387 protein-coding genes, 10 tRNA genes and 14 pseudogenes are annotated in these 406,573 nt (G+C 59.8%); 168 read left to right on the top strand and 243 right to left on the bottom strand.

Annotation, left to right across the window (positions count from 1 at the left end; translation table 11 throughout):
- Window positions 1-138: 138 nt before the first annotated feature.
- Window positions 139-588: pseudogene (locus RWK44_RS06655) on the top strand (helix-turn-helix domain-containing protein); the annotation flags it as partial.
- 72 nt (window positions 589-660) lie between these two features.
- Here the strand turns inward: RWK44_RS06655 and RWK44_RS06650 are convergent.
- The 3 genes from RWK44_RS06650 to RWK44_RS06640 form a co-directional block, all read right to left on the bottom strand.
- Window positions 661-1,686 carry an ABC transporter permease gene (locus RWK44_RS06650; protein ID WP_222053366.1) on the bottom strand — a complete coding sequence of 342 codons (1,026 nt, stop codon included), beginning with the start codon at window positions 1,684-1,686 and terminating at the stop codon, window positions 661-663.
- A 42-nt stretch (window positions 1,687-1,728) separates the two neighbouring features.
- Complete coding sequence (locus RWK44_RS06645) at window positions 1,729-3,270, bottom strand: sugar ABC transporter ATP-binding protein (RefSeq protein WP_316028569.1); 1,542 nt, start codon at window positions 3,268-3,270, stop codon at window positions 1,729-1,731.
- A 79-nt stretch (window positions 3,271-3,349) separates the two neighbouring features.
- Entirely contained in the window at window positions 3,350-4,312 is a 963-nt protein-coding gene (locus tag RWK44_RS06640) for a sugar-binding protein (RefSeq protein ID WP_316028568.1), read from the bottom strand.
- 349 nt (window positions 4,313-4,661) lie between these two features.
- Here RWK44_RS06640 and RWK44_RS06635 point away from each other — a divergent pair, with 349 nt between their 5' ends.
- Window positions 4,662-5,750 (top strand): LacI family DNA-binding transcriptional regulator, encoded by a 1,089-nt coding sequence (locus RWK44_RS06635; protein WP_131666955.1) that lies wholly within the window; start codon window positions 4,662-4,664, stop codon window positions 5,748-5,750.
- Between the two features lie 419 nt (window positions 5,751-6,169).
- Window positions 6,170-7,876 carry a biosynthetic-type acetolactate synthase large subunit gene (ilvB, locus tag RWK44_RS06630; protein ID WP_316028567.1) on the top strand — a complete coding sequence of 569 codons (1,707 nt, stop codon included), beginning with the start codon at window positions 6,170-6,172 and terminating at the stop codon, window positions 7,874-7,876.
- A gap of 202 nt (window positions 7,877-8,078) precedes the next feature.
- Here the strand turns inward: ilvB and RWK44_RS06625 are convergent, their stop codons facing one another.
- Together RWK44_RS06625 and RWK44_RS06620 are read right to left on the bottom strand one after the other, a co-directional pair.
- On the bottom strand, window positions 8,079-8,429 hold the full coding sequence (locus RWK44_RS06625; protein ID WP_221998715.1) for a type II toxin-antitoxin system RelE/ParE family toxin: 351 nt from the start codon (window positions 8,427-8,429) through the stop codon (window positions 8,079-8,081).
- 2 nt (window positions 8,430-8,431) lie between these two features.
- Window positions 8,432-8,683, bottom strand: a complete 252-nt coding sequence (locus tag RWK44_RS06620) for a ribbon-helix-helix domain-containing protein (RefSeq protein ID WP_221998717.1) — start codon at window positions 8,681-8,683, stop codon at window positions 8,432-8,434.
- Between the two features lie 272 nt (window positions 8,684-8,955).
- On the opposite strand from RWK44_RS06620, the gene RWK44_RS06615 reads away from it, so the two are divergent.
- Both RWK44_RS06615 and RWK44_RS06610 read left to right on the top strand, forming a co-directional pair.
- Window positions 8,956-12,201 carry an adenylate/guanylate cyclase domain-containing protein gene (locus tag RWK44_RS06615; protein ID WP_316028566.1) on the top strand — a complete coding sequence of 1,082 codons (3,246 nt, stop codon included), beginning with the start codon at window positions 8,956-8,958 and terminating at the stop codon, window positions 12,199-12,201.
- A 74-nt stretch (window positions 12,202-12,275) separates the two neighbouring features.
- Window positions 12,276-12,956 carry a peroxiredoxin-like family protein gene (locus tag RWK44_RS06610; protein WP_131666952.1) on the top strand — a complete coding sequence of 227 codons (681 nt, stop codon included), beginning with the start codon at window positions 12,276-12,278 and terminating at the stop codon, window positions 12,954-12,956.
- Between the two features lie 74 nt (window positions 12,957-13,030).
- On the opposite strand, the gene RWK44_RS06605 is transcribed toward RWK44_RS06610, so the two are convergent.
- From RWK44_RS06605 to copM, 3 genes are all read right to left on the bottom strand, one after another.
- The gene (locus tag RWK44_RS06605) at window positions 13,031-13,585 is read right to left on the bottom strand and encodes a cytochrome c (protein WP_131666951.1); all 555 of its coding nucleotides are present in this window, start codon (window positions 13,583-13,585) and stop codon (window positions 13,031-13,033) included.
- Window positions 13,586-13,697: 112 nt separating this feature from the next.
- Window positions 13,698-14,030 (bottom strand): four-helix bundle copper-binding protein, encoded by a 333-nt coding sequence (locus RWK44_RS06600; RefSeq protein WP_131666950.1) that lies wholly within the window; start codon window positions 14,028-14,030, stop codon window positions 13,698-13,700.
- A gap of 11 nt (window positions 14,031-14,041) precedes the next feature.
- On the bottom strand, window positions 14,042-14,473 hold the full coding sequence (gene copM, locus RWK44_RS06595; RefSeq protein ID WP_316028565.1) for a CopM family metallochaperone: 432 nt from the start codon (window positions 14,471-14,473) through the stop codon (window positions 14,042-14,044).
- A 229-nt stretch (window positions 14,474-14,702) separates the two neighbouring features.
- Between copM and RWK44_RS06590 the strand changes: the two genes are divergently transcribed.
- Together RWK44_RS06590 and RWK44_RS06585 are read left to right on the top strand one after the other, a co-directional pair.
- On the top strand, window positions 14,703-14,906 hold the full coding sequence (locus RWK44_RS06590) for a hypothetical protein (protein ID WP_168282234.1): 204 nt from the start codon (window positions 14,703-14,705) through the stop codon (window positions 14,904-14,906).
- A gap of 88 nt (window positions 14,907-14,994) precedes the next feature.
- Window positions 14,995-15,498, top strand: coding sequence for a cytochrome b (locus tag RWK44_RS06585; protein WP_168282232.1), 504 nt, complete (start codon window positions 14,995-14,997; stop codon window positions 15,496-15,498).
- Here the strand turns inward: RWK44_RS06585 and RWK44_RS06580 are convergent.
- On the bottom strand, window positions 15,481-15,921 hold the full coding sequence (locus RWK44_RS06580; protein WP_221998725.1) for a YqaA family protein: 441 nt from the start codon (window positions 15,919-15,921) through the stop codon (window positions 15,481-15,483). The two genes, RWK44_RS06585 and RWK44_RS06580, sit on opposite strands and share 18 nt — an antisense overlap.
- 150 nt (window positions 15,922-16,071) lie before the next feature.
- Between RWK44_RS06580 and RWK44_RS06575 the strand changes: the two genes are divergently transcribed.
- From RWK44_RS06575 to RWK44_RS06535, 9 genes are all read left to right on the top strand, one after another.
- Window positions 16,072-16,485, top strand: coding sequence for a hypothetical protein (locus RWK44_RS06575; RefSeq protein WP_205931124.1), 414 nt, complete (start codon window positions 16,072-16,074; stop codon window positions 16,483-16,485).
- 94 nt (window positions 16,486-16,579) lie between these two features.
- The gene (locus RWK44_RS06570; RefSeq protein ID WP_017960474.1) at window positions 16,580-16,807 is read left to right on the top strand and encodes a hypothetical protein; all 228 of its coding nucleotides are present in this window, start codon (window positions 16,580-16,582) and stop codon (window positions 16,805-16,807) included.
- A complete protein-coding gene (locus RWK44_RS06565; protein WP_316028564.1) occupies window positions 16,804-18,270 on the top strand; it encodes a TolC family protein in 1,467 nt (488 codons plus the stop codon). Before RWK44_RS06570 ends, RWK44_RS06565 begins: the two co-directional genes overlap by 4 nt.
- 15 nt (window positions 18,271-18,285) lie before the next feature.
- Window positions 18,286-19,632: a multicopper oxidase family protein gene (locus RWK44_RS06560; protein WP_131666944.1), complete on the top strand. Its 1,347-nt coding sequence runs from the start codon at window positions 18,286-18,288 to the stop codon at window positions 19,630-19,632.
- 30 nt (window positions 19,633-19,662) lie between these two features.
- Window positions 19,663-20,142 (top strand): cupredoxin domain-containing protein, encoded by a 480-nt coding sequence (locus RWK44_RS06555; protein ID WP_020049948.1) that lies wholly within the window; start codon window positions 19,663-19,665, stop codon window positions 20,140-20,142.
- 22 nt (window positions 20,143-20,164) lie between these two features.
- Complete coding sequence (locus RWK44_RS06550; RefSeq protein ID WP_020049947.1) at window positions 20,165-20,452, top strand: copper-binding protein; 288 nt, start codon at window positions 20,165-20,167, stop codon at window positions 20,450-20,452.
- 133 nt (window positions 20,453-20,585) lie between these two features.
- Entirely contained in the window at window positions 20,586-21,941 is a 1,356-nt protein-coding gene (locus tag RWK44_RS06545; protein WP_131666943.1) for an adenylate/guanylate cyclase domain-containing protein, read from the top strand.
- Between the two features lie 619 nt (window positions 21,942-22,560).
- Window positions 22,561-22,896 (top strand): hypothetical protein, encoded by a 336-nt coding sequence (locus RWK44_RS06540; protein WP_020049945.1) that lies wholly within the window; start codon window positions 22,561-22,563, stop codon window positions 22,894-22,896.
- Between the two features lie 263 nt (window positions 22,897-23,159).
- Window positions 23,160-23,693: a YidB family protein gene (locus RWK44_RS06535; RefSeq protein WP_131666959.1), complete on the top strand. Its 534-nt coding sequence runs from the start codon at window positions 23,160-23,162 to the stop codon at window positions 23,691-23,693.
- Between the two features lie 63 nt (window positions 23,694-23,756).
- On the opposite strand, the gene RWK44_RS06530 is transcribed toward RWK44_RS06535, so the two are convergent.
- Window positions 23,757-25,265, bottom strand: coding sequence for a winged helix-turn-helix domain-containing tetratricopeptide repeat protein (locus RWK44_RS06530; protein ID WP_221998727.1), 1,509 nt, complete (start codon window positions 25,263-25,265; stop codon window positions 23,757-23,759).
- A 124-nt stretch (window positions 25,266-25,389) separates the two neighbouring features.
- On the opposite strand from RWK44_RS06530, the gene RWK44_RS06525 reads away from it, so the two are divergent.
- The 3 genes from RWK44_RS06525 (at window position 25,390) to RWK44_RS06515 (ending at window position 27,949) form a co-directional block, all read left to right on the top strand.
- Window positions 25,390-26,610 carry an MFS transporter gene (locus RWK44_RS06525; protein WP_168281943.1) on the top strand — a complete coding sequence of 407 codons (1,221 nt, stop codon included), beginning with the start codon at window positions 25,390-25,392 and terminating at the stop codon, window positions 26,608-26,610.
- A 116-nt stretch (window positions 26,611-26,726) separates the two neighbouring features.
- Window positions 26,727-27,215 carry a MarR family winged helix-turn-helix transcriptional regulator gene (locus RWK44_RS06520; RefSeq protein ID WP_168281941.1) on the top strand — a complete coding sequence of 163 codons (489 nt, stop codon included), beginning with the start codon at window positions 26,727-26,729 and terminating at the stop codon, window positions 27,213-27,215.
- On the top strand, window positions 27,215-27,949 hold the full coding sequence (locus tag RWK44_RS06515; protein ID WP_168281939.1) for a GNAT family N-acetyltransferase: 735 nt from the start codon (window positions 27,215-27,217) through the stop codon (window positions 27,947-27,949). Before RWK44_RS06520 ends, RWK44_RS06515 begins: the two co-directional genes overlap by 1 nt.
- On the opposite strand, the gene RWK44_RS06510 is transcribed toward RWK44_RS06515, so the two are convergent.
- Entirely contained in the window at window positions 27,892-30,810 is a 2,919-nt protein-coding gene (locus tag RWK44_RS06510) for a M16 family metallopeptidase (RefSeq protein ID WP_316028563.1), read from the bottom strand. The genes RWK44_RS06515 and RWK44_RS06510 overlap by 58 nt on opposite strands.
- A 229-nt stretch (window positions 30,811-31,039) precedes the next feature.
- On the opposite strand from RWK44_RS06510, the gene RWK44_RS06505 reads away from it, so the two are divergent.
- A complete protein-coding gene (locus RWK44_RS06505; RefSeq protein ID WP_316028562.1) occupies window positions 31,040-32,029 on the top strand; it encodes a substrate-binding domain-containing protein in 990 nt (329 codons plus the stop codon).
- Window positions 32,030-32,078: 49 nt separating this feature from the next.
- Here RWK44_RS06505 and RWK44_RS06500 read toward each other — a convergent pair whose 3' ends face one another.
- The 6 genes from RWK44_RS06500 to RWK44_RS06475 form a co-directional block, all read right to left on the bottom strand.
- Complete coding sequence (locus RWK44_RS06500; RefSeq protein WP_077980993.1) at window positions 32,079-33,344, bottom strand: ABC transporter substrate-binding protein; 1,266 nt, start codon at window positions 33,342-33,344, stop codon at window positions 32,079-32,081.
- Window positions 33,345-33,370: 26 nt separating this feature from the next.
- The gene (locus tag RWK44_RS06495) at window positions 33,371-34,207 is read right to left on the bottom strand and encodes a carbohydrate ABC transporter permease (RefSeq protein ID WP_077980994.1); all 837 of its coding nucleotides are present in this window, start codon (window positions 34,205-34,207) and stop codon (window positions 33,371-33,373) included.
- Window positions 34,204-35,127 carry a carbohydrate ABC transporter permease gene (locus tag RWK44_RS06490; protein ID WP_077980995.1) on the bottom strand — a complete coding sequence of 308 codons (924 nt, stop codon included), beginning with the start codon at window positions 35,125-35,127 and terminating at the stop codon, window positions 34,204-34,206. The genes RWK44_RS06495 and RWK44_RS06490 overlap by 4 nt, the downstream gene beginning before the upstream one ends.
- Window positions 35,120-36,346, bottom strand: coding sequence for an ABC transporter ATP-binding protein (locus RWK44_RS06485; protein WP_131666077.1), 1,227 nt, complete (start codon window positions 36,344-36,346; stop codon window positions 35,120-35,122). Before RWK44_RS06485 ends, RWK44_RS06490 begins: the two co-directional genes overlap by 8 nt.
- Complete coding sequence (locus RWK44_RS06480; RefSeq protein ID WP_131666076.1) at window positions 36,343-37,173, bottom strand: metallophosphoesterase family protein; 831 nt, start codon at window positions 37,171-37,173, stop codon at window positions 36,343-36,345. Before RWK44_RS06480 ends, RWK44_RS06485 begins: the two co-directional genes overlap by 4 nt.
- A 202-nt stretch (window positions 37,174-37,375) precedes the next feature.
- Window positions 37,376-37,771 carry a hypothetical protein gene (locus tag RWK44_RS06475; protein WP_077980998.1) on the bottom strand — a complete coding sequence of 132 codons (396 nt, stop codon included), beginning with the start codon at window positions 37,769-37,771 and terminating at the stop codon, window positions 37,376-37,378.
- 145 nt (window positions 37,772-37,916) lie between these two features.
- Here RWK44_RS06475 and RWK44_RS06470 point away from each other — a divergent pair, with 145 nt between their 5' ends.
- Together RWK44_RS06470 and RWK44_RS06465 are read left to right on the top strand one after the other, a co-directional pair.
- Entirely contained in the window at window positions 37,917-38,219 is a 303-nt protein-coding gene (locus RWK44_RS06470; protein ID WP_131666075.1) for a hypothetical protein, read from the top strand.
- Between the two features lie 156 nt (window positions 38,220-38,375).
- Window positions 38,376-38,564, top strand: a complete 189-nt coding sequence (locus tag RWK44_RS06465; RefSeq protein WP_029875172.1) for a hypothetical protein — start codon at window positions 38,376-38,378, stop codon at window positions 38,562-38,564.
- Between the two features lie 15 nt (window positions 38,565-38,579).
- Here RWK44_RS06465 and RWK44_RS06460 read toward each other — a convergent pair whose 3' ends face one another.
- Window positions 38,580-40,952 (bottom strand): alpha-amylase family glycosyl hydrolase, encoded by a 2,373-nt coding sequence (locus RWK44_RS06460; RefSeq protein ID WP_168281928.1) that lies wholly within the window; start codon window positions 40,950-40,952, stop codon window positions 38,580-38,582.
- Between the two features lie 255 nt (window positions 40,953-41,207).
- On the opposite strand from RWK44_RS06460, the gene RWK44_RS06455 reads away from it, so the two are divergent.
- The 5 genes from RWK44_RS06455 to RWK44_RS06435 all read left to right on the top strand — a co-directional run bounded on the left by RWK44_RS06455 (window position 41,208) and on the right by RWK44_RS06435 (window position 46,728).
- Window positions 41,208-43,073: a calcium-binding protein gene (locus RWK44_RS06455; RefSeq protein WP_316028561.1), complete on the top strand. Its 1,866-nt coding sequence runs from the start codon at window positions 41,208-41,210 to the stop codon at window positions 43,071-43,073.
- A gap of 164 nt (window positions 43,074-43,237) precedes the next feature.
- On the top strand, window positions 43,238-43,744 hold the full coding sequence (locus RWK44_RS06450; protein WP_025394552.1) for a winged helix-turn-helix transcriptional regulator: 507 nt from the start codon (window positions 43,238-43,240) through the stop codon (window positions 43,742-43,744).
- A gap of 13 nt (window positions 43,745-43,757) precedes the next feature.
- Window positions 43,758-45,023, top strand: a complete 1,266-nt coding sequence (gene fabF, locus RWK44_RS06445; protein ID WP_131661917.1) for a beta-ketoacyl-ACP synthase II — start codon at window positions 43,758-43,760, stop codon at window positions 45,021-45,023.
- Window positions 45,024-45,104: 81 nt separating this feature from the next.
- Window positions 45,105-45,533: a DUF4864 domain-containing protein gene (locus tag RWK44_RS06440; RefSeq protein ID WP_020049925.1), complete on the top strand. Its 429-nt coding sequence runs from the start codon at window positions 45,105-45,107 to the stop codon at window positions 45,531-45,533.
- 109 nt (window positions 45,534-45,642) lie between these two features.
- Window positions 45,643-46,728 (top strand): acyltransferase family protein, encoded by a 1,086-nt coding sequence (locus RWK44_RS06435; RefSeq protein ID WP_077981002.1) that lies wholly within the window; start codon window positions 45,643-45,645, stop codon window positions 46,726-46,728.
- A 3-nt stretch (window positions 46,729-46,731) separates the two neighbouring features.
- On the opposite strand, the gene tgt is transcribed toward RWK44_RS06435, so the two are convergent.
- The 5 genes from tgt to coaD form a co-directional block, all read right to left on the bottom strand.
- Complete coding sequence (tgt, locus tag RWK44_RS06430) at window positions 46,732-47,862, bottom strand: tRNA guanosine(34) transglycosylase Tgt (RefSeq protein WP_025394548.1); 1,131 nt, start codon at window positions 47,860-47,862, stop codon at window positions 46,732-46,734.
- Window positions 47,859-48,944 carry a tRNA preQ1(34) S-adenosylmethionine ribosyltransferase-isomerase QueA gene (queA, locus tag RWK44_RS06425; protein ID WP_131642665.1) on the bottom strand — a complete coding sequence of 362 codons (1,086 nt, stop codon included), beginning with the start codon at window positions 48,942-48,944 and terminating at the stop codon, window positions 47,859-47,861. Before queA ends, tgt begins: the two co-directional genes overlap by 4 nt.
- 74 nt (window positions 48,945-49,018) lie before the next feature.
- On the bottom strand, window positions 49,019-49,528 hold the full coding sequence (locus tag RWK44_RS06420; RefSeq protein ID WP_025394546.1) for a peptidylprolyl isomerase: 510 nt from the start codon (window positions 49,526-49,528) through the stop codon (window positions 49,019-49,021).
- 29 nt (window positions 49,529-49,557) lie between these two features.
- Window positions 49,558-50,130 carry a peptidylprolyl isomerase gene (locus tag RWK44_RS06415; protein WP_025394545.1) on the bottom strand — a complete coding sequence of 191 codons (573 nt, stop codon included), beginning with the start codon at window positions 50,128-50,130 and terminating at the stop codon, window positions 49,558-49,560.
- Window positions 50,131-50,181: 51 nt separating this feature from the next.
- Window positions 50,182-50,676 carry a pantetheine-phosphate adenylyltransferase gene (gene coaD / locus RWK44_RS06410; RefSeq protein WP_020049920.1) on the bottom strand — a complete coding sequence of 165 codons (495 nt, stop codon included), beginning with the start codon at window positions 50,674-50,676 and terminating at the stop codon, window positions 50,182-50,184.
- 90 nt (window positions 50,677-50,766) lie between these two features.
- Between coaD and RWK44_RS06405 the strand changes: the two genes are divergently transcribed.
- Window positions 50,767-51,045, top strand: coding sequence for a hypothetical protein (locus RWK44_RS06405; RefSeq protein WP_025394544.1), 279 nt, complete (start codon window positions 50,767-50,769; stop codon window positions 51,043-51,045).
- A gap of 160 nt (window positions 51,046-51,205) precedes the next feature.
- Window positions 51,206-51,334 (top strand): hypothetical protein, encoded by a 129-nt coding sequence (locus tag RWK44_RS06400; protein ID WP_260685777.1) that lies wholly within the window; start codon window positions 51,206-51,208, stop codon window positions 51,332-51,334.
- 350 nt (window positions 51,335-51,684) lie between these two features.
- Here the strand turns inward: RWK44_RS06400 and gyrA are convergent, their stop codons facing one another.
- Window positions 51,685-54,522 carry a DNA gyrase subunit A gene (gene gyrA, locus RWK44_RS06395; protein WP_077981005.1) on the bottom strand — a complete coding sequence of 946 codons (2,838 nt, stop codon included), beginning with the start codon at window positions 54,520-54,522 and terminating at the stop codon, window positions 51,685-51,687.
- A 236-nt stretch (window positions 54,523-54,758) separates the two neighbouring features.
- Here gyrA and RWK44_RS06390 point away from each other — a divergent pair, with 236 nt between their 5' ends.
- Window positions 54,759-55,406: a MarC family protein gene (locus RWK44_RS06390; RefSeq protein WP_131666067.1), complete on the top strand. Its 648-nt coding sequence runs from the start codon at window positions 54,759-54,761 to the stop codon at window positions 55,404-55,406.
- 149 nt (window positions 55,407-55,555) lie between these two features.
- Here the strand turns inward: RWK44_RS06390 and RWK44_RS06385 are convergent, their stop codons facing one another.
- Both RWK44_RS06385 and RWK44_RS06380 read right to left on the bottom strand, forming a co-directional pair.
- On the bottom strand, window positions 55,556-56,122 hold the full coding sequence (locus RWK44_RS06385) for a DUF2569 family protein (protein WP_316028560.1): 567 nt from the start codon (window positions 56,120-56,122) through the stop codon (window positions 55,556-55,558).
- A gap of 227 nt (window positions 56,123-56,349) precedes the next feature.
- On the bottom strand, window positions 56,350-56,859 hold the full coding sequence (locus RWK44_RS06380) for a single-stranded DNA-binding protein (RefSeq protein WP_131666065.1): 510 nt from the start codon (window positions 56,857-56,859) through the stop codon (window positions 56,350-56,352).
- 283 nt (window positions 56,860-57,142) lie between these two features.
- On the opposite strand from RWK44_RS06380, the gene uvrA reads away from it, so the two are divergent.
- The 4 genes from uvrA to RWK44_RS06360 all read left to right on the top strand — a co-directional run bounded on the left by uvrA (window position 57,143) and on the right by RWK44_RS06360 (window position 62,421).
- Entirely contained in the window at window positions 57,143-60,064 is a 2,922-nt protein-coding gene (gene uvrA, locus RWK44_RS06375; RefSeq protein WP_131666064.1) for an excinuclease ABC subunit UvrA, read from the top strand.
- Window positions 60,061-60,522 (top strand): GNAT family N-acetyltransferase, encoded by a 462-nt coding sequence (locus RWK44_RS06370; protein ID WP_131666063.1) that lies wholly within the window; start codon window positions 60,061-60,063, stop codon window positions 60,520-60,522. The genes uvrA and RWK44_RS06370 overlap by 4 nt, the downstream gene beginning before the upstream one ends.
- 24 nt (window positions 60,523-60,546) lie before the next feature.
- Window positions 60,547-61,353 carry a DUF72 domain-containing protein gene (locus RWK44_RS06365; protein WP_131666062.1) on the top strand — a complete coding sequence of 269 codons (807 nt, stop codon included), beginning with the start codon at window positions 60,547-60,549 and terminating at the stop codon, window positions 61,351-61,353.
- Window positions 61,354-61,455: 102 nt separating this feature from the next.
- Entirely contained in the window at window positions 61,456-62,421 is a 966-nt protein-coding gene (locus RWK44_RS06360; RefSeq protein WP_131666061.1) for a magnesium and cobalt transport protein CorA, read from the top strand.
- Between the two features lie 27 nt (window positions 62,422-62,448).
- Here RWK44_RS06360 and RWK44_RS06355 read toward each other — a convergent pair whose 3' ends face one another.
- The 4 genes from RWK44_RS06355 to RWK44_RS06340 all read right to left on the bottom strand — a co-directional run bounded on the left by RWK44_RS06355 (window position 62,449) and on the right by RWK44_RS06340 (window position 68,325).
- The gene (locus RWK44_RS06355) at window positions 62,449-63,468 is read right to left on the bottom strand and encodes a DUF808 domain-containing protein (RefSeq protein WP_168281918.1); all 1,020 of its coding nucleotides are present in this window, start codon (window positions 63,466-63,468) and stop codon (window positions 62,449-62,451) included.
- Window positions 63,469-63,581: 113 nt separating this feature from the next.
- Window positions 63,582-65,315, bottom strand: coding sequence for a Na/Pi cotransporter family protein (locus RWK44_RS06350; RefSeq protein WP_168281916.1), 1,734 nt, complete (start codon window positions 65,313-65,315; stop codon window positions 63,582-63,584).
- Window positions 65,316-65,433: 118 nt separating this feature from the next.
- A complete protein-coding gene (gene pstS / locus RWK44_RS06345; RefSeq protein ID WP_316028559.1) occupies window positions 65,434-66,522 on the bottom strand; it encodes a phosphate ABC transporter substrate-binding protein PstS in 1,089 nt (362 codons plus the stop codon).
- Window positions 66,523-66,852: 330 nt separating this feature from the next.
- Complete coding sequence (locus RWK44_RS06340; RefSeq protein ID WP_168281914.1) at window positions 66,853-68,325, bottom strand: NAD(P)H-hydrate dehydratase; 1,473 nt, start codon at window positions 68,323-68,325, stop codon at window positions 66,853-66,855.
- Window positions 68,326-68,668: 343 nt separating this feature from the next.
- On the opposite strand from RWK44_RS06340, the gene RWK44_RS06335 reads away from it, so the two are divergent.
- The 3 genes from RWK44_RS06335 (at window position 68,669) to hspQ (ending at window position 71,084) form a co-directional block, all read left to right on the top strand.
- Window positions 68,669-69,007: a P-II family nitrogen regulator gene (locus RWK44_RS06335; protein WP_003539626.1), complete on the top strand. Its 339-nt coding sequence runs from the start codon at window positions 68,669-68,671 to the stop codon at window positions 69,005-69,007.
- Window positions 69,008-69,085: 78 nt separating this feature from the next.
- A complete protein-coding gene (gene glnA, locus RWK44_RS06330) occupies window positions 69,086-70,495 on the top strand; it encodes a type I glutamate--ammonia ligase (protein WP_011651961.1) in 1,410 nt (469 codons plus the stop codon).
- Window positions 70,496-70,754: 259 nt separating this feature from the next.
- Entirely contained in the window at window positions 70,755-71,084 is a 330-nt protein-coding gene (gene hspQ, locus RWK44_RS06325) for a heat shock protein HspQ (RefSeq protein ID WP_020049907.1), read from the top strand.
- Between the two features lie 114 nt (window positions 71,085-71,198).
- Here hspQ and RWK44_RS06320 read toward each other — a convergent pair whose 3' ends face one another.
- Window positions 71,199-71,861: an invasion associated locus B family protein gene (locus tag RWK44_RS06320; protein ID WP_168281912.1), complete on the bottom strand. Its 663-nt coding sequence runs from the start codon at window positions 71,859-71,861 to the stop codon at window positions 71,199-71,201.
- A 285-nt stretch (window positions 71,862-72,146) separates the two neighbouring features.
- Between RWK44_RS06320 and RWK44_RS06315 the strand changes: the two genes are divergently transcribed.
- The 3 genes and pseudogenes from RWK44_RS06315 (at window position 72,147) to RWK44_RS06305 (ending at window position 75,416) form a co-directional block, all read left to right on the top strand.
- The gene (locus RWK44_RS06315; protein ID WP_316028558.1) at window positions 72,147-73,952 is read left to right on the top strand and encodes an extracellular solute-binding protein; all 1,806 of its coding nucleotides are present in this window, start codon (window positions 72,147-72,149) and stop codon (window positions 73,950-73,952) included.
- Between the two features lie 64 nt (window positions 73,953-74,016).
- The gene (locus RWK44_RS06310) at window positions 74,017-74,688 is read left to right on the top strand and encodes a DsbA family oxidoreductase (protein ID WP_221945984.1); all 672 of its coding nucleotides are present in this window, start codon (window positions 74,017-74,019) and stop codon (window positions 74,686-74,688) included.
- Window positions 74,689-74,784: 96 nt separating this feature from the next.
- Window positions 74,785-75,416: pseudogene (locus RWK44_RS06305) on the top strand (imm11 family protein).
- 60 nt (window positions 75,417-75,476) lie between these two features.
- On the opposite strand, the gene RWK44_RS06300 reads toward RWK44_RS06305, so the two are convergent.
- From RWK44_RS06300 to RWK44_RS06290, 3 genes are all read right to left on the bottom strand, one after another.
- Window positions 75,477-75,944, bottom strand: a complete 468-nt coding sequence (locus RWK44_RS06300) for an OsmC family protein (RefSeq protein WP_316028556.1) — start codon at window positions 75,942-75,944, stop codon at window positions 75,477-75,479.
- A gap of 64 nt (window positions 75,945-76,008) precedes the next feature.
- The gene (mfd, locus tag RWK44_RS06295) at window positions 76,009-79,509 is read right to left on the bottom strand and encodes a transcription-repair coupling factor (RefSeq protein ID WP_316028555.1); all 3,501 of its coding nucleotides are present in this window, start codon (window positions 79,507-79,509) and stop codon (window positions 76,009-76,011) included.
- The gene (locus tag RWK44_RS06290) at window positions 79,506-79,811 is read right to left on the bottom strand and encodes an FAD assembly factor SdhE (RefSeq protein ID WP_316028554.1); all 306 of its coding nucleotides are present in this window, start codon (window positions 79,809-79,811) and stop codon (window positions 79,506-79,508) included. The genes mfd and RWK44_RS06290 overlap by 4 nt, the downstream gene beginning before the upstream one ends.
- A gap of 92 nt (window positions 79,812-79,903) precedes the next feature.
- Here RWK44_RS06290 and recG point away from each other — a divergent pair, with 92 nt between their 5' ends.
- Window positions 79,904-82,009, top strand: a complete 2,106-nt coding sequence (recG, locus tag RWK44_RS06285; protein WP_316028553.1) for an ATP-dependent DNA helicase RecG — start codon at window positions 79,904-79,906, stop codon at window positions 82,007-82,009.
- An 81-nt stretch (window positions 82,010-82,090) separates the two neighbouring features.
- On the opposite strand, the gene RWK44_RS06280 is transcribed toward recG, so the two are convergent.
- From RWK44_RS06280 to pcsA, 14 genes are all read right to left on the bottom strand, one after another.
- Window positions 82,091-82,798 carry a DUF502 domain-containing protein gene (locus RWK44_RS06280; protein ID WP_017960424.1) on the bottom strand — a complete coding sequence of 236 codons (708 nt, stop codon included), beginning with the start codon at window positions 82,796-82,798 and terminating at the stop codon, window positions 82,091-82,093.
- 135 nt (window positions 82,799-82,933) lie between these two features.
- A complete protein-coding gene (glmS, locus tag RWK44_RS06275; RefSeq protein ID WP_131666051.1) occupies window positions 82,934-84,760 on the bottom strand; it encodes a glutamine--fructose-6-phosphate transaminase (isomerizing) in 1,827 nt (608 codons plus the stop codon).
- A 109-nt stretch (window positions 84,761-84,869) separates the two neighbouring features.
- Entirely contained in the window at window positions 84,870-86,231 is a 1,362-nt protein-coding gene (glmU, locus tag RWK44_RS06270) for a bifunctional UDP-N-acetylglucosamine diphosphorylase/glucosamine-1-phosphate N-acetyltransferase GlmU (RefSeq protein WP_131666050.1), read from the bottom strand.
- A 164-nt stretch (window positions 86,232-86,395) separates the two neighbouring features.
- Window positions 86,396-87,181 (bottom strand): FadR/GntR family transcriptional regulator, encoded by a 786-nt coding sequence (locus RWK44_RS06265; protein ID WP_131666049.1) that lies wholly within the window; start codon window positions 87,179-87,181, stop codon window positions 86,396-86,398.
- Window positions 87,182-87,197: 16 nt separating this feature from the next.
- The gene (yjfF, locus tag RWK44_RS06260; protein WP_020049894.1) at window positions 87,198-88,166 is read right to left on the bottom strand and encodes a galactofuranose ABC transporter, permease protein YjfF; all 969 of its coding nucleotides are present in this window, start codon (window positions 88,164-88,166) and stop codon (window positions 87,198-87,200) included.
- Window positions 88,163-89,176 carry an ABC transporter permease gene (locus tag RWK44_RS06255; RefSeq protein WP_168303000.1) on the bottom strand — a complete coding sequence of 338 codons (1,014 nt, stop codon included), beginning with the start codon at window positions 89,174-89,176 and terminating at the stop codon, window positions 88,163-88,165. The genes yjfF and RWK44_RS06255 overlap by 4 nt, the downstream gene beginning before the upstream one ends.
- The gene (gene ytfR / locus RWK44_RS06250; RefSeq protein ID WP_316028552.1) at window positions 89,173-90,696 is read right to left on the bottom strand and encodes a galactofuranose ABC transporter, ATP-binding protein YtfR; all 1,524 of its coding nucleotides are present in this window, start codon (window positions 90,694-90,696) and stop codon (window positions 89,173-89,175) included. The genes RWK44_RS06255 and ytfR overlap by 4 nt, the downstream gene beginning before the upstream one ends.
- 225 nt (window positions 90,697-90,921) lie before the next feature.
- A complete protein-coding gene (ytfQ, locus tag RWK44_RS06245; RefSeq protein WP_316028551.1) occupies window positions 90,922-91,884 on the bottom strand; it encodes a galactofuranose ABC transporter, galactofuranose-binding protein YtfQ in 963 nt (320 codons plus the stop codon).
- Between the two features lie 144 nt (window positions 91,885-92,028).
- Window positions 92,029-93,105 (bottom strand): BMP family ABC transporter substrate-binding protein, encoded by a 1,077-nt coding sequence (locus RWK44_RS06240; protein WP_131666046.1) that lies wholly within the window; start codon window positions 93,103-93,105, stop codon window positions 92,029-92,031.
- A gap of 49 nt (window positions 93,106-93,154) precedes the next feature.
- A complete protein-coding gene (locus RWK44_RS06235) occupies window positions 93,155-94,075 on the bottom strand; it encodes an ABC transporter permease (protein WP_131666045.1) in 921 nt (306 codons plus the stop codon).
- Window positions 94,072-95,157: an ABC transporter permease gene (locus RWK44_RS06230; protein ID WP_131666044.1), complete on the bottom strand. Its 1,086-nt coding sequence runs from the start codon at window positions 95,155-95,157 to the stop codon at window positions 94,072-94,074. Before RWK44_RS06230 ends, RWK44_RS06235 begins: the two co-directional genes overlap by 4 nt.
- The gene (locus RWK44_RS06225; RefSeq protein ID WP_131666043.1) at window positions 95,147-96,715 is read right to left on the bottom strand and encodes an ABC transporter ATP-binding protein; all 1,569 of its coding nucleotides are present in this window, start codon (window positions 96,713-96,715) and stop codon (window positions 95,147-95,149) included. Before RWK44_RS06225 ends, RWK44_RS06230 begins: the two co-directional genes overlap by 11 nt.
- 39 nt (window positions 96,716-96,754) lie before the next feature.
- Window positions 96,755-97,735, bottom strand: a complete 981-nt coding sequence (locus RWK44_RS06220) for a quinone oxidoreductase family protein (RefSeq protein WP_077981027.1) — start codon at window positions 97,733-97,735, stop codon at window positions 96,755-96,757.
- Window positions 97,736-97,745: 10 nt separating this feature from the next.
- Window positions 97,746-98,474: a phosphatidylcholine synthase gene (gene pcsA / locus RWK44_RS06215; RefSeq protein WP_077981270.1), complete on the bottom strand. Its 729-nt coding sequence runs from the start codon at window positions 98,472-98,474 to the stop codon at window positions 97,746-97,748.
- 356 nt (window positions 98,475-98,830) lie between these two features.
- Here pcsA and RWK44_RS06210 point away from each other — a divergent pair, with 356 nt between their 5' ends.
- Complete coding sequence (locus RWK44_RS06210; RefSeq protein ID WP_018069601.1) at window positions 98,831-99,643, top strand: ferredoxin--NADP reductase; 813 nt, start codon at window positions 98,831-98,833, stop codon at window positions 99,641-99,643.
- A gap of 49 nt (window positions 99,644-99,692) precedes the next feature.
- On the opposite strand, the gene RWK44_RS06205 is transcribed toward RWK44_RS06210, so the two are convergent.
- The gene (locus RWK44_RS06205) at window positions 99,693-100,307 is read right to left on the bottom strand and encodes a GntR family transcriptional regulator (RefSeq protein WP_077981028.1); all 615 of its coding nucleotides are present in this window, start codon (window positions 100,305-100,307) and stop codon (window positions 99,693-99,695) included.
- 264 nt (window positions 100,308-100,571) lie between these two features.
- On the opposite strand from RWK44_RS06205, the gene RWK44_RS06200 reads away from it, so the two are divergent.
- The 5 genes from RWK44_RS06200 to RWK44_RS06180 all read left to right on the top strand — a co-directional run bounded on the left by RWK44_RS06200 (window position 100,572) and on the right by RWK44_RS06180 (window position 106,441).
- Window positions 100,572-101,525 (top strand): LysR family transcriptional regulator, encoded by a 954-nt coding sequence (locus RWK44_RS06200; RefSeq protein WP_165504464.1) that lies wholly within the window; start codon window positions 100,572-100,574, stop codon window positions 101,523-101,525.
- Window positions 101,526-101,681: 156 nt separating this feature from the next.
- Complete coding sequence (locus RWK44_RS06195; protein ID WP_077981030.1) at window positions 101,682-102,695, top strand: amino acid ABC transporter substrate-binding protein; 1,014 nt, start codon at window positions 101,682-101,684, stop codon at window positions 102,693-102,695.
- Window positions 102,696-102,745: 50 nt separating this feature from the next.
- Window positions 102,746-103,933 (top strand): amino acid ABC transporter permease, encoded by a 1,188-nt coding sequence (locus RWK44_RS06190; protein ID WP_131666040.1) that lies wholly within the window; start codon window positions 102,746-102,748, stop codon window positions 103,931-103,933.
- Between the two features lies 1 nt (window position 103,934).
- Window positions 103,935-105,074, top strand: coding sequence for an amino acid ABC transporter permease (locus RWK44_RS06185; protein WP_131666039.1), 1,140 nt, complete (start codon window positions 103,935-103,937; stop codon window positions 105,072-105,074).
- 140 nt (window positions 105,075-105,214) lie between these two features.
- Window positions 105,215-106,441 (top strand): MalY/PatB family protein, encoded by a 1,227-nt coding sequence (locus tag RWK44_RS06180; RefSeq protein ID WP_077981033.1) that lies wholly within the window; start codon window positions 105,215-105,217, stop codon window positions 106,439-106,441.
- A 15-nt stretch (window positions 106,442-106,456) separates the two neighbouring features.
- Here the strand turns inward: RWK44_RS06180 and RWK44_RS06175 are convergent, their stop codons facing one another.
- From RWK44_RS06175 to RWK44_RS06130, 10 genes are all read right to left on the bottom strand, one after another.
- Entirely contained in the window at window positions 106,457-107,659 is a 1,203-nt protein-coding gene (locus tag RWK44_RS06175) for an ABC transporter permease (RefSeq protein WP_072638506.1), read from the bottom strand.
- Window positions 107,649-108,365 carry an ABC transporter ATP-binding protein gene (locus tag RWK44_RS06170; protein ID WP_003539566.1) on the bottom strand — a complete coding sequence of 239 codons (717 nt, stop codon included), beginning with the start codon at window positions 108,363-108,365 and terminating at the stop codon, window positions 107,649-107,651. The genes RWK44_RS06175 and RWK44_RS06170 overlap by 11 nt, the downstream gene beginning before the upstream one ends.
- Before the next feature lie 12 nt (window positions 108,366-108,377).
- Window positions 108,378-109,670, bottom strand: a complete 1,293-nt coding sequence (locus RWK44_RS06165) for an efflux RND transporter periplasmic adaptor subunit (protein WP_316028550.1) — start codon at window positions 109,668-109,670, stop codon at window positions 108,378-108,380.
- A 161-nt stretch (window positions 109,671-109,831) separates the two neighbouring features.
- Window positions 109,832-110,206: a GFA family protein gene (locus RWK44_RS06160; protein ID WP_316028549.1), complete on the bottom strand. Its 375-nt coding sequence runs from the start codon at window positions 110,204-110,206 to the stop codon at window positions 109,832-109,834.
- A gap of 9 nt (window positions 110,207-110,215) precedes the next feature.
- A complete protein-coding gene (locus RWK44_RS06155) occupies window positions 110,216-110,425 on the bottom strand; it encodes a hypothetical protein (protein WP_077981036.1) in 210 nt (69 codons plus the stop codon).
- Window positions 110,426-110,741: 316 nt separating this feature from the next.
- Window positions 110,742-111,821, bottom strand: a complete 1,080-nt coding sequence (locus RWK44_RS06150; protein ID WP_131666037.1) for an ABC transporter ATP-binding protein — start codon at window positions 111,819-111,821, stop codon at window positions 110,742-110,744.
- 31 nt (window positions 111,822-111,852) lie between these two features.
- Window positions 111,853-112,902, bottom strand: coding sequence for a carbohydrate ABC transporter permease (locus tag RWK44_RS06145; protein ID WP_003539547.1), 1,050 nt, complete (start codon window positions 112,900-112,902; stop codon window positions 111,853-111,855).
- Window positions 112,899-113,936 (bottom strand): carbohydrate ABC transporter permease, encoded by a 1,038-nt coding sequence (locus tag RWK44_RS06140; RefSeq protein WP_316028548.1) that lies wholly within the window; start codon window positions 113,934-113,936, stop codon window positions 112,899-112,901. Before RWK44_RS06140 ends, RWK44_RS06145 begins: the two co-directional genes overlap by 4 nt.
- Window positions 113,937-113,947: 11 nt before the next feature.
- Entirely contained in the window at window positions 113,948-115,207 is a 1,260-nt protein-coding gene (locus RWK44_RS06135) for an ABC transporter substrate-binding protein (RefSeq protein WP_316028547.1), read from the bottom strand.
- A 65-nt stretch (window positions 115,208-115,272) separates the two neighbouring features.
- Window positions 115,273-117,795: a hypothetical protein gene (locus RWK44_RS06130; protein ID WP_316028546.1), complete on the bottom strand. Its 2,523-nt coding sequence runs from the start codon at window positions 117,793-117,795 to the stop codon at window positions 115,273-115,275.
- Window positions 117,796-117,983: 188 nt separating this feature from the next.
- Here RWK44_RS06130 and RWK44_RS06125 point away from each other — a divergent pair, with 188 nt between their 5' ends.
- On the top strand, window positions 117,984-119,036 hold the full coding sequence (locus tag RWK44_RS06125; RefSeq protein ID WP_316028545.1) for a LacI family DNA-binding transcriptional regulator: 1,053 nt from the start codon (window positions 117,984-117,986) through the stop codon (window positions 119,034-119,036).
- Between the two features lie 21 nt (window positions 119,037-119,057).
- On the opposite strand, the gene RWK44_RS06120 is transcribed toward RWK44_RS06125, so the two are convergent.
- From RWK44_RS06120 to RWK44_RS06100, 5 genes are read right to left on the bottom strand one after another with little or no spacing between them, the layout of a single operon-like run.
- Complete coding sequence (locus RWK44_RS06120) at window positions 119,058-119,801, bottom strand: ABC transporter ATP-binding protein (protein ID WP_131666032.1); 744 nt, start codon at window positions 119,799-119,801, stop codon at window positions 119,058-119,060.
- Window positions 119,798-120,643, bottom strand: a complete 846-nt coding sequence (locus tag RWK44_RS06115) for an ABC transporter ATP-binding protein (protein ID WP_020049856.1) — start codon at window positions 120,641-120,643, stop codon at window positions 119,798-119,800. Before RWK44_RS06115 ends, RWK44_RS06120 begins: the two co-directional genes overlap by 4 nt.
- Window positions 120,630-121,532 (bottom strand): ABC transporter permease, encoded by a 903-nt coding sequence (locus RWK44_RS06110; RefSeq protein ID WP_316028544.1) that lies wholly within the window; start codon window positions 121,530-121,532, stop codon window positions 120,630-120,632. Before RWK44_RS06110 ends, RWK44_RS06115 begins: the two co-directional genes overlap by 14 nt.
- Window positions 121,529-122,557, bottom strand: a complete 1,029-nt coding sequence (locus RWK44_RS06105; RefSeq protein ID WP_025394486.1) for an ABC transporter permease — start codon at window positions 122,555-122,557, stop codon at window positions 121,529-121,531. The genes RWK44_RS06110 and RWK44_RS06105 overlap by 4 nt, the downstream gene beginning before the upstream one ends.
- Window positions 122,558-122,576: 19 nt before the next feature.
- The gene (locus RWK44_RS06100) at window positions 122,577-124,172 is read right to left on the bottom strand and encodes an ABC transporter substrate-binding protein (RefSeq protein WP_131666031.1); all 1,596 of its coding nucleotides are present in this window, start codon (window positions 124,170-124,172) and stop codon (window positions 122,577-122,579) included.
- Between the two features lie 135 nt (window positions 124,173-124,307).
- Here RWK44_RS06100 and RWK44_RS06095 point away from each other — a divergent pair, with 135 nt between their 5' ends.
- From RWK44_RS06095 to kdgD, 3 genes are all read left to right on the top strand, one after another.
- Complete coding sequence (locus RWK44_RS06095) at window positions 124,308-125,018, top strand: FadR/GntR family transcriptional regulator (protein ID WP_020049853.1); 711 nt, start codon at window positions 124,308-124,310, stop codon at window positions 125,016-125,018.
- A 65-nt stretch (window positions 125,019-125,083) separates the two neighbouring features.
- Window positions 125,084-126,058 carry a mannonate dehydratase gene (locus RWK44_RS06090; protein ID WP_316028543.1) on the top strand — a complete coding sequence of 325 codons (975 nt, stop codon included), beginning with the start codon at window positions 125,084-125,086 and terminating at the stop codon, window positions 126,056-126,058.
- Between the two features lie 32 nt (window positions 126,059-126,090).
- The gene (gene kdgD / locus RWK44_RS06085; protein ID WP_168322063.1) at window positions 126,091-127,017 is read left to right on the top strand and encodes a 5-dehydro-4-deoxyglucarate dehydratase; all 927 of its coding nucleotides are present in this window, start codon (window positions 126,091-126,093) and stop codon (window positions 127,015-127,017) included.
- A 253-nt stretch (window positions 127,018-127,270) separates the two neighbouring features.
- Here kdgD and RWK44_RS06080 read toward each other — a convergent pair whose 3' ends face one another.
- From RWK44_RS06080 to RWK44_RS06055, 6 genes are all read right to left on the bottom strand, one after another.
- Window positions 127,271-127,771, bottom strand: coding sequence for a GFA family protein (locus RWK44_RS06080; RefSeq protein WP_316028542.1), 501 nt, complete (start codon window positions 127,769-127,771; stop codon window positions 127,271-127,273).
- Between the two features lie 79 nt (window positions 127,772-127,850).
- Window positions 127,851-128,618 carry an alpha/beta hydrolase family protein gene (locus RWK44_RS06075; protein WP_316028541.1) on the bottom strand — a complete coding sequence of 256 codons (768 nt, stop codon included), beginning with the start codon at window positions 128,616-128,618 and terminating at the stop codon, window positions 127,851-127,853.
- A gap of 201 nt (window positions 128,619-128,819) precedes the next feature.
- A complete protein-coding gene (locus RWK44_RS06070) occupies window positions 128,820-129,893 on the bottom strand; it encodes an ABC transporter ATP-binding protein (RefSeq protein ID WP_316028540.1) in 1,074 nt (357 codons plus the stop codon).
- A 22-nt stretch (window positions 129,894-129,915) separates the two neighbouring features.
- Window positions 129,916-130,764, bottom strand: coding sequence for a carbohydrate ABC transporter permease (locus RWK44_RS06065; RefSeq protein ID WP_003539503.1), 849 nt, complete (start codon window positions 130,762-130,764; stop codon window positions 129,916-129,918).
- Window positions 130,757-131,695 carry a carbohydrate ABC transporter permease gene (locus RWK44_RS06060; RefSeq protein ID WP_003559249.1) on the bottom strand — a complete coding sequence of 313 codons (939 nt, stop codon included), beginning with the start codon at window positions 131,693-131,695 and terminating at the stop codon, window positions 130,757-130,759. The genes RWK44_RS06065 and RWK44_RS06060 overlap by 8 nt, the downstream gene beginning before the upstream one ends.
- 84 nt (window positions 131,696-131,779) lie before the next feature.
- Complete coding sequence (locus RWK44_RS06055) at window positions 131,780-133,084, bottom strand: ABC transporter substrate-binding protein (RefSeq protein WP_221984724.1); 1,305 nt, start codon at window positions 133,082-133,084, stop codon at window positions 131,780-131,782.
- Window positions 133,085-133,287: 203 nt separating this feature from the next.
- Here RWK44_RS06055 and RWK44_RS06050 point away from each other — a divergent pair, with 203 nt between their 5' ends.
- From RWK44_RS06050 to RWK44_RS06040, 3 genes are read left to right on the top strand one after another with little or no spacing between them, the layout of a single operon-like run.
- Window positions 133,288-134,487, top strand: coding sequence for an ROK family transcriptional regulator (locus RWK44_RS06050; RefSeq protein WP_131666023.1), 1,200 nt, complete (start codon window positions 133,288-133,290; stop codon window positions 134,485-134,487).
- Between the two features lie 45 nt (window positions 134,488-134,532).
- A complete protein-coding gene (locus tag RWK44_RS06045) occupies window positions 134,533-135,633 on the top strand; it encodes a Gfo/Idh/MocA family protein (protein ID WP_316028539.1) in 1,101 nt (366 codons plus the stop codon).
- Window positions 135,634-135,651: 18 nt separating this feature from the next.
- Window positions 135,652-136,293, top strand: a complete 642-nt coding sequence (locus RWK44_RS06040) for a ThuA domain-containing protein (protein WP_003539493.1) — start codon at window positions 135,652-135,654, stop codon at window positions 136,291-136,293.
- A gap of 216 nt (window positions 136,294-136,509) precedes the next feature.
- On the opposite strand, the gene RWK44_RS06035 is transcribed toward RWK44_RS06040, so the two are convergent.
- Complete coding sequence (locus RWK44_RS06035; RefSeq protein ID WP_077981054.1) at window positions 136,510-136,986, bottom strand: DUF2938 domain-containing protein; 477 nt, start codon at window positions 136,984-136,986, stop codon at window positions 136,510-136,512.
- Window positions 136,987-137,395: 409 nt separating this feature from the next.
- On the opposite strand from RWK44_RS06035, the gene RWK44_RS06030 reads away from it, so the two are divergent.
- The 4 genes from RWK44_RS06030 to RWK44_RS06015 all read left to right on the top strand — a co-directional run bounded on the left by RWK44_RS06030 (window position 137,396) and on the right by RWK44_RS06015 (window position 140,333).
- Window positions 137,396-138,283 (top strand): AraC family transcriptional regulator, encoded by an 888-nt coding sequence (locus RWK44_RS06030; RefSeq protein ID WP_316028538.1) that lies wholly within the window; start codon window positions 137,396-137,398, stop codon window positions 138,281-138,283.
- A 166-nt stretch (window positions 138,284-138,449) separates the two neighbouring features.
- The gene (locus tag RWK44_RS06025) at window positions 138,450-138,848 is read left to right on the top strand and encodes a GlcG/HbpS family heme-binding protein (protein WP_017960369.1); all 399 of its coding nucleotides are present in this window, start codon (window positions 138,450-138,452) and stop codon (window positions 138,846-138,848) included.
- Between the two features lie 51 nt (window positions 138,849-138,899).
- Window positions 138,900-139,703 carry an SDR family oxidoreductase gene (locus RWK44_RS06020; protein ID WP_221945962.1) on the top strand — a complete coding sequence of 268 codons (804 nt, stop codon included), beginning with the start codon at window positions 138,900-138,902 and terminating at the stop codon, window positions 139,701-139,703.
- Between the two features lie 81 nt (window positions 139,704-139,784).
- Window positions 139,785-140,333: a nuclear transport factor 2 family protein gene (locus RWK44_RS06015; protein ID WP_316028537.1), complete on the top strand. Its 549-nt coding sequence runs from the start codon at window positions 139,785-139,787 to the stop codon at window positions 140,331-140,333.
- A 158-nt stretch (window positions 140,334-140,491) separates the two neighbouring features.
- Here RWK44_RS06015 and RWK44_RS06010 read toward each other — a convergent pair whose 3' ends face one another.
- The 3 genes from RWK44_RS06010 to RWK44_RS06000 all read right to left on the bottom strand — a co-directional run bounded on the left by RWK44_RS06010 (window position 140,492) and on the right by RWK44_RS06000 (window position 141,343).
- Window positions 140,492-140,788, bottom strand: a complete 297-nt coding sequence (locus tag RWK44_RS06010; protein WP_316028536.1) for a hypothetical protein — start codon at window positions 140,786-140,788, stop codon at window positions 140,492-140,494.
- Window positions 140,788-140,958, bottom strand: coding sequence for a hypothetical protein (locus tag RWK44_RS06005; protein WP_162039352.1), 171 nt, complete (start codon window positions 140,956-140,958; stop codon window positions 140,788-140,790). Before RWK44_RS06005 ends, RWK44_RS06010 begins: the two co-directional genes overlap by 1 nt.
- Window positions 140,959-141,085: 127 nt before the next feature.
- A complete protein-coding gene (locus tag RWK44_RS06000) occupies window positions 141,086-141,343 on the bottom strand; it encodes a DUF982 domain-containing protein (protein ID WP_011651896.1) in 258 nt (85 codons plus the stop codon).
- Between the two features lie 439 nt (window positions 141,344-141,782).
- On the opposite strand from RWK44_RS06000, the gene RWK44_RS05995 reads away from it, so the two are divergent.
- Window positions 141,783-142,610, top strand: coding sequence for a nickel-binding protein (locus tag RWK44_RS05995; protein WP_316028535.1), 828 nt, complete (start codon window positions 141,783-141,785; stop codon window positions 142,608-142,610).
- Here the strand turns inward: RWK44_RS05995 and RWK44_RS05990 are convergent.
- From RWK44_RS05990 to RWK44_RS05980, 3 genes and pseudogenes are all read right to left on the bottom strand, one after another.
- Window positions 142,607-142,870, bottom strand: a pseudogene (locus tag RWK44_RS05990) (IS5/IS1182 family transposase); the annotation flags it as partial. The gene RWK44_RS05995 and the pseudogene RWK44_RS05990 sit on opposite strands and share 4 nt — an antisense overlap.
- Window positions 142,871-142,883: 13 nt before the next feature.
- On the bottom strand, window positions 142,884-143,363 hold the full coding sequence (locus RWK44_RS05985) for a hypothetical protein (RefSeq protein ID WP_316028534.1): 480 nt from the start codon (window positions 143,361-143,363) through the stop codon (window positions 142,884-142,886).
- Window positions 143,364-143,603: 240 nt separating this feature from the next.
- A complete protein-coding gene (locus RWK44_RS05980; protein WP_017960359.1) occupies window positions 143,604-143,894 on the bottom strand; it encodes a DUF982 domain-containing protein in 291 nt (96 codons plus the stop codon).
- A gap of 978 nt (window positions 143,895-144,872) precedes the next feature.
- Here RWK44_RS05980 and coxB point away from each other — a divergent pair.
- The 6 genes from coxB to RWK44_RS05950 all read left to right on the top strand — a co-directional run bounded on the left by coxB (window position 144,873) and on the right by RWK44_RS05950 (window position 151,301).
- Window positions 144,873-145,886, top strand: coding sequence for a cytochrome c oxidase subunit II (gene coxB, locus RWK44_RS05975; RefSeq protein ID WP_316028576.1), 1,014 nt, complete (start codon window positions 144,873-144,875; stop codon window positions 145,884-145,886).
- Window positions 145,883-148,399, top strand: coding sequence for a cytochrome c oxidase subunit I (gene ctaD / locus RWK44_RS05970; RefSeq protein ID WP_316028533.1), 2,517 nt, complete (start codon window positions 145,883-145,885; stop codon window positions 148,397-148,399). Before coxB ends, ctaD begins: the two co-directional genes overlap by 4 nt.
- A 4-nt stretch (window positions 148,400-148,403) precedes the next feature.
- Window positions 148,404-148,784: a hypothetical protein gene (locus RWK44_RS05965; RefSeq protein ID WP_025394464.1), complete on the top strand. Its 381-nt coding sequence runs from the start codon at window positions 148,404-148,406 to the stop codon at window positions 148,782-148,784.
- The gene (locus RWK44_RS05960; RefSeq protein WP_077981064.1) at window positions 148,781-149,413 is read left to right on the top strand and encodes a cytochrome c oxidase assembly protein; all 633 of its coding nucleotides are present in this window, start codon (window positions 148,781-148,783) and stop codon (window positions 149,411-149,413) included. Before RWK44_RS05965 ends, RWK44_RS05960 begins: the two co-directional genes overlap by 4 nt.
- Window positions 149,404-150,450, top strand: a complete 1,047-nt coding sequence (locus RWK44_RS05955; protein WP_168287352.1) for a c-type cytochrome — start codon at window positions 149,404-149,406, stop codon at window positions 150,448-150,450. Before RWK44_RS05960 ends, RWK44_RS05955 begins: the two co-directional genes overlap by 10 nt.
- Window positions 150,451-150,563: 113 nt before the next feature.
- The gene (locus RWK44_RS05950; RefSeq protein WP_077981273.1) at window positions 150,564-151,301 is read left to right on the top strand and encodes a hypothetical protein; all 738 of its coding nucleotides are present in this window, start codon (window positions 150,564-150,566) and stop codon (window positions 151,299-151,301) included.
- Between the two features lie 68 nt (window positions 151,302-151,369).
- On the opposite strand, the pseudogene RWK44_RS05945 reads toward RWK44_RS05950, so the two are convergent.
- Together RWK44_RS05945 and RWK44_RS05940 are read right to left on the bottom strand one after the other, a co-directional pair.
- Window positions 151,370-152,864 (bottom strand): annotated as a pseudogene (locus RWK44_RS05945) (FAD-dependent monooxygenase).
- A gap of 322 nt (window positions 152,865-153,186) precedes the next feature.
- The gene (locus RWK44_RS05940) at window positions 153,187-153,357 is read right to left on the bottom strand and encodes a hypothetical protein (RefSeq protein WP_316028532.1); all 171 of its coding nucleotides are present in this window, start codon (window positions 153,355-153,357) and stop codon (window positions 153,187-153,189) included.
- A gap of 146 nt (window positions 153,358-153,503) precedes the next feature.
- On the opposite strand from RWK44_RS05940, the gene RWK44_RS05935 reads away from it, so the two are divergent.
- Complete coding sequence (locus tag RWK44_RS05935) at window positions 153,504-153,731, top strand: hypothetical protein (protein WP_077981067.1); 228 nt, start codon at window positions 153,504-153,506, stop codon at window positions 153,729-153,731.
- 71 nt (window positions 153,732-153,802) lie between these two features.
- On the opposite strand, the gene RWK44_RS05930 is transcribed toward RWK44_RS05935, so the two are convergent.
- Both RWK44_RS05930 and RWK44_RS05925 read right to left on the bottom strand, forming a co-directional pair.
- Window positions 153,803-154,006, bottom strand: a complete 204-nt coding sequence (locus tag RWK44_RS05930; protein WP_077981068.1) for a CsbD family protein — start codon at window positions 154,004-154,006, stop codon at window positions 153,803-153,805.
- Window positions 154,007-154,176: 170 nt separating this feature from the next.
- Window positions 154,177-154,350 (bottom strand): hypothetical protein, encoded by a 174-nt coding sequence (locus RWK44_RS05925; RefSeq protein WP_231283788.1) that lies wholly within the window; start codon window positions 154,348-154,350, stop codon window positions 154,177-154,179.
- Window positions 154,351-154,654: 304 nt separating this feature from the next.
- Between RWK44_RS05925 and RWK44_RS05920 the strand changes: the two are divergent.
- Together RWK44_RS05920 and RWK44_RS05915 are read left to right on the top strand one after the other, a co-directional pair.
- Window positions 154,655-154,848: pseudogene (locus RWK44_RS05920) on the top strand (hypothetical protein).
- 124 nt (window positions 154,849-154,972) lie between these two features.
- Window positions 154,973-155,173, top strand: coding sequence for a hypothetical protein (locus RWK44_RS05915; RefSeq protein ID WP_020049824.1), 201 nt, complete (start codon window positions 154,973-154,975; stop codon window positions 155,171-155,173).
- Between the two features lie 30 nt (window positions 155,174-155,203).
- Here the strand turns inward: RWK44_RS05915 and RWK44_RS05910 are convergent.
- A tRNA-Lys gene (locus RWK44_RS05910) sits at window positions 155,204-155,279 on the bottom strand.
- Between the two features lie 231 nt (window positions 155,280-155,510).
- Here RWK44_RS05910 and RWK44_RS05905 point away from each other — a divergent pair.
- The 10 genes from RWK44_RS05905 (at window position 155,511) to RWK44_RS05860 (ending at window position 167,447) form a co-directional block, all read left to right on the top strand.
- A complete protein-coding gene (locus tag RWK44_RS05905; protein WP_316028531.1) occupies window positions 155,511-156,260 on the top strand; it encodes a cytochrome c biogenesis CcdA family protein in 750 nt (249 codons plus the stop codon).
- Between the two features lie 239 nt (window positions 156,261-156,499).
- Entirely contained in the window at window positions 156,500-157,270 is a 771-nt protein-coding gene (locus tag RWK44_RS05900) for an SDR family NAD(P)-dependent oxidoreductase (RefSeq protein ID WP_316028575.1), read from the top strand.
- 239 nt (window positions 157,271-157,509) lie between these two features.
- Window positions 157,510-158,304, top strand: a complete 795-nt coding sequence (locus RWK44_RS05895; protein ID WP_077981072.1) for an ion channel — start codon at window positions 157,510-157,512, stop codon at window positions 158,302-158,304.
- 484 nt (window positions 158,305-158,788) lie between these two features.
- Entirely contained in the window at window positions 158,789-159,826 is a 1,038-nt protein-coding gene (locus tag RWK44_RS05890) for an alpha/beta hydrolase (RefSeq protein WP_168281859.1), read from the top strand.
- A 255-nt stretch (window positions 159,827-160,081) separates the two neighbouring features.
- Window positions 160,082-161,119 carry an LLM class flavin-dependent oxidoreductase gene (locus tag RWK44_RS05885; protein ID WP_316028530.1) on the top strand — a complete coding sequence of 346 codons (1,038 nt, stop codon included), beginning with the start codon at window positions 160,082-160,084 and terminating at the stop codon, window positions 161,117-161,119.
- A gap of 697 nt (window positions 161,120-161,816) precedes the next feature.
- Window positions 161,817-163,346, top strand: coding sequence for an aldehyde dehydrogenase (NADP(+)) (locus tag RWK44_RS05880; protein WP_168281855.1), 1,530 nt, complete (start codon window positions 161,817-161,819; stop codon window positions 163,344-163,346).
- A 245-nt stretch (window positions 163,347-163,591) separates the two neighbouring features.
- Window positions 163,592-164,383, top strand: a complete 792-nt coding sequence (locus RWK44_RS05875; protein ID WP_065279836.1) for an SDR family NAD(P)-dependent oxidoreductase — start codon at window positions 163,592-163,594, stop codon at window positions 164,381-164,383.
- 298 nt (window positions 164,384-164,681) lie between these two features.
- Entirely contained in the window at window positions 164,682-165,170 is a 489-nt protein-coding gene (locus tag RWK44_RS05870; protein ID WP_168328412.1) for a cupin, read from the top strand.
- Between the two features lie 209 nt (window positions 165,171-165,379).
- Window positions 165,380-166,315, top strand: a complete 936-nt coding sequence (locus RWK44_RS05865; RefSeq protein ID WP_316028529.1) for an MBL fold metallo-hydrolase — start codon at window positions 165,380-165,382, stop codon at window positions 166,313-166,315.
- 169 nt (window positions 166,316-166,484) lie between these two features.
- The gene (locus RWK44_RS05860) at window positions 166,485-167,447 is read left to right on the top strand and encodes an AEC family transporter (RefSeq protein ID WP_316028528.1); all 963 of its coding nucleotides are present in this window, start codon (window positions 166,485-166,487) and stop codon (window positions 167,445-167,447) included.
- Here the strand turns inward: RWK44_RS05860 and RWK44_RS05855 are convergent.
- From RWK44_RS05855 to cysG, 5 genes are read right to left on the bottom strand one after another with little or no spacing between them, the layout of a single operon-like run.
- Entirely contained in the window at window positions 167,415-168,626 is a 1,212-nt protein-coding gene (locus RWK44_RS05855) for a UbiH/UbiF family hydroxylase (protein ID WP_316028527.1), read from the bottom strand. The genes RWK44_RS05860 and RWK44_RS05855 overlap by 33 nt on opposite strands.
- Before the next feature lie 38 nt (window positions 168,627-168,664).
- Entirely contained in the window at window positions 168,665-169,177 is a 513-nt protein-coding gene (locus tag RWK44_RS05850) for a DUF934 domain-containing protein (RefSeq protein WP_131642305.1), read from the bottom strand.
- 10 nt (window positions 169,178-169,187) lie between these two features.
- Complete coding sequence (locus tag RWK44_RS05845) at window positions 169,188-170,858, bottom strand: nitrite/sulfite reductase (RefSeq protein ID WP_131663966.1); 1,671 nt, start codon at window positions 170,856-170,858, stop codon at window positions 169,188-169,190.
- An 8-nt stretch (window positions 170,859-170,866) separates the two neighbouring features.
- On the bottom strand, window positions 170,867-171,181 hold the full coding sequence (locus RWK44_RS05840) for a DUF2849 domain-containing protein (RefSeq protein WP_011651871.1): 315 nt from the start codon (window positions 171,179-171,181) through the stop codon (window positions 170,867-170,869).
- A gap of 2 nt (window positions 171,182-171,183) precedes the next feature.
- Complete coding sequence (cysG, locus tag RWK44_RS05835; RefSeq protein WP_168281846.1) at window positions 171,184-172,620, bottom strand: siroheme synthase CysG; 1,437 nt, start codon at window positions 172,618-172,620, stop codon at window positions 171,184-171,186.
- Window positions 172,621-172,889: 269 nt separating this feature from the next.
- On the opposite strand from cysG, the gene RWK44_RS05830 reads away from it, so the two are divergent.
- Window positions 172,890-173,477 (top strand): deaminase, encoded by a 588-nt coding sequence (locus RWK44_RS05830; protein WP_168281844.1) that lies wholly within the window; start codon window positions 172,890-172,892, stop codon window positions 173,475-173,477.
- 50 nt (window positions 173,478-173,527) lie between these two features.
- Window positions 173,528-174,373 (top strand): nucleoside triphosphate pyrophosphohydrolase, encoded by an 846-nt coding sequence (gene mazG, locus RWK44_RS05825; RefSeq protein WP_168281842.1) that lies wholly within the window; start codon window positions 173,528-173,530, stop codon window positions 174,371-174,373.
- 338 nt (window positions 174,374-174,711) lie between these two features.
- On the opposite strand, the gene hflX is transcribed toward mazG, so the two are convergent.
- The 7 genes and pseudogenes from hflX to RWK44_RS05790 form a co-directional block, all read right to left on the bottom strand.
- Complete coding sequence (gene hflX / locus RWK44_RS05820) at window positions 174,712-176,037, bottom strand: GTPase HflX (protein ID WP_131642299.1); 1,326 nt, start codon at window positions 176,035-176,037, stop codon at window positions 174,712-174,714.
- Window positions 176,038-176,114: 77 nt separating this feature from the next.
- Complete coding sequence (gene hfq, locus RWK44_RS05815; RefSeq protein WP_003539403.1) at window positions 176,115-176,357, bottom strand: RNA chaperone Hfq; 243 nt, start codon at window positions 176,355-176,357, stop codon at window positions 176,115-176,117.
- 112 nt (window positions 176,358-176,469) lie between these two features.
- The gene (locus tag RWK44_RS05810; protein WP_131663962.1) at window positions 176,470-177,333 is read right to left on the bottom strand and encodes a D-amino-acid transaminase; all 864 of its coding nucleotides are present in this window, start codon (window positions 177,331-177,333) and stop codon (window positions 176,470-176,472) included.
- 64 nt (window positions 177,334-177,397) lie between these two features.
- Entirely contained in the window at window positions 177,398-178,762 is a 1,365-nt protein-coding gene (gene ntrX / locus RWK44_RS05805; protein WP_011651865.1) for a nitrogen assimilation response regulator NtrX, read from the bottom strand.
- Window positions 178,752-181,022, bottom strand: coding sequence for a sensor histidine kinase NtrY-like (locus RWK44_RS05800; RefSeq protein WP_017960313.1), 2,271 nt, complete (start codon window positions 181,020-181,022; stop codon window positions 178,752-178,754). The genes ntrX and RWK44_RS05800 overlap by 11 nt, the downstream gene beginning before the upstream one ends.
- Before the next feature lie 230 nt (window positions 181,023-181,252).
- The gene (locus RWK44_RS05795; RefSeq protein WP_131663991.1) at window positions 181,253-182,242 is read right to left on the bottom strand and encodes a potassium channel beta subunit family protein; all 990 of its coding nucleotides are present in this window, start codon (window positions 182,240-182,242) and stop codon (window positions 181,253-181,255) included.
- 610 nt (window positions 182,243-182,852) lie between these two features.
- Window positions 182,853-183,026: pseudogene (locus RWK44_RS05790) on the bottom strand (helix-turn-helix domain-containing protein); the annotation flags it as partial.
- A 115-nt stretch (window positions 183,027-183,141) separates the two neighbouring features.
- Between RWK44_RS05790 and RWK44_RS05785 the strand changes: the two are divergent.
- The 3 genes from RWK44_RS05785 to RWK44_RS05775 all read left to right on the top strand — a co-directional run bounded on the left by RWK44_RS05785 (window position 183,142) and on the right by RWK44_RS05775 (window position 185,158).
- Complete coding sequence (locus RWK44_RS05785; RefSeq protein WP_246728864.1) at window positions 183,142-183,525, top strand: hypothetical protein; 384 nt, start codon at window positions 183,142-183,144, stop codon at window positions 183,523-183,525.
- A gap of 161 nt (window positions 183,526-183,686) precedes the next feature.
- On the top strand, window positions 183,687-184,562 hold the full coding sequence (locus RWK44_RS05780; protein WP_316028526.1) for a universal stress protein: 876 nt from the start codon (window positions 183,687-183,689) through the stop codon (window positions 184,560-184,562).
- Between the two features lie 257 nt (window positions 184,563-184,819).
- Window positions 184,820-185,158, top strand: a complete 339-nt coding sequence (locus tag RWK44_RS05775; RefSeq protein ID WP_316028574.1) for a TraR/DksA family transcriptional regulator — start codon at window positions 184,820-184,822, stop codon at window positions 185,156-185,158.
- 155 nt (window positions 185,159-185,313) lie between these two features.
- On the opposite strand, the gene ntrC is transcribed toward RWK44_RS05775, so the two are convergent.
- The 3 genes from ntrC to dusB are packed head-to-tail and all read right to left on the bottom strand — an operon-like array spanning window position 185,314 to window position 188,929.
- Window positions 185,314-186,765, bottom strand: a complete 1,452-nt coding sequence (gene ntrC / locus RWK44_RS05770) for a nitrogen regulation protein NR(I) (RefSeq protein WP_003539347.1) — start codon at window positions 186,763-186,765, stop codon at window positions 185,314-185,316.
- The gene (locus RWK44_RS05765) at window positions 186,762-187,916 is read right to left on the bottom strand and encodes a two-component system sensor histidine kinase NtrB (protein WP_316028525.1); all 1,155 of its coding nucleotides are present in this window, start codon (window positions 187,914-187,916) and stop codon (window positions 186,762-186,764) included. Before RWK44_RS05765 ends, ntrC begins: the two co-directional genes overlap by 4 nt.
- Window positions 187,913-188,929 carry a tRNA dihydrouridine synthase DusB gene (gene dusB / locus RWK44_RS05760; RefSeq protein ID WP_316028524.1) on the bottom strand — a complete coding sequence of 339 codons (1,017 nt, stop codon included), beginning with the start codon at window positions 188,927-188,929 and terminating at the stop codon, window positions 187,913-187,915. Before dusB ends, RWK44_RS05765 begins: the two co-directional genes overlap by 4 nt.
- A 145-nt stretch (window positions 188,930-189,074) precedes the next feature.
- On the opposite strand from dusB, the gene RWK44_RS05755 reads away from it, so the two are divergent.
- A complete protein-coding gene (locus RWK44_RS05755; RefSeq protein WP_316028523.1) occupies window positions 189,075-190,292 on the top strand; it encodes a bifunctional 2-C-methyl-D-erythritol 4-phosphate cytidylyltransferase/2-C-methyl-D-erythritol 2,4-cyclodiphosphate synthase in 1,218 nt (405 codons plus the stop codon).
- A complete protein-coding gene (locus tag RWK44_RS05750) occupies window positions 190,292-190,792 on the top strand; it encodes a CinA family protein (RefSeq protein ID WP_316028522.1) in 501 nt (166 codons plus the stop codon). Before RWK44_RS05755 ends, RWK44_RS05750 begins: the two co-directional genes overlap by 1 nt.
- 11 nt (window positions 190,793-190,803) lie before the next feature.
- On the opposite strand, the gene RWK44_RS05745 is transcribed toward RWK44_RS05750, so the two are convergent.
- The 16 genes from RWK44_RS05745 to RWK44_RS05670 all read right to left on the bottom strand — a co-directional run bounded on the left by RWK44_RS05745 (window position 190,804) and on the right by RWK44_RS05670 (window position 204,596).
- On the bottom strand, window positions 190,804-191,259 hold the full coding sequence (locus tag RWK44_RS05745; protein WP_222040552.1) for a type II toxin-antitoxin system RatA family toxin: 456 nt from the start codon (window positions 191,257-191,259) through the stop codon (window positions 190,804-190,806).
- 9 nt (window positions 191,260-191,268) lie between these two features.
- Window positions 191,269-191,865 (bottom strand): AAA family ATPase, encoded by a 597-nt coding sequence (locus RWK44_RS05740; RefSeq protein ID WP_316028521.1) that lies wholly within the window; start codon window positions 191,863-191,865, stop codon window positions 191,269-191,271.
- A 41-nt stretch (window positions 191,866-191,906) separates the two neighbouring features.
- Window positions 191,907-192,455, bottom strand: a complete 549-nt coding sequence (locus RWK44_RS05735; RefSeq protein ID WP_316028520.1) for an AAA family ATPase — start codon at window positions 192,453-192,455, stop codon at window positions 191,907-191,909.
- Window positions 192,456-192,523: 68 nt separating this feature from the next.
- Window positions 192,524-193,495: a lipoyl synthase gene (gene lipA / locus RWK44_RS05730; RefSeq protein WP_131642290.1), complete on the bottom strand. Its 972-nt coding sequence runs from the start codon at window positions 193,493-193,495 to the stop codon at window positions 192,524-192,526.
- A gap of 48 nt (window positions 193,496-193,543) precedes the next feature.
- Window positions 193,544-193,792 (bottom strand): GlsB/YeaQ/YmgE family stress response membrane protein, encoded by a 249-nt coding sequence (locus tag RWK44_RS05725; protein ID WP_130700173.1) that lies wholly within the window; start codon window positions 193,790-193,792, stop codon window positions 193,544-193,546.
- Between the two features lie 27 nt (window positions 193,793-193,819).
- Window positions 193,820-194,074 carry a GlsB/YeaQ/YmgE family stress response membrane protein gene (locus RWK44_RS05720; protein WP_003539329.1) on the bottom strand — a complete coding sequence of 85 codons (255 nt, stop codon included), beginning with the start codon at window positions 194,072-194,074 and terminating at the stop codon, window positions 193,820-193,822.
- 97 nt (window positions 194,075-194,171) lie between these two features.
- A complete protein-coding gene (lpdA, locus tag RWK44_RS05715; protein WP_020049795.1) occupies window positions 194,172-195,638 on the bottom strand; it encodes a dihydrolipoyl dehydrogenase in 1,467 nt (488 codons plus the stop codon).
- Window positions 195,639-195,654: 16 nt separating this feature from the next.
- Window positions 195,655-196,236, bottom strand: coding sequence for a GNAT family N-acetyltransferase (locus RWK44_RS05710; RefSeq protein WP_131663951.1), 582 nt, complete (start codon window positions 196,234-196,236; stop codon window positions 195,655-195,657).
- A gap of 2 nt (window positions 196,237-196,238) precedes the next feature.
- Window positions 196,239-196,880 carry an SGNH/GDSL hydrolase family protein gene (locus RWK44_RS05705; protein WP_316028519.1) on the bottom strand — a complete coding sequence of 214 codons (642 nt, stop codon included), beginning with the start codon at window positions 196,878-196,880 and terminating at the stop codon, window positions 196,239-196,241.
- 18 nt (window positions 196,881-196,898) lie between these two features.
- Window positions 196,899-198,266, bottom strand: a complete 1,368-nt coding sequence (locus RWK44_RS05700; RefSeq protein WP_316028518.1) for a pyruvate dehydrogenase complex dihydrolipoamide acetyltransferase — start codon at window positions 198,264-198,266, stop codon at window positions 196,899-196,901.
- 15 nt (window positions 198,267-198,281) lie between these two features.
- Entirely contained in the window at window positions 198,282-199,673 is a 1,392-nt protein-coding gene (locus tag RWK44_RS05695) for a pyruvate dehydrogenase complex E1 component subunit beta (RefSeq protein ID WP_222040548.1), read from the bottom strand.
- 15 nt (window positions 199,674-199,688) lie between these two features.
- A complete protein-coding gene (gene pdhA / locus RWK44_RS05690; RefSeq protein WP_168281826.1) occupies window positions 199,689-200,735 on the bottom strand; it encodes a pyruvate dehydrogenase (acetyl-transferring) E1 component subunit alpha in 1,047 nt (348 codons plus the stop codon).
- Window positions 200,736-200,880: 145 nt separating this feature from the next.
- A complete protein-coding gene (locus RWK44_RS05685) occupies window positions 200,881-201,201 on the bottom strand; it encodes an FtsB family cell division protein (RefSeq protein WP_017988232.1) in 321 nt (106 codons plus the stop codon).
- 137 nt (window positions 201,202-201,338) lie between these two features.
- Window positions 201,339-202,613 carry a phosphopyruvate hydratase gene (eno, locus tag RWK44_RS05680; RefSeq protein WP_020049787.1) on the bottom strand — a complete coding sequence of 425 codons (1,275 nt, stop codon included), beginning with the start codon at window positions 202,611-202,613 and terminating at the stop codon, window positions 201,339-201,341.
- A gap of 244 nt (window positions 202,614-202,857) precedes the next feature.
- Window positions 202,858-203,703, bottom strand: coding sequence for a 3-deoxy-8-phosphooctulonate synthase (kdsA, locus tag RWK44_RS05675; protein ID WP_168281824.1), 846 nt, complete (start codon window positions 203,701-203,703; stop codon window positions 202,858-202,860).
- Window positions 203,700-204,596 carry a VOC family protein gene (locus RWK44_RS05670; protein WP_316028517.1) on the bottom strand — a complete coding sequence of 299 codons (897 nt, stop codon included), beginning with the start codon at window positions 204,594-204,596 and terminating at the stop codon, window positions 203,700-203,702. Before RWK44_RS05670 ends, kdsA begins: the two co-directional genes overlap by 4 nt.
- Before the next feature lie 198 nt (window positions 204,597-204,794).
- Here RWK44_RS05670 and lexA point away from each other — a divergent pair, with 198 nt between their 5' ends.
- Window positions 204,795-205,514: a transcriptional repressor LexA gene (gene lexA, locus RWK44_RS05665; protein WP_168281820.1), complete on the top strand. Its 720-nt coding sequence runs from the start codon at window positions 204,795-204,797 to the stop codon at window positions 205,512-205,514.
- Here lexA and RWK44_RS05660 read toward each other — a convergent pair.
- Window positions 205,495-207,927 (bottom strand): ComEC/Rec2 family competence protein, encoded by a 2,433-nt coding sequence (locus tag RWK44_RS05660; protein WP_316028516.1) that lies wholly within the window; start codon window positions 207,925-207,927, stop codon window positions 205,495-205,497. The genes lexA and RWK44_RS05660 overlap by 20 nt on opposite strands.
- 290 nt (window positions 207,928-208,217) lie before the next feature.
- On the opposite strand from RWK44_RS05660, the gene gltA reads away from it, so the two are divergent.
- Window positions 208,218-209,507, top strand: a complete 1,290-nt coding sequence (gene gltA, locus RWK44_RS05655; protein ID WP_003539304.1) for a citrate synthase — start codon at window positions 208,218-208,220, stop codon at window positions 209,505-209,507.
- A 31-nt stretch (window positions 209,508-209,538) separates the two neighbouring features.
- On the opposite strand, the gene lpxB is transcribed toward gltA, so the two are convergent.
- From lpxB to RWK44_RS05565, 18 genes are all read right to left on the bottom strand, one after another.
- Window positions 209,539-210,717, bottom strand: a complete 1,179-nt coding sequence (lpxB, locus tag RWK44_RS05650) for a lipid-A-disaccharide synthase (protein ID WP_316028515.1) — start codon at window positions 210,715-210,717, stop codon at window positions 209,539-209,541.
- Window positions 210,714-211,595, bottom strand: a complete 882-nt coding sequence (locus RWK44_RS05645; RefSeq protein WP_316028514.1) for an LpxI family protein — start codon at window positions 211,593-211,595, stop codon at window positions 210,714-210,716. The genes lpxB and RWK44_RS05645 overlap by 4 nt, the downstream gene beginning before the upstream one ends.
- Window positions 211,596-211,598: 3 nt before the next feature.
- Window positions 211,599-212,417: an acyl-ACP--UDP-N-acetylglucosamine O-acyltransferase gene (lpxA, locus tag RWK44_RS05640; protein ID WP_222415422.1), complete on the bottom strand. Its 819-nt coding sequence runs from the start codon at window positions 212,415-212,417 to the stop codon at window positions 211,599-211,601.
- Window positions 212,414-212,881 carry a 3-hydroxyacyl-ACP dehydratase FabZ gene (fabZ, locus tag RWK44_RS05635; RefSeq protein ID WP_003539296.1) on the bottom strand — a complete coding sequence of 156 codons (468 nt, stop codon included), beginning with the start codon at window positions 212,879-212,881 and terminating at the stop codon, window positions 212,414-212,416. The genes lpxA and fabZ overlap by 4 nt, the downstream gene beginning before the upstream one ends.
- On the bottom strand, window positions 212,874-213,938 hold the full coding sequence (gene lpxD / locus RWK44_RS05630) for a UDP-3-O-(3-hydroxymyristoyl)glucosamine N-acyltransferase (RefSeq protein WP_316028513.1): 1,065 nt from the start codon (window positions 213,936-213,938) through the stop codon (window positions 212,874-212,876). The genes fabZ and lpxD overlap by 8 nt, the downstream gene beginning before the upstream one ends.
- A gap of 50 nt (window positions 213,939-213,988) precedes the next feature.
- Window positions 213,989-216,322, bottom strand: coding sequence for an outer membrane protein assembly factor BamA (bamA, locus tag RWK44_RS05625; protein WP_168328432.1), 2,334 nt, complete (start codon window positions 216,320-216,322; stop codon window positions 213,989-213,991).
- Window positions 216,323-216,520: 198 nt separating this feature from the next.
- Entirely contained in the window at window positions 216,521-217,654 is a 1,134-nt protein-coding gene (gene rseP / locus RWK44_RS05620) for an RIP metalloprotease RseP (protein ID WP_003539293.1), read from the bottom strand.
- A gap of 28 nt (window positions 217,655-217,682) precedes the next feature.
- Entirely contained in the window at window positions 217,683-218,513 is an 831-nt protein-coding gene (locus tag RWK44_RS05615; RefSeq protein ID WP_020049777.1) for a phosphatidate cytidylyltransferase, read from the bottom strand.
- A complete protein-coding gene (locus tag RWK44_RS05610; protein ID WP_020049776.1) occupies window positions 218,513-219,256 on the bottom strand; it encodes an isoprenyl transferase in 744 nt (247 codons plus the stop codon). The genes RWK44_RS05615 and RWK44_RS05610 overlap by 1 nt, the downstream gene beginning before the upstream one ends.
- A gap of 37 nt (window positions 219,257-219,293) precedes the next feature.
- Entirely contained in the window at window positions 219,294-219,854 is a 561-nt protein-coding gene (gene frr, locus RWK44_RS05605; protein ID WP_018241888.1) for a ribosome recycling factor, read from the bottom strand.
- Window positions 219,855-220,020: 166 nt separating this feature from the next.
- Window positions 220,021-220,743: a UMP kinase gene (pyrH, locus tag RWK44_RS05600; protein WP_003539289.1), complete on the bottom strand. Its 723-nt coding sequence runs from the start codon at window positions 220,741-220,743 to the stop codon at window positions 220,021-220,023.
- Between the two features lie 96 nt (window positions 220,744-220,839).
- Complete coding sequence (gene tsf / locus RWK44_RS05595) at window positions 220,840-221,766, bottom strand: translation elongation factor Ts (RefSeq protein WP_020049775.1); 927 nt, start codon at window positions 221,764-221,766, stop codon at window positions 220,840-220,842.
- A gap of 241 nt (window positions 221,767-222,007) precedes the next feature.
- Window positions 222,008-222,775, bottom strand: a complete 768-nt coding sequence (rpsB, locus tag RWK44_RS05590) for a 30S ribosomal protein S2 (RefSeq protein WP_003539287.1) — start codon at window positions 222,773-222,775, stop codon at window positions 222,008-222,010.
- 181 nt (window positions 222,776-222,956) lie between these two features.
- Window positions 222,957-224,063, bottom strand: a complete 1,107-nt coding sequence (locus tag RWK44_RS05585) for a substrate-binding domain-containing protein (protein ID WP_316028512.1) — start codon at window positions 224,061-224,063, stop codon at window positions 222,957-222,959.
- The gene (locus RWK44_RS05580) at window positions 224,063-224,680 is read right to left on the bottom strand and encodes a 5-bromo-4-chloroindolyl phosphate hydrolysis family protein (RefSeq protein ID WP_316028511.1); all 618 of its coding nucleotides are present in this window, start codon (window positions 224,678-224,680) and stop codon (window positions 224,063-224,065) included. Before RWK44_RS05580 ends, RWK44_RS05585 begins: the two co-directional genes overlap by 1 nt.
- Window positions 224,681-224,687: 7 nt before the next feature.
- On the bottom strand, window positions 224,688-226,256 hold the full coding sequence (locus tag RWK44_RS05575) for a substrate-binding domain-containing protein (protein ID WP_168281965.1): 1,569 nt from the start codon (window positions 226,254-226,256) through the stop codon (window positions 224,688-224,690).
- 14 nt (window positions 226,257-226,270) lie between these two features.
- Window positions 226,271-227,347, bottom strand: coding sequence for a toxic anion resistance protein (locus tag RWK44_RS05570; RefSeq protein ID WP_316028510.1), 1,077 nt, complete (start codon window positions 227,345-227,347; stop codon window positions 226,271-226,273).
- 190 nt (window positions 227,348-227,537) lie between these two features.
- Window positions 227,538-228,374 carry a cell envelope integrity EipB family protein gene (locus RWK44_RS05565; RefSeq protein WP_131663936.1) on the bottom strand — a complete coding sequence of 279 codons (837 nt, stop codon included), beginning with the start codon at window positions 228,372-228,374 and terminating at the stop codon, window positions 227,538-227,540.
- Between the two features lie 136 nt (window positions 228,375-228,510).
- On the opposite strand from RWK44_RS05565, the gene RWK44_RS05560 reads away from it, so the two are divergent.
- From RWK44_RS05560 to RWK44_RS05540, 5 genes are all read left to right on the top strand, one after another.
- Window positions 228,511-228,981, top strand: coding sequence for a RidA family protein (locus RWK44_RS05560; RefSeq protein ID WP_131663935.1), 471 nt, complete (start codon window positions 228,511-228,513; stop codon window positions 228,979-228,981).
- Window positions 228,978-229,697, top strand: a complete 720-nt coding sequence (locus tag RWK44_RS05555; protein ID WP_222061596.1) for a glycerophosphodiester phosphodiesterase — start codon at window positions 228,978-228,980, stop codon at window positions 229,695-229,697. Before RWK44_RS05560 ends, RWK44_RS05555 begins: the two co-directional genes overlap by 4 nt.
- Before the next feature lie 179 nt (window positions 229,698-229,876).
- Window positions 229,877-231,067: a GNAT family N-acetyltransferase gene (locus RWK44_RS05550; protein WP_168256466.1), complete on the top strand. Its 1,191-nt coding sequence runs from the start codon at window positions 229,877-229,879 to the stop codon at window positions 231,065-231,067.
- Between the two features lie 55 nt (window positions 231,068-231,122).
- The gene (locus RWK44_RS05545; protein WP_316028509.1) at window positions 231,123-231,554 is read left to right on the top strand and encodes an HIT family protein; all 432 of its coding nucleotides are present in this window, start codon (window positions 231,123-231,125) and stop codon (window positions 231,552-231,554) included.
- Window positions 231,555-231,611: 57 nt separating this feature from the next.
- Window positions 231,612-231,902 (top strand): Dabb family protein, encoded by a 291-nt coding sequence (locus tag RWK44_RS05540; RefSeq protein WP_077981119.1) that lies wholly within the window; start codon window positions 231,612-231,614, stop codon window positions 231,900-231,902.
- A 71-nt stretch (window positions 231,903-231,973) separates the two neighbouring features.
- Here the strand turns inward: RWK44_RS05540 and clpA are convergent, their stop codons facing one another.
- The 6 genes from clpA to RWK44_RS05510 all read right to left on the bottom strand — a co-directional run bounded on the left by clpA (window position 231,974) and on the right by RWK44_RS05510 (window position 237,839).
- Window positions 231,974-234,466 carry an ATP-dependent Clp protease ATP-binding subunit ClpA gene (gene clpA, locus RWK44_RS05535; RefSeq protein WP_077981120.1) on the bottom strand — a complete coding sequence of 831 codons (2,493 nt, stop codon included), beginning with the start codon at window positions 234,464-234,466 and terminating at the stop codon, window positions 231,974-231,976.
- A gap of 10 nt (window positions 234,467-234,476) precedes the next feature.
- Window positions 234,477-234,827, bottom strand: a complete 351-nt coding sequence (gene clpS / locus RWK44_RS05530) for an ATP-dependent Clp protease adapter ClpS (RefSeq protein ID WP_017988219.1) — start codon at window positions 234,825-234,827, stop codon at window positions 234,477-234,479.
- Between the two features lie 276 nt (window positions 234,828-235,103).
- A complete protein-coding gene (locus RWK44_RS05525) occupies window positions 235,104-235,475 on the bottom strand; it encodes a phasin family protein (protein WP_077981121.1) in 372 nt (123 codons plus the stop codon).
- A gap of 272 nt (window positions 235,476-235,747) precedes the next feature.
- The gene (locus tag RWK44_RS05520) at window positions 235,748-235,951 is read right to left on the bottom strand and encodes a DUF3126 family protein (RefSeq protein WP_003539277.1); all 204 of its coding nucleotides are present in this window, start codon (window positions 235,949-235,951) and stop codon (window positions 235,748-235,750) included.
- Between the two features lie 140 nt (window positions 235,952-236,091).
- Entirely contained in the window at window positions 236,092-236,925 is an 834-nt protein-coding gene (gene cysE / locus RWK44_RS05515; RefSeq protein ID WP_003539276.1) for a serine O-acetyltransferase, read from the bottom strand.
- A 128-nt stretch (window positions 236,926-237,053) separates the two neighbouring features.
- A complete protein-coding gene (locus RWK44_RS05510) occupies window positions 237,054-237,839 on the bottom strand; it encodes an alpha/beta fold hydrolase (protein WP_316028508.1) in 786 nt (261 codons plus the stop codon).
- Between the two features lie 158 nt (window positions 237,840-237,997).
- Here RWK44_RS05510 and RWK44_RS05505 point away from each other — a divergent pair, with 158 nt between their 5' ends.
- Together RWK44_RS05505 and RWK44_RS05500 are read left to right on the top strand one after the other, a co-directional pair.
- Window positions 237,998-238,243, top strand: coding sequence for a zinc-finger domain-containing protein (locus tag RWK44_RS05505; RefSeq protein WP_003539274.1), 246 nt, complete (start codon window positions 237,998-238,000; stop codon window positions 238,241-238,243).
- A gap of 27 nt (window positions 238,244-238,270) precedes the next feature.
- Window positions 238,271-239,425 carry an FAD-dependent monooxygenase gene (locus RWK44_RS05500; protein ID WP_131642272.1) on the top strand — a complete coding sequence of 385 codons (1,155 nt, stop codon included), beginning with the start codon at window positions 238,271-238,273 and terminating at the stop codon, window positions 239,423-239,425.
- A 31-nt stretch (window positions 239,426-239,456) separates the two neighbouring features.
- Here RWK44_RS05500 and RWK44_RS05495 read toward each other — a convergent pair whose 3' ends face one another.
- Window positions 239,457-240,647: a cystathionine beta-lyase gene (locus RWK44_RS05495; RefSeq protein ID WP_168270853.1), complete on the bottom strand. Its 1,191-nt coding sequence runs from the start codon at window positions 240,645-240,647 to the stop codon at window positions 239,457-239,459.
- Between the two features lie 362 nt (window positions 240,648-241,009).
- Between RWK44_RS05495 and RWK44_RS05490 the strand changes: the two genes are divergently transcribed.
- The 4 genes from RWK44_RS05490 (at window position 241,010) to RWK44_RS05475 (ending at window position 245,305) form a co-directional block, all read left to right on the top strand.
- Complete coding sequence (locus RWK44_RS05490; RefSeq protein WP_020049756.1) at window positions 241,010-242,035, top strand: amino acid ABC transporter substrate-binding protein; 1,026 nt, start codon at window positions 241,010-241,012, stop codon at window positions 242,033-242,035.
- 102 nt (window positions 242,036-242,137) lie between these two features.
- A complete protein-coding gene (locus tag RWK44_RS05485) occupies window positions 242,138-243,340 on the top strand; it encodes an amino acid ABC transporter permease (RefSeq protein ID WP_316028507.1) in 1,203 nt (400 codons plus the stop codon).
- A gap of 1 nt (window position 243,341) precedes the next feature.
- Window positions 243,342-244,496 (top strand): amino acid ABC transporter permease, encoded by a 1,155-nt coding sequence (locus RWK44_RS05480; protein WP_131642269.1) that lies wholly within the window; start codon window positions 243,342-243,344, stop codon window positions 244,494-244,496.
- Window positions 244,497-244,531: 35 nt separating this feature from the next.
- Window positions 244,532-245,305 carry an amino acid ABC transporter ATP-binding protein gene (locus RWK44_RS05475; RefSeq protein WP_011651798.1) on the top strand — a complete coding sequence of 258 codons (774 nt, stop codon included), beginning with the start codon at window positions 244,532-244,534 and terminating at the stop codon, window positions 245,303-245,305.
- 58 nt (window positions 245,306-245,363) lie between these two features.
- Here RWK44_RS05475 and RWK44_RS05470 read toward each other — a convergent pair whose 3' ends face one another.
- Window positions 245,364-245,963: a hypothetical protein gene (locus tag RWK44_RS05470; RefSeq protein ID WP_168256469.1), complete on the bottom strand. Its 600-nt coding sequence runs from the start codon at window positions 245,961-245,963 to the stop codon at window positions 245,364-245,366.
- A gap of 411 nt (window positions 245,964-246,374) precedes the next feature.
- On the opposite strand from RWK44_RS05470, the gene RWK44_RS05465 reads away from it, so the two are divergent.
- The gene (locus RWK44_RS05465) at window positions 246,375-246,809 is read left to right on the top strand and encodes a DUF3597 domain-containing protein (RefSeq protein ID WP_131642266.1); all 435 of its coding nucleotides are present in this window, start codon (window positions 246,375-246,377) and stop codon (window positions 246,807-246,809) included.
- A 158-nt stretch (window positions 246,810-246,967) separates the two neighbouring features.
- On the top strand, window positions 246,968-247,279 hold the full coding sequence (locus RWK44_RS05460; RefSeq protein ID WP_168258421.1) for a hypothetical protein: 312 nt from the start codon (window positions 246,968-246,970) through the stop codon (window positions 247,277-247,279).
- A 122-nt stretch (window positions 247,280-247,401) separates the two neighbouring features.
- Here the strand turns inward: RWK44_RS05460 and RWK44_RS05455 are convergent, their stop codons facing one another.
- On the bottom strand, window positions 247,402-247,581 hold the full coding sequence (locus tag RWK44_RS05455; protein WP_003559012.1) for a hypothetical protein: 180 nt from the start codon (window positions 247,579-247,581) through the stop codon (window positions 247,402-247,404).
- A 13-nt stretch (window positions 247,582-247,594) separates the two neighbouring features.
- Here RWK44_RS05455 and RWK44_RS05450 point away from each other — a divergent pair, with 13 nt between their 5' ends.
- The 7 genes from RWK44_RS05450 (at window position 247,595) to RWK44_RS05420 (ending at window position 250,926) form a co-directional block, all read left to right on the top strand.
- A complete protein-coding gene (locus RWK44_RS05450) occupies window positions 247,595-247,861 on the top strand; it encodes a hypothetical protein (RefSeq protein ID WP_168256470.1) in 267 nt (88 codons plus the stop codon).
- 126 nt (window positions 247,862-247,987) lie between these two features.
- Entirely contained in the window at window positions 247,988-248,278 is a 291-nt protein-coding gene (locus RWK44_RS05445) for a DUF982 domain-containing protein (protein ID WP_011651794.1), read from the top strand.
- A 290-nt stretch (window positions 248,279-248,568) separates the two neighbouring features.
- Entirely contained in the window at window positions 248,569-248,901 is a 333-nt protein-coding gene (locus RWK44_RS05440) for a hypothetical protein (protein ID WP_316028506.1), read from the top strand.
- A gap of 177 nt (window positions 248,902-249,078) precedes the next feature.
- Window positions 249,079-249,309 (top strand): DUF4339 domain-containing protein, encoded by a 231-nt coding sequence (locus tag RWK44_RS05435; RefSeq protein WP_221940414.1) that lies wholly within the window; start codon window positions 249,079-249,081, stop codon window positions 249,307-249,309.
- A 334-nt stretch (window positions 249,310-249,643) separates the two neighbouring features.
- Entirely contained in the window at window positions 249,644-250,279 is a 636-nt protein-coding gene (locus RWK44_RS05430; RefSeq protein WP_316028505.1) for a DUF4145 domain-containing protein, read from the top strand.
- Window positions 250,280-250,328: 49 nt separating this feature from the next.
- Entirely contained in the window at window positions 250,329-250,490 is a 162-nt protein-coding gene (locus tag RWK44_RS05425) for a hypothetical protein (protein WP_316028504.1), read from the top strand.
- Window positions 250,491-250,644: 154 nt separating this feature from the next.
- Window positions 250,645-250,926, top strand: coding sequence for a CRISPR-associated protein Cas2 (locus RWK44_RS05420; RefSeq protein ID WP_221940411.1), 282 nt, complete (start codon window positions 250,645-250,647; stop codon window positions 250,924-250,926).
- Window positions 250,927-251,300: 374 nt separating this feature from the next.
- Here RWK44_RS05420 and RWK44_RS05415 read toward each other — a convergent pair.
- Both RWK44_RS05415 and RWK44_RS05410 read right to left on the bottom strand, forming a co-directional pair.
- Window positions 251,301-251,377, bottom strand: a tRNA-Arg gene (locus tag RWK44_RS05415).
- 57 nt (window positions 251,378-251,434) lie between these two features.
- The gene (locus RWK44_RS05410; protein ID WP_131642223.1) at window positions 251,435-251,740 is read right to left on the bottom strand and encodes an ETC complex I subunit; all 306 of its coding nucleotides are present in this window, start codon (window positions 251,738-251,740) and stop codon (window positions 251,435-251,437) included.
- Window positions 251,741-252,374: 634 nt separating this feature from the next.
- Between RWK44_RS05410 and RWK44_RS05405 the strand changes: the two genes are divergently transcribed.
- A tRNA-Pro gene (locus tag RWK44_RS05405) sits at window positions 252,375-252,451 on the top strand.
- Between the two features lie 62 nt (window positions 252,452-252,513).
- Here RWK44_RS05405 and RWK44_RS05400 read toward each other — a convergent pair.
- Together RWK44_RS05400 and RWK44_RS05395 are read right to left on the bottom strand one after the other, a co-directional pair.
- On the bottom strand, window positions 252,514-253,002 hold the full coding sequence (locus RWK44_RS05400) for a DUF192 domain-containing protein (RefSeq protein WP_168281808.1): 489 nt from the start codon (window positions 253,000-253,002) through the stop codon (window positions 252,514-252,516).
- Between the two features lie 2 nt (window positions 253,003-253,004).
- Window positions 253,005-253,583 carry a cold-shock protein gene (locus RWK44_RS05395; RefSeq protein WP_012757289.1) on the bottom strand — a complete coding sequence of 193 codons (579 nt, stop codon included), beginning with the start codon at window positions 253,581-253,583 and terminating at the stop codon, window positions 253,005-253,007.
- Window positions 253,584-253,778: 195 nt separating this feature from the next.
- On the opposite strand from RWK44_RS05395, the gene gloA reads away from it, so the two are divergent.
- The 3 genes from gloA to RWK44_RS05380 all read left to right on the top strand — a co-directional run bounded on the left by gloA (window position 253,779) and on the right by RWK44_RS05380 (window position 255,725).
- Window positions 253,779-254,219: a lactoylglutathione lyase gene (gloA, locus tag RWK44_RS05390; RefSeq protein WP_012757288.1), complete on the top strand. Its 441-nt coding sequence runs from the start codon at window positions 253,779-253,781 to the stop codon at window positions 254,217-254,219.
- Window positions 254,220-254,394: 175 nt separating this feature from the next.
- Complete coding sequence (locus RWK44_RS05385) at window positions 254,395-255,453, top strand: YcbK family protein (RefSeq protein ID WP_410056132.1); 1,059 nt, start codon at window positions 254,395-254,397, stop codon at window positions 255,451-255,453.
- Between the two features lie 197 nt (window positions 255,454-255,650).
- Window positions 255,651-255,725: transfer RNA gene (locus tag RWK44_RS05380), tRNA-Glu, on the top strand.
- On the opposite strand, the gene RWK44_RS35035 is transcribed toward RWK44_RS05380, so the two are convergent.
- From RWK44_RS35035 to RWK44_RS05365, 3 genes are all read right to left on the bottom strand, one after another.
- Window positions 255,685-257,259, bottom strand: a complete 1,575-nt coding sequence (locus RWK44_RS35035) for a recombinase family protein (RefSeq protein ID WP_410056131.1) — start codon at window positions 257,257-257,259, stop codon at window positions 255,685-255,687. The genes RWK44_RS05380 and RWK44_RS35035 overlap by 41 nt on opposite strands.
- 178 nt (window positions 257,260-257,437) lie before the next feature.
- Window positions 257,438-257,812, bottom strand: coding sequence for a hypothetical protein (locus RWK44_RS05370; RefSeq protein WP_130761849.1), 375 nt, complete (start codon window positions 257,810-257,812; stop codon window positions 257,438-257,440).
- Between the two features lie 714 nt (window positions 257,813-258,526).
- Window positions 258,527-259,150, bottom strand: a complete 624-nt coding sequence (locus tag RWK44_RS05365) for a PhzF family phenazine biosynthesis protein (protein ID WP_316028502.1) — start codon at window positions 259,148-259,150, stop codon at window positions 258,527-258,529.
- 845 nt (window positions 259,151-259,995) lie between these two features.
- Here RWK44_RS05365 and RWK44_RS35030 point away from each other — a divergent pair.
- Window positions 259,996-260,445: a recombinase family protein gene (locus tag RWK44_RS35030; protein WP_409999395.1), complete on the top strand. Its 450-nt coding sequence runs from the start codon at window positions 259,996-259,998 to the stop codon at window positions 260,443-260,445.
- Window positions 260,446-260,661: 216 nt separating this feature from the next.
- Here the strand turns inward: RWK44_RS35030 and RWK44_RS05360 are convergent, their stop codons facing one another.
- Genes RWK44_RS05360 through zorA form a run of 4 tightly spaced genes read right to left on the bottom strand, consistent with a single transcriptional unit; the run spans window position 260,662 to window position 268,098 of the window.
- On the bottom strand, window positions 260,662-263,757 hold the full coding sequence (locus tag RWK44_RS05360) for a DEAD/DEAH box helicase (RefSeq protein WP_316028501.1): 3,096 nt from the start codon (window positions 263,755-263,757) through the stop codon (window positions 260,662-260,664).
- An 8-nt stretch (window positions 263,758-263,765) separates the two neighbouring features.
- Window positions 263,766-265,073 carry an EH signature domain-containing protein gene (locus RWK44_RS05355; RefSeq protein WP_131646022.1) on the bottom strand — a complete coding sequence of 436 codons (1,308 nt, stop codon included), beginning with the start codon at window positions 265,071-265,073 and terminating at the stop codon, window positions 263,766-263,768.
- Window positions 265,070-266,068, bottom strand: coding sequence for an OmpA family protein (locus tag RWK44_RS05350; RefSeq protein ID WP_131646023.1), 999 nt, complete (start codon window positions 266,066-266,068; stop codon window positions 265,070-265,072). The genes RWK44_RS05355 and RWK44_RS05350 overlap by 4 nt, the downstream gene beginning before the upstream one ends.
- Window positions 266,068-268,098 (bottom strand): anti-phage ZorAB system protein ZorA, encoded by a 2,031-nt coding sequence (gene zorA / locus RWK44_RS05345; protein WP_316028500.1) that lies wholly within the window; start codon window positions 268,096-268,098, stop codon window positions 266,068-266,070. Before zorA ends, RWK44_RS05350 begins: the two co-directional genes overlap by 1 nt.
- Before the next feature lie 343 nt (window positions 268,099-268,441).
- On the opposite strand from zorA, the pseudogene RWK44_RS05340 reads away from it, so the two are divergent.
- From RWK44_RS05340 to RWK44_RS05325, 4 genes and pseudogenes are all read left to right on the top strand, one after another.
- Window positions 268,442-268,750, top strand: a pseudogene (locus RWK44_RS05340) (restriction endonuclease); the annotation flags it as partial.
- A gap of 11 nt (window positions 268,751-268,761) precedes the next feature.
- Complete coding sequence (locus RWK44_RS05335) at window positions 268,762-270,672, top strand: GmrSD restriction endonuclease domain-containing protein (RefSeq protein ID WP_316028499.1); 1,911 nt, start codon at window positions 268,762-268,764, stop codon at window positions 270,670-270,672.
- A gap of 5 nt (window positions 270,673-270,677) precedes the next feature.
- Window positions 270,678-271,646: a PGN_0703 family putative restriction endonuclease gene (locus RWK44_RS05330; protein ID WP_168279520.1), complete on the top strand. Its 969-nt coding sequence runs from the start codon at window positions 270,678-270,680 to the stop codon at window positions 271,644-271,646.
- Window positions 271,647-271,849: 203 nt separating this feature from the next.
- Complete coding sequence (locus tag RWK44_RS05325) at window positions 271,850-272,443, top strand: PD-(D/E)XK nuclease family protein (protein WP_165505606.1); 594 nt, start codon at window positions 271,850-271,852, stop codon at window positions 272,441-272,443.
- A 35-nt stretch (window positions 272,444-272,478) separates the two neighbouring features.
- On the opposite strand, the gene RWK44_RS05320 is transcribed toward RWK44_RS05325, so the two are convergent.
- Complete coding sequence (locus RWK44_RS05320; protein WP_281410766.1) at window positions 272,479-272,601, bottom strand: hypothetical protein; 123 nt, start codon at window positions 272,599-272,601, stop codon at window positions 272,479-272,481.
- 147 nt (window positions 272,602-272,748) lie between these two features.
- Between RWK44_RS05320 and RWK44_RS05315 the strand changes: the two genes are divergently transcribed.
- Both RWK44_RS05315 and RWK44_RS05310 read left to right on the top strand, forming a co-directional pair.
- Complete coding sequence (locus RWK44_RS05315; RefSeq protein WP_316028498.1) at window positions 272,749-273,063, top strand: hypothetical protein; 315 nt, start codon at window positions 272,749-272,751, stop codon at window positions 273,061-273,063.
- A gap of 1 nt (window position 273,064) precedes the next feature.
- Complete coding sequence (locus tag RWK44_RS05310) at window positions 273,065-273,343, top strand: hypothetical protein (protein ID WP_222014056.1); 279 nt, start codon at window positions 273,065-273,067, stop codon at window positions 273,341-273,343.
- Here the strand turns inward: RWK44_RS05310 and RWK44_RS05305 are convergent.
- From RWK44_RS05305 to RWK44_RS05270, 8 genes and pseudogenes are all read right to left on the bottom strand, one after another.
- On the bottom strand, window positions 273,291-274,562 hold the full coding sequence (locus RWK44_RS05305; protein WP_316028497.1) for a hypothetical protein: 1,272 nt from the start codon (window positions 274,560-274,562) through the stop codon (window positions 273,291-273,293). The genes RWK44_RS05310 and RWK44_RS05305 overlap by 53 nt on opposite strands.
- A gap of 51 nt (window positions 274,563-274,613) precedes the next feature.
- Window positions 274,614-277,637 (bottom strand): type I restriction endonuclease subunit R, encoded by a 3,024-nt coding sequence (locus RWK44_RS05300; protein WP_316028496.1) that lies wholly within the window; start codon window positions 277,635-277,637, stop codon window positions 274,614-274,616.
- Between the two features lie 9 nt (window positions 277,638-277,646).
- The gene (locus RWK44_RS05295) at window positions 277,647-278,975 is read right to left on the bottom strand and encodes a restriction endonuclease subunit S (RefSeq protein WP_316028495.1); all 1,329 of its coding nucleotides are present in this window, start codon (window positions 278,973-278,975) and stop codon (window positions 277,647-277,649) included.
- A complete protein-coding gene (locus RWK44_RS05290) occupies window positions 278,972-281,365 on the bottom strand; it encodes a type I restriction-modification system subunit M (protein WP_316028494.1) in 2,394 nt (797 codons plus the stop codon). Before RWK44_RS05290 ends, RWK44_RS05295 begins: the two co-directional genes overlap by 4 nt.
- A gap of 197 nt (window positions 281,366-281,562) precedes the next feature.
- On the bottom strand, window positions 281,563-282,468 hold the full coding sequence (locus RWK44_RS05285; protein WP_316028493.1) for a Kiwa anti-phage protein KwaB-like domain-containing protein: 906 nt from the start codon (window positions 282,466-282,468) through the stop codon (window positions 281,563-281,565).
- Window positions 282,461-283,048, bottom strand: coding sequence for a hypothetical protein (locus tag RWK44_RS05280; protein ID WP_316028492.1), 588 nt, complete (start codon window positions 283,046-283,048; stop codon window positions 282,461-282,463). Before RWK44_RS05280 ends, RWK44_RS05285 begins: the two co-directional genes overlap by 8 nt.
- A gap of 540 nt (window positions 283,049-283,588) precedes the next feature.
- Window positions 283,589-283,791: pseudogene (locus tag RWK44_RS05275) on the bottom strand (hypothetical protein).
- 114 nt (window positions 283,792-283,905) lie between these two features.
- Window positions 283,906-284,088, bottom strand: a complete 183-nt coding sequence (locus tag RWK44_RS05270; protein ID WP_316028491.1) for a DUF3606 domain-containing protein — start codon at window positions 284,086-284,088, stop codon at window positions 283,906-283,908.
- A gap of 466 nt (window positions 284,089-284,554) precedes the next feature.
- Between RWK44_RS05270 and ku (RWK44_RS05265) the strand changes: the two genes are divergently transcribed.
- On the top strand, window positions 284,555-285,463 hold the full coding sequence (ku, locus tag RWK44_RS05265; RefSeq protein ID WP_316028573.1) for a non-homologous end joining protein Ku: 909 nt from the start codon (window positions 284,555-284,557) through the stop codon (window positions 285,461-285,463).
- Between the two features lie 12 nt (window positions 285,464-285,475).
- The gene (gene ku / locus RWK44_RS05260) at window positions 285,476-286,285 is read left to right on the top strand and encodes a non-homologous end joining protein Ku (protein WP_316028490.1); all 810 of its coding nucleotides are present in this window, start codon (window positions 285,476-285,478) and stop codon (window positions 286,283-286,285) included.
- A gap of 424 nt (window positions 286,286-286,709) precedes the next feature.
- Here the strand turns inward: ku (RWK44_RS05260) and RWK44_RS05255 are convergent, their stop codons facing one another.
- Together RWK44_RS05255 and RWK44_RS05250 are read right to left on the bottom strand one after the other, a co-directional pair.
- Window positions 286,710-287,603 (bottom strand): LysR substrate-binding domain-containing protein, encoded by an 894-nt coding sequence (locus RWK44_RS05255; RefSeq protein WP_316028489.1) that lies wholly within the window; start codon window positions 287,601-287,603, stop codon window positions 286,710-286,712.
- Entirely contained in the window at window positions 287,560-287,838 is a 279-nt protein-coding gene (locus RWK44_RS05250; protein WP_316028488.1) for a hypothetical protein, read from the bottom strand. The genes RWK44_RS05255 and RWK44_RS05250 overlap by 44 nt, the downstream gene beginning before the upstream one ends.
- A 107-nt stretch (window positions 287,839-287,945) precedes the next feature.
- Here RWK44_RS05250 and RWK44_RS05245 point away from each other — a divergent pair, with 107 nt between their 5' ends.
- Window positions 287,946-288,353, top strand: a complete 408-nt coding sequence (locus RWK44_RS05245; RefSeq protein WP_410056130.1) for a GFA family protein — start codon at window positions 287,946-287,948, stop codon at window positions 288,351-288,353.
- A 40-nt stretch (window positions 288,354-288,393) separates the two neighbouring features.
- On the opposite strand, the gene RWK44_RS05240 is transcribed toward RWK44_RS05245, so the two are convergent.
- Both RWK44_RS05240 and RWK44_RS05235 read right to left on the bottom strand, forming a co-directional pair.
- A complete protein-coding gene (locus tag RWK44_RS05240; RefSeq protein ID WP_441005338.1) occupies window positions 288,394-288,882 on the bottom strand; it encodes a GFA family protein in 489 nt (162 codons plus the stop codon).
- A gap of 186 nt (window positions 288,883-289,068) precedes the next feature.
- Window positions 289,069-289,839 (bottom strand): hypothetical protein, encoded by a 771-nt coding sequence (locus RWK44_RS05235; protein WP_316028486.1) that lies wholly within the window; start codon window positions 289,837-289,839, stop codon window positions 289,069-289,071.
- Between the two features lie 228 nt (window positions 289,840-290,067).
- Here RWK44_RS05235 and RWK44_RS05225 point away from each other — a divergent pair, with 228 nt between their 5' ends.
- Both RWK44_RS05225 and RWK44_RS05220 read left to right on the top strand, forming a co-directional pair.
- On the top strand, window positions 290,068-290,964 hold the full coding sequence (locus RWK44_RS05225; protein WP_316028485.1) for a hypothetical protein: 897 nt from the start codon (window positions 290,068-290,070) through the stop codon (window positions 290,962-290,964).
- Window positions 290,965-291,040: 76 nt separating this feature from the next.
- Window positions 291,041-291,817, top strand: coding sequence for an acyl-CoA thioester hydrolase/BAAT C-terminal domain-containing protein (locus tag RWK44_RS05220; protein WP_316028484.1), 777 nt, complete (start codon window positions 291,041-291,043; stop codon window positions 291,815-291,817).
- 18 nt (window positions 291,818-291,835) lie between these two features.
- Here the strand turns inward: RWK44_RS05220 and RWK44_RS05215 are convergent, their stop codons facing one another.
- The 4 genes and pseudogenes from RWK44_RS05215 to RWK44_RS05200 form a co-directional block, all read right to left on the bottom strand.
- Window positions 291,836-292,186 (bottom strand): GrpB family protein, encoded by a 351-nt coding sequence (locus RWK44_RS05215; protein WP_316028483.1) that lies wholly within the window; start codon window positions 292,184-292,186, stop codon window positions 291,836-291,838.
- 149 nt (window positions 292,187-292,335) lie between these two features.
- Entirely contained in the window at window positions 292,336-293,172 is an 837-nt protein-coding gene (locus RWK44_RS05210; RefSeq protein ID WP_316028482.1) for a hypothetical protein, read from the bottom strand.
- 320 nt (window positions 293,173-293,492) lie between these two features.
- Window positions 293,493-293,768: pseudogene (locus RWK44_RS05205) on the bottom strand (transposase domain-containing protein); the annotation flags it as partial.
- Between the two features lies 1 nt (window position 293,769).
- The gene (locus tag RWK44_RS05200; RefSeq protein WP_316028481.1) at window positions 293,770-294,165 is read right to left on the bottom strand and encodes a hypothetical protein; all 396 of its coding nucleotides are present in this window, start codon (window positions 294,163-294,165) and stop codon (window positions 293,770-293,772) included.
- A gap of 151 nt (window positions 294,166-294,316) precedes the next feature.
- Here RWK44_RS05200 and RWK44_RS05195 point away from each other — a divergent pair, with 151 nt between their 5' ends.
- Window positions 294,317-294,619 (top strand): hypothetical protein, encoded by a 303-nt coding sequence (locus RWK44_RS05195; RefSeq protein ID WP_097543929.1) that lies wholly within the window; start codon window positions 294,317-294,319, stop codon window positions 294,617-294,619.
- 335 nt (window positions 294,620-294,954) lie between these two features.
- Here RWK44_RS05195 and RWK44_RS05190 read toward each other — a convergent pair.
- The 3 genes and pseudogenes from RWK44_RS05190 to RWK44_RS05180 form a co-directional block, all read right to left on the bottom strand.
- Window positions 294,955-295,049: transfer RNA gene (locus tag RWK44_RS05190), tRNA-OTHER, on the bottom strand.
- 321 nt (window positions 295,050-295,370) lie between these two features.
- Window positions 295,371-295,931: an NADPH-dependent FMN reductase gene (locus RWK44_RS05185; RefSeq protein ID WP_316028480.1), complete on the bottom strand. Its 561-nt coding sequence runs from the start codon at window positions 295,929-295,931 to the stop codon at window positions 295,371-295,373.
- A gap of 139 nt (window positions 295,932-296,070) precedes the next feature.
- Window positions 296,071-296,340, bottom strand: a pseudogene (locus RWK44_RS05180) (GrpB family protein); the annotation flags it as partial.
- A gap of 719 nt (window positions 296,341-297,059) precedes the next feature.
- On the opposite strand from RWK44_RS05180, the gene RWK44_RS05175 reads away from it, so the two are divergent.
- Complete coding sequence (locus tag RWK44_RS05175; RefSeq protein WP_316028479.1) at window positions 297,060-298,046, top strand: hypothetical protein; 987 nt, start codon at window positions 297,060-297,062, stop codon at window positions 298,044-298,046.
- 354 nt (window positions 298,047-298,400) lie between these two features.
- Window positions 298,401-298,595 (top strand): hypothetical protein, encoded by a 195-nt coding sequence (locus tag RWK44_RS05170; RefSeq protein ID WP_316028478.1) that lies wholly within the window; start codon window positions 298,401-298,403, stop codon window positions 298,593-298,595.
- Between the two features lie 533 nt (window positions 298,596-299,128).
- Here RWK44_RS05170 and RWK44_RS05165 read toward each other — a convergent pair.
- From RWK44_RS05165 to RWK44_RS05155, 3 genes and pseudogenes are all read right to left on the bottom strand, one after another.
- A pseudogene (locus RWK44_RS05165) lies at window positions 299,129-299,734 on the bottom strand (2'-5' RNA ligase family protein).
- Window positions 299,735-299,874: 140 nt separating this feature from the next.
- Window positions 299,875-300,618: an NUDIX domain-containing protein gene (locus RWK44_RS05160; RefSeq protein WP_164044525.1), complete on the bottom strand. Its 744-nt coding sequence runs from the start codon at window positions 300,616-300,618 to the stop codon at window positions 299,875-299,877.
- A 63-nt stretch (window positions 300,619-300,681) separates the two neighbouring features.
- Complete coding sequence (locus RWK44_RS05155; protein WP_316028477.1) at window positions 300,682-301,266, bottom strand: nucleotidyltransferase family protein; 585 nt, start codon at window positions 301,264-301,266, stop codon at window positions 300,682-300,684.
- 100 nt (window positions 301,267-301,366) lie between these two features.
- Here RWK44_RS05155 and RWK44_RS05150 point away from each other — a divergent pair, with 100 nt between their 5' ends.
- From RWK44_RS05150 to RWK44_RS05130, 5 genes are all read left to right on the top strand, one after another.
- Window positions 301,367-301,876, top strand: a complete 510-nt coding sequence (locus RWK44_RS05150) for an NUDIX hydrolase (protein WP_316028476.1) — start codon at window positions 301,367-301,369, stop codon at window positions 301,874-301,876.
- A gap of 145 nt (window positions 301,877-302,021) precedes the next feature.
- Window positions 302,022-302,567 (top strand): chloramphenicol phosphotransferase CPT family protein, encoded by a 546-nt coding sequence (locus tag RWK44_RS05145; protein WP_316028475.1) that lies wholly within the window; start codon window positions 302,022-302,024, stop codon window positions 302,565-302,567.
- A complete protein-coding gene (locus RWK44_RS05140; protein WP_316028474.1) occupies window positions 302,564-302,983 on the top strand; it encodes a DUF2750 domain-containing protein in 420 nt (139 codons plus the stop codon). Before RWK44_RS05145 ends, RWK44_RS05140 begins: the two co-directional genes overlap by 4 nt.
- A gap of 77 nt (window positions 302,984-303,060) precedes the next feature.
- On the top strand, window positions 303,061-304,122 hold the full coding sequence (locus RWK44_RS05135; RefSeq protein ID WP_316028473.1) for a S66 family peptidase: 1,062 nt from the start codon (window positions 303,061-303,063) through the stop codon (window positions 304,120-304,122).
- Between the two features lie 13 nt (window positions 304,123-304,135).
- Window positions 304,136-304,420 (top strand): hypothetical protein, encoded by a 285-nt coding sequence (locus RWK44_RS05130; RefSeq protein ID WP_316028472.1) that lies wholly within the window; start codon window positions 304,136-304,138, stop codon window positions 304,418-304,420.
- Window positions 304,421-304,965: 545 nt separating this feature from the next.
- Here RWK44_RS05130 and RWK44_RS05125 read toward each other — a convergent pair.
- The gene (locus RWK44_RS05125; protein WP_003577126.1) at window positions 304,966-305,160 is read right to left on the bottom strand and encodes a hypothetical protein; all 195 of its coding nucleotides are present in this window, start codon (window positions 305,158-305,160) and stop codon (window positions 304,966-304,968) included.
- Window positions 305,161-306,218: 1,058 nt separating this feature from the next.
- Here RWK44_RS05125 and RWK44_RS05120 point away from each other — a divergent pair.
- Complete coding sequence (locus RWK44_RS05120; protein ID WP_316028471.1) at window positions 306,219-306,470, top strand: hypothetical protein; 252 nt, start codon at window positions 306,219-306,221, stop codon at window positions 306,468-306,470.
- Here the strand turns inward: RWK44_RS05120 and RWK44_RS05115 are convergent.
- The 6 genes from RWK44_RS05115 to RWK44_RS05090 form a co-directional block, all read right to left on the bottom strand.
- Window positions 306,459-307,022 carry a hypothetical protein gene (locus RWK44_RS05115; RefSeq protein WP_316028470.1) on the bottom strand — a complete coding sequence of 188 codons (564 nt, stop codon included), beginning with the start codon at window positions 307,020-307,022 and terminating at the stop codon, window positions 306,459-306,461. The two genes, RWK44_RS05120 and RWK44_RS05115, sit on opposite strands and share 12 nt — an antisense overlap.
- A 304-nt stretch (window positions 307,023-307,326) precedes the next feature.
- Entirely contained in the window at window positions 307,327-307,812 is a 486-nt protein-coding gene (locus RWK44_RS05110) for a hypothetical protein (RefSeq protein ID WP_316028469.1), read from the bottom strand.
- Between the two features lie 59 nt (window positions 307,813-307,871).
- Window positions 307,872-308,492 (bottom strand): hypothetical protein, encoded by a 621-nt coding sequence (locus RWK44_RS05105; RefSeq protein WP_316028468.1) that lies wholly within the window; start codon window positions 308,490-308,492, stop codon window positions 307,872-307,874.
- A 75-nt stretch (window positions 308,493-308,567) separates the two neighbouring features.
- Window positions 308,568-308,723 (bottom strand): hypothetical protein, encoded by a 156-nt coding sequence (locus tag RWK44_RS05100; RefSeq protein ID WP_316028467.1) that lies wholly within the window; start codon window positions 308,721-308,723, stop codon window positions 308,568-308,570.
- A 43-nt stretch (window positions 308,724-308,766) separates the two neighbouring features.
- Window positions 308,767-309,822, bottom strand: a complete 1,056-nt coding sequence (locus RWK44_RS05095; protein WP_316028466.1) for a hypothetical protein — start codon at window positions 309,820-309,822, stop codon at window positions 308,767-308,769.
- Window positions 309,823-309,907: 85 nt separating this feature from the next.
- Window positions 309,908-310,753 carry a thermonuclease family protein gene (locus RWK44_RS05090; protein WP_316028465.1) on the bottom strand — a complete coding sequence of 282 codons (846 nt, stop codon included), beginning with the start codon at window positions 310,751-310,753 and terminating at the stop codon, window positions 309,908-309,910.
- A 464-nt stretch (window positions 310,754-311,217) separates the two neighbouring features.
- On the opposite strand from RWK44_RS05090, the gene RWK44_RS05085 reads away from it, so the two are divergent.
- The gene (locus RWK44_RS05085; RefSeq protein ID WP_222037528.1) at window positions 311,218-311,661 is read left to right on the top strand and encodes a VOC family protein; all 444 of its coding nucleotides are present in this window, start codon (window positions 311,218-311,220) and stop codon (window positions 311,659-311,661) included.
- A 60-nt stretch (window positions 311,662-311,721) separates the two neighbouring features.
- On the opposite strand, the gene RWK44_RS05080 is transcribed toward RWK44_RS05085, so the two are convergent.
- The 3 genes and pseudogenes from RWK44_RS05080 to RWK44_RS05070 all read right to left on the bottom strand — a co-directional run.
- Window positions 311,722-312,489, bottom strand: coding sequence for an SOS response-associated peptidase (locus RWK44_RS05080; protein WP_316028464.1), 768 nt, complete (start codon window positions 312,487-312,489; stop codon window positions 311,722-311,724).
- Window positions 312,490-313,291: 802 nt separating this feature from the next.
- Window positions 313,292-313,654, bottom strand: a pseudogene (locus RWK44_RS05075) (IS66 family transposase zinc-finger binding domain-containing protein); the annotation flags it as partial.
- Window positions 313,654-313,818 (bottom strand): annotated as a pseudogene (locus RWK44_RS05070) (SOS response-associated peptidase); the annotation flags it as partial. The pseudogenes RWK44_RS05075 and RWK44_RS05070, both read right to left, overlap by 1 nt.
- 621 nt (window positions 313,819-314,439) lie before the next feature.
- On the opposite strand from RWK44_RS05070, the gene RWK44_RS05065 reads away from it, so the two are divergent.
- The 5 genes from RWK44_RS05065 to RWK44_RS05045 all read left to right on the top strand — a co-directional run bounded on the left by RWK44_RS05065 (window position 314,440) and on the right by RWK44_RS05045 (window position 323,822).
- Complete coding sequence (locus tag RWK44_RS05065; protein ID WP_316028463.1) at window positions 314,440-318,120, top strand: caspase family protein; 3,681 nt, start codon at window positions 314,440-314,442, stop codon at window positions 318,118-318,120.
- Between the two features lie 611 nt (window positions 318,121-318,731).
- Window positions 318,732-319,679 carry a hypothetical protein gene (locus tag RWK44_RS05060; protein ID WP_316028462.1) on the top strand — a complete coding sequence of 316 codons (948 nt, stop codon included), beginning with the start codon at window positions 318,732-318,734 and terminating at the stop codon, window positions 319,677-319,679.
- Window positions 319,680-320,344: 665 nt separating this feature from the next.
- A complete protein-coding gene (locus RWK44_RS05055; RefSeq protein ID WP_316028461.1) occupies window positions 320,345-321,292 on the top strand; it encodes a hypothetical protein in 948 nt (315 codons plus the stop codon).
- Between the two features lie 653 nt (window positions 321,293-321,945).
- Window positions 321,946-322,455 carry a hypothetical protein gene (locus RWK44_RS05050; protein ID WP_316028460.1) on the top strand — a complete coding sequence of 170 codons (510 nt, stop codon included), beginning with the start codon at window positions 321,946-321,948 and terminating at the stop codon, window positions 322,453-322,455.
- 836 nt (window positions 322,456-323,291) lie between these two features.
- The gene (locus RWK44_RS05045; protein ID WP_316028459.1) at window positions 323,292-323,822 is read left to right on the top strand and encodes a hypothetical protein; all 531 of its coding nucleotides are present in this window, start codon (window positions 323,292-323,294) and stop codon (window positions 323,820-323,822) included.
- Between the two features lie 149 nt (window positions 323,823-323,971).
- Here the strand turns inward: RWK44_RS05045 and RWK44_RS05040 are convergent, their stop codons facing one another.
- The 6 genes and pseudogenes from RWK44_RS05040 to RWK44_RS05015 form a co-directional block, all read right to left on the bottom strand.
- Window positions 323,972-324,205, bottom strand: coding sequence for a hypothetical protein (locus RWK44_RS05040; RefSeq protein WP_316028458.1), 234 nt, complete (start codon window positions 324,203-324,205; stop codon window positions 323,972-323,974).
- A 147-nt stretch (window positions 324,206-324,352) separates the two neighbouring features.
- Window positions 324,353-325,285 (bottom strand): hypothetical protein, encoded by a 933-nt coding sequence (locus RWK44_RS05035; protein ID WP_316028457.1) that lies wholly within the window; start codon window positions 325,283-325,285, stop codon window positions 324,353-324,355.
- Between the two features lie 257 nt (window positions 325,286-325,542).
- A pseudogene (locus RWK44_RS05030) lies at window positions 325,543-326,307 on the bottom strand (metallophosphoesterase); the annotation flags it as partial.
- Between the two features lie 53 nt (window positions 326,308-326,360).
- Window positions 326,361-327,686, bottom strand: a complete 1,326-nt coding sequence (locus tag RWK44_RS05025) for a DUF2442 domain-containing protein (protein WP_316028456.1) — start codon at window positions 327,684-327,686, stop codon at window positions 326,361-326,363.
- Complete coding sequence (locus RWK44_RS05020) at window positions 327,687-329,666, bottom strand: AAA family ATPase (protein WP_316028455.1); 1,980 nt, start codon at window positions 329,664-329,666, stop codon at window positions 327,687-327,689.
- The gene (locus RWK44_RS05015) at window positions 329,666-329,899 is read right to left on the bottom strand and encodes a DUF6634 family protein (protein WP_316028571.1); all 234 of its coding nucleotides are present in this window, start codon (window positions 329,897-329,899) and stop codon (window positions 329,666-329,668) included. The genes RWK44_RS05020 and RWK44_RS05015 overlap by 1 nt, the downstream gene beginning before the upstream one ends.
- Window positions 329,900-330,253: 354 nt before the next feature.
- Here RWK44_RS05015 and RWK44_RS05010 point away from each other — a divergent pair, with 354 nt between their 5' ends.
- The 3 genes from RWK44_RS05010 to RWK44_RS05000 all read left to right on the top strand — a co-directional run bounded on the left by RWK44_RS05010 (window position 330,254) and on the right by RWK44_RS05000 (window position 331,605).
- On the top strand, window positions 330,254-330,535 hold the full coding sequence (locus tag RWK44_RS05010) for a helix-turn-helix domain-containing protein (RefSeq protein WP_130743775.1): 282 nt from the start codon (window positions 330,254-330,256) through the stop codon (window positions 330,533-330,535).
- Between the two features lie 744 nt (window positions 330,536-331,279).
- A tRNA-Glu gene (locus RWK44_RS05005) sits at window positions 331,280-331,354 on the top strand.
- Between the two features lie 176 nt (window positions 331,355-331,530).
- Window positions 331,531-331,605, top strand: a tRNA-Glu gene (locus tag RWK44_RS05000).
- Between the two features lie 46 nt (window positions 331,606-331,651).
- Here RWK44_RS05000 and recJ read toward each other — a convergent pair.
- The 5 genes from recJ to RWK44_RS04975 all read right to left on the bottom strand — a co-directional run bounded on the left by recJ (window position 331,652) and on the right by RWK44_RS04975 (window position 337,304).
- A complete protein-coding gene (recJ, locus tag RWK44_RS04995; protein ID WP_316028454.1) occupies window positions 331,652-333,454 on the bottom strand; it encodes a single-stranded-DNA-specific exonuclease RecJ in 1,803 nt (600 codons plus the stop codon).
- A gap of 191 nt (window positions 333,455-333,645) precedes the next feature.
- Window positions 333,646-333,900: a hypothetical protein gene (locus RWK44_RS04990; protein ID WP_131640203.1), complete on the bottom strand. Its 255-nt coding sequence runs from the start codon at window positions 333,898-333,900 to the stop codon at window positions 333,646-333,648.
- A 164-nt stretch (window positions 333,901-334,064) separates the two neighbouring features.
- A complete protein-coding gene (locus tag RWK44_RS04985; RefSeq protein ID WP_316028453.1) occupies window positions 334,065-335,390 on the bottom strand; it encodes a homoserine dehydrogenase in 1,326 nt (441 codons plus the stop codon).
- Between the two features lie 61 nt (window positions 335,391-335,451).
- Window positions 335,452-336,669, bottom strand: coding sequence for an LL-diaminopimelate aminotransferase (locus RWK44_RS04980; RefSeq protein WP_027684874.1), 1,218 nt, complete (start codon window positions 336,667-336,669; stop codon window positions 335,452-335,454).
- A gap of 221 nt (window positions 336,670-336,890) precedes the next feature.
- On the bottom strand, window positions 336,891-337,304 hold the full coding sequence (locus tag RWK44_RS04975; RefSeq protein WP_077981135.1) for an SHOCT domain-containing protein: 414 nt from the start codon (window positions 337,302-337,304) through the stop codon (window positions 336,891-336,893).
- Between the two features lie 150 nt (window positions 337,305-337,454).
- Between RWK44_RS04975 and RWK44_RS04970 the strand changes: the two genes are divergently transcribed.
- Window positions 337,455-339,323, top strand: a complete 1,869-nt coding sequence (locus RWK44_RS04970) for a PHA/PHB synthase family protein (RefSeq protein WP_316028570.1) — start codon at window positions 337,455-337,457, stop codon at window positions 339,321-339,323.
- 208 nt (window positions 339,324-339,531) lie between these two features.
- Window positions 339,532-340,872: a DUF2778 domain-containing protein gene (locus tag RWK44_RS04965; RefSeq protein ID WP_316028452.1), complete on the top strand. Its 1,341-nt coding sequence runs from the start codon at window positions 339,532-339,534 to the stop codon at window positions 340,870-340,872.
- Window positions 340,873-340,913: 41 nt separating this feature from the next.
- On the opposite strand, the gene RWK44_RS04960 is transcribed toward RWK44_RS04965, so the two are convergent.
- Entirely contained in the window at window positions 340,914-342,071 is a 1,158-nt protein-coding gene (locus RWK44_RS04960) for a pyridoxal phosphate-dependent aminotransferase (protein WP_316028451.1), read from the bottom strand.
- A gap of 211 nt (window positions 342,072-342,282) precedes the next feature.
- Between RWK44_RS04960 and RWK44_RS04955 the strand changes: the two genes are divergently transcribed.
- From RWK44_RS04955 to aat, 5 genes are all read left to right on the top strand, one after another.
- Window positions 342,283-343,041: a DsbA family protein gene (locus tag RWK44_RS04955; RefSeq protein WP_316028450.1), complete on the top strand. Its 759-nt coding sequence runs from the start codon at window positions 342,283-342,285 to the stop codon at window positions 343,039-343,041.
- Between the two features lie 161 nt (window positions 343,042-343,202).
- Window positions 343,203-343,640, top strand: a complete 438-nt coding sequence (gene aroQ / locus RWK44_RS04950; protein WP_131640210.1) for a type II 3-dehydroquinate dehydratase — start codon at window positions 343,203-343,205, stop codon at window positions 343,638-343,640.
- 20 nt (window positions 343,641-343,660) lie between these two features.
- Window positions 343,661-344,131 (top strand): acetyl-CoA carboxylase biotin carboxyl carrier protein, encoded by a 471-nt coding sequence (gene accB / locus RWK44_RS04945; RefSeq protein WP_017960236.1) that lies wholly within the window; start codon window positions 343,661-343,663, stop codon window positions 344,129-344,131.
- 4 nt (window positions 344,132-344,135) lie between these two features.
- Window positions 344,136-345,491, top strand: coding sequence for an acetyl-CoA carboxylase biotin carboxylase subunit (gene accC / locus RWK44_RS04940; RefSeq protein WP_017960235.1), 1,356 nt, complete (start codon window positions 344,136-344,138; stop codon window positions 345,489-345,491).
- A 7-nt stretch (window positions 345,492-345,498) separates the two neighbouring features.
- Window positions 345,499-346,113, top strand: a complete 615-nt coding sequence (aat, locus tag RWK44_RS04935) for a leucyl/phenylalanyl-tRNA--protein transferase (protein WP_316028449.1) — start codon at window positions 345,499-345,501, stop codon at window positions 346,111-346,113.
- 90 nt (window positions 346,114-346,203) lie between these two features.
- Here aat and RWK44_RS04930 read toward each other — a convergent pair whose 3' ends face one another.
- The 5 genes from RWK44_RS04930 to gatB all read right to left on the bottom strand — a co-directional run bounded on the left by RWK44_RS04930 (window position 346,204) and on the right by gatB (window position 349,743).
- Window positions 346,204-346,638, bottom strand: coding sequence for a DUF2155 domain-containing protein (locus RWK44_RS04930; protein WP_132609660.1), 435 nt, complete (start codon window positions 346,636-346,638; stop codon window positions 346,204-346,206).
- A gap of 115 nt (window positions 346,639-346,753) precedes the next feature.
- Complete coding sequence (locus RWK44_RS04925; protein ID WP_003558960.1) at window positions 346,754-347,152, bottom strand: NADH:ubiquinone oxidoreductase subunit NDUFA12; 399 nt, start codon at window positions 347,150-347,152, stop codon at window positions 346,754-346,756.
- Between the two features lie 103 nt (window positions 347,153-347,255).
- Entirely contained in the window at window positions 347,256-347,729 is a 474-nt protein-coding gene (locus RWK44_RS04920; protein WP_316028448.1) for a GNAT family N-acetyltransferase, read from the bottom strand.
- 4 nt (window positions 347,730-347,733) lie between these two features.
- The gene (locus RWK44_RS04915) at window positions 347,734-348,237 is read right to left on the bottom strand and encodes a GNAT family N-acetyltransferase (RefSeq protein ID WP_221976495.1); all 504 of its coding nucleotides are present in this window, start codon (window positions 348,235-348,237) and stop codon (window positions 347,734-347,736) included.
- Window positions 348,238-348,240: 3 nt separating this feature from the next.
- Window positions 348,241-349,743 carry an Asp-tRNA(Asn)/Glu-tRNA(Gln) amidotransferase subunit GatB gene (gene gatB, locus RWK44_RS04910; RefSeq protein ID WP_221976493.1) on the bottom strand — a complete coding sequence of 501 codons (1,503 nt, stop codon included), beginning with the start codon at window positions 349,741-349,743 and terminating at the stop codon, window positions 348,241-348,243.
- 129 nt (window positions 349,744-349,872) lie between these two features.
- Here gatB and RWK44_RS04905 point away from each other — a divergent pair, with 129 nt between their 5' ends.
- A complete protein-coding gene (locus RWK44_RS04905) occupies window positions 349,873-350,184 on the top strand; it encodes a DUF1294 domain-containing protein (protein WP_221976492.1) in 312 nt (103 codons plus the stop codon).
- 4 nt (window positions 350,185-350,188) lie between these two features.
- Here the strand turns inward: RWK44_RS04905 and RWK44_RS04900 are convergent, their stop codons facing one another.
- A complete protein-coding gene (locus RWK44_RS04900) occupies window positions 350,189-350,698 on the bottom strand; it encodes a GNAT family N-acetyltransferase (RefSeq protein ID WP_003539063.1) in 510 nt (169 codons plus the stop codon).
- 311 nt (window positions 350,699-351,009) lie between these two features.
- On the opposite strand from RWK44_RS04900, the gene RWK44_RS04895 reads away from it, so the two are divergent.
- Window positions 351,010-351,267 (top strand): YjhX family toxin, encoded by a 258-nt coding sequence (locus RWK44_RS04895; RefSeq protein ID WP_221976490.1) that lies wholly within the window; start codon window positions 351,010-351,012, stop codon window positions 351,265-351,267.
- Between the two features lie 49 nt (window positions 351,268-351,316).
- Here RWK44_RS04895 and RWK44_RS04890 read toward each other — a convergent pair whose 3' ends face one another.
- From RWK44_RS04890 to RWK44_RS04870, 5 genes are all read right to left on the bottom strand, one after another.
- Window positions 351,317-351,592 (bottom strand): hypothetical protein, encoded by a 276-nt coding sequence (locus RWK44_RS04890; protein ID WP_221976489.1) that lies wholly within the window; start codon window positions 351,590-351,592, stop codon window positions 351,317-351,319.
- Window positions 351,593-351,613: 21 nt separating this feature from the next.
- The gene (locus RWK44_RS04885) at window positions 351,614-352,114 is read right to left on the bottom strand and encodes a GNAT family N-acetyltransferase (RefSeq protein WP_221976487.1); all 501 of its coding nucleotides are present in this window, start codon (window positions 352,112-352,114) and stop codon (window positions 351,614-351,616) included.
- Window positions 352,105-353,586 (bottom strand): Asp-tRNA(Asn)/Glu-tRNA(Gln) amidotransferase subunit GatA, encoded by a 1,482-nt coding sequence (gene gatA / locus RWK44_RS04880; protein ID WP_221976484.1) that lies wholly within the window; start codon window positions 353,584-353,586, stop codon window positions 352,105-352,107. Before gatA ends, RWK44_RS04885 begins: the two co-directional genes overlap by 10 nt.
- A gap of 56 nt (window positions 353,587-353,642) precedes the next feature.
- Entirely contained in the window at window positions 353,643-353,930 is a 288-nt protein-coding gene (gatC, locus tag RWK44_RS04875; protein WP_003539052.1) for an Asp-tRNA(Asn)/Glu-tRNA(Gln) amidotransferase subunit GatC, read from the bottom strand.
- Between the two features lie 69 nt (window positions 353,931-353,999).
- Window positions 354,000-354,704 (bottom strand): metal-dependent hydrolase, encoded by a 705-nt coding sequence (locus RWK44_RS04870; RefSeq protein ID WP_011651680.1) that lies wholly within the window; start codon window positions 354,702-354,704, stop codon window positions 354,000-354,002.
- Between the two features lie 228 nt (window positions 354,705-354,932).
- On the opposite strand from RWK44_RS04870, the gene ruvX reads away from it, so the two are divergent.
- On the top strand, window positions 354,933-355,427 hold the full coding sequence (gene ruvX, locus RWK44_RS04865) for a Holliday junction resolvase RuvX (protein ID WP_017960224.1): 495 nt from the start codon (window positions 354,933-354,935) through the stop codon (window positions 355,425-355,427).
- On the opposite strand, the gene RWK44_RS04860 is transcribed toward ruvX, so the two are convergent.
- From RWK44_RS04860 to RWK44_RS04850, 3 genes are all read right to left on the bottom strand, one after another.
- Window positions 355,364-355,696 (bottom strand): DUF6105 family protein, encoded by a 333-nt coding sequence (locus RWK44_RS04860; protein WP_077981153.1) that lies wholly within the window; start codon window positions 355,694-355,696, stop codon window positions 355,364-355,366. The two genes, ruvX and RWK44_RS04860, sit on opposite strands and share 64 nt — an antisense overlap.
- Window positions 355,693-355,866 carry a hypothetical protein gene (locus RWK44_RS04855; RefSeq protein ID WP_026265220.1) on the bottom strand — a complete coding sequence of 58 codons (174 nt, stop codon included), beginning with the start codon at window positions 355,864-355,866 and terminating at the stop codon, window positions 355,693-355,695. Before RWK44_RS04855 ends, RWK44_RS04860 begins: the two co-directional genes overlap by 4 nt.
- Window positions 355,867-355,996: 130 nt before the next feature.
- The gene (locus tag RWK44_RS04850; RefSeq protein ID WP_132609678.1) at window positions 355,997-356,656 is read right to left on the bottom strand and encodes a TetR/AcrR family transcriptional regulator; all 660 of its coding nucleotides are present in this window, start codon (window positions 356,654-356,656) and stop codon (window positions 355,997-355,999) included.
- 248 nt (window positions 356,657-356,904) lie between these two features.
- Between RWK44_RS04850 and map the strand changes: the two genes are divergently transcribed.
- The 6 genes from map (at window position 356,905) to RWK44_RS04820 (ending at window position 364,336) form a co-directional block, all read left to right on the top strand.
- Complete coding sequence (gene map, locus RWK44_RS04845; RefSeq protein ID WP_077981155.1) at window positions 356,905-357,741, top strand: type I methionyl aminopeptidase; 837 nt, start codon at window positions 356,905-356,907, stop codon at window positions 357,739-357,741.
- A 7-nt stretch (window positions 357,742-357,748) separates the two neighbouring features.
- Window positions 357,749-358,576: a RadC family protein gene (gene radC, locus RWK44_RS04840; RefSeq protein ID WP_132609679.1), complete on the top strand. Its 828-nt coding sequence runs from the start codon at window positions 357,749-357,751 to the stop codon at window positions 358,574-358,576.
- 147 nt (window positions 358,577-358,723) lie between these two features.
- Entirely contained in the window at window positions 358,724-359,911 is a 1,188-nt protein-coding gene (locus RWK44_RS04835) for an alpha-hydroxy acid oxidase (RefSeq protein ID WP_316028447.1), read from the top strand.
- A gap of 219 nt (window positions 359,912-360,130) precedes the next feature.
- Window positions 360,131-361,537 carry a Si-specific NAD(P)(+) transhydrogenase gene (gene sthA, locus RWK44_RS04830; RefSeq protein ID WP_131640227.1) on the top strand — a complete coding sequence of 469 codons (1,407 nt, stop codon included), beginning with the start codon at window positions 360,131-360,133 and terminating at the stop codon, window positions 361,535-361,537.
- 58 nt (window positions 361,538-361,595) lie between these two features.
- Complete coding sequence (locus RWK44_RS04825) at window positions 361,596-362,405, top strand: endonuclease/exonuclease/phosphatase family protein (RefSeq protein ID WP_170269146.1); 810 nt, start codon at window positions 361,596-361,598, stop codon at window positions 362,403-362,405.
- 161 nt (window positions 362,406-362,566) lie between these two features.
- A complete protein-coding gene (locus RWK44_RS04820; RefSeq protein ID WP_168258313.1) occupies window positions 362,567-364,336 on the top strand; it encodes a B12-binding domain-containing radical SAM protein in 1,770 nt (589 codons plus the stop codon).
- Between the two features lie 120 nt (window positions 364,337-364,456).
- On the opposite strand, the gene RWK44_RS04815 is transcribed toward RWK44_RS04820, so the two are convergent.
- From RWK44_RS04815 to RWK44_RS04795, 5 genes are all read right to left on the bottom strand, one after another.
- Entirely contained in the window at window positions 364,457-364,879 is a 423-nt protein-coding gene (locus RWK44_RS04815) for a nuclear transport factor 2 family protein (RefSeq protein WP_168258312.1), read from the bottom strand.
- Window positions 364,880-365,054: 175 nt separating this feature from the next.
- On the bottom strand, window positions 365,055-366,539 hold the full coding sequence (tig, locus tag RWK44_RS04810; protein ID WP_017960213.1) for a trigger factor: 1,485 nt from the start codon (window positions 366,537-366,539) through the stop codon (window positions 365,055-365,057).
- A gap of 200 nt (window positions 366,540-366,739) precedes the next feature.
- A tRNA-Leu gene (locus tag RWK44_RS04805) sits at window positions 366,740-366,824 on the bottom strand.
- 153 nt (window positions 366,825-366,977) lie between these two features.
- Window positions 366,978-367,568: a GDYXXLXY domain-containing protein gene (locus RWK44_RS04800; protein ID WP_316028446.1), complete on the bottom strand. Its 591-nt coding sequence runs from the start codon at window positions 367,566-367,568 to the stop codon at window positions 366,978-366,980.
- Window positions 367,565-368,668 carry a DUF2157 domain-containing protein gene (locus RWK44_RS04795; protein WP_077981160.1) on the bottom strand — a complete coding sequence of 368 codons (1,104 nt, stop codon included), beginning with the start codon at window positions 368,666-368,668 and terminating at the stop codon, window positions 367,565-367,567. Before RWK44_RS04795 ends, RWK44_RS04800 begins: the two co-directional genes overlap by 4 nt.
- Window positions 368,669-369,537: 869 nt before the next feature.
- On the opposite strand from RWK44_RS04795, the gene RWK44_RS04790 reads away from it, so the two are divergent.
- The 3 genes from RWK44_RS04790 (at window position 369,538) to trmFO (ending at window position 371,650) form a co-directional block, all read left to right on the top strand.
- Window positions 369,538-369,684, top strand: coding sequence for a DUF1127 domain-containing protein (locus tag RWK44_RS04790; protein WP_003539019.1), 147 nt, complete (start codon window positions 369,538-369,540; stop codon window positions 369,682-369,684).
- 295 nt (window positions 369,685-369,979) lie between these two features.
- Complete coding sequence (locus RWK44_RS04785) at window positions 369,980-370,123, top strand: DUF1127 domain-containing protein (RefSeq protein ID WP_003539017.1); 144 nt, start codon at window positions 369,980-369,982, stop codon at window positions 370,121-370,123.
- A 93-nt stretch (window positions 370,124-370,216) separates the two neighbouring features.
- On the top strand, window positions 370,217-371,650 hold the full coding sequence (trmFO, locus tag RWK44_RS04780) for a methylenetetrahydrofolate--tRNA-(uracil(54)-C(5))-methyltransferase (FADH(2)-oxidizing) TrmFO (RefSeq protein WP_316028445.1): 1,434 nt from the start codon (window positions 370,217-370,219) through the stop codon (window positions 371,648-371,650).
- A gap of 10 nt (window positions 371,651-371,660) precedes the next feature.
- Here the strand turns inward: trmFO and RWK44_RS04775 are convergent, their stop codons facing one another.
- The 5 genes from RWK44_RS04775 to yajC form a co-directional block, all read right to left on the bottom strand.
- Window positions 371,661-372,128 (bottom strand): hypothetical protein, encoded by a 468-nt coding sequence (locus RWK44_RS04775; RefSeq protein WP_077981162.1) that lies wholly within the window; start codon window positions 372,126-372,128, stop codon window positions 371,661-371,663.
- Between the two features lie 71 nt (window positions 372,129-372,199).
- A complete protein-coding gene (locus RWK44_RS04770) occupies window positions 372,200-373,057 on the bottom strand; it encodes a phytoene/squalene synthase family protein (protein ID WP_316028444.1) in 858 nt (285 codons plus the stop codon).
- Between the two features lie 2 nt (window positions 373,058-373,059).
- On the bottom strand, window positions 373,060-373,446 hold the full coding sequence (locus RWK44_RS04765; RefSeq protein ID WP_003539009.1) for an Mth938-like domain-containing protein: 387 nt from the start codon (window positions 373,444-373,446) through the stop codon (window positions 373,060-373,062).
- 4 nt (window positions 373,447-373,450) lie between these two features.
- A complete protein-coding gene (secDF, locus tag RWK44_RS04760) occupies window positions 373,451-375,991 on the bottom strand; it encodes a protein translocase subunit SecDF (RefSeq protein WP_132609693.1) in 2,541 nt (846 codons plus the stop codon).
- A gap of 45 nt (window positions 375,992-376,036) precedes the next feature.
- Window positions 376,037-376,384, bottom strand: a complete 348-nt coding sequence (yajC, locus tag RWK44_RS04755; RefSeq protein WP_003539006.1) for a preprotein translocase subunit YajC — start codon at window positions 376,382-376,384, stop codon at window positions 376,037-376,039.
- A gap of 306 nt (window positions 376,385-376,690) precedes the next feature.
- Between yajC and RWK44_RS04750 the strand changes: the two genes are divergently transcribed.
- Entirely contained in the window at window positions 376,691-377,563 is an 873-nt protein-coding gene (locus tag RWK44_RS04750) for an ATP-binding protein (protein ID WP_131663885.1), read from the top strand.
- Between the two features lie 130 nt (window positions 377,564-377,693).
- Here RWK44_RS04750 and RWK44_RS04745 read toward each other — a convergent pair whose 3' ends face one another.
- The 13 genes from RWK44_RS04745 to RWK44_RS04685 all read right to left on the bottom strand — a co-directional run bounded on the left by RWK44_RS04745 (window position 377,694) and on the right by RWK44_RS04685 (window position 393,271).
- Window positions 377,694-379,295 carry a peptidoglycan DD-metalloendopeptidase family protein gene (locus RWK44_RS04745; protein WP_131663884.1) on the bottom strand — a complete coding sequence of 534 codons (1,602 nt, stop codon included), beginning with the start codon at window positions 379,293-379,295 and terminating at the stop codon, window positions 377,694-377,696.
- A gap of 138 nt (window positions 379,296-379,433) precedes the next feature.
- Window positions 379,434-380,087, bottom strand: a complete 654-nt coding sequence (locus tag RWK44_RS04740; protein ID WP_011651660.1) for a protein-L-isoaspartate(D-aspartate) O-methyltransferase — start codon at window positions 380,085-380,087, stop codon at window positions 379,434-379,436.
- Entirely contained in the window at window positions 380,084-380,857 is a 774-nt protein-coding gene (surE, locus tag RWK44_RS04735; RefSeq protein WP_316028443.1) for a 5'/3'-nucleotidase SurE, read from the bottom strand. The genes RWK44_RS04740 and surE overlap by 4 nt, the downstream gene beginning before the upstream one ends.
- Window positions 380,858-380,861: 4 nt before the next feature.
- A complete protein-coding gene (gene serS / locus RWK44_RS04730) occupies window positions 380,862-382,145 on the bottom strand; it encodes a serine--tRNA ligase (RefSeq protein ID WP_316028442.1) in 1,284 nt (427 codons plus the stop codon).
- Between the two features lie 201 nt (window positions 382,146-382,346).
- Complete coding sequence (tatC, locus tag RWK44_RS04725) at window positions 382,347-383,174, bottom strand: twin-arginine translocase subunit TatC (RefSeq protein ID WP_316028441.1); 828 nt, start codon at window positions 383,172-383,174, stop codon at window positions 382,347-382,349.
- Window positions 383,171-383,782, bottom strand: a complete 612-nt coding sequence (tatB, locus tag RWK44_RS04720) for a Sec-independent protein translocase protein TatB (RefSeq protein WP_316028440.1) — start codon at window positions 383,780-383,782, stop codon at window positions 383,171-383,173. The genes tatC and tatB overlap by 4 nt, the downstream gene beginning before the upstream one ends.
- Window positions 383,783-383,833: 51 nt before the next feature.
- Complete coding sequence (locus tag RWK44_RS04715) at window positions 383,834-384,025, bottom strand: twin-arginine translocase TatA/TatE family subunit (protein ID WP_003538990.1); 192 nt, start codon at window positions 384,023-384,025, stop codon at window positions 383,834-383,836.
- Between the two features lie 186 nt (window positions 384,026-384,211).
- Window positions 384,212-384,928, bottom strand: coding sequence for an SMC-Scp complex subunit ScpB (scpB, locus tag RWK44_RS04710; RefSeq protein WP_316028439.1), 717 nt, complete (start codon window positions 384,926-384,928; stop codon window positions 384,212-384,214).
- Window positions 384,925-385,782, bottom strand: coding sequence for a segregation and condensation protein A (locus RWK44_RS04705; protein ID WP_168281757.1), 858 nt, complete (start codon window positions 385,780-385,782; stop codon window positions 384,925-384,927). Before RWK44_RS04705 ends, scpB begins: the two co-directional genes overlap by 4 nt.
- Before the next feature lie 18 nt (window positions 385,783-385,800).
- The gene (gene nagZ, locus RWK44_RS04700; protein ID WP_316028438.1) at window positions 385,801-386,814 is read right to left on the bottom strand and encodes a beta-N-acetylhexosaminidase; all 1,014 of its coding nucleotides are present in this window, start codon (window positions 386,812-386,814) and stop codon (window positions 385,801-385,803) included.
- Between the two features lie 111 nt (window positions 386,815-386,925).
- Window positions 386,926-390,168, bottom strand: coding sequence for an SPOR domain-containing protein (locus RWK44_RS04695; protein WP_316028437.1), 3,243 nt, complete (start codon window positions 390,166-390,168; stop codon window positions 386,926-386,928).
- A 62-nt stretch (window positions 390,169-390,230) separates the two neighbouring features.
- Window positions 390,231-391,988 (bottom strand): arginine--tRNA ligase, encoded by a 1,758-nt coding sequence (gene argS / locus RWK44_RS04690; protein ID WP_131663880.1) that lies wholly within the window; start codon window positions 391,986-391,988, stop codon window positions 390,231-390,233.
- 65 nt (window positions 391,989-392,053) lie between these two features.
- On the bottom strand, window positions 392,054-393,271 hold the full coding sequence (locus RWK44_RS04685; protein WP_131663879.1) for a deoxyguanosinetriphosphate triphosphohydrolase: 1,218 nt from the start codon (window positions 393,269-393,271) through the stop codon (window positions 392,054-392,056).
- 222 nt (window positions 393,272-393,493) lie between these two features.
- On the opposite strand from RWK44_RS04685, the gene erpA reads away from it, so the two are divergent.
- Complete coding sequence (gene erpA / locus RWK44_RS04680; RefSeq protein WP_017960192.1) at window positions 393,494-393,826, top strand: iron-sulfur cluster insertion protein ErpA; 333 nt, start codon at window positions 393,494-393,496, stop codon at window positions 393,824-393,826.
- Between the two features lie 122 nt (window positions 393,827-393,948).
- The gene (gene xth / locus RWK44_RS04675) at window positions 393,949-394,740 is read left to right on the top strand and encodes an exodeoxyribonuclease III (RefSeq protein ID WP_131663878.1); all 792 of its coding nucleotides are present in this window, start codon (window positions 393,949-393,951) and stop codon (window positions 394,738-394,740) included.
- An 11-nt stretch (window positions 394,741-394,751) separates the two neighbouring features.
- Here xth and exoR read toward each other — a convergent pair whose 3' ends face one another.
- The 6 genes from exoR to RWK44_RS04645 all read right to left on the bottom strand — a co-directional run bounded on the left by exoR (window position 394,752) and on the right by RWK44_RS04645 (window position 402,767).
- Window positions 394,752-395,549 carry an exopolysaccharide production regulator ExoR gene (gene exoR, locus RWK44_RS04670; protein WP_131663877.1) on the bottom strand — a complete coding sequence of 266 codons (798 nt, stop codon included), beginning with the start codon at window positions 395,547-395,549 and terminating at the stop codon, window positions 394,752-394,754.
- Window positions 395,550-395,568: 19 nt separating this feature from the next.
- The gene (locus tag RWK44_RS04665) at window positions 395,569-396,039 is read right to left on the bottom strand and encodes a hypothetical protein (RefSeq protein WP_221998906.1); all 471 of its coding nucleotides are present in this window, start codon (window positions 396,037-396,039) and stop codon (window positions 395,569-395,571) included.
- Window positions 396,040-396,266: 227 nt separating this feature from the next.
- A complete protein-coding gene (locus tag RWK44_RS04660; RefSeq protein WP_316028436.1) occupies window positions 396,267-397,541 on the bottom strand; it encodes an OmpP1/FadL family transporter in 1,275 nt (424 codons plus the stop codon).
- Between the two features lie 397 nt (window positions 397,542-397,938).
- On the bottom strand, window positions 397,939-400,782 hold the full coding sequence (locus RWK44_RS04655; RefSeq protein WP_316028435.1) for a valine--tRNA ligase: 2,844 nt from the start codon (window positions 400,780-400,782) through the stop codon (window positions 397,939-397,941).
- A gap of 115 nt (window positions 400,783-400,897) precedes the next feature.
- The gene (locus RWK44_RS04650) at window positions 400,898-401,767 is read right to left on the bottom strand and encodes a PopZ family protein (protein WP_316028434.1); all 870 of its coding nucleotides are present in this window, start codon (window positions 401,765-401,767) and stop codon (window positions 400,898-400,900) included.
- A 334-nt stretch (window positions 401,768-402,101) separates the two neighbouring features.
- Window positions 402,102-402,767, bottom strand: a complete 666-nt coding sequence (locus RWK44_RS04645; protein ID WP_316028433.1) for a protein-L-isoaspartate O-methyltransferase family protein — start codon at window positions 402,765-402,767, stop codon at window positions 402,102-402,104.
- Between the two features lie 496 nt (window positions 402,768-403,263).
- On the opposite strand from RWK44_RS04645, the gene RWK44_RS04640 reads away from it, so the two are divergent.
- The 3 genes from RWK44_RS04640 (at window position 403,264) to RWK44_RS04630 (ending at window position 404,935) form a co-directional block, all read left to right on the top strand.
- Complete coding sequence (locus RWK44_RS04640) at window positions 403,264-403,434, top strand: hypothetical protein (RefSeq protein WP_316028577.1); 171 nt, start codon at window positions 403,264-403,266, stop codon at window positions 403,432-403,434.
- Window positions 403,435-403,534: 100 nt separating this feature from the next.
- Window positions 403,535-403,861, top strand: coding sequence for a hypothetical protein (locus tag RWK44_RS04635; protein ID WP_316028432.1), 327 nt, complete (start codon window positions 403,535-403,537; stop codon window positions 403,859-403,861).
- Between the two features lie 312 nt (window positions 403,862-404,173).
- Window positions 404,174-404,935, top strand: a complete 762-nt coding sequence (locus RWK44_RS04630) for a hypothetical protein (RefSeq protein ID WP_316028431.1) — start codon at window positions 404,174-404,176, stop codon at window positions 404,933-404,935.
- An 8-nt stretch (window positions 404,936-404,943) separates the two neighbouring features.
- Here the strand turns inward: RWK44_RS04630 and RWK44_RS04625 are convergent.
- Window positions 404,944-405,017, bottom strand: a tRNA-Cys gene (locus RWK44_RS04625).
- Window positions 405,018-405,279: 262 nt separating this feature from the next.
- On the opposite strand from RWK44_RS04625, the gene RWK44_RS04620 reads away from it, so the two are divergent.
- Window positions 405,280-405,618 carry a KTSC domain-containing protein gene (locus RWK44_RS04620; RefSeq protein ID WP_316028430.1) on the top strand — a complete coding sequence of 113 codons (339 nt, stop codon included), beginning with the start codon at window positions 405,280-405,282 and terminating at the stop codon, window positions 405,616-405,618.
- Here the strand turns inward: RWK44_RS04620 and RWK44_RS04615 are convergent.
- Together RWK44_RS04615 and RWK44_RS04610 are read right to left on the bottom strand one after the other, a co-directional pair.
- On the bottom strand, window positions 405,615-405,956 hold the full coding sequence (locus RWK44_RS04615) for a hypothetical protein (protein WP_316028429.1): 342 nt from the start codon (window positions 405,954-405,956) through the stop codon (window positions 405,615-405,617). The two genes, RWK44_RS04620 and RWK44_RS04615, sit on opposite strands and share 4 nt — an antisense overlap.
- 98 nt (window positions 405,957-406,054) lie before the next feature.
- Complete coding sequence (locus RWK44_RS04610) at window positions 406,055-406,372, bottom strand: hypothetical protein (protein ID WP_316028428.1); 318 nt, start codon at window positions 406,370-406,372, stop codon at window positions 406,055-406,057.
- Between the two features lie 117 nt (window positions 406,373-406,489).
- Here RWK44_RS04610 and RWK44_RS04605 point away from each other — a divergent pair.
- A tRNA-Asn gene (locus tag RWK44_RS04605) sits at window positions 406,490-406,564 on the top strand.
- The last annotated feature ends 9 nt before the right edge of the window (window positions 406,565-406,573 follow it).

Raw genomic sequence — 406,573 nt, 5'->3', positions numbered from 1 at the left:
CGGGCTATTTAGTAATGCGACAGTTGGGCCAGTTAGAGATGCGACAGTCTCGCCTCTCGACGTACTGGTCAAAGCCAACGTTGGGAGCAAGGATGACGATCTTCAGCCTGGTCGAGACCATGAGCGGTCGGAGTCGTCATGTCCTTTATGATCACCATGTCGCAGAAAGAGTTGCATCGCCTCGAAGTCATCCAGAAGATCCGTGACGAACGCCTGAGCGTTGTCCAGGCCGCCGAGCTGCTTACGCTTAGTCGAAGTCAGGTCCATCGGCTGCTGCAGGCCTATGACCGGGATGGTCCAGCCGGACTCGTTTCCAAGAAGCGATCGCAGCCGAGCAACCGGCGCCACTGCGAGGAGTTTCGCAATGCGGCGCTGGATCTGATCCGGGAGCGCTATCTGGATTTCGGTCCGACGCTGGCTCGCGAGAAGCTGATCGAGCTGCACCGGATCTCGGTGGCCAAGGAAACGCTGCGTCAATGGATGACCGAGGCCGGCATCTGGGTCTCGCGTCGCGAGCGCAAGAAGCGGGTTTTCCAGCCACGCGGCCGGCGCGACTGTTTCGGGGAGCTGGTTCAGAACGATGGATCGGCGCCCTCACCCGCCGCGATCTAATCTTGCAACGGGGCAAAGGTCACGACACGCATGGCCCGATCAATTGACCTAGTCCTGATTGGCAACCGCTGGCAAACTGCCTTCGTTCGAAAGACGAGTTTCGGTCTGCCGGGCGGCAGAGACAAGGCGGCGCTTTGCGCGGATGGCGTGCCATTGTTGGTCGATCAGGACGCCGATGAGGATCACGCCACCCATGACAGCGAAATTCAACGACGAAGGGATACCAAGTAGATTGACGAGATTCTGCAACTCCTGGAGCAGGACCGTGCCCAGCACCACGCCGACGATCGATCCCTCGCCGCCGCGGAGCGAAAAGCCGCCGAGTACGGCAGCGGCGATCGCGTAGAGTTCGTAGAACTGGCCATGGCTCGCCGGCGAAATCGAGCGCGTGTACATGGCAAAATAAATCGCTGAAAGCGCCGTCAGCAGCCCGCAGATGACATAGGCCGACATGACCATGCGGCCGGTACGGATACCGGAATAGCGGGCCGCCTCCTCGTTCTTCCCGATTGCGTAAAGATAACGCCCGAAGACAGAGCGATGCAGCATGATCCACATGACCACGGCAATGATGACGAGGGCGATGAAAGTGTTGGGAACGCCGTAAAACCGTCCGGCGGTCAGGAATTCGAGGTCGGGGAAATTTTGACCGAAAGCAAAGCCCGCCGTTCCGTCGGCCGTATAGAAGCGCGCTGCCCCACGATAAATCAGCAGGCCGCAGAGGGTGACGACGAAGGGCTGCAGGTTGAGCCGGGTGATCAGCCAGCCGTGGACGGCGCCTATGACCGCGCCGAGCGCGAGAATGAGCGGCAGCGCCAGCATCCAGGGCATATCCTGGACCGCGATGAAATCGACGAACAGCACGCCGAGGAGTGCTACGAGCGAGCCGACGGAAAGCTCGATACCGCCGGTGATGATGACAAAGGCTTGGCCGATCGACAGGATGCCGAACAGGCCGATCAGATTGGCAGTGTTGGCTAGGTTGATCGGCAGCAGGAAGCGCGGGTTGATGATGGCGACGACGATGCCGACGACGACGATCAAAAGCAGCAGTCCGAGATCTTTTTTGATCATTCGAAATCCATCCCCGATACTTATTTATATTGACCGCATCCGCTATTTTACCCTTTTGCCGACGGCAAGCAAAAGGACGCTTTCCTGGCTGATTTCGTCCTCTTCCAATATGCCGGCGATCTGGCCCTCGTGCATGACGGCGATGCGGTCAGAAACGCCGATCACCTCTTCCATATCGCTTGATATCATCAGGATCGCCACTCCGGCATCGGCAAGCGCTCGCATCAGGCCGTAGATCTCGTTCTTCGCGCCGATATCGATGCCGCGTGTCGGCTCGTCGAAGATCATCACCTTCGGGCTCATCGACAACCATTTGGCAAGCACCACCTTCTGCTGGTTGCCGCCTGACAGAGTGCCGGTTCGCGTCGAAACGGAGGGCGCCTTGATACCGAGGCGAACGCGCTGCTTTTCGGCCGCCGCCCTCTCCCGCTCGGCAGAAAGCATGAAGCGGCTGGAGAGCTTGGGGAGATCGGCAAGGGTTATGTTCTGGGCGATCGGGAGATCAAGAAGAATGCCGTTGCGCTTGCGATCCTCCGGGACCAGGAAAATGCCACGAGCGACGGCGTCCCGGGCAGAACTGACCGCAATTTGCCGCCCGTCCTGCAGGATGGCTCCACCGTAGCTCCGGTCGATGCCGAAGAGTACCCTTGCAAGCTCGGTGCGGCCCGACCCCACGAGCCCTGCAAGCCCCATGATTTCTCCATACCGGATTTCCAGATCAACGGGACGGCCGGGATAGGCCTCGGTGCGCACGCCGCTTGCCTTCAGCGCAACCGAGCCGGGCGAGCGCTGCGGTTTTGCGGTCCGGGCCGCAAGCACCCGGCCGATCATCAGCTTGACCATCTGGTCGTGGCCGATGTCTTTCTTGGCAAGCGTGCCCACAAGCGTGCCGTCGCGCAGGACTACGACCCGGTCTGCGACGCGCTCAACCTCGTGGAGGCGATGCGAGATGAAAACCACACTGATGCCATCGGCTTTCAGCGATTTGATAATGCTCAGGAGCCGCTCGGTTTCGGCCAGCGGCAGGCTGGACGTGGGTTCGTCGAAGATAACGAGCCTGGCGTTGATGGACAGCGCCTTGGCGATTTCCACCATCTGCTGCTCGGCAAGGGAAAGCGATGCCACAGGTGTGTCGGCGGAAAAATGAGCCCCTACCCGCTTCAAGAGCGGCTTCACCATGTCTCGCAGCCGATTGCGATCGACGAGCTTGAGGGGTCCGGCCTTCAGCGGCTCGCGGCCCAGGAAGATATTGGCAGCAACGTCGAGATTCTCAAAGAGATTGAGTTCCTGGTGAACGAAGGCGATGCCGGATGCGATGCTCGATTCCACAGTGAGGAAACGAAGCTCTGCTCCGTCGAGCAGAATCGTGCCTCGGTCGGGTGCGATCACGCCGCCGAGAATCTTCATCAACGTCGATTTTCCTGCCCCGTTCTCGCCGACGAGGCCGATGACCTCGCCCGGTATGATGTCGATCGACAGGCCCTCAAGCGCAACGACGCCCGGATAGGTCTTGCCAACGCCGGAAAGCGAAAGGAACGGCGTTGTAAGCGCGTCCGGTGACGGGAAGTCGGAGCTGTGGTTCATCGCCTGTCCATGGCTGCCAATACTGTCGGCATGAGACGTCTTTCGCGGCGGCGGCAAGTGCCCCCGCCGCGAAGGAGGGTTATTTTCCAGACATGGCCTTCAGGCTGGCGGCATATTTGTCAACGTCATCCTTGCCGATGATTACCGTCGGGATGATGATCAAGCCGTTGCCGGGAACGCCTGACTTGTCGCCCTTGAGGTAGGCCGCCATCAGCTTCATGCCCTGATAGGCCCATTCGAACGGCTGTTGCACGACGGTCGCTGCGACCGTGCCTTCCTTGACGCCGCCGAGCGTGATCGGATCGTCATCAAAGCCGACGACAGTGATCTGGCCGAGTTTGCCGGCGTCGCGCAACGCCTCATAGATGCGCGGCGTATTGTAGGAGTAGAAGCCGACCATGCAGGTGACGTCGGGGCTGGCCACCAGCGCGTCCTCGACGTTCTTCTTTGCGCGCGTCTGGTCGATATCGTCGCCGCGTACATCTGTCAGCTCGATCTTCGTGCCCTTCAGGCCGTCCTTCATGCCCTGGATGCGTTCCTTGGCATTGTCGGCGCCGAGCAGGCCAACGAAGCCGATGCATTTGCCGCCGTCCGGCATCGCTTTCTTGGCGATTTCGGCGGCCTGCATGCCGGCGTCGATATTCGATGAGCCGATATAGGCGACGCGGTTGGTCTGCGGCGCGTCGCTATCTGTGGTGAAGAGAGCAGTCTGCGAGCCGATCTTGTTCAAACCGTCCGTCTGGGTCTTGGGATCGACTGCGGAAACCATGATCCCCTTGACGCCGGCACTGACCAAGTCTTCCATAAGCCGCTGCTGAACGGCGACAGATGCCTGCTCAGGGTACTTCAGCTCCATCTGGTAGTCGGGCATCTCGCCCTGCGCCTTCTTCACGCCCGCCTCTGCGGCTTTCCAGAAGTCGGATGCGCCGTTGACGACAAATGCGAGTGTCGGTTTGTCGGCAGCATGCGATACGGCAATCGGCGCCGCGCTCAGCATCAACCCGGCGAAGAACAAGGCTGCATTGCGTTTCAGCTGTTTCATAATACACCTCCCGAGGGGCCGCAGTTGCACGGGCCCGTTTCCGATTTACGGCCGGCCGGATGCGCGCCCCCTCCTAGGGCCGTCGCAAAGCGACGAGTGGCATAGGTTCCGATCGCTCCTTGACGGTATACAAGAAATTTAATTAGTAAATAGTATTATCAATGCAAATCAAAACATTTCATCGTGCAATGGCTACGATGGCGATTTTGTACTGACACTTGCCAATAACTGATAGAGTTGCAACAATTCCTGCAATTGCCAGCGCTTTCAGATAGATGCTAATATTAATTACCAAAACCGACAATCAATCACCCTGAACCGTTATCCCAAGCAGAGACAGTCTCCACGAATGCGAAAGTCCAAGACCCAAAATAAGCCTGTGCGCGTGACGATGATGGACATCGCCGCGGCGGCTGGCTGCTCGCAGGCGGCCGTCTCCTTCGTCCTCAACGACACACCCGGCACCCGCATCTCACAGCAGACGCGCGATCGCGTATTGGAGGCGGCGCGCGCGCTCGGTTACATGGAGAAGACCTATACGACGAAGGCCTCTTATTCGGGACTGGACAACGTCATCGGTTTCGCCGTGGATCAACTCGCCACCAGCCCGGAAGCGATCGTTGCGATCGAAGGCGCGCGGCAAGCCTCCTGGAACGCCGGCAATGTCCTTCTGGTAACCCAGACGCTCAGTGACCCCGTCATGGAGCCGAAAGCAATCGAGGCGTTGACGAACGGAGGCATATCGGCGCTCATATATATGACAATCTATACTCGCCAGGTGGAGCTTCCATCCTATGTCAGCAAGCTCAACATCCCGACGGTCCTGCTGAACTGTTATACCGCGGACCATACCTTTCCCGCCGTGGTGCCGAGTGAGATTGCCGGAGGGCAGAGCTCCACCCGGCATCTGATCATGCACGGACACCATCGTATCGCGACGATCACCGGTGAAATCTGGATGCAGGCGGCGCAGGACCGGCTGACGGGATATCGCCGCGCGCTGGCGACCGCCGATATACCCTTCGATCCGGAATTGGTCATTGAAGGCGACTGGTCGGCCAGTGCCGGCTATGCCGCCACGATGAAACTGCTTGCTCTGAAAGAGCCGCCCACTGCGATCTTCTGCCAGAACGACCGCACTGCCATCGGGTGCTACGAAGCGCTCAAGGATGCAGGGCTTCGCATTCCCCTGGACATGTCGGTAGTGGGTTATGACGACGAAGAAATTTCACGACATCTCGTACCCCCGCTGACGACCTCGGTCCTTCCACATCTTGCCATGGGGCAATGGGCGATCGAACATCTCAACCCGGAAAGTACGCCCGGCAAGCGCTATCCCATTGCGAAGCTCGAATGTTCGCTCGTTAAGCGTCATTCCGTCGCCGCGCCGAGGGCCGAGGCGCGGCAGATCCTCGATGGCGCATATACCTCGCCATAGAACTTGGGTTCGCGCCGGTACCGAACGCCGGTGGCTGGCTCGGAAACCCTGACCGGCGCACACTGGAAGACGTGGTCGAAATCGCTTGGGGGCGATGGAACGGGCAGAGTTTGCCTTGTCGATCGGTTGCGAACGGGTTGCCACCCTGCCCTTGCCTCGTCACTGGCTACCCAACCGATCTCACATATTCTCAACCACAGATACGATCTGCGCAGCGACGTCGTTGACGACGTGTAGATTTGGCGCTAGCTCTATCGCCGATGAAAATCTCAATGGTTCTCGTAGTGGTGATATCGCGCATGGGCAGGACGGTCTGATCGTCCGGCAATAGCCACCCATGCGCCGAAAACAGGTCCCTGACGGGGGCCTTTTTTTATGCCCCGTCGCACCCATCACCTCACTCACGACGGAACCCAGATATGACCGGCGAGACAGCCAACTCTTTCCTCAACAACCCCTCTGATCGCCGCATGAACGGCGGCGAGATCGTTCTGCAAGCGCTGCGCGACAACGGTGTCGAACACATTTTCGGTTATCCCGGCGCAGCAGTGCTGCCGATCTATGACGAAATCTTCCAACAGGAGCACATCAAACATTTCCTGGTGCGCCATGAGCAAGGCGCCGGACACGCCGCCGAAGGCTATGCCCGCTCGACCGGAAGAGTTGGCGTCATGCTGGTGACATCGGGACCAGGCGTTACAAATGCGGTTACGGCGCTGCAGGATGCCCTTATGGACTCCGTTCCGATCGTCTGCCTCGCCGGCCAGGTGCCGACAAGTCTGATCGGCACGGACGCTTTTCAGGAATGCGATACGGTCGGCATCACCCGCCCCTGCACAAAGCACAATTTCCTCGTCAAACACGTCGACGATCTGGCCAAAACGATCCATCTGGCTTTCCGGATCGCGACGGCCGGCCGACCCGGCCCTGTTCTCGTCGACATGCCGAAGGACGTGCTCTTCGCTAGCGGGACCTACGTTGCACCTGACCAGGTAGCTACTCTGCCGAGCTACCAGCCGGCAATGCAAGGCGATCGGAACGCGATCCGAGCGGCGGCCGCATTGATGGCCGGAGCCCGGCGACCCATCATCTATGCCGGCGGCGGCATCATCAATTCGGGACCGGAGGCGTCGAGATTGTTGCATGAGTTCGTCGACCTCACCGGCTTTCCCGTAACGTCGACTATTATGGGGCTTGGAGCCTATCCGGCCAGCGGGCGAAACTGGCTGCGCGTCGCCGGACAGGATGGATCGCATGAAGCCAATATGGCAATTGGCGACTGCGATCTGATGGTCGCCATCGGCGCGCGGTTTGACGATCTCGCGATCTCGCGCGTCCATGAGTTTTCGCCTCACTCGAAGAAAATCCAGATTGATATCGATGCCTCGTCGATCAACAAACGCGTTCCGGTCGATATCGGCATTCAAGGCGACGCCGCGCATGTGCTGGCGGATATGATCCATGCCTGGCGGTCACTCTCCACCATGCCCGACCAGAAGCGGTTGCGGGCGTGGTGGTCGCAGATCGACCATTGGCGAGCCCACGATTCGTTTTCCTACGAGCGGCTGGACCACGCAATCATGCCGCAACATGCCTTGGAGCGCCTGCATGCGTTGACAAAGCCGCACGACCCGATCATCGCCACGGAGATCGGTCAGCAGATGTGGGTGGCGCAGTTCTTCGGTTTCGACAAACCCAATCGCTGGATTACGTCAGGGGGATTGGGGACGATGGGTTTCGGTCTTCCTGCCGCGCTGGGGGCGCAGATCGCACATCCCGGCCGTCTTGTCATTGACATTGCCGGCAACGCGTCCGTGCAAACGACGATGAAGGAGCTGTCGACGGCGATACAGCATCAAGCGCCGATCAAGATCTTCATTTTGAACGATGAACATCCGGGCATGGCGCCAGACTGGGAAGAAATATCGGATGGTGGCGGTCAATCGCATTCTTATTCGGCTTCGCTGCCCGATTTTGCCAAGCTCGCGGAAGCCTATGGCGCCGTCGGCCTTCGTTGCGAGAGCCCTACCGAACTCGATGCCAGGATCGAGGAGATGATCGACGCGGACCGGCCGGTGCTCCTTCACTGCCGGGTTGCAAGGCTCGCCGACAGCCGCCCGCAGTAACGACTTATGATCGAACACGCCAAAAGCAAGCCGTGCGATCCTGCAGCATCGTCTATGCATAGCCGAGGACCTCATGATCGAGACTGGCGTCTCGATCATGTATTTATGCCGTTTTATGAGATCGATTTTCTTCAGGCCGCAGAGAAGCCGAATTGCGTCCGAGGAATTCCAGGTACGCGCCGTTCCGATCAAAGATACTATGTCACGACTCTTTGTTTGAAAGAGCGGCCAAGTCCTCTTTAAGCCGCACCGGCAAATCCATCCGTTCGTGAAGAATGCTCATGACGCCAAGATCACCGTTTTCAAGCTCACGAAAGAATAGGTAGTGATGCTCATAGCGGCTGAAATAGGCCCGACGCCTGATGTCAGCGGGAACTGCCAACCGTTGCGGAAGCTGTCGCCAGATCAGGCGATCCTCGCATAAACGCTGCAAATAAACATGCAGCCCGAGAATGTACGCATCTGCCTGTTTTTCTCCCCAGGCCTCGAACGTGTCACGCCAAATCCTGTCCTGCGCGGCGTCTGCGCGTGGATAAAACCGATAAGCTACCATGCTCAGCGGCGCTTGTTGCGACGGATAACGTCTTCAGCGGAAACGACGACAAACTCGCTGTCGTCGGCACGCATTGCGGGTGCAAGTTCCTTTTGCAGGCCATTCCATGCCTCGTCGCGCGTTTGCAAATCGCGTCGGATCAGGGCGCGAATGTACTCGCTCGCGTTCTCATAGAGGCCGTCGTCACCGATCTGCTGCTGAATGTGATCTTGCAGCACGCCGCTGACCTTCACATGAATGCTGCCCGATGCCATCGGCCTACCCTTTCGTTCTTCCTCTATCGTAGGGCAGCGTAGCATATATTGTCAATATTCATCATAAGGAAATAATCGTGATATGGTTTTCGAACCTCACTCGGCGACTTGGCTGTCCTAACGATGTCCCGACCAGCATCATCATACTCGTTCCGCCGCTTTTGTTTAGCGCTTGCGGGCCTGGGGCAGCAGGTTCATGCTTGTTTCCTATTCTGAGGCCTGCTGGTTGCGGCTGAAATAGCCGTACATCGGGGTTTCGTGAGATGCGTCCGATGGAGTGCAGCGGCTGCGGGTTCGATATTCAGAGCGGTTTTGCTTTCTGTCCGCGATGCGGCGCAAGGCAACCGATCTCGTGCGCTGCCTGCGGCTATCCCTGTCAGCCCGATTTTGCCTTCTGCCCCAGTTGTGGCGCGTCGGTTTCGGGCAAAGTCCAACCCGCGTCGAAGCCAAACATCGAGGCGGTGCAGTCTAAATCTGACGGCGATGCCGACCGGCGGCCGGTGACCGTGCTCTTTGCCGATCTCTGCGGCTTCACGACTCTGAGCGAGCAGATCGACCCTGAAGTCATGCGGGTCCTGCAGAACGAATTGTTCGAAGAGATGACCCAAGCGGTCGAGGCCTATGGCGGCTTCGTCGACAAGTTCGTCGGCGATGCGCTGCTGGCGCTGTTCGGCGCGCCGGTCGCTCATGAGGACGATCCGGTCCGGGCGCTTGGTGCCGCACTCGATATGATCAGTCGGGCCATGCAGGTCGGCGAGCGCTGGCACGCCCGCGCCGGCGTGCCGCTGCGTCTGCATATCGGAATCAATAGCGGCCCTGTCGTTACCGGCGGCTTCGGTGCGGTCAGTACAAAATCCTATTCGGTGACCGGCGACACGGTGAACACCGCCCAACGCCTGCAATCCATGGCCGGCGAAAACGATATCCTTGTCGGGCCGCTGACCTATCGCCTCACCCGCCATGCCTTTGCCTTCGAGAGTCTCGGTGCGCAGGCGTTGCGCGGCAAAAGCGGAAACGTCCTTGTCCATCGGCTGACAGGGCTGTTGGAAGCGCCGCATACGGCGCGCGGGCTCGAGAGTCTCGGCCTTCAGGCGCCGATGATCGGACGAGATACGGAGCTGTCGCGGTTGCTGACATGCCTCGATCTTGCCTGCGGCGGGGCAGCACAGCTTGTCCGCCTGATCGGCGAAGCGGGTATCGGGAAGTCGCGGCTGGTCAATGAATTCGTCGCGATAGCCAGCAATGCCGCTCGTTTCCAGGGCCTCGCCATCCGCAAAGCGACCTGCTCTCCCCTCGGCGAACAATCCTATGGCACGCTCGGTGCGGTCGTGCGCAGCGCCTACGGCATTGGCGAGCGAGACGATCTCGACAGGGCGCGGCAATTGCTGGCAACGGGGTTTCGCGCACTCGATCTGACGCAGGAGGAGGTCGAGGGACTTTTGCCGCTCTTTCTGCATGTCCTCGGCCTCGGCGATCCCGATGGCGCGTTGCGGTACATCGAGCCGGAGCAGCTGCGGCGGCAGATCTTCTATGCCGTCCGCACCGTCTTCGAGCGGCGGCTGGCGCAAGGTCCCCTGCTGCTTGTCATTGAGGATCTGCACTGGGCGGACGCTGCCTCGCTGGAAGTGCTTCGCTTCATGATGGACCGGCTGGAGCGCAGCAGGTTGATGCTGCTGGCGGTCTACCGGCCGACATCGCAGACCGACCCACTGGACTCCAATCGTGTCAGCGTCACCGTGCAGCGCCTTGCCCCACTCTTTGCGGCCGACGGGCAGAAGCTGCTTGCTGCGTTTTTTGGCGAGAGCTATGCCAAGTTGCCAGTGACGATGCGCAAACGCATCCTCGACCGCGCCGGCGGCAATCCGCTTTTCATCGAAGAAATCCTTCGGGTGCTGATCGACATGGGCACGTTGCACAATGACGGCCAGCGCTGGCATGTCGCAGCGGAAGACACGGATGTCGATATACCGGTGAACCTGCAAGCCCTGTTGCTTGCCCGCGTCGATCGTCTGCCACAGGAGATCAGACGGCTGGCGCAAGAGGCTGCGGTGGTCGGCCCGAAATTCGATACCGCCCTGCTCCGCACCATCGCCACCGACCCGGCCGCCATCGATGCTGCATTGGATCATCTCTGCGATGCCAATATCATCGAGGAATTGCGCGGGCCGGATGCCGGCGGGTCGCCGGGCTATCGCTTCAGCCAGACGCTGATGCACGACGTCATCTACCACAATCTCCTGCTGCAACGGCGCATGGAGCTTCATCAACGGATCGGCCAGGCCCTGGAACGTCAATATGGTGCAGCGCCCGACCGGCCCGAGCATCTGGCGCAGCTCGGCCATCACTTCAGCCTGACCACCGAAAAGGCCAAGGGCGCCACCTATCTGATGGCGGCTGGCGATCTGGCGCGCAAGGCCTACGCCAATGACGACGCAATGCGCCTCTACCATCAGGCCCTTGCGGCCTTCGCAAACGAGGCGGAGGTGACACCGGAGCAACAGGCGCTCCTGGAGCGTCTTGCCGATCTCTGCGGCCCTGCCGGCCTGCGCGACGCCGCCTTGAACCATTATCAGCGAGCGCTGGCTATCCACCGCACCAAAGTCGATCCTATCGCCGCAGCGCGGATATTGCGCAAGATCGGCCGCTTGCATCTCGATGCAGGGCGCCGCGATCAAGCGGAGACACATTTGGCCGAAGCCGAAGCGATGATCGCCACAATCGATGCGCCAGTCGAACGTGCACATGTCCTGCAGGAGCGCGGCCATCTGGCCTTCCGCATGGGGGATCAGGCCGCTGCCGCAGAGTGGGCGACGCAGGCGCTGCAATGCCTGCAAACCCTGCCGATCGACGGGACGACCGAGGCCGGACGGGAGACAGCGCGAGCGATGGCGGAGGCGCTGAACACGAAGGGTGCAGCCTTTGCGCGGCTCGGACGTCGCCGCGAGGCCGTGCAGGAAGTGGAACGCAGCCTCTCGGTTGCCGAAAAGGCCGATCTGCAAAGTGCTGCCTGTCGCGCCTATTCCAACCTCGGCGTTCTCTACACGATTGTCGATCCGGCCAACGCCATCAAGATCTGCCGGCGCGGTCTGGAGGTTGCAACCCGTATCGGCGATCTCGGCTTCCAGGCGCGCCTTCTCGCCAACCTCGCAGTCGCATGCTGTACCTTCACCGATCGCTGCGCCGCCGAGGGTGTACCGGCGGCGGAGAAGGCCGTCGAAATCGACCGGGCGCTCGATCAGCGCGACCATCTCTCCGTGCCGCTGATCGTACTGGGCCAGATTCATCAATGCCACGGGCAGCCGAAGCTAGCTCGTAAGTATTACGAAGAAGCCCTTGAGGTTGCGAAGGAAATTGATGAACCGCAACTGCTCTTTCCGTGCTATGATGGCTTGGCGACACTCAGCCTTGAGCATGACGACATGGACGAGGCGGAACGGTATTTCACGCTGGCACAGGATGTGTGCATCCGCCACAACCTCGATCCAGGCACGCTCGTCGTCCTGCCGTTTCTCGACTGACTTGTCCTCGTTGCAGTGATCGCCGGAGATCGATTAGGCAAATCGATTCAAGAAGATAAAGGGAGGAACGAAACATGCAGGAGAACCACGCCGCAAGACCGTTACAGCCGGGAGATCGCGCGCCAAACGTGGTGCTGGATGCGATCACCCGCCAGGGCAAGGTCGCCATCGACGATTTTCGCGGCCAGAAGCCGGTGCTCATCGGTTTGTTCCGCGGATTGCATTGCCCCTTCTGTCGCCGGCAGATCGCCGCCATGGCCGAACTCACCGATGCCTTGCAGGAGAAAGGCATCGACAGCCTGACCGTCGTCAACACGCCGATCGACCGCGCTCGCCTCTATTTCCGCTACCATCCGCTTCCCAATCTGCTGGCCGCCTCGGATCCGGAACGGGTATCGCACAAGGCCTTCGGCCTGCCGAATCTGCAGTTCACCGAAGATGAGAATGAGTGGCCGCGCAAAGTCAGCATGAACACGGTGATGTCGATGCGCATAGACATGCCGGGCGAGCTTCCAGCGCCTATGGACCCGATGGCGGCGTCGGAATTCCTCGACAAGGCGGACGGCTATGAAATCACCGAGGATGACAAGCAGATGATCGCCACCGGCCACGGCCAACTCGTCGGCGAATTCCTGCTCGACCGGGATGGCGTCGTGCGCTGGTGTTTCACCGAAGTCGAGGAGGATGGCCGCCTTATGTTTGGCGGTCCCGCCCCTCGGGAAGTGATGTCGGCAGCGTCGAACATGGCTGTTTGAAGCGAATGAGGCCGTGCTTGAAAAGGTCGGACGCTTGAACAAGGCGAGCATTTCCCGATCCCGCGTGATCGCCCTTATTCCATCCTGAACTTGGCGTGGCAGGTCGTACAGGTCTGAAGCATGAGGTGGAACGCGTGTTCCGCCGGCATTGCCAGCAGTTCCTGCTCGTTGCGAACATGGGTGCCGAACGGGCCGCCACCCGTGGCTTCCCCAGGCTTCATGCGCATGCTGGCGGACATCTGTCTTGGGTTGTTCTGCGCGGCGGCGTCCAGCGCGATGGCGTAGTCGCGCAGATCGTTGGCGATGCGGTCGAACCGCTCGCGCTCCTTAAGGATGTTCGGCCCAGCCTTCGATTGCCGACTGTCGGCCTCGGACGCGAAATGTGCGGAGAGAACACTCCCGGACTTGTCGCGGATGGTGTCGGCCGCCCATTTGAATTCGCTGGCGTTGTAGGCCGTTGGATCCTTGAACATGCCGGAGATCGTCTTCGCCGCGGCGGCCATCGCCTTCATGTCCGCCTGTCGACGGAAGACGAGATCCTCCGCGGCTGGCGACGGAACCCCCGCCATCAGGACTGCTCCCACGATGGAGAGCAGTCCAGCCTTCTTCATGTAAGCGGTCTGTTTCATAAACGCTGCGTTCCAAACCGGGCCATGCCGCTTGCTTCGGATATCCGTCGCTTCACCGGATATCCGTTCTCATCTGGGCAGGAAGAGGGCGGACGGAGACCGCCCTCCCCGATCACGCCGCCATCTTGCGGCAGCTATCGGCGCAACGGCGGCAGGCGTCGACGCAGCTTTGCATGTCGCCCACCCGCTCGCAGTCTTCGGCGCACTGGCCGCAGATTTCTGCGCATTCCCCGCAGACATGCTTGTGGTGCTCCGAGCCGATCAGCATGAAGTGCGCTGAGGTCCGGCAAATCTCAGCGCATGCCATCATCAGCTTGAAGTGCGGAGGTTTGGTGTGCTCCCCACCCAGTTCCAGGCAATGTCCCATGGCCATCGACAGGCATTCGCTGTAGCAGGCGAGGCAGTTGTCGATGCAAGCTTTCATTTCAGTCGACATATGATGCATGGCGCAATCTCCTATTTGACTTCCTTGTCCACCCACTTGGACATCTCTTCGATCTCCTTTTTCTGGGCTTCGATGACCTTCTGTGCCATCTGCTTGGCCTCTTCATTGTCGCCGTACTTGAGTTCGACCTCCGACATGCTGATCGCGCCCATATGGTGGGCAATAATGCCGCAGACGAAGGAGACGTCGGCGTCCTTCTTCATCATCCCCTGCATCATGTTCATGTGCATGCCCTTCATGCCGTCCATCGACGCCTTCTGGTAGTCGGTCATGTCGCCCATCGGCATGCCGCCCGAAGGCATGTCCGCCTTCGACATGTCCATGTCTTCGGACTTGCATTTTTCCGGATAGGCCGTCGTCGACTGGGCGGAAACCGCCGACTGCAGGATTGCAAAGCCGGCGGCGACTGCCGTGCACAAGGCAAGCTTGGTGAACGTCTTCATTTTTCGATCTCCGAAAATTTGGTTGATTGTTTGGTCCGTCTTAGCCCGCCTGAAATCGGGGCGGCGGATCGATTGAACGGATCAGCAGGAGCGGCCTGTCGACGGGCTCCGTCCGTTCATGCCTCCCCGGTTCGAAGCGCGGAGCCGCGACCTTGGCAAGTTCCGGAAGGATCGGACAGCAGTGCATCGCCGAACAGCACCCGGCCTGCGTGCCGCAGGCATGCCCCGCATGGCGATCACGCTCCCCCACGACGGCACAGTGCTGGCTTTGCAAGGTGCTCGGCGCCGCGGCCATGCCGAAAGAATTCGCCGCCACCAGGAGAGCGACGAGCAAAAGCTGAGCGTACCGGAAGATGCTTCCAAGTCTCATTCGGCTGGGTTTCCTTCCGGCGCCGAACTGTGCGGCAGCCGCAATGTTCCACAGTACCAGTGATCTGTGGCGGCCTTGCGTTTTGGCAACGGCCGATGAGGAAGCATTAACCGTCGCCGGCTAGTCTGCGCCTCTCGCTCGGAAGAATTCGATGAAACCTGGCTATTCGCTGGCCCAGATAGGACTTCACTGGCTGATCGCCCTCCTGGTGCCGGTCCAGTATCTGACGGGCGGCAGCATCGAGAGAACCCACCACGCCGTCCACATGGGCATGACTCCGGCGTACTGGGACGTCGTCCAGCACCATCTCCACAACTACGCGGGAATGGCGATTGGCCTGCTGATGGGCCTGCGGCTGGTTCTTCGTCTTCTTCAGCCCTCCGAAACCAGCGCACCCCGCTCATGGAGTGAGCGAGCAGCCGCGGCGCTTCACCACGCCTTCTACGCCGCGATTATTGGGCAGGCCTGCATGGGCGTCGTCGCGAGCTACTTCTGGTTCGGGATTGCGCCATACCACGTCATCGGATCGAGGATCATCCTGGCGATGGTGGCGCTGCATCTCGCCGCGGCGATTTGGCACACGGTCGTCGCCCGTGACGAGACAGTCGACCGGATGGTGTTCCCGCGCCGGAAGCGGTCAGCCGACGATCTGTAAGGTAATCAGCGTCAGCACGACATAGCGGCCGGTCTTGGCGACGAACACCAGGATCGTGAAGGGGAGGAGCGGCTCCCTGAGTACGCCGGCGACAACGGTCAGGGCGTCGCCAAACAGCGGCATCCAGCACAGAAGCAACGTCCATTTTCCGTATTTCCGGTACCAGCAGGACGAACGCTCGAGCGCCTTCTCGCCGACCGGAAACCAATGCCGGTCACGAAAATTTTCGATTCCGCGTCCGAGGAACCAGTTGACGATGCTTCCAAGCGTGTTTCCGACGCTGGCGACGGCCAGCAGAACCGGAACGGAGAGCTTTCCGCTAAGAAGAAGGCCAACCAGCACGGGCTCCGACTGCATCGGCAGCACTGTTGCCGCGCCGAGAGCCGCGGCGAAAAGGCCGAGATAAGACGCGAGATCGATCATCGTCGGAAAAGAACAGCTCCTGTTGACCTTGCCACTATTGGAAGCCCAGCTTGTGCACGACGTGATGTTCGCGCCACATAAAGGACTCGAACGTCGGCGAGATATAGCTCTTAGTTGAAATCGATCTGCTTTGCATGTAGTTCGAGGAGCATGGGCAAGATGTACCGAATCGCAATGAGCAGGCTGCTCGTGATGATGCGGCTGGTGATCATCGTATCACTGGCTGGGTACTCGCTATCGAACGCCAGCGCCGCCATGCATGGCTCCTCCTTCCCCAAGGCGGCAGCGGTACTGTCCGAGTCCGATGCAATGCAGCATCACGATGGCCATGACATGACGAAGATGGCTGCCCATGACCATTCGCAGGGCGGCGGCAGTGATGACGCAGATGGCGTATCGAAGCCTGTCAAGCAAGAATGCTGCAAGGATTTCTGTGGCGGGCTCGGCATCATTTGTGAAGGCCAGGATGTCGACGGACCCGTCGTAACCTCGATCCGGCAGTTCATCGACGACCGGACGACCCTTGGCGAGCTGCCGCCCCTCCACCGTCCCCCGAATATCTGAATAGAGACCTACCCGTTTGATCGGGTCTAGTCGGACGCTTGCCTGCTTCCGGGCGAGCGCGCCGTAAGGCTATCTCCTATTCGGAAATTTCATAATGAAACCCTCGCTTTTCGTGGTGGGGCTGCCGCTTATCGTCGGCGGCTGCGCATCCACACTTCCTCCCGACGTGGTGGCGTTTCCCACCGCGGTCGATCAGCCGTCCGCACCTCCGGCGGCATACAGGTCGCCGATCGCAGGCTACGTCGCCCGGCAGCCGGTCGATCCCAAGCCCTGGCGCAGACAGAACGATCTGCAGTCTCCCATGAATGGAGACGACTCATGATCGGCACCAGAAAACTGATCTTGGCGCTGGCATTTCCGCTCGCTTTGAGCGGCTGTGTCACAGGCGCCGAGTATTCCCGCAAAGAGGCGGGCTTCACCTCCGTTGCCAACAAGACCGCCACCGTCACGGCGAAAGAGACCGTCTGGATCCAGAACCAGAACCAGGCTCGATCGGCGGCAGCTCAAGTCAAAAGCCTGCTTCCTCGAACGAAGCCTCTCGACGTCGAGACGGCCGTCCAGATCGCGCTGCTCAACAACAAGGGACTGCAGGCCGCCTACGCCGATCTCGGCGACAGCGCGGCCGACGCCTGGCAAACGACAATGTTCCTGAATCCGACTGTAGCCGTTGGCTTGACGGGCATCGGGACGCCCGGGCTGGAAGCCTTCAAGACAGTCGAAGGGGCCGTCGTCACCAACATCCTGGCGCTTGCCACGAAGAAGCGTGACATCGAAATCGCTGACACGCGGTTCCGGCAAGCACAGTTGAACGCTGCTGTGCGTACGCTTCAGCTTGCCGCTGATACCCGCCGCGCCTGGATAAACGCCGTTGCGGCCTGGGAGAATGTGGGCCAGTTGCAACGCGCCCAAGCGACGGCCGATGCGGCCTCCGAGCTGGCACAGAAGCTGGGCGAGACCGGAGCAATGGCCAAAGGCGCTCAGGCTCGCGAGCATGTGTTCGTGGCTGAACTGGCCGGAGAGACCGCAAAGGCACGTCTGGCGGCCCGGCTCACAAAGGAAGAGCTGACACGCCTTTTGGGGCTTTGGGGTTCAGACCTCGACTATCAAGTCCCGAACAGTCTGCCGTCTCTGCCAAAGGTTGTCGTGAAGCGCGACACAATCGAGGCGGAGGCGCTTCGCAACCGCATCGATCTGCGAGTCGCCAAACTTGAGTTGGAGGCAACCGCTCGCTCCTATGGGCTGACCGAGGCAACTCGATATGTGACCGATCTGGAAATCCTAACCGGGCTTGAAACGGAGCGCGAAATCGAGGACGGCGACAAGAAGGTCGACACGACAGGATTTGCCGAGCTGGAATTCGCTATTCCAATCTTCGACACCGGCAAGGCTCGCATGAGGAAAGCCGAGTTGGCTTACATGCGGGCAGCGAACCAGCTCGCCGAGAAGGCAGTCAATGTGCGGTCGGAGTCGCGATCTGCCTACCAGGCTTACCGCTCGAACTATGACATCGCGCGGCACTACCGCAACAGCGTCGTGCCGCTGCGCACCAAGGTCGAAGAGGAATCCCTGCTGACCTACAACGGCATGATCACCAATACGTTCGAACTGCTCACCGACACGCGCGACAAAATCAACTCCATCCTGCTCTCCGTCAACGCGAAGCGCGACTTCTGGCTGGCCGAAGCCAACCTCGCGCCAGCGATCTACGGCGGCGGCGCTTCGGCTGCGTCAGCAGAGACCGAAGTTGCCTCTGCTTCTGAGAGCAGCGCTGGCGGCGGTCATTGAGAAAGGAACATCGCTATGTTCAATAGAAGACAGATCATTGGAGCCAGCGCCGCTCTGCTTTCGACGGCCGCCTGGACAAAGACGTCGGCAATGGGCTTGCCGGACGCACCGACAATGGAATCGGCGGATATGCAGCCGCCGCTCCAACCAACATCGGGACCAGATTACCAGCCAGTGGTTACGCTGAATGGCTGGACCCTGCCCCATCGGATGAACAACGGCGTCAAGGAGTTCCACCTCGTCGCCGAGCCCGTCGAACGCGAGATGGCCGACGGCATGACCGCCTATCTGTGGGGCTACAACGGCCAATCTCCGGGGCCAACCATCGAGGCCGTCGAAGGAGATCGCGTCCGCATCTTCGTCACCAACAAGCTGCCGGAGCACACGACGATCCACTGGCACGGCATGATCTTGCCGTCGGGCATGGACGGCGTCGGCGGCCTGACGCAGCCGCATATTCCAGTCGGCAAGACCTATGTGTACGAGTTCGACCTCGTGAAATCCGGCACCTTCATGTACCACCCGCATTCCGACGAGATGGTGCAGATGGCCATGGGCATGATGGGTTTCTTCGTGATCCATCCGAAAGATCCCAAGTTCATGCGCGTCGACCGGGACTTCGTCTTCCTGCTCAATGCCTACGATATCGATCCCGGTTCATACGTGCCACGGATCATGGAGATGACCGACTTCAACATGTGGTGCTGGAACAGCCGCGTGTTCCCGGACATCAGCCCTTTGGTCGTGTCGAAGAACGACAGGGTGCGCGTCCGCGTCGGCAACCTGACGATGACCAACCATCCGATCCACATGCATGGCTACGATTTCGAGGTGACCTGTACCGACGGTGGCTGGGTGCGGCCGGAAGCGCGGTGGCCGGAGGTGAGCATCGACATCCCCGTCGGCGCGATGCGTGCCTATGAGTTCGACGCCAAGTATCTCGGCGACTGGGCGATCCATTGCCACAAATCGCACCACACGATGAACGCCATGGGTCACGACATTCCAACCTTCATCGGTGCGGACAAATCGAAGGTCGCCGAACAGATCAGGAAGCTGCAGCCGGAATACATGCCCATGGGCACGAAGGGCATGGCCGACATGGGCGAAATGGAAATGCCCATCCCCGAGAATACCGTTCCGATGATGACCGGCTGGGGGCCGCATGGTCCCATCGAAATGGGCGGCATGTTCTCGGTCGTGAAAGTCCGCGAGGGGATCTCAGCAGACGATTACTCAGATCCTGGCTGGTACGAAAACCCGCCTGGAACGCAGGCCTTCGAGTGGACCGGAGACCTTCCGGACGCGACCAAGGCCAAAGACTCAAAAACGCAAATTACGCCGAAGCCGACAAACGGCTGAGGTCCATCTCAACATCGAAAGGATCTACGCATGAAGAACTATGTACTGGCACTGGCGCTCGTCGCCCTCGCAACCCCAGCGCTCGCTTCCGGCAATCATGCCGGCGGTCACGGCGAGAAGATGGCTGTCGGAGAACCCGGCGACAAGGCCAAGGCGACACAGACAATCCGCGTCACGATGAAGGAAACCGACGACGGAAAGATGCTCTTCACCCCCGCGGTCTTCAACGTTCGCAAGGGGCAGACTGTCAAGATCGCGATCAAGAATGCCGGAACGATCGACCACGAATTCGTGCTCGATCAGGAAGACAAGATTCTGGAGCACAAGAAGGTCATGGAGAAGTTCCCGGAAATGGAACATGCCGACGCCAATTCTATCCGTCTTCCGGCGGGTCAATCCGGCGAGATCGTCTGGAAATTCACCACCGACGGCGAGTTCAAGTTCGCCTGCCTGATCCCCGGTCACTATGAAGCCGGCATGCACGGCGACGTCACGGTCGCCGGGAAATAATCCGCAAAGAGGAGCTACGAACATGAAAACTGCCATGATCAAAATCAGCGTGGCCGCCCTGATCTCTGCCAGCGCGGCCTTCGGTGCGTTCGCTCAGGAATTCACCAAGGGTGTCGTCAACAAGATCGACGCCAAGGCGAACAAGGTGACCATCAAGCATGAGGACCTGAAGAACCTCGACATGCCTGCGATGACGATGGTTTTCCGGGTCGAAGACCCGGCTCTGCTTGAAAGGCTGAAGGAAGGTTCGAATATTGAGTTTGTCGCAGAGCGCGTCAACGGCAAGCTCACCGTCACAGAGGTCAAGTAAGCCGACTCCACGTCGCTGATGTCCTTGGTACGCGGCCGTCGCTGACGGCCGCGTACCACCATCCGACAACTGTGACAACGAATGCGTCCATTATCGCGAGGCGCAATCGAATACCTTCCGGTAACGACCCGCCATGAAATCTGCAATCGGCGTTCATTGGGACTACGCGCGAGAAATTCGCTCAATCCTGCTGCGCTTTGTCGCCTTCGCCATTCTTCTTGCCAACCTCTTGCTGGGCGGCAACGCAGGTGCCGAAGGAATGCTTTTAATCGTCGTCATCAGTTATCTCGTCATCAGCATCACTTCTGTCGTGACAGCACGATTCCTTCCTGATCGCTCCTGGCTGAAAATCCTCTTTGTCGTACTCGATGCCCTGTTGGTCGTCTCAATTTTATATGGGCATATCCTTGGCGGACCGGTGACCGAAAACCACAATTTGACGACCACCAGCTTGGTGGTGGCATTTATCCTGCTCAATCATGTAGGTCTCAAGCTGGATGGTCGCCTCGTCCTCATCTTCTCTGGCATCGTCCTTGTTTCCTGGGTGGCCATGCTGGCGGCCACGGCCGCCAGACATCATACGGCTGACACGGTGTCGTTGGTCGGATCGTTCTTCAATCAGGACCTGGGTCTGACGGTCAGCTTCGGCTTCACCGCCTTTGCGATCTATCTTCTTGCGAAGGACCACGACCGGACTCGCAAGGAGGCATTGCGAGCGGATGAGCGACGTCTCAATCTTTCACGCTTCTTCTCGCCGCTCGTGGTCGCGGACCTTGAGGAAGGCAGCTCGGCACTCGATCTCGAACGTCGCAACGCGGCGATAATGTTCGTTGACTTGCGGGATTTCACGAGCTTTGCCGAAACTGCGCCAGCACGCGAGCTGGCTTGGGTGCTGCGGGAATACCGGCAGCTTGTTTCCGGCATCATTTTTGAACACGGCGGGACCGTCGATAAGTTTATTGGCGACGGCGTAATGGCAGTCTTCGGCCAACCCTCCCCCACAGTAGACGATGCAGACCGCGCCTTGGCATGTGCTCTAGACCTCGTCGATGCGCTCACGGATTGGAAGAACTACAGTGTACAGAACGGCTATCCCGCCCTGAACGCAGGTATTGGCTTGCACTACGGCACGGTCATCGGCGGCGTCCTAGACAGCGGATGTCATAGCGAGTTCACGGTGATCGGTGATGCGGTTAACGTCGCCCAACGCTTGGAATCGTTGGCCAAATCATTCGATGCGCCACTCGTCGTATCGTCAGCGCTGATGGCCCAGCTGCGTAAACCAGTTCCGACCGCCCTTTGGATACCTGAGAGTTCGGTGGGTCTGCCGGGACGTCGGCATCCAATAGACGTGTGGTATTTACACCGCGAAGCGGGGTTTACTCCCGCCGAGGAAAACACTGGTTACGAGACGGGCGGCGTGCAGACCGCCCTCCATAGATCGTCCTTCCAGTCATCGCCTCCCGCGCCCGATGTGTGCACGGGGTAGTCAATACCTCGGACGGACACCTTGGCTGGATCGCCACATTTAACGAATGCTCGGTGCTTTCCCGGATCGCTGTAACCAGCACCCGCAGCATTGTCCTGCGAAAGCGAGATCAGGACATCGAAATCGTATCCCGCTCGCTCTGCGGTGTGGTTGCTTAAAACGCCAAGGCTAACAACGGTGTCATCGTCGAAATGAGCCGTATGAAAAATCAATGTTTCCGCTGCCTTCGCATTGGAAACCAATGGCAGCCCGGCAACAAATACAGTAAGAAACCAACGCATTCACCCCTCCCGTGGTTCATGCGAATGCGAGATCATATCACTTCAACGGACGGGCTGCTATCCATTCTACTGTAGAAGCAGCCATGGCAGTACAGCTACGCAAATGCGCTCGACCTGGTCGCATTTGGCTACGCGAAGCACACCATCCAGTTCGATCACTATTTGGAAAGTAACCGGTGTCTGGCCGCCATATGTTCGGCGGTCCCGCCCCGCAGGAAGTGATGTGGGCGGCGTCGAACACGGTTGTTTGAAGCGTCCGCGGCGCCTCCTCCTGGCTTGAGGAACAAAACGCTCTTGTCGATGTTGTCATTGCGATGGCATGGCCATGGGAGGTACTCATGCGAAAATCTCTTCAATTCATACTCATCGGCTCGGCGGCTTTAACCGGGTTGACGATCGCGCCGACGATCGCGGCCGCACAGGACTTGGAGCTGCGGGTCGGCCCCGGTGGCCTCGGCATATACGACCGTGATCGAGACCGGTATGACCGATACGACCGGCGGGGACCACGCGGCTGCGATCCGGATGATGCTCTCGACATCGCACGCAGCGAAGGACTTCGCAGGGCGCAGATCGTCCGCATGTCCCCCCGCAGCATCGTTGTCCAAGGGATGACGCGCCGCGGACCGGAACGAATAGTCTTCGCAAACCGGCGCGGCTGCCCGGAAATCTGACCGCGGCGTAAGCTGGCGGACGCCCGAGCATTGAGATCGCGGACGAATGCGGCCGTGGGCTTATTTCGACCCGGTGCGGAACCTTTTGGCACTTTGGGCATTGCTGCTACGTGCCCAGGAGTTCGCAGTAGCTTCGTGTCCATCCGACGGCATAATCAGAATCGACTCAATGGAAAATATATCGAAGCTTCAAATTATTACAGCGTCTTTTTCACGTCTTGAAAGATGCGCGGCGCTGTAGACGCACCATGGGAGGATTTATGATGATGAGCGGTCCAATGAAGGCGCTTCTCGCCGTTCTTGCTGTTGCCGGTTACCAGAACAGAGACAAGATTGGGGAACTCCTGCGCGGCATCCAGAACCCACAGCAGGCCGGCGCGGGAAATCAGCAGCCAGGCGGGCTTGGGGGCCTTCTTGGTGGATTGGCCGGTTCGGGCGGACTCGGCGGCCTTCTCGGCGGCCTGTCGTCCGGCGGCATCGTCAGCGGCGGGCTCGGCGATCTGCTGAAGACATTTCAGCAGAATGGTTACGGCGACAAGGCGGAGTCATGGGTACGCCCCGGCCCGAATGCCGACATCGACGACGGCCAGCTCGCGGAAGCACTCGGCCCGGACGTTCTGAACGAGATCGCGGCGAATACCGGCCTGTCGCATGAAGAGATTCTTGGGCGGCTGAAGCGCGATCTTCCGAAAGCTGTCGACGACCTGACTCCAGAGGGAAAAGTACCCACCGCCGAAGAGAGCTTTTTGTCTTCTGCAAGTCAAGCGACCACCATCGGACGGCCCGGCACCCTCTAATTTCGGGCCGTCTTTGCGTCGCACCAGCGCATCACTCGGCCAGCGCATCACTCGGCCAGCGCATCACTCGGGGAGACCGGCCTTGCGGTAGCCGTCGATGAAATGCGCAAGCGTCCGAGCGTCACGGAACGGTTCGGCCGCCGCCCAGTGGCGGGTTGAAAAATGCGGGTTGGCGACGAGGAACAATTCGACCTCGGCATGCGCCTCGTCGAGCCGGCCGAGTTGGGCAAGGCTTGCCGCAAGGAAACGGCGTGAGCTTGTGCGATAGGTCTCGTCCCGGCGTAGCGTCTCGACGGCGGCTTCGTATTGGCCGGCGGCATATTGTGCCTGGCCGAGCGTCAGATAGTACCAGCTTGCCGGGAACGGGTTCAGCCGGAAGGCCTTGGCGATATGCTCAAGCCCCTCCCCGACCCGCCCGGCGAGAACCGTGATGTCGGACAGGGCCGCAAAGGTGTCGGCCTCATTCGGGTCGAGCTCGATCGCCTTGGCGAATTCCGCATCGGCCTCAGCGAAACTGCGCTCATAGGCAAGCAGGTAGGCGAGGATCCAGCGGCAGCCGGCATCGTTGGGATCGATCGCCACCGCCTTGCCCGCCAGTTGCAGAGCAGTCTTACGTGTAGGCTCCGTCGGTCCGCCGGAATGCACCTCACCCATCCAGTGGTTTATGGCAAGCCAGCGATAGGGCTCGGCATAATCAGGGTCGAGCGAAATCGCGCGTGTCAGCATCAGATGCGCTTCCCGCGCCGTCTGTGGCGTATCATCCATCAGCTTGCGCGCCCGCACGCAGAGATCGTAAGCGTCGAGATTCTTGGGCCGGTTGCGCCGCGGCGGTGTGCGCAGCCGGCCGAGCAAGGCCTCCACGATCTTGGCCGTCACCTCGTCCTGAACGGCAAAGATATGGTCCAGGCTACGGTCGAAGCGTTCCGCCCATAGATGATCGCCACTTGCCGCATCGACCAGTTGGGCGTTGATGCGTACCTGTCCCGCTGCGCGTCTTGCGCTACCCTGCAGCAGGTAACGCACGCCGAGCTCCTCGGCGATATCGCGCACGTCCATCGCCCTTCCCTTGTAGGCGAAGGCCGAGCTGCGGGCGATGACGAACAGGCCCGGCATCCTGGAAAGGTCGGTGATCAGGTCTTCGGTCAGGCCATCGGCGAAGGATTCCTGCTCGGGATCGTTGCTGATATTCACGAAGGGCAGCACCGCTATCGATGGTTTGTCGGGCAGCGGCAAAGGTTTTCGCTTCACACCGCCGAGCTGATCGATGGCGCCGGTGAAGCGGTAGCCGACACGCGGCACCGTGGAGATCCATTCACCGCCGTCGGCGGCCGGACCGAGCAGCTTGCGCAGCTGGGCGATCTGGACAGTGAGGTTGCCTTCCTCGACTGATATGCCCGGCCAGGCCGCGTCCATCAGCTCGGCTTTGCCGAGAATTTCGCCGGGTCGTTCAACGAGTGCAGCGAGCAGCTTGACCCCGCGGTGGCCAATGGCAACGAGATCATTGTTCCGAAGGAGCGTTCCAGCCCCCGGATCAAGCACGAACGGACCAAAGGCAAAGCGCGATCCCTGCATGGGGCGCATCTATAATCGGTTTGGACGTTTTTGAGAACTTTTTGGGAAAGCTTAAGTACGACGCTCACCCTGTCCTGCAGAATTCATCCTCTTTCAGGTAAAGGCCCCCGGGCCTTCAAACCCTATGGAGGTTGCCGTGAACGATATTTCCTGCGTGGAGCCGGCGGACGTGTCGGATCGGCATTTGCACGGCACGACGTCGCTGCGAGCGGATCGGATCCCATGGGCCGCGATGGCGGGTATCATCGCGACCGTCACGGTATTTGCCGTGGCGCAGGGGCTGACCTATCCGCTGCTCAGCTTCATCCTGGAGCGGCACGGGACCACATCAGCCCTGATCGGACTGTCGGCGGCTATGACGCCGCTCGGATTCATTCTATCGGCGCCTTTCATTCCGGCGCTTTCGCGGCGCGTGGGTGCGGCTCGGCTGGCGATCCTGTGTTCGAGCCTGGCCGCGCTCACCCTGATGACGATTGCCTGGGCGCAGGACGTCTGGGCCTGGATGCCGCTGCGCTTCCTGCTCGGCGTCTTCGCCAATCCGCTTTACGTGATCAGCGAAACCTGGCTGATCTCGATCACACCGGCGCCGCGCCGGGGCCGGATCATGGGTCTCTATTCATCGATCGTTTCGGGCGGCTTCGCCATCGGCCCGCTGTCGCTCTGGCTCACCGGCACTGAGGGTTGGCCGCCTTTCGTGATCGGCATTACGGCCTTCCTCCTCTGCGGCCTGATCGTGCTTGCGGTCGTCCCACGCCTGCCGGACATGCCTGGTGAAGGCGAGGCTACAACGGTGGGCCGCTTCTTCGCGCTGGCACCACTGCTGTTGTTTGCCGTTTTTGCCGCTGCCGCCTTCGAGCAGATCCTGCTTTCACTGTTCGCGGTCTATGGTGCAGCACTCGGCAGCGCCGAAGGGCGCATCGCTTCGCTCATCACCTGTTTCATCGCCGGCAATGCCGTGCTGCAGATTTTGCTCGGGCGCTTGGCCGAACGGTTCGGCTCGACACGGATGATGTTATTCTGCGTCCTGGCCTGCCTCGCCAGCTGCCTGCTGCTGCCGTCGGCCTTCAATTCGTGGCTTATCTGGCCGCTCGTTTTCGTCTGGGGCGGGGTCTCGTTCGGGATCTACACCCTATCGCTGATCCAGCTCGGCGAGCGTTTCACCGGCCAGGCCCTGATCGCCGGAAATGCGACCTTCGCCTTGGTATGGGGCATCGGCGGCATCGTCGGATCGCCTGCGACAGGACTGGCGATGCAACTGATCGGACATCAGGGTCTGCCGTTGTCCCTTGGCTTGCTCAGCTGTGTGCTGGCGGCGTTGCTAATGGCCAGGAGATGGCGGGGCTGATCGAGGCACTTGCTTGTGCCGCCCTGCCCCGGCTTGACCTGCCGGCCCTTTGCTCAGGAGAATTGCCATTCAATGTATAACATGTTATATAACTTTCCATACAAATGGAGATCGGCATGGTCGAGGATGTGGTCCGGACGCTGGGGTTTCTGTGCATGGGCAGCCGGCTGCGGCGCATCGGAGAAAGGCTGCAGGCCGATACCCAGCAGGTCATCGACGAGGCCGGTCTCAGCATTCAGGCGGGCCAATATCCATTCCTTGCAGCGATCGACCGGTCTGGGCCATTGACGATCGGCGAGCTCGCGCAGGCGGTGGGCATCACCCAGCCCGGCGCAACCCGCACCATCGGCCAGCTTCTCGAATTCGGTTACGTCGACATGCAGCCGGCCCCGGATGATCAGCGTCGCAGACTGGTCTCGCTGACCGACAAGGGACAGGACCTCGTCGATCATTCGAAAAAGGTGATCTGGCCGCGCATCGCCGCCGCCGTTGCGGATCTTTGCGGCGATCTCGACGGACCGATCCTCGAACAGCTCGCGGCCATCGAGGACGGGCTTGCCGCGATGCCGCTTGCGAGCCGCAACGCCGCCAAGGAGGAACGATAATGCCCCATGTCCTCGACCGGCCGATCTGGAGCGCGCTGGAGACCGCCCATGCCCATCTTGCCGAAGGCGGCAAGTTCGCGCGGCGATACCCTCCCTCCATCGTTCCTTTCGCGGCGTCCGCCGACGAAACGCCGGAGAGCCTCGACGCCCTGGAGAACATGCTTTCGCAGGAGGAGAGCATGATTCTCGTCGAATCTGGGCTGATCGCCATTCCACCGGGTCTTGCCGTCGCAACGGAGGCATCGGTGGTCCAGATGATTGCCGAGCGGCCGCACGAGCGAATTTCGGATTCCCGCATCCAGCCGCTGACTGAGGCCGATGCCGCCGACATGCTTGATTTGGCGACGCTGACCAAACCCGGGCCGTTCACGTTGCGAGCCCAAAGCCTCGGCAGCTTCTGGGGGATCAAGAGCGAAGGCCGCCTGGTGGCGATGGCCGAGCAACGGATGCGGCAGACAGGTTTCATCGAGCTCAGCGGGCTTTGCACCCATCCCGATTTCCAGGGACACGGCCTCGGCACCCTGCTCTTCCGCTTCGTTGCCGGCGAAATCGCGGCGAGCGGCGACACAGCCTATCTGCACGCCTATGCGGCGAACACGTCGGCCATTTCGCTCTACAAGACACATGGCTTTGCGCTTCGCGCGGAGATGAACATGCGCGTCGTCAACCGCCGTTCCTATCGCACCGCCGGCGGCAGCACTTCGAATTTCCAGAATTTTTCCGGGCTGAAATAGGTCGTGGCAAAAGCGCGGATATCTGCGGCGGCGACCTTCTGGTAGCCGCTGAGATTGTCGCGTATCCGGTCTAAGCCACGCGAATCCGTCTGAGCGCCGCGCAGATATTCAATCCAATATTCGTTACCCTGCTGCTGATGCTTCAGTGTCTCGATAATGGGTTCCCGGGCGCGCGTGAGTTCGTCCGGGGAGACATCACGCGACCGCAGATCCTTGGCGATCTCGTCGACGAGTGCGTAGAAGCGCGCGACCTTTGCCGGGTCTGTCTCGACGTAGAAATATGCGTAGCCGTAGCCAGGGACTTCACTTGACAGGTCAGCATCGCCCTCCAGAACATAGCTTGCTCCTTCAGCGGTGCGAAACTGGTCGACCAGCCTGTTTTGGAAAATCTGTGTGGCGAGATTGGCGGTGAAGGACCGCGGCAGGTCGGAAAGCAAATCGCCAATCGGAGCCCCTACCGCGGCGGCGGCGTTATCCGCCCTGCCCTTATGGGCCTCCACAACGGGCTTCTCGTTCGTCGCCGGAAAACGCACGTCGTTGCGATCGTCGCTCGACGTCGTCTCCGGGCGCGGCGGCAAGGCGCCAAAGGTTTCAGCTGTCAGCCGGATCGCGTCGTCCACCGTTACGTCACCGACGATGGTGATATCGATCGGGCCGTTGGAGATCATAGGTTGGAACAGCGCCTCGAAATCCTCTGGATGAGCGGCCGACAACTGCGCGCGATCGGGGAAGGTCCAACGCGGGTCGCCCGAATGCACGAGACTTGGGAAATCGCGGCTGACAATGCCGCCGGGCGTCGCCTCATACTGATCGATACCGCTCAAATAGGCTTGCTGCACACGCTTGAAAGCCTCGGGGCGATAGGCGGGATCGGAGGTGTATGCGGTCATGAGCTGCAGTTGCGTCGCAAGATCTTCAGTCCTTGTACGACCGTCGAACCTGAAGGAGCTATCGCCGACCGAGAAATCGATGCCGACGATGTTGGCTGTCAGCGCTTTCTGGATATCCTGGTAATCCATGGCCTTGACGCCGGACAGCACGACGGCCGCAGATGCCCAGATCGGGGCGGAACGGTCGTGCGGCAGATCCAGCCGACCACCGCCGATATTTTCACGCACCAGCACTTCGTTGGCGCGCAGCTTGGTTGGCTTGACGGTCAGCCGCACGCCGTTGGAAAAGCGCACCATGGTCAAGCCGAGATCGTCGACGGCGCGGCGTTCGACCACAGCGCCCGCCGCGCCGAAATGGGCGTAGGGCCAGGCGACGTCAGCTGCACTGGATAGTGCCGAGACGGCAACGGCATTTGACGCATCGTAGACTTGCCGAACCGCGCCGGCTCCGCCCTCAGGTGATTGGGCCGTCTGTAGCACCACCTGCGGACCGTTGCCGGAGAAGGCACGCTGCAGCGCCTGATTGACCTCGGCCGCCGTGACGCCGTTCGTCATCGTCTCGAACAGCGAGAGGTCTTCGGCAGGCGAGGTGAAGACTTGATCGTCATCGACGCTGCTCGCCAGCATGGAAGCGACGTCGGTGGTCGTGCGCGTCGCGGCTCCGGCCGCAGCAGCCTGCAGGGCCGAGCGATAGTCGAGGATTTCGCGATCGATCTCCGCCTGCGTAGCGCCGAACTCCTGGATACGACGCTGTTCCTGGTCAATGGCCGTGAGCGCCGCCTGCCATTTGTCCGGCTCGGAGTTTGCCGCGATCAGCACGACATGAGCGGAATCGACGATATCCTGAGAGCCGACGCCCGCACTGATGAATGGGGCATCCGCCTTGCCGGCGATGGTGCTCACCCGGCGATTGAGCACGATGAGACCGATATTTTCAATAAGCTCAGCGCGGCGCTTGGCGAAGGTGTCAGGCGCCGCGTCAAAGAGACGCGTCCAGGCGACCTGTACGCTCGTCATGCCGCCGGGAACAACGATGAGGTCGGCGCTTTTGCCTTTCGTCACCAGCGTGCCGAGATCCGGTTTTGCCGGCGCCGGATCGACGGCCTTCCAATCGCCGAAGCGCTGCCGGATTTCCGTTTCCACGGCGGCGGGGTCGATATCACCCACCACCATCAGCGTTGCCCGATCGGGTCGGTAATTGGCCCGGTAATAAGCACGGACAAGGGCCACAGGCGCATTGCTGATGATGTCGGCTTTACCGATCGGCGCCCGCATGGTCACACGTTTGCCGGCGAGCAACGAATTCATGATTTCGAGCGCCGCGCGATACTGCGGTGTGTCGCGCAGCCGCTCCTCCGACAAGATGACGCCGCGTTCGCGATCGAAGGCGTCGGCGTCGAGGCTCAACTCGCTCGCCGTTTCTCGCATCAGCATCAGGCCCGTCGAAACCGTGTCTGCATCGACCTCGGGCAGATCGAGTGCATAGACAGTCTCGTCATAAGAGGTATGGGCGTTGGTGTCCGGCCCGAAGGCCAAACCCTTGCGCTGCAAGATACGGATCATCTCCCCTTCGGCGACATGTGTGGAACCCTTGAAGGCCATGTGCTCGAGAACATGCGCCAGACCCTGCTGGTTGTCGTTTTCGTCGAGCGAACCGGAGCCAATGCGAAAACGGATCGCCGCCTGTCCCAGCGGCGTGAGATTGCGCGTGATCGCAAATCGCATGCCGTTGGCGAGCATGCCGAAACGCACATGGGGATCGGCTTGGATGTCGCTTTGCGTTTGTGGCCAGGGCACGGACGGGCTGTCCGCATAGGCTGGCGACGTGAAGTTTGCGACGAGGGAGACCGTCGCGAGAAACCACCACACCGTGGAGCATTCCATTTTTTTGTGAGACATTCTTGTCCAGGTGATGAGAATGAAGAGGGTAGATGACGCCAACCTGACTATTCCACAGGTTGCATTCCCCATCAACTTCCATGTTTGTAATGAATAAGAAGTAGATAACGCTGCATAGAACAGGATGATTTTAGGCCGGGTCGGCCTGAAATCTGAATCCTGTTCTCAATTAAAGAGTTAGAGCATGATGTCGTCCGAAAACTGCTCACAGGTTTCGGCATAATGCTGTGGGTGTCAGACCAATGTCATCGAACCCGCCTAAGGGATTGCGCCTCGATACTGTCACCAGGAGGCGTTTTCGATGGCGACATTGGAGCAGGTCGCGTTCCGGGCAGGATGCTCGCTGGCGACCGCAAGCAGGGTTCTCAACCGCAACGGACCGGCCAGCGACCTGATGGTGCGCAAGGTGCGCCGTGCGGCCGCCGAACTCGGTTACCGCCCGGCCGGCTCGTCCGCCGGCAGGCTCGGACGCAGGCCTGTGATCGGCGTGCTGATTCCGAGCATTACCAATCCGGTCTTTGCCTCGTCGCTGTCGAGCATCCAGAACCGCATGCTGGTGGCCGGCCATGGCGTCCTGATCGCCCAGTCGAATTATGATCCGGCGCGCGAGGCCGATGCCGTCGCAGCGCTCCTGAACGACCGGCCGACCGGGCTGATTCTCACCGTCTGTGACCCCTCGACCAGCCAGGCGCTGCTTGCAAAGCTCCCGCCGACGGTACTGCTCAACAACCTGCCGACAGCGCAGTTTCCGGCGGCCGTCACCGCCGACAATCGTGCGGCCGGCCGCGAGATCGCGACATTCCTGATCGGCATGGGCCATCGCCACATTCTGTTTCTCTCCGGCAATTTCGCCGCCTCCGACCGCGCCCACCTTCGCTACCGCGGTTATCTCGAGGCCATGGCAGAGAACGGTCTGACACCACTCGATGCCGTGCAGATCCCGTTCGTCAGCGGCTATGACCAGCTCGATCTTGGCGTCGCGATGACTTCGCTTGCGCCGACGGCGATCATCGCCTCCAACGATCTCCTGGCGCTCGGCGTCATCGGCGCGCTGAAGCGCGAGGGGCTTTCCGTGCCTGGGGATGTTTCGGTCGCCGGCTTCGACGGCATCGCCATCGGCCGGCTGATCGATCCACCGCTGACGACCATCGAAATGCCGGATGCCAGCATGGGGGCGACGGCCGCCTCGCTGCTGCTCGACATGGCGGAGAATGCCGCCCCTGCCCGCCATCTTAATGTCGCCTATACGCTTCGCCGCGGCGGCACCGTGCGCGCCATCACTCCGGAATAGAAAGGCCGCCGCGTCTTCGCGGCGGCCCAATTCCTGACGAAGACGACGATCAGCTGCGCGGCAGCATGCCCTCGACATCGGCGGCGGCGTCATCGAGTGCTTCCTTCGGTTCGGCCGACTGGTCGACGATGCGCGAGAGGTTGTCGACGATGGTCTGCGTGACCTTGACGCCGTTCGAGCCTGGGAAGGCATACCAAGGGATCATCACCGGCATCTGGCTGAGGCCTGCCTGGAACAGCGGGTTCTGCTTGTAGAAATCGCCGAGATAATCGGCCGACTTTGCGGCGAGCTCGTTGTTCGGGACATAACCGGTGCCGGGCACGACGACGGAAGCGCCATAAGGGCCGGCAGCAAATTTGGCGAACTTCCAGGCGGCATCCTGCTTGGCGGCGTCATGCGTCAGGATGACGACGGCGTTGCCGCCGGTCGGCAGGCGGCCGTTCACCGGATCGATCAACGGGATCTTGGCGGTGCGCAGATCGAACTTGTTGCCGACATTCTTGATCGTGTTGCGCAGCGCGCCCGTGGTCTGGAACTCAAAACCGACCTTGCCGGCTGCGAAAGCCTGTTCGCCGGCGGCCTTGGTGAACACGGGCATGCCGCCCTCGGTGACCAGGCGATGCAAGACTTCGACGGCCTTCTGGCCTTCCGGCCCATTGAAGGCAACCTTGCTTTCGTCGTCGCTCAGCATCTTGCCGCCGGCGCCGAAGAGCAGTGCCGAAAACATCCAGTCGTCGCCCTGCCAGCGGAAGTCGATGCCGTCGACGCCATTGCCGAGCGCCTTGATCTTGCCACCGAGCGCGATGACCTCATCCCAGGTCTTCGGCGGATTTTCCGGATCGCCGCCGGCCGCCTTCACGAGATCGGCGTTGTAATACATGATCGGGTTGGAGGTCGCGAAAGCCAGGCCCACCTGCTTGCCCTTGACCTGAGCAAGCTTGAGGATCGTGTCGGAGAAGCCCTGCTCGCCCATGTTGCCGTCCTTCTGGACGAGCGGACCGAGGTCGACGGCGACGTCGCGTTCGTCGAGCATGCGCAGGCGATTGAGGCCGATGAAGGTGATATCGGGCATTTCGCTGGTGCCGACCTGGCGAAGGATCGTCTGGATGCCTTCTTCATAGGTGGCCGACGGGCTGGCGAACTGGATCTTGATATCGGGATTTTCTTCCATGAACTTCTTCGAGATCGTGTCCATCACGTCCTTGAAGAAGCCCGGCATCGGGTAGTGAACCGTCAGCGTCGTCTCGGCATGCGCGGGAAGCGCGATTGCCATCGAGACGGCCGCTGCGGCGAGAAGCTGGGTGATATGTTTCATCGCTCGTTCTCCTGGGTTGAAACCGGTCAGCCTTTGAGACCGGTCATGGTGATGCCTTCGACGAAGCGCTTCTGCGCAAGCAGGAAGGCGATGACGAGGGGAAGGGTAATGGTGAGGGTCGCCGCCATCAGCGCGCCGTAGTCGTCGCCGGCCTCGGCGGCGCGGAAATACATCAGGCCGAGCGGCGGTGTGGCATAGTCCTGCTTGCTGATGACGATCAGCGGCCAGTAGAGATCGTTCCAATGGGCGACGACCGAAAAGATGGCGAAGGCCGTGACCGCCGGCCAGGCATTCGGCACGATGACGCGGGCGACGATTCCGAGTTCCGACATACCGTCGAGACGTGCGGCATGGATGAGATCATCAGGCATGGCGCGGAAGAACTGCAGGAACATGAAAATTGCGAAGACCGAAATGGTGAAGGGCGCGACCAGGGCGGCATAGCTGTTGAGCAGCGCGGCGCGGTCGAAGGCGACATAGAGCGGCAGCGCGGTCGCATGGATCGGCACTAGCAGGCCGAGCATGACAAGCACCATCATGGCGCGGGCGGCGCCGAAGCGCAGCTTTGCCATGGCGTAGGCGCAAGGGATCGCCACCAGCACCTGGAAAAAGAAGATCAGCCCGCAGACGACGACGCCGTTCCACAACAGATGCGCCATCGGTACCCGGCTCAAGGCCTTGGCGAAATTTTCGGCATAGGTGAAGTGCGCCGGGATCAGCGACAGCGACGAGGTGAAGATGTCGCTTTGGGCCTTGCCGGCCGTCGAGATCATGAAGACATAGGGCGACAGGAAGATGATTGCGCCGAGCGAAAGCAGCGCCAGGCGGATGATCCTGCCGAGGGAAGAAGCGTTCGTCATCATGTGTAATGCACCCGGCGATCGAGAACGCGGTACTGCAGGAACATCAGCACCACCAGGATCAGCAGAAAGACCACCGTCATCGCGGAGGCATAACCGACGCGCAGATAGACGAAGCCTTCCTGGTAGATCGTGAAGAGCAGCACCTCCGACGCCTTGTTCGGGCCGCCCTCGGTCAGCGTCTTCACCGTCTCGAAGACCTTGACTGAATTGGTGATGCTGATGGTGATGACGAAAAGCGTCGTCGGCCCGAGCATCGGCCAGGTGACGAGCAGGAACCGGTCGAGGGAGGATCTGGCGCCGTCCACTTCGGCTGCCGCGTAAAGCTCGCGCGGGATTGCCGTCAGTCCGGCCAGGAACAGCACCATATTGAAGCCGGCCGATTGCCAGACGCCGATGATCGAGAGGCTGTAAAGCACCGTGCCGGAGCTGCCCAGCCAGTTCGGGCCGGGAATCCCGACGAGGGCGAGCAGTGCGTTGAGCGGGCCGATTGTGGGGTGGAACATATATTGCCAGACGGTCGCCATAGCGACGATCAGCGAGGCGACCGGGAGGAAATAGGCAGTGCGGAAGAAGCTGCGCGCCTTCGTCTCGCTCTCGATCAACATCGCGATGCCGAGACCGAGAAGGATCGAGACGGGTGCTACGACCGCGGTATAGACCGTCGTATTCCACAGCGACTTGCGAAACGTGCGGTCGGTGACCAAATGCGCGTAATTCTCGAAGCCGACGAAACGGAACTTGCCGTAGCCGAGTTCGAAATCGGTGAAGCCGAGCACGATGACTGATGCAACCGGCAAAAGCACGAAGAGGAATAGCAGGACCATCGCCGGCATCACCAGCATCCAGGCGATGCGGGCCTCGCTGCGCCGATGCGCAACGGCGGCATCCTGCGGCACGGCCATGGAGACGATGCTAGCCATGCGCCCTCTCCCGCTGGGCATCGCTTATTGCGAGCCCGGCATCGCTTGTAGCGAGCCCGGCATCGGCAGCGCCGAGCCCTGCATCACCCACTGCAACGCCGCCGGCCAGCCGGCTGCCGTCTTCGGCAAAGATCAGCGTGCGGTCGGGCAAAAGCCGCAGCCCGACCGGATCGCCGGCAACAAGGCCGGAGGCTTCGGCCGGTTGAACCTTGGCGACGATAGTCTCGCCGATCGCGTCCAGCCGGCAATGGAGGATGACTTCGGAGCCCAGGAATTCGACGCGTTCGATACTAGCGGCAAGGCCGTCATGCCGGCTCTTGGAGACAAAGACGAATTCCGGGCGAATGGCGAGCGTGACCGGCATCTTGCCGACGGGCGCATTCTCAAGCGCCAGGCGCAGGCCGCCGCAGAGAATGACGCCGCCTTCGGCAAAGGCCGGCAGCAGATTGATGCGCGGCTGGCCGATGAAGCGGGCGACCTCAATATGGGCGGGATCGTCGTAGATGACCTCGGGGCTGGCGATCTGCAGCAACTTTCCGCCCATCATCACGGCGACACGGTCGGCCATGGAAAGCGCTTCCGCCTGGTCGTGAGTGACATAGAGCGTCGGCACGCCGGCGCGGCGATGCAGGTCGACGATCTCGCCTCGGGCGTGAACGCGCAGATTGGCATCGAGATTGGAGAGCGGTTCGTCCATCAGGAAGATGCTCGGCTGGCGCACCATGGCGCGGGCCAGCGCCACGCGCTGACGCTGGCCGCCCGACATCTGGCCGGGCTTGCGGTCGAGCAGGTGATCGATCTTCAGCGATGTCGCCATATCCCTGACGTCGCGGGAGATCGTCCTACGGGTGGCGCTCTGGCCCGGCATCAACGACCCGATGAAGGGCAGCCGCTGCATCCTCGACAACCGACGCATCGCCAAAGGCACGGCGATATTCTCAGAGGCCGTCAGATGCGGATAAAGCGCGTAGGACTGAAAGACCATGGCGATGTTGCGGTCGGCGGCCGCAACGCCGGACATATCCTTGCCGCCGATCAGGATCTCGCCCTGGTCGGCGTGGTCGAGGCCGGCAAGGACGCGCAACAGCGTGCTCTTGCCGCACCCGGAAGGACCGACCAGCGCGATGAATTCGCCGGCGGCGACATCCAGGCTGACGCCATCAAGGATCTGGTTGCCGCCGAACGCCTTAGCAATGCCGCGAAGCGAGAGCGCGCTCATTCGACGGGTTCCCGCTGCTTGACCGCCTGGGGGTAGACCTCGTGCACGACATCGTCGAGCACATGCGCGGTCATGCCGGGAACGGCGACGATCGTGCTTTCGACACCAGTATCGAACTCGTGGACAACAGCGCCGATCAGGCGCTCGCCCGGCATCTCGCGCTCCATCTTGTCGATGATGAAGGCGGCCGACGGACCCCATGTCAGCTGGGTATTGCCGAAGCGACCCTGCCAGGCCCAATGGAGATGGCCGCTTGCAAACAGCGCCACGTCATGAGCAGCGATCAGATCATAGAGCCGCCGGCGCTGAGCCGGGCGAACGCTCCAATATCCGGTATCGCCTTCGTCGGGTGCATCGACGAACAGCGGCTTGTGCGCAAACAGCGCCACCCGCCGCCCTGCCCTGTCGGACAGCGCCTGGTGAAGCCATTCGAACTGCGCCTCTTCCTCGTCATCCTCATGACCGAGAAGCAGCGAGTTCAATCCGATGAAGCGCCAGCCGGCCGCATCTTCCAGCCAGCGGTCGTCGCCGGCAAGGTTGCGCCAGCGGGACAGCCGCTCGGCATTGACGGGCTGGTCCGATCCCTTGAGGTGGCCGACATCGTGATTGCCGGGGACGATCAGCATCGGGATCGACACCTGACGCATCAGATCCATAGAGAAGGTGATGTCGTCGTCCTTGTCGGCGCCATCGACAGTGAGATCGCCAGTATGGACGATCAGGTCCGCGCCGGTCGCTTCGATCCAGGTCAGAAGCGGCGCCCAGTTGCCGTTGAAATGCGGCTTGCCGGGGCTGAAATGGGTGTCGGTGATCTGAATGATTTTCATGGGGGGCGCGTCTCCGAGACGTCGGCAGCGCCTCACGGGCGCTCCCTTCTCGTGCCCTCTCTAGAAGGCTCCCATGTCAATCACACAGCTGGAGTTTTCACCTGTTTCTCAGTTTTGACATCAATCCGTCATGTAAGAAGAAGGCTCCCCGCGGGAACCGGGGCAGCCTTCGCCTGCATTTGGAATTGAGATCGCGGTGAAATCAGTGCCGTCGTGCGTTGGCGGGAATGGACGATACCGTTGCCGAGACAGGGTCGCTTGCAGGAAAGCTGTCCTCGAGGCCTTCATCGAGCTCTTCTTCCAGCGTTTGCCTGTCGCCGGCCGAACGCGCACTCGGCTGGCCGATCAAACCCTTGCTGCCTTCGTCGAAATTGCCGTTGCTCAAGGCATCGTAACGGTTGATGCTGCCGTCTGCTTCCGCGCCGGCAAAGGCGGTCAGCTGAACCATCATGACCTTGGCGTGGTCGACCGCCGTCGTGTCATCGAGCTCGCCATGGGAGTTGTCGATTTTGACGGAAATCGATTCTCCTCCCTCGCCCAGGAATTCGACGGTGAAGATGTCGCCGGCCTGCGTCACCCGAGTATCGATCAGCTGCATGGAAACCTCCTGTGTTCATGCACCTCAACGGCCATCGAGGTCCGGAGTTCCATTTCAATGCAAGCGGCCGGCCTCGCGACGATTGACCGGCTCGGGAACAAATAATGCGGATGCGAGTTCGTTCGAGGTTCAACAGGTCGCGTCCATGTCGAAGTCACCACTGTCGCCCTCTGAAAAACGCTCGTTCTGCGATATTCCGGCAGATCGGAAACGCGCATTGATATCGAGCTATTCGGAGGCGCTGCGAAAACTCGCCAGATCGGCCGAAGCAGTCGGACGCGCCGACATGCTGCCAGCGCTGATCGAGGTAGCGGACGGATTGGAGAGCATGGCAACCACGATTGCCGAGACAGAGGCCGGCGCCGAAGTGCTGGCGCGCACGGCGCGGCTGGTCCGCGCGACTGAGGGAATGCTGGCGTCGATGTCCTCGTCGTCAAACGTCCATTGAACGTTCCTGAGAACGATCGCGGCTGTCCGGCTAGGCCGGCGGCGATCTCCTTTGCCGAAGACCGGCATTTATGGTTAATTTATTAATAATTGCGGGATTATGAATGGAACCAGACAACCTTTCCAACTGTTGATGCTGCGCCGTGGAGGAACCCCGATGATCCTGAAAATCCTTGCACCCAAGATCGACGCCGATTGCCATGACACCGGCACCTGGCCTGATGGGATCTTTGCCGAAAACCGGATCGATCTTTCCGCCCGCCGCGATGGCCGCCGTCGCTCGCCGCATGAGCGCGACTACGGCAACGACAGGAAAGTGGAAAATCTGCCGCTCGGCTTTGTCTAACCGTTCGCGCGTGGCTCACAGCCTGCGAAAGACCAGAACCCCTGATGCCGGCAACATCGCATTCAGCACTCCCGCCGTTGCTCTGATTCTTCCGCCGCCATTACCGACGTTCCAGCCGCCATATATCTGAGCATCGGTGTTGAAGATCTCCTCCCAGAGGTCATCGCCCAGGCGTTCGCTGTACAGCCGATAGCCGTGTTCGAAGGGAGCGTCGTTCAGCGACCCCACGACGAGGCAATCCTCGCCATCGTTCCATCGATGAAACGCGATCACCCGATTTTCGTCGTGAACCACGGGAATGGCGATGTTGCGGGATCGAATAGCATCCTGATGGACGCTGAGCGCGATGAGATCGCGATAACAGCTGAGCATCCCCGCGCCGCTACCATCAGCTTCGCCGAGAATATTCTCCCGGTTCTCGAGGAAATCATTGTAGCGATAGGGTTTCTGGGCGCCGATTTCCTCACCCATGAAAAACATCGGCGTCCCTGGCGATAGCAGCGTCATCGCCGCTGCGAACCGGGATCTCGCCTCCGCCCACGCCCTGGTCTCACCGGCGATTGGCGCGAAATTGACGGCGATAACAGCGGTTCGCGCCGATCCTTCACGATTGCCGCAATCGTCATGCGACTGGTTGTAGACCACCTTGGATCGCGCGCTCGTCTGCAGCGCGCCGGCAAGAGACGACATGGTCAGCGCCCGCTTGTCGCCGAAACCGGCATTCTTCAACAGCTGCGCCTGCGCGCCGCCGTGATATTCGACGAGGTTGTGATGAAAATCACCGTACCAGGTCGCATCGAAGCCGAGCCCGTCGCCGGTCAGGCTTGGCTCGGTCATCGCCGACCAATCCGAATAATCCTCGGCCGTCAGGAAAAGCTGCGGCTTGATCAGCCGCATCGTGCGGGTCCACTGCTTCAGAAACTTGGCCCCGAAGGCCGCGGCCCGATCGGCGCGCCGGCCATCGGCATGCAGCACCGGATATTGATGGATCGAACTGGTCTGATCAAGGCGGAAACCATCGATATGGCAGACGGAGACGAGAAATGCCGCGCTGGAGATGAAAAGCTGGCGCACGGCTTCCTCATGGAAGCGGGGCGCCCATCCCGTGGAGATGTTGTCGATATAGCCGCCTGTCGGATCGGCGTAGTCGCCGGGGCGTCCCTCATACCAATAATAGATGTTGCGGGTGTGATCGGTGGAATCATAGGCCCATTGCGCCCGCTCGCCATCCGGATCGAAGTGGTTATAACAGACATCGAGGATAACGGCGATGCCGCGCTGGTGGCAGACCTTGACGAACATCTTCAGCCGATCGGTACCGCCAGCCCCCTGGTCGGCGGCAAAGAAATGCGACGTGCCGTAACCCCAGTTGGCCCGGGTCTCGAATTCCGCAATCGGCAGCAGTTCCACGGCGTTGACGCCGAGCGCCGACAGATGCTCAACGAAGGCAATGGCATCATCAAGTGTGCCGGGCGCGGCCTTGCCGAAACCGAGTGCGCCGACGTGCAATTCATAGATCACCAGATCCTCGAGCCGCTCCGGAAGTGTTCGGCCGCCAACGAATTCGTCAACCCAGAACGTCTCGGCGGCAACCTCCTGCCCGGATGGAAGTACGACCCGCTTCGGATCGCAGACGACCGAGCAGCTTTGCGGTCCGTCCAATGCCGCCGGCGATCCGTGATAGACGGCTCCATCCGGATCGAAGTCTCCGGCGCCGATCTGCATGAGCGACCAGATATCCGTGCGGTAAGCAACCGATCCATCATCCCTGGTGATGCGGTACATATAGGGCGTGCCGACCATGCTGTCGAAATCGGAAAGGCCGTCGTCCTCGCCGGTTTCAACGCTCCAGAATCCATCAACGGTCCTTCGCATCCCGATGGTTGCGACCGTTCCGGTGCCGTCGTCGGCGACGTAGCCGATGGCAGGATCGGCTATCACGAGCGAAATCGCCCTGGCGTTTGGCGCCCAGACCGAAAAGCGGATGCCGTCGGAACTGTTGGGCTTCTCAACCCGGTTCGCTCCCAGACGGCCGATCCACGTCAGATAATAGGTCTGCGGCCCGATTCCCTGCTGGAGATGGAAGGAGCATTCGCGGCGCGAGGAGGCCTCATCGTCCAATTCAGCGGCGATCGCCCATAGGTCTGGAATGCCCGGCCGATCGAGTTCGATCCCCCAGCGAAAATGCGTACCGATCTCGCCATCGGGAAAGGGCACGCGGGCGACAAAAACATCATAGCCATCCTCGTCACGAGAGCGCTGCATCGGATGAGACGTCCACCCGTTCGAGGGACGGCCTTGCTCGTCCCAACTGCCGCGGAGACGGACATTGTCGAACGCCATCGAAGGCAAACCGCTGCGAAACCGGAATTGAACATTGACGGTCATCGGATCCTCCAAGCCGTGTCGGATTTGCGGTCCCCGCTCATGCGGCCATCTCACTCGGGCATGATCAGCCGGCTGAATACAAAAATGCAAGCATAGATTCGGCATTCAATGCGATCCGGAACGGGCCACATTCAGGACAACATATCATGGTTAACGGGCAATACTGCGCAGCCCTCCTTCTGTATTAAATCGAATCGGCATCAGAAATGGGATAAATTCCCATCGCCAATTCCCTCATGAACTGGGAGAAATAATTTGGCTCAAGCCGTTAGAACAAACGATGTTATTCGTTCCTTTGGAATTGATACGCATATCGACTATACCGACGGAAAATATTCCAATGTTGGAGAAGTTGTTAAGGCTCTCGACTATCTTGGCCTTGATACGGTCCGCGATCACGCCCCAAACTCCGCTTCCGACCCCAATGGCCAAACGCATCTCGGCGATGCGGCCGAGGCCGGCGTGCAATTCGTCTTCAGTGCCCAGCGGGAAGTCGACCCCGCCACCGTCGCCCAACGGCTGCACGCCTTCGTGCAGGCCCATCCCGGATCGGTCGTTGGCATCGAAGGTCCGAACGAAGTCAACAACTGGCCGGTCAGCTATCATGGCCTGAGCGGCCAGGCAGCAGCGGTTGCCTATCAGAAGGATCTGTTTGCGGCCGTCAGCGCCGATCCCTTGCTGAAGAATATCCCCGTCCTCGGCTTTACCGGATATACGGTCGCGTCGGCCTCCGACTACACGACGATCCACACCTATGCGAAGGATGGCGACCAACCATTCTCATGGCTTTCCCGAGAATCCGGCGTTCAGCGCGCTGCCGATCCGGGCAAGCCGCTGGCGATCACCGAGACCGGTTACCACACCTCGCTCACCGCCGACACCAATGGCGGCTGGGAAGGCGTCAGCGAAGCGACGCAGGCAAAGCTCCTGCTCAATACGCTGATGGACGGCGCGGCACTCGGATCGAAACAGACATTCATCTACGAACTGCTGGACGCCTATTCCGACCCGCAGGGCGCCAATCAGGAAAAGCATTTCGGCCTTTTTCATCTCGACTATTCGGCCAAGCCGGCTGCGACGGCGATCCACAACCTCACCGAAATCCTTGCGGATGACAGCGCTCAGAAGGCGAGCTTCAGCGCCGGAGCGCTCAACTATTCGATCGACGGCCTGCCGTCCTCCGCCCGCAGCCTGCTCACGGAAAAATCGGATGGGAGCTACCAGATCATCCTCTGGAACGAGCCCGATATCTGGAACCAATCCTCCGACACCGCCATTCAGGCTGCGACAACAGCCGTCAAGGTCAATCTCGGCGCCTCGTTCGGCTCCGTTAAGGTCTTCGACCCCGTGACCGGAACGACGGCGATCAAAAGCCTCAGCAACGTCTCATCCCTGACGCTCGATGTCGTCGACCATCCCTTGATCATCGAGGTAGCAGGCAGCGGCGCCAGCACGCCGCCGCCGGCCAACAGCCATCTCTATGGCGGCACCGGCAACGACACCTTCACCGTGACCAATGCCAACCAGATCGTCGACGAAAGCCGGGGCGGCGGAACGGATACCATCAAGGCGTCGATCTCCTTCAGCCTTGCCGATCAGAAGCATACGATTGGAACGATCGAAAACCTCACCTTGACCGGAACGGCCAATCTCAGCGCGACAGGCAACAATACGGCCAACATTCTGACCGGCAACGACGGAAACAATTTCCTCAACGGCGGGAAAGGGAACGACCGATTGATCGGCGGGCTCGGCAACGACAAGCTGTTCGGCAAAACCGGTGCTGACGTTCTCACCGGCGGAGGCGGAGCCGATTCCTTCGTCTTCGATGTGAATCCCAGCAATTCCAGCGTCGACAAGATCGTGGATTTCTCGTCAGCCGCAGGCGATAAGCTGGTGTTCGACGATGCTGTCTTCACCGGGCTCAAGCCATCGAGCTTTTCGGCCGAGAATTTCGTTCTCGGAACAAAAGCGCTCGAGGCTGATGACAAGCTGATCTACGATCAGGCCAGCGGCATTTTATCCTATGATGCGGATGGAAGCGCAGCGGGCGGGGCAATCCATGTCACCGATCTCGACAATTCCGCCGCACTTCACTTCAAAGATCTCCTGCTTGTCTGACCCTGTCGGCCGGTCTCCTTGGGGGGGCGGTCTCCCGCTCTTAGCCTAGATCCCGGCCACATTCTCCATTGACGCCACGCGTGCCGCAACGGTGAGGCCTTTGAGGGCGACGTTTGATATAACTAACTTGCATGATGATAGTCACTGCTGTAGTGACATCAGCCATGCAGCGGACGAGCTTCAGCGACTTCAAATGCCCGGCGGCGCGTGCGCTCGACAGCGTCGGCGACTGGTGGAGCATGCTGATACTGCGCGATGCCTTTCAGGGGCTTTCGCGCTTCGACGAATTCCAGAAAAGCCTCGGCGTGGCGCCGAACATCCTGACGCGGCGGCTCAAACATCTGACGGAAAAGGGGCTGTTCGAACGGCGGCTCTACCATCAGCGCCCTGCCCGCTACGAATATCTGCTGACGGAAAAGGGCCGTGATTTCTTTCCTGTTCTGATGACGCTGTTTTCCTGGGGAAGCCGGCACATCCCGGAAGAGGACCTCGCCTTTCTCTTGGGCGATGCCGCTTCCGGCAGAGAGCGCCAGACGATGCTGGTCGATGCGCGGACCGGCGAAGAAGTGACCCCCGAAAACACCAGCCTGCTTGCAGGCCCCGCCGCCGACAACGAGGTGCACGAGCGGATCAACCGCATGCGCGCCTGGTATCTCGGCATCGACGCATAGAAAGGACAAAAGAATGGATCGCATTGTTGTCACCGGCATGGGACTTGTCTCGCCACTCGGCACCGGTGTCGAGCCCGCCTGGAAGCGCCTTCTCGATGGCGGTTCGGGGCTGCGGGTGCTGGCGGAGGATATCGTCGGCGAGCTCTCGGCCAAGGTCGGCGGCATCGTTCCCGGTATCGCGGAAGATGCTGAGGCTGGTTTTGATCCCGACCGTTACATCACGCCCAAGGACCAGAAGAAGATGGACCGCTTCATCCACTTCACCATGGCGGCGACGGAGGAAGCGGTGAGGCAGGCCGGCTGGATGCCGACCGACGAAGTCGAGCGCGAGCGCACGGCAACGATCATCGCGTCGGGCGTCGGCGGATTTCCGGCGATCGCCGAAGCGGTGCGGATCGGCGAAACGCGCGGCGTTCGGCGGCTGTCGCCTTTCACCGTGCCGTCCTTCCTCGTCAACCTCGCCGCCGGCCAGGTCAGCATCCGCTATGGCTTCAAGGGGCCGCTCGGGGCTCCGGTGACGGCGTGTGCGGCCAGCGTCCAGGCAATCGGCGATGCGGCGCGGCTGATCCGCTCCGGCGAAGCAGATGTGGCGATTTGCGGCGGTGCAGAGGCCTGCATCGACAAGGTGAGCCTCGGCGGCTTTGCCGCTGCACGTGCCCTTTCCACCGGTTTCAACGAGACGCCGGAGTTGGCGTCACGGCCCTTCGACACGGCGCGCGACGGTTTCGTCATGGGCGAAGGTGCAGGCGTCCTGGTCATCGAAACACTGGAGCATGCGCTTGCCCGTGGCGCCACGCCGCTCGCCGAACTCGTCGGCTATGGCACCGCTGCGGACGCCTACCACATGACCTCAGGCCCAGAAGACGGCGACGGCGCCCGCCGGGCGATGGAGGCAGCACTCAGGCAGGCGAAGATCCCCGCTTCGGAGGTCAGGCATCTGAACGCGCATGCGACCTCGACACCGGTCGGTGACAGAGGCGAGATCGCGGCGATCGGCACGGTCTTCGGCCGCAATGGCGATATTGCCGTCAGCGCGACGAAATCGGCGACCGGCCACCTGCTTGGCGCCGCCGGCGGCCTGGAGGCGATCTTCACCATCCTTGCGCTGCGCGACCAGATTGCACCGCCGACCCGCAACCTCGATGAGGCTGATCCGGCCGCCGACGGCATCGATATCGTCGGCAAGACGGCGCGGCCGCTAGCGATGAACTATGCGATCACCAACGGTTTCGGCTTCGGCGGGGTGAATGCCAGCGCCCTGTTCCGCCGCTGGTCGTAAAGTTCACTTTCCTTGCGCTGAAAATCGCCTACACTTCTGCTTTATCGGCGATCCTTTCCCCGATAGAGCCGGAGGTACACCATGCGCGCCTTCTTCGCAGTTCTTATTCTGTGTGCCGCGTCCTTTCTCTCCCCTGTCTCGGCCCGCGCCGAAGATCCGATCGACACGACGCGGACGATGATCGAGGACCAGATCAAGGCCTTCCTCAAGGACGATGCCGAGACCGCCTATTCTTTCGCTGCTCCCGGCATCCGGGCACTGTATCCCGACAAGAACCTGTTCTTCGCCATGGTGAAGAAGAGCTACGAGCCGGTCTATCACCCCGGCAATTACGCCTTCGGCCGCAGCCGCTCGATCGACAATGGCGCGCTGATCTATCACGAGGTGCTGATTTCAGGCCGCGACGGCAAGGACTGGACAGCGATCTACCAGATCACGCGTCAGCCGGACGGCAGCTACAGGATCAACGGCGTGCAGATCATGCCGGACGCGGACAGCAAGGGCATCTGACGCGCTGTTTCCACTCTTCGGTGGAAACTCGACAGATTACACGGTTTCGTTGCAATAACGATTTCGAAATCCTCCTGGAGTAACAACGTGCCAACGGAGGGTTGTTGCGTTGAACGCCGGCAAACAATTTTTTACAGCTCTTGAGGCGTTGCGAGGAATTGCGGCTATCATGGTCATGTTCCTCCACACGGGTGGTACGCTGGGTCCGATCCCGGCGAATATCAGTTACCTTGCCGTTGACCTCTTCTTTCTGTTGAGCGGCGTCGTTCTTGCAAATTCATATGAGAAGCGACTGACAAGGGAGCAGATTTCGCCCACCGGGCTTCTGCTACAGCGTATCATTCGACTCTACCCTCTTTATCTTCTTTCGCTTCCGATCGGACTTTTCAGCTATGCGCTTAAAAACGGGTTGGACTACTCCACCCTGGCGGACCTTCTGCTGAGGGCAATTCTGTTCATTCCAAGCGCAAGCCAAGAAGGTATCTTTCCCTTCAACGGGCCCAGCTGGTCGCTCTTCTTCGAGCTCTGGGTCGGAGTGCTGTTCTCCGTGCTTCTGATACGACTGTCATTCAGAAGCTTGCTCGCCATCGCCCTGGGTGCGGCCGGCATCACCATCTTTGGGGCATCGGTCGCAGGTAACTTCGATATTGGTCCCGAGGCGGGCGACTTCAGATTTGGCTTTTCAAGAGTGCTGTTCTCGTTCTCGCTCGGAATCTGCCTTTACAGGTTATATGACGTCCAGAAACCGAATACAGCCAATAACGGCAACGTTATCGGCCTTCTTCTCTGTGGTTGTCTGATCGTCATCGCCAACATACCAGCCCGCATATTCTTCGGTTTCCCATATTTTGATTTTTTAATATGCCTCGTGGTCTTCCCGGCCATTGTCTGGCTTGCGATGCGCACGAGACAGACCGGCCTGGTCGAGCTGGTATTCCGTTGGCTGGGGAGGCTTTCCTATCCGATTTATATCCTGCATGGCCCCATCTTCAGTCTGCTGCAGTCGCTGCGGCAAAAGGGCTTTGACCTTCCTACCTCTCCGGCAGCCGGTATGGTCGTCGTAGTCGGAATTTTCATTGTGGCTGGCATCGCCGCCGTCCACTTCGACGAGCCAGTGCGAAAAAAACTTAGAATAATGGTTGCGCCAAACCCGGCGTCCGCAGTCCCCGCGGTAAGCAACGCGGGGCCGGAGTAGCCTTTACACCGGTTCGAGATCGCCCCTCGCCCATTGCTCCTGCGTTTCCGCCATGAAATCGGCGAAGCGGCCTTCGGCGATCGCCTTGCGGATGCCCTGCATCAGCTCCTGGTAATAAGCGAGATTGTGCCAGGAGAGCAGCATGCCGCCGAGCGCCTCGTTGGAGCGGACGAGATGGTGCAGATAGGCGCGCGAATAATCACGCGAGGCCGGGCAGTTCGACTGTTCGTCGAGCGGGCGCATATCCTCGGCATGGCGGGCATTGCGGATATTGACCTTGCCGCGGCGGGTAAAAGCCAGACCATGGCGGCCCGAACGCGTCGGCATGACGCAGTCGAACATGTCGATGCCGCGGGCGACCGATTTCAGGATATCATCAGGCGTGCCGACGCCCATGAGGTAACGCGGCTTTTCCAGAGGAAGCACGGGCAGCGTCGTTTCCAGCATCTGCAGCATGACATCCTGCGGCTCGCCGACGGCAAGGCCGCCGATCGCATACCCCTTGAGATCGAGCTGGGCCAGCGCCTCAGCCGAGCGGATGCGCAGCGCCGGGATATCGCCGCCCTGGACGATGCCGAACATCGCCTTGCCTGGCTGCTCGCCGAAGGCGACCCTGCAGCGCTCGGCCCAGCGCAGCGACATTTCCATGGCGCGCTCGATCTCCTTCGGCTCGGCCGGCAGCGCCACGCATTCATCGAGCTGCATCTGGATATCGGAGCCGAGCAGCCCCTGGATTTCGATGGAGCGCTCTGGCGACATATGGTGGAGGCTGCCATCGACATGCGACTTGAAGGTGACGCCCTGCTCGTCGAGCTTGCGCAGGCCGGATAGCGACATCACCTGGAAACCGCCCGAGTCCGTCAGGATCGGGTGCTCCCAGCGAATGAGCTTATGCAGGCCGCCGAGACGGGCGACACGCTCGGCCGTCGGCCGCAGCATCAGGTGATAGGTATTGCCGAGGATGATATCGGCGCCGGTCTCGCGCACCTGGTCGAGATACATGGCCTTAACCGTACCGACGGTGCCGACCGGCATGAAGGCCGGCGTGCGGATCTCGCCGCGCGGCATGGAGATTTGGCCGAGGCGTGCGCCGGCATCGGTCTTCTTCAAGGTGAATTGGAAGTTGTCTGTCATCTGTCTTTCCGGAAAAGAAGGCTCGCGTCGCCGTAAGAGTAGAAGCGGTAGCCCGTCGAAATGGCGTGTTGATAAGCCGCGTGCATGGTCTCGAGGCCGGCAAAGGCCGAGACCAGCATGAACAGCGTCGAGCGCGGCAGATGGAAATTGGTCATCAGCATGTCGACCGCCTTGAAGCGGTAACCAGGCGTGATGAAGATGCCGGTAGCGCCGGCCCAGGGCATGATCTCTCCGCTTTCCGCGGCCGCACTCTCGATGAGCCGCAACGAGGTGGTGCCGACACAGATGATGCGCCCGCCTCTTTCCCGCACGGCATTCAGCCGGGCGGCGATCTCAGCGCTGACATAGCCGCTTTCCAGATGCATCTTGTGATCGGCGGTATCGTCGGCCTTGACCGGCAGGAAAGTGCCGGCACCGACGTGCAGCGTGACGAAATGGCGTTCAATGCCGGCCCTATCGAGCGCTTCGAACAGGCCCGGTGTGAAATGCAGGCCGGCGGTGGGGGCGGCAACGGCGCCCTCCTCGCGGGCATAGATCGTCTGGTAGTCGGCGCGGTCGCGTTCGTCCTCGGGACGTTTGGCGGCTATATAGGGCGGCAGCGGGATATGGCCGACGGCGGCGATCGCCTCGTCAAGCGCCGGGCCTGAGAGATCGAACAGCAGCGTCACCTCGCCGGCCTCGCCCTTTTCCTCGACGGTGGCGTCGAGCGAGCCGAGAAAGCAGCTTTCGCCGGAATGGCCGAAGGAGATGCGGTCGCCCTGCTTGATACGCTTGCCCGGCTTGGCGAAGGCCTTCCAGCGGCTGGGGCCGGTGCGCATGTGCAGCGTTGCCGACACCTGCTGGCCGCCGGCGCCGTCACGATGGCGGATGCCCTCGAGCTGGGCGGGAATGACCTTGGTATCGTTAAAGACCAGCGCATCGCCGGGCCGCAGAAAGGATGTGAGATCGCCGACGCGATGGTCCGACAGGCTGTTTTCCGCATTCGGATCGATGACGAGCAGGCGCGCGCTGTCGCGCGGTTCGGCGGGCCTCAACGCTATACGTTCGTCGGGCAGATCGAAATCGAAAAGGTCTACGCGCATCAGGGCACTTTCAGGCAAAGCGAAACCCGCCCCGCGCAGCTATGCGCAAGGGCGGGTTTCAGCAGAAATCACAATCAGACGTCGGCGGCAACCCGCATGGAGACGATCGAGTCCGGATCGGAAACCGGCTCGCCGCGCTTGATCTTGTCGACGTTGTCCATGCCTTCGATGACCTGGCCCCAGACGGAATACTGCTTGTTCAGCCAGGGCGCGTCGGTGAAGCAGATGAAGAACTGCGAATTGGCCGAGTTCGGGTTCTGCGAACGGGCCATCGAGCAGGTGCCGCGCGTATGCGTGGTCGCAGAGAATTCGGCCTTCAGATCCGGCTTCGAGGAGCCGCCCATGCCGGCGCGGCTGGGATTGAAGGTTTCCGAGCCCTTCTTGCCGAATTCGACATCGCCCGTCTGGGCCATGAAATCCTGGATGACGCGGTGGAAAACGACGCCGTCATAGGCCTTCTCGCGCGCGAGTTCCTTGATGCGGGCGACATGCTCCGGAGCAACCTGCGGCAAAAGCTGAATGACAACCTTGCCCTTGGTGGTTTCCAGAATGACGGTGTTTTCGGGATCCTTGATCTCGACCATTGTCTTCTCCTCTAGTTTTCTCTCGTAACTTACTTGTTGCCCAGGGTGACCTTGATCATCCGGTCGGGACTTTTGACTTCGCCGTTCTGGCCTTCGCCCTTCTTGATCTTGTCGACGTTCTCCATGCCGGAGACGACCTTGCCGACGACGGTGTACTGGCCGTTCAGGAAGGAACCGTCGGCGAACATGATGAAGAACTGCGAATTGGCGGAATTCGGATCCTGCGAGCGGGCCATGCCGACCGTACCGCGCACGAACGGGGTCTTGGAGAATTCAGCCGGGATGTCAGCCATGTCAGAGGAGCCGGTGCCGGCGAGACTCGCATCGAAGCCCTTTTCCATGTTGCCGTATTTGACGTCGCCGGTCTGAGCCATGAAGCCATCGATGACGCGATGGAAGGCGACATTGTCGTATTCGCCCTTCTTGGCCAGCGCCTCGATCTGGGCAACATGCTTCGGCGCCACCTCAGGCATGAGTTGGATGACAACAGGGCCATTCTTCAGCTGGATGGTGAGATAATGATCGGCCGACTGGGCGAAGGCATCCCCCGCGAAGGAGGCGAGATACAACACGCCGGCAAATGCGAGATAAAAGAGTTTCATATGAGCTCCATTGCGGCGGGTTCCGCCTAGTCTTTGCGCTTGCTAGTCTTGCTAGTTTGGGCGCTTGGATGTGAGGGCTTGCAAGACGGCGGCCGGCACGAAAGCGCTGACATCGCCGCCCATGGCGGCGATCTGGCGGACCAATGTGGCGGTAATGGGCCGCGAGGCCGTGCCCGCCGGCAAAAAGATGGTCTGAATATCGGGCGCCATCGTCCGGTTCATGCCGGCCATCTGCATTTCGTAATCGAGATCGGTGCCGTCGCGAAGACCGCGGATCAACAGCGTGGCGCCATGGGTGCGGGCGGCATCGACGACCAGATTGTCGAAGGCGACGACGGTGACGTCGCCGGTCTTGCCAGGCAGCGCTTCAGCCAGTGAACGGCGGATCAGCTCAGCTCTCTCCTCAAAGGAAAAGAGCGGCGCCTTGCCGGGATGGATGCCGATCGCGACGATCACCTTTTCGGCGACGTTGAGCGCCTGGACCAGAACATCCACATGCCCATTGGTGATCGGGTCGAAGGACCCCGGATAGAAAGCTGTCGTCATGTGGCCCGACCGTTGGTTTGACGCCTTTTGTCACGGATGACGCCTTCTCGCAAGTGATTTGGCCAGTCGTTCCGGGCGGCTGAACGGCGGATGAATGTGCCGTTCAAGACCGTTTCAGACAGGATCTGCTTAACTCCGATCATCAAAGCAGCCGATGCCATTCCGGCATCCGGCGCTCCCCGAAAGACCAGGTCCATGCTGATCGTGCTCGTTGCACTTGCCGTCGTTTCCTCCCTCGCCGCCGAGATGGCTTATGGCTATTTCGCCGATCGATACGAGATGAGCTGGGTGCGGCCGGAGCTTGCCGAGCATGCGGCGATCGTGCGCGCTCAGGGCCGGCTGCGTGAAAAAAACGAGCTTCGAATCTGAATGCCAGATGAACGAGACATTCAAGGTCGCTTCAGATCGGCATTGGTAAACACCCGATCAACATCCGGCGGAACCATTTACAGACGGATGCGTTCATTCAACCGATACATAGAGCGGCGCGGAAGGAATAAAAATGCCCGGTAAGATTACGATGATTAACGTGCTCTGGATGGTAATGGTCACGGGCATGTTGACCGCAACTGTCGCTCTCTATGATCAGAAGGTCGATACGTCCAAGGTTTATGGTCCCTATGCTTCGGCCCGGACGGCCGTGCTGGGCCAGTACTGAGGGGCGAGAACGCAACTCCCCAGGAAAGGAATGCCTATGTTCACGATCTTGACAGTGCTCACCGCCCTTATCAGCGTCATGTTCATCGTGTCTGTGGCCTCAACGATTTCAGCGCTCCGGCGCGAGGGCGAAGAGGTGAAGGCTCTGAACGAAAAACATAGAGCGTTCTGACGTTCCTTTCTCTCCTCTTCCCACCCTTGAGCGGCACCCTTCCGTCGCCAGGACCATTCAAAGCCGGATGCACCCAGCGTCCGGCTTTTTCTTTGGGTGTCGTCCTCAACCATCATTGGATTTGAAAAAAGGGCGGCTTGAAAAGAAAAGGGCGGCTCGAAGCCGCCCCGTTCATTTGACTATTCCTCGGCAGGCCCGGCCGGATCGCCATCGGCAATCGGCGCCTCGTCACCGGCACCTTCGCCGGCAGCACCTTCGTCGGTAGCTGGGGCGCCTTCGGCGACCTCGACAGCCTCTTCCGTCTCATCCTCCTCCGGCTCGCTGATACGCTCGACCGAGACGACCTTCTCGTCCTTGGCCGTCGAGAAGATGGTGACGCCCTTGGTGGCGCGGCTGGCGATGCGGATACCGCCGACCGGCACACGGATCAGCTGGCCGCCATCGGAGACCAGCATGATCTGGTCACCGTCATCGACAGGGAAAGCCGCGACCAGCTCGCCGATCTCGCCGGTCTTCGACGTGTCGGTGGCGCGGATGCCCTTGCCGCCGCGGCCGGAGATACGGAAGTCGTAGGAAGACGAACGCTTGCCGAAGCCCTTTTCGGAGACGGTGAGCACGAATTGTTCGCGTGCTCTCAACTCGTCATAGCGCTCGTCGGAGAGCTGTCCCTCCTCGGTGACTTCTTCACCGACCAGCGCAATATCCTCTTCATCCACGCCCGTCGCCCGACGTTCGGTGGCGGAACGCTTGAGATAGGCAGCACGCTCCCACGGCTCGGCATCGACATGACCAACGATCGTCATGGAGATGATGCGGTCGCTATCGCCGAGATTGATGCCGCGCACGCCGATCGAGTTGCGGCCGGCAAAGACCCGGACGTCATCGACGGAGAAGCGGATGCACTGGCCGAGCGCCGTCGTCAAAAGCACGTCGTCATCTTCCGTGCAGGTCTCGACGGAGAGGATTTCGTCGCCCTCCTCCTCGAGCTTCATGGCGATCTTGCCGTTGCGGTTGACCTGGACGAAATCAGACAGCTTGTTGCGGCGAACCGTGCCGCGCGTCGTCGAGAACATGACGTCAAGATTGTCCCAGCTCGCCTCGTCCTCGGGCAAGGGCAGAATGGTGGTGATGCGCTCGCCGGGTGCGAGCGGCAACATGTTGATCAGCGCCTTGCCGCGTGAGGTCGGTGTGCCGATCGGCAGGCGCCAGACCTTCTCCTTGTAGACGATGCCGCGCGAGGAGAAGAACAGCACCGGCGTATGGGTGTTGACGACGAATAGCCGGCTAACAAAATCCTCATCGCGGGTGGTCATGCCGGAGCGACCTTTGCCGCCACGGCGCTGGGCACGGTAGGTGGTGAGCGGCACACGCTTGATATAACCGAGATGCGAGACGGTGACGACCATGTCTTCGCGGGCGATCAGATCCTCGTCGTCCATTTCGAGACCGCCATCGACGATCTCAGTGCGGCGCGGCGTGCCGAACTCGTCGCGGACGGCGATGAGTTCATCCTTGACGATGGTCTGGATGCGGACGCGCGAGGAGAGAATATCGAGATAATCCTTGATTTCCTCGCCGATCTTGTTGAGTTCGTCGCCGATTTCGTCGCGGCCAAGCGCCGTCAGGCGGGCAAGGCGCAGTTCGAGGATGGCGCGGGCCTGCTCTTCGGAGAGGTTGTAGGTGAGATCCTCGTTGATGCGATGGCGCGGATCGTCGATCAGACGGATCAGGCTTTCGACATCTTCCGCCGGCCAGCGGCGGGTCATCAGCTCTTCGCGGGCCGACTGCGGATCGGGCGCCTGGCGGATGACGCGGATGACCTCGTCGATATTTGCGACGGCAATGGCGAGACCGACCAACACATGGGCGCGGTCACGCGCCTTGCGCAGCAGGAATTTCGTTCTCCGGCTAACGACTTCCTCGCGGAAGGAGACGAAAGCGCGCAGCATGTCGAGCAGCGTCAGCTGTTCGGGCTTGCCGCCGTTCAGCGCCACCATGTTGCAGCCGAAGGAGGTCTGTAGCGGCGTATAGCGATAAAGCTGGTTGAGGATGACCTCGGCATTGGCATCGCGCTTCAGCTCGACGACGACGCGATACCCCTGGCGGTCGGATTCGTCGCGCAGATCGGAGATGCCTTCGATGCGCTTGTCGCGCACCAGCTCGGCCATCTTCTCGATCATCGTCGCCTTGTTCACCTGGTAGGGAATCTCGGTGATGATGATCTGCTCGCGGTCACCGCGCATCGGCTCGATGGCAGCGACGCCGCGCATGATGACGGAGCCGCGGCCGGTCTCATAGGCCGAGCGGATGCCGGCACGGCCGAGGATCTTCGCCCCCGTCGGGAAGTCTGGACCGGGAATGATCTGGATCAGTTCCGGCAGCTCGATGGCTGGATCGTCGATCAGTGCGATGCAGCCGTCGATGACTTCGGAGAGATTGTGCGGCGGGATGTTGGTCGCCATACCGACAGCGATGCCGCCAGCGCCGTTGACCAGCAGGTTCGGGAATTTGGCGGGCACAACGACCGGCTCGGAGAGCGTGCCGTCGTAGTTGTCGCGGAAATCGACGGTTTCCTTGTCGAGATCGTCGAGCAGCGAGTGGGCAGCCTTTTCCAGGCGGCATTCGGTATAACGTTCGGCCGCCGGCGGATCACCATCGACCGAGCCGAAATTGCCCTGACCATCGATCAGCGGCAGCCGCAGCGACCAGGGCTGCGCCATGCGGGCGAGCGCATCATAGATCGCGGAATTGCCGTGCGGATGGAATTTACCCATCACGTCACCGGTGACGCGGGCGCATTTGACGTATTTCTTGTTCCAGTCGATGCCGAGTTCGGACATGCCGTAGAGGATGCGCCGGTGCACGGGCTTCAGACCGTCGCGCACGTCGGGCAGCGCGCGGCTGACGATGACGCTCATGGCGTAATCGAGATACGACCGCTGCATTTCCTCCATGATGGAGATGGGCTCGATGCCTGGCGGGAGCTTCCCGCCGCCGGGGGGTGTTTGCTCAGTCAAAACAGATCACGATCTCTTCTAGAATCACTTGAAGATTTATAGCGGAAAGCCTGTTGCCGCGCCAATTTCACAGCGCGTTTTGAACAGGCTTTTGCGGCTTAAAGAGGGTAAAACATGCAAGTTGCGCGGCCGGACCGGACAAATCCGCCGCGGCCCGCCGCGGGATATTTGCCAAATCGAAATCCCCGCTTCACAATCATAAAAACCACGCACCCATATGGGGTTCCGGAGAGCCGATGGCAAGCGCCGACCAATTGATCAACGCCTTCACGACGCTGCTTGTCACCATCGATCCACCGGGGCTTGCGCCGATCTTTCTGGGCCTGACGACAGGCATGAGCCGGACCGAGCGCACGCAGGTGGCGCTGCGTGGGTCGGTCATCGCCTTCATCATCCTTGCCGTCTTCGCGCTGTTCGGCGCCGGCGTGCTCGGCGTGCTCGGGATTTCGATCGGCGCTTTCCGCATCGCCGGCGGGCTGCTGCTGTTCTGGATCGCCTTCGAGATGGTGTTCGAGAGGCGGCAGCAGCGCAAGGAGAAGGCGACCGAGGCGGCGATCACCAAGGATCATATCGAGAATATCGCCGTCTTTCCCCTCGCCTTGCCGCTGATTGCCGGCCCGGGTGCGATCTCGGCGACGATCCTGCTTGCCGGCACGCTCGCCACCTCGATCGGGAAAGCCCAGCTGATCGGCGTCATTGCCGCCAATCTGCTGCTGACCTTCCTCATGCTGCTCATCGCCGAAAGGCTGGACCGTTTCCTCGGCGTCACCGGCCGGGCTATCCTGACGCGGCTTCTTGGCGTCATCCTCGCAGCGCTCGCCGCACAATTCGTCGTCGACGGGGCTAAGTCGGCGTTCAATCTGATCAGCGCGACACCGCACTGAAAAGGGCAAAAAAATCAAAGAGAGCATTGACGCCGTTTTGTGACATCACGCTCCGAAGTACTGTCAGCCGCAAGTTCACCGGTTGGAACGGAAAGCAGAACACGGATGTAAACTGACTGGAAGAGCACAACGGATCAAATCGTCGCCTTCTACGAAAGTATCTCGCGCCGAGTGCGGGCTTTGAGGATAAACGTGTTCCGAACCCTTAGGGATTTGGACACGTACCACACCCACAGACCGGTGATGATGAACGCAGCTACGTTCGGGCCAACAACCTCTGCTGTCAGAAATTGACTAACACCGACCCCTAGCACGGCGGAAACGAGTGCAACATCGAGTACGAAGGCGACTGCGATGGCTATCCACTGATAGAAAAATAACCTCGGAAATAGTCTGTCCTTCTTAAACATAAACCAGACTACTACTGCTTGAAGCATCACAAGGGCAAGGCTCAAGACTGCCTCGCCAACAATGACCAACTGGCTTCCTCCGATAGAATTATATTCAGTGTAATTTTCTATCGAGTTCGCAACATTAGCCAGCGCCCTAAGTAGTCCCAAGACTTCTGCTATTGCCAAAAGCAGAAGCCACCCACCGAAACCCGATGGGCCGTTGACCGGGTCTGTTGTTCTCCTAGCTGATATAACAGCAAGGCAAATTGGCACTCCGAAAATCAGAAAAACTATTACCCAATGCCAAATAGAAAATGATCCCATCAGTCCCCCGAAAGCCTGAGGTCACCACCCGCATAAGGTGGCTCCGTTCATTCCCGACACTAGTTCTGGCCGATCACACCGCTTTTTATTCGGGGATCATCCAGAACCGATGAAGTCTCTAAGGACCACTTGGCGCTCGCCGACCGAGCCTGAGCAAAGAAGCCGAACAATTCCAACATGCTCTTCCCGTGCTGCCCACCGGGGTCCGCGCAACTCTTCTCTCATCCTTAGAACGGGATGTCGTCGTCGAGATCCCGCGAGAAGTTGCCGCCACCACCACCGCCCCGGCTCGGCGATGAAGCGGGAGGCGGGGCGCCGTAATCGTCGCCATAATCGTTGCCGCCACCGGCACTGCCACGGCCGCCGCTCGCGCCGCCGCCTTCACCGCGGCCGTCGAGCATCGTCAGCGTCGAACCGAAACCCTGCAGCACCACTTCCGTGCTGTAGCGATCCTGGCCCTGCTGGTCCTGCCATTTGCGGGTCTGCAGCTGGCCTTCGATATAGAGCTTGGCGCCCTTCTTCACATATTGCTCGACGACCTTGCAGAGGCCTTCATTGAAGACGACGACCGTGTGCCATTCGGTCTTTTCGCGGCGCTCGCCGGAATTGCGGTCGCGCCAGGTCTCCGAGGTTGCAAGACGGATATTGGCGATCGGCCGGCCATCCTGAGTGCGGCGGATTTCGGGATCTGCACCGACGTTTCCAATCAGAATTACCTTATTCACACTACCAGCCATGCTTCTCACCCTGCCTGCCGCCCTGCCCGGCGGCGTTTAATCGATCGGCGCACCTTAAACCATCACGGACCGCCGATGCGCATGGGCGGCATTTAATCCACATCTTTATCCATCAGAAAGCCGCATGCATTCATCAGGAATTTTGTTCTTTATTTGTTCTAGTTTATCCGTATGATCCTGTCAACAGAATCGAAAACCTTGAGCCCTTGCGGATATTCAGCCTCGACTCGCCCGTCGGCATCACTAAATAAGGGCTGTTATCCAGAAAACCAAAGCAGAGACGATGAGCGAACTGAAGACGATCTCCATCCGCGGCGCGCGCGAGCATAATCTCAAGAGCATCGATCTCGATCTGCCGCGTAACAAGCTGATCGTCATGACCGGGCTTTCGGGTTCAGGCAAATCCTCGCTCGCCTTCGACACGATCTATGCCGAGGGCCAGCGGCGCTATGTCGAGAGCCTGTCGGCCTATGCCCGCCAGTTTCTCGAGATGATGCAGAAGCCCGACGTCGACCAGATCGACGGGCTGTCGCCGGCGATCTCGATCGAGCAGAAGACCACCTCGCGCAATCCGCGCTCGACGGTCGGCACCGTCACCGAGATCTACGACTACATGCGCCTGCTCTTTGCCCGCGTCGGCGTTCCCTATTCGCCGGCGACCGGCCTGCCGATCGAGAGCCAGACCGTCAGCCAGATGGTCGACCGCATCCTCGATTTCGGCGACGGCACCCGTCTTTATATCCTTGCGCCGCTCGTGCGCGGGCGCAAGGGCGAATACAAGAAGGAACTGGCGGAGCTGATGAAGAAGGGCTTCCAGCGCGTCAAGGTCGACGGGCAGTTCTACGAGATTGCCGAGGCGCCGGTGCTCGACAAGAAATACAAGCACGACATCGACGTGGTGGTCGACCGCATTGTCGTGCGCTCCGATGTCTCGGCGCGACTGGCGGACAGCCTGGAGACCTGCCTGAAGCTTGCCGACGGGCTGGCGGTCGCCGAATTCGCCGATAAGCCGCTGCCGCCGGAAGAGACGTCGGCCGGCGGCTCGGCCAACAAGTCGCTGAACGAGACGCATGAACGCGTGCTGTTTTCGGAGAAGTTTGCCTGCCCGGTCTCGGGCTTCACGATTCCCGAGATCGAGCCCAGGCTCTTCTCTTTCAACAACCCCTTCGGTGCCTGCCCGACCTGCGACGGCCTCGGCGCCCAGCAGAAGATCGACCCGGACCTGATCGTGCCGGAGCCGGAACGGACGCTGCGCGACGGGGCGATCGCGCCCTGGGCCAAGTCGACCTCGCCCTATTACAATCAGACGCTGGAAGCGCTCGGCAAACATTACGGCTTCAAGCTCGGCACCCGCTGGAACGATCTTTCCGACGAGGCCAAGGACGTCATCCTCAACGGCACCAACGACAAGATCGAATTCCACTATGCCGACGGCGCCCGCTCCTATACGACGCAGAAGAATTTCGAAGGCATCATCACCAATCTCGAGCGCCGCTGGAAGGAGACCGATTCCGCCTGGGCGCGCGAGGATATCGAGCGCTTCATGTCGGCGGCCCCCTGCCCTTCCTGCAACGGCTTCCGCCTGAAGCCCGAGGCCTTGGCGGTGAAGATCAACACGCTGCAGATCGGCGAAGTGACCGGAATGTCGATCCGTGTCGCCCGCGACTGGTTCGAGACGCTGCCGGCAAGCTTCAATGCCAAGCAGAACGAGATTGCCGTGCGCATCCTCAAGGAAATCCGCGACCGGCTGCGTTTCCTCAACGATGTTGGCCTGGAATATCTCAGCCTGTCGCGCAATTCCGGCACGCTGTCGGGCGGCGAGAGCCAGCGCATCCGGCTCGCCTCGCAGATCGGTTCGGGGCTGACGGGCGTGCTCTACGTGCTGGATGAGCCCTCTATCGGCCTGCATCAGCGCGACAATGCCCGGCTGCTCGACACGCTGAAGCATCTGCGCGACATCGGCAACACTGTCATCGTCGTCGAACATGACGAGGATGCGATCCTGTCGGCTGACGACGTGGTCGATATCGGCCCGGCGGCCGGTATTCACGGCGGCCAGGTGATCGCCCACGGAACGCCGCAGGATATCATGGCCAATCCGAAGTCGCTGACCGGCAAATATCTCTCCGGCGAACTCGGCGTTCCCGTTCCCGACGAACGTCGCAAGCCAAAGAAGGGCCGCGAGATCAAAGTGGTCGGCGCGCGCGGCAACAATCTGAAGAACGTCACGGCGTCAATCCCGCTCGGCGTGTTCACGGCGGTGACCGGCGTTTCCGGCGGCGGCAAATCGACCTTCCTGATCGAGACGCTCTATAAATCGGCAGCACGCCGCGTCATGGGCGCGCGTGAAAACCCGGCCGATCACGACCGCATCGACGGCTTCGAGCATATCGACAAAGTGATCGACATCGACCAATCGCCGATCGGCCGCACGCCGCGCTCGAACCCGGCGACCTATACCGGCGCCTTCACGCCGATCCGCGACTGGTTCGCCGGCCTGCCGGAGGCAAAGGCCCGCGGCTACCAGCCGGGCCGTTTCTCCTTCAACGTCAAGGGCGGACGCTGCGAGGCCTGCCAAGGCGACGGCGTCATCAAGATCGAGATGCACTTCCTGCCTGATGTCTACGTCACCTGCGACGTCTGCCACGGCAAGCGCTATAACAGAGAGACACTCGACGTTACCTTCAAACAGAGGTCGATCGCCGACGTGCTCGATATGACGGTGGAGGAAGGTGTCGATTTCTTCGCGGCGGTGCCTGCGGTGCGCGACAAGCTGCAAGCGCTGAAGGATGTCGGTCTCGGCTATATCAAGGTCGGCCAGCAGGCCAATACGCTCTCGGGCGGCGAGGCACAGCGCGTCAAGCTTGCCAAGGAGCTGTCAAAACGCTCGACGGGGCGCACGCTCTACATTCTCGACGAACCGACGACAGGCCTGCATTTCCACGACGTCGCCAAGCTGCTCGAAATGCTGCACGAACTGGTCAACCAGGGCAATTCGGTGGTGGTGATCGAGCACAATCTCGAAGTCATCAAGACGGCCGATTGGGTGCTCGATTTCGGCCCCGAAGGCGGCGACGGCGGCGGCGAGATCGTCGCGACCGGCACGCCGGAAGCGATCGTCAAGGAAAAGCGGTCCTATACCGGACAGTTCCTGAAGGGATTGCTGGAACGGCGGCCGGCGAAGAAGGCGGTTGCGGCGGAATGACGATGAGGCCAGCGTCGCCCGATGATCTGGAAACGATCGCGACGCTGACGTCAGCCGCTTATCGGCCCTATAGCGAACTCTTCGGCGCTCCGCCGATGCCGGTGACGGAGGATTACACGCCGCGGATCGAACGCGGTGAAGTCTGGCTCTGCGAGATCGGCGGGCAAACGGCTGGCCTTATGGTCGTCGAGCGACATTCCGATCACCTCATGCTGTTCAGCATCGCGGTCTCGCCGGCATTTCAGGGTGCCGGGCATGGACTGGCGATGCTGCGCTGGCTGGAAGGCAAGGCACGGGAATGGGCCGTGCCGGAGATCCGGCTCTACACGAATGCGCGGATGGAGCGGAATATCGCGCTCTACAGCACCTTCGGGTTTCAGGAAACGGGTCGCCGACCGAACCCTTATCGGCCAGGATGGACGCTCGTCGACATGACGAAAGAGATTAATGCGGCCTGAGCGGCTGCGAATGGGGAGGACGACATGACGAAATCCGGCACTATCCGCACCGGCATCGGCGGCTGGACCTTCGAACCCTGGCGCGGGCATTTCTTTCCCGAGAGCCTGAAACAGAAGGACGAGCTGAATTATGCCAGCCGCCAGCTGAAGGTCATCGAAGTCAACGGCACCTATTACAGCACGCAGAAGCCTGCGGTCTTTGCCAAATGGGCGGCTGACGTGCCCGACGGTTTCATCTTCTCGCTGAAGGCGACACGTTTCGTCACCAATCGGCGGGTGCTTGCCGAAGCCGGTGAATCGATGGAGCGGTTCCTGTCATCGGGCATCAGCGAACTCGGCGATCATCTCGGGCCGCTACTGTGGCAATTCGCGCCGACGAAGAGGTTCGATGCAGACGATTTCGAAGCCTTCCTGAAACTGCTGCCGGCAAAACAGGACGGACTGTCGCTCCGCCACGTGGTCGAAGTACGGCACGATTCCTTCAAGGTGCCGGAGTTCGTGGCGCTGCTTGCAAAATACGGCGTGGCGCCGGTCTGTGCCGAACATTTCGAATATCCGATGATCGCCGACGTGACGGCCGATTTCGTCTATGCCAGGCTGCAGAAGGGCTCGGACGACATTCCGACCTGCTATCCGGAAAAGGACCTGAAGGCCTGGGCAGACCGGCTGGAGACCTGGGCCGAAGGCAAGGTTCCCGACGACCTGCCGCTGATCGATGGAGATCGCAAAGTGAAGGTCGAGCCACGCGACGTCTTCGCCTTCATGATCCATGAAGGCAAGGTCAATGCGCCGCATGGGGCGATCGCCCTGCAGCAGGCGTTGGCGAAATAGGCGGGGGTCGATAGTCACAAAAGGATCGTGACCGTGTGGGTATCACATCGTCAGTCACGCGTTGCATGAGGGCATCATGAGCGTGGTAACCCGGGAGCCCGCATGAGCGTTGCCGCATCCTATCTCTATCGCGACGGACGCCGGGTCGAGGCAGTCCCTTTCGAGGCTGCCTCCATTCCGGCGATGGACAACGAATTCATCTGGATCGGCCTGCACAAGCCCAGCCGGAACGAACTCCTGCTGCTGCAAAGCCGTTTTGGCCTTCACGAACTCTCGATCGCCGATGCGCTCAGTTCCCTGCAGATGCCGAAGCTCAGCGTTTATGACAACCAGCTGTTCGTCATCGCCAAGACGGCGCAGCTCGAGGGGGACCATATCACCTACGGGGAAACCGCGATTTTCGTCGGCAAGCGCTATATCATCACCGTGCGGAATGGTTCCGAGCGTGGGCACGGAGAGCTGCGCGGCCGGCTGGAGACGTCGCCGAAGACGCTCTGCCATGGCACCGACTACATTCTGCATGCCATTCTCGATTTCATTATCGACGGCTACCTTCCCATCGTGCGCACGATCGAGGATGCCGTTCTCGAGATGGAAAGAAAGATGCTGGATGCGTTTCTCGACCGCAGCCAGATCACCCGGATTTTCAAGTTGCGGCGGGAAATCATTCTGTTTCAGCGGGTGCTGGACGCGATGCTCGACCTTTGCGGCAAGCTCTACCATCTCGACCTGCCGTCGCTCGACAGGGAAGCGAAGCCTTATTTCCGCGATGCGCTTCAGCACATGCACCGAGTCGAGACGATGGTTGCAAGCTTGCGCGACGTGATCACATCGGTTTTCGAAGCGAGCAATCTGCTTGAACAGCAAAGACAGGGCACGATCACGCGGCAGCTGGCGGCCTGGGCTGCGATTCTCGCCGTTCCGACGGCAATCGCCGGCATCTACGGCATGAATTTCGACAATATGCCCGAGCTGAAAACCAGCTACGGTTATTTTATCGTCCTGGCAGTCATCGCCGTCATGTGCATTGCACTTTTCATCCGTTTCAAGCGCGCCCGCTGGATATGACGCCTTGCTCGTCAACGGATTCGGGCTTCATTTCTTCCCGTCCGCCAGCGCCTCTTTCCGGCGGCGCGGCAGGAGCGATTTGAGGTAGCGCCATATCGGCGAGACGGCGTAGCCTGCGACCGGAATTGCGATCAAGCCGGCGACGATACCGACGATGCCCGCTCCTGCGGCCTCGACGATCCAGCTGAGCATGGATGCCAGAGCGGGAATGGCATGCGCGGTCGCCTCGCCGGCATCATGGATCAGATGCGCAGGGCCGCCGATACCATAGGCTTCGAGGCCGTGAACGAAGATGCCGCCGCCGACCCAGATCATCGCGGCCGTTCCGACAATGCCGAGCACTTTCAGAAAATAAGGCATGCCTGTGACAAGCCCCTTCCCGATCGAGCGCAAGAAGGCGCCCATCGCCCATGCCGTCCGCACGCGCGCCAGCATCAGACCGAGATCATCGGCCTTCACGATAAGCGCGACGCCGCCATAGACCAAGACCGTGATGCCCAGTCCAACGACGGCAAGGATGAGGGCCTGTGTGAACATGCTGCCTGACGGAACCGCGGCGAGCGTAATCGCCATGATTTCGGCCGAGAGGATGAAATCCGTCTTGATTGCACCGGCAACTTTTTCGTCTTCTACCGATTTGGCATCGAGGCTTGCCGTCTCGAGTGCCGATTCATGGGCGTGAGCTGCATGCGGCAGCACCAGTGCGTAGACTTTCTCCACACCCTCGTAGCAGAGATAAAGTCCGCCGATCATCAGCAGCGGTGTGATCGCCTGCGGTGCGACAAGGCTCAGGATCAGTGCAGCCGGAAGCAGGATCACAAGCTTGTTCTTCAGCGAGCCGAGCGCGATCCTGCCGATGATCGGCAATTCGCGTGCTGCCGAAAATCCGGTGACGTAGCGGGGTGTGACTGCGGCATCGTCAATGACGACGCCGGCCGCTTTCGCGCCTGCCTTGGCAGCCTGGCCGGCAATATCGTCGAGCGATGCCGCAGCCACCTTGGCCAATGCCGCGATATCATCAAGAAGGGCGATCAGGCCAACACTCATTCGAGCCTCCGTCGGGAAGACAGACTTATGCAGCAAAAACGGAAGGCCCGTCAACGAGACGTGGCATCCTCCGCCGGGAAGATGCCACGCAAGGATCGCGACGGCGATGGCCGTTATTCAGCCGGCATCGGGCTCAACCCGCCCTCGTCCAGCGGAGGACGTGCCTGCCGTTCCCGTTTCTGCGAAACTCGCGACAGAACGCTCTGCCTGTTCACGGATTTGCGCTCCTCGTCGATGCGGCGGATCAGAATCTCCGCGCGCTCGACGGAGCCGAGAAGCGCCAGGATCGTGCCGCGTTCAGCCGCGCCGGCATTCGGGCCAAGCGCCAGTGTCTGGGTCCGAAGTTCGGTGACGGTGGGAAGGCTGACATGGCCGGCCGGCATGGAGGGACGAACCACGCCGTAGTCGGGCATGATTTCCTGCAAAGAGGCATCGAGCTTGCTCAATGCCTGGTTGACGATCGTCAACGCCGGCTCGCTGAATTTTTCACGCTTCACGCGCCGGGCGACCTGATGCATCGATTCCGTCAATGCAGCGGTGAAATCGGCCTCCTCGATCAGGCTGGCAACCAGATCGAGTTGCTCGTAAGGCAGATCCTCCTTCATCAGCGATGCGGTATAATCGCGAATGTCGCGGCTGAGGATATCGGTGGCGAGATAATGTTCGCCCGGATCGGATGGAGCCGACTTGGCGGACCGGGCAATATCCAGGAACATCGCGCCGGCCTGCAGATGCCGCGCGGTCTCCTGCTGGACGGCCGGAACCGCCCGCGCGAAGTCGCTGGTGAGCCTGCGATCGAGGAATTTCGGCGTCGAATAATCTTCCACATCCTCCGCATCGGTGCGGCCAATACGCGACAAGACACGTTCGAAGACGCTGACGAAAGGAAACAGCAGCGCTGTGTTGAAGACGTTGAAGAAGGTCGAATACAGACCGACAGCGACCGGGACCAGCGGAAATGTCTCCTTGCCCTCGACCACGACCGGAACGCCGGGATCGCCGCCGAACCACTGCATCGCCCATGCCAGAATGTCGATGGAGACGAAGAACAAGGGCACGGTGATACAAACGCCGATAATGTTGAAGGACATATGGGCATAGGCAGCGCGTTTGGCGTTCTTCGACAGGTTGATCGAGGCAATCCAGGAGGTGATCGTGGTTCCGAGATCCGCACCCAACGAGAAGGCAACCGCCGTCGTCCAGTCAAGGACACCGGCCGCGCCGAGCCCCATGACGATACCGATCGTCGCCGACGAGGAGTGGATCATCGCAGTGACGCCGGCGGCGATCAGCACGCATTTGATCAGGTTGTAATAGGAGTCGGCGGTCAGCGTCGACAGAACGTCCATGACCTCCGGTATGTTGCGCAGCGGCCGAAGGCCGCCGGTCATCAGATTGAGACCGTAGAAAATCAGCGCGAAACCCATGCAGGCAAGCGCGACGTTGCGGACGCGCTCGCTCTTAGCAAAGCAGTAAACCAGCGAAAAAACGCCCGCAAAGATCAGGCCAAGTGGACCGAGCGGCAAGGCGATCAAGCCGTTTCCGAGCGTCGTTCCGACGTTGGCGCCCATGATGACGCTGATCGCCGGACGCAATCCGACAACGCCGGCATTGACGAGGCCGACGACCATGACCGTCATCGCCGTCGATGACTGGATGACACCGGTGATGAGCGTTCCCGCGATGACGCCCTTGATCGGCGTGCCTGCGGCTCTCGCGAGAAATGCGCGCATCTTGTTGACGGAGAGTGCCTGGATGCCGTTCGACATGAACTCTAGACCGAGCATGAATATCCCCAGCCCGCCAATAACAGGCACAAGAATATCCTTGAAAATGTCGATGTTCATTACGCCTTACCCCCTTGGCGCCAAAATGGCGCGCTTCAACGACGCCCCCGCGTCTCACATGCCCGATTTCATGCGGTCGGGGGATGTCCCGACCGCGTATCATGCGCGTCCGCACGAATTACTGGCTCGCGGATGCATCCTGCTTCAGCCAGTATTTGACGATCTGACTGACGAGCTGCGGCGGCAAGGACACATAGCCGAGCGCCTCGGCGTCCCTACTGCCTGTCTCGAACGCCAGACGGAAAAAATCATGCACACGGCGATAGCGATTGGGCGCCTGTCCCATGATTGGAACGACAGCAAATGTCGCCCCGCTGATCGGATAGGCCGCCTCTCCCGTTTGATCCGTGAGCGACACCGAAAAATCTTTCGCTTCATCCCATGAGGCGGTGATGGCCGCAGCCCGCACGCCATCCGGTCCCGGTTTTACGAACTGGCCGGATTTGTTCTGAACAGCGGCATAGGGCAGGTTTGCACGCTCGACCTGGCCAAAATCGGCATAGGCGATCGCCCCCTTGGTTGCCTGCACCGCGCGAATGAGATCCCCCGTTCCCTCGACACTCGTCCCCACAGGCCAGGCGATCAGCGTATCCGCTCCATGTGCCGCCTTCCATTCCGGGCTTGCCGAGGACAGGAATTCGGTGAACATGAAGGTGGTGCCTGATCCGTCCTTGCGGGTAACCGGGCTGATTTTTTGATCGGGAAGGCTGATCTCCGGGTTGATCGCCTTGATGGCAGGGTCAGCCCACGACTGGATCTTGCCGAGATAGATATTCGCAAGCAGCGGGCCAGTCAGGTTGATACGGCCCTTGTCGATACCGTCAAGATTGACGGCAATCGCCACGCTGCCGAGCACGATCGGAAATTGCTGGCGGCCATGCTTTAAAAGCTCGTCGTGGGAGACAGGCACATCGGTCGCAGCGAAATCCAGCTCCGGCTGATCAAGGCGCATCAGGCCTGCCAGCGAACCGACGAGCTCGTAGTCTACCGTCCAGTCGGGTGAGCTGAAGTCGCCGTCATCCATCCGCGCCTTCTCGTAGATTTCCGCCCACTTCGCGATGATGGGTGCCGCGAATGTGGAGCCGGCGCCGCGAATGGGCTCGGCCATGGTTGCAGGAGTGATGAAGAGTGAACCGACAACTGCCGCAAGTCCGCTAAAGGCGGCGGCGGTCGTCACTCTGTGAACTTGCCGAAAAAAACGTTCCATCGGCGCTTCCCCTTGCAACCGTTGACTGCGCGAACTGTATCGGCTCAGGACCCACTGTCCGAACCCGTGGTCCAGCCGACAGGAATTCCTGACACGACTAAGTATTTCCATTCATTAACATTTTAATGACAGTTTAGTTTTGCGGGTTGCTGATTCTCGGCGCAGGACATTCTTTGGCTGATCGATGTCGCCCTAACAATTCGAAATAAAATCGTCACTCGACTGTCACATCGGCCGCATTTACAATGGTAAAACAATGCAGCCCGCGCCGCGGCCAGACCGACGGTGCGGATTGCTTCTGCGTTCGAGGGGCAAGAGGTTGTGGCGGCGCTAAAGCGGCAATACCTCGGCTGCAAGCTCCTCCGCCGTCAGCCCCTTGCCGGCGCGTTGGCCGGCCTCGCCGTGCAGCCAGACGCCGGCAGCGGCGGCCTCGAAGGCCCGTAGGCCCTGGGCGAGCAAGCCGCCGATGATGCCGGCAAGCACGTCGCCGGAACCGGCGGTGGCAAGCCAGACGGGAGCGTTGGTATTGATGAGCGCACGTCCATCGGGTGCTGCGATAACGGTATCGGCGCCTTTGTAAATGATCGCGGCATTGGCGCGGCGGGCGGCGGCCACAGCCTTATCCACCTTGCCGAGCCCTTCGTCGCCGCCGATATCGGGAAAGAGCCGCGCGAATTCGCCCTCGTGCGGCGTCAGCACCAGACGCGGCTCACCCCGAAAAAGATCAAACAGCTGTTGCGGATCATCCTTGAACGAGGAGATGCCGTCGGCATCGAGCACCAAATGACGATCGGCAAGGGCCGAGACGAAGGCGCGCGCCCTGGCGCCGATGCCGAAACCGGGGCCGAGGACGAAGGTCTGCAGCCGCTTGTCGGAGAGCCAGTCACCGAGGTCGGCCTCGTCGTCGATGGCATGCAGCATGACGGCGGTCAGATGCGCGGCATTGGCGGCCATCGCCGCGCGGGGGGCGGCGATCGTCACCAGGCCGGCGCCGGCCTTCAGGCCCGAGATCGCCGACATGCGCGCCGCACCCGTCTTGTCGGCCACGCCTGAGAAGACGACCAGATGACCGCGCTTGTATTTGTGGGTTTCCAACTGCTCGGCCGGCAGCGCACTCTTCCAGGCATCCGGCCTGTTCTCGGCGATGATACCGCCTGCCTCGGCGCGGATGATGCGGGCGGGGATACCGATGTCGAAGACCTCCAATTCACCGCAAAGCTCCCTGCCCGGCATCAGCAGATGGCCGGGCTTGCGGGTCATGAAGGTGATGGTGTTGCAGGCCCGGAAGGCAGCCCCCAGCACCTTGCCGGTGCGGCCATCGAGGCCGGAGGGCAGATCGATGGCGAGCACGGGAATAGCGGCCTCGGTGACGCGCTCGATCAGCGCGCGCACATCGGCCGACACCGCGCGACCAAGCCCAGCCCCGAACAGGCCATCGATGACGACGTCGCCGGTTTCCGGCCGATAGAGGTCAAGTTCCTGTCCCTCCGACGCGCAGCCGATGCGGGCGCGGGCGACATCGCCCTTCAGCCTCAAGGGATCGCCGAGATAGTAGAGCGCCACGTTGGCCCCACTCTCCTGCAGATGGCGGGCTGCGACATAGGCGTCGCCGCCATTGTTGCCGGGCCCGCAGAGTATGACGAAACGCAAAGCTCCGGGATGAAGGCGCAGAGCAGCCGCCGCGACTGCCGCACCTGCCCTCTCCATCAGGTCGAAAGAGTCGATGCCGGACGCGGCAGCGGCCGCGTCGACGGCGGCCATTTCGGCAGGCGTGAGAAGAAGGTCGGACAGATGTTTGCTCATCATCCTATTCAATCAAAAAACGCCTAAAAAACAACCGCCTGAAATACCAAAGAGAAGGACCCTATTTAGGCATTTGCCTATATTTTAATCTCAGCGTGACGTGTATTCGCAAGTGCGAAAATACATGAGTTTTTCCGTTTCCGATGGGATTTTGATCGGGAGACAATGTTTTTCCATCTGACCGTCGCCAAAACCACACAGAATTCCCTACAAACTCGCCGGTTTTGGCAGAATCGACGTCTTTTTTCGACAGGATGGATTTCAAACTGGCACGATATCTGCATCATATCCCGCGAGCGGGAAAATTCCTGCCATAACAAGAGAAGCGGAGAGACATTTTCTCATGAAAAAGATCGAAGCGATCATTAAGCCTTTCAAGCTGGACGAAGTGAAGGAAGCCCTTCAGGAAGTTGGCCTGCAGGGTATCACGGTCACGGAAGCCAAGGGTTTCGGCCGTCAGAAAGGCCACACGGAACTCTACCGTGGAGCCGAATACGTCGTCGATTTCCTGCCGAAGGTCAAAGTCGAGGTCGTATTGGCCGACGAGAACGCGGAGGCCGTTATCGATGCGATCCGTAAGGCGGCGCAGACCGGCCGAATCGGCGACGGAAAGATCTTCGTCTCCAATGTCGAAGAGGTTATCCGCATCCGAACCGGCGAGACCGGTATCGATGCCATCTGACCACTTTGCCAATCGCGCAAAGTCCGTTACCGTCACCGCCGACCTACACCGTCATCGCAAATCGGAGGAAACTACTTAATGGCGACCGCAAGCGAAATTCTGAAGCAGATCAAGGAGAACGACGTAAAGTTCGTCGATCTGCGTTTCACCGACCCGAAGGGCAAGTTGCAGCATGTGACGATGGACGTTGTCTGCGTCGATGAAGACATGTTCGCTGATGGCGTGATGTTCGACGGCTCGTCGATCGGCGGCTGGAAGGCCATCAACGAGTCCGACATGGTGCTGATGCCCGATACCGAAACGGTGCATATGGACCCATTCTTCGCCCAGTCGACCATGGTTATCGTCTGCGACATCCTCGATCCGGTTTCCGGCGAGGCCTACAACCGCGATCCGCGCGGCACCGCCAAGAAGGCCGAAGCCTACCTCAAGGCATCCGGCATCGGCGATACGGTCTTCGTCGGCCCTGAAGCCGAATTCTTCGTCTTCGACGACGTCAAGTACAAGGCCGATCCCTACAATACCGGCTTCAAGCTCGATTCGACCGAACTGCCGTCGAACGACGATACCGATTACGAAACAGGCAACCTCGGCCATCGCCCGCGCGTCAAGGGCGGCTATTTCCCGGTTCCCCCCGTCGACAGCGCCCAGGACATGCGTTCGGAAATGCTGACGGTGCTCTCCGAAATGGGCGTCGTCGTCGAAAAGCATCACCATGAAGTCGCGGCCGCCCAGCACGAACTCGGCATCAAGTTCGATACGCTGGTGCGCAACGCCGACAAGATGCAGATCTACAAATACGTCGTGCACCAGGTGGCCAACGCCTACGGCAAGACGGCGACCTTCATGCCGAAGCCGATCTTCGGTGACAATGGCTCGGGCATGCATGTGCACCAATCGATCTGGAAGGGCGGCAAGCCGACCTTTGCCGGCGACGAATATGCCGGCCTTTCCGAGAGCTGCCTGTTCTACATCGGCGGCATCATCAAGCATGCCAAGGCGATCAACGCCTTCACCAATCCGTCGACGAACTCCTACAAGCGCCTCGTCCCGGGTTACGAAGCCCCTGTGCTGCTGGCCTATTCGGCCCGCAACCGCTCGGCTTCCTGCCGCATTCCGTTCGGCTCCAACCCGAAGGCTAAGCGCGTCGAAGTCCGTTTCCCGGATCCGACCGCCAACCCCTATCTCGCCTTTGCCGCCATGCTGATGGCCGGCCTCGACGGCATCAAGAACAAGATCCATCCCGGCAAGGCCATGGACAAGGATCTCTACGACCTGCCGCCGAAGGAATTGAAGAAGATCCCGACCGTCTGCGGCTCGTTGCGCGAAGCACTCGAAAGCCTCGACAAGGACCGCAAGTTCCTGACGGCCGGCGGCGTCTTCGACGACGATCAGATCGATGCCTTCATCGAGCTGAAGATGGCTGAGGTGATGCGTTTCGAAATGACGCCGCATCCGGTCGAATACGATATGTACTATTCGGCCTGATCGGCCGCGAACACAGAAAGTCCCGGCCCGCCGGGGCTTTCGCCTCCCAGGTCATGGACGCCACTACGGCGCCGCGCGTCTATCAGACGCGCAAAGGACGCTGTAGAACTTGGAGTGCTGCATAATTTTGTCCTTAAATCGGTTCCGATTTAAGGAGTTATGCAGAAGGAGGATATGACGTTCATGTGACGAACTCGCGCACAAATCTTGATTTGCGCGGCACCAATCACCAAATTTGGTGATGAAAGGAAGTCGTACCATGAAAGAAAGAGTAGCAAAGTTCAGTATCGGCGAAGTGGTTCGGCACAAGGTTTTTCCGTTTCGCGGCGTCATCTTCGACGTTGATCCGGAGTTCGCGAATACGGAGGAATGGTGGAATTCCATTCCCGCCGAGGTCCGTCCGAGCAGGGACCAGCCCTTCTATCACCTGCTCGCCGAGAATGACGAAAGCGAATATGTCGCTTACGTCTCCGAGCAAAACCTGACGAACGACGAAAGCGGTACGCCGCTTCGCAACCCGCAGATCTACCAGATTTTCGATCAGGCCCCGTCAGGGCAGTTCAAACCCAAGATGAGCTTCGCCCACTAACCCACTCGTGCCGATCGTTGAATCAAGGCCTCGCTTCTCCCGGCGAGGCCTTTTCTTTGCGAAACAAAAAACCCGGCGCGAAGCCGGGTTTCTGTTTCAAAGAAAGTGGCAGGATTACTGCGCCTTGGCTGCCTTCTGGGCGTCTTCCAACTTCTTGCGGGCTTCTTCGGCCTTCTTCTGCATGCCTTCCTGGAGGCTGCGCTGGCTTTCGGCGAGCTTGGATTCGGAAACCGGTTCGCCGTCGTAAGCACCGGTGAAGCCTTCAAGCGAAATCTTGATCGGGTTCGGGGCGCGGCGGAAGTTGATCGAAGTGAAGATCACGTCGCTGCCCTTCTTGAGGCTGGCGATCATCGCGTCGGTCAGCGGAATTTCGGCGGTGCACTTGTCCGGCAGGCAGACGGCGTAATCGAGCTTCTGGCCCTTGCCGCCGTCGATCTGCATGATGACGCCGGGAGGAACGAGGCGTGCCGTGGGAACAGAGACCTGCAGGAGCTTGCGGTTGATCTTGCCGGAAACCGAGATCAGGCCGACGGCCGTGACGAGCTGGCCGCCATTGGCGAGGATCAGGTTCTGGACAACACAGATGTCGTTGTCTTCCTGCTTGCTGCAGGTCTTGTACCAGCCGAGCTTCGGCGCCCCTGCTGCCTGTGCCGGGGCATCGGCCGGAGCCTGTGCCGCCGCATCCTGTGCGAAGGAGGAGACCGGAGCCGAAGCGCCGAACACCACTGCCAGAACGGACAGTGCTGCCCGCATTTTCTTTTCAGTCTTGAACATCATAACGAATTCCGTCTCCTGATATCCGTTCGGGGCAGCGGTTTGCCGCCCCAACCATCGGGTCGTTCGGCACTCCACCTCTTAAAAAAATAAGGCAAATGCATGACCCCTAAACTTCGGGTTCACCTGTTACATCGCAGCGTTCAAGATATCCAGCATTTCTTTGGCAATTTGAGGTGCATTTCGTCGCGAAGCCAAAGAAATCGCCGATCCGTGTTGGAATCGGTCGACCCCATGATAATCTTGGCGTGAATCATGCCCCGTTTTTCACGGCTCAAGGATTGCCGAATGCTCCGGATCGTCGTCCCCCTCGTCCTCTCGCTGCTGCTGTGCGGCACTGTCGCTGCCGAGCCGCTGCACGGCATCGCGATGCACGGCGAGCCGGCCTTGCCGGCCGACTACAAACACTTCCCTTACGTCAATCCCGACGTGAAAAAGGGCGGCAAGATCACCTATGGCGTGGTAGGCACCTTCGACAACCTCAACCCGTTCATCCTCAAGAGCATGCGCACGACGGCGCGCGGCATGTGGGATCCTGATTATGGCAATCTCGTCTACGAATCGCTGATGCAGCGCTCCAGGGACGAGCCCTTCACGCTCTACGGCCTGCTGGCCGAGACGGTGGAATGGGACGACGACCGGAGCTTCATCCAGTTCAACCTCAATCCGAAGGCGAAATGGGCCGATGGCCAGCCGGTGACGCCCGAGGATGTGATGTTCACATTCGAGCTGATGCGCGACAAGGGCCGCGTGCCCTTTGCCAACCGCCTCAACGTCGTCGCCAAGATGGAGAAGGTCGGCGAGCACAGCGTGCGCTTCACCTTCAACGACAAGGCCGACCGCGAGACGCCGCTGATCTTCGGCCTGTTCCCGGTGCTGCCGAGACATGCGATCGATCCGGCAACCTTCGACCGTTCTTCGCTGACGGCGCCGGTCGGCTCCGGTCCCTACAAGGTGAAGACGGTGAAGCCCGGCGAGAGCATCACCTATGAGCGCGATCCGAATTACTGGGGCAAGGACATTCCCGCCAAGGTCGGCACCGACAATTACGACCAGATCACCGTCCAGTATTTCCTGCAGGACACAACGCTGTTCGAGGCCTTCAAGAAGGGCGATATCGACATCTATCCCGACGGCAATCCCGGTCATTGGGCCAATGCCTATAATTTCCCCGCCGTCACCTCGGGGGTTGTGGTCAAGGACGTGTTCACACCGAAACTGCCGAGCGGCATGCTCGGATTCGTGTTCAACACGCGCCGGCCGATCTTCGCCGATCCCAAGGTGCGCGAAGGTCTGTCGCTGGTGTTCGACTTCGAATGGGCGAACAAGAACCTTTATTCCGGCGCCTATAAACGCACGCAGAGCTTCTGGCAGAATTCCGAGCTGTCGAGTTTCGGCGTTCCCGCCAACGCGGCCGAGCTTGCCCTGCTCGGGCCGATCAAGGACAAGATCGCGCCGGAGATTCTCGACGGCACCTACAAGCTGCCGGTCACCGACGGTTCCGGCCGCGACCGCAATGTGCTGAAACAGGCCGTCGAGCAGTTGAAACAGGGCGGCTATACGATCCAGGGCGGGAAGATGAACGACGCCTCCGGCCGCCAGCTCGCCTTCGAGATCATGACGCAGAATGCCGACCAGGAGAAGCTCGCCCTCGCCTATCAGCGTTCGCTGCAGACGATCGGCATCGCCGCTTCGATCCGCACCGTCGACGATTCGCAGTATCAGAGCCGGACGAACAGCTTCGACTACGACATGATCATGAAGTCCTACACGTCCTCGCTGTCGCCCGGAAACGAACAGCTCGGCCGCTGGTCTTCGGCCGCGAAGACCCGCGAGGGCAGCGACAGCTTCGCGGGCGCTGCCGACCCCGATCTAGATGCGTTGATCGATCACCTGCTCCGGGCGCGCACGGCCGAGGATTTCACCGCGGCGGTGCGCTCCTACGACCGGCTGCTGCTGTCCAGCCATTACGTGCTGCCGCTCTATCATATGGGTCAGCAATGGGTGGCGCGCAGCAAACGCATCGGCCATCCCGACACGGTGCCGCTCTATGGCTATCAGCTGCCGCTATGGTGGGATACGAGCGCCCAATAAGAAGCAGCCGAACCGCCCCGGCTTAAATGTCTCCCTGGAGACGCACAGAATAAGGAAAATCATGATGGAGCGCATCACCATCGACGTCGTCTCGGATGTCGTCTGCCCCTGGTGCTATCTCGGCAAGGCGCGGCTGGAACTCGCCATCGCCGAGGTGCAGGACCAAATCGGCGTCGACATCAACTGGCGGCCGTACCGGCTCAATCCCGACTACCCCAAGGAAGGCGTCGACCAGAAGAAGGCGCTGGCGGAGAAGCTCGGCGGCGAGGAGCGCGTGGCGCAGGCGCACAAGATGCTCACCGATTATGGCCGCGAGGTCGGCATCGCCTTTAATTTCGAGGCGATCAAGATCGGCCCGAACACGCTCGATGCGCATCGGCTGATCCACTGGGCGATGATCGAAGGACGCGAGAAGCAGGACAAGGTCGTTGCCGCGCTGTTCAGGGCGAATTTCGAGGATGGCCGCAATGTCGGCGACCATGCTGTGCTGCTCGATATCGCCGAAAAATCAGGCCTCGACCGCTCGGTCATCGCCTCGCTACTCGCCTCCGATGCCGATCGCGATCTGATCGTCGCCGAGATCAAGGCGGCCCAGGAGATGGGCGTCAACGGCGTGCCGTTCTTCATCTTCGACCAGCAATATGCCGTCAGCGGTGCACAGACACCCGATGTGCTAGCGAACGCGTTGCGCGATATCGCCAAGGCGAAGGCCGAGGCGCGGTCGGGGCTCAACTGAGGCTACTATGCGAATCGAGATCGAACAGCAGCGGCAAAGCCGTCCGCGTGAGCCAACTATACCGTTTATATTTTCAAGCATGACTTGGAACGAAGCATGAGTGGCGCCAGAGCGAAACCTAAAGGAATTTATATGCTTCATTCACAAGGGACTCACGGCTGGGAGTTCGCAAACTGGGATAGGCTACAGCCCGATGGTGAAGGCATCGGCCTCCATTTTCGTGAGAGCCCGTGGCCGGATAGCATGCTCGATTTGCCTCGCGGCCCGTGGCGAATACCGGACTATGCCGAAACGCCAAAGCTGATCTTTGATTCAAAGCGGAAAGTGCAAGACATTTATGCGGTAGAGTATTTCCTTTTCATTTCCGACAAAATGAAGAGCTTGCTTGAGGAGTTCGCTCCAAAGTCATATGAATACTTGATTTGCGAGACCGAGTTTTCGAACGGAAACCCGGACCGAAAATCTGGCTGTGCAGCGTTGTCGATTCATACCGCAAGGCAGTGGATGTCGAGAATTCCCCCTTAATTCGCGTCACTCAATGGGGCGGCTATATGATATCGGGCGGAGCTGACTGGTGTTTTCTGCCTGCTGTCCTCAAGGGCGCGCAGCTCTTCCGCTTGGTTGAGTATGCGGTGGCAATTTTTTGCGATCAATCGTTCAAGGACATATGCAAAGACAGGGGTATTAAAGGTACTTCTTTCCAACAAGTTGGCTTTTTACCGAAATAGTAAGATACGTTTCGATGAGCAGCGCATTCCAACTTCGTTGTAGAGCGAAGCTGCAGGAATCTAGCCCGGAACCGGAACGCAGCGCACCTCGGTCTTCACCGAATTGGCGATGAAGCATTCGTCGTGGGCGCGATGATGCAGGGCTTCGAGTTCGCTTGACGAGGGCTGCTTTTCGCCGCTGAAGACGACATGCGGACGGAGCGTTACGACGGTCATGGCAAGGCGGCCTTCGGCATTCTTTTCCATGATGCCCGCGGCGGCATCGGTGTAGCTGTCGACGCAAAAGCGCTGTTTGGCGGCGATCGACAGGAACCAGAGCATGTGGCAGCTGGAGAGCGAGGCGACGAAAGCCTCTTCCGGATCAACGGCATCCTCGGCTGAGTAGGGCAGCGGAACGACATGCGCGGAAGAGGACGCCCTCACCTCGATGCCGCCGTCGAAGGTCCAGCGGTGGGCGCGGCTGTAGCGGTTGTCGGTGAAGGTCTCGCCGTTGCGCTGCCAGGCGATTGTTGCGCCGTATGTTCCCATCTCCATCTCCTTTTTCCACGCAATTCCGGACGCAAAACCGCGGCACACTTTTGCTGGAATTGCTCTATTTCGCGAATTCGGCCAGCTGCGTCATGATGACGGCGGCGCCCTGCAGGCGTTTTTCCGGCGTCGGCAGGTCTCGGGTCAGGAACAGGCTGTGATCGGGGCGGATCTTCGCCATCGTGCCCTGCTTGCCGATATAACCGACGAGGTTGGCCGGATTGGGGAATTCCTTGTTGCGGAACTGCACGACGACGCCCTTCGGGCCGGCATCGAGCTTTTCGACATTGGCGGTGCGGCAGAGCGACTTGATGTAGACGATCTTCAGCAGGTGCTGGACTTCGATCGGCATCGGGCCGAAGCGGTCGATCATCTCGGCGCCGAAGCCATCGATCTCCTTGAGCTCGGTGATTTCGCCGAGACGGCGGTAGAGCGCCATGCGCAGGTGCAAATCGGGCACGTAGCCTTCCGGGATCATCACCGTCGTGCCGACCGAGATCTGCGGCGACCAGCCGGTGTCGTGGACCTCGTCGAGACCCTTGACCTCGGCGACCGCCTCTTCCAGCATCTGCTGGTAAAGCTCGAAGCCGACCTCCTTGATATGGCCGGACTGCTCCTCGCCGAGCAGGTTGCCGGCGCCGCGGATATCGAGGTCGTGGCTTGCCAGCTGGAAACCGGCGCCAAGCGTATCCAGCGACTGTAGCACCTTGAGGCGACGTTCGGCGGTGGCCGTCAGCACCTTGTTGACCGGCAGGGTGAAGAGCGCGAAAGCACGCACCTTCGAGCGGCCGACGCGACCACGCAGCTGATAGAGCTGGGCGAGACCGAACATATCGGCACGGTGGACGATCAGCGTATTGGCGGTGGGCACGTCGAGGCCGGATTCGACGATGGTGGTCGAGAGAAGCACGTCGTAGCGGCCTTCATAGAAGGCGTTCATGATGTCTTCGAGTTCGCCGGCCGGCATCTGGCCATGGGCGACCGCGACCTTCAGCTCCGGCACATCCGACTGCAAGAAGGCATGCACGTCCTCGAGATCGGCAAGCCGCGGGCAGACATAGAAGCTCTGGCCGCCGCGATAGTGCTCGCGCATCAGCGTCTCGCGGATGACCAGGCTATCGAAGGGCGAGATGAAGGTGCGTACCGCCATGCGGTCGACCGGCGGCGTGGTGATCAGCGACAGTTCGCGCACGCCGGTCATGGCAAGCTGCAGCGTGCGCGGGATCGGCGTTGCCGACAGCGTCAGCACGTGCACGTCGCTCTTCAGCTCCTTCAGCCGCTCCTTGTGCTTGACGCCGAAATGCTGTTCCTCGTCGATGACGAGCAGGCCGAGATTGGCGAATTTGATACCGGCGCCGAGCAGCGCATGGGTGCCGACGACGATATCGGTCTTGCCTTCCGCCACTTCCTTCTTGGTCAGCGCCAGCTCCTTGGCGCCGACGAGGCGCGAGGCCTGCTGGATGCGCACCGGCAGACCGCGGAAACGGTCGGAGAAGGTCTTGAAATGCTGGCGGGAAAGCAGTGTCGTCGGCACGACGATGGCGACCTGGGCACCGTTCATCGCGGCGACGAAGGCGGCGCGCAGCGCCACTTCGGTCTTGCCGAAGCCGACGTCGCCGCAGACCAGACGGTCCATCGGCCGGCCGGCGGCGAGATCCGAGCGCACCGCCTCGATGGCGTTATCCTGATCTTCGGTCTCGTCATAGGGGAAGCGAGCTGCGAATTCGTCGTAAAGGCCTTCCGGCGTCGTCAGCATCGGCGCATGGCGCGTCAGGCGCTCGGCAGCGATGCGGATCAGCGCATCGGCCATATCGAGCAGGCGCTTCTTGAGCTTGGCCTTGCGCATCTGCCAGGCGCCGCCGCCGAGCTTGTCGAGCTGCGCCTCGGTGCCCTCGCCGCCGTAACGCGAGAGAAGATCGATGTTTTCGACCGGCAGGAAGAGCTTGGCCTCGTCGGCATATTGCAGTTCGAGGCAGGCATGCGGCGCGCCTGCCGCCTCAATGGTCCTCAGCCCTATAAAGCGCCCGATACCATGTTCGGCGTGGACGACGATCGAGCCCTCATCGAGGCCCGCGACTTCCGAGATGAAATCGGCGGCGCGCTTGCGGCGCTTGGAGCGGCGCACCATGCGGTCGCCGAGGATGTCCTGCTCGCCGATGACGACGAGGTCGCCGGCCTCGAAGCCGGCTTCGAGACTGAGTACGGCAGCAGCAGCCTCACCTCTCGCCAGCGAGCCGACATCCTTCAGCGCCTCGATCGGCTTGACCTTTTCCAGGCCATGTTCGTTCAACACCTGCAGCAGGCGCTCCAGCGAGCCTTCGGTCCAGGCGGTGACGAGCACTTTCGCGCCGGCAGCGCGCCGGTCGGCAATATGCTTGACGACGACGTCGAAGATGTTAATGCGTTCGGCATCGCCGCCGCCTTCGGCGTTCGAGCGAGCCCAGCGCTGGCCCTGGCGAGCGACGACATTGACGACCCGCCTTGCCTCGCCCTCATGCTCGTTGAAGGGGCTGATGCGGATCGCGCCGAGAGCGTCGAGGGTTTTGACGAAAAGCTTGCTGTCGAGATAGAGCTGGCCCGGCGTCACCGGCTTGTAGGGCGTGCCCTGCGTCATCCCCTTGGCCGGCTGGCCGGAGTTCAGGCGGGCGTCGTAATAGTCGAAAACGAGCTTGGAGCGCTCTTCGGCTGCTTCACGTACCGTATGGTCGATGACGATACGGAAGCCGCTGAGATAATCGAAGACGGTATCGAGCTTCTCGTAGAAAAGCGGCAGCCAGTGCTCCATGCCGGGGTAACGGCGGCCTTCGGAGACGGCGAGATAGAGCGCGTCGTCGCGTGTGGTCGCGCCGAAAGCGGAGAGGTAATTCTTGCGGAAACGGCTGATCGTATCGGGCGTCAGCGTCACCTCGCTCATCGGATTGAGATCGAGGGAACGCACCTGCCCGATCGTGCGCTGGCTGGCCGGATCGAAGGAGCGGATGCTCTCCAGCGTGTCGCCGAAGAAATCGAGGCGGACCGGCTCTTCGGAACCCGGCACGAAGACGTCGAGAATGCCGCCGCGCACGGCATATTCGCCGACCTCGCGAACGGTCGCGACCCGCTCGAAGCCGTTGCGCTCCAGGCGTCCGGCGAGATCGTCCATGCGCAGCTGATTGCCGGGGCGGGCCGAAAAGCTCAGGCTTTCTATGACATCCTGCGGCGCCACCTTCTGCAGCATGGCATTGGCGGTGACGAGCACGATTGCCGCATGCGGCTTCTTGCGATGGGCGATGAGGCCGCCGAGTGCGGCAAGCCGGCGAGCCGAAGTGTCGGCACTCGGCGAGACACGGTCATAGGGCAGACAGTCCCAGGCCGGCAGGGTGAGAACCGGAATGTCGGGGGCGACAAAGCTCAGCATCTGTTCGAGATCGGCCATTCGGTGGCCGTCGGACATGACATAGGCGACCGGCTCTCCCGTTCGGGCGAGCTCGGCGAGCAGCACCGTTTCAAGACCTGCCGGCACATTGCCGATCGTCAGCGGCTCGGCAATGGCCGCAAGCTTCTTCGCATCGAAACCAGGGATCATTCCGGCGTCCTGAGGGGCTTGTCAAAATCGGGCTTGTAGGCGGCGATGCGGGCAAACATCGGTGTCTGGAAACGCTCAGGCACCGGCCATGTTCCCATGATCCAGCGGACGAGATCATTGTCCTCTTCCGCCATCATCGTCTCGAACTCATCGAGTTCGGCTTCCGACAGAGTCGCGACCTCGGCTTCGGCGAACTGGCCGAAGACCAGATCCATCTCGCGGATGCCGCGATGCCAGCAGCGGAAAAGGATTCTGCGGCGGCGCGGGTCGAGACCGGCACTCGTGAGCGTGACACCTGTCATGGCATTACCTTCCTGTTGATGCGCCTCTATAGACCCTGGAAAGCGGCTTGTCAGCCTTGCCAAGGCCGCATTGTTCATCGCATTTTGGCCGCATGCGCCCGGCCATTCTCGATCCTCTGTTTTCCCCTATTTCGGGCCTTCCGGGCGTCGGCCCGAAGATCGCCGACCTGCTCGTCAAACTGCTCGGGCGCGAGACGCTGGAGGATTGCCGGGTCATCGACCTGCTCTTCCACGCGCCCTTCTCGCTGATCGACCGGCGCAACCAGCCTGGAATCGCGCGCGCGCCGCAGGGCGCGATCGTAACGATCACGGCGCGCGTCGACCGGCACCAGGTGCCGCCGCGCGGCAAAAGCAATATCCCCTACCGCGTCTTCCTGCATGACGAGACTGGCGAGCTGACGCTGGTCTTCTTTCGCGGACAGGCGGCATGGCTGGAAAAGCAGCTGCCTGTTGACGCGGAGGTGACGGTCAGCGGCAAGATCGACTGGTTCAACGGCCGCGCCTCGATGGTGCATCCCGACTATATCGTCAGGGCCGACGAGGCGGACAGCCTGCCGCTGGTCGAGCCGATCTATCCGCTGACGGCGGGGCTTTCACCGAAGACGCTGCGCAAGATCATCGACGCCGGCCTGCCGCGTTTTCCCGTGTTGCCGGAATGGATCGACCTGGCGCTGACCGAGAAACAAGGCCTGCCGTCGATCCGCGACAGTTTCCACATGCTGCACGAGCCGCGCGATCCCAGCGATATCGACCCGCGGGCCCCTGCCCGGCGGCGGCTTGCCTATGACGAGTTCCTTGCCGGCCAGCTGTCGCTGAGCCTGGTGCGGCAGAGGCTGCGCAAGGTGGCGGGCCAACCGGTCACTGCGACCGGCGCCATCAGCAGCAAGATCCTGAAGAGCTTGCCCTTCTCGCTTACCGGCAGCCAGAACGAGGCGATCGCCGAGGTTTTGAAGGATATGGCCGGCAACGAGCGCATGCTGCGGCTGCTGCAGGGCGATGTCGGCTCCGGCAAGACGCTGGTGGCGCTGATGGCGATGGCGGCGGTGATCGAGAGCGGCGGCCAGGCCGTGCTGATGGCGCCGACTGAAATCCTGGCGCGGCAGCACTACGCGACGATCTCGAAATTCGCCGCCTCCGCCGGGCTCAGCATCGAGGTGCTGACCGGGCGCACCAAGGGACGCGAACGAGAGGAAATCCTGGAGCGAATCGCCTCGGGTGCTGCCCAGATCATCATCGGCACGCATGCGCTGTTCCAGGACAGCGTCGCCTACGCCAATCTGATTCTTGCCGTCGTCGACGAGCAGCATCGTTTCGGCGTGCATCAGCGGCTACGGCTGACCGCCAAGGGCCTCTCGCCGCATATGCTTGTCATGACGGCGACGCCGATCCCGCGCACCCTGGTGCTTGCCGCCTTCGGCGATATGGACGTCTCCAAGCTCACCGAGAAACCGGCCGGCCGCAAGCCGATCCAGACGATCACGGTGCCGATGGAACGGACCGGCGAAATCGTCGGGCGGCTGCAAAGCGCGATCGCCGAGGGCAAGAAGGCCTACTGGATCTGCCCGCTGGTCGAGGAGTCCGAAGAGCTCGACCTGATGTCGGCCGAGGAACGGCATGCGACGCTGGTCGCCGCACTTGGCCCCGGCATCGGCCTGATCCACGGCCGCATGAGCGGGCCGGAGAAGGACGCGGCGATGATGGCGTTTAAGAACGGCGAGACCCGGCTGCTCGTCGCCACGACCGTCGTCGAGGTCGGTGTCGACGTGCCGGATGCGACGATCATGGTGATCGAGCATGCCGAACGTTTCGGCCTGGCGCAATTGCATCAGCTGCGCGGCCGCGTCGGGCGCGGCCACGAGGCCTCGACCTGCATCCTGCTCTACAAGGGACCGCTCGGCGAGACCGGCCATGCCAGGCTCTCGATCATGCGGGAGACGGAGGACGGCTTCCGCATCGCCGAGGAGGACCTGAAGCTGCGCGGCGAAGGCGAATTGCTCGGCACACGACAATCCGGCACGCCGGGTTTCCGCATCGCCAGCCTCGAGGCGCATGCCGACCTGCTGGAGATCGCCCGTAAGGATGCGGCTTACCTCATCGAGCGCGATCCGGAGCTGACCACCGAGAGGGGAACGGCGATCCGCACCCTGCTTTATCTTTTCCGCCGCGACGAGGCGATCCGGTTCTTGAGAGCGGGTTAAAGCGCGCCGAGGCGCGCTTTAAGTCTTTGTTCTATGCATGTCGTTACCCCAAAACCGCTGAACACTTTTGGGCGACATGCATCATTCAGCCTTGGAAACCGCCACCGGCTTCGGCCGCGGCAAATGCTTCTGCTTGGGATCGGCCGGCTTATGTTCGGGCGCCACAAGCCCGCCTGAAATCAGGAACTTGGCGGCGTCTTCCGGCGACATATCGAGCATGACGATTTTTTCGCGCGGCACGAAGATGAGGAAGCCGGCCGTCGGCACCGGCGTCGGCGGCAGGAAGACGGCGACCATGTCCTGGCCCATGGCATTGAACTTCGAAGCGATTTCGCCCTTGGCGTCGGTGGCGATGAAGATCAGTGCCCAGAGGCCGGGACCCGGATATTCGATGAGGCCGACCTTTTTGAAGGAGTTCGCCTGTTCCTTCAGCACGGTTTCGAAAATCTGCTTCACGCTTCTGTAGATCGTGCGCACCAGCGGCATGCGCTGAACGATCGATTCGCCGAACCGGACGATGCTCTGGCCGATGAGGTTCTTGCCGAGGAAGCCGACGACGGTGATCAGCACGACGGCGATCAGCAGGCCGAAGCCGGGAATGGCGAAATTGAGATAGCTTTCCGGATTCCAGCGCGCCGGAATATAGGGCCGGACCCAGCTGTCCGACCAATGGATGAAGGTCCAGGTCAGCCAGATGGTAATCGCGATCGGCGCGCAGATGATCAGTCCTGCGAGAAAATTATTCCTCAGCCGCGTCGCGACCGGCATTCTGGGGGTGTTGTCGGCCATCGTTTCCTGATGAACTCCATCTCAGTCCTGGACGGGCCGGAACGCCGGCCCTTCCCCCTTGTCCGCAGACCAAAATTGCCAGAATTCGGGGCGCCGCACAATATGTTTCGGCACGGCGCTCCCGGCGTTGCAGGCTTATTCCACGGTCACGGATTTCGCCAGGTTGCGCGGCTGATCGACATCGGTGCCCATGAAGACGGCGGTGTGATAGGCGAGCAACTGGATCGGCAGCGAGAAGATCATCGGCGCGATGATTTCGTCGACCACAGGCAGGGTAATCGTCGCCATGGTCGGCAGTTTCGAGGCCGCCGCACCGGCCTCGTCGGTGATGAAGATGATGCGGCCGCCGCGGGCGGCGACCTCCTGCATGTTCGAGACAGTCTTTTCGAAGAAGCGGTCGTAGGGCGCGATGACGATAACAGGCATGTTCTCGTCGATCAGCGCGATCGGTCCGTGCTTCAACTCGCCGGCGGCGTAACCCTCGGCGTGGATATAGGAAATTTCCTTGAGCTTCAGTGCGCCTTCCATGGCAAGCGGGAAGCTGGTGCCGCGGCCGAGATAGAGCACGTCCTTGCATTTTGACAGTTCGCGCGACAGGCTTTCCATCTGCGGCTGGATGAGGTTCAGCACCCGGCTCATGATCCGCGGCATTTCGGCGAGATGGCGCACCAGCGCCCTCTCCTCGTCTGCACTCACCGTGCCGCGCGCCTTGCCGGCGCCGATCGCCAGCGCTGCCAGCACGGCAAGCTGGCAGGTGAAGGCCTTGGTCGAGGCGACGCCGATTTCGGGACCGGCCATGATCGGGAAGACGGCATCGGATTCGCGCGCGATCGTCGATTCGCGGACATTGACGACGGCGCCGATCTTCAACCCGTTGTCGCGGCAATAACGCAAGCATGCCAGCGTATCGGCGGTCTCGCCGGACTGCGAGATGAAGAGTGCGGCCTGCGACGGCGACAGCGGCATTTCGCGGTAGCGGAACTCGGAGGCAACGTCGATCTCAACAGGCAGGCGGGCATAACGCTCGAACCAGTATTTGCCGACGAGGCCGGCGAGATAGGCCGTGCCGCAGGCCGAGATCGCAAGGCCGGTCGCCGCCTTGAAGTCGATCGCGGCGGCATTGGCGCCGATAGTGTTCTCGGCGAAATCGACATAGTGGCTGAGCGCATGAGAGATCACCTCCGGCTGCTCGTAGATTTCCTTTTCCATGAAGTGGCGGTGGTTGCCCTTGTCGACGACATAGGCGGTCGCCTGCGAGATCTGCCGGGCGCGCTTGACCGGCTTGCCGGCGAAATCGAGCACCGCGACACTGTCGCGGGTGAGGATGGCGCAATCGCCGTCGACGAGGTAGGTAATCTCGTTGGTGAAAGGCGATAGCGCGATCGCATCCGAGCCGAGGAACATCTCGCCGCGGCCGTAGCCGACGGCGAGCGGCGGGCCGGAACGGGCGGCCATGATCGTGCCGGGATCGGCCTTGAGCATGATGGCCAGCGCATAGGCGCCGGTTACCCGGTTCACCATCTTCAGCATGGCGGCGCGCGGCTCCAGGCCTTCGCGCAGGTATTTCGCCATCAGATGGGCGACGACCTCGGTGTCGGTCTGGGTTTCGAAAACCGACCCCTCCTCGGTCAACTCGTCGCGAAGCTCGGAGAAGTTCTCGATGATGCCGTTATGGACGACGGCGACGCCTTCGACGAAATGCGGATGGGCATTGGTCTCGTTCGGCACGCCATGGGTCGCCCAGCGCGTGTGGGCGATGCCGACGGTGCCGGGCAGCGGTTCGATGTCGAGGCGCTTTTCCAGATTGAACAGCTTGCCCTCGGCGCGGCGGCGATCCATCACGCCGTCATGAATGGTGGCGACACCGGCGGAATCGTAACCGCGATATTCGAGACGCTTCAGCGCATCGACCAGGCGCCCCGCAACAGGCGCAGTTCCGACGATCCCCACAATGCCGCACATATAGTATCCCCATAAAGGCTTCGACAACGAGGCCAGTCCTAACGATTCCTGCTTATTTCTCAATCACCTCGGCGGTCACTTTCAATTTCCACCGGTTACGCAAGGCCGGTCAGGCTTTCGCCTTCTTCGCCGCCTTGATGGCGAGCGCACGCTCACGCAGCAGCGTCGCGCGGCCGGGCTTGATCTCCTGCCGGGCGCGGCCGAGCGCCAGCGCGTCGGCCGGCACGTCGGCAGTGATGACGCTGCCGGAGGCGATATAGGCGCCGTCGCCAATCGTCACCGGCGCGACCAGCGAAGAATTGGAACCGATGAAGGCGTTTTCGCCGATCACCGTCTCGCTCTTGTTGACGCCGTCATAGTTGCAGGTGATCGTGCCGGCGCCGATATTGCTGCCGGCGCCGATGACGGCATCGCCGATGTAAGTCAGGTGGTTGACCTTGGCGCCCTCGCCGAGCCGGCCGTTCTTGACCTCGCAGAAATTGCCGACCTTCGAACCGGTGCCGAGATCCGCACCCGGACGCAACCGCGCAAAGGGGCCGACGGTCGCGCCCTGGCTGACATGCGCGCCTTCGATATGCGAGAAGGCATGGATGACGGCGCCGCTGTCGATCACCGCGCCGGGACCGAAGACGACGTTCGGCTCGATCAGCGCATCCTGGCCGATGACGGTATCGTAGGCGAGAAAAACCGTTTCCGGCGCGATCATGGTGACGCCTGAAAGCATCATCTGGTGGCGGCGGCGCTCCTGCCAGAAGCGCTCGATGACGGCGAGTTCGGCCCGGTTGTTGCAGCCGGTCATCTCGATCTCGGGAGCATCGACCGCGGTGACGCGTCCGCCGAGCGAACGGGCGATTTCGACGAGATCGGTCAGATAGAATTCGCCCTTCGCATTGGCGTTGCCGATGCGCGAGAGAAGATCGAGCGCCTTTCTGCCGTTGATCGCCATCAGCCCACTGTTGCACCAGGTCACAGTGCGCTCGGCATCGGTCGCATCCTTTTCCTCGCGGATGGCGATGAGTTCGCCGTCCTTGACGAGCAGGCGGCCGTAGCCAGTCGGGCGGTCGGTGTGGAAGCCGATGACGACGACATCGCTGCCATCGGCAAGGCCCTGGCGGGCGGCCTTCAGCGGTCCGTCGGTCTGCAGCGGCACATCGCCATAGGTGACGAGGATATCGTCATAACCCTTGGCGATCGCTTCGCGCGCCGCCAGCACCGCGTGGCCGGTGCCGAGGCGTTCCTTCTGCAGACAGGATTCGATGTCGACGCCGGCGATGCTTGCCGCCTTTGCCACGTCCTCGGCATCACGGCCGACGACAAGGGCGACGGATGAGATGCCGGCGGAGGCGACCGCCTCGACCACATGGGCGATCATCGGCCGTCCGGCGACCGGATGCAGGACCTTCGATTTCGAGGATTTCATCCGCGTGCTGTCACCGGCGGCAAGGATGACGGCAAGACAAGTGCGTTCCATGATTTGCTCCGCGAATCCGCGCCATGAGGCGGCTTTATCGCCTCATACTGCATAATTCCCTAAATCGGAATCGATTTAAGGATAAATTATGCAGCCATTCAAAGTGCTGCAGCGTCCTTTGCATCTCTCGAAAAGACGTGCGGCGCTGCAGACAAGCAAAGCCTTCACAAGGGTGAAATTGCTGCCGAAATCGACCCTGTGACGGCCTCGGACCCGCGGGCCTCGAAAGCTTCATGCACATGATGGCGGCCGTCGAGGATGACGTCCTCCATCGCACGGCGCGCGGCGGCGTTATCGCCGGAAACGATCGCATCGACGATGCGCATATGGGTATCGGCGATATTGGCGAAGCCGTTTTCGGTTGGCGGCGTGCTCATCCGGAACATGCCGACGAGGGCTGCTTCGATGAGACTGCCCAGTGTCCGCATGAAGGGATTGTGCGAGGCTTCGGCGATCGCCAGGTGAAAACGAAGGTCGGCGAGTGCGAGGCTGTCGGCCGTATGACCGGCCGCCGCCATCTCGAGCGCCAGCCCGCGCAGCATCTCGATCTCCTCGGCATTCGCCCGCTCGGCGACGAGACCGGCGGCGAAAGGTTCGAAGGCGAGACGGATATCGTAGAGCTGCAGCAGAAACTCTTCCGTCACGCCGTTGTCGAAGTGCCAGGCGATGATCTCGCTGTCGAACATGTTCCAGAGGTTCTTCTCGGTCACACGCGTACCGACCCGCGCCTTGGCGACGACCATGCCTTTGGCGGCGAGCGTCTTCATCGTCTCGCGCAACACCGTGCGGGACACTTTGAAGCGTTGCGCCAGTTCCGTATCGCCTGGCAGGATCGAGCCGACCGGATAGGTGCCGGCGACGATCGCCTTGCCGAGTTCGTCGACCACCTGAGCGTGGCTCGTCCGGGTTCTACGCCCCGTTTTGCGTGTCTCGTCCAATTTGTAGCGCAAGCGATCCGTCTCCCCCTCAGGCGTACCTCTTGTTCAGACTGGAAACGAACAGGATGGCTTTCTGCATCAGGATGAATGCAAACAGCAAAAGGCCAATCAGGATCTTGGTCCACCAGCTCGACAGCGTGCCGTCGAAGGTGATGTAGGTCTGAATGAGCCCCTGGATCAGGATACCGATCAAGGTTCCTGCCACGAATCCCGCTCCTCCGGTCAGCAGCGTCCCCCCAATGACGACCGCCGCGATGGCATCGAGTTCGACGCCGACTGCTGCAAGAGAATATCCGGCAGAGGTGTACAGCGAAAAAACGATCCCGGATAGACCCGCGAGAAAACCCGACAACGCATAGATCTGGATTGTCGTGCGGCCGACCGGCACGCCCATCAGCCTCGCCGTCTGCGTGCCGCCGCCGAGCGCATAGACGTTGGTGCCGAAGCGGGTGCGCTGGGCGATGAAAATGCCGACGGCAAAGACCAGAAGCATGATGCCGCCGATCAGCGTCAGCCGCCCGCCACCGGGCAGACGGTAATAGAGGCTCGTCAGCGTCGAATAATATTCGTGGTTGATCGGGATGCTGTCGATCGAGAGCACGAAGGCCATGCCGCGCGCCAGGAACATGCCGGCAAGGGTGACGATGAAGGCCGGCATTTCGAGATAGTGGATGATCGCGCCCATGATACCGCCAAAGGCAGTGGTGATGACGAGCACCAGCGCGAAGGCGAGCAGCGGATGGATCGAGGTGTTCTCAAGGATCACCGCGAGGAAGACGCCGGTAAAGGCGATGACCGAGCCGATCGACAGATCGATGCCGCCCGAAATGATAACGAAGGTCATGCCGACGGCAGCGATGCCGAGAAAGGCGTTGTCGGTCAGAAGATTTCCGATGACGCGCGTCGACAGAATGTTCGGATACTGCAGCGCGCAGCCGGCATAGGCGAGCACGAAGATGACGATGGTCGCAAGCAGCGGCAGGTATTTGGAGTTCATTTCGGCTGCTCCCTAGCGCCCTGCCGGCGGCTGGCGAAGATGGCGAGCGATTGTACCGCCGGCGACTGGATGACGAGGATGACGATAATGATGACGGCCTTGATGATCAGGTTGAATTCAGGCGGGAAGCCGGCGGACAGGATGCCGGTATTCACCGCCTGGATGATCATCGCACCGATCAGCGATCCGAGAATGCTGAAGCGTCCGCCGAGCAGCGAATTGCCGCCGACGACGACGGCAAGGATCGCGTCGAGTTCCAGCCATAGGCCGGCATTATTGGCATCGGCGCCCTTGATGTCGGCTGCGACGATGATGCCCGCAATCGAGGCGCAGAGACCGCTCAGCATATAGACCGCCATCAGCAGCACCGGCGTTTGAATGCCGGAGAGCGTGCTGGCGCGGCGATTGATGCCGACGGCCTCGATCAGCATGCCGAGCGCGGTGCGGCGGACGAGCAGGATGACGAGAAGGCCGACGAGAAGCCAGATGACGACAGGCATCGGCAGGAGAGCCAGCGAACCGCTGCCGAAGAAGGTGAGCCCGTCATTGTTGAAGGTCAGGATGGCGCCTTCGGTGATGAGCTGGGCGATGCCGCGGCCGGCCACCATCAGCACCAGCGTCGCGATGATCGGCTGGATATTGAGGACTGCCACCAGGAAACCGTTCCAGACACCGCAGGCAAGCCCGATCGCAAGCGTCAGGATAATGGTATAAGCAACTGAATTTCCTGACACAATCGACGACGCGGCAACGGCGCCGCAGATAGCGATGACCGCACCGACGGACAGGTCGATGCCCTTGGTGGCAATGACCAGCGTCATGCCGATCGCCAGCAGCGCCACCGGCGCGCCGCGGTTCAGCACGTCGATCAGGCTGCCATAGAGGCGGTCATTCTGAACCACGACATTAAAAAACTGCGGTGACGTTATGAAATTCAACAGAAGAATGACAACGAGCGCAATCAATTGCGGCGCCAGGCGATATGCCAGCGCTTTCAGCGAGGACCTCATGCATCCTCCATCTTGTACTCGGCCGCAGCGATGGCATCGACGATGCCGGCAGCGGTGATACGTTCGCCTGTCAGTTCGGCGATATGCTGTCTGTCGCGAAGTACGATAACACGTGAACTATAAGCGACAAGCTCTTCAAGTTCCGAGGAAATCACTATCAGCGACATGCCGCCGGCACAGAGCTCTTCGATGAGCCGGATGATCTCGGCATGGGCACCGACATCGATGCCGCGGGTCGGCTCGTCCAGGATCAGAAACTTCGGATTGGTCGCCAGCCAGCGGGCGAGGATCGCCTTCTGCTGGTTGCCGCCGGACAGCAGCCGGATCGGTTTTTCGCGATCGGTGGTGCGGATATCGAGCGCCTTGATGTAGCGGTCGGCGAGCGCATTCTGTTCGGCGCGCGAAAGCGGCCGCGTCCAGCCGCGGCGGGCCTGCAGCGCCAGGGCAATGTTTTCCCGGATCGACAGGTCGCCGATGATGCCATCGGTCTTGCGGTCCTCGGGGCAGAAGCCGAAGCCCCTTGCGATCGCCGCGCGGGGGCTCGAAATCTTCGCCGGCTGGCCGTCGATCGTGGCGCTGCCGCTGTCGGCATGTTCGATGCCGAAGAGCAGTTCGGCGGTTTCGGTGCGGCCGGAACCGAGCAGCCCGGCAACGCCGACCACCTCTCCGGCGCGTACTTCCAGATCGAAAGGCTTGACCTTGCCGCGTTTGCCATAACCTGAAAAACGGTATCGGACATCACCCGCCGCAAGGCTGTGTTCCCTGACCGTCTCCTCGACATGGGCCAGCTCGCGGCCGAGCATCATGGCGATCAGGCCCTGGCGCGGCAGATCGGCGACATCGCGGGTGCCGACGAGCTTGCCGTTGCGCAGCACGGTGATACGGTCGCTGATCGCATAGACCTGCTCGAGAAAATGGGTGATGAAGACGATGCCCAGGCCGCGCTTCTTCAGGTCGTCGATGATGCGGAAGAGCAGCGCCACTTCCTGATTATCGAGACTTGCGGTGGGCTCGTCGAGGATCAGCACCTTGCCGGAGAGATCCACGGCACGGGCGATGGCAACCACCTGCTGGACGGCGACGGAAAAACGGCCAAGTTCGGCTGTGACGTCGATATCGACGCCGTAGCCGGCGAGCAGATCGCGCGCCCTGCGGTTCATCGCACGCACGTCGGTCATGCCGAACCGCCTTGGCTGGCGTCCGAGGAAGAGGTTTTCGGCGACGCTCAGATTGGAAAGGAGATTGACCTCCTGGTAGACCGTGCCGATGCCGAGCTTCTGGGCGGCGAGCGTATTGGCCGGATTGATTTCCTGGCCGTCGAGCGTCAGGCTGCCCTCGTCACGATGGTAGGCGCCGGTGATGCACTTGATCAGCGTCGACTTGCCGGCACCGTTTTCGCCCAGCAATGCGTGCACCTCGCCTCGGCGGAGCGTGAAATCGACCTTATCCAGCGCCACTGCGCCGGGAAAGAATTTCGATATTCCGGAGGCCGCGAGAACGTTCTCGAAATCGTGAATCATAAGGGTCTGTTTTCCTGATATTGACGGCAAACGCCGCGCCGCGGCCGGACATGACGTCCCAAGGCGGCAAAGGCAGTTCCGCACCGGTCCATGACGGGCCGGTGCGGTTCTACAGCGCCCTCTCGTCTTTTCAGACGCAGGACGCTGTAGCGCTTTTATTGCTGCATGATTTTGTCCGGAAATCGAATTCCGATTTCAGGAATTATGCAGCGGTGTCACATCAGATCAGTAGCCCTGACCCTTCTTCTCTTCGTAGACCTTCATCGGCTCGTCGGCAGGCGTGTAGAGCTTCGACTCGGTCTGGATCCACTTGGACGGAGCCTTCTTGTCCTTCAGATAGGCTTCGAGCGCATCGAAGGCCGGACCTGCCATATTCGGCGTCAGCTCGACCGTGGCATTGGCCTCGCCTTCGGACATCGCCTTGAAGATATCCGGAACGGCGTCGATGGAGACGACGAGAATATCCTTGCCGGGCTTCAGGCCGGCTTCCTTGATCGCCTGGATGGCGCCGACGGCCATGTCGTCGTTATGGGCGTAGAGAGCGCAGATATCCTTGCCGCCATTCTCGGCCTTCAGGAAGCTTTCCATGACTTCCTTGCCCTTGGTGCGGGTGAAGTCACCGGTCTGGCTGCGAACGATCTTGAGGTTGTCGTGGCCGGCAAGAGCTTCTTCGAAGCCCTTCTTGCGGGCGATGGCCGGCGACGAACCGGTGGTGCCCTGAAGCTCGACGACATTGCACTTCTTGTCGCCGACGGTCTTGACCAGGAAGTCGCCTGCGACCTTGCCTTCATGGACCAGGTCCGACGTCACCGCCGTCAGGTAGAGATCGTCAGGAGCCTTGATGGTACGGTCGAGAAGGATGACCGGGATTTCGGCTTCCTTGGCTTCCTTGAGAACGTCGTCCCAGCCGGTTTCGACGACCGGAGCAATGAGAATGGCATCGACGCCCTGAGCAATGAAGGAGCGCAGAGCCTTGATCTGGTTTTCCTGCTTCTGCTGCGCATCGGCAAACTTCAGATCGATGCCGCGCTTCTTGGCCTGTTCCTTGGTCACGGTCGTTTCAGCCGCACGCCAGCCCGATTCCGAGCCGATCTGCGAGAAGCCGACAGTGAGGCCGGCGGCCGAAGCCGAACCGAACATGCAGGCAGCCAGAATCGTGGCACTCAAAAGTGCAGTCTTCAATTTCATGATTTCCTCCCAATGCCGCATCTCGCGGCGCAGGGTCAAAAAATCATATAGTATTACTTTTGTAAATCGGAATCTTGGGATGCATTGCAGCAAAAAAAGAGCGCCCAGAAGGGCGCTCTTCGCAACTGCGAGATAGCTACGGGACTATTTACCCGGAAGCTTGTCGTCGACACCTTCGACATAGAAGTTCATGCCGAGCAGTGTGCCGTCATCGGCCTTCTCGCCGGCCTTCAACCAGGGCGTGCCGTCCTGCTTGTTGATCGGGCCGGTGAAGGGATGCAGTTCGCCTGATTTGATCTTGGCTTCGGTCTCCTCGGCGAGTTTCTTCACGTCGTCGGGCATGTTGGTATAGGGCGCCATCGTCAGGATGCCGTCCTTGAGGCCATCCCAGCTCTGCTCTGACTTCCAGGTGCCGTCGAGAAGCGCCTTGACGCGCTTGACGTAATAATTGCCCCAGGTGTCGATGATCGCGGTCAGCTGGACGTTCGGGCCAGCCTTGATCATGTCGGAAGCCTGGCCGAAGGCCTTGACGCCGCGCTGCTCGGCGACCTGCATTGGCGCGGTCGTGTCGGTGTGCTGGGTGAGGATATCGACGCCCTGGTCGATCAGCGCCTTGGCGGCATCGGCTTCCTTGCCGGGGTCGAACCAGGTGTTGACCCAGATAACCTTCATCTTGAAGTTCGGATTGACCGACTTGGCGCCAGTTTCGAAGGCATTGATGCCCATCACCACCTCGGGGATCGGGAAGGAGGCGATATAGCCGGCCGTGCCGTTTTTAGAGAGCTTGCCGGCGATAATGCCACTGATGTAGCGGCCTTCATAAAAGCGCGAATTGTAGGTCGCGACATTATCGGCGGCCTTGAAGCCTGTCGCATGCTCGAACTTCACTTTCGGGAACTTCTTGGCGACAGCAATAGTCGGGTCCATGAAACCGAAGGAGGTGGTGAAAATAAGCGAGCAACCGGAGCGGGCCATGCGCTCGATGGCGCGTTCGGCATCCGGGCCTTCCGGGACGCTTTCGAGGTAGGGCGTCTCGATCTTGTCGCCGAATTCCTTCTCGAGCTGGAGGCGGCCGTTCTCATGGGCCTGCGTCCAGCCGCCATCGGTGCGGGTGCCGACATAAACGAAGCAGACCTTGGTCTTATCAGCCGCCTCGGCGGCCGAACCGATGCTAACGACGAGGGCAGCTGTCGCTGCGAGAGCAAGTGCAAGTTTTTTCATATTGACCCCTGTTGGTTGGAAGTTTCGAAACCTGTCTTGTTGTTGTTGTTCACCGGTCCGGCACGAAGCCTTTGCCGAGCGAGGCCGGCGTATTGATCAACGTCGTGCGCCGATTATGCGAGATGATGATGAGGACCACAACTGTCGCCGCATAGGGCAGCATCGAAAGGAACTGCGAGGGAATGCCGATGCCGAAGGCCTGGGCGTGCAGCTGCAGGATCGTTACCGCCCCAAAGAGATAACCGCCGGCCAGCAGGCGCCAAGGCCGCCAGGAGGCGAAGACGACGAGCGCCAGCGCGATCCAGCCTCGCCCGCTTGACATGTTCTCTGTCCATTGCGGCGTATAGATCAGCGACAGCTGCGCACCGGCAAGGCCGGCGCAGGCGCCGCCGAACATCACGGCGAGGTAGCGCATACGGATAACATCGATGCCGAGCGCATGCGCCGAGGCGTGATTGTCGCCGATGGCGCGGATCTTCAGGCCGGTGCGACTCTTGAAGAGGAACCAGTTGACGGCGATAACGAGCAGGATCGACAGGTAGAAGATCAGATCCTGCTTGAAGAGGACCGTTCCGACATAGGGAATGGCCGAAAGCACCGGAATTTCGATCGGCAGCAGCCGGACGCCGGGCGCCCCGACGAAGGCCTCGCCGAGCATGCCGGAGGCGCCGAGGCCAAGGATCGTCATCGCAAGGCCTGTCGCCACCTGATTGGCGACGAGCGTCAACGTCAGGAAGGCGAAGAGCAGCGAAAACAGCGCGCCGCTGACGATGCCGCCGACAATGCCGATATAGGCCGAGCCGGTGAGCTGTGCCGTGGCGAAGGCACCGACCGCGCCCATGATCATCATGCCCTCGACACCGAGATTGAGAACGCCGGAGCGCTCGGTCACGAGTTCGCCGAGCGCGGCGATGACGAGCGGCGTGGAGGCGGTGATGACAGTCAGCAGAATCGCTTCGAAGATGCTCATGCCGCCCTGCCCCCGACCCGCGACCAGACCAGGCGGATTTTGTAATAGATCAGCGTGTCGCAGGAGAGCACGAAGAAGAGCAGCAGCCCCTGGAAGACGCGGGTGACCTTGTCGGAAACGCCGAGCGAAAGCTGGGCTGCCTCGCCGCCGAGATAGGTCAGCGCCAGCACCAGGCCCGATGCAATGATGCCGAGCGGATTGAGGCGACCGAGGAAGGCGACGATGATGGCGGTGAAGCCGTAGCCCGGCGAGATCGCCGGCTGCAAATGGCCGATCGAGCCGGAGACCTCGGCTATCCCGGCAAGGCCGGCAAGAGCGCCCGAGAAGAGAAAGCTGAACCAGATCATCTTCTTCGACGAGAAACCGGCAAAACGCCCTGCCCGCTCCGATTGGCCGAGCACGACGATCTCGAAACCTTTCAACGTATAACGCAGCATGAACCACGCACCGATTGCGGCGACAATGGCGAAGATGAAGGCCCAATGGGCGCGGCCCGACTCTTCCCAGATCGCGGGCAGCACCGCTTCCGACGCGAAATCACGCGAAACCGGAAAGTTGAAGCCCTGCGGATCGCGCCAGGCGCCGCGAATCAGCCAGTCGAGGAAGAGCTGGGCGATATAGACCAGCATCAGCGATGTCAGGATCTCATTGGTGTTGAAATGCGCCTTCAGCAGCGCCGGAACGGCGGCGAAAAGCGCGCCGCCGAGCGCGCCCAATATCAGCATCAGCGGCAGCACCAGCGGCGAATGCCAGTCGTAGAAGACGATCGGCAGATAGGAGCCGGTGATGGCGCCGATGGTGAACTGGCCTTCGGCGCCGATATTCCAGTTGTTCGAGCGATAACAGACTGCCAGGCCGACGGCGATCAGGATCAGGGGCGCGGCCTTGATCGCCAACTCGTGCAGCGACCAGACCTCGAGCAGCGGCTCGATGAAGAAGGCGTCGAGTGCGGCGACCGGGTCCTTGCCGAGCATGGCGAACATGATGGCGCCGAAGACCAGCGTCAGGACAAGGGCCAAGAGCGGCGAGACGAAGGCGAAGAGCTTCGAGACGTCGGGCCGTTTTTCGAGTTCAATGCGCATGGGGCGCCTCCGGAGCAGAGCTGCTCTCGTGCAGGCCGCCCATCAGCAGGCCGATCTTTTCACGCGTCAACTCGCCCGCCGGAAACGGGCGGGAAAGGCGGCCTTCGGAGATGACCGCGATATCCGTCGCCACCTCGAAAATTTCGTCGAGATCCTGGCTGATAACGACGACGGCCGAACCGCTTCTTGCGAGATCGACGAGCGCCTGGCGGATGCGGCTTGCCGCCCCGGCATCGACGCCCCAGGTCGGCTGGTTGACGACGAGCACCGCCGGCTGCCGGTCGAGCTCACGGCCGACGATGAATTTCTGCAGGTTCCCGCCGGAAAGAGAGCCGGCGGCGGGATCCTCGCCACTCTTGCGGACATCCATCGCTTCTGAAATGCGCCTGGCTGCGGATTTCACCGCAGCGTGGCGGATGATGCCGAAGAGGCCTAGAAACGCCTTGCGGTCGGACTGGCTGCGGGCAAGGACGAGATTGTCCGACAATTTCATGGCGGAGACGGCGGCGTGGCCGTGGCGCTCCTCCGGCACGAAGCCGGCGCCGAGAAGACGGCGGGCGGTAATGCCCTGGTTGCCGACCGGTTTCTTGCGGATGACGATCGCCTCAGCCGAGGCGACCGGATATTCGCCGGACAGCGCGTCGAAGAGCTCGCTTTGGCCGTTGCCCGCGACACCGGCAATGGCGAGGATTTCGCCCGAGCGGACCGCCATCGACACATCGCGCAGCGCCATGGCGAAAGGGGTGCGCGCGGCAACGGAAAGACTGGCGACGGCAAGCTGCACCTCGCCCCTGTCGCTACGCTCCGGATGCGTCACGGTCGCCACTTCGCTGCCGACCATCATGCGAGCGAGGGAGGCAGGCGTTTCCCGCTTCGGATCGCAGGCGCCGGTCACGCGGCCATGACGCAGGACGGTGGCGCGATCGCAGATGCGCTGCACCTCTTCCAGGCGGTGGCTGATATAGAGAACCGAACGGCCTTCGGCACGGAGCTTGAACAGTGTTTCGAACAGCTTGTCGGCCTCCTGCGGCGTCAGCACCGAGGTCGGCTCGTCGAGGATGATCAGCTTCGGGTTCTGCAGCAGCGCGCGGACGATCTCGATGCGCTGGCGCTCGCCGACCGAGAGATCGGCGACATGGGCATGCGGATCGAGCGGCAGGCCGTAGGCGACGGACAGCGCCCTCGCCTCCCCGGCGATTTTGTCGATCGCGATAGCGTCATCCAGCGACAGCGCGATGTTTTCGGCAACCGTCAACGCCTCGAACAGCGAAAAATGCTGGAAGACCATGCCGATGCCGAGCTTGCGGGCCTCCCCTGGCGATGCGATCGCGACCGGCTGGCCCTGCCAGAGGATCTGCCCGCCCGTCGGCTCGAGAACGCCGAACAGCATCTTCACCAGGGTGGATTTGCCTGCACCATTTTCACCGAGAAGCGCATGAATTTCGCCCGGCGCTATATCGAGATCGATTTCATTGCAGGCGGCAAAGCCACCGAAGAACTTCGTCAGCTTCTGGACCGATAATAACGCGCCGGAATCCGGCACATTCAATGGCGACACGTTCCCCTCATTTCTTCTGCCAACCGGTCCGTTCGGATCTCATGGAATCAGCAGCGTCGTTCCTGTTGTTTTTCTTGTTTCCAGATCCACGTGAGCCCGCCCAACCTCACGCAGCGGATAGGTTTGATTGATATTGATACGCACTTTGTTGCTTTGCACAATATCAAATAGCGCTTTGGCACTGTCGATCAGCTCCTGGCGCGCGGCGATGTAGGTGAAGAGCGTTGGCCGCGTTGCAAACAGCGAGCCCCTCTGCGCCAACATTGCGAGGGTGAAATTCTCGATCGGACCGGAAGATTGGCCGAAGGAGGCAAAAAGACCGCGCGGTTTCAGACAATCGAGCGACTGTGGAAAAGTATCCCGGCCGATCGAATCGTAGACGACATCCACGCCCTTGCCGCCGGTGATGTCGCGGACACGATCGGCGAAGCTGTCGCTCTTGTAGTTGATCACATGATCGTAGCCATGGGCGAGCGCCAACTCGATCTTGTCTTCGGAGCCCGCCGTGCCGATGACGGTGGCGCCGAGCGCCTTAGCCCATTGGCCGGCGATCAGGCCGACGCCGCCGGCTGCGGCGTGAAACAGCAGGACGGTCTCAGGGCCGACCTTGAAGGTGCGGTTGAGGAGATATTCGGCGGTCATGCCCTTCAGCATCATCGCCGCCGCCGTTTCGAGTTCTATGCCGTCAGGCACATGCACCAGATGCCGCGTCTCAATATTGCGTTCGGTGCTATAGGCGCCGTCGGCGCTGGCGTAGGCGACACGGTCGCCGACCTTGAAATCCTCGACGCCGGGGCCGACCGATGTCACGGTGCCGGCGCCCTCCTTGCCGGTGACAAAGGGCAGATGCGGCGCCTTGTAGGTGCCGTTGCGGAAATAGACATCGATGAAATTGAGCCCGACCGCCGCCTGTCTGATCTGCACTTCGCCTGTCGATGGCGGCGGAAGATCGATCTCGACATAGTCGAAAACCTCCGGCCCGCCCGTCCTCGAAAATGAAACCGCCTGCGTCTTGGTCATCTTGCCTGTCCTATGCTTCGCGCCCAAGGGCGGGGAAGAATTGCAGCACCGCGCCGATGACGTAAAGATAGGCGCCGGTTACGATGAAGAGAATGAGCGCCCATTCGGGTGTGTCGAAATGCATCAGCAGCGAAAAAATGCCGAGCGCCGACCACAGGAAAAAGACGCCGAGATTGAGCGGGCGCAACCTTTTGACCCGGACCGGGTGAAGGAAATTGATCGGCAGGAAGGTCAGCACCACCGAAACGATGACGACGGTGAGCGCCGTCGTGGCGCTGGCATCGATGACGAACAGCGTGAAAACGATCATGTTCCAGACCACGGGGAAGCCGGAGAAGAAATACTCGTCCGTCTTCATGCCCATATCGGCATAGTAGATGGCGCTGGAGACGACGATCATGCCGGCGGCGAGGAAGGACCAGGGCTCGCCGATCATGCCGCTCTGATAGAGCGCGAAGGCCGGCAGAAGCACATAGGTGACGTAGTCGATGATATTGTCGAGCGTATCGCCCGACCAGTTCGGCAGAACTTCCTTGACGCGCACCTTGCGGGCGATCGGCCCGTCTATGCCGTCGACCAGAAGGGCGAGGCCCAGCCACCAGAACATGTCGATGAAGCGGTGCTCGGCGGCGGCAACGACGCCGAGAAACGCAAGAAAGGAGCCGGATGCGGTCAGAATATGGACGGAAAAGGCGCGCATCTCCGCATAAGGAACTCGCTTGTAGTTGAAAATCTTCATATTCCCCGACCGCCCTATCGCGCTCGCCCCGGCAAGCATCTTTTTTTTCGCCACCATCGCCGGACCCTGTTGCTGAATCGGGTTCGACGCCGTAGGTCTTTGTTGTCGCACCGTTTTTGTCGAAAACCGGTATCCGTTTGCGGCGCGCTGCTCTAATATGCATCCTTTGCCGGCCTTCGCCAGCGGGAAATACGACATTCCCCGCCTGCCCTTGCTCCCCATTGAATCCTGACAATGACATGCATATTTCCCTTTAGAAGCGTCGCGTGGAATGGAATGCCTTTAATTCCGGCCGGATTTGTAATATCTCGCTCGCATTCGAAAGTTCATCCGACGAAACGGGATCCGCTACCGAAATGAACGCGCCTGCAAAGACCGAAGACTTCGCCTTGTCCATCCCCGCCGGCGTCTATGCCGAGACGGTGCTCGATGTCACGCACTATACCGACCGGCTCTTCCGCTTCACGATGACCCGGCCGCAGGGCTTCCGTTTCCGTTCCGGCGAATTCGCGATGATCGGCCTGATGGTCGAGGGCAAGCCGGTGTTCCGCGCCTATTCGATCGCCAGCCCCGCCTGGGCCGAAGAGCTTGAATTCTTCTCGATCAAGGTGCCGGACGGTCCGCTCACCTCCCATCTGCAGGCGATCAAGCCGGGCGACCAGGTGCTGATGCGCAAGAAGCCGACCGGCACGCTGGTGCTCGATGCGCTGACGCCCGGCCGTCGTCTCTACATGTTCTCGACGGGAACGGGCATTGCGCCTTTCGCCAGCCTGATCCGCGATCCCGAGACCTATGAGAAGTTCGAGGAAGTCATCCTTACCCATACGACACGCGATGTCGCCGAACTGAAGTACGGCTTCGATCTCGTGCACGAAATCCAGAACGACGAGTTGCTGAAGGAAGTCGTCGGCGACAAGCTGCGCCACTATCCGACAGTGACGCGCGAGGATTTCGAATATCGCGGCCGCATCACCGACCTTATCTCCTCCGGCAAGCTGTTCACCGATCTCGGCGTACCGCCGCTCGACCCGGCGATCGACCGCGGCATGATCTGCGGTTCCTCGGCCATGCTGAAGGATACCAAGGAACTGCTTGAGAAGGCCGGCCTCGATGAAGGCGCCAACAGCAAGCCCGCCGAATTCGTCATCGAGCGCGCTTTCGTCGGCTAAAACATTTCTGACAATCAGACCTGTGGCGGCTCCGGAAACGGAGCGGCTTCTATGTCTGGCTGAGGTAATCGATCAGGACCGCCATGGCGGCGCGCGCCTCATCCGACCTGCCCTGATGGATGGCGCGGATGACGGCGACGTGTAGCGCGATGGCGCGATCCATGCGCTCCGGGCTCGCCTTGGAGTACCAGAGGCGGCGCGAATGCGTCTGCACCGGGCCGAGTGCTGCCGTGATGAAGCCGTTCGGGCAGGCATCTTCAAGGATTTCGTCGAAGGCCTTGTCGGCGGCGAAGAAGCCGGCGAGATCGCCGGTGACGGCGCATTCCTCCATCGCGCGGGCGCAATCGATGAGGCGCGCGCGATGCTCGTCGCTTGCATGTTCAGCAACAAGGCTTGCCGCGATCGGCTCCAGCTCGCGGCGCACCTGCATGACATTGCGATGATCCTCAGCCGCGATCTCGGCGATCTGCAGCCCGACGCGCGGCTTCACCAGGATCAGCCCCTGCCAGGCAAGCTTCTGGATCGCCTCGCGCACCGGCGTACGCCCATGGCCCGCCATATCGATCAGCTGCTTTTCAGTGACCAGCGCGCCGGGCTTCAACGCCAGCGTCACGATCAGATGCTCCAGCGCGAGATAGGCAAGATGGCTTTGTGAAGTCTGCATGCAAACAACCGTGCCCCACTGATATATCAAATTCTGGCATGCTGGAAAACGCACGGCAAGCCGTACTGGTATATCCCCACGGAGATAAATGAATGGACGCTCTCAAGATTGAGTGCTCCGACGAAGGGGCGTCTTCGTGACAGCGCGGACCGGCGGTCCGCGCCATCGTATCTCAACAGAAATTGTCCCTTGTCACCTTACGATTGTCATGCGCCTGGCGAAATGCTTCGATGCTCCTCATGAACCGGTTTCATGGAGCTCGCAATGTCTCCCGACAACGTTGACCTTAATCTCCTGCGCGTCTTTGATGTTCTGATGCGGGAAAGGAGCGTTACGCGCGCTGCCGATCAATTGGGCCGGACCCAATCCGCAGTCAGTCACTCGCTCTCGAAATTGCGCATCGTATTTAAGGACGAGCTGTTCACACGCGACGGCGGATTGATGAGGCCCACGCCTCGCGCATTGGAGCTTATCGGGGACCTATCTGACTCTCTCGGAAAAATTCGCACGTTGATTGGGCGGTATAATGTCTTCGACCCTGCAACGACAGAACGAAAGTTTCGCGTGGGGCTCACTGACTATCATGCGATGATCTTCATCCCAGGCCTCATTCGAGAATTCTCCAGACAGGCGCCATATGCGACCCTGAATGTCATACCTGCAAATCGGGCTGAATCCGAAAGCGCAGACTACTTCCGACAGGTTGATTGCACTTTGACGGGCGCGAGTCTGAAGGACGACCCCAACCTGACTAAAACCGAGCTCGGGCAGGACAGAATCCTCTGCGCTGTTTGGAGTGGCAGCCAGATCGCCAGGGCTCCATTAGGTTTGGAGCAGTATCTTTCGGCATCTCACCTTCAAATTTCCGCCGATGGTTTATCTGAGGGTTTGGCAGATGCTGCACTTAAAGAGCGTGGGCTTAGGCGAAAGGTCGTAGCAACCATTTCGAACTACCTAGTGATGCCGTTGGCGCTCAGGGGGACGGACCTGATCACGCATTGTGGCGACGGTATTTTTCAGATTCTTGACGAAGCAAACGAGATAACACTTCTCTCTCCGCCCATACCCATTCCTTCCGTCAGCGCAAGTCTCGTGGTTCACCGGCAGATGGCTGCCGATCAGGGAAGCCTTTGGTTGCGTCGCCTCATAACTGAACTGTATCACGCGGCTCAAATCAGAAAAAATGAAGCCATATTGGCAAACAACGTTATCGCGTGACGAGGAGCGCCAACTAGGTCGTCAGCTTTGACGCATCCACCGGGGCCTGATGTTCGTATGAATCTCATTCATAAATCGAATGACGACAACCAATTTGACAGTTTAGTCCTCAGCGAGCCACCCTCTTTGGCAGAATTCAAAAAAGGGGATCCATTTATGCGAAATTTAGTGGCTGGTATTCTCGGCGCGGTAATTGCCGCCTGTGCATATCCCGTTTCGGCGGGAACCTTAGACGATGTCAAAGCAAAGGGCATCCTCACATGCGGGACGAACCCGGCAACGGCGGGTTTCAGCGTTCCTGACAACGATGGGAAGTGGACAGGCTTCGTCGTCGACTACTGCCGCGCCGTGGCCGCTGCCATCCTCGGGGATGCAACGAAGGTCAAGTTTATCCCGCTCAACGCCAAGGATCGGTTTACCGCGCTCCAATCCGGTGAGATCGACATCCTGGCTCACAATGCGACTTGGACGTCCTCGCGAGACACTTCCCTCGGCATCATCTTCGCTGGAGTTTATTTTTATGACGGCCAGGGCTTCATGGTTCGCAAGTCGGAGAATATTCAGTCCGCCAAGGGTCTGGACGGCGCATCGATTTGCGTTTCGCAGGGGACGACCGCCGAATTGAATCTGGCCGACTATTTCCGCATCAACGGCATGACCTATAGCGCCGTCGGTTTCGCGGATGAAGAGGCTGTTATCAAGGCCTATGAGGAAGGGCGTTGTGACGTTTTCTCCGCAGACACTTCGAGCCTGAACGCTGCGCGTATCCGTATGGCGAAGCCCGACGAGAACGTCGTGCTCCCGGAAATCATTTCGAAGGAGCCGCTGGGGCCAGCCGTCCGCCAAGGTGACGACCATTGGCTGAACATCGCCAAGTGGACTCTCAATGTCATGCTCGCTGCAGAAGAGTTCGGCATAACCTCGAAAAACGTCGACGAGATGAAAAATTCCGACGATCCGAATATTCGCCGTCTCCTGGGCGTCGAAGGAAGCTTCGGCAAAGACGTCGGGCTCGGTGAGACCTGGTCTCAGGACATCATCAAGCAGGTCGGCAATTATTCCGACATTTTCGAGCGTTCGATCGGCAAGGAATCTCCCTTGAAGATAGAACGTGGTGTGAATGCGCTCTGGAACGCCGGCGGCCTTCAGTACGCGCCTCCCATCCGTTGATACGAGGCCGCCAGGAGAATCGGCGGCCTCTTCCTAGTTGGGAGGAACGAATGGTTGACATATCTCAGCCAATTTATGTGCGCAAAACCTTCTCGTTGCATGACAAAAAGGTCCGTGGCATCGCCTATCAAGCCGCGTTGGCGGTGAGCCTGTCAGTGATCCTCGCTGCGGTTGCAACCCAAACCGTTTCCAACATGAAACGACGCGGCATTCCTCTCACATTTGATTTCTGGAACCAAACGTCAGGATTTCAGATCAACCAGACGCTGATCCCATACGACACCCTGTCCACCTATGGACAGGCCTTTTGGGTAGGTGTTGCGAACACGCTCCTGGTAAGTGTACTCGGCATCGTTTTTGCTACGATTATCGGTTTCCTGATCGGCGTTTCACGCCTTTCCCGCAACTGGATAGCGGCCAAAGTCGCGACCTCCTATGTCGAAGTCATCCGAAATATCCCGCTGCTGCTTCAGCTTCTGTTCTGGTACAACGCAGTCCTCAAGCCGCTGCCCGCTCCAAAGGCATCGATCTCCCTTCCAGGGGGAATATACCTCAACAATCGCGGGGTCATAATGCCAGCGGTTGAACTTCAGGCCGGCGCCAGCTGGGTCGGCGTCGCAATCGCTGTCGGGATAGCTGTTGCTGTTGCATTCGGGGCCTACGCCCGGACCGTCCAGAAGCGAACCGGCAAGCAGCTTCCAATCCTCCTAGTCAGCATACTCGCCCTCGTTGGGTCACCGCTGCTTGCTTATTTAGCAATGGGCAGTCCCGTGACCTTCACCTATCCGGAGTTGAAGGGTTTCAACTTCCGTGGTGGCCAGCAAATCTACCCCGAATTTGCCGCCCTGCTCATCGGCCTTTCTGTTTACACGGCGTCATTTATCGCTGAGATCGTCCGCGGCGGCATTCAAGCCGTTTCGAAGGGACAGACAGAAGCGGCCCATGCGCTCGGTCTGCCGGACGGCAAAACGTTACGCCTGGTTGTGGTTCCGCAAGCATTGCGGATCATCATTCCGCCACTGACCAGTCAATATCTGAACTTGATCAAAAACTCATCGCTTGCTGTTTTTATTGGCTATCCCGACCTCGTTCAGGTCTTTGCGGGATCGGTCCTCAATCAAACGGGGGCGGCGGTCCAGGTGATGGCCATAACGCTCGCGGTCTATCTCGTCATCTCTTTGATCACATCGGCCGCCATGAACGCCTTTAACCAACGTTTTGCGCTCGTGGAGAGATGAGATGAATGAAGCTCTTCATGCGCCGGCTGCATATCGACATGAATACATTCCTGCTGTCGCTCCGCCGCCCGGAATCCAGCCCGGCCCTATGACTTGGGTGCAGACGAACCTGTTCTCGAGTCCCTTCTCATGCCTTTTAACCGTGTGCTTCACCGGGCTGGCGGTTTGGCTCGTTTGGCTATTCCTGAGCTTTGCCTTGATAAATGCCGTGTGGAGCGGTGACAGCGAAACCTGCCGTGCCAATCCAGACGGCGCATGCTGGTCGTTTGTCGCCGCTAAACTGAACTATCTACGGTACGGCGCATATCCGGCAACCGAGCGCTGGCGGGTCGACGTAACGCAGCTGATTGGTGCTGCCTTGGTCGGGTGGCTCCTATGGCGGAGCGCGCCACATCGTAACATGGCGGCATCGCTGTTTTTTGGAATTTATCCCATTGCGACGTTTGCGCTGCTTCGTGGCGTTGAATCTATGGGCTTACCGATAGTAGACACCACCCTCTGGGGCGGAATGATGATCACGCTGTTGATGTCCATCGTCGGGATCGTGTTTTCGCTGCCGCTCGGTATCGTTCTCGCACTCGGCAGACGTTCCGAGCTCCCGATCGTCAAGGCCGTTTGCGTCTTTTATATCGAAGTTGTGCGAGGCGTACCGTTCATCACCGTACTGTTCATGGCGAACTTCATGATGCCCCTGTTTGTGCCCGAGGCGCTCACGCCGGACAGGCTTCTTCGCCCAATGATCGGCACCGCCCTCTTCTCGGCGGCTTACATGGCGGAAGTCGTTCGTGCCGGACTGCAGGCAATCTCCAAAGGGCAATATGAAGCGGCTCAGGCGCTGGGCCTCGGGTACTTCACGAGCATGAGGCTCGTCATCCTGCCTCAAGCGCTCGCGATCGTCATTCCCGGCATCGTTTCGACATTCATTGGACTATTCAAGGACACGACGCTCGTCGCAATCGTCGGCATTGCAGACTTTCTGCGAGCGGTCGAAACCGCCCGTATCGATCCGAACTGGGCGGGACCGACTATCTCGTCAACCGGTTATCTTTTCGCGGCGGTTATCTACTGGATCTTCTGTTTCGGGATGTCTCGGTATTCCATGTCCGTGGAAAGTCATCTCGCGCGCGGTCACAAATCATAGGAAGTGCGGATGTTGAACAATCCGAAGTAGACGCCACTGGCGACATCACAGCAGCCGCTGGGCAGTTCCTGCGACAGAGGCGATTGTCCCGCTCATTCAACGCGCGGCTTGCGCACACATTGGCACTAGGAATCCAACCGATGACACATTCCCGTGCACCGGCGACCAGGAAACTGGGCGCCGAGGAGCCGAATTTTGACGTTGTCCACGACCGTAGCCAATTCGGCTCGGCGAAATGGGCCAATCAATGGGACGAATTCTCTCCCCGCGTCGAGGGTGACGGATTGATATCGCTTTGGACGGCCGACATGGATTTTCGTGCGCCGGAACCGGTGATTGCACGCCTGCGCGAGGCCGTTGATCATGGCATCTATGGCTATACCAAGCGCGATCCGCACCACTACGAAATCATAAAATCCTGGTTCAAGCGCCGCCACGGCTGGAATGTGGATATCGAGACGCTGCTTCCTGCTCCGGCAATCATGCCCTCCGTCGCAGCCATCTTGCGGACCTTTACGCAAGCTGGTGACGGCGTCATCGTCCAGGCACCGGTCTATTCCCCATATTTCCAAGTCGTCCGCGAGAATAGCAGGAAGCTCCTGATCAACCGCCTGAGACTTACGAACGGCGCGTACGAGCTCGATCTGGAGGACTTCGAACGGCAAGCTGCGAACGGCGCCCGCGCATTTTTATTGTGCAATCCGCACAACCCTGCCGGAAAGGCCTGGACACGTGAGGAGCTGAAGAGCCTCGACACCATATGTGAGCACTACGGCATCCTGGTCATCTCCGACGACATTCACTGCGACATTCGACTAAGCGATCGTCCTCATATCGTATTCTCCTCTCTCGATGAAGCCGCTGCGGCAAAATCCTTCATCTGCACAGCACCAACCAAGACATTTAACCTGGCCGGCGTACCTGCGGCTACCGTTTCCGTTGCTGACCGGAAGCGCCGCGAGGAACTGTTCCAGGTCATGCAAGCATCGTTCATGCTGAACGCTCACTATTTCGGGCGGCTGGCTCTTGAAGTCGCGTATAGCTCGGGCGATCAATGGCTTGACAGCCTTACACCTTATATTCGCGAAAACGTCAATCTCGTCTCGATCATAGCGGGCAGCAATCTTCCGGGTATCACACCCATGAGACCTGACGCGTCATATCTGGTGTGGCTGGATGCGCGAGAGTTGGACGTAAAAGTGGAAGGAATCCATCGATTCTTCGTCGACCGGGCCGGGGTCAACCTTTACGACGGGCGGGTCTATGGCCCGGGTGGAGAAGGATTCATCCGCCTAAACGTCGGTTGTCCGCGCTCAATCCTCAAGGAAGCGCTCGGACGCATGGCACGCGCCCTCGCATCGCTATAGCGCTTGCGGCGTCTCTCACTCGTGCCGCAGCGCCTCAATAGGGTTCAACTGCGCGGCCCTTCTCGCCGGGAAATAGCCGAAGATCATGCCGATCGCCGCGGAGAAGAGGAAGGCGACGGCGACCATTAGGGGGCTGAAGACGAAGGGGACTTTCAGGAGCGTCACGGTGCCGAAGCCGAGGCCGAGGCCCAGTATGATGCCGGTGATGCCGCCGAACAGCGACAGTGCCACCGCCTCGACCAGGAACTGGGTGAGCACCTGGTTTTCGAGCGCGCCGATCGCCAGGCGGATGCCGATCTCGCGGGTGCGCTCGGTGACGGAGACCAGCATGATGTTCATGATGCCGATGCCGCCGACGAGCAGGCTGATCGCAGCGACGGCGCCGAGCAGGCCGGTCAGCAGCGTCGTCGTGCCGGTCATCGCCGCGGCGATCTGGGTCATGTCGTTGACGTTGAAATCGTCCTGGCGGCCGGGCACGATCTTGCGGCGCTCGCGCAGGAGATTTTCGACATCGGACTGCACCTTGGCGGTCGACACGCCGTCGCGCGCCGAGATAATGATCTGCGGCACGTTGCTGCTGCCGCTGATGCGCCGCTGGAACACCTTGACCGGCATGATGACGACATCGTCCTGGTCGTTGCCCATGCCGGACTGGCCGCGCTTGGCGAGTACGCCGATGACGGGGCACGAGACCTTGCCGACGCGGATCTGCTGGCCTGTTGGGTCGGCGCTGCCGAAAAGCTGCGAGCGCACCGTTTCGCCGATGATACAGCGCGCCTGGCCGCGTTCCTCGGCAGGGGTGAAATTGCGGCCGAGCGCCAGGTTCCAATCCTGTGCGATGAAATAATCGTTGGTGGTGCCGGAGACGCTTGTGGAATGGTTCTGGCCGCCGAAGATCACCGTCGCCGTCGACTGATTGAGCGGCGCCACGGCCCTGAGGCCGCCGATCTGGTCGCGGATCGCCGCGACGTCCTTGACGCTGAAGCGCTTGGCCTCGGAACTCGCCCGGCCGGGGCCGAACTGGCCGGGACGGACGAACAGCATGTTGGTGCCGAGTCGCGACAGCTCGGTCGAGACCTGCGCAGTCGTGCCGTTGCCGATCGTCACCAGCGCGATGACGGCGGCAACGCCGATGACGACGCCGAGCACGGTCAGGAACGAGCGCAGCATGTTGCGGCTAATGGCCCGCAGCGCCAGCTTCAGCGTCTCAAAGAACATGATCCGCCCTCCTCCGGTGCTCGACTTCCGTCTCCAGCTTGCCGTCGACGAAACGCAGCAGCCGCTGCGCATAGGCGGCGATATCGGGCTCGTGGGTGACCATAACGATGGTGATGCCCTGCTCGCGGTTCAGCCGCGTCATCAGATCCATGATTTCGACGCTGGTCTTCGTGTCGAGATTGCCTGTGGGCTCATCGGCGAGCAGCAGTGCCGGCTCGGTAACGATGGCGCGGGCGATGGCGACACGCTGCTGCTGGCCGCCTGACAGTTCCTGTGTCTTGTGATGTTCGCGCCCGGTGAGACCGACCAGCGCCAGCGCCTCGCGGGCCCGTTCGCGCCGCTCGCGCACCGCCATGCCGCGATAAATCAGCGGCAGCTCGACATTTTCGACGGCCGAGGTGCGCGACAGGAGGTTGAAGCCCTGGAAGACGAAGCCCAGCATATGGCGGCGCAGCAGCGTCAGCTGGCTGCGGTCGAAGCCGCTGGTCGGAATGCCCTCGAAGATGTAGTCGCCGGCGCTCGGCACGTCGAGGCAGCCAAGAATGTTCATCGCCGTCGACTTGCCTGAGCCTGACGGCCCCATGATCGCGACGAATTCATGGGCGTTGATCGCAAGGTCGACGTGGTCGAGCGCGCGGATCGCCGCCTCGCCCTCGCCATAGATTTTCGAGACCTGTCTGAATTCGATGAGCGGCGGGCTTGCCATCCGTCTCTCCGCCTAGTTCGCACGCGCCGTGGCGTCGATCACCAGTGCGTCGTCTTGCTTGATGTCGCCGGAGACGACCTGGGTGAACTGGCCGTCGGATGAGCCGACCTGGATGACAACAGGCACTGGCCGGCCGTTGCGCAGCACCCAGACGCGGCGCTGCGTGCCTGTCAGCGCCGAACCGGCATTGTTGTTGCGCTGGCGCGACGGGCCGAAGATGCCGAAAATGCCGCGACCGCGCCTTTCGGCCTGGGCCGGGGCATAGCGCAACGCAGCGTTCGACACCATCAGCGTGTCCTTGACGGCCTCGACGGTGACATCGGCCGTCGCCGTCATGCCGGGGCGCAGCAGCAGGTCGGCATTGTCGACGGATAGAACCGCCTTATAGGTCACGACATTGTTGACCACTTCGGAGGCGAAGCGGATCTGCTCGATCTCGGCGGGAAAGGTCCGGTCGGGATAGGCGTCGACCGTGAACTTCGCCTTCTGGCCGACGGCGATCTGGCCGACATCGGCCTCGTCGACATCGACCTGCAGCTCCATCTTCTTCAGGTCGCCGGCGATGGTGAAAAGGATAGGCGCCGAAAGCGAGGCTGCGACCGTGGCGCCCGGATTGACGGAGCGGGTGAGGATGACGCCGTCGATCGGCGAGATGATCTTTGCCTTGGCGAGATTGACCTCGGCAAGCTGCAGGTCGGCCTCCGAGGCCAGGACCTCGGCCTCGTTGATCTGTTTGGCGGCGACGGCGGAATCATATTTGTAGCTGGCGTCGTCGAGGCTCTGCTGGGTGGAGACGTTGCTTCTGACTAGGCTCTTCAACCGCTCGAGAGAGGTGCTTGCGGATTGCATATCGGCATTGGCCTTGATGACATTCGCCTTAGCCGAATTGAGCTTGGCGCGCGAGCTCTTCACATCCGCCTCGAGCTTATTCGTATCGAGGAGGGCGAGCACTTCGCCTGATTTGACCGTGCTGTTGTAATCGACATTGACGTCGCGGACCGTGCCGGAAAGCTCGCTCGATATATCCACCTGCTCGGTCGGCTGTACGGAGCCGGTGGCGGTGACGAGCACCGTCAGATCACCGCGTTTTGCCGGCTGGGTGGCATAGCTCACTTCGCTTTGCCCACGGCCCATATAGAAATAAGCGGCGACTGCTGCGGCAACGATGAGAATCAGCAGGATGATCAGGCGTCCGCGCCAGCGGCCACGCTTGCCCTGCCGTCCCGATGCGGCAAGGACCGCTGCCAGATCGGATGCTGCGCCTGTCTTTGCTCCGGTCTCGCTGCCGCTTACGATTTTGTTCATGTCGTCCTCAATCCGTCAGTGGCCGCCTGCGGCCTCTGCGGTGAAATAATCACAACGCAGATGAACCGGCGATTAGCGTGCCGCCGAACTGGCACGGAATTGCGGATGGGTGAAATGAAATATTGGTAAGGAAAGGCTGGTTCAGGCGCCCGAAGCGTCTATCAATCCGCGTCCTCGGCATATTGGCCCGCGCCCGGCAAAGGATGCAGCCAAGGCTCGCGCCGCTTGATCCAGACCTCATAACCAGGCGCAAGGTCGGTCGGCGGAGTGTCCAGGGACCCCAGGCGGATTTCCGCCTCGTCATCCCTAAGGCAGAAAAGCCTGCTGCCACAGGCGGGGCAGAAGCTGCGGCCGGCGAAGGTAGCGATCTCGCCGTTATGGGAGAAAGCCTGGCGCGGCCAGACCGCGAAAAAGGTGAAGGCGGAGCCGCTCGATTTGCGGCAATCGGCGCAGTGGCAAAGGCCGACGCGAAGCGGTTCGCCGTCCACCCTGTAGGCGACCGCCCCGCAAAGGCAGCTTCCGGTTCGGATCCTCATGTCGGACCGTCAGGCGTCGAGATTGGTCGGCAGGCCCGGCGGGCGCTGCTTTGCCGCCATCAACAGGTCGAGTTCGGTGGCGGATGGGCCGAACTTGTCGTAGAGGCGCTTTGCCTCCTTGTCGTCCAAGCGGTATTTCCTGGCAAATTCGCCGATACTGTAGGGGCGGCCACGCAACACTCTTCGCGCCGGGGTCGCCGTATTCGGTGCGTCGGTCATGGTTTTCTCCTTTCGTCACGTCCCTTTTAAGCTAGAGCGAGCTGTCGATTTGGAAAGAGCCGACGAGCCGCATCGAGGCTTCCGGCATTGGGGAATGCGGTTGTTTTCCTGGAACCTTTTCGCCGATATGCGTATTTTTCGGACCGAGGTTGCGGGCCACGCCAAGCGGACGCGGCGGTACTGGAGAACATCGGGATTTTTCCGCTTTCTCCCGGTGGCCAACGAAGTGGCAGACGAGTTCCCTGCCCGCCCGGTCCGCTTCCTCATCCCGCTCTTTTCGAATGGAAAACCGCTGCCCACTTTTGCGCGACATTCGTTAAGACAGGCGCTGGCCGTCCTCGCTGAAGAGGTGGAGTATATCGGGATCGAGATGCAGCGGCAGGCTGTCGCCGGATTTCATGCGCTGCTGGCCGGCAAAGACCGCAATCAGCTTCTTTCCGGCCGCCTCGGCGTGCACGACGGTCTCCGAGCCCAGTTCCTCGACAAGCGTGACGCTTGTATCCAGCCTGCTCGCGGAGCCGGCATCGGCAAGGGTGATATGCTGCGGCCGGATGCCGATGCTGACCCTTTCGCCCGCTGGGCGTGCCTCCTTGGCAACCACGGAAAGACGATGGCCGCCGACGGTTTCGACCTCAGCGAAACCGTCCTCGTGACCGACAATCGCACCTTCGAGAAAATTCATGTGCGGCGCGCCGATGAAGCCGGCGACGAAGCGGTTGGCCGGCTTGTTGTAGAGTTCCAGCGGTGTTCCCACCTGCTCGATCCTGCCGCCTCTCAGCACGACGATGCGGTCGGCCAGCGTCATTGCCTCGACTTGGTCATGGGTGACGTAGATCATCGTCGCCTTCAGGCGGGCGTGAAGGGCCGCCAGTTCGGCACGCATGCTGACCCTGAGTTCGGCGTCGAGATTGGATAGCGGCTCGTCGAGCAGGAAGGCATCCGGCCGCCGCACGATGGCGCGGCCGATCGCCACGCGCTGGCGCTGGCCGCCGGAGAGCTGGCCCGGGCGGCGCTGCAGGAAAGGTTCGATCTCCAGCATGCGTGCGGCGTCGGTGATGCGCGCTTCGATCTCGGCCTTCGCCACCTTGGTGTTCTCGAGACCGAAGGCGAGGTTTTCCCTGACGCTCATATGCGGATAGAGCGCATAGGACTGGAAGACCATGGCCAGGCCGCGATCGGCGGCGCTGATAGCGGTAACATCCTTGCCGTCGATGGCGATGCTGCCGCCTGTGGGCTTGTCGAGGCCGGCAATCAGACGCAACAACGTCGATTTCCCGCAGCCGGAAGGGCCGACGAAAGCGACGAACTCGCCGTCGTTGACCTCAAGCGAGACATCGCGAATGACCTCGACGGCGCCGAAATTCTTGACGATGTTCCTGAGCTCAAGCCCGCTCATGCACTCTCCTGTTTCTTATTTTAAGGTTGGCCTATTTGAGCCCCGAGCCGGCAATGCCGGTGGTGATGAAGCGCTGCAGGAAGACGAAGATCAGCACGACTGGGATCATCGAGACGACGGTCATGGCGAGGATATAGTGCCATTGCACATTGAGCTCGCCGGCATAGACGTTGAGGCCGACCTGCAGCGTATAGAGTTCCTTGCGCGAGAGCACGATCAGCGGCCAAAGGAAGTCGTTCCAGCGCCAGACGACCGAGAAGATCGCCAGCACTGCGAGAGCCGGCGCCGACAGCGGCAGGATGATGCGCCAGTAGATCTGCCATTCGCTGGCCTTGTCCATGCGCGCTGCATCGAGCAATTCGTCGGGAATCGTCAGCATGTATTGCCTGAGCAGGAAGACGCCCGTCGGGGTGGCGACCGTTGGGAGGATGACGCCCCAAAGGCTGTCGAAGAGGTTCAGCGTGCCGATGACGGAATAGAGCGGCACGACGATGACCGAGAGCGGCACCATCAGCGTCGCCAGGATCATCAACATGACAGCGGTGCGGCCGGGGAACTGGTATTTCGACAGCGCGAAGGCGGCCATGGAATTGACGAGCAGCGTAATCGCCGTCGCCACGACGGTGACGAAAACGGAGTTGCGCAGGAACAGGAAGAAATCGAAGCGCTGGAAAGGTTCGGTGTAGTTGCCGCCGGCGAATTCGACCTGGCGCACCGGCGTGCGGTCCTTGATATTCGCCTTGACGATTTCGCCCGGCTGTTTCGGATCGACCATCTGGCCGATGATGCCGATGCGGCGGACTTCGGCGAGCACGCGGGTGCTGCCATCCGGCATTGCGACATTATAGAGCGGCAACGGCTTGTCGTAGCCCGGCACCACGGCCTGTTCGGTGACATAGGGCAGGAAGGACGGCGGGAATTCGGCAAGGGCCGCCGGCGTCTTGAAGGAAGAGAAGACCAGCCAGACGGCGGGGCCGAACATTAGGAAGACGCCCGAGATCAGCCAGATCCAGGTGACCACATCGGTCCAGTGCCAGCCGCGGCCGCGGCGGCGGAGCAGGAAGGCAGAGACTGCGCTCATTGGCGTGCTCCCTTCTTCTCGTTGCGGCTGCTGACGCCGAGCTGGACCAGCGTCAGGATGACGAGCACGATGCCCATCAGGATCGAGGCGGCCGACGCCAGTCCTGGATTGCGCAGCGAACTCGCAAAGCCGGTCTCATAGATATATTGGGTGATGTACATGGTGCTGGTGCCCGGTCCGCCGCCGGTCAGCACGAAGACCTCGTCGAAGATCTGCACGGCGCGGATCAGCGCCAAGACCAGCACGACGATGAGGTTCGGCATCAGAAGCGGCAGGGTAATGCGCCGGAAGATGCGGGTCGGGCGGGCGCTGTCCATCGCCGCCGCCTCGTAGAGATCGCGCGGGATCGCCTGCAGGCCGGCGAGCAGGATCAGCGCATAAAAGCCCATATGCGCCCAGACCGAGACGAAGACGGCAAAGAAGAAGGCCCAGAAACGATCGCTGAGCCAGGAGAAGGGCTCGAAGCCGAAGGGGCTCAGCGCATAGTTCAACAGGCCTTCGCGCTGCAGGATCCATTTCCAGATCAGGCCGACGACGACGGGCGACAGCAGCACCGGGAAGAAGAAGACGGCGCGCCAGAAGCCGCGATTGGAAAGCTCGCGGTTGAGGATCAGCGCCGTTGCGAGCGCTGCGATCAGCATCACTGTGACCTGAAAGACGACGAAGACGGCGGTGTTGCGCACGGCCGCCCAGAAAGTGTCGGCAGCACAGGTCGAGGGGTCGAGATAGCTGCCGCAATCGAAGAGGATGCGGTACTGGTCGGCGCCGACATAGGTCCTGTTTTGCAGGAAGATGGCGCTGCCGCTCGTCGTCGAATAGATGAAGTTGATGACCAGCGGCAGCAGCACGAAGACGGTGAAGATCAGCATGTTGGGCGCCAGGAAGACGCCCGCCATGCCGTTCAGCCCCGTCAGCTTCTGCCAGCCGCGCATGGGAATGTCGACGATCCCCATGGCAAGCCGGACAGGCGCCAAGAGCGCCTGCCGCAGACCGGTTCTCGCCGGTGGTTCAGAAGAAACCGTCTTCGCCGCCATCTGTTCTTCCGTCAGTTGCCGGCGACCTTGGCCTTGATGTCCTCGTCGATGCGGGCATAGGCGTCGTCGAGCTTCATTTCGCCGGCGATCACCTGGCTGATGCGGGCGACGATGGCGCTGTAATAGGCATCCGACCACTTCCAGCCCGGCAGCTTCATGGCGGGTGCCGCCGTCTGGCCGGCCGCTTCGACGAAGGCCTTCAGCGCCGCCTGCACATGCGGATTGTCGGTCTTGAAGTCCATCTCGCCGGCGGCGACGCCCTTATGCGCAGGAATGAACAGGCTGCGTTCGGCAAACTCCTTCTGCACGTCGGCACCTGCCAGGTAATCCATCACCTTGGCGACGTCCTTCGGGTTCTTGGTGTATTTGACGGCGACCAGACCCGCACCGCCCTGCATGCCGGTGCAAGCGGCCGTGCCGCAGGGGCTTCCGGCCATCACCCAGTCGAAATTGTCGCCGATCTTCTGGGCAAAGCCTGAGACCTGCCAGCTGCCCGAATAAAGATAGGCAAGGCCGCCATTGATGAAGTCCTCGGCGGCGGAGCGGTAGGTGGTGCCGGCAGCACTGACCCAGACATCCTTGTTGATGGTGCCGTCCTCGTTCCACTTGACGAAGCGGCTGAGGAAGTCCTTGGCGCCCTGATCGATCGGCGCCGGCTTGCCGTCGGCGGCGATGTAGTTGGCGCCGTAGGAGATGTTCGGGCCGGAGACGCGGTGACCGGAGCGGTCGATCGCCATGGCGAAGACCTTCTGGCTGTCGGCAACCTTCTTGGCGGCCGCCGCCCAGTCGTCCCAGGTGGCCTTCGGGCCGGGAATTTCGACCCCGGCCTGCTCGAACAGCGTCTTGTTGACGAAGCCGCCGGTCAGCGTCAGCTGTGTCATGAAGCCGGTGATGGCGTTCGAGCCGTCCGGACGCATCCAGTCTGCCTGGGCGCCGAAATTATCCTCCCAATATTTCGCGTCGGTGAGGTAGGGGCGAAGATCGAGCCAGTGCTGGGCAGGCGCCTTCAGATTGGTGAGGCGGGCGATATCCGGCCCCTGCCCGGCTTCGAGCTGCACCGGCAGCTGTTCCTTGACGACGTCGTAGGAGACCTCGTCGAGGATGATGTTGACGTCGGGATTGGCCTTCGAGAAGCGCGAGAGCAGATCCTTGATCACCTCGCCTTCGCCGCCATCGGAATACCACATGATGCGCACGTCGCCGGCATGGGCGGCAACGGAACTCAACAGAATTGCAGCAAAAGCCGCGCCGATCGATTTCATTCTGGTCATTTTCTCCTCCTCTTGACCGAAAAATTCCTGCGCCCGGCCGGTCCTCCACCTGCCGGACACGTCGTCTACGAGGCCGCGCGCCGAGGCTGCCTGGCCGGTATCTCCAGATGTACCGCTTCTCCCCGCACCGACCAGTCCGGCGGGCGAAGAATACGGCCTTCGGCATGCACGGTGTCGTCCTCTTCGAAGACGACCCGGCCATAATCCGGATCGACGACGATCAATGCGCCCTCGTCGTCGCAGCGGACCGAAAGCGTGGCGAAACGCGCCTGCATGCCGTCAAGGCTACCCTCGCGCCCGAGATCGGAGAGACGGACGATCCAGCGGCCTTTGCGTCCGGCCAGCCGCAGCTCGATATCCGTCGTCGGGCCTTGCTTTACCGGCTCCAGTGCGCCGTTGCCGATCAGCATCGCAATGCCGTTGCCCGAACGGGCGAGCGCCAGATTGCCGTCAACCACCGTGTCGTCGAAAGCCTCGAGCGGGAACCAGGCATGGGTGAAATCCGGCTGGCCCTCATGTATCTCGAAATCGAGGATCGCCAGATCACGATACTGGTGCACCCGCGGCAGCGTTCCGCAGCCGCCCCAGAAGCTCGGCCGGCCATAACCGAACTGGATGGTTTCGCCGGGATGATTGATCCAGATCTGCGCTTCCGGGCGTTGACCCAGACGGAGGTGCAGTACGGTTTCCTGATAGCCCCAGGCGCCGGGACGATAATGGGCGATGGTGCCGAGCGCGGTGTCGCGGGTTTTATAGTGATAGAGGGCGGCGAAACGGTTCTCGCCCTGGGAAAAGGTCCATTCCTGCGCGTCGTCGGACTGGTGCGCCGCAATCGCCGCCAGCGTTTCTGGAAAACGCAGGCCATGATCGCGAATGCAGACGGCAAGCTGCGGCAAAGCGTGGACGCGCCGGCCGTGCCAGCCGCGGCCCCAGAGCAGCCGGGCAATGGCGGAGAGTTCGACCGAACGGCCGGGGCGCAGCGTATGTTCGTAGGAGCGGCCTTGGCTGCCGGTCAGCATGCCATGATGGGCCGAGCGGGCGACGATCTCCATCAGGCGGACGATGCTGGCACTCGCGCGGTTGCGGATCGTCTCATCCGGCGCGCAGGCGGCGAGCGCCGTCAGGCCCTTGAGATCGATTGGGAAATAGGGAACGGAGTTCCACTCGGCCATTTCCCAGCGCTCGAAATGATCGAGCCAGGCGCGGACACGATCCTCGCCAACTTGCATCTGCTCGGCGCCGGTGCGGCCGGAACGGACGAAGACGGCTTCCGGGAAAAGCCTGCCGCCGAGATAGGCGGCGGTATGGAAGAGAAGCGCGTGGTTTTCCGAGAAATACCACTGAACGTCGTTGCCGGGCTCATCCATCCAGAAGCGGTAATTGAGGACAGCGTGCTCGATCCTGTCGCGCAGCGCGGGTGACAGCAGATCGCTCCAGCGCGTATAGGCAAAGAGCAGCGGCACCAGCACGAAATCGGCGCAGTCGTGACAATCCTCGATGACCGGCAGCATCGCCGAGATCATCGCCTCGGTTTGCTCGCCGCCCTGCCCGAGCGCAAGGCGCGCGAAAGCACAGACCGTGTCGGGCTCCGAATGGGTAGCGACCTCGGCCAGCGCCTCGGCAACGCGTTCCTCAAGGGCGGCGGGCGCCTCCCCCTGTCGCTCAGGATGACAGATCTCGACGCCGAGCGTGCGACTGAGCGAAAGCGCACCTGTTTTGAAGGTGATGCGGAAATGGCGGAAATCGGCGGGCATATCAGCCGAGGTTCCGAGCGCCAGTTTCGTCGCTCCCGCTTCCAGCTCGAAATCATAGTCGAAGCGCTCGATCGACATGAAGTCGCCTTCGATCTCGACATGGCAGCTCAGCGCCACCGGCAGCGGCGCGGGGAAGAGGATCGTCACATCCTCGCCGAGATAAGCGGTGCGGTCAAAGCGCATGCCTTCGAGTATGACCTCCAGCGCATCCGCATCACCGGCGGCGATGGGAACAGGCAGGGCAGTTTCAACTTCCGGCCCTTCGACATAATCCAGCTGGAAATAGAAGCGGGCGTCGCGCTCGGCGAGATCGTCGAAATAGACGCGGATTTCGTTCAGGCCGGCCGTGAGTTCGACCTCGAAGTCTTGCTGGGTTTCGAGATTGCGCTGGTAAGGCGCCATGAAACCCTGCTCGAGGCCATTGACGAAGAGGATCGCGCCGCCGCAGGTCGATAGCCGAAACGTGGCAGACCCCGCGGAGCGGGCATCGAGGAAGGTGCGCGCCCAGCAGCCGATGCGTGTCGGGCGAAACCAGAAGCCAGAGAGATCGACACGCGGGGAGGCAAAGGGAAGCCACCAGCGGACCGCCTCGAATTCGGCAGCCGGTTGCGGCCGACGGTCGGAGAAGGATTTTTTGAATTCGGTGCGGCAGGGATACTCATGCGGAATGAAGTTCTTCGTCTTGGTGACGAAGAAAAACGGATCCATGCTGCCTTCCATCGGGCGGTCGGCGACGTCGTAGCGCTGCTGCCACAGGTCGGCGATCTGCCAGTAGACGATCGGGCTGGCCTTGGCCGTTCCACGGCGGAGATGGGATTGCTGCTCAGCGGTCATGCTTCAGCCCGCTCAAGCCTTGGTACGCCGGACAGAACGCCGACGCACGGATTGACCCTCAAGCCGCATCTTCAAAGCCTCCCTGCTCTGCCGCTTGTCGCGGACTCCTCAGGCAACGATTGTGCACAGGCAATCCATTTGCGCAATCTGAAAGATTTTTGCATAGTAGCTAGCAGCGAGGAGACGACATGGCGGCGGAAGAGAAAAAAGGCAGGCGTACGCGCCTCGACGACATTGCCGCCAGATGCGGCGTCTCTATCAGCACGGTGTCTCGTGCGCTGGCCGGCGAAAAGGGCGTTAGGCCGGAGATCCGCAAGCTGGTGCTGGAAACGGCAAGTGCGGTCAGCTACGCGCTGCCGGCAAGCGTTGCCGGCAAGAAGGTCATGCTCGTTGCCTCCGGCGCGGCGATGATCGACTATGTCCGCAACCAGTTCACACTCTATGTGCTCGAAGGATTGAATGCGCGTGCCGCCGCCCTCGGCATCGAACTGGCGATGCGCCCGGTCGCCGACAAGGGGGATGAAGCCCGCGTCGTCGCCGAGATGCGTGACGATCCGAGCTTCGGCGGCATGCTGATCCTGACCGTCGACGAAGAGGATATGCTGGCAGCTGCGGCTGATCTCGGAAAGCCCGTCGTGCTGGTCAACAGCGACGATCCCTATATGCGGCTTTCGAGTGTGACGCCCTGCAACCGCTCGGCCGCCTTCATCGCCGCCGAGCGGCTGATCAAGGCCGGGCATGAACGTATCCTGTTCATGCTGAGGCCGGGTCGGCGGACGATCGAGCGGCGCCTCGAGGGCTGGCGCGATGCCCTGCAGCATCATGGACTGACCGCCGATGCCGATCTGGTGCTTGAGGTCGACGACTGGCTGCCGGAACTCGGCGCCGAAGCCGTCACCCGTCTTGTCCGCGAGAAAGGCCTCTCCTTCACCGCCATCCTGACGGCGGGCGACAGTCTTGCCAATGGCGCGGTGCGCGGATTGCAGGCGATGGGTTATGGCGTGCCGCAGGACATCTCCGTTATGGGCATAGACGACCTGCCGCAGTCGGCCTTTCTCAATCCGCCGCTCTCGACAGTGCATATTCCGATGCGCGAACTCGGCGCCACCGCGCTCGATCTGCTGCGCGACATGATGCTCGGCCTGGCGGCCCCACGGCGGCGGGTCGAGCTTGCCTGCCATCTCGTCGAAAGGGGCAGCGTCGCCGCCGTCCGGATCCCTGCCGCAACGGTGGGCCGCTAAACCACACCGCGATCGAGGACATCAAGCTTCGATAAAGCTCGCTTCGAACAGTTCTCGCGCATAGGCATCGTGCGTGGTGCCGGCCTGCAGATCCGCTTTGGTGAGTTCATCCACGAAACAGCCATTCTTCATGATCAGCACCCGGTCGCACATATGGGCGATGACCGCGAGGTCGTGGCTGACAAGCAGATAGGTCAGGCCCTTTTCCTCCCGCTGATCGGCCAGCAGGTTCAGGATTTCTGCCTGGACCGAGACGTCGAGCGCCGATGTCGGCTCGTCGAGCAACAGGATGGGCGGCGACAGGATCAGGGCCCGCGCGATTGCCACCCGCTGCCTCTGGCCGCCGGAAAGTTCGTGGGGAAAACGGTTTGCGAAGCTCGTCGGCAAACCAACCTGGATCAATGCCTTTTCGACCTTGGACCAGATCTCGGAATGGCCCATGGCGCGCAGCGGTTCCGCCAGGGCGGTGCCGATACGATGGCGCGGATGCAGGGATCCGTAAGGGTCCTGAAACACCATTTGTGCGAATTTCAGCTCCTCGCGGGAGCGTTTCTTGCCGATCGGTTTGCCGCCAAGCTCGATGTCACCGGTCCAACCGGCCTCCATGCCGGCAAGGCAACGCAGCACAGTCGATTTGCCGCATCCGGATTCACCGACAATGCCGAGCGTTTCCCCCTGGCCGACCTGAAAACTGGTGCCCCTGACGACATGGTTGCTGGATTTGCCGGAGGCAAAGACGACATCGAGGTCACGCACATTGATCATTGCGCCATCTCCAGATCGAGTTTCGTCCTGTCGAGAACCGCAAGCCGGCGAACCGGATTCCTGGGGTCGGGCAGCGCAGCGATCAGCCCGCGAGTATAGGGATGGCGCGCCTCCTCGAGACTGGTCAGCGTTTCCACGATCCGGCCGGCATACATGACGATGATGCGCTCGCAAAAGGCCGCCACCATGCGAATGTCGTGGCTGATCAACAGCAGGCCGGAATTGTTCTCGCGCACCAGTTCATCGAGCAACAGGAGCACATCCTTGCGGACGCTGACATCAAGCGCCGAGGTCGGCTCGTCGGCGATAACCAGCTTCGGCCGCGCCAGCAGCATCATCGCAATCATCACGCGCTGGCCCATGCCGCCGGAGATCTGGTGCGGATAAAGCGCCATGACCCGCTCCGGATCGCTGATGCGCACGCGCTCCAGCATGGCGCGGGCAGCCTCATGCGCCTGTTTCTTGTGAAGACCGAGGTGAAGGCGCGCGGCTTCGGCGATCTGCTTGCCGATCGAAAGCACCGGATTCAGCGAATAGCGCGGATCCTGCATGATCAGCGCGATATCCTTGCCGCGAAGCGCGCCCATTTGACGTTCGGTCTTCGACAGCAACGAACTGCCGGCGAGATCCAAACGCTCGGCCGAGACCACCGCGGCCGGCGGCAGAAGCCGCATGATGGCGCGGCCGGTCGTCGATTTGCCGGAACCGGATTCTCCGACGATCCCGACGCGTTCGCGCCCGACGTCGAAACTGACATTGGAGACGGCGGGCACGGCGCCTCGGCCGAAACGGACGCTCAATCCTTCGACGGAAAGAACGGGCTGCAGATCACGATCTTGCATGGCGAGGATCCAGAATGTCGCGCAGAGCATCTCCGGCGATGTTGAAGGCAAGGCTGGTGAGAAGGATGGCGATACCCGGCATCACGGCAACCCACCAATAATCCAGCATGAACTTGCGGCCGCTGGAGATCATCGCGCCCCATTCCGGCGCCGGCGGCTGGGCGCCAAGCCCGAGGAAGCCAAGCGAAGCTGCCGTCAGGATGATGCCCGCCATGTTGAGCGTCAGGCGAACGATGACGGATGGGACGCACATCGGCGCGATATAGAGGAGAAGAATGCGCATCGGCGAGGCGCCATAAAGGCGGGCGGCGACCACGTAGTCGGCGTTTCTGACGACGAGCGCCTCGGCGCGCGCGAGTCTCGCAATCGGCGGCCATGCGGTCAGCGAGATCGCGATGATTGCCGTGGTCAAGCCGGCGCCGAGTGCCGCAGCAAAAGCCAGAGCCAGGATCAGCGACGGGAAAGAGAGAACAATATCGGTGGCGCGCATCAGCAGCGCATCGGTGCGCCCTCCGAAGAAGCCGGCAACGACGCCGATCAACAGGCCGATCGGCCCGACGATGAGGGAGACCGAAAATACGGTCTGGATGGTGATGCGCGTGCCGAAGATCAGGCGGCTCAAGATGTCGCGGCCGAATTCGTCCGTGCCGGCCAGATGCGCGAGGCTCGGCGGCTGCAAGGCATCACCAAGCCGCTGCACGACCGGATCGTAAGGCGCAAGCAGCGGCGCGAAGATCGCGATCAAGCAAAGCAGACCGAGGATGACGAACCCTCCGAGGCCAAGCGGCTCGGCAGCCAATTTGCGGCCGGCGCGCGCAAACGAAGCCGCGATACGGGTCGACACACTTGGAGGGCAGATCTCTATCTCGCTGCGGATGACATCGCTCATCGGGCCGCCTCCCGCATGCGCGGATCAAAGACGGCGTAAGCGACGTCGGCCAGGAAGTTCAACAACATGAAGATGAATCCCACAATGATGGTGCCGGCGACGATGGCGTTCATATCGCCGATCATCAGCGCGTTGGTCATGTACTGGCCAATGCCCGGCCAGGAGAAAACGATCTCGGTCACGACAGCGCCTTCGAGCAACCCGCCATAGGAAATGGCGAGAATGGTGATCAGCTGCACCGCAATGTTCGGTAGCACATGGCGCCAGATCGTGCCGAGGGGGCTCACACCCTTGGCTCGGGCCGCAATGACATAATCCTGGCTCAACTGCTCCAGGGTGAAGCTGCGCGTCATGCGGGTGATATAGGCCATCGCCGCATAGGCAAGGATGACGGCCGGAAGAATGATATGACCGAGCGCGTTCCAGAAGATTTCGGTCTCGCCCTGCAGCAGGCTGTCTATCAACAACAGCCCTGTGTGCGGCGTGACAAGGCCTTCGTAAAAGACGTCAATCCTGCCCGGCCCGCCGACCCAGTTGAGGCCGGCATAAAAGATGACGAGCCCGACGATGCCGAACCAGAAAACCGGGATCGAATGACCGACGAGCGCGACCACGCGGGCCGTCTTGTCGATGAAGCTGTCGCGAAAGAGTGCTGCGACCAGCCCCAGCGGGACACCGACGAAGGTCGAAATGATCACCGCCAGCGTCGCGAGTTCGAATGTCGCCGGAAAGGCTTGAGCGAGGTCTGCAGAGACCGGATTGCCGGTGAGGACGGCAGTGCCGAAATCACCATGCGCCAAGCCGTTCAGATAGAGGAAAAACTGCTGGTAGATCGGCAGATCGAGCCCCAGACGCGCCCGCATCGCCGCATAGGCAGCGGGATCGGCGAGCTCGCCGACGATTGCGCCGACGGGATCGGTGGGCAGGATACGGCCGATCACGAAGGTCACACATAAGAGGATGAACAGGCTGACCAGCAAATGCGCCAGGCGTCGGCCAAATTCGGCTACGGAGAGTTCCTTCATGATCGGCTGTCCTGGAGTATTACTGGGTTTCGGCCTTGGTCACGTTCTCGAGACGCGTCAGCTGAGACGGGTGCCCGACATATCCCTCGACCTTGGTGGACAGGACGATCGGTTCAAAGCGCTCGAAGAGCGGAAGCACCGCCGGCTTCTGTTCGACGAACATCTTCTGCATCTGAACATAGAGTTCACCGCGCTTCTTGGCGTCCGGCTCCATGGATGCCTTCGCCGTCAAGGCCGTCAGCTCGGGAATGTCCCAGCCCGAACGCCAGACGAAATTGCCGGCATTGTTGGCTTCCTTCGAGTTGTCGGGATTGGAGGAGAACTGCTCCATTGAACCAAGCACGTTCGGCATATAGGCGCTGGTCTGCGGGATCAGCAGATCGAAATCCCTGGCGCGATGGGCGGCGATGATTTCCGAGCCGTTGCCCTGCTGGATGTCGATCTTGATGCCGATCTGGGCCAGCGATGCCTGGATGGCGGTAGCAAGATCGATGCGCGGCGTTTGCGCTATCGTCTTCAGCGACAGCGAAAAGCCGTCCTTGAAGCCTGCTTCGCTCAGCAGCTGCTTGGACTTTTCGACGTCGAGATGCCAATCGGGGTTCGGGATGGCATATTCGAAATTCTCCGGAACGGGAACGTTTCTGGCCCGCCCGTATGGGCCCATGATGGTCTTTTCGATGCCCTTGTAGTCGATGCCGTAGGCAATGGCTTCGCGAACCTTCGGGTTGGCGAGATATTTGTTGCCGGCATTCATCGACAGCACGTAGAAGCCGCCCGTCGGAATACGCTGGATAGCAAAGCCCTTCTTGTCCTGGAAGGTCGCGAGATCGGATGCGGTGAGCGCACTGGCAATATCGATATCGCCGCGTTCGAGCATCAGCCGCTCGACCTGGCTTTCAGGCACATGCCGGACGATGACGCGACGCATCTTCGGCGCGCCGGTCATATAGTCCTTGTTGGCATCGAGGATCACCAGTTCGTTCGGAGACCAGCGATTGAGGGTGAACGGACCGGAGCCGGCCGAATGGGTTCGCATCCAGGCGTTTCCGTAGTCGTTGTCGACGGCGTGGCTCTCGACCTCGACGCTGTCGACCACACTGGTGGTCGTCGTCGTCAACCGGTAGAGCAGAAGCTCTGCCGTCACCTGATTGGAGAGATCGATCCGCACCGTCTGGTCGTCGACGGCCTTGACGAGCTTTTCGACATTGTCCTTGTCGTAGCCGACGCGCTTGAGGTTGGCGGCGGCGGCCTGATCCATCTTCAGGAGCCGGGCCAATGAATAGACGACATCCTTCGAGGTGACCGGATTGCCGGAGGCGAAATTCGCCTTGCGCAGCGTAAACGTGATGCCCTTGTCGTCCACCTTCCAGCTTTCTGCCAGCTGCGGAAGGACCTTACCATCAGCCGTGCTGGCAACCAGCCGATCATACAGATTCGACATGATCTCGACCGCCTTGCCTTCGGTCGCCTGGTGCGGATCGAGCGACAGAACCTGCGCTAGCGAAGTGCCAATCACTAGCTGGTCCTGCGGCGTAGCGGCCTGCAGCTGTGGTGCCGATATCGTCAGGGCGCCGATGACAGCGCCGACGAACAAGCTTTTAGAAAAATGCTTCATTGTCACTCCTCCCTGGATTACGATAGGAAACATATTATGTCGTCCGTATGTCGTATTATGATTTAACGAAGTCCGGTAGGGTTGACAAGGCCCGAGCGGCAGAGACTTGATGCGAAGGGATTGGGGGAGCCGAAGATGACGACACACAGCCGCGGCCGACAAAGACTGGCGCAGCAGGTCATCGATCAGTTGCGGGCGCAGATCGAGACGGGGAAGCTACGGGTCGGCGACCAGCTGCCGACCGAGCCGCAGCTTGAAGCGACATTCGGCGTCAGCCGCACGGTGGTGCGCGAGGCTATCGCCGATCTGAGGTCGGCAGGCTTCGTCAAGCCGATCCAGGGCAAAGGCGTCTTCGTCGCGGATCCGAAGGCGCATTCGGTCCTTTCTTTAACGCCGGTGGAAATCAAAAGCATTCCGGAAACCCTGGAATTGCTGGAGTTTCGCATGGCGGCCGAGGGTGAAGCGGCAGCGATCGCCGCCTATCGCCGCACCGCCGAGCAGGAAGCTGCGATCCGCGAAGCCAACCGCAGAATGGCAAACCTTATCGAGACAGGACAGCAGACGGTGGAGGCGGATTATGCCTTCCACATGGCGATTGCCGCCGCCACGAACAATCGATTCTATGTTGCCGTCTTGCGCCAGTTCGGGCCCAGAGCCATCCCCCGCGGCCAATTTCCGACGCTTCCCGAGGCCAACGACCGTGACTATCTTCAGAAGGTTTATGCCGAACATGTCGAGATCTTGTCGGCGATTGCCGACCAGGATCCGGAGCGGGCGCGACAGGCAATGCGGGCGCATATGCTGGCCAGCCAGCGCCGTTATCGCATGCTCGCCGAGCAGCAATAGGGCTCGACACTCTCAAAAATTCATATTATGTCATATGACATTGTGTAATTTCGAAAGAGACTCAAATGTATCTGGGAACGCAGGTCGCAGCGCGAGATGACGACGATTATCGTATCTTCGCGCAACTGGGGGTGAGGCATATCAATGCCGACCCGCCGGGGAAGCCGAGCAGCTGGACGCTCTCCGATCTCGAACGTCATCGCGACAAGGTCGAAAGCTTCGGCCTGATTCTCGACATGATCCAGTTGCCACTGCCCTCGCAGCCGATCGAGAAGGCGTCCTATCCCGACATCCTGCTTGCCGGCCCCGAGCGTGACCGGCAGATCGACGCCGTCTGCAAGCTGATCGAGAATGTCGCGGCCGCCGGCATTCCTGCGGTGAAGTACAATCTCAACCTGATCGGCATTCCCCGCACGCCGGATGAACCGGGACGCGGCGGATCGCTGAATGCGAGCTTCCGCTGGGACAAGACGGACCAGCAGGCCGAGCCCGGCCTTGCCGGCGTGCTTTCGGAAGACGAAAACTGGGAGCGGATCGACTATTTCCTGGAACGCGTCGTTCCTGTCGCTGCAAGCAACCGCGTCCGGCTCGCCTGCCATCCGCACGATCCCTATACGCCGCCGGGTTATCGCGGCGTCACGCGGGTGCTGGGTACGGTGGAAGGCCTGAAGAAATTCGTGCTGATGCGCGAAAACCCGTATCATGGCCTCAATTTCTGCCAGGGTTCGATCGGCGAGATGCTGGAAAAGCCCGGCAAGGAAATCGACGATGTCATCCGCTGGTTCGGCCAGCGCGACAAGATCTTCAATGTTCACTTCCGCAACATTCGCGGCGGCAAGCTGTCCTTCATGGAGACCTTCCCTGAAGAAGGCGACATGGACATGGTCCGCTCGGCCAGGATCTACAAGGAGGTGGGCTTCAAATACATGCTGATGCCCGACCATGTGCCGACCGTCAGCGGCAAGGATCCAACCGCCACCGCATTTGCCTTCTGCTACGGCTATATCGCCGCACTTCTGCAAGTGCTCGAGAGCGAGTGAGCCGGTTTTCAACACCTAAGAAATAGGACTTCATGATGAATCCGATTGAATTGAAGAAGGCCGTCGGTAGTGGCCTCCTGTCGTTTCCGGTGACCCATTTCGACGATCACCTCAAATTCGACGAAGCCAAGTACCGCCGTCATGTCGAGTGGCTTTCCGGTTATGACGCGGCTGCGCTGTTTGCCGCCGGCGGCACCGGTGAGTTTTTCTCGCTTAATCCGGCCGAAATTCCGCAGGTGATCCGGGCCGCCAAAGCGTCGGCGGGCAAGACGCCGATCATTTCGGGAACCGGCTACGGCACGTCGCTCGCCATCGAGATCGCAGTCGCGGCCGAGAAGGCCGGTGCGGACGGACTGCTGCTGCTGCCGCCCTATCTGATGTTTGCCGAACAGGCGGGTCTCATCGCCCACGTCAAGGCGGTCTGCCAATCGGTCGGCATCGGCGTCATCGTCTATAATCGCGACAACGCCATTCTGACCGCCGACAGCATCGCGCGCCTGGCGGAGGAATGCCCGAACCTGATCGGCTTCAAGGACGGCGTCGGCGATGTCGACAAGGTGATCGAGATCACCACCCTGCTTGGCGACCGCCTCGTCTATGTCGGCGGCATGCCGACCCATGAGGTTTATGCCCAGGCCTATTTCGCCGCAGGCGTGACGACCTATTCATCCGCCGTCTTCAACTTCGTGCCCGCGCTTGCCCAGCGTTTTTACGGCGCCTTGCGCACCGGCGATCAGGCAACCGTCGATGAGATCCTGAAGGGCTTCTTCTTCCCCTTCGTCGCCTTGCGCAACCGCAAGAAGGGATATGCCGTCTCGATCATCAAGGCCGGCCTTCGCGTCCTCGGGCAGAACCCAGGCCCCGTGCGCCCGCCTCTGACGGATCTTACCCAGGAAGAGCTGGCGCTGCTGGAAAAGATCGTCCAGGCCAACGGCGTCACGCGGATCGCGGCGGAATAATACAGCGCGGCAGTAGGCCGCCGGGGTGGCCCGGCGGCTGTCCGGCTCTCGCCAACAACGGACATCGGCCCGGCTTGGCTAGACGACCGCTACGGGGCTGCTTCGAGGCGCGAATTAGCTAAACGGCAGACTTTCAGGCACCCTGCGTGCATCCTCTTGAACGTAGGCCGTTGCTATCGCTGCTTTCCGGCGCGACGGCCTTTCGGAATAGCGGCAACGGACAGCGCCGCACTGGCAACCGCCGGAATAGGACTCAGCCATCACGCCCCCTCACCGCCCATGAAGTGGTATCGTGATCGGGGTGCTGGTTGTTGCTCTCCTTGATCGCCGCGGCCCAGTCGGCGCCGTTGTTTTCGGTCGCACCGGTATTTTCTATGCCCGTGATCGTATCAAACCATCCAACCATGTTCTCGGTGCAGGTATTGGCAAGCGGCGAGAAGGCGTGCGGATCGTCAAGCGAACCGATCATCAGGTTGGTGCGACCGTTTTCGAGGTGGTGGAAGAACAATGGCGTGCCGCAATTGGCGCAGAAGCCGCGCTCGACAAGCTCCGAGCTCTTCCAGACGCTCGGCTTGCCGCGTGTCCAGGTAAGCGCATCATCGGGCGCGGCGACGAGCGCGGCAAAGATGTTGCCCGAGGCTTTCTGGCACATGCGGCAATGGCAGAGATGCGAATTGTCAAACATAGCGGTTGCGTGGTAGCGCACGGCACCGCACTGGCAGCCGCCGCTCACCTCCATCTCGTTGCGTTTCATTTTTCTCCTCCTTCAAGAGGCGGGTTTGGGCTTAATCTCTTTTAGGTTTTCGTCACTTTCCCGAAGCTGTTACGCTGCCCTAGTGGTACGTCACGACGGGATTGAACACCCTTTGCAGGAAGGGCCTGAGAGCTCCCTGCATGTGGTTCCTTGGAATTTGATGTCCACACTCAAAGACGTGAAGCGTCGCCAGGACTCCGGCATTGGACAGAGCTTTTGAGAAGAGTTCGGCTTGGGCAACAGGAGCACGGTCGTCATGCTTTCCATGCAGCAACAGCGTCTCAGACCGAACTTCGGGCGCATAATGCAATGCAGAGCGAGCCAGAAAGGCCTCTCTCGATAGGCCCGCCTCTTTCTCGATAGCCCACCGCAAACCGTCTGAACTCTCGTGATAGGCGGCTTCAAGATCGTAGACGCCGCTGGATAGAATGACTGCTCGCAGATCAGGAACCTGGGTGGCGACCATGGCCGATGCAACGGCACCACGACTGTTTCCATAGAGAACAATTCGATTTGGATCGACGGAAGGCTGGCCCCGCAGGAAGGCGAGAGCAGCGATGATCGCTTGCTGGGTTTTGGGGCCGCAGAAATCTGGAGGGCCGTCTGACGCCCCAAAACCGGGCTGCGAGACTGCCGCAGCAGTGATATTCAAACCAGAACAGAACCGAAGCAACGCGCCGCTGTCGACCGCCTCTATCCCTCCAAGCAGACGGCCACCCTGATTGCCGTGGACAAATAGGATTGCTCCTGCGGGCGCTTCGCTTGCGGCTTGAGCTTGAAAAAGCTCAACCGTGGCTCCGTCACCCCGGTCAATGAGATGTCGAGTTACTACCGGCATAACCACCATCAGGTTTTCGCGTGCCGGACAGACAATAGTGCAACTTGTGGCATTGGCAACGTCCGGTGGCGGCGGAAATCGTTGAGAAACCAGATGGATTAACCGCTCATCCGTCCGTTTCGGTCTTTTGAGCAGGGGAGAAGAGGATGTGCCTACCCTTCCCGTTCCCGCTCGTCGACGTAAATCGGACAGCCGTGGGACAAGTGGCGTCTACAGCGCCACACCCGTACCGCGGTCGAAGACGTGGACCTGATCGCTGGTGATGCTTGCCTCGAAGACGGCGCCGTACCGGGCGGGATATTCGCCGTCGACGATGGCGGTTACCTGCTGTCCGGCGAGGTCGAAGACGACATGGGTCTGGGCGCCTGTCGGTTCCACCAGCATCGTCCTGCCGGCGAGCGGCGTGCCGGCGGTGATACCGGGAACGAGATGTTCGGGGCGCAGGCCGATGGTGACGGCCTGGCCGGCCTTGACCTTGCGGTCGGGTGCGATGCGGATCGCCGTACCGTCCCCGAGGCGGGCGGCTGGCTCACCATTTTCGCCGTCGACCGTGCCTTCGAGCATATTCATCGCCGGCGATCCGATGAAGGCGGCGACGAAGAGATTGGCGGGTTTCCTGTAGAGTTCGAGCGGCGTCCCCTGCTGTTCGACCCTGCCCTGATTGAGCACGACGATACGATCGGCAAGCGTCATCGCTTCGATCTGGTCATGGGTGACATAGATCGAGGTCGTCCTGACCTTCTGGTGCAGCGTCTTGATTTCCGAGCGCATCTGCACGCGCAGCTTGGCATCGAGATTGGACAGCGGCTCGTCGAACAGGAAGACGGCGGGGTTGCGCACGACGGCGCGGCCCATGGCGACGCGCTGGCGCTGGCCGCCGGAAAGCTGGGCCGGCTTGCGGTCGAGGAGCTCGGCGAGATCCAGCATGCGGGCGGCCTCGGCCACCCGGGCCTCGATCTGCGGTTTGACAACGCCGGCGAGCTTCAGATTGAAGCCCATGTTTTCAGCGACAGTCATGTGCGGATAAAGCGCGTAGGATTGGAAGACCATGGCGATGTTGCGTTCGCGCGGCGTCATGGCGTTGACGACCTTGCCGCCGATGGCGATCTCGCCATCGGTGATCTCCTCAAGACCGGCGATCATTCTCAGCAGCGTCGATTTTCCGCAACCGGACGGCCCGACGAGAGCGACGAATTCGCCATCCTCAATATGAAGCGAGATGCCGTGAATGACATCGACGGCGCCATAGGTCTTGCTGATATCGGTGAGTTCAACGGATGCCATGATTGCACTCCAACGGTTCGGCTCAGGACTTGACGGCGCCGGCGGTCAGACCGGCGATGATGTGTCTCTGGGCGACGAAAAAGACGATGATGGTGGGAAGGATGGTCAGCGTAATGAAGGCCAGCACCAGCTGCCACTCCGTGCCGTACTCGCCGCGATAGACCATGATGCCGAGCGGCCAGGGATATTTCGATTCCGAGTTCAGCATAATCAGCGGCAGGATGTAGCTGTTCCAGCTGCCGACGAAGGAGATGATGCTGACGGTGGCGACGATCGGCCGGGAAAGCGGCAACGAGATATGCCAGAAGAAGCGGAGATAACCGCAGCCGTCGACGAAAGCCGCCTGAAACAATTCTTCCGGAAGGTTGCGGAAATAGTTTCGAAACAGCAGGATGCTCATGCCAAGGCCGAAAGCCACCTGCGGCAGCACCACGCCCCAATAGGTATCGAGCAGGCCGAGATCGCGGATGCGGATGAACAGCGGCAGGATCGCGGTCGCCGCCGGAAACATCAGGCCGAGCAGGAAATAATTGAGCAGGAACGACGATCCGAAGAACCGGACATGGGCAAAGGCGAAAGCCGCCATCGAAGATACGATCAGCGTCAGGAGGACGGTGAGCGAGGCGATCACCAGCGAATTGCCGATCTGCAGCCAGTAGCGTTCACCGAAGAGGATATCGGTGTAGTTCGCCCATTGCCACTCCGTCGGCAGGCCGAAAGGATTGGTGCGCAGGTCGCCTAGGGTCTTGAAGCCGCCGAGCGCCGTCGTCAGCAGCGGCACGAGCACGATCGCTGCAATCAGGCTCAGCGACACGTAGAGATAGACGCGCGTGGACGTGCTCATGCGGATGGAAGAGCTCATATCAGTCATGGCGCATGAATATCCTTTTGTAACCGAAGGCGAGCGTCACGCAGATGATGAAGAGCACCACGCCGACGGCGCTGCCGAGGCCGACCTGCATGCGCATGACGCCGTAGGTATAGAGGAAGGTGACCATCGTCTGGGTGGAGTTGGACGGCCCGCCGCCGGTCAGCGGCATGATCATGTCGAAGAGCTGCAGTGAGCCGACGACGGCAAAGAAGATGGAAAGACGCAAGGTCGAGCCGAGGAGCGGCAGCGTGACGTAGCGGAACTTCTGCCAGCCGGTGGCGCCATCGATTTCGGCGGCCTCCAGCACGCTCTTGTCGACGGATTGCAGGCCGGCGATGAACAGCATCATGTGGAAACCGAAATATTTCCAGACGATGACGCCAAGCACGGCATAGATCGCCACATCCTTGTCGGCGAGCACGTAAGGGTTGGCGAAGCCGAAGAAGTTGGAAACGGCGGCAAACAGGCCATAATCGCCATCATAGACGAAGCGCCAGATAAGGCCCGCGGCGACGTCCGCCAGCACATAGGGCAGGAAGAAGATCAGGCGGTAGCCGACGACACCCGGAATGCGGTGTGCCAGCATGGTGGCCAGCCAGATGGCGAGCGGCACCTGGATGCAGATCGAGATGACGATGATCAGGCCGTTATTGACCAGCGCCTGCGTGAAGGCCGCATTGCGGAACAGAACCTGGAAATTGCGCAGTGCGATGAACTCGGTCGGCGTGCCGTAGCCATTCCACTTGTAGAGGCTGTACCAGGCCGCCTCGCCCATCGGCATGATGACGAAGAGCGTGAAAAGCAGCAGCGCCGGCGGCAGGAAGATCAACAGCACCGCCAGCCGGTCGTGTGCGACCGAGCTCTTGCTGTTTGCGGCTCTTTTTGCCGGCCTGGCGGCCGTGGTGATCGATGGGACTGAAATATTGGCCATGGGTCCTGCTTTCGCATCTCGTCGGCAGCAATGCTGGCGCTCCCGCTCTTCACTGGAGCGCCAGGATGGGTCTGCAGGCGCTGGTTATTGTTCCAGCTCGAAAGCGTCCTGGATCATCTGGGCGCCGTCCTTGGAATTCATCTGCCCGGAGACGATTTCCACCGACACGTCGTTGACGACACGGCCGACCGCAGCGCCGAGATCCTGGTCGAAATAGTTCTGATGCCAGGTCGAACCGGCCAGCTGTTTTGCCGATTCGGCAAGCAGCGGGTTGGTGACGCCGTCGCCGGCGCCGATGGCAACGGGTAGAAGCATGCCGGCCTTGGCCATCGCCCGCTCATTGTCCGCATTCGTCAGGAAAGCGAGGAAATCGAGCGCTTCCTTGGATGCCTTCTTGGTAACGGCCCAACCGTTCAAACCGCCGAGCGTATCGGTCGGCTTGCCGGCGCCGCCATCAACCGCCGGGAAGGCGAAACGGCCGATATTTTCGGGTGCGAGCCCCTTGCCGTCGCCAGCATTCTTGCGCTGGTTGGCCTCGGTGTTTTCAAAGCCGAGGATGATTGCAGCCTTGCCGTCGCCGAAAACGCCGAGCGCCTGCGGCCAGGTCGAGCCGAGATAGCCGGGCTGGAACGGTTCGAGCTTGCCGAGTTCGGCGAGATCGTCGCCGGCCTTGATGATCGCGGGATCGAGGAAACCTTCGCCCTGGCCGGTCTTTGCCGCTTCGAAGACCTTCTGTCCGCCTTCGCGCATGACGAGATAGCTCCAGTAGAAGTGGATCGGCCATTTCTCACCGCCGCCGCCGGCGATCGGCACGATGCCTGCCGCCTTGATCTTCTTCACGGTACCCAGAAAATCAGCCCAGTTCTTGATGTCCTCGGCCTTCACGCCGGCCTTGGCAAAGAGTTCCTTGTTGTAGAAAAAGCTGACCAGACCGACCTTATAGGGAATAGCCCAGGTCTTGCCCTCGAATGTCAGGCCGCTGACCGAAGCCGGGCTATAGGCGCCGCGCAGTTTGCCGCCATCGGCATCGAGCGCCGGCGTCACATCCTGGAGGGCGCCGGTCTCGGACTGCTGCTTCAAGACGCCGCCGCCCCAGCTGTAAAAGAAATCCGGCACATCGTCGGATTGCAGCAATGTCGGAATCTTGGCTTTGAAGGCCTCGTTTTCGAGAAACTGCATCTGGATATCGACGTCGGGATGCTCGGCTTCGTATTTCTTGACGATCTCTTCCCAGGCCGCGACATATTTCGGGTCGAGTTCGAGATGCAGCCATTTGACGACCGTCGCCGCCGAAGCAGCACCTGCTCCGGCCAGCAACATGCCGGCAGCCGCGGCCATGGATGCGATACGCCTGCCGCGAAGAGCAGTGCTCTTGAACCTAAAAGTCATGATTTTTCCTCCCAGGGGTCCTGTCCTCACAATTTTTCCCCTATGCGGATTAATTCAACGGAGCTTTGGCATATTGTCAACCCAATGCCTCTATTTTTATCAAATGCGCTTGACAGGACCGCTGAATTCCCTGCTATTTATTTCGTAACCCGTTAAAAATATTTGGGTTCCGCCCCAACGAAACGCTCGCCTGGCTAGTTCCCATGAAGACCGCAGATCCCGAATTAATGCGCGCGATCAATCGCTTGAACGTGCTCGATACCATCAGGCGCCATGGCCCGATCTCGCGGATAGAGATCAGCGAGCGTACCGAACTCTCGACCACGACCGTTTCGGCCATCACCGCCTCATTGCTCGACGACGGGCTGATCCTGCCGCGTCACGAAGGCGATATCCGCAATGAGGCCGTGCGCGGACGGCCGCGGGTCATGCTGGAGCTCAATCCCGATGCCGCACGCGTTGTGGGCGCCAAGATCGCTGCCAACAGGATGGTCTTTGTCGTCACCAATTTCCGCGGCGATGTGCTGTCGAAGCTCGCCTTGCCGATCCGCATCGACCGGCAGCCGATTGGCGTCATCGCCGATCTGGTTGAGGATGGCGTCCGGCGCTGCGTCGTCGATGCCGGACTTTCGCTGGAGGATGTCGACAGCGTCTGCCTCGGCTTTCCCGGCGTCATCGAGCACCGCACCGGCTACATCAGAAGCAGCCCGATCTTTCGCGACACCAATGTCAATTTCGCCGCCGAGATGTCGACGCGGCTGGCAACGCCGACCATTGTCGAAAGCGACGCCCACGCCATCACGCTTGGCCATCACTGGTTTGGAAAGGCGCGCGATCTCGAAGATATGGTGCTGATTTCGCTGGAGCAGACGCTGGGGCTGGGCGTTCTGCACGGCAACAGCCTGTTTCGCGGCGCCGGCGGCCTCAGCCACAATCTCGGCGACCTCGTGCTCGGCATGGGGCCGAACGGCATCGTCAGGCTTTTCAGCCAGGCCGGCGAAAGCGCGATCCTCGGCGAACAGCAGGCCGACGGGCGTTTTGCCGAAGCGATCCGTCTCGGCCGCGGCATGAACCATGCCCAGGCGCTGATCAAGGCAGACGACGACCGGCTGATTAGCGCCGCGATCCGCGCCGGCGAAGCGGTGGGTTTGACTATTGCCAACATCGTCACACTGTTTGCGCCGCCACGGGTCATTCTTGTGGGGTCGAGCCTGGCGCTCGGCGAACCCTTTCTCAACAGCCTGCGCGATGCCTATGCGCTCGCCATTCCGCCATCGCTGCGCGGGGTGAGCGAACTCGTCTTCGACGATTCGACCGACGATTTCTGGGCGCAGGGTGCCGCGGCGGTGGCGCTCTATGAGCTTTACGAATCGCCCTGGAGTACGACGGGGCCGGCGCTCTGACGAGCGCCCCAATCAAGATCAATGGCAAGATCAGTGGAGGAATTCATGGACAAGGTCGGTATCGGCATCATCGGATGCGGCAATATTTCAGGCGCCTATCTCAAGGCGATGGCATCCTTTCCCATCCTCGACATCCGCGGCGTCGCCGATCTCAACCGGGAGCTGGCGGAAGCAAAGGCCGCGGAATTCAACGTTCCGGCCAAGACTGTCGAGGAGCTTTTCACCGACCCCAAGGTCGAGATCATCGTCAACCTGACGATCCCGAAGGCCCATGTTGCCGTAGCGCTGCAGGCGCTCGATGCCGGCAAGCATACCTATTCGGAAAAGCCGCTCGGGATTAATTTCGCGGAAGGGAAAAAATTGGCGGAGGCCGCCAAGGCGAGGAATCTGCGCATTGGTGCTGCCCCCGACACCTTCCTCGGCGGCGGCCACCAGACGGCGCGTGGCTTGATCGACCAGGGCGTCATCGGCCAGCCGGTCGGCGGCTCGGCGACCTTCATGTGCCCGGGCCATGAGCGCTGGCATCCGAACCCGGACTTCTATTACGAAGTCGGCGGCGGGCCGATGCTCGATATGGGTCCTTACTACATCACCGATCTCGTCAATCTTCTCGGGTCGGTTGCGCAGGTTGCAGGCTTTGCGACGACGCCGCGGGCCGAGCGGCTGATCACCAGCGAACCGCGAAACGGCGAACGCATTCCCGTGCATGTGCCGACCCACGTCGCCGGGATGATGGCCCTTGCCAATGGCGCTGTCGTGCATATCGCCATGAGCTTCGATGTTGCCGGCCACAAACATGTGCCGCTCGAAGTCTACGGCACCGAGGGCACGCTTGTTGTTCCCGATCCCAACAAGTTTGGCGGCCCGGTGGAATATCTGAAGAAGGGCGGTTCGTTCGAGGACCAGCCGGTCACAGCACCCTATGCCGACGGCAACTATCGCTCGCTCGGCGTTGCCGACATGGCGCATGCGATCCGCTCCAACCGGCCGCACCGCGCCAATGGCGATCTGGCCCTGCATGTGCTCGAAGTCATGGAAGCATTCCACACCGCCGCCGCGACCGGCCGGACGGTCGCGATCACCACGGCAACGGAGCGCCCTGCCCCGCTGTCCGATTCCATCGTCGACGGACGGTTGGCGAAATAAGTTTCAGGAGGAAAGACTATGCGTGAAGCACTGATCGTCTGGGGCGGCTGGAGCGGGCATGAGCCGCAGGAGTGCGCCGAAATCATCAAGACCATGCTCGAGGAAGACGGCTTCAAGGTCTATCTCGAGCACGGCACCGAGGCGCTTGCCGATCCTTCCGTCCATGATCTCAGCCTCGTCGTGCCAATCATGACGATGTCGAAGATCGAGAAGGAAGAGGTCAAGAACCTCGCGACCGCGATCGAAAGCGGCGTCGGTATCGCCGGCTATCACGGCGGCGCGGGCGATGCCTTCCGCGACTCCGTCGACTACCAGTTCATCATCGGCGGCCAGTGGGTGGCTCACCCTGGCAACATCATCGACTATACCGTCAACATCACCCGTCCCGACGATCCGCTCATGGAGGGTATTGCCGATTTCCCCTATACCTCAGAGCAATATTACATGCATGTCGACCCCTCGAACGAGGTTCTGGCGACGACCAAGTTCACCGGCGAACACGCCTACTGGATCGACGGAGTCGTCATGCCCGTCGTCTGGAAGCGGAAATACGGCAAGGGCCGGGTGTTCTATTCCTCGCTCGGCCATCAGGCCAAGGAATTCGACGTTCCCCAGATGAAGACCATCTTCCGCCGCGGCGCCAACTGGGCGGCGCGGTAAGGCGAAGTTCAGACACCGTGGCTGCCCAAGACCCCTCCCCAACCCCTCCCCACAAGGGGGAGGGGCTAAGCTGCGGTGTCCGGCAGTGACCAAATGGAGAGGTCTTCCTGGCTGGTACCGTTCTACCGATTGGTACGTTGGAGGTTATGTGAGGCGATGCGGCATCTTAGCCCCTCCCCCTTGTGGGGAGGGGTTGGGGAGGGGTTTGGGCTTGTCTCAGCCGATGATCAATGCCGTCCCGTAGAGCCCCAGCGCAAAAACCGTATGGGCCAGCAGATTGAAGCACCGCACCTTGTTCGGCGTCGGATGTTTGGAGGCGGCCCAGCCGATGCCGAGGCCGGGCTGCAACAGGAACCACCCTGCCCCGACGGTGATGATGCCGAAGATCCAGGCGGGAAGAAATGTCGGGGCCGCCAGCCAGGCCGAGCCCATGATGATGGCGAAGATCACCCCATAGAGGATGCCGACAGCGTAATGGCTGATCCAGCCGAGCGCCAGTTCGTTGTTATAGGGTTCGGCATCGGCGATGCTCTCGTGAAAAACCTTGCCCCGGCCGAGGTGCCAGAACCAGCGACCCACAGGTGCCCAGTTTGGGGCCGCCTGGCCGAGCTGGGTGAGCACGATTGCCCAGAGGTCCATCAGGATTGTTGCGCCGGCGCCGAGCGCCAGACCACGCAATAGAATATCGAACATCGGGAATCACCGGAAGTGTTGCGAATGCAGGACGCTACCAAACCATTGCGGGCGCGCCTGCGCAAGACTGCCACCAGTTCATCGCCTCAACTCCAGTTTTTCCCCGGAGGAGGGTCCCTGCCCTCGTCGGCGCTCGGTCATCCGCAAAGGCGTCAGTGCAGGCGTGAATTGACTGAAGGCACAAGGGGCTGCGGTATCGCTTTTGTTCCATAAGACTTGCGCTCCCCTGAAATTTAGCCAAAATCCTGATCGTAATACCCAGGCTCCTGACAGCAACGCGGCGCGCCTGGAAGCTATTCATTTAATACATCAAGGATGATTGCAGATTGACAGTGGCGTGGCGGTCGTGATTGACCCGCCGAGACTGAACAATTCGAATTTATATCTATCTTCACGGCGTGGATGCGACATGACTTTCGTGGAATCGCAAGGGGACAGAAAGTATCGGACCAGCGAGCGAGTGGGCGGGCTCGTTGAATGCTCGTCGCTGCAGGTCGAGCTCAGGCGTTTCGATCCGGGCTGGCAAGTCGACCTTACACTCGAATGCACGGAAATAGCCGTCCTGCTCTCGGGTCAGTCGAAGATCAGGTGGACCGGTGACGGTCACAGGCAGGAGGCCATCGCTCGCCCCGGTGTCGCCTGGATATGTCCGGCGGGTGTCCATGAGAGCGATGTAGAAATCATCGGCACCATGCCCGAGTCCCTGCACATCTTCCTGCCGCCGTCGCTCGTCGGTGAGAGCGCGCTTTCGAACTTTGACATCGACCCGGCCAAGGTGCAGCTCGCCTATGCGGGCGGCGTCCCCGATCCCATGGTGCTGCATATCGGCCAACTCTTTCGCGGTTTGTTGAACAGAAGCCTGGAGCCGACCGATCGACTCTTCCTCGACGGCATTCAGATGGCGCTGGTGGCGCACCTGCTCGGCACCTATTCGTCTGGTCGGTGGCATCCTGCCGTGCGGGTCCCGACCATCGATCCAAAAAGGCTGCAACGCGTCTTCGATTTCATCGAAGCCCGCATCGCCGCAGAGATCTCGCTGAATGACCTTGCTGCCGAGGCCTGCCTTAGCCCCTTTCATTTTGCCCGTATGTTTCGCAAGGCCACCGGCCTGACCCCGCATCGCTACGTCACCGAGCGACGGATCGAGGCGGCCAAGGAAAAGCTGCGGCTTGCGGGATCCTCGCTCGTGGAGATCGCGCTCGATACCGGCTTCGGCTCGCAGGCGAATTTCACGCGCGTCTTCCGCAAGATGACCGGCTTGACGCCCGGCCAATACCGCGCACTCGTCACCGTTTAGCGGTTTCCGCCTGTCGGACAGAGTTCGACGTTTGTGCACGCACGCCGGAGCGCAAGATTTGCGCATAGCGCAGCAAGAGCTGAAAATACCGCAAAACCATTTCCGGCCTACACCTGTCTTATCGAACGGGGAGCACTCATCCTCGAACGAAAAAGGAGGCAGGGAGATGATTACCATTGACGAAGCGCGCAAGATCATCGCCGCAGGCGAGGCGCGGGCTAAAGAAATCGGCGTGCCGGTCAATATCACGGTCCTGGACGCCGGAGCCCATCTCAAGGCGTTCAGCCGAATGGACGGCGCCGTGCTCGGCTCGATCGACCTTGCTATGGGCAAAGCCCGGACGGCCGTATTGTTTCAAACCACAAGCGAGGCCGTCTGGGAATATTGCAAGCCCGGCGCTCCCGCCCATGCCCTCGAATTATCCAACGGCGGCCTGGCTCCCTTTCCCGGTGGCATCTCGCTTTTTGCCCACGACGGCACGGTGATCGGCGCCGTTGGCGTTTCCGGCGGAGCGGTTCCGCAGGATCTGGAAATCGCGCAGGCAGCCGCTGCAGCCGTCGCGTGACGTGCCAACCCTTGCTTTTGACCAACCCTAAAGTATCGAAAGGAATGTCGCATGACCAAGACCATTTTGATCACTGGTGCAGGCTCCGGCTTCGGCAAGGCTGCCGCCATTGGCATGGCCAAGAACGGCCACAGCATTATCGCTACCACACAGGTTTCGTCGCAGGTCACTCCGCTGCGTGAGGAGGTCTCCGCCCTCGGACTGAAGGACTTCCGCGTCGAGCGTCTCGACCTCACCGACCCCTACGACATCAAGCAAGCGCAGGGCTGGGACTTCGACGTCCTCTGGAACAATGCCGGCATGGGCGAAGCCGGCCCGGTCTGGGAGATCCCGATCGAGCTCGTTCGTAAGAACTACGAAGTCAACGTCTTCCTGCCGCTGTTGCTGACCCAGGGCGTCGTCCAGAAATGGGTGCGCGAACGCAAGAAGGGCAAGGTGGTCTTCACGTCCTCCATGGGCGGCCTCTTCACTCCGGCCAACTGGGGCACCTATGTCTCCACCAAGCACGCTTTGGAATCGATCGCCGAAGCGCTGCAGCAGGAACTCGCCCCTTATGGCATCAAGATCCAGACGATCAATCCGGGCGCCTACTACACCGGCTACAACGAGACGATGGCCGACAATCCGTTCCGCTGGCTGGACGACAGCAAGAACTTCACCAAGCGCGCAGATCTGCGCAAGGGCTTCGACGATTTCTTCGCCACCCCCGAAGGTAAGATGGACCCGAAGGAAATGATCGACCGTATGATCGATGTCGTTCCGGCCGACACCGGCAGGTTCCGCAACGTGGTTCCGAAGGTGGTCGAGGACATGCTGAAGGAGCACCAGCTGCGAGCCTGGGAAAACCAGATCTGATCAGTGTTTTTTGCGGCGAGCGCTGCAAGCGGCACCCGGCCAGCGGGTGTCGCGCCACCAACCCGATCCTTGGAGGAAACCATGTCCATCACCGCGACCGCAACTGTTCGCAGCCCGCAATCCTTTGTCCGCCGCATCTTCAACACCGCCCTCGGCATCGCCGCCACCATTCTGGCTATGGGTGGGCTGGAAGCGCGCGCCGCACCGCAGACGCTGACCGAGACTGAACGCCGCAACAAGACGACTGTCGAGGCCGGCTTTGAAGCGTGGGCGGCCGGCACAGGCAGCCCTTATGACCTCCTCGCTGACGACGCCCGCTGGACGATCGAGGGCTATTCGTTGGCATCGAAGACCTATTCCAGTCGCGAGGCGTTCTTGCGCGAGGTGATCCGCCCGTTTAACGCCCGCATGAAGGCGCCGCTGAAGCCCGCGATCCGCAACGTCTATGCCGTCGGCGACACTGTGATCGTCTTTTTCGATGCCCGCGGCATCGCTCGCGACGGGGAGCCCTACGCCAACACCTATGCCTGGTTTCTCGACATGCGCGACGGCCGTATCGTCCGCGCCTCGGCGTTCTTCGATTCGGTCGTGTTCAACGCTTTCTGGACCCGCGTGACGCCGGCCGACTAGCCAGAACCAAACTTGCCGTTCCAAAGTCACGGCGCGGACATGCTGATGGCCGCAAGCCGGCTTCCCAGGATGGAGGGCCGATCAGTGTGGCTGGTGGCTGACACCTGTTCCAGTTCCGTCATTTAACCGGCTCGACATCCTTGGCGAAGGTCGGCCGTTCAAAGGGCGTCGCGCTCGTATCGCGGCGCCCATCCGCGGGCCATCCCGCGGCTCATCACTCTTTCCGCCAGTGCCAGTTGCTGGCGGAGATGTTTGCAGTCATCAAGCAGCGAGCGTATCGCCGCCTTGGCATTGTCGTCATGCCAGGCAAGCACGGCTTCGACTTCCCAGGCTTGATCGGGACAGGCTTGATCGGGCCAGGCTTGATCGGGCCAGGTTTGATCCGCCCAGGCTTGACCAGGTCCAGTTTGTTCGGGGCGTGTCCGATGGGGTTCCAAGGCTTTTGCCGGCTGCATCAGTTCAGCGCCAACGGCAATTGAACCGGGCGCGGCAATGGCGGCAGCGGCCGGCTGAGTTCGACCTTTCTCTGCCAGGCGGCACGCCGCTGTTGATCGCGCTCGCGGGCTGCGCGGGACGCTTCGACAAGCGCGAGGGCGTTGGCGATCACCTGTTCCGTATGCGTCATGATCATCTCCAATGTTCCTGTTTTGTTCTAGATTAGAACTTCGGCAGGAAAAGTCAAGCGTCGGGACGATCTGGCTTTGAGGATAGGTATTGCCAGCCGCAGGCTGGCGTCGAGTCGAGGCAGATACTCAGTCCGCCGCTTCTATGACGGCGATGCCGGCCTCCTGCGCCGCCCTGATGAAGGCCGCCCGCACGTGTTCCGGTGGGAGATCGCCGATAATCGCATCCAGGCACGACTTGACGGCCTCGAAATATTCTTCGCCGTCATCTACCGGCCAGTCGCGCAGGAGCGTGCGCGCGGCGTCCCACACAGAGTTAATAACGGCATAATGACCAAGCCCCATTGAGGCCAAGCCAACCGGTCGAAAATGTGCCGTCTGTCTCACTTTGCTACAGCTTTTCCCAATTTCAGTGGAGCTCATGGGTACGATGCAAATTACGTGCCGTTGGTAGGCCGCGTCACCAGCAGAAGCGTGGCTTCACGGATTTGATCTTGGTCAGCGATGCTCGCAGTGTAGACGTTCCTCTTCGTCCCCTCCAGATCCCCTACAGCCGGCGCGTTTGCGAACGTGGAGCTTGAACTGGGTCCCCCGACCAGTCATTAAGCGACTGATTGTGGTAAATATCGGGCTTCGATCCCACGCCTGCTGATTAAAACTCAGTCTTTCCTTTTTATACTCTATAAGGATTACAGCAACTCATATGCATTGCTGGAAGCAAGAACCTCTCTAATCACTCATTGATTGTCCCAGAGGTGGACGGAGTTTCGTCCCGGTCGTACAATGTCATCTATCCTGCACGCGGCGGATCTGGGAGGAGCGCGCGATGCCTATTTTCATGGACCGGCACTTTCTTGAAGGAATCACAGCCGCCGACGTTGCCCGGGCGCATCGCATGGATCTCGACATTCAGGACAAATACGGCGTCAAGTTCTTGACCTACTGGTTCGACCAGCGGCGCGGTACCGCCTTCTGCCTCGTGGATGCGCCGGATGCGGAAACGGCGCAATGCGTGCATCGAGAGGCGCACGGTTTCGTCGCCGGCGAGGTCGTCGAGGTCGCCTTATCGGCGGTCGAAGCTTTTCTTGGCCGAATTCACGATCCTGAGCCGGCGCCTGGTCAGTCGTCCAGCGACGTCGATTCCGGCCACCGGGCAATCCTCTTTACCGACATCGTCGGATCGACAGCGATGACATCGCGCCTCGGCGACCGCATTGCGACCGAAATGGTCAGGGCCCATGACGCTATCGTGCGCAGATGCCTCAGCCGGAATTCAGGCCGAGAAGTGAAACACACCGGCGACGGCATCATGGCAGCCTTCGCTGCGACAACGGCAGCGGTCGCATGCGCCATGGCGATCCAGCGGGAATTCGAACGTTACAACGGCGGAAACACCGAGCCTATCCATATCCGCATCGGAGTGGATTGCGGCGAGCCGGTCGAGGACAGCAACGACCTCTTCGGCTCGACCGTGCAACTTGCCGCGCGTCTCTGCGCGGCAGCCTCCAGCGACCAGATCCTCGTCTCGGAGAATATCTTTCGGGAATATGGCGCCGCCGATCTCTTCGCTCACGCGACGCGCCGACGGTTCAAGGGATTTTCGAAGCCTATGCTGGTCTTCCGATGCGAGTGGGCGAGTGCGGGCGTAAACTAGGCCGTGGACTGGTTATGGCGGAGAGTGAGACGAACACAAGCCAGCTTGGTCATAGCAAGAAAATTCATGCCGAGTTTGTCGTAGCGGGTTGCAATCCGTCGGAAACATTTCAGTTTACTGAAGAATCGCTCAATGAGGTTCCGCTTTTTGTATAGCCATGGGCAGAAGACGAGCGTTATCTTCCGGTTGGATTTTGGCGGAATGTTTGCCCAAGAACGCTTGGTTCTCACCTTCGCGCGGAGCCAATCGGCGTCGTAGGCAACGAGCGCCGATTTAGGCCGTCAGATTGGGGATGAACGACCATTCTTCGGCCATGAACTCAAGCGTTTCATCGCGAAAATAATATAGGAAATGCCGAGAGCTAACGGTGTCTGTCCCGATCTTTTCCCAAGACACGGCATCGCGGTCGGGGTCGAGACCGACTAGCTCATAGAACTCGCCCCAACGAGGAGCCACACCGCTGTAGCGACCATGGCCGTCTACCTTATACCATTCATGATCATTGGTGCTGTCCCAGCGCCAGCGGCTGCAACCCACAAATCTCAAAGTGCCCCATGTCTCATCAAATTTCGGACGGGTCTTCGAAAACAGGCTCAACGACCTGAGAATACCCGTCGGCTTTTTTTCGTGCACGGGCCTATACGAGCGGAAACGGACGTTGACGGAGGAGCCCTCAACTGAAACCTGGGGCTCTGGCGCATTTGGTTCGGCCACCCAATCTTGGCCGAGTTGTAGTTTGACAAACTTGAGCATGGACTGCGATTAGCCGACTTGCATGACCGATTCTACTCAATTTATGAGTTTCACGGCCCAATATCTGCTGGATCCGACACCCGAATAGCCGGCTGCCTCTTGGCAGGGCTTGCCCGGCGCTTTGTGGCCAAGAAATAGGCGATCATCCGATCTGTAGGTACCGAAACCAGAACGCGCCGCAACTGATGTCACGGCGCGCCCTCACCTGCCATGCAGGCGGCCCCCAACAGCCATGTCTGATTAAGCATTACCAATTTGATGATTCATCAGCCCGTCGAACCTGGGACCACCCTCGACCTTGGCAAGCACGCCCGACATCTTCAGAAAGCGCCGGAAATTCTCGCGCGCAGCGCTCAGCGGGAAACGCCCGTTGGCCGTATCTCTGCACGCCTTCAACAGCGTTTCATATGCCAAACCCCGTTTGTCCTCCGGCCACCCGTCCAGAACATCGAAGATTTCATCGAGGCATGTGACCTCATCGATGAAATGTTGACGATGAAGCAGAATCGGATCAAACCGAGTTGACGACATAGTATCCTCCCATTTATATTACTTTTTTATGGTGTAATTTTACTCAAGAACCGCAATCTATTCAAGTCGAAATCGCGCCCGCTTGACTATTAACGTCGCGGAACTACTTCCATAGCGACGGAATAGCCCGATCAGCTTAGACTTACGTGAATTTAGTCATCGGCTGAGGCCGCGACGCATCACGATTATAGATTGATTGATCAATCGCGCGAATGTTTCGGCTCAGGTGAGCGTGATCTAGCGGGCAAGAAGTTTTCGTATAGGCTCGCGTTAGCATGGTAGATTGCGACCATGACAAGCTTGTGAGGACACGTTCAGATGAACCGATTTTTTCCATTGGTGGCGGCAGTGCTGATCGGTGTGTCCGCGTTCACGTCTTCCTGCACGTCGCCTGCAAGGCAGGATCACCAGGATTTTCAGTATCAGCGGAATACATCGGTAAACCCGGCATGTGCGGATGGGTTCAGACCCAGCAATGCTCGCTCGTGCAGTTATTGAAAGGCATAGAGCCGGAAATTGGGCGGCACGCTGCAGCAATTGGACCGGTTGGGAACTCCAAGCCCTGCCTCACCGTTAGATGATCGGGTCACAATGGCCCGACCCTTAAACAGGAGAACGGTTTCCCATGAACAATTTGATCTGGCTTGTCGGCGCTGTCGTTATCGTGCTCGCGATTTTGAGTTTCTTCGGCTTCCGCTGATTGCAGACGTGCTGATGGCATGCGGCGGCTCAACCGCGTCTTCTTCTCCCGGCGATCGTATGGACGAGGGGAAGCCGGAGCACGCGCCTGGTTGAAAACACTTCACGAAACGCGATTGATCCGCCAACGCCTCCTGACAGGTTTCGAGAAGGCCGAACCGGCTGTTTCGCCGAAGGTATTTTCGGTCGTCGGTTGTGACGTATTCACAGCATTGGCGATACCGCCCAGTTGCCGCCTAACAAACACCAGCCACTTGCCACCGGACATACGCGTTCCATATCGGAGATCTTGAGCATTGGAGGAAAGGGAGACCGACAATCCTGCGATGTCTTGTTCCTTTCAGTGCACTCGTTCTTGCGGGTTGCAGCGGTCAGCAGTCCGCGCTTAGTCCCGCCGGCGAGGAATCGGAGGCGGTCTGTCGGCTGTTCGTCGTCATGGTTATTGGCGGCATTTCGATTTGGGTCGGCGTAACCTCCCTGCTCCTTCACGCTGCGCGCCATCGACGGGAAGCATGGCCGGCGGAGAAGGCCGGCGCGCTCATTGCCTGGGGTGGCGTTGCATTTCCGACTGTCGTCCTTCTGCTTTTGCTGGGCTACGCAGTCTGGTTGATGCCGGCGATACGGCCTTGGAACCCGCTTGCAGCAAAGGATGGGGCGATCGAGGTGACGGGGGAGCAGTTCTGGTGGCGTATTCGCTATCCGGCCGTCGGTGACCAGCCTGCTTTCGAGACCGCCAACGAAATTCGCCTGCCCCTCGGCCGACCGGCGACTTTTTCCCTCAAAGCGACCGACGTTATTCATTCCTTCTGGATTCCGGCGCTGGGCGGCAAGATGGACATGATTCCGGGCCGGACCAATTTCCTCACGCTGACGCCAACGCGCACCGGCAGCTATCGTGCCCCTTGTGCCGAATTTTGCGGAGCCTCGCATGCCTATATGGCATTGTCGGTCGTCGTCATGGAGGAGGACGATTATAACGCCTGGCGCAGCAGGCTGATCGATGGCCAGGCAAGCGCTGCGAATGAAGGCGGACAACTCCTGCAGCGCCATGGCTGTGTGGGGTGCCATTCACTCCGTGGACTGCAGATCGCCGGCCAGACCGCCCCGGATCTCACCTTGATCGGCGCCCGCCTCTCGATCGGCGCAGGTGCGCTTGCCAACACGCCGGAAAACATCGCCCGCTTCATTCACTCACCCTCATCGGTGAAACCGGGCGCAAAGATGCCCGCTTTCAACATGCTTCCCGAAGATGATATCGAAGAAATTGCCCGCTATCTCGGGGGGCTCAAATGACGGAACCACTCGCTTCGGTCTCAGCCGAAACATCCACCGCGCAGGAAGCGGAACTTCGGCGCGTATGGGCCAATCCGAAAGGCTGGCGTTACTGGACCTCCGTCAACAACACTCAGATCGGCCTTTGGTATGGATCGGCCGCCTTCATCTTCATGCTGTTTGCCGGCATCCTTGCGCTGCTCATGCGCCTGCAACTGGCAGTCCCCGACAACGACTTTCTCTCCGCCGATCTCTTCAACCAGGCCTTCACGCTGCACGGCACCGTGATGATGTTCCTGTTTGCCGTTCCGATCTTCGAGGCCGTCGCAATCTTCCTCCTGCCCTCCATGCTTGGCGCGCGGGAGTTGCCGTTTCCGCGGCTTTCCGCTTTCGGCTTCTGGAGTTTTGCGCTCGGCGGCGTATTCGTCTGCGGGTCGATATTTTTCGGGGCGGCGCCCAATGCGGGTTGGTTCATGTATCCGCCGCTTGCCACCGACAAGCAATATTCCGGCATCGGCGCGGATATCTGGCTGCTCGGCCTTTCCTTCATCGAGGTCGCCTCCATCGCCGCAGCCGTCGAGCTCATCGTCGGCATCATGAAATGCCGGGCGCCGGGCATGCGGATCAACATGATGCCGCTCTTTGCCTGGTATCTGCTGATCGTGGCGGGCATGATCCTCTTCGCCTTTCCGCCGCTGATTGCCGGCGACATCCTGTTCGAGATGGAGCGGATGTTCGACTGGCCTTTTTTCGATGCAGCACGTGGCGGCGATCCGCTGCTCTGGCAGCATCTATTCTGGATTTTCGGCCACCCCGAGGTCTACATCATCCTCCTGCCCGCCATCGCGCTGATGGCGATGATCGTTCCGACCTTCGCGCAGCGTCCGATCGTCGGCTATTCCTGGATCGTGCTGGCTGCGGTCGGCACTGGGTTCCTGAGCTTCGGGCTCTGGGTCCACCATATGTTCACCACGGGCCTGCCGCAGATTTCACTGGCCTTCTTCTCGGCAGCGTCCGAGGCCGTCGCAATCCCGACCGGAGTGCAGATCTTTGTCTTCATCGCCACCATGCTGGCCGGCCGGGTGATCTTTTCCCTTCCCATGCTCTTTGGCGCCGGGGGACTGGCGATCTTCATCATTGGCGGGCTGACCGGCGTCATGGTGGCGCTCGCACCCTTCGACTGGCAGGCGCATGACACCTATTTCGTCGTCGCCCATCTCCATTACGTGATGATCGGCGGCATGCTGTTTCCGGTGGTTGCCGGAATCTACTATTATTATCCGCTGGTGAACGCACAAAAACTTTCGGCTCGATGGGGCAAAATCGCCTTCTGGCTCATGTTCGTCGGTTTCAACACCGCCTTCTTCCCCATGCACCTGACCGGCCTGCGCGGCATGCCGCGGCGGGTCTTCACCTACCCCTCCGATGTCGGCTGGAACCTCCTGAACCTCGTCTCCACCATCGGTGCTTTCATTTTTGCCGCAGGTGTCACCATCATCGTCGTCGATGTTCTGCGTCCTAAACATCGCGAGCCGAAAGGCGAAATGAACCCCTGGAATGCCGGAACGCTCGAGTGGATCAGCGAGCCGGAAGAAAATTGGGGCGTGCGGTCCATTCCGATCATCAAAAGCCGGTATCCGCTCTGGGACCAGCCGGAGCTGATCGACGGCATCAAGGCGGGCCGGTACTATCTGCCGGACGCGGCCGATGGTCGGCGCGAAACGCTCGTGACGTCGGTTCTGGACGCCGAACCGCTGCAATGCCTGCGGGTCGGCGGCACATCGCTTCTGACCATAATCTCCGCTTTGGCACTTGGCGGCGCATTCATCGCACTGACCTTCCATTGGTGGATCTTGACGGCGCTATGCGCCGCCGTGACACTTGTCGCCATCCTGATCTGGCTCTGGACCGGAACCAACGAGATACCAAGGCAAAACCTCAGGGATATCGGGCTTGACAAGCAGGTTCCCCTTTATGCCTCCGGCCCGGCTTCGGTCGGCTGGTGGGCGGTCTTCATCACCATGGCCGGAGACGGCACGGCCTATGCCAGCTTGATGTTCGGCTATTTCTTCTACTGGACGATCCATCCCGATTTTACAGCAGGATTGCCTGGTCCGGGCAGGATCTGGCCGCTGATGGCGGCCGCGCTCTTTGCCCTTGCCTGGCTTGCCATGCTGTTTGCGCGATCGATCAATACGAATGGCCGGATGGCATCTGTCCGCCTTTGCCTCCTCACCTCCACGATCCTCACACTTGCGGCCTGCGCCGCCGGTCTAGCGGGTCCCTATCTGTACGACATGCAGCCGACGGCGCATGTCTATCCGGCGATCGTCTGGGTCATCGTGCTCTGGACGGTCCTTCATGGCCTAGTTGCCGTGATCATGCAGTTCTATTGTCTGGCGAGTAGTTTTGCGGGTCGTCTGACGGCGGAATATGACGCCGATCTGCACAATGTCGTGCTCTACTGGCATTTCCTGGTCATCACTGCCCTCACCTCCTTCGGAGTGCTGGGCCTGTTTCCAGAGTTGAGGTGACGAGATGCGCCTGATCCCAAAAGAGGTGGAAACGCTCTGGACCCTGTTTACCGGGCCCGCCGTCTGGGCTCTGCACTTTCTTGTCTGCTATGTCGCAGCCGCTGTCTATTGCGCGAAAGCATCGGAAGTTGCTTTCTCTTTCGGCATGCTCCGCTTTACCCTGTCCATTGCGACGGTTTTCGCGCTGCTTGCCATTCTCGGTGCCGCCTGGCTCGCTTGGCGGCAATGGGGCTTCGGCAGCGGCGATCCGCCCCATGACGAACCGACGAGGCAAGACCGGTTGCTGTTCCAGGGCTTTGCAACACTGCTGCTGTCAGGCCTGAGTTTCGTCGCGGTCATCTTCGTATCCGTCCCGCTGCTTTTTATCGAGGCCTGTGCCCGATGAAGAACCTTGCTCTTGTCGCCGGCATCTTTGCCCTTTGTCTTGCGCTGGCGCTTCTTGCGACGACCTGGAACGGCGGGTCGCTGACGGCGCATATGATCGTTCACATGACGACCGTCGCCATTGCAGCTCCGCTGTTGGCGATAGCGGTCGGCGGCAGGCGGCTCGATCCCGCCGTCCATCTCCCCTGGTTCGGGCCGCTACTCGCCTCAGTCGCCGAGCTCCTCGTCGTCTGGCTCTGGCATATGCCGGCGCTCCGTCGGCTGGCGGAAACGCGGCTTGATGCGATGCTTCTCGAACAGGCAAGCTTTCTTCTCGCCGGCATTCTGTTGTGGACCGCGTGTTTCCGGCGTCATGAGGAAGGCACCCAGCGGTTGGCGGGCATCATCGGCCTGCTCTTCACCTCGATCCACATGACGCTGCTCGGCGTCCTGCTGACCCTTGCTCCCCGCCCGCTTTATGGGGTCGGAGATGTCACCTGTCTCGGCTTCGTCCTTGGCCGCGACACCGATCAGCAACTCGGCGGTGTCGTCATGCTCCTGGTCGGCGCAGCCGCCTACATGCTCGGCGCCATCATCCTGCTTGCCGACGTCCTCAAGCCTACGTCTTCAAGGGGCAGCCAATGCGGATAAGGTGGAGACGGATATCTGCCGGCACCGCAGTACTTGCTGCAGTGGGCCTGTTCGTCGCCTGGGCCGGCATCATCGACATCCGTGCAAGCACCGGGCATTGGCGCATCACGGACTGGTTCCTGCATTGGGTGATGCGGTCATCCGTGCGCACGGCAGCGCTCGGCGGGCATGCGCCACGGTTTACGGCGGCGATGCTGCCGCTTGCCGCAGGTCACTACGAAACCGGATGTGCGGGCTGCCATGGTTCACCGGCGATGCCGCGACCCGCCGCTGTCGAAAACATGCTTCCTCCTCCGCCCAACCTGCAGCATGTCAACGCGACATGGAATGATGCCGAGCTCTTCGAGGTCGTCAAACATGGCGTGCGCTATACCGGCATGCCCGCCTGGCCGTCGATGAAGCGGGATGACGAGGTCTGGGCCATGGTCGCCTTCCTGCGGGAATATCCAAGCCTCGACCAAGCCGCCTATCAGCGGCTCGCCGGCTTTTCCGCGACGGGATCCCGGGACTTCGATGCGATCGTGAAAAGCTGCGAAGGCTGCCATTCGCCGGCAGGCCCCGATGAAACCAGCCTCATTCCGCGTCTCACAGACCAGTCGGAGACTTACCTTCGTGACAGTCTCGAGGCTTACGCGACCGGCAAGCGTCCAAGCGGTGTCATGAAGGTTGCGCTCTCGCAGACATCGAGCGAAGACCGGAAAAAGCTGGCCAGCTATTTCGCCAGCCAGAGCGTAGTCACTGACACGGGCCGGCCTTCGGGAATGATCTCTCGCGGCAAGGTCCTTGCGGAACGCGGTGACTGGACGCGTGGCGTCGCGGCCTGCGCCGCCTGCCATGATGCTGCCGGTGTCAACGAGGCCTATCCACGCCTTGCCGGCCAACCGGTGCCCTATATCGAAAACCAACTCGGTCTTTTCCGCAGCGGAAATCGTGGCGGCGGCGCCTATGCTGATGTGATGACCAGGGCTGCTGCAGGTCTGAGCGACGAGGATATTCAGGCGCTCGCAGCCTATTACGAGGCGTTGCCCCAGGATTGAAACTTTCCTGCGCGACGATGGTCGCCGATCGCAAAAAGTGGATGATCACCCCCTCGGCCTTCCTTTACAATCAGTCGTTTCGGCCTTCCAAGGCAGATGGCAAAGGAAAATCGATGGCTCGTCTTATGGGTCCGGATCAAGCGGCTCAATCGGAAAAGCGGACTGCAAAAGCTGATCGGCTGGAGGGCTTGGCCCGTGATGTGACAGCCGTCAAGGTCGGCGACTGCCTGCTCGGTTACAAGGCCGTCCAGCGCCGCATGCGGACCGGCCGCTGGAGCCATTTCCGCGGCCGGATGCGCGAGATCGAAAAATTGATCAGGCACCGTCACGGAGACATCGTGCCCGAGGCCGATGACGCCTTGATTTACGTCGAGGTGATCGCCGGCCTCGCTCTTGTCGAATTCAAGGAAGAGTTTGTCGAGGTGGTCCTCGGCTGGGCGGCGCGATGGCTTCCCTGGGCTAGGAAAGCCGACATAGAAGACGTGATCTACGAGCGGACAAAAGTGCGCTTTTCTGACTTGTCCGCCGACGCGCTCGGCCATGCTCTACACCTCAGCTACGCAGAACGGAGCGCCCTCGATATCCGCACCATTGGTGCATTCGATGTGCCGAAACAGAAACGAGCAAAACTTCAAAAGGAAAAGCGGCGGCAGCGGGACCGGAGCCGAAAAGAGGAGCAGCGCCGTGCCGCCGGCGCGCTTTCCAGAGCCGATTATCTCGCCAATTCTTTCAGCCAAGCGCGCCCCTGGGAGGCTTTCGGCATCAGCCGCCGGACGTGGGAACGCCGCGGCAAACCGATGCTCGATCCCGCGACGATATCGATTTGCGACCCGATCTCGCTCGCGGCTTAGAACAGGATGTCGTCCGAAAACCGCTTACACTTTTCGGCATCATGCTCAGGCAAGCGCTTTCGTCAGCTTTAGCCGGGTGGTCCGAACCAGCTATTCACAGCCTCTTGCAGACCATCCTGCGTCCTGTCACCCACCCACGCCACATATCCGTCGGGCCGGATCAACACGGCCGTTGGCGCGGAGATCAAGCCCAGCGCTGGCAGCTCCCATGCGCCGTCATATCCGGCGTCGACCAACTTGATGCGGTCCGACCACGGCGCGATGTCGAAGCTGCCAGGCGCGTCGAGGTTCAAGAACACGGGCTGCGCATCTTGGAGTAGCTTATAGACGCGCGTGGGACCATCAGCCGTGGTGAGATCGAGGTCAGGCATGCGGCGGCCGAGCAGCGGATGCCCCTCGCCAAACTCGTAGTGGATCGCCAATCCGGACATTTCGGCAGCGATGCGTTTGCGCGGTTCCTCCATGCCAAGCAGCTCCCTTACCACGTCACGCAAGGCTTCAGTGCGATCGTCGGTGCGCTGCAATGCCACCTGCGCCATCGTCATGCGCAACACGCGGGCGGCAACCGGATGCCGCTCGGCGTGATAGGTGTCGAGCAAGGCGTCAGGCGATCTTCCTTTTACCACCTGGGCCAGCTTCCAACCGAGATTGACGGCATCCTGCACACCGGTATTCAGGCCTTGCCCGCCGACCGGAGAGTGCACATGGGCGGCATCGCCGGCGAGGAGTACCCGCCCCTTGCGGTAGGCCGTCGCCTGCCTGGACATATCGGTGAACCGGGAAATCCAGTTGACGCGATGGAGTCCGTAATCCGTTCCAAATGCGGCGAGGAGGGCTTCCCTGAGATCGCTGAGCGTCGGTTCGGTCGTGGCGCCGGCATTCTTCTCCGGCACCATCACGCCGATCGGACCTTCCTTGGCAAAGACGATCTTGCCGTCGTGGATTTCATACTCCTCCCTGCCGAAGGCATAGATGCCAAGGGCCGTGCGATGGATGCCCAATGGCGGCTCCTCTTCCATCTCCACCTCAGCGAGAATGTTGCCGGTCGTCGCATCCCATCCTTCAAACGCAATGCCGGCAGCCTTGCGGATCAGACTGCGGCCGCCATCGCAGCCGGCGAGATAGCGCGCCCTGAGCGAGGCGCCATCGGAGAGTTCAATGGCGACGCCGCTCTCATCCTGCGCGAAACCCGTTACCTCGAGGCTGCGATAGATCGGCACTGCCAGCTCGCCGACCCAGCCGGCCAGAATGCGCTCGACATGCTTCTGTCGCAGCGCCAGCCCGTAATTGTGCCGGGTTCGGAAAATCGCTGATATCCAGACGCGTCACCGCGAAACCCGTGACCTGGGCTATCTGCCCTTCCGCGAGGAACCGGTCGACGATGCCGCGCTGATCGAGAACCTCGAGCGTGCGTGCGCTCAGTCCGCCGGCACGCGTACCGGCAAGCTCCTGGTCAGGGCGGCGCTCCACAATGGCGACGTCGACGCCCGCCAAGGCCAGTTCGCCTGCCAGCATCAGGCCCGTCGGCCCTGCCCCTGATATCACGACTGCATGTTCCCTCATCCGCAAACTCCCTATTCCGCCGCTCCTTCAGGATTCCAGACAGAGCTGGCCCCACTAGTAATCGGTCCTGCGCAGATGCCGATTTTCTCTGTCGCAGGTTGTTCTCCCTATAATAAGAGTTCCATACTGGTTGGAAGGACTTGCGACAGGATATCGGCCTTGCTCTCTAAAGCCATATTCTTTGCCATTTGCTGATCTGGTGCCGTGGAACCTCAGGCGTTTCAGCACGACCTGACCGGGTGGGCGCCGGATTTTGACAGGCATCTTCCCCGGTCATCGTCTGTTCTCGAACAGCGATCGATCAATTCCTTGGAAGGGTATCTTACTGCGGAGCCGGAGCTTTTTGCGGAATCGTCTCAGCCGCCGGTCGCTCGGACGGATCGGCGGGATGGCCATAGATCATGTAGGCGGCGCCTGCCAGCACCCCGAGGACGAGAAGAGCGAGCACGTACAACATCATTCCGCGGATGGCCGCCTTCGGTGTCTTATCCATGAGGGATCTCCAGGATTGCTCAGCGGTCAAATTCAATGCGAGCGCTTTTGGTTCTGACGCGGCGGTTGTTCAAGTGAGTAGCATTCACGGAACGATCAGGTCCGGATTTGGTTTAACCTGCATCCTCATCGCTAGCGGAGGCCATCATGTGGGCAATCCTCACCGGAGCCGCTCTCATCATCGGCGGACTTCTTTTTCTTTTCACGTCGGCGCTTGGTCGAAAACCGAGTAATCCGCACCAAATGCCGCAAGGCGGCACCACGCTGGAACCACGGCGCCAAGGCCTCAGGTTCCTCGGCGTATCCCAAAACTGGCCGGCGTTGGCCGTTATCGCCATCGGCGCACTTCTCTTGGCTTTTGGGGGATATTCATGACCGACACTCCTTGGGCGTCTTAGCTCCTTCGGCAACAAAAACCCGGCTTTCACCGGGTTTTTGTTCAGGCATTACCAAGTCTGGCGACTGGTCCAGTCATCGATGTCGCGTTTAACACGGTCCTTTTCGATACCATACCGCTCCTGGATCTTGCCTTCCAGTTGCTCGCGCTTGCCGGCAATCTGGTCGAGATCATCGTCGGTGAGTTTGCCCCACTGCTCTTTGATCTTGCCCTTCGCCTGCTTCCAGTTTCCTTCGACACGATTCCAATCCATGGTCGATTTCTCCTATTGTTGATGAGCAGGAAACGGACCGCAGTCGAAGTTGGTTCCTGTGTATTAGCTGATTTCATAAACCGTCACGTGATCCTGCGCCGACGCACGTAAACGACAGCCCAGGCCATGCGCGCAAGTGCTCGCCAGCAGTCGATCGCCATCGGCTTAGTTCAGTGTTTGAGCAAATGGGCACCTATTGTGCCGACCATAGTGCGGAGATCATCTTTCGACCGTACCCCATGTTCGAACATGGAGATCAACTCTTGAGCTGCTTTGATTGCACTTGGGCTATCCTTGGAGCAGCAGCGAGCGGCGCACCATTCGTCATAGATGTCTTTGATCATTGTGAGGTCTTCTGGACCCAGAGCCGACTTGGAGCCGTGCATACCTTGAAACATCGCAATCCTCCCAGATGCTGACGTGACACGTAACCACAACGCACTGATTTTATGCCAAATTCCGGAGATTTCAATGTGCGGTATAGGACAGAGCGAAAGACGCAAGGCTCTGCCCGCGTCCAATCAAAGCCAGACTCCAATCAAGAAAATCGCAAACAATTTTTGAAACTATAATAGATGTGAAAATATTAATCCAAGCGTTAAGCAAATCATTTTTCCAGTGTTATACTATGTCAATGGGAGAGAAACAATGTCACTCAATATATTCGTCTATCTCTACAATCTAGGCGGCCTTGACGCACTTAACGTTTCTCTGCGGAGCCTGTCGGATGAAGAAATGCTTGGTGCATTACTGTCTCTTGAGAAGATAGGGTACGAGTGATCTGGAATGCCCGGAGAAAGCAAGCTTCCGCATGTGTGCGGAGCGGTCCGAACGAACGCTAGTTGTCAGATGGGACAAAGGCCAATCCGGAAGATTGCGATGAGACCTCACGAGCTTGTGTCTCCCTTCATGCGCTGAAAAAGGAGATGTTCATTCTCTATCGTTCCAAAGGAAGTGAGGGCGATCATGATCCGATCCCAGATAGCCGACGCACAAACCGCGTTGAGCGACGAAGAAGTCGCGCTTTGCCAAAGAGTCTTTGACCACATCAGCTCGGTGCGAGAAATCACGACAGACACCGAGCGCGAAGATCTGGCTCAGCGGGTTATCCATTCGTACCAGCATGGGGTGAAGGACGAGGCCGCGTTAATGCGACTGCTGATCTGAGAGCGCGGCGGCAATCTTGAAGACTAGAAATGGTGAGAGCGTCGGGGTTCGAACCCGAGACCTACTGATTAAAAGTCAGTTGCTCTACCAGCTGAGCTACGCTCTCCCTCTCCGCGGGTGTGACCACCCCGGCTGGAAGTGGGCGGAACATAGGCAGGCGACCCATGCCGGTCAACCGAAAATTTTGCCTTTTGCAAACGTTCGGCACATTTCTTGCGCACGCCAAGACAAATATCTTACGTGCAGAGACAGATTTCTTGCGCGCGCAAAAAGGTGATTGGCAATCGCTTGCGTGCAAAGCTAGGAACATCACGCAGATTGCAGCCGGAGAGAATGCGTGTCGATTGCCGATATTTCCCTGTGGAGCGCGCTCATTGCCGGGGCGCTTTCCTTCCTGTCGCCCTGCGTGCTCCCCCTCGTTCCGCCCTATCTCTGCTATATGGCCGGCGTCTCCGTCGAGCAGTTCCGCGGAGGCGGTGCGGTGGCGGTGGCGCCCGACGTCAGGCGCGGCGTGTTTTTCTCGGCACTGCTCTTCACGCTCGGCTTTGCCACCGTCTTCGTGGCGCTCGGCGCCGGTGCTTCCAGCATCGGCATGGCGCTTCGCCAGCATCTCGACCTCTTGTCGAAGATCGGCGGGCTGATCATCATCGTCATGGGGTTGAACTTCCTTGGCCTCTTTCGAATCGGGGTGCTGGCGCGTGAGGCGCGCTTCCAGAGCAGCGGCAAGCCGGCGACGCTGACAGGCGCCTATATCATGGGCCTTGCCTTCGCCTTCGGCTGGACGCCCTGCATCGGCCCGGTGCTCGGCGCCATTCTCGGCGTTGCCGCCTCGCGCGAGACGGTCGGCTCCGGCGCCGGGCTGCTCGCCATCTATTCGCTCGGCCTTGCCATCCCGTTCTGGATCGCCGCCGGCTTTTCCGGCGCCTTCATGCGCTTCCTGTCGCGCTTCCGCCGCCATCTCGGCACGGTGGAAAAGGTGATGGGTCTGTTCCTCGTGCTGACCGGCCTCGCCTTCCTGTTCGGATGGGTCAGCAATGTGGCGATCTGGTTCCAGCAGACCTTTCCGATCCTGATGCAGATCGGCTAGGCCACCGGCTGCCGATTTTCCTGGCCATGGTGCAGGTGTGCGTGGGCTCCTCCGCTTCCTCCTGCGCCGTCCGTCGCCGGTACCGACGGGCAATGCGGCTTTGCGCGGCCTATCGGGAAAAGCGCCCCACGTTGCGGGATAGCCCATTGGTCAAGGGGACACTCCTCAGTATGCTGAGAATATCTGGCATCCGCACGCCGACGCTGCCATAAATGAGCTTCATCGAGGGAGGCATCGTGATGCAGAAGAATGCGCCGGACTTCAGCCTTGAGGGCAAGGTGACCTTAGTGACGGGAGCGAGCCGTGGCATCGGTCGAGCTTGCGCATTTGCCTGTGCCGCAGCAGGTTCCGATATCGTTTTGGGTGTCCGCGATGTCGCAGCGTCGGCGGGCCTGGTTGCCGAACTCGAGGGAGCGGGGCGAAAAGTTCTCCCCGTTGAACTGGACATTCCCAACAAAGCCCATATCGCACAAGCCGTCGACGCGGCGCTTGCGACGTTCGGGCGGATCGACGTCCTCGTCAACAATGTCGGCGTGGCTCCGGGCAACCTCGCGGAACTGGTCGAGGAGAAGGATCTTGACGAGATACTCGATGTCAACATCAAGGGTACCTTTCTGATGACGCAGGCTGTGGGCCGTCACATGATCAAGCGCAACGGCGGCAGGATCATCAACATCAGCTCACAGGCCGGTACCGTGGCACTGCGCGGCGAGGCAATCTATTGCATGAGCAAGGCGGCCATCAATCACCTCACGCGTTGCCTTGCAGCCGAATGGGCACGCTATGATGTCACCGTAAATACCGTATCGCCAACGTTCATTCACACCGATGGCACAGCACCTTTTCTATCCGATGCCGACAATCGCGAAGCGACGCTCGATCACATTCCGCTCGGCCGGATCGGAGAAACCGATGATGTGGTGGGTGCAGTCATCTTCCTTGCATCACCGGCAGCGAGCCTGATCACCGGCACTAATCTGCTGGTGGACGGTGGATGGTCCGTCGCCTGAGATTGAGCCCCCTTGCAGCGCAAGTCCTGTGCAAGTGAACAACGATTTGCCGGACAAGGATCGCCCTACGTCATCGGCAAAGGCGCTGGTCATAAGATTTCGGCCAGGATCAATAGCTCTCATGCAAACTGGCCATGAATTCGGCTCGGAGTGGAAGGTCGGTCGAGCAGACGGACTGTCACCGAGGAGTCGATTTCTTGGCGACTTGCAGACGCCAATGAGGGATCTAGATTCCCTGGATGGAAACCCTCGAATCCGACAACGGCTCTCGGCAGAATTCGCTTCGTCAGGTGCTGCGAAAGCTCGATAGGGCCGACGGCAAGCAGGCGGTCGCCTTTCGGGTGGTATTTGCTGCCATTGATGTCGCCATTCTCGCCTTCTTCCTGCTCGGCCCGTACCTGCGATCGGGTCCGTCCTATCTGATCATCGACTATGCGATAGCCGTGTGGATCGCTGCCGAGATGGCGGGCCGGGCGATTGCCGCATTCTCTCTGCGCGAGTGGATTCGGCGGCCGATGACCTGGATCGACTTTGTGGTGCTGGCCACGCTGTTGCTGCCGGATTTGCTCTTCAATTTCGCTTTCCTGCGGATCATGCGGTTCTGGGCGATCGGCAGGAGTCCGCTGCTTAGGGACTTGCTGCGCAAGGCCGGCTATTCATACCTTCTCGACGTCGTCCGGGCGGTGATCAATTTCCTTGTGTTCCTCTTCATGGCAACCGGGTTCGTCTATACGTCGTTCTTCTATAACAGGGAGGGAGGCGAAGGATTCGTCGATGCGCTATACTTCACGGTCGCGACGGTGACGACGACGGGATTCGGAGACATCACGCTTCCGGGAACGTTGGGCAAGCTCACTTCCGTTGTGACGATGATTGTCGGCATTTCCCTTTTCGTCAGGCTTGCTCAGGCAGTGGTCCGCCCTCACAAGGTGACCTATTCCTGCCACCGATGCGGCCTTCAGCGCCATGACGCGGACGCCGTTCATTGCAAGGCGTGCGGAGAGGTCTTGAACATACCGGACGAGGGATTGTGACCGTCGATCCTAGCGATTTTTGCAATGCTTTCGGACGAGGCTTCGTCCGTCGGATTGCAGCCCGCCCGTGCTGGGGAGCACGCCGCCGCCGGCTTAACGGTCGATGATCCGGCTGACTGAACGGGTACCCAGACGCGGGCTGGCACGACGGGCTGTCTGACCGATACCAAGGCGCCAGCCAAAGCCGCCATGGCGAGAAGGATTGCGACGCAAGGAAAATGACTCCCCGACGTATCGTTGTCGTTGTCTCGGTAGCTCATCATCCTCTCCTAAAGCGCGCCGGCGGAACGCCCGCGGCCTGGAGAACAGTATGGCTAACGGCAAAAGAGGCGGCTGTTGCACCTAGGTATCGACGACACGTTAGTATGCCCAATACCTTCGTCCACTAGCGGACCCCAGTCATCAGTCGCAAACTCCCGATGCCAACGCTCTCTGAGCATGATCTCGAGGCGGCCATCCATCGTCCATTATCGGAGAAGCAATCATGAGCGATCTTAGAACTGGGAGCCTCACGCGTCGGTCCTTCGGCGGGGTCGCACTCGGATTTACGGCGGCGGGGATCCTCGCGGGACATGCCGCGGGTGCTGACCAGGGCAAGATGGTCGGCCGAAAGAATGGCCACGGGCTTGTCGCTGACCGACAAATCGACGCGGGAGACCTCACTGTTGGATACGCCGAACTTGGCCCCAACGACGGATCGCCCGTCCTTCTGTTCCACGGTTGGCCCTATGACATCAATGCGTTCGCCGAAGTCGCCCCGTTGCTTGCAGACCAGGGCCATCGTGTAATCGTCCCCCATCTGCGAGGATACGGCAGCACCAAGTTTCTCGCCGACGACACAATGCGCAACGGCCAACAGTCGGCGCTGGCAGTCGATGCCATCAAGCTGATGGACGCTCTGAAGATCGAGCGAGCCACTGTCGCGGGTTTCGACTGGGGCGCGCGGACCGCCGACATTGTCGCCGCGCTCTGGCCGGAACGATGCAAGGGCTTGGTCTCCGTCAGCGGCTATCTCATCGGGAACCAGACCGCCGGAAAGGCGCCGTTGCCGCCGTCGGCCGAACTGCAGTGGTGGTACCAGTTCTATTTCGCGACAGAACGCGGTCGCGACGGCTATGAAAAATACACGAACGACTTCGCCAGACTCATCTGGCAACTCGCCTCTCCTCGGTGGAAATTCGACGACAAAACGTTTGAACGAAGCGCTGCGGCGTTCGCCAATCCGGACCATGTGGCGATCGTCGTCCACAACTACCGTTGGCGGCTCGGTCTCGCGGAGGGAGAGAAGCGGTTCGACGAGTTCGAAACCAAGCTCGCATCCGCTCCCGACATCCACGTGCCTGCGATTACGATGGAAGGCGATGCCAATGGAGCACCGCATCCTGATCCGAAGGCCTACGCCGGAAAATTCAAGGCAAAATACGAACACCGTCTGATCAAGGGCGGTATAGGCCATAATCTCCCGCAGGAGTCACCAGAGGCTTTCGCTCAGGCAGTCATCGACGCGGATGCATGGGCATAAGCACCAGCATTGCTGGACGGTTCTTCCGAGGCTCGCCAGCCATCAGGTACAAACGAACTCACCTATCGGATATTTGGATAGTATCGATCAGAAAATGACGGGTAGTAGGACGCCTGTCATCGTGTGATGAAGCGGGAGGCGCTTCTGCCAGACAGCCGTGTCCGCTCCATCGCGGGGCGAGTTATCAGAAGCAGGAAGCGCCGAAACAGCGACCACCGCGGTTGCGTGGCGACAGTGCCTCGAAAGGATCCTTCGTTGGAAATCGGTATCGATAGTTTTGCCATGCTGCTGAACGACCCCGCTACGGGACGACTGCAGTCAGCCATCGATCGCATGGAGAGCGTACTTGCGGAGGTCGAGCTGGCCGATCAAGTCGGCCTCGACGTCTTTGGCATGGGCGAACATCATCGAGAGAACGCACTTGATTCCGCGCCAGCCGTGATCCTTGCGGCCGCTGCGGCGCGCACGAAGTCGATCAGGCTGACAAGCGCTGTCGCCGTCCTCAGCGCTGCCGACCCCGTGCGGCTCTTTCAGGAATTCGCCACACTGGATCTGATATCGCGCGGACGAGCGGAAATCGTGGTCGGCCGAGGTTCATCCATTGAGGCCTATCCCCTGTTCGGATTCGACCTTCGGGACTACGATACCCTCTTCGCGGAGAAGCTGGACCTGTTGCTGAAGATCAGGGAAAAGCCAAGTATCGAGTGGCAGGGCCGCTTTCGAGCGCCCATCGGCGGCCAGGGTGTCTTTCCCCGTCCGCACCAGCCAACCTTGCCAATCTGGCTGGGTGTCGGCGGGACGCCCGAATCCTTCATCCGCGCCGGAACACTTGGCTTGCCTCTGATGGTCGCCATCATCGGCGGTAGCTTCGAGCGGTTTCTGCCGTTGGTCGAACTTTATCGACGTGCATGGCTCGCCGCGGGCCACCCCAGCGAGGAACAGAGGGTCGGCGTGCACGCTCTCGGCTTTGTCGGGGAAACTGACAAAGCAGCCAGGGAAGCGTTCTTCCCTGGCTGGTTCCAGATGTTCACGGACGCTGGACGGGAACGGGGCTGGCCACCGCCAACGCAGGCGCAATTCGACTTCATGTGCGGCCCGAACGGTGCGTTTCTGGTTGGCAGCCCGCAGACGGTTGCGGCAAAGATCGAGCATGTTAACAGAACGTTGGGAGGGATTTCTCGCCTCACCTTTCAGATGAGCACAGCCGCCTTGGAGACCGAAGCAATGCGCCGTTCGATCGAACTCCTTGGCACCGATGTCGCTCCGATCGTTTGCGGACACCGTCTCGGCTAGAGCCATTGAGGCGCCTACATTGATCGGCGCCGCTATCTTCGAATGCTCGACCGACCCGTGATGGTGAAGCTGTCGCCGGACCCCCGTCCCTGCGCACCAACCACGGCGTCGTCCGGAAGGCGATGTCAGGCGGACGCGCGCCGATCGAGGACGATCCGGCCAGCGGGTCATGTGAACTCCAATCATCCGTGGTGCTGCTCGGGTGATACCTCCGGCCATTCCTCACGTCTATTGTACCTTGGTGTGCCCAAGGCGGCACCCGATCCGAACGTATCGGAGACACCTTCGTACAATATCGTGGCCCGGTTTTCGGCGCGATTGTCCCGGCAAAGCGGAAGACGACGCAAACCGTGTCCGGCTGCCTCCGCACACAACCGGTCAGCGCATGGCGCCGCTAGGTGAACGAAGGCCACCCGCGTCGCCCAAACGGAGGCAGGCATGAGCGTGCTTAAAACCGTGGTTATCCCGGGGCTTCGCAGGGAATCGGAGCGGGACGGTCAAGCCATTAGCATCCGGCGGTCGCCATGCGCGCGCCGATTTGGCATGAATTGAAAAGTAATACTTTTAACGAGCGAAGGGTTGGCATGCCCGCCGTCGATGCCTATGTGAGTTCGACAGCCGTACGCCGACGGTTACGCAGAGCCTCCATTCAGCATGGCGAGGGCGGCCATGGCTTCTCATTTTGAAAGGATCCACGATGACACTCTCCGGCGACCTTCTTATCGGCGGCGCGAACGTGCGCGGCGCGGCCGCGGCATTCTCCGCAATCAATCCCGCCAACGGCAACCCGATGGAACCGCGCTTCGCAGGTGCGACGAAGGAGCAGGTGGAAGAGGCCACGAGTTTGGCGTGGGACGCTTTCCCGATCTACAAGGAGACGTCGCTCGATGATCGGGCTCGGTTCCTGGAAGCAATCGCCGAAGGCATCGTCGCACTCGGCGACGATCTCGTCCTGCGAGCGATTGACGAGACTGGCCTGCCACGCGGCCGCATCGAGGGAGAGCGCGCCAGGACCGTCGGACAGCTTCGCCTGTTCGCCAAGGAGGTTCGCGACGGCAGATTTCAGGAACTTCGCTTCGATCCGGCCGATACGGAGCGCAGGCCGGTTGCAAAGCCGGACCTTCGGCTGCGAAACGTTGCCCTCGGCCCTGTCGCGGTGTTCGGGGCATCGAATTTTCCCCTCGCCTTCTCTGTCGCTGGCGGTGACACCGCCTCCGCCCTCGCCGCGGGCTGCCCGGTTATCGTCAAGGCGCACTCCGCGCATCCCGGCACGTCCGAGCTGGTCGGCAGAGCCGTCGCGGACGCGGTTGCTGCATGCGGCCTTCCGCGGGGGACGTTTGGGCTTTTGTTCGACGCGGGAATCGAGGTCGGTCAGACCCTGGTCGCCGACCACCGCATACGCGCCGTCGGCTTCACGGGCTCGCGCCGCGGCGGCACCGCGCTGATGAAGATCGCGTCGGAGCGGAAGCAGCCGATACCCGTCTACGCCGAAATGAGCAGCATCAATCCTGTCATCCTCTATCCCAACGCACTTCGCAGCAGAGGAGCGGAGATCGGAAAATCGTTCGTATCCTCTCTGACCCTCGGCGCTGGCCAGTTCTGCACCAATCCTGGCCTGATCATCGCCGTCGAGGGTGCGGGCCTCGACGCCTTCATCGAGAGTGCCGCCGCAGCGCTTTCGGAATCGCAGGCTCAAACAATGCTGACTGGTGGCATCTTTGACGCATACTGCAATGGCGTCGCAAGGCTGTCGTCATCGTCTTCCGTCTCGCAAGTGGCCGCGGGAAAAGACGGAACGCCCCATCAGGCAGCGGCGGCGCTCTTCGAGACGACCGCGGCTGCATTCCTCGCGAATCCGGAACTTCAGGAAGAGGTTTTCGGCGCCTCGGGACTGATCGTCCGCTGCCGTGACGACGAGGAATTGCGAAGGGTCGTTGGATCCCTGGAAGGTCAGTTGACCATCGCCCTGCACGTGGACGCTGGAGACATCGGGGCCGCCTCGCCGATGATCTCGCAGTTGGAGCTGCTCGCGGGCCGACTTCTCGTCAACGGCTTCGGAACGGGGGTCGAGGTATCCCCGGCGATGGTCCATGGCGGACCCTATCCAGCCACATCGGACGGACGATCGACCTCGGTCGGGACCATGGCGATCTACCGCTTCCTGCGCCCGGTCTCCTATCAGGACTTTCCGATAGATCTGCTTCCCGAGCCGCTCAAACTATTCTAAGCGCGTTTAGCCTCGGGCAACAGAATGTCGTGGATGCGATCGATGCATCCACGACGCAGGTCAGACTGCCGCTGTTCTAGCGGCCATCGTAGCTTTTTGCCCGCCACCCGCGATGATCTGCGCGGTGCCTGTGACTAGGCCCAGCGGCCGCCCAGTCGAAGGGGAAGGCTTATCCGCATCGTAGGCTGTTGCGAGACCGGTCGCCAGTTCATACGTTCTGTCATCCAACCTCACAGGAGCATAAGATGCAGATCGACCTCACAGGCAAGACCGCTCTGGTTACCGGATCCACTGAAGGCATTGGATACGCAATCGCCCGCCAGCTCGCGAGGGCGGGTGCGGACGTGGTGGTCAACGGCCGTTCCGAAGAAAAGACCGCAAAAGCCGCCGTCCGCCTGAAAGGCGAAGGCGCCAAGGGAAGCGTGACCGCGGCGGCAGCCGATCTCGCGACCGCTGGCGGATGTGACGCTCTTGTCGCCCAAGTCCCTCACGTCGACATCCTCATCAACAACGCGGGCATCTTCCAGCCGCTAGACTTCTTCGATGCGGGCGACGAGGTATGGGACCGCCACTGGCAGGTGAACGTCATGTCCGCCGTCAGGCTTTCGCGCGCATATCTTCCGGGCATGCAGAAGCTCGATTGGGGCCGCGTCATCTTCATCGCGTCTGAATCCGGCTTTAACATACCGGTCGAGATGATCCACTACGGTGTCAGCAAAACCGCAGACATCGCGGTTGCCCGCGGCCTTGCCAAGCGCATGGCCGGCACTGGCGTCACCGTGAACTCAGTCCTTCCCGGCCCGACGCTGTCCGAGGGCGTCGAGGCGATGCTCGCAGAGGAACGTGCGAAGACAGGGAAACCGATCGAGGAGGTGGCGGCGGACTTCGTCAAGAAGCACCGCGCCGGCTCGATCATCCAACGGGCCGCGAGCGTCGAGGAAATTGCCAATCTCGTCACCTACCTGGCCTCCCCTTTGGCGTCCGCAACGACTGGGGCTTCGATGCGCGTGGACGGAGGCCTGATCGACACGCTCTGACTGACGCCACCGACCGGCTACTACACCGTCTTCGTCGGAAGTTGTCTCCGCGATGCGCTGCGGTGGCGGGCTATTCGGCGGCCTTTCCAAAGCCCTCCAATTCTCACACTTTCGCAGACCAGTAGCTTATCGAAAAGACGGCACGCCAAGGAACCGCTGACGACCGCCAAGGTTTAGCCCCGAGAACATCAGCGCAGATGAGTTCAATGGAAAACGCAGCGAAAGACTTGGGCGAACAACGTCGACGGCTCGATGGCCGTCGCGCCGCGGCAATCGACGACGACCTTGGGAATTCAGCATGAACATCGAGACGATCATTTTCGGGCCGAGCGACTGGGTCCCGAACAACCCGCATCTTCCCGTATTGCTTTACAGAGGGCTGTTTGCCGACGGCGGACCGACCGATTTCGAACGTCGCTTCGCGGCAAACGGTTGGACAGGCATCTGGACAAACGGTGTCTTCGATTATCAGCACTACCATTCCGGTGCCCATGAGGTGCTGGGAATTGCATTTGGTAGCGCCACGCTGCTGATTGGTGGTCCCGGCGGTCAAGCAATAGCGGTGGCGGCCGGAGACTGTCTGGTGCTTCCTGCCGGGACAGGGCATCAGAATCTCGGCTGCACGTCGAACTTCCAGGTCATCGGCGCTTATCCTAAGGGACAGCATGCCGACATTCAGACTTCGGCTGCTTCAAGCGAGACGCTGACGAAAATCTCGTCGGTACCCCTACCCGACACCGATCCCGTTCAAGGACCATCGGGATTTCTCATCGAGCAATGGCGATAGCAGGCTTGCCGCGTTCGCCGATCTGATCGACGCCGCCCCCATCAGCACCACGCCGGCAGCAAAAAGTGAGGCCTGCACCTATGCCGTGGTATGGCTTGCCCTGTCCCTCGGCCCCACTCGTCCTTATCCCTCGACCAATCGATCGCAAACACGCCTCCATGTAGCGTCGTCGATGCCGTGTTTAAGGCGGCGGTCAGAAGGAGACGAACATGAACCTTGAGACAAAGATGAGCCTGGAAAACACCGCACACACCGGCAGACCTCGGCTCGACGAATTGGTGCCGTCGCGCTACGCGGTGCGGGTCGGCGAGATTGAGGTGCTGGTGGTCAGCGATGGAGTGCTACCGCTCCCTACCGCGATGCTGGGACACAACATCGCTCCCGCCGTCCGAGCGGGCTGGCTGAAAGACATGTTCCTGCCAGCGGATGCTTTCGACTGGGCGCTGAACGTGGTCGTGGTGCGCAGCGGCGACCAGACCATACTCCTCGACGCCGGGCTGGGGATCGACCCGGACCTGCATCTGCCGCGGGCCGGGCAGCTGATCAAGCGACTGGAGGCCGCCGGCATCGATCTTGCGTCGGTGACCGACGTGGTGCTGACCCACATGCACATGGACCATATTGGTGGGCTGCTCGTCGACGGGGTGAAGGACCAGTTGCGTCCGGACCTGCGGATCCACGTGGCCGCGGCCGAGGTCAAGTTCTGGGAGGCGCCCGATTTCTCCCGTGTCTCCATGCCGCCGGGCTTCCCGGAAGCGCTTCGGGCGACCGCCGAGCGGTTCGCCAAAGAGTATCGCAGCCATTTCAGGCTGTTCGATGACGAGCACGAGGTCGCGCCGGGCGTGGTCGTCCATCGCACCGGCGGCCACACCCCGGGGCACAGCGTGATCCGCGTGGCGTCCGGCGGCGACCGGCTGATGTTTGCCGGCGACGCCGTATTCGCGGTCGGCTTTGAGCACCCCGACTGGTTCAACGGCTTCGAGCACGACCCCGAGGAGGCGGCGCGCGTTCGGATCCGTCTTTTGCGGGAGCTGGCGGAGACCGGCGAGCAACTGGTGGCCACCCACCTGCCGTTCCCATCCGTCGGCCGGGTGGCGGTCGAAGGCGACGCCTTTCGTTGGGTGGCGGCCTTCTGGGACTACTGATCGATTGTTGGGTTGGGATCTTGGAGCGTGTACTCATCGCGTGAATGAGTCCACGCTCTACTGGTTTGTTTTTTGAGCAATTCCGAACGCTAAACCACTACACACTTTTGCTGGAATTGCTTAAGTCAGATCCTGACCCGCCGATCATCCCCACATCCTGGAAGACCTCTTGGCCGATATCGTCAGCCTGCTATTGCCGTTCTTCGGCCTGATCCTCATCGGTTACATCGCCGCCAAGGCGACGAAGCAGCCTACCGAAGCGCTCGGCTGGCTGAACACCTTCATCATCTATGCCGCCCTGCCCGCTCTGTTCTTCAAGCTCGTCTCGCGCACGCCGATCGAAGAGCTGAGCCGCGTCGATTTCATCGCCACCGATATTGCGGCGACCTATGCAGTCTTCATCCTGCTTTTCGCCATCGGCCGCCTGCTGCGCGGCAATTCGCTTGCCGATTGCACCATCCAGTCCTTTGCCGGCGCCTACGGCAATATCGGCTATTTGGGACCGGGCCTGGCGCTCTTGGCGCTCGGCGAAGGCGCGGCGGTGCCGGTGGCGCTGATCATCTGCTTCGAAAACGCGCTGCATTTCGTCGTGGCGCCGGCACTGATGGCAGCGGCTGGCGACGACAAGCGTTCAGCCAGCCGGCTTATCGCCGACATCGTGCGGAAAGTCGGCCTGCATCCCTTCATCCTGTCGACGACGCTTGGCTTTGCCGTGGCTGCCTTGCATCTCGACCAGCCGCTGGCGTTTCAGCGCCTCGTCGACTATCTCGCCCAGGCGGCGGCTCCCTGCGCGCTCTTTGCCATGGGCGTGACGCTGGCGCTGCGGCCGCTGAAGCGGATCCCGGCAGAAATCTCCTATATCGTGCCGGCGAAGCTGATCCTGCATCCGATCGCGGTTTTCGTTGCGCTGACGGCGATTGGGGGTTTCGAGCCGGTGTGGATCCAGGCCGCCGTGCTGCTCGCCTCACTGCCGACGGCGACCAACGTCTTCGTCATCGGCCAGCAATATGGCGTCTGGCAGGAGCGCGCCTCGGCGACGATCCTGATCACCACGGTGTTTTCGGTGGTGACTGTTTCGCTCTGGCTGATCGTGATCCGATCAGGCCTTCTTCCGCTTCAGCTTTTCCCGTAGCGCATCGGGAATATCGCGGAAGCCGCGGCCGGGCTCGATGCCCTCGCGCATGACGATATTGCGCAGCGGCGGTATGGCCGAGAGGATATGCAGGCCGGCAGCGCGCAGCATCTGGACGGGCAGGAAATCCGAAAGCAGCGAGCGGTTGAGAAGATCGACACTGGCCGTGCGCGTCATGATGTCGGCGCGGCGTTTGCGGTCGAAGCTTTCGCCGGCATCGGCCGGCACCGGTAATTCCGCCCTGTCGCAAAGGATATCTGCAAGCGCCATGATATCGCGAAGGCTAAGGTTCAGCCCCTGTGCCCCGATCGGCGGGAAGACATGGGCGGCCTCGCCAATCAGCGCGATGCGTCCCTTGCCGAAACGATGCGCCATCATTCCGGAGAGCGGCCACACCTGGACGCCCTCCTCGACATCAACCTTGCCGAGCATGGACTGCATGCGCGCCTCGACGAGGGCGCCGAGCTCGGTAAGCGGCAATTCCATGCGGCTCGCAGTCTCAGCGGGATCCTGCACCCAGACCAGGCTGGAGCGGCTGCCCGGCAGCGGCACCTGGGTGAAGGGGCCGTGTTTGGTGTGGAATTCGGTCGAGATATTCTGGTGCGGCAGCGAATGGGCGAAATTCAACACCATGGCCGATTGCGGATAGGACCAGTTGCGCACGGTAATGCCCGATGTTTCGCGCAGCTTCGAGCCGCGGCCATCGGCGCCGACGGCAAAATCGGCCGACAGCGTCTCGCCGCCGGCAAGTGTGATCGAGACCACTTCGGCTGAGATGTCGATCGATTCGGCCATATCGGTGAAGCGGTTGATATTGCCCTCGCCGGCAGCGGCCTCTTCGAGGATATCGATCAGCGCCCTGTTGGGGAAATTGTAGCCGAAGGCATCCAGGCCGACATCGGCCGCGCGGAAGGTGGTGGTCGGCGCGCGCAGCAGCCTGTCGGTGCCGTCGACGATGCGCATGCTGGTGAGAGGGGCGGCTGCGGGACGAAGCTTTTCCCAGAGCGCCAGGCGGTCGAGGAAGCGGATCGACTGATCCATTAGCGCTGTGGTGCGCCGGTCCTCCTTGGGAGCAACGGGGGCAACCAGCGCCACGCTGCGGCCGCCGCGCGCCAGCGCGATCGCGGCAATCATGCCGGCCAGACCGCCGCCGATCACCGCCACTTCGAATCTCTTCATGCTATCGTTCCGCCATCGCAAAAAGGCGGACCGACCGCTTATGCGGCCGGCTTCGCCTGACGGCGCCAACTATAGCCCTTGCCGGCTTCGGCGTCACGCACCGCCGGCTGATAATGATGGGGAATGGCGGGAAGACGGTTTTCGGCCAGACGCTTCAGCGCCGTGGCGTTGGTGACCGAAAAGCTGTCGATGCCGACGCGCAGCATCAGCGGCACCTGATCGATCAGCACGTCGCCGACGGCGCGCAGCTCGTTGGTGTAGCCGAGGCGCTGGCGCAGCAACGAAGCATGGCTGAAGGCGCGGCCGTCGTTGAAAGCCGGAAAGGCGACGGCAATGATTTCGAGGCGATAGAGATAGGGCTCCAGCCGGCGCACGTCGTCGGCCGGCTTGATCAGCACGCCGAGGCCGACATCGTTGCTTTCGTCGGCCTTGGCGATCAGTTCGTCGAGACTAAGCAGCGGCTTCTGCTCTTCGGACGCCTTCACCTCGTCGGTCTCGATCACCCAGGGATCGTTTTCGACAAAACCGGTTTCTCTCCAGATCTTCGTCATCATCCCCTCCTTATGCCGCTTCGGCCGTCGCGCCGTAGAGCGCGGTCTTGAAAGGCTGCGGTCCGACGCGGCGATAGGCGGCGAGGAAGTTCTCGGATGGATCGAGGCGCAGGCCGAGATAGGTGTCGACGATCGTCTCGATCGCGTCGGTCACCCGGTCCGGCTCGAAGCCGCGGCCGATGATTTCGCCGATCGAGGTATGTTCGTCGCCGGAGCCGCCGAGCGTGATCTGGTAGAGTTCGGCGCCCTTCTTTTCCACACCGAGCAGGCCGATATGGCCGACATGGTGATGGCCGCAGGCATTGATGCAGCCGGAGATCTTGATCTTCAGTTCGCCGATCTCTGCCTGACGTTCGGCATTGCCGAAACGCCGCGAGATTTCCTGCGCCAGCGGAATCGAGCGTGCATTGGCCAGCGCGCAGTAGTCCAGCCCGGGACAGGCAATGATATCGGTGATCAGGCCGGCATTGGCTTCGGCGAGATTGATGGCGACGAGGCCGCGATAGACGGCTTCGAGATCGGCAAGTGCCACATGCGGCAGGATCAGGTTCTGCTCATGGCTGACGCGGATTTCGTCGAAGGCATATTCCTCGGCGAGATCGGCAATCGCATCCATCTGCGCATCCGAGGCATCGCCCGGAATGCCGCCGATCGGCTTCAGCGAGATCGTCACCATGCCGTAGTCGGGGTTCTTGTGCGGCTGCACGTTCTGCTGGACCCAGCGGGAGAAACCGGAATCAGCCTTCTTCCAGCGGGCGAGGTTTTCCCAGCCTTCGGCGCGCTGGGGCAGATCAGGCGGCGCGAAATAGGCAGCGATCGACTGGACGTCCTTTTCCGGCAGCTTGAGCTCGGTATCCTTCAGCGCGACGAATTCGGCCTCCACCTGGCGCGTCAGCTCCTCGGTGCCGGTTTCGTGCACGAGGATCTTGATGCGGGCCTTGTACTTGTTGTCGCGGCGGCCGTGCAGATTGTACACGCGCACGATTGCCGTGGTGTAGGAGAGCAGGTCTTCCTCGGGCAGGAAGTCGCGGATCAGCTTGGCGATCATCGGCGTACGGCCCTGGCCGCCGCCGACATAGACGGCAAAACCGATTTCGCCCTTGTCGTTCTTCTTCACATGCAGGCCGATATCATGGACCTGGATTGCGGCGCGGTCACGCTCGGCGCCGGTGACGGCGATCTTGAACTTGCGCGGCAGGAAGGAGAATTCCGGGTGGACCGACGACCACTGGCGCAGGATTTCGGCGTAAGGACGCGGATCGGCGACCTCGTCGGCGGCGGCACCCGCGAAGTGATCGGCCGTGACGTTTCTGATGCAGTTGCCGGAGGTCTGCAGCGCATGCATCTCGACGCTGGCAAGGTCGGCAAGCGCATCTGGAATATCGGACAGTTTCGGCCAGTTGAACTGCAGGTTCTGGCGCGTGGTGAAGTGGCCGTAGCCGCGGTCATAGGTGCGGGCGATATGGGCGAGCATGCGCAGCTGGCGCGAACTCAGCGTGCCATAGGGAATGGCGATGCGCAGCATGTATGCGTGGAGCTGCAGGTAGACGCCGTTCATCAGGCGCAGCGGCTTGAACGCATCCTCGGCGAGTTCGCCGGAAAGGCGGCGCTGGACCTGATCGCGAAACTGCTCGACGCGCTCGGTAACAAAGGCATGGTCAAATTCGTCGTAACGGTACATCGTCTTCCTCAGACTGCAATGAATTCGGGATCGGCAGGAGCGTAGCCCGGGGCATATTCCATGGTCGGGCCCTGTGCGCGGATGCGCTCGCGAAGGCGAAGCGGCCAGAGAATGCCGTTGGTTTCCTGAACGTCGACGACGGCGACGTCGACGACCTCGTTGTCGGCATAGGATTTCTTGCCGATCGCCTCCAGCGCCGCAACGGCTTCGGCATGACGGGCAACGAGCGCCTCCTGCAGCGAGGTGGACCACTTGCCGTTCGCATCCAGCCAGACGGCAATGCCGTCCGTCAGCCGGTTGGCGGTCAGAACCTTGTCACCCATATTCAGCTCCTTGCAAGTTCCTCGAGCCGGGCATTTGCGCGCACCAGTGGCTCGGACAGTTCGAAATTGGCGCCGGCGACCGCATCGCCGATGATGACCATGACAGGCCCGGTCAGCTCGTCGCGGCGCTGCAGATCAGGCAGATCGGCGAGCGTGCCATGCAGCAGGCGCCGCTCAGTGCGGCTGGCATTTTCGATGACGGCGACGGTGGTTTCGGCGGGAATGCCCGCCTGCATCAGCCGCTCAGCGACGGAGGCAGCAACCGTGCGGCCCATATAGACCGCGATCGTCGCGCCGGAAACGGCAAGGCTTGCCCAGTCGGGCAGCACGTCGCCTGTGAGATCATGGCCTGTGGTGAAGACCAGCGAGGAAGCAACACCGCGCAGCGTCAGCGGCAGCTCGAAATCGGCAGCGGCGGCGAAAGCCGAGGTGATACCAGGCACGACCTCATAGGTGACGCCGGCAGCGCGCAGTGCGGCCATCTCTTCCCCTGCCCGGCCATAGACCAGCGGATCGCCGGATTTCAGGCGCACGACCCGCTTGCCCTGGCGGCCGAGATCGACCAGCAGGTCGTTGATTTCTTCCTGGGACTTCGAGTGGCAGCCCTTGCGCTTGCCGACGGAAAGCCGCTCGGCATCACGGCGGCCCATATCGACGATCGCCTGCGGCACGAGCGCGTCATAGACGATGACGTCGGCTTCCATCATCACGCGCTGGGCCCGCAGCGTCAGCAGATCCTCGGCACCCGGACCGGCGCCGACCAGCCAGACGTGGCCTGCGACCTTGTCCATCGCGTGCAGCAGCCGATCGGCAGCATGGTGGGCCTGCGGAAGGTTGCCGTTGGCGACCGCATCGGCAACGGCGCCGGAGAAGAAACGACGCCAGAAGACCCGGCGGGAGACGCCTCTCGGAACCAGTTGTTCGACGGCCTTGCGGTAGCTCGTTGCCAACCCGGCAAGGCGGCCGAGCGAGGGCGAAAGAAGCTGGTCGATCTGGGCGCGGATCATCTGCGCCAGAACCGGCCCTGCCCCTTCAGTGCCGATCGCAACGGCGACGGGGGCGCGGTTGACCAGTGCCGGCGTGAAGAAATCGCAGTAATCGGGCTGATCGACGGCATTGGCCGGAATTCGGGCGGCGCGGGCGGCATCGACGATGCTGCGGTCGTCGGCTTCATTGCCGGTTGCGGCGAAGACGAGCGCCGAACCCTCGACCTGTTCTGCTGCGAAGGCAGCGCGCACGGTCTCGATACGGTTGGCGATCAGGAAGGCGTGGTAATCGGCTTCCGGCCGGTCGGCATAGGCGACAATCCGCGCCTTCGTGTTCAGCAGCAGGCGCACCTTGGCGAAAGCTTCGTCGCCATTGCCGAAGACAGCCGTCTTCTGGCCTTCCACGCGAAAGAAGGCGGGAAATACCGAAAGCTGTTCAGTCTTGGGAGGCATCATTAATCCACTTCGAGGTTGCCGGAATATGCCCTTGATCGACAAGGGATTGAAGAAACAGAAATTCGAAAGCCTCAGTTAGCGGGTATTCTTTTGCTCGTGCTGTCAATGATTTGAGAAAAGTCACCCGTGCTGCCAAAAAGCCGCATATTTCTCAGTCCGCTTGCTGCAGCGCAGTATAAAGCCTGTGGCAAAAGACGTCCACCGGCGCTTGACGCATTTCGCTCGCGCCGCCAAGGCGATAGACTGAGGAAAACTGGAGGGCCCTCATGCCTGATAAGACCATTGCCTCCCGCCTGCTTTCGGTCATCGAAGACGACATCCTGCCGCTGACGGAGCGTGGCGTTTCGCTTGGCAACAAGGTGTTCGGTGCGGCGATCTTAAGGAAATCCGATCTTTCGCTCGTCGTCGCCGAGACCAATAACGAGCTGGACAATCCGCTATGGCACGGCGAGGTGCACACGCTGAAGCGCTTCTACGAGCTTGGCGACAAGCCGCCGACCAAGGATCTGATCTTCCTTTCGACGCACGAGCCCTGCACCATGTGCATGTCGGCGATCACCTGGGCCGGCTTCGACAATTTCTACTATTTCTTCAGCCATGAGGATTCCCGCGACGCCTTCGCCATTCCGCACGACCTGAAGATCCTGAAGGAGGTCTTCGGGCTTGAACCAAGCGGCTACCGCAGGCAAAACGCCTTCTGGAACAGCTATGCCATTGCCGATCTCGTCGAGACCGAAGAGGCTATGCTGAAGACCGCGCTGAAGGCGCAGACCTCCCGCATCAAGGCGCGCTACGACGCGCTGTCGACCAGTTACCAGTCGTCGAAGAGCGTCAACGACATTCCATTGAATTGAGGGCCGCTGAACTGAGGCCATTGAACTGAAGCCTGCTGAACCGAGGCAACATGGAACCTTCCAAAGACATTTCGCGGCTGATCGAGATCATGGCGGCGCTGCGCCACCCCGAAACCGGCTGCCCCTGGGACATCGAGCAGAACTTCGAGACGATCAAGCCCTATACGATCGAGGAGGCCTATGAGGTCTCCGACGCGATCGAGCGCGGCGATATGGACGATCTCTGCGACGAGTTGGGCGACCTGCTGCTGCAGGTGGTGTTTCACGCACGCATGGCCGAGGAGGCCGGCGAATTTTCCTTCGGCGACGTGGTCAACGCCATCACCGCCAAGATGATCCGTCGCCACCCGCACGTCTTTGCCCGCTCTGCGGCGGATACCCCGGACGCGGTGAAGAGACAATGGGACGAGATCAAGCAGGCGGAGAAACGCGAGCGCGCCGAGCGGCGATCACGGCGCGGCATCACCGAGGACTTCAACAGCGGCTTCCTCGGGTCCGTGCAGCGCAGCTTCCCGGCTCTGACGGAAGCCCTGAAGCTGCAGGAACGCGCCGCCAAGGTCGGCTTCGACTGGTCAGCGCCCGAGCCGATCCTCGACAAGATCGAGGAGGAGATCGGTGAGTTGCGGGCAGCCCTTCGCGAAGGCGATCAGGCAAAGGTCAGCGACGAGCTCGGCGACCTGATCTTCGCGGTCGTCAATATCGGCCGGCATGTGAAGGCCGATCCGGAACAGGCGCTGCGCGGAACGAATACCAAATTCCGGCGTCGTTTCAGCCATATAGAACAAGTTCTTGAGGCAGAAGGCGAGACGCTGGAAGCTGCGACGCTGGAGCGGATGGAGGAAATCTGGCAGGCGGCGAAGGCGATTGAAAGGGCTGTGACGTCCAGCGCTGAGTGAGTTTTCCCTGAGCATTTCAAAGGAACAGAGTTAGAGCGGGGCTGGGCTTGCTCCCCTTCTCCCCAGCGGGGAGAAGGTGGCCCGAAGGGTCGGATGAGGGGGCCGCGCGGCACGCCTTCATTGTGCTCTTCGCTTGCGCTCAGCGCATTCGCTCCTGTCGTCGCTCACCCCCCTCATCTGCCTGCCGGCATCTTCTCCCCGCTGGGGAGAAGGGGGATGTGGCAGCGCTCTTGCTTCCTCTCAGCCCAGTCAAACCATACGGTATTCGATCGGCTGCCCGTTACGCCGATTGAGCTGAGCTTATAAAGGGAGGCGAAAGCACATCCTTAAAGGGGCGATTACCGCTCCCAGTCTTCCTTATCAGACTTCGGACCATTGCCGATGCGGCGTTCGAGTTCGGTTGCCTCGGTTTCGGAGAGGCGCAGATCGAGCGTGATCGTGCCGTCTTCATTATCCTCGCGGCTGTCGACGATCGCATGGTCATAAAGCCAGGGCAGCAGCGCCAGCTTGTCGACAGGAAGGCGGATCGTTGCCACGGTCATCACGCCTGACAATCTGCGGCTGATTTCCTCCATCAGCGTGTCGACGCCCTCGCCGCTGACCGCGGAAACCGCGACCACGTTGCTCGCCCCGGCCGATTTCTGCACCATGGTGTCGTGCACCTCGGGCTCCAGCCGGTCGATCTTGTTCCAGACCTCGATCAGCCGCTTTTCGGCTTCGGCCTCGTCGATGCCGAGATCGTTCAGGATGCGCATCACGTCGGAGCTCTGCGCCTGGTTATCGGCATCGGACATGTCGCGGACATGCAGGATGAGATCGGCTTCCAGCACCTCTTCCAGCGTCGCCCGGAAGGCGGCGACCAGATGGGTCGGCAGGTCGGAGATGAAGCCGACGGTGTCGGAGAGGATGACGGTACGGCCGTGCGGCAGCTTCATGCGCCGAAGGGTCGGGTCGAGGGTTGCAAAGAGCATGTCTTCAGCCAGCACGCCGGCGCCGGTGATGCGGTTGAAGAGCGTCGACTTGCCGGCATTGGTGTAACCGACCAGTGCCACGATCGGATGCGGCACCTTGCGGCGCTTGGCGCGGTGGAGCTGGCGGGTGCGCACGACCTGCTCCAGCTCGCGTTCGAGCTTGATGATGCGGTCCTGCAGCATCCGCCGGTCGGCTTCGATTTGGGTTTCGCCGGGGCCGCCCATGAAGCCGCCGCCGCCGCGCTGGCGTTCAAGGTGGGTCCAGCTTCGCACCAGGCGGCCCTTCTGATAATTCAGATGGGCGAGGTCGACCTGCAGCGTGCCTTCCTTGGTGGAGGCGCGGCGGCCGAAGATTTCGAGGATAAGGCCCGTCCGGTCGATGACCTTGGCGTTCCATTCCTTTTCGAGGTTGCGCTGCTGCACCGGCGTCAACGGATGATCGACGATGACGAGACCGGAATCGCGCTCGTCGAGCAGCGCCTTGATCTCCTCGATCTTGCCGGTGCCAAGCAACGTAGCCGGTCTCGGATCATTGACCGGGACGATCGATCCATTGACGACATCGAGATCGATCGCCTGGGCAAGGCCCGTCGCCTCTTCGAGCCGGCTTTCCGGCGTGCGGGTCGAGGCTGATTCACCCTGCCCGCCGCGACTGCGCGATTTCAGAACCGGCACGACGACAGTCGCGCGCATATCGTCCCTGTGCTTGGCGGCCTCAGGGATGATCGAACCGTTCTTGGTATCGCGTGTCGAAATGACGGCTGATCCTGTTAGGACGCGGCTTCTTCGCTCTCGAACATCTGCATGGGCTGGCCAGGCATGATCGTCGATATCGCATGCTTATACACGAGCTGCGAATGGCCGTCACGGCGAAGAAGAACACAAAAATTGTCAAATGACGTAACAACGCCCGTGAGTTTCACGCCGTTGATCAGAAAGATTGTCAGGGAAATCTTTTGCTTGCGAACAGTATTGAGAAATAAGTCCTGAAGATTCTGAGAACGTTCCGCCATCGCGCCGCTTCTTTCTTTATTGCCGACCTGATCTGGCCGGTAGAATATCAATCAACCTCACCATGCGAAGACCGGTGGCATCCTCATTCCACCTGTCCAGCAAATCTTGGTATCAAATCGCAATCTTTTCCGCAACGTCGAAAAAGGCCTCGCGGACTTTCTGCGAAACGCTGCCTGGATGACCGTTGGCAATGGCCTGGCCATCGACGGAAACGACCGGAAAACAAATGCTTGTGGCTGCAGTGAGGAAGACCTCGCGGGCCGCGAGCATCTCGGAAACGGAGAAATTTCGCTCCGCTATCGTCAACCCCAGCTTGGCTCCGACATCCATCAAGGTGGTGCGGGTAATGCCGCGCAGGATGCCGTTTTCGGCCGGGCGCGTCACCAGCCTTCCGTCCGGGTCGACGATCCAGACATTGGTCGCCGCCCCTTCCTTCACCATGCCGTCGCCGTCGACATAGATCGCTTCCTGGGCGCCGGCCTCCTTGGCCTGCTGGCGGGCCATGGCATTCGGCAGCAGGCCGATGGACTTGATGTCGACGCGGTCCCAGCGATTGTCGATAAGGGTGATTGCCCGGATGCCGTTGGCGTTCTTGGCGGCAATGATCCTGGCATCGGTGCTCTTGGCGGTGATGACAAGCGAGGGCGGCGTTCCCTCGGCCGGAAAGACATGATCGCGGCGGGCGACGCCGCGTGTCACTTGCATGTAGAAAAGCCCGTTGCGGACATGGTTGCGGCGCAGCGTCTCGCGAATGACCTGCGTCAGTGCCGCCCGGCCCATCGGCCAGTCGATGCGCAACTCACCAAGCGAACGGTCGAGACGGTTCAGATGGCGCGTGAGGTCGACGATATAGCCGTGGCGCACCTCGCAGACTTCATAGACGCCATCGGCAAACTGGTAGCCGCGATCCTCGATATGCACGCTGGCATCGGAATGCTTGACGTAACGGCCATTCACATAGGCAATTCTCGGCATGGGAAACCTGGTCTTCCGGAAAGCAATATGGGACGCGGCGCGGCGTCGGCCGCGCCGGATACATTCAGACGCCGAGCGACTTCAGCTTGCGGTGCAGCGCTGAACGCTCCATGCCGACGAATTCCGCGGTGCGCGAGATATTGCCGCCGAAGCGGTTGATCTGGGCGATCAGATAATCCTTCTCGAACATCTCGCGAGCTTCGCGCAGCGGCAGCGTCATGATGTGATAGTCGTTCTTGGCGGACACCTTCGGCAGCATGTCGCCGAGATCGGTCGGCAGCATGTCGGCGGTGATCGGCGCGTCCGGCCCGTCGGTGCGGGCGAGAATCATCAGCCGCTCGATATTGTTGCGCAGCTGGCGGATGTTGCCGGGCCAATCATGCGCCTGCAGCACCGCCATGGCGTCATCGCCGATGCGGCGCGGACGGATGCCCGCCTGCTCCGATATCTGGCGCATCAGCTGGTCGACGAGGAAGGGAATGTCCTCGCGCCGTTCGGCAAGTGCGGGCACACGCACCGGCACGACGGCGAGGCGATGATAGAGATCCTCGCGGAACCAACCCTCGGCGATGCGGCTTTCGAGATTATAGGCGGTCGAAGAGATGATGCGGACATCGACCTTGACACGCTTGGAACCGCCGACCCGCTCGAACTGCTGATCGACCAGGACGCGGAGGATCTTGTTCTGCGTCTCACGCGGCATTTCGCCGACCTCGTCGAGATAGAGGATGCCGCGATGGGCTTCCTCGAGCGCGCCGATCTTGCGCGCCTGGCCGGGCGTGCCCTCGGTGCCGAACAGCGCCACCTCCATGCGTTCGGGCGTGATGTTGGCGGCGTTGATCGCAACGAAGGGGCCGTTGGCGCGAGCCGACTTCTTGTGGATCATCCGCGCCACCAGCTCCTTGCCGGAGCCCGACGCGCCGAGGATCATGATGCGGCTGTTGGTCGGCGCAACCTTCTCGATCGTCTGGCGCAGCTGCGAAACGGCAACCGAGGTGCCGATCAGCTCCAGCGCATCGCCGGTGCGGCGCTTCAGATCCGAGACCTCGCGCTTCAGCTTGGAATTCTCCAGCGCACGTTCGGCGATCAGGATCAGCCGGTCGGCCTTGAAGGGCTTTTCGATGAAATCGAAGGCGCCGCGCTTGATCGCCGAGACGGCGGTCTCGATGTTGCCGTGGCCTGATATCATCACCACGGGCAGCTCCGGATGGCGGGTCTTGATCTCGTCGAGCAGCGACAGGCCATCGAGCTTGCTGCCTTGCATCCAGATATCGAGGAAGATCAGCCGCGGCACGCGATCGGAAATCGCCGCCAGCGCGCTGTCGCTGTCGTGGGCCGTGCGCGTCTCGTGCCCTTCGTCCGAGAGAATGCCGGAAACGATCTCGCGAATATCATGCTCATCGTCGACGACGAGAATATCAGAGGCCATAAACGCTTTCCTTGTCATTGGCTGCGGGGGCAGCAGGCGTCGGATCCAGGCGTGGCAGATGCACGCGGATCATGGCCCCTCTCCCCCGGTCAAAATCGGCGGGCGCATCATGCAGCTCGAGCTGCCCGCCATGTTCCTCGATAATCTTCTTGACGATGGCGAGGCCAAGGCCGGTGCCCTTTTCGCGCATCGTCATATAGGGTTCCAGAATGCTGTGACGGTTCTCCACCGGCAGGCCGCGGCCATTGTCGATCACGTCGACGGTGAAGCGGTCGCGGCCGGTATCGAGTGCGGCGCGGACGAGAACCTTGCGTTCGTCCCGTTCGTCGCTCGGAACGGCCTCGATCGATTCGACGGCATTCTTGATGAGGTTTCCGAAAGCCTGGCCGAGCATGCGGCTGTCGAACAGGCCCTCCAGCGGCTGGTCGCCGAAATCCTGCTCGAAGGTAACGTGATGGTTGCCCATCTCGCGCAGGAAGATCGCGTCGCGCAGAATATTGCGCAGGTCGCTCGGCTCCTTGGTCGGCTTCGGCATGCGGGCGAAAGCGGAGAATTCGTCGACCATGCGGCCGATATCGCCGACCTGGCGGATGATCGTATCCGTGCACTGGTCGAAGACGGTCCGGTCATCCGGGTCGATCTGCTTGCCGTAGCGGCGCTGGATGCGCTCGGCGGACAGCTGGATCGGCGTCAGCGGATTCTTGATCTCATGAGCGATGCGCCTTGCCACGTCGCCCCAGGCGGTCGAGCGCTGGGCGATGACGAGATCGGTGATGTCGTCAAGCGTGATCACGTAGGACTCGCTCATGTCGCGCACTTCCTCGCGGGTCACCTGCACGCTCAGCGTCCTGACAGTGCCGCCGCGGACCAGCGCGATCTGCTTGCGGAAATCGCCGCGATGACGCACCGCAGCCTCGGTCAGCACGTGATCGACCTCAGGCGCGATATCGACCAGTTGCTTTCCGAGCATCTCGTCTGCGGACAGCGACATCAGCGTCTCGGCCGAGCTGTTGACGATGGCGATGCGACGGTCCTGCTCGACGCCGATGACGGCGGCAGTGACGCCCGACAGCACCGCCTCGATGAAGCGGCGGCGGTCATCGACCTCGTCCTTGGCCTCGAGGATCTCGTCGCGCTGGGTGCGGATTTCCGAGATCATCTTGTTGAAGGTGCGCGACAGATTGGCGACGTCGCCGTCGACGGCATGCACCGGCACGACGATGTCCATATTGCCCGATGCCACGCTGTCGGCCGCCGTGATCAGCAGGCGGATCGGCCGGACGATGCGGTCGGCGACGGCGATCGCAGTCCAAATCGCCGCCAGGAGCACGATCAGCGCGAAGCCGATATAGAGCACGGCAAAGGCGACCTGCAGCGAGAAGCGATTGGCCTCCATCGAGCGGTATTCGGTGGCGTTCTCCTCCATCATGCGCATGGCGCCCATGACCTTGGGATCGACGGCGCGCACCGTATAGAGGAAGGTGCCCTGGATGGCATCGAGCTTGATGATGGCGCCGACGAGATTGGTGACGCCGGGCGGGATCAGCGTCGGCTGGCCGGCGGCCGCCTTTTCCAGGGCGTCCTGGGGAATAGCGGGTAGCGGCTTTTCCGTGGCGATATCGGCCTGGACGATCACCGAGCCGTCGCGCTCGACGAGGAAGGCGCCGAGCAGGCCGCGGCCCCTCGCCTGGCGAGTCATCAGATCGGCAAAGCCTGTCCTGTCGAGACTGTAGAGCGCGCGGTTGCGCTCCAGGTCGTTGGCCATGGAGACCGTCTGCCCCTGCAGGTAGCTGGCATTCTCCATCATATAGGCCTGGCCGATATTGCGCGACGAGCTGACGATCGACTGGGTGCGCAGGGCAAACCAGCGGTCGAGACCGGCATTTAGCGTGATGCTGGCGAAGATGGCGACGAGGATCGCCGGCGTGATCGCGACGATCGAAAAGAGCACGACGATGCGGATATGCAGGCGGGCTGCCGCACGGCCGCGGGTGCGGGCTTTCAGCAGCCTTGCCACCTCGCGGCCGATCAAGGCGAGCAGCGTCAGGACAAAGAAGGAATTGACGATCACCGAGGTGATGACGACATGCGACGTCGGGGCGATCGGCGTCAGGCCGAGCAGCACGAAAAGCGTGGCCGTGGCGCAGAGAAGCGCGCCACCGGCGAGCACGAGGCCGGGTACGGCAAAAAGGGCACGGCGGTCGGTCACCGTCGTCACCGTCTCGCCCGCCGCCGCCGGCGATACCCCATCCTGCGTCATTCGGCCTCTCTTCAGACGGCACCTGCCGCCCTCGCCATCCGATCGAAAACCAAGCAACGCCGGCTTAAAAAGCCAGCGCCGCAACGACTCGATCGGGAGCGAATGTCCAAAACCCTTGCGTGACCTTTAAGCAACGCATTGTGGCGAAAATGCAACGCGCCTCGGCACATTGTCAAGCCGTGTGAGCTCGACGAGCCTTAATCTGACCCGCCGAGGAAGGTTTGTTTTCTCTAGAAGCGCCGTGGCCCTTCGGGTTTGTTTCCGACGATCGTGTCGATCCGGTCCAGCACGTCGGACGTCATCTTCTGTCTGTGTGAGAGGGCGGCGAGATTGTCCTGCAACTGGCTGGCACGCGAGGCTCCAAGGATGACGGTCGAGACATTCTGGTTGGCGAGGCACCACAAAAGGGCGAGATGGGTGATCGATAGGCCGATCTCGTCCGCGAGCTTTGCCAGCTCGCCAACTTGTTTGAGCTGGGCGCGGCCGGCATCACTGGACCACTTTTCCTTCAGCCATTCATAGCCCGGCAGGTTCATACGGCTGTCGGCCGGCACACCGTCATTGTATTTTCCGGTCAGGACGCCCGAGGCGAGTGGCGACCAGATCGTCGTGCCAAGGCCGATCAGGTCGTAGAGCGGCAGATAGTCAGCCTCGACCTTTTGGCGTTCAAAGATGTTGTACTGCGGCTGTTCCATGGTCGGCGGCGTGATGCGCAAGTCCCGGGCAACGGCATAGGCTTCCGTCAATTGCTGCGCGGACCATTCCGACGTGCCCCAATAGAGCACCTTGCCCTGGGCGACGAGATCGTGCATCGCCCGGACCGTTTCCTCGATCGGCGTGTCGATATCCGGGCGGTGGCAGAAGTAGAGGTCGAGGTAGTCGACCTGGAGCCGCTTGAGCGCTGCATGGCAGGCATCGGTCACATGCTTGCGCGACAGGCCGCGTTGCGTCGGCCTCTCACCTCCCCAGAAGACCTTGCTGGAGACGACGAAGCTGTCACGGCTCCACCCGAGCCTGCTGAGCGCCTCGCCCATCACGATTTCGGACTTGCCGCTCTCGTATCCTTCGGCATTGTCGAAGAAGTTCACCCCATTGTCGTAGGCAAGCTTCATGAGGTCGACGGCGTCGCCTCCATTGACCTGCTTGCCGAACGTCACCCATGAACCGAAGGAGAACTCGCTCACCTGCAGGCCCGACTTTCCCAAACGTCGATATTCCATCATGTAACTCCCGCAAATTATGAATATGTGCCGGCCTGTCATCGGGGTCGGCGTCGCCCGATCGATCGACGACCGATTGGCGTAATCTATGGCATGCGCAACGATATGCGAGGCTCAGCCCGCCAGGTTGACCAAAACACGATGTCGCAGGTCCCGTCAGCCCCCGACCGTAAAGAAAAAGGGCGCTCCACGACATCAGCCGGAGCGCCCGTGGCATGCGATCGACGACGTTTGCGGCGGAGGTCGACGGCAGCAACGGCAGCATGATGAGATTCGGAACGGATAGGCAACATGCGATTGGAGTCTGCGACGTTATCGCGCGCTGATTGATCCCGTCATCCACCGGATATCCACAGCCTATCCACAGGCACCGCGACAATGATCGCAGCAACTTCAATGACATTCGCCTCTCGGCAAAACACTCCTCACAAATGCTTATGTGACTGTCGAATGACACCGCATCTTTGTTTGTCTGCTTGGATACAAACCGTGGCCTGGCTCAGATAGGCTCACCTCTCCTCCCGACCGTGGCGGCGGACGCCGGGAGGGGTGGGCGGTGGGCAACATGAGGGCCTACCGCCTTCTTTTTATCGCGCCCTTGGAAGAACGCTCAGGCCGTGCGGGAACTCCTGTAGACCGAGACGCCAAGTTCCCTGATTTTCTTGCGCAAAGTGTTGCGGTTGAGACCGAGAAGATCGGCCGCCTTGATCTGGTTGCCGCGTGTCGCCGTCAGGGCGGCGAGGATCAGCGGATATTCCATTTCCGTCAGCACTCGTCCCCGAAGCCTGCAAGTACCAGAGGCAGTTTGATTCAACGCAACGCTTGAACCCGGCATTCATCGTATTCCTAAAAGCAGCTCCATATTCATGGAGGATAATGGCTTAAAGAGGAGATGCAGAATGTCCATGTTCAGACTGCCAACTATCACTCTACTGGCCTTGCTCGGTGCCGTCGGTACCATGGGCATCGCGTCCGCCCAGACGAAAAGTCCAGACTCGGCTCAGTCGGAGGCTAAGCCCGCGGCCGAAGGATCGGAAATGATGCCCGGCATGATGGGCCGCAACATGATGTCATCGGACATGAATGAAGGAATGCGCATGATGGGGCCAATGCGCGGTCATATGATGAAGATCATGTTCGTCATCGCCGATACTGATGGGGACGGCGCAATTTCTTTCGAAGAGTTGACCGCAATCCACAAACGCGTCTTCGACGCGGTCGACGCAAATAATGACGGCAAAGCCACACCTGAAGAAATGCAGGCGTTTATGCAGGACATGTGACCGACGGCTCGGCATTTGCCACCCCATGTGAGCAGCCACCACCAACTCCAGGTGCGCTGCTCCTTCGGGACTAACCTTGCCCGGCGCCGTGCCAAGGCCAGAGAAGCCGGAGCGCCGGCAATTGCGTTACATCAATGCCGAACTGCGGCGAAGGGAGATAGATGATTACAATCGTGGCGGGTCCACGAGAGATGGAGCAGGACATGACGGCACAATATTTTCTCCCGCTATCAACATATCCCGATTCAAGTTCCGGATTGATCATTTCGAACGCTGTAGCGTTTTCCGGGCACTACGGTGCACATCTTCACGCGTGCGCGCTAACGGTGGAGATCCCGCACATCCCCAACGCATGGTCGTCTTTGCTGCTCGATACTCCGAAGATGATCGAGCATGCCGAGACTTTGAGCCGCGATCGCGCCGCGACTCTGGTTGCAGCGGCAACCAACCTCGCAGCGAGCGCCAAGGTTGAATTATCTTGTCGAACGGTCAAAACCACCTTGCCCCGATTGCACGACACGGCAGCCACGGAAGCACGTTTTTTCGATCTGGCTATTCTCGAATGTATCGCGGACGTTCCGGATACTCGCATTGTCGCCGAGGCGGTCATATTCGGCTCCGGCCGGCCAGCCGTCATCTTTCCCAACAAGACCTTTGCGGGCCCAATCGACCATCTGGTCATCGCCTGGGACGGAAGCCGAGCTGCCGCCCGGGCCGTCAACGATGCAAAGCCATTTATTCACAAGGCCAAGCGGGTCTCGGTCCTATCTCTGACCGGCGAAAAGCCGCTGCAGGAGACCAGCGGAGCGCACCTTGCTGAGATCCTGGTTTCGAGCGGCGTCAATGCAAGCGCAACGGTCGCTCGCTTTACCTCGTCATCCATCAGTCTGAGCATTCAGCGGACGGCGCTGGAATTGGGCGCCGATATGCTTGTCATGGGAGGATTTGGACACTCGAGGTTGCGAGATTTCGTCCTGGGCGGAGCAACCGATGGCGTCTTGGAAAAGCCTCTGCTGCCGATCCTCATGTCACATTGAGGGAAACTGTCTGCATAGGCCTGTGACTGCTTTCTGCCCGTTTCCGATTCAGCGCCGTCGGCGAAGCCAAGGTAAAACAGTAACGTGCAAGTTGGCTCTTCGGACGAGGAAGCCTGGACCTTAGCGACCGAAAGCCACCTTGATTCGGATCAATGCAACGGACGCCCGACACGCCTAGCTTTATTGCTCCTCGTCAGGGGCGAAGTTGATAGCAGAACAAGGTGTCGGTCGAACATGAGGCCGACTGGAGAGCGATGATGCAGAAGCAATCCTCCTCGCATATCGAAAAGTACAAGGCGACCCTCGACCAACGTCGGCGCGAGCTAGAAACCCGGCTGCAAGCGATCGAGCGTGATTTCGAGGAGCCTCGGAATCCTGATGATGACGATCGCGCCACAGAGCGAAATAACGATGAAGTCCTGGAAGAACTCGGCGAGGCTGGACAAAAGGAACTCCTGGCCGTCCAGGCAGCGTTGGATCGGATTGAGGCCGGAACTTTTGGCACCTGTGTGAAGTGTGGCAAGCCGATCGGCGAAAGGAGGCTTGACGCCGTCCCCCACACACCTTTCTGTCAGTCTTGCGCTCAGTCGGTTTGAAGCCTGACTGCAAGGTCACCATGCTCATGAAGCGCTATCTCATATCGGGCCAACTCAGTCGGCGCGTACGCCGATGTGATATTCATGAGCGTTATCGCGACCGGGAGGATGCGCGTTCGACGTCCCTCCGCAGCACCGTGCAAGCCCGAACAGGCTCAGGCCGTGCGGGAACTCCTGTACACCGAGACGCCAAGTTCCCTGATCTTCTTGCGCAAAGTGTTGCGGTTGAGACCGAGAAGATCGGCCGCCTTGATCTGGTTCCCGCGCGTCGCCGTCAGTGCGGCGAGGATCAGCGGATATTCCATTTCGGTCAGCACGCGATCATAGAGGCCGGGCGGCGGCAGATTGTCCCCGAAGCCTGCGAAATAGCTGCGCATGTTCTCTTCGACGGCTTGCGCGATCGTCATCGAGCCGCTGCGCATCGGCCCCTTGTCGATCGGGCTGTCGGGCACGTCGGAGCGCAGTTCGGCGTCGATGATCTCGCGGGTGATCACATCCTGCGGGTAAAGCGCCATTAGACGGCGGATGAGATTTTCCAGTTCGCGGACATTGCCCGGCCAGGCATAGGCCTTCATCAGTTCGAGCGCTTCCTGATCGAAACGCTTGGAGCCAAGGCCTTCCTTTTCCGCCTGCTGGATGAAATGGCGTACCAGATCGGGAATGTCCTCGGCGCGGTCGCGCAGCGGCGGCAGGCGCAGCGGCACGACGTTGAGGCGGTAATAGAGATCCTCGCGGAAGAGGCCCTGGTTGATCGCCTGCTTCAGGTCCTTGTTGGTGGCGGCGACGATGCGCACATCGGTGCGGATCGGCGTGCGGCCGCCGACGGTGGTGTATTCGCCCTGCTGCAGGACGCGTAAGAGCCGTGTCTGGGCGTCCATCGGCATGTCGCCGATCTCGTCGAGGAAGAGCGTGCCGCCTTCGGCCTGCTCGAAGCGGCCGGTCGAGCGGGTCTGCGCGCCGGTGAAGGCGCCCTTCTCGTGGCCGAAGAGTTCGGATTCGATCAGGTCGCGCGGGATTGCCGCCATGTTGATCGCGACGAACGGGCCGTTGCGGCGCTTGCCGTAATCATGCAGCGCGCGGGCGACGAGCTCCTTGCCGGTGCCGGATTCACCGGTGATCATCAGCGTCAGGTCCGTCTGCATCAGCCGGGCGAGCACGCGGTAGATTTCCTGCATCGCCGCCGACCGGCCGACGAGCGGCATGCCGTCCTGCATGTCGTCTTCGAGTTTGGCGGGCTTGCGCTTCGGCTCGGCGAGTGCCCGGCCGATGATGCCGATCAGCTCGGTGAGATCGAAGGGCTTCGGCAGATAATCGTAAGCGCCCTTTTCCGAGGCCTTGATGGCGGTCATGAAGGTGTTCTGGGCGCTCATGACGAGGACCGGCAGGTCGGGCCGCGCCTTCTTGATGCGCGGCAGCAGATCGAAGGCGTTTTCGTCGGGCATCACCACATCGGTGACGACCAGATCGCCCTCGCCCGCCGAAATCCAGCGCCAGAGGGTAGCGGCGTTGGAGGTGATGCGGACGTCATAACCGGCGCGGCTCAAAGCCTGGTTGAGCACGGTCCGGATGGCCGCATCATCATCTGCAACGAGGATCGTGGCTGTCATCGAGAAGGTCCTGTCGAGCTTGCTATAGAGACGTCCTCGAGCGAGGCGTCCTTCGACGCCGGCATGAGAACGCGGAATGTCGTGCGGCTGTTCTGGCTGTCGCATTCGATGATGCCGCCATGATCGCCGATGATCTTGGCGACCAGCGCCAGACCGAGGCCGCTGCCGTTCGGCTTGGTGGTGATGAAGGGATCGAAGAGATGCGGCAACAGATCGAGGGGAACGCCGGGGCCGTTGTCGTGGACGCAGAATTCCAGCGGCAGCGAGATCTTTTCACGCGTGCCGGCGACCGAAAGACGGATGCCGGGACGATAGGCCGTCGTCAGCATGATCTCGCCGTCCGACCGATCGCCGACCGCTTCGGCGGCGTTCTTCACCAGATTGAGGAAGACCTGGACGAGCTGGTCGCGATTGGCATAGACGGCCGGCAGCGACGGGTCGTAACTCTCGGTGACCCGGATGTTGCGGGCAAAACCCGCCTTGGCGACCGCCTTCACATGATCGAGCACGGAATGGATGTTGACCGGCATGCGGTCAACAGGGCGTTCGTCGGAAAAGACTTCCATGCGGTCGACCAGCGAGACGATGCGGTCGGTCTCGTCGCAGATCAGCCGGGTCAGCGCCCGATCGTCGTCGACCGCAGACTGTTCGAGCAGCTGGGCGGCGCCGCGTATGCCGGAGAGCGGGTTCTTGATCTCATGCGCCAGCATCGAGGCAAGGCCGGTCACCGAGCGGGCGGCGGCGCGATGGGTCAGCTGCCGGTCGATCTTGTCGGCCATCGACCGTTCCTGGAAGACGATGACGACGGCGCCGGGCTCGCTGAGCACCGGGGCGACATAGAGATCGACGAGCTTGTCCTGGCCGAGGCGGGGCGAACTCAGGTCGACGCGATATTCGTTGACCGGCGCCTTGCGCTCGCGCACCTGGTCGATCAGGGCGAGCAGCGGGCTGCCGAAAGGAATGAAGGTCGAGATGCGGTAACGCGCCAGATGCGAGGCGCTGGCGCCGAAGAAGGCCTCCGCCTCCCAATTGGCGAAAACGACGAAGCCGGATTCGTCGACCATGACGACGGGGTTCTGGATGGCGTTCAGCACGGCCATGGCGACGGTCCCGCCGGCATGATCGGACGGAGATGTCATATCCTTCATCATGCCGCCTCCCGGCTGTCGACAATATTCACAGCCAGCGCATCGTAAAGGCGCGCGGCCACCTCGCGCGGATCGCGCGAGGTCATGATCTCCGCCTTTTCAGCGCCTGACAGATCAGGCGCGAAACGCTGGAGATACCAGCCAAGGTGCTTGCGGGCGTGGCGGATCGCCACCGCTTCGCCGTAGAAATCCAGCATCATCCGGTAATGCTCGACGGCGATATCGGCGATCTCCTGGGATTGCGGTGCGGGCGCACCTGATATGACGCCGGCATGCCACGGCCTGCCCTGGCAGCCCCTGCCGATCATCACGGCATCGGCGCCGGAGCGGCGCAATATTTCCTGCGCGTCAGCTGCGGTTTCGACATCGCCGTTGGCGACCAACGGAATGGCGACCGCTTCGCGGACGGCGCGGATCGCATCCCAATCGGCGCGGCCTTCATAGAATTGCATGCGGGTGCGCCCATGAATGGTCACAAGCTGGATGCCGGCCGCCTCGGCGCGGCGGGCGATATCAGGCGCGTTGATCCAGTTCTCATCCCAGCCAAGGCGCATCTTCAGCGTCACCGGAATGTCGACGGCTTTGACCGTCGCCTCGATGAGGCCGAGTGCGTGATCGGGATCACGCATCAGCGCCGAACCCGAATAACCGCCGATCACCTTCTTTGCCGGACAGCCCATGTTGATGTCGATGATATCGGCGCCGTGATCGGCGGCGATCTTGGCCGCCTCCGCCATCCAGTGCGCCTCTCGCCCGGCAAGCTGCACCATATGCGGCCGGAAGCCCGCAGCAGTGAGCCGCGACCAGGATTCAGCCGTGTCGTTGACCAGTTCGCGGCTCGCCACCATCTCGGTGACGACGAGGCCGGCGCCGAAGCGCCATGCAAGCTCGCGGAAGGGCATATCCGTGACGCCGGACATCGGCGCCAGCACAACGCGGTTCCGCACGGACACGGGTCCGATTTGGAAAGGCGCTGCGAGGTCCTGGGAAAACAAATGATTATCTTTCGGGCACACAATAGAACTGCATTATTTTTAGCCACTATTCCCTGTCTTGCCAAGGGGGCTGAGACAGGAATTGATATTTTTCGGGCAGATGCTGGAAAAGGCCAAAGCAAGACGTTAGAGCACTCGGGTCAATTCCGCATATTTTAGGGGATTTATGCTGCAAATGCCTTCTAAGCAACCGATATCGGCTGGAATTGTCATCGTTGCCGCCGGCCGCGGCGAGCGCGCAGGATCATCCAAGGAGGGCCCCAAGCAATATCGCATGATCGGCGGCAAGCCGGTTATCGTGCATACGCTTGAAAACTTCATGACATGGGAAGCCGCAACCGAGATCGTCGTCGTCATCCATCCCGATGACGAGGCGCTGTTTGCGAGAGCCTTCCGCCACATCATCTCGGCAACGCCGATCAAAACGGTGCATGGGGGTGCGACCCGGCAGCAATCCGTGCTTGCCGGCCTCAGACACCTCAAGGACAAGCACATCAGTCATGTCCTGATCCACGATGCCGTGCGGCCGTTCTTCGATCATGTGCTTCTAGACCGCATCGCCGAGAGCCTTGACGCCGGCGCACAGGCGGTCCTGCCGGCGATCCCGGTCACCGATACGCTGAAACGCGCCGACAGCGCCGGCACCGTGCTGACGACGATTTCACGCGAGCATCTTTACGCGGCGCAAACGCCGCAATCCTTCGCCTTCGAAACGATCCTCGAGGCGCATGAGAAGGCGGCCGCAAGCGGACGAAGCGATTTCACCGACGATGCCTCGATCGCCGAATGGCTGGGCATTCCGGTGACGATCGTCGAGGGCACGGCCGACAACGTCAAGCTGACGGTCAAGAACGATATCGCCATGGCCGACGACAAGCTGTTGGCTTCGTTGCTTCCGGACGTGCGCACAGGCAATGGCTACGACGTGCACCAGCTCGTCGCGGGCGATGGCGTGACGCTCTGCGGCGTGTTCATTGCGCATGACCAGAAACTGAAAGGCCACTCGGATGCCGACGTCGCGCTGCATGCGCTGACGGACGCGCTGCTTGCCACCTGCGGCGCCGGCGACATCGGCGATCATTTCCCGCCGTCCGACCCGCAATGGAAGGGGGCGGCCTCGCGGATCTTCATCGAACATGCCGCCCGGATCGTGCGCGAGCGCGGCGGCACGATCATGAATGCCGACGTCTCGCTGATCGCCGAGGCGCCGAAGGTCGGACCGCATCGCGACGCCATGCGGGCGAAACTGTCGAATTATCTCGGCATCGATATCGAGCGTTGCTCGGTCAAGGCGACGACCAACGAGACGATCGGCTTCGTCGGCCGGCGCGAAGGCATCGCGGCGATCGCGACTGCCACCGTCGTCTATCGCGGGAGGAAATGATGAACCTTTTTCCTCAGGATATTATTTCGACGGCCGAGGCGATCATCCGCGACTTCACGGCTGCAGGGCTGATGGTCTCGACCGCCGAATCCTGTACCGGCGGGCTGATCGCCGGGGCGCTGACGGAGATTTCGGGTTCGTCCGCCGTCGTCGACCGCGGCTTCGTCACCTATACGAATAGTGCAAAGATCGAGATGCTCGGCGTGCAGGCGGAAACCTTGCTGCGTTTCGGCGCGGTCTCCGAGGAAACGGCGCGGCAGATGGTACATGGCGCGCTCTTCCGCTCACGCGCCGACATCGCCGTTGCCGTCACCGGCATCGCCGGTCCAGGCGGCGGAGCGGCGGAAAAGCCGGTCGGCCTCGTGCATCTCGCCGCCAAATCGCGCGACGGCTTGCTCATCCATCGGAAAATGCTCTATGGCGATATCGGACGCAGGGACGTCCGCCTGGCGACGATCAGGACGGCACTGGAGATGGTGCGCGCGCTCCATCCGGCCTGACACCGGTTCGCTCATCGGGCTGGCGTGTAGATCCGGTTTGCGCGTGTCTCGAAGGCTTCGGTGAACATGCGGAAGGCGCGGTCGAACATCGAACCCATCAGCGCGCCCAAGATGCGGCTCTTGAACTCGTAATCGATGAAGAAATCGACGGTGCAGCCGCCGGATGGCGTCTCGGCAAAGTGCCAGCGATTGTCGAGATATTTGAACGGGCCGTCGATGTATTTGACCTCGATGGCATGCTCGGCCCGATTCAGCAGCACCTGCGTGGTGAATGTCTCGCGGATCGCCTTATAGCCGACCGTCATGTCGGCGACGAGCAGGATCTTGCCTTCGCGCTCCTTGCGGCTCCTGATGGCCAAGGCTTCGCAGAGCGGCAGAAATTCCGGATAACGCTCGACATCGGCGACGAGATCGAACATCTGCTCGGGCGTGTGCGGGACGGGACGGTGCGTTTCGAATTGCGGCATAAGCGGCAATTAATCGGGCGGGCCGAGAAGATCAAGAAGCTCGCGCATCTGGCGGCGGGATTTTAGCTGAAGAACCGGCACGTCAGGGCCATGCGCGGCGATGCCGGCGACGAGGCGCGGCGCGAATTTCTCCTCGAAGGTCCAGATGAATCGGAGGAATTCCAAATCGACCTTCTCGATACAGCCCGGCGCCATTTCGGGGCGAGTGCGGCCGATCCATTTCGCCCACCGGCTGATTGCGCCCCAGATGCAGACAAGCCGCGGCATGCGGACCCAGACGACGAAATCGGTGCGCGGCAACCGAATGTCCAAGGAAGACGGGTTCGTGCCGTCCATGATCCAACGTTCTTCGAGGATCCGGCTGGTGATGATCATTCTCTGCTCGACCATGTCGCGCGTGACCCAGCCGGGAAGCCAGTATACGTCGCGGTCGAGCGAAATGTAGGAAAGCCCGAAGCGCCTGGCGATCTTCAGCGACAGCGTCGATTTGCCGCCGCCCGAGCAACCGATGACGAGGATGCGGCGGGCTGTCCGGATATGCTTTGCCGCCTGTTCGAGATCGGTGATTTGCTGACGCGGCGGCAGGTCTACTTTCTGATCCATCATGCAACTCCCTCGAGCCAGACGTGCGCTTCGCCGGCATGCTCTCAAGCGCCAAGAGCGGCGAACCGGCTAGCCGCTTTGCGCGATCTTAAAATGACGGTGGATTCGACAAGCCCGTGATCGCGAAGTGCTGCCTCGATCAGAGGCGCGGCATCCCGCTCGAAATTCCAGATATAGGCAAGCGCGTCCAGCGAGAAGCGTTCGGGGCAGCCGGCAGGCAGTTCGGGACGGTTGCGCCCAAAATAACGGAATGTTCTTGAGACCGCGCCGTACAGGCGCGCATATCTGGACAGCCGAAGCCAAATGACGGCGTCGGCGCGCGGCAAACGAAGATGGAAGGAGCTCAGCCCGGTTCCATCCATGATCCAGCGTTCTTCCGCCACCGCCCTGGCGATCAGGCGGTCGATCTCGTCGCGCGGTCTCTTTCTCCAGCCCGGTTGCCAGTAGAAGTCGCGGTCCATGGAGATGTAGTCAAGGTCGAGCGCTCGCGAAAGCCGCTTTGCGAGCGTGCTCTTGCCGCTGCCGGGGCAGCCGATAACCAGGATACGGTCGGCTTCGATCAGCGGCGATTTCAATCCGGAGGTGATGTTCATCGTCGGCCTCCCAAAGAAAAACCGCGGCGAAAATCGCCGCGGTTCAATCAAAAAGCAAGTACCAGATGTTACTCGGCGGCGATCAACAGCTTCTTCTCGCGCGCCGCCCGCAGCCGAGCAAAGTCGTCGCCGGCATGGTGGGACGAGCGCGTCAACGGGCTGGAGGCGACCATCAGGAAGCCCTTGCTGTAGGCGACGGTCTCATAAGACTTGAACTCGTCGGGGGTGACGAAACTTTCGACCTTATGGTGCTTGCGCGTCGGCTGCAGGTATTGGCCGATCGTCAGGAAGTCGACATCGGCTGTGCGCAGATCGTCCATCAGCTGCAGCACTTCGTTTCGCTCTTCGCCAAGACCGACCATGATGCCCGATTTCGTGAACATCGTCGGATCGAGTTCCTTCACCCGCTGCAGCAGGCGAACGGAATGGAAGTAGCGGGCGCCGGGGCGAACCGTCAGATAGTTGCCGGGCACCGTTTCCATATTGTGGTTGAAGACGTCCGGCTTGGCGGCGACGACGCGTTCCAGCGCACCCGGCTTCTTCAGGAAGTCGGGCGTCAGGATCTCGATCGTCGTCATCGGCGAGGCGGCACGGATTGCCCAGATCACCTTTTCGAAGTGCGCGGCGCCGCCGTCCTCCAGGTCGTCACGGTCGACCGAGGTAATGACGACGTGGCTGAGGCCCATCTCCTTGACCGCCTTGGCGACATTCTCCGGCTCGGCCATGTCGAGCGCATTCGGCTTGCCGGTGGCGACATTGCAGAAGGCGCAGGCGCGGGTACAGATCTCGCCCATGATCATGAAGGTCGCGTGCTTCTTGTCCCAGCACTCGCCGATATTCGGGCAGCCGGCCTCCTCGCAGACGGTGACGAGCTTGTGCTCCTTCACGATCGCACGGGTCTCGGCATAACCCTTGGAGGTCGGCGCCTTGACGCGAATCCAGTCCGGCTTGCGCATGACTTCCGTGTCCGGCCGATGCGCCTTCTCCGGATGCCGCACGCGCTTGGCGTCGGGATTGATCGTATCGAGGATGGTCACCATTGCAGTTTCAGCTTTCTACCGCCCCTATGCGGCAAATCTCATTCGGATCTAGCGCCGCACCAGCCGCGCAAGGAATATCAACAAGCAGGCGCCGAGGAAACCCGTAACGAAATAGCCGAGTCGCCCGCCGACCACCTCGAGATGAAACTGCGCGAGGATGGCGCTTGCGACGACCGAGCCGACGATGCCGAGCACGATGTTCAGGAAAATCCCGTATCGCGCTTCCATCAGCTTGCCGGCGAGCCAGCCCGCAAGTCCGCCGATGATGATTGCCGAAATCCAGCCGACGCCTTCCATGTCTTGCCCCTACCCCTCAGTTGACCCTCAAGCGACCGCTCTCGCGATCAGAACCACGATGATGGCGCCGACAGTAGCGTGGATGATCTGCACCACCAGCGCATTTTCAATGCCCAGCGAAATGCCGAGCGCGCTGAACAGATAGCCGCCGACGAAGGCGCCGATGATGCCGCTCAGCAGGCATCTTATCAGCCCGCCGCCACCGACGACCAGGCTTGCAAGGAAGCCTGCAACCAGGCCGATCAGCAAAAACACCAGCAACGCCTGCGTCTCCATAGACATGATGATTTCCTTTCGTTTTTTCCACCCCAGCGGAGTGGCTTTCCACTCCGGGGGGATGGCTTTGCCACCCCGGGATAGAGGGCGGCATTGGAAAGTATCAAGCGTTCAGGACGCGGCCGTACGCATCGAGCACCGCTTCCTTCATCGTTTCGGACACAGTCGGATGCGGGAAGATCGTGTGCATCAGCTCTTCCTCGGTCGTTTCGAGATTCATCGCAACGACGAAGCCCTGGATGAGCTCGGTGACTTCGGCGCCGACCATATGGGCGCCGAGCAGTTCGCCGGTCTTTTTGTCGAAGATCACCTTCACCATGCCCTGGTCTTCGCCGAGCGCGATCGCCTTGCCGTTCGCCGCGAAGGAGAAGCGGCCGACGCGGATGTCGCGGCCCTGCTCCTTGGCCTTGGCTTCGGTGATGCCGACGGAAGCGACCTGCGGATTGCAATAGGTGCAGCCCGGGACCTTGCCCTTGTCTGTGGGATGGACATTCGGCAGGCCGGCGATCTTTTCGACGCAGACGACGCCCTCATGTTCTGCCTTGTGCGCCAGCATCGGTGGGCCGGCGACATCGCCGATCGCATAGATGCCGGCGATATTGGTCTTGCCGTAGCCGTCGATGACGACGCAGCCGCGGTCGGTCTTGACGCCGAGCGCCTCGATGCCGAGATTTTCTATGTTGCCCTGAACGCCGATGGCCGAAATCAGCCGGTCGGCGGTGATCTGCTGCACCTTGCCATCGGCCGTCTCGACATGAGCGGTAACGCTGTTCGTGGCCTTGTCGACCTTGGTGACCTTGGCGCTGGTGAAGATCTTGAGGCCGCGCTTTTCAAGCTGCTTGCGGGCGATCGCCGTTATCTCGGCATCCTCGACCGGCATGATGGTCGGCATGACTTCGACGACCGTGACGTCGACACCCATCGAGCGATAGAAGCTGGCGAATTCGATGCCGATCGCGCCCGAGCCCATGACGATCAGCGATTTCGGCAAAACATCCGGCTTCAGCGCCTCGAAATAGGTCCAGATCAGCTTGCCATCCGGCTCGATACCGGGCAACGCGCGCGGACGGGCGCCGGTGGCGATGATGATATGCTTGGCGGAATAGGTGCCCTCGCCGCTCTTGACGTTCTTCGGCAGCGGATGCTGCGGCTCGACGACCGGCTTCGACGGCTTGCCGACGACGATCTCGCCGGGCTGAGCTCCAGTCGAAGCCTTGGTGATCTTCGCTTCGCCCCAAATGATGTCGATCTTGTTCTTCTTCATCAGGAAGCCGACGCCGGCATTCAGACGGGCGGAGACGGCACGCGAGCGGCCGACGACGGCCTTGGCATCCGGCTTGACCGTGCCTTCGAGAACGAGGCCGTAATCCTTGAAGTGATTGGCGTGGTCGAGCACCTCGGCCGAGCGCAGCAGCGCCTTTGTCGGGATGCAGCCCCAGTTCAGGCAAATGCCGCCCATATGCTCGCGCTCGACGATTGCGGTCTTGAGGCCGAGCTGGCTGGCGCGGATGGCAGCGACATAGCCGCCGGGACCCGAACCGATGATGATGACGTCGTAGGATTCAGCCATGTGTTTCCTGCCTTTGTTACGCTGCGCTGCGGGTCATGAGCACCCACGCATGTCTCTTGCTGTTTTCGAAGAGCGGCACGGCATCGGCGCGCGCAGCCTCCAGGAATCCGTTTCTTCCATAAAGCGACAAAGCCGCTTCGTTATCACTTGCGGTAATGAGACTGACCGGGCGGCGATCGGCCCTTTCGATCTGATCATCCAGCAGCCTGCGTCCGATGCCGATGCCGCGCAGGTGGCGATAGACGCCGAGACTGCCGATGAACCAGCTTCCGGCCACCGTCTTCTGCAAGGCAAGCATCGGTGCGGTCGCCGGAATCGTCGCCTCGATATCACCTATCCCCTCACCCAGCGCATGGCCGATCGCCACACCAGCGATCTCGCCATAGGCCTCGGCAATGACGGCATCCCGCCAGCCGCCGACAGCTTCCTCCTCGCCCATCTTCAGCCGGCCCAGCTCCAGCGGCGTGTCGCTCACGCCGTTTTCCACGCCGGCAAACCAAAGCCAGGAGGCAAAACCGCGCGATGCGATATCCGCCAGAATCGCCAGCTCCGAGGCATCCCGTCGTGAGGCCTGCCGGAGGGCGATGAAGGAGGTCATGCTTAGATCCCCAGCATCATCCGCACGATCGATTCCAGCCCGCGTCCGAGCGCACGCGTATTCTCCGCATCGAGGTGAATGCCGTCGATCGGTGTGGTCTTGGCGACGGAATTGCCGTCTAAGAAGCCGCAACCGAGTTCGTCGGCAAGATCACGATAAAGCGTTGCGAGTTTTGCCGATTCCTCGATGCCGCCGGGAAACGACGCGGCGAAAGGCACATTGCCCGTCGCGCGGATCGCCGGCGGCGCCACGATCAGAATCTCCGGCCCATCGAATTCGAAGGGCCAGGCATGATTGCGGATCAGCCGCACGAGCCGGCTGATGCCCTGGCATGCGGCAAAGGCCGAGCCCGCCACGACCGGCTTCATGTCATTGGTGCCAAGTAGAAGGACAACGAGGTCGAGCGGCGCATGCGTCTGCAGGATCGTCGGCAGGATGCGCGCACCGTTGCGGTCGCAATCGGCGAGATGGTCGTCGAAAGCGGTGGTGCGCCCGTTCAAGCCTTCGGCGATGATACGCGCGTCACCGCCGAGCGCTGCCTGAAGCACGCTCGGCCAGCGATTCTTGTAATCATGACGGCCGATCGTCTCAGCGTCATAACCCCAGGTCAGCGAGTCACCATAGCAAAGAACGGTCTTGGTCATTTCCGCCTCGTACCGCTATCAGACAAGCATGCCCATCGGGTTTTCGATGTAGCCCTTGAAGGCCTGGAGCAGTTCGGCGCCGAGCGCGCCATCGACGCAGCGATGGTCGGTCGAGAGCGTGACGGACATCACGGTGGCAATCGCCATTTCGCCCTTCTTGACGACAACCCGCTGTTCGCCGGCGCCGACCGCGAGGATCGTCGCATGCGGCGGGTTGATGACGGCTGAAAACACCCTGACGCCCATCATGCCCATGTTCGAGACCGAGCTGGTGCCGCCCTGATATTCCTCGGGCTTCAACTTGCGGTCCTTGGCCCGCTTGCCGAGATCGCGCATCTCGTTGGAGATCACCGACAGCGTCTTTTGCTCGGCCTTGCGGATGATCGGGGTAATCAGGCCGCCGGGGATCGAGACCGCGACGCCGACATCGGCATGCTTGTGCTTGACCATGTTGTTGTCGGTCCAGGAGACGTTGGCATCCGGAACGTCGCGCAGCGACAGCGCCATGGCCTTGATGACCATGTCGTTGACGGAGAGCTTGTAGGCCGGAGCGCCGCCATCCTTGCGCGGGGCCGCATCGTTCAACTGGGCGCGCAGCGCCAGCAGCGCATCGAGCTCGCAATCGACGCTGACGTAGAAATGCGGGATCGTCTGCTTGGATTCGACCAGGCGCTTGGCAATCGTCTTGCGCATGCCGTCATGCGGCACGAGCTCGTAGGAGCCCGGTTCGAAGAGCTTGAGCACGGCCTCCTCGGAAGCGCCCTTCGGTGCAGCAGCAGCGGCCGGCGCCGGCGCGGCGGCCTGCGGGGTGGCAGCGGGTGCAGGCGCAGCGGCAGCCTTGGCGCCACCACCGGCAACGGCGGCCTCGATGTCGCTCTTGACGACGCGACCGTGCGGGCCGGAGCCGGCGACAGCCGAAAGGTCGATACCGGCTTCCTTGGCCAGACGGCGGGCAAGCGGCGAAGAGAAGGTGCGGTTGCCATCAGCCGAAACCGATGCGGGTACAGCGGCGGGTGCTGGTGCTGCAGCCGGAGCGGACTGGGCCGGAGCCGGCGCGGCCTCGGCCTTCGGCGCGGCCGCGCCGTCTGCCTTCGGCGCAGGTGCGGCGGAACCCGCACCAGTTGCGGCAGCAGCGACATCCTCGCCATCGGCGGCGAGAACCGCGATCAGCGCATTGACCTTGACGCCTTCGGTGCCGGCGGCAACGACCAGCTTGGCGACCGTGCCTTCATCGACGGCTTCGACTTCCATCGTCGCCTTGTCGGTCTCGATCTCGGCGATCACATCGCCAGACTTGACCTTGTCGCCTTCCTTGACCAGCCATTTCGAAAGGTTGCCTTCCTCCATGGTCGGAGAGAGGGCGGGCATCGTGATATTGATCGGCATCGAAACACCCTCCCCTTATTTGTAGCAAACAGCCTTCACCGCATCGACCACTTCGCCGACGTTCGGAAGGGCGAGCTTTTCGAGATTGGCGGCGTAAGGCATCGGAACGTCCTTGCCTGCGATCGTCAGGATCGGCGCATCGAGATAGTCGAAGGCCTGCTGCATGACGCGGGTGGCGATTTCGGTGCCGACGGAGGACTGCGGATAACCTTCCTCGACGGTGACGAGACGGCCGGTTTTCTTCACCGATTCGATCACGGTCGGCAGGTCCATCGGGCGGATGGTGCGAAGGTCGATCAGTTCGACGTCGATGCCGAGCTTCTCGAGTTCGGCGACAGCCTTGGTGGCATAGCTCATGCCGATGCCGAAGGAGACGACGGTGACGTCCTTGCCCGGACGATGGATGCGCGCCTTGCCGATCGGCAGAACGAAATTGTCGAGCTTCGGCACATCGAAATGCTGGCCGTAGAGAATTTCGTTTTCCAGGAAGATGACCGGGTTCGGATCGCGAATCGCAGCCTTCAGCAGGCCCTTGGCGTCGGATGCCGTATAGGGCATGACGACCTTCAGGCCAGGAATGGCGCTGTACCAGGCTGCATAATCCTGGCTGTGCTGGGCGCCGACGCGGGCCGCTGCACCATTCGGGCCGCGGAAAACGATCGGAGCGCCCATCTGGCCGCCGGACATATAGAGCGTCTTGGCAGCGGAGTTGATGATCTGGTCGATCGCCTGCATGGCGAAGTTGAAGGTCATGAATTCGACGATCGGGCGAAGGCCGGCCATGGCTGCACCGACGCCGACGCCGGCAAAGCCATGCTCGGTGATCGGCGTATCGACGACGCGGCGGGCGCCGAATTCCTGCAGCAGCCCCTGCGTGACCTTGTAGGCGCCCTGGTATTCGGCGACCTCTTCGCCCATGACGAAGACGTTTTCGTCGGCGCGCATTTCCTCGGCCATGGCGTCGCGGAGCGCTTCGCGCACGGTCGTCGACACCATTTCGGTGCCGGCCGGGATTTCGGGGTCGTTCTGCACCTGGGCTTTCGGCTCGGCCGGAACGGGTGCGGATGCCGGAGTTGCGGCAGCCGGCTTTTCCTCCAGCGCTGCCTGCGGTACAGCAGCCGGCGCTGCTGCCGGAGCGGACGCAGACATGTCGGATGCGGATTCGCCGTCCTGCAGGAGAACAGCGATCTTGGCGTTCACCTTGACTCCTTCGGTTCCGGCAGGAACCAGAAGCTTGCCGATGACGCCTTCGTCGACGGCTTCGACTTCCATCGTCGCCTTGTCGGTTTCGATTTCGGCGATCACGTCGCCAGAAGTGACCTTGTCACCTTCCTGCTTCAGCCATTTGGACAGCGTGCCTTCTTCCATCGTCGGAGAGAGGGCGGGCATGAGGATATCGATAGGCATGGGTTCCCTCCCCGATTACAGCAGAATGTCGGTATAGAGCTCGGATACATCCGGCTCCGGATCGGCCTGGGCGAAGTCGGCACTATCGGCGACAATGTCGCGAACATCCTTGTCGATCGCCTTCAGATCGTCTTCGGAAGCCCAGCCCTTTTCGATAAGGCGTGCCTTCACCTGTTCGATCGGATCATGCTCGGAGCGCATCTTCTGCACTTCGTCCTTGGAGCGATACTTCGCCGGGTCGGACATCGAATGACCACGATAACGATAGGTCAGCATTTCGAGAATGATCGGGCCCTTGCCGGAACGGCAATGTTCGAGCGCCTCGTCGGCCGCCGCCTTGACGGCGCGGACGTCCATGCCATCGACCTGAATGCCGGGGATGCCGAAGCCGGATCCGCGCAGCGAGTAATTCGACTGAGCGGTGGCGCGGGCGGTCGAGGTGCCCATGGCGTAACGGTTATTTTCGACGATATAGACGATCGGCAGCTTCCAGAGAGCCGCCATGTTGAAGCTCTCGTAGACCTGGCCCTGGTTGGCAGCGCCGTCGCCGAAATAGGCGATGGAGACATTGTCATTGCCGCGGTAGCGGTTTGCAAAGGCAAGACCCGTTCCGAGCGAGACCTGGGCGCCGACGATGCCGTGACCGCCGTAGAAATGCTTCTCTTTCGAGAACATGTGCATCGAACCGCCCTTGCCGTGGGAATAGCCGCTGCGACGCCCGGTCAGTTCCGCCATGACGCCGCGCGCTTCCATGCCGGTTGCCAGCATATGGCCGTGGTCACGATAGGCGGTGATGACCTGGTCGCCTTCCTTTTGCGCCATCTGCATGCCGACGACGACAGCTTCCTGACCGATGTAGAGGTGACAAAAGCCGCCGATGAAGCCCATGCCGTAAAGCTGACCGGCCTTCTCCTCGAAGCGGCGGATCAGCAGCATCTCGCGATAGGCCTTGAGCTCCTCATCGCGATCGAAGTCGGCTACCGGGCCTCCATTCGATGCTTTGGCTGCCGGTTTTGCTGCAGTTTTGCGGCTGGAAACGGTCGCGGTCTTTCGCGGCGCCATTCAACCCTCCCTATGGGTTTGTCGGTTCTTGGTGGCGCGTACCATAGGGAAGAAATATGACCACAGCAATGCCATAAATGCATGGCTCGTATTCGACGCTAAATTATTGGAAAAGCAGTGAAAATTACAATTAACCTGCTTCCGGTTAATTGGAATAATGGTTGAATACGACGATCTCGTCCGCACGCGACATGTTAAGCTGATAACGCGCTTTTTCGTCCAACATGTCCTTGTCGAGCGAGCCGTCACTCAAGAGCGCGACCTGGTTTTCCAGATGTTCGCGCTTCGCCTTCAAGACCGCAAGCTCTTTTTCACGGGCGACACGCTGACGCTCGAACGTCTCCGTCGCGCGCAGGCCGTAATCGCCATGAATGCAATGATAACCGAAATAGGAGAGGAAGGCGACCGTCATGGCCGGAATGACGAAACGACCGATCTTTCTCTTCTTATGATGCTTTGTCCACATACACGCATGCTCTTGAACGCATTACCAATTCGTTCAATCTAGCGCGCAGAGATTAACCGTTCGTTGACTCTAAAAAATGGGCAAGAAAAAACCCGCGCCGGGAAGACGCGGGTCGAGCCGTTGAAAATCAGATCCGATCAGCCGCGAATGATCGAGCGGCCGGCATACTGGGCCTGGGGGCCGAGGCCTTCTTCGATGCGGATCAGCTGGTTGTACTTGGCAAGACGGTCGGAGCGCGACAGCGAGCCGGTCTTGATCTGGCCGCAGTTGGTGGCGACCGCGAGATCGGCGATGGTCGAATCTTCGGTCTCGCCGGAGCGGTGGGACATGACGGCAGTATAGGCCGCCTTGTGCGCCGTGTTGACAGCATCGAGCGTTTCCGTCAGCGAGCCGATCTGGTTGACCTTGACGAGGATCGAGTTGGCGACGCCCATGCGGATGCCGTCGCGAAGACGGGCGGAGTTGGTGACGAAGAGATCGTCGCCGACGAGCTGGGTCTTCTTGCCGGTCAGGTCGGTCAGCGTCTTCCAGCCGTCCCAGTCGTCTTCGGCCATGCCGTCCTCGATCGAGATTATCGGATAGTTGGCGGCGAGTTCGGCCAGATATTCGGCCATGGCGCCCGATTCCAGCGTGCGGCCTTCACCTTCGAGAACGTATTTGCCGTCCTTGAAGAATTCGGTCGAGGCGCAGTCGAGGCCGAGGCACATGTCATCGCCAGGCTTGTAGCCGGCTTTCTCGATCGACTTCATGATGAAGTCGAGGGCCTCAGGCGCGCTCTTCAGGCCGGGTGCGAAACCGCCTTCATCGCCGACATTGGTGTTGTGGCCCTGGCTAGCAAGTTCCTTGCGTAGCGTATGGAAGACTTCCGAACCCATGCGTACGGCTTCGGCGATCGAATCGGCGCCGACCGGCAGGATCATGAATTCCTGGAAATCGATCGGATTGTCGGCATGGGCACCACCATTGATGATATTCATCATCGGCACCGGCAGCAGGCTGGCGGAGGCGCCGCCGACATAACGATAGAGCGGCAGGCCGGACGCCTGGGCAGCAGCCTTGGCGACGGCGAGCGACACGCCGAGGATGGCGTTGGCGCCGAGGCGCGACTTGTTCGGCGTGCCGTCCAGCTCGATCATGATGTTGTCGATCTGGATCTGGTTTTCGGCGTCGATGCCGCCGATCGCGTCGAAGATCTCGGTGTTGGCGGCTTCGACCGCCTTTTCGACGCCCTTGCCCAGATAGCGCTTGCCGCCGTCACGCAGTTCGACCGCCTCATGCGCGCCCGTCGAGGCGCCTGAGGGAACGGCCGCGCGGCCCATGCTGCCATCTTCGAGATAGACATCGACTTCGACGGTGGGGTTGCCACGGCTATCGAGAATCTCGCGGGCGATGATATCGGTGATTGCAGTCATGGGTTCTTCCTGCTCGGTGGATGATAAGTCGGTTCGAAACCTGTCTTAGTCGAAGGCGTGCAAATTACAATGCTGCAGTTTCCAGCCTTCGAACCGCGTTTGGATCTCGCCTAAAGCGCGTCGCGATCTTTCAGATTCGCTTGCCACGCTTTAGGTCTTTGGCTTTCCGCATGTCGTTGTCGCAAAACCGCTGCACACTTTTGCGCGACATGCCTATAGCACGATCATGTCAGGCTGTTGAACGTCAAGCCTTGGCGACCGCATCGAAGGCGAGCAGCTTTTCAAGCAGCCGCGGCATGTCCTTGAGATAGACCATGTTCGGGCCGTCGGAAGGTGCGTTATCGGGGTCCTGATGGGTTTCGACGAAGACACCGGCAATACCGGCAGCCACTGCGGCGCGCGCCAGCGTTTCCACGAATTCCCGCTGACCGCCGGAGGATTCGCCCTGCCCGCCCGGCTGCGCCACGGAATGGGTCGCATCGAAGATAACGGGTGCACCCATCGCCGCCATGATCGGTAGCGAACGCATGTCGGAGACCAGCGTATTGTAACCGAATGAGGCGCCGCGCTCGCACAGCAGCACGTTCGGATTGCCGCTGGCATTGAGCTTCTTCAGAACGTTCTTCATATCCCAGGGGGCGAGGAACTGGCCTTTCTTGACATTGACGACGCGGCCGGTCTTGGCGGCGGCGATGAGAAGGTCGGTCTGGCGGCAGAGGAAGGCCGGGATCTGAAGGACATCGACCACCCTTGCCACCTCCGCGCATTGCTCGGCAGTATGAACGTCGGTCAGGACGGGAAAGCCGAATTCCTTCTTGAGGTCGGCAAAGACTTCCATGCCCTTTTCGATCCCGATACCGCGTTCGGCCGAGAGCGAGGTGCGGTTCGCCTTGTCGAAGGAGCTCTTGTAGACGAGGCCGATGCCTAGCTTTCCGCAAAGCTCTTTCAGCGTGCCGGCAACCATGAAGGCGTGGTCGCGGCTCTCCATCTGGCAGGGACCGGCAATCAGCGATAGACGGCCGGTATTGGAAAAGGTGACCTGGCCTTGGCCTTCGCCGATCCTGACTTCGGAATTCGTATCAGTGCTCATCGTGTTTCCTCGAAGGCGAAGAGCGTGCCCTGCCCGGGCGCGGGCTTCACCAGAATGCGATTGTTCTTGCGCGTGTATGTCACCCCGTTAGCAGCCAAATGCGCTTCTGTCACGGCAAGATCGGCGACAGCAAAGAGGATTGCCCGGCCGCGCAGGCCGCGATCTGCGGATGAGACGGCGACGTCGAAATATGCCTCCAGCCCTTCCGGCGTCATCAGGCTGATTTTCGCATTCGATGCCGCAATATCGACGCCGAAACCGGTTTTCTCGACTGCCGATTGCGCCACGGCAAGGCTGACGAAAGCAGCGAAGGCGGCCGGCTCTGGCGTGCAAAGCGCGATCTCAACTATGCCGGTGACGCCATTGGCATGCGTCTCCAGCGCCGCGCGGTCGGCCGGTAGCGGATTGACGCGCTCGACGGTGAAAAACAGGAGATCAGGCGCGCGCAGGTCGCCGGCGAAAGCCAGCTTAAAGCCGGCAATCGTCTCGGAACCGTCCGGCATCGTCATCGGCCGGGTGAACTGCAGCATCTCGCCAGCGCTCGATCCGCTGCCGACGAAATCCTGATGATCGATGCCGGCATCCTTGCTGCCGAAAGCCAGCCCCGAGAGCCCCTCCTCGCCACAGCGGAAACGGAAGGCCTGGTTGCGGGCAGTGAAGACATTACCTTGGCGCGCAGATGCGTTGCTCTCCTCGACGTTCGCAATCCCGAGCGGCTCCAGATAGGTCTTGTCGGCAAAAAAGACGCAGGCATTCTCCGTTCCGAAGGGATGGCACGCATCGGCGGCAACGGTGAAGCCGAGCTTGCCGAGCCTCTCGCGCGCCAGATCGATGTTGACGACCGGCAGCACGACATGATCCAGCGGGTGCGGTTTGGCGGAATGCGCGTTCATGATATCCCTCCTGGAAACGGCAAGAGATGTGCGATGGCGCGTCCCTCAATGCAAGACTTCTGTGCCAATCCGGCGAATGAAAATAAAAATCTCAACGAGTTGGCGCCAAGTTTTACGGAAATTTAGCTACTTGCGGAACACATATGGAACATATAGTGTCTGTTCTGGATTTGTTTCAATCACGAGGTCACAACGTCGATGCTCACGCGCAAACAACAGGAGCTTCTCCTTTTCATTCATGAGCGCATGAAGGAATCCGGCGTTCCGCCATCTTTCGACGAAATGAAGGATGCCCTGGACCTCGCCTCCAAGTCCGGGATTCATCGCTTGATTACTGCGCTTGAGGAGCGAGGCTTCATTCGCCGCCTACCGAACCGCGCCCGCGCGATCGAGGTCATCAAGCTTCCGGAGGCCTACAGCCCCAGCATTCAGCCCCGGCGCGGCTTTTCGCCGAGCGTCATCGAGGGTAGCCTTGGCAAACTGCAGCCGGTCGCCACTCCTGCTCCCGCAAAACCCGTCGCCGACAACGGCAACTCGGTCTCGGTGCCGGTCATGGGCCGAATCGCTGCCGGTGTGCCGATCTCGGCGATCCAGAACAACACCCATGACATCGTCGTTCCGGCCGACATGCTCGGTTCCGGTGAACATTATGCGCTGGAGGTCAAGGGCGATTCGATGATCGACGCCGGCATCTTCGATGGCGACACCGTGATCATCCGCAACGGCAGCACCGCAAGTCCCGGCGACATCGTCGTTGCTCTGGTCGACGACGAAGAAGCGACACTCAAGCGCTTCCGCCGCAAGGGCGCCTCGATCGCGCTGGAAGCTGCCAACCCGGCTTACGAGACCCGGATTTTCGGGCCGGACCGCGTCAAGGTTCAGGGCAAGCTCGTCGGTCTCATTCGCCGCTATCACTGACATTGGCCAGGCCGGATTCGGTAAAACTGTTGCTGCGCCAGTCATAGGCGCGATGGCGCATCCATGGCCGCGACAATGAATCGAAGGCGGTTGCCACCTCCGGGCCGGCGTCCGTGAAGCGCAACTCGACGGATCCGGTCCTGCGCAGCGTCTCGCCGGTGAAGAGCGTTGCACCTGAGCGGCAGTTGTTGAAGCGAAGGCGCACGGACGTCACGACGATATCGGCCGCGTCGCATGCCGGGCCGAGATAGGCGGCATTGTCGATGACGGTTACCACCTGACCATTGCCAAGCCTTGATGTGCACCAGGCCTTCTTGACGCAGGAAAAGCGGTTTGCGTCACCGGCCGCTGCGGCCGTCCGCATCGCGGTCCTTGCTTCGTTCTGCTGATCGCGGGAAAGCCTGACGCGGCGGTCTTCTCCCTCAGGCGGGATAGCAGGACCATCCAGCATCTTCGGCGGATTATGCCCCGGCAGGACCAGCGCTCTCTGCCACTGGTCGAAGATGAAGTCCGGCGGTCTTTCACGGTTGGAAGCCATTGCCGCCGCCGCGACGACCGCGACGAGACTGCCATCCTCCGAAATCACCAGATCCGGCGGACGGGGACCCGGCAGAAGCAGCAGGATGAGCGTTGCGACCGCGATAATCGATGTGCCGACATGGCGCAACCGGGTGCGGAGCAGCGTCAGCAGCAGAAAGCCTGCCACGGCGACGGCGAAATACCAGGCGGGCAAGCGGCCCACGTCGATATTGCCACCCCAGCCGGACACCGTCTTTGCAACCGCGATCACCAAATCGAGGCCGAATCCGACGATCTTCCAAGCCCAAACATCCAGACCGAAAGGCATGAGCAGCATCGCCAGCAGACCTGCCGGCATGATGATGAAGGAGATGATCGGCATTGTCGCGAGGTTTGCCGGCAGGCCGTAGGCGGTCAGGCGATGAAAATGCTCGATCGAAAACAGCGCGGTTGAAAAACCGCCGATCAGCGAGGTCAGGAAGACGCCGCCGAAGAAACCGGCAACCGTAACGAACGGCCTGATGATCGGCAGCTTCAGGAAGGCGTTTTCTCGGACGCGCCGGTCCTTCCACAGCTGATAGCCCGAGACCAGCGCCAATGTCGCGGCAAAGGACATCTGGAAGCTCGGTCCCAAGACCTCGGACGGCGAAATGGCAATGATGACGAGAGCGGAGAGCGCGACATTGCGCAGGCTGATCGACGGCCGGTCGAAGAAGACCGCAATCAACATGATGGCCATCATGATGAAGGCGCGTTCGGCAGAGACCGCAAAGCCGGAGATCAGGAAATAGGCGGTGACGGCGATGAGCGCGCCGGCGGCAGCGATCTTCTTCGTCGGGTAGGCCTCAGCGATGCCGGGGAAGAGGCTGAGCAGCATCCGGAAGCCGACGAAGAAGATGCCGGCCGACAGCGCCATGTTGAGACCGGAGATGGCGATGATATGAGCCAGACCGGACTGGCGCAGCGCCTCCGTCGTCGCATCCGAAATGGCGCGCCGCTCGTCCGTCACCAGAGCAGCGGCAAAAGCACCGGTGTCGCCGGGCAGGATCGACCTTATGCGGTCGCCGATGCCGCTGCGCAGCCGGTAGAGACCTTCGAGCAGCGCTTCCGCTGTCGATCTTGCAGCCTGGGGACCTGCCTGCGCATCGACCTTCGTCGGTGCACCGTAGAAGAAACCGTTGGCGCCGATGCCGTCGAAATAGGCACTGAAGGAGAAGTCGTTGAGCTCGGGAAGCGCTGGGCCCGCCGGCGGCGTCAGCCGCGCCCTGCCGGTGATGATATCGCCGATCTCGAAGGCCGCGTCCGCGCCGCGGGCGATCGCGGTGATACGTTCCGGCGGCCGCTTCACCTGTGGCGCCTCGGTGCCGGTGACGGCAAGAATGTAGCGCCACCGCCCGCGACCGTCGCCTTCGCGCCGCTCGACGCGGCCGGTCACCGTCGTCGTCACGGCGGAATCGAGGATCACGGTGGAAGCCCGCCGGCTCTCGAACTGCGCCGTGACCATGCCGCAGGCCACGAGCGAAAGCGCCAGCAGCGTTGCCCGCACCGCGGCCCGGCTGCGGCTGGCAATGAGAACCGCCACGGTCAGCGCCAACAGGCAGAGCAGCGATGCAATGAGAGGAAAATCCGATGCCGCGAGAAACCAAACGGCTGACCCGGCGCCGAGGAAGACCGGCGAGAACAGCAGCAGGCGGCCATGGTCCGCCTCCTCGCCCAGCATGCGCATGCCGGCACGCAGCAATTGCGAGGTTGCGGCCGGCAGCCGGTGGCGCAATGGTGTCGCCGACTGCGTCCGTGTCGGTCGCGTCACCACGACAGGTGGTGAAAAACTGGAGGAGTCGGCAAGGCCTTCGCCTGCTTCCGGCCGCAATTCGACTGTCGTCAACTCCTGCATGAACCGCCCAAGCCCGGCTGCGAAGGCGGCCAGAATGCAACCTCAAATCAAATCCGGCAAGAATAATCGATTGAAATATGAGGGAAAATCGCGAGCGCCAAAAGACCAGTCGAATCATCGGCTTCCGATATGCGTGCGGCTCATCGCTGCAGTGCCTAAAAGGTGATACCGCAATGCACAAAATGCCATCACGGTAACTTGGCATTAGCTTCGCGATCATATAGCTATCGGTGAGGACGCTTAACCCCTATGGCGCTTTTATGGCGCCACCGCCATTTCGGAGGATCAGCATGACGGATCAAAGCGCTACAATAAAAATCGGTGACAAGTCTGTCGACCTTGCTGTCAAAAGCGGCACGATCGGCCCGAGCGTCATCGATATCGGTGCCCTCTACAAGAACACGGCTTCCTTCACCTACGATCCGGGTTTTACCTCGACCGCATCCTGTGAATCGAAAATCACCTACATCGACGGCGACGAAGGTGTCCTGCTGCATCGCGGCTATCCGATCGAGCAGCTCGCCGAGCACGGCGACTTCCTCGAAGTCTGCTACCTCCTGCTTTACGGCGAACTGCCGACCACCGTGCAGAAGAAGGATTTCGATTACCGCGTCACGCACCACACCATGGTGCACGAGCAGATGAGCCGCTTCTTCACTGGCTTCCGCCGCGATGCGCATCCGATGGCCGTTATGTGCGGCTGCGTCGGCGCGCTGTCGGCCTTCTATCACGACTCCACCGACATCACCGATCCGCACCAGCGCATGGTCGCCAGCCTGCGCATGATCGCCAAGATGCCGACGCTTGCCGCCATGGCCTACAAATACCATATCGGCCAGCCCTTCGTTTATCCGAAGAACGACCTCGACTATGCCTCGAACTTCCTGCGCATGTGCTTTGCCGTGCCTTGCGAGGAATATGTAGTCAATCCGGTGCTTGCCCGCGCCATGGACCGCATCTTCATCCTGCATGCCGATCATGAACAGAACGCCTCGACCTCGACCGTCCGTCTCGCCGGTTCGTCGGGCGCCAACCCGTTCGCCTGCATCGCCGCCGGCATTGCCTGCCTCTGGGGCCCCGCTCACGGCGGCGCCAATGAAGCAGCGCTCAACATGCTGAACGAAATCGGCACGGTCGACCGCATTCCGGAATACGTCGCCCGCGCCAAGGACAAGAACGATCCGTTCCGCCTGATGGGCTTCGGTCACCGCGTCTACAAGAACTATGATCCGCGCGCCAAGATCATGCAGAAGACGACGCATGAGGTGCTCGGCGAACTCGGCATCAAGGACGATCCGTTGCTCGAAGTGGCGATGGAGCTGGAGCGCATCGCGCTTACCGACGAATATTTCATCGAGAAGAAGCTCTATCCGAACATCGACTTCTATTCCGGCATCACGCTGAAGGCGCTGGGCTTCCCCACGACCATGTTCACCGTGCTCTTCGCGCTCGCCCGCACCGTCGGCTGGATCGCGCAGTGGAACGAGATGATCGAGGATCCGGAACAGCGCATCGGCCGTCCGCGCCAGCTCTATGTCGGCGAACCGAAGCGCGATTACATCCCGGTTTCGAAGCGCTGATCGCTTTAAAAGAACCCAAAAGAAAACCCGGTCAGAAACGACCGGGTTTTTTCTTTTTCAAGACGTCGAGAAGGATCTCGGCGGCGTGCTCGCCGGGCGGCGTTTCGGTCTGCATGCGTTGCCAGACGAGATCGTAACCCTCGGTCATCGCCTTCAGTTCGAACGTGTCGGCCGACAGCCGCTCCATCCAGCGCGCCAGGCTGGCGCCGCGGACGATCTCGTTCAGATATTCCGGCACGATGGCATAATCGGCGATGATATTGGGCAATGCGCCCGTCCACACCTTGATGCGCGGGGCGAGCAGGCGGATGATCCAATCCGTCTTGTAGACGGACACCGTCGGCACGCCCGCAAGGGCGAGTTCGAGGATCACCGTGCCGGAGGCTGCCATCGCCGCATCCGCTTCGGCAAAGGCCTTCCATTTCTGCGCCGGCCCGACCGCCACCTCCGGCGGCGTGGCCCAGCCGGCGGCGAGCCCCTTCACCAGCGCTTCGTTGTGCGGCACGGTCGGCAGCAGGAATCGCATCGGGCCGTTGCGGGCGACGAGTTCCTTGGCCGCGTCCTCGAAGAACGGCAGGAGCTTGGCGATTTCGGAGGATCTTGACCCCGGAAGCATCAGGATTGTCTTGCCCGCCTGCCCGACAGGTGCGCGCCCGACGCGCAGCCGCCGCGCTTCGAGCAGCGCCGGATCGGCGATCAGGCGATGGCCGACATAGGTGGTCTCGGGCCCGCCGAGTTCGCGCATTGTTGCCGGCTCGAAGGGCAGGACGGCGAGCACATGATCGACATAGGCGAGCATGCGCACAGCGCGATATTCCTTCCAGGCCCAGACGCTCGGACAGACGTAATTGACAACAGGCAGATCGGGCAGCGCGGTGCGGACACGCTTGGCGACGCGATGGGTGAAATCCGGGCTGTCGATGATGAGAAGAATATCAGGCCTTGCGGCGATGATCGCAGCCGTCGTCTGGCGGATCAGGGTATAGAGCTTCGGCAGCCGGCTCAGCACCTGGGTGATGCCCATGATCGACAGCTCGGAGAAATCAAACAGGGATTTCAAGCCTTCGGCCTGGAGCCCCTCGCCGCCGACGCCGACGAGTTCCACCGGTCCGCTATGGATCTGCTTCAGGGCGGCGATAAGATCGGCACCAAGCAGATCACCTGACACCTCGCCGGCAATAACGGCGATCTTCAGCGGCGCCCCGTTCATTCGAGCCCCCATGCCGGCAGGCCGCGATCGATGCCGCAGACGAAAAGCCCGGCCTCATCGGCGGCTTTGATGACGGCGGCGCGATCGAGCACCAGCGAGCGGCCGGCCTCGACGGCGACGCCGGCAAGGCCGGCTTTCCTCGCGTTCAGGACCGTGGAAACGCCGATCGCCGGCAAGTCGGCGCGAATATCCTGCTGCGGCTTGCAGAGCTTGACCAGCGCGCCGCGGCGGCGTGGCGAGATGCGTCCGGCGGCTCGGAGACTCGCGACACGCTCCAGCATCTCGTCCGTGCCCTCAAGACCCTCCAGCGCGACGATACGCCCGCCGATGGCGACGGCGCCCTGCCCGACATCGAGCCGGCCGAGCATTTCGGCGGCTTCCGCCGCGCGGTTGATATCGCGCCGGTCTTCTTCGCCCGGTATCGCCGTGCCGAGCGGGCCGACGGCGGCAAGAAGGTCGGGGGCGATCTCATGGGCACCGACGACACGCCGGCCGTTTCCCTCGATAAGCCGGATCACCATCTGCAGCACCGTATCGTCGCCGCCGGACAGCAAGGTGCGGATCGCGGCCGGCATCTTCATGAGAGTGCGCAGCGTCGGCCGCACCTCGCGCCATTCCGGCCGGCGCCGCACGCTGCCGGACATAACGACACGGCCGATGCCGTAGCGGTTCAAGAGGCCCTCGAGAGCTGCAAAATCGCCGATGCCGATGACGGCATGGTCATACCCTTCCCAACGCCGATCGCTTTCGTCTTTCAGCGCGACGATGACGGGATTTTCGCCCGCCGCGCGCGCAGCTTCGGCGACATAGGAAGGCAGAAAGCCGCCGCCGGCGATGATCGCCAGCCGGCCCGCAGCGATGTCGCCGGAAAAAGTCACGGACTAGCCCTTCTGCCCCCGGGTCGGCGAGGACAAGGCGCGGTCGCTGTCGGCGGCGATGAAATCGAGGATGTGGACCGCCTGCTCGCAATCGGCATATTCTTCGCGGATGGCGGCGGCGTTTTCGCGGACGGAGCCTGTTCCTTCGAAGATCGACTTGTAGGCGCGGCGCACCCTGTGAATGACGGCGCGGTCGACGCCGGCGCGCGTCATGCCGACGACGTTGAGGCCGCTCAGCAGCCCGGGATTGCCGTTCAGCATGCCGTAGGGAATGACGTCGTAGCTCACTGCCGAGAGCCCGCCGACGAAGGCCTGGCGACCGACGCGGGTGAACTGGTGAACGGCCGAGCCGCCGCCCAGGATGACGCGATCTTCGATGACGACATGGCCGGCGAGCATGACGTTGTTCGACATGATCACGTGATTGCCGACCCTGCAGTCATGCGCGACATGGGAATTGGCAAGGAAGAGATTGTTGTCGCCGATGATCGTCTGGCCGCCGAAATCGGCCGTGCCGGTGTTCATGGTCACGCCTTCGCGGATCGTGCAGTTGGCGCCGACCGTCAGCGTCGTCTCCTCGCCGCCGTGATGCACGCTTTGCGGATCGCCGCCGACTACCGCCATCGGGAAGATACGCGTGCCCTTGCCGATCACGGTGCGGCCGGTGACGACCGCATGCGACAAAAGCTCGACATTCGCATGCAGGACGACGTGCGGCCCGACATGGCAGAAGGGACCGATCCTGACGCCCTCACCGATGGTCGCGCCGTCTTCGACGACAGCCATCGGATGAATGCGGGCGCTTTCGGCGATAGTGCTCATGCCTGATCCTTACGAACGATCATCGCGCCGATATCGGCCTCGGCGACAAGCGCGCCGTCAACCTTGGCATCGCAATGGAATTTCCAGATATTGCCGCGCTGCTTGTGCTTCCTGACATGGAATTCAACACGATCGCCGGGGACGACGGGCTTGCGGAAGCGCGCATTCTCGATGGTCATGAAATAGACGAGGTTGCCTGGCTGGCCATCCTTCTTGGCACAGATCGCACCCGCGGTCTGTGCCATGCCCTCGATCAAGAGAACGCCGGGCATGATCGGAGATTCCGGAAAATGACCGGTGAAATGCGGTTCGTTCACCGTGACGTTCTTGATGCCGATCGCCGTGTTGTCGCCGTCGATCTCGATGATCTTGTCGACCATCAGAAACGGGTAGCGATGCGGCAGCAGTTTCATGATCTCGATGATGTCAGCCGAAGAAAGCGTTGTCGTGGCTTCCTCAGTCATTTTGCTCGCCTCCAGGTTTCTTCCCGCGCAACTTCGTCTTGGACATCTGTTGCGCGACATCTCTCAGATAGTCATTCAGCGGGCGCGCAGGTGTGCCACCATATTGTCCGCCGGCGGCAAGATCGGTCATGATACCGCTTTTGGCGGCGATCTGCACGCCGTCGCCGATCGTCACATGCCCCTTGATGCCGACCTGGCCGCCGATCTGCACGCCATTGCCGATCTTCGCGCTGCCGGCGATGCCGACCTGCGCGACGATGGCGCAATGGCGGCCGATCTGAACGTTGTGGCCGATCTGTACCTGGTTGTCGATCTTGGTGCCTTCGCCGATCACCGTATCGTCCATGGCGCCTCGGTCGATCGTGGTGTTGGCGCCGATCTCGACATTATCCTGGATGATCACCCGGCCGATCTGGACGATCTTGATCATGCCGCGCGGACCCGGCGCATAACCGAAACCATCCTGGCCGATGCGGGCGCCGTTGTGGATGATGACGCCATTGCCGAGCAGCGCGCAGAGGATGCTCGCGCCGGCCGCAATCGAACAATCCCGGCCAATCTTGACATTCGGGCCGATGATGCTGTGCGCGCCGATGCGCGTCCCTTCGCCGATCTCGGCATGCGCCCCGATAACGGCCATCGGCTCGACGATCACGCCCTTTTCAAGCTTGGCGCTCGGATCGATCACCGCGCTTGGCGCGATCTCGCTATCACCGGAAAAGACGACCGGGCGCAATGCCGCGGGATAGAACAGGCCGCCCGCCATCGCGAAAGCCGCATGCGAATTGGACGACAGGATGACCGGGATGTGTGGGGGTACAAGATCGGCGAGCGCCTTGTCGCAGATCACCGCCGAGGCTTGGCATGTCGCCAGCTCATCGCGGCTGCGGCGCGACAGGATATAACAGACATCGCCTGCCCGTGCCCGGCTGATGGGGGCAACGGACCTGACGATAACATTGGCATAGTCGGAATTGACAAGTTCCGCCCCAAGAAACTCCGCCAGCTCAGCGAGCTTCAGACCTTCATGGGGCAGAAAGAAAACGTTTTGCTCCATCGGCAATGCTCCAGAACGGAATTGAGTCTTACAGTTCCGGACTGCCGATATCAGAATTGGTTGTTGATGCCAAACTTGAAGTTCTGCGTCTTGTCGAAGTCTTCCTTGAGGACCGGGATCGCGTAATCCAGACGCAATGCACCGAAGGGAGACTGCCAGACGACGCCGACACCGACGGAAGCGCGCAGCGAAGCGCTGGTGCCCTCGGCCTGGTCGGACCCGAGAAGCTCGACATCATTGCCAAACAGCGTGCCGGCATCGGCAAAGACTGCGCCGCGCAGATTGAAGTCACGCGGGAAGCCCGGCATTGGGAAGGTCGCTTCAGCAGACGCCGTGAAATAGGTCGTGCCACCGAGCGGGTCATCGTGGTCCCCGGTGATGCGCGGGCCGATACCCTTGTTCTCGAAACCGCGAATATCGCCGTTGGTCAGCGTGAACTGGTCGAAGACGTTCAGATCGTCGCCCAAGGGAACGACATAGCCAGCCGAAGCGGAGAGCGAGCCGATGATATCGGCATCGTCGGCGAGCAAGTGGTAATAACGGGCCTTACCGTAGATCTTGTAGAACTGCGAGTCGCCGCCGAGGCCGGCAATTTCATGCGTCGCCGTCGCATAAATGCCTTCGCGCGGCAGGACTGTATCGTCGAGCGTGTTGTAGGTCAGCGTCTGCGAGACGGAAGACTTCGTCCACGGGCTCTCGTCGACCAGATTGGCGTAGGTGGCCGAAAGATCACCGGTATCGCCGTCATACTTCATCTGCTTGTAGTTATAACGGAAGGTCGTCGCGAGATCTTCGGTGATCGGCGCCGTGACGCGCAGAACGACGCTGGTTTCCTCGTAGTCGTAGTCGTCGTTGCTCGACGTTTCGCTGCGGTTGACATCGAAGCCTGCCGCCAGACGGTAGCCGAGGAAATAGGGTTCGGTAAAGCTGACGCCGTAGGCGCGCGAGCCTTCCTGGCCGCCACCGGCCGAGATGCGGATGTACTGACCACGGCCGAGGAAGTTCTTTTCCTCGATCGAGGCTTCGAGCAGCAGACCGTCGCCGCCGGCGGCATAACCCGCTCCGACACCGAACGAACCGGTCGACTGATCCTGCACGTCGACGATCACTACGACGCGGTCCGGCGAACTGCCCGGCTGGGTAGAGATATTGACGGAGGAGAAGTAACCGAGCGCTTCGAGGCGACGCTTGGCCTTGGTGATCATCTGCTGGTTGAAGGCGTCGCCTTCGCTCATGTCGAATTCGCGGCGGATGACGTAGTCGCGCGTGCGGCTGTTGCCGCGGATCTCGATGCGCTCGACATAGGCGCGCTCGCCCTGGTCGACCAGATATTCGACACCGATCGTGTTGTTGTTGAGGTCGCGGTTACCGCGCGGCGTGACACGCGCAAAGGGATAACCGGCAGACGCCACCTGATCGGAGATCGCCTCGATCGACTTCTGCACTTCCTTGGCGTTGTAGACCTGGCCTTCGCGGGTGCGCACCAGCGGCTGCAGCTGCTCTGAGCCGACGCCTTCGACGGTCGACTGGACGGTCACCGGTCCGAAGTCGTAGCGCTGGCCTTCCTCGATGTTGAAGGTGAGCGTGTATTTGTTGGTCGCGTCGTCGAAGGTGGCATCGGAAGAGACGATGCGCATGTCGGCATAGCCGCGATTGTAATAGAACTGGCGCAGCGCTTCTTCGTCGGCGTGGAGCTTGTCTTCGTTGTAGACGTCCTTGCGGGTCAGGAACGACAGGAAGTTCGAACGCTTGGTGGCGATGACGGCAGCCAGGCGGCCGGCGCTGTAGGCATTGTTGCCGACGAAGTTGATCGAATCGATCTTGGTGCGGTCACCCTCGTTGATGACGAAGGCAAGGTTGACGCGGCCTTCGCCGAGCGGCACCACCTGCGTCGTGACTTCGACCTCGCTGCGGCCGGTGGCAGCATAAGCTTCCTTGATCGACTGGATGTCGGCCTGGATCTGGGTGTCGCTATAGGGGCCTGCAGCGTGGGTCTGGACGATCGTCGCGAGCTTGTCGTCCTTGATCTTGCGGTTGCCGTTGAAGACGACCTGATTGACCAGCTGGGCTTCCTGAACATTGACGACCAGCGTGCTGCCGGAGACCGAGATCTTGACGTCGGAGAAATAACCCGTCCCGTAGAGCTGCTTGACCGAGGCATCGATATCGCTGTTCGAAAAACTCTTTCCAGGAGCGATGGTGAGGTTTGACCGGACGGCTTCCGCGCCGACACGGCTTGCGCCGCGCACATCGATGCGCTGGATGACCGCGGCCTCAGCGGCCGTAGCGGAAACGAACGTCACAGCACCTGCGCCCGAAGCAACAACACCAGCAGACAGCGCAACCGCCGATACTGCGTTCAAAAACTTTGAACCAGCCTTCATTTCACCTATTACCTTTGTTTCCCTCGTCCCCGGCCCCAGGAAAACCCGATTCCGGTCACGTGTGTCGTTTTACCCGCTTTTGACATACAAGCAAGGCAGGTCGTTAATTTCTGTTTACTTCATTTACAAGCGTGACCCATTCGCCACTACAGCCTTGAAACATCGTAAATAAATAGTAATTAGCCTCGCCTTGCTCGTTTACCCTCTCAACGAGCCAATGTCGTTCCAGGTCGTGAAAACCATCAATGTCAGTATCATCGCCAGGCCGATGCGAAATGCAATTTCCTGGGCCGAAGAGCCGAGCGGTTTCCCCCTCACCGCTTCCACCGCATAGAACATCAGGTGGCCGCCATCAAGTACCGGAACCGGCATCAGGTTAAGCAATCCTATCGAAACAGAAAGCACCGCCGCCAGCTGCAACACTGCGCCTATTCCAAGCGACGCCATCTGGCCCGAAGCTTGCGCCACGCGGATCGGCCCGCCCAATTGATCGGCGCGCATCGTTCCGCTGAAGATGTTGCCGATATATTTGAAGGTGCCGGTGACAATGTCGCGGGTCTCGATCACAGCCTCGCGCAGCGACTGCAGCGGCGTATAGGTCTTCAGGCGGAAGTTCCCGGCCTCCCGGCTGGTGACGATGCCGATCTGGCCGAGCTCGACCTTGTTGCCGAACTGGTCGGTCTGGTCTACGCGCTGCGGCACCATCGGCACATCGAGTTTCTGGCCGGCGCGCTCGATCGTCACGACGATCTTCTGGCTCGGGCGGATGCCGACATAGCGGCGCACGTCGTCGAAGGTCTCGACCTTGCCGCCGTCGATGGCGACCAGCAGATCGCCTGGAAGGATGCCGGCGGCAGCGGCTGCGCCGTCGGGCTTGACCTCGGCAACGACAGGATCGGCGATCGTGCGGCCATAGACCGAGAAAAGAATGGTGAAGATGGCGATTGCCAGCAGAAAATTGGCGATTGGGCCAGCCGCGACTGTTGCAGCACGTTTCCACAGCTTGGCGCCGGCAAAGGAGCGCGCTCTGTCCTCCTCGGACATGGCGGCGATCTTGTCGGTGTCGGGCTTGCTCGAGGCATCTTCGTCGCCGAAGAACCGGACGTAGCCGCCAAGCGGGATCACCGAGATCTTCCAGCGCGTTCCGTGGCGGTCGGTGAATCCGAAGATCTCCGGACCGAAACCGACGGAAAAGGCAAGGATGCGAATGCCGCTCCAGCGCCCGACGAGGTAATGGCCCATCTCATGCACGAAGACGAGCAGTGACAGCACGAGGATGAAGGTAACGATGTTCCCCATCAGAAATGCGTATATGCCGCTCATCGTTTCCATGAGTCCTTTCCGTCAGACTGCCGTGTTGTCAGAGCCCGAACAATGCCGCGCCAAGCGACGTCATTCCGGTCCCCTTTATCAGGGAAAAAACCCCAGCAAGCAAGAACGCCGAAAAACAGGCGAAAATCAGTCCGTCGACACGGTCCATGACGCCGCCATGGCCCGGAATGAGACGGCTCGAATCCTTAACGCCGAATTTTCGCTTGATGAACGATTCGAAAAGATCGCCCGACTGGCTGCAAACCGAGAGAACGAACGCCACGCCGGCGGCGATGATTTCAGCGCCCGGAATGAGAAAATGGATGAGAACGACGCCGGCTGCGACCGCCGAAATGGCGCCGCCGATTGCACCCGACCAGGTCTTTCCGGGCGAGATCGAAGGGGCAAGCTTCGGTCCGCCAAGCGCCCTGCCGACGAAATAGGCAAGGATATCGGTTGCCCAGACGACCGCAAAGACGAAGAGCATGGCGTAAAGGCCAAGCCGGTCATCGCCTCTGATAGCGGCAAGCGCCAGGCCGGTGGCGCCCGCATAAAACAGGCCCACTGGCAACCAGCGGCTCGTGCCCTGCAGGATGATCAGGGCGATGCCGACGGCGGTGACGCCGGCCAGCATGCCGGCGGCGAATTCGAAATTGCCGACAAGCACCAGGAAGGCAATCGCCGCCTCGCCGATCCAGCCGACGGCATTGGCGACCCAATCCCGCGCGATGCCTGTCATTTTCGACCATTCATAATAGATCAGCAGGCCGATCACGACCGCCAGGATACGGAAGGCAAGGCCGCCATACCAGGTGGCGGCAAGAACGATGGCCGCGAGAATCAGTCCTGAAACGATACGGAGCTTCAATTCCTGCTGCATCAGGTACCGACCGCGGCCGCCTGCGACGACAGGCCGCCGAAGCGCCGGTCACGAGAGGCGAATGTCTCCAGCGCCGAGCGGAAGATCTCGGGGCTGAAATCCGGCCAATATTCCGGAAGAAAGATGAATTCCGAATAGGCGGCCTGCCAGAGAAGGAAATTGGAAAGCCGCTCTTCGCCGCTGGTGCGGATAATGAGATCCGGATCGGGAATGCCGGCCGTGTCGAGACGGGCGTTGATCAGCGCCGGTGTAATATCCTGTGCTCTCAGCCGGCCGGCCTCGACATCCCGGGCGAGACTGACGACGGCGCGGGCGATCTCGTCGCGCGAACCGTAGTTGAAGGCGATGACCAGCGTCAGTGACGTGTTGTCCTTGGTCGTCTCCTCCGCCTCCAGCAACAGGCTCAGAATGTCGCTGCGCAGGCTGTGGCGGTCGCCGATCACCTTGATCCGCACGTTCTGGCGATGGAGTTCGGCGAGGTCGCGCCGGATGAACGCCTTGAGCAAGCCGAGCAGATCGGAGACCTCGGCTTCGGGCCGGCGCCAGTTCTCCGAGGAGAAGGCAAAGAGGGTCAGATATTTTATGCCGGCCGCACCGGCGGCGCGGACTGTCTCGCGCACCGCCTCGACACCCTTGCGATGGCCCATCGTGCGCGGCAGGCCGCGCTGCTTGGCCCAACGGCCATTGCCGTCCATGATGATGGCAACATGCTCTGGCACAGTCACAAATACAGATTCCGACATTTCCCGTCCGGTCTTTCCAGGCAAAGGCACAGATCCACTAGACCTGCATGATTTCCTTTTCCTTCTCGCCAAGCAAGCGGTCGATTTCGGAAATCGTCTCGTCCGTCATCTTCTGTACACGTTCCGACTGCGCCCGGCTCTCGTCCTGGCCGATGACGCCGTCTTTTTCGGCTTTCTTAAGGCCGTCCATGCCGTCGCGGCGAACATGGCGAATCGCCACCTTGCTCTTTTCGGCATAGTCGTGCGCCACCTTGACGAGCGACTTGCGGCGCTCCTCGTTCAGCTCCGGCAGCGGAATGCGCAGGTTCTGGCCATCGACGATCGGGTTGAGGCCGAGATTGGATTCGCGAATGCCGCGCTCGACGGCGCTGACCATCGACTTGTCCCAGACGGAAACCGAAAGCATGCGCGGCTCGGGCACGGTGATGTTGGCAACCTGGTTCAGCGGCATGCGCGAACCATAGGCCTCGATCGTCACCGGGTCGAGGATGTTGGCCGAAGCACGGCCGGTGCGCAGCGATGCGATGTCGCTCTTGAATGCGGAAATCGCGCCGTCCATGCGGCGCTTCAGTTCCTTGATGTCGATACCTTCACTCATATGGATGCTCCCGTCTAGAGCATGATGCCGAAAAGTGTCAGCGGTTTTCGGGCGACATCATGCTCTAACTATTTAATGTAGAACATGATTCAGATTTTGGGCCCCACCGGGCCTAAAATCATCATGTTCTAGCGAGGGCTGCGCCGAAACCGCGGCGCAGCTTATATCAGTTGTCGGAGACGATGGTCTTGAGACCACCGCCCGTCAAGATTTCAGCAAAACCACCCTTCTCGTGGATCGAGAATACGATGATCGGAATGGAATTCTCCCTGGCGAGCGCTACGGCGGCAACGTCCATCACCGCAAGCCCCCTGTCCAGCACTTCCTGGTGCGTCAGCCGGTCGAGGCGGGTCGCATCGGGATATTTCTTAGGGTCGGCGGTATAGATGCCGTCCACCTGGGTGCCCTTGAAGATCGCTTCCGCACCCATTTCGGCGGCGCGGAGTGCTGCGGCGGAATCGGTGGTGAAAAAGGGGTTGCCGGTGCCGCCGGCAAAGATCACCACACGTCCCATCGACAGATGATAAAGGGTTGCGCGCTGCGAAAAGCTCTCGCAGATCTCGGGCATGGAGATGGCCGAAAGCACCACCGTATCGATGTTCAGCTTGCGCAGCGAGGTCGCCAGCGCCAGCGCGTTGATGATGGTGCCGAGCATGCCCATATGGTCGCCGGTCACCCGGTCGCCGCCCTTGGACGCTACCGCGACACCACGGAAGATATTGCCGCCACCGACGACGACGCCGACTTCCACGCCCATATGCCGTGCCTCGGCGATATCGGATGCAATGCGGTCCGCCACCGTCACATCGATCCCGAAACCCTGGCCACCCATGAGCGCTTCGCCGGAAGCCTTGAGTAGAACACGTTTATAGACAGGCTCTAAAGACATCTTGGCTCCTCGTAAATTGCCGTGAATGCCCGATACACGAAGGGCACCGCGTTGTCACGCGATGCCCTTCGTGTTTTCCCAATTATGGCTGGAAGATCAACCCTTGACGGCAGCAGCGACTTCGGCCGCGAAGTCGGTTTCTTCCTTCTCGACGCCTTCGCCGAGCAGCAGACGGGCCATGCCGGCAACCTCGATCGGCGCGCCGACGGCCTTTTCAGCTTCCTTGATGGCGGCTGCGACCGTCAGATCCGGATTGATGACGAAAGCCTGCGAGAGAAGGGCGACTTCCTCGAAGAACTTGCGCATGCGGCCTTCGACCATCTTTTCGATGATGTTGTCCGGCTTGCCGGAGGCGCGCGACTGTTCGATGAAGACGTTGCGCTCGCGCTCGGCGACGGCGGCATCGACTTCTTCCGGGCGGATCGCCAGCGGCGCGGTCGCGGCGATGTGCATGGCGACCTGGCGGCCGATGGCGTTCAGGGCTTCCTTGTCGCCGGTCGACTTCAGCGCAACGAGAACGCCGAGCTTGCCGAGGCCGTCGGAAACAGCATTGTGGATATAGGTGGCGACGACGCCGTCCTCGACCGAGAGAGCGACCGAACGGCGCAGGTTCATGTTCTCGCCGATCGTTGCGATCGCATCCTTGATCGTGTCGGACACGGACTTGCCGGATGCCGGGTAGTTAGCAGCGGCAACGGCATCGACGGTGCCGTCGGTCGAGACGGCAACCTTGGCGATACCGCGAACGAGTTCCTGGAAGGCATCGTTACGGGCGACGAAGTCGGTTTCGGAATTGACTTCGACGACGACGGCCTTGGTGCCCTGGCTCGAAACGCCAATGAGGCCTTCGGCAGCGGTGCGGCCGGACTTCTTGTCGGCCTTGGCGATGCCCTTGGCACGCAGCCAGTCGATCGCCGCTTCCATGTCGCCAGCGGTTTCAGCAAGAGCCTTCTTGCAGTCCATCATGCCTGCGCCGGTCTTTTCGCGCAGTTCCTTCACCATTGCAGCCGTAATCTCGCTCATTAGCTTCCTCTTGTCGGTTCATACGGTGGACCGCAAAGCGCGGCTCGGCACCGGATTGAGGCACGAAATGTACCTGTATGTATGACAGCGTGATGAAGACGCGTCATAACGAAACTTATCGGACGGAGAGCCTGACGCCCTCCCCTTGAAACGGGCAAGGCCGCCGAACTTCGATGAGTCGCGAGCGGCCTTTCCCAGTCTCTGCAAGCATTGGCGGACCTTTTCGATCCGCCCGCCTTCATCAGCCTTCGGCTGCTTCCTCGAGAGCCGGTTCGACCGGAACTTCGGAGGATGCGCCGAGATCGCGGCCGGAAGAGCCCTGCTGACGCGCGATGCCGTCGATGGCGGCGCGGGAGATCAGCTCGCAGTAAAGAGCGATCGCGCGCGATGCGTCGTCGTTACCCGGGATCGGATAGTCGATCAGGTCCGGATCGCAGTTCGAGTCGATGATGGCGACAACCGGGATGCCGAGGCGCTTGGCTTCATCGATCGCGATTTTTTCCTTGTTGGTGTCGATGATGAACATCAGGTCGGGCGTGCCGCCCATATCGCGGATACCGCCAAGAGCCTTGTCGAGCTTTTCGCGCTCGCGCTCCAGGTTCAGGCGTTCCTTCTTGGTAAAGCCCTGGGCTTCGCCGTTCAGGATCTCGTCGAGCTTGCGCAGGCGCTGGATCGAATTGGAAATCGTCTTCCAGTTCGTCATCATGCCGCCGAGCCAGCGCGAGTTGACGTAGTACTGGGCCGAGCGCTTGGCGCTGTCGGCAATGATCTCAGACGCCTGGCGCTTGGTGCCGACGAAGAGAACGCGGCCGCCGCGGGCAACGGTGTCGCTGACGACCTGAAGGGCGCGCGACAGCATCGGAACGGTCTGGGCCAGATCGATGATGTGAATGTTGTTGCGATCGCCGAAGATGTACGGCTTCATCTTCGGGTTCCAGCGATGCGTCTGGTGGCCGAAGTGGACGCCTGCTTCAAGCAGCTGACGCATAGAAAAATCAGGCAATGCCATGCCTTGTTACTCCTTTTCCGGTTGAACCTCCGCAAGGCGAACAGCACCCTCTTCGAGGATGCCACCGGGCGGAACAGTCCGGATTTCTCCCGGACGATCCCATGCCTTACGTGTGGAATGCCGGTGCCCATACATTCGATTTGGCGCAAAAGCAAGGCTTATGCCGAAAAAACCTGGCGGCTCAGCTTGCCAGCGTCGGCAGCAGCGACAGCATGACGCCTGCGTCGGGCATCGGCAGGATGGCATCGACCTCGGCTGGCAGCAGGGTGCCGATCGCGCCGTCGGCGTTGCCGGTGGCGGTCCCCAGCGGACCGCGGAAGCCGTGTCTCGTCCAGGCAAGCTCCTGGAGCTTCGGGCTCACCAGCGCTTCGATCAGTCGGTTGGCATTCTCATCGACGACGATCAGCGGATGCGCGGAAAAGACGGTCGGGCGCGGATAGAGCACCACCGGCTTAGCGCCGGCGCCCGTCTTGATGCGCTCCCAGCGCTGGGGATCGGCGAGGATCCATTCGACCAGCTGATTTTCATAGCCGACAATCATCGGCTCGCCGCCGAGGCCGCCTGCGAGATACTGGTCGAAAAGTTTGCCTGAGGACGGCGACTTGAAGCCCATGTTGCGGAAGATCGCCTGCACCTTGCCGCCAAAGGTGGCGAGATCGCCGGATGTCGCGACATTGCCGCTGAACAGGCTGAGCACCAGGCCTGCGAACATGAAGCCGGAATTGGAGCGGTTGGGATCGGTCGAGACGATGCGGGCGCGGCCGTAGAGCGAATTGACGCCGAGCTTCGACCAGTCGGATCCGGCCAGGATCGCATCCAGCAAAGCCTTGAGGTCGAGCTGATGATGGCCTTCGTTCGTCACCGTCACCAATCCCGCTTTCATCAGTCCATCGACGACGGGCTGCCAGGAATAGACGACGATCGGCGTGTTCAGCACAACGCGGTCGTTACGGATAGAAATGCCGTTCTGCCGGGCGATATCGACCATGATTGAGGAGGACGGCCAGAGGAATTGCGGATGCTGCGACAGCAGCGCCTGTTCGCGGACCATTTCGACGGAGCCCGCGACGCGGCTGCCCACCGTCAATCCATATCCGCCAAGCGCCCTGATGACGTCGGGGTCGGCCAGGAAGGCTTCCTTCTCGCCGCCGACGAAGCCGAACAGCGTCGTGCGGCTGCCGAGCAGGCCCTGCAATTCCGGCCGATCCCGGACGGCGAAATAACCGCCGGTGCCGACGACGCCGGCTCCGAGCAGTCCCACTCCAAAGGCACGACGAGAAAGGGCCATCAGTGTCCAATATCCTCTTTGAGCGATGCCTGGATGAGGCGCAGATCGGTGTCGAGCGTGCCGAGTTCCTCATCGACCAGGCTGTCGGCATAATGGACGAAGGCCTCTTCGAGCTTGACCAGCACGCCGCGCACCTCCTCCAGCTGCTTGGGGTCGGGAACACGCTTGGCCTCGATGACGGCAAATCCCTCCGCCACCTCGGCAGCTCGCGGCAGATAATAGGAGAGGAACCGCCGCACGGCATTGGCACTCTCGGGCTTGGCTTCAACCTTGCGAAAGACATCGGCGGCGATTTCGGCGAGATGCCGGACTGCGGCTGCCGTCTGACGATCGCTTATCGTGCCGGCGGCCGTCTCCAGCCTCTGCGCAAAGGGACCGGCGGCCTCCAGCAGGTCGCGGGCAAAGGCGACGCGTCCGCTGCCGATGCTCTTGGTATCGAGGCCTTCGAACAGCCGGCGCGGCGCGAGCAGGATGATGAGGCCGGCAAAGACCAGAAGGGCGATGATGGCGGCGATCCAGAAGGGCATGCCGGCGGCAAAGCTCAAGAGCGGCACGGTGATTGCCGCAGCCAGTCCCGCCACGATCCAGTTGCCGTCATTGCCGAGCCAGTTGCGCATGCCTGTCCTAATTGTAGCCTCGCGCTGTGCGGAAGGCGGTGGCGAGATCCGAGCCGCCGTCGAACACGCGCGCCGAGGTCAGCTTGGCGAGGCTGTCGAGCTGGGTCTTGTCGGCATCGCCGAATGTGATGCCGAAGATCGGCACATGCGGCTCCATCGCCTTCCAATCTCTGGTGAAGGCCTGGCTTTGATCATCTGACTTGCCGTCGGTCATGATGACGATGGCAGGCAGATAAGTCGAGAGCCTGTCGGTTCGGGCAATCTGCTGCAGAGCCCGTTCGGCGCAGGCATACATGTTCGTGCCGCCATTGGCCTTCTGCCGGGAAATCTCGTTCAGCAGCCCTTCCTGCTCCAGCGGATTTCCACTCGCCATGAACGTGTTGCGTACGCTGCCGTCGAAGGGAATGACGATGATCTGGTCGGCGGGCGACCATTGCACCAGCACTTTGCTCGCCTCGTCTGGCGTCAACAGGAAGCGCATCGCCTTCTGCAGCTGATCCTCGCCGTCACCTTGCATCGAACCGGAAAAATCGAGGCAGAGCGCGGTCAGGGACGGTTTGCGCAGCGCGGCCTGATAAAGGTTGAGCGCCTGGCGGATGACGCCCGCCTCCGGCATGCGGATTGCCGTCACCAGCCGGGCGGGATCGAAATTCCAGCTTGGCTCCGGTTTTGCGGCTACGCCGGTCAACGGAATGCGCCGGCCGGTATCGGCGATGCGCTGTTGCACCGGGGCGGAGCTCAGATAGGCGAGCAGATCGTTGAAGAAGGTCTGGACTTCGGGCCCACGGCCATGATCGACGAGACCGATCGGCGAATCCGCCATGGCCACACCATCAGCCGGATAGATCGCATAAAGCGGTTCCTGAGACAGGGCGGCGAGCTTGTCGTTGGTTTCCTTCAGCACCGCCTCGTAATTCCACATCGCGTCATAGATCGTACCCTTGCCGGCGGATTCGACATAGAGATCGGCAAGCCAGCCGGAAGAGCCGGAAGAGCGCACGACACCTGACAGCAATGACCGGACGCTCTCCTGGACGTGTCTGTCGTCGAGATCGCCGGGTTCGATCACCGGCTTGTTGCCAAGCGCGCTCGACAGCATGGCAAGATAGGCGCTGGCGCCCGAGTTGGATTGCGTCGCCGAGGTCATCAGGAACTTCAGCGATCCGCCCTCGACCGCAGCGAGAATGTCCTTCATGAAGACGTCCTTGCCGATCCAGCCGAGCTGCTCGGCCTTCGACTTGCGCACGCCCAGTACCACCGGCGTCTGGGCGATCGAGGTCAGGCTCTTGACGCGGCGCTTAGTGTCGAACATGTCGACCCAGACGCTGGAGGCCGGCCAGACCGCATCCTGCTCGACGCCCTGGTCACTCTGCAGCGCCAGGCCGATATCGAGCGTCCCTTCATATTTGAAGGTGCAGGTGGCGTTCTTCTGCTTGCAGAATTCTTCAACGATCGGCTGCAGAACGGTGTTCTCCGATCCCGATACGACCGAGAAATCCGGTCCCTGGCCAAAGGGATTGCAGCCGGCAAGAGGCAGAACGGCAAGACATGCCAGGCCTGAAAGCAGTGCTCGCATCGTCATCTTGCCGATCACGCCTGGGTCATCGCCTTCTTGAGTTCGATCGTCATCTGCTCCATTTGCTGTTCGGCAAGCACCCGCTTCCGGCGCCCCTCCTCCTGAACCTGCAGCACGCCTGATATCGTATCGATCAGATCCCTGTTCGCCTTGGCGAGCGTGTCGATATCGACGATGCCGCGCTGCGACTGCTGCTCGATTGATATCGCCTGGTCTTTCATCATCTCGGATGCCTGGCGGATCATGTTGTTGGTGGCGTCGGTCACCGCCTTCTGCAGGTCGAGCGCCGATTTCTGCCGCGTCAGGCCGAGCAGGATCACCATCTTCTGCTTCCAGGCCGGCACCGTCAGCGCCGAAGTCGCCTGCAGATTCTCGATCAGCGTCTCATCGCCCGCCTGAACGATGCGGATCTGCGGCAATTGCTGGATGCCGAGCTGGCGTGCCTGCTGCAGGTAGAACACCCGCTTTTCCAGCCGGTCGAGCGCCTGCAGGCTGTCCTGATAGGTCTGTGCCTCCAGCATGCCGCCGCCGGGGCCGGTCGCTGCCGCCTCGGCTTGCGCCTTCAGCCTCGGCAGCTCGACGCTGCGAAAACGCTCGGCGAAAGTCTTGCCGGCCTGAACATAGGCCTCGAGCCGCATGATCGATTGCCTGGTTTCCTCATGCAGGTCGTCGAGCAGCGCAATGTCGCGCCTCAGCGTATCCTTATGGCGGTCGAGTTCCAGGCCGATCCGGTCGATCTGGCCGGCCACGTCTTCGAACTCCGCCTTGAAGCGTTCGAGCCGGGCCTTGGCCGAGAGAAACATACGGCTGAGGAAACCCTTATCCTTCAGCGATGCCGGATCGAGGCTTTTCGATTTGAGGATGATGTCGGTCAGCAGGCGGCCGACATCGCCGAGGTCCTTGTTGCGGACTTCGCGCAGGATCCTGTCGGCATAATCGCTGACCGCCTGCTGGGCACGGTCGCCATAGACCGAGATGCCGGCACGGTCGGTGATGTTGATGCTATCGGAAATGCGGGCAATTTCCGCCGGATCGGCGACAACAACCGGCAGGGCGGCATTCTGAACAGTCGCGAGATCGGTGTCGGCCATGGTTCGGGCTTTCAAGCTTGCGATGCGTAATGGCTACGCAGTCTAGCAGATAGACGTCATCGCAATGGCTTGGCCGCCAGGATCGCACCGACCCGAAAAGCAGGACGACAGACGGCGACTCAGTCATCGCTGATCGCCGAACCATAGTGAATTTTATGATACAGTTTTATGACAGGCGAGACCCCGTCGCCTACTTGCAAACCTCGGCCTTGCGGTCGAGCAATTCCAGCTTGGCGAGCTTGCCGGTCAGGACGAAATCGCCATAATCCATCGTCAGGTCGCGGGTGATGCCGTTCTCATAGAGCTTGAAGGACATGCGGTAGACCGGCACAGCATCCGATTTCGCATTCTCGTTAAAATAGGCGATCGTCACCGGCCAGAAGGCAGTCTTGGAAAAGGCGCCGGCATTGCCGGCATCGGCTTCCTCGGCGATCGGCGTCTGCTGCTTGCCGACGATCGTCGTCGTCGCCAGCGACTTGTCGCCGTCGTCTGAACCGTCGAAGACGCGCGCCTCGAAGAAGCGCTTGCCGTCCTTGGCGTGCTGGATCACATCGAGCATATGTTCTGTGGGAAAGCGGCTTTCTAACAGCTGCAGTTCGCGGCTCGCCGGCTGCTTGAGATCGACCTTGACACCATCGGGCTGGTCCTGAGCCGCACCGTTGACCTCCTTATCGAGCTGGTCGTCGGTGAAGGATTTGGTGTCGAAGGTGAACTTGCCGTCCTTCAGGTTCTCGAAGGTCTTGGTCTGCTGGTCGCTGACACGCACGCTGTCGTCGGTCTCGATCTGCGTCACGAAGCGGAAGTTGGTGGTGAAGCCCTGGCAGTAGCTGCCGTCGAACTCATAGACCATGCGACCGTACATGCCGGCGATGCCGGAGCGGTCCGAAGCGTCCTTCAGTTCCAGATCGTAGACCGCGCGATGGGCGACGAGGCCGGTCGCGATCGCAGCGCTAACCGCGGGCGCAGCCGCCCATGCATTGGCGGAAACGCTGGCGAGAAGCAGAGCGACAAGACTCGATCGGAACATTCATTAACTCCTGTTGGACTCGGTCGCGATGTTATAAGAACGCTTTCGGCCAAATCGAGGCTCGAAACTGTCATATTGAAGAATCTAGTCTTGATGCATAATTTTTGAAGAATTGACAACAAAAGCGGAGACGAAAATGCCCGATGAAATTGCGGCTCGCCTGATTGAGATGGGGATAACCCTTCCCGAAGCCGCAGCACCTGCTGCAAATTACGTTCCCTATGTCATCAGCGGCAATCTTCTCTACATCTCCGGCCAGCTGCCGCTCGAAGGCGGCAAGGTCACTGTCTCGGGCCATCTCGGCACGACAGTCGACGTTGCAACGGGTCAGCGCGGCGCCGAACTCTGCGCCATCAACATCCTTGCCCAAGCGAAGGCGGCACTTGGCGGCGATCTCGGCCGCATCCGGCGCGTTATCAAGCTCAACGGCTTCGTCGCCTCGGCGCCCGACTTCGTCGAGCAGCATCTCGTCATCAACGGCGCTTCGAACCTGATTGCCGGCGTGCTTGGCGAAGCCGGCAAACATGCGCGTGCCGCCGTCGGCATGGCGGCCCTGCCGCTGAATGCCGCCGTCGAGATAGACGCTATCATGGAAATCGCAAAATGACCAATGTTGCCTGGATCAGGGAACTGCCGGTCGCCCACCGCGGCTATCACGACCTCAACACGCATGTCTGGGAAAACACGCTTTCGGCCTTCTCGCGCGCTGTCGAAGCGGGCTTTGCAATCGAATGCGACCTGCACTACGCCTCCGACGGCGTGCCGGTCATCTTTCACGACGAGGACCTGCAGCGCCTGTGCAATCTCAACGGCGACATCCGCGAGCGCACCTCCCGGGAACTCGGACTGATCGCCGTTGGCGGCACGAGCGACAAGGTGCCGACGCTGCGCCAGCTTCTCGATCTCGTCGAAGGCAAGGTGCCACTGGTGCTGGAGCTCAAGGGGCGCGAGGCCGATGACGAAGGTTTCGCCGAAGCTGTGCTCGAGGTCCTCGAAGGCTATGAGGGCAAGGTGGCGCTGATGAGCTTCGACCACTGGCTGCTGCGCGACCTGAAGGCGCTTGGCTCACCCTACCCGCTCGGGCTGACCGCCAACGGCAACACGCCGGAAGAGTTCAAGACGCATGAAAAGGCGATCGAGATCGGTCTCGATTTCATCTCTTATTATTATGACGACCTGCCGAATGCCTTCATCACCGGCGAACGCGAAAAGGGGATTCCCGTCATCACCTGGACGGTGCGTGACGAAGAGGCGCGCCGACGCACATTCGCCAATGCAGACCAGATGACCTTCGAAGGCTTCGATCCGCGTGCGACTGCTTGACGCTCGCTTTTTGGCCAAGATCATGCGCAGACTGCTGCATAACTCCTTAAATCGGATCCATTTGAGGATAAATTATGCAGCAACTCAAAGCGTTACAGCGTCCTTTGCGCGTCTGAAAAGACGCGCGGCGCTGTAAGGCAGAGCCGAGACTATCCTCCCACAGGCTTCGCATTTGTCCCATGACTGATGAATTATCCATTCGCGTAGAACGCTCCTTCACCGCGATTTCCCCGGAGAGCTGGTCCAGGCTTTCCGGGGCGTCGAAGACCTGCACTGCGATTGCCTACAACCCTTTCGTTTCGCACGCCTTTTTATCGTCGCTGGAGGAATCCGGCTCCGCCGACGCCGAGACCGGATGGCTCGGCCACCATCTGCTGCTCGAGACCGGGCGCGGCGAACTGATCGGCGCCCTGCCCGGCTATCTCAAGAACCACAGCCAGGGCGAATATGTCTTCGACCATGGCTGGGCCGACGCATTCGAGCGGGCCGGCGGGCGTTATTATCCCAAACTTCAGTGCTCGATCCCGTTCACCCCGGCGACGGGCCCGCGGCTTCTTGTCACCGAAGGGCTGCAGCGACTGCCGATCCAGAGCGCGATCGCCGAAAGCCTGAAGGAGGTGGTGCGCCGGCTCGGCATCTCCTCGGCCCACATCACCTTCGTGCCGGACGAAGAGATCGGCGTCTTCGAGATGGACGGCTATCTGCACCGCACCGACCAGCAGTTCCATTTCATCAATGACGGCTATGCCAATCACGAGGAATTTCTCGAAACGCTTGCCTCGCGTAAACGCAAGGCATTGCGCAAGGAGCGCCGCGCCGCCCTCGAAAACGGTATCAGCATCGACTGGCTGACCGGCCGCGACCTGACGGAACGCATCTGGGATCAATTCTTCAAGTTCTACATGGATACTGGCGGGCGCAAGTGGGGCCGGCCTTACCTCACCCGTAAGTTCTACTCGCTGATCGGCGAACGCATGGCCGACGATATCCTGCTCGTCATGGCCAAACGCGACGGGCGCTATATCGCCGGCGCGATCAACTTCATCGGCGGCGATACACTCTACGGCCGTCACTGGGGCTGCATCGAGGATCATCCCTTCCTGCATTTCGAGGTCTGCTATCATCAGGCGATCGACTTCGCCCTTTCGAAAGGGCTGAAACGTGTCGAGGCCGGCGCCCAGGGCGAACACAAGCTCGCCCGCGGTTACCTGCCGGTGACGACACATTCCGCCCATTATGTCGCGCATGCCGGCCTTCGCCGGGCGATCGGCGACTATCTCGCGCGCGAGCGCGCCGATGTCGAACAGATGAGCGAGTTGCTGACCGAGCACAGCCCTTTCCGCAAGGGCGAGCGTCAGCAGGAGGATTGACGCCGCCGCACCGGCCGCGCTACCCGAATAATCTGGAAACGAGGAGATTTTCGCGATGACCAACCCCGCCGCTTATGACGACAACAACATCTTCGCCAAGATCCTCCGCGGCGAAATCCCCTCGCACCGCGTCTACGAGGACGAGCATACCGTGGCCATCATGGATGTGATGCCGCAGGCGCCGGGCCACGTGCTCGTCCTTCCGAAGGCGGCGTCGCGCAATATCCTCGATGCCGATCCAGCCACCCTCACCCAGGCGATCACCGTGGTCCAGAAGATCGCCAAGGCGGTCAAGGACGTCTTCGACGCCGATGGCGTGTTCGTCGCCCAGTTCAACGAGCCGGCGGCCGGGCAAACGGTATTCCATCTGCATTTCCATGTCATCCCGCGGCATGAAGGCATGGCCCTCAAGCCGCATTCCGGCAAGATGGAGGACGGCGCCGTGCTTGCCGGCAATGCCGAAAAGATCAGAGCAGCGCTGGGGTAAGGTCAACCCCTGTCGATTTGAGAGAATTCAATCCAGACAATTATTTGGAACAAGATCATGATCCGCCATACTGTCGCATTCCGCCTGAAGCACGAAGCCGGCTCGGCTGAAGAAACGTCGTTCCTCTCCGACGCGCTGGTGCTTGCCAAGATCCCGAGCGTGCGGAATTTCGAGCAGCTTCGGCAGACGAGTCCAAAGAATGCTTATGCCTTCGGCTTTTCGATGGAATTCGACGATCAGGCTGGCTACGACACGTACAACCTCCATCCCCTGCATGTCGCCTTCGTCCGCGACCGCTGGGTGCCCGAGGTCGCCGATTTTCTCGAGATCGACTACACCAAGCTCTGAAAGGGCGCATGTAGATCCGGACACGAAAAAGGCCGCAGTGACGCGGCCTTTTCCAATTCGGTGACGGTATCTTACTTCTTGCGTGGAACCTTCGGAACCGCGCTTCCCTTCTTCGGGGCTTCGCGGACCTCAGGCTCGGCCTGCGGCACCGCTTTGGCGCGGGTCTTGCGGGCCGCCTTCGTCTTCAGCTCGCCGTCATCCCCATCCTCGGCTTCGGGATGCACGACTTCGGCTTCGGGCTTCGGCTTGATCGGCGCCGTTTCCGAGATGGCTTCGAGCACGATGCCGGGCTTGCCGTCTTCCTTCGGGCCGACGGTGACATTGACGACGCCGCCCTTCTTCAGCTTGCCGAAGAGGATCTCGTTGGCAAGCGGCTTCTTGATCGTATCCTGAATGACGCGAGCAAGCGGGCGGGCGCCCATCTTCTCGTCGTAACCCTTTTCCGCCAGCCAGGCGATCGCATTCTCGTGCAGGTCGAAGGTGACGTTCCTTTCGGAAAGCTGGGCCTCCAGCTGCATGATGAACTTCTGTACGACCTTGTGGATGACGGCCGTCGGCAACGCCGCGAAAGGAATGATCGCGTCGAGACGGTTGCGGAATTCCGGCGTGAACAGGCGGGTCAGCGCCTCCTCGTCCTCGCCGGTGCGCTTGGACGAGCCGAAGCCGATCGCCGCCTTGGCCATTTCCGACGCACCCGCATTGGTCGTCATGATCAGGATGACGTTGCGGAAGTCGATCTTCTTGCCGTTATGGTCGGTCAGCGTGCCGTGGTCCATGACCTGCAAGAGGATATTGTAGATGTCGGGATGGGCCTTCTCGATTTCGTCGAGCAGGACCACGCAATGCGGGTGCTGGTCGACGCCATCGGTCAGAAGACCGCCCTGGTCGAAGCCGACATAGCCGGGAGGTGCACCGAGCAGACGCGAGACCGTGTGCCGCTCCATATATTCCGACATGTCGAAGCGCAGGAGTTCGACGCCGAGCGACGATGCCAGCTGCTTTGCCACTTCGGTCTTGCCGACGCCGGTCGGACCGGAGAAGACATAGGCGCCGATCGGCTTGTTCGGCTCGCGAAGACCGGCACGTGCCAGCTTGATCGAGGTCGAAAGAGCTTCGATCGCGATATCCTGGCCGTAGACCACAGAACGCAGTTCCTGCTCGAGATTGGCGAGCACCGCTTCATCGTCCTTGGAGACGGTCTTCGGCGGAATGCGCGCCATCGTGGCGACCGTTGCCTCGATCTCCTTTTCGGTAATCAGCTTGCGGCGCTTGGACGGCGGCAGCAGCATCTGGGCCGCACCGGTTTCGTCGATCACGTCGATCGCTTTGTCGGGCAGCTTGCGGTCGGAGATGTAGCGGGCCGACAATTCGACGGCCGACTTGATGGCATCATTCGAATAACGCAGGTGGTGATACTCTTCGAAATAGGGCTTCAGGCCCTTCATGATCTCGATCGCATCTTCGATCGACGGTTCGCTGACGTCGATCTTCTGGAAACGACGGACCAGCGCACGATCCTTCTCGAAGAACTGGCGGTATTCCTTGTAGGTGGTCGAACCGATGCAGCGAATCGCGCCCGATGATAGGGCCGGCTTCAGCAGGTTCGATGCATCCATCGCGCCGCCCGAGGTGGCGCCAGCGCCGATCACCGTGTGGATCTCGTCGATGAAGAGCACGGCGCCCGGATATTCTTCCAGTTCCTTGACGACCTGCTTCAGGCGCTCCTCAAAATCGCCGCGGTAGCGCGTGCCGGCGAGCAGCGTGCCCATGTCGAGCGAGAAGATCGTCGCATCGGCGAGGGCTTCGGGAACCTTGCCTTCGACGATGCGCTTGGCAAGGCCTTCGGCGATCGCCGTCTTGCCGACGCCGGGATCACCGACGTAGAGCGGATTGTTCTTCGAACGGCGGCACAGGATCTGGATGGTGCGGCTGACCTCGGCGTGACGGCCGATCAGCGGATCGATCTTGCCGCCCTTGGCCTTCTCGTTGAGATTGACGCAATAGGCCTTGAGCGCATCCTGCTGCTTCTTCGGGCCGCCCTCTTCCTCGCCGCCGCGCGCCGTCGGCTTGCTGCTTTCGGCTTCTTCCTCAGCGCCGCGCGGGGGACGCACATCCGAAGCGCCCGGCCGCTTGCCGATGCCGTGGGAGATATAGTTGACGGCATCGTAGCGGGTCATCTCCTGCTCCTGCAGGAAATAGGCGGCGTGGCTTTCGCGCTCGGCGAAGATGGCGACGAGCACGTTGGCGCCGGTCACCTCTTCGCGGCCAGACGATTGCACGTGGATGACGGCACGCTGGATGACGCGCTGGAAGCCGGAGGTCGGCTTCGAATCCTCGTCATAACCGGTGATCAGGTTGGAAAGTTCGTTATCGACATATTCGACGAGCGTCTTGCGCAAGGTGTCGAGATCGACATTGCAGGCACCCATGACCGCGGCCGCATCGGCATCGTCGATCAGGGCGAGCAGCAGATGCTCGAGCGTCGCATATTCGTGGTGCCGCTCGTTGGCAAAGGTCAGTGCCTGATGGAGCGCCTTCTCTAAACTAGGCGAAAATGTTGGCACGTTCAGATCCTCACTTCTTTTCCATGACGCATTGCAGCGGATGCTGGTGCTGCCGGGCGAAGTCCATCACCTGGCTGACCTTCGTTTCCGCTACCTCGTATGTGAATATTCCGCATTCGCCAACGCCGTGGTTATGGACATGAAGCATGATGCGGGTGGCACTTTCACGATCCTTCTGAAAAAAACGCTCCAGAATATGGATGACGAATTCCATGGGAGTGTAGTCGTCATTCAAAAGCAGCACCCGATAGAGGTTGGGCTTTTTGGTCTTCGGCTTGGTGCGTGTGATGACCGAGGTTCGATTTGCGTTGTCCCCGTTCCTTTCGCTGTCGTTCTGCATCCGGATCGGCTTTGCGATCATTGTCATTCATTCCTCAAGCAATCCGGCGGAGCATGGGAGGGTGCTTTTCCCGCCGAATATCTGAAACACTAACTTAGTTCATAATAGGCTGATTTTAAGCCCCCTGTCAGACACTGCAATCAAGAAATGGCCGGCATGCACGGGAAAGACCAAAAAAGTCCCTGGTCGATCCCATGCGGGCGCTGCAGCGAAAGCGGAAACAAAAAGACCGGCCACAGATGCGTAGCCGGTCCTCGTTTTTCAATATGTCGCGCAGGTTGCGCCGTCAAAATCAATTCATGCGGCAGCAGGCGTCGCCGACGGCGCCGACTTGGCGCTCTTGACGACGGCAGCGGCGATCGGTGCTTCATGGGGCTTGTAGGCTGATTTGGCGAGATCGGCATACATCTCACTGAGCTTCGTGGTCTCGGAGACAAAGCCTTCAAAATACGCCTTAACGTAGCTCGTCTGCAGCTCGAAAGCGGCCTCGAAGCTCTTGACGCCGGCTAGGGTTTCGAAATGCGTCACCGCGTCCTGAAAGGATTTCTTCGAATATTCCGTGGCTTCAGCGGCGATCGCCTGAAAGCCCTTGGTGGTGTCGGAATAGTTTTTCAGTGCCGTGTCGACGGCTTCCTTGCTCTTCTTGTTAGCATCGTCAAAGTTGAACATGAGCCATCCTCCGTTGGGCTGTTGGTGGCGGCAGGGTAGCTGCAACGCACAAATAGTCAAGTAGTCTTGTGCGTTGCAAAACGCCCAGGAGTTGCATGACAATCATATAACAAAGCCCACGCGTCGGGGCACGTACGTCTTTAATTGATTTTGCTAAAATATATCAGAATGCCGCAACCGGAAGTTTTGAACAAATTCTCGCGCCGAATCGAAAAAACAAAAAAGACCGAACGGATCGCGCCGTTCGGTCCCTTTGAAGCATTCGAGCGCGGTCAGAGATCGACGTCGAGGATCGCCATCGAAAAGTTGTAGGAGCGGTCGCCGTCCTCGTCATCAATATAGACGACACCCAGAAATTCTTCGCCGAGATAGACTTCCGCAGAATCATCCTTGCGCGGACGCGCCTTGACGATCATCTGCGGGTTGAACATGCGCTTGAAATAGGCGTCGAGCTTCTTGATTTCTTCTGGCTTCACTCTGTCATCTCCGTAAGCGGTCCTGATTGGCCGCTTCTTGCACAAGAAATGCAGCGGTGTAAAGGCAAGGTTGCCGTTTGCTCATGGCCCTCCCCGTTCGGATCCCGCCGACTTTTGCTATCCTTGTTTCCAATGGGCGCTCAGATATCGGCGCCGATCACCTGGTCCATGTTGCGCGACGGCTCGGAACAACCGGCCTCGCCGACGACCTTGGCCGGCACGCCCGCAACCGTCTTCTTGGGCGGCACCGCCTTCAGGACGACCGAGCCGGCGGCGACGCGTGAGCAGTAGCCGATCTCGATATTGCCGAGGATCTTCGCACCGGCGCCGATCATGACGCCGGAGCCGATCTTCGGATGGCGGTCAGCGCCCTCCTTGCCGGTACCGCCGAGTGTGACGCCGTGCAGGATCGAGACGTTGTCGCCGATGACGGCCGTCTCGCCGACGACAAGGCCGGTGGCGTGATCGAGGAAGATGCCCTTGCCGATACGGGCGGCCGGATTGATGTCGGTCTGGAAGACGCTGGAGGAGCGGCTCTGCAGATAAAGCGCAAAATCACGCCGGCCGCGGTTCAGCAGCCAATGGGCGAGACGATGCGTCTGCAGCGCGTGGAAGCCCTTGAAATAAAGCACCGCCTCCATGAAGCGCAGGCAGGCGGGATCGCGGTCGTAGATCGCCTGGATATCGACACGCAGGATGGAGCTCCAGTCCGGCCAATCGAGGAGCATTTCCTCGAAGGTCTGGCGAAGCAGGTTCGCCTGCATGTCGGGGTGATCGAGACGTTCGCAGATGCGGTGGATGACGCATTCCTCGAGCGAATGGTAGTTGATCACGGTCGAATAGAGGAAGGCGGCGAGAACCGGGTCCCGTTCGGCGGCGAGCCGGGCTTCCTCACGCAGGCTGTCCCAGATGGGATCCATCACCTTCAGCGGATGGCCTGTGTCAAAAGCACGAATGTCAGTCTTTGCGACCATCGCCGCTCTCCTCGTTGCCAGCCGGAATGCCGTTTTCGGAATGCCAATATATAGAGGAAAACGCCAATAACATAAATGGGTGCCGTCGCCATGGTTTTTTAGTATGGTTTTTCGGCATCACGATGTTGTCAGCGATGGGCGACCTTTGCGTAGAAGGCCAGAACCGCCTGCTTGAAAACCCTATCGCCGACGGCGAGCATATGATCGCGGCCGGGAATATCGAGCGCTTCGGCATTTTGCATCAGCGCCGCCAATTCCTGCGGCGAGCCGGCGATATCATCCTTGGTGCCGACGCCGATCAGCGTCGGCATGTCCAGCTTGGCCATGTCGGAGCGGGCGACGAGATCGCGCGAGCCGCGTATACAATCGGCAAGGGCGACGCGGTCGCTCTTCGTCTGCTCGGCGAAGGCGCGGAACATGCGGCCGCGGGCATGCGTGACCGCGTCCAGTGATGGAGCCAGCAGCGCATCGGCAATCGGGTCCCAGTCACCGACGCCGTCGGTCATGCCGATGCCGAGGCCGCCGAGCACCAGCGAACGGACGCGATGCGGATTCGCAAGCGCGGCAAAGACGGAGATGCGCGCGCCCATCGAATAGCCCATGACATCGGCTTCGGGGATGCCCAGATGATCCAGCAAGGCGATCGCATCGCCGGCCATGACCCAGGGACGATAGGCTTCGGCATCGTGCGGCTTGTCGCTTGCGCCGTGGCCGCGATTATCCATGGCGATCACCCGGTAGCCGGCATCACCAAGCGTCTTCAGCCAGCCCGGATGCACCCAGTTGACGTTTGCGGTCGAGGCAAAGCCGTGGATCAACAACACGGGGACGCCGGCAGGATCGCCCTCATCGAAGAAGGCGAGCTGCAATCCATCATGGGTGAAGCTTGAAAATGTGGGCGTATTCAGGTTCATCGGGCCTTCCTTTTTGGCGCGACCATAGTCGAGCGGCCTTTCATCGTGAAGCCAAAAACTGTGGCTAAAAACTGTGCCTGGCGCGGCGCTTTGGCTCTACACATTTGCGGCGAAGGCTTATAAGGTTCGCGCACATTTCAAAGCATTCGGAGAGCGACATGGCCGGCCACAACATTCCTCACTTCCAGAACGACGGCGGTCACCGCGTTATCGAAGTCGGCGTCAAGGAATTCATGTGCACCGGCGCTTCGGCTCCCTTCGATCATCCGCATATCTTCATCGACATGGGCGACGACAACGAGAAGGTCTGTTCCTACTGCTCGACGCTCTATCGCTTCAATTCCGCGCTCAAGCCGAGCCAGACCAATCCGGCCGGTTGCGTTTTCCACGTGAAGGCGGCGTAACGCGTCCAGATCCGGATCGGACGGACAATGCCGGTCGAACATGCCGCCATCATTGGCGCCGGGATATCAGGGCTGACAGCTGCCCTTGCGCTTTCACGCCGGGGTATCAGTTCAGAGATCTTCGAGCAGGCGGGCGAACTCACCGACATCGGCGCCGGATTGCAGGTTTCGCCGAACGCTTCCCGCATCCTTGCCGAACTCGGTATCCTTGACGGTCTATCACAGCTCTGGCTCGAGCCGGACGCGATCCGGCTGATATCGGGTGGGTCGCTGCGCCAGCTCGCGGCGGTGCCGGCCGGCAAATTCGCGCGGGAACGCTGGGGCGCTCCCTATGGCGTCCTGCACCGCACCACATTGCAGAAAGCCCTTTTGGCGGCGGTTGCGGCCGATCCGCTCTGCCGGCTTCACCTCGGCGTGCGGATAGATTCGACCCTACCGCCTTTCGAGCGGGCGACCGATGTTGTGATCGGCGCCGACGGCGTCTGGTCGAAGCTTCGGCAAGCCGTTCCGGGCAGCCCCTCGCCGCGCTTTTCCGGCAATATCGCCTACCGCTTCACTGTTACCGAGGATGAGGCGCCCGGTTTCCTCGACCGGGCAAGCGTTTCGGCCTTCCTCGGCGGCTCGGCGCATCTCGTCTGCTATCCGTTGCGGGAAACCGGCAGCTTCAACATGGTGGCAATCACCGCCGGCAATATCGCGCCGCAGGCCTGGCAAAGCGAGCCGACGGCCGAGCAGCGGGCGCAGCTACGGGCGCGCCTTTCCGGCTGGAACACCGCGATCGTCTCGCTGCTCGAGATAAATAGGAAGCTGACGTTCTGGCCGCTGTTCGAAACCACATCAGGCGCATGGCAGGACGGCCGAAAGACGGTCCTGATCGGCGACGCCGCGCATGCGATGATGCCTTTTGCCGCCCAGGGAGCGGCGATGGCGATCGAAGATGCCTACGAACTCGCCACGTTTCTTTCGAACAGCCCCGTGGCGGAAGCGCTGGCGCTATTCGAAAGACATCGGGCGCCACGCATTGCGAGGCTTCGCCAGCGCGGCGCCTTCAACCGGTTTGCTTATCATGCGAGAGGGCCGATCCGGATCGGCCGCGATCTTGTGCTCGGCCTCAAGCCGCCGCTAAGCCTCGCGGCAGATCTCGACTGGATCTACGGCTATCGGGCTGTCGATCTGCCTTGAAGCGCGACCAGCGGCGATAAAGCGTGTCTGGTCAGACGGCGCTTGCCGCCGCAAAGCCCCGTTCGATATCGGCCTTCAGGTCGGCCACGTCCTCGATGCCGATCTGCAGGCGGATGACCGGACCCTCCGTCGGCGCCTTGGCGATCTTGCGATCGTTGAGATTGGCATGCAAAGCGAGGCTTTCAAAGCCACCCCAGGAATAGCCGAGACCGAAAATCCTGAGTGCGTCGAGGAAGGCATGCGCCTTTGCTCTGGACTTCTCGGGACCATCGGCGGCAAGCACGAAGGAAAAGATGCCGCTGGCGCCTTTGAAATCCCGCTTCCAGAGATGGTGTGAGGGAAAACTCGGCAGGGCCGGATGCAGCACGCGGGCGACATCCTCCCTCCCCTCCAGCCATTCCGCGATATCAAGAGCGCTTTCATAATGCCGCTCGAGGCGCAGGCCCATGGTGCGCAATCCGCGCAGGATCTGATAGGCATCATCGGGTGCGCCGCAGATCCCGAGCACACCGTTTGCTTCCTTCAGCCGCTCCCAGTGTTCGGCATTGGCCGAAACCGTTCCGAGCAGGATATCGGAATGGCCGGACGGATATTTCGTCGATGCGTGGATCGAGATGTCGACGCCGTGATCGAGCGGCCTGAAATAGACCGGCGTCGCCCAGGTATTGTCCATCATGACGACGGCGCCGTGGCGGTGCGCAACTGCCGAGATCGCCGGAATATCCTGCATCTCGAAGGTGTTGGAGCCGGGAGCCTCGGTGTGGACGAGCTTCGTGTTCGGCCGGAAGAGCGTCTCGATGCCGGCGCCGATCTCCGGATGGTAATATTCCACCTCGACGCCGAGGCGCTTCAGCATCGTGTCGCAGAAATGGCGCGTCGGGCCATAGACCGAATCGACCACCAGCGCATGATCGCCGGCAGCGACGAAACCCAGGAACGGAATGGTGACGGCCGCAAGGCCCGACGGCACAAGGATCGTTCCGGCCGAGCCTTCGAGTGCGTCGATCGCCTCGCAGAGCGCATCCGTCGTCGGTGTGCCGCGCGTCCCGTAAGTGTATTTCTGCGTGCGCGTCTCCATCGCCCGCGCATTCGGAAACAGCACCGTCGAGGCATGCACGACCGGCGGATTGATGAAGCCGTGATAGTCGAAAGGGTCGTTGCCGATATGGGTCAGGCGGGTGTTGATGCCGGCATTCTGCAGGAAGCTGTCTTTGTCTTTCATGTCGGGAATAGCCTTTGGCGACGGAGACGCAAAAGTGGACTTTTGGACGCCCTGCCATATCAGGTCAACCCCTTGAAGATCGGTTGCAGGCGACGATCCGAAATGATGGAAATTTCGATTTTCGCGTTATTTTTCCGCAACCAGGCGCCTATTTCCTAGTCAACAGCCCATGAATGCAGCGCTATCTGCCAAAATGTTGCATTTCGCCGCAATTATTGGGCGCGACACTTGACCATGGTGAGATTTGCGACTGTGATAGGGTCTCTCGCGCCGGGAGGGTGTCGAGACAATGGGGAGGCGGCACGGATTGTCGGCACGCACTCTCCACAAGAAAAGATAAGACAACGGAAAAGGTTGGGAAAATGAAAAATAAGCTCCTGTCGGCCGCCATCGGCGCAGCAGTTTTGGCAGTTGGCGCCTCGGCCGCCTCCGCCACCACTCTCTCAGACGTCAAGGCAAAGGGTTTCGTTCAGTGCGGCGTCAACACCGGCCTTACCGGCTTTGCCGCACCTGACGCTTCCGGCAATTGGGCCGGCTTCGACGTCGACTTCTGCAAGGCAGTCGCTTCGGCTGTGTTCGGCGACCCCACCAAGGTCAAGTACACGCCGACAAATGCGAAAGAACGTTTCACCGCCCTCCAGTCCGGCGAAATCGATGTCCTCTCGCGTAATACGACCTGGACGATCAATCGCGACACCGCACTCGGCTTCAATTTCCGTCCTGTCACCTATTATGACGGCCAGGGCTTCATGGTCCGCAAGGGCCTGAACGTGAAGTCGGCTCTCGAACTCTCCGGCGCCGCAGTCTGCGTGCAGTCGGGCACGACTACCGAACTGAACCTCGCCGATTACTTCAAGACGAACAATCTGCAGTACAATCCGGTCGTCTTCGAAAATCTTCCTGAGGTCAACGCTGCCTACGACGCCGGTCGTTGCGACGTTTACACGACCGACCAGTCCGGTCTCTATTCGTTGCGTCTGACGCTGAAGAATCCCGACGAACACGTCATCCTTCCTGAGATCATCTCCAAGGAGCCGCTTGGCCCGGCCGTCCGTCAGGGTGATGATCAGTGGTTCGATATCGTTTCCTGGACGGCTTATGCGCTGATCAATGCCGAAGAGTTCGGCATCACGCAGGCAAATGTCGACGAGATGAAGAACTCGCCGAACCCGGATATCAAGCGCTTCCTCGGCAGCGAGACCGACACCAAGATCGGCACCGATCTCGGCCTGACGAATGATTGGGCCGCCAACGTCATCAAGGGCGTCGGCAATTATGGTGAAATCTTCGAGCGCAACATCGGCGAGGGCAGCCCGCTCAAGATCGCACGCGGCTTGAATGCGCTGTGGAACAAGGGCGGCATCCAGTACGCACCGCCGGTTCGTTGATCGAGCACTGGCAATGACATACCGGGAAGGCGGCCAAGCCGCCTTCCCACTCCAAAAAGTAAAAAGAAAGCCCGAAAACGGGCACAAGGGGATTGGCGCGGCATGACGCATGAGGCTGTGGATACGACACCTTTGCATGGCACCGGCTGGAGTTTCCGGTCGGCAATGTACGACCCGAAATACCGGAGCATATTTTACCAGGTCCTAACAATCGTTATTCTCGTGGGCTTTGTGTGGTGGGTGGCCCACAACACTGCCGTGAACCTTGCCCGCAGCAATACGGCATCGGGTTTCGGCTTTCTTCGCGGCCGCGCCGGTTTCGAAATCGGCCAGTCGCTGATCGGCTTTTCGAGCGACTCGACTTATGCGCGCGCACTTCTTGTCGGCATTCTGAATACCTTGCTGGTGGCGGTGACCGGTATCTTCACGGCGACCATCATCGGCTTCCTGATCGGGATCGGCCGGCTGTCGCGCAATTGGCTGATTGCCAAGCTCTGCACGGTCTATGTCGAGGTTTTCCGCAACATTCCGCCGCTGCTCGTCATCTTTTTCTGGTATCTCGGCGTTCTCTCCGTCTTGCCGCAGCCGCGTGAATCGGTGGGTCTGCCGTTCAGCATGTACCTCAACAACAGAGGACTAGCCTTCCCGAAGCCAATCTTCGAGACGGGCATGATAGCGGTCGGCATCGCCCTCGTGATTGCGATTGTCGCCACCATCATCATCGCGCGCTGGGCCCATAAACGCCAAGCCGCAACCGGCCAGCCGTTCCACACCGTATGGACGGCAATCGGGCTGATCGTCGGCTTGCCATTGCTGGTCTTCGTTGTCTCCGGCTTTCCGCTCACCTTCGACGTTCCGGTTGCCGGAAAATTCAACCTCACGGGCGGCTCCGTCGTCGGCCCCGAATTTATGTCGCTGTTTCTCGCTCTGTCCTTCTATACCGCCTCGTTCATCGCCGAGATCGTTCGCGGCGGCATTCGCGGCGTTGCAAAAGGACAATCCGAAGCAGCCGGCGCGCTGGGGCTGCATCCGTCGAGCGTGACGAGACTTGTCGTGGTGCCGCAGGCGCTGCGCATCATCATCCCGCCGTTGACGAGCCAGTACCTGAACCTGACCAAGAACTCCTCACTCGCCATCGCGATCGGTTTCTCGGATCTCGTTGCCGTCGGTGGCACGATCCTCAATCAGAGCGGTCAAGCGATCGAGATCGTCTGCATCTGGGGTATCGTCTACCTCAGCTTGAGCATTCTCACGTCGCTGTTCATGAATTGGTTCAACGCCAAGATGGCACTGGTGGAGAGATAAGATGTCGGTCGCCGATAAACCCTTTGTCAGAACGTCCATCCTTGCCGCCGAACCGCCGCCCCCCGGCGAGAGAGGAGCCGTCGCCTGGATACGTCGCAATCTCCTGGCAAGCCCGAAGGACGTGATCCTGACGATCCTGGCTCTTGCGCTCCTCGCATGGGCCGTGCCGCATCTCGTCAACTGGCTGTTCATCCAGGCCGTATGGTCCGGGCCGGACCGCACATTCTGCGCGACAACGATCCAGGGCGGCATCCAGCCTGACGGCTGGAGCGGTGCATGCTGGGCCTTCATCAGCGCCAAGTACGATCAGTTTATCTTCGGCCGCTATCCGCTCGGTGAGCGTTGGCGGCCGGCGATCGTCGGGATCCTGTTCATTCTGCTGCTGGTTCCGATGCTGATCCCGTCGGCGCCGCGCAAGGGCCTGAACGCCATCCTTCTGTTCGCCGTCCTGCCGATCATGGCCTTCTGGCTTCTTCACGGCGGCTTCGGCCTCGAAGTGGTGGAGACTCCGCTCTGGGGCGGGTTGATGGTGACGCTCGTCCTGTCCTTTGTCGGTATCGCCGTCTCCCTACCCGTCGGCATTCTGCTTGCGCTGGGACGCCGCTCGAAGATGCCCGTCATCCGGATGCTTTGCGTTACCTTCATCGAGGTCATTCGAGGCGTTCCGCTGATCACCGTTCTGTTCATGGCAAGTGTCATGCTGCCGCTTTTCCTTCCCACAGGCTGGAACGTGGACAAACTGCTTCGGGCGCTGATCGGTGTGTCGATCTTCACGTCGGCCTATATGGCTGAAGTGATCCGCGGCGGCCTTCAGGCGATCCCGAAGGGACAGTTCGAAGGCGCCGATTCACTCGGCCTCGGCTATTGGCAGAAGACCCGGCTGATCATCATGCCGCAGGCCATCAAGCTTGTAATCCCGAGCATCGTGAACACCTTCATCGGAACGTTCAAGGACACGTCGCTGGTCACCATTATTGGGATGTTCGATCTGCTTGGCATCGTCAAGCTGAACTTCTCCGATGCCAACTGGGCAAGCGCCGTCACGCCGATCACGGGTCTGATCTTCGCGGGCTTCATCTTCTGGCTGTTCTGCTTCGGCATGTCGCGCTATTCAGGCTTCATGGAACGCCATCTCGATACCGGCCACAAACGATAAGAACGCTACAACGATAAGAATGAGGGAAAATAATCATGGCTGAAGCTCCAGCGAAAAAGCTCACCGTTTCCGCGACGGAAGTGGCGGTCGAGATCGTCAACATGAACAAGTGGTACGGCGATTTCCACGTGCTGCGCGACATCAACCTGAAGGTCATGCGCGGCGAGCGCATCGTCATTGCCGGCCCATCAGGCTCGGGCAAGTCGACGATGATCCGCTGCATCAACCGCCTGGAAGAACATCAGAAAGGCAAAATCGTCGTCGACGGCACCGAGCTCACCAATGATCTGAAGAAGATCGACGAGGTGCGGCGCGAAGTCGGCATGGTGTTCCAGCACTTCAACCTCTTCCCGCATCTGACGATCCTGGAAAACTGCACGCTGGCGCCAATTTGGGTCCGCAAGATGCCGAAGAAGCAGGCCGAAGAAGTGGCCATGCACTTCCTGAAGCGGGTCAAGATCCCGGAGCAGGCCAACAAATATCCGGGCCAGCTTTCCGGCGGCCAGCAGCAGCGCGTGGCGATCGCCCGGTCGCTCTGCATGAACCCGAAGATCATGCTGTTCGACGAGCCGACCTCGGCGCTCGATCCCGAAATGATCAAGGAAGTGCTCGACACCATGGTGGGTCTTGCCGAGGAAGGCATGACCATGCTCTGCGTCACCCATGAAATGGGCTTTGCCCGCCAGGTGGCCAACCGGGTCATCTTCATGGACCAGGGCCAAATCGTCGAACAGAACGAACCGGCCGCCTTCTTCGATAACCCGCAGCACGAACGCACCAAGCTGTTCCTCAGCCAGATCCTGCACTAGATCGAAGCGTCCCTTGAAAAGACCCGCCGCACCTTCCGGTTCGGCGGGTTTTTCACGTTCAGCGGGAGGCTGTCGCCTGCAGCAGACTGCAGAGACCGGCAAGACCGGAATCACCGCCGGAGGCGGAGATATCGGCGCAACGGACGAGCATCTTGCGCTGATCATTGACAGGCCTCGCCTGGAAGGCCTCCAGGGTGCGAATCTGGGACGCGCTGAGGCTGCGCTCAGCCGCGGGTCTGCCGCTGCTGCCTGCCCCATCCACCCTGCCGATGGCGAGGTTGGCATCGATGCCATTACCGCTACCGACCGAGGCCGTGGCGTTGGCATCGAGCCCATCAGAACCGCCGGTGCGTGCATTGAGATCGGCATTGACGCCGCGCTCGCCCCCGATCCTGGCGTTGGCGTCTGCGTCGATACCGTTGCCGCCACCGACACTGGCATTGACATCGGCATCGATGCCACCGCCGGCATTGGCGGTCGCATCGCCATTGACCCCGTTCGAGCCGCCAACGGAAGCATTGACACCGGCGCTGACGGCATTGCCTGCATTCACCGACACACCGACATCCATCGCACGCGCATCGCTTGCCGGCATGGCAAGGAGGGCGCAGGTGGATGCGAGCACTGCAAAAGACAGTCCATGGTGGTTATGGGTCATGTTTTCCTCCGTTTCCATTCCGCCGAACGATCTGCCCGGCAGTCGAAAATCGAGGAACGCGCGTGCCTTCGATCGATCGGACGCCTGCAACTACAGGACGTCCATGGCAAGGCAACGTGAAGAGATGACGAAGGTTTCACAGCATGGCCCGGCAAGTCGGTTTGGCGGCGTGCAATGATGTTTCACGGTTATTGAATTCCGAATCGACCGACCGACTGTGCCTAAAGCGGGCATGTCGGCTGACAGTCGGAGGGGTGTTGAAGTATTCCTTCCGATGGCGCCGCTGTCGCGGGCATTGGCTTCTCCACCAGCGATTGAACATGCTAAAAATAACTCCCTTTCTGCCTGGATATATCAAGCGGGAAGTCCATGTTTCAGCATGTTCTCATTTGAGGGAACTGGAGGTTTAAAATGGGTATTTTCGACAAGATCAAACATGCAATCTTCGGAGAGGCAAAAGCAGCCGAACCCGTTGCTGCCGGCGCGCCGACGACAGAGCCGGCGCCAGCGCCTGCCGCACCGTCGGCAAACCCCAGTCCGGCCCCTGCGCAGCAGAGCAAGCCAGTCCCCACGGCCACAGGCACAGCCACAGTCGATATCGTCCCGATCCTCGATGCGGCTGCGAAAAAGAGCGGTCAGAAACTCGATTGGCGCCGTTCTATTGTAGACCTGATGAAAGCCGTCGGGATGGATGCGAGCCTGACCGAGCGCAAGGAACTTGCCGCTGAACTCGGCTATACTGGCGACACCAACGATTCCGCAAAAATGAACATGTGGCTGCACAAGGCCCTGATGAAGCGGCTTTCGGAAAATGGCGGCAAGGTACCGGCCGATCTCCTGGATTGATCGACGGCGGATGGCTGCCGCCATTTCTAAGACGGCAGCCACCCGGCAAGGTCTTTCGCCGATGCGGAGGGAACAAGGAGTCCCCCTTGCCTGCAGGCGTTGGAACCAATAACGTCGCGCTCGATTACTTCAAAATCGATCGTGGAGAATTAAATCCGATGAGATTGATAGCAGTCGTTGGTGTTGCACTTGGCCTGGGCTGTATATCGGCCGCAGAATCTCCTTCAAACTATCAATCCTACAGCGGCATTCGGGTCGATACTGACCCGGCGCTGCTGGCTCGGTACGATAAAGCGCTTCAGCGGTGCGTGCCGGAGGCAGCCTCATGGCAACGCGGCTCAACGGACCCGCACAGCCTCTATTACAACGCGGCTCTCAGAAGTTGCCTCTATAGGTACAGCTTCGTCGACAGAGGCGTCTACGCCTACCCCATCCCCCAGGTCTACTTCGATCATTTCCTGGATCGCTGAGCCGCGACGCCCTTCAGAGGCCTGTCAAACAGAAACCCCGCCATTTTGGCGGGGCTGTCTTCAATCGCGATGCTGCGACCTCTGCATAGTTCCTTAAATCGGAAAGACGCGCGTCGTTATAGTCAGCGTTTGCCGCCAGCTGGCGGCCGACCCTTGCCCGCCGGGCGATTGCCGCTTCCGGACGAGGTCTTGGCATCATTGCCCTGGCCGAAGTTGGTGCCGCCGAGATGGCCACCACCGCTGGTATTGGCAACCTGGCGCTGCGCTTTGCGCAACAGTGCCTCTGCATTGGTCTTGCTCATGAAATTCTCCTCAATGGCTGGAAAACCCAGCCGGAATGCCGCCGCTGACATCCGCGGTCAAAGACCGAAGGCATATCAGGCAGCGACGATGGTGTTGGGGGAGGCTTGCGTCGATCAAAGACTTGCCTGCGTTCATGACGATTCCCCCTCAACCGGCATGACAATCACCCTCCGGCGGCTGCCGGACGGCGCAGAAATCGATTTTGAAAGGAAAGATCAGCTGGGACGCCAGGGCGCAAACCAAGCTCGACAAGCAATTTCGATAGATGAATCAATATGACGGCAATGTGTTTAAAACAAGTTCCCGGCTTCCTGGCTGGAGAGGCGTTACCGACTGCTTTTGCCGATTCATGGAGGATAATCATCCTGCAGCGCCGGTTGGAACACTTCTTGCAGAGTTACTAATATGTTTATGATGCAAGGACCAAATGTCATGAATCGGTACACATCGCATCAGTTTCCCGCACTGAGGATCCTCATGAGCGGCCAGGAAAAATACAGCGTCGTCAGGACCCTTGGAGATGCAGCCACCATGCTCATTTCGGAATGGCCGGGCGATGATGGTGAGGAGTATGTCGTTGCGGTAAGGACATGCCTCGACGCCATCCGCGGAACCACACCCCCGGGCGCCGCGCGGGAAGCGCTGATGAGAGCGGCTGATGAAGCCGGCATCCGCTACCTCTCGGTCGTTCACTGAGATCGCTCAAGCAGATTACAGAGAAGAATTTGCGGAAACGCTCGAGCAGTGCAAATCCGCCGCTCGAACAGATATGAGCACCGCGTTCCTGAGCTTTGGCGAATAACGAACGACCGCCGAATTCGAGCCGCGCGCATCTTCCCGGCTTCGCCATTTCAAGCGCGTCTGAAGGAAGGCATTTCTGCCTTCTGATCGACCTTCGCAATTTCGCACATGGTCTTTCCCGCGTCACACGAATCGAAATAAACATCGAACGCCGATCAATGGGTAATTAAGGGAATAATATAATAATGCGCGCTGGTATCCTAACAGTATTGATTGCCATGGGATTGCTTACTGCCTGCACGCCGACGCGCCAGGACTATGATGCTCTCGTCACATTGCTGCAGGGCAGCGCGAGAGCGCGAAATGAGGCGGTCAAAGAATGCGTAAGGGGCTTCGATGGAAAGACCACTCGCAACTTCGGCCTTTTGACAAACACGTCGGATAAAGACGCTGCGCGCGTTGGCTGCAATCGATTTGTCGCAGCGCTCGCTTCCGGTCGCGCCACCTATGACGACGTCGTTGACATCAAACGCCACCGGCCCACTCCGAAGCTGATCAAAATTTTCCAAGGTCGCTAAACAGGATCCGCCGCCGGCTTGCGGTGTCGGACCTGCAAGCCGTCCGCCCAAAGTCGTTTAAGGTAGCAACGAGCCGATCTTGGTGTACCGGCGATCGGCGTTTGCCTTGTCGTCTTGCTGCAACTCTACGACGCCCTACGCTTGCTAATTGTTGCCGTCGAGGGCTGGGGCTAGAGCATGGCAGATTGGTATTATGCGGTCGGACAGAATCAAAAGGGTCCTGTTGGCGAAGACGAACTTCGAGAACTCATCGAAAGCGGGCAGATCACAAGCGAAACCTACCTGTGGCATGAGGGGATGGACGCATGGCAACGAGCCACCGAACATCCAGAGTTTACGTCAGCCTTCGTTGCGCCGCCACCTTTGCCTATCGTCCAGCTTTCGAAGCGACCACAGGGAAGTCCGTAAACTTCAGTGACGCCAACGTCGAGGTGACCATTGTCGTTACCGGCCGTGACGCATGGAGGACGCTGGTGTTCGCAAGGGGTGGCGCGATCGAGGATGGAGTTGGCAGCCGATACCCTGGCACTCTCGCTCTCCCCCAATGTCAGCAAGTGTCTTGAGCGCCTTCAGAGCGTGGACTTTCGCCATTTCGGAGATGGTCTTCTTCGCCCTGCTGACGGCACCTACTTTGCGCCAGCGCCTGGCCTTTTGCCGCCTCTCGCCATGCTTTGATTTCCTTGATTGTTTTTCAAGTTAGGTTACGCTCGGCGCGTGCATTTCTACGGGGATAAAGCTTACTATGAAGATGGGAGACCAACTGACGGATGTGAGGCGGTGCCCGCACTGCAGCATCGCGACACCTTTGTTATATCAAGTATGGGCTTCCAAGGGGAGTGAAGGGACGCCTCGCACGGACGGACAAGACCGGAAGGCTTGGGCTACTTACCTTTGCAGGACATGTGGCGGAGCCGTTTCAGCAGAGGCCTATGGGCCATATATTGGCCAGGAAGCTGCGTACCTATACCCTGGCACAAAACAAGCTCACGAAGATATTCCCTCTATTGCGAGAGTTTTTCTGCAGCAAGCATTCGACACTCTACATGCACCAGACGCGTCGGCTGTGATGGCCGGCAGTGCTGTCGATGCCATGCTGAAAGAACGAGGCTATGACGACCAGAAGAAGTCGCTGTATGCACGCATTGACCAGGCACTCGCCCACAACGTTCTTACTCAAGGCATGGCGGAATGGGCTCACTCTGTTCGCCTAGGTTCAAACCGACCACGTCATGCAGATGCTGAGCGCCCGCACGTCTCGCATGCTGAAGCGAGGCAATCAGTCGAATTTGCTGAAGCACTTGGCAATTTTCTATTCGTACTAACTGCAAAAATTGATCGCGGTATTGAGGCCGCGAAGACGGCCAGCGCAGTCAAATGAGACGAGCCTTCTTCACAATCGGCATGGCTTAACTCTTGGGAGAGCAGATATGGACGACAAGATCATGAAGGGCGTTGAGAACGAGAAGACGGCCGACGGCTGGGTAGTGACTACGGTAGAGAACGGGGTGGTCTCGCGTAGGCAGATTTTCTCCGACAAATCACAAGCGCTCGAACACGAGAAGAAAGAGAAGCGCCGGCTTGGCTTCTGAATAAATCATCTCCATCACCACGCTGTGGAGAAGTCGAACAATGTGAACAAGTTGCGGATTATCGTTCGTTTCTTCGCGCTCTGATAGCACGAACTATTCTCCGACTCGCCGTTGTGTGTCCTGCTGCTGATACAACCAGCAAAGGAGATGCGACGTGCCGCCATTCATTTTGACTTACGACCTCGTGAAAGAGGAAACGTCCGCAGACTACAAGCCTCTGATTGACGACCTTAAGGAGCGGGGTGGGCACAGGTATCAGGATTCCTGCTGGTTGGTCTTCCTGAACAACACAGCTGCTGAAGTCTACGACCACTATAATAAAATGTTGGACCAGAACGATAAACTGATGGTGTCAGAATTGACGCGAAACCATAAACAGGCCGGCAATTACAAAGGCACCAACAAATGGATCGAAGACCACCCGCCTGTGAGGTGAAGTCGAACGCAGCTACAGGGACCAGATTACAAACGAAAGGCTGCCCGATGACAAGTCGGACGGCCTCGTCCGCTGGTAATTCCCCGTTGGCAAAGGGAAGAGAACGCGCTTGAAGGGCCAATGGGGCTCAAACGAATTCGTCGCCGATTATAAGAGGTGCTTGGCTCAAGAAGACGCTGAGCCAGAGCCGACCAGGCACACCCTGCAGTGGCTCGTCGACAAATGCCGGCCATTACACGCGGAAGGCTGATAAGCGGAAGCTCGCGATTTTCGGGGGCTGCTAAACTAAACGAGAACAGCCTAACCCCTCAACCTGATCCGATGAGGGTTTCGATCAATGAAAATGATGCGAAAACAAATGGTTAAAAAATGAATGGCGACCCCTGCAGGAATCGAACCTGCGACAACCTGCTTAGAAGGCAGGTGCTCTATCCAGCTGAGCTAAGGGGCCGTCCGGCGGCCGCGTCTCACGAGCGCGACCGGATGCGGCATATCTGGACCAGAAATCTCAATGCGTCCAGGGCTGCGTGCGGGTATAGCGGAAATTGTCCGGATAGGCGACGACCTGGCGGACCGGATCCTTCGGTGCGATGACGCGGTATTCGATGCCGTTGCGCTGGGCGTAGGCTTCGGCGAGTTCCTGCGTTTCGAAGGTGAGCTTCACCTGCTGGCGCATATCGCCCGAGGAAGTGTAGCCCATGATCGGATCGATCTTGCGCGCCGACTCCTGATCGTATTCAAGCACCCAGAGATGGGTGTTGGCCTTGCCGGACTGCATGGCGGTCTTGGCTGGACGATAGATCTTGGCAGACATGACTGCAGCGTCTCCGACTATGCGGGCAAGCGCCCGCCTTTCATGGTCTCAATCCCGTTGCCGGCCCGTTCTCGGGCCTTGGCAGAGAATAATGCCAAGAGATGAATTTTGCTTAGCCGCGAATCCCCGCTTTTTCAAGAAAAAAGGCGGTGTGCGACACGCCTGCCGACTCCGTTCGCATGACGGCCGACACCGCCTCCCCTTCAAATCCGGTGATTGCCGGCGGATTTCGCAATATTTCCGCTTGTTTCACCTTGTGATCATAACCTGATTGCCGCTGCCTTCCCTCGGCACTAGTTTACGGCTCAATCGATTTCAGTGGATTTGCAGCTCATGATGAGACGTTCGGCGGAGTTCAATGCCATTGTGATAGGCGCTAGCATCACGGCGTTCTTCTACGTTGCCATCAGCTACGCCCAATATATCGGCCTGATCGCCCACGGCTAAGGGAGCCCTGTGCTGACGTACAATTGCGCCAGACAGACCGAACTCGTGCGCCCGGCAAGCAGGCTGGCGACCTATCAAGATTTTTCTGTCTTGCATCCACAGGTCCTGCGAGGAATCTTCGGCCAGAGCTGGATTTATGGGTTGCGACGGCGAAGTGAACCGTGTATCTCCCCTGCCATTCACGGCACGGAGTGTAGCGCAGCCTGGTAGCGCATCTGGTTTGGGACCAGAGGGTCGGGAGTTCGAATCTCTCCACTCCGACCATTCAAATATCCCGATATTGTTGAATTCCTTGACAGGCGCACCCTGCTCGTGGTCGCGCGCCGTCACTTCGCCTTCTTCGTCGTCGTGGCGCTGACGATCCTGTCGCCCGGCTTGATTCCGAGTTTGGCAACGATGCCGGCGTTGAGTTCGACGACGTATTTCACCGCGCTCATCGAATCGATGATGTCGCGTGAATAGGGCACTGCCTTTTCCTTGATGTGGCGGATCGTGCCGGTGTCGTCTGCAAAAAGCATATCGAGCGGCAGGATGGTGTTTTCCATCCACATGGTGACGCGCCGCGGCTGGTCGAAATCGAAGATCATGCCGGCATCATCGGCCATCGTCTTGCGAAACATCAGGCCGCGGGCGCGCTGATCCGGGGTCGAGGCGATTTCGACGGTGAAATGCAGCACCTTGCCCGTAGCGGTCTGGATGAGCAGCGGCTCCTTGTCGAACCGTATCTCCTCGTCAGCCAAAGCCGGCAGCGCGACCATGAAAAAAAGCGCCAATAAGGCGCTTCTGATGGCATCAAATAGGATTAGGCCGCGCATGTTCAGTGCGACCGGCTTGCCGGGCTCGGAACGTCAGGATGGATCTCTGCGGCCATCAGGCCCTTTTCGCCGTCGCCGAAGCGGACGAGGACCACCTGGCCGGGGCGCAGTTCCGTCAGGCCGAAGCGGCGCAGCGTTTCCATGTGCACGAAGATGTCTTCAGTGCCCTCGCCGCGCGTCAGGAAGCCGAAGCCCTTGGTGCGGTTGAACCACTTGACCAGCGCACGCTCGAGGCCGCTCGTCGCGGTGACCTGCACATGGGTGCGCACCGGCGGCAGCTGCGAGGGATGAACCGCGGTCGACTGGTCCATCGAGAGGATCTTGAAAGCCTGGTAGCCGCGCTCGCGGCGCTGGATGAGGGCAACGATGCGCGTTCCCTCAAGGATCGTCTGGTAACCGTCGCGGCGCAGGCAGGTTACGTGCAGGAGAACATCCTGCATGCCGTTGTCGGGCACGATGAAGCCGAAACCCTTGGCCACGTCGAACCACTTGACGACGCCGGTGATTTCAACAAGATCGACCGCCTCTCCTGATAGCTCGTCGAGGTCGGAGTATTCGTTCGATGAAATCCTGTCAGCCATTGTCGCCAGCCCCTCGAATACGCGTCACACTGTTACGGTTAACTGATTCTTGAAATCAAGATTAACATCTTGGTAACGGATAAGCGCAAGTCCTAGTTTTCGGTTATTCCCAGGTGCACATTTTATAAAGATGACTTGCCCGAAGCTGACCTCGGCTCGCCGAAAAAAGCTAGCCCCAATAAAGGAGTAAATAGAATGCGTTATCTTCATACAATGGTGCGCGTCAAAGACCTCGACGCCTCACTCACCTTTTACACTACGCTTTTCGGGCTGGAGGAGATTCGCCGCCACGAAAACGAGAAGGGCCGTTTTACCCTGGTTTTCCTGGCTGCTCGCGACGATCTCGACCGTGCGCGCAGCGAAAAAGCTCCCTGCCTCGAGCTTACCTACAATTGGGACACGGAAGATTATAGCGGAGGTCGCAATTTCGGCCACCTCGCTTATGAGGTCGACGATATTTACGCCACCTGCCAAAATCTGATGGACAACGGCATCACCATCAACCGGCCGCCGCGCGACGGGAACATGGCCTTCGTGCGCTCGCCCGACGGCATCTCGATCGAAATCCTGCAGAAGGGCAGCCCGCTTCCGGCCGCCGAACCCTGGGCCTCGATGGGCAATACCGGCGCCTGGTAAGGGTTTTCGCCGCAAGGCTTTTGCGAGGCTTGCGGCTTTTTCGATTTCGGGTCTGGCCGGCGCCTCGGCGCTTGCCGCGAGCCGACGCCGCAGGCAATCTCCTGACGACTCGAAGCGGAATAGAAGCGTTTTCGTTTATTTTCCGCATTCAACTGGAGACTGTCGCTTGCGTAAGATGCAAATGCGGATGCCCGTGACGGGCGCTTTGCTGATCGCCACCTCGATGCTGGCGCTGTCCGGTTGCGCGTCGGACAAGAAGGCACTCGATTCGGCGGTGGTGGTTCCGACTGTGCCGGCCGCAGCACCTGAGCTGGCCACGGCAGCGCCTGCAAGCCCTGCCCCACGTTCGGTCTATACGGATCCCCGGCTCGTCAACATCTCCGGCGTCCAGGGTGCGCCTCAGGTCGTGGCACAAGACCCGAATGCAGCCGTCCCGCCCGCCGGCTCGGCAACGGCGGCGCCCGCCAATATTGGCGGACTCGTCCTGCAGTCGACCCGGATCAATGCGCAGGCGATGAGCATCTTTTCCGATCACCAGCCGGCGCCGCAGAACAACAGCACGTCCACCGTCATTCAGCCGCAGGCCTATGTGCCGGTGGAAGGTGCAGCACCTGCGCGAAGCAGCGTCTACAGCCAGCCGCCCGTGCCCACACAGCCGGTGGAGCCGGTGCTGCCGCAGCAATCCTCGCAGAATAGCAGCACGCAGCTTGCGCCCGTGCAAACGGCGTCGCTGGCGACGGCCAGCATTCCGGCCTCGACGATGAACGCGCTTTACAGCGCGCCAAAGCAGAACCTGCTCGGCAGCCTCTCCGGCCTGCTGCACAAGGCGGCGCTGCCCGGCATGACGCGCATCGCGCCGAACGGGCTGCATCTTCAGAACGACAAGGTCGAGGTCGGCTGCTTCAAGCCCGACCTGCTGAAAGTGATCAAGATGGTCGAAAGTCATTTCGGCAGGCCGGTCATCGTCACCTCCGGCTACCGTGACGAAGAGCATAACCGCCTCGTCGGCGGCGCCGACGAATCGATGCACAAGAGCTGCGAGGCGGCCGACATCCAGATCGACGGTGTGACGAAATGGAATATCGCCACCTATATCCGCTCGTTGCCGGACCGCGGCGGCGTCGGCACCTACTGCCACACCGATTCGGTTCACCTCGATACCGGCAAAACCCGTGACTGGGACTGGGGCTGCGGCGGCAAGCGCGCACCGATAACGACGGCAAGAGCGATCTGACGGCCGCGCGATTTTCGCATTACGTTACGGAAACACCGCCTCGTCTCGTTAGAGAAACAAGCGGCAGCCTATTGATTCAGCTTCAATAATCAGCTTCTCGAACACACTCGGATTTCCTGTCATTTTTTTGAAAGAAAACCGCAATTCCGCTTGCGGGATTCAAAACGCCTGACTATAAGGGCGCCACCACGAAGGAAGCGCCCTTCGTCTATCGGTTAGGACACCAGATTTTCATTCTGGGAAGAGGGGTTCGACTCCCCTAGGGCGTACCATCTCTCCGTTCACACTCGAGATGCTTGCTAACATCTTGAAAGGTATAGTGGTATTTGCGGTTCGATAGCCGTATTTCAGCGAGTACCGAATTGGATCGGCGAACACCAGCCTGAGTACGGCCCTTTTAAATGGCAGATTTCCATTTTCGTAGATATTCCAAGGACTTGATAATAACGCGAGCGCTGGTTCGATAAAATCATCCAGTTTACGTGTCGGAGGCGAGATTCGATCGACTTTTTCCTCAAGAAGCAGCTTCTGACGTTCGAGCTTCTCGATCTTTCCTTCATAGGCTTTTATAACTGTATCGCTTGCCGTCTCGATAATTCGTTCGAGCAAAGTCTGTATTTGCTTCTCGACGCCCCGGACCTGATTTTCCAACTCGCTTTTGTCACGGATGGCTTCTGAGGCCCGCATTTTCCAAGCGTCAGTAAACATTGCTTTTGCCAGACCATAGAGCTCTTGCGTAGGCTGGAGGGTGCGTAATAGTTCCGCAAACCCGTCCTCGATCTCGTCACGCCGGACTGACTTACGACAGCATTCACAACCCCGTGTATCACAAAGATAGTATGGATAGTGTTTCGAGCGCCCTTTCGACCAGCCGGCTGTCATTGGCTGACCACAATCATCGCAAAGGACAAAGCCGCGCAACGGGAAATCCTCATTGAGGTCCTTGCGCACGGCAGCCGTCGTTCCTTCGTGCAGGCGCATCTGGATTCGCTCAAACGTCTCCAGGCTGATGATTGGTTCGTGATGTCCTTTTCGCCGCGACACACCCCACTCGGGAAATTCGACGTAGCCGGTATAGACAAGATGCGATAACATGCGCTCAACCCGCGAAGAGTACACTTCGCCGCGGGCATTTTTGGGAAAACTGGGCTGCGCCTCTAAGAACCGCTTGACTTCCCCATGTGACAGAAAACGCTTAGATGCAAAGCCCTCCAGAGCTTCACAGACAATGGATGCGACAGGCTCTACGCGAACCAGAATTTTTCCACGTCCTCTTTCGGCCGCATACTTATACCCGAGCGGTGGGGCGAACACTGCAAAACCCATTTCAAGCCTTGCTATCATCTTCTGGATGACTTGACGACGGTTCGCTGACCTTTCGAGTTCCCCCGTCGCGGCGACTATAGTCTCCAAGAACTTACCCTCAGGGGTGTCCTCCAACATCAGGTTCAAGCACTCGATCTGTGCTCCGAGTTTCTCGAACTCTCGGCGGAGCTTCATATGAAACTCTACGTCTCGGGCAAATCGCTTCAGGTCGTCGAAAATGACGACGTAGCTCTTTTTAGGCTGAGCGGCGAGGTAACTAAGGAGTGCGACCATTCCAGGCCGCTTCATGAAATCACCACCGCCTGACGCGTCATCGGGGAAAACGGCCTCCACCTCGTAGCCCTTTTGATCGGCGTATTGGCGGCAACGATGCTCCTGACTTTCTAGGCCACTCCCTTCAGTCTTTTGTCTCGTGCTGGATACGCGGCAGTAGACGATCGCTTTTGGGGTGCGGGTCAGCTCTATGCTTTTGTTTTTCATTGTTTGCCTCCAAGACGTCCACCGGAGACTGCTTCGACCTTGTAGCCGCGTACCTCGGCAAATTTTCGGCAACCCTGCTTCTGGTTCTCTGAGCCGCTCTCCGCATCCTGTATGGAGCTAGACATGCGGCAGTATATGATGGCGTCCTTGGTGCAGGCTAGCTCATTGCTTTCTTGATTCATTTTTTGCTCCCAGGCGGACGAAGACGTTGGTAAGTGTGCAAAGCCCGACTTCCCGAGCTGCCCGTATCGCGAGCCGTCTCCGGTTCGACTGCGTCACCTGTGGAGTTTGACGCATAGGCGCTCTGGGCGGGGTGAACGCCGAAACCAAGCTCGACGAATGTCATCACGATCAACCACAGAGACTGCATAACTTCCTCCTTCTGGGAGGGACTCAGTTCTGTGCCTTCTAGCCAAAACTGATACCTATCCACATCCACGGTAACGACTGGCCGCGCCGATCCAGCGTGGCCACCAGCAAGAGAGAATTCAGCAGCGCAGTTCTCGCTTTTCCCCTTTTGCCGGGATGGGTTCTGTCCGTCGTCCGTTTTCATGCATCGCTCCGAAAATCGTTACAGGCTTAGGAGACTGCGAAATGGGATTCCAAACTGATCGGCACCGCTTGATACTGACACAATTTATTGATGCGTAAAGCGGACTAATTATGCGATGGAACCAGACGTTTTAATCGCCCCTGCAACGTAAAATTCATTTACAAAGTTAGCAAGTTGGCGTCTTTCAATACTGAAAATAAAAAACGTCATGTGAAATTTTTTTTCATGTCAAAGACTTCAACCTGAAATATCCATCACGACAATGTGATCCACCGTTTTCCGCGAACGGCGAATTGCTGCATTCAGAATGCAGCCTCGCGGCAGCGAACGTGACCAGCCGCATTTGAAGTGGTGTCCTGTTCCGGTTTGCTCCTGGATCGCGCCCTGGTGGAAGTTCCGGCTCTTCACCTTCAGCGTATCGATATGCAGATCGGGATTTTACCCCGAGTCCGAAACTATGCCGAGCCCACCAATTATCGAGGAACTTTCAGTAGGCAAGAAAGCGCCGATTGCAGTCATCGGCCTCAGGTCGATGACTGTCTTAGAGGATAGCTTTTCCGTTTATGCAGGTAATGACATTGCCGCCAACCCGAATATCTTCAGATTTGAGCCGGACATGTACCCGCCCTGACCTACCCAAGACCGTCCCTTGCGCAGCGATGTATGAAGGCGGGGCGAGATTTGCGGAAATGAGCCATTTTGCCAAACCCGCATTTAGGTACCAGTGACTGGGTCTTCGTAACCAGCGGCGGTGAAGGCGCGGACCTCGAAATCCACACCATCGACGTCCCCCAAACATGGTGCAATCAGGCCTACCCTTAGTCCGGAAATACTCTGGTAGTTCGGACGGACACGTAGGACATCGTCTCTGCTTTTCAGGAGCAAGGCCATCCAACCGGGACCGTTGTCTACCCAACTCGCATCGACTATCATCTCAGGTGACAGACTTAGACCGCTCATAACTCGTTTCATTAGATCGTTATCGATATGTCCAGTCTTGATCAAATCTGGAGCCAGAAATGAGAGGATATCGCCGTCTCTTCTGATCCGGATCAAACCCGCCTGACATTCCTGGATGACAACTGGCTGCTTTGGCTTTCCGCCCAAGGTCAGCCATGCGTGGCAGCTACCCAAAGTCGGGTGTCCGGCAAAGGGTAGCTCCTGATGCGGCGTGAAAATTCTGACGCGATAATCAGCATCCGGGACCGTCGGCTTTAGGAGGAAGGTCGTCTCGCTTAGATTGGTCCAGTTGGCAAACTTGGCCATCGTTGATGTATCAAGATCGTCCGCATGCCTTTCGGAGTAACGGATGCAGACAAAGATTTCCGCTTCCGGCATACCCGGTCTTCCAAAGCGTTCAAATTATGCCGAGCTTTTAATCCTTGATTACCGGCGACGCCGGAGCAAGCTCCGCTCGAGAACGAAGTCGCGCCCGTGGTGACGCTGCCTGTTCCTCCGCGACCACAGCAGACCTCGGGAACGCGCAGCCTGTCTCCGAGCAACCGCAGAACACGACGCAGACGGTAGATCAGGCCAGTGACGCGGGAGACCGGAGCGGAGCGCAGCTGCGGTATTGCCAGCTTTCTTTGCGGCCTGCGAGCGCCTAAGCATGTCCGCCAGTGAGGACCATGCCACCAAGCCTTTGACGATGGCGATTAGTCATAGTCATAGTCGAAGCGATTGCAACCTATAGACACGACGCGCGTCGCCAGGTTTCGGCTCGTCCTAGAGGTGGGAAACTCGAGGTCTCAAGATTCGTGTATCGCTGGATTTACCCTACTGAGACTTTTAAATCTACACGACAAAAAACTCAAGACTCCATATGAAAGTCAATGACTTATTGACTCATGTTCACTTTTTATATTAGGATCACAAAACATACGCCCGGGCAACGGCTCGAACTGGGAATGGTCGACCATGACAGGGCCTTCGTCAGATTTTCTAGGAATGCCTTGCCTCCTGACGAGGCGAGCCTTTGACACCGGGCGGCGATCGAACACCAATGGTGCGAAGAACGCGTGCTCTGTTAGAGAAAGCGCAATCTATGAGTGGCGCTCGACATTCACATTGTTTGCGCCCAGCGTTTGCTTGCTTCGGAGCATGAGTGGAATTTCTCGGCCGATGGGCATTCGGGGGTGACTTGGAACAACAGGCGATCATAAGTCTCGAGAACAGGAAAAACTATGCGTGGAGGAAACTGTATGCGCCCTGTAAATGGTCCTATTCGTGCATTTCTTTACGCCAGGTCTGCCGGCGAAACCCAGAGTGCGCCTACCGCAAACGCAGATGCGCAACTTCAGCTTTTACGAAAGCATGCATATGACCGTTCGTTTGTCGTCGTAGGTGAGGCGCGCGACGCTGCGCAATCTGGAGCTTCGCTGTCGAGACCCGGTCTGACATTGGTGATGCAACAGGCTACTTGTTCGCCGTCAACCTTTGATGTTCTTGTGGCCACGGACATAAAGCGTCTCGCGCGAGGCGCGGAGGTATTTCTTGCAATAACCTCTCGCCTAACCGGCGCAGGCATCCAAATCGAAACCGTCGACGGTACATATGAATGGATGGGAGAGGCCGCACGGGAAGCCAATCGGATAGCTCTCCAACAACTATTGCCCTCGACCAAGCGGCGATGAAACATTGAATCTAGTTTGGTTGGGCCATCCGCTGCGCGAGGAGGAAGGGCCCCTCAGCAAATACCTACAAGAATTCTGATCGCTGAATGCGGGCTCCTCGACTACGAGTTAGCCTCGTCTACTCCCCGGCCGCTCAAGATCAAACTGATCCAAGGCGCGTCGATGACCAGCCCTTTGCTCGCCCAAATATCGTTCATGAAAATCTGCCGATCTACTTCAATGGATGGGGTAGGAACCGTCCGCTTCTCGCGGCGGCAATTCCAGCTCATCGCGAGCGAACATGGCCGCCATAGTCTTGCCGAGAGGGTCTGCCTCCGTGCCCAGCCGCTCGGCCGCCATACCCTTCTGAAGGCCCGCAACATCGTCATCGACGTCCCCCATTGGCCACAGTGCCGAACTGGCGAGCCTGCGCTTACGCATCATTAAGCTTTGGAGGAGGCAGTCGAAGGATTGCTCCCGATAACCCTCATGAACGGCCATGGGCAAATGCACTGTAACAGGTCGATTCTGACCGATCCGGTGTACGCGATCGTTGCACTGTTCCTCAACTGCTGGATTCCACCATCGAGACAAGTGGAGGACATGAGTTGCCGCCGTCAGCGTCAGGCCTGTGCCCGCTGCCTTCGGGCCGAGGACAAGCAGGTCGAAACCCTCATCGTTGTCCAGATGGCGCTGGAAACGGTTCACGATCGCTTGACGTTGAGGAATGGGCGTATCGCCATTGATGAGATCGACTCGCGGCAGGCCTAATTCGCTGCGAACCAACTCGATGAAGCGATATTGCATCTGTCGATGCTCTATAAAGACAAGGGCGCGTTCGCCATTCGCTTTGATGCGTTTCAGGATATCCATGGCAGCCTGCAGCCGCGCAGATGACACGACGAACTCGTCGTTGCTTGCTTTGACGTCCAGCGCCGGATGGACGGAAACGCTGCGAATGTGATGGAGCATCTTGAGCTGCGCGCCCATGCCGCCGCGCGCAAGTTTCAGTCGGGCATCGTCGTATGCCAAGGCCTGGACGTTCGGCATCAGACGGGGGTGGATGCGACGGGATTTGGGCGGCAGATCGGTTGCGACCGTTTCCTTCAATCGGCGAACAGCTAGCGGCGGTGTGTCGCCACGGGGCATAAAAACTCTGCTGTGCAACTCGGCCATGTTGCCCTCCTCCGGTTTCGCATAGCGTTGGCGGAAGTCTTTGAGGCTGTCGAGCGATCCCGGTGCCAGCTGATCCATGATTGCCCAGAGATCAACGGTGGCATTCTCGATAGGTGTCCCCGTAAGCCCAATCCGAAAATCAGCATTGATTGAACGGGCAGCAACCGCTCGGAGGCTGACTGGATTCTTCAAGGCCTGGATTTCGTCAAAGACAACGGCGGAGAAGGGTATGCGAGCCAAGGAATGCTGATAGTTTGTCAGCGTCGTATAAGTGGTAAGAAGCCAGAAGCGATGCGCCCGTCCCTCTGCCACGGCCTCATGCAGCGCGCCGAGGTCAAGCTTTGCCTCCCCGTCGTCCGTGTCCTTGCCCTTTGCTCCCATCAGCTTGCGTCCCCCGACGCTCGATCCATAGAGGCGGATGAGATGACCCAGCCCCGGCTCGTGCATGTGCCGGGAGACTTCTTGCTCCCAGTTTTCGAGAAGGGATGTCGGCGCAACAACAAGAACAGGCCCCCTGCTCTGCGCTTGAGGACGAGCCATCACTTCCTTGAGCCAGGCAAGGAAGGAGATAGTTTGGAGTGTTTTGCCGAGGCCCTGTTCATCTGCATTCAGGACACCCGGCAATCCGGCCCTCCACGCGCCGGCCTGCCAGGTGAAGCTTTCCTTCTGATGACCCTTCAAGGGCGTTCGAATGTCATCGGATAGAGTGTCCGGTAATTCGGACATGCGCGGCTTGAGCTTCGCAAGCCATTTGAGATCGTCGTAGTTCACTTCCGTATCGAGAACGAATGGACCCACCTTTTCTGGTTTTGCCTCGTCCTTGCCACCGTCGTCGGTGTCGTCTGACACCATCCGCTCATCGATGAGTTTCACCATTTCCGGTCGAGCGGGAACCTCTAAACCCTCGAAATCCACCGTCGATCGCCCGGCCTCGATTGCATCCTGGACGCGCTCGCGCAAGGTCTGCAGCTCGGCAATGCCCTGCTTGTCTAGTATGTCGATCAGGCGCGCACTGAAGTCCTCCGGTAGCCAGCTTGTTCCGCTATCCTCAAATTCGCCGAGACCTGGCTTTTCATACTTGACGACGCCAGTGACCCGTTCGGAAAATTCACGTGTTTCGACCAGCACGGGACCGACCGCTGACTCGATGGCTTCCTGCTCGGCCTGCGGTGACAAACCGTCCAGTTGCCCGGAAGAACGGAGCTGCGCCTCCATCGCTTCCGTTACTCTTGGCAAAGGGTTACGGATGAAAGCGCGCCGCTCCTCGGGTGCTGCTTTTTGCATTTCAGCCATGACTGCAAGGGCTGGCGACGCCGACCGTTCCACCACCACATAACGACCGGGAGATAGTCGATAGGCCGGTAGCGCGCCCCTTCCCCTCACCAAGGTCTGGAAGCGCTGCAGGTCTAGTCCCTGGACCTCGCTCATGGACTCGGAAACCTCCGAGGCTTCGGTGCTGCCGTGTGCCTCTAAGGTATCCCCCGAGAATGGGACGACGTCGAAATCCGCCTCCCCCTTTGGCGAGAGTGAAAAGCGGTCGACGAGTCGCACCTCGAGACCGCTCAGAAAATCTGTCATCGAGATGCGCGCCGCCTCGTCCACGGCTCCGCCGACGGCACCGGGATCAAGTGCCTTGCGGAAACGTCCGAGCGCCTCCCAATCGGCGGCATCGTTTCCATCCGGCCGGTAAGCGTCGGCGATCGCGATTGCGTCCAGCATCCACACAGGAATTCGGCGCAGACCGTTTGCTGTTTCAAGGATGGCTCCAGTCCGACGTGGCATTTGCCGCTGACCATTACGCGACCATTCGTATCTAAGCCGGAAACCTGACGAACCGACAATTCCCTCAGCATCCGTCTTCAGCGTTATGTCCACCAGAGGCGGCAGACCGAGTACAGCGGCCGTTTCACCAGAGACAGACGCAGCGATACGATGCGACATCACGATGCGATCAGAATCGATCGAAAGCTGTTCGTCGAGCGTGTCCGCTGCCGCACGCAGATCGGCGATGGCATATGCCAGCGAGCGTTCGTCGGAATTCAGGTTCTGGAGATCAAATTTGACACTACGGCGCACTAACCGATGCAATAGACCTGCTCGCTCGCTCTTTGCGGAAAGGGTGATTGCATCGGGAGAGAATGAAGCGTCCAAGTCCATGTTTTCACCTAGATGTGTTCCAAGACCCAACTCTGCCAATCACCATTGTGCGATTTCACATTGGAACCGGGTATGACCCTGACTGCCTCACAATCGTAACGCCACTGGTAGAGCGTGGGCGCTCGCTGGTTGGACTCGTCGAAAATGTGGACCTTATAGCTATGAGAGCCCTCTACAACGATCTTCCTGCCGATTTTCAGTATGAGCAGTGACGTATTCGCGCGGCCGTAACCCGCCGTTTGCACGCCGAATCGCAACGTCCCCTTACCTCCCGCCCCGCGTCGCTTTGCCTCCTTCGCCGCAGAATCGCTGAATGCAACCCAGGCCGCATCAATGCGGCCACGTTCATGCAAACCGAGCCAAAACTTCCTTCGAGGCACCCACATGTGGCTGTCTTCCACTTCCGATACGACATCAAGGAAGAAGCGGATGTTTTCCCCTGTTAGCCAACGCAGGATTACCGTCATCCTGTCTTCCGGTACCGCCGACCAAGCGCCGCCGCGTTGGACACGAGGGTCACCGTAAATACCGATGATGTTTTCTGTCAGATAGCGAAGGTCGCCGGGCGGCGGCGAACGCTTCACCCAGTGTCCAAGCAGGGCCGCAATCGCCTCGCCGGCGCCGGTCGTCTTCGCCTCTCTGCCCTCCGGCTTCAACCATTCGATCAGCCGCTCCATCTCCACGCGTTGATCGAGATGCGGCTCGATCTGCTTCACATAAGCCAGGTGGACGGCATTCATCAGACCTGGCGCATGGGGGCTGCGGATACCGAGCTTCTGCAGACCGGTCCAGAGGTCGTCCATCGACACCATCTGTCGCGCGACAGCATCGGTCACGGCATCGGGCGAGAGCATCTCAGGGATAGCATCAAGCATCATACGCCATCGAGCTCCCAGACGCCCCGTCACTGCCGACAATGCACCAGCCAATTGCCACGTGTGTTCAGCGTTGGCATCAAAACTGTCCATGTAAATGGAAAATATTCCACCGAGAAAACCAGCCCGGGTCGAGGCGCGCGTCTCGCTGTAATAGAAATCTCGCACCCCTGCCAAATCACGTCTTGTGCGCCGATCCTCGTCGAACAATGCCCTGCCGGCGCTGGTGATCAGCGAAAGCTTCGTGTCCTCCCAGTCGCTACGCTCCAGTTTGTCCCGAACCATGGCTACTAGTTTTTCGCGATCTTTCTCGGGTGGGTTGGCGACGACATCCGGCCAGCGGGATAGAATTCGCTCTGTCCTGGATACAAGTGAGTTCAAAGCCGGCAAGGCGGGCCCGGCGAACTGACGGTGCTGGGAGAGGCTCTTGCTGAGGGTCAATTCGCGATATCCCCGGAGCTGTCTTGCCTCAATGCCTGCCGAATGCGGTCGATTTCGGCCGACTGGCTTGGTGTGTACATGATGATTCGGAGGTCGACGCGGCGGTTCGTATCGCGCCCTTCCTTCGTCGAGTTATCCTTAACGGGCCGCATTTGCCCGTACCCCGCGACGGACAACACGGGTTGATGTCGGAAGTTCAAAAATTCGACTAGCTCGCCAGATTTGCTGAGAATTGTGGAAAAAGTGCTGTTCGCGCGATTGGTGGACAGAGCCAGGTTGGCCGTAAAGTCACCGGTTGAATCGGTATGTCCCTCAATCTGCAAAGCTTCTATAATCGCATTTCCGGGATTGCATTCAGCCGTCCAATTCGAACGTGGACCGATCGTGTAGCAAGGCAAAATCTGCGACAGCCTAGTCGCAACAGTTTCCACGATTGCCCTCCGATCGGGACGCAACGTCGATGATCCGGTTGCGAATAGGCCGTCACCCTGGAAGCGTAAAGCGTCGGTTTCCTCACTGATGACCACCTCGAGATCAGGAAAATCGATCTTCAGCTGATTGCGTAGAGTTTCGAGAATTCGACGCCGCTCAATCGCCGACGTGGCCAAGTAGGCTTCAAGCGGGTCGACTTTCTTGAGCTTTTCAAGAGCCTCTCTCATCTCCTTGATCTCTGCCAGTAGCCGCGCGATTTCAGCCTGTAACTGCTCGATCGTCGCCTGCTTCTTGTTCACCTCCTCACGCAACGACGAGATTGTCGCCTCATGAGCAGCGATGATTGTCTGCAGGCGAACGATGTCCTGTCGAGCTTCGTCCCTCTCCCTCGTCACTTCTTCGTGTATCGGCCTGGGTACTGTGTCTTTCTCGCTATATTGCTGGGCAAAGTAGGCCAGCAAAAGGATGATGATGAAAAGGAAACTGACGGTCATGTCCGTCATGGAGACGAATGCGCTCTCCTCCTCTTCCTCTCGGTAACGCATCCGGAAACCGCCGCGCATCAGGCTCTCCGCGACTGGGGAGCGAATTGCTCGGCCTGTTCAACGATTTCGCGCATGGTATCCAGAGCAGGGTTTAGCCTGTTCTGCAGATCGCGTACGTGACCGAACATGCCCTGGACGGCCTTCTCCACATTCTCCGTGTAGAGATCGAAGGCTTGGCCGAGCTTTCCGTCCATTTCATCAAGGCGGTCGCCTTGCCCCTTTAGACGTTCCAACATCACGGAGACGCCGCCCAACGCGCTTTCAATGGATTTGGCCTCCGCCTGGAGAATTTCCTGCGCAGCGGCAAGAGCAGATGCAGCGGACTCAGCGGTCGCCTCCGCAGACCTCGACACGGTGCTCGCTGCGTGTTGTGTGCTGTCGGTAAGTTGCCGGATCGAACCTTCCATTCGATCCACGACGGCTTTCACTGGAGTGACAGCCGCAACAAGCGAGCTTGCCGCTCCGTTGAAGGTACCCGCGGCCTTTTCCGAAGCATCGGCACCAGCCCTCACCCCGTCGGCCATGCGTCGCATGTCCGACGTACCTTCATTCAACTGCTTGACCAGTCCCTCCAACTTGCTGCCTATCTCAGCGAGAGGCGCGAGCAAGCCGGCGCCGGCCTTTTCGGAAACCTCTCCCGCGACCCGAGCAATTTCCTCGCTCGTACGGCTGAGGACGTCAGCTACACCCTTCCCCGCATCCCCAATAGCCGAGCTTACCTGCTGGCTGGCGAGCCTCATGCGCTCTTGAGCGGCTTCCGTTCCGGTCCGGGCTGCAGACTCTATCTCCTGCTTGAAGGATTGGGCCGCCTGGCGCATGTCTTCGGCGGCGGCCGACATAGCGCGCGCGCCTTCGCCGGTATTGTCGCGAATACCTTCGAGCGTCCGGTTCATGACCGCCAGCAGCTTCTCTGCGCCCTCGTTGAATGTCCCTCCGGTAACCTCCGCCGTACTCATGATTGCCGAACGGAGGTCTTCCACAGCCTGGGCTACGCGCTCCGTCACGCCCTCCATTTCCGACCCTATCCGCCCCGAGCTTTGATCGAGCCGATCGGCAAGGAAGCCAAGCCGTTCGCCCGCATCAGAAATCTTCTGGCTGGCCTCGGTCAGCGCGATGCCGATGGAATCTGTGAGCTTGTCCGATATTCCAGACACCATGTCTCCGACGCCCTCCGCGCCGAGTTTGCCCACTTTCTCCACGATCGGGGCCATGGCACCGGCGATGGAGCTTTGGATTGCCGCCGGCAGCTCTTCCCTCAAAGGGCGGCCGATTTCAGCAACCAATTCCATTCCGATCAAGCGGAAGTGCTCGCGCTGCTCACGAGTTGCCTTCAACTGTTCGGCAGCAAGCGCTTCCAGACTGATGTAGGTGAGACGCTGCTCAATTGCTGCGCACAATTCATGGATCGACTGCTCTAATGACCCGTAGATGCTTCGAAGAAGTATCGTAAACACGATAGAGCAGAAGAGCCCCGTCAGCGACATGATAAACTTTGCGGAGGCCACCGACAGCAACTGTCGCATCACGCCGCTATCGATCTCTGCACCCTGTGCCATCGTAGAGAGCGCAGCGATTAGTCCCAGGAATGTCAGAAAAAGCCCGACCGACACAAAAAGCCCGGGTACGATGCGCCAAAACCCGACCCCAAAGCCTAAGTCCTCCGGATTGAGAAACATGGACGGTCGGACGGCATTACGAAGAACAACCTTGCCGCCTTCTTCGTGAGGTACAAGCGTCTCCTTATATTTCTCCCAGGCAGCCGCCAATTGCCGGCGGTATTTGTTTATGCTCCTTTTTTTGATCGAAGCGGACACAAGGTCAACGTCTCGGCTAAAGTCTGCGCCTGTAGGGCTGTTCTGAATTTCTCGCCTGAGCCACTGGACTGCTTTTCGTCGCCGAAAGACTTCCTGAAAGAAAGCTGCAGTGAAAATCACCAGAAGAACGACGATCCCCAGAGCGACAATACCCGGAGCAGCCGCATCTTTTACAAGATAATTCGCCACACCAAGAATCGAGGTAACGACAAAACTTCCAATTTCCTGAAACACTTAAACCCGTCCCCAACCACTACCCATGAGCGGTAGCGGATTGGAAACTATGCGAGGCATGGTAGTTCAATCAAGCGCGCCAATGCGGTTTGCCCGCAACTCCACAAGATTGAACTACGTTGTGATTTATTTGCACAATTTGTGAAAGAGCGCCCCATCTGCGTTTTGAAGCGAGGCAATGCTTACGACATGGGAAAAAATCCTAGATTTTCTCTGATACTATTGGAATGCGGTAATAAATTCCGTGTGAGAATTCTTATGACACAAGGCGATAAGCGTCGCAGGAGTTGCATAGCGTCCCCGAGGACGATTGAATGGCGATATTGATTCTGGGACAGATTGCATGACCAAACCGTTCTACGCCGAACCAATTCTAAATTCTCCATACCAAGTTCCCACGCGCCATCATGCGCTTTCCGAAAACGGTGAGCCGCTTAATCGTCCGCCCATCGAAGGCCGGCGCCGGTCGAAATACGTGGCCCCTGTCCCGAGAAGCCGCAAAATGAAAACCCACGGCAAAAAGCAGGCCACGCTCGATCTCGACCAGACCCGCGATGGCAGCAGCCGCTATAACCCTACGCCGATCATCAACGAAATTCGCGGCCACATCGCGTCTTGGCGTTCGATTCCAAACCCCAGCGACTGGGGCGTACCCGAGGAGGCATGATGGCTGGCGCAACGTTTAAGACGAATCCATTTTCACTGCACGAATTGCTGGGCAACTGCCAGAAAGGTATTCTCCAACTGCCAGATTTCCAACGCAGCTGGGTATGGGACGAAGATCGCATTAAGAGTCTCGTTGCCTCCGTGTCCCGCGCGTTCCCTGTTGGAGCGCTAATGACGTTGGAAACGGGCGGCGACGTCAACTTCAAGCCCCGCCCTGTTGAGGGAGCTCCGGACTTAGCAAAGACTGCTACTCCGTCCTTCCTTCTGCTCGATGGCCAGCAACGGATGACGTCGCTGTATCAGGTCACGCTTCGCAACAAAGTGGTCGAGACCGTCACGCCGAAGAACAAGCGGGTGAAACGCTGGTTCTATATCGATATCGAAAAGGCCCTCAATACAGAGGCCGACCGAGAGGAGGCCATCACGGGCGTTCCCGAGGACAAGATTGTCCGAACCGATTTCGGCCGAGAGATCAAGCTCGACCTTTCGACACGCGAACACGAATATGCGGCGATGTTGTTCCCGCTGACCGAAGTATTCGATTGGGACGACTGGCAGGACGGATTCAACGACCACTGGCAGGGCGACGAAGGCAAAGCCGCAAAGGACAGGTGGAAATCCTTCAAGAAGGAGGTCCTCGAGAATTTCAAGTCATACCAGGTGCCGGTAATCACCCTTGACAAGACCACGACCAAGGAAGCCGTCTGCACAGTCTTCGAGAAGGTCAATACCGGCGGCAAGCCACTCGATGCATTCGAACTCGTAACTGCCATGTATGCGGCGGACGGATTCGAGTTGCGCAAGGACTGGTACGGTGCCGACGGGCAAAAGGGCCGTCACCAACGGCTAGCGGAAACCGTTCGCCCGGCCGGGAGGGACACGGGCATCCTGGCAAACGTCGCAAACACCGACCTCTTGCAGGTGATTTCGCTCTTCCATACGCGTGATAAACGACGTGCGGCCGAGTCCGAAGGGAAGCAGGGCAAGGACCTGCCTCAGGTGACGGGCAATCGACAGGCCCTGCTCAATCTGCCGCTGAGTGCCTACAAGACCTTTTGCGACAGGGCGGAACAGGGTTTCGAACGCGCCGCCAAGTTCCTGTTCGAACTGAACATCTATAAGGTCGAAGACCTGCCTTATCAGTCGCAGATCGTTCCGTTGGCCGCAATCCTCGCAGAAAACGAGGCGGCGCTGCATCACGCAACGCTGAAACAGAAATTGCAGCAGTGGTACTGGAATGGTGTTTTTGGCGAACTCTATGGGTCAGCCGTCGATACGCGAATAGCGAAAGACTTCATGGAGGTGCCCGTCTGGCTGCAGGGAGGAAGTCCTCCTTCCACTGTCAGTGACACGACGTTCCGGGCTGACCGCCTGAAGACCATGCGTATGCGTCTTTCGGCAGCTTACAAGGGTATGAACGCGCTTCTGATGAAAGAAGGTGCGCTCGACTTCCGCTCTGGCCTGAAGTTCGACCACATCGTTTTCTTCGGCGAGAACGTCGACATCCACCACATCTTCCCGAAGAGATGGTGCGAGGACAACAAGATCAAGTCAGACGTCTATGACTCCATCATCAACAAGACCCCTCTGACTTATCGTACCAATCGCATTATCGGCGGTGTTGCCCCTTCGGAATATCTGGCGACGTTGGAGAATGGCACTAGCAGCACTCCGCCGATCGAAAGAGCCAACCTTGATGCCTACCTGGCATCGCATCTCATTGAACCGTCGCTTCTCCGCACGGACAAATTCGCGGAGTTCATGATCGAACGGCAACGCCAACTTCTGGCACTGATCGAGAGAGCAACCGGCAAGCAGGCCTATCGCGGCGATCAATCGGAAGAAGGGGTGGATGCCGAGAGTGAGGGCGATGAAGCCGAGGCACAACTGATAATCGCGGCGGAATAGCGCAAATGAACACGTTCGTAAATGCCGAGCGGACAGGTCAATCCAAGTTCTTCGCGGAATCAGAACCCGGATATGGTGGATACCGCGGTTCAGCCTATCGCCTCGATCCGGCGAGCTTCGAGCGCAACCTCGCTCCGTCTATTCGAAGCGCCGTCCCTGCATATTTCAAGCAGAAGGGCATCCAGTGGCACACACACAGCAACCATGGCCTTTCATCTCAGGTTTGCTGCGTGAACTTTCTGGCCCCCTTGGTTCTAAAACCGAAAATGCTGGCGCGTCTTGTGCAATCTGCGCTTGGGGGCGAATTGCCGACCATGCTGCCGGTCGAAGAAGGCCCGGATGGCGAATGGTTTGTCGGATTTGAGTGGATCGGCGGAGACTATCTCAACGAGTCCGGGAAAAGTGGTGTGCGGTCACGTGGCGCAAACGCCACATCCGCGGACGCGGTGCTGATGTTCGAGCGCGATGGCAAGCGGGAAACGCTGTTGATCGAGTGGAAATACACCGAATCCTACGGAACCCCGATCAGCCCTAATGGAAATGCTACTCGCCTGAAGCGCTACGAAAGCCTTGTGCTTTCTCCGGACGGTCCGATTCGCGCTGACCTTGGCCTGGTTTTGGAGGACTTTTTCTGGGAGCCGTTCTACCAACTCCTGCGTCAGCAAATGCTGGCATTCCAGATGGAAAAGGCAAGGGAAAACGGTGCAGACATCGTGCGCGTGCTACATCTATCGCCGGCCGGAAATTCGGCCTTGAAAGCCGTCACCGCTCCCAGGCTTCGCGAGTACGGGTCGGATTTCGCAGCTGTCTGGCGGAAACTGCAGCAGTTGCCCGATCGGTTCGCCAGCATGAATATCTCCAAAGCCTTCGCGCCTCTCCTGCAGGCGGAAGCATTTCCGGAATGGGCAACTTACCTCAAGGCGCGCTATTCGAACCTCTTTTCCGAGCCGTTGGAGGTCAGCCAATCTATATGAGACAGCTCCCCTCAGACAATTGGATAGACACGTTCTTATCGCGCCTCAATGACGTACGGCGGCGGGAAGCGGATGCGTCCCTCGGCCCGGTGCGTCGCTTGTCCCGTGTGCTGGAGACGATCTCAGCCTTTCGTCAAGACTGCGGCGCAAAGACTGAGGCTCCGCAGGAACGAGAATTCGCTGCTGAGAGGCTAGTCGGGTTCATGGCGCGTTTGCGTGCCGGCTTGGTCGCTTGTCAAAATGATGGACGTCTCCTCAATGTCTGGACAATTGCAGGGCTCAAGCGCAACGAGGTCCGCACCTCGGCGGTTCTCGGTTGGGCGTTGGATTGTAACGGTTCCCACGGTTTCCGCGCTGCCATACTGGACGGGCTAGTCGAGTTGCTTCGCAAGCGAGGGCAAGCAAAAGTCTTGGACGACGTTATCCTCGGCCAGAATTACCGCCTCGCGATCGAACATTGTGCACTCGGTGAACGTGATAACCGGGTTGACCTCGCCATCGAGGGTGAAAATTGCGTGATGGTTATCGAAGTGAAGATCGATGCTCCGGAAGGTCCCGAGCAACTTCTACGTTACGTTCAATTAGCGAAGAACAAAGCCGTGGCACTACAGAAGCCTAATTCGGTAGTGCTTTATCTGAGCGAGGCTTGGCCGGTTGACAAGCCGGCTGAGCTCGTTTGCCTTCGTTGGCGCGATGTTGCACGCGCTATTTCGAATACCGTCACGGACGCGCACAAAAGGTCAGTCTCGGGCGCTCTGCTTTTACAGTTCGCTGCTCATATCAAGAATCTGCATTGAAGGTACTCATGTTTCCGAATGAACTCGACAGGCTCCTAATCGAGCATCTCGCCGATCTTGATGACGGTGCGCGGCGTCTGGAACTGCTTCAGGACAGAGTAGCCGATGCCATCGATCACGTCGTCGCAGACTGGACCGACGATAAGAACTGGCTCCAAGGCGACGAAACCTGGAGGGATAGCTGGGATGCTAGCGTCGCTCAGCCGAATTGGCGGAATGAGGACGGTAGTTGGCTAGCGTGGTTTCAACTGGATTTCGGCGTCGGCGATGACGGCGAATGGAGCGAGGAAAAGGATTACTTCTGGATGACGCGCCTCTGCCGCGAGGGCCGCGGACAAATGGGTTTCCGCTTTGCGCAGGGCGAATTCGGTAAGACACAGTGGAAGAAGTACCTGCAGAAAAACGCCGATCGCTTCGCTGGAACGCGCTTTATTCTCGATGACGAACCAAGCCTTTTCTTGCCGGTGAAGGTGGACAGGGACGTCCTCGCGAAATGCGCGGAAGAAGATGACTTTTCGGAGGCCCTAAAGCCGATCGTCGAGGCCCTCGACCACATCCAACAACTCGCTCCGCGTTTCGATGAAATGCGGCAAGAAATGCTCGAACTGCAGGCATCCTGACATGGCCAAGACCCCGCGCGAAAAAGACGTCTCCACGCTCACCCATGACAAGGCGGTGCGGCTGAACAACCCGACGGCCGAGATGGCGTCGCTTTATGAGCAGCAGGTGGAAATGCTGGGCGAGCGCCCGCGCGAGATGCGCATCCCGCGGGACCGGCCGCTGTCGGATGGCGAGGTGCGCGACAGGGACATAGACCGCGATCCGCAGATCATCTGGAGGGCCCAAACTAGCCCCCTTGCTTGCCACCGGAGCGGCGTCTGCGCAAGGAGACCAGAATGAATGCTCCGGACTCAGGTGTAGCGCGGTTAAGTGCCTTCTGATCGGTTTCCAATTGCGAACCAGACCGAGGTTCAAGCGACGTGACAAGCCTCCATGTGTTAATCTGGCGATACCCTCGCGCTTCATGCCTGGCGACGTCATCCGAAAGCGACGACTCCGAGACGTCTATAACGTCGACTTCAGAATATGCGGGGTCCCAGCCCGCCCGCTCTCGCTCAAACGCATACTCGTAGGATGACAGCGACGTATTCACCACTTTTGCTCGCACCTGCTGCATGCCAAATGGTGTGGATGGGCGGAATGTTGCAGAAGGCACCGGGGTGAGAGCCCAACTGCTATCGATGACCCAGTCCACCGATACCTCTCGATTGCCTTGCCCGTTTTCAACTCCAATGGTCTGACATGTGTAGCGCCTGCTTGCGGTGCTGGCGGCAGCGATGGCGCTTATCGGATCGGCAGGCAAGGTGTCGTAAAGGAACAAATGGACCTCAGTCTTCAACGATTCAATTTGTTCGATACCAGCGGGGATTTCGAAGTATATTGTTTCGCCTGTCTTCGGCCCGCGCCCGCCCTGAACATGCGAGAACGCGAGAATGGTACGAACGGTCACCCAATCGGTCGGCATGCGTATCTCGGCTTTAAGGCCCTCCACATATTCCTTGAACCACCATGAAAATCCTTCCTTCATGGCGGGTGAATAGGGCGTTGCCTGTCTCTGCGCTTCATCAATATGGCCTCGGACAGCGGCGAACTCGGGCGCGTCCACATCGCCTTCGATAAGGACTGACGCCTCTCCGTTGCTACCTCCCAATGCAAAGGCCGTTACATTGTGTGACCCAATGAACGCGCATACGCGTGAGCCGGGCAACTCCATGTAATAGACCTTGCTGTGCAACATTGGATGATAGCGCACCACCGGATTCTTGGGCGTGCCAGAAGGCGCGCTAAACCCCAGATGGACGCACAACCGATCCATTGGCACACCCGCGGCCAAAAGATTGTCGAGCGCTTGAAATCCTGGGTACGTTGACGCGCCGATCACGAAGGTTTCAAGGCTCCCAGGATTCGCTCGTATCGGGGCACCGATCTCAGCCAATCCGCCTGGCGTAGCAAAACCCGTCACAATACGCGTGGCGACGGATCGGGTAAGTCGATCGCGGATAAGCGTCGCAATCTCCTGCTGCGGCCGTTGAAATAACACGGTTGTCGTAACTGACATTCCTCGCCGGCTCCAATAGCGTTAGCGTTTCAGGCTTGAAGTGATCAACCGTCACACGCCGGTCCTAAGGACTGTTTCGATGCTTTGGCTCCAGGCAGCTTTGAACGCCGGATCAGAAGCGAAGAGCTTATATAGCTCAAGTTCTTCCTTTCGGCGTTTTAGCATCACGTCTTGCATCATCTTCTCGAGCGCGAGTCCGCGATTGTAGGGGTCGGCGTTCTCTTCGTATTTCTCGGTGAAATCGGGGTGCGCTCTGATGCCGTTTACGACATTGATAAACTTCACCCGTTGCTCTTCCGGCGTCGCGCCCCATCCCTGGAACCATCGCTCATTGAAGGTGTTGATGATGTCGTCGAGCGCGTCCCGCTCTTGTTCGCCATCCCGGTAGCCGCGGGGATTGGGGTTTTGCGGGTCAAGCTCCGTCGGTGTTGCGTCAAGCTCGATGTCTTGGTTCAATCGGGTTCTCTCAAGCCCGTAAGACGACAGGTCCACAGCCTCCAGAAGCTCGTCGAGCATGTCCTGATCCGGGTCCGTGATATGCAGTTTAGGGATCAGGAACTTCAGCAGCCAAAAGAGCTTTTCCCATTCAACGACCTCGAACGGCATGATTGATGCCATCTGGCCGTAAATCTTCACAAACTGGCGCGCCTTGATCTTGAAGTCGATCTTGTCATTGTCGGCCAAGCCCAGTTGGTGATTGAACCTATCGGCCGCTGCATCGATGATTGGACTAAGCGATTGGGCGTCGTCACCGGAAAAGTACCGGGCGACGAAATCCTCTACCTCTTGCCACTCATAGACGCCGACGGCGTCAAGCGCATCCTTGATCTCATGAAGCACATTCACATCCGTCGCCGACGACAGTGTGGTGACCGTATAAAATGGATCGAAGGCGGACTTGATATCAGCTGCGTCGTTGAAGAAGTCGAGGATAAACAAGTCTTCAGTGCGCTTGCCGAGTTTCGGCGCGGAGCGATTCAGCCGTGACAATGCCTGCACAGCTAGAACATGTTGCAGCTTCTTGTCGACATACATGGTGGTCAGCTTTGGCTGGTCGAAACCGGTCAGATATTTGTTCGCGACCACAAGCAACCGATATTCATCCTCGTCGAACTTCTCCCTCGTGTCCGACTCCGGGAAGCCGTTCATGTCGGCCTCGGTGTAGGTCACACCGTCGACCTCTTTCTCACCGGAGAACGCGATCAAGGCCTTGAGCGGATAGCCCCGTTCCGCCAATAGCTTTGTCAGCGCTTTATAGTACCGGATCGCCGACTCGATGTTCTGGGTGACGACCATACCCTTGGCCTTGCCGTGAAGCTTCTTCGGCGTCACAATCTGCTCGATGAAATGGTCGAGCATGATCTCAGCTTTTGTGTTGATCGTCTGTTGGCTGCGCTCCACGTAAGCCCGGAGTTTTTTCTGAGCCCTCTTGGTGTCGAACAGTGGATTATCCGCTATCGACTTCTGGATTTCATAATAGCTCTTGTAGGTCGTATAATTTGCCAGGACGTTCAGAATGAAGCCTTCCTCGATCGCCTGCTTCATGCTGTAGAGGTGGAACGGCTCGAAGCTCCCGTCAGGCTGACGTTCCCCAAACTTCTCGAGTGTTGTGTTTTTGGGTGTCGCCGTGAACGCAAAATAGGAAGCATTCCCGCGCATCTTGCGTGACTGCATCGCCGCTAGGATACGATCTTGCGGGTCTTCTTCGTCCGGGTCTGCATCGCCTGCGCCCATTGCACGGTTCATGTTGTCATGCGCGCTGCCACTTTGCCCGCTATGCGCTTCATCAATGATCACTGCGAAGCGCTTGTCGCTGAGGTCGGCGATCCCCTCGATGATAAAGGGGAATTTCTGGATCGTCGTGATGATGATCTTCTTGCCGTTCTCCAGCGCCGATTTCAGGTCGGCGGAACGCATGGCTGGTGCGACGATGTTTTTGACTTCGGAGAAGTCGTTAATGTTGTCACGCAGCTGTTTGTCCAGAAGACGTCGATCAGTGACAACGATGACGCTGTCGAACAGCGGTTCGTCCAATGCTTTTCCGCCCGCCACGCTGACAGATGCCGGATAGGTATCTATTAGCTGATACGCCGCCCAGGTGATCGAATTCGACTTTCCGGAACCCGCAGAATGCTGGATCAGATAGCTTTGTCCGACGCCATTCGTGGCAGCGTGAGACAACAACCGGCGCACGACGTCCAACTGATGGTAACGTGGGAAGATCATCGACTTTTTGGCCAGGGGGTCTGTCGATTTTCCTTCCAACAGCACGAAGTGCTGGATGATGCCGGCCAAACTTTCCTTGGCGAACACTTCTTCCCACAGATAGGCGGTCTTGTGGCCGTTGGGGTTGGGTGGATTGCCCTCGCCTTCATTGTGACCCTTGTTGAAGGGCAGGAAGAAGGTGGCCGGCCCGGCAAGCTTCGTCGTCATGAACACCTCGTCGGTGTCCACGGCCATGTGTACTAATGCACGGCCAAACTGAAGAAGGGTTTGGGTAGCATCACGGCCGTCGCGATACTGCTTCTGCCCATGGTAGCGAGCGGTTTGACCGGTCCACGCATTCTTCAGCTCTACAGTGATCAGTGCCAGTCCGTTGACGAAAAGGACCATGTCGATCTCTTCGCCTGGATTACTTTCCGAATAGCGCACCTGTCGGGTAACACTGAAGATATTGGCGGCGAAGTTTTCATGGACTTTGGCCGCCGAGCTGGCCAGAGGGGCCGCGTACATGAGCGTGAAGGCTGCGTCATCGACGGAAAGTCCCTTCTTCAACAGATGCAGAAGCCCATTCTTCTTTACTAGCCGGTCAAAGCGCTCGAGTATCTTGCGTTGCCAATCGACGGGGCTGCGGTCTTTCAGTTTTGCCAGCTCTTTGCCTTGTGTGGTCTCCAGAAATTCCCAGAAGAGGTTTGTGTCGATCGCATTCCGAGCGTCGAAATCAGAAGGTTGGCCGAACCGGAAGTAGCCCTGTTCGGCCGGCGCAGGTTGGCTAGCCAAATCCTCGGTTGTCGTACCAGTCAGATACCGCTGGATCGCCTGTTCCAGAGCCACTTCCTTGGTGTTGCTCACCATAGTCCCCCCTTACGCCACCTTGATTTTGCCGGTGACCGTCGCGTCAATCAGGCTGGTCTTGTATTCCCTGAGCGTAGCAATTTGCTGTTCCTTGATCGAAACGGCATCGCCGATTTTTTTTGAGATTTCAGCAATGTGCTGAACAATCGCCGCCTGTTCATCGCGTGGCGGGACTAGCGTCATAAGGTTTTTGAAATCGTCCCAATACAGCCGCTTGCGGAAATCGGTGATTCCCTTGGAGCCGGAATCCATCTGCCGAATGAACGATGGGCAGCGATAGAGCAGTTCGAAGTAGTCGGCTGCCAGCGCCGCGCTTGGCCTAGCAACCACATAGGCTGGGCTCACCATGCCGTGGACAGATACCGCGCCGATGCCGCCTTGCCATGCGCGCATCATGTTGTATGCCACATCGCCTACTTTGACTTCCTTGTAGGCAGTGCGGTCCTCGATCTTGATGATCGACCGGATGTTCTCTACGTCGCTTAATTCCTCTGACGACACGCCATTATGGATCGACACCGACAAAATCGGCAAGTCGACATGGCCCGATACCTTCATTTCACGGAAAAGGACGGAGTTTCGCTTCACTTCCCAATGCGCTGGGATTTGCCCGATCCAGTCGATACCACTGTCGCGCAAGGGCGCATCGGGATTCAGGCCGCGGGTGACGGCCTGTTGAATCAGAATCTGCCGCCGCTCGCGTAGCAGCGCGATCTCCTCTTCTTTGATCAGCACGGCCTCGTCCACCTTGGCGCACTTCTCGTTAAGAAACGCTGCGATGGCGTCCTGTTCATGTTCGGGGGGGAACCAGACGAGGGTTGGCTTGAGGACAGCTTGGCTAATGCTGAAAACCTTGATCCCGGTGACCTCGCTCCGCACCTGCGCACGAAAAGATGTCGAGTCGAGCAGATACGCCATGAATCGAAAATTCATGGGAACTTTGGGTTTTGCGATGAGGGTGTGGTAGCCAGCGAAAGCTTGCCGGTCGCTCGTGTAGCACGAGAAATTGCCTGAACCTGCAATATCTTCCGAGGTATCGGCAAAGATGAAATCACCGTTTCGTAGAAGCGAAGAATGGTTGTTCATCAGGTACGACGCGTCGACACATCTTAGCGCGTGACGGTCCGGATCAACCTCAAAACCATACTTCGAGTGAACCTCGCCGTAACTCACGCAAGGAATACCGTCATCCTGAAGGTTCTCCTTGGTGATTGTGAGCCCCTTGCTGAAGGTGAAGACATGACGGAGACGCGTGACGCGCCATTCAGGGGGAAGTGAAGTAAGCCGGCTCGGGGAAGGAGCTTGGTGATCTTCAGCGAAGGATACGTCAATGTTCATCGCTCCAACCCCGTCAGGGCGCTGGGCTTCACGCCAAGGATATCGGCGATCAGGCCGTCGGCCCTTTGCTCGAGCGCCAGAATGTCGCGCGTCACGGCCTCAACGCTGCGCAGCGACTTTTGGTGATAGAAAAACTTGTTGAAGCTGATCTCGTAGCCGATCTTCACGGTGTCTAGGTTGATCCAGGCCTCGGGCACATGCGGCTTCACCTCGCCTTTGAAAAAGCGATGGATGCTATCCTTCAGCGGCACAGCCTCGCTGTCGCGCAAATCGGTGCTGCTCTCGTAGGTGAGCCAGCTGCCATCAGGCTGGACATAAAGCCCGAAATCGCCAAGTTCGTCGATATGAGAACCAAATCGTGCTGCCACATCCTCGAGTTCCGCCTTGGTAAACCGCTTAACGCTGTCGATCACCTTTTCCGCATCATCGGCATACCAGCTGACGGCGTTCTGGATCGCGTTTTTCTCAGCTGCGGTCAGCTTGATCTTGCGGGCCTTCAGCACCTTGCCGACGTGTTCTCGGAAGGTGTTAAAGTCCGCCGTCTCCTCGGTGCCCATAGCCTGCATAAGCTGGTGGCCGACTCCGATTAGCTCGCGTTGCCGCAGCCAGAGGCCTGTGTCGGCAAGCTTGGAGCGTTGCTTTGCGTTGAGCGCGATCTCCCGTTCTTCGCACCAGGATTGGATTGTCTTGACCTGTGACTTCAGGAAACCAGGCTCATACACCTTGTCGCCATACTCCGCCCACAGATGTTCCATTGGCTCGCGTAGAGATTTGTCGAAGCGCAGAGGTTCTAGCCGTTCCGCGCTGAACTGGGCGCGGCGACGGTCAGGCCGTTCGACGGTGACCTTGTGATAGCCGAAATCGGTGTTGTCGAAAATCTGTACCGCGATACCGGTCGGGTCGCCGTTCGCATCAAGTTGGCGTTCAACCGGCTCGAAGGCCGTGTAGGCGGCAATGATGTCCTCGATATGCTCCGGCGCAAATTCGCAGTTCTTGTCGCCGAGGTTCTTGCGCAGCTTGCGGTACATCAGGTTGGCGTCGATAAGCTGCACGCGACCTCGCCGTGCCTCGGGTTTGGTGTTGGTCAAGAGCCAGATATAGGTGGTGATGCCGGTATTGTAGAACAGGTTGTTGGGTAGCTGGATGATGGTGTCCAGCATGTCACTTTCTATGATGTAGCGGCGAATGTTGGATTCGCCGCTACCGGCGTCGCCCGTGAACAGGCTGGAGCCGTTGTGAACGCTGGCAATTCGCGAACCGATGACGCTGTTTGCGATGGGCTTCATCTTGCCCACCATTTCCATCAGAAAGAGGAGCTGGCCGTCGCTGGAGCGTGGGGTGGCGTCGACGGTTTCCTTGTTACCCCAATAGTCGGTCAGCTCGACTTGAAATCGCGGGTCGATAACATCCTTGCCATCTTTGATGTACTTGAGCTCGCTGCTCCAGCTCTTGCCATAGGGCGGATTCGACAGCATGAAGTCGAAGCGATGGCCCGAGAACTCATCTGTCGAGAGGGTGGAGCCGACCTTGATATTCTCGGGATTGTTTCCCTTGATCATCATATCGGATTTGCAGATGGCATAGGTCTCGTCGTTGATTTCCTTGCCGTAAAGATACACGTCGCCCTTGGCCGCGATAGGCCCCTCGAGGTCCTTGATATAGTTCTGGGCCTCGGTCAGCATGCCGCCGCTACCACAGGCCGGATCGTAGATGGTCATGACCGGCGGCAATTGGTTGTTGATCGGATCGAAGATGAGGTGGGTCATCAATTGGATCACCTCGCGCGGAGTGAAGTGCTCTCCAGCTTCCTCGTTGTTCTCTTCGTTGAACTTCCGGATCAATTCTTCAAAGACATAGCCCATGCCCAGATTCGACAGGCCAGGCATAATGTTGCCATCGGGGTCTTCGACGTTTTGTGGCGTCAAATTGATGTACGGAGAGATGAATTTCTCGAGCACGTCGAGCAACACCTGCTTGTTTGCCATGTGTCGCATCTGCTCTAGCAGCTTGAAGCGGCCGATGATCTCCTTGACGTTTTCGCTGAACCCGCCGAGGTACTCCTCAACGTTCGCCAACAGAATCTGCTGATTGTTCGTGGCGGTCGCGTGGAGCTGCTTCAGCGTCCACTTACTGGTATTGTAGAAAACGTATCCGGATGCGGCCGTAAGCGGCGCATCGTCCAGTTCCGTTGATTTCATCTCTTCGCGTTGGAAGCGAACTTCCTCAAGAATGGCCGCCTTGGTGGGTTCAAGCAGAGTGTCCAGGCGACGGAGTACGACCATCGGAAGGATGACGTCACGATATTTACCGCGGACGTAGACGTCGCGGAGGCAGTCGTCGGCGATCGACCAGATGAAGGAAACGAGCTTGTTATGGGTGGCGTGATTCATGATATGCTTTGCATTCTGTTAACGAAGCCGATGGGTTTGTTGGCAATTTTGATGAGGTGGTGCCTGCAGACTCGCAGTCTCGCCTGCCAACCTATGGAATACTCAAATGAGCCGCAATGGCCCGATGCGCGTCACGCAGAAGGCAGCGGTTATCTCCATCATCTTGGTTTTCAGTTGAAAGTTATGTGCATGCGACGTCAGACTTTATGTCTGCCGGTCGCGCGATATGGGTCGCCGCCATTATTGGCCAAGTCCAGATGGTAGCGTCGCGCGTCCAGCAGCTCCATAAGCCTCGCTTCATCTTGCACGCGGCACTGTAGTTTCCCGTTGTCTAGCTCCTTGAACACAATATCGTGCTGGACTGCGAGTTCTTCTATATTTGCGCGCTGGAAGTTCCCTATGGCAGGATTCTGAGCGATTGACGCCGCATAGCGCGCTACTCTTGGGTGGTCCTCAATCTTCTCTTTTATTCGTGAAAGATCGAGGAAGTTGATCGTGTCTTCTATATGTTGGACTTTATTTTTGGCCGTTGCGGCAACGTGAGAGGTTATATCGCCTAGCTGCTGCATTCTGGCATCGTTCACGATATAAACATGGGCATCCGTTATGAGGACATCAAATTCGTTGTCGAGCTTGAAAACTGCGTCTTCGATGATCGAGAGGGTATCGTCGACCATACGAACGAGTCGATTTTTCGCCTTTACCGTTCCCTTAAATTGAGTGGCCTTTCTGGCACCGACCATCTTTCGCCTTTGATTATCTGTCACCTCGGCGAAATAATATTCAACATCGCTTACTTGTTCAGTCAGGTTCGTCAGATCATCGAGCGACCCGGCATCGAAAAGCTCCGAGAACGCTTTCATAAATTCGTCGTCCCGCTCGCAGTAGACGCGACGACGTTCGCCATAATCTTCTGAAAGATCATATTTCTGCCATTCGCCTTGAATTGCATTCAGCGCACCGACTGTGCTGGCAATCATATCTTTGAGAGCACCTTTCATGCCAGCATCTGTCGGCACAAAGTACATATTGCCATTGCTTCGGAGGCCAACGCCGAAATTCACGGTGACTAAATTTGCGATGTCGATATCATTCTCAATCATCTGAGGCCTTATCAAAGAGAACACGGCCACCGAGGCGGTAGCCCGTAATTGTGTCGTCGTCCGGAATGAAATGCCGCCTCGAAATTACCGCGTACGTTACAAACCGCTCTCTTTTCCGGTCCGTTTCGGTCGTTCCAATTTTTTTGGCCTCGACCGTAAATATTCGGTAGCCCCAGAGGGCAAAGAACAGGTTCATGTAATGAAGGCGCATGTGCCAGAAGAGGAACATGACGAAGACAAGCGCCAGGGAAACCGCCGTGAGGTCGCGAATTTCGTCTGTGTTCGCATCAAACAGTGGAATAAGCATAGCGAACAAATATGTGAGCAGGTGCTCTCGCTGATCCTTGGCTGATGAAATCAGGATAGTCTTTGTGTTTTCGCTGTTACGCGCTTGCCGCAATATCCACCAAAGAATTAGCGACGGTAAGAGAAACAGGACCAGGCAGACTGGTATCCAATACAAGTCAGAAATTGCAGCGACACCCCGAATCGCCCAAAGCACAAACACGGGGCTGAGGCTTGACCAAACGAGAATGAAGCGCGTTATTTCAAGGCCTTCGCCTGCTATTTTGTTCTTCATTGCTTAACATTGCTACGATTTTGGAAAGCTGTGCCCGTCGATGAAGTTCGAAGTTGTATTGAACGTGAGATATTGTAGCCGCAAAAGCAATACCCTCTGCAGAGACCGGAAGTGATTTGGCGTTCGTAGCGTTCACGTTATCGTTGTGGGGGAAATTGTGCCGCGCTTGAGTTGAACGGCCCGACCAAACAGCTAAGTACAGAGCTGGTTAGAGCGTTCAGTCGAGTCCCGGCTCTGCGAGCGCCGATCGTGGCCACTGGAAATCATGCTCTTCACTCAGCGAAATGGGAAAATGCGGATAGAGGCGAGAGGCGACTGCCTTCCGCGTGGCAATGACAGGCCCTCTTAGACAATCTTCGCGACGGCCGAGAATCTAGCTGGCGGATCAGCGACGGCTGGTATCCGGGAGGCCAAACGAGCCTCGATTATCTTCAACGATCCGTGAAGTAGGCGACGGTCCAAGTCCCCCGTCGGGTTCATGAGGTATCGCCACGCTCCCTCTACATCGGCATCGTCTATTCACGATAAATGAGGGCGGAATCAATGCACAGCGTCGGAAGATGGCGCGTTGATGCGAGTGGCGGCCAGGCCGACGTAGGTCCGTTCAACGTCGTCGCCATCTCGTCTACCGATCGGCAGCCTCGGTCATAGAGCTCGATCGCGACATCGCAGAGAAACGACGACGCCTGGTCGTCCCACTCGACCTCGTAGTACCTGTACCATTCTCGGACAGCTTGCGACATGATGCGATGGTCAGTGTCCTTGTCATGGAAGACCTGAGAAAGGCTCCTGCTTCGACGTGGCGAAGTAAGAGATCGCCGGTTGATCGACCTTGCGAGCTTGAATTGGCCCACGGATCAATGCCGGCCGATTTCCGCTTCGACCTTCTTGCGGGAGTTTCCGGCGCTCTTGACGGCTTTTTTGACGGTGTCCTTGGAGACGCCTTCCTTCTCCGCTTCGTATTTCACCTCGTGATCCTGGCCGCCGGCGACGCGGGCGCGATCCTGTACGCGGCCTCGAGATGTCTGTGTCTTTGGCATCGAGTTTCTCCATTTTTGAAGGTTCGCAAGTGAAACTCGCAACGATTCCGGTGGTTCCCCGGAAACAGCGAATGTTCATCATGCTTCGCTCGAGACGGCCGATCCCCGATGCATTGTCGGACGGAGGGATTCACAATGACAGTGCGGCCCCTATGGACTGGAGCGCGACGGGCGCGGTGGTCTCTATACTGTCGAGGACTTAATTTAGGTCCTCCGCAACGAGGAATAGCCAGAGATCACGCCGGCGGATTGGGTCGTGACCACGGCTTAGACGGATGGAGATGATGAAGTGTTGATGCTCATGAAGCAGATCGGTTAATTTCCGCTCAACCATCAGGACAAGGGTTCGACTAGAATCAATCTCTGAGCGCAATTCCGTAAGTAATTGAAAAATGATTCGTTTCGTGTCGGAACGAATCACCCTGACACGTCTTTGAGTCGCGACGAAGTGAGTCGGAGAATCGTCATGGCAACAGGGCATCGCGCGCAGTGGAAGGGCTTCATAAAATTCGGTGAGGTCTCCTGCGGAGTAGCGCTTTACACGGCGGCAAGCACGTCAGAGCGCATTACGTTCAACATGGTCAACAAAGCATCTGGGAACAGGGTGAACCGCGTCTTCGTCGATAACGAGACAGAGGAACCGGTTCCGAAGGAGCAACAAACAAAAGGCTTCGAGATCGAGGATGGCGAGTACATAATCATCGATCCCGATGAAGTCGCCGCGACGATTCCGGAAAGCAACAAGACCCTGGAGATTGAAGCATTCATTCCCTGCTTAGATGTGGACGACGTTTACTTCGACAAGCCGTACTACCTGACCCCCGACAAGATGGGCGGCGACGCCTTCGCAGCTCTGCGCGACGCCATGAAGAAATCGAACGTCGTTGCCATCGCGCGTACCGTACTCTTCCGCCGGATGCGGACCGTGCTCATACGGCCGCATGGCAAAGGCCTAATTGCGACGACGATGAACTACGACTACGAGGTGCGCTCGTCGAAGAAGGCCTTCGAGGAAATTCCCAAGCTGAAGATCGAGGGGGAGATGCTCGATCTCGCCAAGCACATCATCAGCACAAAGAAGGGCACCTTTGACCCTGCGACCTTCGACGACCGTTATGAGGCCGCTCTCGCAGACCTGGTCAAGGCGAAGATCGAGGGCAAGGCGTTGCCGAAGCCGAAGAAGGTCGAAGTGTCGAAGCCGAACGATCTTCTCGCCGCCCTCCGCGAAAGCGCAGGGATGATGAAGGCGGCCGCGGTCAAGCCCAAACGCACTGCCGCCAATGCCAATCAGGGCACTGGCCGGCAACGCGCCACGCGCGGGGCAACTTCGAAAGCCACCGCTTCTGGAACTGCCCCGCGTCGCAAGGCAAGTTGAGGAGATTGATCCATGGCACCGCGCTATTATTGGAAAGGCTACCTGAAGCTCTCTTTGGTCACGTGCCCTGTCGCGATGACCCCAGCGACCAGCGAAAGCGAGAAGGTTCGCTTTCACACCCTCAATCGCGACACGGGAAATCGGGTCGTCTCGCAGTATGTCGATTCTGTCACGGGCAAGCCTGTGAAAAACGAAAACGAGGCTAAGGGTTACGCACGCGGCGAGAACGACTACGTGATCTTGACCGAGGACGATCTGGATCGGGTCGCGCTCGACACGGTGAAGACGATTGACATCGAAAAGTTTGTCCCGGCCAACAGCATCGAGTGGGTCTACCTCGAGAAGCCCCACTATCTGATGCCTGACGACGCGGTCGGGAACGAGGCTTTCGCCGTCATCAGGGACGCGATGAAGGCCGATAAGGTAGTCGGCGTTTCGAAGCTCGTCATGGGCCGCCGCGAGCGTGCCGTCATCCTCGAACCCCGCGACGAAGGCATTGTCCTGTGGTCGCTGCGGTTCGGTGACGAAGTACGTCCGGAAGAGAGTTACTTCGAGGACATCGAGGCCCAAGCCGATCCCGATCTCGTTCCCCTTGTCCAGAAACTCATCAAGCAAAAGTCAGCCCGCTGGTCGACGAACATGGTCAGCGACCCTATCCAGACCAGCCTGCTGAAGCTGATCGAGGAGAAGAAGAAGCTGTTGAAGCCCAAGAAGGCGGCAAAGGGTAAAGCATCGCCAGCGCCCGCATCGAACGTCGTCAACATCATGGACGCATTGAAAAAGAGCATCCAGGCCGACCTCAAACGCCGGACGGTGGGGTGAGCCACGCGGCTTGCAGGCAGACACCAAGGTAGCCTATCAACACACTGGCTGACGTGTCGACGTGTTTGTGCTATGGCGGCTAGTTAAGGTCCATGCTGCGACCGCGGGTATCTCGACGAAAAGAGCGCGGTAGAGCGCTCTGGCGATATAGGTGCCGTTGACAGGTTTGGGACACGCGGCCACGGCAAGAGCCTGAATGCTTACGAACTTCTACGACGTCCCGCCACTGATCGTCACCAATAATTGCCACCCGTGGCACCTCACCTGCTACAGAGAAAGGTCAGCACCATCTGCGATCTCGGGTCGGCAGTCGCCGACTCACACCGCATGGACCATTGACGGACGCGGTACGGTAAACCGCACTCGGCTCTCTTGATCGGTCTAGGTCCTCGGGGCGGGTATCCTGCTTTCCTACGGCCTCCTGTCAGAGTGCGTCCTTGCCGGCCTCGGCCACCAACCACGCGCTAAAGGCGTTGATCTTGCGGAGCCGGCGGCTGCGTTCCGGATAAGTAAGCCAATATCCCCAAACAGCTTTCGATGTTTCGGCCAGAGGTTGGATCAGCCGTCCCTCCTCCAGCTCCCGTCGAAAATAGTTGGGCGTGAGCAGGGCGACGCCCCGTCCGTCCATGGCGGCGGGCGCACTGAAGACCTGCGTGCCCAGCGAGGGGGAAGACTGGCGCTCCAAAATATCAATTGGCAAGTCGTTGGCGCACAGCCACTCGGCCCACAAAGAGTTTTCAGGATCGAGCAGCGGCAGTTTCAGAATGTCGGCCGGCTCGCAGACACCCCCGACCGTTGCGGCAAGCTGCGGCGAAAGCATCGGGGCATAGTGTACGTCATGCACTTTAACCGCCACGAGCCCAGGCCATTTGCCGTCGCCAGCTCGGATGGCCACGTCAATATCCCCCTGTTCGAAGTCGACGACGCGGTCTGTGGTTTCGATTCTCACGGTGATCTGCGGCTGTGCCAGCCGAAAGCTGTCCAGCCGCGGCACCAGCCACAGCGCCGCAAAGCCATTGGTCGTGCTGACGTTCAGTGTTTCATGCTGAGCGCGCTCGAGGTCGTCGAAAGTCTCGCGCAGCAGGTTGAAAGCCTCGGAGATATTGGGCGCTATCCGCTGCCCGGCCTCCGTCAAGACGACTCCGTGCGAAAGGCGCACGAAAAGCTTTGCGTGGAGTCGCTCTTCGAGAAGCTTGATCTGGTAGCTCACGGCCGCCTGAGTCATCCCCAATTCTTCCGCGGCACGCGTAAAGCTCAATTTACGGGCGACAGCCTCAAAAGCACGGATTGCAGCAAGTGGAGGGAGAAAACGGGCCATAAGCACCACTTATATCAGGCGACAACGTCTTGTTGGAAGCGACGATGTCGAAACCGTAGAATCTGGTGATCGTTTTAGCAAACGCCCGGATGACTTCATGCTCCACCACAACCTCACGCGCGTCTTTTACTCGTCGGCCACGCGTATGCGTGAAGGTCTGTGCGCCCTCGCCGCGGCGCGGCGTCGCCGGCTGCTGGCATTCGCCATGCTGGATCAAAAAGGCCATATAGGGCATAGGATCATCCTCTTCCCGCGATAGGTCCGGTCGCCCGCAACGCGATGACATCCACGCGGGGTTGGGGAAATTAGGTATCGGGCGGCGACTACCTGCGCGGAAATTCGATGAGTGGGGGCAAACAGATGACAGACGATGTCGTCCGAACGGGTGGATGCCTGTGTGGCAGGGTCAGATATGAAGTTCGGGGCGAATCTTACGTGTCGGGCCTATGTCATTGTGCCACATGCCGAAAGCTGACGGGCTCCGCTTACTCAGCGACCGCGAATTGGCACCAGCCCCAATTTCGCATGACGGGCGAGGTCCAGACCTACGAGCGTCGGCAGTTTTGCTCCCTATGCGGCTCGCGCCTCTTCTACCTGTTCGACGGCGGCGTCGAGGTATTCCTCGGAACGCTGGACCAGGCCCCCTACGACATCAAGCCAATGCTTGAGGTCTGGACGATCCGCCGAGAACCTTGGCTTCCGCCTGTTCCTGGGATCGCCTCGCACGTCGAAAATCCTCCGAAGGTTTAGTTGTGCGCCCCCGCAGGCGCATAACCCAGGTCCTGGTCACCTACACCTGGCGGGGTGGCCAGCGATAGGTGTCATGATCCGGATGTTGGCGGTTCGAGCTGCTGATCCGCAAACGCATCTCTGGATCATCCGCATAGGTGGGATGATCCCCGGGAACGTTTGTCAGGCTAGGATACCAGGAGACGCGGCTCTCATTTCCGTATTGGTTCTCCGGCGGGGCTTGGCTCGGGTCATCGAGCGTCCCAACAAGGATGCCAATGTCATCGCCATCGGGATAGTCGAAGGTCAATGGCGTACCGCATTCGCTGCAAAAACCACGCCTTCCAACGCCGGAACTTATGAAATAGCTAAGGTTGCCGCGCCTGAGCTGGAACGCGGGCTTCAGAACCGGGCAAATGACAGCAAATGGCCCACCCACCGCCTTTTGGCACATTCGACAGTGACAAACGTGGACGTTCCTCGGTCTTTGGCTGAGCACATACCGTATTGCGCCGCACTGACATCCACCGGTAAACTCGACATCATCCATTGTCCGGCCTCGGCGATCTGAAAAATTGCAGCATAGATAGCCACGGGCGGCGGCCGTTGTCACACGATTTCACCGTCACCACTCATGGAGAGCACCTGATGCCGTCATACGTGAGTGGAGCTGGAGTTTGCAGGTCTAGGAGTTCCGTGGCGGTCATTGCCGCCACGGTCTCCGCCGCAGGCTTACTTATGAACCATCGTCAGATAGCCAAATCCGCAATTCCCCGACTGACCTGAACCCCAACTTTGTCATTTCGTCCAGCGCTGCACCGCGGTCATATCCGACAAGCGGCAGATCGGGTGAAAAGGCGACAGTGGCCAATGAAACGGCATCCCGGAAAGCCTGCGGTGTGCCAGTCAAACTAAAGATGTTGGATATCCCAACGGCCTCGGGCGATCGATTTACAATGCAGCCTGCATCAAAGCCGCCGCTGGTCGACCGGCCATAGATGTGGATGTCCGGATCGAAAAACAGGGCCGGTGTGAAGACATGGGCATCGGTCGGGCTACCGGACTCTTTCCAAGAATGTTCCCAGCAATCCAATGCCGCCGCATCGCGAATACGTGTCCAATCTTGAGGCGCAGGCAATGAAATTTTAAGAGGTTCAGCCCAAATCCACGATGCGGAAAATAACAACTGGAACCCTTTGTTGCCGAGATCAAGCCTTGAAAACCCGTCTTTCAAACCGGGTCGGCGTCCGAACCTATCTGTCAGCCGACCTATTTCAACCAGTTGTTCCTCTGTTGCATCTGGGTCGAGTGTCGTCATGTTGGAATAGTATGGAGGTGCGGTCGCATCACTTGACCAAAATGCATTGGTTCGCTGATCAGGCAGCCCATGGGCACGAAAAACAGCCTGATAAAGGTCTGCATTATTGGCGGCACAAATGCGCGCTTTATCTGGATCGGATCGTATCGCGTATTTCAGGATATTGCCTTGTGATGAGCCGCGTATCATAAGAATTTCTAGCGCCGGGAGAGTCTGGCATCCAGGCGGCTCATTTCTCGATAAACCGTGGAGCGCCCAAGTTCAAGCCGCCGGGCTGCTTCCGCCAGAGATGTTTTTGCTTCGATGAGTTTGATTGCTTACTCCCTGTAATTACATTGTGTAACTTTCAACGTTTGCGGGCATGCCATACCGTCGTAGCAACTCTTTGCCTTGATCGTCGAATGAGATGCAATCGCCATGAACAATACTGAACATGATTTGGTTCAGGTCTGCATCCGTCCGCGCTCCCGGGAAATCTTGACGGAAATGGCCATCGTGTCGATTTCTGAGCAGCACCCATCGCTAAACGTCTCGGTTGATCCAGCGGGTGACGGGGTCATCCGAGGTGCAAGTGAAGCGGACCTCCGCCTCGCGCTCGATCTCATAGAGCGCTTCCACCCCGACATGGAGATTGGCCCTCTGCAGGTCGTTCATCGCATGTCGGTCACGAACTCCATTGAGATTGACTACACGCACAAGATACGCACAGGTGCCACAGGGGAATTCGCCCGAGTCAAAGTGATCGTATCACCGAATGAAGCTGGACAGGGCTTTCGGTTCGAGCCAAACAGCCTCGGCAACACGGTGCCAGACGTCTACATCCCGGGCGTCGAGAAGGGCGTGCTGTCGGCCGTTCAATCCAGTGCGCCTGCGGACGTTCCAGCGGTGGCGGACATCCACGTAGTCTTGGTTGACGGTGCTTTCCATGACATTGACTCCTCAGCGTCGACCTTCGAGATCGCATCCCGTGGGGCTTTCCTAGAAGCCCTACGGATGACAAGCTTGGCTCTGTTCGAGCCAGTTATGAAGGTCGAGGTCGTGGTTCCAGGGGATCAAGCCCTAGCGATCATCGAGGACCTCAAATCGCGGAACGGATGCATCCAAGGTCAAAGCCCTCTTGGCGACCATTTTCTGATCGAGGCGATGGTGCCACTGGCAAACATGTTGGGGTACGCGAATGCGCTCGACGTGATCGCGGCGGGCCTCGCGAAGCATGTTATGCTGTTCGATCACTATTCGGAAGTTTCGCCGGACCACCCTGATCCGCCTTTTCGGCCAGCGGCAGCAATTCGAATGGCGGCCGTCCGCCCCTGAATTTTTAGTGCCATGCAATGCGGCCATAGGGATTTCCATCGAGGACATAGACCTACATTCCAATCATATTTATTCAATGGCCAACGACGCAGGTCAGGATATTCGATTGGCAAACTATTCGCAGGTCGGCCTTGCAGGACAGGTGCAAGGAACTCTGATCGTTCCTCATCGGCCAAACGACTGGGGCATTCTTGTGCTTGGCGGATCAAGCGGTCGCGTCGACGTGGGACGTGCTCTGCTTTTTGCCGACCTCCGACGACATCGCTGCAAACGGATTGCAATAGTTGGAACATCGAAAGGCGCTGAAGCGGCCCTGCTCACCGCCATTCATGACGAACGTGTCGAAGCTGTCTTCGCAATTAGCCCGACGTCAGTAACCTGGGGTAATATCGGCCCCGGCCACGATGGTGTCGCCTGGCCGGAGCGCTCATCATGGACATGGAACGGCAAGCCCCTACCGTTCGTGCCTGCTGTTCCTTGTTGGCAACCCAAACATCAGGATGGACTGATTTCGTATCGAGGGTTGTTCGAGCGATGTCTCGAACAGTCTCCCGACCATCTCCCGGCAGCGACCATTCCCGTTGAATTGACCGCCGCTCGCCTCGTTGTAATCGCGGGTGGACGCGACGCTCTCTGGCCATCAGACGTTTTCGCGCAATCGATTATTCAACGACGGCAGATGTTCGGCATGCAAGCAGACTTGATCTATGACCCTGAGGCGGGACATCGGGTTCTGTTGCCCGGCGAGACGACGCCCAAATCGGCGCTTCACGCCCACGGCGGAAATGACGAGGCCGATGCAAGGCTCGGCAAGGCAGCGTGGGCGGTGATTACACAGGTGCTGCGGTCGTGAATATCAGTACGCCCGCAACTACATGTCGGAATTGCCAGGTGTCCAACCATTTGCTGCCGCCCAGCGATCCGCACGACGAATGATCTGCCAAAGGTGATCGTCCTTGCCTGATGTGTAAGCAGCCCTATCGTTTCGAAAGCGCTCGGCTAGGCTTCGCTTTAAAGCAACGTAAGGTTCGTGCTCTTCCACATGCTGGCGCATGTAATCTCGGAACAGCAATGGCCATTGCTCGTGCCAACTTCCTAGCCGCCGGACGTGAATGTGCGTGCGTTCCTGGCCTGGAGCTTCCCGGAAATATCGCTTTGTCAGCTCCGCGTTAGAAGATCGCCAGACATAGCCGATGGATTGTAAGCGGTGTTCTGACCGCACCTTCCGGATCAGGCTTGATCGACGATTGTCGGCCCATGTCGATTTTACAGCTTACGCTCAAATCAAAAAAGCCGGTGCACCGGGTAGGTCTTGCCAGCGGCTGGGCGCGCGTGGAGGGACGAGCAAGGGTAACAGATCGTTGCCGAGAGTTATGAGGCTAACGTTTTCGCCGGTGGCTTCCAGCCCAGTTCGGCCATGACGAGGCCTTCGTACCGCTCGCTGATGACGGCGCGTCTCATATTCTCCGCAAGCGGATCGTGGAATATTTCGAGCGCGCGCTGGGTCGCTTCATCCGAGAGCCAACCGTCGGATAGCCGCCAGCGTCGATAGAATAGCCAGTCAAGTTGGCCACACCGGTTTTGCTCGACGCTAGCACGCGCGCGCGCCAGCCCAATTTCCGGCGGGACAATCTCGGGAGGCGCGACTTCCTGCCCTCGTCGCCTGGCGTTTGCATAGTTCGTGTCTGTGAAATTGCGGATACGACGTGTCGCACTCTTTTCGACATCATCGTCGGTAATCGTCACGAGGCGGTCCATTTCGTCCTCGATGTGATCAGGCATTGTCTCGCAGGCAATTTTAACTGCTTCCACAAAGCGAACGTCTTCAAGGTTTGAGGGCTTCCAGCCGTCCGCACCTCGCCAGTGGATCGTCTCTGAAGCTTCTGTCCATCGCCCGTTCTCCGTGAGACCGAGGATGGCGAGCAGCGGTAAAATGTCCGTCCTAGCCCGTGCCGCGTCTGCCGTCTTGTAGGCAGCGACATTCGTGTATGTAGCCGTCCGAATTGGTTGATAGCTCTCCGGTGGCGTGGGCGCTCCCGGATGCAAGAACGTTACATCCGCCAGTCCCAGGACAGTCACGCATATGTCATCCCAGCGCGGTAGTACTTCGGGTAGTTTTGGCCGGTCCTTCGCCAGCGCGCCTGGCCCGAAGCGCTCTGCCTGTCCCAACGCCACCAACGCATCACACCCCAACTGATAAGCTGTCATGCTGCTATCGGACCATCTCAGCGGTGATCGACTGTCCACCGGCAGACTTTCCCTCAGGAATTCGATGACAGCTCTTGGCCAATCGTCGTTCGGTCCGTTCGCACTCATTCGCTTCTCGCCACATTGCCGGGATGATGCAACTATTGCATGTCGTCGGCAGCGCGTCATGGATTTTGGCGTTGTGCGATGGATGTTGGTCAGCAATCTCCTTCGAAACCAATCGGGCCAATGAGATAGCTATAGTCAGCTCCATCGACGCGCCTATCGCAGATTGTTCAGACCCTTCATACTAGGGTAATGGGGCGGCCGGCGACGACGAGTCATCTCGATAGGCAATTCCATGGCAGAAGACTCTCGATCTGGCTCTGCTTATGACCGTTGACGATGGCGGTGAGCGTGGCGGTCAGATAGGCCAGCGGATCGACCGCATTTAGTTTGCAGGTCTCGACCAGCGAGGCAATGGTCGCCCAGTTCTCCGCTCCTGCATCGTGCCCGGCGAAGAGAGCGTTCTTCCGATTTAATGCTATCGGTCGGATGGTTCTCTCGACGGTGTTGTTGTCGATCTCGATGCGGCCGTCGGTCAGGAAGGTGCAGAGCTTACCTCCTCCCAATCATTATCTTAGTTTCGAGTTGCCGCCCCCGCATGTTGAGATAAACACGCCCATTCGCGCCTCTGAAAGCCAAGCCAAACTTCAAAACTTCGGTAGTTGTGTCGGGATTATCTCCGCCGTCTATAAATTTTTCGACGTAATTCATCAGAGGTTGAACGGTATAATAGTCGTTTGCCCAGTCGCTAATCTGTTTGTACAGGACCGCGTCTATGCGTTTTCCTTCTGGGGTAAAGTCGACCGAATACCTGCTCGTCGCGTGGGCGAGGTTCAGCGTAGTGAGAAGCTCGATAAACTTTGGCCTCTCCTCATAATTGAGTTGATTGTCCCGAAAGCCACGGACAGCGTCAACGTGTTCTTTCGGAAAGTCGTCGATTGAATCCATGTACGGAGAGCCCAGTGCATTGCCAGAACGCTTCAATGTGGCAGGAACGGATTTCAACAACAAGATAGAATGGGCCCAAAATCTCGCGGTAGTAGCTATGCAAGGTAGGCGTTCTGACGGAAGAAGAGACTAAAAACAGATCGGAGTCGCCGTGTTCACATTGATCGTTGACTACGCCATCGCACCTGATGGCGGCTCGCTCGCTCTGTCGGTTGAGCGACTTGACGGAAAAACGGAGTGCTTCGTCATCAACCGCTCCTTCGCTTCTCACGGGACGCCAGACTATAACGCAGTCAGCTCGAATCTCCGTTCCCTGTCCGCGAACGAATGTGAAGAAATCGCGAGACATCTGGAGGAGCTTGTTGTCGACTCGACTTCAATCGATCTGGTCACGGAGTTTATCAAAACCTTGAAAGCGCATTCTGGCAAAACACCTGAGCCGCCCGCACATTGACAATAAAGTTGCGTTCAAAGGAAATGGCTCGACAGCGGACCGAAGCGGAAATGAGCCCGCCATATGCACCAGCGGGATCGTTGCAGCTTTGTTCGAGGTCGGCTGCGAGTTGATCGCGGCCGCCGTTATCGTTCGCCATGACGACAGATGATTTGGCGTCAGCCTCACGACGAACCCTGATACACGCTTACAGCGTTGCGACAGGTCGATCAGCTCATTCGTGGGCACACGGGTGTAACCTCCGCTTCATGAAGATGGTAGATGGCGAAGCCCAGATCGAATTGTCGAGTAAGGCCACTGGCGAGAAGCCGGTGGCCCCCTACTGCAACGAAAGAAGTAAGGCGACAGGATTCGAACCTGCGCGAGCCCGAAAGCCCGGAGCGGGTCCCGTTGGACAGCCGCCCGCGATAAGCCACTCCGCCACGCCTCCTCTAAGATAGCATACGGATACCGCTATCTGAACCAGCTATTCAATTTCACAACGCTTTGACCAGATTTGCGGTAGGGCAGCATCCATCCGAGTCATCGTGACGCATCTGTTCGACCGCCGGTTTCGCTCCTCAGCGCGGCCCCCACACCGTTCTACGACTGGAGAAACTCCCTTGGCTCATCCAGCCAATCACAGATCACGGTCAATACAACATGGGGTAGAACATCGCTTACCACGCACACACCCTATCGGGCCGATGATTTTGTTCAAACAGTCAGATTTCCCAGCCTGACGAATATCTCCTCGCCTTCAACAGGGAGGCTAGCTCAAGCTTGACCTCCAGACATTTCCGAAATCTCGCGGAAAGGACATCTGACATGACCCCGCTGCCGCTGCCCTGCCCCAGTCCCGTTCCGTCGCATAGACGACGTAAGGGTTGATGACGCATTTGAAGTCCAGCATCAGCGACATCGCGGTGGCTCCATAAGCCATATAGCTGTGGGGCAGACCTCCGGCGCAAAAGAAGGTGACAATCTGATCAAACCATGCCGACTTCCGGCTTTCCGCTCCAGTTGCTCCCGTCAATTCGATCAGGCTCTTGGCAGCGCTTCCGATTGACCAATTGTAGATCGGCACAGCAAGGACAATTCCGTCCGCATCTCGAACGGCCTGATGCAGTGGAATATATGCGGGGTCACGGTAGCAAGCTGAGTTGTCAAAGTCGGGCAGCCGAAAATCACGCAAATCAACGAACTGCGGAATGCACCCTTGCGCTTCTAGGTAGCGTTCCGCCTCGCGACCGAGGTCTCGACTGCGGCTTTCTGGATCGAGACTGCATGATAGAATTGTGATTTTCAAAGGTCGTGGGGTGCTGTTGCTCATCAAAGGTCTCGTATCTTCCGGCCCAAAAACATGCCGTTATGACCTTTGCGCCCTCAAGGGCACTTGAGGTCAAGCTCTTGAAGTACCGTCGAACATTTGAAACAGCCCGAGAGCGATGAGCAAGATCACGAACGCGATAATAGTGCGCTCCACCGATGGATTGCAGAGGTTCGATCAGACCATCCTTAGGATCAAAGAAGTCGAGAACTGATACCTGAATATCGATGATCGGCTTGGCGGCCAGACCGTGTATGGCGGTTGATCCAATATGATCGATGCGTTTAGCACGGGTTCCCAGCGCCTCCCGGATTACTGCCGCTTTCGCACGAAATTTTTCTGCCCACTCGGCAGACCAATCACATACTTCTATGGGTTCATTTGACGGCAACGTGACCGAGAACTCCTTCATGCATTCGCCCTCCGAACAGCGGAAACGGCGGCGGCGAATGCCGTACGGTTCGGTGTTCCCGCACTTGCTCCAGCCATACCTGGGCTACCTAAGCCGCCGCCCCTACTCGTCTGCACCAATGACCTCAGGGACAGAGTCAGCGTCATTGATAAGCACAAGCGGTCCGCATGCGAACGCGAGGCGAGAGATGATGCGACGGATCAACGGCTCATGTCCCTTCTCGAAGTGAGGCTTTTGCGGTTCGTGATCTCCCGAGTAATCCTGAATTATCAGTAGAGCCCATTTATTTTCAGGATCATCTGCAGCTTCCTTAACGAACGCATGCCACGGAGCCATATGCCCATTATCCGTGATTTGCACTGTTAGACCGAGGTCGACTAAAGCTCGCTTAATCTCGGAACCTGTGGGCCATCGCGAAGGCAATGCTGGAAACGAGATTCCTTGCTCGCTTAGCCAGATCGTCATTTCGGAGTCCAGGGGCCATACGGTCCACATTACGCCCATATCTGCCCCCTAGCTAACAAAGTTAAATGCATCTTGCACGATTAGCACTTTCCGCCAAAGCACGACATATGCCTGGCCGCAAAAAGCCTTGCAAAATCCAAAGGTTCATGACGGAGTTCCGCGACGGGTCGGACGGCCACGATAGGCGGAAGCCATCATTTGTCATCAAATGATCTCACCGTGATGGCGTGGTCTGAATTATCGAGGGATCGTCCATGAGCCAGGGTAGCTTCATTCTCAGTGCGTTTGATTTGAACCTCTGGTGCTCAATCCTGGAAACCAGATTTACGGTCGACGATCTCGGAGCGCTACAGGCGATCATTGATGCGGATATTGATGACGATCCGGATTTTACCGGTTTCTATTCTATCGACCCGGGCGAACTGAACGACATCAACCAGCGTTTCAACGTCGGGTTCGACCCAGCGAGCCTCAATCTACCGGAGATCGAGGTGTGGTTGGAACGCGAGCGGAAAGGCCGCTCACTACGGGACGTCCCTTATCTCGTTCACACCAATTTCGAGCTGCCGCTGATGCTGGATGGCAGGAAGAAACTGGCGAGATTCACGGACATTCTCCCAAGAACGGAAGAAGCCTTTGATCGGTGGGTGGAGAAAGGCCTCTTTCATAAGGAAGTCTTCCTGAAACGAATTCCACCATCGTTGAAACCCTATGTCATCGATCCCGACCATAGAGCGGTCCGCGACGTCTATTACACCTTGAAAGGGGAGGAATGGCGCATCCCTGCCATGAACCTACTTTGGAAAACCGGGGTAGGCTGGAACCAGCATTTTGAACGCCTTGAGGGCATGCTCTTCGGTTATGAAGATTGGGAAATGGACTGGTGGATAGCGCACCGTAATGAACAGTCCGGCGGCATCGGCGGCGTTCCCTTTTGCTGCACAGTGGATTCCGAAGGTCTGAAATGGATGGAACTGGCTGGTTTCAAGGCTCTGCCACCCTTGCACAAAATCCAAGTCCACATTTACGATCCGGACGAAGACATCGCAACGGCCGCGTTCCTTGCGGAAGATGAGAGTGCTGTCGCCCTCGCCCGGTTCAAACTTTCCCTCGAAATGCGGCGAAAATTGCTCGACGGAGATGCACGAGGGCCATGGCAGATCAACAGAGAGCAAATTCCCGAGATCAATCGCCACCTGAAGCGACAGGTCGATGTCTTGTTCCCTCGATCCGCGCCCTAGATTGTTTTCTTTGAGTCGACGGCGGCCAGGCTGAGAGCGGGCAAGTCGCGGGCTAATTGCTGATAAAGTAATCACGTCCCGAGTAGTCGATTTCAATATCCTCAAAGCCTTCGGCTTCCTTTGCTGAGGCAATCCAGGGGCAAATTCTGAAGATTTGGAGCTTCGCGGCTTGGTAGGTAGGGCTACTTCCTGGTTCCGAGTGGAGCGAGTTCGTGCTGACGCCGATACAATCAAATATCTCGTGCCGGAATTATCTACCGGCGGACGTGGATGAAGATGGAGCGGTCGACGGGAATAACTGACAGGCGCTATGCTTGGCAAACCCGCCGGAATTCACTGAATGGGAGCATCAGCATGCCAAGCCTCGCCCAAATGACCGGATCATTGCATATTCATCAGTTCTATATCGGCAAGTTGAAAGCTAAACAGGAACAGCTTTTTGAGAGCGATCCCGAATTGGCGATGCTTCTCGACAATGTGGCTGCCGTTCTGTCCGAGCACGCTGAAGTCTTGGCTGGCGACATCGCTGACATGGAATGCGATGATTGATGGCGCATGGCAGCCATGAGCCACTCAGTCTCTGATAGAATTCTATGGACAGAGACGTCTATGGAGCGCGAACCGACAGAGCCTCGTCCTGCGCCGCAGCACGCCGCAAGGATTAACCTTCTATGATCAAACCTGAACTTGCATTCGCCATCATACTTATGAGCAACTTCGCAGCTCCGATCTTGGCTTTTATCGCTGGCCGCACATGGCCACGTTGCCGGAAGACATTGCATTTTTTTGCGGTGATCTGGGTCGTTCTGTCAGTATACGTATGCGACAGAGTGACATTCACGCCAGACATCGCCGATGTGGGCGACGACTCTTACGACGGACTAGATCAGTTTATAGTCGTTGTCGCGATCTTCTTGCAGCAGCTAGCCATTCTAGTGACCTATCTAGCTTGGTATGTGTGCAGCGCATTTGTTAAGTGGCAGCGGGCATCTCGAAGAGAAGCAGGACCCTTCGTGCAATAACATATCAACGTCGCTGCCCGCTGGGGCGATAATGCTGATCAGTGGGTTCTAAATCGGGCATCATGTGCTTGCGCCCAGACACGACGGTTGGCCAAGCACATCAATTTCGACGCTCGGGTAAGTTTTTCTCTTTCACCAATTGAAGGGCTTTCACGTTGCCTTCGATAGGCAACAACCCAGCATCGCCGGGGAGCGCTGGCAACTGTTCCTCGGCCGAGAACCTGAACAATGTGATGTGAGCTATTCGCGGCGGCTTTGGACGCCAATCTTCGAACCAGACGGCATCCGAAATAGCTGAGCGAAGCCGTTGCAGCTCTGGCGGCTCGGGTGCCTTTACGAAGATTGCCGCTTCCGAAGCCTGCACCTCCTGAAAACTGAGATCAATCGGTGGCGTCTCTTTGACCAGTCTCTCCACGATCCCTTTCCATCGCTCTTCGTTCAGCTTCCAAACCTCGTCGTTTGGTATACCGAATTGCGCCACTGCAAAGTGACGACCGTCATGTGCAGGCTCGTACCAGGGACGCGCAGCAGCGGCCCATCGCACTCGCGCTCGATGCGGTCCTGCAAGCCACAGAGCTTTGATAGCGTCTCGCGGTCGGGAAAAAACTGCAAATGAAACGCGCAGCAACGCTTGAACCACAGCAGGTCGTCCTTAGTTGTGATCACAGCAACATTCCCACGGTTGAGAATGTCTCAGTGACAGCGGCACAATTCGCAACCGAGATCGTTCTCGAAGGATCAGACTTGGCATTGTCTCCCCGCAATGTACTTAGATGCCTGTGTTATGGCCCCATCGGCCTCAAGACTTAGCGCAAATGCAGCTGCAGGAACCTTCTGGCTTTGATGAAGCTCCACGTCAGAGCGGCGTTCTTGTGCGGACCATTGTCATCGAGAATATCGTCCACGGAGTAAAATAGCAGTTCAGACGCTTCATCTCGATCAGCTGCCCCATCTGCGCCCGACACGATATCCGCAGCCGTGGATTTGCTCGGCATCAGCAGGAACAGTTCCGGGTGGCAGAAGACCGGATCATAGGCCAGACCGACGGCAACCGCTTCAGATCGAGCTACATCACGAACGGCGATTTCCTCCTCCACTTCGCGGGCAATCTCGTTGAAGAGGTCTACGGGACCGTCGCTCTCACCTGGCTCGGCGTACCCCCCGATTAGATAGAGGCCGCCTGGGTTTTGGTCCGCCAGCAGACTTCGCTTCGTGACAATGACCTTACCGTCGGACGTCAGCACGATAGCGGTCAATCCAAGGGGATCAGCGCGATCCGCGTGCGGATGCTCGGAAGCGAAAGCGGGATGGCGTGTCGCCACGTAGGCAGAAAAGCGGGTTCGGCTGGCAGCAATGCTCAGCCGTTCGCCTTCAACCCGATAAGAGGCCATCCGCAACAATGCCCCGTCGAAAGCAGCTGGACGCTTTGCGCAAACCGCTGCCCAGGTCGATTTCCTGACGTCTTCCACCCGGTCCTGCAGCTGAAAATTTCCAAAGAGGTGGCAGTCGATTTGATCGACGGGAATGCTGAATGACTGATCTTGGAACACGCCACGCCCATTTCGTAAGTAGTTTAGATTATGCCCGACCCAAGGATATACGAACGCGTCTCCTCATCCGTCCTCAAGCCAACCCATGACATTAAGGTTTGGCCAGACCCTGACCCATCGACTGACCTTCTGCTCGTAAATCTCCCGGCTGATCTGCTTCTTGTTCGGACGCACAACTCCTTCCAGGAGATCGGAAAGCCCAAAGGGAGCGCAAAGGTCCAGGCTGCCATTGCGAGGACAAAGGCCAACGGCCGTTGCTGTTGTCGGGAATGTGTCGATGGCATCAGCCGTCGATAGGTACGGCTTGATCGGATATCCGAATTTCGTCTCATACCAGAGGTGAACCCTGGCCTCGTTTTTTACGTCGATCCAAATAGAAAGATCGGAGAAGGCCCGCCGGACACGAGCCGCATGTTCCGCTTCGGTCTCCTCGGAACGGTCGCTGGCGTCGAAATAGACGATATCAATGTCATTGATGCCGTGAGCTGGCGGAAAACCGAACCTATGGTTCCAGACGGTCTGAGCAATCGCACCAGCAACGAGCCAGGAGTCCGGAAGGGCTACCTTTTCCCAATTGTGCAGAAGGGCTGACAACATCTGGCTCTTGAGAACGATGCCTTGCAACTGCCGAAACTGTTCGTCCTCCATGTCGACTTCTTCCTTCAGACAATTTCGGTGGCAATGTGTGCCCACACGAGTGATTCTGCCACAGCTTCACATTGTCAAAGACACCAAAGGACTCATAGATATGGACGAAGCCGCGCGGACTATGATCGTGATGAACGCAGGCGACTCCCGCTTCCAGTTGCGGGCCTGCGCACTAATACGTTCAAACGGACACATACTCATTCATCGTGTTGTGGGGGACCCTTGTTGGGTGCTGCCGGGTGGCCGCGTCGAGTTTCATGAGGCAGGTGCGGAAACACTCGCACGCGAAATGGAAGAGGAAATAGGCAGCCAGGCGTCGATTGGGCCACTGCGCTTCGTCATCGAGAATTTTTTCGAATTGGCGGGACGAAGGGTTCATGAAGTAGGCTTCTACTACGAGGTAGAGTTACTGCGACCATTGCCCTTTGATGAGGCTAACATCGTCCATCGTGTCCAGGACGGAAGCGCCGATCTGGAATTTCGCTGGGCTTTGCCAACCCGGGCTGTCCTCGATCAATTCGGGCTGTTGCCGATGCCTCTGCGTGGCCTCGTTGAGACGATCCCCGACGGCATCCATCATCTGGTGCGTCGCGATACGGCAGCCGAATAGCCTCGTTGAGGCGTTTTCAACATCAATTTAATCTGCCCGTCGTCATGCCCCTTGCTGCCGATCGTGGGACGTCCAGAATGCGGCAACTGGCGGATATGTCATACGGCGGTATAAAATCGCATCGCAGACAAATCAGGAGCCCGTGATGGCACAAGTTATCTTTCTCCACGGCGCTTCAAGCAGCGGCAAGTCCACCATCGCCAAAACCCTTCAGGAACGAATCGAGAAGCCGTTTTGGCACATCTCAATCGATCACCTGCGTGACGCAGGTGTTCTCCCAACAGCGCGATTTCGGAATGGCGACTTCCACTGGGCTGACTCCAGAGCGGCGTTCTTCCAGGGCTTTCATGCTTCGCTCAAGGCGTACGCAGACGCTGGGAATAATCTAATTCTTGAGCACATTCTCGATACAGACGGGTGGCTAGAGACGCTTTCGGAACTCCTCTCAAACCACGATGTGTTTTTCGTCGCCGTGCACTGCCCGCTCGAACTGTTGATTCAGCGCGAAACTGCGCGTGGAGACAGGCCGGTCGGCAGTGCCAAGCAGGACTATGCGACGATTCACATAGGGAAGAGATATGACATCGAGTTGCACTCCACGGATGGTGCTGACGTGAATGTTGAAAAGCTGTTGTGCGCTTGGCGAAGCGGTCGTCGCTCTTCAAGTTTCGTTGTCTCGACCGCTGGGTGAAAGGTATTCAAGTCCCCTCACTTGCAAAAACCGTTGTTGCTGCTCATCCTTGCATAATGAGTATTGCTTCTATTAATGCCGATGCCTTCGTCTCCGAGGCGCTACATAATGCACAGGTCTGGGGCATCAAAGACAAGGATGGTTTCCCCACGTCGACAAACGCTTCCGGTGAAACGGCTATGCCCTTCTGGTCGTCGGAAAAGAGGGCACTGTCCGTAATCCAGAGCATCGAGTCTTATCGCGGCTTCAAGCCAGTGCCGATTGCGTTATCCGAGTTTATCAATCAGTGGCTGCCTGGCTTGACAAGGGATGACGTTTACTGCGGGCTCAACTGGTCGGGCAAGGGGGCGACGGGATACGATGTAGCCTCGGCAGATGTGCTGGCTCGGCTGACAGCAAACGACGGAACAATCTAGCTCCGCAACAGGCCGAAAGCGGCCGAAACGGTGAGTTGCCCGAACCAGATCGCTCGCGAAGAAGGAGGCTGATTTTGATGTCTTGGTTTCAAAGCCCACCATTAAAGCCCGCGAACCTGGTGCCCGGCTGCCGGATCGCAACAGTCTCTCCATCATGGGGTGGCCCATCAATATTTCCAGAACGATATCGCTTCGGGAAGCGACAATTAGAAGACGTATTCGGCGTTGAAGTTGTCGAGATGCCCCATACATTGGCTCCTGCAGATTGGCTCGCGAAGAATCCCGCTGCCCGAGCATCCGATATAATGCAGGCGTTTTCCGATCCCTCCGTGCATGCGATCATTGCAACAATTGGCGGAAGCGACGCAATCAGGCTTCTTCCACATTTGGATTTACACGTCCTTCGCGAGAACCCGAAGATATTTCTCGGCTACTCAGACACGACGGCCATCCACTTCGCTTGCATGGCGGCCGGAATAGTTTCGTTTTACGGTCCGAGTATCATGTCCGGGTTCGCTGAGGATGGGGGTATGCACTCGTACACGATAGAGGGCGTGCGGTGTGCGATTTTTCAAACGGGCATGATCGGTCAAATCCCTATCAACAAGGAAGGATGGACAGTCGAGGCAACTGATTGGGGTAGCCTGGATGCTCAGGGGAAGCGGCGACACCTGCTGGCACCAACACCTCCAAGAACCATCCAGGGGCAAGGGATATCGTCAGGGCGACTGATGGGCGGTTGTGCCGAAGTCCTGGAAATGTTGAAGGGCACCGCATGGTGGCCGCCCCTCTCAATTTGGGAGAAGGCTATCCTGTTTTATGAAACGTCGGAGGACACGCCCTCACCCCGCTTTATTAGGTACTGGCTACGGAATTTTGCCGCTCAGGGCATTTTGAGTGTGTTGAACGGGATTGTGATAGCTCGGCCCGATCCCGGTAATGACCAAACCTATCAGGCAATGATCGAACAGGCAGTGGTAGATGTACTGGCGGAGGAAGGCCTGCAGAATTTGCCGGTGTTGTCCGGATTCGATTTTGGCCACACGCAACCAATGACCACCCTGCCATACGGGATCGAGGCGGAGATCAATTGCGAATTTGCGACGATTACGGTTCGAGAACCCGCAACCTCACCGTAGTGAAAGTGGGTCAATGATGTTGCAGAGACTGATCGTCACTGGTCCGAACGGCGCTGGAAAAAGCTACCTTGCTGCGCTTTTGGCGGCGGCACGCCCCTACGTGCCAGTGGTTTCGTTCGATGCCATCAAACTTGCGAGTAACTGGAATCGACGTCCGCAAGCGGAAATCGATGCCGAGCTGCTAAAGGTGGGAACTTCGGTGTCTGGCGGCCGTTTAGTTGCAGATGCCGCGTATCGGGCGGACATCCTGCGCCTCGGGCGGCAGATGAGATCGTCATGGCACGGGATGTCGACATAACCATATTAAAAAGCGCGGAATGCTGGCGACCGTGCGCGGCGTCGTTGCGCATAGCGTGGGCGGGGCCGAAGTCGAGACTGCGCCCTGTGATATGCTACTGGGTAATGCAATTCTGCATGTCGCGAGACTGGACGTTTCGGTTTGCACGACCGCCGCCGCGAGTGTCGTTGCGGAGGGCATTATGTTGAATTGCGAGGACTGCCGTCGGCTCGTCCTGAAATATGGCGACAAGCTTGAAGTTCGTGAGTAGGAAGCAAGAGACCTGAGCACTGGCCGATCAGCTCTCTGGGCCCAGGGAACCTCATTCGGACATCAACACGACAACCGACCTCGGAGCCACGAGAGAATTCAGTTCGATGATGGTGTTCGGGAGTTTCATGGTTGAGACGTGGGGCATTGAACCGCCTCGGCTGATGGTCTTTCGTCCACCATTCTTCACCTTTGAGTTCTCGTAGTCGGGCAGCGTTGTGAAGCAGATGGGGATTGCGTTCATGTCGGCCTCCGATGACGGACGCCGCATGACGTAGAAAAATATCTCCTGCCATTCAGTGCGAGGTGATCGCACGACCGCTGGACGCGAGATGCTCAGTAATGGCGCGCCGGATTTCGGTAACCGTGTCGAAGAGCCTGTTGTCCAAGTCGATGACATTGAAGCGGACAGCGATGAATTTGAGGCGGTTTTCGACAGGGACCGCGATCCCGACTTCCTGACCGTTGAATACGACAGCTTGCTTTTGCATAACAAACCTCGGGCGCGCCACACGGGAGCACCATCTTAGAAAAGTGGAACAAAGGGTTTACGACGCGTCAGATTGCCGTCGTAGTTCGGTATCGGATCGAGACGAGATCACGCACTCGCTGCACCATTGCGAAGAAACGAAGTCGGGCAAACAACGTCATCATCCTCCTCAAGCGAGGTCAAACGACCGCTGAGTATCGCCGGCGAGGGGCCGGTTATTTCGGAACTATTCTGTAAAAAACGTAGTCGAGAAACTTCGAGTAAGCAACTGATTTTTGTTATTAATTAGCGGTTTGAATCGTATGACAATTACCGCAGATGCGAAGTAACAAATGATGTACGTTCGTCCGACCCATCGTCGAAGGCCCGTCAACGGCTTTATTCGGCGATATTGCAGACTAGGCGGCATCCATTACATTGTTTCTTTCAGCCTCTTTCAGACTCGGGTAATCAAGCGGTTACTTCTATTTTTAAAACTAGATAGCCTTTGTTGAACGTCCTTCCCGTCGAAAGGGCCACGGACCTGAGATGTTTAGGGACCGGTAAACTCGAGGGTTTTGCAGGTTGCGTCGGGACGTGTCATTGCTTTAAAATCGAAATCGATGCCCCCCGGCTCTCGTCAGAAAGCAAACCCCGGCAATGGAAGGGCGTCCCCGATGCATAATCTGGCTACCGCTCTGGCAATCACCCTCTCCTATCTCGATGGACGCTCATCGAACTCCACTGAGGATGATGATGTTGAGGTTTTGGAAGCTGTCGCCGCAGAGCTTCAGAACGCTCCGTCGGACGAAAAGAACTCGGTGATCTCAGCTCTAGTTCACATCGGTAGGGCCGATCTCGCGGACGGCCTCGGTTTGAACTAGATTCACAAGAGACCGCGATCGCGGGTTGGGTTTTCGCGACCATCGCGACACGATCGCTATCCATCTCTCCACGATGCGGTGAACGTTCCAGCGATCCTACTTGGTCCAAGCGGTCGCATTGACTGAGTCCTGTCAACCAGCATCGCTCTACGCTTTCGCGCGTCGAGCCTTTGCAGTGCGGAGGAGTATAACTTCAGTGACACCAGAAGAAAGAACGATTTTGAAGGCTCTGGCTCATATGTGTCTGCAATACATGGACGAAGGCTCGGAGGGGCTAGTTCACAAGTCAATGAGCGCCGGCGAAAAGGCGGTCGAAGTGTTGGCATACTACGGCTTGGTCAAGCCTGATCTAGGAGGCGGGTTCTGGACCGACGAAGGCTTGCGTCTTCTCGACGATGAATGGACATCGGATCGTACGAATTTCCTGCAGCGCATGTCAAAGTCCTGAAAGCCGGGCGCTCAAGCATCTGATGATGGGGTGCTCGGCGCGATACCGAGAGCCGCTATTCAAACACTTTTCAACGGGCTGTCTTTTGATCCCGGCGGCGGCCACTAGCCAGAATAGTCCACCGGCTGCAATGCCAAATACGGCTATCTCTGCGAGCAATTCAGTGGTTTCCAGCAATCCCCACCACGTCATCATTCCGTTTTCGTAGGTGATGTGATCATTCGTGTAGGCCTTATCCGGGCCGAAAAATACAGTTAGGCATAACCACGGGAAGGTAGCAACGGAGGCCCCGGCCATCGCACAATTTGCAAGGGACGCCCCTACTCGTCCCCTGAAATAGAGTATCAATGGAATTCCGAGGACAACAGTTGGCGGGTATGCACCGAAGAATGCGACGACTGCAGTCGTTTGGACAACCCGCTCCATCATATCCGGCAGGCCCTGATAGGCTGGGCTGTAAACCGCATATGCGAACGATGCCACCAAAGGCACTACAATTAATGCAACAGCAATTCTCCACCAGGGTGGAGATGCGAATGTTGTTACCGCCATGTGCACCTTTACCTAAACAGCATACGCCACGGATTGCACGCGAATGTGCGTATGACAACGGTCCGCCCCAGACCATTCAATCAGGGGGCCGCGGGAAACGCCAGAGCTTTCGACAGCGCCATGTCGTGAGCAATCGAGCACTGTTCGGGCCGCTGACAAGTCCAGAAAGTCAAATGCATTTAGAGCCCTCGTTAGCCGTATCGTTTTGATGTTGGCGAATGTCCGTTTCGTACCGATCACGGTATGGCCGACCGAGTGGTTTGCGCCAATTGCAGTCATCAGAGCTAATCAAGGAAACGTGCTGTCACTGCTTGTCGACCAGAAGAGGGGCTGCCAATGGTTTAGGTTTGTTGCCCTTGTAGAACATCAGTCGCGCCACCTTACAGTAGTTATAGAGATCGCTTTTGGCGTCCTTCTCAACCCGCGCCATCTCGGACCGGAAATTGGGATCGAGGGGCGGATAAACTCCGGTAGCGTATTCGTATCCCAAGAAGAAGTCGGCGTTCAACTCGAGTTTCCCGCAGTACATGCCTGCAACGACCGCGCCAGCGGCGTAGGACAGAAACTGCTCCCTAGTCAGAATTGGATCGGGCTGCGGTTCCTGGGCCATTGCCGTCGAACAACTGATCGACAATCCAGCGATAAGCAAAATTGCGCTTTTCAAACGGCATCTCTCACGCATGGTTTTGTTTTCACGATGTCTTGCAATGAATCCGGTTAAAAAGGTCTCAACCCCAGACTGATCATTGGATGCGATTGAAGCCCCGATATCGCCTGACACAGTAGACATCACCGCTGTCGTGATTGGAGCGCGAGGCGAGATTTCCGTGTTCGACGATGACCATCCATTTAGTACGGCGGGTTCTGTATCGTCGCAAAGTTAAAAGTATCAACCATGGTAGCAATGGGGTCTGGGAAATTCCGGTAAGTCGCAACGCGCTTTCCATGCACAACGTAGTCTTTTTGCTCGACGTCTCCCATCACGATCAGCGAAACCGTCACCCTGGAAGTTCCAAGCATCTTCAGGGCAACGATTTTTTCCTGGGGGTTCGGGCATTTCTCCCCGACGTCACACAGCCTGCCAATCAATCTCATTTGGGCGAAGGGCTCGAAGCCCGCGAACGACGAACCGCCTATGAACTTAACCTTGTCCTTGAAGGCCGACCATTCTGTTCCGGCGGTAATCTTCTCAAACATCGGGACTGCGTTTTTGAAGGTGAAGTCCCTTGCGACAAAAGGCGCGACCGAAGAGATCAAAAGCGTGACATGCTTTTCGCCAATCCAGCAGTCAATCCATAGATGGTTGTCGTCAGGCGCGTTGCGCGCGATGTCGCGACCTTTACAGGCGGGGTCAGCAGCCATGCTAGTGTTGGCTGGCCCCCTTATCAGCCACATGGCTGCGGATGATTTCTCAGCGGAGACCGCCCAAAGCGTCGCAAGAAAAATGATTGCAGTAGAAAATCTTGGCATCAATTTTTCCTATTCAGGTCCGTTGGGGTTCCACCTGTGGCTCACCGCTGTGGCCCCCAACGCCAATGCCGGGCGTCAAGTGCGGTACATGTAAAACAGCACGAGGGTGATGAGCATGATTACCACCGCGATAACTATGCGCTCCACCCAACGCACAAACACCGATTTCGATGAATTGCCCGTTAGCCACTCGCTCAGGATGTCTCCAAGGAAGAAAAGCAAACTGTCCATTTTTTCCCTGTAACCAGCTCCCAATTAAGATTGCGGCTCCTCCTCACAGAGTGCTGAAGCCCGTCTGCACCCACAGCAACTGCTTACCGTCCTTCGACCACGTCGCATCAACGGACATGCCATATGTTATCGATCTAAAAGCCCGACGAATGACTCCCTTAGTCGGAAATTTGGGGCCGTTCTTTCGGATCGAATACCCGCCGGTAACCCGCTGCGTGCCATCCGACTCTATATAAGGGCGAGCGCTACTGAAGTTCGGGGGCACGTCAAAGCCTTGCGCTTCGAACCAGTCGGTTGCGTAGGATAAATTCTCGTAGGAACCCAGCAGTCTGAACACACAGACCTCCGCTTCGTCCGTGTTATCGATCCGATCCCAGTCCATCTCCTTTAGGCGACCTGTCGACAGGTCATCCGCCTCTGCCTCCTTGAGACAGGAAGCTGGATCAGGAAAATCCATCATGGCGACCTTCTTGGACGCGGTCATTTCTCGTTCGAATCTGACATGAAATGGAGGCGTTCCGGGGTCAGGCTCGGGACCAGAACTGACCCAGAGCAGCTTGCCGCCATAATAGAGATAGCCTGATAGTTGGTAACCCAGATATGCCAGGACGACATAGGCGGCATAATTCAGCAGCTTGCGGCCAGCATTGGGTTCCCGCATCCGCCAGGCCTGCAGCCAATCACCTGCGGATTTTCCGGCGAAAAGCCAGTAGAGATAGCCAGTTGCAGCGGCCGCAAGCAACACGGCTGAAAGCCTCAAGGGATCGCTGACAGGGAAGCCCGTTGCCAGCAGCCCGGCGATGCTCCAGATGGTGAGATACCATCTCCAACTCTGCGCCGATTTCCACTCTGTCACCGCCAGAACGATCAGCAACGGGATCGTGCCATTGAAGAGATAGCCCGGCGCACGGAATACCACCCCCCACACGAGCGCATCGACAACCAGCGAACCTCCCGGATTTGTGACGCCTCCCTGAGGATGATCTGGGAGAGAAAGATGTGTCGGGATGGTGTTCAGAAACTCGAACAACGCCGCGAAAGCGACGATGCATAGGATTGTGACGAGGGCGATCCTCAGCAACCGAACCAGGATTGTCATTTCAAATGTCCACGGAAATCATCGCGCTTCGAGAGTACGGGAAAGAAAAGGCTGCGCCCATTCGGCGGGCTTGTCGTCAGAATGATCATGATTGCTGCCTGCACCACGGTCGAGGCGTTTTCGGACAACGATTTCCTTCACAGATGAACGGGACGGCAAGGCCCTCCCCGATCAGGATTTGTCCGACGTCGCGACCGTCGACCCTCAAGACGCCGCAACTGCGTCCATGATTGCAGGCGTCCGTTCCTTCGGAACCAGCCGGACAAGCACAAGGCACTTTTGTAAGCTGAAGGTTGGGGGACTTGACCAGCTCCATCAACCGGGACGATGCCCGCTCTCCCAATTTACGTTCATATTCACATTGGGGCGAGAACTTCTCCGGAGTGTTAAAACCAACCAGCCGCGTCCCTGCCCGCTCGCCTACAACGTGAACCGTATCGCCGTCTGTGACGGTGAACGCTTGGTCGACCGGCCCCATCACATGTGACGACTTCCCGACCGTGCCAACAAAGGATTGCACCGGTCCAGTTTCGAATACCGAGTAGAGAAGACTGACCATCACGATCAGCGCAACGACCACCACGTCCCGGACAAGCCGCCTGCGCCACCTCCAGAGTTTTCGTGACAGGAAGGAAGACGTGCGGAAGCTCGAGCGGCGTGAATGCCGGGTCGTGAGGGACGCGGTCACCCCATCTTGACGCGACGTTCCATGGCCTCCGAGGATTTCATTCAGTTTCAGAAGTTGCTTATCGCTCAACCGTGCGCGGCTGCCATATCTCTCCAACCTCGTGAGCACGTCCGAGAGAAAGTTCCGCTGCCACGGGCTCAGAGCCGCCTCCACCAATGCACTGCGAATATTGGCTTTGAGATGTTCCGTCTCAAAGAGCACGACCGTCCCACCGCCTGGCTTCAAATCCGAATGGCTCTGCATCTAGCGCGGCAACCTGCTCGATTTTTTATAATGAACCCAAATAGCAGCGATGAGGGCGACCATGGCGAAGCAATACCAGCCGAACATCAGGCCAAGGACCCATAGATGCTCGCCGTCGCGAAGGACTAAAGCCCCTGCGACCAGCGCAATATGAGCAAGGACAAAGCCAATCCTAGTGAAGAGCACCCAGCGCAACCCTTGTTAGTAATTTGACTGTACGCAAAACAACCGCCCCTTCCAAGCTAGGGCCGCGCTCGGTTTAAAAGCTGGTAAATGCCAAATTACGAAACGGGTCCGGTTTCACGGGAAGGTCTGCGCCGTTGCTCAAGAATGGCCGCGTCCCGGGAAAGACGTCGAGATTTGCAATGCCGATCGTTGCAATCTATTTTCGAATCTTGTCATTTCATCGTGCTGCCGTCGTACGTCATCGCAAAATAGCCTGACGCGGCCCAGGGCGCTCCGACATGAAACTTGCTCACATCAACTTGGTCGCTCGCGATGCGGAGGCGCTCGCAGCGTTCTACGTGAGTGTCATGAATTGCGAATTGCTCCGTGGACCTAAGGTGTTGTCCGGGGAGAAAGTTTCGCGAGGAAATGGCCTTTCGAACTCAGAGATATACACGATCTGGCTCAAATTCCCCGACCTCGATCACCCATTTCTGGAAATCCACGAGCATACGGTAACTCACCATCGTGATCAGCCAAGGATCAACGAGCCCGGATTTGGTCACATGTCATTCCAGGTGGAGGATATTAGCGACGCACTTTCGAAGATCATCCAAGCAGGTGGGACGCAGATCGGGGAAGTTACAGATTTTGGGGCACCAGATGAGCCATACCTGATCGCTTATGCACGCGATCCAGAAGGAAACGTTCTTGAACTTGAGCAGGTTAGCAATAGCGGCTGACGGCCAGTGTTGCCTTGTTGAGGTCGGACCCCGCTCTGAACCGATATTGGTGAGTATCGCTCAAAGTAGGGTCGGCTGGGACACCGGCTCCCCGGACGTGGTCACGATGGTCGAACCATAGGGTTCCCGTGACGTCACCACGATCTGGTCGTTCGGAAGCGGCCGGGCGAGCGCCTTCGCCTCCTCCCACGGTGCACGCATCCATACATCCACCTCTTCCTGCGTCAGCAAGAGGACCGGCATTGCTTTCGGGTGAATCGGTTTGACGACGTCGTTGGGATCGGTCGTCAGGAACGCATAGAGGTCGTCTATGGTCAGGCCATCTTTCACCTTCCGAACGCTTTGCCACTGGGGAACGTGCAGACCCGCAAAAAACATCAGCGGCTTGCTTTCGTCGCGAGCGAACCACGCATTCGGCGTGCTTCCACCGTCCTGTTTGCTGGCGGGGTCGGGTTCGGCAAAGCTGGTCACCGGCACGATGCAACGGCTCTGCACACCAAACCATTTCTTCCAGTGGGGAAGGTTCCGGATGTTGCTGACGCCCTTGTCCGGCTCCATCCGGATGAGCATGTCCATGTCGACGGCCTTGCCCTTCTGGCGCAACTTCTCTGCCCGGGCCTCGGCCGCCTGTTTGATCACGAAAAATGGCGAAGGAAGGCCCCATCTCGCATGGACAAGCTGCTTTCGGCCATCGGCAGTATTGCGAACGATTGGTCCCGCCTGGTCGGGGTTCATCTGGTACTCGGGCATCAGATTGATCAGGCTCTCGGCATCCTGGGCCCATTTGCTGACCCAGTCCTTGTCCTCCATGCGGTAGAGATTGCACATGATCGCGACCACCTCCATTTCGCTTGGTTGATAGCCTAATCGTTCCGATCAGAACGTCAAATATTAGCCCAGCACGCGATATTGGTGGAGTGCGATACTTAGGGCTCCGGCCAAGAAGCCTGACGGGCACCGTCGCCTCGGAATGTTTTCGCCTAATAGCGGCGATGTTGCCCCTCATGCTGCCAGTTGGTAGACGTGGATGCCGTTGCTGGAGCACAAACGAAGAATGCGATCTGATCCCGACAATGCAGAAGAGACTGTCAAAGTTCTTGAGGCCAACGACGGCCTAAGGCGTGTTCGGATCGTCCGGCGATCCGATGCCGTGTTCGTTGTCCGAGCCGAAGAGTGGTATCAAACATATTCGAGGGGGAGATCATCGCAGAAGGATGGAAACCGATATATGAGAAATTCGGCTTGTTCGGAACTGTCGACCTGGCCGAGCGCGAGGCGCTCGTCAGCTTTGAATGGCTACCGCACTCTTCACGTACAAATGCCTAGCATGCGGTAGAGATCGCACATTGATTGCAACGACCTCCATTACCCGTTGCTGGGAGCCAATGCTTCGGACAGGGCGTCAAACTCTCGGGTGAGAGCCCATATCATCGCCAGAGATATCGTCCGTCGGATAAAACTGACTTTCATGCGCCCATTCGGCATCGGCTTCTTCAAGCTCGTCCGGGGAAAGGTGGTAGATGACGAGCTTGTCGAGCACATCGTCCACGTCCTGGGCCATTCCGAGCAGGTCCATCGTCTTGCCCATATGGCCACGTTCACCGAACCTGTCGAAGCACATGCCAGAGACGATATTGTGGAGGTCGAGCACCTTCTTCGTCGCCCAATCGGCAAGCGTGGAGCGGTCGAGATCGATGCCTTGGCGGCTCATGATCTGGGCCTGCCGATAGAGCGGAAGATGATCCGCATATTTGGAGACCAGCCCATAGGCGACGGTCGCTTCCGTCGGCAAGCCTGCCTGGATCAGCTGCGCTGGAGCCGGAGCCTGAACGATGCCGTCGGTGCAGGCACGGCAGGCATATACGGGACGACGAGTGACAATGACCCGGAAATGCGCCGGGACGACATCGAGGCGCTCTGACACATCCTCGCCTGTGCGATGCAGGCAACCGCCGCAGGCGCAGATCAGGCTTTCCGGCTCAATCACCTCCTCGGAAGCGGCCGGGCGAGCGCCTTCTCCTCCTCCCAAGGCGCTCGCATCCAAACGTCCGTCTCTTCCTTGGTCAGCAGCAAGACCGGCATCGCCTTCTGATGGATCGGCCGAACGGTGTCGTTGGGATCGGTGGTCAGGATGGCGTAGAGGTCGTCGGTCGTCAGCATGCAAACGACAGGTTCTCCCATCGGGCGCTAGGAGACATAGCCTCCCGTTCGCGCGCCGAGGGATCAAAGCCCGGGGCCTTCGCGGAAAGCCTCATTTCCAAAATCTCAAAATAATATTAGACTTACATCATAAGATGAAATCTCATGCATTTGAGCTCTGCAGATCGGTCGAGGATGTCAACTGCCATTGTGACCGCTATCGTTAGCTGCCCTATCGGCAAGCTTACGGATGGGAGCCTTGCCTCTGCGCGGTTTCTCATCGTAGGCCATTCCGATGCTCGCGGCACCGAAGAGTACAACCAGAAGCTCTCCGAGCATCGCGCGGGAGTCCGTCGCACACTATCTGGCCTCAAATTTCGGGATTAATGCTTCCCGACTGGAGGTCGAGGGATTTGGAAAGACGCAGCTTTATGATCCAGCAGACCTGATGATCAGGTTAACAGGCGTGTGCAGTTAGTGAGTCTGAGTGCGAATGGGCAGTAGAGGCCTTTGGACAGAGCGAGGAATTTCCCGTTGGTGTGGGTTCGGCTTAGGGGAACGGCTGCAAAGCGTAGAAAAAGGAGCATCCGCCGCATCCTTGGATTCCTGCTGGCGAGCTTGATCTTAGCGACTGTTGTCGTGAAGACGGCTTCCGCCTCCGAGGAAGTCCGTGAACTACAGCGCAAGCTTCTGGTCCTCGGAGAACTCTCGGGGTTTGTTCTCGACGGCAAGGACAGCCGCGCGCTTCGCGACACCTTAGCCCGTTTCGCTTCACACCATAACGAGCATATCGCCAACGACGAGGAGGCCGGCGCTCTCCTCGACCGCGTCCTCGAAGAGAAGACCCGCGAAGCTGTAGGTCCCTACGACAGTCCGCAGCCGTTCGACCGCCCATCCTTTTCTGACGACTGGTTCGTCAGTCTCGTGGTCGCTCCAGAGGACAACCTTGTCCTTGCCGGAAGCTGCGACAACATTGCGCGCTTCCGCCTAGATACCGGTGTGCCGGCTAGGGGCCTCGCGCAAGCATCAGGATACAAGTTCGCCTACAGCAGTGCTAGAAAGGAGATCGTGTGTTTGGCGCGTTGGGATGACAAGAGGAACGGCCTGCTGATTGTCGATGCCAGAACCGGCATGCGCAAGGACTTCATAATACTGTCAGGGATGTTGGATTTTGCGCACCCAGAGCTGACGATTGCGACGACGGGCGCAACCGCGTGGGTGTTGGGCAAGGAAGGTATCTGGATCGCCGACCTCGCCAAGCACGCCGCCCATCAGGCGGTTCAAACACTGCCAGACAATTTGCCTGAGAAGATCGAAGTATCATCGGATGGCTCACTCGTCGCGATCGAGTTTAGCCATGTCAAAAAGGGTTTTACGCATGAGATACGGACATACGATGCGTCCACGGGACGCCAGTTGTCCGCCGTTTTCGACCTGGAGGATTTGTCGCTCGCACCGCTTGGGGATCGCTATCTCGCGAAGAAGGACGACAGCTACCAGATTCGCGATGCGCGCACCGGAAAGTCGCTCTACTCCAAAAATTTCGAAGTCGACACCCCGGGCGATGAGCTTGCCTTCACGTCAGACGGATCAGGGCTTCTGTTCTCTGGTGGTGATAATGATGCCACCCGTTCGGTGTTACGATGGGACTTCTCGAGCGGTGGCCTCACCACAGTCTCCCATTTCGGGCAAACTGGGAATCATGTGCACATCGACGAGGAAAGAGGCGAAGTCTACACGGTTGGCAGTGACGGCGTTTTTCGCTATCGCCTTGCAACCGGGGAAGCTCTCACACCATCGAGCGCGATAAATCGAACAGGCTTGGCCGGGGCCGCCGTTGGCCCAGACGGCAGCGTAGCTGTGGGCATCGCTGGAGCAACCGCCTATATCCTCGAGACCGAAAGCGGGCAGGTACGGCAGCTAGCCACGACTGACTGCACCGTGGACAAGTCGCCGATACAGATCGATGACGGGGATTCCGTTGCGTTCTCGGGCCACGGCCGAGTCGCTCTCGCGTGCAACGAGGGATCGATCAAGGAACTGGATTTGCAGACCGGAAAGGTGACTCCTGTAGGCAAGTTCGCAGACGATCAGGCCGATGACTTAAAGGTGTCGCCAGACGGTTTTTACATCGCCGCCGTCTATTCGGACTTAGTCGCCGAGAAGCTCTCCCACACGCTTATCGTGGCAGAGCGCAATTCGGGTCGTATCCTCGTGCGGAAGACTTCGGAGGCGCTTTTTGCAATGGGCTTCGTCGATGGCGGTCGCCGCATCCTCTATGGAGATGGGCATTTTGCGGTGGTGCAAGACGTTGCGTCTGGAAAGACCGTGACGCGGCTCGAACTTAGGCTCGAGACAAAGAAATCCGGCAGGACCACGAGCTGGCACTGGGGACGCGTCCACTGGGTACTTCCGGATGCGGAAAGCGGTGACTCGCTCCTCGGCGTTACTGTCGGCCTTGGTGGTGTCGGAGGGCTCGTCTACGGCTATGCGGGCGGCAAATTCACTCTCCTTGACGGCAAACTCATCGCCAGCAGCAACTCCCTTACCAGGTTTGCGACAGCCGGGCGCGTGAGCCGGCTGCATGAAGACCGTCTGGTAAGCATCCAGGCGGAGGACGAGCCTGCCATCGGTAGCCTCAACGCTGAGAAGTGGACGTCTAAGCATGCCCGATCCGGGGGAAATGTTCTCGCGCTTGGGCCGCAGAAGGAAGGCCGCTTCGTTGTGGTGACTGATGTCGGCGGCATGCTGCTCTACGACGAAAAAATGCCCAACCCAATCATGACGACCGTCTTGAGCGAAGAGGGCAATTGGTTGACCCGCATCGACGGCGGCTACTTCGCAGGGACCAGGGGCGCGGGTGAGAACCTCTTTCTAGCGCCGAGTCTCAATGAGACCATTACCATCGATAGTTTTTTCAACTCCCTCTACCGGCCGGATTTGGTGGCCAGTGTTGCATCGGGCAACGCCCCTGAGCAGAAGGCGGAATCCGACCCTACCATCAATACGCTGCTGAAGGACGGGCTACCACCGAGTGTGGCGATCCTATCGCCTGCAGGCAATACCGTGGCGGACAAGGAGTCTATCATTGCCAAGGCAACACTGACGCCGTCGACCGGCGGCATCGGCCGTCTCGAATGGCGGGTAAACGGGATTGTCCGTGTTGCCCGCACCCTGTCGTCGGGTGTAGGAGTACGCCAAGGCGAACCAATAGATATAGACGACAGCCTTCTACTTGAGCCCGGCGACAACATTATCGAGCTTAGTGTCTTCAACGCGTCCAATGGAATCGCTTCAACACCGGCTTCCACAAAGATTAGCTGGATAGCAGCCGGCACCTCCGCCTCGCCCCGCCTTTTTGTACTTGCCGTGGGTGTCAACCGGTATTGGGATAGCACGCTAACCCTCAAGTTCGCGGCCAATGACGCAGCGGATATGGTCCACTCCTTTGAACTCGCTGGTGCCGATCTCTTCGACGGTGTGCGAACTTGGCTGGTGACTGACGAGAAGGCGACACGAAGTGGAATCAACTTGGTGTTTGACGACATTGCCAAGCAAATCCGCTCTACGGACGTTTTCGTTCTTTTTGTAGCCGGCCACGGCAAGACTGAGGACGGGCGGTACTATTTCATACCCTATGACTTCAAATATGCCGGCGGCACCGTCTCCATCGCTGAGCAGGGCATCGATCAGGACGACTGGCAGATTTGGTTGGCTCGTGTTGCGACTCGCAAATCGCTGTTGATGTTCGATACTTGCGAAAGCGGCACGCTAACGCTTGAGCGCACCACCCGCGGCTTGAGCCGTCTCGCTGCTCTTGATCGCCTCACACGCGCGACCGGACGGTCGGTGCTTGCGGCCTCAAGTGATGACGGACCAGCGTTGGAAGGCTTTCAAGATCATGGCGTATTCGCCTACACCGTAATGGAGGGCCTCGGCGCTGCGGACCCCGCTAGGACCGGCCTGATCCAGGTTACGGCGTTGGCCTCGTATGTGGGTGTACGAGTGCCCGAACTTTCTTTCGGCAAGTTCGGCATACGTCAGGTTCCCCAGATGAAGCTAATTGGCGAGGACTTCGCCGTCGGAAAGACGGTAAATGTCTTGGCAAATCCAGCGCAGGGTTTCGTACCGGTGCAGCCGACACATGTAGTCATCTCTTCTGCTGTCATCACGAACGCTCAGGGGAGCGCTTCCGGAGAGCCTCTTTCGCCGGGCACCCTGGTCAGGGTCGTAGGTGTGTCGGCGAGAGGTTCGGAGGTGGCCCGCGACGGCAAGCGCCTCGGTTTCGTTCCGACAGCCACTCTAGCTCCGATGCAGTGATTTCCACAGCGCACGCCTTCTTCCTCTCCCGGCTATACGGTCCAATCCACCGGCCAATATCGCATCGCAAAATTCACTTCGCACGGATGGTGGATAATTTGTGTTGTTACGGCGCGCGGCAAATCCGGTCGTGCAGGCGCACCGCTTCAATGCCCGCTCAGGAAATGTCAGGACTACAAGACGAGATGGCGATGGGTGGCAGCCACGTGGGCATTTGGGCCACATGCTGTGCCACACTTCCGGGCCGCCACATTCTAGGCTAGCCTCCCTCCTCAACTGATTCACGGGGACTGATGGCTACCAGTATAACGCTCGCCGACCTCTCTCCATGCGACGACGGCACAGTCGTTGTCGCATGTGACGCCGCCGACGGATCGCGCCGCCATATATCTGAGGTCGCAAACGGCTTGCGGTGCGGATGCGTCTGCTTTGGTTGCGGACGCGCCCTTGTCGCTCGGAACGGCGGCGATATCACTCTTCGCAGGCATTCGTTCGCTCATCGCCCCGACGAGATAACGCCGAATTGCGCAACTGCCGGCGAAACGGCGCTGCATATACTCGGCAAAGAGATCATCGCCAGGCACGGCAGGGTCACGATGCCGGATACATGGATGACCGACTTGGACGGCAGACGTCGTCCTGTAACATCGCGGCAGTCCATCGCCCTCTCGGACGTCCAGCTGGAAGTTGCCGAAGGAGACCTGATTCCGGATATCGTCGCCATAAGCCCGGAAGGCCGAAAGCTCTTCATCGAAATCAAAAACACTCATGGCTGCCCTTTGGAGAAACTGGATAAGCTGGCCACCATGGATGTCGACGTCCTCGAGATCGACGTCTCTAGTTACCGAGTTCATCCACTCGACGACCTTGATGAAGTCATTCTTGATCTCGCACCACGCGTGGTGCTCCAGAGTGCTGCGCTTCGGGCGATGGCAATCACCATCGCCGATGAAAGGGCTGCACGGGAGGAAAGCCGTCAAACCGATGCTGGCAGGCGGATTGCGCTCTACCGCGATCGTCAGATGCTGAATTCGCCGCGGGCGGCCGAACTCGCCGACGAGATGGTCGCCCTCGGGCTTGCGGACCAGATGGACTCTGACGACACGCAGCCGTCGGCGTTCCGGGTGCCGAGACGGCAATGGCAGGCAGCAATCCTCTACAGGCTCGGCGCGACCGTCTACCCGGACAAGGTCGATGCGGTCGCCATGCTTGAAAGGCTGCGCCAGCGGAAATGGCCGAAGCCCGAGCTTGATTTCATGTCGTCTGAGGATACGAACTGGATCGCCAAGTACATCGCTCCGGACTTCAAGTCGGCTTACGAGGAGGTCGCAAGCTACTTGGGGCGTCTCCAAGCAACAGGTGTCGCCCATGAAGACGGGCGCGGCCGATATTTCATGACCCAGTCAGGACGCGACACTATCTCCCGAGCGGCACGGGAACGGTCGAAGCCTACTGTGCGTCGGTGGATGTCGATGTCTGGCTGGAGGAACGATCGGGAGAGCTTGGCACGTCGGTCGCAAAACTGCTTCAACAAGATGACGGACGATTTAATCACCTGATGGGCAAGTTGAAGAGCCTACGGACGTCGATCGTGAGGATGCAGCTAGCCCGGCAGGACGAGCCGCCTGAAGATTTGGCCGGACTGCCGTTGGAGAGTTTTTTCCTTAGTTTGCAGACCGCTCGATTTGAAGCTGAGCAGCGTGCCGAGCAAGAGCGGGATGACCGCCTCAATCGTGAAGCGGAAGACCGGGTGGCAGAGGCTCTCCAAGCCGCAAATTGGGTGGTGCCAGATCAGATAACGTGGCTGGATACGGTCCGACCTGACAGCGATGGAACGACTCGCCGGGAACTAGCCGCCGGCGGTCGTAGTGGGCTTGGAAAGGTCCTTGGGGATATCGCGAAAATCAGGGCGGAGAAGGCTGCGGAACAGCGAGCGGAAGCTTATAGGACGACCGCTCTCGACAAGCTTCGGGCTGAGGTCGTCCGTGTAATTTCACGACCGGATCACGCCGATCTCTGGATCAGGCAATCGATGCGTCAGCTCGGGGGCGCTAGACCTCAGGACTACTGCGTCGACGAGACTTCCCTCGCTCGCTGCCTTGAGGTCCTCGCCGAAACCCACGGACACCAAAAGCGACGTCGATGACTGGTTGAGACCTGAGCTGTTCGGGTTTCGACCGCGTGGATGCAAGCCATGTGACTTGAAAGACCTCGGGGATTGCGCATGAGTTACTTGACTTTAGACACCATCGCTCGCGTTGACGAGATCGTCACCGATGTCTTGGCGATGGACCTCCTCCATAGCTCTCGGGACTTCTTGGCCATGGTGCTAGCTGTCGCCGGAGAACCCTCCGATGCGTTGCCGATTGCGATCCGCCGCTCCGTCGCCGACACCTCGCTCGGCGAGACGGACATCGAGTTGGTTGTCGAAAGCCGAGGAACGAAATGCGCTATTCTCATTGAGAACAAGGTCCGCGCTCCACTCATGGACCGCCAGTTCGCGCGCTATCGAATGCGCGGCGAAGCAGGCGTCGCCAATGGCCAATGGGAGCGGTTCAAAATCATCCTGATGTCCCCACGCAGTTACTATGATCTCCTGGCGGAAGACCACGCCTCGAATATCAACGCCAACCTGTCGTATGAGCGGATCGTGGACTTCCTCGCGCCTTTGGCGGAATTCGCCTTCAAGCGCCATGTTTTCGAAAGTGCGATCCAAGACTGCCGAAAAGGCTACGTGAAGTCGCCCGACACAGCGATGATGGGTTTCTACCAGAACTACTGGGCTGTGGCGTCGGCACAATTCCCGCAGTTGAGAATGGCGAAGCCTGACGTGGTCGGCAAGGATGGAAGCTGGATTTACTTTCCTCCACTATACCCGGGCAACGGCGTCCGGCTGATCCACAAGTTCAAGGGGATTGGTTGCGAGTTGGCCATCGTGACAAAAAAAGCGGAAGAACTTCTGGAAGCACTGGGACCGCTCCTGGAACAGGACATGATCGCCCGCCCGACCAAGTCCATGGCATTCGTGAACGTCCGGACGCCCGCTATCAACCACATCTTGGATTTCGAGGATGTCAGGGCGGACGTGATAGCCAGCCTCACCACCCTTGAACGGCTCAGGGTCTTCGCGATGACCGACCGCGTGAGGCAGGTGATCACTGGATTACTTTGACGAGCGGGACAGTTCACCGAAAAGATGGCTTCATCGAAGAAGCTCGCCCTCATTCGAAAGATGCCTGCCTTGCCTCTTCGAAGGCTCTTTCAACAGTCCGGTGAAGCATTGGCAAGCGGTCGTGTGGCGTGGAAGCTCCGGGTCCTCCGATGGCAAATGATCTCCGGAATGACTGCGGCTCCCACTCTGCTTGAAGCCAAGAAATGCCTTCGTCGCGACGGTCCTCCAAGATGCGATACTGGTTCTCAGGCCGTTCGAGGGTGGTCGCTACTGGGACCTCTGGCAGCCACTCTTTCAGGACAATGATCGGAGAAGCCGCAGGATGGGGCGCTCCCATCGCGATCCAGACATTCAGGTCAGGTCTATCCTTCGAAAGAAGCCGCGCTTTATCCGCCTCTTCGGTCACGATCTAGTCGTTGTCTGGTTTGACTTCGACGAAGGCCTTCATTCGTAGTGGAAAGAGACGCCGAGAACGTCCAGAAATGACACTGCCCATCGAGCTTCTGTTCTCGAGCGGTACTCGTGACCTTGCCCCGTTGAAGTTTCTTGTGAAGACCGTCGTCGTCGTACAATCATCGACTCCGTAGCGGAAATCGCCTCTTGATTTTCATAATCAAAGAAAATCTGATGGAGCTTCACTAACTGCTGGCACGATGACAAAAATCGATCATAACAGGCCTTCGCTTCGCCTCCTCGACAACTACAGACGCGAGCTGAAGTCTCAGCAGCGTGAATACTCGGTCCATGACGCTTCGTCTCGCAGCTCGCTGGGCAACTCCCGGATGCCCAATGTCACCCCAGCAGCTCAAACCAAAATTCTGCAAATGTTAGATCAGGCCGATGCGTATTATCGCGCCTTTTCCGACTACCTCAAGTCGATTTCACCGAAGGCCGAAACACCGATTCGGAAGAAGCGGGCTACGTTGAAAGAGAAGCTGGATGAATCCAAGGTATCCCTCACAGACTCCTGTGTGCAGATAGTACTGGAAGCTATGCGCGAGAAGACTGATGGAAAAACAGGGGTACTCAAGTGGCTTGAATGGTTACAAAGCGAGGCTCAGCGTACAAACGACTACGGCCTGTACGACATCCTAGAGATTGGCGTGAAGCCTGCCTTTGCGAAGGTTGAGGAATTTGTCGCGAAGAGTGTTGGTGATGGCTGATCGACCCGACGCTTCGAAGGCCACGGCAAACGAGACCGCTTCCGGAAGAGGCCGCCGTTAGTCGAAAAGGGCTTCGACTTCTTCCTCATTGAAGACGGGGCCAAGCACCAGGTCATCGTAATCCTCCTTTGCCAAGAACCCTCGCCCCAACGAAGCTCCGAGATGTCGAACTCGCCCCGGGCGCTCGTAGATGCCGCAGCTCGGCTTGGACAGCTTCCACTCAAGGGCGAGCCGCGATCTCGACTTTATCAGTGCGAGGCAAACGATGCTCTTTGTCGGAATATCGGCTATGCTGTCCCCTACTTCTGCTTTGGTTTGGCTAGTCGGCCGGGGAGCCCTTACAATCGGGGCAGCTTGGTCAAACGCATAGGTAGCCAGAACTTTCCCTGTATACCAGGCAGCCATAGCCGCATTGACAGCCAAGACAGCCAAATCTCCCGGTAGGTTTTCAAGATCAAGGGCGGGCTGGATCACCCACAAGGACGTTCAGACCAAGTACCAGATTTGGACCAGTCTGGCGGCAGCCAGACGTTAAACCCGTTGACCAAGACCCTGTTTGCAGGGGCTTTGTCTGCCTTATGGAAGTTAACGGCCTATTGGTTCGAATCACGCATATGGCCGTTTTCAGGGTCTGAGTGCCGATAACATTCGTTATCGGAAGTCACCGTTTTGGCCGTTCGTCCGAGAGCACGAAAGTTGTCAGAGCGTATAAGATCGGTGCCGCGTCTTTGTCTCATGTTCCTGTCTGTTCTAAATGCTCGTAGAGACAAGCAAGAGCGGCACAATTATCAGTCAATATACGATTGACGGATAGCATTCCGCGCCGGGGAGATAAAATGGGCATTCTTTTTATTGTTGCATTGGTGTTGGCGTGGCCGACGTACGGACTTTCGATTATTGGATGGCTTGTTCTAATGTTTTTCAAATCAAAGAACACAGCCGACAAATCGGCGCGAAGGAAGGAATTTGTGTCTGTTCTCGAGCCGATGTTTCACGGTCGGTTCGCGGACTTCTACAAGGCGTTGGACGTTCCCCTTCTCGACGGATTTGCGCTCACCGAAAAGGACGCCCATCAATGCGGCAGACACGTTATGAACTACCTTGCCCAAAATCCAGAGGAAGCAGCACTGTTCGTCAGGGGGTTGGAAAAATGGAGGACTAAGGGCACGGGAATTTTATCCGACCCGGTCACTGCGGCTGAAACCGAGAAAATGTACGATGCCAAAGGCGAGATTCATTTGACAGCGTACCGCGCTATAAAAGCTGTAATGCTAAATAACTCTCTCAAGTGCTTTGATGCTGTGAATCTCGCAAAGCTCATGGAAAACGAAACTTTGCTGACTTTCCAACTCGCCGGCCGGATTTAACAGAGCAGCCGTGTTCTGGCGATAAAAACTGCTTTCAGCCCGGGAAGCTCGAGCGATCAGAAAAGAGCCGCGCTCGACTGGTTTCCCGACGAGGGAGATCAGCAGGCGCATGAACCGCGCCACGCTTGCCGGCGGCCGTTTGGTTTAGGTTATGCGCCATAGGGCTGCGGCGATCCAGGAAACTGCTGCCCATCGCGAGGAATATTCGCCTTGGTGATCAAAAACCATTCGCACTGCTCGGCGCGGCCTTCCTCGGCCACGGTCTCGTTGGTGTAGATGCCGCGCCGGGCGCGGGAAAAGAACTTCCACAACTGGGACATAGCCTTGGCAACACTCACGACCTTATGGAAGTGTTGGAACCAGGTAGAATAGCTCGTTCCCATCTAAAGACGGCGCTGGAGGCGCTGGATCAGGTTGACAGCTCTACGGGGGGACAGCCTGGCGCAACCACGGCGGCGACATACAAGCAGTCCGAAAACGACTGGGGGGTGCCCTAGTCCGTTGATGCTCTTGACGGAAAAATGTCCCTGTCAGCCGCGGTCCACGCAAGCCCAAAGCTTTTCGATCGCCTTTCCGGATTCATTGAGCTTGGTTTCGATGCGTTTCTTCCCCGACTTGAACGAGAGTTTCGAGCTCTCGCGTATCGGGCCCTCCAGACTTTCTTCCTCGGCCCCAGCCTTCAAGGTCAGGACGTGCTCGTTTCTTACATCCACTCCGGTGAGAGAGAATGCCTTGCCATCCAAGAACAGTTCACCGCTCACCTCTGCATTCGGACCGAAATTCCAGTCCTTGTTGTAGATGTTCACCAAGAATGCCTCATTCTTGTTGGCGTACAGCATGACGGCGGTCTTGCGGTCGACTTTTTTCGTAACAAGGCAGCCACCCTCGGGATCGTTCTCCATCGCGGAGCCCACCCATTCTCCTGCCGCGAAACTCGTGTCAGAACCCGCTTTCTTTGCCGCCTTAGGTTGTTGGCTAAAATCCGTCATCGACGGTGGCGAACCATCCGATCGGAACTGGAGGAGGTACGCTACACCCTTTTCACCGGTGGCCTGGCAGCTTATGGTAGTTGGCCCTTTGTATGGGTTACTGTAACCACAGCCGCCTCTCACAGGAGTCTTCGCCGGTGCGATGCCCTCGATTCCGAGATTGAGGATAATGAAATCAACGTCCTGCAGTTGCGTATCCGCGTCAGGCTTAGCACCTTCCAGTCCTGAAAATGTAATTACCGTTCCTTTGTCACCCACAGCGACGGCAAACCCGGTGCGTCCGGTATTGTAAATCGACTGGATTATCTGCTTTGAGCAATGCGCAGTGAGATCGTCACCCTTCATGATGAGCTTTTCGCAGTTACCTTTGAGGATCGCCATTCCCGTGAGATTCGGTACGTCCTGGCCTTGTGAGGTCGTCGACCATGACGCCACTGTTAATGCAACCACGCACGGAAAAAGCGAATAGCGCATATCTGGTCCTATCAATACACAACGTTGAAGCCGCTTTTCCGAGCTTCTAAAGGCAAGGATACCACCCGATGTTGAATTTTTGGTAGCGAGCGAATCCGCCGATCCGTTTGCTCGATGCGCCTCAAACCGACTCATGATTTCGGCGTGCCAGCGTCATCTCGAAGTTCGCCGCCAGGATCAGGATGGGGCTTGGGTGCGCGGTCGAGGATGGCCAACGCCGAATCCACGAGCTTCCCCTTTGAACCCGGTTTCGGAGAAATCTCAACAGTGAAATTAGGGTCAAACCCCGTCGGTTCGCCGGGATATCCCCTGGGATTCGATACAACCCGTGTATCCCCGACCATGTAGTCATTTCGATGGTGGACGTGACCGTGCACCCATAACTCTGGCCCGACCTCGTACAGCAAATCTTCCAAGTCGGAAGCGTAACAAGCGGAGAGTGGATCGTGCCGGAAACCGAGGTCAATCGCACGCGGTGACGGGGCGTGATGCGTAACGACGACTGTCGCTAGCCCTGTCCCTTCGCGCAATCGACTGGCGATGAAATCGCGAGTCTCACGATGTTTCCGCAAGGCGTCGATCGGCTTGAATTTGCGAAACGGTGCCTTTGCGAATTTGATCTTCTTGTAGTCGTTCATCCCGTGCGCGGCGTACGACATGGTGACCTCCGGATTTCGGCCAAACAGGCGAAAATCGGTCCAAAGGCCTCCGCCGATGAACCGGACACCACCGATGTCGACGGTCTCGTTCTCAAGAAAATGAATGTTGGGAAAACGATCAGCGAAATCGCGGGCGTCCCGGATACTTTCCTGGACAGACGCAGAATAAAACTCGTGGTTTCCCGGTACGAAAACCACGGGGATAGCATGCGCCACGGTGTCGGCGAGCCATTGCAGACTCGGGACGATGCCCTTGTCCAGAACGTCGCCAGCGCAAATCATGACATCGGCATCGGCTGGTGGGGTCTGCAAGAAAGGCTGTCCGAATTCCAGATGGAGGTCTGAGAGGACCCAAAGTTTCATGACTGTTGTCCTACTGCGGCAGAAAAAGAGGAAAACTCGGTCTAGCGAGTGGATCAGAGGGCCAGGAGTGGCTGGCTTGGGTAGAGCCAACCCATGACCGCCTTTCTCATCGAACTCGCCAAGTCATCGTGGTGAATCTCTAATGCGGATTTCGCCTCGTCAGCGGAGAGCCAACCGTCGCTCAAGCGCCATCGGCGATAGAACAAGACATCGAGACGATGGCGTCGGAAATCTTCTGCCATGCTCCGCAGATCGCTGGGCTTTTCTGGCGGCATCGCTTCGGCATCGGGAGGCAGGTCAGACTTGTCGGAGTGCTCACCATTCGGCGTTTGAACCACCCAAGTCTCCTCATCCGCGGCGGTGACAATCGCGTCTATCTGAGAGCGGATGTCGTCCGGCACATTCGCGGCAGCGTCGAAAGCCGCCGTGATAAATCTGGCATCGCTCGCGAAATGGAGGTTCCACTTCGACGGATTGAAGCGCCAGAGGACCGTTTCAGCAGCTTTCGTCCAACACCCCGCTTGCACAAGTCCGAGAGCCTCCAGAACCGAGTATGCGTTAAACGTCGCGCACGCCGGGCCGGCCCCGTTGGCAGCGGCGATGTTGGCTACTGGCACGCTATCGCGGTCGTCCGTCTTCAGCGACAGAACGCGTCTGTCCAACTTTCGGAATCGCAGTTCGCCGTTCTGGTCGGCCACGTAGATCACCGCGGTCGAGATATCGTCCCACCTTGGCGGCGGCTCGGGACGTTCGGGAAATCGCCGCGGCTTGGCTCCCCCGACAAATTCGTGCGCCTGTCCCAGTGCAATAAGCGCCGCACACCCGACCTCATAGGCGGTTATGTGGTAATGTTCCCAACCTATCTCGTCCTTGTAAGGTAATCCGTACGACAAATATACGGCAACTGCCCGAGCCCAGGCGGCGAAGCCGTTTGCCTGCTTTTTGTTGTGCAGCTCCATGGCACGCGTCGCAGACTTCGCCATGAAACTCGGCGTGCCGTATATTCCGGTGATCATCAGCCCAATCTCGTGATCGACATCCAGGCTCTCCCAGTGGAGACCCGTCTCGGCAAGCAGTTCGACTTCTGCGAGGTGAGCCTCGGATGCCTCGACTAGTCCCTCGAGGAATCGTCCGGGGACCGTGAAGGTCGAGCCGTTCTCGAACTCGACGACGATCCGGCCTGTCGACTGATCGTAGTATGCACCCCTTGGAGTCGGGTGCTTCAGTCGCCGATATGCGTCGCGCGCGCTCCCGACCACAATGCGGCGTACCAGCGGGTCAAAGCCGATTTCGTCCAGACCCGACCCAAGCGACCTCTCCCGGTCGGGTTCCGTTTTGATGCGACGATAGCGCCGCCTTCCCCGGCCCTTGCTCGCCATCTACGTCCCCGCGCTGCGACGAGGCAGCTTCGCAAGGCTGACCGTTGGCATCCGGTGCCGCTGTACGATCTCGGCGACCTCCTCTCCTGCCAGGACATTTGCTTCCAGAAGACGCTCGACAATGGCATGGAGAGCGGCTCGACGAGACTGAATGATGGACCTCGCGCGATCGAACTCGTTCTGCAAAACCTCGTGAATGCGCCTGCGGAATTCTGGATTGTAGGACCTCAGTCGCTCGAGCTGTTCAAGGGAACGCTCGACGACGAGTGTGTGTCCCATCCCGAGGCAGCCTTCCAACATCGTCGCAAGCTCCGTCGCCCTATTGAGGTCGGCCGTTTCCGATCCCGAAGCGCCGTCGGCAAAACAACCGAAGACCTCCGTTTCGGCGGCTATGCCAGCCAGGCAGACGGCGATCGCCGCGAGATAGTCTGGCCGCGTCTTTGGCCGGGCACTACGGTGACCGTATTGGACGTACCCAAGTTGGCTGGATTTGCCCTCAGCCCGGTACCGTGAAATCTTGACCTCACTGACCTCTCCATGGCCGACTTCGATCGAGACGAGGGCATGGCCCGCTTCATGGACGGCGAGAGCACGAACGAAGTCTTCCGGAAGTTCCGTCACAGCCGGCAATTGGTCGATGATATGCGTTCCCGCAAGGACCTCCGAACGGCGTCGCGCTGTTCGTCGTGCGCCTCGAGCGATTTGTTCGATATCGGCACCTGATAGACCATCGGTCGCTGTATCGAACATTTCAGCTTGAGGTTGATCAAGCTCGACCCCGCTGTGGAATTGCAAAATCGAAAGCCGGGATTGAGCATCGGGAAGCGTGATCGGGTACTGACGATCCAGCCGTCCCGCGCGCCGTATCGCCGGATCGAGATCGTCCGGATGGTTACAGGCTGCCACGACCACCACACCTTCGCGGTGGTGGAAGCCGTCGAGGAGTTCGAGTAATCCGGCAATTGCAGCCGTCATGTAGGCCCTATTATGATCACGGATGCTTCGATCACCAAAGGTAGAGACTTCATCGATAAATAGGATTGCCGGAGCCTTCGATCTTGCCTCCTCGAAGGCTTTCCTCATGGCTTTCAAGAAGTCATCGAGCGAACCGGCACTCTGCCAGGTCGAGAAAGACCCAACGACGACGGATACCCCGCAGGTGTTGGCCAAGGCACGCACGAACGTCGTCTTCCCGGTTCCAGTCGGACCTGAAATCAAGACCCCATCGTCGACATCCTCCCACCGGATGCGGCCCGTTTTGTAATCCGCCAGATCACGCGCCAGGTCAAACCCCCACTGCACGACCGGACCGTATCCATGCATATCCGCGAGGGTTGGCACACTGATCGTGGGTTCCGGCGCACTGGAGCGCGTCGACGGCAACGGGAGTTGTTGTAGCCTCCGAAGAGAAAGCATCGGCGGGCGTCCTTCCTGAAAGGCCTTGTCCAGCAAGGACCACGGCGCAGAAAGGAGAAGTTCGACATCCTTCTCGATGACCGGCATCCCGAAGCGTCTAAGCGCCGCCTCGACATGCCCCCGGCTCCGCATCGGAACATCGACCACCATGTCCGCGAAGAGCCTCGCTTCGTCATCCACGGCTTTGCCGGGCTCCTTTACGAAGATCGCTCGATCCACTCGCAATACTTCCAGCTGGTCGCGGTGTGAGTAGCGTCCGCCCCAGTCACTGACATATGGGCGGGTATCTTTCTTGTATTCTGCGACCCCGTGCAGAAAGACTCGGGCGGCGGCCGTATAGACGGAAAGGCAGGCTTCCTCCTGAAGGCAAACGATGCCCTTGAACCTGGCGTTCTTCTTGTTCCAGGGCCGAAGCGCCGCGGCTATGCCGCAGAAGGCCATGAAGACCGGCAGCGTGATAAAGGTATCGTCGCCGGGTCTACTTGGCTTCCACGGGACTGGCGGCTTTCTGGTAGACGGCGGCGGGGGCTCGCTTAGAACCTCGAGAAATTCGACGATGTCCATCAATGCGAGTACTCCGACGGCCCATTCTCCCGGAGCCTCTCTTCCCAGTATTCGGGGTCCACGCGCGTTCCGAGTCTGTACCAACGAGACATCGTTCGCGCGATGCCGCGTTCCGGGTCGAGGTAAAAGAGCTCGCTCGAGTACGCAGGTCTTCCGTCTGAGATGTTCGGATGACCAAACGCATGACCGACAAGGCAAGGGGTCGCCCGAGTTCCGAACGACCATGAGGTCATCAGAGCAATGGCCGGCCGCTCTGGTACCGAACCGGCCGCCACGGCCTCAAGATCATCCGCGAGACTGCGTAAACGTCCAATTGTCATGGCTGCGGTTGACCATCTCCACCGCGACTCAAGCGAACCGAATTCGTCCATCATGGCCGCCTCTACTCGACGAGCCTGAAGACAATGCTCCACTTGGACGCACCCGCGAGGACCAAACTTGCTCAGTAGAATCATTCATCGAATGCGCTCCGGCTTCACTCTTAACGATGTCTTCAATTACATCTTTTATGACTTTTTTCAAGCCCATTTAAACGTAATTTACGTCTTATTTGACTTATCTGTGTGCAGCCGGTTTTCTCGCCGCCAATGACTACTTTGCTGACTGGTGATTTGATTAGGGCTGCTAGAGCGCTCATTGGCTTGAGCCAAGTAGAGCTTGCCACGAAGGCTGGCATTACCCAGAAAGCCTTGGGCGAATTCGAACTCGGAAAACGACAGATTACAGCAAGGGCAAATGAAAAGCTTCGGCGTGTGTTCGACGAGGGGCAAGTTCAATTCATCGCGGCAAATATAGAAGCGAGCCATCTCGACGGAGCGGGCGTTCGATGGAAGCCGGAACAGCCGAACGCAGGCATAAAAACTATCTAGCCGGCATCTGCTGGTCAGTGACCGGCGCGAAACCAGGATCACGTTAAGCGAGAGGTATGGCGTCCCTAAGGATCAGTTCGATGATTCCGATGTCGGCGGCCTCTTCCTTTGCGCTGACTACACATAGACTCACTCCGAACATTCAATACATCCAGGTGAGCAATGATCACTCTTCACCCAGCCATAGCGAGAGCGGCTCGTGCCTACACGGGACTCGATCAAAAGGAACTCGGAAAGAGCGCGAATGTTTCGTCCCGTACGGTTTTCAAACTTGAGAAGGATGGAAAGGTCACCGAAGAGTCACTCGAGAAAATACTGGCAGTTTTCAAAACATGCGGTGTCGTCATTCGACATGATAACCGCGGAATAGCAAATGGGTTGGAGTTCACCAAACTACCGGCCCGAGGTTCTCGATGGGGCCTATAGGCGAAAACGAAGAAGACGTGCGGTGGTTGAACAGCGCCCTGGATGGCACATGTAGACAAGCCTGCAGCTCACATGGTCCTGGCCAGATTTCGCGATTCCATTTGGCCAAACGAGACGCTTGCATACCCCCAATCCCCGCGGCCGGTTGATCACGGGCATGTGCTTTGGAGGACATCGGCCCAAGTGGACATCTCATCGATTGCAAGCGCTAACTGGTTCGAACTTTCTCCCGTCGAGTGTACCACTTTCTCTCGATATAGAAGCCAACACTTCCGCTTGCAGAAGCCGGCGCGCGCTCCTATTTTAACGATGCTGCCTGCGCCCTTCGTCTATCGGTTAGGACGACAGATTCTCATTCTGTAAAGAGGGGTTCGACTCCCCTAGGGCGTACCATCAGGTTTGCGCAATCGCCCCCAAACCAGCCCGCTGGCTTATCTTCCCGGCTCCGTCACCTCACGATACAATGTTTTCCACAGCAGCAAATAAATCGGCGAAAACGATGATTTTTTCGCGCCTTGGCGCTTGCGGCCTTCGAAGGCGCTGACTATAAGGGCGCCACCACGAAGGAAGCGCCCTTCGTCTATCGGTTAGGACACCAGATTTTCATTCTGGGAAGAGGGGTTCGACTCCCCTAGGGCGTACCACTTTCTTTCCCTTTGACACTTTCCATCGTCAGCGCGCGCGGCCATTTCATTTCGCCGGCGCAGCATCGCAGACGCGGAGCTGGATGCGGCGTGCGCCCTGGTAATGATCGGCACCGAGCGAACCGGCGACATGCAGGCTGGCGCCGCGCGAATTGATGAGAAGATTGCCGAGCGCCGTATCGGCGGCGCGGAAGGCGATGCCGTCGAGCCGCGATCCGTCCATGGCCTCCAGCGTCACCTTCACATGTTTCTCGCCGACCAGGCGGGCATCGCGCACCCTATGCGCCGGTATGGCAAAGAGCGGCTGTGCGTGGCCAGAGCCATAGGGGCCGGCGGCCTCCAGGCGGTCGATGAGCTCGAGCGTGGCGCCGCTTGCGCCGATCGCACCGTCGATCTTCAGCGTTTCGTTGGCGACGAGATTGGCCACCGTCCTCTCGGCCTTCTCGGTGAAGAAGGTCCTCAGCCTGCCGAGATCGGCGCGCTCGACCGTTAGGCCTGCGGCCATGGCGTGGCCGCCGCCTTTGACGAGCAGACCCTCGTCGACCGCAGCCCGGACCATCCTGCCCATGTCGAAGCCGTTGATCGAGCGGCCCGAGCCGGTGCCGCGGCCGGAAGGATCGAAGGCGATCGCGAAAGCGGGCCGTTTGAATTTTTCCTTCAGCCGCGCCGCAATCAGCCCGACGATGCCGGGATGCCATTTCTCATGGGCGGTGACGATGACGGACGCACCCTCGCCGTCGCCATATTCGGCAAACGCCTCGGCTTCGGCCTCCTGCAGCATGATCGTCTCCATCGCCTGGCGTTCGCGATTGAGCTCGTCCAGGCGCTGCGCGATCACATCCGCCTCTCCGGCGTCGTCGAGCGTCAGCAGCCGGCTTCCGAGTGCCGCGTCGCCGATCCGCCCGCCGGCATTGATGCGCGGGCCGATCAGGAAGCCGAAATGATAGGGTGTCACGGGACCCGCGAGCCCCGCCTTGCGGAAGAGTGCGGCAAGCCCTGCATTGCTCTGGTGGCGGGCAGCGACCAGCCCCTTCACCACATAGGCGCGGTTAAGGCCCTTCAGCGGCACGACATCGCAGACCGTCGCAAGTGCCACGATGTCAAGCCATTGCAGCAGGTCGATCGCCAAGATGCGCTTGTTGCCGGCCGCACGCAGCAGCCGGAGTGTCGCGACCAGCACCATGAAGACGACGCCGGCGGCGCAAAGATGCCCCTGCCCCGAGAGGTCGTCCTCGCGGTTCGGGTTGACCAGCGCATGGCAGGGCGGCAAATCATGTGTCACCTGGTGGTGATCGATGACGACGACATCGATGTTGCGCGCGGCAGCGGCGGCCAGCGCCTCGTGGCTGGTGGAGCCGCAATCGACGGTGACGATCAGCTGAGCGCCGTTATCGATCAACTGGTTGATCGCCGCCGGGTTGGGACCGTAACCTTCGAAGACGCGGTCGGGAATATAGATGTTCGCCCTGACGCCGAAATGGCTGAGAAAGCGAAACATCAGCGCCGAGGAGGCTGCGCCGTCGACGTCGTAGTCGCCGAAGATCGCGACGCTCTCGCCGCGCTCGATCGCGCGCAGGAGGCGGGTCGCGGCCTTTTCGCAGTCGGTCAGCCTATGGGGATCGGGCATCAGGCTGCGGATCGTCGGGTCGAGGAATTCGATCGCCTCGTCTACCGTCACGCCGCGCCCGGCGAGCACCCGGGCGATCAGATCCGGTAATCCATGGATCTGCGACATGGCCAGCGCGCGGTTCTGCCCGGCCTGGTCGAGCCGTGCGACCCAGCGATTGTCGAGCGCGGATTTCTCCACGCCGAGAAATGCGCGCTGTACCGGGTCGACGAGATCTGCCATGCCACACTCCGCTGACTGCATCTGCTCTTTCTACAGGAGCAGCGGAGATAACATAGCGATGGATTTGCAGACACGGATTTTTACCAAAGCATGTCGCGCAAAACAAAAGTGTGCAGCGATTTTGCGACAACGACATGCGTAAAAATAAAGACCTAAAGCGCGAGAGCGAATCTGAAAGATCACGACACGCTTTAGAATACCGCCCAGACGATCAGGGCGATGCCGGCCAGTTGCACCAGGATAACGGAGAAGAGAGTGAGAAGAATGGCCCAGTTACGGCCTTCCGGGCTTTCGTCGTCGTAGGCCTCATTCGAGGCCTCGTCGGAGCGGTGGTCACGAACCTCATCACGGTTCGTCTCGGGAACGTCCTCAAACACACCAGGGTGATCGGGAGGTTCCTCTTCCGGGCGACCATACCCCTTCCCGGCATGGCTGTCCTTGTTCACGAAATTCTCCAAAGCCGGCGACTCCCTCTCCCGGCTTATTTATATCAATGTTTCGGTATCTGTTAATATAAGTTTTCGTGAGAGCGGCTAAACAGGCAATAAAAAAACCCGCTCTGCGTGCACAGGGCGGGTCAGCTATCCCGGATTGTGGCAAAAAAAAGAGGTCAGCCTTCCTCTTTCGGCCGCTCGATGCGAATCACCTGCGGCTCGCCGAAGAGGTAACCTTCCGACTTGATCGAGGCGACGGCCTTACGCACCGACTCTTCCATCGTCGCATGCGTGACGAGAATGATCGTCTGGTGGTGCGATGGCGCCAGGTGCTGCTTGGAGCGCTGGACGATCGATTCCAGCGAGATGTTGTTTTCGGCCATACGGGTTGCGACGCTGGCAAAGACGCCGGTGCGGTCGAGCACGGTCAGGCGGATGAAATAGCCGCCCTCGTGGCTCTGCATCTGCGCCTTGCGGTAGGGTTCCAGCGTCGCTGCGGGATGGCCGAGCACCGGCACGCGCTGGGCGCCCGGCTGGCTCTTGGCGATATCGGCGATATCGCCAAGCACTGACGAGGCCGTGGCATTGCCGCCGGCACCAGGGCCGACCATCAGCAGTTCGCCGAGCACGTCGGATTCGATCGCCACCGCATTGGTGACGCCGTCGACCTGGGCAATGACCGAATCGACCGGCACCATTGTGGGATGGACGCGCTGCTCGATGCCGGTATCGGTGCGCTGGGCAACGCCCAGGAGCTTGATGCGATAACCGAGCTCGGCCGCGGCGTGGATATCCTCGATCGAGATGTTGGTGATGCCTTCGAGATAGATGTCGTCGGCCGCGATCTGATTGCCGAAGGCGAGCGTCGTCAGGATGGAAAGCTTATGGGCCGTGTCGTTGCCCTCGATATCGAAGGCCGGATCGGCCTCGGCATAACCCAGCCGCTGCGCCTCCTTCAGACATTCGGCGAAGGAAAGCCCCTCCTTCTCCATCTTGGTCAGGATGTAATTGCAGGTGCCGTTCATGATTCCATAGATGCGCGAGACGGAATTGCCCGTCAGCGATTCACGCAGCGCCTTGATGACCGGGATGCCGCCGGCGACTGCCGCCTCGAAGTTCAGCAGCGACCCCTTCTCCTCGGCGATCGTCGCAAGCTCGACGCCGTGATAGGCAAGCAGCGCCTTGTTGGCTGTCACCACATGGAGACCACGTTGGAGTGCCGTACGCACCGAGACGTTGGCCGCCCCTTCGGCGCCGCCCATCAGCTCGACGAAGACGTCGATATCGCCCTTTTCGGCAAGCTCTTCCGGCCGGTCGAACCAGGTAACAGCGGAAAGATCGATGCCGCGGTCCCTTGCCCTGTCTCGCGCGGAGACCGCCGTGATGGTGATCGGACGCCCGCAGGTGACGGCAAGCTCGTTGCTTTTCTGCTGAATGATGCGGACAAGCGAGGCGCCAACGGTGCCCAAGCCCGCAATGCCGATTTTGAGGGCATCTGCCATGGATCGATCCTGAAATGTCTGTGTGGCGACAGCCGCATGACGCGGCTGCCCAACGGTTGGATTAGCGGTGCGCGTTCAGCGAGATGACGTTGTGCATCGTCTCGTCTGCCGTCGACATGAACTTCTTGATGTTGCGCGCAGCCTGGCGGATGCGGTGTTCGTTTTCGACAAGGGCAAGACGGACGTAGTCATCGCCCATTTCGCCGAAGCCGATGCCCGGGGCAACGGCGACGTCGGCCTTCTCGACCAGCAGCTTGGAGAATTCCAGCGAACCGAGATGACGGAACTTTTCCGGGATCTTCGCCCAGGCGAACATCGTCGCAGCCGGCGGCGGCACGTCGAACCCAGCCTTACCGAAGCTTTCGACCATGACGTCGCGACGGCGCTTATAGACGTTGCGGACTTCCGCAATGTCGGAGCCATCGCCGTTCAGCGCATGCGTCGCCGCCACCTGGATCGGCGTGAAGGCGCCGTAGTCGAGGTAGGACTTGACGCGGGTAAGCGCCGCGATCAGCCGCTCGTTGCCAACGGCAAAGCCCATGCGCCAGCCGGGCATGGAAAAAGTCTTCGACATCGAGGTGAACTCGACGGTCACGTCCATTGCACCCGGCACTTCGAGAACCGACGGCGGCGGGGAGCCGTCGAAGTAGATTTCCGAATAGGCGAGATCGGATAGCACGATGATGTCGTGCTTTTTCGCAAAGGCGATGACGTCCTTGTAGAAATCGAGCGTCGCGACAAAAGCCGTCGGGTTCGAGGGATAGTTGAGGATCAGCGCCAAGGGCTTCGGGATCGAATGCCGGACGGCACGCTCGAGCGGTTCGAAGAAGCTCGCATCCGGCTCCACCGACATGGAACGGATCACACCGCCGGCCATCAGGAAGCCGAAGGCGTGGATCGGATAGGTAGGGTTCGGGCAGAGGATCACGTCGCCAGGCGCGGTGATTGCCTGCGCCATGTTGGCGAAGCCTTCCTTGGAGCCCAAGGTGGCGACCACCTGGGTATCCGGGTTGAGCTTGACGCCGAAACGGCGGGCATAATAGGCGGCCTGGGCGCGGCGCAGGCCCGGAATGCCCTTTGAAGAGGAATAGCGATGCGTGCGCGGATCCTGCACGACCTCGCACAGCTTGTCGACGATCGACTGGGGAGTGGGAAGGTCGGGATTTCCCATGCCGAGATCGATGATATCGGCGCCGCCCGCTCGCGCGCTTGCCTTCAAACGGTTGACCTGTTCGAAAACATAAGGCGGCAAACGCCGGACTTTGTGAAACTCTTCCATCTCATTCCCCATGGAAAGGCGGCATTTCGGGCCGCAGTCGAAGTTCGTTCCGTCTCCCGGCGGCTGCGACACGAACTTCAGAATCGCAACGCCGTATTCATCAGACCCAAGCGACGCGGCGAATCTTTGACGGAAAGGCCGCGTAACGCGCTTTATCGGGAAAATTGTATCTTCCGATCCTTGCCGAAGGCTTTGCGTCCAAATTGCCTGAAAGGCAAGGTCTATTTGGAGATTTCAGACAGCGTATCGGTGCCGTGCTCGGCGGCGAGACGCCGCATTTCCGCGACCTTGGCCTGATATTCGGCTTCCGAAAGCGCGCCCGCCTTGCGCCGGGCGGCAAGTGCCGTCAGCTGATGCTGCAGGTCAGCCGCCTGCTCGTCGCTCATCTGGACATTGGCGGCGGTCAGCGGCGCGCCGAAATTCGGATAGCCGTCCGGGTATTTTGCCAGGCCGCCCTCGGCCGCCTCGCCCTTGGTGGCCGGCATGACGACGGCGGTCGGCGCCGCTCGTTTGGCGGCGGCGGCGGCTTTTTGTTCCGCCGTCAGATTGCATCCGGCAAGAGCCATCGCCGCCGCGGCGCAGATCAGTGCGGTGCGGTTAAAGGTTGCGATGTGCCGAATGCCGTTCTTCGTCATGCCTCAAAAATCCAGTTTTGACTGCTTCGACTGTTAAATTTGTCGCAGCCACAAAGCAATAGCATGAGCCGATGCGGGTGGAACTTGTTTTCTCGTTCGATCACGATGTACAACGAATGGATAAAAAGAGTGGTGCTGCCGCCGGAGGAAATGGTGACCGACAGCAAGCAGGAGAATGGCGGCCAAAAGAATGGCGAAAAGGCCGGTTTCGACGCGACCGATCTCGATCCCTATCTGTTGAAGGATCCTGAGGCCATGGCGATGAATTTCGCCCGGGCACTCGAAAATCTCGGACAAGCAGCGTCTGCCTGGCTTGCGCCGCGCGAACGCGGCGAGATCAGCGAAAGCGCCGCCGATCCGATGACCGACATGGTCAAGACGCTTTCCAAGGTCACCGAATACTGGATTTCCGATCCACGCCGCACCTTCGAGGCACAGACGCAGCTGATGTCCTCGTTCTTCGGCATCTGGATGCGCTCGATGCAGCGCATGCAAGGCACGCGCGGCATGCAGGGCGATCCCACGCCTCCCGAGCCGGACACCCGCAAGGACAAGCGTTTCTCGGACGAGGACTGGGAGAAGAATCCATTCTTCGATTTTCTCCGCCAGGTCTATTTCGTCACGACCGACTGGGTAGAAAAGATGGTGTCGGAGACCGAGGGCCTCGACGAGCACACCAAACACAAGGCCGGCTTCTACGTGAAGCAGATCACGGCGGCGCTTTCGCCGACCAACTTCGTTGTCACCAATCCGCAGCTCTACCGCGAGACGATCGCGACCAGCGGCGCCAATCTGGTGCGCGGGATGAAGATGCTGGCCGAGGATATCGCTGCCGGACATGGCGATCTTCGCCTTCGCCAGACCGACATGACGAAATTCGCCGTCGGCCGCGATATGGCGCTGACGCCCGGCAAGGTGATCGCCCAGAACGACATCTGCCAGATCATCCAGTACGAGGCTTCGACCGAAACGGTGCTGAAGCGGCCGCTTTTGATCTGCCCGCCCTGGATCAACAAGTTCTATATTCTCGACCTCAACCCGCAAAAATCCTTCATCAAATGGTGCGTCGACCAGGGGCAGACGGTCTTCGTCATTTCCTGGGTCAACCCGGATGCGCGCCACGCCGATAAGGACTGGGCGGCCTATGCCCGCGAGGGCATCGATTTCGCGCTGGCAACGGTCGAGAAGGCGACCGGCGAGAAGGACGTCAACGCCGTCGGCTACTGCGTCGGCGGCACGCTGCTTGCGGCAACACTGGCACTGCATGCCAAGGAGAAGAACAAGCGCATCAAGACCGCCACACTCTTCACCACCCAGGTCGACTTCACCCATGCCGGTGACCTCAAAATCTTCGTCGACGAGGAGCAGCTTGAAGCGCTCGAAGAGCATATGCAGGCGGCCGGCTATCTCGATGGCACGAAGATGTCGATGGCCTTCAACATGCTGCGCGCCTCCGAGCTGATCTGGCCTTATTTCGTCAACAACTACCTCAAGGGTCAGGATCCCCTGCCCTTCGACCTGTTGTTCTGGAACGCAGATTCGACCCGCATGGCGGCGGCAAACCATGCCTTCTACCTGCGCAATTGCTATCTCAAGAATGCGCTGACGCAGAACGAGATGATCCTCGACGGCAAGTCCGTGTCGCTGAAGGACGTCAAGATCCCGATCTATAATCTCGCCACCCGCGAGGATCACATCGCACCTGCCAAGTCCGTCTTCCTCGGCAGCCGGTTCTTCGGCGGCAAGGTGGAATTCGTCGTGACCGGCTCCGGGCACATCGCCGGCGTGGTCAATCCGCCCGACAGGAAGAAGTATCAATTCTGGACGGGCGGCCCCGCAAAGGGAGACTACGAGACCTGGCTCGAACAGGCGACGGAGACCCCAGGCTCATGGTGGCCGCATTGGCAGGCCTGGATCGAGACGCATGACGGCAGGCGCGTGCCGGCCCGCAAACCCGGTGGCGATGCGTTGAACGCCATCGAGGAAGCGCCCGGAAGTTATGTGATGGAGCGCGCCTGAGAAGGCCCAAACACATCTCTTTTTGAGACGTCGAGAGCCAGAGCGACGCCGCGTAAACAAATTAGAAACCATAATTCGTCATCCTTGCGAGACAGTCGGACGTCGTGGGTGGTCTAAATTCGGCCCATTTGCGCCTGTACCGGCCCCGGCGAAGTGTAGTCAGTCAGTGCCGCCGGCCTGCGTAGCGAGTTTGAAAGACGAGTGTAGTATGGCGTGTGCGGTCGGGACGTTCGATGACGTCACCCCTCTTGGCGGATCTGCTTTCCGTTGGCGCAGATCTCGCGGTTTCCTTTACGGTGTTGTCGGCGCCGGATTTCTGACCTCCACCTGGCTGATCGCGACCTTCGCGACGATGCACTCGATAGCCGCTCCCTATTCTCCGTCCGATCGCCTGGCACAGCTCGGCGCTGCGCCGAAGGTGGCTCCGTCAACGCGCCATGAGCGGCTGATCCATGTCGGCAAGGCCGACCGGCTGGCCGCCTTCGATGCGAAGCCGAAGGTCCCGCTGACGGCGAACCTCATTCAATCCCATGCCGAAAAGACCGCCGCCGCGGCAACGGCGCTCGCGGTTCTCGCCAAAAACAATCGCCTCGCCATGGCTGCCGAACAGCCGGTTGTGGCTGCGATTTCCGACAGCGCCAAATTCCGCAAGGACGATGTGATCGTGCCGCCGCCGGTCGAGCTCGCCTCGGCAGAGACGGAAGAAGACGACGGCGACCGGATCATCGTTCCCTCGAAGGAGGCGGTTGCCGCAGCCGAACTCCCGACCCTGCTGGCTCTTGCCGATGCGGGATCCCGGCAAATCGCGCCGGCTCCGGTCGAGCCAACCGCATCTCCCCTCAAAACGGCCTCCATTCCCGCATCGGAACCAGCTCCGGTGGTTGTCGCCGCCGCGGAAGACGCTCCACCCTTCGATCTCGTGCTGGCGCCGAACGAGGATTCTGTGCCGCTGCCGATGGCGCGTCCTGACGGACTCGTCGGCAAACCGACACCGCTCTCCAAGGGGTCTGAGCGCTCTGGCGAGCCTGTGCTTGCCTACGCCCAGCCGAACGCGCCGATCGAGGATGACGAGGACGATGCAGTACCGCGCTACGACAAACCGGTCTTCTCGCCGAAGCTGCGCGCAGGCATAGCGATCTACGATATCGAGAACAGCACCGTCTATCTGCCGAACGGCGAGCGGCTCGAGGCCCATTCCGGGCTCGGCAAGATGCGCGACAAGCCGCGTTTCGCCAACAAGAAGATGCACGGACCGACGCCGCCGCACACCTATGTTCTTACCATGCGCGAGAGCCTTTTCCACGGCGTCGAGGCGCTGCGGCTGACACCGATCGAGGGTTCGGACGCCATCTATGACCGTGTCGGCCTGCTTGCCCACACCTACATGCTCGGCAAGAACGGCGATTCCAACGGCTGCGTCTCCTTCAAGGATTACCGCCGCTTCCTCGCCGCCTACAAACGCGGCGACATCAAGCAGCTCGTGGTGGTGCCGCGGCTGAACAACAAACCGTCTTCGACGCTTGCCTCGCTGTTTTCGCGGCGCAGCTGAGGATTGGAGAGCGCACCGCCGCTTGCCCGGCAGCGGACGCGCTACTTCAGCCAGGCTGCGATTCGCTCCACCGCCTCGGCGATCTCCGCTTGCGAGCCCGCGTAGGACAGACGCAGCGTTCGATTTCCCTCCAGCGGATCAAAATCGAGACCGGGCGTGGCGGCGACGTCGATTTCCGCGAGCATGCGCTTGGCAAAGCCCATGCTGTCATTGCTGAAGCGGGTGACGTCGAGATAGGCGTAGAAGGCCCCGTCCATCGGCGAGGCAATCGATAACCCGATCTGCGGCAGTTGCCGCATCAGCAAGTCGCGGTTGCCGGCGTAACTAGCCTTGTAACGATCGAGCTCGGCGCCGGCGCTGAGAGCGGCCGTGGCGGCAATCTGGGAAAGCTCCGGCGGGGATATATAGAGGCTCTGCGCCACCCGCTCGATCGGCCGAACCAGGCGTTCCGGCAGTACCATCCAGCCGATTCGCCAGCCGGTCATGCAATAGTATTTAGAAAAAGAGTTGATGACGATCGCCTCGTCGGCCAGCTCCAGCGCGCTCGCCTCCTCGCCGGCGAAGGTCAGCCCGTGGTAGATTTCATCGGAGATGAAGGCGATGGAATGGGCCGCGCAGTAATCCGAAAGCGCCTTCAGCCCCTCGCGGCCGGTCACCGTGCCGGTCGGATTGGCGGGGCTTGCGAGCAGCACGCCTTTCAGCGTGATGCCGCTTTCCTTCTGCGCCGCTTCGAGGCTTTGCGGCGTCAGGGTGAAGTGTGTCTCGGCCGTTACCGGCACTTCGAGAATCTTCAGGCCCAGCGCGCCGAGGATATTGCGATAGGCGGGATAACCGGGTCTTGCGATCGCCACCGCATCGCCGGCATCGAAGAGCGACAGGAAGGCGAGATTGAAGCCGGCCGAGGAACCGGTGGTGATGGCGATGCGCTTGGGATCGATCTCCAGGCCGTGGCGATCCTTGTAGTGCCAGGCGAGCGCCGATTTCAGCCGTGCCGTCCCCAGCGCATCGGTATAACCGATCCGGCCTTCGGCAAGGGCTGCGCGTGCTGCTTCGAGGGCCGCCTGAGGCGCCGGATGCGAGGGCTGGCCAACCGCCATCGAGATGACGGGATGGCCGGCCGCACGCCGCTTCGTCGCCTCCGCAAGGACGTCCATGGCGTGAAAAGGCTCGACTTCGCTGCGTTTCGATATGGAAAACAAGATCGTTTCTCGCTCAGCTTCTGCAATGACGGCCCGACAATTGCCGCATTAATCGGCTCATCACAATCCCGCGAGGGCCGCGTGGGGATGAAAAATTCTGGTTTGAGCAGAACTGAACGCACCGTACCTTGACGCGACGCATTCAAGTCCATAACCCGGCGACGGGTCTTCTCGATGAGGAGACGACCATATCGCCGATGACGAGGATATCATGGCATTCTTCCCGAAGACCTTCACCGCACTGGCGCTTGCCGCATCGATCGCCCTTCCGCTGCCGGCGGCAGCGCTCGACGACCAGCAGAAGAAGGAGTTCGGCGAATTCATCAAGCAATACCTGATCGAGAACCCCGAGATCATGCTCGAAGTCCAGGATGCGCTGCAGAAGAAGCAGGAGACCCAGCGGTCGGTGAAGGCCAATATGGCGATCGAAGAGAACAGCACCAACATCTTCGAATCGAAGAACGACGTCACGCTCGGCAATCCCAAGGGCGATGTCACTGTCGTCGAATTCTTCGATTATAATTGCAGCTACTGCCGCCATGCGCTTCCCGACATGCAGGCGATGCTGAAGAAGGACAAGAACGTCCGTTTCGTCCTCAAGGAATTCCCGATCCTCGGACCGGATTCTGTCGCCGCCCACAAGGTGGCCGACGCCTTCCGCAAGCTGGCACCGGAGAAATATGCCGATTTCCACGTCGCGCTTCTCGGCACTGAAGGCCGCGCCTCTGACGAAACAGCGGTCGCGGTCGCCGCTTCGCTCGGCGTCAGCGAGGAAAAGATCCGCGCCGAGATGGCAAAGAGCCCGAATGACGGTATAGTCCAGGCAACCTACCAGCTCGCCTCCAGTCTCGGCATCAGCGGCACGCCGTCCTATGTGATCGGCAACGAACTGGTGCCGGGCGCCGTCGGGCTCGATGATCTTGAAGCGAAGGTCAAGAACATGCGCAGCTGCGGCAAGACCGCCTGCTGAGCAAACCAGTCGCCGGCTGGCAGCCCATCAAATCGCCAAAATCGAAGTGTTTCAACCATGTGGACAAATGTGGCGCGAATGCCGCTGGCCAATCCGTAAGGGCTTTCATTCAGCCTTCGCGGAGTCTATAGGTTGCCGTCGTACATTTTACGGAACATTCGATGACGCAAACGATTTTTGTCCTGAACGGGCCCAACCTGAACATGCTGGGTAAACGAGAGCCCGGCATTTATGGCGGCAAGACGCTCAAGGACATCGAGGCGGACTGCAAGGCCGCGGGCCGCGAACTCGGCCTCGATATCGACTTCCGCCAGAGCAACCACGAAGGCACGCTCGTCGACTGGTTCCATGAGGCCGACGAAAAGGCCGCCGGTGTTGCCATCAATGCGGGCGCCTATACGCATACATCGGTCGCGCTGCATGATGCGATCCGCGCTATTTCCATTCCCGTCGTCGAGCTCCACATATCCAACGTGCATGCACGGGAAGAATTCCGCCACAAGTCGATGATCGCGCCGGCATGCAAAGGCGTGATCTGCGGCTTCGGGCCTCACAGCTACATCCTGGCGCTCCAAGCGCTGAAGAACATCACGGCATAAGAAGAAGACAGGGCAACACCATGGCTGAAAAGAAATCGGGTATCGACCAGGCACTGATCCGCGATCTCGCCAATATTCTGAACGAAACGGATCTGACGGAGATCGAGGTCGAGCAGGATGACCTGCGCATCCGCGTTTCACGCGCCGGCACGCCGCAATATGTCCAGGCGCCGATCGCAGCACCTGGTTATGCCGCGCCCGCAGCCGCCGCTGCGGCAGCCGTTGCTGCGCCTGCCGCAGCTCCCAGCCGCAACCCGGCCAATGTCGTCAATGCACCGATGGTGGGTACCGTCTATATGGCGCCGGCTCCGGGCGCGCGTCCGTTCATCGAAGTCGGCGCAACCGTCAAGGAAGGCCAGACGTTGATCATCATCGAAGCGATGAAGACCATGAACCAGATCCCCTCGCCGAAGTCAGGCAAGGTGACCGAGATCCTCGTCGATGACGGACATCCCGTCGAATACGGCCAAGCCCTCGTCGTCATCGAATAGGCCGATGCCCATGATCTCGAAAATCCTCATCGCCAATCGCGGGGAAATCGCCCTTCGCGTGCTCCGGGCCTGCAAGGAGCTCGGCATCGCCTGCGTCGTGGTCCATTCCACCGCCGACGCCGATGCCATGCATGTGCGCCTTGCAGACGAAAGTGTCTGCATCGGCCCGCCCTCCTCGCGCGAGAGCTATCTCAACATCCACCAGATTGTCGCCGCCTGCGAGATCACCGGCGCCGACGCCGTGCATCCGGGCTACGGCTTTCTGTCGGAGAATGCCAAGTTCGCCGATATCCTCGAAGCCCACGGCATTACTTTCATTGGGCCGACGGCGGACCATATCCGCATCATGGGCGACAAGATCACCGCCAAGACGACGGCGCTCGAGCTCGGCATTCCCGTCGTTCCGGGCTCGGACGGCGAAGTGAAGACCGAAGAGGATGCGCTGAAGACGGCGGCTGAAATCGGCTATCCCGTGCTGATCAAGGCCACTGCCGGCGGCGGCGGGCGTGGCATGAAGGTCGCCAAGAGCGAAGCCGATTTGATCGAAGCCTGGTCGACGGCGCGCACGGAGGCGGCAGCCGCCTTCGGCAACGATGCCGTCTACATGGAAAAATATCTCGGCAAGCCGCGCCACATCGAAATTCAGGTGTTCGGTGACGGGGAAGGCAATGCCATCCATCTCGGCGAGCGCGACTGCTCGCTGCAGCGGCGCCATCAGAAAGTCTGGGAAGAGGCGAATTCGCCGGCACTCAACGTCGAGCAGCGCATGAAGATCGGCCAGGTCTGCGCCGACGCCATGAAGAAGCTGAAATATCGCGGCGCCGGCACGATCGAATTCCTCTACGAAAACGGCGAGTTCTATTTCATTGAAATGAACACCCGCCTGCAGGTGGAGCATCCGATCACCGAAGCGATCACCGGCATCGACCTCGTGCACGAGCAGATCCGCGTCGCCTCCGGCGGCGGTCTCTCGGTGACGCAGGACGAAGTGCATTTTTCCGGTCACGCCATCGAGTGCCGTATCAATGCCGAACACCCGCGCACCTTCGTGCCTTCGCCCGGCACGATCACGCATTTCCACGCGCCGGGCGGCCTCGGCGTGCGCATCGATTCCGGCGCCTATCAGGGCTACAAGATCCCGCCCTATTACGACAGCCTCATCGGCAAGCTGATCGTGCACGGCCGTACCCGCGTCGAATGCATGATGCGCCTGCGCCGGGCGCTCGACGAATTCGTCGTCGACGGCATCAATACGACGCTGCCGCTGTTCCAGGATCTCGTCTCCAACCAGGATATCGCCAACGGCGATTACGACATCCACTGGCTGGAAGACTACCTCGCCAACACACCGGCGGCATAGGACAGGAATGGCAGGATCGCGCAGGAAGTCACCAGGCATAACCCCTGACATTCTCCTGCGCGCCTATTCCATCGGCCTGTTCCCGATGGCCGAATCCGCCGACGACCCGGAGATCTTCTGGGTCGAACCGGAACTGCGCGGCGTGCTGCCGCTCGACCATTTCCATGTGTCGAAAAGCCTGGCCAAGGCGGTGCGCAAGAAGCCCTTCGAGATCCGTTTCGATTACGCGTTCGATCAGGTCATCGCCGCCTGTGCGGAGGAGACGTCCGGGCGCCCTAGCACCTGGATCAACAGGACGATCAGATCGCTTTATTCGACGCTCTTCGACATGGGCCATGCCCATACCGTCGAAGCCTGGGAGGGCAATGAGCTGGTCGGCGGCCTCTACGGCGTCTCGCTCGGCTCGGCCTTCTTCGGCGAAAGCATGTTTTCGCGCCGGACGGATGCCTCGAAGATCTGCCTCGTACATCTGGTCGACCGGCTGCGGGAAAGGGGCTTCACCCTGCTCGACACCCAGTTCACCACCGAGCACCTGAAGACATTCGGAGCGATCGACGTTCCGAAGGCCGATTATGCCGCGATCCTTGCCGCGGCGATCGAATCGCCGCATCTGGAATTCTGAGGATCGTTTTCAGAGTAAAATCCGGCAGACAACATCGCCCCTTGCCACACGCCGGGTTGAGGAGGATGCCGCAGACCAGCGAAGACGCAGTTACTTCGCCTTGGCGCCGTCAGGCGCCGGGACATCCGAGTTTGCCTTGCATTCTTTCAGCCAGACGTCGTAGATCGGGTGCTCGACAGCGTTGAGGCCGGGGCTGGCGGCGAACATCCAGCCGGTGAAGATGCGGCGGATTTTGCGGTCGAGGGTGATCTCGTCGACCTCGACGAAACCGTCGATCTTCTGTGCTTCCGACTGGTCGCGCGAATAACAGGCCTTCGGTGTCACCTGCAGCGCACCGAACTGTACCGTCTCATTGACATAGACGTCGAAGGTCGTGATACGGCCGGTGATCTTGTCGAGCCCAGAAAAGACGGCAACCGGATTTTCGATGCGTGCGGCATTTGCCGCAACCGCCGGAAGCAGGGCCGAGAGCGCCAGCAGCGATCCGGCGGCACGCAGCACCATGTTCCGCGTGAAGAGCTTCATATGTACCCGTCTCCAGACATTTTCAGTTCACGGCCGCGGTCAAGCGCGGCCAACCTGCGGGTAAAGGTCAATTGTGGCCAAAAGCCGGGTCTTGGGATCGCCCGGTCGAGCCGTCTCAGTTGCCTGGCGTCCAGGCGTCGTAATCGCCGGTGACGCGCGGACGCTCGCCCGGAACGGCGATGGAACCCGGCGGACGATAGGCCTGCGGCGAACCGGTATGGTTGGGCCGGTGCGGCTTCTGCCAATCTTTGGCGACGTAGCTCTCCTTGGACGGCGGCACGTCGGTGCGATGATGCATCCAGCCATGCCAGCCTGGCGGAATGGCAGAGGCTTCGGCATAACCCTTGTAGATCACCCAACGCTTCGGCAGACCGTAGGAGGACATGCCGCCTTCGTAGTAGACGTTGCCGAATTCATCCTCGCCGACGCGCTTGCCAAAACGCCAGGTCGCAAAACGCGTGCCCATCGTCTGACCGTTCCACCAGGTAAAGGTCTGAACCAGAAGATTCCACATGTCTTTTCCTTGTGCCCGCCAGATGCGAGCCAAACCAGAATTCGTTTCCTCGCTTATGCCGTCGCCAAGCCGAATTGTCCAGCGATTCCACGACGGCCACGGGTCATTTCAAAGCCATCTTGAAGCCCAGATGCGAGGGCTTGAAGCCCAGCCTTTCGTAGAAACGGTGGGCATCCTTGCGTATCGCATTCGAGGTCAACGCTACCCGCCCGATACCGCGGCCTTTTGCCTCGGCAATGGCGAATTCGATCATCAGTCCGCCGACCCCCTGCCCGCGCATATCGGCGCGCGTCTGCACCGCCTCGATGATCATCGCCGAAGAGCCGCGGCCAGTGAGCGAGGTCGTCACCATCGTCTGGAACGTGCCGACGACCTCGCCGCCGCGCTCTGCGACGTAAAGCGTCTGGTCAGGCGAAGCCTCGATGACGGCGAAGGCCCTGAGATAATCCGGGAAGGCTTCAGCTTCCGTGGTATCGCCGTGACCGCCGAGCGCGTCGGCGGCAAACATAGCCATCAGCGCCGGCAGATCTTCCCGGCGCGCCGGACGAATGAGAATATCGGGCAACTCGACCGCCACAGTCTCAATGCCCCTCGAGTGGTTTTTCAAAGATCAGCGCCGGAATGCCGGATTGTCCGGCTCCGCTATTCTCGTTGCGGCCGATCTCGGTGAAACCATGCGTGAGATAGAAGGCGATCGCGGCTGCGTTTTGCGGTTCGACTTCGAGGCGCATGATCTCCGCATCGGGAAAGCAGGTTTCGAGCTCGGCGAAGATATCGCGGCCGATACCCTGGCGCTGCAGCGCCGGCCCGACATAGAGGAGATGTAGCATGACAGTCTTCGTCAATTGCTGCGACATGGCCGCATAACCCATGCCGCCGATATTGCGGCCGTCATCGGCAACGAGGAATTCGGCATCCTTTCGCACGAGGCGCGTCTTCAGCGCCACCGGCGAAAAGAGATGGGTGATCAGATCCGCCACCTTGGCTCTGCCATGCAGGCTGTCATAGGTGGCATGAAAGCTCTCCACCAAGAGGGCGCGCACCTTCTCCAGGTCGCGCTCGCCGGCGGTGCGGACGAAATACACCGCTTACTCCTCGATGCCGAGCTTCGCCTTGACGAGGGCCTGGACGGCCTGCGGGTTGGCCTTGCCGCCGGTCGCCTTCATTACCTGACCGACGAACCATGCCGCCATGGTCGGCTTCGCCTTGACCTTTTCGACCTGATCGGGATTGGCGGCGATGATCTCGTCGACGGCCTTTTCGATCGCGCCGGTATCCGTCACCTGCTTCATGCCGCGCGCTTCGACGATCTCGGCGGGATCGCCGCCCTCGTTGAGCACGATCTCGAAGAGATCCTTGGCGATTTTGCCGGAGATGGTTTCTGCCTTGATGAGATCGATGATGGCGCCGAGCTGGGCCGGCGAAACCGGCGTCTGCTCGATGTCCTTGCCGGTGCGGTTCAGCGCGCCGAGCAGATCGTTGATCACCCAGTTGGCGGCCGTCTTCCCGTCACGGCCTGCGGCGACCGCTTCGAAATAATCGGCGATCGCTTTTTCGGAAACGAGCACCGAGGCGTCGTAGATCGACAGCCCGAGCTCGCGCACGAAGCGCTCCTTCTTGTCGTCAGGCAGTTCCGGCAGATCGGCTTCGAGCGCCTTGATGAAGGCATCGTCGAATTCGAGCGGCAGCAGATCAGGATCGGGGAAATAACGATAGTCGTGCGCATCCTCCTTGGAGCGCATCGAGCGCGTCTCGCCCTTGTTCGGGTCGAAGAGGCGGGTCTCCTGATCGATCTTGCCACCGTCCTCCAGAATGCCGATCTGGCGACGGGCTTCATATTCGATCGCCTGGCCGATGAAACGGATGGAGTTGACGTTCTTGATCTCGCAACGCGTGCCGAAACCCTCGCCCGGCCGACGGACGGAGACGTTGACGTCGGCGCGCATCGAACCTTCGTCCATGTTGCCGTCGCAGGTGCCGAGATAGCGCACGATCGAGCGCAGCTTGGTCATATAAGCCTTGGCCTCGTCGGACGAGCGCATGTCGGGCTTGGAGACGATCTCCATCAGCGCTACGCCGGAACGGTTCAGATCGACATAGGACATGGTCGCGTGCTGGTCATGCATCGACTTGCCGGCATCCTGCTCCAGATGCAGGCGCTCGATGCCGATCTCGATGTCTTCGAACTGGCCCTGGCGGTCCGGTCCGAGCGAAATGACGATCTTGCCCTCGCCGACGATCGGATCCTTGAACTGCGAGATCTGATAGCCCTGCGGCAGGTCGGGATAGAAATAGTTTTTGCGATCAAACAGCGAGCGCTTGTTGATCTGGGCTTTCAGGCCGAGGCCGGTGCGCACCGCCTGCTTGACGCATTCCTCGTTGATGACGGGCAGCATGCCGGGCATGGCGGCGTCGACCATCGAGACATTCGAATTCTGCGGCTTGCCGAACTCCGTCGAAGCGCCGGAGAAGAGCTTCGAATTGGACAGCACCTGGGCATGGACTTCCATGCCGACGATGACTTCCCAGTCGCCGGTGGCGCCGGGGATGAAGCGTTTCGGATCAGGCGTGCGGACGTCGACAAGGGTCATCTGATGCTCTTTGCAGGCTGTTCTTTTCCACTGGTGAGGTAAAGGAAATGGCGTGCCGGTGCAAGGCTTTCGCCATGGCGCGCATTGCGGTTTTGCCGTCCATTAACGCAGCCGCCGTAGGGTTCCCCCATGACGATGACCGATATTATCAAATGGGCCTTACTGTTTCTGGCGCTGAACCTCTTGGTATTCTGGATCTATTTCTTCGACAAGCAGGCGTCGCGCCACGGCAGGCGGCGCATCAGCGAGCGCACGCTTCTCTTCCTTGCGCTGATCGGCGGCAGCCTTGGCGCGGTGGCGGCACAGCAGCTGTTGCGGCACAAGACGAGAAAGGAGCCGTTCCGGTCAATCCTGGCGGCGATCCTGATCCTGCATGGCGCACTGATTGCTATCCTGGCCTTCGTGCCGCAATGGAGCTTTCTGCTTCCTCAGGATTTTTGAAGCATCAGAATTCCTGCCCATATCCACCTTGGCCGTCCGAAACGAGCTGTTTCGTCAGGCCGACGGAGGGTACGTCGCGATCGAGCTTCGGATTGTAGGCGACCGAGAGCCAATGGATGCTGTAGCCGTGCTTCCGGAAGAAGCCGATCGCCTCGCTGTTGCCGGAATGGGTCTGCATCGCCGCCTTCTCGAAGCCCTGATCGGCGATCTCCTTTTCGATGCGGACGAGAAGGGCCGAACCGAGGCCCTGGCGGGTGAAGGCGGGATCGATCCAGAAATCCGAGATGGTTTCGTCCAATCCCTCGCGCGCCGCCCAGCCTGCGACCTGGCCGTTCTGCTCGACGACGGTGATGGTCAGCCAGTCGTTTTCCACGAAGTTCCGGAAGGCGTTGCGCGCTGCGTCGATCATCGCGTCCGATTCGCCGATCGACGCCATCGCCTTTTGCCAGGCCCTCAGCCCGATCTCGCTCAATAGCTCCGCTTCACCGTCGCGGGCATTGCGAATGTGGATCAACGACACCTCCGCGTTACCCGTCAACTAGACCATTGAGTCGCGGATTTTACCAGTAGCTCCAACGGGATGATCGACCGAAACCGCGGTTTTCGACTGGTTTTGAGAGATAAGTACGCTCTTGACCGGATTTTCCGGGCTGAATAATAGGTCTTATCGAGGTGTTTTATGTTGAGCCTGCCTGAGACCCGGTAAAGGCCCTGCCCGCAAGTTCGCTTGCGCGCATGGGCCTGAAAATAACGAAGCCCTGACGTTCGAATGAGCGCCAGATCGTTTTTGTGCGCCCTGACGGGCGCGATACCGGATCTCAACACATGGACATTTCTCGCACGGAGCAGCGCATCCTGCATCTCATGGCCCAAGGCGGCCGCATTGAAATTACCCACGACGACGACAGGAAGATCGAGGCGGTCAGTTGCTTCACCCGCGACGGCTGGCTCTATCCCGGCGTCGACCTCGATCTCTTCCGCAGGCTGAAGCGACTGAAGGCAATCAAGTCCTCAGGCGGCCACCCCTACCGGATCACCGAAAGAGGGCTGAGCTTGGTCAGGTCGCAGCTGAACAACAGGTAATAGCGGCACTCCCGATCGCGTCTGGAACGGGCGCGATCGGGATATCGCCTCAAGCCTTTGCAGAGAGTTCCGTCCGCATCGCCGACCACTCGTCGGCCATCGTGCCTGTGCCGCGTGCCTTGTCGGCGCGGCGATACCAGTAATCGGCGTTCCAGTCGTCGCCCTCAATGCGATGGCAAAGGGCGTGCCCCCAGTCGAACGGCTGTTCGCCTTCGTGGCGCTGGCAGATGTCGTGGACCGCCTGCCAATCCGCGCCCATGGTGAAACCGCTGGCAGCGAGGCGATCAACTGCCTCGATCAATTGCGCAAGATCACTGTTCGCCATAAGACCTCCTCTTGGTTCCTGCTATTGGCCCGCCAACCGTTTCTCCAGATGGACCTTTTGAAGTTCGACACCCATGCTCTTGGAAAATTCGCGGCCACGCCAGATGATGGTGAAGCCGCAACGTTCGTAGAGCCGGATTGCGCCCTTATTCCCGGCGTGCGTGTCGAGCCTGGCCGTCGCCAGCCCCTCTGCAGCCATCAACTCGCACAAATGAAGCAAGAGAGCCCGGCCGACGCCGTTGCCCTGGTGATCGGGATGCACCCAGAGGTCGGACACATAGTTCGATTGATTTTCACGCGCGCCCCAGCCGACGATCGTCTCGTCCCGTTCGGCAACGAAGATCTCACCTTTCGTTTCCTCGGGAAAGATGGCGAACTCGTGCCGCACCCTGGCGATCACATCGGGATCGAGATAGCTGTCCTCGAAGGCATCGCTTGCGGCCCAAGCCGCAAAACCGACGGCGCCGACCGTTTCGTGGTCGGCATCCGCTATTCTTCGGATCGTTAGATCCGTTACCACCACTTGGCCGGCGTAAACCGGCCGGCCGCCTGCTCGATGACGTGGGCGGTCTTGAAGAGGGTTTCCTCGTCGAAGGGCTTGCCGATCAGCTGCAGGCCGAGGGGCAGGCCTTTATGGTCGAGGCCGGCCGGCACGGCGATGCCGGGCAGGCCCGCCATGTTGACCGTCACCGTGAAGATGTCGTTCAGATACATCTTCACCGGATCGGCGGCGAGGTTCTCATCGGCAACGCCAAAGGCAGACGACGGCGTTGCCGGCGTCAGGATCGCATCGACGCCGGCGTCGAAGGCGAGTTCGAAATCGCGCTTGATCAGCGTGCGCACCTTCTGGGCGCGGATGTAATAGGCATCGTAATAACCGGCCGACAGCACATAGGTACCGATCATGATGCGGCGCTTGACTTCCTTGCCGAAGCCTGCGGCACGCGTCTTCTCATACATGTCGACAATATCCTTGCCGTCGACGCGCAGGCCGTAGCGCACCCCGTCGTAACGCGCGAGGTTCGAGGATGCCTCGGCCGGAGCGACGATATAATAGGCCGGAAGGGCGAATTTGGTGTGCGGCAGCGAGATGTCGACGATCTCGGCGCCGGCATCCTTCAGCCAGGCGATGCCCTGGCGCCAGAGGGTCTCGATCTCATCCGGCATGCCGTCGACACGGTATTCGTTCGGGATGCCGATCTTCATGCCCTTCAGCGACTGACCCAGAGCTGCTTCGTAATCCGGCACCGGCAGATCGACCGATGTGGTGTCCTTTGCGTCGACGCTTGCCATCGACTTCAAAAGAATTGCGGCATCGCGTACGTCGCGGGCAATCGGGCCGGCCTGGTCGAGCGAAGAGGCGAAGGCGACGGTGCCCCAGCGCGAGCAACGGCCATAAGTCGGCTTGATGCCGACGGTGCCGGTGAAGGCAGCCGGCTGGCGGATCGAGCCGCCGGTATCGGTCGCGGTCGCGCCGGCGCAAAGATGCGCGGCGACGGCTGCGGCCGAACCGCCCGACGAGCCGCCAGGCACGAGCTGCTGGTTGGAGCCTGCGGCACGCCAGGGATTGATCACCGGACCGTAATGCGAGGTCTCGTTTGAGGAGCCCATGGCGAACTCATCCATGTTCAGCTTGCCGAGCATGACGGCGCCGTCATCCCAGAGGTTCTGCGTGACGGTCGATTCATAACGCGGCTCGAAACCATCGAGAATGTGGCTGCAGGCCTGGGTGTGAACGCCGACGGTGGCGAAGAGATCCTTGATGCCGAGCGGAATGCCTTCGAGTTCGCCCGCCTTACCGGCGGCGATGCGCTCGTCGGAGTTCTTCGCCATGACGCGGGCGAGATCCGGCGTGATCTTGATATAGGCGTTAAGCCGACCGTTGGCCGCATCGATCGCCGAGATGTAGGCTTCGGTCAGTTCGATCGCGGTGATTTCCTTGGCGCGCAGCTTCTGGCGGGCTTCGGCAATGGTCAGGCTGGTGAGTTCGCTCATCGTGTTTTCGCTTCAGATCTGGAATGGCAACAGGGTCGGAAAGAGGCTTCGAAGCCTTATTCAACGACTTTCGGCACCAGGAAAAAATTGTGGTCGGTGACGGGCGCATTGGCGACGATATCGGCTGCTTTGCTGCCGTCGGTCACCTCATCGGTCCGCTTCTTCATCGCCGTCGGGGTCACCGACGTCATCGCCTCGACGCCGTCGACATTCACTTCGGAGAGTTGCTCGACGAAGCCAAGGATGCCGTTCAGCTCGCCGACCATGCGATTTGCCTCGTCCTCGGAGACGGCAATACGGGCAAGGCGGGCGACGCGCTTCACAGTGGCAAGATCGACGGACATGGCATTCTCCGGATAGGATTTTTCCTACCCGCTATAAAGGCCATGTCCGCCTGACGCAACGGGATTTCGTCAGATCGACAGGCTCTCGGAAGGCCTGATCGCCTTCACATCCGTCTTCGATCCGTCCATGCCGGCAACGAATTTTTCAGCCGTCTGGTCGATGATCGGAAAGGTGCCGTAGTGGCAGGGGATCGCGGTCTTGAAGTTGAAATAGCGCCGGCAGGCAAGTGCTGCCACAGCGCCGCCCATGGTGAAGCGGTCGCCGACCGGCACGAAGCCGATATCAGGCTGGTGCAATTCATTGATCAGCGCCATGTCGGAAAATATGTCGGTATCGCCCATGGCAAGGATCGAGGCTTCGTCGTCGAAATGCAGCATCAGGCCGTTGGCGTTGCCGAGTGCGTGCGAGACGCCGTCCTCGGTGATTTGGGCGGAGGAGTGCAGCGCATTGGTGAAGGTTGCCGAGAAGCTGCCGAGGGCGATCGTGCCGCCGGTATTGCCCATCTCGATCTTGTCGACGCCCTTGGAGCCGAGCCAGGCGGCGAGATCGGCATTGGCGAGAACGACGGCGCCGGTTTCCTTGGCGAGTGCCACGGTATCGCCGACATGGTCGCCATGGCCATGCGTCAGCAGGATATGGGTGATGCCGGCCGACACATCCTTGATATCCTGGCCGGAAAAGGAGGCGTTATAGCTGAGGAATGGATCGAGCAGGATCTTCGCCTTTGATGTCTCGATGCGGAAGGCGGAATGGCCGAGCCAGGTGATCTTCATGAAATGTCTCCTTTATTACGTGATGCAAAGGCGGTTTCGACGGGAGATCCGGATGATTTGGGCCGGATCGGCCCAAAATCTGAATCCGGATCTCAATCAAAGAATTGAAGCATGATGTCGTCCGAAAACCGCTCACACTTTTCGGCATCATGCTCTAAGGACATATCTTACGTGGCCGCAAAGAAAAGCGGCGGCGACTTCAATTTGTTTTGACGGGATGAAACGGCGATGACGGTGCTGACGATCGAGGAAATGGCCGAGACGCTTGTCCCGCGACAGGCGATTGCCGGCCTCGATCTCGGCACCAAGACAATCGGGCTTTCGATGTCCGATCTCGGGCGGCGTTTCGCCACGCCGCGCACGGTGATCCGCCGCGTCAAGTTCACCATCGATGCCCAGGCGCTCTTGGACTTCGCACAATCGGAAAAGGTCGCAGGCTTCATCATCGGCCTGCCGATGAACATGGATGGATCGGCGGGTCCGCGCGTGCAGGCGACGCGCGCCTTCGTGCGCAATATGGAGCAGAAGACGGCGTTGCCCTTCGTCTATTGGGACGAGCGGCTTTCGACGGTTGCCGCCGAACGGACGCTGCTCGAAATGGACGTTTCGCGCGCCAAGCGGGCCGAACGGATCGATTCGGCCGCGGCAAGCTTCATCCTTCAGGGCGCGCTTGACAGGCTATCCTTGCTGGCAAGGTCTGATGGAGATGAATTCAGCGCCTGACGCGTCTTCCACCAGGCGATGATCGATTTGCGCTTCCGGAAGGCCAGGATGGCGAAGACGACGAGGCTGTCCACCGCAATCGCGCGGGCAACCAGCGGCGGGATGGTCTCCGGCGGAATGCCGAGCGCCTTGCCGTAAAGCTCGAAGGTCAGGTCATGGACCTGCCGGCTCAGCATGAAGATGCCGAAACTCATGTCGTAATAGGAGAGCCAGTACCATCCGCCCAGAAAGACGATGGGGCCGGCCCAGAAGATCAGAAACCACTTCATGCGGCCTCTCCTCCATGCTTGCGCGCGACGGGCAGGTCGAGGGAGACCAACCAGGTCGACAATGCCATGATGCAAAGCACCAGCGTCGGAATTGCGATATCCACCGCCAGGACTGCGAAAAACATCATCGCCGTCATGAGGAACGCGGCTTTAGCGATCTTGGTTCTCATGGGCGACAACTTGGGGCTCTACTCGTACCGTCTCTGCTCACCGCCACACTGTCGGGTTAACCACCCCCACGCAACGTAAACCATTTGTTAAGGTTAACGCAGGCCCCGCCCCCTGTGGATGAGCCAGGTATCAGCCGTAAACGCCGCGCACGATGCGCTTCAGCGCCGTCGCCGCCTTCTCCCAGTCCTTGGGCGTTTTCAGCGACAGGCCGGCGCACTGCCCGCCGGCTGCTGCGGCGAGCACAAGGTGCTGGATCGCGGCGATGACGACGGCGTTGACGGCTGCCGCATCCACCCCCTTCGGCGGCGCCAGCGAGCCGCGCATGCGCTCCAGCCAAAGAGCCAGCGCCTTCGAACGCGCCTCGGACAACCGCCTCACCTGCTCGGTGTTTTCCGATATCTCCCAGGCGAGGATGCGGCGCATCAGCGGATCGTTTCTCAAGGCGTCGAGCAGGAGAAGCGACAGCCGCTCCATCAGGTCGCCATAGGTGAGCAGGAACATGCCGCCGGCGTCTTCCGGAATGCGATCCTTCACCCATGTGCCGAGATCGGCGCCGATCGCCTCGACCAAGCCGTCGAGGCCGCCATAGTAACGATAGATCAGCTGCTTGTCGCAACCGGCGCGGCGGGCGACCGCGTTGATGCCGAAATTCTGGAAGCCTTTCTCGGCGAGCAGCCCCTTGGCGGCGGCAAGGATGGCGCGCTCGGTGGCGCCGCGATCACGCGCGCGCCGTTCCGGCCCCTCGCCGGTCCCGGGTGAATTTTCAAGATTTACGGCTTCATTCAGCATGATTGACCCTTCCCCGCTGTCACCAATCGGTGAGTAACGGGGAGGCTGCATGCAATCAATCCTATCCCTTTGGGAAGATTGTGGATATTCGATCCGGACCGTTGATTGTCCGTCGAACGGATGTGGAGGGCTGCACGTTGGGCGGATCGGATCCGCTCAGAAATCTCGTCCTGGCGGTTGATCGTGATGGACGAACCCGGCATAGCTGCATTATGAACAAATCTAACAATCTCCGCTAAGGCCAAGCAATGGTGAACTATATCGAAGCCTCTACCGCGCCCCCGAAGAATACGGGCGCCATCCGGCTTTATGACGCTGAAGCATTCGAGGGCATGCGCAAGGCATGCCAGCTGACCGCGCGCTGCCTCGATGCGCTTGCCGATATCGTCAAGCCCGGCCTGCTGACCGATGAGATCGACAGGTTCGTCTTCGATTTCGGCATGGATCACGGCGCCTATCCGGCGACGCTGAACTATCGCGGCTACACCAAATCGACCTGCACTTCGATCAACCACGTCGTCTGCCATGGCATTCCGAACGACAAGCCGCTGCGTGACGGCGATATCGTCAATATCGACGTTACCTTCGTGGTCGACGGCTGGCATGGCGATTCCAGCCGGATGTATCCGGTCGGCGTCGTCAAGCGTGCCGCCGAGCGGCTGCTCGAGGTCACTTATGAATCGCTGATGCGCGGCATTGCCGCCGTCAGGCCCGGCGCCCGCACCGGCGCGATCGGCGAGGCGATCCAGACCTATGCAGAGGCCGAGCGCTGTTCGGTGGTGCGCGATTTCTGCGGCCACGGTGTCGGCCGGCTGTTCCACGATTCGCCGAATATCCTGCATTACGGCCGCGCCAACGAGGGGCCGGAGCTGCGCGAAGGCATGATCTTCACCATCGAGCCGATGATCAACCTCGGCCGCCCGCATGTGAAGGTGCTGGCCGACGGCTGGACGGCAGTCACCCGCGACCGCTCACTGTCGGCGCAGTACGAACATACCGTCGGCGTCACCTCCGATGGCTGCGAGATCTTCACGTTGTCGCCGGGTGGGCTCGACCGCCCCGGCCTGCCGTCGCACAACGGGTGACGGTCCGATGGCGAAAGGCCCCGTTTCGACATCTTCCGACGACGAGCTGCCTTTCCTAACGCAAGAGTCCCTTGCCGCCGACGAACGCTCGTTCTTTGGCGGACGGCCGCAAAAGCCGTCCGCGCCGAATGCCAGGACCGCCCTGCCCGCCTCGCTCGCCGGCCAAGAGCATTATCACGGCCATCGCGAGCGATTGCGTGACCGCTTTCGGGAGCTCGGCGACACCGCGCTGGCCGACTACGAAATCCTCGAACTGCTGCTTTTCCGCATGATCCCGCGGCGCGACACCAAGCCGATCGCCAAGGCACTGATCGAGCGGTTCGGCTCGCTCTCCGGCGTCTTCGGTGCGCCTCAGGCGCTGCTGATGGAGGTCAAGGGCGTCGGCGAGGCCGTGGCGCTCGACCTGAAGCTGATCTCGACTGTCGCCCACCGGACGTTGAAGAGCGAGCTCAGGAGCAAACAGGTCCTGTCCTCGTGGTCTTCTGTCATCCAGTATTGCCATGCCGCCATGGCGCACGAGACCCGCGAACAGTTCCGCATCCTCTTCCTCGACAAGCGCAATGTGCTGATCGCCGATGAGGTGCAGGGCCGCGGCACGGTCGACCATACGCCGGTCTATCCGCGCGAGGTGGTCAAACGCGCGCTCGAGCTTTCGGCAACGGCGATGATCCTCGTCCACAACCACCCCTCCGGCGATCCTACGCCATCGCGCGCCGACATCGACATGACCAAGGTGATCATTGATGCGGCCAAGGCGCTCGATATCACCGTCCACGACCATGTCATCATCGGCAAGGATGGGCATGTCAGCCTGAAGGGGCTGAAGTTGATCTGAACAAACACTGCGGCTGATCGCCGACGAGATGCAGAGAAGACTGCGGAATGCTGGAGTTGACAGCAATCGGTGGTGCGCGATTGTATGCAGTCCTGCACCACCACAGCCTAGACAAGCCCGCCCGAAATACCGAGAAGATGAAGCTCCATGACGATCCGCAGCGGCAACACCGATCGATCGACCCGGCTCTGCCGCGACGTGCTCTGCCTCGATGACTTTGAAATAAAGGCGCGGCGACATCTGCCAAAGCCCCTGTTCGGTTATATCGCAGGCGCAACCGAGACCAATGCGTCGCTGCGGCATAATGCAGAAGCTTTCCAGGCCTATGCCTTCCGGCCTCGTGTCCTTCGGGACGTCTCGAAACGCAGCACCGAGACGAGCCTGTTCGGCAAGACCCATGCCGCACCATTCGGCATCGCGCCGATGGGTATCAGCGCGCTGATGGCCTATCGAGGTGACATCGTGCTCGCGCAAGGAGCGGATCAATCGGGAATCCCGATGATCATAAGCGGTTCATCGCTTATCCCTTTGGAAGAGATCGCTGCGGTTTCGCCGCAAGCATGGTTTCAGGCCTATCTCCCCGGCGAACCCGACCGTATCGACGCTCTCATCGATCGCGTCGGCGCGGCCGGCTTGCGCACGCTTCTGCTGACCGTGGACACAGCCACGCTGCCAAACCGTGAAAACAATGTAAGGGCCGGATTCTCGACGCCTCTGCGTCCCGGTCTCCGCCTGGCATGGCAGGGCATCTCGCACCCGCGCTGGACCACCGGCACATTCCTGCGCACGATCGTCCGGCACGGCATTCCGCATTTTGAAAATTCCTATGCCACAAGAGGCGCGCCGATCATCTCTTCGAATGTCACGCGCGATTTTGGGAGGCGCGACCATCTCAACTGGAACCATCTGGAGCGGATACGCAACAGGTGGTCCGGCAAACTCGTGGTCAAGGGGATCATGCATCCTGACGACGCGGCCCGGGCTGTCGACACCGGGGCGGATGGCGTGATCGTCTCCAACCATGGCGGCCGTCAGCTCGACGGCACCGCATCTCCCCTTCAGATCCTTCCGGAGATTGCGTCCCGTGTTGGCGACCGCGTTGCCGTCATGGTCGATGGCGGTTTCAGGCGTGGAACGGACATCATGAAGGCCCTCGCGCTCGGGGCCTGTTTCGTGTTCGTGGGCAGGCCGTTCCTTTATGCCGCAGCCGTCGCGGGCCTACCAGGCGTGCTCAAGGCGGCCGATATCCTGAAGACGGAACTGTATAGCAATATGGCGTTGCTCGGCGTCACCAAGGTGGGCGATATTTCCGCGGACTACATCACCCGTGCATGAAAAGCCGTCGAGCCACCGAGCATGGCAAGCGACCCTGCCGGTATTCGTCGGCTACGGCCCAAGACGTAAAGCTGTTTCTCGCAGGGCTCACTTGCCCGAAAAAGTACCCGTCAGGACCAATCAGGTGGCCGTAAAACAATCTGTAACGTTGACCGGCTAACGATGGACGGGCGACATTTTGCGTCGCAATATGATTCCTTTCCAATCCGGGGCTTGATGATGCTTCAGTACGATCTCGTTGTGGTGGGCAGCGGTCCCGCAGGGCGCCGCGGCGCGATCCAGGCGGCAAAACTCGGCAAGAAAGTGCTTGTCATCGAGCAGGGCAAACGCGTCGGCGGCGTGTCCGTGCATACCGGCACCATCCCTTCCAAAACGCTGCGCGAGACTGCGCTTAATCTTTCCGGCTGGCGCGAACGCGGCTTCTACGGCCGGTCATACCGCGTCAAGGAAGAGATCAGTGCAGATGACCTGCGCCGCCGCCTGCTGATTACGCTCAATCACGAGGTCGAGGTGCTGGAACACCAGTTCGCCCGCAACCGCGTGCAGCATATTCGCGGCAAGGCGAGCTTCATCGATGCGTCGACGCTGCAGGTAATCAAGGATGACGGCGAGACCACGCAGGTCACCGCCGCCAGCGTGCTGCTCGCCGTCGGCACAAAGCCGTTCCGCCCCGATTACATGCCCTTCGACGGCAAGACCGTTCTCGACAGCGACGAACTGCTCGACATCCAGGACCTGCCGCGATCGATGGTCGTTATCGGCGCCGGCGTCATCGGCATCGAATATGCGACGATCTTCAGCGCGCTCGACACCGCCGTCACCGTGATCGACCCGAAGGCGACAATGCTCGACTTCATCGACAAGGAAATCATCGAGGATTTTACCTACCAGCTGCGCGACCGCAACATGAAGCTGCTGCTCGGCCAGAAGGCCGACAAGGTGGAGAGGCTCGAAAACGGCAAGGTCGGACTGACGCTCGACAGCGGCCGACGCCTGACGACCGACATGGTGCTTTTCGCCGCCGGGCGCATGGGGGCGACTGATGCGCTGAATCTTCAGGCCATCGGCCTCGAAGCCGACAGCCGCGGCCGTCTCAAGGTCAATCCGGAAACGTTCCAGACATCGGTTGCCAACGTCTACGCCGCCGGCGACGTCGTCGGCTTTCCGAGCCTTGCCTCGACCTCGATGGAACAGGGCCGCATCGCCGCCCGCGTTGCGGTCGGCGCGGTCGCCAAGGAGCCGCCGAAATATTTCCCCTACGGCATCTATGCCGTGCCGGAGATCTCGACCTGCGGCCTGACCGAAGAAGAGATGAAGGAGCGCGGCATTCCCTATGAATGCGGCATCGCCCGCTTCCGCGAGACGTCGCGCGGTCATATCATGGGCCTCGACACGGGGCTTTTGAAGCTGATCTTCTCGCTGAAGACCCGCCGCCTGCTCGGCGTGCATATCGTCGGCGAAGGCGCCACCGAGCTGGTGCATATCGGCCAGGCGGTGCTCAATCTCAAAGGGACCGTCGAATATTTCGTCGAGAACACCTTCAACTATCCAACGCTCGCCGAAGCCTACAAGATCGCCGGCCTCGATGCCTGGAACAGGATGGGCGACATCAAGTCGGAGCTCTAAAGTCCGTCGCGTCGTCAAGGGAACTGCCGTCTCAGTCCGGCCGCCAAAATGGAGGCGAATGACATTGCGCATCATCTCGCTGAACGCATGGGGCGGCAGGCTTCATGAGGCGCTGATTGAATATGTGACGGCGGTCGATCCCGACGTGCTATGCCTGCAGGAGGTTTTGCGCGCACCCGGCACCCGCTCGGGCTGGTCGGTCTATCGGGACGGCGATGTCGAGCTGCCGCAGCGCTTCAATCTCTTTACCGAGATCAGCACCGCCCTGCCCGGCCACGACGGCTTCTTCTGCCCGACATCGAGAGGCGAACTCTTCGACGGCGATACCGCCATTGTCGCCGAATTCGGGCTGGCGACCTTCGTGCGCAAAACGCATTCCGTCATCGCCCAAGGGCTGGGCTTCGTGCATGGCCGTTTTTCCGCTGATGGCTGGGGCGAACATCCTCGGCCGCGAAACGCCCATTGCGTCCGTCTCTTCGGCCATGAGCACGCTTCTACCGTGACCATCGCCCACATGCATGGCCTGCGCGATCCCGCAGGCAAGGGCGACACGGCGGCGCGCGACGAACAGGCTGCAGCGCTGGTCAGGCTCATCGAGGGCGTCTGGCCCGGCGACGAAGGGCTCGTCGTCTGCGGTGATTTCAACGTGCTGCCCGATAGCGCGACCTTTGCGATTCTCGCTAGACTCGGGCTTTCCGACCTCGTCACCGGAAGCGGCCTTGTAGACACGCGAACCTCCTACTATCTGAAGCGGGGCCGCTTTGCCGACTACATGCTGGTGACGCCGGGGATGAAGGTTGCCAAATTCGAGGTGGTCAAGGCGCCCGAAGTCTCCGACCATCGCGCATTGCTGCTCGATATCGGGTAGTATATTGAGGAATGATACACTTCGCGAAGCGTTTGCGCGCCGTACCGTTTTTTTACGCCTTAGTTTGACCTCCTAAATCGCATTGGTATGTCGTGCCTGTCTATGCCTTCAACGCCATTTTTTGCCTTCGGGCAAAAGCTTCTAAAGAAAGATAGATACTCTTGTCCCATGTCTTGGAAGGTGCGCGCAGACGTTTTCAGCTGATCCTGATCAAGCCGTCGCATTATGACGACGACGGCTACGTCATCCGCTGGTGGCGGGCGATGATCCCCTCCAATTCGCTGGCGGCGCTCTACGGCATTGCCGCCGAATGCGCCGAACGCAAGGTGCTCGGAGACGATACGGCGATCGATATCACCGTGATCGACGAGACCAATACGCGGATCGATATCGCCGGACTGCTGGCGCAGTTCAAGCGTCACGACAATTTCGGCATGATCGCGCTCGTCGGCGTCCAGACCAACCAATATCCGCGCGCCCTCGATATCGCCCGTCCCTTCCGCGATGCCGGCCTGCCGGTTTCGATCGGCGGCTTCCATGTTTCCGGCTGCCTGTCGATGCTGGATGGCAAGGCGGTCGGGCTCGACGCCTGCCGCGACATGGGCATCTCGATGTTTGCCGGCGAAGCCGAGGGCCGGCTCGACATGGTGCTGCGCGATGCCGCCGCCGGTGAGCTGAAGCCGCTCTATAATTTCATGAACGACCTTCCCGGCATCGGCGGCACGCCGGTTCCCTTCCTGCCGAAGGACAATATCCAGCGCACGCTCGGGCTCAGCACCAGCTTCGATGCCGGACGTGGCTGTCCCTATCAGTGCTCGTTCTGCACCATCATCAACGTACAGGGACGCAAGTCGCGCTTCCGCTCGGCCGACGACGTCGAAAAGCTGGTGCGGATGAACTGGGCGCAGGGCATCCACAAATTCTTCATCACCGACGACAATTTCGCCCGCAACAAGGATTGGGAAGCGATCTTCGACCGGTTGATCGAACTTAAGGAACGGGACGGCATTCCGCTCGGCCTGATGATCCAGGTCGACACGCTCTGCCACAAGATCCCCAATTTCATCGAGAAATCCAGGCGCGCCGGTGTCACCCGCGTCTTCATCGGCCTCGAAAACGTCAATCCGGACAATCTGACCGCCGCCAAGAAGAACCAGAACAAGATCACCGAATACCGCAAAATGCTGCTCGCCTGGAAGGCGCAGGGCATCATGACGCTCGCCGGTTATATCCTGGGCTTCCCCGCCGACACGCCGGAATCGATCCGCCGCGACATCACAATCATCCAGGAAGAGTTGCCGCTCGACGTCATCGAATTCTTCATCCTGACGCCGCTGCCCGGCTCCGAGGACCATCAGGTCCTGTGGAAGAAGGGCGTCGAGATGGATGCCGATCTCAACATCTACGATGTCGAGCACGTCTGCACCGCCCATCCGAAGATGAGCAAGCAGGAATGGGAGGACATCTACCACGAGGCCTGGGCGCTCTACTATTCGCCTGAACATATGAAGACGCTGCTGCGCCGCGCCGTGGCGACCGGCGTACCGCTCGCAAGGCTCGTCAAGGTTCTGGTCTCCTTCGCGACCACCGTGCCGCTGGAAAATGTGCACCCGCTGCAAAGCGGCCTGCTGCGCCTGAAGACGCCGTCGGAGCGGCGCCCGGACCTGCCGCGCGAGAATCCGCTCGTCTTCTGGCCGCGCTTTGCCTGGGAAACCTTCCGCAAACATGCTTCGCTCGCCGGCACGATCATTGGCCTGACGATTTCGGCGTTCTTGATTTCAAGGGACGCGAAGTCGAAGACCTACATGGATCAGGCCCTGACGCCGGTCGCCGACGACGAAGAGGAAACGCTCCACCTCTTCACACAGACCGCCGGCGGCGCCGCAGCCGTCAACCACGTCAGGAAGGTCGCGCAACTGACCGCGCATTGAGTGGCAATTCTTGAACGGCGGCTGACGCCCGAACACATGGGCGGCAAGCCGATACATGTCGCTAAAGCGCGTCGCATCAATCAAGTTTGACAACGCGCTTTGAAAGCTCCGACTTGCCGTTTAAGCGACTTGGATCATCTTGGTGGTCTCGGCCACTTGCAGCGTGTCGACGAATTCGACGATCTTGACCGGTTTCCCATCTCGGAAATGGATCTTGTCGACGAATTCCGTATGGAAGCTCACGCCCGATGGGATGTGCCTGACCACGCCTTCGCGGTGGGCAAAGACCATATGCTCATCCTCGTCCACATAGATGCCGGCTGTCCTGATATTCGATAGATCCCATACAGTGATAAGCTGCGTTATCCGCTGGCGAAAAGCATGCCCGCTTGATTCAGTCGAAAAAGGCGCCAGCCGTGTGTTGCCAACCATGCGAAAGGTGCAATTCTCGCCGATCAGCGCCAGCGTAGCTTCGATATCGCCACGGTCACGCACAGCATAGATTTCCTCCACGAGCTTCTTCATGTCGTGCTTTGCGGTCATTTTCAGGTCCCTCCACCATCAGCGAAATCTGCATCGAATTGTACGCTAATGCAACTTTTTGTTGTTCCGGATGAATAAACACAATGGAGTAGGCGTTCGAGAATGAACTGACCTGAACAATAGAAAAGGCCCCGCACCATGGCGAGGCCTTCCAAACTTCTGAACTGAAAAGCGATTATTCGGCGCTTTCGTCAGCCGCCTTCTTCTTCGGAGCAGCCTTCTTCTTCGGTGCGGCTTCTTCGCCTTCACCGGCGTCAGCTGCTTCGGCCTTGGCGGCAGCCTTCTTCTTCGGTGCGGCCTTCTTGGTTTCGGCCTTCGCTTCGCCTTCTTCCTCGGCGAGCAGCTCTTCCTTCGTCACCTTCTTGTCGGTGACGTCGATTTCGGTCAGCAGGTGATCGATGACCTTCTCTTCGAAGATCGGTGCGCGGATCGAAGCGGCGGCACCCGGCTGGCTGCGGAAGAATTCGAGGATCTGCTTTTCCTGGCCCGGATACTGACGCAGCTGATCGTAGATGGCGCGCTGCATCTCGTCTTCGCTGACTTCGACGCCGGCCTTTTCGCCGATTTCGGAGAGAACGAGGCCGAGGCGGACGCGGCGCTCGGCGAGCGTCTTGTATTCCTCGCGAGCCTTCTCCTCGGTCGTGTCTTCATCCTCGAAGGTCTTGCCGGACTGGGCGAGGTCGTTGTTCACCTGGCTCCAGATGCCGTTATATTCGGCATCGACGAGCGAGTTCGGGGTCTCGAACTTGTACATCTCGTCGAGCTGGTCGAGGATCTGACGCTTCAGCTTCTGGCGGGTCAGCGAGCCGTACTGCGATTCGATCTGGCCACGGACGATCTCCTTCAGGCGATCGGCGGACTCGATGCCGAGCTTGGAAGCGAGTTCATCGTTGATCTCGACAGCGGCGGGTGCTGCGACATCCTTGACAGTGACGTCGAAGGTCGCTTCCTTGCCGGCGAGGTTCTTGGCCGGATAGTCGGCCGGGAAGGTCACGGTGATGGTCTTCTCGGCGCCGGCCTTGACGCCGACGAGCTGGTCTTCGAAGCCCGGAATGAAGCGGCCGGAGCCGAGCACCAGTTCGGCGCCCTGGTCAGTGCCGCCTTCGAAGGCTTCACCGTCGACCTTGCCGACGTAATCCATGGTGATGCGGTCGCCGTTCGCGGCCTTGCCGGTCTTGGTCTCGTAGGCGCGGGCGCTTTCGGCAACCTTCAGGACCTGCTCGTTGACTTCGTCGTCCGAGATGTCGATGACTTCGCGCGTGACCTTGATGCCCTTGACCGACTTCAGTTCGATCGGCGGCAGAACTTCATAGGAGAGCGTGAATTCGAAATCCTGCTCGGCGGCGAGGATCTTGTCGGCTTCGTCCTTGTCTTCCGTCATGGCGATTTCCGGCTGCGTGGCCGACTTCTCGCCGCGGCTGGACAGGATGGCGGCCGGCTGCTCGCGGACGATCTCGTTGACGAGGTCGGCCATGATCGACTTGCCGTAGACCTTCTTCAGGTGAGCGGCAGGCACCTTGCCCGGACGGAAGCCGTTGATGCGAACCTTGTCCTTCACATCGGCAAGACGCTCATTCATCTTGTCTTGCATGTCCTTGGCCGGGATAACGACCTTGATTTCGCGCTTCAGCCCTTCAGCGAGCGTTTCGATAACCTGCATGTCTTCCTACCTTCATTTCGTGGCGGCCGTGCCCAGACGCCGTTCGTTTCGATGAGCACGACGCCGGCGATCCTGCCGCGCGTGGCTTTTCCCAATTCCATATCATTCCGCCCAAAGCGGAATGGCACTCGCGGGCTATTCGGGACAACTCTCAATTGTTCTGGAACAACCGATTCTTAGTCTCCCGCCTGCAAACAGCTTGGTGCGGGTAGAGAGACTTGAACTCCCACGCCTTGCGGCACCAGAACCTAAATCTGGCGTGTCTACCAATTTCACCATACCCGCGTTCACAAAACCGCATGCCTATGCCTGCGCATGAGGCCTTCCGGAGCGCGGCGTCTCTATATCACCCGATTTGGTCGAGGCAAAGGAAAAATGAACGGCAAATGACAGGGGATTTGCAGCCCTGGAGCAGCCCTGCCCCGAAGTGCCGCCGGATCAGTAAAGCGGCTCGTCGTAAACCGGCTTGCCGTCAACGAGAAGGCTGCGGATCTGTGCGCTTCCATCAGGCGAGACACGCACTGCAATGGCGACGTTGCCGTCATTGCGGGCCTCCTCGATCGGCTTGCCCTCGCCTTCAGGAACGTAGTAGCGCTCGATGCCGTATTCGACACGCATGCTGTCGCCGACGGCAAGTCCGCCGCTATAAAATGGCTGGCTGCGCAGGATCACGGTCTCCGGCTGCGGAGGCAGTTCGTGAAAGGACGATTCGGTCACCGTCCAGAAACCGTCCTCCTGCTTCTTCAACCGGACCCATAACACCCGCTCGCCGGCCTCAGCCGGAATGCCGCCGGAAACCGTCTGCACCGGCACCGAGGAAATGCCGTAGTTCAAGACGACATAGTCGCCGCGTAGGAAATCGCGCGGATCGACGGGCGCCGTCTTCAGCAGCACTTCGGCGCCATCGCTGAGGATCGACGCCCGGCTCTGGATGATCGTGCCGAGGATTAGGGTCTGCAGACCCGCGACGATGATGGCCGAAAGCAAATAGCCCTTGCCGGATTGCAGCTTTGCCATGAACGAATTCATGCCCGCTCCCCCTGTGCACTCGCCGAAAAACGCCGTTCGAGACGGATGACCATCCAGGCAACTAGCGCGACCACGAGACCGGAGAAGAGGAAGAGGCTCGACGTGCCGAGGATCGAGCCGACGGTGACGGAGGCGAGATAGAGCATCTCCGCGGCAAAGGTCGCGTAGGCGAGATATCGCACCGCGCCATTATCCCTGCCACGCAGGACGATCGCCAGCACGGAAGCGGCAAGCGTCACCACTCCGAGCACCACCAGCCCCCAGCCGTCCTCGATCTCGATATGCAGCAGCAGGAAGCCGATTACGGCGACGAGGAAGCTGTAGAAGGCGGGAGCCGCACCGGCGGTTCTGACCAAGGAGGCAATAGGCCGGGGGGGCAGCGCCGTCAGGACGAAGGCCGCCATGCCGCCGATTGCAAAAGCAAGCGCCACGGCGATCTCCTCATAAAGAGTATAGAGCCAGGCAAGCCAGCCGATGAGCAGCAGATAGGCCAGGTGGCGGGCTCTCTCAGCGCCGGTATACCGCACCAGCCCGATGACGATCACCGCCATGACGGGCGCCATCCAGGGGTTGAAACCTATCCAATGCGTGTCGTTATTCTGAAGATAGACGGCGAAGGACGCCCAGGAGAGGAAGCCGGCGACGACGGTCACGGCGGCTGAACGGAACAGGATCGCCGAGACCGTCGCAATCGCGAACCAGAGATACATCACCGTCTGCTGGTCGCCGGAGACGTGATACATCTGCCCGACCAGCGAGATGGCGCCGCCGAAACTCATCGCGCCGATGACCAGCAAGCCGCCTGCGGCGGCTGTCGCACCGCGGGCAAGCATCCGGGCGGCGGCGATATGCACCACCCAGATCAGGGCAAGGATGCCCCCGACGCGTACCAGGCGCGGGATGGCCTCCCAGTTGGAGGCGACGACCAGCAGGATGGCAGCTGCAAGCAGCACCGCTGCCAGCGCCATCAGCACCCGGCCGAGGCTGAAGCTTGCCGGGCGGCTGTCATATTCGGCGAGAAGCGCACCTGCCGTTTCCTGCCTGAGCAGGCCCTTGCCTACCCAGAGCGAAAGATCCCGCTCCAATCTGCCGCGATACATGCTCAACCCCTCGATTTCCGCAACGTCGACTGCGGCGCTGCAGCTCACGCCGTTATAGATGCAGCACGTGTGTTCGCAAACGCTCTTGCGACAATATACAAGTTCCTCATTGGTCTAAATAGTATCGAGTGTTAACCGGCCGCTAACGTAAGAAGCACTAGTATAAGCCTATGGACGGAGAGGTATGCGACCTCTGCATATCCCCCATGAAATTATTGCACTGCACAATACTCATTAGTCATACTATTGATCGACACATCGAAGCACGGGGATGGCGCCCCGGCCCGGCATTAGCCGGACGCCCGCGGATGCTTTGTCCGTGACGAGATTCGTAGCCGCGCACTCCTCCTCCCAGCGCGCTGCGATAGACTGGCAACACTCCTCCTCCCAGTTGTCAGTCACCATAACGCGCCCGCCGGATCCTCCCCCGGCGGGCGTTTTTGTTTAGTCAAAGCTTCATTAAAACCTTGGCGGCGAGAGGATTTTCGTCGCATGGCGCCGTCATGCCACATTGTCGTCACGCCGCCCCACCAACCCCGCGAAGGGGTGGGCGACTTCTAATGCGAAACGGAACGCCTCTTTGCAGCGGAAGCACGGGCGGAATCACCGGAGGAAGCAGCGTTTTCTGTTATGGCACCCCATTCGCCCTCTCAGTCGAACTGCTTTTCAAAAGTCATTCTGCCTATTCGTTGACCAAAAAATGGTAAGTCTGCGTCAAATATCCTTTGAGCATTGCATGGGTCGCATAGGTGATCTGAAAACTTGTCTGTTTTAGTCTTTCGCGTCGCAACATATATTCCAGTCATCAAATAGAGGTCAGCGCCGATCGGTGGCTGCTGGCGGATGAAACCCTCGGAAAGGGGCTTAACATGAACTTCTCTCGCTCATTCAATAACTGGCGCAAGTATCGTCAGACCGTCACGGAACTCGGCCGCATGACCAACCGCGAATTGCACGATCTCGGCATCGATCGTTCGGACATCCATCGCGTTGCCCGTGAGGCTTCTCACCGCTAATTCCAGGCGATCCGCTGCTCCTCCCAAGCAGGATTGTTCTCGATTGAAACGCCCGCTGTCCCCACAGCGGGCGTTTTCTTTTGTCTGCATGCGGCTGCCGCGGCGGTTGCAGGTTTTTCCCACTCGTTAGCCCGCTCAAAAAATATCCTCTGCTTAATTGAAGAGCATCATAGTGCACAATTGCATGGCAGACGCCTTTTATTTGCACTGCACAATCGGACGGTTCTCGCCTATATAAACGTCAACCGCAGAGAGACAGGCGATCCCGCCGTCCCGCGGACATAGGAAGAAGACAATGAACCCGATCCGCATTGCAAGAAGCTGGCTCAGCTACCGTCGTACGCTCAATGAACTCGGCGGCCTTTCGAACCAGACCCTGTCCGATATCGGCGTTAGCCGCTACGACATCCGGAATATCGCATCCCGCTCGTTCCGCTAATAGCGAGTACGATGCTTCCAAGACGGCGCCCCAGGGCGCCGTTTTTGATTCCAGGGTGTTGGATCGCACCTGCCGACATGATATCAGCCCGGAATGAAAACGATCTCTTCCTATTCCCCCATCCACGTCGTCGGCGGCGGGCTTGCCGGTTCGGAAGCCGCCTGGCAGATCGCCGGTTCCGGCGTTCCGGTCATCCTGCATGAAATGCGCGGGGTGCGCGGCACGGATGCGCACAAGACCGACGGCCTTGCCGAACTCGTCTGCTCCAATTCCTTCCGTTCCGACGATGCGACCAGCAATGCCGTCGGCGTCATCCATGCCGAGATGCGCATGGCGGGCTCGCTGATCATGGCCGCTGCCGATCGGTGCCAGGTACCGGCCGGCGGTGCGCTCGCCGTCGATCGCGATGGCTTCTCCGAGGCGGTGACCAAAGCGGTCCATGACCACCCGCTCATCACCGTCGTGCGTGAAGAGATCACCGGCCTGCCGCCGAAGGATTGGGATCTAGCCATCGTCGCCACCGGACCGCTGACGGCGCCGTCGCTCGCGAGCGCCATCCAGACGGAAACCGGCGAGGATTCGCTTGCCTTCTTCGACGCCATCGCGCCGATCGTCTACCGCGAGAGCATCGATATGGATATCTGCTGGTATCAGTCGCGCTACGACAAGGTCGGCCCCGGCGGCACAGGCAAGGATTACATCAACTGCCCGATGGACGAAGCGCAGTACAATGCCTTCGTCGATGCGCTGATATCCGGCGATACGGTCGGTTTCAAGGAATGGGAGGGCACGCCTTATTTCGACGGTTGCCTGCCGATCGAGGTGATGGCCGAACGCGGCCGCGAGACGCTGCGCCACGGACCGATGAAGCCGATGGGGCTGACGAACGCGCATAATCCGACGGTCAAGGCCTATGCCGTCGTGCAGCTGCGTCAGGACAATGCGCTCGGTACGCTCTACAATATGGTCGGCTTCCAGACGAAGCTGAAATATGGCGCGCAGGCGGATATCTTCCGGATGATCCCGGGTCTGGAAAATGCGGAATTTGCCCGTCTCGGCGGTCTGCACCGCAACACCTATATCAACTCCCCCACCCTGCTCGATCCGTCGCTGACGCTGAAATCGCGGCCCGGCCTGCGCTTTGCCGGCCAGATCACCGGCTGTGAGGGTTATGTGGAAAGCGCCAGCGTCGGGCTGATGGCCGGGCGTTTCGCTGCCGCGGAACGCAAGGGCGAGGCGATCTCGCTACCGCCGGCGACGACGGCGCTCGGCTCGCTGCTCGGTCATATCACCGGCGGGCATCTCGTCACCGACGAGGAGCCGGGCAAACGATCGTTCCAGCCGATGAACATCAATTTCGGGCTGTTTCCGGAGCTTCAGCCGGGTTCGATCGTCAAACCCGAAGGCGTCAAGCGCTTCCGCGGCAAGGACAAGACGATCATGAAGCGGCAGCTGATCGCACGCCGCGCGCTCGCGGACTGCGCCGCCTGGCTCGGCCAAAATTCGACGTTTGCCGAAAGCGCGTGAGCAGCCACTTCTACTGCTGGTTCGCCGCCGAAATATTGCCGGGCGGCAGGTCCTTATCGGGCTCGGCGATATAATTGCCGAGCAGCCAGAGCGAAACCTCCGAGGCTTCCTTGGCGGTAGCGAATTCGAAATTGCCGTTGTGATGGGGTGCATCGAGAAAGTCGATCACCAGTCCCCTGCCCGTTTCCGAGCCGATGACGCGCACCCGGCCCGGCTCGATCACGTGGCAGGAGAAATGGCGCGACATATTGCGCATGAAGCCGGCCTTGTTGTCGTGCAGGCGCACAAAGACGGCCTGGCCGTTTTCCGTCGCCTGCAGCTGACGGATCGCCTCGTTCGGAAAGGCACGGCCGAACTCGATGATGGCGAGGCCCGTGTCATGCAGGCCATCTTCCTTGTTCTGCGCGGCCATGCGCGTTGCCACGAAAGCAAAGAAAATGACGATGACGAAAAGGACGCACCAGACGATAATGCCCACGCCGAGTCTCCGTTCAAAGGGTAGCGGTGGAAGCCTTGTAACGCGCGAGACTTGCGCGAATTTGACCGATATCAGATTTTTCGGCGTGCGGCAGCCAGCCCCATCCGCAGCTGGCGGCGCCATTGCGGCGGCTGCAGCGACCGGTCGAACACCAAGGCCCCGCGTTTCTGCGCCATGACGAGCACCGGTTCGGCAAGCGTCGCCGGCAGGAAGGCTGGAAAGACGGCCGGCGCAATCGGCCCCGCCGCCCTCGCCTTTGCCAGATGTTCGCGACCGAGGCCGGCGAAGGCCTCGATGGCGGCAGAGATGCGCGGCCTGTCTTCGCCGGCGAGGAAGGCATCGCGGTCGAGACCGGTGGCGGAAAGGATCTGCAGCGGAATATAGATCTGGCCGCGGCGGCGATGCAGCGGCATCAGCAGCAACAGCCCGGCGACCGCCTGGGCGACGCCGGCATGGCCGGCGGCGTCGGCCGAACGTGCGGCTTCCTCCGGCGAAAGCACCAGGCTTGCGAGCTGAATCAGCGCCGATGCGGTTTCGCCGGCATAGCCTTCAAGCGAAAGACGTGTCTCCATCGGATCGTCATAGAGATCGAAGGTACGGGCCTCGATCATGTCGATCAGCGTCTTGCGCGGCAGGCGGTGCGTTTCGATCGCGATCAAAAGGGCTGCGGCGACGGGATTGGCCGCCGTCGAGCCGTGTGCGCTGCCTTCCAGAAGATCGTGCCAATATTGCAGCCGCACCTGACCGGGCAAGGGCTCGTGGACGAGATCGCGGATGCGGGCAAGCTCGGCGTTGAAGGCGTAAAGAGCTGCGAGCGCGCCGCGCTTTTCCTCCGGCGACAGCAGACAGGCGAGATAGCGGTCGCGATCGCTGTCACGCAGCATCGCCAGGCAGATCTCCTGGTTGGTCGCAATATGCGCATCAGTCATCGTCAGACCGCAATCAACGCCGCGGCGACGGCACGCTGCTCTGCGAGCATGATGTTGAAGGTGCGCACTGCAGCCCCGGTGCTCATCGGATCGGAGGAGATGCCGCGCGACTTCAGCGCCAGCCTCAATTCTTCGGGCAGACGGCGAAGCTCGGTTCCAGTACCGACGAGCAGAACCTCGATATCGGCGGCCTCATCCAGCACCCGACGAAAATTTTCAGGCGACAGCGGTTTCGACATGTCCATATCCCAGCCATGAATGCCGGAGGGCAGGCAAAGGATCGAGCCGCGATGCGACATGTCGGCAAAACGAAAGCCGCCATTGCCGTAAGCATCGATCGGAGCGCGCCCGGGGAAATGCGCGGCGCGGATTTCTATGCCTTTTGCCATGTTTTCAAACCACCGTGCCGGATTTTACACCAGCATCCGTCTTGTTGCTCTCTTCCCCGTCGGGAGCCTCTGGCCGCAGCCGGAAGACGATCAAGACAGGAGCGGCGATATAGATCGAAGAGAAGGTGCCGAGAGCAACGCCGAAGAGCATCGCAAAGGTGAAGGAACGGATGACTTCACCGCCGAAGAGAAGGAGCGCCAGCAAGGCGATCAGCGTCGTCGCCGCGGTCAGAACGGTGCGCGACAGCGTCTGATTGATCGAAGCATCGATCAGGATCGACAGCGGCATCTTCTTGTATCGCTTCAGATTCTCGCGCATTCGGTCGTAGACCACGACCGTATCGTTCAGGGAGTAACCGACGATGGTCAGCACGGCGGCGACGCTCGTCAGGTTGAACTCGATGCCGGTGAGGACGAAGAGGCCGAGCATGATGATGACATCGTGCAGCGTTGCGACGATGGCGCCGACCGCGAACTGCCATTCGAAGCGGATCCAGATGTAGATCAGGATCGCCGCAAGTGCTGCAAGCACGCCGAGCGTCGCCATCATCGTCAATTCGCCCGAGATGGCAGGGCCGACGACCTCGACGCGGCGAAAATCATAATCTTCCTGGAACTCGCCGCGCACCAGCGTCGCCGCCGACTGCTCGGCATTTTCGCCGCCGCCCTGGGAAGCGATGCGGATCCGCGCGTTCGCCGGCCCGCCCGTGGGCTCGACATTGATCTCACCGAGATTGAGATCATTAAGGCGCGCGTTGAGATCGGCGATGTCGGCATTGCCTTGCTTCGCCGTCACCTCGATGAGCGAACCGCCGGTGAAATCAATGCCGAGATGCAGGCCGACGGTGGCAAAGGCGGCCATGGCGATCAGCGAGATGACCGCCGACGCCGTAAAGACATAACGGCGGATCCCCATGAAGCGGATATTGGCGTGTTCGAAAAGGTGCGTCAGAACGCTCTTCGGCAGATGCCGGGGATGGCGCCTTCTCAACCAGACGGCAACGATCGAGCGTGTCAGCGTGAAAGCCGTGAAAACGGTCGTCAGGATGCCGATCGCGAGCGTCACGGCGAAACCGCGGATGGATTCGCTGCCGAGGAAGAAGAGGATGATGGCGGCAATGAAGATCGTGACGTTCGCGTCGACGATGGTTGCGAATGCGCGCGAGAAACCGCGTCCGACGGCCTCCGCAAAGGAATGGGTGGTTTTTTCCTCTTCGCGAATTCGCTCATAGATCAGAACATTCGAGTCGACCGCCATGCCGACGATCAGCACGATTCCGGCAATCCCCGGCAAGGTTAGCGTCGCGCCGGCAAGGCTGAGCACTGTGACGATGAGGATCAGGTTGAGGAAGAGCGAGGCGACGGCGATGAGGCCGAGGATGCGATAGAGCGCGATCATCAATGCCGCGACCAATACGACGGCGACGAGGCCGGCAACGAGACCGTTGAAGATGGAATCGGCGCCGAATCTCTGACTGACGCTGCGTTCCTCGACGCTGGTCAGCGTCGCCGGCAAGGCGCCGGCGCGCAGCATGATCGCAAGGTCGCGGACGCCACCCTCGGAGAAGTTTGCCGAAATCCGGCCCTCGCCGCCGGTGATCGCCGCATCGATGACCGGTGACGACATCACCTGGTCGTCAAAGACGATGGCAAGGTGCTTGCCGATATTCTGCCCCGTCGCCTGCGCCAGCCGCTCTTTGCCTTCGGCATCGAGACGGTAGGCGATCGAGGTGTCCTGTGTCTGTGGATCGACGACAGGCTCTATATCGACCATGTTGCTGCCGGTGATGAACGCTGTGCGGTCGACAAGGTACGGCACCGGCGGATCGTCAAGCGAATAGAGCACCTGCGATGTCGCCGGCCAGCGGCCGTTCAGCGCCTCCTGCCCGGACATGCTTTCGTCGATCAGATGAAAGGAAAGTTTGGCCGGCTGGTTGAGGATGTTCTTCAGCCGCTCCGCATCGATCGATCCCAACACCTGCACGACGATGCGGTCGGCGCCATCGGGGCGAACGAGGAAATTATCATTGCCCAATCCGGCGATGCGGCGGCCAACGATATCGAGCGAGCGGGTCCGGGCGGAAGCGACGTCAGCAGTAATGCCGGCGTCGGAAATCTGCAGCGAGAGCTGCCCCTGGTCACCCTGCTGCAGGGCGACCTCAGGTCCCGAATGTCCACCAGCCGTCGTCAAAGGCTTCAGGAGATCGACCGCCGCCTGTGTCTGGGCCGCATCGGTGATCCGCACGGTAACGGTCTGGTCATTGCCGGTCAGCCCGGTATAGCGGATGCCGGCGCCGCGTAGCGCGTTGCGCACATTGGCGACCACCTCTTCCAGGCGGTCCCTGACGATATCGGAACGCTCGACCTTCAGAACGATATGCGAGCCGCCCTGCAGGTCGAGACCAAGCACTACGCGGTCGTGCCGCAACCAGTCCGGCAAGGAAGATCGCTGCGCCTCAGTCAGCAGATTGGGCGCAGCGATGACGATGGCCGCAAACGCGACCAGCCAAATCAGAAGTGTTTTCCAGCGGGAAAAATGCAACATTCTCTCGACGATCTTCCGATCCGGCGGTCCTGCGGTTATCGCTTGTTACGCCGCGTCGGCCTTGACCGGTTCACCCTTGACGCGAATTTCGGAGATGCCGCTGCGGACGATGCGCACGCGCACGCCGTCAGCGATCTCGACTTCGACTTCCTTTTCGTCGATCACCTTGGTGACCTTGCCGACGAGGCCGCCACCGGTGACGACCTGGTCGCCGCGACGGATCGCCTTCAGGGTCTCCTCACGCTTTTTTGCCTGCGCGCGCTGCGGACGGATCAGCAGGAAGTACCAGACGACCATCAGCGGCACGAACAGGATGATCATTTCGAAACCGGAGCCGCCGAATCCTGTTGCGGTATCGGTCGCGCTCTGGGCGAATGCCGGGGTGATGAACATGCTAAACTCCTCAGGCTTGGGCGGCGGAACTCCGCCTCTCTTTTCAGGTTGCCGGACTATAGTTACGGCTTCGATGAATGCAACAGAAACAGCCGGAAACAGTACCGATTCCGCTGCCTCATAACCTTTCCGCCGTCAAAACGCCATGCTAAAGCGCGTCGCATCGAACTTGATCGATGCGACGCGCTTTAGCTCTTTTGTTTTCAAGCATGTCGCCCGGAACGGCTCCACACTTCCGGGCGACATGCATCAGCGGCATCGAAAGATCAAAGCGGATTGCCGCAGTGAGAAATCAGGAGGCCACCGATGACCGAGGAAATCAACACAGCCCTGCTTGCCGAGATGAAACGGCTCGCAGACGCCGTCGAGCGTCTTGCCGGACCGGCACCTGCTCTCAACGACTGGGATGCTGCCGACTGTTTCGTCTGGGCGCCCCTGCGCCAGCATCTGCAGCCGGTCAGGAGGCCGAACCGGGTGGCGCTGACGCTCATCCGCGGCGTCGATCACGTGCGCGACATCCTGCATGAGAATACGGTGCGTTTCGCCGAGGGCTATGCCGCCAACAATGTGCTGCTCTGGGGCGCGCGTGGCATGGGCAAATCCTCACTGGTCAAGGCCGTGCACGAGGATGTCAGGCGCGAAAACAGCGCCTCGCTGAAACTGGTCGAAGTCCATCGTGAAGATATCGCTAGCCTTCCCAATCTGCTCGACCTCCTGAAGGACACGCCGTACCGCGTGATCGTCTTCTGCGACGATCTCTCCTTCGATCACGACGATACCGCCTACAAGTCGCTGAAGGCGGCGCTCGACGGCGGCGTCGAAGGGCGGCCGGACAATGTGCTCTTCTACGCCACCTCCAACCGGCGCCATCTCCTGCCGCGCCACATGATGGAAAACGAGCAGTCGACGGCGATCAATCCGTCGGAAGCGGTCGAGGAGAAGGTTTCGCTTTCCGACCGCTTCGGCCTCTGGCTCGGCTTCCACAAATGCAGCCAGGAGGATTATCTCGGCATGATCGACGGCTATGCCGATCACTTCAAACTCGGGCTCGAACGCGACAAGATGCATGCCGAAGCGCTGGAATGGGCAACGACGCGCGGCGCACGCTCCGGCCGCGTCGCCTGGCAGTATATTCAGGACTTGGCCGGACGCATGCGGGTTCACATAGACCGGGACTGAAGCGCGTCGCGCCAATTCAAATTCAGGCGACACATGTCGTTATCCCAAAACCGCTGCACGATTTGATCGGCATCCAAAAGACAAAAGCCCGGCTGATGGCCGGGCTTTTGCGATTCCTGGCACGCTGTACCTATTCCAGGAAAGTCATCGGATTGACCGGAGACGCGTCCTTGCGCACCTCGAAATGGACCTGCGGCTGCTTGACGTCGCCGCTCATGCCGGAGACGGCGACGGTCTGGCCGCGCTGGATCTTCTGGCCGCGGGTGACGCTCAGCGTATCGGCGTTGCCGTAGACGGTGACGGTGCCGTCGTCGTGACGGACGAGAACCGTGTTGCCGAGTTCCTTCAGGCCGTTGCCGGCATAGATGACGACGCCGTTTTCGGCGGCTTTGATCGGCGTGCCCTGCGGGACCGAGATGTCGATGCCGTCATTGCGGTTGCCGTTGACGTTGGCGCCATATGAAGCAATGACCTGGCCGCGTACCGGCCAGCGATATTTGCCGATGCCGGTCGATTCCGGCGCGGCGGAGCTGACGTCAGACTTCTTCTCGACATCGTCGACGGTCTGAGTGGCGGCCGGTGCCTTATAGGGCGCGGGCTGAACGGAAGCCGTCTGCTGGGCAGCCGCCGGCTGGGTCGGCTTCGGATCGACCTTCTCAGCCGGGATCGAGGCGGTCTTGATATTGTCGGCGGTGCCGTTCGGGATCTTCAGAGCCTGACCGATGCGGAGCGAGCTGGCCGAAAGATTGTTGGCGGCCTTGAGGTCGTCGACATTGCTACCGGTCGCCTTGGCAATCTTTGCCAGGGAATCGCCTTGCTTGACGACATAGGTGCCGGCAGGCGCCTTCGGATCCTTGCCGGCGCCGGCGGGAAGTTTGCCGGTGACATCGCCACTCGCCAGCGTCTTGTCGCGGGCGGAATTGGCGTTTGGAACGACGGCGACGTTCTGCTCAGGTGCCTTCGGCGCCGGGATCTTGCCGGGCTTGGAAAGATCAGCCGCCTGCGACGCCGCCTTGGCGGCATTGCCGCCGTTGAGGGTCGGGATGAGGACCGCCTGGCCAGGCTGGGCGGCAGATGCCGTCTTCAGGTTGTTGACGCGCAGAATTTCTTTTTCGGGTACGCCAAAGCGCCTCGAGAGCGTGGCGATGCTTTCACCCGGACGCAGCGTCACCGATGGAGCGTTGGTCGCGGACCAGCCGGAAACCTTCGGCGTCGTGCCGGTCGTCAGCGCATCAGGCATCACCTTGGGTGCCGCCGGCGCCACCAATCGGGGCCTTTCGACCTGCGGCGCAGCTGGGAAAGGCTGGGCGAGCGCAACTTCCTTTTCCCGCTGCCGGGATGGTGCCGCCGCGGTCGGCGCGGCCAGATCTGAACGCTGCACTGAGACCGGCGCGGAAGCGAGACGTGCGCTCGAGCTCGACGTGCGGGTCGGATCGTAACCCTGGCGGGCGGGATAAGGCTGGTTCAGTGCGTCATTGCCGCCGCCGTAGCCTGACTGGCCGGCAACGGCCGAACTGCTAAGATCGGCGCGCGGCACCGGATCGCCCTGAGAACCGTTCATATTCCTACGCGGAATGGAACTTGTGGTGATCTGGTCCTGCCCGGAGGAGGAAAACAAGCCGCCAAACCGTGTCACATCGGAACTGCAGCCTGTTGCGGCACTTGCCAGCAGGCTAACAACCAGAAGATTACCGGCCGACTTCCCGAACTTTGGCGAAAGACTGAAACGCATGACTCGACCCACTGAGAACGCAACCATTTGTGAGTCTATTAAAACGCGTTAGTATTACCACGCGGTTAAGATGCTGGAATCAGTGCGATTTTTTTGAGAAGTTGATAACCATAGCTTACAGGTGAAAAATCGCAGTGCCTAAAGCAGCGAGGCAAGCCGCGGAACGATCGGCAGATAGGGCGCCTCGAATAACTCCTCGCGTTCGAAGCGGCTGCCGGTTTTCGTCAGTCGCACCATGCGACACTCGTTCTCGGAAATCATCAGCGGCGCGATCATCGAGCCGCCGGAAACGAGCTGGTCGGTATAAAAGCGCGGCATCGCGTTGAAGGCGGCCGTCACCAGGATGCGGTCGAAGGTGCCCTCACCCTGCATGCCGGCGCTGCCGTCGGCCTGGCGGATGACGACGCTGCGCAGACCAAGCGATTCCATGCGCCGCTGCGCGGCTGATGTCAGCGTCTTGTAGCGGTCGATGGACAGAACACGCTCGGCCAGGCGGCCCATCACGGCGGCGGTAAAGCCGCTTCCAGTGCCGATCTCCAGGACGCGCTGGCCGGGCTTGAGCTTCAGGTGATGCAGGATGCGGACGGCAAAATCGATGCCTTCGAGGAAGGAACCGCATTCGATCGGGATCGTCCGGCTCGAATAGGCGTCGTCGGCGAATTGCGGCGGCACGAACAACGAACGCTGCGTCTGCTCGACCGCCGTCAGCAGATCGAGGTCCGAGATGCCTTCGGCACGCAATCTGAGGACGAGCGCCGCAAAGCCCTCCTTCTCCGCCAGTCTTGCCGTCAAACTTGTGCTCCGTATCCCAAGGCCCGCGCCACGCGGTCCGTCACGGAATAATCGGTCAGATCCAGTTTCAAAGGCGTTACCGAAATCTTATTATGCTTCAGGGCGTGAATATCGGTGCCTTCAACGAAGGCGCCGGCGCGTTCGCCAAACTTCAGCCAGTAGTAAGGAAAGCCCCGGCCGTCGGAGCGGGCGTCGACCTGCAGATTGAAGGCGAGCTTGCCCTGCATGGTCACCTCGGCGCCGTCGACCTCGTCGGGACGGCAGTTCGGGAAATTGAGATTGAGGAACGTGCCCTCCGGCAGGTCCAGAACCATCAGCTTTTCCAGAAGAGCCGGCGCATGCGTCTCGCAGACCTCCCAGGGTACGATGCGCGCACCGTCCTCATAGAGATAGGCCTGGCTCAGCGCGAAGGAGCGCACGCCCTGCATCGTGCCCTCGATGGCGCCGGCGATCGTGCCGGAATAGGTCACGTCGTCGGCAACGTTCGTGCCTGAATTGACGCCCGACAGGACGAGATCCGGCTTGATATCCATCACCTGCCTGATGCCCATGATGACGCAATCGGTCGGCGTGCCGCGCAGGGCGAAATGCTTGTCGGAAATCTTGCGCAGCCGCAAAGGTTCGGAAAGGCTCAGCGAATGGGCCAGGCCGCTCTGGTCGGTCTCGGGCGCCACGATCCAGACATCGTCGGACAGCGTGCGCGCGATCCGCTCCAACGCGGCAAGACCTTCGGCGTGAATGCCGTCGTCATTCGTAAGCAGGATGCGCATCGCCTCAAGCCGCCCGTTCGATTTTGGTCAATCCGCCCATATAAGGCAGCAAAACGTCCGGAATCGTGACGGAACCGTCCTCATTCAGATAATTTTCAAGGACGGCGATCAGGCAGCGGCCGACCGCCGTGCCGGAACCATTCAGCGTGTGGACGAACCTGTTGCTCTTGTCGTCCTTGCCGCGGTAGCGCGCATTCATCCGCCGACCCTGAAAATCGCCGCAGACCGAGCAGGAAGAGATTTCACGGAAGGCATTCTGCCCCGGCAGCCAGACTTCGAGATCGTAGGTCTTGCGCGAGCCGAAACCCATGTCGCCGGTGCAAAGCGTCATGGTGCGGAAATGCAGGCCGAGGCGCTTCAGCACTTCCTCGGCGCAAGCGGTCATGCGCTCATGCTCGGCAACGGCGCTCTCGGCATCGGTGATCGAGACGAGCTCGCATTTCCAGAACTGATGCTGGCGCAGCATGCCACGCGTATCGCGGCCCGCGGAGCCTGCTTCCGAACGGAAGGACGGCGTCAGCGCGGTGAAGCGCAGCGGCAGATTTTCCTGATCGAGGATTTCCTCGCGCACCAGATTGGTCAGGGTCACTTCGGCCGTCGGAATCAGCCAGCGGCCATCCGTCGTCCTGAAGAGATCCTCGGCGAATTTCGGCAGCTGGGCGGTGCCATAAACGGCCTCGTCGCGCACCATCAGCGGCGAGCTGACTTCGGTATAGCCGTGCTCGCTGGTGTGGAGATCGATCATGAACTGACCGAGCGCGCGCTCGAGCCTGGCGAGCGGCCCGGTCAGGACCGTGAAGCGCGAGCCGGAGAGCTTGGCGGCGCGTTCGAAATCCATATAGCCGAGCGCTTCGCCGATTTCGAAGTGCTCCTTCGGGGCGTGGTTCCAGCGTGGCTTTTCGCCGACGGTGCGGGTGACGACATTGTCATGCTCGTCCTTGCCGACCGGGACGTCGTCGAAGGGTATGTTCGGGATGCGCGACAGCGCATCGTTGAGTTCGGCCGTCAGTTGCCGGTCTTCTTCCTCGATCGCCGGCAGCAAGGTCTTGAGTTCAGAGACCTCCGACTTCAGCTTCTCCGCCAGCTCGCTATTCTTCTGGGCCATCGCCGCGCCAATATCCTTGGAGGCGAGGTTACGGCGGGACAGCAGGTCCTGCGCCTTCTGCACAGCGGAGCGGCGCTTTTCATCGAGGGCAACGAGACTTTGGGCCAGAGGCTCCGCGCCGCGCTTGGCGAGGGCGGCATCGAGCGCTTCGGGATTCTCACGGATCCATTTGATATCGAGCATCGTCGTTCCAGGTCGTTGCAACAGAGGTGGCCCGGCCAAAGCCTGATATGGCCTCGACCGGATGTTACAGCGCCGCCCTGTCTTTTCAGACGCGCAAAGGACACCGCAACACTTTGAATTGCTGCTTAATTCCTTAAACCGATTCCAATTTAAGGAATACGCAGTCGACGGCGTTCATGAAGGGATTTCCGGGATCGCCGCTCAGACGCTGTCCGTCTTGGCAACGTCTGCGGATCCGGTTTCCTTTTCGACCGCCCGCCGGGCACGCTGGCGCTCCACGAGTCGCGCCGCATAGATGGAAATCTCGTAGAGAAGGATCGTCGGTATCGCAAGGCCGATCTGGGACATCGGGTCCGGCGGCGTCAGCACGGCAGCGACGACGAAGGCGAGGACGATGGCAAACTTGCGCTTTTCGGCGAGCCATTGCGACGTCAGAAGACCGACACGGGCGAGCAGCGTGGTGATGACAGGCAGTTGGAAGACGAGTCCGAAGGAAAAGACCAGCGTCATGATCAGGCTCAGATATTCCGAGACCTTCGGCATCAGCGAGATCGCTATTTCGTCATGACCCGGCGCCTGCTGCATCGACAGGAAGAACCACATGACCATCGGCGTGAAGAAGAAATAGACGAGCGCACCGCCCATCAGGAACAGGACCGGAGAGGCGATCAGGAACGGCAGGAAAGCCTGACGCTCGTTCTTGTAGAGGCCGGGCGCCACGAACTTGTAGACCTGGGCGGCGATGATCGGGAAAGCGACCACAAGGCCGCCGAACATCGCCACCTTGACCTGGGTGAAGAAGAACTCCTGCGGCGCGGTGTAGATGAGTTGGGCCTTCTCGACGTCGAGATTAGCCCACACGACCGCTGTCTTGTATGGGATGACCAGATAATTGAAGAGATTCTTGGCAAAAAAGAAGCATGCAATGAAGGCGGCGAAAAACGCGCCGATCGACCACATCAGCCGCGTACGCAGCTCCATCAGGTGCTCGATCAACGGCTGCGGCTTGTCTTCGATATCACCGCTCATGCCTCGTCCTTCTTTGTCTGCGCAGGCTTCTTCGGCGTTGCAGGCTTCCTGACCGCCGTCGTGCGTTTCGGCTTTTCCACAGGCACTGCAACGGCGGCGGCGGCATCGACCTGGTCAGCAGGCTTGACGCGCGGCTTGCGCACGGCTTTCGGCTTGGCGGCAACCGTATCGGCTTGCACAATCGCTGCGGCGACGGGTTCAGGCGACGCAGGTGTCGCTACCAATTGCGGCGTTTCCGGCAGGCTCATCGACGGCGTCGGGGCTGCGACGGCATCGGGCGGCACCTCGGTCTTGTTCTCCGTGACCGTGGTCGACTTCTGCAGGTCGGCCTTGATCTCGTTGCCCATTTGGCGAAGCGGGTTCATCGCCTCGCGCAGGCTGTTGACCGGGTTCAGTTTCTGGGCGTCGCTGATTGTCTGGCGGACATCGTCAAGCTCGGCTTCGCGCAACGCTTCGTCGAATTGCACACGGAAATCACCCGCAACCTTGCGGGCACGCTGCGTCATCTTGCCGAAAGCGCGCAGCATCGGCGGCAAATCCTTCGGACCGACGACCACGATCAGGACGACCGCGATGACCAAAAGCTCGGTCCAGCCAATATCGAACATGCAAGGCTCCTGGACGGGAAGCGCGGGGGCTGCGCTTTTTCCCGGACTTGGTTACTTCGTTTCGTCGGCCTTGTGATCGACGGTCTTTGCCGTATCCGGCGCGTCTTCGTCCGTCATGCCCTTCTTGAAGCTCTTGATGCCCTTGGCAACATCGCCCATCAGTTCAGGGATCTTGCCGCGACCGAACAACAACAGCACGATGACCAGAACGATCAACCAGTGCCACATGCTAAAGGAACCCATCATTACGCTAACTCCCTGTTTCTATGTTCCCACGATGTGGGGATTTCCCACACCGTTTCCAACATCAAGCCCTTTGAATTGAGCTTAATGTCACGGTATCGCCCTTTGTGACAAGCCATCGACCCATCGAAAAGTGGTGGCCACCATTGTTTTCGCCATGCATGGCAAAAGCAAGACGCAGGCCCCTCAATCTTCGGAGGTGCCGCGCGGTGCCAGCAACCCCAGTTCCTCGAGGTCCATCTGGGTGATCGGGTCCTCGTCCTCGGTCAGTTCGTCGTTCATCAACGGCGAGGGAATGTTGAAGTTCGCCGGAATGCGGCCCGACAGCAAGCCCGCTCCCTTCAACTCTTCGAGACCGGGCAGGTCACGCAGCTCTTCGAGACCGAAATGGTCGAGGAAATCCCGTGTCGTGCCCAATGTCACCGGCCGGCCCGGCGTGCGCCGGCGGCCACGGAACCGCACCCAGCCAGCTTCCATCAGCACGTCGAGCGTGCCGCGCGAGGTCTGGACGCCTCGGATGTCCTCGATTTCGGCACGCGTCACCGGCTGGTGATAGGCGATGATCGCCAGCACTTCCAGTGCTGCGCGCGAAAGCTTCTTCACCTCATTGTCATCACGGCGGATGACGAAGGACAGGTCGGCGGCGGTGCGGAAGGCCCAGGCGCCTTCGACCTGCACGAGATTGACGCCGCGCGGCGCATATTGCGCCTTCAGGCGGAGCATGATCGCGTGCACGTCGGTTTTCTCAGGCAGGCGCTCGGCGAGGAAACCTTCGGAGACCGGTTGCGAGGAGGCAAAAACCAGCGCCTCGGCAATGCGCTCGGCCTCGATCTCAGCCTGCAGGTCGCGGCCCCTGTCTTCGAAATTGCCTTCGAAATCTTCTTCGCCCTTCAGATCGATCAAGCCGGCCGCTCCTGTTCGACCACCTGCAGCGTGGCATGTTTCGGACCGCGGCGCATGTATATCGGCTGAAAGGCGCCGTCCTGGCGGATTTCGAGCTTGCCCTCGCGCACCAGCTCCAGCGAGGCAGCAAAGGCGCTGGCGATTGCCGTGACGCGCTCTTCGGGCGCTGCGAGATACCGCAGCAGATAATGTTCCATCGCCGTCCAGTCGGCGACCTCGCCGATCATCTGCGTCAGCAGCTCGCGGGCATCGGTCAGCGACCAGACCGTGCGCCGCTCGATCGTCACCTGGGTGACGGCATGGCGCTGGCGCAGCGCCGCATAGGCGGTCAGGAGATCATAAAGGCTCGCCGCATAAGCGGATTGCTGGCGATCGGGAATATGCTCGGGCGCGCCGCGCACAAAGATATCGCGGCCGAGGCGATTGCGGTTGACGAGGCCGTCTGCCGCCTGGCGCATGGCTTCGAGGCGTTTCAGGCGGAAGGCGAGCGTTGCCGCCAGTTCCTCGCCGGAAGGGCCGTCATCCTTGATCTGCTGGGGAATGAGCAGCTTCGATTTGAGATAGGCAAGCCAGGCCGCCATGACGAGGTAATCCGCGGCAAGCTCGATGCGGATACGCCGGGCGCTTTCGACGAACAACAGATATTGCTCGGCGAGCGCCAGCACCGAAATGCGCGACAGATCGACCTTCTGGTTGCGGGCGAGATAGAGCAACAGGTCGAGCGGGCCTTCGAAGCCGGCGACGTCGATCACCAGCGCCGGCTCGTGGCTGGCGCGCTCGGCACCGTTATCCTGCCACAGCTTGTCCATCGGCGTTGCCGCCTGCGGACGTTCCGTGCCCTTGACCGTGTTCACCTAACTGCTCCCTTACGATCAGACCGTCGCAAAAATCGCCTCGAATTCCGCCCTCAATTCCGCTTCATCGGCGGTATCCGGCGCCGCGAAGCCCGCTTCCACCGCTTTTGCGCGGGCAAGCGATATGCCGGCGAGCGGTGGAACATTTGCCACAACCTCCCGCATCTCGTCCATATTGCCATTGCAATGCAGCACGATATCGCATCCGCCTGCAATGATATTCGCTGCACGTTCACCGATCGTGCCGGAAAGAGCGTTCATCGAGCTGTCGTCGGAGAGCAGCAGACCGTTAAAGCCGATGTGCTCGCGGATGATGCCGTCGATCACCTTGCGCGAGGTCGTCGCCGGATTGTCCGGGTCGATGGCGGCGAAAACGACGTGGCAGGTCATGGCCATCAACTCGTCCTTCATCGCGACAAAGGGCGGGAAGTCATGGAGCTCCAGCTCATCGCGCGAGACGGTGACGACGGGCAGCTCCAGATGTGAATCCGCAAAGCCGCGACCATGGCCTGGCATATGCTTCATGACAGGCAACAGGCCGCCGGCCTTCAGCCCCTCGGCAGCCGCCCGGCCCATCGCGATGACGGTCTGCGGATCGCCGCCATAGGCGCGGTCGCCGATGACGTTGCTGCTGCCCGCGACCGGCACATCGAGCACCGGCAGGCAATCGACATCGATGCCGAGGCTCGAAAGATCGAAGGCGTGCAGCCGCGACATCAGCCAGGCGGCGCGCAGACCGAGTGCGCGATCGCGGCGATAGAGATCGCCGAGCGCCTGGCCGGAAGGATAACGCGTGAGAATGGGAGGGCGGATGCGCTGGACGCGGCCGCCCTCCTGGTCGATCAGCACCGGCGCATGCCAGCCGACGCTGTCGCGCAGTTCGGCGACGAGATCGGCGATCTGCCGTGCTTCGGAGATGTTGCGCCCGAAGAGGATGAAGCCCCAGGGGCGCCCGCCCCGGTAAAAGGCTTTCTCTTCGGATGTGAGGGCAAGGCCGCTGCAGCCAAGGATCATCGCTTTTGATTCGGTCATGTCAGAATCTTAGAGCGGAGCCCGGCCAGATGCGAGCAAGGTCGGGCGCGATGCACAAAAAAGAGCGGCGGACCGATCCGGCCCGCCGCTCTGATATTCACAGACGCGATCCTACCTGGAGATCAGGCAGCTTCCACCCGCCGCGCGATACTGTTCGCAGAGTGCTGCGGCCTCATCCTTGGAACCGGCCGGAATGCGGACACGGTAGAAAGTGCCCTTGCCGGCGATATCGGCCCTGCGGATCTCGTGGCTGCGGCCGCCAAGCACGCCGGCGAATTTCTTCGACAGGTTGGCATAGGATTTGGTCGCCTCGTCTTCCGAAGGCAGCGAGGCGATCTGGATGCCGTAGCCGCCGGCAGATGCGGCTTGCTGCGGTTTTGCGGCGACTGGTGCTGCGGCCGCGACCTCCGTCGACTTCGGCTGCTGGGCAGGCGGGCGGACATTGCCCTTCTCGGTGACGGTGCCGACGACGTTGACGGGCTGGTCGGCCGGACGGGCGGTCGGAATGGGAGCGGTATCGGCAATCCCCGCGGTTTTGACTGGGCGCACCGGCGGAGCGACCGGGGCCGGATTTGCGGCCTGCGCGTCGGCACTGCCGGGGAGCGGCGGCTGTACCGGCGCGGTTTCGACGGGGGCTACAGAACGCGCATCGGCGGAAGCAACCTCGGCGCTTGCCGGGAAGCTTGCGGCCGTTCCACCGACGGGAGGTACAGCCGGGCTCGATTGCGCAGGCGGGGTCGACGGAGCCGTCGACGTCGGCTGAGCCGGCGGCATCGGCTGGGCAGACGGTGTCCCCTGAGCAGACTGCGTCGCCTGGGCAGACTGTGTCGGCTCGTCGACGGGCGCCGGTTCCTCGCGGGCGACCAACGTACCGTCAGGCTTGACGATCATCGTGCGGACCTTGCGCGGCGAAACGGACGGCGTCTTGTCAGTGTTGGTCGCCGAAGCGTTGTCGGCGTTGTCCTGGGTTGGCAGCAGACGCGGATCTTCCGTCTCACCGACCGCAGTCGGCGTGACCTGATCGTCGACGCTGGCGTTCTCGTCGTCCTCGGGCAGCGCTTCCGGTGTCAGCGTGCGCTGGACCACATCGACGGGCGCCTCATCGGAAGAAACGAGCGCCTTCTGCTTCGGCTCTTCGGCAGAACCGGCAACGCGGTCGTAGACGGCCTTATCCTGGTTCGGCACGGTCTTGCCGCCAGGATTTTCCGGAACGACCTTGACCGGCTCCTTGTCGGCGGTGATCACGCGCGGCTCGCCGATTGCTACAATGCCGAGCCCCTCGCCGTTCCAGACGGAGGAATAGACGCCATAACCGACGCCAGCAAAGACCACGAGCACGACGGCCCCGGCAAGCAGCTGGCGCATCGATCGGGCGCGGCTGAAATCAGCGGCCTGGCTTGCCGATTCGATACGGACCTCCGAGGTCTCGCGGCGCTCGACCGGCTCGCGCACGCTGCGGCGGAAATCTTCCTCCAGCGCCCGTTCGAAATCATCGAGGCCATCGGCGATGGTGGGCTTCACCGGCTGTGCAGCGGCGGCGGCCGTATCCCGGACCGGCGTCGGCGTCTGCCGCGGTTTGGCCGGTTCAAAGAAGCTGGCGATCTCGGCGTCGAGATCGAAATCGAAATCCGCAGATTTCGCGACCGGCGCGGGCTGCTCGACCGGCGGCAGCGCCGGCACGTGCATGTCGTCGACGGCCTCGGGACGATCCTCCGGATCGGAGATCATCGCCGGATCGAATGGCAGATCTTCGGTCGATTCGGAGACAGGCGTCCAGTTGAAAGCCGGAGCCGGAGCTTGAGCTTGAGCCTGCGGCTCGGGAACGAAGGCCGGAGCGGACCGTGCAGGAGCGGCAGCAGCCTGCTCAAAAGCAGGAGCCGGCGGCTCAGGAGCAAAAACCGGAGCGGGCCGAGGAGCGACGGCAGCGGCCTGCTGGGGAGCAGGGGCTGGCGGCTCAGGCTGCGGTGCGGGCTCGGACGGCTCGGAGAAATCGAGATCGGTCAGTTCCAGCTCGATGCCGGCAAGATCCAGCTCGAAATCATGGCCGGCGAAGGGGTCGTCGGCTTCCGGTGCCGGCTGCGGCGTCGGCGAATATGCCGCTGCGGCAGGCTGAGGCGTACCGACCTCGGCAAGCTGCGGCGCGATCGGACTTGCGGCTTCGGCCGCATAGACCGGGGCCGGCTCGACCGGAGCAGACCGGACGGTTGCTGCGGCGAGCGGTGCGGGCGCGATCACCTCGGACTGAACAGGTGCGGCGGCCACGGGAGCGACCGGAACGGGCGCTGCCTCGATCGATGCGGGTTGCGGCGAGACGGGCGCCGGATTGGCACGTTGCGGCACCGGATAACGCGAGACGTCGGCGAGCAGATCGTCGAGATCGAATGTGCCGGCGGTGTGCGGAACATCAGGCACGACCTCGGTCAGCGCGGCATCGGCCTGGATCTCGCCTTCGACGGCGGCGGCGATGAGATCGAAACCGGCATCGGACCCGAAATCCTCCACCTCTTCCCCGACTTCGACGAATTCTTCGGTCTCAGCGGTCTCTTCCGGCGCGATCACCTCATCATGGCGATCGAGTTCGGCGGGAAAGCCAAGTGACGGAGAAGCGGATTCGAATTCTTCGGAAGGTTCGACAGCGGCGACAAGCGCCGACGGCTCGATGACAGGTTGAGGCTCGATCACAGGAAGATCGGCGGATGGCGCTTCAGCAACCGGTGCGGCGACCGTTTCGGCGACAGACTCCGGCAAAACAACCGGTTCCTCGCGCCTCGGGGCATGGAAATTGGCAAGCGGCAGCCTGATGCTGGCAGCCGACCATTGCGGCGCCTTGGTGGGCTGCACCAGCGAAGAGACCGGTGCTGCGCCGATCGACAGTTCAAGCTCCTCGATCAGGTCGCGCGCCCCGCCGAAGGCCGATTGCACCGACGCGTCGGGCTCGGGAGAAAGCTGCTCCGCCCAGTCGGCGACAGATGCGTCCCCATTTCCTGCGGCGGGCAAAGCTTCGTCGGCCTCAACGGCAGCGACGGAAACCGGCTCAGGAGCCTCCGCATGTTCGGCAGCGGAAGAAACATCGAGAACGGGCTCGACGTAATCTTCAGGCCTGAGGTCATCAGAGATCGGTTCGGCGGGCCGGTCGAGCTCTGCAAGCGGACGCGGCGAATCGTAGCGATCGAACTCGCGCCCAAGCTCGTCCTCGAGATCGAGGGCAGGCTCGCGGCGTGCGGTCTCCATCACCGTATTCGCTGCAACACGCGGCTCGAAGCCGACGATACGGGCCAGTTCAGCCAACGGATCATCGTCGGCAAACAGATCGTCTTTTCCGCGCGTATCATACGCAAGTTGTTTATCAGCCATGCCTATTCCCACTCGCAAACGCCAACGCTCAAATGCCAGCGCATTGTGGGGAAATGGTGACGTTATCGCATTTCGTCCGGTGCGGCAGTGCCTGTAATGGCAAGTCCCGACTTCAAAACCGACGCGACGGCGTACACCAGCCCAAGTCTGGCAATACTTGATTCTCGGTTTTTATCATTAACAAATCGTAATTCCGGCTGATCTTTACCTTTGTTCCAGTGCGCGTGGAAGGAACTGGCGAGGTCGTAGAGGTAAAAAGCGATACGATGCGGCTCCTGCGACTGGGCCGCCGCCTCGACGATACGCGGGAATTCAGCAAGCTTGGCGACAAGCTGCAATTCGGCCGGATCGCCAATGCCTGCAACGGTTTTCGCCAGTTTCTCGTGGGAGAGGTCGAGGTCGGGAAAAGCCTCCCTCGCCTGCCGGAAGACCGACATGCAGCGAGCATGCGCATACTGCACATAAAAAACAGGATTATCTTTCGACTGTTCCGTCACTTTGGCGAAATCGAAGTCGAGCGGCTCGGAATTCTTGCGATAAAGCATCATAAACCGGACCGAATCACGGCCGACTTCTTCGACGACGTCCCGAAGCGTGACGAAATCGCCCGAGCGTTTCGACATCTTCACCGGCTCGCCGTTGCGATAGAGCTTGACGAGCTGGCAGAGCAGTACCGTCAGCTTCGCCTTACCATCCGAAACACCGCGTGCAACCGCTTCCAGGCGCTTGACGTAGCCGCCGTGGTCGGCGCCGAGCACATAGATCATTTCGTCGAAACCGCGGTCGAACTTGTTCTTGAAGTAAGCGACGTCGGCGGCGAAATAGGTGTAGGAACCGTCCGACTTGATCAGCGGCCGGTCGATATCGTCACCCACCTCGGTCGAACGGAACAATGTCTGTTCGCGATCTTCCCAGTCCTCGGGAAGCTGGCCCTTCGGCGGCGGCAGCGTGCCCTTGTAGACATAGCCCTTGAAGGTCAGGTCGTTGATCGCCGTGCGGATCGCAGCTGCAACATTGGCATGCAGGGTGCGTTCGGAGAAGAAGACGTCGTGATGGACGTTCAGAGCTGCCAGATCCTCACGGATCATCACCATCATCGCATCGATGGTGCGATCCTTGACGATCGGCATCCATTGGTCTTCCGGCATATTGTGCAGCCGCACGCCGTAATCGGCGGCGAGCGACTGGCCGACGGGCACGAGATAGTCGCCGGGATAGAGACCCGAGGGGATTTCGCCGATCTTTTCGCCGAGCGCTTCGCGATAGCGCAGGAAGACGGAACGGGCGAGCACGTCAATCTGCGAGCCGGCATCGTTGATGTAATATTCCTTCTCGACGCCGTAACCGGCAAAAGCGAGCAGGTTGGCGAGCGCGTCGCCCACGACGGCGCCCCGGCAATGGCCGACATGCATAGGGCCGGTCGGATTGGCCGAGACATATTCGACATTGACCTTCTTGCCCTCGCCGAGCGTCGAGCGGCCGTAATCGGTGCCGGCGCCGATCATCGAGGCGAGCAACCGCTGCCAATAGCCGACCGCGAGACGGATGTTGATGAAGCCGGGACCCGCGACCGAGACATCGGCGACGTCAGCATCCTCCTTGAGCTTGGCGATGATGACGTCGGCCAGCGCGCGCGGATTGGTCCCGAGCGGTTTTGCCAGCACCATTGCGGCATTGGTCGCGACATCGCCATGGCTCGCGTCACGCGGCGGCTCGACGGTGATGCGGCCGAAATCGAGCTCGGATCGCTTTTCCCTGACCAGATCGATCTGTTCAAGGGCGGTTTTGATCCTGGCTTCGAAGTCGGTAAAAAGGTTCATCGCACTCTTCCATGCATAGGCTGTGCCAAAGGCTCAAATCGGCCCTCAGCGTGGGCGACCGCTGCCTATCGCAAATCCGGAGTGTGGTCAAACAACCGCCTGTGGGCGCTGATGGCATAGGTGTCGGTCATGCCGGCGAGATAATCGCCGACATGGCGGGCCTTCGGCGCATCGGACAGGCCGGCGATATGATCGACCCAGTAATGGCTCTGCATCTCCTTGGGATTGGCCATGTAGGCGTCAAAGAGATCGGTGACGATCTGGGCTGCACCGGCACGGATGCGCATGATATCGGGATTGCGGTAGATGCGTTTGAAGAGCATGGCCTTGATCTGCTTGTCGGTCTCGGCCATCCCCTTGGAAAAGGTGGCGATAACCTGGTCGGCAGCGCGGATGTCGGCCGCATTCTCGGGGCGGAGGAGCGACAGGCGCTGCTGTGCGACGCCAATCACGTCTTCGACCATGCGGGTAATCTGGCGGCGCATGATCTCATGGGTGAAACGGCTCGGCTCCAGATGCGGATATCGCGCCCTCACCTCGGCCATCAGCCCGGCAAGAAACGGGATTTCCTCCAGCATGTCGAAAGTCAGGTAGCCGGAGCGCAGGCCGTCGTCGATATCGTGGGTATTATAGGCGATGTCGTCGGCAATCGCCGCGACCTGGGCCTCGAGGCTGGCATAGGTTGCAAGCTCGAGATCGTGCAGCTCGCAATAATCAAGGATCGGCTGCGGAACGGGACCGCGGGTACCGACACCATCAGCCGTCAGAAGTGGGCCATTGTGCTTGACGAGACCTTCGAGGCTTTCCCAGGTCAGGTTGATGCCGTCAAATTCGGCATAACGCCTCTCCAGTTTGGTCACGATGCGCAGCGATTGGGCATTGTGATCGAAGCCGCCATAGGGCAGCAGCACCTCGTGCAGCGCGTCCTCGCCGGTATGACCGAACGGCGTATGGCCGAAATCGTGCACGAGCGCCACGCCTTCGGCCAAATCCTCGTCGAGCTTCAGGGCGCGGGCAAGTGCGCGGGCGATCTGGGCCACCTCGATCGTATGCGTCAGCCGGGTGCGGTAATGATCGCCGTCCTGGGCGATAAAGACCTGGGTCTTGTGCTTCAGCCGGCGGAAGGCGGTGGTGTGGACGATGCGGTCGCGGTCGCGCTGGAAATCGGAGCGCGTCGGGCTTCCATCCTCCTGATAGAGCCGCCCGCGCGTCGTCCAGGGGTCGGCCGCATAGACCGCCCTCTCACTGCTGCCGAAACCCAAAGCACGCGTATCGATCTTCATTCTTCACCGTCATCCCGCATGTTGCCGCATCTGCCCATTGACGCCGCCTAACGCTCTTCATACCTATAGCCCGATGAAACGGCAAAGAGGCGCTTTCTTAATCGCTTCGGCGCATCATCGCCTTTTCGCGAATATCATGGTAAGTTTCTTTGATATCAGGCATTTGAACATTCAAGTGCCAAAACCCATTCTCTCCGGATCTTGACCCCGGCAGGAGGAAACATGACGGATACGAGTGTAACCCTTTCAGATGCGGCGGCAAAGCGTATCGCTGCGATCGTCGGCGCCGAAGCCGGCAAGAGCGCCTTGCGCGTTTCCGTCGAAGGCGGCGGCTGTTCGGGCTTTTCCTACAAATTCGATCTTGCCGACAGCGCCGCCGACGACGACATCATCGTCGAAAAGAACGATGCCAAGGTACTGATCGACAGCCTTTCGCTGGTTTATATGGCGGGCTCGGAGATCGACTTCGTCGACAATCTGCTTGGCCAATCCTTCCAGATCAAGAACCCGAACGCGGTGGCAAGCTGCGGCTGCGGCACCAGTTTCTCGATCTGAGCGTCTAAACGCACATACGTCCCATCAAACCGGCCGAAGAATTGCTTCCGGCCGGTTTATCGTCTTGTCCGGGGATGAAAGACCGCGATAAAAGAAGCGCACGCAGCGAACAGGGCGAAGAGATGAAGATCGCGACTTGGAACATTAACGGCGTCAAGGCGCGCATCGACAATCTCACGCAATGGCTGAAGGATTCCGATCCGGATATCGTCTGCCTGCAGGAGATCAAGACGGTCGACGAGGGTTTTCCGCGGCTGGAGATCGAGGCGCTCGGCTATCACGTCGAGACGCACGGCCAGAAGGGCTTCAACGGCGTCGCGATCCTCTCCAAGGGTTCACCTTTCGAAGTGAACCGCGGCCTGCCCGGCGATCCCCTGGACGAACAGGCGCGTTTCCTCGAAGCGGCGTTCACACTGTCCGACACGCGCATCCTACGCGTCTGCTGCATCTACCTGCCGAACGGCAATCCCGTCGAAACGGAGAAATATCCCTACAAGCTCGCCTGGATGGAGCGCCTGCGGACGTTTGCCGCCGAACGGCTGGCCTATGAGGAGATGCTGGTCCTTGCCGGCGATTACAACGTCATCCCGGAACCGCACGACTGCTTCGATCCCAAGGTCTGGGAAAACGATGCGCTATTTCTGCCGCAGACACGGGAAGCGTTCCGCAGGCTCGAAAATCTCGGCCTGACGGATGCGGTGCGCGCCACGACGGATGCGACGCAGTTCTATTCCTTCTGGGATTATCAGGCCGGTGCCTGGCCGAAGAACAACGGCATCCGCATCGACCATCTGCTGCTGTCGCCGGAAGCTGCCGACCGGATGACGTCGGCTGCGATTGAAAAACATGTGCGGGCCTGGGAAAAGCCGTCCGACCACGTACCCGTCATCGCCTATTTCGATTTCGCGGCCTGAGGCCTTCTACCTCAATCGTCCGAACCGCTCGCGATCGTGTGCGACAGCGATACCGCTGTGCGGCGGTCGGACTCGTTTGCAACCGAGAAGGCCTGCTCCTGCAGCGCTTCCATCCAGCCGCAGTCCTTGGGCTTGCAGCGGTCGAGTGCTGCCGTCATCAGCGCCAGACCACGGGCCGTCTGGCCCTCATCGAAAAGAATATTGCCGAAGACCGCCATGGCGCCAGGATGGCCGCTCTTGCGGGCCTGGTTCAGCCATTTCTTCGCCTGCTGCGGGCTGGACTTGCCGCCCTCGCCGGCCAGCATCATCTGAGCCAGCTGGAACTGCGCCTCGGGCACGCCAAAGGTGGAGGCCACCTGAAAATAGAGCTGGCGCGCCTGGCTGAGGTCGGTCCTGACCGGACTGCCGGCGATGCCGTGCTTGTAATAGTTGGCGAGGGAGAGCAGCGCGTTGACGAAGAAGCCGGTATCTTCCGAGCCGGGTTCGACGCCCTGCTGGGCGATCTCGCTGTAGATCTTGAAGGCTTCGAAATCGTCCTGCGTGACACCGTCGCCATCGGCATACATGTTGGCGAGCGCCCAGCGCGAGCCGGTGTGTCCCTTTTCGGCGGCGTATTTATAGGCTTCGACCGCCTCTTCCTTCTGGCCGTTCTTATAGGCCTTGAAGCCGAACTTGAAGAGATCGAAGGGTCCGGATTCCTTGCTGACGCCACCTTTGATGTCGAATGCGCGGCACGGACCGGACAGCGCCAGCGCTATAGACATGCCCACCAGCATGAATTTGAACAGTTTGAACTCGGACGTCACCATTTCAACCGATTTCTTTCGCTCATCCCAGGCAGCCGGCAACGGCGCTCATGCCGTGCATCCCGCGGATGTATTTCTTCGAGGCGAGCGATCCCGCGGCGAGCTCCATGGCTCCTTTACCCGCGTCGCATTCAGCCCACTGGCCTTTTCTCAAAGGCGATATTCTCAGCCCATCCTTCAGAACCACCCGGCTCCCGGCATGGCTCGACTGCAATCTCTGTGGCACTCTTCCGGCAGGTGCGGCATCCGCCTTCCCGCCTTTATCGCATTCGTAAACAGTAAATGTGACGAAACCGGTATCGACCTGTCCGGCAAAGCCGGGCTGCTGATCTGAGCGGGTCGAAAATAACCACAATGCATGAATCGACGACCTCATCGCGAGGTCGGATCGGCGGCCGGAACAGCCTTGTTCGGAAAGCGAAACGACCGCAATCAAACGATTGTCGCCAATCGCGCCGTACGACCTGATGTTACCGGAAAAAAATCGACCCATACTACTATTTACACGCACCGTATGCCTGCCATCACCTCGCCCGCAAATATCGCTGCGCCCTCTTTGTGGCGGGAAATGGACAAATTCGCCCTACCGCCACCATACGCCAAACGTCGTAAAAATGTGTTGCTGAATCGTCACAAATTGGAACGTCGATTTTTCTTGCGACGCCCAAAGAGAAGCCCGGCAAACTGCCGGGCTCTAAGACTTCTACTTGGGCTGCAAGATCAGAACTTAACCTTTACGCTGGTGGAAAGAGCCGCCACCAGATCGTCGTCGAAGGAATAAGAGACGTCGTTGCCGTAGGTCCGGCCATTATAGACGTAGGTGCCGGATTCCCCGCCGGTCATGATGCCGAGCGCTCCGGCCAGACGCCACTCGACATTCTCCACCGGCGTATAGGAGACACCCGCGCCGAGCGTCCATGTGTCGGTCTGGGCGCCGTAGCCCTGGCTCGTGCCGCGATCCCAGGTCAAGCTGAGGGCGCCGGCCCATTGTTCGTTGAACTTGTGGCCAACGCCGCCGCTGATCGTCCAACCGTCGCGGTAGAAGAGATCGAGCGACGTGACTTGGTTGTTGGCGGTGCAGGGGACGGTGCCCCTGGTGGCCTTCGCGCAGAAGGCGATCGACTGCAGCACGCTCCAGTTCGTCCACTTGACGGAACCGAAGGCAAGCCAGTCGGGCGCAATGCCGCTCTGCAGCTTGAGCTCGACGGAATCGGGCGCCTCAGCCGAGCCGTAGACCGGCGTCACGACGCCGAGATAGGGATTGCCGGGACTGACGACCGTCGGCACCTCGGTCAGGTCGACCGTGCCGCTGAGGTCGTCGTACTTGACCTTGCTGTTGTAGACTAGGCTGGCGCGGAAGGCATATTCCTCGATTTCGTAGGCGATGCCCGCCCGCCATCCCATGGCCTGATCGGCAAGGTCCAGACGACCGGTGCCGTCATAGACCAACGCGGCCGCCCCTGTGATCGGCGCGACGAGGCGTGTCTTGAAACCATCGACCGTCTGATAGAAGCCGCCGCCGATCAGGCGGAGCTGGCCAGGCCCCATATCGAAACGATAGGAGCAGGTGGCGCCATAGTTGCGGGTGCTGATCTTGGTTTCGATGTTGTCGTTGACGCCCAACCAGTCAGCGCCGGGATTGGTATGTGCGCCGAAGGGTGTCGAAAAATCGCCCATACAGTCGATGGCATCGCCGAAACCGACCTTCACCCCGAGATACGGGATCCAGTAATCCTCCGTATCATCCGCCGTGGTCGAACCGCCGCCGATGCCGTTGGTACCGAGACCATCGGTGGGATCAGTGTCCCTGACGTTCTTCAGCTTGCGCTGCGGCATGACATAGGTCGCGCCGGACTGGACGGCAAACCTCGAATTGTCGAAGAGAAGGTCGATATTGTATCCGCCGCGCTCCAGACCGCCGGCGAAGGACGGCGATGCAAGCGACGAAAAAAGAACGAGCGATGTTATGCCCTTGGAAAACCTACGCGATGCCATTGTGTCTCCCCCACTCCAGCAATTGATGTGGCGACACTCTAGTAAGTGTTCGCCCGATATGGCAACGCGCCCCATGACAGCGCTCCCAGTCGTTGGAATGACCAACTTACGTAAAGAAATTGACGGACACGTCAAAAAACCTGGTTAATAAAATTTTATTCCAGACTTATCGAATTTCAGCTAGTCTTTTGGATTTTCATTCCAACATTGCAGAATCTGTATCAATCCGACAACAGTGGCGGTTTTCGCCCACTGGATGCCCGTTCAACCACAATCCACAGGCTCCGCGCCTGGAACCAGCCGTTTTCAGGGCCGAATCGCATGCGCCCAGAACGACAAAAAGACGCGCCGGCAGAGGCGCGTCTTTGAAATAACTTACCAAATGGGCCGGTGAAATTTACCCGGCTTCGCTCACCCTGGAAAGAGCGATCCTCAAGCTCGCAATCTGACCTTTCAATTCCTCGAGACGATCGCGCTCGGCATCGACGACTTCGGGATTGGCGTTGGCGACGAACTTCTCGTTGGAGAGCTTTCCGTCGATGCGGGAGATCTCGCTCTCCATCTTGGCAATCGCTTTTTCCAGACGAGCCTTTTCGGCGGAAAGGTCGATCAGATTGCCGAGCGGCAGGCAGATGGTGGCCTCGGCGATGACGATCTGAGCGGCACCCTTGGGCGCATCGTCAGCCAGCGATATCGCCTCGACGCGCGCAAGGCGCTTGATGGCGGCGTCGTGGCGGAACAGCCGTTCACGTGTCAGGTTGTTGGCCTTGACGACGACAAGCGGGGCTGTCGCCGATGGCGGCACATTCATTTCGGCGCGCACCGAGCGGATGCCGGAAACGAGGTCGATCAGCCAGTTGATTTCGTCGGCGGCCCCGTCATCGGCATAGGACGGCGCCGGCCATTCGGCGTGGCAGACCAATGTGTCGCGCTCTTTGCCTTCGCCTGCGGTATGGGCCCAAAGCTCTTCGGTCATGAAGGGCATGAAGGGATGCAGCAGCTTGTAGATCTCTTCGAGAATATAGGCGCTGCAGGCCTGGGCTTCCGCCTTGGCGCCCTCGTCCTCACCATTGAAGACCGGCTTCAACAGTTCGAGATACCAGTCGCAGACCTCGTTCCAGACGAAGCGGTAGAGCGCGCCGGCGGCATCGTTGAAGCGGAAGGCTTCGAGTGCTTCCGTAACGTCACGTTCCGTACGGGCAAGTTCCGTCAGGATCCAGCGATTGATGGTGAGCTCGGCGGCTTCGGGCACGAAATGCGGGTCGCTTTTTGCGCCGTTCATTTCGGCGAAGCGCGTGGCGTTCCAGAGCTTGGTGCCGAAATTGCGGTAGCCGGCGATGCGGGCCGGATCGAGCTTCACGTCGCGGCCCTGCGCCGCCATGATCGCCAGGGTAAACCGCAGCGCGTCGGCACCGTATTCGTCGATCAGTTCGAGGGGATCGATGACGTTGCCCTTCGATTTCGACATCTTCTGCCCATTCTTGTCGCGCACCAGCGCGTGGACATAGACGGTCTGGAAGGGCTCGACGGGTTCGCCGTCCTCATCCTTCATGAAGTGCAGGCCCATCATCATCATGCGGGCAACCCAGAAGAAGATGATATCGAAGCCGGTGACGAGAACGTTGGTCGGGTAATAACGCGCCAGTTCGGGCGTCTCGTCCGGCCAGCCGAGCGTCGAGAAAGGCCAGAGTGCTGAGGAGAACCACGTGTCGAGCACGTCCTCGTCACGCGTCAGGATCTCGCCCGGCTTGAAGTTTTCAAGCAGGTCCTCGACATAGGCCTTCATCGGCCCCTCGTGCGAAAGGTAATGCTGGATCGCCGCCTGCAGCGCCTCTTCCTCGGTCTTTTCGACGAAGACCTGGCCGTCCGGGCCGTACCAGGCGGGGATCTGGTGACCCCACCAGAGCTGACGGGAGACACACCAGGGCTGGATGTTTTCCATCCATTCGTAATAGGTCTTGTCCCAGCTCTTCGGCACCATCCTGGTGCGACCTTCGCGGACCGATGCGATCGCCGGTTCGGCGAGCGTTTTTGCATCGACATACCATTGTTCGGTCAGCCGCGGTTCGATCGGCACGCCGCCGCGGTCGCCGTGCGGGACCATGTGCTTGTGCGGCTCGATCTTGTCGACGAGGCCTGCCTCTTCGAAAATCTCGACGATGACCTTGCGCGCATAGAAGCGGTCCTGCCCTTCCAGGCGGTCCCAGGCGCCGTGCAGCGCCGCCGGATTGTCGAGACCTTCAAGAAAGTCCTCATTGTCCTTGATGGTGATCGTGCCGTCGCCGTTCATGATATTGATGACGCGAAGACCTGCGCGCTTGCCGACGTCGAAGTCGTTGAAATCGTGCGCGGGCGTTATCTTCACCGCGCCCGTGCCGGCAGCCGGATCGGCATAATCGTCAGCAACGATCGGAATTCTGCGGCCAACGATCGGCAGAATGACATGCTTGCCGACAATGCCCTGATAGCGTTCGTCCTTCGGATTGACGGCAACACCGGTATCGCCCAGCATGGTCTCCGGTCGTGTCGTTGCGACGACAACATAATCGCGCGTCTCGAATTCGGTCGGCTTGCCTTCCTCATCGAATGCAATCGGGTATTGGTAGGTTACGCCCTTTTCCAGCGGATAGCGCAGGTGCCAGAGATTACCCTTGACCTCGTGCTGCTCGACTTCGATATCGGAAATCGCCGTTAGCAGCTTCGGATCCCAATTGACCAGGCGCTTGTCCTTGTAGATCAGGCCTTCCCTGTAAAGGGTGACGAAAACCTCGAGAACCGCCTTCGACAGGCCTTCGTCCATGGTGAACCGCTCACGCGACCAGTCGCATGACGCACCCAGGCGCTTCAGCTGGTTGAAGATCAGGCCGCCCGATTCCGCCTTCCACTCCCAAATCTTGTCGATGAAGGCTTCGCGGCCCATGTCGCGGCGGCCCGGCAGCTGCTGTTCCATCAGCTTGCGCTCGACGACCATCTGCGTGGCGATGCCGGCGTGGTCCATGCCCGGCTGCCAGAGCACGTCCTTGCCGCGCATGCGCTCGAAGCGCACCAGGATGTCCTGCAGCGTGTTGTTCAGCGCGTGGCCCATGTGCAGCGAACCCGTGACATTCGGCGGCGGGATCACGATGGTGAAGGTCTCGGCTCCGGGCCTGGCGTTCGCGCCGGCGCGGAAAGCGTCCGCCTCATCCCATATCGCGGCGATTTTCGGTTCGACGGCAGCGGAATCATAGGTCTTGTCGAGCATTTTCTGACCAATTTCGAGGTTCGAGGGTGGCGTTTGTAAATAGGATGGTCACGGCCAAGTCAATAAAAAAGCCGCCCCGGAGACCGGAGCGGCTTTTCAGGAAAAAGCAATCCGATCAGCGGCGCGGGCCGCGCGCCACGCGCTCGATTTCCTCGCGCACCAATCGCTCGACCAGTGTCGGCAGATTATCATCGAGCCACTCACGCAGCATCGGGCGCAGCATGTCCTCCGCGATCTCGTCCAGCGAGCGGCGCTCGGCACCGTCGATCGCAGCAGCGAGCTCCTCGAAGGAGCGGCTGATCTGCAGGCCGGCATCCTCCGAAAGCAGCGTCGGCTGGACCTCGTCTATAACGCTCGGCAGGAAACGCTCGGTCGACGACTGAGCAGGTTCCATGGCCGGCAGCGCTGTTTCGACGGCAGGCGCAGGCTCGGCGACCGCAACCCTTTGCGTTTCCGTAAACCCCGGCTCGGCCGGCTGCTGGATCGCAACATGCGGAATGGGCGCTGTGGCATCCGGGAAAACAGGCTGTGCCGGCTGCGGCTGCGGTGCCGCGGCGCGCGGCGGTTCCGGCGTCACAGCCGGCTGCGGTTCGGGCTGACGGAAGCCGCTCGGAATTTCGCGCAGGGCCTGACCGGCCTGCACGGCGCTGCGCTCGGAGGCGGCTCGCACGCGGGCGGCGACATCGGCAAGCGACAGAGCGCGGGCCGGAACGTCTGCTTCGGGGGCGGTGCCGGCCGAATTGGCGGCGACGAAACGCGGATCGGAGGAGCGCATGACAGGTTCGGGGAATTCCACGCCGGCATAGGTATCGTCGACCGTCAGATGAATTTCGGAGCCATTGTCATCCTCGTCGGCGCCGTAGACCGGCGGCAGGGATGCGGAAATCGCCTTGCCGGCGCCGGGCTCATTGCTTTCGATGATCTGGCGGATGGACGCCAGAATTTCTTCCATGGACGGTTCACGCGCTACGCTTGGCTGAGCCATTTCTATCCCCGTTATCCCAAAACAACGACCGGATGGTGTGGAGCGTTCATCCGAATCACCACGACCTTAGAATACCCCAGACGTGAAAAAAATCATCGCGAATCAAATGAATGCGGCCATGCACAGTTTTGTTACCTGATGTTTGCCAGCCGCAAAGCCTGTCGCGATTTTGCGGCGGAACATCCCATAAAACCGAGGTTGAAGCGCATAACATCCGTCCGATCCGCCGTGGCGGCGTCAGGGTAGATGATGTTTGTGAAGGCTTTCCAGCGGCGTTGACAAAAAAACGGGCGCCGATGACGCCCGTCGCTGAATGTCATCGACAAGAACGATGTCAGAAAACGAATTCGCGCGCCTTGGCGAAACCCGGCAGCGGCTTGACCGAGGCGTTGAAGAAGACGTTTTCCGAAATGGCGCCGCGCTCGGCGACGAAGACCTTGGCACGGGCGGCATTGCCGTAACCTTCAACGGTGATCAGACGGCCACCATCGCGCAATTGACCGAGAAGGGCAGCTGGAACCTCTTCGACTGCGCCGTTGATGAAGATCAGATCATAGGGAGCGCCGGCAGCGTAACCCTGTTCCAGCGGGCCGGTCACCACCTCGACCTTGGCGTAGCCGGCAAGCTGCGCCTTCGCTTCAGTGGCCAGCGTTTCGTCGCATTCGAGCGCGATGACGGAGCCGGCAATGATCGACAAGAGCGCCGAGGTATAACCCGTACCGCAGCCAACCTCGAGCACGAAGTCGTCTTTGGTGATCGCTGCCAACTGCAGCAGCTTGGCAAGCGGCGACGCTTCCATCAGGAAGCGGGCAGGCTTTCCCGGAGCGACTGCGGAGATCTCGACGTCATTGTCGATATAAGCCAGCAGCTTCGCCTTCTCCGGCACGAAAGCCTCACGCGGCACCGTGAGAAACGCCGTCAGCACGGAATGCGAGGTAACGTCCGTCGTGCGAACCTGGGTATCGACCATCTTTGCGCGCGCTGCTTCGAAATCCATCATGTCCTCTGGCTCTTGAAAAGCGGTTCCTGTCCCCCGTCTCTTAATCCCCGCCACGGATGCTTTCAAGGCTTGGCAGGCGCCGGCGAAAAGAATCCGGCAGGCGCCTCTTCCGCGCTACAGGGGCAGGACGGACGCTGCAACTCCAGCGTGGAATCTTTTACCCCTTCATGTTATGATCTGCAGCGGAGGAAATAGGAGGAGCAGGCCATGTCTGCGATTTTCGAATATTTCACGCTGTTCGATTTCTTCATCGTCGCGGCGCTCATCGGCATATTCTGCTGCGGGCTGCTGGACGGCGAAACGACTTGGAAGCGATAGGGCGCCGAAGCGCACTCGGAGATATCCCCGCATCGCGCCTGCGGCAATGCATGTCGGCGAGCGCAGCTCTGACATGCGTTCTTTTCCTTTGAAATCTAGCCCTCGACAGCCGCACGCGCATTAACGTTACATCAACCATTTTGTTGCGGCGCCCTCACCTTCCGCTATGGGTGTGCGCATGCAAACCTTCCCGATCCAATCGCGCGGCATAGAAGCGCTTCACTACAATGCCGATGCCCACCTGCTGCTGATCCCTGCCACACCCCAGAGGAATGCAAAGCTCGCCAAGATGCCGTCCGAAGGCAGCACCGTCCCCGCCGGTGCGCATCATCTCTCAAGCCCCTGTTGAATAACCGCGCAGTTGGTAACCATGTCACAAAAGTCCAGAAATAGTGCTTGTGCAAATTACTCGCGTGAGCTGTAGCTAATTACTTGGGTGGGGAGAATCAATGAACATAATTAATCACGCAGGCATGTCCTCTGCGGCTGCCATAGCGTCACTGGACGAAGATGTTATTCAGCTTCTGTATATGACAGCGAAGGAAGTCGATCTCTGCTGTCTCATGACTGATGGGGAATGGGAAGATTACGACAAAACGGTTGTAAATCGCGCATGCGATCTTGGCCTCATCACCATTCATAGTCCTGGTGGCGGATGGAGTTACGTCACCGGCTGGCGGCTCACAAGGCTCGGCAAAGAAACAATAGGAATCCCGGTCAAGCTTGGCATCCTATCGCGGCTTCTCGCAGTCTTCACCCGCTATTCGACCTCATAAACCGCCGCATTGTCCTGCCTTCGCCGAGGCCTTTATAAGACGAATGCCGCAGCTTCGGCGTCAGTGCAAATACAGTTGAGTCATGGTCGCGAAGATCTGCCCTGTGTCGAGAAGAACAAGAGCCGTCACGTCACGGTGCGCTATTCTGCCGCCTTCCCGAGGACATCGAAAGCGAAGGATTCTCCAAAGCCTCCTGGAAGGCCCGCAACGCCGCCCTGCCGGCCGTCGACATGGCGACGCAAGACGCGAGGCGGCTTGAGCCCGTGAAACCGAAAGACAACCGCCTGTTTGGCGATATGCCCCTCGCCCACGATGACCACACTCAAGGTCCTGCGCGATAGCAAGAGGGAAACGCCCTTCGCGGCCGACGAACGCCTGAAGGTGCTGCGGCAGTCGTTCGACACCAGGAAGGACGGCAAGGCGATCGTTCCGAACGTCGCCCGCCTCGTCGAGCCCTTCGCCGTCCATACAGATGGCCAGGCGACGGCGACGCCCGAGGAGCTGGCCGAAGTTCATCGAACACCATGGAATGCGCTCCAGGCAGTCCTGTGTGTCGCTATCATGATGTTCACCGGCTTCCGAGTGTCCGATGTCTCGCGGCTCGGCCCACAGCATCGCCGCAGGGACATGTTCAAGCTTCGCCTGTTCAAGAACTGCAACCGCATCGAGATCGCCATCCACCCCATCCTCGAGGCGGTGCTCGCCATGCACAAGGTGACGGACCTCACCTACATCGCCACCGAATTCGGCAAGCCGTTCTTGGCGACCGACGTTGCCCACAACGAGGCGACCGACGGCATGATCGAGGCGATGTTCGCTTGGCGCGATGGAAAGACCTCAAAATTTTATACGAAAATGCCGATCGCGCCCGCCTGGCCGGCAGACGGTCGCACGAATCAACTGGGATGGCGTCGGTACGAAACTGCCGGCGCTGACCGACGAAAGCGACGTGGCGAACGGATAAATCGGGAACACACTGCCACACCTGGCTTTTGGCGTGGCGGAACGGTTCAAGTTCGAACTGCCACACCTCGGAAATTACCGAGGTTTTGCAAATACTTATCGATGCGGTGAAAAGATGTTGGAGGCCTCGCCCGGAATTGAACCGGGGTACAAGGATTTGCAGTCCTCTGCGTCACCACTCCGCCACGAGGCCTCACGCGCTCGTTATCTGAGCCGTGGCGAGCGTTTAGAATGATCGTAAGGAAATCGCAAGAGGGCATTTCGGAAAAACGCCATTCCGCTGCTGCCGAGAAGGCCATTTTTCCATCCCGGAACGGCGCGGGCGCAGGCTGGAATTTCCATGGCCGCAACGATGCCCCATTTCCCGGCAATGATGGCATTTGAAACAAATTCTTAACTTGACTTCGATCCTCGTCCGGGCCTCAATTATGCCCGGGAGGGTATAGGAGCTTGCGATGGATTGGGCTGCCCTCAAATCGAAGCGCGTGCGTGCCGCATATGATGCCGAAACCCGGGATCTTTATGTAAAATTTCCCGGTTCTGCGCCGGTGAAACATGCGGATGTTCCGCCGCACGTCTACCAGAACCTGCTGGAAACGGATGATCCGCATTTCTACTACAAATATTATATAGCGCCGTGTCGCGTATCACAGACGCACAGACAACCTGTCTCCGTTGCGTCCTACGCAGTCAAGCTCGTGCTCCTCCTTGCCGCCTGCAGCCTGTTGATGGCGACCGGACTCGATCCGGACCGTGGTGGCACTTTCGAGGAAAGCGAACTCAGGTCCAACTAGACGCGAATGTGGATGAGCTGCGCGCCCAGCCCAATCTCAGGGCCTGCGACAAGGCGGCTGGTTCCCGCGTCGAAATTGTCGCTCCTGTTCTGAGAACGGTAGCGACGATTGTCCCGCTCGCGGTCGTTCCTGTCGTCGCGCTCATTCCGGCCGTTGAAATTGCGATAGTTGCGCGGCCCGTTGTAGCTGCCGCCTTGACCGTGGTCGACCACGCAGCCTTCGGGACGGCGACAGATGCCGCGAGCGTCGAAACCGCGGCTGTCGATGGCTTGGGCCTCGGCGGAAATGCCTGAGAGAAGCGCCGCTGCCGACAGGACGACAACAAAGGATACCTTCATTTCCTCACCTGGACCATTGTGACGCAATTTTTTGCGTTTTACATTCCATAAACCACGAATGCGAAAAGCGATCCACGGTTCCGCGCCCTCCTTGCCGATCAGTCAGCCGGTTTCCGCCGCCTGTGCCACCAGACCGCAAGCCGCCGCCGAAGCCGGCGCGCGAACGGCAAATCGTGCGAGAGCACGAGGAAACCGAGCGGCAGCATCCAGAAACCCAGGATGGGCAGGAAACCCAACACGCCGCAGAAAATGAGGGCCATGCCGAGCGCCATCCGCGCGATGCGCGAGCGCGGCATGCCGATGCTGAAAGAGCCGAGCACAAGCCTGCCGTTTGCATGATCGATGCCGAAGCGCACTGCCCGTGGCTTGCGCTTCTCGCCGCTTCTCGTCTCCTCACGATCATTCACATTTGTCATTCCCCAGAGATGGGCGCAGGCATCCCAAATACAAGTTCATTTCATTTTTTTGAAAAAACCGCTTGGCAAATCGGGAAAGCGTTTGTATTAGCCCACTCACACCGCGCCAAGCAGTGATCCCTGGTAGCTCAGCGGTAGAGCATTCGACTGTTAATCGACAGGTCGCCGGTTCGAATCCGGCCCGGGGAGCCATTTTCAAGT

Source organism: Rhizobium sp. 25PS6 (assembly GCF_032464655.1).
Lineage (GTDB): Bacteria > Pseudomonadota > Alphaproteobacteria > Rhizobiales > Rhizobiaceae > Rhizobium > Rhizobium laguerreae.
This window is presented reverse-complemented; position numbering and strand designations above follow the sequence as displayed.

Excerpts from the sequence above, each read along its gene's own strand:
- RWK44_RS06650 (WP_222053366.1), bottom strand. The coding sequence starts at position 1,686 with ATGATCAAAAAAGATCTCGGACTGCTGCTTTTGATCGTCGTCGTCGGC.
- RWK44_RS06645 (WP_316028569.1), bottom strand. The coding sequence starts at position 3,270 with ATGAACCACAGCTCCGACTTCCCGTCACCGGACGCGCTTACAACGCCG.
- RWK44_RS06640 (WP_316028568.1), bottom strand. The coding sequence starts at position 4,312 with ATGAAACAGCTGAAACGCAATGCAGCCTTGTTCTTCGCCGGGTTGATG.
- RWK44_RS06635 (WP_131666955.1), top strand. The coding sequence starts at position 4,662 with ATGCGAAAGTCCAAGACCCAAAATAAGCCTGTGCGCGTGACGATGATG.
- ilvB (WP_316028567.1), top strand. The coding sequence starts at position 6,170 with ATGACCGGCGAGACAGCCAACTCTTTCCTCAACAACCCCTCTGATCGC.
- RWK44_RS06625 (WP_221998715.1), bottom strand. The coding sequence starts at position 8,429 with ATGGTAGCTTATCGGTTTTATCCACGCGCAGACGCCGCGCAGGACAGG.
- RWK44_RS06620 (WP_221998717.1), bottom strand. The coding sequence starts at position 8,683 with ATGGCATCGGGCAGCATTCATGTGAAGGTCAGCGGCGTGCTGCAAGAT.
- RWK44_RS06615 (WP_316028566.1), top strand. The coding sequence starts at position 8,956 with ATGGAGTGCAGCGGCTGCGGGTTCGATATTCAGAGCGGTTTTGCTTTC.
- RWK44_RS06610 (WP_131666952.1), top strand. The coding sequence starts at position 12,276 with ATGCAGGAGAACCACGCCGCAAGACCGTTACAGCCGGGAGATCGCGCG.
- RWK44_RS06605 (WP_131666951.1), bottom strand. The coding sequence starts at position 13,585 with ATGAAACAGACCGCTTACATGAAGAAGGCTGGACTGCTCTCCATCGTG.
- RWK44_RS06600 (WP_131666950.1), bottom strand. The coding sequence starts at position 14,030 with ATGCATCATATGTCGACTGAAATGAAAGCTTGCATCGACAACTGCCTC.
- copM (WP_316028565.1), bottom strand. The coding sequence starts at position 14,473 with ATGAAGACGTTCACCAAGCTTGCCTTGTGCACGGCAGTCGCCGCCGGC.
- RWK44_RS06590 (WP_168282234.1), top strand. The coding sequence starts at position 14,703 with ATGGCGATCACGCTCCCCCACGACGGCACAGTGCTGGCTTTGCAAGGT.
- RWK44_RS06585 (WP_168282232.1), top strand. The coding sequence starts at position 14,995 with ATGAAACCTGGCTATTCGCTGGCCCAGATAGGACTTCACTGGCTGATC.
- RWK44_RS06580 (WP_221998725.1), bottom strand. The coding sequence starts at position 15,921 with ATGATCGATCTCGCGTCTTATCTCGGCCTTTTCGCCGCGGCTCTCGGC.
- RWK44_RS06575 (WP_205931124.1), top strand. The coding sequence starts at position 16,072 with ATGGGCAAGATGTACCGAATCGCAATGAGCAGGCTGCTCGTGATGATG.
- RWK44_RS06570 (WP_017960474.1), top strand. The coding sequence starts at position 16,580 with ATGAAACCCTCGCTTTTCGTGGTGGGGCTGCCGCTTATCGTCGGCGGC.
- RWK44_RS06565 (WP_316028564.1), top strand. The coding sequence starts at position 16,804 with ATGATCGGCACCAGAAAACTGATCTTGGCGCTGGCATTTCCGCTCGCT.
- RWK44_RS06560 (WP_131666944.1), top strand. The coding sequence starts at position 18,286 with ATGTTCAATAGAAGACAGATCATTGGAGCCAGCGCCGCTCTGCTTTCG.
- RWK44_RS06555 (WP_020049948.1), top strand. The coding sequence starts at position 19,663 with ATGAAGAACTATGTACTGGCACTGGCGCTCGTCGCCCTCGCAACCCCA.
- RWK44_RS06550 (WP_020049947.1), top strand. The coding sequence starts at position 20,165 with ATGAAAACTGCCATGATCAAAATCAGCGTGGCCGCCCTGATCTCTGCC.
- RWK44_RS06545 (WP_131666943.1), top strand. The coding sequence starts at position 20,586 with ATGAAATCTGCAATCGGCGTTCATTGGGACTACGCGCGAGAAATTCGC.
- RWK44_RS06540 (WP_020049945.1), top strand. The coding sequence starts at position 22,561 with ATGCGAAAATCTCTTCAATTCATACTCATCGGCTCGGCGGCTTTAACC.
- RWK44_RS06535 (WP_131666959.1), top strand. The coding sequence starts at position 23,160 with ATGATGAGCGGTCCAATGAAGGCGCTTCTCGCCGTTCTTGCTGTTGCC.
- RWK44_RS06530 (WP_221998727.1), bottom strand. The coding sequence starts at position 25,265 with ATGCAGGGATCGCGCTTTGCCTTTGGTCCGTTCGTGCTTGATCCGGGG.
- RWK44_RS06525 (WP_168281943.1), top strand. The coding sequence starts at position 25,390 with ATGGAGGTTGCCGTGAACGATATTTCCTGCGTGGAGCCGGCGGACGTG.
- RWK44_RS06520 (WP_168281941.1), top strand. The coding sequence starts at position 26,727 with ATGGTCGAGGATGTGGTCCGGACGCTGGGGTTTCTGTGCATGGGCAGC.
- RWK44_RS06515 (WP_168281939.1), top strand. The coding sequence starts at position 27,215 with ATGCCCCATGTCCTCGACCGGCCGATCTGGAGCGCGCTGGAGACCGCC.
- RWK44_RS06510 (WP_316028563.1), bottom strand. The coding sequence starts at position 30,810 with ATGGGGAATGCAACCTGTGGAATAGTCAGGTTGGCGTCATCTACCCTC.
- RWK44_RS06505 (WP_316028562.1), top strand. The coding sequence starts at position 31,040 with ATGGCGACATTGGAGCAGGTCGCGTTCCGGGCAGGATGCTCGCTGGCG.
- RWK44_RS06500 (WP_077980993.1), bottom strand. The coding sequence starts at position 33,344 with ATGAAACATATCACCCAGCTTCTCGCCGCAGCGGCCGTCTCGATGGCA.
- RWK44_RS06495 (WP_077980994.1), bottom strand. The coding sequence starts at position 34,207 with ATGATGACGAACGCTTCTTCCCTCGGCAGGATCATCCGCCTGGCGCTG.
- RWK44_RS06490 (WP_077980995.1), bottom strand. The coding sequence starts at position 35,127 with ATGGCTAGCATCGTCTCCATGGCCGTGCCGCAGGATGCCGCCGTTGCG.
- RWK44_RS06485 (WP_131666077.1), bottom strand. The coding sequence starts at position 36,346 with ATGAGCGCGCTCTCGCTTCGCGGCATTGCTAAGGCGTTCGGCGGCAAC.
- RWK44_RS06480 (WP_131666076.1), bottom strand. The coding sequence starts at position 37,173 with ATGAAAATCATTCAGATCACCGACACCCATTTCAGCCCCGGCAAGCCG.
- RWK44_RS06475 (WP_077980998.1), bottom strand. The coding sequence starts at position 37,771 with ATGCAGCTGATCGATACTCGGGTGACGCAGGCCGGCGACATCTTCACC.
- RWK44_RS06470 (WP_131666075.1), top strand. The coding sequence starts at position 37,917 with ATGTCGAAGTCACCACTGTCGCCCTCTGAAAAACGCTCGTTCTGCGAT.
- RWK44_RS06465 (WP_029875172.1), top strand. The coding sequence starts at position 38,376 with ATGATCCTGAAAATCCTTGCACCCAAGATCGACGCCGATTGCCATGAC.
- RWK44_RS06460 (WP_168281928.1), bottom strand. The coding sequence starts at position 40,952 with ATGACCGTCAATGTTCAATTCCGGTTTCGCAGCGGTTTGCCTTCGATG.
- RWK44_RS06450 (WP_025394552.1), top strand. The coding sequence starts at position 43,238 with ATGCAGCGGACGAGCTTCAGCGACTTCAAATGCCCGGCGGCGCGTGCG.
- fabF (WP_131661917.1), top strand. The coding sequence starts at position 43,758 with ATGGATCGCATTGTTGTCACCGGCATGGGACTTGTCTCGCCACTCGGC.
- RWK44_RS06440 (WP_020049925.1), top strand. The coding sequence starts at position 45,105 with ATGCGCGCCTTCTTCGCAGTTCTTATTCTGTGTGCCGCGTCCTTTCTC.
- tgt (WP_025394548.1), bottom strand. The coding sequence starts at position 47,862 with ATGACAGACAACTTCCAATTCACCTTGAAGAAGACCGATGCCGGCGCA.
- queA (WP_131642665.1), bottom strand. The coding sequence starts at position 48,944 with ATGCGCGTAGACCTTTTCGATTTCGATCTGCCCGACGAACGTATAGCG.
- RWK44_RS06420 (WP_025394546.1), bottom strand. The coding sequence starts at position 49,528 with ATGGTCGAGATCAAGGATCCCGAAAACACCGTCATTCTGGAAACCACC.
- RWK44_RS06415 (WP_025394545.1), bottom strand. The coding sequence starts at position 50,130 with ATGAAACTCTTTTATCTCGCATTTGCCGGCGTGTTGTATCTCGCCTCC.
- coaD (WP_020049920.1), bottom strand. The coding sequence starts at position 50,676 with ATGACGACAGCTTTCTATCCGGGGTCCTTCGACCCGATCACCAATGGG.
- RWK44_RS06405 (WP_025394544.1), top strand. The coding sequence starts at position 50,767 with ATGAATGTGCCGTTCAAGACCGTTTCAGACAGGATCTGCTTAACTCCG.
- RWK44_RS06390 (WP_131666067.1), top strand. The coding sequence starts at position 54,759 with ATGGCAAGCGCCGACCAATTGATCAACGCCTTCACGACGCTGCTTGTC.
- RWK44_RS06385 (WP_316028560.1), bottom strand. The coding sequence starts at position 56,122 with ATGGGATCATTTTCTATTTGGCATTGGGTAATAGTTTTTCTGATTTTC.
- RWK44_RS06380 (WP_131666065.1), bottom strand. The coding sequence starts at position 56,859 with ATGGCTGGTAGTGTGAATAAGGTAATTCTGATTGGAAACGTCGGTGCA.
- uvrA (WP_131666064.1), top strand. The coding sequence starts at position 57,143 with ATGAGCGAACTGAAGACGATCTCCATCCGCGGCGCGCGCGAGCATAAT.
- RWK44_RS06370 (WP_131666063.1), top strand. The coding sequence starts at position 60,061 with ATGACGATGAGGCCAGCGTCGCCCGATGATCTGGAAACGATCGCGACG.
- RWK44_RS06365 (WP_131666062.1), top strand. The coding sequence starts at position 60,547 with ATGACGAAATCCGGCACTATCCGCACCGGCATCGGCGGCTGGACCTTC.
- RWK44_RS06360 (WP_131666061.1), top strand. The coding sequence starts at position 61,456 with ATGAGCGTTGCCGCATCCTATCTCTATCGCGACGGACGCCGGGTCGAG.
- RWK44_RS06355 (WP_168281918.1), bottom strand. The coding sequence starts at position 63,468 with ATGAGTGTTGGCCTGATCGCCCTTCTTGATGATATCGCGGCATTGGCC.
- RWK44_RS06350 (WP_168281916.1), bottom strand. The coding sequence starts at position 65,315 with ATGAACATCGACATTTTCAAGGATATTCTTGTGCCTGTTATTGGCGGG.
- pstS (WP_316028559.1), bottom strand. The coding sequence starts at position 66,522 with ATGGAACGTTTTTTTCGGCAAGTTCACAGAGTGACGACCGCCGCCGCC.
- RWK44_RS06340 (WP_168281914.1), bottom strand. The coding sequence starts at position 68,325 with ATGAGCAAACATCTGTCCGACCTTCTTCTCACGCCTGCCGAAATGGCC.
- RWK44_RS06335 (WP_003539626.1), top strand. The coding sequence starts at position 68,669 with ATGAAAAAGATCGAAGCGATCATTAAGCCTTTCAAGCTGGACGAAGTG.
- glnA (WP_011651961.1), top strand. The coding sequence starts at position 69,086 with ATGGCGACCGCAAGCGAAATTCTGAAGCAGATCAAGGAGAACGACGTA.
- hspQ (WP_020049907.1), top strand. The coding sequence starts at position 70,755 with ATGAAAGAAAGAGTAGCAAAGTTCAGTATCGGCGAAGTGGTTCGGCAC.
- RWK44_RS06320 (WP_168281912.1), bottom strand. The coding sequence starts at position 71,861 with ATGATGTTCAAGACTGAAAAGAAAATGCGGGCAGCACTGTCCGTTCTG.
- RWK44_RS06315 (WP_316028558.1), top strand. The coding sequence starts at position 72,147 with ATGCTCCGGATCGTCGTCCCCCTCGTCCTCTCGCTGCTGCTGTGCGGC.
- RWK44_RS06310 (WP_221945984.1), top strand. The coding sequence starts at position 74,017 with ATGGAGCGCATCACCATCGACGTCGTCTCGGATGTCGTCTGCCCCTGG.
- RWK44_RS06300 (WP_316028556.1), bottom strand. The coding sequence starts at position 75,944 with ATGGGAACATACGGCGCAACAATCGCCTGGCAGCGCAACGGCGAGACC.
- mfd (WP_316028555.1), bottom strand. The coding sequence starts at position 79,509 with ATGATCCCTGGTTTCGATGCGAAGAAGCTTGCGGCCATTGCCGAGCCG.
- RWK44_RS06290 (WP_316028554.1), bottom strand. The coding sequence starts at position 79,811 with ATGACAGGTGTCACGCTCACGAGTGCCGGTCTCGACCCGCGCCGCCGC.
- recG (WP_316028553.1), top strand. The coding sequence starts at position 79,904 with ATGCGCCCGGCCATTCTCGATCCTCTGTTTTCCCCTATTTCGGGCCTT.
- RWK44_RS06280 (WP_017960424.1), bottom strand. The coding sequence starts at position 82,798 with ATGGCCGACAACACCCCCAGAATGCCGGTCGCGACGCGGCTGAGGAAT.
- glmS (WP_131666051.1), bottom strand. The coding sequence starts at position 84,760 with ATGTGCGGCATTGTGGGGATCGTCGGAACTGCGCCTGTTGCGGGGCGC.
- glmU (WP_131666050.1), bottom strand. The coding sequence starts at position 86,231 with ATGGAACGCACTTGTCTTGCCGTCATCCTTGCCGCCGGTGACAGCACG.
- yjfF (WP_020049894.1), bottom strand. The coding sequence starts at position 88,166 with ATGAACTCCAAATACCTGCCGCTGCTTGCGACCATCGTCATCTTCGTG.
- RWK44_RS06255 (WP_168303000.1), bottom strand. The coding sequence starts at position 89,176 with ATGAGGTCCTCGCTGAAAGCGCTGGCATATCGCCTGGCGCCGCAATTG.
- ytfR (WP_316028552.1), bottom strand. The coding sequence starts at position 90,696 with ATGATTCACGATTTCGAGAACGTTCTCGCGGCCTCCGGAATATCGAAA.
- ytfQ (WP_316028551.1), bottom strand. The coding sequence starts at position 91,884 with ATGAAATTGAAGACTGCACTTTTGAGTGCCACGATTCTGGCTGCCTGC.
- RWK44_RS06240 (WP_131666046.1), bottom strand. The coding sequence starts at position 93,105 with ATGAAAAAACTTGCACTTGCTCTCGCAGCGACAGCTGCCCTCGTCGTT.
- RWK44_RS06235 (WP_131666045.1), bottom strand. The coding sequence starts at position 94,075 with ATGAGCATCTTCGAAGCGATTCTGCTGACTGTCATCACCGCCTCCACG.
- RWK44_RS06230 (WP_131666044.1), bottom strand. The coding sequence starts at position 95,157 with ATGCGCATTGAACTCGAAAAACGGCCCGACGTCTCGAAGCTCTTCGCC.
- RWK44_RS06220 (WP_077981027.1), bottom strand. The coding sequence starts at position 97,735 with ATGACCAAGACGCAGGCGGTTTCATTTTCGAGGACGGGCGGGCCGGAG.
- pcsA (WP_077981270.1), bottom strand. The coding sequence starts at position 98,474 with ATGAAGATTTTCAACTACAAGCGAGTTCCTTATGCGGAGATGCGCGCC.
- RWK44_RS06210 (WP_018069601.1), top strand. The coding sequence starts at position 98,831 with ATGAACGCGCCTGCAAAGACCGAAGACTTCGCCTTGTCCATCCCCGCC.
- RWK44_RS06205 (WP_077981028.1), bottom strand. The coding sequence starts at position 100,307 with ATGCAGACTTCACAAAGCCATCTTGCCTATCTCGCGCTGGAGCATCTG.
- RWK44_RS06200 (WP_165504464.1), top strand. The coding sequence starts at position 100,572 with ATGTCTCCCGACAACGTTGACCTTAATCTCCTGCGCGTCTTTGATGTT.
- RWK44_RS06195 (WP_077981030.1), top strand. The coding sequence starts at position 101,682 with ATGCGAAATTTAGTGGCTGGTATTCTCGGCGCGGTAATTGCCGCCTGT.
- RWK44_RS06190 (WP_131666040.1), top strand. The coding sequence starts at position 102,746 with ATGGTTGACATATCTCAGCCAATTTATGTGCGCAAAACCTTCTCGTTG.
- RWK44_RS06185 (WP_131666039.1), top strand. The coding sequence starts at position 103,935 with ATGAATGAAGCTCTTCATGCGCCGGCTGCATATCGACATGAATACATT.
- RWK44_RS06180 (WP_077981033.1), top strand. The coding sequence starts at position 105,215 with ATGACACATTCCCGTGCACCGGCGACCAGGAAACTGGGCGCCGAGGAG.
- RWK44_RS06175 (WP_072638506.1), bottom strand. The coding sequence starts at position 107,659 with ATGTTCTTTGAGACGCTGAAGCTGGCGCTGCGGGCCATTAGCCGCAAC.
- RWK44_RS06170 (WP_003539566.1), bottom strand. The coding sequence starts at position 108,365 with ATGGCAAGCCCGCCGCTCATCGAATTCAGACAGGTCTCGAAAATCTAT.
- RWK44_RS06165 (WP_316028550.1), bottom strand. The coding sequence starts at position 109,670 with ATGAACAAAATCGTAAGCGGCAGCGAGACCGGAGCAAAGACAGGCGCA.
- RWK44_RS06160 (WP_316028549.1), bottom strand. The coding sequence starts at position 110,206 with ATGAGGATCCGAACCGGAAGCTGCCTTTGCGGGGCGGTCGCCTACAGG.
- RWK44_RS06155 (WP_077981036.1), bottom strand. The coding sequence starts at position 110,425 with ATGACCGACGCACCGAATACGGCGACCCCGGCGCGAAGAGTGTTGCGT.
- RWK44_RS06150 (WP_131666037.1), bottom strand. The coding sequence starts at position 111,821 with ATGAGCGGGCTTGAGCTCAGGAACATCGTCAAGAATTTCGGCGCCGTC.
- RWK44_RS06145 (WP_003539547.1), bottom strand. The coding sequence starts at position 112,902 with ATGAGCGCAGTCTCTGCCTTCCTGCTCCGCCGCCGCGGCCGCGGCTGG.
- RWK44_RS06140 (WP_316028548.1), bottom strand. The coding sequence starts at position 113,936 with ATGGCGGCGAAGACGGTTTCTTCTGAACCACCGGCGAGAACCGGTCTG.
- RWK44_RS06135 (WP_316028547.1), bottom strand. The coding sequence starts at position 115,207 with ATGACCAGAATGAAATCGATCGGCGCGGCTTTTGCTGCAATTCTGTTG.
- RWK44_RS06130 (WP_316028546.1), bottom strand. The coding sequence starts at position 117,795 with ATGACCGCTGAGCAGCAATCCCATCTCCGCCGTGGAACGGCCAAGGCC.
- RWK44_RS06125 (WP_316028545.1), top strand. The coding sequence starts at position 117,984 with ATGGCGGCGGAAGAGAAAAAAGGCAGGCGTACGCGCCTCGACGACATT.
- RWK44_RS06120 (WP_131666032.1), bottom strand. The coding sequence starts at position 119,801 with ATGATCAATGTGCGTGACCTCGATGTCGTCTTTGCCTCCGGCAAATCC.
- RWK44_RS06115 (WP_020049856.1), bottom strand. The coding sequence starts at position 120,643 with ATGCAAGATCGTGATCTGCAGCCCGTTCTTTCCGTCGAAGGATTGAGC.
- RWK44_RS06110 (WP_316028544.1), bottom strand. The coding sequence starts at position 121,532 with ATGAGCGATGTCATCCGCAGCGAGATAGAGATCTGCCCTCCAAGTGTG.
- RWK44_RS06105 (WP_025394486.1), bottom strand. The coding sequence starts at position 122,557 with ATGAAGGAACTCTCCGTAGCCGAATTTGGCCGACGCCTGGCGCATTTG.
- RWK44_RS06100 (WP_131666031.1), bottom strand. The coding sequence starts at position 124,172 with ATGAAGCATTTTTCTAAAAGCTTGTTCGTCGGCGCTGTCATCGGCGCC.
- RWK44_RS06095 (WP_020049853.1), top strand. The coding sequence starts at position 124,308 with ATGACGACACACAGCCGCGGCCGACAAAGACTGGCGCAGCAGGTCATC.
- RWK44_RS06090 (WP_316028543.1), top strand. The coding sequence starts at position 125,084 with ATGTATCTGGGAACGCAGGTCGCAGCGCGAGATGACGACGATTATCGT.
- kdgD (WP_168322063.1), top strand. The coding sequence starts at position 126,091 with ATGATGAATCCGATTGAATTGAAGAAGGCCGTCGGTAGTGGCCTCCTG.
- RWK44_RS06080 (WP_316028542.1), bottom strand. The coding sequence starts at position 127,771 with ATGAAACGCAACGAGATGGAGGTGAGCGGCGGCTGCCAGTGCGGTGCC.
- RWK44_RS06075 (WP_316028541.1), bottom strand. The coding sequence starts at position 128,618 with ATGGTGGTTATGCCGGTAGTAACTCGACATCTCATTGACCGGGGTGAC.
- RWK44_RS06070 (WP_316028540.1), bottom strand. The coding sequence starts at position 129,893 with ATGGCATCCGTTGAACTCACCGATATCAGCAAGACCTATGGCGCCGTC.
- RWK44_RS06065 (WP_003539503.1), bottom strand. The coding sequence starts at position 130,764 with ATGACTGATATGAGCTCTTCCATCCGCATGAGCACGTCCACGCGCGTC.
- RWK44_RS06060 (WP_003559249.1), bottom strand. The coding sequence starts at position 131,695 with ATGGCCAATATTTCAGTCCCATCGATCACCACGGCCGCCAGGCCGGCA.
- RWK44_RS06055 (WP_221984724.1), bottom strand. The coding sequence starts at position 133,084 with ATGACTTTTAGGTTCAAGAGCACTGCTCTTCGCGGCAGGCGTATCGCA.
- RWK44_RS06050 (WP_131666023.1), top strand. The coding sequence starts at position 133,288 with ATGAAGACCGCAGATCCCGAATTAATGCGCGCGATCAATCGCTTGAAC.
- RWK44_RS06045 (WP_316028539.1), top strand. The coding sequence starts at position 134,533 with ATGGACAAGGTCGGTATCGGCATCATCGGATGCGGCAATATTTCAGGC.
- RWK44_RS06040 (WP_003539493.1), top strand. The coding sequence starts at position 135,652 with ATGCGTGAAGCACTGATCGTCTGGGGCGGCTGGAGCGGGCATGAGCCG.
- RWK44_RS06035 (WP_077981054.1), bottom strand. The coding sequence starts at position 136,986 with ATGTTCGATATTCTATTGCGTGGTCTGGCGCTCGGCGCCGGCGCAACA.
- RWK44_RS06030 (WP_316028538.1), top strand. The coding sequence starts at position 137,396 with ATGACTTTCGTGGAATCGCAAGGGGACAGAAAGTATCGGACCAGCGAG.
- RWK44_RS06025 (WP_017960369.1), top strand. The coding sequence starts at position 138,450 with ATGATTACCATTGACGAAGCGCGCAAGATCATCGCCGCAGGCGAGGCG.
- RWK44_RS06020 (WP_221945962.1), top strand. The coding sequence starts at position 138,900 with ATGACCAAGACCATTTTGATCACTGGTGCAGGCTCCGGCTTCGGCAAG.
- RWK44_RS06015 (WP_316028537.1), top strand. The coding sequence starts at position 139,785 with ATGTCCATCACCGCGACCGCAACTGTTCGCAGCCCGCAATCCTTTGTC.
- RWK44_RS06010 (WP_316028536.1), bottom strand. The coding sequence starts at position 140,788 with ATGCAGCCGGCAAAAGCCTTGGAACCCCATCGGACACGCCCCGAACAA.
- RWK44_RS06005 (WP_162039352.1), bottom strand. The coding sequence starts at position 140,958 with ATGACGCATACGGAACAGGTGATCGCCAACGCCCTCGCGCTTGTCGAA.
- RWK44_RS05995 (WP_316028535.1), top strand. The coding sequence starts at position 141,783 with ATGCCTATTTTCATGGACCGGCACTTTCTTGAAGGAATCACAGCCGCC.
- RWK44_RS05985 (WP_316028534.1), bottom strand. The coding sequence starts at position 143,363 with ATGCTCAAGTTTGTCAAACTACAACTCGGCCAAGATTGGGTGGCCGAA.
- RWK44_RS05980 (WP_017960359.1), bottom strand. The coding sequence starts at position 143,894 with ATGTCGTCAACTCGGTTTGATCCGATTCTGCTTCATCGTCAACATTTC.
- ctaD (WP_316028533.1), top strand. The coding sequence starts at position 145,883 with ATGACGGAACCACTCGCTTCGGTCTCAGCCGAAACATCCACCGCGCAG.
- RWK44_RS05965 (WP_025394464.1), top strand. The coding sequence starts at position 148,404 with ATGCGCCTGATCCCAAAAGAGGTGGAAACGCTCTGGACCCTGTTTACC.
- RWK44_RS05960 (WP_077981064.1), top strand. The coding sequence starts at position 148,781 with ATGAAGAACCTTGCTCTTGTCGCCGGCATCTTTGCCCTTTGTCTTGCG.
- RWK44_RS05955 (WP_168287352.1), top strand. The coding sequence starts at position 149,404 with ATGCGGATAAGGTGGAGACGGATATCTGCCGGCACCGCAGTACTTGCT.
- RWK44_RS05950 (WP_077981273.1), top strand. The coding sequence starts at position 150,564 with ATGGCTCGTCTTATGGGTCCGGATCAAGCGGCTCAATCGGAAAAGCGG.
- RWK44_RS05940 (WP_316028532.1), bottom strand. The coding sequence starts at position 153,357 with ATGGATAAGACACCGAAGGCGGCCATCCGCGGAATGATGTTGTACGTG.
- RWK44_RS05935 (WP_077981067.1), top strand. The coding sequence starts at position 153,504 with ATGTGGGCAATCCTCACCGGAGCCGCTCTCATCATCGGCGGACTTCTT.
- RWK44_RS05930 (WP_077981068.1), bottom strand. The coding sequence starts at position 154,006 with ATGGATTGGAATCGTGTCGAAGGAAACTGGAAGCAGGCGAAGGGCAAG.
- RWK44_RS05925 (WP_231283788.1), bottom strand. The coding sequence starts at position 154,350 with ATGATCAAAGACATCTATGACGAATGGTGCGCCGCTCGCTGCTGCTCC.
- RWK44_RS05915 (WP_020049824.1), top strand. The coding sequence starts at position 154,973 with ATGATCCGATCCCAGATAGCCGACGCACAAACCGCGTTGAGCGACGAA.
- RWK44_RS05900 (WP_316028575.1), top strand. The coding sequence starts at position 156,500 with ATGCAGAAGAATGCGCCGGACTTCAGCCTTGAGGGCAAGGTGACCTTA.
- RWK44_RS05895 (WP_077981072.1), top strand. The coding sequence starts at position 157,510 with ATGGAAACCCTCGAATCCGACAACGGCTCTCGGCAGAATTCGCTTCGT.
- RWK44_RS05890 (WP_168281859.1), top strand. The coding sequence starts at position 158,789 with ATGAGCGATCTTAGAACTGGGAGCCTCACGCGTCGGTCCTTCGGCGGG.
- RWK44_RS05880 (WP_168281855.1), top strand. The coding sequence starts at position 161,817 with ATGACACTCTCCGGCGACCTTCTTATCGGCGGCGCGAACGTGCGCGGC.
- RWK44_RS05875 (WP_065279836.1), top strand. The coding sequence starts at position 163,592 with ATGCAGATCGACCTCACAGGCAAGACCGCTCTGGTTACCGGATCCACT.
- RWK44_RS05870 (WP_168328412.1), top strand. The coding sequence starts at position 164,682 with ATGAACATCGAGACGATCATTTTCGGGCCGAGCGACTGGGTCCCGAAC.
- RWK44_RS05865 (WP_316028529.1), top strand. The coding sequence starts at position 165,380 with ATGAACCTTGAGACAAAGATGAGCCTGGAAAACACCGCACACACCGGC.
- RWK44_RS05855 (WP_316028527.1), bottom strand. The coding sequence starts at position 168,626 with ATGAAGAGATTCGAAGTGGCGGTGATCGGCGGCGGTCTGGCCGGCATG.
- RWK44_RS05850 (WP_131642305.1), bottom strand. The coding sequence starts at position 169,177 with ATGACGAAGATCTGGAGAGAAACCGGTTTTGTCGAAAACGATCCCTGG.
- RWK44_RS05845 (WP_131663966.1), bottom strand. The coding sequence starts at position 170,858 with ATGTACCGTTACGACGAATTTGACCATGCCTTTGTTACCGAGCGCGTC.
- RWK44_RS05840 (WP_011651871.1), bottom strand. The coding sequence starts at position 171,181 with ATGGGTGACAAGGTTCTGACCGCCAACCGGCTGACGGACGGCATTGCC.
- cysG (WP_168281846.1), bottom strand. The coding sequence starts at position 172,620 with ATGCCTCCCAAGACTGAACAGCTTTCGGTATTTCCCGCCTTCTTTCGC.
- RWK44_RS05830 (WP_168281844.1), top strand. The coding sequence starts at position 172,890 with ATGCCTGATAAGACCATTGCCTCCCGCCTGCTTTCGGTCATCGAAGAC.
- mazG (WP_168281842.1), top strand. The coding sequence starts at position 173,528 with ATGGAACCTTCCAAAGACATTTCGCGGCTGATCGAGATCATGGCGGCG.
- hflX (WP_131642299.1), bottom strand. The coding sequence starts at position 176,037 with ATGCGCGCGACTGTCGTCGTGCCGGTTCTGAAATCGCGCAGTCGCGGC.
- hfq (WP_003539403.1), bottom strand. The coding sequence starts at position 176,357 with ATGGCGGAACGTTCTCAGAATCTTCAGGACTTATTTCTCAATACTGTT.
- RWK44_RS05810 (WP_131663962.1), bottom strand. The coding sequence starts at position 177,333 with ATGCCGAGAATTGCCTATGTGAATGGCCGTTACGTCAAGCATTCCGAT.
- ntrX (WP_011651865.1), bottom strand. The coding sequence starts at position 178,762 with ATGGCCTCTGATATTCTCGTCGTCGACGATGAGCATGATATTCGCGAG.
- RWK44_RS05800 (WP_017960313.1), bottom strand. The coding sequence starts at position 181,022 with ATGACGCAGGATGGGGTATCGCCGGCGGCGGCGGGCGAGACGGTGACG.
- RWK44_RS05795 (WP_131663991.1), bottom strand. The coding sequence starts at position 182,242 with ATGGAATATCGACGTTTGGGAAAGTCGGGCCTGCAGGTGAGCGAGTTC.
- RWK44_RS05785 (WP_246728864.1), top strand. The coding sequence starts at position 183,142 with ATGTCCATGTTCAGACTGCCAACTATCACTCTACTGGCCTTGCTCGGT.
- RWK44_RS05780 (WP_316028526.1), top strand. The coding sequence starts at position 183,687 with ATGATTACAATCGTGGCGGGTCCACGAGAGATGGAGCAGGACATGACG.
- RWK44_RS05775 (WP_316028574.1), top strand. The coding sequence starts at position 184,820 with ATGCAGAAGCAATCCTCCTCGCATATCGAAAAGTACAAGGCGACCCTC.
- ntrC (WP_003539347.1), bottom strand. The coding sequence starts at position 186,765 with ATGACAGCCACGATCCTCGTTGCAGATGATGATGCGGCCATCCGGACC.
- RWK44_RS05765 (WP_316028525.1), bottom strand. The coding sequence starts at position 187,916 with ATGATGAAGGATATGACATCTCCGTCCGATCATGCCGGCGGGACCGTC.
- RWK44_RS05755 (WP_316028523.1), top strand. The coding sequence starts at position 189,075 with ATGCTGCAAATGCCTTCTAAGCAACCGATATCGGCTGGAATTGTCATC.
- RWK44_RS05750 (WP_316028522.1), top strand. The coding sequence starts at position 190,292 with ATGAACCTTTTTCCTCAGGATATTATTTCGACGGCCGAGGCGATCATC.
- RWK44_RS05745 (WP_222040552.1), bottom strand. The coding sequence starts at position 191,259 with ATGCCGCAATTCGAAACGCACCGTCCCGTCCCGCACACGCCCGAGCAG.
- RWK44_RS05740 (WP_316028521.1), bottom strand. The coding sequence starts at position 191,865 with ATGATGGATCAGAAAGTAGACCTGCCGCCGCGTCAGCAAATCACCGAT.
- RWK44_RS05735 (WP_316028520.1), bottom strand. The coding sequence starts at position 192,455 with ATGAACATCACCTCCGGATTGAAATCGCCGCTGATCGAAGCCGACCGT.
- lipA (WP_131642290.1), bottom strand. The coding sequence starts at position 193,495 with ATGGTGACCATCCTCGATACGATCAATCCCGACGCCAAGCGCGTGCGG.
- RWK44_RS05725 (WP_130700173.1), bottom strand. The coding sequence starts at position 193,792 with ATGGAAGGCGTCGGCTGGATTTCGGCAATCATCATCGGCGGACTTGCG.
- RWK44_RS05720 (WP_003539329.1), bottom strand. The coding sequence starts at position 194,074 with ATGTCTATGGAGACGCAGGCGTTGCTGGTGTTTTTGCTGATCGGCCTG.
- lpdA (WP_020049795.1), bottom strand. The coding sequence starts at position 195,638 with ATGGCTGAATCCTACGACGTCATCATCATCGGTTCGGGTCCCGGCGGC.
- RWK44_RS05710 (WP_131663951.1), bottom strand. The coding sequence starts at position 196,236 with ATGACCTCCTTCATCGCCCTCCGGCAGGCCTCACGACGGGATGCCTCG.
- RWK44_RS05705 (WP_316028519.1), bottom strand. The coding sequence starts at position 196,880 with ATGACCAAGACCGTTCTTTGCTATGGTGACTCGCTGACCTGGGGTTAT.
- RWK44_RS05700 (WP_316028518.1), bottom strand. The coding sequence starts at position 198,266 with ATGCCGATCAATATCACGATGCCCGCCCTCTCTCCGACCATGGAGGAA.
- RWK44_RS05695 (WP_222040548.1), bottom strand. The coding sequence starts at position 199,673 with ATGCCTATCGATATCCTCATGCCCGCCCTCTCTCCGACGATGGAAGAA.
- pdhA (WP_168281826.1), bottom strand. The coding sequence starts at position 200,735 with ATGGCGCCGCGAAAGACCGCGACCGTTTCCAGCCGCAAAACTGCAGCA.
- RWK44_RS05685 (WP_017988232.1), bottom strand. The coding sequence starts at position 201,201 with ATGTGGACAAAGCATCATAAGAAGAGAAAGATCGGTCGTTTCGTCATT.
- eno (WP_020049787.1), bottom strand. The coding sequence starts at position 202,613 with ATGACTGCAATCACCGATATCATCGCCCGCGAGATTCTCGATAGCCGT.
- kdsA (WP_168281824.1), bottom strand. The coding sequence starts at position 203,703 with ATGAGCACTGATACGAATTCCGAAGTCAGGATCGGCGAAGGCCAAGGC.
- RWK44_RS05670 (WP_316028517.1), bottom strand. The coding sequence starts at position 204,596 with ATGAACGCGCATTCCGCCAAACCGCACCCGCTGGATCATGTCGTGCTG.
- lexA (WP_168281820.1), top strand. The coding sequence starts at position 204,795 with ATGCTCACGCGCAAACAACAGGAGCTTCTCCTTTTCATTCATGAGCGC.
- RWK44_RS05660 (WP_316028516.1), bottom strand. The coding sequence starts at position 207,927 with ATGCAGGAGTTGACGACAGTCGAATTGCGGCCGGAAGCAGGCGAAGGC.
- gltA (WP_003539304.1), top strand. The coding sequence starts at position 208,218 with ATGACGGATCAAAGCGCTACAATAAAAATCGGTGACAAGTCTGTCGAC.
- lpxB (WP_316028515.1), bottom strand. The coding sequence starts at position 210,717 with ATGAACGGGGCGCCGCTGAAGATCGCCGTTATTGCCGGCGAGGTGTCA.
- lpxA (WP_222415422.1), bottom strand. The coding sequence starts at position 212,417 with ATGAGCACTATCGCCGAAAGCGCCCGCATTCATCCGATGGCTGTCGTC.
- fabZ (WP_003539296.1), bottom strand. The coding sequence starts at position 212,881 with ATGACTGAGGAAGCCACGACAACGCTTTCTTCGGCTGACATCATCGAG.
- lpxD (WP_316028513.1), bottom strand. The coding sequence starts at position 213,938 with ATGGAGCAAAACGTTTTCTTTCTGCCCCATGAAGGTCTGAAGCTCGCT.
- bamA (WP_168328432.1), bottom strand. The coding sequence starts at position 216,322 with ATGAAGGCTGGTTCAAAGTTTTTGAACGCAGTATCGGCGGTTGCGCTG.
- rseP (WP_003539293.1), bottom strand. The coding sequence starts at position 217,654 with ATGGAAACGATGAGCGGCATATACGCATTTCTGATGGGGAACATCGTT.
- RWK44_RS05615 (WP_020049777.1), bottom strand. The coding sequence starts at position 218,513 with ATGCAGCAGGAATTGAAGCTCCGTATCGTTTCAGGACTGATTCTCGCG.
- RWK44_RS05610 (WP_020049776.1), bottom strand. The coding sequence starts at position 219,256 with ATGTCGGAATCTGTATTTGTGACTGTGCCAGAGCATGTTGCCATCATC.
- frr (WP_018241888.1), bottom strand. The coding sequence starts at position 219,854 with ATGAGTGAAGGTATCGACATCAAGGAACTGAAGCGCCGCATGGACGGC.
- pyrH (WP_003539289.1), bottom strand. The coding sequence starts at position 220,743 with ATGTCTTTAGAGCCTGTCTATAAACGTGTTCTACTCAAGGCTTCCGGC.
- tsf (WP_020049775.1), bottom strand. The coding sequence starts at position 221,766 with ATGAGCGAGATTACGGCTGCAATGGTGAAGGAACTGCGCGAAAAGACC.
- rpsB (WP_003539287.1), bottom strand. The coding sequence starts at position 222,775 with ATGGCATTGCCTGATTTTTCTATGCGTCAGCTGCTTGAAGCAGGCGTC.
- RWK44_RS05585 (WP_316028512.1), bottom strand. The coding sequence starts at position 224,063 with ATGGCCCTTTCTCGTCGTGCCTTTGGAGTGGGACTGCTCGGAGCCGGC.
- RWK44_RS05580 (WP_316028511.1), bottom strand. The coding sequence starts at position 224,680 with ATGCGCAACTGGCTCGGCAATGACGGCAACTGGATCGTGGCGGGACTG.
- RWK44_RS05575 (WP_168281965.1), bottom strand. The coding sequence starts at position 226,256 with ATGCGAGCACTGCTTTCAGGCCTGGCATGTCTTGCCGTTCTGCCTCTT.
- RWK44_RS05570 (WP_316028510.1), bottom strand. The coding sequence starts at position 227,347 with ATGGCCGACACCGATCTCGCGACTGTTCAGAATGCCGCCCTGCCGGTT.
- RWK44_RS05565 (WP_131663936.1), bottom strand. The coding sequence starts at position 228,374 with ATGTTCCGATCGAGTCTTGTCGCTCTGCTTCTCGCCAGCGTTTCCGCC.
- RWK44_RS05560 (WP_131663935.1), top strand. The coding sequence starts at position 228,511 with ATGCCCGATGAAATTGCGGCTCGCCTGATTGAGATGGGGATAACCCTT.
- RWK44_RS05555 (WP_222061596.1), top strand. The coding sequence starts at position 228,978 with ATGACCAATGTTGCCTGGATCAGGGAACTGCCGGTCGCCCACCGCGGC.
- RWK44_RS05550 (WP_168256466.1), top strand. The coding sequence starts at position 229,877 with ATGACTGATGAATTATCCATTCGCGTAGAACGCTCCTTCACCGCGATT.
- RWK44_RS05545 (WP_316028509.1), top strand. The coding sequence starts at position 231,123 with ATGACCAACCCCGCCGCTTATGACGACAACAACATCTTCGCCAAGATC.
- RWK44_RS05540 (WP_077981119.1), top strand. The coding sequence starts at position 231,612 with ATGATCCGCCATACTGTCGCATTCCGCCTGAAGCACGAAGCCGGCTCG.
- clpS (WP_017988219.1), bottom strand. The coding sequence starts at position 234,827 with ATGATCGCAAAGCCGATCCGGATGCAGAACGACAGCGAAAGGAACGGG.
- RWK44_RS05525 (WP_077981121.1), bottom strand. The coding sequence starts at position 235,475 with ATGTTCAACTTTGACGATGCTAACAAGAAGAGCAAGGAAGCCGTCGAC.
- cysE (WP_003539276.1), bottom strand. The coding sequence starts at position 236,925 with ATGGTCGCAAAGACTGACATTCGTGCTTTTGACACAGGCCATCCGCTG.
- RWK44_RS05510 (WP_316028508.1), bottom strand. The coding sequence starts at position 237,839 with ATGAACCTGAATACGCCCACATTTTCAAGCTTCACCCATGATGGATTG.
- RWK44_RS05505 (WP_003539274.1), top strand. The coding sequence starts at position 237,998 with ATGGCCGGCCACAACATTCCTCACTTCCAGAACGACGGCGGTCACCGC.
- RWK44_RS05500 (WP_131642272.1), top strand. The coding sequence starts at position 238,271 with ATGCCGGTCGAACATGCCGCCATCATTGGCGCCGGGATATCAGGGCTG.
- RWK44_RS05495 (WP_168270853.1), bottom strand. The coding sequence starts at position 240,647 with ATGAAAGACAAAGACAGCTTCCTGCAGAATGCCGGCATCAACACCCGC.
- RWK44_RS05490 (WP_020049756.1), top strand. The coding sequence starts at position 241,010 with ATGAAAAATAAGCTCCTGTCGGCCGCCATCGGCGCAGCAGTTTTGGCA.
- RWK44_RS05485 (WP_316028507.1), top strand. The coding sequence starts at position 242,138 with ATGACGCATGAGGCTGTGGATACGACACCTTTGCATGGCACCGGCTGG.
- RWK44_RS05480 (WP_131642269.1), top strand. The coding sequence starts at position 243,342 with ATGTCGGTCGCCGATAAACCCTTTGTCAGAACGTCCATCCTTGCCGCC.
- RWK44_RS05475 (WP_011651798.1), top strand. The coding sequence starts at position 244,532 with ATGGCTGAAGCTCCAGCGAAAAAGCTCACCGTTTCCGCGACGGAAGTG.
- RWK44_RS05470 (WP_168256469.1), bottom strand. The coding sequence starts at position 245,963 with ATGACCCATAACCACCATGGACTGTCTTTTGCAGTGCTCGCATCCACC.
- RWK44_RS05465 (WP_131642266.1), top strand. The coding sequence starts at position 246,375 with ATGGGTATTTTCGACAAGATCAAACATGCAATCTTCGGAGAGGCAAAA.
- RWK44_RS05460 (WP_168258421.1), top strand. The coding sequence starts at position 246,968 with ATGAGATTGATAGCAGTCGTTGGTGTTGCACTTGGCCTGGGCTGTATA.
- RWK44_RS05455 (WP_003559012.1), bottom strand. The coding sequence starts at position 247,581 with ATGAGCAAGACCAATGCAGAGGCACTGTTGCGCAAAGCGCAGCGCCAG.
- RWK44_RS05450 (WP_168256470.1), top strand. The coding sequence starts at position 247,595 with ATGGCTGGAAAACCCAGCCGGAATGCCGCCGCTGACATCCGCGGTCAA.
- RWK44_RS05445 (WP_011651794.1), top strand. The coding sequence starts at position 247,988 with ATGTTTATGATGCAAGGACCAAATGTCATGAATCGGTACACATCGCAT.
- RWK44_RS05440 (WP_316028506.1), top strand. The coding sequence starts at position 248,569 with ATGCGCGCTGGTATCCTAACAGTATTGATTGCCATGGGATTGCTTACT.
- RWK44_RS05435 (WP_221940414.1), top strand. The coding sequence starts at position 249,079 with ATGGCAGATTGGTATTATGCGGTCGGACAGAATCAAAAGGGTCCTGTT.
- RWK44_RS05430 (WP_316028505.1), top strand. The coding sequence starts at position 249,644 with ATGAAGATGGGAGACCAACTGACGGATGTGAGGCGGTGCCCGCACTGC.
- RWK44_RS05425 (WP_316028504.1), top strand. The coding sequence starts at position 250,329 with ATGGACGACAAGATCATGAAGGGCGTTGAGAACGAGAAGACGGCCGAC.
- RWK44_RS05410 (WP_131642223.1), bottom strand. The coding sequence starts at position 251,740 with ATGTCTGCCAAGATCTATCGTCCAGCCAAGACCGCCATGCAGTCCGGC.
- RWK44_RS05400 (WP_168281808.1), bottom strand. The coding sequence starts at position 253,002 with ATGCGCGGCCTAATCCTATTTGATGCCATCAGAAGCGCCTTATTGGCG.
- RWK44_RS05395 (WP_012757289.1), bottom strand. The coding sequence starts at position 253,583 with ATGGCTGACAGGATTTCATCGAACGAATACTCCGACCTCGACGAGCTA.
- gloA (WP_012757288.1), top strand. The coding sequence starts at position 253,779 with ATGCGTTATCTTCATACAATGGTGCGCGTCAAAGACCTCGACGCCTCA.
- RWK44_RS05385 (WP_410056132.1), top strand. The coding sequence starts at position 254,395 with ATGCAAATGCGGATGCCCGTGACGGGCGCTTTGCTGATCGCCACCTCG.
- RWK44_RS35035 (WP_410056131.1), bottom strand. The coding sequence starts at position 257,259 with ATGAAAAACAAAAGCATAGAGCTGACCCGCACCCCAAAAGCGATCGTC.
- RWK44_RS05370 (WP_130761849.1), bottom strand. The coding sequence starts at position 257,812 with ATGAAAACGGACGACGGACAGAACCCATCCCGGCAAAAGGGGAAAAGC.
- RWK44_RS05365 (WP_316028502.1), bottom strand. The coding sequence starts at position 259,150 with ATGCCGGAAGCGGAAATCTTTGTCTGCATCCGTTACTCCGAAAGGCAT.
- RWK44_RS35030 (WP_409999395.1), top strand. The coding sequence starts at position 259,996 with ATGCGTGGAGGAAACTGTATGCGCCCTGTAAATGGTCCTATTCGTGCA.
- RWK44_RS05360 (WP_316028501.1), bottom strand. The coding sequence starts at position 263,757 with ATGGACTTGGACGCTTCATTCTCTCCCGATGCAATCACCCTTTCCGCA.
- RWK44_RS05350 (WP_131646023.1), bottom strand. The coding sequence starts at position 266,068 with ATGCGCGGCGGTTTCCGGATGCGTTACCGAGAGGAAGAGGAGGAGAGC.
- RWK44_RS05335 (WP_316028499.1), top strand. The coding sequence starts at position 268,762 with ATGATGGCTGGCGCAACGTTTAAGACGAATCCATTTTCACTGCACGAA.
- RWK44_RS05330 (WP_168279520.1), top strand. The coding sequence starts at position 270,678 with ATGAACACGTTCGTAAATGCCGAGCGGACAGGTCAATCCAAGTTCTTC.
- RWK44_RS05325 (WP_165505606.1), top strand. The coding sequence starts at position 271,850 with ATGGCGCGTTTGCGTGCCGGCTTGGTCGCTTGTCAAAATGATGGACGT.
- RWK44_RS05315 (WP_316028498.1), top strand. The coding sequence starts at position 272,749 with ATGACGCGCCTCTGCCGCGAGGGCCGCGGACAAATGGGTTTCCGCTTT.
- RWK44_RS05310 (WP_222014056.1), top strand. The coding sequence starts at position 273,065 with ATGGCCAAGACCCCGCGCGAAAAAGACGTCTCCACGCTCACCCATGAC.
- RWK44_RS05305 (WP_316028497.1), bottom strand. The coding sequence starts at position 274,562 with ATGTCAGTTACGACAACCGTGTTATTTCAACGGCCGCAGCAGGAGATT.
- RWK44_RS05300 (WP_316028496.1), bottom strand. The coding sequence starts at position 277,637 with ATGGTGAGCAACACCAAGGAAGTGGCTCTGGAACAGGCGATCCAGCGG.
- RWK44_RS05295 (WP_316028495.1), bottom strand. The coding sequence starts at position 278,975 with ATGAACATTGACGTATCCTTCGCTGAAGATCACCAAGCTCCTTCCCCG.
- RWK44_RS05290 (WP_316028494.1), bottom strand. The coding sequence starts at position 281,365 with ATGAATCACGCCACCCATAACAAGCTCGTTTCCTTCATCTGGTCGATC.
- RWK44_RS05285 (WP_316028493.1), bottom strand. The coding sequence starts at position 282,468 with ATGATTGAGAATGATATCGACATCGCAAATTTAGTCACCGTGAATTTC.
- RWK44_RS05280 (WP_316028492.1), bottom strand. The coding sequence starts at position 283,048 with ATGAAGAACAAAATAGCAGGCGAAGGCCTTGAAATAACGCGCTTCATT.
- RWK44_RS05270 (WP_316028491.1), bottom strand. The coding sequence starts at position 284,088 with ATGCCAAAGACACAGACATCTCGAGGCCGCGTACAGGATCGCGCCCGC.
- ku (WP_316028573.1), top strand. The coding sequence starts at position 284,555 with ATGGCAACAGGGCATCGCGCGCAGTGGAAGGGCTTCATAAAATTCGGT.
- ku (WP_316028490.1), top strand. The coding sequence starts at position 285,476 with ATGGCACCGCGCTATTATTGGAAAGGCTACCTGAAGCTCTCTTTGGTC.
- RWK44_RS05255 (WP_316028489.1), bottom strand. The coding sequence starts at position 287,603 with ATGGCCCGTTTTCTCCCTCCACTTGCTGCAATCCGTGCTTTTGAGGCT.
- RWK44_RS05250 (WP_316028488.1), bottom strand. The coding sequence starts at position 287,838 with ATGCCCTATATGGCCTTTTTGATCCAGCATGGCGAATGCCAGCAGCCG.
- RWK44_RS05245 (WP_410056130.1), top strand. The coding sequence starts at position 287,946 with ATGAGTGGGGGCAAACAGATGACAGACGATGTCGTCCGAACGGGTGGA.
- RWK44_RS05240 (WP_441005338.1), bottom strand. The coding sequence starts at position 288,882 with ATGGATGATGTCGAGTTTACCGGTGGATGTCAGTGCGGCGCAATACGG.
- RWK44_RS05235 (WP_316028486.1), bottom strand. The coding sequence starts at position 289,839 with ATGATACGCGGCTCATCACAAGGCAATATCCTGAAATACGCGATACGA.
- RWK44_RS05225 (WP_316028485.1), top strand. The coding sequence starts at position 290,068 with ATGAACAATACTGAACATGATTTGGTTCAGGTCTGCATCCGTCCGCGC.
- RWK44_RS05220 (WP_316028484.1), top strand. The coding sequence starts at position 291,041 with ATGGCCAACGACGCAGGTCAGGATATTCGATTGGCAAACTATTCGCAG.
- RWK44_RS05210 (WP_316028482.1), bottom strand. The coding sequence starts at position 293,172 with ATGACAGCTTATCAGTTGGGGTGTGATGCGTTGGTGGCGTTGGGACAG.
- RWK44_RS05200 (WP_316028481.1), bottom strand. The coding sequence starts at position 294,165 with ATGGATTCAATCGACGACTTTCCGAAAGAACACGTTGACGCTGTCCGT.
- RWK44_RS05185 (WP_316028480.1), bottom strand. The coding sequence starts at position 295,931 with ATGAGCAACAGCACCCCACGACCTTTGAAAATCACAATTCTATCATGC.
- RWK44_RS05175 (WP_316028479.1), top strand. The coding sequence starts at position 297,060 with ATGAGCCAGGGTAGCTTCATTCTCAGTGCGTTTGATTTGAACCTCTGG.
- RWK44_RS05170 (WP_316028478.1), top strand. The coding sequence starts at position 298,401 with ATGCCAAGCCTCGCCCAAATGACCGGATCATTGCATATTCATCAGTTC.
- RWK44_RS05155 (WP_316028477.1), bottom strand. The coding sequence starts at position 301,266 with ATGGAGGACGAACAGTTTCGGCAGTTGCAAGGCATCGTTCTCAAGAGC.
- RWK44_RS05150 (WP_316028476.1), top strand. The coding sequence starts at position 301,367 with ATGGACGAAGCCGCGCGGACTATGATCGTGATGAACGCAGGCGACTCC.
- RWK44_RS05145 (WP_316028475.1), top strand. The coding sequence starts at position 302,022 with ATGGCACAAGTTATCTTTCTCCACGGCGCTTCAAGCAGCGGCAAGTCC.
- RWK44_RS05135 (WP_316028473.1), top strand. The coding sequence starts at position 303,061 with ATGTCTTGGTTTCAAAGCCCACCATTAAAGCCCGCGAACCTGGTGCCC.
- RWK44_RS05130 (WP_316028472.1), top strand. The coding sequence starts at position 304,136 with ATGATGTTGCAGAGACTGATCGTCACTGGTCCGAACGGCGCTGGAAAA.
- RWK44_RS05125 (WP_003577126.1), bottom strand. The coding sequence starts at position 305,160 with ATGCAAAAGCAAGCTGTCGTATTCAACGGTCAGGAAGTCGGGATCGCG.
- RWK44_RS05115 (WP_316028470.1), bottom strand. The coding sequence starts at position 307,022 with ATGGCGGTAACAACATTCGCATCTCCACCCTGGTGGAGAATTGCTGTT.
- RWK44_RS05110 (WP_316028469.1), bottom strand. The coding sequence starts at position 307,812 with ATGTCTACTGTGTCAGGCGATATCGGGGCTTCAATCGCATCCAATGAT.
- RWK44_RS05105 (WP_316028468.1), bottom strand. The coding sequence starts at position 308,492 with ATGCCAAGATTTTCTACTGCAATCATTTTTCTTGCGACGCTTTGGGCG.
- RWK44_RS05100 (WP_316028467.1), bottom strand. The coding sequence starts at position 308,723 with ATGGACAGTTTGCTTTTCTTCCTTGGAGACATCCTGAGCGAGTGGCTA.
- RWK44_RS05095 (WP_316028466.1), bottom strand. The coding sequence starts at position 309,822 with ATGACAATCCTGGTTCGGTTGCTGAGGATCGCCCTCGTCACAATCCTA.
- RWK44_RS05090 (WP_316028465.1), bottom strand. The coding sequence starts at position 310,753 with ATGCAGAGCCATTCGGATTTGAAGCCAGGCGGTGGGACGGTCGTGCTC.
- RWK44_RS05085 (WP_222037528.1), top strand. The coding sequence starts at position 311,218 with ATGAAACTTGCTCACATCAACTTGGTCGCTCGCGATGCGGAGGCGCTC.
- RWK44_RS05080 (WP_316028464.1), bottom strand. The coding sequence starts at position 312,489 with ATGTGCAATCTCTACCGCATGGAGGACAAGGACTGGGTCAGCAAATGG.
- RWK44_RS05060 (WP_316028462.1), top strand. The coding sequence starts at position 318,732 with ATGACCGACTTGGACGGCAGACGTCGTCCTGTAACATCGCGGCAGTCC.
- RWK44_RS05055 (WP_316028461.1), top strand. The coding sequence starts at position 320,345 with ATGAGTTACTTGACTTTAGACACCATCGCTCGCGTTGACGAGATCGTC.
- RWK44_RS05050 (WP_316028460.1), top strand. The coding sequence starts at position 321,946 with ATGACAAAAATCGATCATAACAGGCCTTCGCTTCGCCTCCTCGACAAC.
- RWK44_RS05045 (WP_316028459.1), top strand. The coding sequence starts at position 323,292 with ATGGGCATTCTTTTTATTGTTGCATTGGTGTTGGCGTGGCCGACGTAC.
- RWK44_RS05040 (WP_316028458.1), bottom strand. The coding sequence starts at position 324,205 with ATGGGAACGAGCTATTCTACCTGGTTCCAACACTTCCATAAGGTCGTG.
- RWK44_RS05035 (WP_316028457.1), bottom strand. The coding sequence starts at position 325,285 with ATGCGCTATTCGCTTTTTCCGTGCGTGGTTGCATTAACAGTGGCGTCA.
- RWK44_RS05025 (WP_316028456.1), bottom strand. The coding sequence starts at position 327,686 with ATGGCGAGCAAGGGCCGGGGAAGGCGGCGCTATCGTCGCATCAAAACG.
- RWK44_RS05020 (WP_316028455.1), bottom strand. The coding sequence starts at position 329,666 with ATGGACATCGTCGAATTTCTCGAGGTTCTAAGCGAGCCCCCGCCGCCG.
- RWK44_RS05015 (WP_316028571.1), bottom strand. The coding sequence starts at position 329,899 with ATGACCTCATGGTCGTTCGGAACTCGGGCGACCCCTTGCCTTGTCGGT.
- RWK44_RS05010 (WP_130743775.1), top strand. The coding sequence starts at position 330,254 with ATGACTACTTTGCTGACTGGTGATTTGATTAGGGCTGCTAGAGCGCTC.
- recJ (WP_316028454.1), bottom strand. The coding sequence starts at position 333,454 with ATGGCAGATCTCGTCGACCCGGTACAGCGCGCATTTCTCGGCGTGGAG.
- RWK44_RS04985 (WP_316028453.1), bottom strand. The coding sequence starts at position 335,390 with ATGGCAGATGCCCTCAAAATCGGCATTGCGGGCTTGGGCACCGTTGGC.
- RWK44_RS04980 (WP_027684874.1), bottom strand. The coding sequence starts at position 336,669 with ATGGAAGAGTTTCACAAAGTCCGGCGTTTGCCGCCTTATGTTTTCGAA.
- RWK44_RS04975 (WP_077981135.1), bottom strand. The coding sequence starts at position 337,304 with ATGACGAAGAACGGCATTCGGCACATCGCAACCTTTAACCGCACCGCA.
- RWK44_RS04970 (WP_316028570.1), top strand. The coding sequence starts at position 337,455 with ATGGTGACCGACAGCAAGCAGGAGAATGGCGGCCAAAAGAATGGCGAA.
- RWK44_RS04965 (WP_316028452.1), top strand. The coding sequence starts at position 339,532 with ATGGCGTGTGCGGTCGGGACGTTCGATGACGTCACCCCTCTTGGCGGA.
- RWK44_RS04955 (WP_316028450.1), top strand. The coding sequence starts at position 342,283 with ATGGCATTCTTCCCGAAGACCTTCACCGCACTGGCGCTTGCCGCATCG.
- aroQ (WP_131640210.1), top strand. The coding sequence starts at position 343,203 with ATGACGCAAACGATTTTTGTCCTGAACGGGCCCAACCTGAACATGCTG.
- accB (WP_017960236.1), top strand. The coding sequence starts at position 343,661 with ATGGCTGAAAAGAAATCGGGTATCGACCAGGCACTGATCCGCGATCTC.
- accC (WP_017960235.1), top strand. The coding sequence starts at position 344,136 with ATGCCCATGATCTCGAAAATCCTCATCGCCAATCGCGGGGAAATCGCC.
- aat (WP_316028449.1), top strand. The coding sequence starts at position 345,499 with ATGGCAGGATCGCGCAGGAAGTCACCAGGCATAACCCCTGACATTCTC.
- RWK44_RS04930 (WP_132609660.1), bottom strand. The coding sequence starts at position 346,638 with ATGAAGCTCTTCACGCGGAACATGGTGCTGCGTGCCGCCGGATCGCTG.
- RWK44_RS04925 (WP_003558960.1), bottom strand. The coding sequence starts at position 347,152 with ATGTGGAATCTTCTGGTTCAGACCTTTACCTGGTGGAACGGTCAGACG.
- gatB (WP_221976493.1), bottom strand. The coding sequence starts at position 349,743 with ATGACCCTTGTCGACGTCCGCACGCCTGATCCGAAACGCTTCATCCCC.
- RWK44_RS04905 (WP_221976492.1), top strand. The coding sequence starts at position 349,873 with ATGACGATGACCGATATTATCAAATGGGCCTTACTGTTTCTGGCGCTG.
- RWK44_RS04895 (WP_221976490.1), top strand. The coding sequence starts at position 351,010 with ATGGACATTTCTCGCACGGAGCAGCGCATCCTGCATCTCATGGCCCAA.
- RWK44_RS04890 (WP_221976489.1), bottom strand. The coding sequence starts at position 351,592 with ATGGCGAACAGTGATCTTGCGCAATTGATCGAGGCAGTTGATCGCCTC.
- gatA (WP_221976484.1), bottom strand. The coding sequence starts at position 353,586 with ATGAGCGAACTCACCAGCCTGACCATTGCCGAAGCCCGCCAGAAGCTG.
- gatC (WP_003539052.1), bottom strand. The coding sequence starts at position 353,930 with ATGTCCGTCGATCTTGCCACTGTGAAGCGCGTCGCCCGCCTTGCCCGT.
- RWK44_RS04870 (WP_011651680.1), bottom strand. The coding sequence starts at position 354,704 with ATGAAGATCACCTGGCTCGGCCATTCCGCCTTCCGCATCGAGACATCA.
- ruvX (WP_017960224.1), top strand. The coding sequence starts at position 354,933 with ATGACGGTGCTGACGATCGAGGAAATGGCCGAGACGCTTGTCCCGCGA.
- RWK44_RS04860 (WP_077981153.1), bottom strand. The coding sequence starts at position 355,696 with ATGAAGTGGTTTCTGATCTTCTGGGCCGGCCCCATCGTCTTTCTGGGC.
- RWK44_RS04855 (WP_026265220.1), bottom strand. The coding sequence starts at position 355,866 with ATGAGAACCAAGATCGCTAAAGCCGCGTTCCTCATGACGGCGATGATG.
- RWK44_RS04850 (WP_132609678.1), bottom strand. The coding sequence starts at position 356,656 with ATGCTGAATGAAGCCGTAAATCTTGAAAATTCACCCGGGACCGGCGAG.
- map (WP_077981155.1), top strand. The coding sequence starts at position 356,905 with ATGGTGAACTATATCGAAGCCTCTACCGCGCCCCCGAAGAATACGGGC.
- radC (WP_132609679.1), top strand. The coding sequence starts at position 357,749 with ATGGCGAAAGGCCCCGTTTCGACATCTTCCGACGACGAGCTGCCTTTC.
- RWK44_RS04835 (WP_316028447.1), top strand. The coding sequence starts at position 358,724 with ATGACGATCCGCAGCGGCAACACCGATCGATCGACCCGGCTCTGCCGC.
- sthA (WP_131640227.1), top strand. The coding sequence starts at position 360,131 with ATGCTTCAGTACGATCTCGTTGTGGTGGGCAGCGGTCCCGCAGGGCGC.
- RWK44_RS04825 (WP_170269146.1), top strand. The coding sequence starts at position 361,596 with ATGACATTGCGCATCATCTCGCTGAACGCATGGGGCGGCAGGCTTCAT.
- RWK44_RS04815 (WP_168258312.1), bottom strand. The coding sequence starts at position 364,879 with ATGACCGCAAAGCACGACATGAAGAAGCTCGTGGAGGAAATCTATGCT.
- tig (WP_017960213.1), bottom strand. The coding sequence starts at position 366,539 with ATGCAGGTTATCGAAACGCTCGCTGAAGGGCTGAAGCGCGAAATCAAG.
- RWK44_RS04800 (WP_316028446.1), bottom strand. The coding sequence starts at position 367,568 with ATGAATTCGTTCATGGCAAAGCTGCAATCCGGCAAGGGCTATTTGCTT.
- RWK44_RS04795 (WP_077981160.1), bottom strand. The coding sequence starts at position 368,668 with ATGTATCGCGGCAGATTGGAGCGGGATCTTTCGCTCTGGGTAGGCAAG.
- RWK44_RS04790 (WP_003539019.1), top strand. The coding sequence starts at position 369,538 with ATGAACTTCTCTCGCTCATTCAATAACTGGCGCAAGTATCGTCAGACC.
- RWK44_RS04785 (WP_003539017.1), top strand. The coding sequence starts at position 369,980 with ATGAACCCGATCCGCATTGCAAGAAGCTGGCTCAGCTACCGTCGTACG.
- trmFO (WP_316028445.1), top strand. The coding sequence starts at position 370,217 with ATGAAAACGATCTCTTCCTATTCCCCCATCCACGTCGTCGGCGGCGGG.
- RWK44_RS04770 (WP_316028444.1), bottom strand. The coding sequence starts at position 373,057 with ATGACTGATGCGCATATTGCGACCAACCAGGAGATCTGCCTGGCGATG.
- RWK44_RS04765 (WP_003539009.1), bottom strand. The coding sequence starts at position 373,446 with ATGGCAAAAGGCATAGAAATCCGCGCCGCGCATTTCCCCGGGCGCGCT.
- secDF (WP_132609693.1), bottom strand. The coding sequence starts at position 375,991 with ATGTTGCATTTTTCCCGCTGGAAAACACTTCTGATTTGGCTGGTCGCG.
- yajC (WP_003539006.1), bottom strand. The coding sequence starts at position 376,384 with ATGTTCATCACCCCGGCATTCGCCCAGAGCGCGACCGATACCGCAACA.
- RWK44_RS04750 (WP_131663885.1), top strand. The coding sequence starts at position 376,691 with ATGACCGAGGAAATCAACACAGCCCTGCTTGCCGAGATGAAACGGCTC.
- RWK44_RS04745 (WP_131663884.1), bottom strand. The coding sequence starts at position 379,295 with ATGCGTTTCAGTCTTTCGCCAAAGTTCGGGAAGTCGGCCGGTAATCTT.
- surE (WP_316028443.1), bottom strand. The coding sequence starts at position 380,857 with ATGCGCATCCTGCTTACGAATGACGACGGCATTCACGCCGAAGGTCTT.
- serS (WP_316028442.1), bottom strand. The coding sequence starts at position 382,145 with ATGCTCGATATCAAATGGATCCGTGAGAATCCCGAAGCGCTCGATGCC.
- tatC (WP_316028441.1), bottom strand. The coding sequence starts at position 383,174 with ATGAGCGGTGATATCGAAGACAAGCCGCAGCCGTTGATCGAGCACCTG.
- tatB (WP_316028440.1), bottom strand. The coding sequence starts at position 383,782 with ATGTTCGATATTGGCTGGACCGAGCTTTTGGTCATCGCGGTCGTCCTG.
- RWK44_RS04715 (WP_003538990.1), bottom strand. The coding sequence starts at position 384,025 with ATGGGTTCCTTTAGCATGTGGCACTGGTTGATCGTTCTGGTCATCGTG.
- nagZ (WP_316028438.1), bottom strand. The coding sequence starts at position 386,814 with ATGACCGAATCAAAAGCGATGATCCTTGGCTGCAGCGGCCTTGCCCTC.
- RWK44_RS04695 (WP_316028437.1), bottom strand. The coding sequence starts at position 390,168 with ATGGCTGATAAACAACTTGCGTATGATACGCGCGGAAAAGACGATCTG.
- argS (WP_131663880.1), bottom strand. The coding sequence starts at position 391,988 with ATGAACCTTTTTACCGACTTCGAAGCCAGGATCAAAACCGCCCTTGAA.
- RWK44_RS04685 (WP_131663879.1), bottom strand. The coding sequence starts at position 393,271 with ATGAAGATCGATACGCGTGCTTTGGGTTTCGGCAGCAGTGAGAGGGCG.
- erpA (WP_017960192.1), top strand. The coding sequence starts at position 393,494 with ATGACGGATACGAGTGTAACCCTTTCAGATGCGGCGGCAAAGCGTATC.
- xth (WP_131663878.1), top strand. The coding sequence starts at position 393,949 with ATGAAGATCGCGACTTGGAACATTAACGGCGTCAAGGCGCGCATCGAC.
- exoR (WP_131663877.1), bottom strand. The coding sequence starts at position 395,549 with ATGGTGACGTCCGAGTTCAAACTGTTCAAATTCATGCTGGTGGGCATG.
- RWK44_RS04665 (WP_221998906.1), bottom strand. The coding sequence starts at position 396,039 with ATGGGTCGATTTTTTTCCGGTAACATCAGGTCGTACGGCGCGATTGGC.
- RWK44_RS04660 (WP_316028436.1), bottom strand. The coding sequence starts at position 397,541 with ATGGCATCGCGTAGGTTTTCCAAGGGCATAACATCGCTCGTTCTTTTT.
- RWK44_RS04655 (WP_316028435.1), bottom strand. The coding sequence starts at position 400,782 with ATGCTCGACAAGACCTATGATTCCGCTGCCGTCGAACCGAAAATCGCC.
- RWK44_RS04650 (WP_316028434.1), bottom strand. The coding sequence starts at position 401,767 with ATGGCTCAGCCAAGCGTAGCGCGTGAACCGTCCATGGAAGAAATTCTG.
- RWK44_RS04645 (WP_316028433.1), bottom strand. The coding sequence starts at position 402,767 with ATGATGGATTTCGAAGCAGCGCGCGCAAAGATGGTCGATACCCAGGTT.
- RWK44_RS04640 (WP_316028577.1), top strand. The coding sequence starts at position 403,264 with ATGCAAACCTTCCCGATCCAATCGCGCGGCATAGAAGCGCTTCACTAC.
- RWK44_RS04635 (WP_316028432.1), top strand. The coding sequence starts at position 403,535 with ATGAACATAATTAATCACGCAGGCATGTCCTCTGCGGCTGCCATAGCG.
- RWK44_RS04630 (WP_316028431.1), top strand. The coding sequence starts at position 404,174 with ATGACCACACTCAAGGTCCTGCGCGATAGCAAGAGGGAAACGCCCTTC.
- RWK44_RS04620 (WP_316028430.1), top strand. The coding sequence starts at position 405,280 with ATGGATTGGGCTGCCCTCAAATCGAAGCGCGTGCGTGCCGCATATGAT.
- RWK44_RS04615 (WP_316028429.1), bottom strand. The coding sequence starts at position 405,956 with ATGAAGGTATCCTTTGTTGTCGTCCTGTCGGCAGCGGCGCTTCTCTCA.
- RWK44_RS04610 (WP_316028428.1), bottom strand. The coding sequence starts at position 406,372 with ATGACAAATGTGAATGATCGTGAGGAGACGAGAAGCGGCGAGAAGCGC.